The sequence below is a fragment of the Dechloromonas sp. H13 genome (genome assembly GCF_009469615.1).
Taxonomy (GTDB): domain Bacteria; phylum Pseudomonadota; class Gammaproteobacteria; order Burkholderiales; family Rhodocyclaceae; genus Azonexus.
Genome location: NZ_SSXX01000001.1, coordinates 556,692 through 914,732, shown reverse-complemented (window position 1 = coordinate 914,732; position 358,041 = coordinate 556,692). Strand labels below are relative to the sequence as shown.

The 358,041-nt window shown below is 64.8% G+C and carries 326 protein-coding genes, 4 tRNA genes and 2 pseudogenes (1 of these 332 cut by a window edge); 154 read left to right on the top strand and 178 right to left on the bottom strand.

The genetic code is table 11. The features are described from left to right. The 3 genes from GH660_RS04435 to GH660_RS04425 form a co-directional block, all read right to left on the bottom strand. Window positions 1-1,392, bottom strand: a 1,392-nt coding sequence (locus tag GH660_RS04435) for an ABC transporter permease (protein ID WP_153145339.1), incomplete at its 3' end; no start/stop codon positions are given. After that, the gene (locus GH660_RS04430; protein WP_153145338.1) at window positions 1,389-2,042 is read right to left on the bottom strand and encodes an ABC transporter ATP-binding protein; all 654 of its coding nucleotides are present in this window, start codon (window positions 2,040-2,042) and stop codon (window positions 1,389-1,391) included. The genes GH660_RS04435 and GH660_RS04430, both read right to left, overlap by 4 nt. A 78-nt stretch (window positions 2,043-2,120) precedes the next feature. Next, window positions 2,121-2,921: a DUF2189 domain-containing protein gene (locus GH660_RS04425; RefSeq protein ID WP_228276356.1), complete on the bottom strand. Its 801-nt coding sequence runs from the start codon at window positions 2,919-2,921 to the stop codon at window positions 2,121-2,123. 241 nt (window positions 2,922-3,162) lie between these two features. Here GH660_RS04425 and GH660_RS04420 point away from each other — a divergent pair, with 241 nt between their 5' ends. The 11 genes from GH660_RS04420 to GH660_RS04375 all read left to right on the top strand — a co-directional run bounded on the left by GH660_RS04420 (window position 3,163) and on the right by GH660_RS04375 (window position 14,534). Next, window positions 3,163-3,453 carry a co-chaperone GroES gene (locus tag GH660_RS04420; RefSeq protein ID WP_066885114.1) on the top strand — a complete coding sequence of 97 codons (291 nt, stop codon included), beginning with the start codon at window positions 3,163-3,165 and terminating at the stop codon, window positions 3,451-3,453. Between the two features lie 47 nt (window positions 3,454-3,500). Beyond that, a complete protein-coding gene (groL, locus tag GH660_RS04415; RefSeq protein ID WP_153145337.1) occupies window positions 3,501-5,153 on the top strand; it encodes a chaperonin GroEL in 1,653 nt (550 codons plus the stop codon). Window positions 5,154-5,330: 177 nt separating this feature from the next. After that, window positions 5,331-5,651: a DUF485 domain-containing protein gene (locus tag GH660_RS04410; RefSeq protein ID WP_153145336.1), complete on the top strand. Its 321-nt coding sequence runs from the start codon at window positions 5,331-5,333 to the stop codon at window positions 5,649-5,651. After that, window positions 5,648-7,333, top strand: coding sequence for a cation acetate symporter (locus tag GH660_RS04405; RefSeq protein WP_153145335.1), 1,686 nt, complete (start codon window positions 5,648-5,650; stop codon window positions 7,331-7,333). Before GH660_RS04410 ends, GH660_RS04405 begins: the two co-directional genes overlap by 4 nt. A gap of 326 nt (window positions 7,334-7,659) precedes the next feature. Then, the gene (locus GH660_RS04400; protein WP_153145334.1) at window positions 7,660-8,331 is read left to right on the top strand and encodes a response regulator transcription factor; all 672 of its coding nucleotides are present in this window, start codon (window positions 7,660-7,662) and stop codon (window positions 8,329-8,331) included. Then, window positions 8,309-9,808, top strand: coding sequence for a sensor histidine kinase N-terminal domain-containing protein (locus tag GH660_RS04395; protein WP_228276355.1), 1,500 nt, complete (start codon window positions 8,309-8,311; stop codon window positions 9,806-9,808). Before GH660_RS04400 ends, GH660_RS04395 begins: the two co-directional genes overlap by 23 nt. Window positions 9,809-9,873: 65 nt before the next feature. Further along, window positions 9,874-9,949: transfer RNA gene (locus tag GH660_RS04390), tRNA-Phe, on the top strand. A 135-nt stretch (window positions 9,950-10,084) separates the two neighbouring features. Further along, window positions 10,085-10,843, top strand: a complete 759-nt coding sequence (locus GH660_RS18180; protein WP_368666104.1) for a DUF6387 family protein — start codon at window positions 10,085-10,087, stop codon at window positions 10,841-10,843. A gap of 119 nt (window positions 10,844-10,962) precedes the next feature. Continuing rightward, on the top strand, window positions 10,963-11,139 hold the full coding sequence (locus GH660_RS04385; protein ID WP_255478755.1) for a helix-turn-helix domain-containing protein: 177 nt from the start codon (window positions 10,963-10,965) through the stop codon (window positions 11,137-11,139). After that, the gene (locus GH660_RS04380; RefSeq protein ID WP_153145332.1) at window positions 11,139-11,639 is read left to right on the top strand and encodes a hypothetical protein; all 501 of its coding nucleotides are present in this window, start codon (window positions 11,139-11,141) and stop codon (window positions 11,637-11,639) included. Before GH660_RS04385 ends, GH660_RS04380 begins: the two co-directional genes overlap by 1 nt. Window positions 11,640-11,942: 303 nt before the next feature. Then, on the top strand, window positions 11,943-14,534 hold the full coding sequence (locus GH660_RS04375; RefSeq protein ID WP_153145331.1) for a phage/plasmid primase, P4 family: 2,592 nt from the start codon (window positions 11,943-11,945) through the stop codon (window positions 14,532-14,534). Window positions 14,535-14,850: 316 nt separating this feature from the next. Here the strand turns inward: GH660_RS04375 and GH660_RS04370 are convergent, their stop codons facing one another. Then, on the bottom strand, window positions 14,851-15,054 hold the full coding sequence (locus GH660_RS04370; RefSeq protein ID WP_153145330.1) for a hypothetical protein: 204 nt from the start codon (window positions 15,052-15,054) through the stop codon (window positions 14,851-14,853). Window positions 15,055-15,101: 47 nt separating this feature from the next. Beyond that, complete coding sequence (locus GH660_RS04365; RefSeq protein WP_153145329.1) at window positions 15,102-15,401, bottom strand: hypothetical protein; 300 nt, start codon at window positions 15,399-15,401, stop codon at window positions 15,102-15,104. 234 nt (window positions 15,402-15,635) lie between these two features. Between GH660_RS04365 and GH660_RS04360 the strand changes: the two genes are divergently transcribed. Continuing rightward, window positions 15,636-16,232 carry a PIN domain-containing protein gene (locus tag GH660_RS04360; protein ID WP_153145328.1) on the top strand — a complete coding sequence of 199 codons (597 nt, stop codon included), beginning with the start codon at window positions 15,636-15,638 and terminating at the stop codon, window positions 16,230-16,232. Window positions 16,233-16,261: 29 nt separating this feature from the next. Continuing rightward, window positions 16,262-16,786, top strand: coding sequence for an HD domain-containing protein (locus GH660_RS04355; RefSeq protein WP_153145327.1), 525 nt, complete (start codon window positions 16,262-16,264; stop codon window positions 16,784-16,786). 40 nt (window positions 16,787-16,826) lie between these two features. On the opposite strand, the gene GH660_RS04350 is transcribed toward GH660_RS04355, so the two are convergent. The 3 genes from GH660_RS04350 to GH660_RS04340 all read right to left on the bottom strand — a co-directional run bounded on the left by GH660_RS04350 (window position 16,827) and on the right by GH660_RS04340 (window position 18,831). Further along, window positions 16,827-17,465, bottom strand: coding sequence for a hypothetical protein (locus GH660_RS04350; protein ID WP_153145326.1), 639 nt, complete (start codon window positions 17,463-17,465; stop codon window positions 16,827-16,829). Window positions 17,466-17,578: 113 nt separating this feature from the next. Further along, window positions 17,579-18,358, bottom strand: a complete 780-nt coding sequence (locus GH660_RS04345; protein WP_153145325.1) for a hypothetical protein — start codon at window positions 18,356-18,358, stop codon at window positions 17,579-17,581. A 59-nt stretch (window positions 18,359-18,417) separates the two neighbouring features. After that, window positions 18,418-18,831 (bottom strand): thermonuclease family protein, encoded by a 414-nt coding sequence (locus GH660_RS04340; RefSeq protein ID WP_228276354.1) that lies wholly within the window; start codon window positions 18,829-18,831, stop codon window positions 18,418-18,420. 112 nt (window positions 18,832-18,943) lie between these two features. Here GH660_RS04340 and GH660_RS04335 point away from each other — a divergent pair, with 112 nt between their 5' ends. Continuing rightward, window positions 18,944-19,246, top strand: coding sequence for a hypothetical protein (locus tag GH660_RS04335; protein WP_153145324.1), 303 nt, complete (start codon window positions 18,944-18,946; stop codon window positions 19,244-19,246). Between the two features lie 83 nt (window positions 19,247-19,329). On the opposite strand, the gene GH660_RS04330 is transcribed toward GH660_RS04335, so the two are convergent. Genes GH660_RS04330 through GH660_RS04315 form a run of 4 tightly spaced genes read right to left on the bottom strand, consistent with a single transcriptional unit; the run spans window position 19,330 to window position 26,644 of the window. Next, on the bottom strand, window positions 19,330-19,977 hold the full coding sequence (locus GH660_RS04330) for a hypothetical protein (protein ID WP_153145323.1): 648 nt from the start codon (window positions 19,975-19,977) through the stop codon (window positions 19,330-19,332). Window position 19,978: 1 nt separating this feature from the next. Next, the gene (locus GH660_RS04325; RefSeq protein WP_153145322.1) at window positions 19,979-22,969 is read right to left on the bottom strand and encodes a type I restriction endonuclease subunit R; all 2,991 of its coding nucleotides are present in this window, start codon (window positions 22,967-22,969) and stop codon (window positions 19,979-19,981) included. A 10-nt stretch (window positions 22,970-22,979) separates the two neighbouring features. Continuing rightward, window positions 22,980-24,278 (bottom strand): restriction endonuclease subunit S, encoded by a 1,299-nt coding sequence (locus GH660_RS04320; RefSeq protein WP_153145321.1) that lies wholly within the window; start codon window positions 24,276-24,278, stop codon window positions 22,980-22,982. After that, window positions 24,278-26,644, bottom strand: a complete 2,367-nt coding sequence (locus GH660_RS04315) for a class I SAM-dependent DNA methyltransferase (protein ID WP_228276353.1) — start codon at window positions 26,642-26,644, stop codon at window positions 24,278-24,280. Before GH660_RS04315 ends, GH660_RS04320 begins: the two co-directional genes overlap by 1 nt. Window positions 26,645-26,986: 342 nt before the next feature. Between GH660_RS04315 and GH660_RS04310 the strand changes: the two genes are divergently transcribed. After that, window positions 26,987-27,349, top strand: coding sequence for an HNH endonuclease (locus GH660_RS04310; protein WP_153145320.1), 363 nt, complete (start codon window positions 26,987-26,989; stop codon window positions 27,347-27,349). 440 nt (window positions 27,350-27,789) lie between these two features. Here the strand turns inward: GH660_RS04310 and GH660_RS04305 are convergent, their stop codons facing one another. From GH660_RS04305 to GH660_RS04275, 7 genes are all read right to left on the bottom strand, one after another. Next, window positions 27,790-28,164: a hypothetical protein gene (locus tag GH660_RS04305; protein WP_153145319.1), complete on the bottom strand. Its 375-nt coding sequence runs from the start codon at window positions 28,162-28,164 to the stop codon at window positions 27,790-27,792. Between the two features lie 342 nt (window positions 28,165-28,506). Continuing rightward, window positions 28,507-30,852 (bottom strand): hypothetical protein, encoded by a 2,346-nt coding sequence (locus GH660_RS04300; protein WP_153145318.1) that lies wholly within the window; start codon window positions 30,850-30,852, stop codon window positions 28,507-28,509. Between the two features lie 404 nt (window positions 30,853-31,256). After that, entirely contained in the window at window positions 31,257-32,183 is a 927-nt protein-coding gene (locus GH660_RS04295) for a hydrolase or metal-binding protein (RefSeq protein WP_153145317.1), read from the bottom strand. 95 nt (window positions 32,184-32,278) lie between these two features. Beyond that, window positions 32,279-33,283, bottom strand: a complete 1,005-nt coding sequence (locus GH660_RS04290; protein ID WP_153145316.1) for a YqaJ viral recombinase family protein — start codon at window positions 33,281-33,283, stop codon at window positions 32,279-32,281. Window positions 33,284-33,356: 73 nt separating this feature from the next. Then, window positions 33,357-34,313, bottom strand: a complete 957-nt coding sequence (locus GH660_RS04285) for a DUF932 domain-containing protein (RefSeq protein WP_153145315.1) — start codon at window positions 34,311-34,313, stop codon at window positions 33,357-33,359. Window positions 34,314-34,455: 142 nt separating this feature from the next. Further along, a complete protein-coding gene (locus GH660_RS04280; protein WP_153145314.1) occupies window positions 34,456-34,617 on the bottom strand; it encodes a hypothetical protein in 162 nt (53 codons plus the stop codon). A gap of 102 nt (window positions 34,618-34,719) precedes the next feature. Next, the gene (locus tag GH660_RS04275; RefSeq protein ID WP_153145313.1) at window positions 34,720-35,160 is read right to left on the bottom strand and encodes a helix-turn-helix domain-containing protein; all 441 of its coding nucleotides are present in this window, start codon (window positions 35,158-35,160) and stop codon (window positions 34,720-34,722) included. Between the two features lie 122 nt (window positions 35,161-35,282). On the opposite strand from GH660_RS04275, the gene GH660_RS04270 reads away from it, so the two are divergent. From GH660_RS04270 to GH660_RS04230, 9 genes are all read left to right on the top strand, one after another. Beyond that, the gene (locus GH660_RS04270; protein ID WP_153145312.1) at window positions 35,283-35,630 is read left to right on the top strand and encodes a YkvA family protein; all 348 of its coding nucleotides are present in this window, start codon (window positions 35,283-35,285) and stop codon (window positions 35,628-35,630) included. A gap of 13 nt (window positions 35,631-35,643) precedes the next feature. Then, window positions 35,644-36,249: a YaaW family protein gene (locus tag GH660_RS04265; RefSeq protein ID WP_153145311.1), complete on the top strand. Its 606-nt coding sequence runs from the start codon at window positions 35,644-35,646 to the stop codon at window positions 36,247-36,249. A 3-nt stretch (window positions 36,250-36,252) separates the two neighbouring features. Further along, window positions 36,253-37,071, top strand: coding sequence for a hypothetical protein (locus tag GH660_RS04260; protein ID WP_153145310.1), 819 nt, complete (start codon window positions 36,253-36,255; stop codon window positions 37,069-37,071). Window positions 37,072-37,089: 18 nt separating this feature from the next. After that, the gene (locus tag GH660_RS04255) at window positions 37,090-38,103 is read left to right on the top strand and encodes a YafY family protein (protein WP_153145309.1); all 1,014 of its coding nucleotides are present in this window, start codon (window positions 37,090-37,092) and stop codon (window positions 38,101-38,103) included. Between the two features lie 112 nt (window positions 38,104-38,215). Next, complete coding sequence (locus tag GH660_RS04250; RefSeq protein WP_153145308.1) at window positions 38,216-38,839, top strand: hypothetical protein; 624 nt, start codon at window positions 38,216-38,218, stop codon at window positions 38,837-38,839. A gap of 23 nt (window positions 38,840-38,862) precedes the next feature. Then, window positions 38,863-39,150, top strand: coding sequence for a hypothetical protein (locus GH660_RS04245; RefSeq protein WP_153145307.1), 288 nt, complete (start codon window positions 38,863-38,865; stop codon window positions 39,148-39,150). A gap of 7 nt (window positions 39,151-39,157) precedes the next feature. Further along, on the top strand, window positions 39,158-39,517 hold the full coding sequence (locus tag GH660_RS04240; RefSeq protein WP_153145306.1) for a hypothetical protein: 360 nt from the start codon (window positions 39,158-39,160) through the stop codon (window positions 39,515-39,517). 166 nt (window positions 39,518-39,683) lie between these two features. Beyond that, a complete protein-coding gene (locus tag GH660_RS04235; protein WP_153145305.1) occupies window positions 39,684-39,884 on the top strand; it encodes a hypothetical protein in 201 nt (66 codons plus the stop codon). Next, window positions 39,881-40,168 carry a hypothetical protein gene (locus tag GH660_RS04230; protein ID WP_153145304.1) on the top strand — a complete coding sequence of 96 codons (288 nt, stop codon included), beginning with the start codon at window positions 39,881-39,883 and terminating at the stop codon, window positions 40,166-40,168. The genes GH660_RS04235 and GH660_RS04230 overlap by 4 nt, the downstream gene beginning before the upstream one ends. Window positions 40,169-40,251: 83 nt before the next feature. Here the strand turns inward: GH660_RS04230 and GH660_RS04225 are convergent, their stop codons facing one another. Next, window positions 40,252-41,634 carry a site-specific integrase gene (locus tag GH660_RS04225; RefSeq protein ID WP_153145303.1) on the bottom strand — a complete coding sequence of 461 codons (1,383 nt, stop codon included), beginning with the start codon at window positions 41,632-41,634 and terminating at the stop codon, window positions 40,252-40,254. 551 nt (window positions 41,635-42,185) lie between these two features. On the opposite strand from GH660_RS04225, the gene GH660_RS04220 reads away from it, so the two are divergent. After that, window positions 42,186-43,523, top strand: coding sequence for an acetate kinase (locus GH660_RS04220; protein WP_228276352.1), 1,338 nt, complete (start codon window positions 42,186-42,188; stop codon window positions 43,521-43,523). A gap of 85 nt (window positions 43,524-43,608) precedes the next feature. Here GH660_RS04220 and GH660_RS04215 read toward each other — a convergent pair whose 3' ends face one another. From GH660_RS04215 to GH660_RS04195, 5 genes are all read right to left on the bottom strand, one after another. Continuing rightward, complete coding sequence (locus tag GH660_RS04215) at window positions 43,609-44,502, bottom strand: hypothetical protein (protein ID WP_153145302.1); 894 nt, start codon at window positions 44,500-44,502, stop codon at window positions 43,609-43,611. Between the two features lie 12 nt (window positions 44,503-44,514). Further along, window positions 44,515-45,183 carry a C39 family peptidase gene (locus GH660_RS04210; RefSeq protein ID WP_228276351.1) on the bottom strand — a complete coding sequence of 223 codons (669 nt, stop codon included), beginning with the start codon at window positions 45,181-45,183 and terminating at the stop codon, window positions 44,515-44,517. A gap of 29 nt (window positions 45,184-45,212) precedes the next feature. Continuing rightward, window positions 45,213-45,587 (bottom strand): hypothetical protein, encoded by a 375-nt coding sequence (locus GH660_RS04205; RefSeq protein ID WP_153145301.1) that lies wholly within the window; start codon window positions 45,585-45,587, stop codon window positions 45,213-45,215. A 67-nt stretch (window positions 45,588-45,654) separates the two neighbouring features. Then, window positions 45,655-47,043 carry a hypothetical protein gene (locus tag GH660_RS18140; RefSeq protein ID WP_153145300.1) on the bottom strand — a complete coding sequence of 463 codons (1,389 nt, stop codon included), beginning with the start codon at window positions 47,041-47,043 and terminating at the stop codon, window positions 45,655-45,657. Window positions 47,044-47,545: 502 nt separating this feature from the next. Beyond that, window positions 47,546-48,883 carry a sigma-54 dependent transcriptional regulator gene (locus tag GH660_RS04195; protein WP_153145299.1) on the bottom strand — a complete coding sequence of 446 codons (1,338 nt, stop codon included), beginning with the start codon at window positions 48,881-48,883 and terminating at the stop codon, window positions 47,546-47,548. Between the two features lie 324 nt (window positions 48,884-49,207). Here GH660_RS04195 and GH660_RS04190 point away from each other — a divergent pair, with 324 nt between their 5' ends. The 3 genes from GH660_RS04190 to hybE all read left to right on the top strand — a co-directional run bounded on the left by GH660_RS04190 (window position 49,208) and on the right by hybE (window position 51,112). Beyond that, window positions 49,208-50,191: an MDR family oxidoreductase gene (locus GH660_RS04190; RefSeq protein WP_153145298.1), complete on the top strand. Its 984-nt coding sequence runs from the start codon at window positions 49,208-49,210 to the stop codon at window positions 50,189-50,191. 155 nt (window positions 50,192-50,346) lie between these two features. Next, the gene (locus GH660_RS17850; protein WP_194266225.1) at window positions 50,347-50,523 is read left to right on the top strand and encodes a hypothetical protein; all 177 of its coding nucleotides are present in this window, start codon (window positions 50,347-50,349) and stop codon (window positions 50,521-50,523) included. A 40-nt stretch (window positions 50,524-50,563) separates the two neighbouring features. Next, window positions 50,564-51,112: a [NiFe]-hydrogenase assembly chaperone HybE gene (hybE, locus tag GH660_RS04185; RefSeq protein WP_228276364.1), complete on the top strand. Its 549-nt coding sequence runs from the start codon at window positions 50,564-50,566 to the stop codon at window positions 51,110-51,112. Between the two features lie 41 nt (window positions 51,113-51,153). On the opposite strand, the gene GH660_RS04180 is transcribed toward hybE, so the two are convergent. Further along, window positions 51,154-51,387 (bottom strand): hypothetical protein, encoded by a 234-nt coding sequence (locus GH660_RS04180; protein WP_153145296.1) that lies wholly within the window; start codon window positions 51,385-51,387, stop codon window positions 51,154-51,156. Window positions 51,388-51,527: 140 nt separating this feature from the next. Here GH660_RS04180 and GH660_RS04175 point away from each other — a divergent pair, with 140 nt between their 5' ends. Continuing rightward, window positions 51,528-51,983 carry a histidine phosphatase family protein gene (locus GH660_RS04175; protein ID WP_153145390.1) on the top strand — a complete coding sequence of 152 codons (456 nt, stop codon included), beginning with the start codon at window positions 51,528-51,530 and terminating at the stop codon, window positions 51,981-51,983. A 62-nt stretch (window positions 51,984-52,045) separates the two neighbouring features. Then, window positions 52,046-53,158 carry a polyphosphate kinase 2 gene (gene ppk2 / locus GH660_RS04170; protein ID WP_153145295.1) on the top strand — a complete coding sequence of 371 codons (1,113 nt, stop codon included), beginning with the start codon at window positions 52,046-52,048 and terminating at the stop codon, window positions 53,156-53,158. Here the strand turns inward: ppk2 and GH660_RS04165 are convergent, their stop codons facing one another. The 6 genes from GH660_RS04165 to GH660_RS04140 form a co-directional block, all read right to left on the bottom strand. Continuing rightward, a complete protein-coding gene (locus GH660_RS04165; protein ID WP_153145294.1) occupies window positions 53,159-53,650 on the bottom strand; it encodes a thioesterase family protein in 492 nt (163 codons plus the stop codon). Window positions 53,651-53,725: 75 nt separating this feature from the next. Then, entirely contained in the window at window positions 53,726-55,498 is a 1,773-nt protein-coding gene (gene lpdA, locus GH660_RS04160; RefSeq protein ID WP_153145293.1) for a dihydrolipoyl dehydrogenase, read from the bottom strand. A gap of 18 nt (window positions 55,499-55,516) precedes the next feature. Continuing rightward, complete coding sequence (aceF, locus tag GH660_RS04155) at window positions 55,517-57,160, bottom strand: dihydrolipoyllysine-residue acetyltransferase (RefSeq protein WP_153145292.1); 1,644 nt, start codon at window positions 57,158-57,160, stop codon at window positions 55,517-55,519. Between the two features lie 15 nt (window positions 57,161-57,175). Then, the gene (gene aceE / locus GH660_RS04150) at window positions 57,176-59,857 is read right to left on the bottom strand and encodes a pyruvate dehydrogenase (acetyl-transferring), homodimeric type (protein WP_153145291.1); all 2,682 of its coding nucleotides are present in this window, start codon (window positions 59,855-59,857) and stop codon (window positions 57,176-57,178) included. Window positions 59,858-60,136: 279 nt separating this feature from the next. Further along, complete coding sequence (locus GH660_RS04145) at window positions 60,137-60,433, bottom strand: hypothetical protein (RefSeq protein ID WP_153145290.1); 297 nt, start codon at window positions 60,431-60,433, stop codon at window positions 60,137-60,139. A 2-nt stretch (window positions 60,434-60,435) separates the two neighbouring features. Then, window positions 60,436-61,038, bottom strand: coding sequence for a cytochrome c oxidase subunit 3 family protein (locus GH660_RS04140; RefSeq protein ID WP_153145289.1), 603 nt, complete (start codon window positions 61,036-61,038; stop codon window positions 60,436-60,438). Between the two features lie 203 nt (window positions 61,039-61,241). Here GH660_RS04140 and GH660_RS04135 point away from each other — a divergent pair, with 203 nt between their 5' ends. The 6 genes from GH660_RS04135 to GH660_RS04110 all read left to right on the top strand — a co-directional run bounded on the left by GH660_RS04135 (window position 61,242) and on the right by GH660_RS04110 (window position 67,311). After that, window positions 61,242-63,122: a thiamine pyrophosphate-dependent enzyme gene (locus GH660_RS04135; protein ID WP_153145288.1), complete on the top strand. Its 1,881-nt coding sequence runs from the start codon at window positions 61,242-61,244 to the stop codon at window positions 63,120-63,122. Continuing rightward, on the top strand, window positions 63,119-63,730 hold the full coding sequence (locus GH660_RS04130; protein WP_153145287.1) for an indolepyruvate oxidoreductase subunit beta: 612 nt from the start codon (window positions 63,119-63,121) through the stop codon (window positions 63,728-63,730). The genes GH660_RS04135 and GH660_RS04130 overlap by 4 nt, the downstream gene beginning before the upstream one ends. Before the next feature lie 73 nt (window positions 63,731-63,803). Next, the gene (gene folD, locus GH660_RS04125; protein WP_153145286.1) at window positions 63,804-64,661 is read left to right on the top strand and encodes a bifunctional methylenetetrahydrofolate dehydrogenase/methenyltetrahydrofolate cyclohydrolase FolD; all 858 of its coding nucleotides are present in this window, start codon (window positions 63,804-63,806) and stop codon (window positions 64,659-64,661) included. Then, the gene (gene purE, locus GH660_RS04120; protein WP_153145285.1) at window positions 64,662-65,171 is read left to right on the top strand and encodes a 5-(carboxyamino)imidazole ribonucleotide mutase; all 510 of its coding nucleotides are present in this window, start codon (window positions 64,662-64,664) and stop codon (window positions 65,169-65,171) included. It begins immediately after the preceding gene. Between the two features lie 5 nt (window positions 65,172-65,176). After that, complete coding sequence (locus GH660_RS04115) at window positions 65,177-66,319, top strand: 5-(carboxyamino)imidazole ribonucleotide synthase (RefSeq protein ID WP_153145389.1); 1,143 nt, start codon at window positions 65,177-65,179, stop codon at window positions 66,317-66,319. Then, on the top strand, window positions 66,316-67,311 hold the full coding sequence (locus tag GH660_RS04110) for an L-threonylcarbamoyladenylate synthase (protein WP_153145284.1): 996 nt from the start codon (window positions 66,316-66,318) through the stop codon (window positions 67,309-67,311). Before GH660_RS04115 ends, GH660_RS04110 begins: the two co-directional genes overlap by 4 nt. Here GH660_RS04110 and GH660_RS04105 read toward each other — a convergent pair whose 3' ends face one another. Next, window positions 67,312-67,650, bottom strand: a complete 339-nt coding sequence (locus tag GH660_RS04105) for a 4a-hydroxytetrahydrobiopterin dehydratase (protein ID WP_153145283.1) — start codon at window positions 67,648-67,650, stop codon at window positions 67,312-67,314. Between the two features lie 126 nt (window positions 67,651-67,776). On the opposite strand from GH660_RS04105, the gene GH660_RS04100 reads away from it, so the two are divergent. From GH660_RS04100 to GH660_RS04075, 6 genes are all read left to right on the top strand, one after another. After that, window positions 67,777-67,852 (top strand) — tRNA-Ala (locus GH660_RS04100). A 190-nt stretch (window positions 67,853-68,042) separates the two neighbouring features. Continuing rightward, complete coding sequence (locus GH660_RS04095) at window positions 68,043-68,630, top strand: CBS domain-containing protein (RefSeq protein WP_153145282.1); 588 nt, start codon at window positions 68,043-68,045, stop codon at window positions 68,628-68,630. Between the two features lie 49 nt (window positions 68,631-68,679). Beyond that, window positions 68,680-69,222 carry a hydrolase gene (locus GH660_RS04090; protein WP_153145281.1) on the top strand — a complete coding sequence of 181 codons (543 nt, stop codon included), beginning with the start codon at window positions 68,680-68,682 and terminating at the stop codon, window positions 69,220-69,222. 10 nt (window positions 69,223-69,232) lie between these two features. Then, window positions 69,233-70,630, top strand: coding sequence for a sigma-54-dependent Fis family transcriptional regulator (locus tag GH660_RS04085; protein WP_153145280.1), 1,398 nt, complete (start codon window positions 69,233-69,235; stop codon window positions 70,628-70,630). Between the two features lie 390 nt (window positions 70,631-71,020). Then, window positions 71,021-72,418: a GntP family permease gene (locus GH660_RS04080; RefSeq protein WP_153145279.1), complete on the top strand. Its 1,398-nt coding sequence runs from the start codon at window positions 71,021-71,023 to the stop codon at window positions 72,416-72,418. Between the two features lie 34 nt (window positions 72,419-72,452). Continuing rightward, complete coding sequence (locus GH660_RS04075; RefSeq protein WP_153145278.1) at window positions 72,453-74,465, top strand: acyl CoA:acetate/3-ketoacid CoA transferase; 2,013 nt, start codon at window positions 72,453-72,455, stop codon at window positions 74,463-74,465. Here the strand turns inward: GH660_RS04075 and GH660_RS04070 are convergent, their stop codons facing one another. After that, a complete protein-coding gene (locus GH660_RS04070; RefSeq protein WP_153145277.1) occupies window positions 74,466-75,746 on the bottom strand; it encodes a serine/threonine-protein kinase in 1,281 nt (426 codons plus the stop codon). It lies immediately after the preceding gene. A 1-nt stretch (window position 75,747) separates the two neighbouring features. After that, complete coding sequence (gene argH / locus GH660_RS04065; RefSeq protein WP_153145276.1) at window positions 75,748-77,133, bottom strand: argininosuccinate lyase; 1,386 nt, start codon at window positions 77,131-77,133, stop codon at window positions 75,748-75,750. Between the two features lie 34 nt (window positions 77,134-77,167). Between argH and GH660_RS04060 the strand changes: the two genes are divergently transcribed. Next, complete coding sequence (locus GH660_RS04060) at window positions 77,168-78,181, top strand: sensor histidine kinase (protein WP_153145275.1); 1,014 nt, start codon at window positions 77,168-77,170, stop codon at window positions 78,179-78,181. Next, window positions 78,160-78,936 (top strand): LytTR family DNA-binding domain-containing protein, encoded by a 777-nt coding sequence (locus GH660_RS04055; protein ID WP_153145274.1) that lies wholly within the window; start codon window positions 78,160-78,162, stop codon window positions 78,934-78,936. Before GH660_RS04060 ends, GH660_RS04055 begins: the two co-directional genes overlap by 22 nt. A 9-nt stretch (window positions 78,937-78,945) precedes the next feature. On the opposite strand, the gene GH660_RS04050 is transcribed toward GH660_RS04055, so the two are convergent. From GH660_RS04050 to GH660_RS04040, 3 genes are read right to left on the bottom strand one after another with little or no spacing between them, the layout of a single operon-like run. Further along, a complete protein-coding gene (locus tag GH660_RS04050) occupies window positions 78,946-79,740 on the bottom strand; it encodes a phosphodiesterase (RefSeq protein ID WP_153145273.1) in 795 nt (264 codons plus the stop codon). Beyond that, window positions 79,737-82,349 (bottom strand): aminopeptidase N, encoded by a 2,613-nt coding sequence (gene pepN / locus GH660_RS04045; RefSeq protein WP_153145272.1) that lies wholly within the window; start codon window positions 82,347-82,349, stop codon window positions 79,737-79,739. The genes GH660_RS04050 and pepN overlap by 4 nt, the downstream gene beginning before the upstream one ends. 53 nt (window positions 82,350-82,402) lie before the next feature. Then, window positions 82,403-83,026: a methyltransferase domain-containing protein gene (locus GH660_RS04040; protein ID WP_153145271.1), complete on the bottom strand. Its 624-nt coding sequence runs from the start codon at window positions 83,024-83,026 to the stop codon at window positions 82,403-82,405. A gap of 42 nt (window positions 83,027-83,068) precedes the next feature. On the opposite strand from GH660_RS04040, the gene hemC reads away from it, so the two are divergent. The 4 genes from hemC to GH660_RS04020 are packed head-to-tail and all read left to right on the top strand — an operon-like array spanning window position 83,069 to window position 86,998. Beyond that, window positions 83,069-84,004, top strand: coding sequence for a hydroxymethylbilane synthase (hemC, locus tag GH660_RS04035; RefSeq protein WP_153145270.1), 936 nt, complete (start codon window positions 83,069-83,071; stop codon window positions 84,002-84,004). Further along, complete coding sequence (locus tag GH660_RS04030) at window positions 84,001-84,783, top strand: uroporphyrinogen-III synthase (RefSeq protein WP_153145269.1); 783 nt, start codon at window positions 84,001-84,003, stop codon at window positions 84,781-84,783. The genes hemC and GH660_RS04030 overlap by 4 nt, the downstream gene beginning before the upstream one ends. Continuing rightward, a complete protein-coding gene (locus GH660_RS04025; RefSeq protein ID WP_228276350.1) occupies window positions 84,783-85,817 on the top strand; it encodes a uroporphyrinogen-III C-methyltransferase in 1,035 nt (344 codons plus the stop codon). The genes GH660_RS04030 and GH660_RS04025 overlap by 1 nt, the downstream gene beginning before the upstream one ends. Continuing rightward, window positions 85,814-86,998, top strand: coding sequence for a heme biosynthesis HemY N-terminal domain-containing protein (locus GH660_RS04020; protein ID WP_153145267.1), 1,185 nt, complete (start codon window positions 85,814-85,816; stop codon window positions 86,996-86,998). Before GH660_RS04025 ends, GH660_RS04020 begins: the two co-directional genes overlap by 4 nt. A 34-nt stretch (window positions 86,999-87,032) precedes the next feature. On the opposite strand, the gene hemF is transcribed toward GH660_RS04020, so the two are convergent. From hemF to GH660_RS03965, 11 genes are all read right to left on the bottom strand, one after another. Then, on the bottom strand, window positions 87,033-87,932 hold the full coding sequence (gene hemF, locus GH660_RS04015) for an oxygen-dependent coproporphyrinogen oxidase (RefSeq protein WP_153145266.1): 900 nt from the start codon (window positions 87,930-87,932) through the stop codon (window positions 87,033-87,035). Between the two features lie 67 nt (window positions 87,933-87,999). Then, window positions 88,000-89,277: a phosphoribosylamine--glycine ligase gene (gene purD / locus GH660_RS04010; RefSeq protein WP_153145265.1), complete on the bottom strand. Its 1,278-nt coding sequence runs from the start codon at window positions 89,275-89,277 to the stop codon at window positions 88,000-88,002. A 27-nt stretch (window positions 89,278-89,304) separates the two neighbouring features. Beyond that, window positions 89,305-89,673: an excalibur calcium-binding domain-containing protein gene (locus tag GH660_RS04005; protein WP_228276349.1), complete on the bottom strand. Its 369-nt coding sequence runs from the start codon at window positions 89,671-89,673 to the stop codon at window positions 89,305-89,307. Window positions 89,674-89,676: 3 nt separating this feature from the next. Beyond that, a complete protein-coding gene (gene purH / locus GH660_RS04000; protein WP_153145264.1) occupies window positions 89,677-91,269 on the bottom strand; it encodes a bifunctional phosphoribosylaminoimidazolecarboxamide formyltransferase/IMP cyclohydrolase in 1,593 nt (530 codons plus the stop codon). Window positions 91,270-91,278: 9 nt separating this feature from the next. Continuing rightward, on the bottom strand, window positions 91,279-91,512 hold the full coding sequence (locus GH660_RS03995; RefSeq protein WP_153145263.1) for a Fis family transcriptional regulator: 234 nt from the start codon (window positions 91,510-91,512) through the stop codon (window positions 91,279-91,281). After that, complete coding sequence (gene dusB / locus GH660_RS03990) at window positions 91,509-92,537, bottom strand: tRNA dihydrouridine synthase DusB (RefSeq protein ID WP_153145262.1); 1,029 nt, start codon at window positions 92,535-92,537, stop codon at window positions 91,509-91,511. The genes GH660_RS03995 and dusB overlap by 4 nt, the downstream gene beginning before the upstream one ends. Window positions 92,538-92,619: 82 nt before the next feature. Then, complete coding sequence (locus GH660_RS03985; protein ID WP_153145261.1) at window positions 92,620-93,492, bottom strand: 1,4-dihydroxy-2-naphthoate polyprenyltransferase; 873 nt, start codon at window positions 93,490-93,492, stop codon at window positions 92,620-92,622. A 65-nt stretch (window positions 93,493-93,557) separates the two neighbouring features. Continuing rightward, window positions 93,558-94,700, bottom strand: coding sequence for an FAD-dependent monooxygenase (locus GH660_RS03980; RefSeq protein WP_153145260.1), 1,143 nt, complete (start codon window positions 94,698-94,700; stop codon window positions 93,558-93,560). Beyond that, a complete protein-coding gene (locus tag GH660_RS03975) occupies window positions 94,693-95,991 on the bottom strand; it encodes an aminopeptidase P N-terminal domain-containing protein (RefSeq protein WP_153145259.1) in 1,299 nt (432 codons plus the stop codon). The genes GH660_RS03980 and GH660_RS03975 overlap by 8 nt, the downstream gene beginning before the upstream one ends. After that, the gene (murU, locus tag GH660_RS03970; RefSeq protein WP_153145258.1) at window positions 95,988-96,665 is read right to left on the bottom strand and encodes an N-acetylmuramate alpha-1-phosphate uridylyltransferase MurU; all 678 of its coding nucleotides are present in this window, start codon (window positions 96,663-96,665) and stop codon (window positions 95,988-95,990) included. Before murU ends, GH660_RS03975 begins: the two co-directional genes overlap by 4 nt. Further along, window positions 96,665-97,681: an aminoglycoside phosphotransferase family protein gene (locus GH660_RS03965; protein WP_153145257.1), complete on the bottom strand. Its 1,017-nt coding sequence runs from the start codon at window positions 97,679-97,681 to the stop codon at window positions 96,665-96,667. The genes murU and GH660_RS03965 overlap by 1 nt, the downstream gene beginning before the upstream one ends. A gap of 98 nt (window positions 97,682-97,779) precedes the next feature. On the opposite strand from GH660_RS03965, the gene GH660_RS03960 reads away from it, so the two are divergent. Genes GH660_RS03960 through rsmA form a run of 4 tightly spaced genes read left to right on the top strand, consistent with a single transcriptional unit; the run spans window position 97,780 to window position 103,383 of the window. Further along, window positions 97,780-100,323 carry an LPS-assembly protein LptD gene (locus GH660_RS03960; protein ID WP_153145256.1) on the top strand — a complete coding sequence of 848 codons (2,544 nt, stop codon included), beginning with the start codon at window positions 97,780-97,782 and terminating at the stop codon, window positions 100,321-100,323. 5 nt (window positions 100,324-100,328) lie between these two features. Continuing rightward, a complete protein-coding gene (locus GH660_RS03955) occupies window positions 100,329-101,636 on the top strand; it encodes a peptidylprolyl isomerase (protein WP_368666103.1) in 1,308 nt (435 codons plus the stop codon). Next, window positions 101,636-102,619: a 4-hydroxythreonine-4-phosphate dehydrogenase PdxA gene (pdxA, locus tag GH660_RS03950; protein ID WP_153145387.1), complete on the top strand. Its 984-nt coding sequence runs from the start codon at window positions 101,636-101,638 to the stop codon at window positions 102,617-102,619. Before GH660_RS03955 ends, pdxA begins: the two co-directional genes overlap by 1 nt. Next, window positions 102,616-103,383 carry a 16S rRNA (adenine(1518)-N(6)/adenine(1519)-N(6))-dimethyltransferase RsmA gene (rsmA, locus tag GH660_RS03945; RefSeq protein WP_153145254.1) on the top strand — a complete coding sequence of 256 codons (768 nt, stop codon included), beginning with the start codon at window positions 102,616-102,618 and terminating at the stop codon, window positions 103,381-103,383. Before pdxA ends, rsmA begins: the two co-directional genes overlap by 4 nt. 42 nt (window positions 103,384-103,425) lie before the next feature. Here rsmA and GH660_RS03940 read toward each other — a convergent pair whose 3' ends face one another. The 10 genes from GH660_RS03940 to GH660_RS03895 form a co-directional block, all read right to left on the bottom strand. After that, window positions 103,426-103,617 (bottom strand): DUF2892 domain-containing protein, encoded by a 192-nt coding sequence (locus GH660_RS03940; RefSeq protein ID WP_153145253.1) that lies wholly within the window; start codon window positions 103,615-103,617, stop codon window positions 103,426-103,428. Between the two features lie 73 nt (window positions 103,618-103,690). Then, on the bottom strand, window positions 103,691-104,362 hold the full coding sequence (locus GH660_RS03935; protein ID WP_153145252.1) for a Crp/Fnr family transcriptional regulator: 672 nt from the start codon (window positions 104,360-104,362) through the stop codon (window positions 103,691-103,693). A 1-nt stretch (window position 104,363) separates the two neighbouring features. Then, entirely contained in the window at window positions 104,364-105,128 is a 765-nt protein-coding gene (xth, locus tag GH660_RS03930) for an exodeoxyribonuclease III (RefSeq protein ID WP_153145251.1), read from the bottom strand. Next, entirely contained in the window at window positions 105,125-105,613 is a 489-nt protein-coding gene (locus GH660_RS03925; protein ID WP_153145250.1) for a glutaredoxin family protein, read from the bottom strand. The genes xth and GH660_RS03925 overlap by 4 nt, the downstream gene beginning before the upstream one ends. Window positions 105,614-105,636: 23 nt before the next feature. Next, the gene (locus GH660_RS03920; protein WP_194266224.1) at window positions 105,637-107,688 is read right to left on the bottom strand and encodes a M3 family metallopeptidase; all 2,052 of its coding nucleotides are present in this window, start codon (window positions 107,686-107,688) and stop codon (window positions 105,637-105,639) included. A gap of 56 nt (window positions 107,689-107,744) precedes the next feature. Further along, entirely contained in the window at window positions 107,745-108,518 is a 774-nt protein-coding gene (locus GH660_RS03915; protein WP_153145249.1) for a DUF2189 domain-containing protein, read from the bottom strand. Window positions 108,519-108,585: 67 nt separating this feature from the next. Then, on the bottom strand, window positions 108,586-109,518 hold the full coding sequence (locus GH660_RS03910) for a phosphoribosylaminoimidazolesuccinocarboxamide synthase (protein ID WP_153145248.1): 933 nt from the start codon (window positions 109,516-109,518) through the stop codon (window positions 108,586-108,588). 35 nt (window positions 109,519-109,553) lie between these two features. Beyond that, window positions 109,554-110,891, bottom strand: coding sequence for a DUF3422 family protein (locus GH660_RS03905; protein WP_228276348.1), 1,338 nt, complete (start codon window positions 110,889-110,891; stop codon window positions 109,554-109,556). A 26-nt stretch (window positions 110,892-110,917) separates the two neighbouring features. Next, window positions 110,918-111,874, bottom strand: a complete 957-nt coding sequence (locus GH660_RS03900) for a LysR family transcriptional regulator (protein WP_153145247.1) — start codon at window positions 111,872-111,874, stop codon at window positions 110,918-110,920. A gap of 168 nt (window positions 111,875-112,042) precedes the next feature. Further along, window positions 112,043-113,422 (bottom strand): ribulose-bisphosphate carboxylase, encoded by a 1,380-nt coding sequence (locus GH660_RS03895; protein WP_153145246.1) that lies wholly within the window; start codon window positions 113,420-113,422, stop codon window positions 112,043-112,045. A gap of 228 nt (window positions 113,423-113,650) precedes the next feature. Between GH660_RS03895 and GH660_RS03890 the strand changes: the two genes are divergently transcribed. Together GH660_RS03890 and GH660_RS03885 are read left to right on the top strand one after the other, a co-directional pair. Next, on the top strand, window positions 113,651-114,094 hold the full coding sequence (locus tag GH660_RS03890) for a hypothetical protein (protein ID WP_153145245.1): 444 nt from the start codon (window positions 113,651-113,653) through the stop codon (window positions 114,092-114,094). Window positions 114,095-114,132: 38 nt separating this feature from the next. Next, window positions 114,133-114,495 (top strand): hypothetical protein, encoded by a 363-nt coding sequence (locus tag GH660_RS03885; protein ID WP_153145244.1) that lies wholly within the window; start codon window positions 114,133-114,135, stop codon window positions 114,493-114,495. 145 nt (window positions 114,496-114,640) lie between these two features. Here the strand turns inward: GH660_RS03885 and GH660_RS03880 are convergent, their stop codons facing one another. Further along, the gene (locus tag GH660_RS03880; protein WP_194266223.1) at window positions 114,641-115,621 is read right to left on the bottom strand and encodes a helix-turn-helix domain-containing protein; all 981 of its coding nucleotides are present in this window, start codon (window positions 115,619-115,621) and stop codon (window positions 114,641-114,643) included. Window positions 115,622-115,893: 272 nt separating this feature from the next. Here GH660_RS03880 and GH660_RS03875 point away from each other — a divergent pair, with 272 nt between their 5' ends. The 3 genes from GH660_RS03875 (at window position 115,894) to GH660_RS03865 (ending at window position 119,875) form a co-directional block, all read left to right on the top strand. After that, on the top strand, window positions 115,894-117,756 hold the full coding sequence (locus GH660_RS03875) for an arylsulfatase (RefSeq protein WP_153145242.1): 1,863 nt from the start codon (window positions 115,894-115,896) through the stop codon (window positions 117,754-117,756). Window positions 117,757-117,818: 62 nt separating this feature from the next. Then, a complete protein-coding gene (locus tag GH660_RS03870) occupies window positions 117,819-118,802 on the top strand; it encodes a transporter (RefSeq protein ID WP_153145241.1) in 984 nt (327 codons plus the stop codon). Between the two features lie 95 nt (window positions 118,803-118,897). After that, on the top strand, window positions 118,898-119,875 hold the full coding sequence (locus GH660_RS03865; RefSeq protein ID WP_153145240.1) for an MBL fold metallo-hydrolase: 978 nt from the start codon (window positions 118,898-118,900) through the stop codon (window positions 119,873-119,875). A gap of 500 nt (window positions 119,876-120,375) precedes the next feature. Here GH660_RS03865 and GH660_RS03860 read toward each other — a convergent pair whose 3' ends face one another. Continuing rightward, window positions 120,376-120,972 carry an ACP phosphodiesterase gene (locus GH660_RS03860; protein ID WP_153145239.1) on the bottom strand — a complete coding sequence of 199 codons (597 nt, stop codon included), beginning with the start codon at window positions 120,970-120,972 and terminating at the stop codon, window positions 120,376-120,378. A 403-nt stretch (window positions 120,973-121,375) separates the two neighbouring features. Between GH660_RS03860 and GH660_RS03855 the strand changes: the two genes are divergently transcribed. Further along, window positions 121,376-121,810, top strand: coding sequence for a cyclic nucleotide-binding/CBS domain-containing protein (locus tag GH660_RS03855; RefSeq protein WP_153145238.1), 435 nt, complete (start codon window positions 121,376-121,378; stop codon window positions 121,808-121,810). Between the two features lie 147 nt (window positions 121,811-121,957). Here the strand turns inward: GH660_RS03855 and GH660_RS03850 are convergent, their stop codons facing one another. Then, entirely contained in the window at window positions 121,958-122,671 is a 714-nt protein-coding gene (locus tag GH660_RS03850) for an HAD family hydrolase (RefSeq protein WP_153145237.1), read from the bottom strand. Window positions 122,672-122,850: 179 nt separating this feature from the next. Here GH660_RS03850 and GH660_RS03845 point away from each other — a divergent pair, with 179 nt between their 5' ends. The 7 genes from GH660_RS03845 (at window position 122,851) to GH660_RS03815 (ending at window position 130,447) form a co-directional block, all read left to right on the top strand. Then, window positions 122,851-123,918: a class 1 fructose-bisphosphatase gene (locus tag GH660_RS03845; protein ID WP_153145236.1), complete on the top strand. Its 1,068-nt coding sequence runs from the start codon at window positions 122,851-122,853 to the stop codon at window positions 123,916-123,918. A gap of 32 nt (window positions 123,919-123,950) precedes the next feature. Further along, window positions 123,951-124,823, top strand: coding sequence for a phosphoribulokinase (locus GH660_RS03840; RefSeq protein WP_153145235.1), 873 nt, complete (start codon window positions 123,951-123,953; stop codon window positions 124,821-124,823). Window positions 124,824-124,845: 22 nt separating this feature from the next. Next, on the top strand, window positions 124,846-126,894 hold the full coding sequence (gene tkt, locus GH660_RS03835; RefSeq protein WP_153145234.1) for a transketolase: 2,049 nt from the start codon (window positions 124,846-124,848) through the stop codon (window positions 126,892-126,894). A 36-nt stretch (window positions 126,895-126,930) separates the two neighbouring features. Continuing rightward, on the top strand, window positions 126,931-127,950 hold the full coding sequence (gap, locus tag GH660_RS03830; RefSeq protein WP_153145233.1) for a type I glyceraldehyde-3-phosphate dehydrogenase: 1,020 nt from the start codon (window positions 126,931-126,933) through the stop codon (window positions 127,948-127,950). Between the two features lie 9 nt (window positions 127,951-127,959). After that, entirely contained in the window at window positions 127,960-128,997 is a 1,038-nt protein-coding gene (gene fba, locus GH660_RS03825; RefSeq protein ID WP_153145232.1) for a class II fructose-bisphosphate aldolase, read from the top strand. Window positions 128,998-129,070: 73 nt separating this feature from the next. Continuing rightward, window positions 129,071-129,772 carry a ribulose-phosphate 3-epimerase gene (gene rpe, locus GH660_RS03820; RefSeq protein ID WP_153145231.1) on the top strand — a complete coding sequence of 234 codons (702 nt, stop codon included), beginning with the start codon at window positions 129,071-129,073 and terminating at the stop codon, window positions 129,770-129,772. A 3-nt stretch (window positions 129,773-129,775) separates the two neighbouring features. Then, complete coding sequence (locus tag GH660_RS03815; protein ID WP_153145230.1) at window positions 129,776-130,447, top strand: phosphoglycolate phosphatase; 672 nt, start codon at window positions 129,776-129,778, stop codon at window positions 130,445-130,447. 648 nt (window positions 130,448-131,095) lie between these two features. On the opposite strand, the gene GH660_RS03810 is transcribed toward GH660_RS03815, so the two are convergent. The 3 genes from GH660_RS03810 to GH660_RS17980 are packed head-to-tail and all read right to left on the bottom strand — an operon-like array spanning window position 131,096 to window position 132,248. After that, the gene (locus tag GH660_RS03810) at window positions 131,096-131,644 is read right to left on the bottom strand and encodes a hypothetical protein (protein ID WP_228276347.1); all 549 of its coding nucleotides are present in this window, start codon (window positions 131,642-131,644) and stop codon (window positions 131,096-131,098) included. Between the two features lie 41 nt (window positions 131,645-131,685). Next, window positions 131,686-131,946, bottom strand: a complete 261-nt coding sequence (locus GH660_RS17985) for a hypothetical protein (RefSeq protein ID WP_228276346.1) — start codon at window positions 131,944-131,946, stop codon at window positions 131,686-131,688. Further along, a complete protein-coding gene (locus tag GH660_RS17980; RefSeq protein ID WP_228276345.1) occupies window positions 131,928-132,248 on the bottom strand; it encodes a hypothetical protein in 321 nt (106 codons plus the stop codon). The genes GH660_RS17985 and GH660_RS17980 overlap by 19 nt, the downstream gene beginning before the upstream one ends. Window positions 132,249-132,904: 656 nt before the next feature. Here GH660_RS17980 and GH660_RS17845 point away from each other — a divergent pair. Together GH660_RS17845 and GH660_RS03795 are read left to right on the top strand one after the other, a co-directional pair. After that, window positions 132,905-133,261, top strand: a complete 357-nt coding sequence (locus tag GH660_RS17845) for an OmpA family protein (protein WP_194266221.1) — start codon at window positions 132,905-132,907, stop codon at window positions 133,259-133,261. 216 nt (window positions 133,262-133,477) lie between these two features. Beyond that, window positions 133,478-135,022 carry a hypothetical protein gene (locus GH660_RS03795; RefSeq protein ID WP_153145228.1) on the top strand — a complete coding sequence of 515 codons (1,545 nt, stop codon included), beginning with the start codon at window positions 133,478-133,480 and terminating at the stop codon, window positions 135,020-135,022. 81 nt (window positions 135,023-135,103) lie between these two features. On the opposite strand, the gene GH660_RS03790 is transcribed toward GH660_RS03795, so the two are convergent. The 5 genes from GH660_RS03790 to GH660_RS03770 all read right to left on the bottom strand — a co-directional run bounded on the left by GH660_RS03790 (window position 135,104) and on the right by GH660_RS03770 (window position 145,701). Then, window positions 135,104-136,672, bottom strand: coding sequence for a hypothetical protein (locus GH660_RS03790; protein ID WP_153145227.1), 1,569 nt, complete (start codon window positions 136,670-136,672; stop codon window positions 135,104-135,106). Between the two features lie 3 nt (window positions 136,673-136,675). After that, entirely contained in the window at window positions 136,676-137,332 is a 657-nt protein-coding gene (locus GH660_RS03785; protein WP_153145226.1) for a D-Ala-D-Ala carboxypeptidase family metallohydrolase, read from the bottom strand. Further along, window positions 137,329-142,779: a CHAT domain-containing protein gene (locus GH660_RS03780; protein ID WP_153145225.1), complete on the bottom strand. Its 5,451-nt coding sequence runs from the start codon at window positions 142,777-142,779 to the stop codon at window positions 137,329-137,331. The genes GH660_RS03785 and GH660_RS03780 overlap by 4 nt, the downstream gene beginning before the upstream one ends. Window positions 142,780-142,816: 37 nt before the next feature. Then, on the bottom strand, window positions 142,817-143,650 hold the full coding sequence (locus GH660_RS03775; protein WP_153145224.1) for a caspase family protein: 834 nt from the start codon (window positions 143,648-143,650) through the stop codon (window positions 142,817-142,819). Window positions 143,651-143,721: 71 nt separating this feature from the next. Next, window positions 143,722-145,701 carry a lipopolysaccharide assembly protein LapB gene (locus GH660_RS03770; RefSeq protein WP_153145223.1) on the bottom strand — a complete coding sequence of 660 codons (1,980 nt, stop codon included), beginning with the start codon at window positions 145,699-145,701 and terminating at the stop codon, window positions 143,722-143,724. A gap of 380 nt (window positions 145,702-146,081) precedes the next feature. Here GH660_RS03770 and GH660_RS03765 point away from each other — a divergent pair, with 380 nt between their 5' ends. From GH660_RS03765 to GH660_RS03695, 16 genes are all read left to right on the top strand, one after another. Next, on the top strand, window positions 146,082-146,654 hold the full coding sequence (locus GH660_RS03765) for a DUF4255 domain-containing protein (RefSeq protein ID WP_153145222.1): 573 nt from the start codon (window positions 146,082-146,084) through the stop codon (window positions 146,652-146,654). Further along, window positions 146,651-147,643 (top strand): hypothetical protein, encoded by a 993-nt coding sequence (locus GH660_RS03760; RefSeq protein ID WP_153145221.1) that lies wholly within the window; start codon window positions 146,651-146,653, stop codon window positions 147,641-147,643. Before GH660_RS03765 ends, GH660_RS03760 begins: the two co-directional genes overlap by 4 nt. Window positions 147,644-147,655: 12 nt before the next feature. Beyond that, window positions 147,656-149,602 (top strand): phage tail sheath C-terminal domain-containing protein, encoded by a 1,947-nt coding sequence (locus tag GH660_RS03755; protein WP_153145220.1) that lies wholly within the window; start codon window positions 147,656-147,658, stop codon window positions 149,600-149,602. Between the two features lie 29 nt (window positions 149,603-149,631). After that, the gene (locus GH660_RS03750; protein ID WP_153145219.1) at window positions 149,632-150,066 is read left to right on the top strand and encodes a phage tail protein; all 435 of its coding nucleotides are present in this window, start codon (window positions 149,632-149,634) and stop codon (window positions 150,064-150,066) included. Window positions 150,067-150,072: 6 nt separating this feature from the next. Next, the gene (locus GH660_RS03745) at window positions 150,073-150,516 is read left to right on the top strand and encodes a phage tail protein (RefSeq protein WP_153145218.1); all 444 of its coding nucleotides are present in this window, start codon (window positions 150,073-150,075) and stop codon (window positions 150,514-150,516) included. A gap of 9 nt (window positions 150,517-150,525) precedes the next feature. After that, a complete protein-coding gene (locus tag GH660_RS17840; protein ID WP_194266220.1) occupies window positions 150,526-150,696 on the top strand; it encodes a DUF5908 family protein in 171 nt (56 codons plus the stop codon). Between the two features lie 3 nt (window positions 150,697-150,699). Continuing rightward, the gene (locus GH660_RS03740; protein ID WP_153145217.1) at window positions 150,700-151,374 is read left to right on the top strand and encodes a hypothetical protein; all 675 of its coding nucleotides are present in this window, start codon (window positions 150,700-150,702) and stop codon (window positions 151,372-151,374) included. Between the two features lie 3 nt (window positions 151,375-151,377). Then, complete coding sequence (gene vgrG / locus GH660_RS03735) at window positions 151,378-153,111, top strand: type VI secretion system tip protein VgrG (protein WP_153145216.1); 1,734 nt, start codon at window positions 151,378-151,380, stop codon at window positions 153,109-153,111. A 10-nt stretch (window positions 153,112-153,121) separates the two neighbouring features. Continuing rightward, window positions 153,122-153,397 (top strand): PAAR domain-containing protein, encoded by a 276-nt coding sequence (locus GH660_RS03730; protein ID WP_153145215.1) that lies wholly within the window; start codon window positions 153,122-153,124, stop codon window positions 153,395-153,397. 79 nt (window positions 153,398-153,476) lie between these two features. Beyond that, the gene (locus GH660_RS03725; protein WP_153145214.1) at window positions 153,477-153,914 is read left to right on the top strand and encodes a GPW/gp25 family protein; all 438 of its coding nucleotides are present in this window, start codon (window positions 153,477-153,479) and stop codon (window positions 153,912-153,914) included. A 7-nt stretch (window positions 153,915-153,921) separates the two neighbouring features. Beyond that, window positions 153,922-156,954, top strand: a complete 3,033-nt coding sequence (locus GH660_RS03720) for a hypothetical protein (RefSeq protein WP_153145213.1) — start codon at window positions 153,922-153,924, stop codon at window positions 156,952-156,954. 12 nt (window positions 156,955-156,966) lie between these two features. Next, window positions 156,967-159,561, top strand: a complete 2,595-nt coding sequence (locus GH660_RS03715) for a diguanylate cyclase (protein ID WP_153145212.1) — start codon at window positions 156,967-156,969, stop codon at window positions 159,559-159,561. Window positions 159,562-159,576: 15 nt separating this feature from the next. Then, window positions 159,577-162,339: a hypothetical protein gene (locus tag GH660_RS03710; protein WP_153145211.1), complete on the top strand. Its 2,763-nt coding sequence runs from the start codon at window positions 159,577-159,579 to the stop codon at window positions 162,337-162,339. Between the two features lie 16 nt (window positions 162,340-162,355). Further along, window positions 162,356-163,810 (top strand): contractile injection system tape measure protein, encoded by a 1,455-nt coding sequence (locus GH660_RS03705; protein WP_153145210.1) that lies wholly within the window; start codon window positions 162,356-162,358, stop codon window positions 163,808-163,810. Next, on the top strand, window positions 163,795-165,141 hold the full coding sequence (locus GH660_RS03700; RefSeq protein WP_153145209.1) for an ATP-binding protein: 1,347 nt from the start codon (window positions 163,795-163,797) through the stop codon (window positions 165,139-165,141). Before GH660_RS03705 ends, GH660_RS03700 begins: the two co-directional genes overlap by 16 nt. Window positions 165,142-165,153: 12 nt before the next feature. Then, a complete protein-coding gene (locus tag GH660_RS03695; protein WP_153145208.1) occupies window positions 165,154-168,324 on the top strand; it encodes a DUF4157 domain-containing protein in 3,171 nt (1,056 codons plus the stop codon). 139 nt (window positions 168,325-168,463) lie between these two features. Here the strand turns inward: GH660_RS03695 and GH660_RS03690 are convergent, their stop codons facing one another. The 9 genes and pseudogenes from GH660_RS03690 to tkt (GH660_RS03650) all read right to left on the bottom strand — a co-directional run bounded on the left by GH660_RS03690 (window position 168,464) and on the right by tkt (GH660_RS03650) (window position 183,444). After that, window positions 168,464-169,888, bottom strand: coding sequence for a serine/threonine-protein kinase (locus GH660_RS03690; protein WP_153145207.1), 1,425 nt, complete (start codon window positions 169,886-169,888; stop codon window positions 168,464-168,466). Between the two features lie 163 nt (window positions 169,889-170,051). Beyond that, window positions 170,052-170,186: pseudogene (locus GH660_RS18175) on the bottom strand (fructose-1,6-bisphosphate aldolase); the annotation flags it as partial. A 187-nt stretch (window positions 170,187-170,373) separates the two neighbouring features. Continuing rightward, window positions 170,374-175,197: an NAD-glutamate dehydrogenase gene (locus GH660_RS03680; protein ID WP_153145206.1), complete on the bottom strand. Its 4,824-nt coding sequence runs from the start codon at window positions 175,195-175,197 to the stop codon at window positions 170,374-170,376. Between the two features lie 228 nt (window positions 175,198-175,425). Next, window positions 175,426-176,490, bottom strand: a complete 1,065-nt coding sequence (gene fba, locus GH660_RS03675) for a class II fructose-bisphosphate aldolase (RefSeq protein WP_153145205.1) — start codon at window positions 176,488-176,490, stop codon at window positions 175,426-175,428. Window positions 176,491-176,539: 49 nt separating this feature from the next. Further along, window positions 176,540-177,973 carry a pyruvate kinase gene (gene pyk / locus GH660_RS03670; protein ID WP_153145204.1) on the bottom strand — a complete coding sequence of 478 codons (1,434 nt, stop codon included), beginning with the start codon at window positions 177,971-177,973 and terminating at the stop codon, window positions 176,540-176,542. An 84-nt stretch (window positions 177,974-178,057) separates the two neighbouring features. Continuing rightward, window positions 178,058-179,242 (bottom strand): phosphoglycerate kinase, encoded by a 1,185-nt coding sequence (locus tag GH660_RS03665; protein ID WP_153145203.1) that lies wholly within the window; start codon window positions 179,240-179,242, stop codon window positions 178,058-178,060. Window positions 179,243-179,273: 31 nt separating this feature from the next. After that, window positions 179,274-180,311 (bottom strand): type I glyceraldehyde-3-phosphate dehydrogenase, encoded by a 1,038-nt coding sequence (locus tag GH660_RS03660; protein WP_194266219.1) that lies wholly within the window; start codon window positions 180,309-180,311, stop codon window positions 179,274-179,276. 64 nt (window positions 180,312-180,375) lie between these two features. Continuing rightward, window positions 180,376-181,404 (bottom strand): type I glyceraldehyde-3-phosphate dehydrogenase, encoded by a 1,029-nt coding sequence (gene gap / locus GH660_RS03655; RefSeq protein ID WP_153145202.1) that lies wholly within the window; start codon window positions 181,402-181,404, stop codon window positions 180,376-180,378. Window positions 181,405-181,428: 24 nt separating this feature from the next. Next, entirely contained in the window at window positions 181,429-183,444 is a 2,016-nt protein-coding gene (gene tkt / locus GH660_RS03650; protein ID WP_153145201.1) for a transketolase, read from the bottom strand. A 200-nt stretch (window positions 183,445-183,644) separates the two neighbouring features. Here tkt (GH660_RS03650) and GH660_RS03645 point away from each other — a divergent pair, with 200 nt between their 5' ends. Continuing rightward, window positions 183,645-184,562: an alpha/beta fold hydrolase gene (locus GH660_RS03645; RefSeq protein ID WP_153145200.1), complete on the top strand. Its 918-nt coding sequence runs from the start codon at window positions 183,645-183,647 to the stop codon at window positions 184,560-184,562. An 11-nt stretch (window positions 184,563-184,573) separates the two neighbouring features. Beyond that, window positions 184,574-184,861: a hypothetical protein gene (locus tag GH660_RS03640; protein WP_153145199.1), complete on the top strand. Its 288-nt coding sequence runs from the start codon at window positions 184,574-184,576 to the stop codon at window positions 184,859-184,861. A 24-nt stretch (window positions 184,862-184,885) separates the two neighbouring features. On the opposite strand, the gene GH660_RS03635 is transcribed toward GH660_RS03640, so the two are convergent. Both GH660_RS03635 and GH660_RS03630 read right to left on the bottom strand, forming a co-directional pair. Further along, a complete protein-coding gene (locus GH660_RS03635; RefSeq protein WP_153145198.1) occupies window positions 184,886-185,896 on the bottom strand; it encodes a class 1 fructose-bisphosphatase in 1,011 nt (336 codons plus the stop codon). A 73-nt stretch (window positions 185,897-185,969) separates the two neighbouring features. Then, window positions 185,970-186,527: a thioredoxin family protein gene (locus GH660_RS03630; protein WP_153145197.1), complete on the bottom strand. Its 558-nt coding sequence runs from the start codon at window positions 186,525-186,527 to the stop codon at window positions 185,970-185,972. 40 nt (window positions 186,528-186,567) lie between these two features. Between GH660_RS03630 and GH660_RS03625 the strand changes: the two genes are divergently transcribed. The 14 genes from GH660_RS03625 (at window position 186,568) to GH660_RS03560 (ending at window position 199,325) form a co-directional block, all read left to right on the top strand. Further along, window positions 186,568-187,308: a 16S rRNA (uracil(1498)-N(3))-methyltransferase gene (locus GH660_RS03625; protein ID WP_153145196.1), complete on the top strand. Its 741-nt coding sequence runs from the start codon at window positions 186,568-186,570 to the stop codon at window positions 187,306-187,308. Between the two features lie 3 nt (window positions 187,309-187,311). Next, entirely contained in the window at window positions 187,312-188,817 is a 1,506-nt protein-coding gene (gene pap / locus GH660_RS03620) for a polyphosphate:AMP phosphotransferase (RefSeq protein ID WP_153145195.1), read from the top strand. Then, window positions 188,814-190,133 carry an amino-acid N-acetyltransferase gene (argA, locus tag GH660_RS03615; protein WP_153145194.1) on the top strand — a complete coding sequence of 440 codons (1,320 nt, stop codon included), beginning with the start codon at window positions 188,814-188,816 and terminating at the stop codon, window positions 190,131-190,133. Before pap ends, argA begins: the two co-directional genes overlap by 4 nt. Before the next feature lie 195 nt (window positions 190,134-190,328). Then, window positions 190,329-191,582 (top strand): site-specific integrase, encoded by a 1,254-nt coding sequence (locus GH660_RS03610; RefSeq protein ID WP_194266218.1) that lies wholly within the window; start codon window positions 190,329-190,331, stop codon window positions 191,580-191,582. 251 nt (window positions 191,583-191,833) lie between these two features. Further along, entirely contained in the window at window positions 191,834-192,163 is a 330-nt protein-coding gene (locus GH660_RS03605) for a hypothetical protein (protein ID WP_153145192.1), read from the top strand. Between the two features lie 39 nt (window positions 192,164-192,202). After that, a complete protein-coding gene (locus GH660_RS03600) occupies window positions 192,203-192,481 on the top strand; it encodes a type II toxin-antitoxin system RelE/ParE family toxin (protein ID WP_153145191.1) in 279 nt (92 codons plus the stop codon). Further along, window positions 192,481-192,783 (top strand): HigA family addiction module antitoxin, encoded by a 303-nt coding sequence (locus GH660_RS03595; RefSeq protein WP_153145190.1) that lies wholly within the window; start codon window positions 192,481-192,483, stop codon window positions 192,781-192,783. Before GH660_RS03600 ends, GH660_RS03595 begins: the two co-directional genes overlap by 1 nt. Then, window positions 192,780-193,079: a hypothetical protein gene (locus GH660_RS03590; protein ID WP_153145189.1), complete on the top strand. Its 300-nt coding sequence runs from the start codon at window positions 192,780-192,782 to the stop codon at window positions 193,077-193,079. The genes GH660_RS03595 and GH660_RS03590 overlap by 4 nt, the downstream gene beginning before the upstream one ends. A gap of 14 nt (window positions 193,080-193,093) precedes the next feature. Continuing rightward, window positions 193,094-193,774 (top strand): hypothetical protein, encoded by a 681-nt coding sequence (locus GH660_RS03585; RefSeq protein WP_153145188.1) that lies wholly within the window; start codon window positions 193,094-193,096, stop codon window positions 193,772-193,774. A gap of 81 nt (window positions 193,775-193,855) precedes the next feature. After that, window positions 193,856-194,080, top strand: a complete 225-nt coding sequence (locus GH660_RS03580) for an AlpA family transcriptional regulator (RefSeq protein WP_153145187.1) — start codon at window positions 193,856-193,858, stop codon at window positions 194,078-194,080. Further along, complete coding sequence (locus GH660_RS03575) at window positions 194,077-194,511, top strand: hypothetical protein (protein ID WP_153145186.1); 435 nt, start codon at window positions 194,077-194,079, stop codon at window positions 194,509-194,511. The genes GH660_RS03580 and GH660_RS03575 overlap by 4 nt, the downstream gene beginning before the upstream one ends. After that, a complete protein-coding gene (locus tag GH660_RS03570; protein ID WP_153145185.1) occupies window positions 194,501-197,338 on the top strand; it encodes a DUF927 domain-containing protein in 2,838 nt (945 codons plus the stop codon). Before GH660_RS03575 ends, GH660_RS03570 begins: the two co-directional genes overlap by 11 nt. 766 nt (window positions 197,339-198,104) lie before the next feature. Next, window positions 198,105-198,602, top strand: coding sequence for a transposase (locus tag GH660_RS18170; protein WP_153145184.1), 498 nt, complete (start codon window positions 198,105-198,107; stop codon window positions 198,600-198,602). Window positions 198,603-199,052: 450 nt separating this feature from the next. After that, complete coding sequence (locus GH660_RS03560) at window positions 199,053-199,325, top strand: oxidative damage protection protein (RefSeq protein ID WP_153145183.1); 273 nt, start codon at window positions 199,053-199,055, stop codon at window positions 199,323-199,325. Between the two features lie 53 nt (window positions 199,326-199,378). On the opposite strand, the gene GH660_RS03555 is transcribed toward GH660_RS03560, so the two are convergent. The 6 genes from GH660_RS03555 to rpiA form a co-directional block, all read right to left on the bottom strand. Next, entirely contained in the window at window positions 199,379-201,325 is a 1,947-nt protein-coding gene (locus tag GH660_RS03555) for a PhoX family phosphatase (RefSeq protein ID WP_153145182.1), read from the bottom strand. A gap of 81 nt (window positions 201,326-201,406) precedes the next feature. Beyond that, window positions 201,407-201,856, bottom strand: a complete 450-nt coding sequence (locus GH660_RS03550; protein WP_153145181.1) for a GNAT family N-acetyltransferase — start codon at window positions 201,854-201,856, stop codon at window positions 201,407-201,409. After that, a complete protein-coding gene (locus GH660_RS03545; RefSeq protein ID WP_153145180.1) occupies window positions 201,853-202,089 on the bottom strand; it encodes a hypothetical protein in 237 nt (78 codons plus the stop codon). The genes GH660_RS03550 and GH660_RS03545 overlap by 4 nt, the downstream gene beginning before the upstream one ends. A gap of 122 nt (window positions 202,090-202,211) precedes the next feature. Then, complete coding sequence (locus tag GH660_RS03540; protein ID WP_153145179.1) at window positions 202,212-203,264, bottom strand: patatin-like phospholipase family protein; 1,053 nt, start codon at window positions 203,262-203,264, stop codon at window positions 202,212-202,214. 124 nt (window positions 203,265-203,388) lie between these two features. Then, a complete protein-coding gene (locus GH660_RS03535; protein ID WP_153145178.1) occupies window positions 203,389-203,952 on the bottom strand; it encodes a hypothetical protein in 564 nt (187 codons plus the stop codon). Window positions 203,953-204,012: 60 nt separating this feature from the next. Continuing rightward, complete coding sequence (gene rpiA / locus GH660_RS03530) at window positions 204,013-204,681, bottom strand: ribose-5-phosphate isomerase RpiA (RefSeq protein WP_153145177.1); 669 nt, start codon at window positions 204,679-204,681, stop codon at window positions 204,013-204,015. Window positions 204,682-204,789: 108 nt separating this feature from the next. On the opposite strand from rpiA, the gene GH660_RS03525 reads away from it, so the two are divergent. The 10 genes from GH660_RS03525 to GH660_RS03480 all read left to right on the top strand — a co-directional run bounded on the left by GH660_RS03525 (window position 204,790) and on the right by GH660_RS03480 (window position 212,953). Then, window positions 204,790-205,344 (top strand): hypothetical protein, encoded by a 555-nt coding sequence (locus GH660_RS03525; RefSeq protein WP_153145176.1) that lies wholly within the window; start codon window positions 204,790-204,792, stop codon window positions 205,342-205,344. Between the two features lie 107 nt (window positions 205,345-205,451). Beyond that, entirely contained in the window at window positions 205,452-206,453 is a 1,002-nt protein-coding gene (locus GH660_RS03520; protein ID WP_153145175.1) for a PstS family phosphate ABC transporter substrate-binding protein, read from the top strand. A gap of 94 nt (window positions 206,454-206,547) precedes the next feature. Further along, entirely contained in the window at window positions 206,548-207,480 is a 933-nt protein-coding gene (gene pstC, locus GH660_RS03515) for a phosphate ABC transporter permease subunit PstC (RefSeq protein ID WP_153145174.1), read from the top strand. Next, the gene (pstA, locus tag GH660_RS03510) at window positions 207,480-208,403 is read left to right on the top strand and encodes a phosphate ABC transporter permease PstA (protein WP_153145173.1); all 924 of its coding nucleotides are present in this window, start codon (window positions 207,480-207,482) and stop codon (window positions 208,401-208,403) included. Before pstC ends, pstA begins: the two co-directional genes overlap by 1 nt. Continuing rightward, window positions 208,397-208,549, top strand: coding sequence for a hypothetical protein (locus GH660_RS03505; RefSeq protein ID WP_153145172.1), 153 nt, complete (start codon window positions 208,397-208,399; stop codon window positions 208,547-208,549). Before pstA ends, GH660_RS03505 begins: the two co-directional genes overlap by 7 nt. 13 nt (window positions 208,550-208,562) lie before the next feature. Beyond that, on the top strand, window positions 208,563-209,342 hold the full coding sequence (pstB, locus tag GH660_RS03500) for a phosphate ABC transporter ATP-binding protein PstB (protein ID WP_153145171.1): 780 nt from the start codon (window positions 208,563-208,565) through the stop codon (window positions 209,340-209,342). Window positions 209,343-209,453: 111 nt separating this feature from the next. Next, a complete protein-coding gene (phoU, locus tag GH660_RS03495; protein ID WP_153145170.1) occupies window positions 209,454-210,146 on the top strand; it encodes a phosphate signaling complex protein PhoU in 693 nt (230 codons plus the stop codon). Next, a complete protein-coding gene (gene phoB / locus GH660_RS03490; protein WP_153145169.1) occupies window positions 210,143-210,829 on the top strand; it encodes a phosphate regulon transcriptional regulator PhoB in 687 nt (228 codons plus the stop codon). Before phoU ends, phoB begins: the two co-directional genes overlap by 4 nt. 5 nt (window positions 210,830-210,834) lie before the next feature. Next, entirely contained in the window at window positions 210,835-212,127 is a 1,293-nt protein-coding gene (phoR, locus tag GH660_RS03485; protein ID WP_194266216.1) for a phosphate regulon sensor histidine kinase PhoR, read from the top strand. A gap of 136 nt (window positions 212,128-212,263) precedes the next feature. Beyond that, entirely contained in the window at window positions 212,264-212,953 is a 690-nt protein-coding gene (locus GH660_RS03480; RefSeq protein WP_153145167.1) for a tetratricopeptide repeat protein, read from the top strand. Between the two features lie 63 nt (window positions 212,954-213,016). On the opposite strand, the gene GH660_RS03475 is transcribed toward GH660_RS03480, so the two are convergent. Then, window positions 213,017-213,571 (bottom strand): glycosyltransferase, encoded by a 555-nt coding sequence (locus GH660_RS03475; protein WP_194266215.1) that lies wholly within the window; start codon window positions 213,569-213,571, stop codon window positions 213,017-213,019. Window positions 213,572-213,755: 184 nt separating this feature from the next. Between GH660_RS03475 and GH660_RS03470 the strand changes: the two genes are divergently transcribed. Further along, window positions 213,756-214,370 (top strand): Mpo1-like protein, encoded by a 615-nt coding sequence (locus tag GH660_RS03470; protein WP_153145165.1) that lies wholly within the window; start codon window positions 213,756-213,758, stop codon window positions 214,368-214,370. Window positions 214,371-214,438: 68 nt separating this feature from the next. On the opposite strand, the gene GH660_RS03465 is transcribed toward GH660_RS03470, so the two are convergent. Continuing rightward, window positions 214,439-216,103 (bottom strand): aminotransferase class III-fold pyridoxal phosphate-dependent enzyme, encoded by a 1,665-nt coding sequence (locus tag GH660_RS03465; RefSeq protein ID WP_153145164.1) that lies wholly within the window; start codon window positions 216,101-216,103, stop codon window positions 214,439-214,441. A gap of 52 nt (window positions 216,104-216,155) precedes the next feature. Here GH660_RS03465 and asd point away from each other — a divergent pair, with 52 nt between their 5' ends. Next, the gene (gene asd, locus GH660_RS03460; RefSeq protein WP_228276344.1) at window positions 216,156-217,082 is read left to right on the top strand and encodes an archaetidylserine decarboxylase; all 927 of its coding nucleotides are present in this window, start codon (window positions 216,156-216,158) and stop codon (window positions 217,080-217,082) included. Continuing rightward, on the top strand, window positions 217,079-217,261 hold the full coding sequence (locus GH660_RS03455; protein WP_153145162.1) for a hypothetical protein: 183 nt from the start codon (window positions 217,079-217,081) through the stop codon (window positions 217,259-217,261). Before asd ends, GH660_RS03455 begins: the two co-directional genes overlap by 4 nt. Here the strand turns inward: GH660_RS03455 and purT are convergent. Both purT and GH660_RS03445 read right to left on the bottom strand, forming a co-directional pair. Next, a complete protein-coding gene (gene purT, locus GH660_RS03450; RefSeq protein ID WP_153145161.1) occupies window positions 217,258-218,472 on the bottom strand; it encodes a formate-dependent phosphoribosylglycinamide formyltransferase in 1,215 nt (404 codons plus the stop codon). The two genes, GH660_RS03455 and purT, sit on opposite strands and share 4 nt — an antisense overlap. 209 nt (window positions 218,473-218,681) lie before the next feature. Continuing rightward, window positions 218,682-219,737: an AraC family transcriptional regulator gene (locus GH660_RS03445; RefSeq protein WP_194266214.1), complete on the bottom strand. Its 1,056-nt coding sequence runs from the start codon at window positions 219,735-219,737 to the stop codon at window positions 218,682-218,684. A 229-nt stretch (window positions 219,738-219,966) separates the two neighbouring features. On the opposite strand from GH660_RS03445, the gene GH660_RS03440 reads away from it, so the two are divergent. The 4 genes from GH660_RS03440 (at window position 219,967) to GH660_RS03425 (ending at window position 223,958) form a co-directional block, all read left to right on the top strand. Next, complete coding sequence (locus GH660_RS03440; RefSeq protein ID WP_228276343.1) at window positions 219,967-221,463, top strand: DUF1254 domain-containing protein; 1,497 nt, start codon at window positions 219,967-219,969, stop codon at window positions 221,461-221,463. 295 nt (window positions 221,464-221,758) lie between these two features. Further along, window positions 221,759-222,544: a UDP-2,3-diacylglucosamine diphosphatase gene (locus GH660_RS03435; RefSeq protein ID WP_153145159.1), complete on the top strand. Its 786-nt coding sequence runs from the start codon at window positions 221,759-221,761 to the stop codon at window positions 222,542-222,544. Beyond that, entirely contained in the window at window positions 222,545-223,726 is a 1,182-nt protein-coding gene (locus tag GH660_RS03430; RefSeq protein WP_153145158.1) for a glycosyltransferase, read from the top strand. Window positions 223,727-223,736: 10 nt separating this feature from the next. After that, on the top strand, window positions 223,737-223,958 hold the full coding sequence (locus GH660_RS03425) for a hypothetical protein (RefSeq protein WP_153145157.1): 222 nt from the start codon (window positions 223,737-223,739) through the stop codon (window positions 223,956-223,958). On the opposite strand, the gene GH660_RS03420 is transcribed toward GH660_RS03425, so the two are convergent. Beyond that, the gene (locus GH660_RS03420; protein WP_153145156.1) at window positions 223,928-224,302 is read right to left on the bottom strand and encodes a Crp/Fnr family transcriptional regulator; all 375 of its coding nucleotides are present in this window, start codon (window positions 224,300-224,302) and stop codon (window positions 223,928-223,930) included. The genes GH660_RS03425 and GH660_RS03420 overlap by 31 nt on opposite strands. A 90-nt stretch (window positions 224,303-224,392) precedes the next feature. Beyond that, the gene (locus tag GH660_RS03415) at window positions 224,393-225,088 is read right to left on the bottom strand and encodes a hypothetical protein (RefSeq protein WP_153145155.1); all 696 of its coding nucleotides are present in this window, start codon (window positions 225,086-225,088) and stop codon (window positions 224,393-224,395) included. A gap of 101 nt (window positions 225,089-225,189) precedes the next feature. Here GH660_RS03415 and GH660_RS03410 point away from each other — a divergent pair, with 101 nt between their 5' ends. Together GH660_RS03410 and GH660_RS03405 are read left to right on the top strand one after the other, a co-directional pair. Continuing rightward, window positions 225,190-225,609 (top strand): diacylglycerol kinase, encoded by a 420-nt coding sequence (locus GH660_RS03410; RefSeq protein WP_153145154.1) that lies wholly within the window; start codon window positions 225,190-225,192, stop codon window positions 225,607-225,609. Next, the gene (locus GH660_RS03405; RefSeq protein WP_153145153.1) at window positions 225,606-226,733 is read left to right on the top strand and encodes a glycosyltransferase family 1 protein; all 1,128 of its coding nucleotides are present in this window, start codon (window positions 225,606-225,608) and stop codon (window positions 226,731-226,733) included. Before GH660_RS03410 ends, GH660_RS03405 begins: the two co-directional genes overlap by 4 nt. Before the next feature lie 9 nt (window positions 226,734-226,742). On the opposite strand, the gene GH660_RS03400 is transcribed toward GH660_RS03405, so the two are convergent. The 9 genes from GH660_RS03400 to glyQ form a co-directional block, all read right to left on the bottom strand. After that, window positions 226,743-228,428, bottom strand: coding sequence for an AMP-binding protein (locus tag GH660_RS03400; protein WP_153145152.1), 1,686 nt, complete (start codon window positions 228,426-228,428; stop codon window positions 226,743-226,745). An 84-nt stretch (window positions 228,429-228,512) separates the two neighbouring features. Further along, entirely contained in the window at window positions 228,513-229,127 is a 615-nt protein-coding gene (locus tag GH660_RS03395; protein WP_153145151.1) for a hypothetical protein, read from the bottom strand. A gap of 58 nt (window positions 229,128-229,185) precedes the next feature. Next, entirely contained in the window at window positions 229,186-229,428 is a 243-nt protein-coding gene (locus GH660_RS03390) for a hypothetical protein (protein WP_153145150.1), read from the bottom strand. 17 nt (window positions 229,429-229,445) lie between these two features. After that, a complete protein-coding gene (gene gloA, locus GH660_RS03385) occupies window positions 229,446-229,829 on the bottom strand; it encodes a lactoylglutathione lyase (RefSeq protein WP_153145149.1) in 384 nt (127 codons plus the stop codon). Window positions 229,830-229,844: 15 nt separating this feature from the next. Continuing rightward, window positions 229,845-230,576, bottom strand: coding sequence for a M48 family metallopeptidase (locus GH660_RS03380; protein WP_153145148.1), 732 nt, complete (start codon window positions 230,574-230,576; stop codon window positions 229,845-229,847). Further along, window positions 230,557-231,306 carry a 1-acyl-sn-glycerol-3-phosphate acyltransferase gene (locus GH660_RS03375; RefSeq protein WP_153145147.1) on the bottom strand — a complete coding sequence of 250 codons (750 nt, stop codon included), beginning with the start codon at window positions 231,304-231,306 and terminating at the stop codon, window positions 230,557-230,559. The genes GH660_RS03380 and GH660_RS03375 overlap by 20 nt, the downstream gene beginning before the upstream one ends. Continuing rightward, window positions 231,303-231,854, bottom strand: a complete 552-nt coding sequence (gene gmhB, locus GH660_RS03370; RefSeq protein WP_153145146.1) for a D-glycero-beta-D-manno-heptose 1,7-bisphosphate 7-phosphatase — start codon at window positions 231,852-231,854, stop codon at window positions 231,303-231,305. Before gmhB ends, GH660_RS03375 begins: the two co-directional genes overlap by 4 nt. Before the next feature lie 13 nt (window positions 231,855-231,867). Continuing rightward, window positions 231,868-233,976, bottom strand: a complete 2,109-nt coding sequence (gene glyS, locus GH660_RS03365) for a glycine--tRNA ligase subunit beta (protein WP_153145145.1) — start codon at window positions 233,974-233,976, stop codon at window positions 231,868-231,870. Window position 233,977: 1 nt separating this feature from the next. Further along, window positions 233,978-234,910 carry a glycine--tRNA ligase subunit alpha gene (gene glyQ, locus GH660_RS03360; protein WP_153145144.1) on the bottom strand — a complete coding sequence of 311 codons (933 nt, stop codon included), beginning with the start codon at window positions 234,908-234,910 and terminating at the stop codon, window positions 233,978-233,980. Between the two features lie 134 nt (window positions 234,911-235,044). Between glyQ and GH660_RS03355 the strand changes: the two genes are divergently transcribed. From GH660_RS03355 to GH660_RS03345, 3 genes are all read left to right on the top strand, one after another. Continuing rightward, window positions 235,045-235,659, top strand: coding sequence for a TetR/AcrR family transcriptional regulator (locus GH660_RS03355; protein WP_153145143.1), 615 nt, complete (start codon window positions 235,045-235,047; stop codon window positions 235,657-235,659). Continuing rightward, on the top strand, window positions 235,656-238,151 hold the full coding sequence (locus GH660_RS03350; protein WP_153145142.1) for a PEP/pyruvate-binding domain-containing protein: 2,496 nt from the start codon (window positions 235,656-235,658) through the stop codon (window positions 238,149-238,151). The genes GH660_RS03355 and GH660_RS03350 overlap by 4 nt, the downstream gene beginning before the upstream one ends. A 233-nt stretch (window positions 238,152-238,384) precedes the next feature. Next, window positions 238,385-239,074 carry a transglycosylase SLT domain-containing protein gene (locus GH660_RS03345; protein WP_153145141.1) on the top strand — a complete coding sequence of 230 codons (690 nt, stop codon included), beginning with the start codon at window positions 238,385-238,387 and terminating at the stop codon, window positions 239,072-239,074. A 10-nt stretch (window positions 239,075-239,084) separates the two neighbouring features. On the opposite strand, the gene lnt is transcribed toward GH660_RS03345, so the two are convergent. Genes lnt through miaB form a run of 5 tightly spaced genes read right to left on the bottom strand, consistent with a single transcriptional unit; the run spans window position 239,085 to window position 244,126 of the window. Next, entirely contained in the window at window positions 239,085-240,524 is a 1,440-nt protein-coding gene (gene lnt, locus GH660_RS03340; RefSeq protein ID WP_228276342.1) for an apolipoprotein N-acyltransferase, read from the bottom strand. 7 nt (window positions 240,525-240,531) lie between these two features. Continuing rightward, a complete protein-coding gene (locus GH660_RS03335) occupies window positions 240,532-241,383 on the bottom strand; it encodes an HlyC/CorC family transporter (RefSeq protein WP_153145139.1) in 852 nt (283 codons plus the stop codon). Between the two features lie 5 nt (window positions 241,384-241,388). Beyond that, a complete protein-coding gene (gene ybeY, locus GH660_RS03330) occupies window positions 241,389-241,841 on the bottom strand; it encodes an rRNA maturation RNase YbeY (protein ID WP_153145138.1) in 453 nt (150 codons plus the stop codon). Continuing rightward, window positions 241,810-242,808 carry a PhoH family protein gene (locus tag GH660_RS03325; protein ID WP_153145137.1) on the bottom strand — a complete coding sequence of 333 codons (999 nt, stop codon included), beginning with the start codon at window positions 242,806-242,808 and terminating at the stop codon, window positions 241,810-241,812. Before GH660_RS03325 ends, ybeY begins: the two co-directional genes overlap by 32 nt. After that, on the bottom strand, window positions 242,789-244,126 hold the full coding sequence (miaB, locus tag GH660_RS03320) for a tRNA (N6-isopentenyl adenosine(37)-C2)-methylthiotransferase MiaB (RefSeq protein ID WP_153145136.1): 1,338 nt from the start codon (window positions 244,124-244,126) through the stop codon (window positions 242,789-242,791). Before miaB ends, GH660_RS03325 begins: the two co-directional genes overlap by 20 nt. A gap of 135 nt (window positions 244,127-244,261) precedes the next feature. On the opposite strand from miaB, the gene GH660_RS03315 reads away from it, so the two are divergent. Next, window positions 244,262-244,338 (top strand) — tRNA-Met (locus GH660_RS03315). 130 nt (window positions 244,339-244,468) lie between these two features. On the opposite strand, the gene GH660_RS03310 is transcribed toward GH660_RS03315, so the two are convergent. The 6 genes from GH660_RS03310 to GH660_RS03285 form a co-directional block, all read right to left on the bottom strand. Next, a complete protein-coding gene (locus GH660_RS03310; RefSeq protein WP_153145135.1) occupies window positions 244,469-245,335 on the bottom strand; it encodes a lambda-exonuclease family protein in 867 nt (288 codons plus the stop codon). Next, entirely contained in the window at window positions 245,332-245,994 is a 663-nt protein-coding gene (locus GH660_RS03305) for a DUF1071 domain-containing protein (RefSeq protein WP_153145134.1), read from the bottom strand. Before GH660_RS03305 ends, GH660_RS03310 begins: the two co-directional genes overlap by 4 nt. Window positions 245,995-246,544: 550 nt before the next feature. After that, entirely contained in the window at window positions 246,545-247,441 is an 897-nt protein-coding gene (locus tag GH660_RS03300) for an ArdC family protein (RefSeq protein ID WP_153145133.1), read from the bottom strand. Between the two features lie 199 nt (window positions 247,442-247,640). Beyond that, complete coding sequence (locus GH660_RS03295; protein WP_153145132.1) at window positions 247,641-247,916, bottom strand: hypothetical protein; 276 nt, start codon at window positions 247,914-247,916, stop codon at window positions 247,641-247,643. 12 nt (window positions 247,917-247,928) lie between these two features. Continuing rightward, window positions 247,929-248,132 carry a hypothetical protein gene (locus GH660_RS03290; protein ID WP_153145131.1) on the bottom strand — a complete coding sequence of 68 codons (204 nt, stop codon included), beginning with the start codon at window positions 248,130-248,132 and terminating at the stop codon, window positions 247,929-247,931. A 376-nt stretch (window positions 248,133-248,508) separates the two neighbouring features. Continuing rightward, on the bottom strand, window positions 248,509-248,952 hold the full coding sequence (locus GH660_RS03285; protein WP_153145130.1) for a hypothetical protein: 444 nt from the start codon (window positions 248,950-248,952) through the stop codon (window positions 248,509-248,511). A gap of 329 nt (window positions 248,953-249,281) precedes the next feature. Here GH660_RS03285 and GH660_RS03280 point away from each other — a divergent pair, with 329 nt between their 5' ends. Further along, window positions 249,282-250,181, top strand: a complete 900-nt coding sequence (locus tag GH660_RS03280) for a hypothetical protein (protein ID WP_153145129.1) — start codon at window positions 249,282-249,284, stop codon at window positions 250,179-250,181. Between the two features lie 73 nt (window positions 250,182-250,254). After that, window positions 250,255-250,866: a hypothetical protein gene (locus GH660_RS03275; protein WP_153145128.1), complete on the top strand. Its 612-nt coding sequence runs from the start codon at window positions 250,255-250,257 to the stop codon at window positions 250,864-250,866. A gap of 27 nt (window positions 250,867-250,893) precedes the next feature. Here GH660_RS03275 and GH660_RS03270 read toward each other — a convergent pair whose 3' ends face one another. Beyond that, entirely contained in the window at window positions 250,894-251,196 is a 303-nt protein-coding gene (locus GH660_RS03270; protein WP_153145127.1) for a hypothetical protein, read from the bottom strand. 63 nt (window positions 251,197-251,259) lie between these two features. Here GH660_RS03270 and GH660_RS03265 point away from each other — a divergent pair, with 63 nt between their 5' ends. Both GH660_RS03265 and GH660_RS03260 read left to right on the top strand, forming a co-directional pair. After that, on the top strand, window positions 251,260-251,625 hold the full coding sequence (locus GH660_RS03265) for a hypothetical protein (protein ID WP_153145126.1): 366 nt from the start codon (window positions 251,260-251,262) through the stop codon (window positions 251,623-251,625). 15 nt (window positions 251,626-251,640) lie between these two features. Beyond that, on the top strand, window positions 251,641-252,102 hold the full coding sequence (locus tag GH660_RS03260; protein ID WP_153145125.1) for a terminase small subunit: 462 nt from the start codon (window positions 251,641-251,643) through the stop codon (window positions 252,100-252,102). A 21-nt stretch (window positions 252,103-252,123) separates the two neighbouring features. On the opposite strand, the gene GH660_RS03255 is transcribed toward GH660_RS03260, so the two are convergent. From GH660_RS03255 to GH660_RS03185, 15 genes are all read right to left on the bottom strand, one after another. Continuing rightward, on the bottom strand, window positions 252,124-253,605 hold the full coding sequence (locus tag GH660_RS03255; protein WP_153145124.1) for a hypothetical protein: 1,482 nt from the start codon (window positions 253,603-253,605) through the stop codon (window positions 252,124-252,126). Then, window positions 253,584-254,195 carry a hypothetical protein gene (locus GH660_RS03250; protein ID WP_153145123.1) on the bottom strand — a complete coding sequence of 204 codons (612 nt, stop codon included), beginning with the start codon at window positions 254,193-254,195 and terminating at the stop codon, window positions 253,584-253,586. Before GH660_RS03250 ends, GH660_RS03255 begins: the two co-directional genes overlap by 22 nt. 34 nt (window positions 254,196-254,229) lie before the next feature. After that, the gene (locus GH660_RS03245) at window positions 254,230-255,321 is read right to left on the bottom strand and encodes an endonuclease NucS domain-containing protein (RefSeq protein WP_153145122.1); all 1,092 of its coding nucleotides are present in this window, start codon (window positions 255,319-255,321) and stop codon (window positions 254,230-254,232) included. Between the two features lie 13 nt (window positions 255,322-255,334). Further along, window positions 255,335-256,804: a restriction endonuclease subunit S gene (locus GH660_RS17975; RefSeq protein WP_228276341.1), complete on the bottom strand. Its 1,470-nt coding sequence runs from the start codon at window positions 256,802-256,804 to the stop codon at window positions 255,335-255,337. Further along, window positions 256,801-258,264, bottom strand: coding sequence for a class I SAM-dependent DNA methyltransferase (locus GH660_RS03235; protein WP_153145121.1), 1,464 nt, complete (start codon window positions 258,262-258,264; stop codon window positions 256,801-256,803). The genes GH660_RS17975 and GH660_RS03235 overlap by 4 nt, the downstream gene beginning before the upstream one ends. A gap of 41 nt (window positions 258,265-258,305) precedes the next feature. Beyond that, the gene (locus GH660_RS03230) at window positions 258,306-258,965 is read right to left on the bottom strand and encodes a hypothetical protein (RefSeq protein WP_153145120.1); all 660 of its coding nucleotides are present in this window, start codon (window positions 258,963-258,965) and stop codon (window positions 258,306-258,308) included. Window positions 258,966-258,970: 5 nt separating this feature from the next. Further along, on the bottom strand, window positions 258,971-261,358 hold the full coding sequence (hsdR, locus tag GH660_RS03225) for an EcoAI/FtnUII family type I restriction enzme subunit R (RefSeq protein WP_153145119.1): 2,388 nt from the start codon (window positions 261,356-261,358) through the stop codon (window positions 258,971-258,973). 191 nt (window positions 261,359-261,549) lie between these two features. Next, window positions 261,550-263,238 carry a hypothetical protein gene (locus tag GH660_RS03220; protein WP_153145118.1) on the bottom strand — a complete coding sequence of 563 codons (1,689 nt, stop codon included), beginning with the start codon at window positions 263,236-263,238 and terminating at the stop codon, window positions 261,550-261,552. After that, complete coding sequence (locus GH660_RS03215; RefSeq protein ID WP_153145117.1) at window positions 263,226-264,218, bottom strand: DNA-primase RepB domain-containing protein; 993 nt, start codon at window positions 264,216-264,218, stop codon at window positions 263,226-263,228. Before GH660_RS03215 ends, GH660_RS03220 begins: the two co-directional genes overlap by 13 nt. After that, window positions 264,215-264,619, bottom strand: coding sequence for a CHC2 zinc finger domain-containing protein (locus GH660_RS03210; protein ID WP_194266213.1), 405 nt, complete (start codon window positions 264,617-264,619; stop codon window positions 264,215-264,217). Before GH660_RS03210 ends, GH660_RS03215 begins: the two co-directional genes overlap by 4 nt. Continuing rightward, window positions 264,616-264,831 (bottom strand): DNA-binding protein, encoded by a 216-nt coding sequence (locus GH660_RS03205; protein WP_153145115.1) that lies wholly within the window; start codon window positions 264,829-264,831, stop codon window positions 264,616-264,618. The genes GH660_RS03210 and GH660_RS03205 overlap by 4 nt, the downstream gene beginning before the upstream one ends. A gap of 161 nt (window positions 264,832-264,992) precedes the next feature. Beyond that, on the bottom strand, window positions 264,993-265,724 hold the full coding sequence (locus GH660_RS03200; RefSeq protein WP_153145114.1) for a hypothetical protein: 732 nt from the start codon (window positions 265,722-265,724) through the stop codon (window positions 264,993-264,995). Between the two features lie 29 nt (window positions 265,725-265,753). Continuing rightward, window positions 265,754-266,131, bottom strand: coding sequence for a type II toxin-antitoxin system HigA family antitoxin (locus tag GH660_RS03195; RefSeq protein ID WP_153145113.1), 378 nt, complete (start codon window positions 266,129-266,131; stop codon window positions 265,754-265,756). A 10-nt stretch (window positions 266,132-266,141) separates the two neighbouring features. Next, entirely contained in the window at window positions 266,142-266,435 is a 294-nt protein-coding gene (locus GH660_RS03190) for a type II toxin-antitoxin system HigB family toxin (protein WP_153145112.1), read from the bottom strand. Window positions 266,436-266,465: 30 nt separating this feature from the next. Then, complete coding sequence (locus GH660_RS03185; RefSeq protein ID WP_153145111.1) at window positions 266,466-267,872, bottom strand: integrase family protein; 1,407 nt, start codon at window positions 267,870-267,872, stop codon at window positions 266,466-266,468. A gap of 398 nt (window positions 267,873-268,270) precedes the next feature. Between GH660_RS03185 and GH660_RS03180 the strand changes: the two genes are divergently transcribed. Beyond that, a complete protein-coding gene (locus tag GH660_RS03180; RefSeq protein WP_153145110.1) occupies window positions 268,271-268,777 on the top strand; it encodes a hypothetical protein in 507 nt (168 codons plus the stop codon). Window positions 268,778-269,065: 288 nt separating this feature from the next. Here the strand turns inward: GH660_RS03180 and GH660_RS03175 are convergent, their stop codons facing one another. The 6 genes from GH660_RS03175 to rpsU form a co-directional block, all read right to left on the bottom strand. Continuing rightward, window positions 269,066-269,323, bottom strand: a complete 258-nt coding sequence (locus GH660_RS03175; RefSeq protein WP_153145109.1) for a transcriptional regulator — start codon at window positions 269,321-269,323, stop codon at window positions 269,066-269,068. A gap of 87 nt (window positions 269,324-269,410) precedes the next feature. Beyond that, window positions 269,411-269,487: transfer RNA gene (locus GH660_RS03170), tRNA-Ile, on the bottom strand. A 7-nt stretch (window positions 269,488-269,494) separates the two neighbouring features. Beyond that, complete coding sequence (gene rpoD / locus GH660_RS03165) at window positions 269,495-271,474, bottom strand: RNA polymerase sigma factor RpoD (protein WP_153145108.1); 1,980 nt, start codon at window positions 271,472-271,474, stop codon at window positions 269,495-269,497. Window positions 271,475-271,514: 40 nt separating this feature from the next. Beyond that, on the bottom strand, window positions 271,515-273,251 hold the full coding sequence (gene dnaG / locus GH660_RS03160; protein WP_153145107.1) for a DNA primase: 1,737 nt from the start codon (window positions 273,249-273,251) through the stop codon (window positions 271,515-271,517). 93 nt (window positions 273,252-273,344) lie between these two features. Then, window positions 273,345-273,791 (bottom strand): GatB/YqeY domain-containing protein, encoded by a 447-nt coding sequence (locus GH660_RS03155; RefSeq protein ID WP_153145106.1) that lies wholly within the window; start codon window positions 273,789-273,791, stop codon window positions 273,345-273,347. 93 nt (window positions 273,792-273,884) lie between these two features. Further along, entirely contained in the window at window positions 273,885-274,097 is a 213-nt protein-coding gene (gene rpsU / locus GH660_RS03150) for a 30S ribosomal protein S21 (protein ID WP_153145105.1), read from the bottom strand. A 139-nt stretch (window positions 274,098-274,236) separates the two neighbouring features. On the opposite strand from rpsU, the gene tsaD reads away from it, so the two are divergent. Beyond that, window positions 274,237-275,265, top strand: coding sequence for a tRNA (adenosine(37)-N6)-threonylcarbamoyltransferase complex transferase subunit TsaD (gene tsaD / locus GH660_RS03145; protein ID WP_153145104.1), 1,029 nt, complete (start codon window positions 274,237-274,239; stop codon window positions 275,263-275,265). 143 nt (window positions 275,266-275,408) lie between these two features. Here the strand turns inward: tsaD and GH660_RS03140 are convergent, their stop codons facing one another. Then, window positions 275,409-275,687 carry a cupin domain-containing protein gene (locus tag GH660_RS03140; protein ID WP_153145103.1) on the bottom strand — a complete coding sequence of 93 codons (279 nt, stop codon included), beginning with the start codon at window positions 275,685-275,687 and terminating at the stop codon, window positions 275,409-275,411. A 280-nt stretch (window positions 275,688-275,967) separates the two neighbouring features. Further along, on the bottom strand, window positions 275,968-276,576 hold the full coding sequence (gene plsY / locus GH660_RS03135; RefSeq protein ID WP_153145102.1) for a glycerol-3-phosphate 1-O-acyltransferase PlsY: 609 nt from the start codon (window positions 276,574-276,576) through the stop codon (window positions 275,968-275,970). 66 nt (window positions 276,577-276,642) lie between these two features. On the opposite strand from plsY, the gene GH660_RS03130 reads away from it, so the two are divergent. After that, the gene (locus GH660_RS03130; protein ID WP_153145101.1) at window positions 276,643-276,993 is read left to right on the top strand and encodes a dihydroneopterin aldolase; all 351 of its coding nucleotides are present in this window, start codon (window positions 276,643-276,645) and stop codon (window positions 276,991-276,993) included. Here GH660_RS03130 and GH660_RS03125 read toward each other — a convergent pair. The 5 genes from GH660_RS03125 to GH660_RS03105 all read right to left on the bottom strand — a co-directional run bounded on the left by GH660_RS03125 (window position 276,990) and on the right by GH660_RS03105 (window position 281,229). Further along, window positions 276,990-277,865, bottom strand: a complete 876-nt coding sequence (locus tag GH660_RS03125; protein ID WP_153145100.1) for a ZIP family metal transporter — start codon at window positions 277,863-277,865, stop codon at window positions 276,990-276,992. The genes GH660_RS03130 and GH660_RS03125 overlap by 4 nt on opposite strands. 92 nt (window positions 277,866-277,957) lie before the next feature. Further along, a complete protein-coding gene (ybaK, locus tag GH660_RS03120; RefSeq protein WP_153145099.1) occupies window positions 277,958-278,449 on the bottom strand; it encodes a Cys-tRNA(Pro) deacylase in 492 nt (163 codons plus the stop codon). A 51-nt stretch (window positions 278,450-278,500) separates the two neighbouring features. Beyond that, a complete protein-coding gene (xerD, locus tag GH660_RS03115) occupies window positions 278,501-279,406 on the bottom strand; it encodes a site-specific tyrosine recombinase XerD (RefSeq protein WP_153145098.1) in 906 nt (301 codons plus the stop codon). Beyond that, window positions 279,387-279,878, bottom strand: coding sequence for a methylated-DNA--[protein]-cysteine S-methyltransferase (locus GH660_RS03110; RefSeq protein WP_153145097.1), 492 nt, complete (start codon window positions 279,876-279,878; stop codon window positions 279,387-279,389). Before GH660_RS03110 ends, xerD begins: the two co-directional genes overlap by 20 nt. A 94-nt stretch (window positions 279,879-279,972) precedes the next feature. Next, window positions 279,973-281,229: a glutamate-5-semialdehyde dehydrogenase gene (locus GH660_RS03105; protein WP_153145096.1), complete on the bottom strand. Its 1,257-nt coding sequence runs from the start codon at window positions 281,227-281,229 to the stop codon at window positions 279,973-279,975. A gap of 114 nt (window positions 281,230-281,343) precedes the next feature. Between GH660_RS03105 and GH660_RS03100 the strand changes: the two genes are divergently transcribed. Further along, window positions 281,344-281,589 carry a hypothetical protein gene (locus GH660_RS03100; protein ID WP_153145095.1) on the top strand — a complete coding sequence of 82 codons (246 nt, stop codon included), beginning with the start codon at window positions 281,344-281,346 and terminating at the stop codon, window positions 281,587-281,589. Here GH660_RS03100 and holA read toward each other — a convergent pair whose 3' ends face one another. The 7 genes from holA to GH660_RS03065 form a co-directional block, all read right to left on the bottom strand. Continuing rightward, window positions 281,590-282,597 carry a DNA polymerase III subunit delta gene (gene holA / locus GH660_RS03095; RefSeq protein WP_153145094.1) on the bottom strand — a complete coding sequence of 336 codons (1,008 nt, stop codon included), beginning with the start codon at window positions 282,595-282,597 and terminating at the stop codon, window positions 281,590-281,592. Next, window positions 282,597-283,121, bottom strand: a complete 525-nt coding sequence (gene lptE / locus GH660_RS03090; RefSeq protein ID WP_153145093.1) for an LPS assembly lipoprotein LptE — start codon at window positions 283,119-283,121, stop codon at window positions 282,597-282,599. The genes holA and lptE overlap by 1 nt, the downstream gene beginning before the upstream one ends. A gap of 11 nt (window positions 283,122-283,132) precedes the next feature. Next, a complete protein-coding gene (gene leuS / locus GH660_RS03085) occupies window positions 283,133-285,889 on the bottom strand; it encodes a leucine--tRNA ligase (RefSeq protein ID WP_153145092.1) in 2,757 nt (918 codons plus the stop codon). A gap of 83 nt (window positions 285,890-285,972) precedes the next feature. Continuing rightward, on the bottom strand, window positions 285,973-286,728 hold the full coding sequence (locus tag GH660_RS03080) for a hypothetical protein (protein WP_153145091.1): 756 nt from the start codon (window positions 286,726-286,728) through the stop codon (window positions 285,973-285,975). A 66-nt stretch (window positions 286,729-286,794) separates the two neighbouring features. Beyond that, complete coding sequence (locus GH660_RS03075) at window positions 286,795-287,529, bottom strand: hypothetical protein (protein WP_153145090.1); 735 nt, start codon at window positions 287,527-287,529, stop codon at window positions 286,795-286,797. Beyond that, window positions 287,526-288,086 carry an RNA polymerase sigma factor gene (locus GH660_RS03070; RefSeq protein WP_153145089.1) on the bottom strand — a complete coding sequence of 187 codons (561 nt, stop codon included), beginning with the start codon at window positions 288,084-288,086 and terminating at the stop codon, window positions 287,526-287,528. The genes GH660_RS03075 and GH660_RS03070 overlap by 4 nt, the downstream gene beginning before the upstream one ends. Before the next feature lie 271 nt (window positions 288,087-288,357). Further along, window positions 288,358-288,699, bottom strand: coding sequence for a hypothetical protein (locus GH660_RS03065; protein WP_153145088.1), 342 nt, complete (start codon window positions 288,697-288,699; stop codon window positions 288,358-288,360). Window positions 288,700-288,939: 240 nt separating this feature from the next. On the opposite strand from GH660_RS03065, the gene GH660_RS03060 reads away from it, so the two are divergent. Genes GH660_RS03060 through GH660_RS03040 form a run of 5 tightly spaced genes read left to right on the top strand, consistent with a single transcriptional unit; the run spans window position 288,940 to window position 294,840 of the window. Beyond that, window positions 288,940-291,081, top strand: coding sequence for a UvrD-helicase domain-containing protein (locus tag GH660_RS03060; RefSeq protein ID WP_153145087.1), 2,142 nt, complete (start codon window positions 288,940-288,942; stop codon window positions 291,079-291,081). Window positions 291,082-291,087: 6 nt separating this feature from the next. Then, window positions 291,088-291,864, top strand: a complete 777-nt coding sequence (locus GH660_RS03055) for a YdcF family protein (protein WP_153145086.1) — start codon at window positions 291,088-291,090, stop codon at window positions 291,862-291,864. Window positions 291,865-291,905: 41 nt separating this feature from the next. Further along, on the top strand, window positions 291,906-292,880 hold the full coding sequence (locus GH660_RS03050) for a quinone oxidoreductase (RefSeq protein WP_153145085.1): 975 nt from the start codon (window positions 291,906-291,908) through the stop codon (window positions 292,878-292,880). Then, the gene (locus tag GH660_RS03045; protein ID WP_153145084.1) at window positions 292,877-294,202 is read left to right on the top strand and encodes a TAXI family TRAP transporter solute-binding subunit; all 1,326 of its coding nucleotides are present in this window, start codon (window positions 292,877-292,879) and stop codon (window positions 294,200-294,202) included. The genes GH660_RS03050 and GH660_RS03045 overlap by 4 nt, the downstream gene beginning before the upstream one ends. Then, window positions 294,199-294,840, top strand: coding sequence for a ParA family protein (locus GH660_RS03040; RefSeq protein WP_153145083.1), 642 nt, complete (start codon window positions 294,199-294,201; stop codon window positions 294,838-294,840). Before GH660_RS03045 ends, GH660_RS03040 begins: the two co-directional genes overlap by 4 nt. Before the next feature lie 72 nt (window positions 294,841-294,912). On the opposite strand, the gene GH660_RS03035 is transcribed toward GH660_RS03040, so the two are convergent. The 4 genes from GH660_RS03035 to GH660_RS03020 all read right to left on the bottom strand — a co-directional run bounded on the left by GH660_RS03035 (window position 294,913) and on the right by GH660_RS03020 (window position 300,140). Then, window positions 294,913-296,088, bottom strand: a complete 1,176-nt coding sequence (locus GH660_RS03035) for an acyl-CoA dehydrogenase (RefSeq protein ID WP_153145082.1) — start codon at window positions 296,086-296,088, stop codon at window positions 294,913-294,915. A 211-nt stretch (window positions 296,089-296,299) separates the two neighbouring features. Continuing rightward, a complete protein-coding gene (locus GH660_RS03030) occupies window positions 296,300-298,258 on the bottom strand; it encodes a hypothetical protein (protein WP_153145081.1) in 1,959 nt (652 codons plus the stop codon). 344 nt (window positions 298,259-298,602) lie between these two features. Beyond that, a complete protein-coding gene (locus GH660_RS03025) occupies window positions 298,603-299,166 on the bottom strand; it encodes a hypothetical protein (RefSeq protein WP_228276340.1) in 564 nt (187 codons plus the stop codon). 65 nt (window positions 299,167-299,231) lie between these two features. Continuing rightward, on the bottom strand, window positions 299,232-300,140 hold the full coding sequence (locus tag GH660_RS03020; RefSeq protein WP_153145080.1) for a LysR family transcriptional regulator: 909 nt from the start codon (window positions 300,138-300,140) through the stop codon (window positions 299,232-299,234). Window positions 300,141-300,245: 105 nt separating this feature from the next. Here GH660_RS03020 and GH660_RS03015 point away from each other — a divergent pair, with 105 nt between their 5' ends. Further along, window positions 300,246-300,956 (top strand): pirin family protein, encoded by a 711-nt coding sequence (locus GH660_RS03015; RefSeq protein WP_153145079.1) that lies wholly within the window; start codon window positions 300,246-300,248, stop codon window positions 300,954-300,956. Between the two features lie 25 nt (window positions 300,957-300,981). Further along, window positions 300,982-301,533, top strand: a complete 552-nt coding sequence (locus GH660_RS03010; protein ID WP_153145078.1) for a flavodoxin family protein — start codon at window positions 300,982-300,984, stop codon at window positions 301,531-301,533. A gap of 6 nt (window positions 301,534-301,539) precedes the next feature. Here GH660_RS03010 and GH660_RS03005 read toward each other — a convergent pair whose 3' ends face one another. From GH660_RS03005 to GH660_RS02985, 5 genes are all read right to left on the bottom strand, one after another. Then, window positions 301,540-302,097 carry a hypothetical protein gene (locus GH660_RS03005; RefSeq protein ID WP_153145077.1) on the bottom strand — a complete coding sequence of 186 codons (558 nt, stop codon included), beginning with the start codon at window positions 302,095-302,097 and terminating at the stop codon, window positions 301,540-301,542. Continuing rightward, a complete protein-coding gene (locus GH660_RS03000; protein WP_153145076.1) occupies window positions 302,094-303,209 on the bottom strand; it encodes an exo-alpha-sialidase in 1,116 nt (371 codons plus the stop codon). The genes GH660_RS03005 and GH660_RS03000 overlap by 4 nt, the downstream gene beginning before the upstream one ends. Further along, a complete protein-coding gene (locus GH660_RS02995; RefSeq protein WP_153145075.1) occupies window positions 303,206-304,813 on the bottom strand; it encodes a glycosyltransferase family 39 protein in 1,608 nt (535 codons plus the stop codon). Before GH660_RS02995 ends, GH660_RS03000 begins: the two co-directional genes overlap by 4 nt. An 88-nt stretch (window positions 304,814-304,901) precedes the next feature. Continuing rightward, the gene (locus GH660_RS02990) at window positions 304,902-305,288 is read right to left on the bottom strand and encodes a rhodanese-like domain-containing protein (protein ID WP_153145074.1); all 387 of its coding nucleotides are present in this window, start codon (window positions 305,286-305,288) and stop codon (window positions 304,902-304,904) included. Between the two features lie 88 nt (window positions 305,289-305,376). Next, entirely contained in the window at window positions 305,377-306,165 is a 789-nt protein-coding gene (locus GH660_RS02985; protein ID WP_153145073.1) for an enoyl-CoA hydratase, read from the bottom strand. A gap of 164 nt (window positions 306,166-306,329) precedes the next feature. Between GH660_RS02985 and GH660_RS02980 the strand changes: the two genes are divergently transcribed. The 3 genes and pseudogenes from GH660_RS02980 to GH660_RS02970 all read left to right on the top strand — a co-directional run bounded on the left by GH660_RS02980 (window position 306,330) and on the right by GH660_RS02970 (window position 310,999). After that, window positions 306,330-307,025, top strand: a complete 696-nt coding sequence (locus tag GH660_RS02980; protein WP_153145072.1) for an MgtC/SapB family protein — start codon at window positions 306,330-306,332, stop codon at window positions 307,023-307,025. 63 nt (window positions 307,026-307,088) lie between these two features. Further along, window positions 307,089-310,532: pseudogene (gene dnaE, locus GH660_RS02975) on the top strand (DNA polymerase III subunit alpha); the annotation flags it as partial. Then, window positions 310,529-310,999 (top strand): WbuC family cupin fold metalloprotein, encoded by a 471-nt coding sequence (locus GH660_RS02970; RefSeq protein WP_228276339.1) that lies wholly within the window; start codon window positions 310,529-310,531, stop codon window positions 310,997-310,999. The pseudogene dnaE and the gene GH660_RS02970, both read left to right, overlap by 4 nt. Window positions 311,000-311,065: 66 nt before the next feature. Here GH660_RS02970 and GH660_RS02965 read toward each other — a convergent pair whose 3' ends face one another. From GH660_RS02965 to GH660_RS02955, 3 genes are all read right to left on the bottom strand, one after another. Beyond that, window positions 311,066-312,382, bottom strand: coding sequence for an OmpP1/FadL family transporter (locus tag GH660_RS02965; RefSeq protein ID WP_153145070.1), 1,317 nt, complete (start codon window positions 312,380-312,382; stop codon window positions 311,066-311,068). 83 nt (window positions 312,383-312,465) lie between these two features. Continuing rightward, window positions 312,466-313,377, bottom strand: a complete 912-nt coding sequence (locus tag GH660_RS02960; RefSeq protein ID WP_153145069.1) for a hypothetical protein — start codon at window positions 313,375-313,377, stop codon at window positions 312,466-312,468. Between the two features lie 92 nt (window positions 313,378-313,469). Next, the gene (locus GH660_RS02955) at window positions 313,470-315,569 is read right to left on the bottom strand and encodes an alkyl/aryl-sulfatase (protein WP_153145068.1); all 2,100 of its coding nucleotides are present in this window, start codon (window positions 315,567-315,569) and stop codon (window positions 313,470-313,472) included. A 181-nt stretch (window positions 315,570-315,750) separates the two neighbouring features. On the opposite strand from GH660_RS02955, the gene GH660_RS02950 reads away from it, so the two are divergent. The 6 genes from GH660_RS02950 (at window position 315,751) to GH660_RS02925 (ending at window position 325,755) form a co-directional block, all read left to right on the top strand. After that, on the top strand, window positions 315,751-316,713 hold the full coding sequence (locus GH660_RS02950; RefSeq protein ID WP_228276338.1) for a LysR family transcriptional regulator: 963 nt from the start codon (window positions 315,751-315,753) through the stop codon (window positions 316,711-316,713). Between the two features lie 92 nt (window positions 316,714-316,805). After that, a complete protein-coding gene (locus tag GH660_RS02945; RefSeq protein ID WP_153145067.1) occupies window positions 316,806-318,254 on the top strand; it encodes a NuoM family protein in 1,449 nt (482 codons plus the stop codon). 1 nt (window position 318,255) lies between these two features. Beyond that, window positions 318,256-321,276, top strand: a complete 3,021-nt coding sequence (locus GH660_RS02940) for a DUF2309 domain-containing protein (protein ID WP_228276337.1) — start codon at window positions 318,256-318,258, stop codon at window positions 321,274-321,276. Then, on the top strand, window positions 321,273-322,799 hold the full coding sequence (locus GH660_RS02935; protein WP_153145066.1) for a proton-conducting transporter membrane subunit: 1,527 nt from the start codon (window positions 321,273-321,275) through the stop codon (window positions 322,797-322,799). Before GH660_RS02940 ends, GH660_RS02935 begins: the two co-directional genes overlap by 4 nt. Then, the gene (locus GH660_RS02930) at window positions 322,796-324,298 is read left to right on the top strand and encodes a NuoM family protein (protein WP_153145065.1); all 1,503 of its coding nucleotides are present in this window, start codon (window positions 322,796-322,798) and stop codon (window positions 324,296-324,298) included. The genes GH660_RS02935 and GH660_RS02930 overlap by 4 nt, the downstream gene beginning before the upstream one ends. Then, the gene (locus GH660_RS02925; RefSeq protein WP_153145064.1) at window positions 324,295-325,755 is read left to right on the top strand and encodes a NuoM family protein; all 1,461 of its coding nucleotides are present in this window, start codon (window positions 324,295-324,297) and stop codon (window positions 325,753-325,755) included. The genes GH660_RS02930 and GH660_RS02925 overlap by 4 nt, the downstream gene beginning before the upstream one ends. Before the next feature lie 22 nt (window positions 325,756-325,777). Here the strand turns inward: GH660_RS02925 and GH660_RS02920 are convergent, their stop codons facing one another. Continuing rightward, a complete protein-coding gene (locus GH660_RS02920; RefSeq protein WP_228276336.1) occupies window positions 325,778-326,920 on the bottom strand; it encodes a YbdK family carboxylate-amine ligase in 1,143 nt (380 codons plus the stop codon). Beyond that, window positions 326,913-328,115: a cation:proton antiporter gene (locus GH660_RS02915; RefSeq protein WP_153145063.1), complete on the bottom strand. Its 1,203-nt coding sequence runs from the start codon at window positions 328,113-328,115 to the stop codon at window positions 326,913-326,915. The genes GH660_RS02920 and GH660_RS02915 overlap by 8 nt, the downstream gene beginning before the upstream one ends. A gap of 92 nt (window positions 328,116-328,207) precedes the next feature. On the opposite strand from GH660_RS02915, the gene GH660_RS02910 reads away from it, so the two are divergent. After that, window positions 328,208-328,990 carry a gamma-glutamyl-gamma-aminobutyrate hydrolase family protein gene (locus GH660_RS02910; RefSeq protein WP_228276335.1) on the top strand — a complete coding sequence of 261 codons (783 nt, stop codon included), beginning with the start codon at window positions 328,208-328,210 and terminating at the stop codon, window positions 328,988-328,990. Here the strand turns inward: GH660_RS02910 and GH660_RS02905 are convergent. The 3 genes from GH660_RS02905 to GH660_RS02895 are packed head-to-tail and all read right to left on the bottom strand — an operon-like array spanning window position 328,985 to window position 332,778. Continuing rightward, the gene (locus GH660_RS02905; RefSeq protein ID WP_153145062.1) at window positions 328,985-330,706 is read right to left on the bottom strand and encodes a SulP family inorganic anion transporter; all 1,722 of its coding nucleotides are present in this window, start codon (window positions 330,704-330,706) and stop codon (window positions 328,985-328,987) included. The genes GH660_RS02910 and GH660_RS02905 overlap by 6 nt on opposite strands. 26 nt (window positions 330,707-330,732) lie before the next feature. Beyond that, entirely contained in the window at window positions 330,733-331,074 is a 342-nt protein-coding gene (locus GH660_RS02900) for a zinc ribbon domain-containing protein YjdM (protein WP_153145061.1), read from the bottom strand. 9 nt (window positions 331,075-331,083) lie between these two features. Beyond that, window positions 331,084-332,778 carry a SulP family inorganic anion transporter gene (locus tag GH660_RS02895; RefSeq protein ID WP_153145060.1) on the bottom strand — a complete coding sequence of 565 codons (1,695 nt, stop codon included), beginning with the start codon at window positions 332,776-332,778 and terminating at the stop codon, window positions 331,084-331,086. 104 nt (window positions 332,779-332,882) lie between these two features. Between GH660_RS02895 and GH660_RS02890 the strand changes: the two genes are divergently transcribed. Beyond that, entirely contained in the window at window positions 332,883-333,077 is a 195-nt protein-coding gene (locus tag GH660_RS02890) for a CopG family transcriptional regulator (protein WP_153145059.1), read from the top strand. Between the two features lie 10 nt (window positions 333,078-333,087). Here the strand turns inward: GH660_RS02890 and GH660_RS02885 are convergent, their stop codons facing one another. After that, window positions 333,088-333,408: a hypothetical protein gene (locus GH660_RS02885; protein WP_153145058.1), complete on the bottom strand. Its 321-nt coding sequence runs from the start codon at window positions 333,406-333,408 to the stop codon at window positions 333,088-333,090. 52 nt (window positions 333,409-333,460) lie between these two features. Here GH660_RS02885 and GH660_RS02880 point away from each other — a divergent pair, with 52 nt between their 5' ends. Next, window positions 333,461-333,964 (top strand): DUF411 domain-containing protein, encoded by a 504-nt coding sequence (locus GH660_RS02880; protein ID WP_153145057.1) that lies wholly within the window; start codon window positions 333,461-333,463, stop codon window positions 333,962-333,964. Between the two features lie 9 nt (window positions 333,965-333,973). On the opposite strand, the gene GH660_RS02875 is transcribed toward GH660_RS02880, so the two are convergent. After that, window positions 333,974-335,239, bottom strand: a complete 1,266-nt coding sequence (locus GH660_RS02875; protein WP_153145056.1) for an FAD-dependent oxidoreductase — start codon at window positions 335,237-335,239, stop codon at window positions 333,974-333,976. 401 nt (window positions 335,240-335,640) lie between these two features. Next, entirely contained in the window at window positions 335,641-337,731 is a 2,091-nt protein-coding gene (gene metG, locus GH660_RS02870) for a methionine--tRNA ligase (RefSeq protein WP_153145055.1), read from the bottom strand. 122 nt (window positions 337,732-337,853) lie between these two features. On the opposite strand from metG, the gene apbC reads away from it, so the two are divergent. From apbC to GH660_RS02850, 4 genes are all read left to right on the top strand, one after another. After that, on the top strand, window positions 337,854-338,945 hold the full coding sequence (apbC, locus tag GH660_RS02865) for an iron-sulfur cluster carrier protein ApbC (RefSeq protein WP_153145054.1): 1,092 nt from the start codon (window positions 337,854-337,856) through the stop codon (window positions 338,943-338,945). Window positions 338,946-339,017: 72 nt separating this feature from the next. Next, a complete protein-coding gene (dcd, locus tag GH660_RS02860) occupies window positions 339,018-339,584 on the top strand; it encodes a dCTP deaminase (protein ID WP_153145053.1) in 567 nt (188 codons plus the stop codon). A 71-nt stretch (window positions 339,585-339,655) separates the two neighbouring features. Continuing rightward, window positions 339,656-341,884, top strand: coding sequence for an arginine/lysine/ornithine decarboxylase (locus GH660_RS02855; RefSeq protein WP_153145052.1), 2,229 nt, complete (start codon window positions 339,656-339,658; stop codon window positions 341,882-341,884). Between the two features lie 200 nt (window positions 341,885-342,084). Continuing rightward, on the top strand, window positions 342,085-343,923 hold the full coding sequence (locus tag GH660_RS02850; protein ID WP_153145051.1) for a bifunctional diguanylate cyclase/phosphodiesterase: 1,839 nt from the start codon (window positions 342,085-342,087) through the stop codon (window positions 343,921-343,923). A gap of 85 nt (window positions 343,924-344,008) precedes the next feature. Here GH660_RS02850 and GH660_RS02845 read toward each other — a convergent pair whose 3' ends face one another. From GH660_RS02845 to glgC, 9 genes are all read right to left on the bottom strand, one after another. Then, window positions 344,009-345,124, bottom strand: a complete 1,116-nt coding sequence (locus tag GH660_RS02845; RefSeq protein ID WP_153145050.1) for a hypothetical protein — start codon at window positions 345,122-345,124, stop codon at window positions 344,009-344,011. A gap of 94 nt (window positions 345,125-345,218) precedes the next feature. After that, window positions 345,219-345,701 carry a dihydrofolate reductase gene (locus GH660_RS02840; RefSeq protein WP_153145049.1) on the bottom strand — a complete coding sequence of 161 codons (483 nt, stop codon included), beginning with the start codon at window positions 345,699-345,701 and terminating at the stop codon, window positions 345,219-345,221. Between the two features lie 8 nt (window positions 345,702-345,709). After that, window positions 345,710-347,170 carry a glycogen synthase GlgA gene (gene glgA / locus GH660_RS02835; RefSeq protein WP_153145048.1) on the bottom strand — a complete coding sequence of 487 codons (1,461 nt, stop codon included), beginning with the start codon at window positions 347,168-347,170 and terminating at the stop codon, window positions 345,710-345,712. Beyond that, the gene (gene pgi, locus GH660_RS02830) at window positions 347,167-348,750 is read right to left on the bottom strand and encodes a glucose-6-phosphate isomerase (protein ID WP_153145047.1); all 1,584 of its coding nucleotides are present in this window, start codon (window positions 348,748-348,750) and stop codon (window positions 347,167-347,169) included. The genes glgA and pgi overlap by 4 nt, the downstream gene beginning before the upstream one ends. After that, the gene (glgP, locus tag GH660_RS02825; RefSeq protein ID WP_153145046.1) at window positions 348,747-351,317 is read right to left on the bottom strand and encodes an alpha-glucan family phosphorylase; all 2,571 of its coding nucleotides are present in this window, start codon (window positions 351,315-351,317) and stop codon (window positions 348,747-348,749) included. Before glgP ends, pgi begins: the two co-directional genes overlap by 4 nt. Then, a complete protein-coding gene (locus GH660_RS02820; protein WP_153145045.1) occupies window positions 351,314-353,290 on the bottom strand; it encodes an alpha-amylase/4-alpha-glucanotransferase domain-containing protein in 1,977 nt (658 codons plus the stop codon). Before GH660_RS02820 ends, glgP begins: the two co-directional genes overlap by 4 nt. Before the next feature lie 11 nt (window positions 353,291-353,301). Continuing rightward, the gene (locus GH660_RS02815) at window positions 353,302-354,957 is read right to left on the bottom strand and encodes a glycoside hydrolase family 57 protein (protein ID WP_153145044.1); all 1,656 of its coding nucleotides are present in this window, start codon (window positions 354,955-354,957) and stop codon (window positions 353,302-353,304) included. 3 nt (window positions 354,958-354,960) lie between these two features. Then, complete coding sequence (locus GH660_RS17970; protein WP_228276334.1) at window positions 354,961-355,119, bottom strand: hypothetical protein; 159 nt, start codon at window positions 355,117-355,119, stop codon at window positions 354,961-354,963. A 54-nt stretch (window positions 355,120-355,173) separates the two neighbouring features. Beyond that, the gene (gene glgC / locus GH660_RS02810; protein WP_228276333.1) at window positions 355,174-356,280 is read right to left on the bottom strand and encodes a glucose-1-phosphate adenylyltransferase; all 1,107 of its coding nucleotides are present in this window, start codon (window positions 356,278-356,280) and stop codon (window positions 355,174-355,176) included. A gap of 56 nt (window positions 356,281-356,336) precedes the next feature. On the opposite strand from glgC, the gene glgB reads away from it, so the two are divergent. Beyond that, on the top strand, window positions 356,337-358,041 hold the 5' portion of the coding sequence (gene glgB / locus GH660_RS02805) for a 1,4-alpha-glucan branching protein GlgB (RefSeq protein WP_153145043.1). The gene runs 161 nt beyond the window's last position; only the first 1,705 of its 1,866 coding nucleotides appear in the window; it begins with the start codon at window positions 356,337-356,339; its stop codon lies beyond the right edge, outside the window.

The window sequence follows — 358,041 nt, the reverse complement described above, 5'->3', positions numbered from 1 at the left end:
GAGGCGCGCCGCGGCCAGCCGGGCCGGCACCGGGCCGCGCGCCGGCAGGCGCCGGGCGAGGGCGGTGGCGAGGGTCGGCAGCAGCATGACGCTGCCGGCCAGCAGTAAGGCCACGGCCAGGTAGCCGCCGATCGGCAGCCCGGCGACGACCGGCATGGCGCACGCCGCCAGGCTGGCCGCCAGCAGCGCCAGCCCCAGCCGGGGATGGCCGCGGCCGCCGGGGAGGGCCGCCTCGCCGCCGGCCTTCAGGGCCTGGGCGGGCGCCACCGTCGCCGCTTCGCGGGCCGGCAGCCAGGCGCCGGCGACCCCGGCCAGCACGCCGAGGCCGACGTAGATGGCGGCGGTCGCCGGCTGGAAGTGCAGGGACGGCGCCAGTCCGGAGAAATAGCCGGCGCCGAGGTCGCCGCCGAGCAGGGCGAGCGCCGCCCAGGCCAGCCCGTGGCCGAGGGCGGCCCCGATGAGGCCGCCGGCCAGCCCGACCAGGGCGCCTTCCGCCAGCAGCCAGGCGAACAGGCTGCGGCGCGGCAGCCCGAGGGCGCGCAGGAAGGCGAACTCGCCGCGGCGCCGGACGACGGACAGCGCCTGGGCGGAAAAGACCAGAAAGCCGCCGGTGAGCAGCGCGATGGCGGCGAGCAGGGTGAGATTGACCCGGTAGGCCCGCGACAGGTTGGCCGCCTGATCGGCTGCCGCCGCGGGGGGCTCGACCAGCACGCCGGCCGGCAACAGCGCCTGCAGCGCCGGAGCGGCCTGTTCCGGCGTGACGCCGTCGGCCAGCCGCAGGTCGATGCGGGTGAGGCGGCCGAGCTTGCCGAAACGCCACTGCAGTGCGGCGATGTCCACGATGGCGAGGCGGCGGTTGTCGGCGGCGCCGGGGATGTCGCCGGCGATCCTGAAGCGCACGGTCTGGGTGCCGGACTGGAAATCGATGGCGTCGCCGGGCGCCAGGGCGGTGGCGGCGAGCGCCGCGGCACTCAGGAAGACGCGGTCCTCGGCGAGCGGCGCGAAGCGTTCGCCATCCGCGGCCGGGCGCGGCAGCAGGGCCGGCGTCACGGCGGCGAGCGCGAAGACGTCCATGCCGAGCAGCTGCAGGGTTTCCTCGCTGCCGGTGCGCCTGACCTCCAGTTCGAGCGCCGGGCTCGCGGCGGCTACTTCCGGGCGGGCGGCGAGCTGCGCGTAGAGGTTCTCGTCGAAGCCGCCACGCGGACCGACGACCTGCAGGTCGGCATCGCCCGCCATGGTACGCAGGCCGCGCCCGAACTCGTGCAGGGCCGCTTCATGCACGGCCTGGACGGCCATGCCGAGGGCGACGCCGAGGACGATGGCGAGCAGCGAAAAGAGCGTCGCCATCCGGCGCCTAGCCAGCGAACCGAGGAAGACGGGCGCCAGTCTCACGCCTGCAGCCCGTCGCTCGTCAGGTGCAGCACGCGGTCGGCGGTCGCCGCCGCCGCCGGCGAGTGCGTCACCAGGATGCCGAGGGCGCCGGCCGCGCGGATGCGCTCGGCGAGGAGGGCCAGCACCCGGGCGCCGTTGGCCGGATCGAGATTGCCGGTCGGTTCGTCGGCCAGCACCAGGCTCGGGCGATGCACCAGGGCGCGGGCGATCGCCACCCGCTGCAACTCGCCGCCGGAAAGCTCGCGCGGCCAGCCGGCCGCCCGGTCGCCGAGGCCGACCGCCTCCAGCAGTTGCTGCGCCGGGGTTTCCGCTGCCGCCCCCTGGCGGCCCTGCAACCAGAGCGGCAGCGCGACGTTCTGGCGGAGGTTGAGGTGCGGCAGGACGTGGAAGGCCTGAAAGACGAAGCCGAGCTTGTCGCGCCGCAGGCGGGTCAGGGCGTCCTCGTCGAGCTGCGCGTAATCGACGCCGTCGAGGGCGAGGCGTCCGCCGTCGGGACGGTCGAGGCCGGCGATCAGGTTGAGCAGCGTCGATTTGCCGACGCCGGATTCGCCGACGATGGCGACGTACTCGCCCGAGCGCAAGTGCAGCGAGACGTCGCGCAGCACGCTGCGGCCGTTGAAGCGCCGCGACAGACCGACGACTTCAAGCATCGGTACCCCAGGAAACGTGGCCCCGCTCCGCCATTCGCTGATCTCCTGAAAAAGGGCCGGGTGCCCCGGCGCATCCGGTCAGGTCTTGCCGGGCGGAATCATCGCACGATAGGCGTGCCAGGTGGCGTGGCCGAGGATCGGCACGGTCAGCACCAGGCCGGCGAAGGCGGTGGCGAAGCCGAGGCCGGTCAGCGCGACGATCAGGCCGGCCCACACCAGCATTGGCAGCGGGTTTTTGGCCACGGTGGCGATGCTGAGCAGCATGGCGCTTACCGCATCGGTGTTGCGATCGAGCATCAGCGGCACGGCGACGACGCTGATGGCGAAGACGAAGGCGGCGAAGCAGCTGCCGATCAGCAGATAGGTGATCACGAACTCGGCATTGGTGAACGACAGTAGCTCGCGCACGAAATCGGCCGCCGTCGGCAAGCCGCTGGAATAGAAGACGGCAAAGGCCACCAGCGACGCGCGCGCCCAGACCAGGAAGACGACGCCGGTGACGAGGGCGAAGATCGCCAGGTTGGACAGATTGGCGCGCCAGATGGTCAGCGACGGGCGCAGGCGCGGCACCTCGCCCGCCTCGCGCTGGCGCGACAGCGCGTACAGCCCCATCGCCAGGCCGGGGCCGAGCAGCATGAAGCCGCCCATCAGGCCGACGGTGAGCGAATAGGCGTGGCCGTAGAAAAAGACGATGGCCCAGCCCATCAGGGCGAAGGCGGCGCCGTAGAACAGGCTGGCGGCGGGCGCCGCGCGCAGGTCGGCAAGCCCCATCGCCAGCCAGCGGAAGGGATCGCGCACGGAAACCGCGGTGATCGCCGCGAAGCTGGAGGCGACATGGGCCAGCGATTGGGGTGCCGATTCGGGTGAGTTGCCTGGCATCTGCGTTTCCTCCTGGCCAACAGACAGCGGTGCCGGCGAAAAGTGCCTTTGCGGGCCGGCGCGGGGCCGCGATTGCCAACTACTTCACATTCTTCGGCGTCGTCGACTTGAAATTGGCGGGGACCGTCCTTATTATTTAGCACTCACCGGAGACGAGTGCTAACAACAGCCCGCTCCCGTCCCGGACGCATTCGGGCGTGCCGGCCAATTTCACCTTAGCAAACCAAGAGGAGCCAACTCTATGAATATCCGTCCTTTGCACGACCGTGTGATCGTCAAGCGCGTTGAAGCCGAGCGCACCACCGCTTCCGGCATCGTCATCCCCGATTCCGCCGGCGAGAAACCGGATCAGGGCGAAGTCCTGGCCGTCGGCCCGGGCAAGCGCGACGACAACGGCAAGCAGATCGCGCTGGACGTCAAGGTCGGCGACCGCGTCCTGTTCGGCAAGTACGCCGGCCAGGCCGTCAAGGTCGACGGCCAGGAAGTCCTGGTCATGCGTGAAGAAGACATCATGGGTGTCCTGCAGGCTTGATTGCCGCGGTCGACGTTCAAAACAGATCAAATTTCAGGAGCTATTAAATGGCAGCTAAAGAAGTCAAGTTCGGTGATTCCGCCCGTGCCCGCATGATCGAAGGCATCAACATCCTGGCCGACGCGGTCAAGGTCACCCTCGGTCCCAAGGGCCGCAACGTCGTGCTCGAGCGTTCCTTCGGCGGTCCGACCGTGACCAAGGACGGCGTTTCCGTGGCCAAGGAAATCGAACTGAAGGACAAGTTCGCCAACATGGGCGCCCAGATGGTCAAGGAAGTCGCTTCCAAGACCTCCGATATCGCTGGCGACGGCACCACCACCGCCACCGTGCTGGCCCAGTCGATCGTCCGCGAAGGCATGAAGTTCGTCGCCGCCGGCATGAACCCGATGGATCTCAAGCGCGGCATCGACAAGGCCGTCGCCGCCACCATCACCGAACTGCAGGCTTTCTCCAAGCCGTGCACGACCTCCAAGGAAATCGCCCAGGTCGGTTCCATTTCCGCCAACTCCGACTCCTCGATCGGCGATATCATCGCCGAGGCCATGGAAAAGGTCGGCAAGGAAGGCGTCATCACCGTTGAAGACGGCAAGTCCCTGGCCAACGAACTCGACGTCGTCGAAGGCATGCAGTTCGACCGCGGCTACCTGTCGCCGTACTTCATCAACAACGCCGACAAGCAGCAGGCCCTGCTGGAAAACCCGTTCGTCCTGCTCTTCGACAAGAAGATCTCCAACATCCGCGACCTGCTGCCGGTTCTGGAACAAGTCGCCAAGGCCGGCCGCCCGCTGCTGATCATCGCCGAAGACGTCGATGGCGAAGCGCTGGCCACCCTGGTCGTCAATAACATCCGCGGCATCCTCAAGACCGTCGCCGTCAAGGCCCCGGGCTTCGGCGACCGTCGCAAGGCCATGCTGGAAGACATCGCCATCCTGACCGGCGGCACCGTCATCTCCGAAGAGACCGGCCTGTCGCTGGAAAAGGCTGTCCTCAAGGACCTCGGCCAGGCCAAGCGCATCGAAGTCGCCAAGGAAAACACCACGATCATCGACGGTGCCGGCGAAGCCGCCTCGATCGAGGCCCGCGTCAAGCAGATCCGCATCCAGATCGAGGAAGCCACTTCCGACTACGACCGCGAGAAGCTGCAGGAGCGTGTCGCCAAACTGGCCGGCGGCGTTGCCGTCATCAAGGTCGGCGCCGCCACCGAAGTCGAAATGAAGGAAAAGAAGGCCCGCGTCGAGGATGCCCTGCACGCCACCCGCGCTGCCGTTGAAGAAGGCATCGTCGCCGGCGGCGGCGTCGCCCTGATCCGTGCCCGTGCCGCCATCGCCAAGCTGAAGGGCGACAACCACGACCAGGACGCCGGCATCAAGATCGTTCTGCGCGCCATGGAGCAGCCGCTGCGCGAAATCGTCGCCAACGCCGGTGACGAGCCGTCCGTCGTCGTCGACAAGGTCCAGCGCGGCAAGGGTAACTACGGTTACAACGCCGCCACCGGCGAGTACGGCGACATGGTCGAGATGGGTGTCCTGGATCCGACCAAGGTGACCCGCACCGCACTGCAGAACGCCGCCTCCGTGGCCGGCCTGATGCTGACCACCGAATGCATGGTCGCCGAGCTGGCCGAAGACAAGCCGGCCGCCGGCATGCCGGACATGAGCGGCATGGGTGGCATGGGCGGTATGGGTGGCATGGGGATGTAATTCCCGGCCGGCTCGACGCCTGAAAAAAAGCCCCGCCGCGTGCGGGGCTTTTTTATTGCAGATCAAGGAAGCGCTTACAACTTTTGTAACAGTCTGTAAGTTGGCTGTAAGAACCCACGCCTAAATTACGCTCCGCAGCAATGCCTCTATAAACATCAAAGTCTGAGGAGCAAATCAATGTCATCGCAGCATACCGATACATATGCGCAGATCCGGAACAATCCCAAGTTCCAGGCGCTGGTAGCCAAGCGCAATTCGTACTCTTTCATCATGACGACCCTCATGATGGTCGTGTACTTCGGCTACATCCTGCTGATCGCCTTCAACAAGGAATGGCTGGCCACCAAGCTGGGCGCCGGGATGGTCACCTCTATCGGTATTCCGATGGGGCTGGGGGTCATCGTCTTCACCATCGTTCTCACCGTGATTTACGTCCGGCGCGCCAATACGGAATTCGATACCGAGGCCGCCGCGGTTCTCAAGGAGGCAGGCAAGTGAAAGCCAACTACAAGTACATCCTGGGCGGTCTGTTCGCCCTGCTGGCTGCCGGTGCGGCCGTCGCCGCCGGTGCCGATCTCGGCAATACCCAGAAGCAGGCGACCAACTGGACGGCGATCGCCATGTTCGCCATCTTTGTCGGCGGCACGCTCTACATCACCAAGTGGGCGGCCTCCAAGACCAAGTCCGCTGCCGACTTCTACACCGCCGGCGGTGGCATCACCGGCTTCCAGAACGGCATGGCGATCGCCGGCGACTACATGTCCGCCGCGTCCTTCCTGGGTATTTCCGGTCTCGTGTTCGCCAACGGCTTCGACGGCCTGATCTTCTCGATCGGCTGGCTGGTCGGCTGGCCGGTCATCACCTTCCTGATGGCCGAGCGCCTGCGCAACCTGGGCAAGTTCACGTTTGCCGACGTGGCCGCCTACCGTTTCGCCCAGACTCCGGTGCGTTCCTTCGCCGCGACCGGCTCGCTGGTCGTCGTCGCCTTCTACATGATTGCGCAGATGGTCGGTGCCGGTCAGCTGATCAAGGTGCTGTTCGGTCTCGAATATACCTACGCCGTGGTCATGGTGGGCATCATCATGATGATGTACGTGCTGTTCGGCGGCATGACCGCGACGACCTGGGTGCAGATCATCAAGGCCGTCATGCTGCTCTCCGGTGCCACGTTCATGGCGCTGGCCGTGCTGTTCCAGTTCGGCTTCAACCCGGAAGCGCTGTTCGCCAAGGCCGTTGAAGTGCACTCCAAGCACGACGCCATCATGGCGCCGGGCGCCCTGATCAAGGATCCGATCTCCGCCATCTCCGTCGGTATGGCGCTGATGTTCGGTACCGCCGGCCTGCCGCACATCCTGATGCGCTTCTTCACCGTGCCGTCCGCCAAGGAAGCACGCAAGTCCGTCGGCTGGGCGACCACCTGGATCGGCTACTTCTACATCCTGACCTTCATCATCGGCTTCGGCGCCATCGTCAACCTGATCCAGAATCCGGCTGACTTCTACGTCGGCGGCGAAATCGCCAAGGGCCTTAAGGGCGGCGGCAACATGGCTGCGGTGCACCTCGCCAAGGCAGTCGGTGGCGACCTGTTCCTCGGCTTCATCTCGGCCGTGGCCTTCGCAACCATCCTCGCCGTTGTGGCCGGTCTGACGCTGTCCGGCGCCTCTGCCGTGTCGCACGACCTCTACGCCACGGTGTTCAAGCATGGTCAGGCTTCTTCCGAAGACGAACTGCGCGTTTCCAAGATCACCACCGTCTGCCTCGGCATCCTGGCGGTTATCCTCGGCATCCTGTTCGAGAAGGAAAACGTTGCCTACATGGTCATGCTGGCCTTCGCCATCGCCTGTTCCGCCAACTTCCCGGTTCTCTTCATGTCCGTCCTGTGGAAGAACTGCACGACCCGCGGCGTGACTGTCGGTGGCTTCGTCGGCCTGATCGCCGCCGTGACCCTGACCATCCTGTCCGCCAACGTGTGGGAAGCTGTGCTCGGCAACCCGAAGGGCTCCGCGCCGTTCCCGTACTCGTCGCCGGCCATCTTCTCGATGTCCCTGGCCTTCTTCACGATCTGGCTCGTGTCGATCCTCGACAACTCCGAGCAGGCCAAGAAGGAGCGTGCCCTGTTCCCGGATCAGCTCATCCGTTCCGAAACCGGTCTGGGTGCCGCTTCCGCCTCGTCGCACTGATCGACGGAACATCGTCAGCAAAAAGCCCGGGTTTCGACCCGGGCTTTTTTTCATCCATTTTCGGGTGTTTTGGGCGGTCGACCGCAACCGTCCCCGGATTTGTCGGGACGAGCTTGTGCACTGCGGAAATCGCAGGGCGTCGAATTTGATAAACTTGCGCAGCTTCGGGGAAAAAAACGGTAGGGGGCGCCCAGTGCAGGATCGGGCCACCCCCTGAGTCGCGGCGCGAGCCACGGACTCCGAAGACCATAAAAGGAGAACAGCCCGCGCAGAATAATGCGCGAGCCTTACAAAATACTTACGCCGGTAGGGGCGCTCAAGGTTACATGCGGATTCTCATAGCTGAAGACGATGCCATCATCGCCGATGGACTTTCCCGCTCGCTTCGCCAGGGCGGTTATGCGGTCGACTGGGCAGCCAACGGGGTGGACGCCGAGGCGGCAGTGCTCACCGTCGCCTACGACCTGCTGATCCTCGACCTCGGCCTGCCCAAGCTGCCCGGCCTCGAAGTGCTGAAGCGTCTGCGGGCGCGCAACTCGCAGTTGCCGGTGCTGATCCTCACCGCGCTGGACGGCACCGGGGACCGGGTCAAGGGGCTCGACCTGGGGGCCGACGACTACATGATCAAGCCTTTCGAACTGGCCGAGCTCGAAGCGCGGGTGCGCGCCCTGACGCGGCGCTCGGCCGGGACGACGCCGACCATCCAGTGCGGCTCGCTGACTTACGACCAGGTCGGGCGCATCGCCCAGATCCAGGGGCAGACCCTCGATCTTTCGGCGCGCGAGATCGGCCTGCTCGAGGTTCTGTTGACCCGCATGGGGCGCCTGGTCAGCAAGGATCAACTGGTCGATCACCTGTGTGGCTGGGGAGAAGAGGTCAGCCACAACGCCATCGAGGTCTATGTGCATCGCCTGCGCAAGAAACTCGAAGCCGGCGGCGTCAAGATAGCGACGGTGCGCGGCCTGGGCTACTGCCTTGAGCGACCCCAGGCCGAGTAGTTCTGCCGGCTCCGAGAGCGAGCGCTCGCTGTTCGGCGAGATCCTCGACTGGATGCTTGCGCCGCTGCTGTTCGTCTGGCCGTTGAGCATCGCGTTCACCCATTACTTCGCCAACAACGTCGCCAATTTTCCGTACGACCAGGCACTGCGGGAACATGTGACGGCCATCTCGCGCCAGGTCAAGCTGGTCAACGGCAAGCCGGTACTCAGTCTGCCGGCGTCGGCGAGGGCGCTGCTGCGGGCGGATGAGACCGATAACGTCTATTTCCATGTCGTCAGCCGTGACGGGAAATTGCTGGCCGGCGACCGCGATCTGCCGATGCCCGATCTGGACATCGACCCGGCTGCGTTGTCCGGTGAGATCTACTTCCGCGACATCGAACTCAAGGGGCAGGATGTCCGCGTCGCCTATTCTTACGTCGCCGACGGGCAGATGCCGCGCGATCGCTGGGTCCTGGTCGAGGTCGCCGAGACGATGGAGAAACGCACGCAACTGGCCAACAAGATCGTCGCCAGCGTGATCCTCCCGCAGTTCATCATCATCCCGCTGGCCGTCATGCTCGTCTGGTTCGGCCTGTCGCGCGGCCTGCGTCCGCTGACGCGACTGCGCAAGACGATCGAGAACCGCGATCCGGCCGACCTTTCACCGATCGCCACACATCGCGTTCCGGAGGAGCTGGAGCCGCTGGTCGAGGCGTTCAATGAAATGCTCGAACGGATGAAGCGCAACGTCGAAGCGCAGCAGCGGTTCGTGGCCGATGCCGCGCACCAGATGCGGACGCCGCTGACCGGGCTCAAGACGCAAGCCCAGTTCGCCATCCGCGAAGCCGACCCCGAAGCGTTGCGCCACGCCCTGCGCCAGATCGCGGTCGGGGTCGACCGCGCCGGGCGCCTGGTCAACCAGCTGCTGACCCTGGCGCGCGCCGAGGGCGGCGAGTCCGCCCAACAGAGCCACGAACCGCTCGACCTGACCCTGCTCGTCCGCGAGGTGGTCGAGGATTGGGTCGTGCTGGCGCTCGAAAAGCGGATCGATCTCGGGTTCGAGGCGGAAGGGACGGCGATGGTCAGCGGCAATCCCTTCCTTCTGCGCGAACTGGCCAAGAATCTGATCGACAATGCCCTCCGCTATACGCCGGCGGGCGGGCACGTTACCTGCCGCGTCATCAGTACGGAGGCTGCCATCATTTTCGAGGTCGAGGACAATGGCATCGGCATTACCGAAGCCCAGGCGGAAATGGTGTTCGAGCGCTTCTATCGGGTCGACGATGCGTCGACCGAGGGGAGCGGTCTCGGTCTGGCCATCGTTCAGGAAATCGCGGTCCAGCACGATGCCAGCGCCAGGCTGCGACCCAACCCCGTTGGGCGCGGCGCCATCGCCCGCGTCGTCTTCCGGGCCTGGCGCCCGCCGACTCCGCCACCACCGCTTCCCGACGATTTTTCGGAGCTCTATCGCCAGTCACCGCCCATCGGTACCTGAACGGACGTTTTTGCAGCGATTGTATTGCGGCAGCCAAGACACCCCGCTATAATTCGCCCTCCCTTGGCCAATTAGCTCAGTTGGTAGAGCAGCGGATTGAAAATCCGCGTGTCCGTGGTTCGATTCCGCGATTGGCCACCAATAAATTCAAGCACTTAGCCCAGTTCAAAAGACTGGGCTTTTTGCTTTTGGGTTACGCCGGGGTTACTTCTTCTATCCAACCTCATCAAAGTCGGTAAACTTTGGCGAATCCAACATCCCGCGTATTGTTTTGCCATGGCACAGTCAGATGATGCAATCCGTGAAGCAAGGACGTGGTTTAGTCTCGAAAACTATCGCACCCTAAGGACAATGGGTCTCTACGAATGGGGCCAACAGATTGCACGCCGTGTGCTGATATGGAATTCGCTCAAACTAGCACCAAACAAAGTCTTTCTGGATAACGAACTTCCTAAGGTCATGGCCGACCCCTGCTCGCCATTCGAGTACATAATCCCGCTTACCGCTGTAAAGCAATTGACCTTCGGGGATGTTCAACTCCTTCACGAACTCTCTCCTTGCTCCGTTCCACCGGATAGCCCTGTCGACGCCGGGGCAATAGGCAACCTAGAGTATCTCCTTCCCTATGGACACCTTGTAATCCATTTAGGTGCAGAAGACCAAGACATTAAAACAGCCTTCGATTATTGGCTTCAACAGTGTCGGCAGGACAAACGGGTATCTCACCCGAGCAAGCGGAAGACCGACACAGCCCGTGTCCTACATGCGAAACTAATTCTTCCTTACTGCGACCTCCGTGCTTGGGCTTGTTGGAAAAATTTCGACCTTAAGGAGCGTCATCTAATATGCCTGCTTTACGGCATCGACGACCCAAACCCAGATCGTACCCAACTGCGTACTGTCACCAATAACATCAAATCGCATATCAATCTCACCTGCGCCCACGCGCTCATGATGTCGGACCCAAGGCCAGTGCAAGCACCCGAGAGACTGCAAGGCGGTCTGCCTCCTGAACCTAGCGTTGATTTTGTGTAAGAAATCGGCGCATTTTTTTACGCAGCCAGACAAAAGACATATCCAGATAATTTGATTTGTGGCTCAGGCATCGTGCCAAAGCCCAAACCAGCTTGGAGATTAATATGTCAAGAAGTCTAATGAGCCGTACCGAAGCGGCTGAATACCTCGGTATCAAATCCCAAACCCTTGCCGTCTGGGCCACCACGAAGCGCTACAACCTGCCGTACGTCAAGGTTGGTCGCCTGGTGAAGTACTCTCGTGAATCTCTGGATGGATTCATTGCGTCCCGTACCCTCGTGAACGGAGGTGTGTAATGGAAACGACTCAATCCACTGCCACCGACAGTCAAACTGCTCCCCCCGCTTTGACTCCCAAGCCCACGAAGCGTCGTATTAAAAAGCTGACGGCGGCCGAAGTTGCTGGTCTTCCTGGCGTTACTCATGCGCCGGAGCCGGTGGTTCAATCGGATCTGAAGTACTTCCTTTGCTTCCTGCTCCCGGTCAGCGGCCCGGTCGGGACTTTGGCTGAGGCTGGCCAAATTCTGGACTTTGTCTACCGGCTGAACACCTACTCGACTGAAAAGGACGTTGGAGTTGTGACTGCGGTCGGCCTGTCCAATGGTCAGGCTGAGATTGTGCTGAAGCTGAATGTGATGGAGAAACCGGAAAGCAATGGCGTGCCTGTGAGTAATGCCTTTTCCCAGCTCAAGGAATACCTGGACGGTGCGGCTATTCTGAAGTCTGGCCCTGCTGGCAAGCCTGCCGTTTGGAAGGCGAAGGTTAACGGCACCACTATTGTGGAGGGGCACTATTAACGTCAGTCAACGCCCGAACTGAGAACCTCCTTGGAGGGGGAGGTCTTGGTGATGGGTGGGATTGCCGTGTGGCGGGTGGTGTTAATTCAGGCTGGCGAATGCAATGTAAAAATAATTTTCAGAAAGGGAGGTTCCAGCCGTTAATTCGGAAAACGCCGATTAAGATAAGTAAAGCGATGATCAAAAAGTGACACGCATTTGGTCATCGTTTTACCGTTCACGGAGGGGGACGGAGAAAAGCAGTAAGCCGACTCGGGATAGGTTTCCTTGTTGCCGGTGGCCATAAGGCCGAAGCCATAAAAAATGCCCGGCGAGCACGAATTCAACCGGGCAAAAAAACATAATAAGGATAATTCTATGGAATATTTTAACTCGCCCCAAGAAACGGGGATCACAGCATCAGCAGTTGTAGCAAGCAGCATCAGCAGTTTCAGTAACGCCAATACGACGGACGACCCCATCAGTTCAGCGAAGCGTTTGCTGGCCCAGCACCGTTCGCACCCCAGCAATGCGCTTTTCGAACCAACCAGGGAACTGGCGCTGGAATACGCAGAAGAAATCCTGCACCACTGGTTGCCTGACGGGGAACTGCAGGGACGGGAGTATGTCCCTTGCAATCCACTCCGCTACGACGCCGAGCCTGGTTCATTCAAGATCAACACGGAAACTGGGGTCTGGGCCGATTTCGCCACTGATGACTCTGGTGGGGATCTGATTAGCCTGGTGGCCTATATTGACGAGGATGAATTCCAGACCGAAGCAGCAATAAAAATTCTCGAATTCATCGCGGGGCTCAGGATGGATGATGTCCCTATGGTCATTGAGCGCATCCCCGAGCCGAAGGTCCCGGAAAAAAAGCCTGAATGGAAGGTTCTCATGCCGATTCCCGAGAACGCCAAGGTCCGAACGGTCTTTTTCGGAGAAAAACTGGGGTCGGCCGCTGCGACCTGGACCTACCGGGATGCGCAAGGCAAGGCGCTGTTTTACGTGAATCGCTTCAACAACGCCAAGGGAAAATCCTTCCTCCCCCAGACCTATTGCGAAGATGAGACCGGGCACCGTCAATGGAAAAACCGGGCTCCACCGTCGCCACGACCGGCCTATGGCTTGGAGCGTCTTGCTGCTCATCCTGAGGCGTCGGTCCTATTCACCGAGGGGGAAAAGTCAGCTGATGCTGCACAACGCCTGTTTCCGGACTTCGTGGCAGTGACGACGATGAATGGCGCCAAGTCTCCGGAGAAAACAGACTTCACGCCCTTCGCGGGGCGCAAAATATTCATTGCACGTGACAACGATGAAGCGGGATTGGGCTACCAGGAAAAGCTGATCCAGTTACTACGTGCAGCAGAAGCAGAAGTCCTTGGTGTGCTGCACTTGCCGTTGCTGGAACGAGACGGCCAGCCCCTGGAAAAAGGCTATGACCTGGCCGATGCAGAAGCGGCTGGATGGACAGCAGAAGCATTGGCTGGGCTTGGGGAAGCCCTCTGGTTGCCTGTGCCGATTGCAGCGCCAGCCGAGACTCATCCTGAAGCGGAACAGACTGCGCCCGGACCAGTCAAGAAGGCGAAACCTGCCTCGCCGGCAAACAAGAAGAAGCTCGGGCAGGAATATGCCGTGGATTTTGCAAATGAACGCCATGGCGGTCACGTTGCCGCTTTCAGCAATCAGGTACTCGCCTACGTTGACGGCTACTGGAAGCCCTTGAATCCCGATGTCGATATCAAAAAACCGCTACTTTCGGCAATGGGTATTGAGGCGACAGCAGCAAGGGTAAATGGAGTGCTTGATCTGATCAGAATCCAGTACGCCACTGAGCCCGAACTTTTTGAGCGGAACTCGCCACTCATCTGCCTGAACAATGGCACCCTGAATCCAATGACCGGTGAGCTTCTGGTGCACTCTCCGTCCAACTATCTGACCAACAAGCTGGGAATCGATTTTGACCGAGAATCGACCTGCCCACTCTGGCTGCAGACACTGGATGAAATCTTTGCACTAGATGACGATAAGGCAGAAAAAATCCAGCTGCTACAGGAGTTCATCGGGTTCTGTCTGATCCCCGATACTAGGCTGCATCAGTTCCTCTGGTTGGTGGGTTCTGGTGGCAATGGGAAGTCACTGATCCTGGCGATTATCACGGCGCTGATCGGCAAGACGAACATCAGCTACGCCCAAATTGAGCGTCTGCAGGAGAAGTTCGTTCGAGCGGAACTGCAGGGCAAACTGGTCAACATTAGTTCGGAAATGTCGGCCCAGGCGACTATCGCTGACGGCTATCTCAAGCAAATCACATCCGGTGACATCATTGAGGCCGAGCGCAAGAATGAGAAGCCCTTCTCGTTTAAGCCCTATGCCAGGCTAATCGGGGCCACGAACGTGCTGCCAAGACTCTTGGACCACTCAGACGGTTTCTTCCGGAGGGCAATCATCATCCGATTCAACCGCCAGTTCACCGGTGCTGAGAAGGACAATCAACGGGAAGCCAAGCTGATGGCTGAGCTTTCTGGCATTCTGAACTGGGCCTTGGCCGGGTTGCAGCAATTGCTGGCAAGGGGTGAATATTTGATCCCACCAAGTTCCGAAATGGAAATCCGGCAGTACCGTGTCAATTCTGATCCAGTCAGGCAGTTTGCGGACGAGTTTCTCGTGGTATCGGAAGACAAAAAGTTCAGGGTTGGCAGCAGCGAACTCTATGGCCATTACAGGACTTGGAGCTTGGACAATGGCTACAAGACACTCGCCAGCAACCAGTTTGCGGAACGTTTGCTCGGCGTCGGGATTCCGAGGACCAGAACCAGTGCCGGGCGATTCTGGGAAGCGAATTCGAAGTGGTCTGATAGCGTTGTACCACCTGAACCCCAAATTTCTTCCCTGGCAAAGCTATATAGCGTGTGACAGGTAGTGTCGGGTTTGTGTCGGGTTCTGGCCATACCCGACATCCTTGAAACCATTGCCACCAAAGGCTTTCAAGGAAATGGTGTCGGGTGTGTCGGGTATTTCCTGAATTATGAAAAACAGGGAAATAAGGACTCCAGCAATGGTGGGAAGGCTGATGCATTGCCGGAACAGAAATGTTGTCGGATATGCCGAAAACCCGACACACCCGACACTGATCTCCGAGATGGCCTAGTGGCAAGGCTTTGCAGAGTGTCGGGTCTGGTGGAGGGTGACATCGATGCCGACACTTTGACGCCAACTCTTCTGGTGATCCTCAACCTAGATGATCATCCTCATCTGAAGCTTGCAACCACCACAGCAGGTCACTGCCTTGTAGAGGGGTCGGAATCATCGAGTTCTGCTGCCACCTGTAGACTGGCCCATAGGGAACGTAACGGGCCAGAACCTCGCCCTTTGATGTTGCACCGAAGAACGGCCACCCGGATTTGATGTACTCACGAATGTTGTGGTCGGTCATGTCTGGCTCCTAGGCGTCAACCTCAGCATAGTTCATGGAGTCAGCGACTACCCAGTAAAGCAACGCCACTGCTGGAAGAACACTTCACCCGACTGTTTGTCTTCTTCAACCCCATCAAACAAAAGGCAATCACCTTCGATCTTAATCAGCCTGGGCTCGTAGAGGTCACAGAGAGACTCGATAAGCCCGCCACTGAATTGCCTTGTCACCTTGGCAAAGCTGTAGGATCGGGTGCCGGTCTGATACTTGATCAACTCCAGGTTGCCCTCAAGGTGGTCCACAGACCGAAGATGCTCGGGCGATAGCTTCTTCCCTCTGGACCTGAGTTTTATCAGGCGGACATGCATGGCGGCCACCAACGATTACTGTATGGATGAACAGTATATTAGCATTGGAGGTAACCAGTTGGCTGCTGGTTATTGGCTGTTGCATGTTGCCCTTGCCAACGCCCATAGGCACCGGGTACGACCATCATCATTCAGGGCTCCGCCAAGAAAGTTCCGAAAAGTGGAAATTTTGACGAATTGTTCTAGGCAATCTGCATGCGGCTAGAATGACACCATCGTTCACCAGGGATCACTGTGAAAACCAACTACGTCCTGATTGACTACGAAAATGTCCAACCCGAGGCAATGGCCGTGCTCGCTCAGGACCATTTCAAGGTTCTCGTTTTCGTTGGCGCCAGCCAAGCTAAGGTCACCTTTGAAGTGGCTTCCGCATTGCAACAGATGGGGGATCGGGCTGAGTACGTGAAGATCACCGGCAACGGCTCAAATGCCCTGGATTTCCACATTGCCTTCTACATCGGTGTTCTGGCCGGAATTGAGCCGGATGCGTACTTCCATATCGTGTCAAAAGACACTGGATTCGACCCACTAATCCAGCATCTGAAGGCCAAGAAAATTCAGGCATGCCGGTCCAAGGATGTGAGTGAGATACCGATCGTCAAGGCGGCCAACTCGAAGTCACCAACTGACCGACTGGCTGTTGTCATCGCAGACCTGCAGCGTCGTGGGGCGTCAAAGCCCAGGAAGGTAAAAACACTCAGCAGCACCATCAATAGCATCTTCCAGAAGCAGCTTTCAGAGCATGAAGTAGCTTCACTCCTGGCAGCATTGCAGAAGCATGGCGTTGTCACCGTGACCGATACAAACGTCAGCTACACGTTGCCGGCCTAAGGCCTATTGCTCTCCGAATATCCAGAACCATGAACCTGCTCATCAAAGCCATCACCTTCGCTGCCGACAAGCACCGAAACCAACGCCGTAAGGATGCTGAGGCGTCACCGTACATCAACCATCCAATTGCCTTGGCCAATGTGCTGGCCAACGAAGCCGGCATCGAAGACGAAAAGGTGCTTGTCGCTGCTGTCCTGCATGACACCATTGAAGACACCGAGACGACTGACCGGGAGTTGGCTAGCCTCTTCGGCGAGGATGTAACAGCGATTGTCCTTGAAGTCACGGACGACAAGGCCCTGCCGAAAGCTGAACGGAAACGCCTCCAGATCGAACATGCGCCAACCATCAGCCGGAGAGCAAAACTGGTCAAGCTGGCAGACAAGATCTGCAATGTTCGGGATATTGCTGCATGCCCACCTGCAGACTGGAGCCTCCAGAGGCGGCAGGAATACTTCGACTGGGCTAAGGCGGTTGTGGATGGTCTACGGGGAGCACACCCAACGCTTGAGCGTCTGTTTGACGAAGAGTTCCGGAAGAAGCCCTGTGGGTAGATCTGGACTGCATGAGGTGCAAAGCAGCAGAAATCGCTAGCTAGCTTGATGGCTTGCAGAGGTAAACCGCACCACCTACAGCAACCACGCTAACTGTTGCACCTACAAGCGTTGCAGGCGCTGTGAGCACCGAAACCACGCTTGCCGCTACTGTGCCCAATGTGCCCGCAATATAGCCCGCGCTTCCAGTGAGAATCACCGCACCGGAGCTATGCGTTACTGCCGTAATACCTGCAGCGCTCGTGGCCAAAGTGGCTCCACCTGCTGCACCTGCTCCCAGACCAACGATAGCCAAGGCCTCATCTTTCGTGGCATTTACTGTTTCACATATTTTTCCCGGCTTCTTACATTGACCATAAGCGTCTCGTCTGCCTAACGAAAAACCGGAATATGATTTTGATTTCTTATCATACTCAGCACAGAAAGTTTCCCTTTCCTTAGCGCTAAGTTTCGGCGTCATGTGACGTAGCACTATATATCCGGGACAAGAACCATCCCAACCGGAAAAAAATATCTCTCTAAATGTTGTGTTTTCGATATAGAGATCATCATTTGAATCGAATGAAATATCGACTGATTCGCCATTAATTCTGGCATGACATATTTCAACTTCTGCCAACGCTGAGCCAATCAGAGAAAAAATAAAGAGAAGCAAAATAATAGATCGGATCTGAATCATAGAGGCTTCGCTCGAAGTTAATAGAAATTTGATCTGTAATAAGTAACCACCAATAAAAATTCGCCTAGTAGAATTATTTCCTTTGATCGTGTCAATTAAGGTTGCTTGTTAGACTACATTGTCTGCATGAAATGCAGGTTTGGGCCAGTCACGCCCATCAAGAAACTGCTCGCCTGCTTCAACAACACATCGGTAGTTGGCGGCGGGGGAATCTGCTGACCAGCTTGGTTTATCACCTCGGATGCTGCCAAGTAGGAAGCTTTCCAGTTCTTCGAGACTTCGGCGATAACGGCGTCTTTAGATGGGACCGGTACACCGCAAACCCCTGTTTCGTCTTCTGCCGGCAACTCCATTGATTTGGCCAGTTGATTCATCTCCCGGACTGTATCGCAAGCATCAACCACATCAAGGCCCGTCATGGCCAACGTGACGCCAATCCCCAGGTAAGGAACAGCTTTACCGAGCAACCCAGACATGTTTCTGCTGGTGTTGCGGGCGAGCCGTTGTACGACAGTTTTTGACAGCTTCTGAGTTGCAGAACGGTTCCGTTGCAGCATATCTTCGGCTTGCTTGTGACGTTGTTCCCATGTTGTCGCTGCCGCGTGGAGTGCTGCTTTTTCGATCTTGATTGCCCTTATTTCGGCTGCAATTGCTACGGCGTCAGATGTGAGTTCGAGAGCATGTCGAGCAAGATAATCCCTCTCTTTGACAAGGGCCTGCGTGGCGACTGCTACGTCGTGTTTTCTGACCTCGGTCGGGCTGTTTCTTAGCGCCGAGCCATCTGAAAATAAGCGAACAACAGCGTCCAGCCAACCGTAGGCTTTGGCGTGAAACTGATCGTCAACCAGAGTGAGTACATTCGTTGCTGCAAGGACACCCAATGCGAGCGCCACAGCAACCACCTTTAGCCTAGCCCGAATAGAGCTCCCCGAGTCTTCCATTGCCCGTTCTGTCATTGTTGTGTTCGTCTATGGCGCCACTCCCAAGGTGGCACCGGATCCTTGTCTGACCACAGCCCAGCCTTCCTGGCTCTCGCCTCTACCTCGGCAAACTCATAGCGATGCCGGTCCTCTTCGGTTTGCTCACTGGCGTATTTTCGATACCACCAGGCCATACCAACCGTGACCTGAGCCAGGCCGGCATCGAGCGTTTTCGGGCAATTGCTTTTTGTGCATGAAGGCTCCGCCACCACTACCTTCCCAACGATCCTCTGATAGCGGTCCTTTTTCTTCCATTCAACCGTCACCGGTTTGTCGAATACGAGCCCACTTAGGTACTCCTTCGAGCGTTGGCCGAATGGCTGCTTCTTCTCCGGGGCATCGATTCCAGACAGGCGAATCTTGTGCTGCTGATTGAATTCGTCCAAGACAGTAACGGTATCGCCATCTGAAATGGCAACTACTCTGCCTGAGAGGGTTTCGGCGTGAACTGCGCCAACCATAAGGGATAATGTCAGAAGCAGACAACGAAAGCAGACCATGAACAAGAACGACCCCATTTTTCAGGAATTTTGCGGTTACTGGCAATTGTCAGAGGAAATGATCGCCAAAGCCAGCAAAGAAGATCTCGCCGAGACTGCCAGGATCTTGGCCATGCAGGCTGCACACATGACTAGGAAGTATGGGGAGCAGGAATTACCCGACCTCGCTCATTTGCTTTCAGCAAGCACCCTGGACGATGAAAGCGTCGCCCTGCTGCGTGATGGTGCCGAAGCATTTGTGGGGGTGCTGGCAACGGTATCAGGAGGGACGTTGGACGAGATCGAATCGCCTATGCAGTAGACACACCTGTCCAATCAACGATGTGTTACTGCATATAGCATGCATGGTGCTGCGTTTAGGCTATGGGTAAAGTCGCCGAGCAGTCATTTTCCGCCTGATGAACCAGAGCCAGGCTTAGTTGTCGGCGGGGTTGGGACTTGCTGTAAGCCGGGAACTGGGGCTCCACCTTGGGGTTTAACCGGCACCCCCTGCATACTAGGAATCGGCGCCCCTTTTTGTACTGTCTGCCCCTGCGAAGTTGATGTGCCACCAGAGGTCGTTATTTTATCTGCCACGGATTGCTCCTTTCCAAGGTTAATGCCCACAAAAATGCATGCTGTTATTAGCCCAGCCACGAAAATGATCGAACCAGCACTATTCAGGAAGTCCGTTACCGTTGAAAACTTTGGCTTGGATGCTAGTGCGGACTCATCTTGCTGGATGTAGTAGAGCCTGGCGAGTTCAAGTTGGGCGTCAATTGCCTTCTGGCTGGTGTAGAAGGAAAAGAGGGTGTTGATGATCGCTAATACGAACAGAGTCCAGGAAAAATACAGCAACCAGACGTAATCAGCCGTCTGAATTGGAACAACATCTTTCAAAAATGCCAGCGAGAAACCGAGAGCCGCTGTCGAAACTGTAAGTATTGCCCGATCTACATTCTCGCTGTTTGATAACTGACGCTTGAGCAAATCAGCACGGGTCTCGCCGTACAGCTTTAAGCGGAATTCTTGCTCACTATCCGTTGTTGTCATCTCAGGAGTGCCTTGTCCCGGAGATTGAATTCGATGCAGCGAATTGTTCCGGCCTCATCGCCAGCAACCGGGCAATACTGGCGTCAAACGCCTTCTCGAAGTCCGGGTCGGAAGCGTATTTCTTGTAGAGATCGAGTTCTCGCTTACGCTCAATCATCACTGCGTGCTTGATCAACGTTTTCAGCGCCAGCTCTCGTCCCTGAACGTCCGGATTGTCTTTGACCTGTACCTTGTAGTCGGCATGGTCGATTACGTGTTTGGCAATGTTGATGAACTTGATTTTCTGTTCTTCCGGTGTGGCTTCCCATCCCGCAAAGTGACGCTCGTTGAAGGCCTTGATAATCTCGTCCAGCGGATCAACTGGGCCTGCTGGTGGAAGCCCTCGCAAGTTCGGATTTTGTGGATCAAGCACTGTTTCGGAATCATCCAGGCCGATCTTCACATTCAGCTTTGAACGTTCCAAACCATAGGTGCTGAGATCGATGCTGTTCAGGATGTCATCAAGGAGATCCTGATCCTTGTCTTTCACCTTGAGCTTCGGGATCAGGAATTTCAGGAACCAGTGCAGCATTTCCCAGCTGACAATATCGAAGGGAATAATGGCCGCTACCTGACCATAGATTTTGACGAACTGCTTGGCCTTGATCTTGAAGTCGATGCGCTTGTCGTCATCCAGGTCGGTGTCGAAGCGTGCGGCCACGGCATCAATGATGGGGTGCAACTCTTCCGCCGGCGCACTGCTAAAAAACTTCTCGTTGAAGCAGGTGACTTCGGCCCACTCGTAGATGCCGAAGTCGGCAAGCGAGTCCTTCAGGTCATGCAGCACGTTGACGTCGGTAGGCTCCGACAAGGTTGTGGCGGTGTAGTAGGGGTCAAATGCCTTCTTGATGTCATCCAGCGAGTTGTAGAAGTCGAGGATGAAGGTGTCTCGCTTGTCGAACTTCCAGTTGCACCGGTTCAGGCGTGAGAGGGCCTGAACCGCCAGAACCCCCTGCAGCTTCTTGTCCACATACATGGTGTGCAGCAAAGGCTCATCGAAGCCGGTCAGGTACTTGTTGGCCACAACTAGGATCTTGTAGTCGTCTTTCTCGAATTCGTCCGGCAGGTCACGGGCCGAGAATCCGTTGATGCCTTCCTCGGTGTACTTGATCCCATCAACTGTTTTCTCCCCGGAGAAGGCAATGAGGGCTTTGAAAGGTACGTTGGCATCAAGCAAGGCCTTCCGGACAGCCTGGAAGTAGCGAATGGCACACTCGATATTCCGGGTGACAATCATGGCCTTGGCCTTGCCTTTCAGTTTCTTTGCTTGCCAGACGCTTTCGATGAAGTGATCGACCATGATCCTGGCCTTCACCTCGATACTTTCCTTCGACCCCTCGACGAAGGCTTTCAACTTCTTCTGAGCCTTGATCGTCTCGAACAGGGGGTTCTCATGGATCGATTTCTGGACCTCGTAGTAGCTCTTGTAGGTGGTGTATTTCTCCAGGACGTCGAGGATGAACTTTTCTTCGATGGCCTGCTTCATCGAGTATTCGTGGAAGGGGTAGAACTTGGTGTCACCCTTGTCCAGATTGGTCTGTCGTCCGAACTTCTCCAAGGTGGCTGGCTTGGGGGTGGCTGTGAAGGCGAAATAACTGGCATTTCTGCTCATCTTGCGGCCCTTCATGGCAGCAAGAATCTTGTCCTGGAGATCCTCGGGCTCTTCTTCTTCGTCGGCACCGAGCGTGCTGTTCAATTTGTCGGAGGCAGTACCTGACTGGGACGAATGGGCTTCGTCGATGATCACGGCAAAGTTACGATCCGTCAGGTCTTCGATCCCGTCTACGATGTGCGGGAATTTCTGGACCGTGGTGATGATGATTTTCTTGCCCAGTTCCAGATGGGCTTTGAGTTCAGCTGCACTTTCCGCATGGGCAACAACGTTCTTGGTCTGCGAGAACAACTTGATGTTGTCCTTGATCTGCGTATCCAGGACTCGACGATCCGTGACAATGACCACTGAGTCGAAAACGTTCTTGGCGCCGGTCGGGTCGTAGAGCTCCACCAGCTGGTAGGCCAGCCAGGTAATTGAATTCGATTTGCCCGAACCTGCCGAATGTTGAATCAGGTAGGTCTGGCCAATGCCCTTTTGCTTGGCATCGGCGAGAATCCTGCGAACCACGTCGAGCTGGTGATAGCGGGGGAAATATAGTGCCTTCCTTTCCTTCCCGGTTTTCTTGTCCTTCTCGACGGCAAATTTGGCGAACTGCTCGATGATGTTGGTGAAGCTCGTTCGAGTCAGGATGTCCTGCCAGAGATAGGCTGTCTTGTGGCCTGTCGGGTTTGGCGGGTTGCCTTTGCCGTAATTGAACCCTTTGTTGAATGGCAGGAAGTTGCTGTCCTTGCCCGCCAGTTGAGTGCACATGTACGCCTCATCGGGATCAACGGCAAAGTGCACCAGACAGCGGCCAAACTCGAAGAGTGGCTCCTTCGGATCACGATCGGTGCCGTACTGCTTGATGGCATTGAATACGTTCTGGCCAGTCCAGGGATTTTTCAGTTCGAGGGTGGCGATGGCCAAGCCATTGAGGAACAGCACCATGTCCACGGACTTGAAGGTATCCGTTGCCGAGAAATGTACCTGGCGGGTAACGCTGAAGACGTTGGTGGCAAACCTGGCGGTAACCTCGGGATTCAGGTCGTTGTAGGGCAGGCGGTAAAGCAGGGTGAAGTTGGCATCATCGATGGCCAGCCCCTTCTTCAAGACGGCAAGCACGCTCTCCTTCTTGATCCTCTTGTTCAGCCGCTCCAGAACCAGTCGTTGCCAGTTCGGGCGATCCTTGAGCTTGGCAACCTCCTGGGGCTGTGTCTTTTCTAGAAATTCCCAGAACAACTTGGTATCAACCGCAAACTCAGTGTCGAAGTCCGTTGGATTGCCTACCCTGTAGCCATCTTTAGCTAGGGTGGTCTCGATGTGTGATTCGAGTGCGGCTTCGTTGGTTTGGCTGACCATTCGTGGTTCCTTAAACCTTGATTTTTCCTGTAACAGCTTCAGTGATAACGATGCTTTTCATCTCCTTTAGGGCATCAGTTTGACGATAGGCATAATTTAACAATTCATCATATTGAGCCCTGATCGATGCACACTGCTTGAGAATTAATTTTTGCTCCGGAATCGGTGGGACCAAAACAGGTAGATTTCCGAGTTTTGTCTTATTAGTCGAAGCAAGATTGGTTGTTTTGTTGGCAGTAGTGGTGAAGTACTTTCGTGCATACGAGACACCCGTTATTAAACTGACGAATTCAGGTATTACGGAGCTATGGATTCTGATTGCGAATACATGGTTTTGGTGAAGACAATTTGGAATTGCAGTATTCCAGCATGCCCCACGACCTAGTTTGTCGATATCTCCACCCTCGGTGACTAGAATGTCACCGTTCTTTAACTCGTAATTTTTTGCTACTCGTTGCGGTAAATTTATTTCCGTCACTTCGGTTAGATTAATATATCCGTCCTGAACATTAGCAACCCTCAAGTAAGGGTATTTTGCTGTATTGCGTGAGGGGGGGTGGTTTTTTCCAAGAGTCAAACCGCTCTGAACGGTTGAGATGTGTTTGAGAGGTGTGGTTTTCCAATGCTCAGGAATCTTACCAATCCACTCAACTCCGCTATCCCGCATTGGTACGTCAGCGTTCAATCCACGAGTGACAGCTTGGTTGATCAAGATGCTTTTCTGTTCTTGCAGCAGTTCGATTAGCCGCTCCTTCTTGGCAATGGCAGCATCGATCTCGGCGGTTTTTTTGTCGAGAAAAGTGACGATACGCTCAACATCTTCCGCTGGCGGGAGTGGAGAATGGATAGTCTTAAAGTCCTCATAGCGGAGGCTATTCATATCCAGACACAGGCCATATGAATGGCGATTGGCTTCGTTGATGAACGCTTCAGTGCGATAGAGGTAGTGAAAAAATCTTGAGTAGGTCGGGTCTCTTGGTCTTAGGACAATATAGGCAGGGCTAACGATTCCTTCGTGCTCGGATGTTCCGATAGCCCCCTGCCACATCCGCATTTTGTTATAGGCGAGGTCGTTTTTCTGGACTACCTTGTACTTGCTCTTGTCCTCGTTAGAACTGTCTTTTTTCGTGGTTATTTCATCCTGTTTTATTACGCCACGGTTGATCGTTACAGAAAGCAGTTCAAGGTCTGGACGATTAATCGCCTTGCGTTCATCAAAAACACCTATATTTCTGCACGTGTTCCAGTGGCTTGGTATGTCCCCAAGCCATTCGACTCCGCTAGGTTTATAGCTTTCGTACCGCTCCATTACTGAGCCGTCCCAACAAAGCTAACCAACTGCTTTAGCAGGCCATCGGTTTCAGCCTCCAACGCTAGGATCTCCTTCGTCACTTCCTCAAGGCTGCGTAGCGGCTTGTGCTGGTAGAAATACTTGTTGAAGCTGATCTCGTAGCCGATCACCGTCTTGTCGATTGCCAGCCAAGCCTCATCAACGTGGGGGCGAACCTCCTTGATAAAATAGGCGTGGATGTCATCCTTGAGCGGCACGTTTTCCGTGTCACGAAGCTCACTGTCAGGCTCGTATTCAAAGTACTCACCAGCATTCTTGCCGGGCCAGTAGCCGTAATCCGCTAGCTGGTTCTGAGTGGTCCGTAGCCCCGCCAACAGCTCTTGCAGCTTGCTTCCCGAGAGCTTGTGAATTTTCTTGATGACCTTCTCAGCCCGTTCATCACACCAGCTGACCGCACTCAGAATTTGCTTTCGCTCGGTGGCAGAAAGTTTTTGCTTCAGGTCTTTGATGGCTGCATCAACCATGGCCTCAAACAAGTTGAAATCGAGGTGAAGGTCAGTCCCGATATACTCCAGCAATTGCTGGGCGAAATTCATCAGATCCCTTTGAGACGTCCAGGTCGATTCGGAAAGCAGTTCCTTCCGATTTTTCGGCGAAAGCCCGATTTCTTCCCGCTCAAGATGCAGTTCAATTGCTTCGGCGTGAGTCTTCAGGTCGGTATAAACCTCGTCACCATATTTGCCATAGACCCATTCCATGATCTCCTGCATGCCGGGAGTGAATCGGAGCGTGGCAATCCGTTCGGCACTGAACTGAGCAGCAAGGCGAAGAGGGCGTTCAACGGTGACTTTGTAGTAGCCGAAGTCCCGGTTGTCGAAAACCTTGGAGATACCCTCGTTCGGCATGTCCAGGTAAAGCTGGGTGATCTGTCTGATGTGGTCGTCTGAGAATTCGCAGTTCTTCTCGCCCAGATTCTTCCGCAGCTTTTGATACAGGTTGGAGGCATCGATCAACTGCACCTTGCCACGCCGGCTTTCAGCTTTGTGATTGGAAAGCACCCAGACGTAAGTGGTGATCCCGGTGTTGTAGAACAGGTTGTTCGGCAGCTGGATGATGGCTTCGAGGTAGTCGTTCTCAATGACATGGCGGCGAATGTTGCTTTCGCCACCACTGGCATCACCGGTAAACAAGGCTGAACCGTTATGGACGGAAGCAATGCGAGAGCCAAGCGGGCTGTCGTTCTTGCGTTTCATCTTGTCGACCATTTCCATCAGGAACAGCAGTTGGCCGTCTGACGAGCGGGGTATGGCTGGCAGCCTCGCTGGATTCTCGTTCCTGAAGTCGGTGAGCATTACTTCAAAGCGGTGATCGATGACATCCTTGCCGTCGACGATGTTCTTTTGATCGCTCTTCCAGGACTTGCCATAGGGTGGATTGGTAAGCATGAAGTCGAAGCGGTTGCCCGAGAATTCATTGGTCGCCAGCGTGGAGCCGAACAGGATTTTCTCGGGGTCGTTGCCCTTGATCATCATGTCGGATTTACAGATGGCGTAGGTCTCCGGGTTGACCTCTTTGCCGTAGAGAAAGACGCTGACCTTGGCCTTGATCTCGCCTTCCGGATCGATGATGAAGTCCTGGGCTTCGGTGAGCATGCCGCCACTGCCGCAAGCGGGGTCGTAGATTGTCAGCGGATTTGGTAGCTTGCCTTTGACGGGAACGAACACCAGGTTGGTCATGAGCTTGATGACCTCCCGGGGGGTGAAATGCTCGCCTGCTTCTTCGTTGTTCTCTTCGTTGAACTTGCGGATCAGCTCTTCAAAAACGTAGCCCATGCCCAGGTTTGATAGTCCTGGTTGGGTGCGGCCATCTGGCCCCTTGCGGTCGTCCGGGCTGAGGTTGATTTCCTCGGAGACGAACTTTTCGATGACGTCATACAGGACATCGGACTGGTCCATCTTGCGGATCTGATTGCGCAGGTCGAACTTCTCGACGATCTCCTTGACGTTGTCGGAGAAGCCGTCGAGATAGTTCTTGAGATTCGCTTCGAGCTGGGAAGGGTTGCCCAGCAGTGACTTCAGGGTGAAGTTGGAGGTGTTGTAGAAGACATAGCCTGAGGCCTCACGCAGACCGGTGGGATCGAGGTCGGTGAGTTGAACATCCTCTCGCTGGAAACGAACCTCTTCCAGGATGGCAGTCTTGGTTGGCTCCAGCAGGCAGTCCAGTCGACGGAGCACGAACATCGGCAAGATCACATCCCGGTATTTCCCTCGGACGAAGACATCTCTCAAGCAGTCGTCTGCAATTGACCAGATGAAGCTGACGATCTTGTTGTGGGTGCTGTGATCCATGGGGAGTGGGTTTTCCGGTTTGATTTGCGGGCGCATCGCCAAATCCAACAGGCGGCAGCACCAAATGGGCCATTATGCCTTCGTGGTAAGCGAAAAAGAACTCTGCAAATGGCTGAGTTCAAGGTCTGCCGTTGAGACTTTGCTGCTGGCAGGCTTGCTGCTCACAAAGCAAGTCCCTTCCGGGGGACCATGAGAGGCATTCACAACGGCTGGGGAGATGCGTATCGTTCTATCGCATCAAGATATTCGCTGGTAGGATATGTTCCGTGCGTGATCGCAACGACCGCATGTAGGGCCAGTCCGAAGTAAATCGGCTGGTACCCGTGATGACCAGTCCGGCTAGCGGGGTTTCATTCTGTAGTTCAAGAGGAACCCACTATGCCCACGAAAATCGTTCAATATCGTCATCAAGCATTTCTCCAACAAGCCCATCGCTGCTACTACTGTGGTTTTCTGATGTGGGAGAGCGACCCCGAGGCGTTCGCAAACACCCATGGTATTTCGTTGGCTCAGGCACAACGATTCAAATGCACAGCTGAACATCTTGTAGCACGTTCAGATGGAGGTACAGATGCCAAGGCGAATATCGTCGCCGCCTGTCTGCATTGCAATCAGACACGGCATCGCATGAAACCTGCGCCGACTCCTGATGCGCTGCGACAACTGATCTTCAAGCAACTGCGTAACCAGAGTTGGCACCGAAGAGCAGTGGCCGGAAAACTTTCGAGTGAAGCAGGGTGATGGTTGCTATTCACCAAAGTGGCAACTATGCTGAAGCTCGAACTTTTCTCGGAACGACCTCCTATGTGACGGGAGTGTTCGATGCTACTCATGAAGACCGATGTTCTAGTGAGTAGCTTCCAATTTCACCTCGCCGGTAACTCAAAACTCGTCTGTACGATGAGCTATTGGCGTGTTTCACTTATCTGTAACGCCAATCAGGTCAAGTGAACGTGATATTTGATCGGACGAGACATGAATACAGAGCCTCAACGCCCCAACCCCTATCAGTTACCCCTGCCTGGCATAGCCTTAGCGGCTTTGTGCTGGCAGCCGATTAAACAGGAATGGCAACACATGATGGGCGACCTTGAACCGGAGCCATTTCGAAAGCAGCAAGCCCAGGCGAAGGAGCAGGGCTTGGATATGGATTGATCCGACTATGGGGACTTAATTTTGCTTCAACCGTTGAGTAAAACTAACCCCCCTAACGACGACAATAACGCAACGAGGCTCACGCCGATGAAAAACGGTTTTGTGTATCCTTTGTAGTCTACCGTTGGTTCCAGACCAAGGGCGATTTCCACTAGAAGGAGATTTTCAACGGCTCGCTTTTCGCCATCTTTGATTAGCCACATGTGCCACAAAACAAATAGTCCGAGAATTCCACAGGCGATTAAGGTGCCACCTATATACACGGACTGTTTGACGACGACATTGCTAATGGCGATTCCTGTAAGTCCAAAGTAGGCGTACGGAATATACCAAAGCTGCCCAGAATACCAACGCGCCCTATTATTCAACTCTTTTAATTGCTCTTTCAATGCGTCATTCATTCAGGTTCTCCTAAGAGTCAATAAGCGCTTGGATGTATGGCAGAAATAGGGATGGCTGCTCTATCCCCACAGAAAGTCTCAAGCAATTTACCGAAAACATCATCCAAGCAGCATTCGCCACCTTGGCTTGTGTTGAAAAAAACACGAGCCTGTCTGAGGAGTTGCCAAATAGTATTTATTTCTTGGCATTAGTCTGAAGAACACTAATCGCGTTGGCTCAACAAATTCTTCCAGTGTGTCGATATCTGTAAGAATGAATTTTCAGATGCGCAGTTCCAACGTGGCTGCTTTCGAAATACATGCCCAGTCAATTTTTTGTACTAGGATAAAGGCCTTTTCTTTCTATACATCACGAATCCCAAGTGCAGGTCTGAAGGCGGGGTTCATAACATACCGGGTGCTCTCTCGGCCCCGAGCCGCACGAATTTGAAGCACCTTCAAGTCATAGTTGACGTTAAAGATGTAATGCACCTCATCGGTCGCTGTCTTTACACCAAGAATCCCATAATAGAGCAAAAAATTAATCACATGATCTATTTCGCCGTTGTCGATCCCTGCATCTTGGACAAGTTCCTGCAATTGCCCTGGAGTTAATTCATGATGTGAATCGATAAAATGGTAAAGCAAGTCTTTCGCCGCAGGAAATACATCGGTAAGCTCATGATCAAGTTCAACCAATAGATCCTGTGAATAAGCACGAATTCCTTTCTCAAGGTCACACTCGTCAATTTTTTGGTGATTTAGATTGGCGGCAAATCCTTTTGCATGCGAAAACATCTTGATTACATTTCGAGGGCGCATTAACGCACGCTCTATAATATACGAGGAAGTTTCTTCGCCCTTGTAATGTGAGACGCATAGACGGGGCCAAATTTGCTCAAAAGTCAGATCATGTGATTCAACACCAAGACCAGCTACAAGGCGTAAGCGCAACAGCTCACGTAGCATGTCGGGGTCAGTCCAATCCAACGTTACACGCATCTCCTTGCCGTAATCCGCACTCTGTCGCATAAGATGCTCATAGACGTCGTTTCGAATGAATACGATGCAATGGACGGTATGTCCATCCTTTCTCATGTCTCGTTCGACTTTCCGCCCCGCGTCGATCAGGCACCTGAGTACCATCGCATCTACAACATCTACCCCCTGCGTACTCCAGCCTTTGTCAAGATTATCAAAGAGAACCCAAACGCTACCTTTTTGTTCCAGATATTTTGAAACATGATTGCGAAGCGATCTTACATCGTGTGAATAGACGAGATGGGTAACTTGGTCGGTAGTTAGTTTCGTTGAATCTGCATGCCCAAAGCGATGAGCATAATCTTGAGCAATCCTTTGCGAGAGTGAAAGAAGCCGTTCAGAAAAATCGCCTTCAGCGGAGAAATCCTTAACTCGATAAGCTTTATCTAGTTCAATGTAAAGATCTCTGATCTCGTGGTTAAATTTGTGTGGCTTCTTGTCTTTTTCTAGGAGCTTATATGTGATTTCAAGAAGGATCAGGTATTCCCAGAAAGCTGTAACTAAATGATGACTGGCACCTTGGGTGAGATGTGCCAAAATATCCTCTTTGAGTTTCAATAATTGGTAACCCTCTGGTTTCAAGTCAACAACAACATTCCTTTTGTCTGATCGGGTTTTATCCCTGAGTTGCAGAAACAATGCGGTTTTGCCGGCACCTTTTCTTCCTACGACAAGATTTACCTCGCCACGTAATGTTCGACTGTATTGGTTTGTATTAAGAAAATAACTCGCCAGTGTTGTCATCTCATTTTCCGCCGTAGGATCTCCTATTTGGAGAGATTGCAGTGGCGTTAGATTACGTAATGGCGTCGGATTCGCTAGTTGAAGATGTTCAGTTATTTCAAGCGAAAAATTGGCAATGTGCTCGATAATATCTTCATGTCGGCCATAGGCTTTTACCGTGTCACGAATATCTAGTGGCACTTGAGCAGAAGAGTGAGCCAATATAAGAGTCGGTTTGCCCATTCCGTGCGCAAGTCCTGCAACAAATAGTGCACGTGTGTCATGGATAAAGCTTTGTTCTTGATCGCCATCTAGAATAGATACCATAACCCCGGCAGAACTTGCTACCTGCCTAATCGCATCTACTGCCGAAAGTCGTGCATCTTCAACAGGGTTGAAACTTCGATATCTATACCTTGCCTTCTTTAGCCGAGAGGTCATCACTGTCGCAATTCCCCCTTTCACAGGCGGCTCGACGATATAAACTGGGGCAAGCCGGTCCATTTGAGATGGCAACGAAATTGGCGATGGATCAATATATGCGGTAAGCGTATTGGAAAGGCCGTCATCATCATTGTAGGTTTCATAACCTAGCGTATCGAAAATGCCAACTTCTCTGGCTATTTTCAGATCTCCTTCCGTATTGGCATGCCGTACAAGAATGCATCGGCGACTGTGTCCGATAGCAAAACCAATTTCGTAGACGACATTGGGATTTAGGTATGTGATGTCAGCAACAATAAATTTTGATACTTCAATGCCGTCCAGAATCGGAGAAATAATGGGGGTGCCAGCAATATCGTTGAACTCCCATGGTTCATACCGTCTAGTGGTTAGTTTACGGTTGGCCTTTGCGACGCCTTGAGCGATCAGTCTCGCCAAACTGGCATCACGTGAAGGGTAAGCAACAAATACATGCTCAAGACATTCCTGGTGGGGCTGCATATTTTTCCTATGCAAATTAGGTTAGTGTCGTTAATTCTAATCTGTAAGAAGTCATGTAGATCCGAAAATTATTGGCGCATGCCTCCCACGCACCACAACTACCTTGTGGTATCCGAACCGGGGGGTGGCTAGCGTGTTGCTAGCCCACCAGTTTTGAAAATTCGTGGGCACCTACCGCCTGGAAACCGTTGACTACCAAAGGTCTCGGGCTGTGAGCATATTCCTAATATATGGTTTGAAAACCAACGACAAGTTGGACGCAAAAAAGACCCCCAGCCCGCAGGAGTCCAAGGGCCTTCAAGAGCCTAGGCCGAACACTTTCGCTGCCAGCCAGATCCACAGCAAAGCTACGGCAATGACCAATAACGGCACGCCAAAGCCAAACACGATGAACAACAGGAAACTCATGTCGGCTCTCCCGTCTGCCGGGTAGCTTTTGCTGCCAATTTCTCAGCCAGGCTCAGCGTAGTTTTTCCAGTAGCAGTCTCGGCTTGAGCGTTGTTTTTCCCAGCTGTGTCATTGCCCTCCCCAGATTCGGGGAAGAACTCCTCAACGACACTTTCAGCCTCATCCTCGGAGTCCTCAAAGGCGCCATTGTTGAAGCCAAGTTGAGCAGCGCCATCAAGGGCTTCCTGGTCAAAGCCTGCTGACTGCCTTTCCTCTTCCAGTCGCCGAGCTTCAGCCAGGGCTTCCTCCAGACTGATGCCGGTCCGTACCGTGATATCCACAAAGTAGATTGGTGTGCCGTGGCTTTGCCTTGTGGATTTCCCTCTCAGTTTCAGTTCCAGCGGAAGACATGCCAGGCGGTTCCCGGAAATGGCCTTGAAGTATTGCAGCCTTGCAGCCAGTGTCCGGATGCTGTTGAACCCAGTCGTGCGGAAGATGAAGCTGCCCAAGGGGTCGTCATCTCCAATGGCCACGTTGAGTCTTCCGTAGGGTTTGCAGGCGCCACCCTTGGCCAGGACACAGCCATCAGGTGAAGGACATGGCAGGGACTTGATTCCACCCTCCGATTGCCGCTTGCAGGTTTCCCCATTCCCAACACAGAGCGGTCGGCCAGTGTTGCGGTCGAACAGGCTGTACTCAGCTCTGAAGTTCAGATCAGGTTCGTTGAACAGCAGGCGGATTGGAATACTGCGAATCTTCCCGCCCTGTGCCTTACGAATACCTTCGTCGAAGGGATGAGGCAACCAACCTTCCTTACTCTGCAACTGAGTCGTGATCGTAAACTGGTCGTCCTTCTCCGGAAGCCGTTTGCCATTCTTCTCGATGACCTTGCCGATGGAAATCCGCCCGAGTACCGGCGGGGTTATAGCCAAGCCTTTCAGCATGGTTTTGCTCCTTCATTTTTGCGTGAATGAGCCTGCCACTGACTCCACCAAGGCAGGCATAACGCCCCGGTGGTTGGGGTATGAGAACAACTAGGTTAGGCAATCAGGAAACGACGACTGCCTGGTTTGGTGATGCTGTAGCGTTGCGCCAGGTCCGGTTGTTCCTTGAGCAGCTTTGCCACATCGAGGCCGATGCTGTCCTTGGCTTTCTTCCAGGTCACAGTTCCGGTCTCGAAGATGGCCTTGCTGGCATCGCCAATTGCTTGCTGCAGGCTTTGCTTTAACTGCGCTTCCAGCTTTTCGTAGTCGGCGATGCTGTGCCGGACGCTTACCAGATCTGCAAAGGCTGCCGACAGCTTGCGATCCTGGGTGAAGTCCACTGTCTGCCCTTGGTCTTCCGGGTAGAGGCAGCGCAAGGCCAATTCGGCGGATTCCGAGCCATCGGCTGGCGGTGGCGTGTCAGTTTCCACGTAGTCCCAGAATTGTTTCTCCAGTTGCACCAGTCGGGCGATCAGAGCTTCGTCCCGGCCAATGCGGTGTATCTCCAGATGCTGGCCACCGAGCAACACGGCAACATCTGCTGCTGCTTTTCCGGTGACGGCGAGCTGGTGCTGCACTTGCAACTGCACGTACTCGGGAACGCCTTCCTTCCACAGGCGTGCCCCGTTAATGCCGGCCGTTTTGCACTCCAGAATCTGGACATCGCAGGCGCCGGTGACCTCACGGTCAATATTGGCCAGCATCCAGGTCTTGTCCGGATCGGGGTGTTGAAGGACTGCATTGATCCTGCGGACTCGGTTGCCGGTGCGCTTGGTGTAGTGGGCGGCCACAATGGGTTCGAGGAGATTGCCCCAATACATCGGGGATTCCTCGTCATGCGGATCGGTCTTGGGCAGGTTGCCGTCACGACCGGTTTTTTCCAGCCAGAGTTCGAGTTGGGATTTGTAGGGATTGAGGCCCACTGCGGCGGCAGCATCCGAGCTACCTATGCCCTGCTTCCGGACGGCCAGCCAGTCTTCGCGGGGAAGTGCCTTGGTGGTGACGAGACGCAGGGCGGGTTTGGCTTTCTCCCGAGGGGTGCGTAAAGCGGGATGGTTCATGTTGACTCCTTGAAATGGAAACGCCCGGCCAGACGAATCTGAACCGGGCGTGAGGTGGAAGGCAGGAGATTGGTCAGGCCGCCAGTTTCATCGCTTCTTGATAGGCCTTGCCTTTGATGCTTGCACCTTGACCGAACCAGGCTGAGTCCAGCCTGTAGTCCTGGCTGCGTGCCCGGCGTTCGTGGTCGACAAACTGTGTGACCGCATTGAGCAAGCCCCAGGCAGTGCCATTGGCCGATGACAGATCAGCGCCCATGCCACCACCCGAGTACAGGGCATAGACGTTCTGCAGTGCTTTCTGATTGGGCTGGTCGGCCAACGGCAACTCGGGGTCACCGAGGACATTGACGATCAGGTTCATCGCTTCGAACTTGTGGATTGGTCGGTCAGCCAATCGCCGCATGTTGCCGACAAAGCGTTCCCAACTGCTCAGACCGATGCCGAGTTCCTGCTTCACGAGTTGCGGATCAAACTTTCGGCTGTGCGGCACCTTGACGGCACCAGAGGAATCGCCGACCGCCATCTGCAAGGTGTTGTTGCAGACCACCCGGATCGAAGTGAACTGAGCCGTCGTGCACAGAGTGCCGTCACAACTAGTCGCCAGCAGCAGATACGCACCAACCTTGTCCCCGCCACGCAAAACAGTTTCCTGACCGGTCTTGGCCAAGGCCCAGAGCTTCCGGCCTTCCTTGAGAACGCCCGCCGTTTCCAGTTCGAAACCACCGGCTTCGGTCAGATCACGATAGAACTCCAGGACTTCATGTGGCTGGACAACTTGGTAGCGTTTCGACACCACTGAGAGCGGCGCGTGGGTATCGGAACGAAACAGGACTTTGTTGTCGGTGTGGGCCTTGACGTGCAGATCACCATCATCAGAGATATTGAAGAGGACCGGCGTTTCGTTGATCTGCCAGTCCATACCGGCCTGTTGCTGCCAGACTTCAATCGGCTGGTTGGCAGGTAATTTTTTGCCCAAGCCGTGCCACGGTTCAGCGTTGGCGTAGGCCATGGTTTGTACAAGATGAGCCATGAATAACTCCTTGAAAGACGAAAACAGCCCATCCCCTCGGCAGTGAAGCTGCAAGGTATAGGCGAGGTTTGAATTGGGATTGGAGTGACCAGCCGGTGCTGGTCTAGGGTGGGGCTAGGTGTGGCTTGGGTAAGGCTCCGGCTTACTGGTTGAAGCCGTAGTCATCGTTGCGAAGCATGCCTTTCAGATATTCGATGACGGCACTGATAGCTTCCAAGACGACAACCAGAACTAGGTTGAGCAGGGGTTTAGCAAACATGACCGGGACTCCTTCAGGGTTAAGAACGGGGTTGGAGGGATTCATCTCCAGAATTCTTATACCAACGTGGAGGGAGAAAATTGACTGGTGCTAGGTCATCTATGACTTTCGTCTAGTTGCTTGTCCTAACCCGGTGGGCTAGCCTTGCTACTGCTTAGGCGGAGTGATCCACATTTCCCGATCAAGGGTGATTTGCTCAATGAGTTCGGCAATCAAACCTTGTTGGTGTTCTGAAAGCAATCGGTAGCGGTTCAGCAGTTGCAGTTCAGTTGCTGTCGGTGCGTCTTGTTTTGTCGCAGCTCTGTTGGAAGATGACCCTCGTTGAGCGGGGCGTGATTCAGGAATGCCATAGCGTAGCCACTGAACCGAGACGCCAAGCATGTTTGCCAGAGTGTCAATTTTGTCCGGCGAGGGTTTGTTGTCACCCGCCAGCCATTTTTGGGCGGCTTGGTTTGTTATCTGGCTGCCGGGATGCTGGAGATTGAATTGCAGTGCCAGTTCAGATGGAGTTTCTATCCTCTTCGGACTGCGTTTCAGCGCCTGCTTTAGTCGGTCTGCGAAGGCCAGATTGTCTTGGGTGCGTGCCATGTCGAAAGTTTGGGATATCGGCAGGGCGGGGTGACAAGCAATAGGTTGTTGTTGAATAGTCGTGTCTATATGATGCAAAGCGGATTGTTAACGAATCGATCAACGAAGAACCGGGGATAACCATGGAAAAAGATAAATTGGATTTTGCGAAGGATTACTCGGAAACGGGGTTCTGGGACAAGGTTAGGGATGCCGCAAAGACTGCCGGTAAGGAAGTCATTGGCAAGGGGCTTCAGTGCTACTACACCATTCAGAAGCCGGAGACGCCCGCTTGGGCGAAGGGAACCTTAATCGCTGCTCTGGGCTATTTCATCTCCCCCATCGATGCGATTCCTGATTTCACCCCAATGATCGGCTATGCGGATGACTTAGGTGTTCTAACCATTGCCCTTGCAACTGTGGCGACGCACATTACTGACGACGTAAAAGCCAAGGCTGAGGCTAAATTGATCGACTGGTTTGGGGCCTGAGAGAGGAATTGTAATGTCGTCTGAAACGCTAACTGTCATTCGGTGGGCCCACCGGAACGCTGATTCAAATGAAGTGGTAAAACTGTTTTGGGAAAAATTATGTGATGCAGTAAATCAAAAATCCAATGCAACTGCCGACAAGATTTATGCTGAATTGCGGCTGTATGGCAGTAATTCACTTCGACAATTTGATCGGCCGGAAGGGGTTACGTACCACGAAGTGGCGAAGGACGTTGCTGACAAACTCGCCCCATTGCTTAAGAGTTCGCCTTACGGCTACGAGACTATTGAGGCGTGCGAACGCTATGTCCTCGAAAAAATGGATATTAGAGCAAGTGAAATTGAAAAAATTTGTGCGGGAATAGGTTCTGAGGGAGAGATTGTTGCCAGCAAGGAGGTTGCTGGGAAAGGGGTGGTCATAGGTGTAGCGATGGCAATAGCAATATCCGTTGCAGAAATGATTGCTTTGCGGATTGCGAGCGCCCTAGCAGGGGCAGCTGTTGGAGGGGTGCTGGCAGTTGTTTTCCTCACCGGCCCTGCATACCGGTGCACGATTCCTGGCGTTGTTTATGTATCCCTTCTTCGGCAAATGTATTCAGCTTCACAAAAAGGATTGTAGAGAATGGCCGCCCTCGCAGAAAGCTATCTCTTAACGATGACAGAAGAGGCCCGGAAGTTAATTGAGGCGGGTGAGGCTCATCGCTTGGGAGGCGTAGTCTATTCAAACGCTGGACGCATCATTGAGCACCTTCATGACGTTGATATCGCCCAAAACTCTGAAATTGCCATCAATGGCTTGGTTGGTGCAGCTGCGGTGCCAATAGCTGTTTTTGGAGCGTCTTTGATTGCAATTAACCATCGTCTTGCCAAGATTGAAGAGAAAATTCAACAGTTGCAGGATCAGATTAAGGAGGTGTTGACCGAACTCCATCTCCTCAACTTCAAAGCCGATGCCCAACTGATCGGGAAACTCAACGGTACGATACATGCGTGCCAAGTTGACCTCTCTGAGCAGAGAAACGATCGCTTACCAGTTTACAGGCAGGCTTTCATCGAGGCGTACAACGTGATGAAGAGTTTCGTGTTTGCCATGGCACGCAAAGCGGATGAATTCAGAACCCACGAGCAAGTATTCGTGGAGTATTCAAGAGCCATGTTCCTTGCAGGTTTGGCCGCTCGTGATGTGAGCTATCGAATGGGCGAGGAGGCGAGCGCAATTGAATTTTCAGAGCGTTTAAGTCGAGATGCCCAAGAGCTAAAGAGCCTTGTGTACGGAATTGTCGATACTGTTCCGGCTCTGCTTTGGCGTCGAGACGAGCATGTCGATGTCGCCATAGAAATTCGAGAGTCCCAAGAAAGGTTGCAGTCGCATGTCGACATGCTCAAGGCGCTGCCTGGCGATGAGCTTCAAGGTTTACTGACACGCCAAGTCAACGTCTAAGTTGGTCTCGATTCAGTAGTGTCTTTCACCCCCGAAACCCTCTTGCGGCAATGGCAAACCCTACGCCACATTCCCCGTCACCCACGCAAGATCACTGCTTGGGAGTTACGCCAGCAACTTGAAAACGAGGGTTTCTCGGTAGGCAAGCGAACCGTAGAAAGAGACCTGCAAGCACTGTCTCGGATTTTCCCGCTAGTTGTCGATGACCGGGAAAAACCATTCGGATGGAGTTGGGACAAAGAAGCTCCATCCTTTGACTTGCCGGGTATCAGTACCAGCGAATCATTAACCCTGCTAATGGCTCGGGAGTATCTGCGCTCAGTCATGCCTAGTTCAGTGCAAAACCAATTGGCACCATATTTTCGTTTGGCAGAACAGAAACTCGACACACTGGCAGGTCATTCGTCTTTGGCCAGTTGGCTAAACAAAGTTCGCATCATCCCGGCAGCCCAGCCTCTGCTTGCGCCGCAGACAAACAGTGACGTTGAGGCCACGTTACAGGAAGCCTTGATGCTGGACCGTCAATGCACCGTCACCTATCACCGTAAGGATGCAGAAAGCCCAGACGAGTATCCGATCAATCCTCTTGCTCTGGTTCAACGAGGATCGTTGATCTATCTGATCTGCACCATCAAGACCTACGCTGACATTCGTATTCTGGTGCTGCATCGTGTTCTATCGGCCACCCTGCTGGGCACTCCAACGGTGCATCTTCCGGGTTTTGATCTTGACGAATATCTAGCCCGTGGCGCATTTGGCTGGGGGGCAGGGCAAATCATTCAATTGAAGGCCTTGTTCACTACCGAAGCTGGCAACCATCTCCACGAGACACCCTTGTCCATTGACCAGGAAATATCGCAAGCATCTGATGGCCGCCTGAGAGTTACTGCTTCCGTGCCGGACAATAAACAACTTCTCTGGTGGTTGCTGGGCTTTGGGGATGGCGTAGAAGTGGAGGCGCCGAAGGAACTGCGAGACACGATAAAGCTCAGTCTCGCCTCGGCAGCCCGGCGCTATCAATGTGAAGGTTGATTTCCTCACCGCCTGAACGTTGCGTCGCAGTCCGTCGCAAGTTCCATTCAAACTCGGTTGCGTGGCATCTGAAAAGCCACTTGATGACTAACCGCAGTTTGAGAGGAAGACTATGCGCAGAATCTGGCCGATAGCCGTTGCAACGTTTATTGCCGTGGGGATGACTACACCGCCAGCCACGGCTGAAGAACCGGACCTGCGACCCTTGAGGCAATATGGCCCCTACAAGGAAGTAGCGCTGGGTGAGCAGTTCCAGTTACCGGATGGGCCTGAAAAGCGACGGCTAAATGCCCGATGCGAACAGTTGCTGGGCTCAACATCCTTCAATCTGTACCAGTTCCAAATAGCCGGAAAAAAAGTCATCTTGATCGCTGATTGGTCTGGGGACGGGCAGAATTTCCATCCCACGGACCACGCAATGGTAAACGTCTATTGCAAACCGCTCGGGAAGCGCCCTGCTACCAACATGGTCAATCAGGAACCCGAGGGCTCGTATCACTTTGCCGCCCCAATCCTTGATGCCAAAGGGGATTTGGCTTATTTCCTGACGGAAGTGAAGTATGGACCAAGCAAATACTGCGCTTTCCTGAGCGAGTGCAAAAAGATGAAGGGCTATACCTACGCCAGGGACTTATACAAGGCAACCGGCAAGGGTTTTGAACTCGTCAGTTCGGCCAAGAAAAACAGCCCGGTCAATGTCGATGTCGACAAGCTTCTTCCGCTGAATCTCAACTGACCGGTGGCTCCGGGGAGATGAAAATGAAAACGTTGCTTGTGGGCGTACTGAGCCTGCAGTTTGTGTCCTGCGTTTACGCTGTGACCAGTGAGGAGATTCAAGCCGGTTACGCCGAGTTGAATCGTGCATGTGGCCAGTTCAAAGGCAGGAGTGTCTCGCATGAGTGCATCGCCGCCGGTCAGCGAGTCCAATCCAACGCTGATCGCCAGGATCGTGAAATTTACAACTCGATGCAGCAGAGAAACGAAGAGCGTCGCAGAATCCAACAGGAAGAGCTATGGCGGGAACAGGTGCGCCGGGGCTATAGGTAACGCGTCCATGACCTTCATACTGGGAATCCTAGTACTCCTTGTCGTCGGCTTCGTTGTCGCAGCCGTCGTCATCAGCGCCAAGTTGTTGGCTCTGGCTTTGGCGATTGCCTTGCTTGCCTTAGCGGCACTCTCGGCGTGTGTCAGTTACCTTTTGGGGTGGAACGATCCACAAATCGTCTTCTTGTTGGTGCTGATGCCTGGGGCAGTAATTGCCTTCGGTGTTTATGGCTACCGGGAGCAGCAACGGGAAGAGAAGGAAGAGGCAGAGCGCAAAGCCAGCAAGGAGGCAGAACGCCGGCGAAGACAATCCGAGTTGGCCAAGCCGAAAAGTACTGCCGAGGTGTGGTTGAGAGGGTTGTTCGATTGATTTTTGGCGAGTGATTTGCAAAAATTTTTGAATTCGGTGGCAATGTAGATTGCCTACAATTAATTGTTTAATTTCAGTATGTTGCGTGTAGTTCGAGCTAAAATAAGTACATGGAAATAGCAATGAAAGTACAGAAAATTGCTAATAAACATTAGGAGACAATTCCATGTATCACCACTTTGAAAACTACGTAAAAGTTGCTGTAGATCGTGCAGGCGGCGTGACTAAGGCATCAAATGTCCTTGGGGTTGCTAACCAGACGATCTCCACTTGGATCAAGAAGCGGCGAGTGAGCAATATCGTCTATGCGTCTAAGTTGGCCGAGTTGTCTGGGCTGGAAATTCAGCAGCTGAGGAGCACTAGATGAGCCCCAAAGCCAAAGTGCCCGTGCGGGACAAGAGTGTTTACACCACCAACTGCCATGAGAAGCTGAATGTTCAGCAGATCAGTGCCGAAGTAGCCAAGATGGCCAGGTCATTTGGAATGGCGGGGTCTTCTGTATCGTTTGATCTTTACAAGATGAACATTGCCTATCTTCTTCATCCGGAGAAAAGGGCCGAAATCAACAAGATCATTGGTGTTTACGGCGAGGTTAACTTCAGACCAAAGCGCCGTAAAAAACGGGAGGCGGAAGACGACTTGCACGTTTGATATGGCATTTATTGACTGCTCAATCTCAAACGGCTGTACAAAACTCGCTCTTCAAGCCGGGGGTGGCCAATCTTGCGGCTGAGTTATTTATAGAGACTTTCCGTGGAGGCGGCGGGGGGGTCATCCACCTCAACCTCAGTCAACGGCCGCAATCCAGCCGCCTGAAGCATTGCCACGGTTGCTGTATTGACGGATTCTCGGACGGGGTCAAGGTCCAGTCGGGCGTAGATAGCGGTCGTCTGTTGGCTCTTATGATTCAAGCTTTTTCCAATGATCGCAAGGGAAGCACCAGTTTTCGCCTGGAAGCTGCCAAAGGTTCGGCGTAGGTCATGAATACGGAGGTCATCAAAACTAGCACCCGCTATCGAGATTCGTTCCTTATCGGCAATTTCGGTAATTTTGGCCAATGCAACGGCGGGTTTTGTAATGCTCAGCCTCCGGATTTGCTCGACGGTTTCGCTATACCGTCCCGCTTCTCGGATTCGTTGCTCAATTGCAATAACTGCTGCTCGGTGCCGAATACGTTCCGCACCTTTGCGTGGTTCAACCAGATGACCGGTCTCACCCCCTCCCGGAAATACAAATTCGGAGGTCCCGAAAGCTTCCTTTCGTCCAGCCAGTATTTCCACTACCTCCGCCGAAAGCGGGATATTTTGAGGGATACCGTTCTTTGTATCCGATACTCGCCATATCTTGTCGGTGAAACTTACATCACGCCACATCATCACCAGAACATTCGCTCGTCTAGCACCGGTGAGCAAAGAGATCATGATGTAGTCACGGACTGTGGTGTTGGGCTCATCAAAGAGTGCCTGAAAATATGGCGCCATTTCATCCGTCTGGATGAATCGATCCCGGCTCTTTTCTGGATTCCGGCGAATTCCTTTTGCCGGGTTGTTTTCAGTGATGCTCCACTCTACGCCACGACCAAAGATCGAAGACACTAGCGCCAGTACTCGGTTTGCAACAACTGGATGACCCGAGGCGGTTATCGACGCATGGAGTCCCCCAATCATCTGTCGGGTAATCGAAGATATTTTTTTGTTCCCCAGCGGCCTCTCAAGATATTGCCTGTAGCGCTGCTCATCTTCACTGGCTGTTTTCTTGTGAACCCTGGCGTGGCGCTGCAGGTACTCTTGAAAAAGTTCGCCAAAAACCATCTCGTCCCGAAGAGCACGTTTTGACGCGGCGGGGTTTGCTCCCGAAGCAATTGCAGCCAGAATCTGAGCTGCATCCCTCCTTGCATTCTCTACTGTTAGGTCAGGGAATCGTCCCAGCGTAACTCGTGCAGGATCACCTCCCTTCACGCGCTTGAAGACACTAAATGTGCGGACGCCCGTCGCCGCCACACGAAGATGCAACCCTGGAACTTTAGTGTCTTGATACTCCACCCTGCCGGACTGCGGCAGGGGCAATGCTTCGATCGCTGCTTTGCTGAAGCGAATACATTTTTCGTCTGCTGCCATCTTGTCTCTCCCGAGTTCGCACCGAAACGATAGCACAACTGGGGTTACGCCGGGGTTACACTTCAGGTCGATTTTGATCAAATTCCATCAATACGGAAAACCGTTAAAATCACCAATTGGCAATGGTTTACAGCTTATAGTCCGCTTTGGTAAACATTGATAAAAATAGGAAATGAGGATTGAAAATCCGCGTGTCCGTGGTTCGATTCCGCGATTGCCACCAAGAAATTAAAGCGAAAGCCCGGTCCCTGTGACCGGGCTTTCGCTTTTTCGGCCCAGCGTAAGGCGGGGTGTGTCCGAGCAGACGGACTGCCCGGGTCTATCCCTTTGCGAAGCGGCCAAAAATGTAACGCCGATATCCATGCGTAATTGCTGTTTGAATGGTGTTGCCACCCAGGCCTGAGTCCTGCGCGAATCGTTGAAACATTGCGACTCAATTTACACGTGTCTCAAAAATACTACAGGCCGATCTCGTGTATTATGTTTTTTAGTTTTATCAATTGGTTGCGATGTAATATTAACAACGTTATTTAAGTTTGGAGGATGGGGGAATGCGAGTTGATCAGCAATTGCACATTCCATTTCGGAAAAATGTCCTGGTCGCGGCCCTGGCGATAGTCTGCAGCGCGGCATCACAAGCGGCGGAGATCTCGCCGGCTCAGGCAAAGGCGCTCAAGGCGCAACTCAGCGAGCAGGCCAAGCGCATGGAAACGTTGCGCAAGCAACTGGCGGAAGCGGACGCCAAACTGGCGAAAATGCAGAAGCAGCTTGGTGTTGAAAGTGCGGCGACGCCCGTTGCAGTGGCCGCCGCGCCGGTAAAGAGCCAGGAGGCTCAGCCTTCGCAACCGGAGCATGGGATGGCGAAAGTGGCTCAGGCGGCGCCGGCGCAGAAGAGTGGCGCCGCCCAGGAATCGACGCCGGTCGGAGCGGCACCGGAGCAACGGGTACAACAGGTGGCTCAAATCTTCGAGCAGCCGGGCGTGCTTACGCCCGCGGGGCACTTCTCCTTCGAGACCGGGATGCAGTACTCGTACTCTTCGAGCAATCGGGTATCACTCGTTGGCTATACCATCATTCCGGCGATCACGATCGGCTTGATCGACGTGCGCGAAGTCCGGCGCAATACCTTCACCGCCAACGTGACCGGTCGCTGGGGCGTGACCAATCGCATGGAACTCGAAGCGAAGGTGCCCTATGTTTATCGTTCGGACGATCAACTGACTCGTCCGCTCAATCTTGGCGCAGGCCGCGACGAACTCTTCAACAGCACCGGTCAGGGGATTGGCGACGTCGAGGCCACTGCACGTTATCAGTTCAATGACACGACGGTCGATAAGCCCGTCTATATCGGTAGTCTCCGCTTCAAGAGCCGTACCGGCAAGGATCCGTTCGAGGTGTTGACCGACACCACCCAGGCGCCCGAACTGATCACCAACCGGGTCGAAACGGAACTGCCGACGGGCTCGGGTTTCTACACGTTGCAACCAGGCCTGACCGTGCTTTATCCGACCGATCCGGCGGTCTTCTTTGGTGGCCTGAACTATCAGTACAACATGAAGCGCTCCGGGGTGACGATGAATACCACTCAGGGCGAGGTGAATTTGGGTGAGGTCGATCCGGGCGACGTCATCGGATTCAATTTTGGTATGGGATTGGCGCTCAATGAACGCTCATCGTTCAGCCTGGGCTACGATGGCGCTTCGATGGGCAAGACCAAGATCAACGGCCAGGATGCCATCAATACCTCGCGCATCCAGTTGGGTACCTTGCTTCTCGGCTATTCCCAGCGCCTGACCAATGCGACCTCGCTTGGCCTCACGGTCGGCGTCGGTGTCACGCGCGACACGCCGGATGTAACGCTTGGCTTGCGTCTGCCGGTGTCGTTCTAACCCTGGGCGTTCGAATCTGGAAAGTGGAAATGGGCCGCAAGGCCCATTTTCGTTTCAATCCCGGCGAAAGCGCGATGTAGGCGTTTCAGCGGCGCAAGGAGCTGATAATGCCAGTCTGGATGGTGTTGTGGACCGACATGGCGCGCATCGTCTGCAGACTGTTTACAGTTGCGTTGATGGTCGTGACATTCTGGATCTTCTGGTCGTTCAGGGTGTTCTGAATGATGGTTCCCGCCATGTTCGGATTGATCTGGGCGCTTACGTTGTTGCCGGTGCCGTTCTGAACGATGGCAAGCCCGCCGGTGGAGGCTGCGGGTATCGTGCTTGGCGCGCTGGCGCCACCCGAGGTCGCCTGGAGATCCTTGGGAACGAGTACGGTTGAGGCAACCAGATTTCCGTTGATGAATACCGCCCGCTCGATTCCGATCGAGAACTTCAGTCCGCTTCCCTCAATTTCAAAGCCACCACGGATTTGATCCAGCGCTTCCGAATCCACTGCCGCCAATTGCTGCCCCAGCGGATGCTGCCGATCTGCCGCTGCTTGCCGGATTGAGGATCTTTTTGCGCCGGCCTGCTGGTCGCCAGGTAAAGTCGCCAAAACAGAAGCCTCGGACGGGGCGGCGGCAACGTCGATCGTGTCTGGCTCTGCATCGCCAATTGCAGCCATCGGATGAGGCAGTCCCGAACATTCGGCTGGCAAATGGTCATCCAGGGGCCAGTCGGCCAGTGCGAGCAATTCTGGCGCCACGGTAAGCGCGCGGCGTTTGGCTGCTTCACAGCTCAACCCACTCCGCTCGGCAAGCGCCATGTTCGGCAAGCCGGCGCTACCGAATTCCGTTTGTGCTCCCTCGCCATCAGCATTCGCCTTGTGGACGACATGCCCGAACAGCAGCGTTTCCAGGGAGCTCGCAAAAAACTGGACGGACACTCCAACCGCGCATGCGATTAGGATTTTCGAGGGCTTCAGGCGGAGAGTCATCTCGGTTCTCCGTCAGAAGTCAGCCGGTCCCCGCTTGGGCAGCGAGTAATCGACAGTGCCGCGATGGTGGCCCGCAGCGATGGGGCTCATGGGGGCAGTCTTCCAATCGTAATCCGTGTTGAACCTGGCAATTTCCAGTTTGTTCTTGATCACGAACAGAATGTTGTTGGCCCAGATTTCGGTGAACTTGCTCTTGGGAATGACACGAGTGCCAGACGATGGATCGCCAATCAGAACCCGACCGTCGCGCAATCCCTTCACGACGACGAAATGATGGTAACCCTGCTCCTTGATCAGGACGATGGCTGGCACGCCGGCAACCGACAATTTATCGAGCTCGGCGACATATCCGTCCGAGTCGAAACCGCGACTCGCAAGGAAATTCTTGATGTCCAGTAACGAGAAACCTTCCTTCCTGATCTTTGCCTGATCCCCCTGCTGGAACATTTCGCGGAACACCTCCTGTTCGCTGACCGGGAAGTTGTAATGGTGGGTCAGCAAGGTGGACAGCGCAGCGGAGCCACAACTGAAATCGTATTGTTGATGGATTGTTTTCTGGAAACGCTGTTCCTTCATGCTGACGACGGGAACAGAAAATGCGCCACCGGACTGAACGGGAATCTCTGCCCGCCCCCCGGGGCTGGCCAGCGCATTCAACGCTCCAACCAGGAGCGGAAGCAAGCAGAGGGTCCGAACAGTACCGGTGGACATCATTGCACTTGCAAGTTGATGATGGTCGCGTTTTGTATCAAGACGTTGTTGCCGGAGTTTTGAAGCACCGTGGAAAAACCGCTGGCGCCGGCGAACGAACCTTCCCCGACCCAGTTGCTGCCTGTAGTCAGGTTGTTGGCCTGGTTGCCGATCACGGCGCCATTGCTCTTGAGGTCATTGAGGGTGACTTCGGCTCCCCCCCGGGAAAATGCCAAATCTTGGGCGTCGACCGCAACAGTGCCAAACATGCTACTTGCGCCGACATCGACCTTGGCCACCGGGTCCACTGCTTCGGCGGTTGCCTGAAGAGGTAGAAAAGCGCTGCCAATCAACGTCGTGACGACGAACCAATGGGAATGCGCAATTGCTTTCACGACACTTCCCCTTTCCTGAAGTAGGGTAACGGTCCTGAGGCTGGACAGCCCCAGGACCGACTACGACTTACTTGCCGACGTTCAGGTTGGCCTGCACGTTGACCGCTTGCTGAACCAGCGCATTCATGCCGCTGTTCTGGGCTGCCACCATGATCCCGGCGGCGGACTGGCCAACGTTGGTCATGCTGTTGGACATGTCGAAGGTACCCGCGTTGAGCGCGATCGAGCCGCCGTTGCCACCGGTGCCACCGGTGCCGCCATTGCCGACGCCACCGGTACCGGCACCACCGGCACCACCGGCACCACCGTCGCCGCCGTCACCGCCAGCGGCAGCACCGTTTCCGCCATTGCCGGCGTTCCCGGTGCTGGCGCTACCGTTCGTGGCGACAGTCGAAGCGCTGCCGTTGGTCGCGGATCCATTGTTGCCGCCAGCGCCGCCAGTGTTGGTAGCGGTACCGCTGCTACCACCACTCGCCGATGCCGTGCCGGAGTACGAGGTACCCGAACCGCTGCCAGCCCCGCCGGTGCCGTTCACGCCGCCGCCCGTACCCGCACCAGCCGCCGCACTAGCCGAGGTGTTGCCGGTAGCACCGCCCGTGGCACCCGAATTGGCACTCCCTGCGCCGCCGTTATTGTTTGCGGTCTGGTTGCCGCCAAACAGGCCCGCGGCTTTGTCCTGCTCGGAACCAGCGATACCACCGAGCCCGGCGCCGAGCGAACCGGCCGAACCACCCTTGGTTGCATCGATCGCGCCGGCGGAGCCGCCAACGCCGGCGCTGCCGCCGAGGGTGCTGCCGCCGAGGCCGGCGCCCAACTGACCGCTGTCGCCGCTCTTGGCCTTGTTGGCGTTGAGACTGGCACTGATCGCTCCCAGAGCTGCTCCGCCATTGCCTGCGCTACCGTTCGTGGCGCTGCCATTGCTGGCCCGCCCCGCCGTGGCGCCACCATTCGATGCGTTGGTGCTGCCGCCCGAGGCGCCGCCAGCCGCGGCTGCTGCACCACCGGCACCGGCACCACCCGCGGCGCCGACTGCACCGTTACCCGTGCCACCGGAACCGCCGTAGCCGCCTTTGCCGGTTCCGCCGTTGGTGTCGCCGAAATTCTTGACGGTATTTCCGATGTCATGAACACGGTTGCCGGAGACGTTGCCGTTCAGTTCGATCTTGGCGATCGCCTTGCTTGTGTTGAAGGCGTTGGAGAAGTTGGATGTTGCCGACGCGCCGTTATTGGCGGCGGTGCTACCCAACCCAAGTGCCGCGGCATCGCCCTTGTTGTTGAAGTTACCGGACTTGGTGCTGTTGTCGCTGTTGTTGCTGTTGTCGCTGTTGTTGCTGTTGTCGGTAATGGTGACATTCGGATCAGATTGGCCGCCATTGTGATGCTGTTGTTGTTCCGCCCATGCAGGAGTTGCACTGTAGGCCAACGCCAGAGCCACTGCCAAAAGAGTCTTGTTCATGGTGAATCCTCCAATCAAGATTATTCGAAGTGGCCATAGCGCCAAGCTACGCCCTCCGCTTTCATCTAAAGCAACCCCTATGCCATTGTCCAGTTTTAATATTATTTCATTGATTTTATTGTATAAATTTTTTCAGAAAAATGATCGCTGGGTCGCTCCAGGGTGTATGTGTAACTAATGTGAAACACCTGTTTGACGACAGCCGCAGGCCTGGCTCGGCATTGGCCCCGCCAGGGTGCTGTTCGTCATGAATCAAAAGGAATATTTTGCTGCTGGTGCCTGTATCAAAATTGATACAACGTCTGTCGCGGTAGGGGCAGTGGGGGGGAAGACAGGTGCAACAGACACGGGGGGAAAGTCCGTCACACGTCTCGCCAAAATCATCCAAGGCAAGGGGGGCGACAAGATTCCCTGATAACCGTTGGGGGTGAATCGGCCGAATGGCGCTTGCCAGTTGCCAGGGCAAGGCGGGCGCTGCTTGCCCGGTCCCGAAGCCCGGAGTTTACAACTCGATGTTCAGCTTGCTGATTGCCCGGTACAGGGTGACGCGGGAGACACCAAGTTGGCGTGCCGTCTTGGTCACGTTGTTGCCATTGGCGCGCAGGCTTGTTTCGACGATGTCCCGTTCGAACGAGGCGCGCGCCTTTTCAAGGGTCACGGTCTGCGGTTCCAGGGCGAAGGTTTCAAAGCCAAGATCGCTCGCGCTGAGCAGCTTGCCGTCACTCATGATGACGCCACGATGAACCCGGTTGATGAGCTCGCGAACATTGCCCGGCCAGTGGTAGGCGGTCATCGCTCTTATGGCGTCGCTGCTGAACCCGAGCGCCCGGCATTTTCGGGTGGCCGAGGTGAAGTTCTTGAGGACGGTTTCCGCCAACAGGCAGATGTCGCCACCCCGTTCCCGGAGCGGGGGCAGTTGCAGCTGGATGACATTCAGACGGTAATAGAGGTCTTCGCGGAAGCTCTTGGCCCGGATGGCTTCCTGCAAGTCGACGTGCGTTGCGGCCACGAGCCTGAAATCGATTGGAATCGACTGGGTCGCACCGAGGCGCGTGATCTTGTGTTCCTGGAGAACCCGCAACAGGTTCCCCTGCAGGTCCATCGGCAGGTCGCCGATTTCGTCGAGAAACAGCACCCCACCGTTTGCCGCCTCGATGCTTCCGATCTTGGTTTTGACCGCGCCGGTAAACGCGCCCTGCTCGTGCCCGAACAATTCGGTCTGGATCAGGGTGCTCGGTATGGCGCCACAGTTCACCACGACGAAGGGCTTGTCAGAACGCGCCGAATGGTCGTGAATGGCCCGTGCCACCAATTCCTTGCCCGTACCCGATTCGCCGCAGATCAGAACCGGCAGGTCGGCCGCCAGCACCTTCTCCAGCTGACGAAAGAAACTCGTCATGATCGGGCTGGTGCCACAGATTCCGAAGCGTCCGGACGTGTTGCCGGGGTCGGTCAGGGACAGCCGCAATCTGGCCTTGCCGCAAGCATGACCAATGCTCATCGCCAGCCGTTGGGGTTCGATCGGCAGGGTGTGGTAATCATGAAAGGCATTCAGGATGAATGCCTGAAACTGTTTCGACTCGAACGCCTGGGGGGAAACGATGCCTATCCACTCGGTCATCGGCGTTGCTGCGATCAACTGCTCGATGTCTTCCTGAAACGTCGGGGGGCATGAGTCGAATACAACCAGTCCCACGCTGCAATGGTTCTTTGACAGGACTTTCCTTGCAGCCGCCACGGACTCCACGCAATGGAGCGCCTGGTCGTCAGCGGTGACCTGGGGGAGCGGGCTTCCCAAGTGACCGTGCGGGTCAATCGCCAGCACATGCCGTGTCTTCAATTCTCTGCCTCCACCAAACCCCTCCCACACTTCTTTCCGCTTGCCAGGCGCCTCTACTGGTTACGGATATCTCCAAGGACTCGACGTCCGATAGCGTGGGCTAACTCCAAATATCAATGCGTCATCAGAACAGAAAACAAATGCCTGCGCAATACTCCGTTGGGCATAGCGCGTGGCCAGTGTTCTGCGCTTGCATCGATACATTTTTCACCGTGAACAGTATCATCCGGATTCGCCAAGGGCCGTGTGCAATATTACACACTGCGCGATTTTTCTCATTTGCTTGCGGTTAGCCAATATCGCGGAAAACGGAGGACGGGTGCCATGTTCAGAGGAATACTGATCACCAAGGACGACGCCGGGTACAGGGCGCAACTTCAGGATATCGACGAATCCGTTCTGCCGGATGCCGACGTCACCGTCACCGTCGAATGGTCGACGCTGAACTACAAGGACGGGTTGGCCATTACCGGCAAGTCGCCCGTGGTTCGTCGCTTCCCCATGGTTCCCGGCATCGATCTGGCCGGCACGGTGACCGCGAGCGGCCACCCCGCCTGGAAGCCTGGCGACCGGGTGATCCTCAATGGATGGGGTGTCGGGGAAACCCATTGCGGCGGTCTGGCCGAAGTGGCGCGCGTCAAGGGGGATTGGCTGGTGGCGCTGCCGGCGCAATTCACCGCCCGCCAGGCGATGTCCATCGGCACCGCGGGTTACACGGCGATGCTCTGCGTACTGGCGCTCGAGAGGCACGGCATCAAGCCGGCCGATGGCGAGATCCTGGTGACCGGCGCGAACGGCGGTGTCGGCGGTGTCGCCATCGCCCTCCTTGCGCGCCTCGGCTACACGGTCGTCGCGTCTACCGGGCGGCTTGCCGAAGCGGACTATCTGAAAGGATTGGGCGCCAGTGCGGTGGTCGACCGCAACGAACTCTCGGAGCCGGGCAAACCGCTCGGCAAGGAGCGCTGGGCGGGCGTCGTCGATGCCGTCGGCAGCCATACGCTGGCCAACGCCTGCGCCACGACGAAATACCGCGGTGCGGTCGCCGCCTGCGGGCTGGCGCAGGGAATGGATTTCCCGGCCAGCGTCGCACCGTTCATCCTGCGCGGTGTCACCCTCTACGGGATCGACAGCGTGATGGCGCCGCTCGCCGTCCGCCAGGAAGCCTGGCGCCGCCTGGCAAGCGACCTCGATATCGCGAAACTCGATGCCATCACGAGGGAAATCGGACTCGGGGAGGCGATCGCCGTTGCTTCCGACCTGCTGGCGGGCAAGGTGCGCGGCCGGGTTGTCGTCGATGTGCGGCGTTGAGTATTATATTGGCCGCCAATTTGATCGTCGGGGATTTCTTGTGCTCCGTGAAATTCTTAACTGAACCGTCTTTGTATGCGTAGCACACTGAATCCGCATGGTGTAGATGCCTTGATGGCATGTGTTGGTCGGAGAAGACACAATTGGGGCATGCAATGAAATATTCGAGGAACAGACGGATCGGCGAGGACCGGCGCACGGAGGACAGAGGGCCGCCGGTGGGCTGGAGCGAGCGCCGGCATTCGGTCGAGCGACGCAAGCCGGAGGTGCGCGAGATTACCTTCGCCGAGTGGATCGCCTACATGCGCGAACGGCCGTGCGAGGTCGACTAGGGCGGTATCGGGACGCCCTTTCCGGGCGGTCTCGTTGAACATGGATGCGGGCGATCCCTCTGCCGGAAGCGACAATACGGTGTTTCAGTCGTCGCAGGCAGTACCGCATGGCGAAAATCCTGCAAATTTGCTGGAACGCTGTTTTGCCGGACGCCAGGAGCTGCCGGTCAATTCCTCCCTCCGGTGCGCCGCCGTTGGCTTCTCCCGCTATCGGGGTGACTGGATCGGCGTGCTGATCACGCCCTGGTTCATGGACCTGTTCCTGTTGCCCGGTGGCGGCGAATTGTGGGGCGATATTCCCGGCGGCCAGCACCGGTATGTCGAACTACCCACCGGAACGGTTCCCTTTACCGCTGCCGACGATCCGCAATTCGGGCCTTACCAGCATTCGCCTCTGGTGGCGCCGGTCAGTGCGCTGTCCGACATGGCTACTGCCCTGCAGCTGGCGGCGTCGGTGATGAGCGGCATTCTCGGGCAGGCGGTGCCGCTGCCGGCCGAGGAAGAGCGCGGGATGGTGCGTGAAGTCGCCGCGCCACCGCAGGCTGCTTCCCGCCGCAGCTTCTTCCGGCGGCTGGCCGGCAAGCGCTGACCTTTCCCGGGCTGCGCCGGGGGCGGTGAGTCCTTGCCGGGTCAGCGATTCTCGGCTGGCGGTTGTTGCGCCGGCGCTTCGCTGGCTGGTGCCTGGCCGCTTGCCGGCGGCGTTTCGGTCTGCAATGCCGACGGTGCCGGCTCGCCGAGCAGGGCGGGGTGCACCTTGAGGGGTCCCGACTGGGAAATATGCTTGCTGGCCAGATAGTCCCTGTCGGAAGTGCATCCGGCAAACGGGATGGAAAGCAGGAGGGCAAGGATAGCGGGTGCGCGCATCGTCGTCAGGGGAGCATGGACAAGCCCGAATGATAGCCGCTGGCAATGCCGGCGACCAGCACCGTTCCGCAACTTATACTGTTGAAATGTCCATGTAACTTCGCGAGGTCATCATGCCGGATTTGTTGGAGGGCACGAAGATGGATTTGCTGTTGTGGCGCCATGCCGAGGCCGAGGACGGCGAGGACGATCTGAAGCGGCGCCTGACGGCGCGCGGCGAGAAGCAGGCGCGCTTGATGGCGGCGTGGATACGCGACCATCAGCCCAAGGATTTGCGCATCATCTGCAGTCCGGCGATACGGACCCAGCAGACCGCCGAGGCGCTCAAGCTGCCTTTCGAGACGCAGCGCAAGATCGGGCCGGATGCCTGCGTCTCCGAACTGATCGCCGCTTCCGGTTGGCCGGGGGCGGCCGGCGCGGTGCTGATCGTCGGCCATCAGCCGTCGCTGGGGCGGATGGCATCCCTGCTCCTGGCGGGCCACGAGGCGGAATGGACGATCAAGAAAGGGGCCTTGTGGTGGCTGAGCAACCGGGTCCGCCGCGGCGAGACGCAGACTGTCCTGCGGGCGGTGATTCCGGCGGAACTGCTGGAGTAGACAAGGGCGGCGCTTTGCCGTGAAATACCCTTTTTGCATCGGACGGAGAGGGTGGGGGCGCAATGAGGAATGCTGAGAATACAGTCGCCGGCACGCCGGAAATCGCCAGCCAGCCGAAGAAGCGGGTAAACCGGCAGCGACCGGTGGCCAAGGGCGACGTCGCCCCGTCGCTGACGCCGGCCGGTATCGAGGGTTTTTCCGTGCATGTTGCGGTCGACGCCGCCCAGGAGGCCAAAATGGGCGCGCTGCGCGACGTCATCGCCGGCGTTCCGGTCGAGGAATCGGTCGCCTTGCTGAAGAGCCTGCTCAAGCAGCAGCGCATGGTCATCGGGGATCAGGCGCCCAATCCCGACGACGAGCTGGCGCGGGACTGGCGCGACGGCGGTTATCCGTACAAGAACCTTATGCAGCGCCGCAACTACGAGCGCCAGAAATATCGCCTGCAGGTCGAACTGCTCAAGTTGCAGGCGTGGGTCAAGGAAACCGGGCAGAAGGTGGTCATCCTCTTCGAGGGGCGCGACGCCGCGGGCAAGGGGGGCACCATCAAGCGCTTCATGGAACACCTGAATCCGCGCGGGGCGCGCGTCGTCGCGCTGGAAAAGCCGAGCGAGACCGAGCGCGGCCAATGGTATTTCCAGCGTTACGTCGAGCATCTGCCGACCAACGGCGAGATCGTCCTCTTCGACCGCTCGTGGTACAACCGCGCCGGCGTCGAGCGCGTGATGGGCTTTTGCAGCGATCAGGAATACGCGGAGTTCGTCCGCCAGGCGCCGGAGTTCGAACGCATGCTGGCGCGCAACGGCATCCACCTGATCAAGTTCTGGTTCTCGGTCAGCCGCGACGAGCAGCGCCGCCGTTTCGGCGAGCGCAAGGTGCACCCGCTCAAGCAATGGAAGCTGTCGCCGATCGACATGGCCTCGCTCGACAAGTGGGAGGACTACACCAAGGCCAAGGAAGCGATGTTCTTCTACACGGACACCGCCGACGCGCCGTGGACGGTGATCAAGTCGAACTGCAAGAAGCGCGCGCGGCTCAACGCCATGCGCTACATCCTGCACAAGCTGCCCTACACCAACAAGGATACGGCGCGTATAGGCAACCTCGACCCGCTGATCGTCGGCCGCGCCCATGTCGTTTACGAGCGTGGCGAGCACCAGGGGGTGCCGATTCTCTGATCAGCTGACGACGTAGGCGGCGCCGCCGGTGGCGATGAGCACGCCGGCCTCGTTTTCCAGCGTCATCTGAACCGAGGCGATGCGGCCACCGAGCCGGGTGATCCGGCCGGTGGCCGTGAATTTTTTGCCGATGCCCTGGTGCAGGTAATCGGTGCGCAGATCGATGGTGCCGATCCGCCCGAAGCGGTGGCCGACCTGCTCGGCGGTTTCGCCGTTGAACTTCTCGGCGATGGCCACCGTGACGGCGAGCCCGCCGACGGTATCGAGCACCGTGGCAATCACGCCGCCATGCAGGCGGCCATGCTGGTAGTGACCGATCAGATCGGGGCGCATGGCGAAACTGATCTGTGGGGCGGCCGGGTCGAGCGACTCGACCTTGAAGCCGAGCAGTTCGTTGAAACAGAGCTTGTGTTCGAAAACCTCGCGCAGGACGGCTTCGAGGCGGGCCTGCTCGGTGGCGGAGCGGCGGGGGAGCTGGGGGGTGACAGTCATGGCGTTGAGCGGGAATAAAAAAGGGCGACGGTTCTTCCGTCGCCCAAACCGAACGCCAGTTTAACCCGGCGGGACTTACTTTTTCCGTGGCGGCGGCACATCGGTGCAAGTGCCGTGCGCGACCTCTGCCGCCATGCCGACCGTTTCGCCGAGCGTCGGGTGCGGGTGGATGGTCTTGCCGATATCGACCGCATCGCAGCCCATCTCGATGGCCAGGCAGACTTCGCCGATCATGTCGCCGGCCGACGGGCCGACGATGGCGCCGCCGATGACGCGATGCGTTTCGGCATCGAAGATCAGCTTGGTGAAGCCGTAGTCGGCACCGTTGGCGATGGCGCGGCCGGAAGCGGCCCACGGGAACTTGGCGGTTTCGACCTTGCGCCCTTCCTGCTTGGCCTGCGCCTCGGTGTAGCCGACCCACGCGACTTCCGGATGGGTGTAGGCGACGCCGGGGATCACCGTGGCATCGAAGGCTGCCTTGTGACCGGCGGCGACTTCGGCGGCGACGTGCGCTTCATGCACCGCCTTGTGCGCCAGCATCGGCTGGCCGACGAGGTCGCCGATGGCGAAGATGTGCGGGACGTTGGTCTGCATCTGCGCGTCGACGTTGATGAAGCCGCGGTCGGTCACCGCGACGCCGGCCTTCTCGGCACCGATCTTCTTGCCGTTCGGCGCGCGGCCGGCGGCTTGCAGGATCATGTCGTACTTGACCGGCTCGGTCGGCGCGCCTTCGCCCTCGAAGGTCACGTAAAGGCCGTCTTCCCTGGCGTCGACCGCAACCGTCTTGGTCTTCAGCATGATCTTGTCGAAACGGCTGGCGTTCTGCTTTTCCCAGACCTTGACCGCGTCGCGGTCGGGGCCTTGCATCAGCGCATCCATCATTTCCACGACATCGACACGGGCGCCGAGGGTGGAATAGACGGTGGCCATTTCGAGGCCGATGATGCCGCCGCCGATGACCAGCATCTTCTGCGGCACGAAGCGCAATTCGAGCGCCCCGGTCGAGTCGACGATGCGCGGGTCACGCGGGATGAAGGGCAGATGCACGGCCGCCGAGCCGGCGGCGATGATGCACTTCTGGAACTTGATGATCTTCTTGACGCCGGTCTTTTCCTGGCTGCTGCCGGTGGTTTCCTCGACCTCGATGTGGTGCGGGTCAATGAAGGAACCGTAGCCGCGCACGATATCGACCTTGCGGCCCTTGGCCATGCCGGCGAGACCGCCGGTCAGCTTGCCGACGACCTTGTCCTTGTGCGCGCGCAACTTGTCGATATCGACGGTCGGCGCGGCGAAGGTGACGCCGAGGTCGCTGGCGTGCTGCGCTTCTTCCATGACCGCGGCGACATGCAGCAGCGCCTTGGACGGAATGCAGCCGACGTTGAGGCAGACGCCGCCGAGCGTCGCGTAACGCTCGACGATGATCGTCTTCATGCCGAGGTCGGCCGAGCGGAAGGCGGCGGAATAGCCGCCGGGCCCGGCACCGAGCACAAGCATTTCGCATTCCAGGTCGGCACCGCCGGCATGGCTGGCGGCGACCGGTGCAGGTGCCGAAGCGGCGGCTGCGGTCGACGCCGCTGGCGGGGCAGAAACCGGGGCAGCAGCAGCGGCCGCGCCGGCTTCGACCCTGATCAGGACGACGCCTTCGCTGACCTTGGAGCCGAGCTGGACCAGCACTTCCTTGACGACGCCTTCGACGGTACAGGGGACATCCATCGTCGCCTTGTCCGACTCCAGTGTGGCGATCGCATCATCGACCTTGATGCTGTCGCCGACCTTGACGAACAGGTCGATGACCGGCACGTCGGAGAAATCGCCGATATCCGGGACTTTGACTTCTACGAGACTCATAGTGATCTCCTTCCCGGGTTACAGCGCAACGCGACGGAAGTCGGCGAGCAGCTGGGCGATATAGACGTTGAAACGGGTCGCCAGAGCACCGTCGATGACGCGATGGTCAGCGGTCAGCGACAGCGGCAGGGTCAGGCGCGGCACGAACTGCTTGCCGTCCCACACCGGCTTCATGGCCGATTTGTTGACGCCGAGGATGGCGACTTCCGGTGCATTGACGATCGGCGCAAAGTAAGTGCCGCCGATGCCGCCGAGGCTGGAGATGGTGAAGCAGGCACCGGACATGTCGGCCGGCTTGAGCTTGCCGTCACGCGCCTGCTTGGCCAGGTCGCCGGATTCCTGCGCCAGTTCGAAGACCGACTTCTTGTCGGCATTCTTGACTACCGGCACGACCAAGCCGTTCGGCGTGTCGGCGGCGAAGCCGATGTTGAAGTACTTCTTCAGTACCAGGTTGTCGCCGTCGAGCGAGGCATTGAACTCCGGATACTTCTGCATCGCCTTGACGCAGGCTTTCATCAGGAAGGCGAGCATGGTCAGCTTGGCGCCGCCGCCCTTCTCGTTCTCCTTGTTGAGCAGGACGCGGAATGCTTCGAGGTCGGTGATGTCGGCGTCCTCGTGGTAGGTGACGGCCGGGATCATGACCCAGTTGCGCGACAGGTTCTGGCCGGAAATCTTCTTGATGCGCGACAGCGGCTTGACCTCGATCTCGCCGAACTTGGCGAAATCGACCTTCGGCCAGGGCAGCAGGTCGAGCGTGCCGCCACCGCTGATACCGCCGCCAGCGGAAGCGACCGGGCCGGAAATGGCACCGGACATGACGCCCTTGACGTACTTGGTCAGGTCTTCCTTGACGATGCGGCCCTTGGGACCGGTGGCCGGGACCTTGGACAGATCGACGCCGAGCTCGCGGGCATAGGCGCGGACCGATGGCGAGGCGTGGACCTTGGAACCGAGCGGCAGGGCCGGGGCCAGCGCTACCGGGGCGGCAGTTGCGGTCGACGCTGCTACGGGGGCAGAAACCGGGGCCGCTGCTACAGCCGGCGCCGGCGCGGCGGCTTGCGGGGCGGGAGCGGCCGCTGGTGCACCAGCACCGGTTTCGACCTTGATCAGCACGACACCTTCGCTGACCTTGGAGCCGAGCTGGACCAGCACTTCCTTGACCGTGCCGGCAACCGTGCTCGGCACGTCCATCGTTGCCTTGTCGGATTCGAGCGTGGCGATCGCGTCGTCGACCTTGATGCTGTCGCCGACCTTGACGAACAGGTCGATGACCGGCACGTCGGAGAAATCGCCGATATCCGGCACCTTGACGTCGACCACGCCACCACCGGCGGCGGGGGCGGCAGCCGGTGCCGCAGCGGGCGCTGCTGCAGGTGCCGGGGCAGCCTGGGCGGCCGGGGCCGGCGCAGCCGCAGCAGCACCACCGGTTTCGACCTTGATCAGCACGACACCTTCACTGACCTTGGATCCGAGCTGGACAAGCACTTCGGTGACGGTACCGGCGACGGTGGAAGGAACATCCATCGTGGCCTTGTCGGATTCCAGCGTGGCGATCGCATCGTCGACCTTGATGCTGTCGCCGACCTTGACGAACAGGTCGATGACCGGCACGTCGGAGAAATCGCCGATATCGGGAACTTTGACTTCGATGATTTGGCTCATGTCGTCTCTCCCTTCTTATACCGACATCGGATTCGGCTTGGCCGGATCCAGGTTGTATTTGACCAGCGCGGCAGCGACCTTCTCGCGGGCGATCTCGCCGTTGTCGGCCAGTGCCTTCAAGGCAGCCAGCGTCACCCAGTGGCGATCGACCTCGAAATGGTGGCGCAGCTTCTCGCGGGTATCGGAACGACCGAAGCCGTCGGTGCCCAGCGTGACATACGGGGCCTTGACGAAGGGGCGGATCTGTTCGGCGAAGAGCTTGACGTAGTCGGTGGAAGCGATGACCGGGCTGGTGTTGCCGGCCAGCTTTTCCTCGACATGCGAAAGCTTCGGCGCTTCGAGCGGGTGCAGCAGGTTCCAGCGGGCAACGTCCTGGCCGTTGCGGACGAGTTCGTTGAAGCTCGGGCAACCCCAGATGTCGGCTTCGACACCCCAGTCGCTCTTGAGCAGGTCGGCGGCGGCGATGACTTCGCGGAAGATGGTGCCGGAGCCGAGCAGCTGGACGCGCAGCTTGCCTTCGCCGCCCTTCTTGAACAGGTACATGCCCTTGATGATGTCGGCTTCGGCACCGGCCGGCATTTCGGGGTGCTCGTAGTTCTCGTTCATCACCGTCAGGTAATAGAAGACGTCTTCCTGCTCCTGGAACATGCGGCGCATGCCGTCCTGAGTGATGACGGCGACTTCGTACTGGAAGGTCGGGTCGTAGGAGACGCAGTTCGGGATCAGGTTGGAGAGGATCAGACTGTGGCCGTCCTCGTGCTGCAGGCCTTCGCCGTTCAGTGTCGTGCGGCCGGCGGTACCGCCGATCAGGAAGCCGCGGGCGCGCTGGTCGCCGGCCGCCCAGCAGAGGTCCATGACGCGCTGCAGACCGAACATCGAGTAGCAGATGTAGAACGGGATGGTCTGCACGTTATGGACCGAGTACGAGGTGGCGGCGGCGATCCAGTCGCTCATCGCGCCCGACTCGTTGATCCCTTCCTGCAGCACCTGGCCGGTGGTCGACTCCTTGTAGAACATCAGCTGGTCATGGTCTTCCGGCACGTACTTCTGGCCTTCCTGGTTCCAGATGCCGACCGAGCGGAACATGCCTTCCATGCCGAAGGTGCGCGATTCGTCGGGCACGATGGGCACGACATTCTTGCCCACCTGCTTGTCCTTGAGCAGCATGTTCATGATGCGGACGATGGCCATCGTCGTGGACAGTTCGCGGCCTTCGCCGGAGGCCTTGAGCAGCGCGGCAAAGGTGTCGAGCGCCGGGATGGCGAGTGGCTCGGCCTTGCGCCGGCGCTGCGGCAGGAAACCGCCGAGGTCCATGCGGCGCTGGCGCATGTACTTGTATTCCTCGGAGTCTTCCGGGAAGGTCAGGTAGGGCAACTCTTCCAGCTTGTCGTCGGGCACCGGCAGCGCGAAGCGGTCGCGGAAGCGGCCGATTTGCTCCTTGTCCATCTTCTTCTGCTGGTGCGAGATGTTCATCGCCTCGCCGGCCTGGCCCATGCCGAAGCCCTTGATGGTCTTGGCGAGAATGAGGGTCGGTGCCCCCTTGTGGGTGACGGCGGCGTTGTAGGCGGCGAAGATCTTGAAGATGTCGTGGCCGCCGCGGTTGAGTTGCCAGACCTGGTCGTCGGTCCAGTCGGCGACCAGCGCCTTCAGTTCCGGCGTGTTGAAGAAATGCTCGCGCACGTAGGCGCCGTTCTTGGCCTTGAAGGTCTGGTACTCGCCGTCGCACAGTTCCATCATGCGCTTCTTGAGGATGCCGGCCTTGTCGCGCTGGAACAGGGCATCCCAGTGGGTGCCCCAGATCAGCTTGATGACGTTCCAGCCGGAGCCGCGGAATTCGGATTCGAGTTCCTGGATGATCTTGCCGTTGCCGCGCACCGGGCCGTCGAGGCGCTGCAGGTTGCAGTTGATGACGAAGATCAGGTTGTCCAGCTTCTCGCGGCCGGCCATGCCGATGGCGCCGAGCGATTCGACCTCGTCGGTCTCGCCGTCGCCGAGGAAGGCCCAGACTTTGCGCTTTTCCGCCTTGGCGGCATCGATCAGGCCGCGCGAGGCAAGGTACTTCATGAAGCGGGCCTGGTAGATGGCCTGGATCGGGCCGAGGCCCATCGAGACGGTGGGGAACTGCCAGAAGTCCGGCATCAGCCAGGGGTGCGGATAGGAGGAGATGCCCTTGCCGTCGGTTTCCTGGCGGAAGTTGTCCATCTGTTCCTCGGTCAGGCGGCCGAGCATGAAGGCGCGGGAGTAGACGCCGGGCACCGAGTGGCCCTGGAAGAAGATCAGGTCGCCGCCGGATTCGTCGTTGATGCCCTTCCAGAAATGCGAGAAGCCGACGTCGTAGAGCGCGGCGGCGGAGGCGAAGGAGGCGATGTGGCCGCCGACGTTGGTGTTCTTGTTGGCGCGCACGACCATGGCCATGGCGTTCCAGCGGATGTAGGAGTGGATCTTGATTTCCATGTCCGCGTTGCCGGGGTATTTCGGCTGCTGGTCGGCGGGAATGGTATTGATGTATTCGGTGTTGGCCGAGTAGGGGATGTCGACCCCGGCTTCACGCGCCTGGCCGATGACCTTCTCGATCAGGTAATGGGCCCGCGTCGGCCCTTCGTTGGCGATGACGCCTTGCAGCGCCTCGGTCCATTCTTGCGTTTCCTGGGGGTCTGCGTCCGTCGGGTCTGGCAGGGCATTCGGCTGGTCGGCCATGATTTTGTCTCCTAAGTTGGTTTTCACTCCGTTTCGCCTTTTGAGCGAAACGACTTTAACGCGAATTGTGGCGCTTCGGGGATGGATCGCAAACCCGTAATTACCCCTAGGCAACGTTTCGCATTGTAAAAACTAAATTCGTATCGTGCAATATGATCGACCGGGATTTTTGCGCAAATTCGCTAGTGGATTTCCCTTAGTCGGCAAGCGAAGCGGAACCCGGACGCGTCTCGTCGCGCCCGGCCGGTCACCGGCGGGCGTTGGCAAGGGTGGCGCGGTTCAGAGCGAGGCCCAGCGGGCCAGCGTGTCGCCGAAGAAGGCGGTGAGGAGCAAGGCGGTCGGGGCGACGGCGATGAAGCCCTGCAGCAGGCGGGCGATGAAGGGGTGGGCGACGTGTGACTCGATGAAGCAGCGCGCCACCAGCGCCCCCTTGAGCCAGATGATGGCGGCGACCAGCAGGGGCAGCCAGCGCGCGTCGCGGAACCATTCGCCGAGGCCGAGGCCGACCAGCGTCAGGGCGACCAGCGCCAGCCATGCTGCGGTCAACACCCGGAAACGGTCGATTTTCGTTTCCATGCTCAGGCCAGCACGTAGAACAGCGGGAAGATGATCAGCCAGATGATGTCGGTGGCGTGCCAGTAGCTGGCCAGCGCCTCCAGCCCGCTGTGGTCCGCCGCCGTGTAGCCGTGGAAGAGCAGGCGGGCGAGCACCCAGAGGATACCCAGGATGCCCCAGGTGGCATGGACCAGGTGGTTGAAGGTCAGGTAGTAGTAGACGGTGAAGAAGATGCCCGAACTGCCGTTGATGTCGTGTGCCAGGTTCCAGCTGATTTCGAGATACTTGGCGAGCGGATAGCCGAGTGCCACGAGCAGTCCGGCGACCAGCCAGAACACCGAGGCGCGGTGCCGCCCGCGGCGGATGGCGTTGACCGAACAGGCGATGAAATAGCTGCTGGTCACCATCAGCAGGGTGATCACCGTGCCGGCGACCACCGACAGGCGCTGGGCGCCGGCGTGGAAGGCATCCGGGAAATGGGCGCGGGCCACGAAATAGACGGCGAAGAGCACGACGAACTCGACGATCTCGCAGGTGATGCCGACCCAGATCCCCTTGTTGCCGGGGATGCGCCGGGTTTCGTCGAGCGGAAGCTCGGGGGGCGGCTGGAGTACCGCTGCGACCATGACTGCTGCTGCCGGGTGGGTAAAAGCCCATTCTGCGCGGAACGCGGGGCTGCGGCTTTGATCCAGGTCGGGCAAATCGGCAGCCGGCCGGAGGCATACAAGTGTTACAAGAATTAAATGCATCCGGCTTGCGCTGTATCAAATGCCGGGCCGGGCGGCTTCCTATAATGGTCTGCTTTGGTAACAATGATCGAGGAGTCGTCATGGCGGCAGTCATGCCCGCACCGGCCGCGAGCCGGGTTCTCTTGTCCGGCAACGAAGCGGTGGCCCGCGCCGTCTGGGAGGCCGGCGTCAAGGTCGCCGCGGCCTACCCCGGCACGCCGTCCACCGAGATGCTGGAAGTCATCTCGACCTACCCGGACCTCTACGCCGAGTGGTCGGTCAACGAGAAGGTTTCGCTGGAGGTCGCCATCGGCGCCGCCTACGCCGGTTCGCGCGCCTTCTGCTGCATGAAGCACGTCGGCATGAACGTCGCCTCCGACGCGCTGATGACGCTGACCCTGACCGGCGTCATCGGCGGCCTGGTGATCGCCATCGCCGACGACGTCGGCCTGTCGTCGTCGCAGAACGAACAGGACTCGCGCTACTGGGGCCGCTTCGCGCACGTGCCGGTGTTCGAGCCGGCCGATTCGCAGGAGGCCTATGCGATGACGCTGGCCGCTTTCGAGCTGTCCGAAAAGCATCAGGTGCCGGTCATCCTGCGCATGACCACGCGCATCAACCACGTCAAGGCGCTGGTCACCGTCGGCGAGCGCCAGCAATACATCGGCGCCGGTTTCAAGAAGGATCCGTCGCGCTTCGTGATGGTGCCGGGCAACGCCGGCAAGCGCATTCCGTTGATGTTCCAGCGAGACAACACCTTGCGCGCCGAGGCCGAGCAGTCGGCGTGGAACGTCATCGAGCCGGGCAGCGACCGGCGCGTCGGCTTCATCACTTCCGGCCCGGCCTACATGCACGTGCGCGAATCCTTCCCGGATGCGCCGGTGCTCAAGCTCGGTTTCTCGTGGCCGGTGCCTTTCGACAAATGCCGCGAACTGGCGACCATGGCCGATCAGATCGTGGTCGTCGAGGAAGTCGAACCGCTGGTCGAAACCGAACTGAAGGCGCAAGGGATCAAGGTCATCGGCAAGGACATCCTGCCGCTGCAGGGCGAACTGGCGCCGCCGGTCATCAAGCCGGTGATCGCCCGCCTGCTCGGCGAGCCGGTCGACGAAGTGCCGTTGCGCATCAAGCCGGCCCAGATCTTCCCCCGCCCACCGACCATGTGCGTGGCCTGCCCGCATCTCGGCGTCTATTACACCCTGTCGCAGGTGCGCAACCTGAACATCTCCGGCGACATCGGCTGCTACACGCTGGGCGCCGGCCATCCGTGGCAGGCGATGGATACCTGCGTGTCGATGGGCGCCTCGATGGGTGTCGCGCTGGGCATGGACAAGGGGCGCGGCGAGTCCGACAAGGACAAGCGCATCGTCGCCGTGATCGGCGATTCGACCTTCCTGCACATGGGCATGCAGGGCCTGCTCGACATGGTCTACAACAAGGCCAACGTCACGGTCATGCTGCTGGACAACCGCGCGGTCGGCATGACCGGCGGCCAGGACAACCCGGGCAACGGCCGCGACATCTATGGCGACGAGGCGCCGCGCATCGACTTCGCCAGGCTGGTCGAGGCGCTGGGCGTCAAGAAGGAACGTATCCATGTCGTCAATCCCTACGAGTTGCCGACGCTTTTCCGGACCATCCGCGACGAGGTCAAGGTGCCCGACGTGTCGGTCATCATCACCGACCAGCCCTGCGTGCTGATCAAGGATTACCACAAGCTCAAGCCCTACGAGGTGCTCGACGACAAGTGCACGGGTTGCGGCAACTGCCTCGATGTCGGCTGCCCGGCCATCCACGTCACACGGCGCGGCAAGGAGGTCAAGCCGAGCGGGCGTGAGGTCAATCTCGCCTTCGTGCGCATCGAGTCGTCCGTTTGCACCGGTTGCGGCCTGTGCGTCCAGCCCTGCGCGCCGGATGCCATCCAGCATTACGCGCCGGTCTCGCCGATCAAGCTGGTGACCAGGGAGGGCTGTTCGGCATGACTACAGTGACCAACATCCTCGTCGTCGGCATCGGCGGTCAGGGCGTGATGACCGCCACCGAAATCCTGGCCGAAGCTGCCATCGCGCTCGGCCAAGATGCCAAGAAGACCGAGGTGGCTGGCATGGCACAGCGCGGTGGCGTGGTGTCGTCGCACCTGCGTTTCGGCCCCAAGGTGCTGTCGCCGCAGATCGCGCCCGGCACGGCCGACGTGCTGCTCGCCTTCGAGGCGGCGGAAGGCTTGCGCTGGCAGCACATGCTGCGGCCGGGCGCCATTGCGCTGGTCAATGACTCGCGCTTCGTGCCACCGGTCGTCGAGCTCGGTTTGTTCGACTATCCGGCCGATCCGGTGGCCGAGATGAAGGCGGCCGGCACCAAGGTCGTCGCCTTCGACGCGACGACCATCGCGCAAGGGCTGGGTGACATCCGCCTCGGCAACACCGTGATGCTCGGTGCCATCGCCGATTACCTGCCGTTCTCGGCCGACGATCTGCTGGCCTGCGTGCTCCGGCGTTTCCAGAAAAAGGGCGAGAAGGTGGTGGAGATGAATCGCCTGGCTTTTGCGGCCGGTCGGGCGGCCGTTGGTGCAGCCGAAGCAGCCGTCGCCTGATTCTGTTAAAATCCGCGCCAAATCAAGGGGAAAGGCAGTCGCCTTTCCCGTTTTCTTTTTGCTGGATGCGACGATGACGGCACAAATTATCGACGGGAAGGCGTTGGCGGACGAACTGCGCCAGAGCTTCAAGGCCCGCGTGGAAGCGCTGGCTGCCAGGGGGCAGCGGCCCGGCCTGGTGGTCATTCTGGTCGGCGAGGACCCGGCCTCTCAGGTTTACGTGAAGAACAAGGTCAATGGCTGCCTGGCCATCGGCATGCATTCCGAAAAGATCACCTACGATGCTGCGGTCGACCAGGCCACGGTGCTGAAAAAGATCGCCGAGCTGAACGCCGACCCGGCGATCCACGGCATCCTCGTCCAGCTGCCGCTGCCGAAGCATTTCGACGAAGAGGCCGTGCTCGAGGCGATCGCCGCCGACAAGGACGTCGATGGCTTCCACGCCGAGAACGTCGGCGCGCTGGCCCAAGGCAATCCGCGCTTCATCCCGTGCACGCCGTATGGCGTGATGAAGATGTTCGAGCAGGGCAAGGTCGACCTGAGCGGCAAGGAAGCCGTCGTCATCGGCCGTTCCAACATCGTCGGCAAGCCGATGGCGCTGCTGCTGATCAACGCCGGGGCCACCGTCACCGTCTGCAACTCGCGCACCAAGGACCTTGCCGGCCACACCCGGCGCGCCGACATCCTGGTCGCCGCCGTCGGCAAGCCGAAGTTCGTCACCGCCGACATGGTCAAGCCGGGCGCCGTCGTCATTGACGTCGGCATCAACCGCCTGCCCGACGGCAAACTGTGCGGCGACGTCGATTTCGTTGGCTGCCGGGAAGTCGCCGGCCAGATCACCCCGGTGCCGGGCGGCGTCGGGCCGATGACCATCACCATGCTGCTGGCCAATACCATCGAGGCCGCCGAACGCAAGGCAGGGATCCGTTAAATGAGCGAAAGCACGCAAACCCGGAAGATTTCCGTCGGCATCGTTATGGGCTCCGACTCCGACTGGCCGACCATGCAGGCCGCCGCCGTCATCCTCAAGGATTTCGGCGTCGCCTTCGAGGCGCGCGTCGTTTCCGCCCACCGCACCCCGGACCTCCTTTTCGAATACGCCGCGACCGCCGGTCCGCGCGGCCTGCAGGCGATCATCGCCGGCGCCGGCGGCGCCGCCCACCTGCCGGGCATGCTGGCCGCCAAGACCACCGTGCCGGTGCTCGGCGTGCCGGTGCAGTCCAAGGCGCTGTCCGGCGTCGATTCCTTGCATAGCATCGTGCAGATGCCGAAGGGCATCCCGGTCGCCACCTTCGCCATTGGCGAGGCCGGTGCCGCCAATGCCGCGCTGTTCGCGGTGGCCATGCTGGCCAACGCCGATCCGGCGCTGAACGACAGGCTGCAGGCCTTCCGCCAGGCGCAGACCGACAAGGTGCTGGCGATGAAATTGCCGGAAGTATGAACGCCATGATCCTGCCGCCCGCCACCCTGGGCATGCTCGGCGGCGGCCAGCTGGGCCGCTTCTTCGTGACCGCCGCGCACGAGATGGGCTACCAGGTATGGGTCCTCGATCCGGACAGGAACAGCCCCGCCGGCCAGATCGCCGAACGCCACTTCTGCGTCGCCTACGACGACTACGCGGTGCTCGACGAATTCGCCGCCGGTTGCGCGGCGATCACCACCGAATTCGAGAACGTGCCGGCCGACACCCTCGACTACCTCGCCAAGTTCGTCCCGGTGCGCCCGGGGGCGGGCGCGGTGGCCGTCTGCCAGAACCGTATCGCCGAGAAATCCTTCCTGCGCGACAACGGCTTCCCGCACGGGCCGTTCGTTGCGGTCCACTCGGAAAACGACCTGAAAACCGTGCCGGCCGAGCTGTTCCCGGCCATCCTCAAGGTCGCCTGCTTCGGCTACGACGGCAAGGGCCAGGCCACCGTCAACAACGTCGAGGAAGCGCTGATCGCCTTCGGCCACTTCAAGGGCGAGCATTGCGTGCTGGAGCAGCGCCTGCCGCTCGACTACGAGGTTTCGGTCGTCCTGGCGCGCGACGGGAACGGCCGGGTCGCCTGCTTCCCGACCGGCGAGAACCGGCACACCCGCGGCATCCTCGACGTCTCCATCGTGCCGGCGCGTACCTCGGCCTGCCTGAAAAGCGACGCCGAGGATGTCGCCGCGCGCATCGCCGAGCAGCTCGGCTACATCGGCACCATGGGCGTCGAGTTCTTCGTCAGCCGTGGCAGGCTCATGGTCAACGAGATGGCGCCGCGCCCGCACAATAGCGGCCACTACACGCTCGACGCCTGCGTCACCAATCAGTTCGAGCAGCAGGTGCGCGCCCTGTGCGGGCTGCCGCTCGGCGAAGCGCGCGCCCACTCGGCGTCGGTCATGGTCAACCTGCTGGGCGACCTGTGGTACGACGGCGACACCTACCGCGAGCCGGACTGGGCCAGACTGTACGCCATTCCGAGCCTCAAGCTGCACCTCTACGGCAAGCACCACGCCCGCCCGGGGCGCAAGATGGGCCACTTCACGCTCATCGGCGACGATCCCGAAGCCGTGCAGCAGGCGGCGCTGGCCGCTCGCGCCGCCATTGGCATCCGGGACGAATGACACCGTCGGACGCCGATTACGCCCGCGCCGTCGAATTGCTGCGCGCCGGCGAACTGGTCGCCTTCCCGACCGAGACGGTCTATGGCCTGGGTGCCGATGCGGCCAACCCCGCGGCCGTGGCGAAAATCTTCGCCGCCAAGGGGCGGCCGGCCGACCACCCGCTGATCGTCCACCTCGCCGGCCACGATGCCGTCGACCACTGGGCCGAGCAGGTGCCGGACGTCGCTTGGGAACTGATGGAAACCTTCTGGCCCGGCCCGCTGACATTGATCCTGAAAAAGCAGGCCTGGGTGCCGTCGACCGTAACCGGTGGCCAGGACACCGTCGGTCTGCGCGTGCCCGGCCATCCCGTGGCGCTCGAACTGCTTCGCCGCTTCGCCATCGCCGCCGGCGAGCACGCCGGCATCGCGGCGCCGTCGGCCAACCGCTTCGGGCGCATCAGCCCGACAAAGGCAGCGCACGTCCGGGAGGAGCTTGGCGACCGGATTTCGCTGATCCTCGACGGCGGGCCGTGCACGGTTGGCATCGAATCGACCATCGTCGACTGCTCGCGCGGCGAGCCGGTCGTCCTGCGTCCCGGCCACATCGCCCCGACGCACCTGGAGGCGGTGCTCGGCCGCTGTCCGGCCATCGTCACCGCGAGCGGCGCGCCGCGCGTCTCGGGGTCGCTGGCGGCGCACTACGCGCCGCAGACGCCGATGCGCCTGATCGCCGCCAGCCGCCTGCTCGATTTCCTCAACGCCCAGCGCCACAAGGGCGACTGTTGCGGCGTCATTGGCCACAGCCAGCCGCCGCAGGCCGGCATGCCGCATCTCTGGCGCATGCTGCCGGCCGATCCGGTCGGCTACGCGCACGATCTCTATGCCGCCCTGCGCGACATGGACCATGCCGGCGTCAGCCTGATCGCTGTCGAAGCACTGCCCGAAGCGCCGGCCTGGGCGGCGGTCGCCGACCGTCTGCGGCGGGCGGTCGCCGGTTCCGGCCAGCCCTGATCAGAGCGCAAACAGCCGCTCGAGCTTGGCGGCGCAGATGAAATCGTTCTCCGTCAGCCCGCCGGCCGCGTGGGTCCAGTAACGGACTCGGCAGTCGGCATAGCCGACCGTCAGTTCCGGGTGATGGTTTTCCCGGTGCGAGATCCACGCCAGCGCATTCACGAAGGCCATGGTTTCGTGATGGTTGCGGAAACGCCAGGTCTTCTCGATGGTGGCGCCGGCCAGTTGCCAGCCGTCCAGCGCGGCGAGATATTCCCGGCTGGCGGCGGCGTCGAGCGCCGCCACGCCGCCTTCGCAGGGCTGGCATTTGCGGTTGCCGAGATCGCAGTGGGCATCCATGTTCGTCTCCCGTGGCAGGGTGTCTTCCCGATATCGGTCAGAGAGCGGGGGCGGCGCTTCGGTTCCGTCCGCCGTCAATATCGCCTTGAGAAGCCGGGGGCCGTGATATAGAATGGCGCCCACGTCGGGGGTATAGCTCAGTTGGGAGAGCGTCTGGTTCGCAATCAGAAGGCCGGCGGTTCGATCCCGCCTACCTCCACCACGAATGCCCAAGGGGCCGTCTGTCCGCAGACGGCCCTTTCGTTTTTTCCGCATTAGGGTTTACCCGCGGGGTTATTGCATTCGCGCGGTAGCCGTCCAATACTTCGGCGCAGGGGGCGCACCGATGCTTGCGTGCGCCCTGCCATCCTGTCGATTTCCAGCTGGTCAACCATCGCATGAAGGAGAGAGTCATGACGATTGCGGCAAAAGTGCGGACGCGCAAGATTTCCCCGCAGGCGGTACTGTGTGTTTCCGGAAGCTACATCCTGATCGGGCCGGAGTCGCCGGCCATCGAGGCGATGACCGATTTCTCGCGGGTGACGGCGGCGACGATCGGCGCCGGGGCGCCGGTGACGGTCGCCAACGCGACGATGATCTCGCGCGGCGTGCGCCTTCTCCTGGTGGTCGACGAGGACGGGCGGCTGCAGGGCCTGATCACGGCCCGCGACACGCTGGGTGAAAAGCCGATGCAGGTGAGCCAGGCGAAGGGGGCGAAACACCACGAGCTGACCGTTGCGGATCTGATGTGCCCGGTCGGCGAGATCGACACCGTGACCCTCAACGATGTGGTCAACGCCCGCGTCGTCGATATCCTGGATGCCCTGCGCAGCCTCGGGCGCCAGCACATCCTGGTCGAGGACGTCGATCCGGCGAGCGGTTCGCCGCGCCTGCGCGGCGTCTTCTCGGCGACGCAGATCGGCCGTCTGCTCGGGGTGCCAGTGCAGACCTTCGACCTGGCGCGGACCTTCGGCGAAATCGAAGCGGCGCTGGCCGACTAGGGGGAGCGATGAATCGCAGTGCGATATCTCCGCCGGAACGGAGGCCGACATGCTGATCCAGGCCAGCCAGTCGGTGCTGCTGCTGATCGATCTGCAGGCGCGTCTGGCGCCGGCAATACACGACATCGACGCCGTGTTGCGCCATAACCTGTGGCTGGTCGAGGTGGCGCAGCGCCTTGGCGTGCCGGTGGCGGCGACCGTCCAGTATCCGGCCGGGCTGGGGCCGATGGTGCCGGAACTGACGGCGCGCATTCCGGTGGCCGACGTCGTCGAGAAGATTCATTTTTCGGCGGCTGCCGACGGCTGCCTGGCGTCCCTGCCGGCGCTCGCACGGCACCAGGTCGTGCTGACCGGCACCGAAACCCATGTTTGCGTGCTGCAGACGGCGCTCGGCCTGCTGGCCCAGGGCAAGGAGGTCTTCGTGGTGGCCGAGGCGGTGGGCTCGCGGCGCCCGGAGGACAAGGAACTGGCGCTGCAGCGTTTGCGCCAGGAGGGCTGCCGCATCGTGTCGCGCGAGATGGTGGCGTTCGAGTGGCTGCACAAGGCGGGGACGGAGATATTTCGCCAGGTCAGCCGGGAATTGATCCGCTGAAACCCCAGACATGGCTGCCGACCTGGACCTGCGCGAACTCGCCAACCACTCCCTGCTCAGGCATTTCGCGGACGTCTGCGAAGGCGCCCTGATCGTCGACGCGCAGGCGCGCCTGGTCTGGATGAACGATCGCTACCCGGTGCGCCTGCGCATCGCCGACCCGGCGGCGGCGATCGGCCGGCCGATCGAGGAGGTGATCCCGAACAGCCAGATGCGCCTCGTGGTCGAGAGCGGCCGCCCGATCCTGCTCGACATCATGGATTTCGGCGCCGAGTCCTTCGTCGTCACCCGCCTGCCGTTGCGTGACGACAGCGGGGCCGTGGTGGGGGCGGTGGGCATCATGCTCTTTGACGATCCGCGCCACCTGACGCCGGTGGTGAGCCGCTACCAGCGCCTGCGCGCCGACCTGGCCGAGACCGAGCGCCAGCTGATCGAGGCGCGCCGGACGCGCTACACCTTTTCCAGCTTTCTCGGCGCCGGGCCGGCCTGCGTCGCGCTCAAGCAGCTCGCGCGGCGCGCCGCACGCCTCGCGTCGCCGGTCCTGATCCTCGGCGAGACCGGCTCGGGCAAGGAACTGCTGGCGCAGGCGATCCATGCGGCGAGTCCGCGCGCCCTGGCGCCGTTCGTCGCGGTCAACCTCGCTGCGGTGCCGGAAACGCTGCTTGAAGCCGAGTTCTTCGGGGTGGCGCCGGGGGCCTTCACCGGCGCCGACCGGCGGGGGCGCGACGGCAAGTTCAAGCTGGCCGACGGCGGCACCCTTTTCCTCGACGAGATCGGCGACATGTCGCCGGCGCTCCAGGCCAAGCTGCTTCGCACCCTGCAGGAGCACGAGTTCGAGCCGGTCGGCTCCAACCAGCTGACACGCGTCGACGTGCGGGTCATCGCGGCGACCAGCCGGGATCTCGAGGCGATGGTGGCGGCCGGCGAGTTTCGTGCCGACCTCTATTACCGGCTCAACGTGATCACCTTGCGCACGCCGCCACTGCGCGAGCGCCTCGAGGACATCCAGCCGCTGGCCGAGTATCTCCTCGATGAGATCGCCCGCCGTCACGGCATGTCGCCCTGCGAGATCGGCCCGGCGGCGCTCGAGCGCCTGCGCCGCCACGACTGGCCGGGCAACGTGCGCGAGTTGTCCAACGTTCTCGAGCGCGCCGTCCTGATGTCCGATGCCATCGTGCTGCAGATGGCCGACATCGAGCGGGTATTGCCGGCCGGCCGGGCCGTGCCGCCGGCCGCTGCGTCGCCGGCGATCGCCGAAACCGTGGCCGACGCCGAGCGGGAGGCGATTCGCGGCGCCCTGCGCTCGACGCATGGCAACAAGTCGCAGGCCGCGAAGCTGCTCGGCATTTCGCGCGCCGCGCTGTACGAGAAGATCGCGGTCCTCGGGCTCGACGTTCACGCGGCCTGACCTGTCCGGCATTCCGGACACCGTGTCCGCGCCGGCGGACAATCGCCGGTTGCGGTCGACCCCGGAAAATGCCCGAAATTACTGATCGTTCAACGAATTGATCATTCTGGCGCGGACCGTGCTTACAGGCGCACGGCAGGATCGACCTTGGGGGGGTTCCGGAATTTTTTTTCACCGTGCCGGGAGCATTGTGAAAAATGTGCGGCCGGGCAGTTGCGTTATGTCATTTCATTGGCGCACACTGTGGCCTCCCGTGACCGATCCGCCACTACGGGCAAGCTGTAGAAACATCTGGATTCAGCAGCAGCCGTCAGCAACCTGGGGTGTCCGGTGCGCCGTCCGGCGAATGGCCGGCCTCCCCGCCAATAAGAAGGATATGGAGGCTAGGAAATGGATTTCGTGATCGTACTGGGAGCCTTGTGCTTCCTGATGTTCGTTGCATACCGGGGTTACAGCGTCATCCTGTTCGCACCGGTCGCGGCACTCGGTGCCGTGCTGTTCACCGACCCGTCGCTGGTCGCCCCGATGTTCACCGGCTTGTTCATGGACAAGATGGTGGCCTTCGTCAAGAACTACTTCCCGGTCTTCCTGCTCGGCGCGGTGTTCGGCAAGGTCATCGAGCTTTCGGGATTCTCCAAGGCGATCGTCGCCTCGGTCATCAACCTGATCGGCCGCGAGCGCGCCATGCTGTCGATCGTGTTGGTCTGTGCGATCCTGACCTACGGCGGGGTTTCGCTGTTCGTCGTGGTCTTCGCGGTCTATCCGTTCGCCGCCGAGATGTTCCGCGCGGGCGGCATTCCCAAGCGCCTGATACCGGGCACCATCGCGCTGGGCGCCTTCACCTTCACGATGGATGCGCTGCCCGGCACGCCGCAGATCCAGAACATCATCCCGACCACCTTCTTCAAGACCAACATCTATGCGGCGCCCATGCTCGGGATCATCGGTGCAGTCTTCATCTTCATCGTCGGCATGGCCTACCTCGAATGGCAGCGGCGCAAGGCAGCGGCAGCCGGCGAGGGCTACGGCACCAACCTGCTCAACGAGCCGGAGCCGTTCGAGCACGAGAAGCTGGCGCACCCGCTGATCGCCATCCTGCCGTTGGTCATGGTCGGCGTCATGAACAAGGTGTTCACGGTGATGATTCCGCAAGCCTATGGCGAATCGGTTTCGTTCATCCCGGCGGTGATCGGCAAGGCGGCGCCGGTGGTCCAGCAGACCAAGGCGATCGCCGCTATCTGGGCAGTGGAGGGCGCCTTGCTGGTCGGCATCGCCACGGTCTTCATCTTTGCCGGCAGGACGGTGATGGAAAAGTTCGCCGAGGGCACCAAGACGGCGATCGGCGGCGCCCTGCTCGCCACCATGAACACTGCCTCCGAATACGGCTTTGGCGCGGTCATCGCGGCCCTGCCAGGCTTCCTGGTCATCGCCGACGCCTTGCGCGCCATTCCCAACCCGCTGGTCAACGAGGCGATCACCGTCACCGTGCTGGCCGGCATCACCGGCTCGGCGTCGGGCGGCATGGGGATCGCGCTGGCGGCGATGTCCGAGACCTTCATCGAGAACGCCCATGCGGCGGGCATTCCGCTCGAAGTCTTCCACCGTGTGGCGTCGATGGCCTCCGGCGGCATGGACACCCTGCCGCACAACGGCGCGGTGATCACGCTGCTGGCGGTGACCGGCCTGACCCACCGTCAGTCCTACAAGGACATCTTCGCCATCACCTGCATCAAGACCCTGGCCGTGTTCGTGGTCATCGCCACGTACTACCTGACCGGTATCGTCTGAGCGCTTGCGCCCGCCAATTACAAGGAGACAAGACATGCCAGCAGCCAAACACCCCGTCGCCCTCTCGCTGCGCGCGTCGGACACCGGCAAGGTGGTCAGCGCGCGCCAGGCAGTGCGCCTGATCAAGGACGGCGATACGGTCGCGACCGGCGGCTTCGTCGGCATCGGCTTCGCCGAGAACATCGCCGTCGCCCTCGAGGAACTCTTTCTGGAGGGCGAACAGGCCGACATGCACGGCCTCGGCAGCCCGCGCAACCTGACCCTCGTCTATGCCGCCGGCCAGGGCGACGGCAAGGAGCGCGGCCTCAATCACTTCGGCCATGACGGCCTGGTTTCCCGCGTGCTAGGCGGCCACTGGGGCCTGGTGCCGAAGCTGCAGCAGCTGGCCGTGGCCAACCGGATCGAGGCCTACAACCTGCCGCAGGGCGTCATCACCCATCTCTTCCGCGATATCGCCGCCGGCAAGCCGGGCACCATCACGCGGGTCGGCCTCGGCACCTTCGTCGATCCCCGTTTCGGCGGCGGCAAGCTGAACGAGATGACCAAAACCGACGTCGTGCGCCTGATGGAAATCGACGGCGAGGAATATCTTTTCTACAAGGCCTTGCCGATCAATGTCGGCATCATCCGCGGCACCACCGCCGATCCTGACGGCAACATCACGATGGAAAAGGAGGCGCTGACCCTCGAAGCGCAGGCCATTGCCATGGCGGCGCGCAACTCCGGCGGCACCGTCATCGTCCAGGTCGAGCGCATCGCCGAGCGCGGTACGCTCAACCCGCGCCAGGTCAAGATTCCCGGCATCATGGTCGATTGCGTGGTGGTCGCCGAAAAGCCGGAGTACCACCTGCAGACCTTCGCCGAGCCATACAGCGCGGCCTTCGCCGGCGAGATCAAGGTGCCGATGTCGGCGATCCCGCCGATGGCGATGAGCGAGCGCAAGATCATCGCGCGCCGGGCCGCGCTGGAGCTCAAGGCCAACGCCGTGGTCAACCTCGGCATCGGCATGCCCGAGGGCGTCGCCAACGTCGCCGCCGAGGAGCAGATCATCGACCTGATGACGCTCACCGCCGAACCCGGGGTCATCGGCGGCGTGCCGGCCGGCGGCCTCAGTTTCGGCGCGGCGACCAACGCCCAGGCGATCATCGACCAGCCCAGCCAGTTCGACTTCTACGACGGCGGCGGCCTCGACATCGCCTTCCTCGGCCTGGCGCAGGCCGATAGGCAGGGCAACCTCAACGTCTCCAAGTTCGGCCCGCGCCTGGCCGGCGCCGGCGGCTTCATCAACATTTCGCAGAACGCCAAGAAGGTGGTGTTCGTCGGCACCTTTACCGCCGGCAACCTGGATGTTGCGGTCGACGCCGGAAAACTGCTGATTCTCGAGGACGGCAAGGCGAAGAAGTTCGTCGAGGAGGTCGAGCACCGCACCTTCAGCGGTCCGCAGGCGGCCAAGTGGGGCAAGACCGTGCTCTACGTCACCGAGCGCTGCGTCTTCCGGCTCTGCCCGGAAGGGCTGGAACTGATCGAGGTCGCGCCCGGCGTGGATCTGCAGAAGGACATCCTCGACAAGATGGACTTCATGCCGATCATGCATGCCGAGCCGGCGCTGATGGACAGCCGGATCTTCCAGGAAGATCCGATGAAGATCCGGGCGCAGATGCTCGAAATACCGATGAGCGACCGTCTCACCTACGATGCCGCGAAAAACCTCTTCTTCCTCAATTTCGAGGGGCTCAGCGTGCGCAGCCAGGACGACATCGCGCGCATCGAGCAGGCGGTGGACGATTGCCTGAAGCCGATCGGCCACAAGGTCTTCGCCATCGTCAATTACGACCGCTTCTCGATCCTGCCGGAACTGGTCGAGGACTACATCGCCATGGTCAAGGGCGTCGTCGAGCGCCACTACCACGACGTGACGCGGTACACCTCGAACACCTTCCTGCGCGTCAAGCTCGGGGAAGCCTTGGAGAAGGGGAGCCTCGCGCCGCACCTGTACGAAACGGCGAGCGAAGCCGAGGCCTCGCTGCCGGTGGCAGAAGGCGGCTAGCTAAATCGCCGCGACCCGCTGGTTGGAGAGCGCCAGCCGGGTCGCGAGGACGTCGAGAAAGCCCTGGTAGAAGTGCATCCGGCAGGATTCGGATGCCTTTTCCAGGGCTTCGCCACGAATGGTGACGATGCTGGCAGCGTTCTCGGCAATGACGTCGGCGCTGCGCACGTTGCCGTGCCGGCTGATCACCGCCATTTCGCCGAAACAGTCGCCGCTGGCCAGGGTGTCGAGTTTGCGGCCGTTCTTGCTGACCGTCAGGGTGCCGTCGGCGACGAAGCAGAAGAAATTGCCCGGCTCGCCGTCGCGCATGATCGCCGTGCCGGGGGCGACATGCTGCCAGTCGGCGAAACGCAGCGCCTCCCAGATTTCGACATCGGTGAAGTCGGCGAAGAAGGGCAGGGCACGCAGGGTCGCGAATTTCTCGGTGTCGGCGAATTCGCTGGGCTGGTTCTTCAGCAGGTGGTTGCGCACCGCCTGCGCCAGGTCGTGCCCGAACGCCTGCCAGGTGGGGTAGCGGTCATCGAGATTTCTCGCCATCGCGCGGCCGACGATCTCGTCGAGCACCGCCGGCAGCCCCGGCCGCTGCGCCGAAGGGCGGGCCGGCGTGCCATTGACGATCTGGTAGACCATGTTGTAGTTGTTGCTCGCCTCGAACGGCAGCTTGCCGGTCAGCAGCTGGTGCATGACGACGCCCAGCGAATAGATGTCGGTGCGGTGGTCGAGAAACTGTTCCTGGACCTGCTGGGGCGACATGTAGGCCGGCGAGCCGATGCCGGAAACCAGCGTGCGGTCGCCGCGGGCGTTGGTGATGGCGGCGCCGAAATCGGAAATCTTGATGTCCGAGACGCCGGCGAGCAGGATGTTGGCCGGCTTGATGTCGCGGTGGGTGATGCCGAGGCGATAGGCGAAATCGAGCGCCCGCGTGCACTTGAAAATCAGCTCGACGACGCGGTCGACCGGCAGCAGGCTGCCGGGCTGGGCGTGCGCGTCGAGCGTGCCGCCGGCGACGTACTCCATGACGATGTAGCAGATGTCCTCGGTGACCACCGCGTCGTAGATCTGGACGATGTGCGGATGGTTGAGCTTGCCGATCAGCGAGGCCTCGTTGAGGAACAGGTTGCTGTACAGCCGGCCCTTTTCCGGGTCGCGCAGGATGCCCGGGCTGGCGACCTTGATCGCCACGTCGCGCTGGGCAAAGGGATCGCGCCCGAGATAGACGGTGCTCGTCGCGCCGTCCCCGAGCTTGCGGATCAGTTCGTATTTGCCGAGCTTTTTTTTCATCTCAGAGGCGGCTGCGCGCCCGCTGCACGGCGGCGCGCACCTGCTCCGGCGCGGTGCCGCCGACGTGGTTGCGCGAGGCGAGCGAGCCGGCCACGGTCAACACCGTGTAGACGTCGGTTTCGATCAGCGGCGAGAACTGCTGCAGTTCTTCCAGCGTCAGGCCGGGCAGGTCGACGCCCTTGAACTCGGCCGCCTTGACGGCATGGCCGACCGCTTCGTGCGCATCGCGGAAGGGCAGGCCCTTCTTGACCAGGTAGTCGGCGAGGTCGGTGGCGGTGGCGAAGCCCTGGGTCAGGGCGGCCTGCATCGCCTCCGGCTTGACGGTGATGCCGCCGGCCATGTCGGCGAAGATGCGCAGCGTGTCGGTCACGGTGTCGACGGCGTCGAACAGCGGCTCCTTGTCTTCCTGGTTGTCCTTGTTGTAGGCCAGCGGTTGCGACTTCATCAGGGTCAGCAGGCTCATCAGCTGGCCGTACACGCGACCGGTCTTGCCGCGCGCGAGTTCCGGCACGTCCGGGTTCTTCTTCTGCGGCATGATCGACGAGCCGGTGCAGAAGCGGTCGGCGATCTGAATGAAGCCGACGCGCGGGCTCATCCACATCACCAGTTCTTCCGACAGCCGGCTGATGTGCATCATCAGCAGCGCGCAGGCGGCGGTGAATTCGATGGCGAAGTCGCGATCCGAGACCGCATCCAGCGAGTTCTCGCAGACGCCTTCGAAGCCCAGCTGTTCGGCGACGAACTGGCGGTCGATCGGGTAGGTCGTGCCGGCCAGCGCGGCGGCGCCGAGCGGCAGGCGGGCGACGCGCTTCTTGCAGTCGGCGAAGCGCTCGCCGTCGCGGCCGAACATCTCGAAATAGGCCAGCATGTGGTGCCCGAAGGTGACCGGCTGCGCCACCTGCAGGTGGGTGAAGCCGGGCATCGGCGTCGCCGCTTCCTTCTCGGCGAGGTCGACGAGGGCGGCGCGGAACTGCTTCAGCAGCAGCTGGATGTCGTCGATCGCATCGCGCAGGTAGAGGCGGATGTCGGTCGCCACCTGATCGTTGCGCGAGCGGCCGGTGTGCAGGCGCTTGCCGGCGTCGCCGACGAGCGCGGTCAGGCGCTTCTCGATGTTGAGGTGCACGTCCTCGAGGTCGAGCGACCATTCGAACTTGCCGGACTCGATTTCCTCGGCGACGATGGCCATGCCGCGCTCGATGTCGGCGAGGTCGGCGGCGGCGATGATGCCCTGCTTCGCGAGCATGCGGGCATGGGCCAGCGAGCCGCGGATGTCCTGGCGCCACATGCGCTGGTCGAAGTCGACCGAGGCGGTGTAGCGCTTGACGAGATCGGAGACCGGCTCGGAGAAGCGTCCGGCCCAAGTGTATTGTGCGGCGTTGGATGTCATAAAATGGGGCAATCGAAGCGAAAAAGCATCAGGAATGACAAGTATACGGCACTTTCCGGCAACGCATCCGCTACCCGACTGGCGCAACTTCGGCGTCATGCTGCGCGTGCTGCTCGGCGCCAATCTCCTGGCGCTGGCCGTCGCCTTCGTCCAGTCTCCGGGGATCGCCGACTGGACGGCGCGCTACGTCGAGATGGCGGCGCTGGTCGAGCCGCTGCTGCTGCTGGTGCTCGGCCTGCTGGCCGGCCTGCGCAACCCCCTGCGCGCCCTGCCGCTGCGCCTCGGGCAGGCGTGCGTGGTGGCGCTGGTCGCCGGCCTCGCCTTCGCCCAGCACCTGTTCTGGCAGTCGCTCGGTTTCGGCGACGGCGGCAACCCGCTGCGGCCGGTGCTGCTGGCGGCGGCCGCCGCCGTGCTGCTGCTGAGCTATTTCGAGCTGCGCGCCCGCGCCTTTTCGCCGGCCCAGACCGAAGCGCGGCTGGCGGCGCTGAACGCCCGCATCCGCCCGCATTTCCTGTTCAACTCGCTGAACGCCGTGCTGTCGCTGATCCGCGCCCGGCCGCAGCAGGCCGAAATGGCGCTGGAGGCGCTGTCCGACCTCTTTCGCGCGGCGATGCGCGACCCCGGCGAACTGGTCAGCCTGACCGACGAGATCGCCCTCGGCAAGCAGTATCTGGAGCTTGAGAAGCTGCGCCTCGGCGAGCGTCTTGCGGTCGACTGGCAAATCGGGGTGATTTTCCCGGCGCAGCCCATTCCGCCGCTGATGCTGCAGCCCCTGCTCGAAAATGCCGTCTATCATGGCATCGAGCCGGCCCCGGAGGGGGGCATCATCCGCATCGCCATCGCGCGGCGCGGCGATGAACTGCACATCGCCATCGCCAATCCGACGACCGCCAACGGCCAGCACGGCAACGGCAACAACATCGCGCTCGCCAACATCCGCGAACGGCTGGCCTTGTATTACGATCTCGAGGCGCGGCTGGAAATCGACGCCGGCGAGAAGAACTACGAGGTCCGCATCATCCTGCCATGCCGCAAGACAAGCCGCTGAAAATCCTCCTGGTCGACGACGAGCCGCTGGCGCGCACCCGCCTGCGCGAACTGCTGGGCGACATCGCCATCCAGTTCGCCAGCGAGGTCGTCGGCGAGGCCGGCAACGGCCTGGCAGCGCTCGACTTCCTGCGCGACCACCCGGTCGACGTCGTGCTTGCCGACATCCGCATGCCGGGCATGGATGGCATCGAGCTGGCCGGCCATCTCGGCGCCTGCGAAAAGCCGCCGGCGGTCATCTTCACGACGGCCTACGACAATTACGCGGTCCAGGCCTTCGACCTCAATGCCGTCGATTACCTGCTGAAACCGGTGCGCACCCAGCGCCTGCTGACCGCGCTGCAGAAGGTCGCGGTCGCGCCGCATCCGGACTCCGCAGTGCTCGCCGGCATCGGCCAGGCGGTGCGCGGCGGCGGGCGCACCCATCTTTCCTGCCATGAGCGGGGGCGCCTGCTGCTGGTGCCGGTCGCCGAAGTGCTCTATTTCAAGGCCGATCTCAAATACGTCACCGCCCGCACGGCAGAACGCGAATACCTGCTCGACGAGGCGCTGACCCATCTCGAAAGCGAATACGCCGACCGCTTCATGCGCCTGCATCGCGCGGTGCTGGTCGCCAGGTCGGCACTGGCCGGGTTCGAGAAGGCGGCGGGCGACGATGTCGACGCCTACGGCTGGGCGCTGTTGCGCGGCGTTCCGGACAAGCTGCCGGTCAGCCGCCGGCAGTGGGCGCCGGCCAAGGCGGCGCTGACCGGTTGAATGCCCGCCTCACAACCAGAAACTGGTTTCCCCGTTGAACAACTGCTGGTGGTGCACGACGACGCTGTCATCGTCGACCAGGATCACCGCATAGCCGGCCGGCTCGCGGCAACCTGGCACCTCGTCGCCGCGCAGGGTCGCCAGGTCGAGGGCGACCTGGTGGTTGGGCGAACTCGGGCACGAGAACGGAATGCCACGCCAGCTGCCGCCGATCGGCCGGTGCAGGTGGCCGAAAAAGAGATGGCGGATGCGCGCCCTGTGCGGGGCGATGAGCGACCACAGGGCCTCGGCGTCGCGCAGCGCGAACTGGTCCATCGACGGAATGCCGAGGGCGAGTGGCGGATGGTGCATGGCGATCCACAATGCTGCGTCGCCGCTGGCAGCAATTTGTTGCGCCAGCCAGGCCTGGCGCGCGGCGCAGTAGCTGCCCCAGGGGGCGCCGGCCTCGACGGTGTCGAGCAGCAGGAAGCGCCCGGCCGGCGTGGCCAGCGTGCGCTGCAGGAAGCCGCCGGCGTCGGCGGGCAACTGCGGGAACTGGCGGTGCAGTGCGGCGCGGTCGTCGTGGTTGCCGGGCAGCAGGTGGGCCGGCATCGGCAGGCGGGCGAGGGTGGCGGCCAGCGCGGCGTAGGCCGCGTCGCTGCCGGCATCGGCGAGGTCGCCGGTGAGCAGGCAGAAGTCGGCGTCGGCGTGCGCGGCGAGGATGCTGTCGATCGCCCGTTCGAGACGGGTCAGCGGCGAACTGCCGAAGAGCTCGGCGTCCGGCGCCCGGGTCAGGTGCAGGTCGCTGAGCTGGATGATCTTCATGCGCTGGCGAGGGCGCGCGCGACGATTTCCAGCACGTCGCGCGACAGGCCGTCGTGGTTGCGGATGCGCTCGAGCGCGGCGCGGGCGTGCGCCTGGCGGCCGGCGTCGAATTTCTTCCAGCGGTCGAAGCAGCGCGCCAGGCGCGAGGCGACCTGCGGATTGCGGTCGTGCAGTTCGAGCACGCGGTCGGCGATGAAGGCGTAGCCGCTGCCGTCGGCGGCGTTGAAGCGCGCGTGGTTGGCGCCGAAGCTGCGGATCAGCGCGTAAATCTTGTTCGGGTTGCCGATGTCGAAAGCCGGGTGGGCGGTTAGCGTCCGCACTGTCGCCAATGTATCCGGCCGGCGGCTGGTCGCCTGCACGGCCAGCCATTTATCGACGACCAGGGCTTCGTCCTGCCAGCGGGCGTGGAAATCGGCCAGGGCGCTGTCGCGTTCCGGGCAGTCGGCGGCATTGACGTTGGCCAGCGCCGCCAGCGCGGCGAACTGGTCGGTCATGTTGTCGGCGTCGCGGAACTGGTTCAGGGCCAGCTGGCGGGTGGCCGGCGTGTCGAGTTCGAGCAGGTAGCCGAGGCAGACGTTGCGTAGCGCGCGGCGGCCGGCCTGCGCGCTGGTCGGGGCGTAGGGTTGGTTGGGGGCGAGGGCGACGTAGAGGCCGGCGAATTCGCTTTCGAGTTGCTCGGCGAGATGCCGGCGCAGGGCGTTGCGGGCGGCGTGCAGGGCGTCCGGATCGACGACGTCGAGCATTTCGGCCAAAGTTGCCTCGCCGGGCAGGGTCAGCGCTTCGGCGACGAAGGCGGCGCCACGTTCGGCCTGGGTCTGCAGCAGACGGCGGGCAGCGTCGACGAAACCGCTCGGCCAGACCGGTGCCCGGCCGGCGGCAAGGGCGGCGGTGGCGTCGAGGATCAGCGTGGACGTCAGGCGCTGGCCGGCCTCCCAGGCGTTGAACGGGTCGCTCTCGTTGGCCAGCAGCACGGTCAGCTGTTCGGCGCTGTAGTCGAAATCGAGGATGACCGGCGCCGAGAAATCGCGCAGCAGCGAGGGAATGGGTTCGGCAGCGATATCGTTGAAGACGAAGGACTGCGTCAGCGCGGTCAGCAGCAGGGTGCGCTCGCTGCCGGCGATTGCTGCGCCTTCCGCGGTGAACAGCGCGACGCGGATCGGGATCAGATAGGGCGCGTCGTCCGTGGCGCGCCGATTGGATTGCGTGCAGGTCAGCGTGTAGGTGGCGGATTCGGCATCGAAATGGCCGTCGACCGCAACCTGCGGCGTCCCCGGCTGCTCGTACCAGCGCATGAACTGCGTGAAGTCGAAACCGCTGGCGGCCGCCATCGCCGCGACGAAATCCTCGCAGGTCACGGCCTGCCCGTCGTGGCGGCGGAAGTATTCGTCCATGCCGGCGCGGAAGGCGGCGTGGCCGATCAGCGTCTGGATCATGCGCACGACCTCGGCGCCCTTCTCATAGACGGTCGCCGTGTAGAAGTTGTTGATCTCGACGAACGACGACGGACGCACCGGGTGCGACATCGGGCCGGCGTCCTCGGGGAACTGGCCGGCGCGCAGGCCGCGCACCTCGCGGATGCGCGCCGTCTGGCGGTTGTGCAGGTCGGCGCCGAATTCCTGGTCGCGGAAGACGGTGAGGCCTTCCTTCAGCGACAACTGGAACCAGTCGCGGCAGGTCACGCGGTTGCCGGTCCAGTTGTGGAAGTATTCGTGGGCGACGACGCGGTCGATATTCTCGAAATCGACGTCGGTGGCGACATCGCTGCGCGCCAGCACGTACTTGGTGTTGAAGATGTTGAGGCCCTTGTTTTCCATGGCGCCCATGTTGAAGTCGCCGACGGCGACGATCATGTAGTGGTCGAGGTCGCATTCGAGGCCGAAGCGTTCCTCGTCCCAGCGCATGGATTTCTTGAGTGCCGCCATCGCGTGCGGGCACTGGTCGAGTTTGCCCGGTTCGACGTAGATGGCAAGCTGCACGTCGCGGCCGGAGGCGGTGCGGAACGTGTCGCGCAGCACGTCGAGCCTGCCGGCGACGACGGCGAACAGGTAGGCCGGCTTGCGGAACGGGTCCGCCCATGTCGCCCAGTGGCGGCCGTCGGCTTCGTCGCCGGCGGCGAGCGGGTTGCCGTTGGCCAGCAGCACCGGGAAGGCCGCCTTGTCGGCATGCAGGGTGACGGTATAGGTCGCCATCACGTCGGGCCGGTCGAGGAACCAGGTGATGCGGCGGAAGCCCTGCGCCTCGCACTGCGTGAAATAGCCGTCCTTGGAACGGTAGAGGCCGGAGAGGCGGGTGTTCGCGTCGGGGTCGATGCGGACGACCGTGGTCAGCGTGAAGGCGTCGGGCACATCGGCGATGGTCAGCGTGGTCGGTGTCGCCGAAAACGGCACCTTTTGGCCGTCGACCGCGACCGACAGGGTTTCCAGCTCGTCGCCGTCGAGCACCAGCGCCTGCGCCGGGCGCGCCGGGTTGCGGCGCAGCGCCAGGGTCGCGGTGACCGTGGTGCCGCCGCCGCCGCCGGCGATGACGAAATCGAGGTCGACGGTGTCGACCAGGAAGGCGGGCGGGGTGTAGTCCTTGAGGTAGATCGTCTGGGGGGGGTCGGTTTTCATTGTCTGGCGCGGCATCGGGGGTTGGATTTCCCGATGATACGTCAAACGCCGGGTCACCGCCGCCGCCACACCTGCCAGCGTTCGCGCCCGGAAAACACGGGGATCGAGTCGTCGACCGCGGCATCCTCGAGGCGCTCGAAGTTCGCCAGCAGCAGGGCGTCGAGCTGCTCCGGGAGGATGCCGAAAGGCGGCCCCTTCAACTGGTCGCAGAGGAAGAAATAGCCGGCGAGCAGACTGCCGGGTGGCAGCAGCTCGGCGACGCGCCGGCCCCAGTCGGCCCACAGCTTGCGCGGCAGGGCGCAGAGGAAGGCGCGCTCGTAGATCAGTTGGTACGGTCGAGGCGGTGCAAAGGTGAAAAAGTCGGCACAGACGAGGTCGACCGCGGCCGGCCCCAGCACCTTGCGCGCCTTGTCCACGGCGGCCGGCGAAAAGTCGAGCGCCGTCACCGGCCAGCCGACCTCGGCGAGATGGCCTGCCTCCCAGGCGCTGCCGCAGCCGGGGATCAGGGTGTTCAGCGGCGCCGGCTGGCGGGCGACGAAGTCGGCGAAGGCCGCCGGCACCTTGCCGGCATCCCACGGCGTGCTGCCTTCGTCGAAGCGCTTGCACCAGAAATCGGGGTGCTCCGGGCGCTGGTCGTCGGGTTTGATCTGGGTGGGAGAGGCGGGCGAATCGCTCATGCTAAGATTGCCGCCTTCCAAACCCTTGCCGCGTGCCGCTTCATGTCCGCTCCTTCCAAGATCGTCATCGCCTCCCGCGAATCCCGCCTCGCCATGTGGCAGGCTGTCCATGTCCAGGGCCGTCTGGCCGCGCAGAATCCGGGGGCGGAAGTCGTCATTCTAGGCATGACGACCAAGGGTGACCAGATTCTCGATCGCCCGCTCGCCGATATCGGCGGCAAGGGCCTGTTCATCAAGGAGCTGGAAGTGGCGATGCAGGAAGGCCGCGCCCACCTCGCCGTGCATTCGATGAAGGATGTGCCGATGGTGATGCCGGAAGGCTTCGTGCTGGCCGCCATTTCGGCGCGCGAGAATCCGCGCGACGCCTTCGTCTCGAACAATTACGCCGGCCTCGACGACCTGCCGGGCGGCGCCGTCGTCGGCACCTCCAGCCTGCGCCGCGAATCCATCCTGCGCGCCAGGTACCCGCAACTGGTCATCAAGAGCCTGCGCGGCAACCTCGACACGCGGCTGCGCAAGCTCGACGCCGGCGAGTACGACGCGATCATCCTCGCTGCCGCCGGCCTCATCCGCCTCGGTCTGGAAAAGCGCATCAAATCGGTGTTGACCGCGGAGCAGTCGCTGCCGGCGCCCGGCCAGGGCGCGCTCGGCATCGAGCTGGTCGACGGCGACGCGGCGATGGCCGCAGTCGTCGCGCCGCTCAACGACGAAGAAACGGCGCACTGCGTCAAGGCCGAACGCGCTTTTTCGCGCGCCCTTGGCGGCAGCTGCCAGGTGCCGCTCGGCGGTTACGCGGTGATCGACAACGGCCAGCTGTGGCTGCGCGGCTTCGTCGCCACTGCCGACGGCAAGGAAATGGTCGCCGGCGAACTGCGCGGCGATCCGGCTGCCGACGAGGCGCTCGGCCGCCAGTTGGCCGCGACCCTGCGCGCGCAGGGGGCCGACGCCATCCTGGAAAAGCTCGCCCACTGCCAATGAACGCCGCCGGCCCGCTCGCCGGAAAAACCATCGTCGTCACCCGGCCGCGGGCGCAGGCCGCCCCGCTGGCCGAAGGCATCGCCGCCCTCGGCGGCGAACCCCTGATCTTCCCGCTGCTCGAAATCGCGGCGGCTGCCGATCCGCAACCGCTGGCCGCCGCCGTCGCCCGGCTGGCGGATTACGCGCTGGCCGTCTTCATCAGCCCCAATGCCGTCGACTACAGCCTGCCGGCCATCCTGGCGCGCGGCGCGTGGCCGGCCGGGCTGCTGCCGGCGGCGGTCGGCCAGGGCACGGTGCAGGCGCTGGCGGCGCATGGCGTCGCCGGCTGCATCGCGCCGAGCGAGCGCTTCGACTCCGAGGCGCTGCTCGCCCTGCCCGAACTGGCGGGCGAACGGGTCGCCGGCCGCCGCGTCGCCATCTTCCGTGGCGACGGTGGCCGCGAACTGCTCGCCGACACGCTGCGCGAACGTGGCGCGGAAGTCGATTGCATCGCCTGCTACCGCCGTTCCGGCCCGCCCGGGGGCGTCGCGCCGCTGCTCGCCGCGTGGCGCGCCGGCCGGCTGGACGCATTGACGGTGTCGAGCAGCGAGGGGCTGCGCCATCTGGTCGATCTGCTCGACGCCGAAGGCCGCGCCTGGCTGCAGAAAACCCCCGTCTTCGTGCCGCATGCACGCATCGCCGAGAACGCCCGGGCATTGGGTTTAAGCAACATTATCCTGACCGCGGGCGCCGACGCTGGCATTCTCGCCGGCTTAGGTGCTTATAATTGGTCGGCATGATGCCCGAAAACGATAACGCTCCGCTCCCCGCGCCCCGGCCGGCACCGGCCGGCGCCACCCGGCAGAATCTCGCCCTGCTTGTCGCCATCCTCGCCCTCGCGCTGGCCGCCTGGCAGTGGTTCGACACCCGCCAGCGCCTGGCTGCGGCCGAGCAGGAAACGGCGAGCCGCCTGGCGGCGGTGACGGCGGCGAGCCAGGAAGAGCGCGGTGCGCAGAAGCAGCTGCGCGAGCAGATCGAGGCCCTGCAGGGCAAGCTCGGCGCCTTCGAAGGCAAGCTGGAGGAATACGACAGCCAGAGCGCGACCTTGCAGGCGCTCTACGAGAACATTGCGCGCAGCCGCGAGGAAGCGACGGTGCTCGAGGTCGAGCAGGCCGTCACCCTGGCCGGGCAGCAACTGCAGCTGGCCGGCAACGTGCCGATCGCCATCCTCGCCCTGCAGACTGCCGATGCCCGCCTGGCGCGTCTCGACCGCGCCCAGTACCTGCCGCTGCGCAAGGCGCTGGCTCGTGACCTGGAGCGCCTCAACGCGCTGCCCTTCGTCGATGTGCCGGGTATCAGCCTGCGCCTGGAGCAGATCGTCGTCGGCGTCGACAAGCTGCCGCTCGCCAGCTACGGTCGACCGTCCGAAAAGGCCGAAAATGCCGCGCCGGCCGCCGGTTCGCCGTGGTGGCAGCGGAGCGCCGGCGAGCTGTGGCGCGAACTGAAGAGCCTCGTCCGCATCCAGCGCTTCGACCGCGAGGAGCCGCCGCTGCTGGCGCCCGGCCAGGATTTCTTCCTGCGCGAGAATCTCCGGTTGCGGCTGCTCAACGCCCGCCTGGCGCTGCTCTCGCGCGACCCGGCAATCTTCCGCAGCGAGCTGAAGCTGGCCGGCGACTGGCTCGCCCGCTATTTCGATACCCGCGACAAGACCGTGCAGGGTGACCAGGCGACGCTGCGCCAGCTGCTGGCGACCGAGGTCAACGTGCAGGCGCCGAACCTCGGCGAAACGCAGGCGGCATTGCGCGCCTTGCGCGACGGCAAGGAAAAGAAGTGAAACGCCTGTTCTGGCTCCTGGCCCTGTTCGGGCTGGCCGTCGCCGTCGCCCTCGGCGCGCACCGCAACGACGGTTATGTCCTGCTGGTCCTGCCGCCGTACCGTGCCGAAGTCAGCCTCAACCTGTTCGTCGTCGCGCTGCTCGCCCTGTTCCTGCTGTTGTACGTTGCCGCGCGGGCGCTGGCACTGACCTTCGGCATGCCGCAGCGCGTTCGCCAGTATCGCGAACGCCGGCGGCGCGAAAAGGCCGGGCAGGTGTTCCAGGATGCCGTCCGCCTGCTCTTCGAGGGGCGTTTCGGGCAGGCGCTGAAGAAGGCCGGCGAGGCCTACGAGGCCGGCACGGCGCGCGGGCTGTCGGCGCTGATCGCGGCCCGCGCGGCGCAGCGCCTGCGTGAACCGGAAAAGCAGCAGGACTGGATGACGCGCGCCATGTCGGACGACCCGCGCAACGAGGCGGCGACGCTGATGCTGGAAGCCGAAATGATGAACGAGTCGCGCCGTTTCGACGATGCGCTGGCGGCGCTCGAGCGCCTGCAGGGCAAGCAGGGGCGGCACATCGCCGCCTTGCGCCTGGAACTGCGGGCGCGCCAGGGTGTCGGCGACTGGGACGGGGTGCTCAAGCTGGCGCGCCAGCTGGCCAAGCGCGATGCCCTGCCGGTCGAGATCGTGCGCGAAGTCAGGACCCAGGCCCACCTCGGCAACATCGCCCGGCTGGCGCTCGACCAGGCCCGTCTGACCGCCTACCTGCGCGCCCTGCCGGCGGAAGAACGCGGCCGGCGCGTCGCCCTGGCGGCGGCCCGCGCCCTGGTCGCGCAAGACGCGGTCGGCGAGGCGCAGAAACTGATCGAGGCGGTGCTCGACGCCACCGGCAACGATAGCTGGCAATCCGAACTGCTCACCCTCTACGGGCGTCTGAGCGGCGGCGAACTGACGGCGCGCATCGCCAAAGCCGAGGCCTGGCTGCGCCAGCATCCGGACGACGCCCGCCTGCTCGACGCCCTGGGCCGGATGTGCCTGCAGCAGCGCCTGTGGGGCAAGGCGCAGAGCTATTTCGAAGCTTCGCTGGCCGTCGAGCCCACGCAGCAGGCGCACCTGGAGCTGGCCCGGCTTGCCGACCAACTGGAGCGCCCGGAAGAGGCTAACAAGCACTACCGGGCCAGCGCCCTGCTCGATAATCGTTAGTCTTAGCTAACGACTATCGACTCCCGACCAAGGACTAAACCGCCCAGTCCTGCGGCTTGAGGAAGACGTCGTAGAGTTCGGCCTCCGGCGTGCCGGCCTCGGGTTTCCAGTCGTAACGCCATTTGACGATCGGCGGCAGCGACATCAGGATCGATTCGGTGCGGCCGCCCGACTGCAGGCCGAACAGCGTGCCGCGATCCCAGACCAGGTTGAATTCGACGTAGCGGCCGCGCCGGTAGGCCTGGAAGTCGCGCTCGCGTTCGCCGTAGGGCGTGTCGCGGCGTTTGGCCAGCACCGGCAGGTAGGCCTGGGTGAAGGCGTTGCCGACGGCCTGGGTCAGCGCGAAGCAGCGTTCGAAACCGCCCTCGTTGAGGTCGTCGAAGAAGATGCCGCCAACGCCGCGCGGTTCGTTGCGGTGCTTGAGGAAGAAGTAGTCGTCGCACCATTTCTTATATTTCGGATAGACCTCGTCGCCGAAGGGGGCGAGCGCGTCGCGGCAGGTGCGGTGAAAATGGGCCACATCCTCGCGTTGACCGTAATAGGGTGTCATGTCCATGCCGCCGCCGAACCACCAGACGTCCTCTTCACCGGACTTGCTGGCGACGAAGCAGCGCACGTTCATGTGCGCCGTCGGGCAGTAGGGGTTGCGTGGATGGAGCACCAGCGAGACGCCCATCGCCTCCCAGGCGCGGCCCGCCAGCTGCGGGCGGACGGCGGTGGCCGAGGCGGGCAGCGACTTGCCGGTGACGTGCGAGAAATTGACGCCGCCGCGCTCGAAGAAATCGCCTTCCTCGATCAGCCGCGAAATGCCGCCGCCGCCTTCCGGGCGTTGCCAGCTGTCGGTGCGGAACGGCTGGCCGTCGAAAGCCTCCAGTTCGCCGACGATGCGGCTTTGCAGGCCGGTGAAGAAATCCTTGAGGCGGGTGGTATCCATCGTGTCTCCGGGGAAAGTAAAACGGGCAGCCTGAGCCGCCCGTTCGGGTGCTGGTTTCGCAACCGCCTTAGCGGCTGATCGCGCGGTGGCCGATATCCTTGCGGTATTGCATGCCGTTCCAGCTGATCTGGGTCAGCACCTCGTAGGCGCGCTTGTGGGCCAGCTTGACGTTCTCGCCGAGCGCCGTCACGCACAGCACGCGGCCGCCGCTGGTGACGACCTGGCCATCCATCTGGGTGGTGCCGGCATGGAAGACGTGGGCGTCCTCGCCGAAGCTGTTGCCCTTGGGCAGCCCGTTGATCACGTCGCCCTTTTGCGGGGTGTCGGGGTAGTTGGCGGCGGCCAGCACGACGCCGAGTGCGACGCGGCGGTCCCATTCGGCCTCGACCTGGTCGAGCGTGCCGTCGATGCCATGCTCCAGCAGTTTGACGAAGTCGGATTTCAGGCGCATCAGGATCGGCTGGGTTTCCGGGTCGCCCATGCGGCAGTTGAATTCGAGGGTCTTGACCGAGCCGTCCTTGCCGATCATCAGGCCGGCGTAGAGGAAGCCGGTGAACGGGATGCCGTCGGCGGCCATGCCCTTGACGGTCGGCAGGATGATCTCGCGCATCGCCTTGGCGTGCACCTCGGGCGTCACGCACGGGGCTGGGGAATAGGCGCCCATGCCGCCGGTGTTCGGGCCCTGGTCGCCGTCGAAGATGCGCTTGTGGTCCTGGCTGGAGGCCAGCGCCAGCACGTTCTTGCCATCGACCATGACGATGAAGCTGGCTTCCTCGCCGTCGAGGAAGTCCTCGATCACGACGCGGGCACCGGCGTCGCCCAGCTTGTTGCCGGACAGCATGTCGTCGATCGCGGCGTGGGCTTCGGCGAGCGTCATGGCGACGACGACGCCCTTGCCGGCGGCCAGGCCGTCGGCCTTGACGACGATCGGCGCGCCCTTACGGTCGATATAGGCGTGTGCTGCGGTCGACTCGGAAAAAGTCTCGAATTCCGCGGTCGGGATGTGGTGGCGGGCCATGAAGCGCTTGGCGAAATCCTTGGAGGATTCGAGTTGCGCGGCCTCCTTGGTCGGGCCGAAGATCTTCAGGCCTCGGGCGCGGAAGGCATTGACCACGCCGGCTGCCAGCGGCGCCTCGGGGCCGACGACGGTGAGGTGGATCTTGTTCTGCTCGGCGAAATCGGCCAGCGCTTCCGGATCGGTGATGTTGACGTTTTCCAGCTCATGCTCGCGCGCCGTGCCGGCGTTGCCGGGGGCGACATAAACCTTCTGCAGGCCGGGCGTCTGCGCCAGGCGCCAGGCCATGGCGTGCTCGCGGCCGCCTGAACCGATTACCAGTAGTTTCATGACCGTTTCCTTTAACTTCTGATCTTGTTAATTGCACCACTGCCGTTCGCAGGGAATGCCGTCGTTATCGCCGTCCATCTTGGTTCCCGGGCAGTTCTTGAGGAACCAGGTAGCTTCTTCACATGAATTCATCTGAGAACAATAAGTTCTGCCATCGCAGCGGTAACTGATCGGTTGACTGCGAATATTCTGTTCGGAGGCTATCCTTTGGGGGGCACGCTCCGGCAAACGGATGTCGGTATAGACCTTGCTGTGGGAGTTGGCTGTCGCTGGTTGGGAGGTGCGTTCAATTGCCTTGCTGCTGAAAATATCCAGTTTCGGCAAATGTTGTCTGTAGGTGTCATAGCCCTGCCAGGCTATGACACCTATGATCATCAGAGCGATCAGCTTCTTCACTGCTTAGTGACGGAAATGCCTTGCGCCGGTGAACACCATCGCAATGCCGTGCTCGTCGGCCGCAGCGATGACTTCCTCGTCGCGCATCGAGCCGCCCGGCTGGATCACCGCGACGGCGCCGGCTTCGGCCAGCACGTCGAGGCCGTCGCGGAACGGGAAGAAGGCATCCGAGGCGACAACCGAACCCTTCAGCGACAGGCCGGCGTTGGTGGCCTTGATGCTGGCGATCTTGGTCGAATCGACGCGGCTCATCTGGCCGGCGCCGACTCCCAGGGTCATGCCGCCGCCACAGAAGACGATGGCGTTGGACTTGACGAACTTGGCGACGCGCTCGGCGAAGAGCAGGTCTTCGATCTGCTGGGCGGTCGGCTGCACCTTGGTGACGACCTTCAGGCCAGAAGCCTGGGCGGTGAAGTCGTCAGCGGTTTGCACCAGCAGGCCACCGCCGACGCGCTTCAATTCCAGCTTGTTCAGGTCACGGCCGAGCGGCACGACCAGCACGCGCAGGTTGGTCTTGGAAGCCAGGGCGGCCTTGGCTTCGGCGGTGAAGGACGGAGCGATCAGAACTTCGACGAAGTGCTTGCGCTCGTTCATGGCGTTGACGACGTCGATGCCGACTTCGCCGTTGAAGGCGATGATGCCGCCGAAAGCGGAGGTCGAATCGGTCTTGAAGGCCTTTTCGTAAGCGCCGAGCAGGGTGACGTCGATGGCCACGCCGCACGGGTTGGCGTGCTTGATGATGACGCAGGCCGGCGCATCGAAGGCCTTGACGCATTCCCAGGCGGCATCGGAGTCAGCGATGTTGTTGTAGGACAGTTCCTTGCCCTGCAGCTGGGTGTAGGCGGCGATGCTGCCAGCCAGCGGCGTGGTGTCGCGGTAGAAGGCGGCTTGCTGATGCGAATTTTCGCCGTAGCGCAGGATTTCGGTGCGGTCGAAGGCCAGTTGCAGCTTGGCCGGGAAGATCGCCGGGGTCGGCGCGGCAGCGGCCGGCTTGCTTTCAGCGCCGTCGTCGAGGCCGGTCAGCCAGTTGGCGATCATGCTGTCGTAGCGGGCGGTGTGGGTGAAGGCCTTCTTGGCCAGGCCGAAGCGGGTGGCGAGCTGGAGCGCGCCGCCGTTGGCCTTCATTTCTTCGAGTAGCGGGGCGTAGTCTTCCGGATCGGTGACGATGGCGACGCCGTTGTAGTTCTTGGCCGAGGAACGGACCATGGCCGGGCCGCCAATGTCGATGTTTTCAATCGCGTCCTCGAGCGTCACACCGGCCTTGGCGATGGTCGCGGCGAAGGGGTAGAGGTTCACGCAGACCAGATCGATGGTCGGGATGCCGTGGGCGTCGATGGTCGCCATGTGCTCGGCCAGGTCGCGGCGGGCGAGGATGCCGCCATGCACCTTCGGATGCAGGGTCTTGACGCGGCCATCGAGCATTTCCGGGAAGCCGGTGTAGTCGCCGATTTCAGTCACCGCGAGGCCGGCGTCGCGCAGCATCTTGGCGGTGCCGCCGGTGGACAGGAGCTTCACCCCCTGGGCGGCGAGGCCCTGGGCGAATTCGAGAACGCCCGTCTTGTCGGAGACGGAAATCAGCGCTTGCTTGATGGTCATGGTGGTGATTTACAGAAGTTGATGTTCGGTGAGTTTCTTGCGCAGCGTGTTGCGGTTGATGCCCAGCATCTCGGCGGCCAGCGTCTGGTTGGCGCCGGCCTTGGCCAGCACGACTTGCAGCATCGGCTTCTCGATCTTGCGCAGGACCATGTCGTAGATGGCGGCCGGCTTTTCGCCGTCCAGGTCCCGGAAATATTGTTCCAGCGCGTCCGTGACGCATTGCCCCAAATCATGTTGGCTCATGCTGCCAACGCCTCCTCTGATGTTTTATGTTCTTCGTACTGCAAATGCTCATGTTCTTCCGCGTAGCGCAGGAAAAACTCGTTGACCGCCTGGCGTTGCAGTTCCACCGTCGGCAGCGTGTTCATCACCTTGCGGAACGCCGCCGAGCCGATCAGGCCCTTGGTATACCAGGAGATGTGCTTTCGCGCGACCTTGACCCCCGTGTCCAGGCCGTAGAAATCGTAGAGGTCCTCGAGATGCGCCATCAGGATGGCGTGGATCTCGCCGACCGGCGCCGGCGCCATTTTCTCGCCGGTCTTCAGATAGTGTTCGATCTCGCGGAACAGCCAGGGGCGGCCCTGGGCGGCGCGGCCGATCATGACGCCGTCGGCGCCGCTCACGTCGAGGACGTGCCTGGCTTTTTCCGGCGTCGTGATGTCGCCGTTGGCGATGACCGGGATTTTCACCAGCGTCTTGACCATCGCAATGGTGTCGTATTCGGCCTCGCCGGTGTATTGCTGGCAGCGCGTCCGGCCGTGGATGGCGACGGCGCGGATGCCGGCGTTCTCGGCAATGCGCGCGATGGTCGGCGCGTTCTTGTTGGCCAGGTTCCAGCCGGTACGGAATTTCAGCGTCACCGGCGTATTGGGCACGGCGCCGACGACGGCGTCGAGGATGTCGCCGACCAGTTGCTCGTTCTGCATCAGCGCCGAGCCGGCCATCACGTTGCACACCTTCTTGGCCGGGCAGCCCATGTTGATGTCGATGATCTGGGCGCCGTTATCGACGTTGTGTTTGGCCGCCTCTGCCATCATCCTGGGGTCGGCGCCGGCGATCTGCACCGAGATTGGCGCCACTTCGCCGGTGTGGTTGGCGCGGCGCAGCGTCTTGGCACTGCCGTAGAGCAGCGAGTTCGAGGTGACCATCTCGGAAACGGCCAGGCCGGCGCCCATCTTCTTGCACAATTGGCGGAACGGACGATCGGTGACCCCGGCCATCGGTGCGACGAAGAGGTTGTTTCGCAGGGTGAAACCGGCAAATTCCATGGGCGATGAATGGGCGCAACAACGGCGCCGGGCAGATCAGGGGAAGCGGCGCATTCTACCCGAAAGGGCGCCTAAAAAATAGTCAAATCGCGAAGGCGAGAGAGAGCAGCAAGGCGAAGACGAGTTGCAGGCCGGCGGTGGCGGCGAGGATGGCGTTGAAGACCGGGCCGGGCACTTCGCGGTGGAAGCGGGCGATCAGACGGAGGGCCAGGGGCAGCGACAGGAGCGGCAGGGCAGCCGGCCAGCCGAGGTCGGCCAGTGAGGGCAGCAGGGCATAAGGGACCAGCATCTCGGCCGTGTATATGTGGCGGGTGGCCGGGCGGCCGAGGCGGACGGCCAGCGTGTTCTTGCCGTTGGCCTGGTCGCCGTCGTGGTCGCGGTAGTTGTTAACCGTAATGACTGCGGCGGCGTGGATGCCGACCAGGGTTGCGGCGATCAGTGCCGTGGGCGTCAGGGTAAGGGTTTGCAGGTAATAGCTGCCGCCGACGGCGACCAGGCCAAAGAATAGGAAGACGAAGAGCTCGCCGAGCGGCCCGTAGGCGATGGGTCGGGGGCCGCCGGTATAGGCCCAGCCGGCGGCCAGCGAGGCGAGGCCGATGGCGACGATGGGCCAGCCACCGTGCCAGACCAGATAGATGCCGCACCCGAAGGCCAGCGCAAAGCTGAGCCAGGCGCCGGCTTTGACCGTGCCCGGCGTCAGCCAGCCCTCGGCGGTGGCGCGCTTGGGGCCGAGGCGTCCGGGCGTGTCGGTGCCGCGCAGGAAGTCGCCGACATCGTTGAACAGGTTGGTGCCGATCTGGATGAAGGCGGCGCCGAGTGCGGCGGCGAGGAGCGGCAGCCAGAGGATGGCATGGGTATCGTGCCAGGCGATGGCTGTGCCGACGAGCACCGGCGACAGCGAAACCGACAGCGTTTTCGGGCGACAGGCGAGGAACCAGGCAGTGGCTTTTTTCATGCGGCAGACGACAGGGCGACGGGCGCGACTTTATCCGGGCGTCGCGCCCTTGCCCTTGGCGCAGATCAAGGCCAGGCGCGGGCGCCCCAGATCATGCGCTTGGCGACGAAGTGGCGGGCCGGCGGGCAGAGATCGAGGGCCAGCAGGCCGAGGCCGCGGGCGATTTTGAGCGGGCCGAAATCGTTCGAGAAGGCCTTGACGATCTTGTCGGTGAAGAAGGCGCCGCCCTGGCGGTCGAGGCGGCGACTGGCGGCGTAGTTTTCGAGAGCGCTGCGGTCGACACCGTTTTTGAGCAAAATTTCGGAGAGCTGCCAGGCGTCGCGCAGGCCGAGGTTGAAGCCCTGGCCGGAGACCGGGTGCAGGGTTTGCGCGGTGTTGCCGATCCACACTTCACAGCCCTTGACCAGCGTGTCGCGCATGCGCAGCGCCAGCGGGAAGCGGCTGCGCTTGCCCGGTTTGGCGAAGCGCATGCGGCGGCCGAACTGGGCTTGCAGCGCGGCGATGAAGGCGTCGTCGTCGAGCGCCATCACCGCGTCGGCCTTGGCCGGCGGCAGCGTGAAGACGATGGAGTATTCGGCGCCGAGCGGCAGCAGGGCGAGCGGGCCGTCCGGGGTGAAGCGTTCCCAGGCGCGTTTGCCGTGGCCAGGTGTCGGCGTCACTTCGCAGATGACCGCGTGCTGGCCGTAATCGCTGACCGAGACGGCCGGATCGTCGGTCGGCGTGCCTTCGGCGTGGATCAAGAGCTGGCAGCGGAGGGTGCGCAGCTGGCCGGCGTGGCGCAGCGCGACGGTGGCGCCCTGGTCGTCCGCGTGGATGTCGAGGATTTCCGCCTCGGCGAGCAGGCTGTCGGCGGCGAGGTTGACGGCCAGCGCTGCGGCGAGGTCGCGATAGCGGACGACGTAACCGAGAGCAGGTAGCTTGTAATCGCTGCGGTCGAGCAGGGTGCGGCCGAAGCCATCCTTTTGCGAAACGTGGATGGTCTCGATGGGCGTTGCGGCGCGGGTCGGCCAGGAATTGATCTGTTCGAGCAGTTCGCGGGCGCCGTGCGACAGGGCAAGGGCGCGCGGGTCGGCCTGCAACGCCTGCGGAGGGCGACGATCCAGCAGTAACGATTTCCGGCCGCCCGCCGCCAGCGCCAGATGCAGCGTCATGCCGACCGGGCCGGCGCCGACGATCAGGATGTCGACATGCTCGACGGCATCAGTCATGGCGCATGACCTCCTCGATTTCGGCCACGGTCTTCGGCGCCGTGGTGTAGATGTCGCACCCCGTCTCGGTGATGCGCACATCGTCCTCGATGCGGATGCCGATGCCGGCCAGCGCCTCGGGAATATCATCGGCCGGGCGGATGTAGAGGCCGGGTTCGACGGTGACCGTCATGCCCGGTTGCAACGCCGTCCATTGCTCGCCAACCTTGTATTCGCCGGCGTCGTGCACATCCAGCCCCAGCCAGTGGCCGGTGCGGTGCATGTAGAAGCGGCGGTAGTCGCCCTTTTCGATCAGCGTGTCGATGCTGCCCTTGAGCAACTTGAGGTCGACCAGGCCCTGGGTCAGCACGCGTACCGCAGCATCGTGCGCTTCCATGAAGTGGCGACCCGGAGCGGTGGCGGCGAAGGCGGCGTCCTGCGCGGCGAGGACGATTTCGTAAACGTCCTTTTGCGCCGCATTGAAGCGGCCATTGACCGGGAAGGTGCGGGTGATGTCGGCGGCGTAGCCTTCGACTTCGCAGCCGGCGTCGATCAGGACCAGGGTGTGGTCGTTGAGCAGCTTGTTGTTTTCGACGTAATGCAGCACGCAGGCGTTGGCGCCGCCGGCGACGATGGGCGTGTAGGCGTGGGCGTCGGCGCCGCGTTTGCGGAATTCGTAGGTCAACTCGGCTTCCAGTTCGTACTCGGCCAGGCCGGGGCGGCAGGCTCGCATGGCGCGGGCGTGGCCGGCGCTGGCGATGTCGGCCGAGCGTTGCTGGATGGCGGCTTCGGCGGCATCCTTGACCAGGCGCATGGTGTCGAGCTCGGCGCGCAGGTCGTGGATGGCACGCGGCGCCCGTTTGCCGGCCCGGGTTTGGGCGCGCACGGCGTTCAAGGCCTTGGCGATGCGGGCGTCCCACTCGGCGTCGTGGCCGATGGCGTGCCACAGCGTGTCGCGGTCGACGAGGAATTCTGGCAGTTTCTTGTCGAGCTGGTCGATGGGATAGGCGGCGTCGAAGCCGAAAGCGGCCTTGGCCGCCTTGGGCCCGTAGCGGTAGCCATCCCAGATCTCGCGTTCCTCGTGCTTCTCGCGGCAGAAGAGGATGGATTTCGGGCGCTTGCCGCCGACCAGCACGACTACGGCTTCCGGCTCGGGGAAGCCGGTCAGGTACCAGAAGTAGCTGTCGAAGCGGTAGGGGTGATGGGCGTCGCGATTGCGGATGACTTCCGGGGCGGTGGGCACGATGGCGACGCCGTCGCCGATGGCTTTCAGCAGGCGTTGGCGGCGGGCGAGAAAGTGGGCGTGGGTCATGCGTTCCTCAGTTCTGCATCCAGCTCGGTCAGGCGTTGCGGTGTTCCCACGTCGACCCAGCGGCCGGTGAAGCGTTCCCCGGTCAGCGCGCCGGCGGTGATGGCGGCGTCGAGCAGGGGGCGCAGCTTCATCACCGTGCCGGGGCGGACGCCGGCAAAGAAGGTCGGCGAAAAAACGCCGACGCCGGCATAGGTGACGGTTCGGTCGCCGTGGGCGTAAACGATGCGGTCGCCGTCGAGGCTGAAGTCGCCGCCGGCGTGGTGGGCGGGATTGTCGACCATGACCAGGTGGGCGTGGCCGCTGGCCAGCGGGAAATCGGCGAAGCGGCCGAAATCGACATCGCAATAGACGTCGCCGTTGACCACCAGGAAGGGCGCGTCACCGAGTTGCGGCAAGGCCGTGGCAATGCCGCCGGCGGTTTCCAGTGCCCCCGGCGGCTCCGGCGAATAGCGGATGGTGAGCCCCCACTTCGCGCCGTCGCCCAGTGTTTGCTCGATCTGCTCGCCGAGGTGGGCGTGGTTGATGACGATCTCGCGGAAGCCGGCCGCGGCCAGCCGTTCCAGGTGCCAGACGATCAGCGGCTTGCCGCCGGCCACGAGCAGCGGCTTGGGCGTGTGGTCGGTGAGCGGCCGCATGCGTTCGCCGCGGCCGGCGGCGAGGATCATCGCCTTCATTATTTGTAGCGGTAGCCGATCTGCTCGGTGTTGCCTTCCAGCCGGTCAAGCAGGTTTTGCAGCGGTTTGAGCTGGATGTAGCGGCTGGCCGTCTTGCGGGCGTAGTTGATGAAGCGCGGCAGGTCTTCGACGTACTTGTCCTTGCCATCGCGGTATTTGAGGCGGCAGAAGATGCCGAGCACCTTGAGGTGGCGCTGCAGGCCCATCAGTTCGTACTCGCGCCAGAAAACGCCGAAATCCTCGCGCACGGGCAGGCCGGCGGCGCGGGCCTTTTCCCAGTAGCGGACGACCCAGTCGATTTCCTGTTCCTCGTCCCAGGAAATGAAGGCGTCGCGGAACAGCGAGACGACGTCGTAGGTGATCGGGCCGCAGACGGCATCCTGGAAGTCGATGATGCCCGGCGTCAAGCGTTCGGCGCTCTCGACGACCATCAGGTTGCGCGGCATGAAGTCGCGATGCACGAAGACCTTGGGCTGGCCGAGTGCCGAGTTGATCAGGTACTTGAAGGTACGGTCGAGCATGACTTTGTCTTCGTCGGCCAGTTCGATGCCGAGGTGACGGCCGATGAACCATTCGGGGAAGAGATCGAGTTCGCGACGCAAGAGCGTGGCGTCGTAGGGCGGCAGCGTGGCGGCGCTGGATGAGCATTGCCATTTGACCAGCACGTCGAGGACCGGGCGGATCAGCAGGTCGGCCAGCGACAGGTCGGCTTTCAGTGCTTCGAGGTAGCCGATGCGGCCGAGGTCGGTGAGCACCAGGAATCCGTTGTCGAGATCCTTGTCGAGGATGCGTGGCGCGGCGAGGTCGGCCTTGGCGAGCAGTCCGGCGACGTGGATGAAGGGCTTGCAGTCTTCCTTCTCGGGCGGGGCGTCCATCAGGATGCGCGTGCTGCCGTCCGGCCAGGCCAGGCGGAAATAGCGGCGGAAGCTGGCGTCGGCGGAAGCCGGGGTGATCTGGACGTTCTGGTTCGGGAAGCGCTGGGCCACCCAGTCGGTAACAAGTTGATCGCGCGTCATTGGAAGCCTAAGCGGGCGGGAGAGGGTTCGTTGTAAAATGCCGGGATTTTAACACTCGGGTATCGGCCGTTCCGGTCCCGGCCCTCCTGATCCTCTCAATGACCGGTTTCGCCCGCCGTCCGCTCGCCGTCTTCGTCTGCTGCATGTTCGCCGCCGTGCCGGCGCTGCATGCCGCACCCGAGGCGGATGTCCTGCTTCTTGCCGCCGCCAGCCTGCGCCAGAAGCCGGAGGCAGTGCCGGCAACCGGTGGCGAGACGGCGGACGACGCCTGGCCCTTGCGCCTGCGCAACGAGCGCCGCTTCAATGTCATGGGCGGCAAGAAGCCGCCGCTGGCGCCGGGGGTCGGGGTGCCGTATCCGCCCCAGCTCGCAAAGGACGATGTCTACCCGTTGTTCATCATCGCCGACCATCTCGAAGGGCGGACCGAAGTGGTGGCCGAAGCGACCGGCGAGGTCGAGCTGCGCCGGGCCGGCAGCCTGATCTATGGCGACAAGATGGTTTACTGGCCGCTCGACGACGAGGTCGAGGCGACGGGCAGCGTGCGCATGTTGCAGGAGGGGCAGGAGGTCAACACGCCGCATTTGCGGATGCAGTTGTCCGAACAGGTCGGCTTTGCCGAGCAGGCGGATTTCTTCATCGTCAGGCAGGTGGCGAGCAAGTTCTACCGGCCACCGCTGGTCGTCGCGACCGCCTCCAGCTCGAATGCCGTGACCTCTGGCGCGCCGATGATGCTCAATGTGCCTCACAGCTACGGCCTGCCGACCGTCGCGCCGGAGCGCCGCCCGTCGATCGCGAGCGGGACCGCGGCGCGGGTGGAGTTCGAAGGCGAGAACCAGACCAGGCTGCTCGACACCACCTATTCGACCTGCAAGCCGGGGGCGACCGACTGGTACATGCGCGCCTCCGAAGTGCATCTCGACTACGACCGGGATGTCGGCGACGCGAAGAACGCGGTGTTCTGGTTCAAGGACGTGCCGATCTTCTACACCCCGGCCGCCACCTTTTCGCTGAATCACGAGCGCAAGTCGGGTGTCCTGCATCCCTTCTTTGCGACTTCGACCCGCGACGGGCTGGATCTGACCATCCCGTACTACTGGAACATCGCTCCCAACTACGACGCGACCTTCTATCCGCGTTACATGAGCAAGCGCGGCTTCCAGTTGGGGGCCGAGGCGCAGTACATCGATTTCAACTACCGCGGTACCGCGCGCGTCGAGTACATGCCTTATGACCAGATGGCGGAGCGCGAGCGCTACGCCTATCTGCTCCAGCACCAGCAGAACCTCGGGCGCGGATTTTCGGCGACGGTCAACTACAACCGCGTATCGGACAATTTCTACTGGCAGGACTTGTCTTCCCGCCTGCTGCAGACGACCCAGGTCCAGCTGCCGCAGCAGTTCGTGCTCGGCTACACGCCGGTGCCCTGGCTGCAGACCAATCTGCAGGTCCAGCGTTTCCAGACGCTGCAGACTGATCCGTCCAACCCGGTTGCCATTCCCTATTTTCTGGAGCCGCAACTCAATCTGATCGGCTTCAAGCCTGACCTGTTCGGGACCGATTTCACACTGCTCGGCCAGTTTTCCAAGTTTTCCAGCACCACCCAGGTACAGGGCAACCGCCTGGTGGTCTACCCTCAGCTATCGTTGCCCGTCGTGCATCCGGCGTTCAATTTCATCCCCAAGATCGGCGTTCATGCGACCCAGTACGCGCTGACCGATCAGCCGACCGCCAGCGATCCGACGAGCATCAGCCGCGTCATGCCGACCTTCACGCTGGATTCCAACCTGATTTTCGAGCGCGATACCAACCTGCTCGGCAATGCGTTCATCCAGACTCTGGAACCCCGGCTCTACTATGTGAACATTCCATACCGGGACCAGAGCAATATCCCGGTCTTCGATACCTACCAGTCGGATTTCAACTTCGCCCAGATCTTCGCGGAGAACCGCTACAGCGGCTTCGACCGCATCAACGACGCCAATCAGCTGACGGCGGCGCTGACCACCCGCCTGCTCGATAGCGGAACGGGCGTCGAGAAGCTGCGGGCCATGATCGGCCAGCGCTATTACCTTTCCGAGAGCAAGGTCACGCTGCCCGGCCAGTCGCCGCAGCCGCAGGGCTATTCCAACCTGATTTCCGCCTTCAGCGGCCTCGTCCTGCCCAAGACCTACGCCGACGTCGCCTGGGAATACAACTATCGCGACAGCGTCAATGAACGTTTCTCGATGGGCATGCGCTATCAACCGGAACTGGGCAAGGTGATCAGCGCCGGTTATCGCTACAATCGCGACTCGGTGACCAATCTACCTTCGGTCGACCAGATCGACATCGCCGGCCAGTGGCCATTGTCCGCCAATCTCTATGCCGTCGGGCGCTATAACTATTCCTTCCTCGGCAGCAACCAGTTGCTCGAAGGGATTGCCGGCTTCGAATACAACGCCGGCTGCTGGGCGTTGCGCGCCGTCGTCCAGCGCCTGGAAGCGATTGCCGGTTCGCCCAACACCTCCCTGTTCCTGCAGCTTGAACTCACCGATTTCGGCAGCGTCGGTTCCAACCCGATCAGCCTGCTGCGCCGTTCCATCCCCGGCTACGGCAAGACCAACGAGTTGACCACCTCCAGCAGCCTGCTCACGACACAATGACCGCCATGCACTCATTCATTCGCAGCCTATTCCTCCTCTTCCTCGCCCTGATCGGCTTCTGCATGTCGCCCGCCGGCGCGGCGCCGGTCGAACCGGTCGAGGCCGATCGCATCGTTGCCGTCGTCGGCGACGAGGTCATCACGCTCTACGACCTGCGCGTCCGTCTCGACGCGGCGCTCAAGCAACTGCAAAAGCAGGGAACGTCGTTGCCGCCGCAGGAGGTGCTCGAACGGCAGATGCTCGAGCGCGTCATCATGGACCGCATCCAGCTGCAGGTCGCCCGCGACAGCGGCCTGCGCGTCGACGATGCGCAACTCGACCAGGCCATCGGCCGCATCGCCGCCAACAACAAGATGACCCCGCAGCAGTTCCGTCAGGCGCTGGAGAAGGATGGCGTCAACTACGCGCGCTTCCGAGAGGAAATCCGCAGCGAAATGACGATGGTGCGGCTGCGCGAGCGCGAGGTGGACCGCAAGCTGGTGATTTCCGACGGCGAGGTCGACCTCTACCTGGCCAATCAGGCCAGCACCGGTGGCGGCGAGGAATACCAGTTGGCTCACATCCTGATGCGGGCGCCCGAATCGGCCAGTCCGGAACAGTTGCAGAAGCTGCGCCAGCGCGGCGAGCAGGCGCTCAAGCGGGCCCGGGCCGGCGAAAACTTCGCCGAACTGACGGCGACCTTCTCCGATGCGCCGGATGCCCTGCAGGGCGGCAGTCTCGGCTGGCGCCAGCTGGACCGCATGCCGACGCTCTACGCGGAAACGGCGGTCCGCCTGCAGCCGGGCGAGGTCAGCGACCTGCTGCGCTCGTCGGCCGGCTTCCACATCGTCAAGCTGCTCGGCAAGCGGGGCGGCAGCGGGCCGGCCTCGATCCAGCAGACCCACGCCCGTCACATCCTGATTCGCGTGAACGAAGTGGTTTCGGAAAGCGAGGCGCGGCGCAAGATGGAAAACCTGCGCGAGCGCCTGGTCAATGGCGGCGATTTTGCCGAACTGGCCCGCCTCTATTCGCAGGACGGCTCGGCGGCCAAGGGCGGCGACCTGGGCTGGGTCAGCCCGGGCGATACCGTGCCGGATTTCGAGCGGGCGATGGATGCGCTGAAGGACAACGAAATCAGCCCGGTCGTCCAGTCGCCGTTCGGCATGCACCTGATCCAGGTCCTCGAGCGCCGCCAGCGTGACGTTTCCGAGGAGCGCCAGCGCGCCGCCGCGCGCCAGGCACTGCGCGAACGCCGCCTCGACGAGGCCTACCAGGACTGGTTGCGCCAGTTGCGCGATCGTACCTACGTCGAAAACCGCCTCGAAGAAAAATGATGCTGCCCCGCATCGCCGTGACCAGCGGCGAACCGGCCGGCATCGGGCCGGATCTCTGCCTGCGCCTGGCCGGTTACGACGGGCCGGGGCACCCGGTCATCCTCGCCGACCGCAACCTGCTCGCCGAGCGCGCCGAAGCCATCGGACTGAATGTCGCCATCCGCGATTTTTCCCCTAAAAACCGGGTCGACCGCGACAGCCTCGATGTGCTGCACGTGCCGCTGGCCGTTACCGCCGTACCCGGCCAGCTCGACCCGGCCAACGGCGCCTATGTCCTGGCACTGCTTGACCGCGCCCTGGCCGGTTGCCGCGCCCGCGAGTTCGCGGCAATGGCGACGGCGCCGGTGCACAAGGGCGTGATCAACAGGGCTGGCGTCCATTTCACCGGCCACACCGAGTACCTCGCTGCAAAAACCCGGACGCCGCTCGTCGTCATGATGCTGGCCGGCGCCACCGAGCGCGGGCCGTTGCGGGTCGCGCTGGTGACGACCCACCTGCCGCTGCGCGAGGTGCCGGCCGCCATCACCGCCGACGTCCTGGAACGAACCCTGCGCATCCTGCACGCCGAACTGAAGCGGAAATACGGCCTGGCGAATCCGCGCATCCTGGTCGCCGGCCTCAATCCGCACGCCGGCGAAGGCGGCTACCTGGGGCGCGAGGAAATCGAGGTCATCGCGCCGGTCGTCGAACGGCTGCGGGGCGAGGGCATGCAGCTCGCCGGCCCGCTGCCGGCCGACACCCTGTTCACGCCGCCGGTCCTGGCGCGCGGCGACGCCGTGCTCGCCATGTACCACGACCAGGGGCTGACCGCGCTCAAGTACGCCACCTTCGGCCACGGCATCAACGTCACCCTCGGCCTGCCGATCATTCGCACCTCGGTCGATCACGGCACGGCGCTCGAACTGGCCGGTACCGGCCGCGCCGACCCGGGCAGCCTGTTCGAGGCGGTGGCCGAGGCGACCCGCATGGCGGTGCGGCAATGAAGGGCCATGTCGCCCGCAAACGGTTCGGGCAAAACTTTCTCGTAGACAACGGCATCATCGCCGCCATCGTTGCCGCCATCGACCCGCAACGCGGCGACACCGTCGTCGAGATCGGCCCCGGCCTCGGTGCGCTGACCGAGCCGCTGCTGGCGCGGGTGGATCATCTGCACGTCGTCGAAATCGACCGCGACCTGATCGCCCGCCTGAAAAAGCAGCATCCCCCGGCGCGCCTGACCATCCACGAGGGCGACGCGCTGGCCTTCGACTTCGCCGGCATCGGCAGCGATCTGCGCCTGGTCGGCAACCTGCCGTACAACATCTCGACGCCGCTGCTCTTCCATCTGGCCGACTGCGTCGGCGTCGTCCGCGACATGCACTTCATGCTGCAGAAGGAAGTGGTCGAGCGCATGGTGGCCGAACCGGGCGACGCTGATTTCGGCCGCCTGTCGGTGATGCTGCAATACCGCTTCTGGCTGGAATGGCTTATCGACGTGCCGCCGGAAAGCTTCGACCCGGCGCCCAAGGTCGATTCCGCGGTCGTGCGTCTGATTCCCAAGCCGGCGTCGGAGCTGGCCGCCCGCGATCCGGTGCGTTTCGCGCGGGTCGTCCAGCAGGCGTTTTCGCAGCGGCGCAAGATGCTGCGCAATACCCTTAAGGGAACGCTCGACGAGGCCGGTTTTTCGGCACTCGGCATCGACCCGACGCGGCGGGCGGAGGACATCCCGGTTGCCGACTATGTCCGCCTCGCCAATTACCTGACGTAAAAAAACCCGCCGCGGCGGGTTTTTCGTTTCGGCGCAGCCGGCTTACTTCTTTGTCGGGCACGTGTTCATGCCGAAGATCGAATAGGCCGGGCACCAGCCCATCAGGCCGGTGGCCAGGGGGACGATGCCGATGTAGCCCCAGACCGGCAGCATGCCGGCCACGGTGGCGCCGATCAGGCCGGCACCGGCAACGATGCGCACGATTTTGTCGATTCCGCCAACATTTGCAGCCATGGTGTGTTCTCCGTCGAGTAGTAGGTACGGTGCCCAGTCTAGCGGGCGTGCCCGGCGGGGTCTGTAACCTGGGTCACACAGCGGCGAGTTTCTGCAGGCCGCTGCGGTCGACGATGGTCAGCTGTTCACGGCCGAGGGCGACCAGGCCCTGCGCGGCGAAGCCCTTGAGCAGGCGGCTGACGATTTCGCGGACGCTGCCCAGTTCGTCCGCCAGTTGCTGGTGGGTGACGTTCAGGACATTTTCGTTGCGCGCCAGCAGCAGCTTGGCGAGACGCTGGTCGAGGCGGGCGAAGGCGACTTCCTCCACCAGTTGCATCAGTTCGCCGATGCGTTCGGCGAAGAGATGGAAGACGAAATCGCGGAACGGGGCATGCTCGACCATCAGCTGCGCGAACACCGGCGCCGGCAGGATCGCCAGGCTGAGCGGCGCCTCGGCGATGCCGCGGGCGTTGTAGTCGGTATGGCCGAGCAGGCAGCTGGAGCTGATGATGCACGAGCCGCCGGGAGCGACCCGGTAGAGCATCAGCTCACGGCCGCTGGCGGCCAGCTTGACGACCTTGATGCTGCCTTCGAGGAGGAGCGGGAAGCCCTGGCAGGGCTGGTGTTCGGCGAAGATCTGGGCGCCGGCCGGCGCCCGCATGACGGTCTGCCCCTGCAGCAGCGCCGTCAGCCGCCCGGCCGGCAGGCCCGCCAGCGGCGGGTACAGATCGAGCACTTTTTGCGGGTCGACCGCAGCTGTCGTCATTTCAGCCCAGCGTCGCCCAGACCGGGGCGTGGTCGGAAGGGCGCTCGCGCTTGCGCGGCGCGCGGTCGATGCCGGCCGCCGTGCATTTGCCGGCCAGTGGTGGCGAGAGCAGGATGTGGTCGATGCGCAGGCCGAGGTTCTTCTGGAATCCCAGCATGCGGTAGTCCCACCACGAGAAGGTCTTTTCCGGCTGCTCGAAGAGGCGGAAGCTGTCGGCGAGGCCGAGGGCGAGCAGGCGCCGGAAGGCGTCGCGCTCCGGTGCGGAACACAGAATCTGGCCGGCCCACGCCTTGGGGTCGTGCACGTCACGGTCGTCCGGCGCGATGTTGTAGTCGCCGCACAACGCCAGGTTCGGGTGCGCCTTGAGCTCCTCGCCGAGCCAGGTGGCCAGCGCGTCGAGCCAGCGCAGCTTGTAGTCGTACTTGTCGCTGCCCACCGCCTGGCCGTTCGGCATGTAGGCGCAGATGACTCGGGTGTTGCCGACGGTGCCGGCGATCAGGCGCTTCTGCTCGTCCGGGAAATGCGGGTTGCCGCAGGTCACGTCGGCGATCGGCTGGCGGGCGAGCAGGGCGACGCCGTTATAGGTCTTCTGCCCGGAAAAGACCGCCTGATAGCCGGCTGCCTCGATCTCGGCGCGCGGGAAGTTGTGGTCCTCCAGCTTCAGTTCCTGCAGGCACAGGGCGTCGGGCTGCTGCTCGGCGAGCCAGTCGAGCAGGTGGGGCAGGCGGACTTTCAGCGAATTGACGTTCCAGCTGGCGATCTTCACTTGCTCAGGCCGCCCGACGGTTTGGCGCCGTAGGCGGCGGTCTTCGGATAACCGGCAAGGTCGAGCAGGTTGTTGTAGGCGCTGGCCTCGAAGCCGCGGAAGCTCTGCTTGCCGACCTTGAGTGCCGGTACGAAGGCGTCGCCGACCAGCTGCTTGAGTTCGTCGATCTCTTCCTGCTTCTGCACCATCTTCTCGGTGAAGGGAATGCCGCGGCGGTTCAGCAGGTCGCGCGCGTCCTTGCACTGGCTGGTGCAATCGGCCGACGTGTAGAGGGTCACCGGGAAATCCTCGGCCGCCTTCCTGACGGAATACGGCAGGCCATCGGTTTCGATGGCGCCGCCGCCGGCCTTCGACACGCTGTGCGCGCGGCCCGGCGGCGGGGTGTCGGAAATGACGGTACGCCCGGCCGAATCGACCCAGCGGTAGGTCTCGGCCACGGCACAGGCGCTGGACAGCGCCAGACACAACAAGAGCAGGTGTCGCATGATCTTCCTCCCGGATCGGCTGGTTACGCCGCAATCATACCGCTGTGGCGGAGCAGGGCGTCGACGCTCGGTTCGCGGCCGCGGAAGGCGATGAACGACTCGATCGCCGGGCGCGACCCGCCGACCGCCAGGATCTCGTCGAGGAAACGCTTGCCGACCGTCGCGTCGAACGGGTCGCCGGCTTCCTCGAAGGCGGCGTAGGCGTCGGCCGACAGCACCTCGGCCCACTTGTAGCTGAAATAGCCGGCCGCGTAGCCGCCGCCGAAGATGTGCGAGAAGCTGTTCGGGAAACGGTGCCAGGCGGGCGGGACGAGGACGGCCACTTCCTTGCGGACCTCGGCGAGCAGGTCGAGCGCGGTCGACGTCCCGGCGGGGTCGAATTCCGAATGCAGCAGCATGTCGAAGAGCGAGAACTCCAGCTGGCGCACGGTCATCATGCCGCTCTGGAAATTCCGCGCCGCCAGCATCTTGTCGAACAGTTCGCGCGGCAGTGGCGCGCCGCTGTCGACATGCGCGGTCATGCCCTGCAGCACGTCCCATTCCCAGCAGTAGTTTTCCATGAACTGCGAGGGCAGCTCGACGGCATCCCATTCGACGCCGTGGATGCCGGAGACGCCCAGTTCCTCGCCGCGCGTCAGCAGGTGGTGCAGGCCGTGACCGCTTTCGTGGAAGAGGGTGGTCACCTCGTCGTGGGTGAAGGTGGCCGGCTTGTCGCCGACCGGGCGGGCGAAGTTGCAGTTCAGGTAGGCGATCGGCTTCTGGATGCCGCCGGCCGCCCGCCGCCGCGCGCGTGCCTCGTCCATCCAGGCGCCGCCGCGCTTGGTCTCGCGGGCGTAGAGGTCCATGTAGAACTGGCCGACGAGGTCGCCAGCCGGCGTCTCGATGCGGTAGAAGCGCACGTCCTCGTGCCACACCGGCGCGCTGTCCGGCTTGACCCGGACGTTGAACAGGCTCTCGATGACCTGGAACAGCCCGGCGACGACCTTGGGTTCGGTGAAGTACTGCTTCACCTCCTGCTCGGAAAAGGCATAGCGCGCCTGCAGCAGCTTTTCGGAAACGTAGGCGGCATCCCACGGCTGGAAGTCGGCGATGCCCAGTTCATCGCTGGCGAAGGCCAGCAGTTCGGCCATGTCCTTCTCGGCGAAGGGCTTCGCCTTGGCCGCCAGTTCGCGCAGGAAGGCCAGGACCTGCTCGGGCGTGTCGGCCATCTTGGGCACCAGCGAGACCTCGGCGAAATTCCGGTAGCCGAGCATCTGCGCATCCTCCCGGCGCAGTTCCAGCATGCGCCGGATAACCGGCGTGTTGTCCCACTCCGGCTTGCTGGAGCCGTCGTGGAATTCGGCGGCGCGGGTGGCGTAGGCGCGGTACATGCGGGCGCGCAGCTCGCGGTCGTCGGCGTACTGCATGACCGGGCCGTAGGACGGCGCGTGCAGGGTGAATTTCCAGCCGGCGACCCCGGCCTTTGCAGCGGCGTCGCGCGCCGCCTGCTTCACGTCGTCGGGCAGGCCGGCGAGCCGGGCCTCGTCGGTGACGATCTCGGCGAAGGCGTTGGTCGCGTCGAGCAGGTTTTCCGAGAACTTGGCGGCAAGCTGCGACAGCTCCTCCATGATCGCCTGGAAGCGCGGCTTCTGCTCTTCCGGCAGTTCGGCGCCTGACAGGCGGAAGTCGCGCACCTCGTTGTCGACGACCTTCTTCTGCTCGCGCGTCAGCGTCGCGTATTCCGGGCTGGCGCGCAGCGCCTTGTACTTCTCGAACAACTTCAGGTTCTGCCCGAGCTCGGCATAGAAGCGCGACACCTCGGGCAGCATTTCGTTGTACGCCTCACGCCAGGCCGGCACGTCGTTGACCGAATGCAGGTGGCCGACGATGCCCCAGGCGCGGCCGAAAGGCTCCAGACCCGTGGCCAGCGCGCCGGCGAAATCCGGCCAGGTGGCGGGCGTCGTGTCGGCGGTCAGGCGTTCGATCAGGTCGCGTCCTGCGGTCAACAGCGATTCGATGGCCGGTTTGACGTGTTCCGGCTGGACGAGGTCGAAACGGGGAAGATCGGAAAAATCGAGCAGGGGATTGGCGTTCATTGGTTCGGGCGTGAAAAACGGGCGGTCGTGCCGCCCGTCGGGTTGGCTGGATGCATCTATTCTACAAGGTCGCGATAGGCGTGCCACGAGGCGTGGCCAAGAATCGGCATGATGACGACAAGTCCGAAGAGCAGCGTCGCGAAGCCGAACAGGGTAAGGGCGACGATGGTCGCCGCCCACAGCAGCAGGACGCCGGCATTGGCGGCGAAGGCGTGCAGGCTGGTCAGCATCGCGGTCACGAAGTCGCTGTCGCGGTCGAGCATGAGCGGCACTGAAACGACGCTGAGCGCGAAGGTGAGCAGGGCGAGCATGCCGCCGAGCACGAACCAGGCGATCACGAAAGTCGTATGTCCGCCGCCGGCGACGACCTGCGCCAGGAACTGGCCGACATCGGCGGCCGTCGCGTCGCCGAGCAGGGCGAAGGCGATCGCCGAAGTGCGTTCCCAGAGCACGGTGATGAGCGCCAGCACGAGGCCGAAGAGGGCGATCGACTGGCCGTTGCTGCGGAAGGCGCGCAGCGATTCGACGAAGATGGGATGAACGCCCTGGGCGTGCTGACGGCTCAGTTCGTAGAGTCCGGCGGCGAGCAGCGGGGCGACGAGGAAGAAGCCCGACACGGCGACCGTGAACAGGTGCGGATGGCCGAAGCTGGCGAGCAGGATCAGGTCGCCGCCGATGCCGAACAGCAGCCCGTAGGCGAGGCTGGGAATCGGGTTGGCCTTGAGGTCGCGCCAGCCGGCGCCGAGCCAGGCGGCGATCCGGCTTGCCGCTACGTGGCGGACCGCGGGCAGGGCGTTGACCTGGCCGAAATGGTCGAACGAGGTTTTCATGAGCGTTTCCTCCCTTGGGATAACGCTCGTTTGACCCGGCGCGGCGCGCCGGGTTCGCGTCGCCGGCTTACAAAGTTCTGCCGGTCAGGCGCTCGCAGGCTTCGAGGTACTTGGCGCTGGTCCGTGCGATGACGTCTGCCGGCAGCTTCGGGCCGGGCGCCTTCTTGCCCCAGTCCAGGGTTTCCAGGTAGTCGCGCACGTACTGCTTGTCGTAGGACGGCGGGTTGCTGCCTTCGGCGTACTGGTCGGCCGGCCAGAAGCGCGAGGAGTCGGGGGTCAGCGCCTCGTCGATCAGGTGCAGGGTGCCGGCGGCGTCGATGCCGAACTCGAACTTGGTGTCGGCGATGATGATGCCGCGTGTCGCAGCGTAGACCGCGGCTTCCTCGTAGAGACGGATGGCCGCGTCGCGCGCCTCGGCGCAGAGCTGGGCGCCGGTCTTGCCGGTGCCCTTGAGCGCCTCGGCGAGCGCCGCGTCGCAGTTGGCGGCGGCCTGCTCGTAGGAGACGTTCTCGTCGTGGTCGCCGACTTCGGCCTTGGTCGCCGGCGTGAAGATTGGCGCCGGCAGCTTGGCCGCCATCTTGAGGCCGGCCGGCAGGGCGATGCCGCAGATGGCGCCGGTCTGCTGGTAGTCCTTCCAGCCGGAACCGATCACGTAGCCGCGCACCACGGCCTCGATCGGCAGCGGCTTCAGGCGCTTGACGACGACGGCGCGGCCGCGCACCTGCTCGCGCTCGTTCTCGGCGACGACCGTTTCCGGGTCGATGCCGGTCAGCTGGTTGGGCACGATGTGGCCGAGCTTCTCGAACCAGAAATTGGCGACCGCCTGTAGCACCGCGCCCTTCTTCGGGATCGGGTCGGGCAGGATGACGTCGAAGGCCGACAGGCGGTCGGTGGTGACGATCAGCAGCTTGTCGGCGTCGACCGCGTAGATGTCGCGGACCTTGCCCTTGGAAATGAGCGGCAGGCTGGTGATGGAGGATTCGAAGAGCGGTGCGGTCACGGCGGATTTCCCGAAGGCAAAACGCCAATTATAAATTAATGCGCGCCTTCGCCCTCTTCGGCTGCGAGCTTCCTGCGCATGCGCCGGGTGCCCCAGGCGACGACGCCGGCGATGACCGGGATCGAGAGCGCCGTGATCACGTCGGTGTTGAGATGGTGGAAGTCCTTGGTGCCCTTGGCCAGGTACTGCACCAGCTGCGAGCCGTAGTAGGTGAGGACGACGACCGACAGTCCCTCGACGGTTTCCTGCAGGCGCAGCTGCAGCTTGGCGCGGCTGTTCATCTGGCCGAGCAGTTCCTGGTTCTGGCGCTCCAGCTCGATGTCTACGCGGGTGCGCAGCAACTGGCTGTTGCGCGCGACGCGGGCCGAGAGTTCCTCCTGGCGGCGGCTGATCGCCTCGCAGGTGTTCATCGCTGGCAGCAGGCGCCGCTCCATGAATTCGTAGAAGGTCGGCAGGCCGGAAATACGCTGCTCGCGGAGTTCGCCGATGCGCTGCATGACCAGCCCGTGATAGGCGCGCGCGGCGCCGAAGCGGAAGGTGGTGCGCGCTACCGAGTGCTCGACCTCGGCGGCCAGTGCCGACAGCGCGGCCAGCACGTCGCGCTCGTCCTGCGCGCCGCGCGCCTGGCCGATGCGGTCCATCAGTTCGGCCAGCTGCTTTTCGCTCTTGTAAAGCCAGCGGCCGACTTCCTTGGCGACCGGCAGGCCGAGCAGGGCCATCATCCGGTAGGTCTCGATCTCGACCAGGCGCTGCACGGTGCGCCCGGTCTGGCGCTGGGTCATGCCGGCGTTGAGGACGAGGAAGCGCGAGAAGCCGTTGTCGATCTTGAAGTCGGTGAAGATCCAGGCGGCCTCGTCGGCGACGCGGGCGGCGACCATCGTGCGGCCGCTCGGCGACAGGCTGGCGAGCACCGATTCCGGGCTGATTTCGGCGGTCGACCGCAACTCGACGTGGGTCGCCACCATCAGTTTGCCGGGAATGCCGGTCAGCCATTCCGGGTGCACGGCGTCGAAGGCGGTGACGTCCGGGTGCAGTTCCTCGCCGCTGGCCAGCGGGCGGAAGAAGGTGTAGCTGGAGAACTCGGTGTGCAGTTCCCAGCGCATGCGGAAGGCGCCGGTCTCCAGCATCATGTGCGAGTCGGAGCTTTCGATCGAGTTGCAGACCTGCCCCTGGCACAGTTTGGCGAGGTTGTCGCGCTCGGCCTGCGCCGTCGTCGCGCTGTGCTTGAAGACCAGGTGCGAGACGAGCATCGCCCCGACCAGCGGCACCGGCGGCCGGGCATGGAATTCGTTGTTGAGGCGCTGGCGGAGCGGGTGCTCTTCCAGTCCGGCGAGCGTCAGGCGGGGATGCATGATCGGGGTGGGTGGGCTCATGTTGCGGTGCACCAGATTGTAGCGTATCAAGTCGCGGATGCAGCGCGCGTCGCAAGGTAGCGGCCGAATTCCTGTTCCAGCCCGGGCGCCGCCTGTTCGAGCAGGTACTGGCGGAAGCGCTGGCCGGCCGGCAGCAGGCGCTTGCTGTTCATGTGCACGACGTACCAGGTGCGCTCGACCGGCGTGCCGACCACGTCGAGCAGGCTGATTTCGCCGGTCTTCAGTTCGAGCGGCAGGGTGTGCAGCGAAATCAGCGCGATGCCCATGCCGGCCATCACCGCCTGCTTGATCGTCTCGTTGCTGCCCATGCTGATGGTGCGTGCCGGGGTGAAAAGGTGGTTCTTGAACATCTCCTCGGCGACGCGGCGCGAACCCGAGCCTTCCTCGCGCAGCAGGAAGGTCTCGTGGCGCAGCTCGTGCAGGTCGAAGCGCTGCGCTGCGCGCAGCGGATGGTCGGCCGGGCCGATCAGCACGTAGGGGTGGCTGGCCATCGGTTCGGCGTGGGCGTCGATCTCGAGCGGGATGCGGCCCATCACGGCGAGGTCGATGGCGTTGTCCTGCAGCTTCTGGAGCAGGGCCTCGCGGTTGCCGACGGTGAATTGCACCTCGATGCCGGGGTGCTCCTGCGAGAACCTGGCGAGCAGCTTGGGCATGAAGTACTTGGCGGTGCTGACCAGACCGACCGACAGCTGGCCGACCTCGGCGCCGAGAAGACCCTGCAGGTTGGCCTCGGCGTCCTTGATCTCGCCGAGCACGCGCAGGGCGTGGTGCATCAGCAGGTCGCCGGCATCGGTCAGCGCGACGCCGCGGCCCAGGCGTTCGAACAGCGGCAGGCCGACATTGTCTTCCAGCTGCTTGAGCTGCATCGAGACGGCCGGTGGCGTCAGGTGCAGTTCCTCGGCGGCGCGCGCATAGCTCAGGTGGCGGGCGGCGACGACGAAGATCTGCAACTGGCGGAGCGTCAGGGTGCGGATGAAGTTCATGTTCAGGGCGGCTCGAAACTGGAGAGTGTTCGATAAGCCGGAGTTTAACGCCGTGCGTCGTCGGTGGCGGGGGCTGCTGCGGTCGACCGGCAAAAATGACCAAAATTGAAATGCACCGTCCGGCCACCGGCGACAAAAAACCCCGCCGCAGCGGGGTGGTCGGTGGGGTCAGGCTGCCGGCCGCAGCTTGTGGCGCCAGCCCGGGTAGAGCTGGTCGGCATCCTGCGGGAAGGACTCGAAGGCACGGGCGAATTCATAGTGCGAGCGTGCCCAGTCCACCGGGTCGGCGCCGGCCTTCCAGCATTCGTAGGCCTGGCGCAGCGAGCGGGCTCCGGCGGCCGGGCTGTCGATGTGGCCGTAGGAACCGCCGCCGGCCGTGTTGATGACATTGCCGTGGCCGAGGTTGTCGAAGAAGCCGGGCAGGCGCAGGGCGTTCATGCCGCCGGAGATGATCGGCGTCGTCGGCTTCATGCCGTACCACTCCTGGTGATAGACCGGGCCGGTGTAGCTGTCGCGCTCGATGATGTAGGCGCAGGCGCGGTCGTCCTTGTCGCCTTCCATCTTGCCGTAGCCCATGGTGCCGACGTGGATGCCGGAGGCGCCCTGCAGGCGGCTCATCTTGGCCAGCACGTAGGCGGTGTAGCCGCGCTTGGCCGAGGGCGAGGTGACGGCGCCGTGGCCGGCGCGGTGGTAGTGCAGGTACTGGTTGGCGAAATGGCGGCGCGCCGTGGTGATCATGCCCGGGCCGCCGACGTAACCGTCGACCAGGAAGGCGACCTTGTCGGCATCCGGGCCGAAGGTGCGCAGGATGTATTCGCCGCGAGCGACCATTTCGTGGTGGTCGTCGGCCGTGATGTTGGCCGAGAACAACTTGGCCTCGCCGGTTTCGTCCATCGCCCGCTTCATCGCGTCGTAGACCAGCGGGATGGTCTTTTGCATCGGCGCGAAGGTCTGGTTGCCCTGCGGCTCGTCGTTCTTGATGAAATCGCCGCCCAGCCAGAATTCGTAGGCGGCGCGGGCGAAGGGCTCGGGGCGCAGGCCGAGCTTGGGTTTGATGATGGTGCCGGCGATGTAGCCGCCATCCTTGACCGGCCGGCCGAGGATGCGCCAGAGATCGGAAATGTCCTTCGATGGGCCGTCGAACAGCTCGATGGCGCGGCGCGGCACGTAGAAATCGACCATCTTGGCGTGCTCGATGTCGCCCATGCCCTGGTTGTTCCCGATGGTCAGCGTCAGGAAGGAAACCATCATCATGCGGCCGTCGATCATGTTGCGATCGAACAGGTCGAGCGGGTAGGCGATGCGCATGTCCTCGCTCGCCTCGTCGATGTGATAGACCAGGGCATCGACGCCCTTGGTGAAATCGTCGGTGGTGCACACCTCGACGTTGGTGCCGGTCGACGACTCGGCGGCGAAGTGGGCGGCGGCGGCGAGGTAGCCGTGGCCGGCCTTGGGTTTCATCCGGTAGGCGCACAGAATGTGTTTGCCGCCGGCGATCAGGTCGGCTTCCTTGAGGCTCAGGTCGGCGTAGCGGTTCGATTGGTCCATCGTGTTGTCTCCTTGGTTTGTTCGTCGGGGCAGCGTTGATGGATCGAATATTAGGAAGGTCTAAAGATAAATAATAGTCACGTATTTTTATCTGAATGTTCAGTTGTTGCTGATGATTTCGCGCCGGCAGGGCGCTGACCGACAGGCAGGGGCGACGATGTGGCAATGTCATGGAACGCTGCGGCAGCCACCGGGTCCAATTCATGTCTTTTTCATGGGGGAATGAAAATGAACATCGCGAAAGCAGTCGCTGCCATGCCATTGATCTTCGCCGCCGGGCTTGCCTGGGGAGAGATGCCGATCAGCACCGACGGAACGGATCCCGCGACATGGAACCCGAAGCTGGAAGCCACGCGGTCGGGTGCCAGGAATCACAAGGTCATCTTCGAAAACGACGACATCCGGGTATTGTCGGTGACGGTCAGGCCGGGCGAGACGGAAAAGCTGCACCACCACCCGTGGCCCAGCGTGCTGGTGATCGATTCGCTGACCAAGCTCGCCGACTTCGACAAGGACGGGAAGGAGCAGAAGCTCCCCCTGCCGGACAAGATCGAGCTGCCGCTGGTGATCAAGATGCCGCCGCAGGCGGCGCACTCGGTCAAGAACCTGGATAGCAAGACCTTCCACCTCACCCGGATCGAATTCAAGAAGGGTTTTCCGGTAGCGCCCTGATGCGGGCCCGGCCGCCAATCCACAAGGAGATGTCGACCATGAAAACGTTCAATCGGTTGTACCGTGGGGCGCTGCTCGTTTCGTTGCTGACCGCAGCCATTCCGCTCGCCGTGGCGGATGAAAAGGGACAGGCCAGCAGGGCGGTGCTGGCGGAAAGCGACCGCCTGCAGGTGCTGGAGATCCGGCAGAAGCCGGGTGAAGTGACTACCCCGTCGACGTCGGCAACCCGGGTCGTGCGGGCGCTGCAGGGCGGGACCATGCTGCGGACCTACGCCGACGGCAAGACCGAAAAGGTGGAGTGGAAAACCGGCGAGGTGCAGCTTCAGGAGCCGGGGCCGCAATACACGGTCAAAAACGTCGGCAATAGCGAGATCGTTCTCTACGTCGTGAGACTGAAGTGACTCGGTAGGGCGCCGCTCGCTCCGCGGGAAACAGGCGCGATCAATCTGGGCAAAGGGATTGCCCGGCGCATGTGGTGCGAAATCGCCGACTGCGGTCGACCGGAAAAATGGGCCAAAAATCAGGCTCGTTCAGTCGCGCTGCCTGCTATCGCGTCCGCTGCAGCGTATCCGACGGCAGTTCCCCGAAACAGTCGTGGTAGGTGCGCGCGAATTCACCGAAGTGCCAGAAGCCCCAGCGCAGCGCCTCGGCCGCGACGGTGGTCGATCCCGGCGTCGCCGCCAGCAGCGCCTGGTGGACGCGATGCAGTCGCAGCCGGCTCAGAAAGGCCACCGGCGTCAGCCCCATGACTTCCTTGAAGGCGTATTCCAGTGAACGCTCGCTGACCCCGGTGACCCGGCACAGATCGGAAACGTAGAGATGGGCGCCATTCTGCGCCAGGGCATAGTCCTCGGCGGCCTTGACGATGAGGCTGCGCCGCTGCCGGGTCCGGTCGCTGCCGTCCGGTTCGAAAACTCTGGCCTGGCCGATGGCCGCCAGCAGGTTCTCGAGCAGGTCGACCTGCAGCGCCGGCAATTCGTCCTGCCGCTCGTTGAAGAGGGCCGGCTGCGCTGCGGCAGTCTCCGTCAATTGCCTGCCGCGGTCGAACAACCGGCCGACCGCTGCCGGGTCGGCTTCGAGCGTCACGATCTCGCGCGGCTGCGGCAGTCTGTTGGCGCGCTGGCGGGCCGCCAGATGGGCGCGGATATCCTGCGCCGGCAGCAGAAGGGTGACGCTTTCCCAGCCGGCATCGACGACGAACCTGGCTTCTGCCGTCGTGCCTGCCGCCAGCATCAGCCCGGGATGAACGGGGGTGCCGTTGATACTCCCGGTCGAGCGCGGGCCGAAGACGACGTAGGCGACCTGCCCGGCGGCAACGCTCGTTCGGCTCCGCAGGCGGACGTTGCTCGAATGGAAGACCACCGTGGCGGCGCCGGCGCGAACCACCACGCGGTGCGCGCGAAAGGGTTCCGACTGCAGCTGGACTGCATCCAGATCGATCAGTTCGATGCCGGCGTTGGCGTCTGCCGGGTCGGTGATGTCGACCACGGTGACAGCGGGCAGGTTGCTGGTGGCTGGCGAGCTCACGATTTTTTGTCTTTTGCGGAATTCCGATAGACGCCCCAGATGGCCCGGCAGCACACTTTGTCCCGCCGGTCGGCTGCGGGGTATGGCCCGGAGGACAAGATCCCCGACCAGGCCAGGCGCAAGTGTAGCAGCGGGAAACGCCGCCTGCGCCGGCGTGGCACGACACCCGATCAACATGCCCGGTGGCATGGTGCGACCGGAGACAGGAGTGCCGGTGCGATCGACGAAAACATACCGGCCCGGCAATCCTGGTCGAGCAAGGGAAATTTGGCATGGCAAGTCTGGAGAAGGAAAGCGCGGGACAGGCTTCGGCCCGCGCAGCGGACGGGAAGTCATCCGGTCGCCGCTGGCTGGCGGGGCTCCTCGGTATCGTCGGCATGCTGGCGACGCTGGCCGTGTCGGACCTCGCCATTGCGGCGGACACGCCCCGCCGGCCGAACATCGTCGTCATTCTCGGCGATGACATGGGGTTTTCCGACATGGGTTCCTTCGGCGGCGAGATCAGAACCCCCAATCTGGACACCCTCGCCAAAAAGGGCGTGCGCTTCACGAATTTCTACACCAACCCGAGCTGTTCCCCGACGCGGGCGACGCTGCTGAGCGGCGTCGATACCCATCGCAACGGGCTCGGCAACATGGACGAATGGACGGCGCCCAACCAGCGCGGCGCGGTCGGCTACGAGGGCTATCTCAACGACCGGGTCGCCACGCTGCCGCAACTGCTCCGCGATGCCGGCTACCACACCTACATGGTCGGCAAGTGGCATCTCGGCAAAAATCCGGAGCAGATACCGGCGGCGCGCGGCTTCGAGCGCGACTTCTCGCTGCTCGACGGCGCCGGCAGCTACTGGGACATGACCAATTTCACTGGAGCGTCGCCCCTGTCCGTGTTCACCGAGGACGGGCGCTATCTGACGAAACTGCCCGATGACTATTACGCGACCAAGACCTATACCGACAAGCTGATTGGCTTCATCGACGCCAACCGCGGCGACGGCAAGCCCTTCTTCGCCTATGTCGCCCACCAGGCGCCGCACGATCCCTATCATCTGCCGCATGACTGGCGCAATCGCCACGTCGGCGAGTACGACAAGGGGTGGGACGCGGTGCGGGCGGAACGCCTGAAGCGGCAGGTCGAGCTCGGCATCATGCCCGCCGGGACACAGGTCGCCGAACGCATGTGGTTCGTGCCCGACCCCATCGTGCTGGCGCCGGCGAGTCGGGCGATTCTCGGCAAGAAAATGGAGCTCTACGCCGGCATGGTGGAGAACATGGATTTCCACATCGGGCGCCTCATCGACCACCTCAAGGAGATCGGCGAGTACGACAACACGGTCTTCATCGTCTTTGGCGACAACGGCGCCGAGGGTACCGACCTCTTCGCCCAGATCGCGGGAAAACCCGGCACGCGCGACTTCCTCTATGCGGCGATCACGTGGTCGCAGACCCATCCCAACGCCTGGGGCGATCCCGGTTCCTACGTCGGTTACGGCCCGATGTGGGCGCAGGTCTCGATGACCCCCTTCAGCCAGTACAAGGGCTGGGTCGCCGAGGGCGGCATCCGCAATGCCCTCGTCGTCAGCGGCCCGCTGGTCAAGCGGCCGGCGGGCAGCATCAACCACGGTGTGATGCACGTTGCCGACATCATGCCGACCCTGCTCGAAGCGGCCGGTACCGTGTATCCCGGGAAGACGTCCGGGGGGCACGAGTTGCCACCGCTCATGGGCAAATCCTGGGGGCCGATGCTCGGCGGGCAGGTCGAGTCGCCCCGCACGGCGCAGGATTACCTGGGCTGGGAAGTATTCGGCAATCGCGCGGTGCGCAAGGGCGACTGGAAGCTGCGCTGGCAGTACAAGCCGTTCGGCAAGGGCGGGTGGGAACTGTTCAACCTCAAGAATGACCCGGCCGAGCGTATCGACCTCGCGGCGGAGCGGCCCGACAAGATGAAGGAAATGCTCGCGACCTGGAACGACTACGTCCAGGCCAACAATGTGATCCTGCCCAGTCGTTCCCCCTTCGAAACCCTGGAGGATTCGCTGCCGCCGCGCGTCGCCGACGATGCCGGCTACCCGCCGCTGATCTACAAGCGGCAATTCGTGCCACCGAAGGAAATGGTGGCCGATCCCCAGCTGTGAACGGTGGCGCGACGCCACTTCAATCGCCGGGCCAAATTTCTTTTTTTCACGAGGGAGGCATCATGAACAAGACACACTGGTCACGCCGGGTGGCCGCAGTGCTGACGGTCGTCGGCGCGCTTTGCACGACGGCGGCGCAGGCGCAGACACCGGGGCGCTTCTACCTGCGCGGGCTGAGCGATGCGAATGCGGTGCCGGTCATCGTCAATTCGGTGAGCGGCAACACCAACCCGTTCGACCCGGCACACACCGTGACGCCCGGCGCGAATTTCGACGCGACCATGGCCCTGGTCGGTTACGCGCACACCTTCGCGTTGTTCGACCGCTCGGCGATCGCCGCGGTCATCGTGCCGATGGGGCGCATCTCGGGCGACGTGACCGTGGGTGGCCGCACGTTCAACCAGTCGGCCAGCGGTTTCGGCGACCCGATGCTCGAATTCAACATCAACCTCATCGGCCCGAAGGCGCAGAAGAACATTCCCGACGCGCTGCGCTACGAGCCGGGCTTCTCGCTCGACCTGCTCGCCGACCTCGCCCTGCCGATCGGCGAGTACGACAGCAGCAAGCCGCTCAACATCGGCCAGAACCGCTGGTACGGCCGGGTGGGTCTCCCCGTTATCTGGCAGCTCGGCGACTGGGTGCCGGGCCGGCGCACGACGCTGGAGTTCCTGCCGGCGGTCTGGATGTTCGGCGACAACACCGACTATGTCGGGCAGACCCTGAAGACCGACCCCATGTTCCAGCTCGACGCTCACCTGACACGCGACTTCACGGAACAGTTCTGGGGCTCCCTCGACGCGGCCTGGTACAGCGGCGGCCAGGCAAGCATCAACGGCGTCACGCAGGGGAAGAAACTCAACAATGTCGGTATCGGCCTGACCCTGGGCTACACGATCAACGACAACCTGAACCTGACTTTCGGCTACAAGTCGACCGTCAACGACAACGGCCCCGGGGATCTGCAGATGGACAGCTTCATGGTTTCGCTCGTCTTCGGCTGGCACCCGCTGTTGGAAGGTTCGAAGCGGCTGAAAGGCGAAAAGTAGGGGGCTGGGGGGCGCCTTCGTCAAAGGCGCCAGGGCTTGCTCCCGTGCGTTGATATCGCCATGATGAAACCTCGTGGCGACAGGAGGGCGAAGGCATGAAACTGGAACAGGTCAGCGCCAACTGCTTCGCCGTGCTGAACGAGAGGAACCTCGTGTGCGATGCCAACTCGGGACTCATCAACCTGGGCGGCGGCGTGGTGATCGACACGCAGTCGGACCTGCCGCACGGACGCCAGATGATCAAGCTGTTCGGCAAGGTCTGGCGCGACATGCCCAAGCGCGTGATCAATACCCACGAGGACGGCGACCACGTTTGGGGGAACCAGCTCTTCGAGGGTGCCGAAATCATCGCGCACCGGAAGGTCAGGGAACTGATGCCGCAGGTTGCCGATCCGGAGGAGACCCGGCAACTGATCAAGGGGTCCGATCGCTTCCTCACGCGCCTGCTGCTCAATGCCCTGCACCCCGGGGCGCTGGCGGTTGCCCGGCAACTGAAGCAGGACTACGACTTCGACGGCATCAAGCTGGTGCTACCGACCACCGTGTTCGACGAGCGGCATGTGCTGGATCTCGACGGCACGGAGGTTTACCTCATCTACGTGGGGCCGTGCCACCAGATCGGTGACACGATCATCCACGTGCCCGAGGAAAAGGTCGTCTTCGCCGGCGACGTGATCTTCCGCGAGTGCACCCCCATGGGCTGGAACGGCACTTACGAAAAATGGCTCAAGGTTCTCGATCTCATCGTCTCGCTTGAGCCGGAGGTCATCGTCCCCGGACACGGACCGGTGTGCGGGATCGAGGGTGCGATGGAGATGAAGGCCTACCTCGAATACGTGCGCGAGGAGTCGAAGCGCTGCTTCGGGCAGGGGTTGAGCGCCCTGGAGGCATCGAAGAAGATCGATTTCGGACCCTACGGCGGATGGAAGGCCCCGGCGCGCCTGTACATGAACGTCGAGCAGGCCTTCCGCGAGTTCCGCAACGAGGCTGCGGACGCGCCGTGGGATCACGCGAAAGTCTTCGATGCTGTTCTCGCCGTGGCGAAGGCCAAGGGCATCAAGGTCGAGTTCTGATTGTGGGGGCAAATTTTCATTCAATCCGGGCCGCTTCCGGTTCATCTATCGCCAGAGGTAATTTTTGAACCTGTTTAAGGAGAAAAGCATGTTCCGTATATTTTTGGTTGCAGTGTTGGCCGGCGTGTTTGTCGTGCCGACCGCCAACGCGGTTGTTTATTGCAAGTCGGTGGGCGTGCCAAAGGGGTGTGTGGCGGCCCCGGGTCGTGGCGCACCTGGTGCAGGCGTAGTCGATCCCGGCATAAATCAACCCGGTGCGGCCGGCAACGTTGGTGTTCCGCGTGCTCGCGTGGGTGTGGGCGCGCCTGGCGCCGGTGTTGTCGACCCTGGCATCAACCAGCCCGGCGCAGCCGGAAACGTCGGCGTACCTGGCAACCGGGGTGGCCCGGTCAACCGCGTCGGCCCTCGTTGATTCTTCCCAAGGCCTGGCGGTTGATCATTGATCGCCCGGCCGGTGCCGGCATCGTCTGCTGCGGTCGACCGGAAAAAACTGCCGAAAATCAGCCTGGTCCGGCCTCCGCCGGCACACGCCAGGCGGCGGCGAAGGCCTGCGCGTCGGCGTACCAGCATGCGAAATCCGCCTGGAACCCGGCGGCATCCGCCAGAAACTCCACCTCGCCGCCGGCCAGCGGGTTCGGCTGGCGCGCGCGCCGGCTCATGCGGCGCAGCACATCGGCGATGCCGGTCAGGCCGGCGTAGCTGGCGAGCCAGTTCTCGTCCGCCATCAGGGCCATGGCGTGGCGGGCGTGGTCCGGCAACTCGGGCGTGCGGGCGGCGATGTGGCGGTAGATGATCGCGCAGGTGCCGGCGAGCGGCGGGTGCTGCGCCGGCCAGTCGCGGGCGAGCAGGTGGTCGTAGAAGATGTCGACGAAGACGCCGGCGTAGCGACGCCGCGCCGGCGAGATCCGGGCGCGGCTGCGCTGGAAGGCGGGGTGGGTTTCGGCGTGGCTGTCGATGGCGCGGTGCAGCGCGACGCCACGCGCCAGGTCGGCCGGCAGCAGGCCGGGGAGCGGCCCCTTGATCCAGTCGCCGACCACGCCGCCGACGATCAGCGCCGGGTCGTCGCCGGCCAGCACGGCGTGGGCGAGGAAGTTCATGGGTGCGTCATCGCGGTTCGGCAGCGGTCGGCAGGGTGGGCGGGGTGGCCATGCATCGTGGCGGAAATGGTGGGGAAGCGGGAAGCCGGAAGTGTAGTGGTTTGGCCCGGCCGGCGCGCGACAGTTCCATGCCACGGCAGACGGGCTTTGGCACCAATTTGGGTTCCGTTCGGCCTGCCATTCACCAGACTGGCGCATGGCGCCGCCGGCCGGCGCCATCGGGAATTTATATCCGACTGTTTTTATTGGGTTTATTTACCAATGGATAATGGCTTGAATTATGCATAACCATTCGCGGAACAGTGCCCCTCCCGGTCTTTCCCGATCGCCGGAGCATCCCGTTGCCGGATGCCTTGCGCAATCAGTTCATCTGCTTTTCCGGTTCCCATTGAAAGGAGATGCCATGCCTTACCGCCCGATTCGTGACGTATTGAGAAATCGCCCCTTCCCGACCGTCGCTCCCAACCACTCCATCCGCGAATGCGCCTTCATCATGAAGGAATGGAAATCCTCGGCCGTGCTCGTCGTCGACGGCGACCGGCTGCTGGGGATCTTTACCGAGCGGGATATCGTGTTCCGCTGCGTCGCGCTGAGCTGCCCGCTCGACACCATCCACGTCGCCCACGTGATGACGAAGGATCCGCAAACGATCCATATCGACAAGCCGTTCGGCCATGCCCTGCACCTGATGTACGAGGGCGGTTATCGGCACATGCCGGTGATCGACGACAGCGGCGCCGCCGTCGGCCTGCTGTCGGCCCAGGACGCCCTGGCCCTGGACGGCGCCCTGCTCGAACAGGAACTGGTGCGCCGCGAGGAAATCACGGTCGTCCTCTGAGCCGGCGGGCGGCATCGCCCGACGAATGTCTCCTCCCCCTCGCGCTGTCCGCTGCGCTCTCCGGCGGCAAGCGAGGGATTCCCGGCCCGCTCTCCGAGCGGGCTTTTTTCCGCCCGTCGTTTCCGCCCTGTCGCAGCGAACGGCCGTTCAAGCCGCGCCGGGCAGTGCCAGCACCTCGCCCGGCGACACCTGCGCGAGGTCGTCGAGCACGGCGGCGGCCTCGCTGAAATCCTGGTCCCGCGTGTATTCGCTGATCGTCACCAGGCAGCGCAGCCCTGCGGTCGACGCCGATTTCAGGCCGTTTTCCGAATCCTCGATGGCCAGGCAGTCGGCGGCGGGCAGGCCGAGGCGGGCGAGCACCCACCGGTAGATGTCCGGCGCCGGCTTCTTGGCCGGCACGATGTCGCCGGCGCCGATGACCGCGAACCAGCCGGGCGCCTCGTCGCCCAGCGTGGCGCGCAGCAGGGCGTCGACATTGTCCGGCGAGGTGGTGGTCGCGATGGCGAGGCGGATGCCGGCGCGCCGCGCGGCGGCGATCAGTTCGGCGACGCCGGGCCGCAGCGCCAGCCTGCCGGCGGCGACAAGGCGCACGTAATGCGCGGTCTTGGCTGCGTGCAGGCGTTTCACCAGTTCGGGAAAGGCGGGGTCGGCCAGCATTTCCGGCGCGTCCTGCCCGGCGTAATGGCGGATGCGCTCCTTGCCGCCGGTGACGTCGAGCAGGTCGCCGTAGCGGGCTTCATCCCAGTGCCAGGGCAAGCCGTGCTCGGCGAAGGCGAGGTTGAAGGCGGGGCGATGGCCGTCGCGCTCGGTTTCGGCGAGCGTGCCGTCGACGTCGAAGATCAGGGCTTTGAGTGTGTTCATACGTGGCAACGATAGCCGCTGCCGCGCTTCGGCCCTAGTCAGGATTTTTGAAGGGCGCCTTAAGCATCTTTTAATAAGTGATCGCTTATTGCGTTATTAAGAAAGTCTGACTATGCCTTAATTAAGAATTCACTTATCTTTTGTCGCAAGGCAGTAATACAAGAATGATTGGAGACACCATGCAATTCGGCCGCACGACCTTATCCAAGTTTGTCATCGAACACACCCGCGCCAGCCACGGCGAGCTCGGCGCCCTGCTGATCGACGTCGCCGCCGCCGTCAAGACGATCTCGGCGATGGTCGCCAAGGGCGCGCTGGGCGGCAGCCTGGGGGCGCTGGACAGCACCAACGTGCAGGGCGAGGTGCAGAAGAAGCTCGACGTGCTGACCAACGAGGCCATCCTGCGCCATTGCGAGTGGGGCGGCCAGCTGGCCGGCATGGCCTCCGAGGAGATGGACGACCCCTATCCGATTCCCGCCGAATACCCGCGCGGCCGCTACCTGCTGGTGTTCGACCCGCTCGACGGCTCGTCGAACAGCGACGTCAATGTCTCGGTCGGCACCATTTTCTCCATCCTGCAGCGGTCGACCGCAGGCGACGCCGCGCCGGACGACTACCTGCGTCCCGGCGCCGAGCAGGTGGCCGCCGGCTACGCCATCTACGGCCCGTCGACCATGATGGTGCTGACGCTGGGCAACGGCACGCACGGCTTCACGCTCGACCGCGAAAGCGGCAACTTCATCCTCACCCATCCCGCCATCCGGGTGCCGGAAGAGACCCGCGAGTTCGCCATCAACACCTCGAACGAACGCTTCTGGGAGCCGCCGGTGCAGCGCTACGTCGCCGAGTGCAAGGCCGGCAAATCCGGGGTGCGCGGCACCGACTTCAACACGCGCTGGATCGCCTCGCTGGTCGCCGAGGTGCATCGCATCCTGATCCGCGGCGGCATCTTCCTCTACCCCAAGGACAACAAGGACCCGGCCAAGCCCGGGCGGCTCCGCCTGCTCTACGAGGCCAACCCGATGGCGATGCTGATCGAGCAGGCTGGCGGCGCGGCGAGCACCGGCCGCGAGCGCATCCTCGACGTGGCACCGGAAAGCCTGCACCAGCGCGTGCCGGTCATCCTCGGCTCGAAGAACGAGGTCGAGCGCGTCGAACGCTACCACCACGAATACGATACCGGCGCCGACCGCCCCTTCGTCTCGCCGCTGTTCTCGGAACGCTCCCTGTTCCGCGACACCGCCTGAGCCACCGCATTCAAATCCGCAGGGAGAGTCCCATGTCCGTCAAACACCCCATCATCGCCATCACCGGCTCGTCCGGCGCCGGCACCAGCACGGTGATGCAGAGCTTCCAGCACATCTTCCGCCGCGAAAAGCTCAACGCCCAGATCGTCGAGGGCGACTCCTTCCATCGCTACGACCGACTCGCCATGCGCGCCGAGATGAAGGCGCAGGAGGAGAAGGGCAACCGCAACTTCAGCCATTTCGGCCCCGAGGCCAACCTGCTCGCCGAACTCGAGCAACTCTTCATCAACTACGGCACGCGCGGCAGCGGCCAGGTCCGCAAGTACCTGCACGACGCCGGCGAGGCCGAACCCTGGAAGCAGGAGCCGGGCACCTTCACGCCCTGGCAGGACATCCCGGCCGGCACCGACCTGATGTTCTACGAGGGCCTGCACGGCGCCTGGGCCGACGAGAAGATCGACATCGCCAAGCAGGTGGATCTCTGCGTCGGCGTCGTCCCCATCATCAACCTCGAATGGATCCAGAAGCTGCACCGCGACCAGAAGATGCGCGGCTACTCGCAGGAGGCGGTGACCGACACCATCCTGCGCCGCATGCCGGACTACGTCAGCCACCTGTGCCCGCAGTTCTCGCGCACCCACGTCAATTTCCAGCGCGTGCCCATCGTCGATACCTCCAACCCCTTCATCGCCCGCGACATCCCGACCGCCGACGAAAGCATGGTGGTGATCCGCTTCGCCAACCCCAAGGGCATCGACTTCCAGTACCTGCTCAACATCCTGCACGGTTCCATGCTCACCCGCCCGAACACGCTGGTCGTGCCCGGCGGCAAGATGGGCCTCGCCATGCAGATGATCTTCACCCCGATGGTCCTGCGCCTGATGGACCTCAAGCGCCGCGCCTGAACGAAAGCCAATGGAGAGAGACATGGATCGCAACCAGACCGAAACCACCTTCCGCCGCGAACTGGCCAACGCCGTCCGCTTCCTTGCGGTCGACGCCGTCGAAAAGGCCAAATCCGGCCACCCTGGCGCGCCGATGGGCATGGCCGACATCGCCGAAGTGCTGTGGCGCGACCACATCCGGCACAACCCGGCCAACCCGCAGTGGCCGGACCGCGACCGCTTCGTGCTCTCCAACGGCCACGGCTCGATGCTGCTCTACGCCCTGCTGCACCTGACCGGCTACGACCTCGGCCTCGACGACCTGAAGAACTTCCGCCAGCTCGGCAGCCGCACCGCCGGCCACCCGGAAGTCGGCCACACGCCCGGCGTCGAGACCACCACCGGCCCGCTCGGCCAGGGCCTGACCAACGCCGTCGGCATGGCGCTCGCCGAGAAGCTGCTGGCGCAGCGCTACAACCGGCCGGGGCACGCCGTCGTCGATCATCGCACCTGGGTCTTCCTCGGCGACGGCTGCCTGATGGAGGGTGTCAGCCACGAAGCCTGCTCGCTGGCCGGTGTCTGGGGGCTCGACAAGCTGACCTGCTTCTACGACGACAACGGCATCTCGATCGACGGCCACGTCGATGGCTGGTTCCGCGACGACACGCCGGCCCGCTTCCGCGCCTACGGCTGGCACGTCGTCGGCCCGATCGACGGCCACGACTGGGCGGCGGTCGCCGCCGCCATCGCCGAAGCGAAGGCGATGAGCGGCAAGCCGACCCTGATCGTCTGCCGCACGCAGATCGGCTGGGGGTCGCCCAACAAGGCCGGCAGCCACGACGTGCACGGTGCGCCGCTCGGCGCCGAGGAGGCGGCAGCGACGCGCGCCGCCCTCAACTGGCCGCACGCGCCGTTCGAAGTGCCGGACAGCCTGCGCGCCGCCTGGGATGCGCGCCCCGCCGGCGCCGCCGCCGAAGCCGACTGGCAGGCCCGCTTCGCCGCCTACCGCGGCCAGTACCCGGAACTCGCCGCCGAATTCGTGCGCACCCAGGCCGGTGCGCTGCCCGGGCAGTGGCCGGAAATCCGCGCCGAACTGCTCGCCGCGGCGGGCGCCCGGGAAGGCGCTGTCGCCACCCGCAAGTCGTCGCAGAACTGCCTCGACCGCCTGATCGGCCGCGTGCCGGAACTACTCGGTGGCTCGGCCGACCTCACCGGCTCCAACCTGACCGCCGGCCGAGACAGCGTCGCCCTGCACACGGCTGCGGTCGACCGCGTGGCGAACTACATTTCCTACGGCGTGCGCGAATTCGGCATGACGGCGATCATGAATGGCGTCGCCCTGCACGGCGGCCTGATCCCCTACGGCGGCACCTTCGCCGTCTTCTCCGATTACGCGCGCAACGCCATCCGCATGAGCGCCCTGATGCAGCAGCGCGTCGTCCATGTCCTGACCCACGACTCGATCGGCCTCGGCGAGGACGGCCCGACCCACCAGCCGGTCGAGCACGTCGGCAGCCTGCGCCTGATTCCCGGCCTCGACGTCTGGCGCCCCTGCGACGAACTGGAAACGGCCGTCGCATGGGCCGAGGCGCTGGAGCGCCGCGACGGGCCGTCGGCCCTCTTCCTGTCGCGCCAGAACCTGCCGCAATGTGGCGACCGGGCCGGCCGCGCCGACGACATCGCGCGCGGCGGCTACGTGCTCGCCGAGGCCGACGGGCCGGCGCAGGCGGTACTGATCGCCACCGGCTCCGAAGTCGCCATCGCCCTCGCCGCGCAGCGCGAACTGGCCGCCACCGGCGTCGCCGTGCGCGTCGTCTCGATGCCCTGCTGCGAGCGTTTCGACCGCCAGCCGACGGCATGGAGGAAGCGCGTCCTGCCGCCCGACCTGCTGCGCATCGCCATCGAGGCCGGCCACCCGGACCCGTGGTGCAAGTACGTCGGCCTCGACGGCGAGGTGGTCGGCCTCGACCGCTTCGGTGAATCCGCCCCGGCGCCCGCCCTCTACGAGCGTTTCGGCCTGACTGCCGCCCGCCTCGGGCGCGTCGTCGTCGAAACCATCGCCCGCGAAAGCGCCAGCGACGGCGACCTGTAAGCGGCCCCCGGAATTCAAACCATCAGGAGACAAACCATGCCCATACGGGTGGCAATCAACGGCTTCGGCCGTATCGGGCGCATGGCCTTCCGGGCCATCGCCAAAGAGGCGGAGTTTGCCGATCTCGAGGTGGTCGCCATCAACGACCTGCTCGAACCGGACTACCTCGCCTACATGCTTCGCCACGACTCGGTGCACGGCCGCTTTCCCGGCGAGATCGTGGTCGACGGCAACGACCTCTGGGTCGACGGCCGGCGCATCCGCCTGAGCGCCGAGAAGGATCCGCTGGCGCTGGCCTGGGAGGATGTGCGTGCCGACGTCGTCATCGAGGCGACCGGCCTCTTCCTGACCCGCGAACGCTGCGCCGGCCATCTCGCCGCCGGCGCCCGCCGGGTGGTGCAGTCGGCGCCGGCCAAGGACGATACGCCGATGTTCGTCTACGGTGTCAATCACGAAACCTATGCCGGACAGGACGTCGTTTCCGCAGCTTCGTGCACGACCAACGGCCTGGCGCCGGTGGCCAAGGTGCTGCACGACCGCTTCGGCATCAAGCGCGGCCTGATGAGCACGGTGCACGCCGCCACCGCCACGCAGAAGACGGTCGACGGCCCCTCCAACAAGGACTGGCGCGGCGGCCGCGGCATCCTGGAGAACATCATTCCGTCGGCGACCGGCGCCGCGCGGGCGGTTGGCAAGGTGATCCCGGCGCTCGACAGGAAGCTGACCGGCATGGCCTTCCGCGTGCCGACCTCGGATGTCTCGGTGGTCGACCTGACCGTCGAGCTGGAAAACGAAGCCAGCTATGCGGACATCTGCGCCGCCATGCGCGCCGCCGCCGACGCCGGCCCGCTCAAGGGCGTCCTCGGCTACACCGGCGACAAGGTAGTGTCGACCGACTTCCGCGGCTGCGCGCAGCCCTCGGTCTTCGACGCCGAGGCGGGCATCGCCCTCGACCGCAGCTTCGTCAAGGTGGTGGCCTGGTACGACAACGAGTACGGCTACACCTGCAACCTGCTGCGCCTGGTGCAGCACATCAGCCAGCCGCGTGCGCACTGAGGATACGTCATGGCATTCATATCCCTGCGCCAGCTGCTCGACCACGCCGCCGAGCACGGCTACGGCCTGCCCGCTTTCAACGTCAACAACATGGAGCAGATCCAGGCCATCATGCAGGCCGCCGAAGCCTGCGACAGCCCGGTGATCCTGCAGGCCTCGGCCGGCGCCCGCAAGTACGCCGGCGAGCCCTTTCTGCGCAAGCTGGTCGAGGCCGCCATCGAGCAGTACCCGGACATCCCGGTCTGCCTGCACCAGGACCACGGCACCTCGCCGGCCGTCTGCCAGCAGTCGATGCGCAGCGGCTTCTCCAGCGTCATGATGGACGGCTCGCTGGGCAGCGACGGCAAGACGCCGACCACCTACGCCTACAACGTCGAGGTTACGCGCAAGGTCGTCGAGATGGCGCACGCCATCGGCGTCTCGGTCGAGGGCGAACTGGGCTGCCTCGGCTCGCTGGAAACCGGCGAGGCGGGCGAGGAGGACGGCATCGGCGCCGCCGGCAAGCTGGATCATGCGCAACTGCTGACCGACCCTGACGAGGCCGCCGACTTCGTCGCAAAGACCGGCGTCGACGCGCTGGCCATCGCCATCGGCACCAGCCACGGCGCCTACAAGTTCACCCGCCCGCCGACCGGCGAAATCCTCGCCATCGACCGCATCAAGGCCATCCACGCGCGCATCCCGAACACCCACCTGGTCATGCACGGCTCATCCAGCGTGCCGCAGGAATGGCTGGCGGTGATCCGCCAGTACGGCGGCGCGATCAAGGAAACCTACGGCGTGCCGGTTGCCGAGATCGTCGAGGGCATCCGCCACGGTGTGCGCAAGGTCAATATCGACACCGACATCCGCCTCGCCATGACCGGCGCCATGCGCAGGGCGATGGCCGAGAAGCCGGAGGAATTCGACCCGCGCGCCTTCCTCAAGGCGGCGGTGGCGGCGGCGCGCGATGTCTGCCGCCAGCGTTTCGAAGCCTTCGGCGCGGCCGGGCAGGCCAGCCGCATCAAGCCGCTGGCGCTGGAAAAAATGGTCACTTTGTACCGTTGACCGCAACCGATCGACTCTGCTGTACCTTGCGTTTACGGCCCCGCAGTCAGGGGCCGCTTTTTTGGAGGCCGTCGTGAGCAAGCCGGAATACATCATCGCCCCGAGCATCCTGTCCGCGAATTTTGCGAAGCTGGGCGAGGAAGTCAGCAACGTCATCGCCGCGGGGGCCGACTGGATCCACTTCGACGTGATGGACAACCATTATGTTCCCAACCTGACCATCGGCCCCCTCGTCTGCGAAGGCATTCGCCCGTGCACCGCCGCCCCGATCGATGTGCACCTGATGGTCAAGCCGCTCGACCGCATCATCCCCGACTTCGCCAAGGCCGGCGCCAACATCATCACCTTCCACCCCGAAGCCAGCGAGCACATCGACCGCAGCCTGGCGCTGATCCGCGACCACGGCTGCCAGGGCGGCCTCGTCTTCAACCCGGCCACCCCGCTCGATTACATGGACTATGTCCTCGACAAGATCGACGTCGTCCTGTTGATGAGCGTCAACCCCGGCTTCGGCGGCCAGAAGTTCATTCCCGGCACGCTCGCCAAGGCCCGGCAGGCCCGGGCCAAACTGGATGCCTACGAACGCGAAAGCGGGCGGCGCATCCGCCTTGAAATCGACGGCGGGGTGAACACCGCCAACATCGCCGAGATCGCCCGCGCCGGCGTCGACGCCTTCGTTGCCGGCTCGGCCGTCTATGGGGCCGGCAAGGATGGCGACCCGCAGCGCTACAACAGCATCATCGGCGCCCTGCGCGCTGAACTGGCGAAAGTCTGAGCCATGCACTTCCAGTCCGTCACCTTCGATCTCGACGGGACGCTGCTCGATACCGTGCCCGACCTCGCCGAAGCCAGCAACCGCATGCTGGCCGAACTGGGCCTGCCGCCGCGCGGCGAGGACGAAATCCGCCGCTTCGTCGGGCAGGGTGTCGTCATCTTGGTACGCCGCTGCCTCGACCGCGGCATGCCGCCCGACGAGGCGCAACTCGCCCGCGCCGTCGAGGTCTTCAAGCCGCACTATGCTGCGGTCAACGGGCAAAAAACGCGCATTTTCGACGGCGTGCTCGCCGGTCTCGATGCCTGGCAGGCGACCGGCCTGCCGCTGGCCGTGCTGACCAACAAGCCGGCCGCCTTCACCGAACCGCTGCTCGAACGGATGGGGCTGACCGGCTATTTCTCGGCCATCGTCTCCGGCGACAGCACACCCTTCCGCAAGCCGCACCCCGAACCACTGCGCCACGCCTGCACCCGCATGGGCCGCGCCGTGCGCACCAACCTGCACATCGGCGATTCCCGCCACGACATCGAAACCGCCCGCGCCGCCGGCTGCACCGTCTATTGCGTGCCCTACGGCTACAACGAAGGCGAGCCCGTCAGGCGGGAGGATTGCGATGCGCTGGTGGAGAGTCTGGGGGAGGCGCTACGAACCGCGATGATGAGTAAGGCTGGGTGAGGGCTCGGTTCGGGGGGGGGGGGCGCGGTGTTGCCGCAAGGACACTTCTTCGGCCTTCACCAAAATCGTGACAAACAAGGCCTGACCGGGTGATTTTTTCCCGTTGTTGTCATTCGGGGAATTGCCAAGTGGTTCAGGCAGCCCGTTCGTGATCGCATCAATCGAATTGTCGTCGTCATCTAGCACCGTCGCGCAGGACTTCCAGACTGAATCTAGCAAGCGTTGAGCGCCTTCCAGCGTTCAACTAGGGGATGGTCAGGAGCGAGTCGCTGAGGGCTGCCAGAGCTATAAATGGGTAAGTAGGAAGTTGTTGAAATTTTCATGTGCTTCCGTCCAGCCCGCGATTTCGTAACGCTCGACCCATCCATTGAGCTTAGGTAGGGGTCAGGCCGTCTTCTGTTTAAAGAGTTCGCCGGTTTCCCTAACTACGAGAGTCATCTTGCGGAGAATTTTGACCACAAGACAACGCGGGATAGCTAGGTGTAGGGACATGGCAAATTATTCTAGCGCCATATAACCCACATTCGCATGAATAGTTCGATATAACTCTTGTCAGCGGTTCGCGTGCCAGGTAGTCATCCATCACGACTACAGTATCGAGTGGCCATTTGGATGTTAGCTAAATATCACGTGCGATTATGTTTAACTTTAGCGTAGTTTTTGATCAGCGCTAACAGCTCGTTTAAAGTTTTCAGAAAGATCGTTTGCAGCTCGACGTCCAGCAAGGCCAAATTCCGGGACAAATTCAGAAAACTCCGCCTCCCCACTTCCTTTAGCATGGACTTGGGTCAACAAGTTTCCATCCGCATCAAAAACATTGCATGATATTTCAATAGTAAACTTGGTTGGGGGCCATGTAAATATTGATGGAGAGCTCGATGATGTTGAGATTTCTGGAATAAAAATGTAGGAAATATTTCCAGACTTAATAGCGGTCGTATCTTTAGTGGATCGGATTACATATACATCAGCATAAACTGCACGAAGGGCATCTCTGATTCCTTTCTCAAGGTCACGATAGGGAAAATAGCTAACACTATCTCCACCTCCGCCATCAGTAGTGACCTCTTTAGAACGCTCAGATTCGGACAGCACATAGGCAACATTCTTGTTGATTAATGACTCTGCGTAGCGAGCAGGCGTCTGAGTCGGGCCAATAACAATTGGATGAGCGCACCCCACAAGGAACGCGGCCATTGCAAATGCTAGAAGAATCCGGCAGGAAGACATGAGTTCCCTCATTTCTTAATGGCATTAAAGAATTCTGGATCGGCGAAAATTTTTTCCAAAAGTGTTCGAACCAAAACTGGGTATTCATTTTGCCCTTTTGGAACTGCAACTGCTCCTGCGAAGGAGGATTGAAATGTTGTTTGTGCTGAGTAAAGTTTATCAAACGTCGATTTTCCGTCCCTCCGAATCGTAATATTTACATCTATGGTACCAATTCCTGTAGAAAACCCAGAAACATCAATATCATTTTTTAGAATTTTGGCATCCAATCTGATTGTTGAATTTTGGTCAAAAATCCAATTTCATTTAAATCAGATTTGAGTGCACTCTCAAAATAGGTAGCAAAGGTTCCATCTTGAACCAATAGCCAGCTACCTCTAAGAGTAATTCTATTAACTGGTGAATTCGGGTCACGCGGCTGGACTTCGCTCACTGCGATTTTCTCTAAGTTCTTACCCTTTAGTCCGTCGATAAACTCATAACTAGGGCTGTACGGTGGTACTTGGTAAGACATGCAACCAACCACCAATGGCACAAGTATCAAGCCGAGCAACAGAACACGTAATCTCATGGATGCAGCCTCCAAATGTTTAACTACTTGATTAAGCGATCGGCCAAATATTCAGTATATGCCTATGGGTTTATTAAGTACATGGAGCGATGCCTTGACTACCATAGGGACTTACTTGACGGCGGAAATTGAAATCTGTATAGATGCCGCTTCTGTCCGAGTTGGGGGGCCATAAAGGACAATTTTTAGCTATGCATTGCCCGTCAAGAAGCATCGAGTTGATTAATGGAGCGAGATCACCCATTCGCAGGATGACAATCTGCAAATCCCTGAAATTGGCTGGTGACAGATTCGTTCCCGCTGCATTACTGACTTAATGGGCTAACAAGCCGAACGCCGGTGGACGCCAACATGCTGCCAACCAACTAACTCGAAAACCCCCAGGCAAGCCGGATGACAATCTGTAACGAACTGCCTTGAACCCTTGTGCGAGGATGGGCGGCTATCAAGTAAATCCGTTGGTCCGTATGCGATGTTCCTTTCAGTTTGCCGCAGTCGTTGTCTCGGTAGTTGCCATCGGCGTTCAGGGGTGTTCAAGCCCGCAGCCTGTTGCGACAGACTCACAGGCAACCCAGGGCGCATCACCGGTCTCGGCCAGTCCGGCCGCAGAGTCAGGCCAGTCGGCGGAAAATGAATCCGCCAAGGGCAGCGCCGAGATGCCTGCCAAGGGGGCGAAGCCCGATGCCATCATCAAGTTGCGCCCGGGCAGTTCGAATCTTTCGGCGGAGATGCGGTTGCGGCTCCAGCGGGTTGCCGATTCGATCGCAGGCGATGAGCGAGCCTCGATCCGCCTTGTCGGCTACGTTCCGGAGGGCGGCAGTTCGGCTTGGAATATCGGCGAGGCGGAACGGCCACTCCGCGCGGTCAAACAATACCTGGAGACGCTGCGGGTTCCTGCCCGGCGAATTCACACCGCTTCGTTCGGCGATGAACACAAGTCGGTCGCCCGGCGAAACCGGGCGTGGGTCGAGGTTTTCGTTCTGCGACCGGCGCCACCCATTTCAGTCAGGTAGGCAGGCCGTTGGCCGACATGCTTTGCCTTCCCGGGGGAAAGAGGCGATCTCGTCGATCAACCTCTTGCCATGCGCACCGCTGCGTCGCCTCAGGCCAGGGGACTTTGCGGAGAAGTTGGCATATTAGCGAAAATAACTAAACGGTTTGCATACCACGACGGCCCATCACAGGCTACACTTTGAGTTCCCGGGGGCTGCTTCCAATGGAGGGGTTGAATGCTTGAAATCTTGCTCAACTTGACCCGAAGCGGGGGGCAGAAGATGACCCACCCGCTGACGGACTCTCGCGCGTTGCGCCGTGTCATCGATGAAATCCCGGGTGACAATGCATTCAAGGCGCTCGACCAGATCGTCGGCTGGCTGGAGTCGTTGCAGGGCGTCGCGGACTTTCCCGAAGACCGCCTGTACGAGGCGGTCAGCCGCCTGCACGACGCGGCGCAGCCGCATCTCAAGCGGCTGGCCAGGGATTATCTGCATTCGCCGCGGCTGTCCCGTTCGGAAGAAAAATGCCTGTGGACCATCAGCCATGGATTCTGGATCATGCTGGCGCTCAGCTATGAGCGCTGTCTGCCGCCAGCCGGCGCAAAAATGCCGGGCGCCCATTTCAGGCAGGTGCTGCCGGCCTTGTGCGCCCGACTGATCGCCGCGCTTGGCAATGTGCTCAAGTGGGAGCAATTTCACTACATGGCGTCGACCGGCGATCTCTGGCAGCGTCTCGGGGCAGCCCTTCTGGTCGCGGAGCGGGCCGGGGGCGCGGGCCGGGAAAGCCAGTCGCGCGACGCCGCTTCAGATGTCGGCAGCCCGCAACTGGAATTTGCCAAGGTCGTCGCTTTCCATGCCGCTTCCCTGGAAAACCTGCTGCCGCTGCAAATCGAGCTGGCCGAACGGCTGATCACCCATTTCTCGCCCGGATTCGTCTTTTCCGCCGAGGTCGACCGCGACAGCGTCTATTGGGTCGATCTGGCCCATGCCGGGCCGCCGACGCGCCTGGCCCGCCGGCCGCAGCATGCCGAGCCGACGCAGCGCTTCTTCAAGCCGGCGAAGGCCCATGCGGCCATCCTGAAGCTCATCCATGATCTGGAAAAGGGGCTCGATGTGCCGGGGCATGTCATTCCCGGCGGGCAATACGATGCGCAGACGCTGCTTCCCGTGCTGCGCCATCTTTCCCTCCACCTTGCGTCGGTGCCGCCGCAACGGCGCAACAAGCGCTACAGCGTCAAGCAACGGGCCCTGGTCGTGAACGGGCTGGACAATGTTCGCATGGTGTTCTCCGGCAACCATGCCGGGCTTGGCATCCATCTGCCGATGGAAAGCTGGGTCGTCGAGGATGTCAGCCGGGGCGGTTTCGGCGCGGTGCTCAACAGCATTCCCGGCGAATGGCTCAAGGTCGGCGCGCTGATTGCCATGCAGCCCGAAGGCGGCGCCACCTGGCAACTCGGGATCGTCCGCCGTTGCCATCGCCTCGGCGAGTCGGATGCGCAGATCGGTATCGAGATGCTGGCCCTGCATGGCACACCGGTTGACCTCAGGATGCGTGTGGCGTCGACCTTCGCCGCGGTGGACAGCATTCCGGCGCTGATGATTCGCGAGGGCAACGCCGCCGGTGAGGTCCGCGTCGTCATGCCGCTCGCCTCCTTCAATGCGAACGAAACCCTGGAGTACGAAGAGGACGGGCAGTACCGGTTGCTGACGCCGGTGGCCTTCGTCGAACAGGCGGCGGACTGCGAACTGGCGCGTTACCGCAAGGGTGCCAGCGGGTAATTCGCGTTTGCGGATGGCTGCCTGACCGCCGCGGCCGGGCGCCATGGGGCACGGCGGCGGTCACGCCGCTGTGCGTGAGTTTCAGGTCGTGACCAGCAACGGCCCCAGCACCTGTTCCGTCCCCGGCGGCCGTTCCCCCTGCTGTTCAAGCCAGACGAAACGCCCGGCCGGGGCGGCGGCGGTGGCTTCGGCGATGGCGGCCTGGGCGTCGGGGAGGCGGGTCTTTTCGTTGATCAGGACGACGACGCGGGCCAGGCCGGGGGTCGTCGCCAGTACCCGCAGTTCGTGCAGGCAGCCGGCGTTCTGGGCGACGAAGTTGCGCAGGTCCATCAGCACGACGTCGCTGGCGCGGACCAGTTCGGCGAGCGCGTCCTGCCAGGTGGTGTCGTGGCAGTAGCATTCGTTGACCCGGTAGCGGCCCTCGACGTCGGGGCGCAGTTCGAATTCGGCGAGCCGGCGCGGGACATCGGCGGGGCTGCGGATGAAGCGTTCGCCGAGGCGACCGTCGATGAAGGTGAAGATGTCGTCGGGGTCGATGGTGCGGTCGGCGAGGTCGGTGCCGGCGATCAGCACGGTGTTGCCGGTGGCGCGCCAGCGGTCGATGACGCGGTCGAAGAGGTCCTGGACGTTGGCGTCCTGGCGGAAGACGCGCAGCACCAGGAGCGTCGGCGGCCGGCCGGCGCTACGCTGCCCGGTGACGGCCTGCATGGCCCGGGCGCCGAGCGGAATCCACAGCAGGGGCAGGAAATCGATCAGCGCGCCCCAGCCGAGGTCGGCGATGGCGCCTAGGGCGGGGCCGGTGAGGGCGATGACCCAGACCGCGGTGAACAGGTAGAACAGTTCGGAAATCTGGCGCCGGGCGTAGGCGGCGGCGAGCCAGCGGCCGAGCGCCCGGGCCGGCCACCAGGCGATCAGCCACGGGGCGAGGGCGAACAGCGCGATGGCGCCGGTCGCCGGCAGCCAGCCGACCAGCCAGTAGATCACCGGGCTGCCCCGGTCGACGAGTTCGGAGAGCAGGTCGACGCCGGCCTGCGAGGCCCAGCACAGGACGATGAAGACGGGCGCCAGCCAGGGGCCGACGGCGCGCGTGGCGCCGCCGAGGCAGAGGGCGGTGACGACGACCAGCGGCAGGCCGATGTCGAGCGACATCCAGAACAGGACCTGGGCGAAGCTGACGTTTTCGTTGACCCGCCAGGTAAGCAGGGCGACGGCGACGACGAACCAGAGCAGCAGGGTGGCGACCAGCCGGCGGCGGCGCCAGCGGTCGATGACGGCGATCACCGGCACGATCGGCCAGGCGTAGGCGGTGCCCAGCGTCAGCACCGTCTTCCAGGTGATCGGGCCGTTGGCCATGATCTGCATCTGCAGCGTGCGGGTCAGCGCCAGCAGCAGGGTCAGGATGACGAAGCCGGCGATCATCTGGCGTCGGGCGCGCCGGTTGTCGGCCAGCGATAACGGGGCGGGCGGCAGTTCCGCCGCTGCCGGCAGGCGGGCGGCTGGCGGCGCGGCGGCTGCGGTCGACGGGGAATTCCGGCCGTTTTTCATCAGCCGCTGCATCGCCGCCCGGTAGCGATTGGCGACGATCAGCGCGCCGATCACCGAAAGGAAGGTGGCGAGGATCAGCAGGAAGGCGATCTTGCCGGGCAGCATGGCTCAGGTCGTCGCGGTCAGGCCGTGCACGTAGACCAGCCGCCCGCTCGCCGGGTCAGCGACGTAGCTCAGGCACTGGCGGCGGTTGGCGCCGCTGCCCGGCGCCCGGAGCGAGACGTGCACCCAGCCCGAGTTGGGCCCCTGGCGCGGGTCGTAGCATTCGCAGATGATCTGGTCGAAATCGGCCAGGTGGTCGCGCGCCCAGGCGGCCAGTTCGAGCGTCGCCATGCCGACGATCTCGATGTCGCAGGCTTCGCCGGTGGCGTGCTGGCTGGTACTGAGCCAGGTCACCGGCTTGTTCTTGAGCGCCCGTTCCAGCGCCTGGCCGCGATAGACGCTGTTCGGCGTGAACGAGCCGAAGGCGTCGCGCACCGGCTGCAGCACGTGGCGGGCGAGATGGACGGCGGCGCGCAGTTCGGCCTCGCTGGCGAAGCCGTTGGCGATGCCGCGCCGGCTGGCGAGATCGGAGCGGGTCAGTTCGTAGACGCGGAAGTTGGGGGCGATCAGCGCGCGCGGGTCGAGGCCGGCGAGGTGGATTCGTTCCAGGGGCGTGGCCGAGAGATCGGGCACTGCCGCCGGTGCCCGGGGTGCGACGGGGACGGCGCGGCGGCGGGCCGGCGCCTTTTTGCCGGCGGCGGTCTTCGGTTGGCGCGGACTCATTGCAGGCTCTCCCGGAGTTGGTCGAGGATGCGATGCACGGCCTTGTCGCGGGCCGGCCAAAGTTCGCCGAGGAAGACGATGTTTTCGGCCAGCGAGGCGACTTCGCGCGGGCTGGCGGCGCGCCCGATGGCCTCGCGGTAGGCGCCGAGCACGCCGGCGGCGCTGTCATCGACGGTCGTGGCGCGCTGGCGCGGCGGCCCGGCGCCTTCGAGCAGCAGGCGGGTCAGCGCCAGGTCGGCGAGACTGGCGCCGTCCCAGAAGTTGGGGTCGTCGGCGTTGCGCCGGGCGACCTCGCGCTGCAGGGCGTCGAGTTCGCGCAGCAAAACGGCCGTTTTCGGGGTGTCGACCGTAACCGCCCGCTGGCCGGCCAGCTGCATGGCGGCGACGCGGTTGGTGAAGGCGTAGGCGTCGCGCCGGCGCTGGTAGGCGAGGTCGTAGTGGTGCGCCATGTTGAGCAGCGCCTCGGCGCGCCGCGCGCCTTCGTCCTCGACCTGGGCCAGGCGCTTGTAGGCGCTGCCGAGCAGGTTCAGGCGTTCGACCGTCGGTGCGCGCCGGCACAGGGTGTCGAGGTCGAGGATGGCGCTCTCGATGGCTGCGACCTGCGTCGCCCGCGCCGCTTCGCGGCGGGCGGCGGGCAGCCGGCGCGCTTCGTGCCAGTGGTCGGCAGCGAGCCGCACGCGGTAGTTGGCGTACTGCTCCAGCGCGCGCATCGAGCATTCGCCCTTGTCGGCGGTCAGCGCACGCGCCAGCCAGGTGGTGGCTTCCTCCCACTTGCGGATTTCGCCCCAGGCCAGGCCGAGCGCGGTGCACACGTCGCCGCGCTGCAGCCAGGCGGTCGCCTGCGTCGGCGGGATGCGCGCCAGGCGGCGGGCGATGCGGCCGCCGCCCTCGTCGTGGCCGCCGGCGCGGAGGTCGGCGACCAGGTTCTCCAGCTCGGCGACCAGTTCGTTGGGCGTCCCGAAGGGCGGCGCCGCGCGCTGCGGCGCCGAGCCGTCGCGGCGGAAGCGGAAGTCGGGGTCGCCGTAGCACTGGTAGGCGCCCCAGGTATTGACGTCGGGGAAGCGCGACCAAGTTTCCTCGCGCGCGGCGCGCACCGCCTCGCCGAAGGCGTCGCCGGCCAGCATGGCGCGGTAGAAGGTGGCAGCGAAGGCCTGCCCGGCGCGGTCGTCCACCGCCCAGCCGGCGGCGACGACGGCGCGCACGCCCATGCGGATGAACTCCTCGCCGAGGTTGGCGGCGAGCCCGAGGCGATCGAGCTCGCGCGGGCCGTCGACGCGGCCGAGGTGGCAGCAATTGACGAACACCAGTTCGGGCACGAAGCGCATCTGGGCGATGTCGCCGGGGGTCAGGAAGCTGTCGGCGCCGATCACCATGCCGGAAATCGGCTTGCCCGGCGCGCCGGGGCGCTGGTAGTCGTGCACGCCGTGGCCGGCGAGGTGGAGGATGCGCCAGCTGTCCTTGTGCAGGGCTTCGAGGATCGGCGTCGCCGCCGCGTCGATGCAGTCGGTGACGTCGTAGCCGTCGTCGGCGAGCTGCCCGGCGACCCGTTGCGCTTCCTCGCGGGCGCCGGGCAAATCGGCGAAGTCGGGCGCGCCGCCGAGGTCGGGGTTGCCGACGACGAGCGCGGTATTGCCGGCGCCATGCACCGGCAGCTGGCGGAATTCGAGGGTGCGGAACTGGCGGACGAGGCCGGCGCTCACCGCCGGCGGTCGTTCGCCGCTGGCCCAGCGGTTCTCCAGCAGCTCCCACGGGTAGCGCGCCGAGTGCTGGTCCACCATGACGACGAGGTTGCCCTGGTGCGCCGACATCTCGCGCAGGCGCAGCGGCAGCAGCATCTCGAACAGGGTCTTGGCGACCTCCGAGTTCTGCCCGGTGTCGCGGCTGGCGATGCGGACGAAGCTGTCGACCAGCGCGATCTGCCCGGTCGCCAGCGTTTCCTCGGCGCGCGCGCGGTCGGTGGTGAACACGAAGCGCAGGCGCCCGCCATCCTCGATGATCTCCAGCCGCTGGTACCACTCCGGCGCCTGCTCGAAGCGCACGCGCCGGCGCCCGGCCTGGCCGGTTTCGACGGCGCCGGCCGGCCAGCGCACGGCGGCGGCCAGCGTCTCGTTCTGCAGGACGCGGGTCAGCGCGTCGGCGGCGGCGATGGCGATGTCCTCGTAGAGTTCGAGGAATTCCAGGCGGTCGATCAGCACGCGGTCGGCCAGTTCCTGCTCGGCCAGCCGGCGGTTGGCGGCGACCGCGGCGCGCAGGATGGCTTCCAGCGCATCGCCGACCGCCAGGCCGCCGGCGCCGGTGCCGACCAGCAGGCAGGTGACGGCCGCCGAGCGCGGCCGGCCGTCGTCGCCGAAACGGTCGTCCGGCCAGCGCACGACGTCGAGCGCAAATTGCAGCAGCGCGGCGCGCGCCGACTCCTCGAGCAGGGCGGGACTCAAACCGCCGACGCGACCGAGGCCGACGACGATGGCACCGCCCGGTTTGGCGTGTGGCGACTCGTTGAGGACGACCGTGTTGCTGCCGAGCGGACCGGGGTAGATGCCGAGGTCAAGGCGCCGCGTCAGGGCGCCCCCCAGCTGGCGATCGAGCACCGCTTCGGCACTGACCACGGTGTCGCCCTGGTAGTGCCCGACGACGACCGGGTGGCGGGCGTGGGCCAGGTTGCCGTGGCGGATGGCGACGGCGATGGTTGGCACCGGGCGCGCTTCCGTCGCGGCCGGCGGGCTGGCGCCGGAAAAGCTGAAGCCGGCGACGTCGACCGCGGCAGGGATGCCGTCGGCCGGCGGCGCGGCCGGCAGCACGAAGCGTTCCGGCTGCCCGGCGGCGCGCGCGCGGGTTGGCGGGGCGGCCGGCAGCAGCGTCGTCTGGCCGTTGACCAGGAGGTCGAGATAGCCGGGGAAGGCGCGCGGCTGGGCGCACAGCGCGTCGTGCGCGGTGTCCTCGACGTACCAGACGGGCACGCCGGCCAGGCGGCCGGACTGCCAGCTCACCGTGCCGTCGCCCTCTCGGCTGGCGATGAAGTCGAGGCGCTTGCGCGCCGGCGGCCACCAGTCGCTGCCGGCGCTCAGTTCGTAGTCGACGACGGTGGCCGGCTGGCAGCCGGCGACGTAGAGCATGTGGCGCGGGTCGGGCGGCGCCGCGCGCAGGAGTTTCCAGGTCGCCGCCGCCTCGTCGAGGGCAGCCGCCTCGGCGGTCGGCCAGCGGGCGCCGGTTTCCTGGCGCAGCTTCTGCCAGCGGCTGGCGTCGGCGAAATCGGGGTCGTCGGCGGCGAAGGGCAGCAGTTCGAGCAGGCCGGGGTAGCGCGAAACGAGGCCGATGATCTCGTCGGTGTTCTGGGTGATGTCGAGCAGGGCGAGCTTGGATTGCGTCGGGTTGAAGCCGGTCAGCCAGCGCACTGCCTCGTAGGAGCCGAGGTTGGGGGTGCCGAGCATCAGGAAGCGGCTGCCCGGCAGGCGCACGATGCGTTGCCACAGCGCGCTGCCGGCGCCGCCGTCGGCGATCATCGCGCGCACCACGAGGCCGCCCATCGAGTGGGCGACCAGGCGCACCGGCTGGCCGTTGCGCTCGGCCAGGGCGACCAGCGGTTCGAGGGTGGCGGCCAGCCGGGCGGCGGCCTTGCGCACCGAGTAACGCCAGTCGTAGGGAAAGATTTCGACCTGGTGGCTGCGTGCCAGGAATTCGACCAGCGGCCCGTAGAACTGGTCGACCAGGCCGACCGGCGCAATGCCGTCGCGCCCCATCGCCAGGCGCTTGAGGCCGCCGCGGAGCAGCGCCCAGTAGTCGAGCCAGACGGTGTCGTCGTCGACGCGCAGCTGGCTGCCCATGGTGCCGGGCAGGACGACGGCGAGCGGCCGCGGCTTGCCGTCGCCGCGGCTGCGCGCGACGGCGTCGGCGCAGCGGCGGCCGACGGGCGCTTCGCCGGCGAGCGGCAGGAAGCCGGCCTGGTCGCCGTCGGCGCGGGCGAGGCCGGCCTGCAGCCAGCGCACGCTCTGTTCGTTGGTGAAATAGCGGAAGTGATTGACCTTGGGCCCGGCGTCCTTGCGCTGGCGGGCGCCATTGGCGGGGCGCGGCAGGCCGCCGCTCATCGAGCCGGTGTCGACGACGAGGTCGTGCTCGTTGCGGTAGAACCAGTCGCTGGCCAGCACCTTCAGGGTGTTCCACAGGCCGTCGCCGCCCTCGATGTCGCCGGCGATGACGGTGAGGTCGGCGCTGCTGACCAGCTCCGGCGTGGCGTTGAGCAGGCGGGTCAGCGCCGAGCCGGGGACCATCGCCTCGAGGCCGGGCAGGGTGCGCGGGTCGGTGCGCTCGCGGACGACGGCGAGCAGGAAGTCCAGCCCGTTGGCGAACAGGCCGTTGCCGGTCGCCGCGGCGACCAGGTAGTCGAGCACCGACAGCCAGCGGTCGAGGCGCCCGGAGGCCAGCGTCGTGCCGCGCGCCGGGCAGGCGACGCGGACGAAGCGCGCGACGCGCAGCTTCTTGCCGGCGAGCAGCGCGACCAGTTCGGCGAGGCGCTGGCGGTCGGCGGCGTAGGCCTTGTCGTATTCCGCCGCGTCGTTATCGGCGAGCGTCGGCAACCCGAGCTGCGGCGCCACGGTGCGGTCGGCCGCGAACAGGGTCTGCAGGCGTTCTGCCGTCAAGACCTCGGCCAGTTTCGCGCAGCCGGACAGGGCCAGCACTTCGCCGACCAGGCCGCCGCGCGAATGGCTGACCAGGTGCAGCTCGGCGCCGTCGGGCAGGCGGCGGGCGAGGGCCAGGGCGTTGGCGATCGGGCTCTCGCTCAGGGTCCGGTGTTCGAGCGCGAAGACGCGGTCGCCGTAGGTGACGGCGAGCGCCTGGCGCAGGCGGGCGCCTTCGGCGTTGCCGGCTTCCCACAGCTTGCCGAAGCTGCCTTCGGTGCTCGAAGCGGTGCCGTGCAGGAAGACCAGCAGCGGCCCCTGGTCGGCGGCGAGTGGCGCGTCGTCGGCGACCGCCTGCAGCCGGAAAGCGGCGGCCGGGTCGACGCGGTAAAGGCCGGGCGGATGGTCGCCGAGCAGCTTTTCCTCGAAGCGGATGCCGAGGACGCGCGCCGACTGCTCGACCAGGTCAACGCCGAAGAAGTCGAGGACGCGGATCGCCAGCCCGGCCATGCCGCGCTCGCTGACGCTCGCCCGCTGCGGGGTCAGGCGGGCGAATTCCCAGGCTGCAGAGGCGTCGACCGCAGCCGGCGCGCCAGCGCGGGCGCCGGCCGGCGGCGTCCCGTATTCGCGGGTCAGGTCGTCGACCCGGCTCCACAGCACGAAGCCGTTGTCGAGTTCGACGCGGACCACGGTGTCGCCGGGCACCTCGACCACGTCGCCGGCCCCGTCGCGGGCGCTGCCGGGGAGCAGGCGATGGCTCGGCGAATGGCCGCCGATGCGGGGGCCGCGGCCCTCGCTGCGGATGCCGCGAATCCGGTACATGGGCTGGGGCATGGAACTCTCCTCCGGCGACTGGGGGGGCAAGCGGCCTTTAAGCGAGAACCTTGCCCTTGCGGGCGCCCTCGCTGCCGACAATCTGCGGCGACTGCGGGTAGCTCGCCGACGGCAGGTACTTGACGATGGCCTTGTGCCAGTCGGCATAGGTGGCGCCCTCCTTCAATGCCTTCAGCGCCTTCAGCGCGTAATAGGTGAAGGCGCCGTTGAAACGGCCGGCGATGCGGGCGTCGTAGCTGTAGTTGTTGGGGCCTTCCTTGCAGCCTGAAAGCAGCAGGTCGCCCAGCTTGTTCGAGTAGGCGCTCATCAGCGGCGAGGTGCCGGCGGGGGCGACCATCGTCGTCGCCGGCTTGCCGGCGCGGTCCTTCGGCAGCAGCTTGGCCGGCAGCCAGTTGCCCATCGGCATGAAGCGCGGCCGGGTGTCGGCGTCCTTCTCGGCCCTGGCAGCGCGCGTCACGGTGCCGGAATGGCAGCTGTCGGAGATCAGCACGATGCGCACGCCGGCCTTGCGCGCGCCGAAGATGGCGCGAATCTCGTCGTCGATCAGCGCCTCGCCTTTGGTCTGCAGGTCGTAGGGGCAGAGCGCCTCGTCGAGGCCGTCGACCTCGTCGCCGTCCTCGTCCGGCTGGTAGGTGCCGTGGCCGGAGAAGGTGATGACCAGGCTGTCGCCCTTACCTGCCTTGCCGATCAGGTCGCTCATCGCCGTCACCATGGCGGCCTTGGTCGCCTGGTCGTCGAGCAGTTTGGCGACCTTGAAGCCGCGCTCGGCGAGGGCGGCCGCCCAGTCGTTGGCGTCGTTGACGCAGCCCTGCAGGTCCATGTGGGTGCCGGGATAGTTGTTGATGCCGATGCACAGGGCTTTCTTGGCCATGATTGTCTCCTCGTGGGTGGTGTGGCGGGCAATTTCGGTCGCTGCGGATGCTTCTCCTCGTTCCTTCGTCGTTACCAGAGCGTGCGCGTGTCGAGCCAGGTGACCTGGCCGGTGCGCCGCGTGACTTCCTTGACCATGTGCGCGGTGCCGCCGGCGCCGTCGCCGCCGCCGCCGTTCCACAGGCAGATGAAGCGGACGCGGTCGATGCCCTGGCTCAGCGCGCTGTAGAGCAGCCACAGGTTGCAGCGTTCGAACGGGTCGATCGTCTGGCCGTCGCGGTCGCGCGGCAGCGGGCCGAGTTCGTCGGGCATGATGCGCGGTGCCAGGGTCAGGCGTTCGCGTAGCGCCAGGTAGCGCCGGCGCCAGGCTTCGCCGTTGGCGCAGGGCAGCACCGAGGCGGCGATGAATTCCGGTTCCGGCAGCGGCAGCAGCATCTGGAAGCGGACGCCGCGCGCGAGGCAGGCTTCGGCGAACAGGAGGTCGCCGCCGGCGGCGCCCTGTGCGATGGCGAGGTCGTCGGCGCCGGCGCCCAGCGCATCGAGCGCCGCACCGATGCGTTCGGCGGCGATGCTCTCCTTGTCGGGCGGGAAGCGGGGCTCGGGGCGCCCCGGGCTGTCGATCATGTGGCCGGCGAAGAGGAAGACCTTGTCCGGCCGCCATTGGCTGGCCGGCGGCTTCATCCGCTGCATGGCCCGCTCCAGGGTCGCCAGGGCGACACCTACGTACTCGGGGCGGAAGCCGAGGTCGGCCAGGACGCGCAGGTGGCCGTAGGTCGTCTGCAGCGCCAGCCAGTCGTTGTCGGCGAGGGCGATCGCCTCGCGGTAGGCGGTGCCGACGGCGGCAGGATCGTCGCCGAGGATCGCCAGCCAGCCGAGGCAGACCTTGGCCAGGTAGGCGTTGGCCTCGTCGCGCTCGCAACTCGCCGCCCAGGTGACGCCGCCGCTCATGACGGCGGCTTCGGCGTCGTGGCGCGGGTCACCGGTGAGGTCGCGGTAGACCTGCATCAGCATCACTGCGTTGATCCCCGACAGGTAATGGCCGGGGCAGATGCGGAAGGCCGTGCTGTAGCTCCTGATCGCCTCGCGCAGCTGCGCTTCCTCGTAGGTGGCATCGCTGCGCATCTGCTCGGGCGTGCTCCCGGGCAGGCGCCAGGCGGCGGCCCATTCCTCCTTGTCGAGGCAGCCGAGACGTTCCCAGGCGCCGACATGCTCGGGGTCGACGCCGACCAGGCGCTTGAAGGTGGCGCGCGCCTCGTCGACGCGGCCGGTGCGCTGCAGGCAGATGGCATGCTGGCGGGCGGCCTCGTAGTTGTCGGGGGCGAATTCGAGGGCCAGCTCGAACTGTTCGAGGGCGAAGCGGAAATGCCCCATGCGGCGCAGGGCCTCGCCGGCCTTGAGGTGGGCGTCGACGCGCAGGGCGGTGGCCGGCGCCTCGTCGGCGAGCACCAGGATGTCCTCCGGGCGGTCGCCCTTGCGCGCGACCTCGATGCGGGTCGCCCATTCCTCGTAGTTTTCCCAGTATTCGCGGGCGTTGCCGACGCGCAGGCGGCGCCAGTCCGGCTCTTCGAGGTAGGGCAGCAGGTTGTACACCGGACTGGTCTTGCTGCCGTGCCAGGCGGTCAGCGTGCTGCGCGCCATGTCGCCGAGCGCCTTGCGGTAGATGGCCAGCGTCGCCGGGTCGGGGGCGCCGTCGACCAGGCTGTAGCAGAGCTTGCGGTCGGTGTAGATGTCGAACGGCTGCGTCGGCCGCGGCCCCTGGACGAGGATGACGCCGCGCGCACGTAGCGCGTGGCGGACGCCGAGTTCGTACCAGACATTGGGGTTATCGAGCGTCAGGTCGGCGACCACGAGGTCGGCCAGCAGCAGTTCCTGGAACAGGTCGGCGCGGATGTCGCCGGCCTCGCGCTCCTCGTCTGCGCGCAACACCTCCAGCCCGGCGTCCTCGAGCGCCGGGCGGATCAGCTCGGCGTAGATGCGGTCGAAGTCGATCGGCTGGCCGGTGCTGTCCGGCTTCTTCCCGAAGGGCATGGCGACGAAGACATGCAGACTCATGCAGGCCTCTCTGTTGGCGTTCCAACGTTTCGGCGGGCGGTTCCGCGCGCTTCGCGCGGCGCGGCTTCCCGACCGGATGCATCCTTTGTTCTTCTGCCGGCGCTAGTGAAAAGTCATAACCATCTTAGTTCCCCCGTCCACGGCTGCCAAGGAGTTTCATGCGGCCCCGGGCTCCTTCGCGACTTCCCCGGAGCCGCACAACCATGCCCGTGTAATGAAATTTCCAGCTGGTCTATCAGTGAAAATTCATGTTCCAGAATGTCAGTGACAAATTTTAACGACTGTGATTTACTTATTTGCAATTGGTTGCATGAATGTGGTAATGGCTGCCGCGGCCTGCTTCCCGCCGCGGATGTGACGTACTCACAGAGGCTGAAGTCATGCTGGATATCGCGGTCGCGTTCCTGGCGGATGAGTTCAATGCCTACCTCCAGCGGCGAACGGGGTCGCTGGCGCTTGGCCGGGCGGTCGCGGGCGCCCTGGTCAACGATGCCGGCAAGGTGGCGGTGGCCAAGGGCACCGTCGGCGTCGGCCTGATCAACATCGAGGAAGAGCGCGTCACCCGCGTCCAGCAACCCGAGCGCGTCCTGGTCAATGGCCGGGAAATCGTCCTGCCGCCCGAACTGCGCCTTAACCTGACGCTGATGTTCGTCCCCAACATGGCGACCTACGACCTGTCGCTGCGCGCCCTGTCGCATGTCCTGACCTTCTTCCAGGCCTGCCCGGCGTTCACCGTCGACGAATACCCGGCGCTCGACCCCCGCATCGGCCAGCTGCTGGTCGAACTGCACAGCATCGGGCCGGAGACGCTCAACCAGGTCTGGGCCTGCCTGGGTGCCAAGTACATGCCGTCGGTGCTCTACCGGGTGCGCCTGGTGACGCTGCAGGACCAAGAGCCGGACGCCGTCGGGGCGCCGATCACCGACATTTCGCTGGCGCTGCACGACAAATGAGCATCCACTTCCGCCCGTTGTTCACGGTCGAGGTGACGCATGGCTATTACCGCGGCCCGTGCGCCGACATCGATTTCGTCGTCCCGCCCGGCGGGCTGGCCGGCGGCCGGTTGCTGGCGCGCATCCGCGACGGCCGCCTCAACGTACTCTACGAGGCGCGCGACGACGGCACGCCGCTCGCCGCGGTGGCCGGAGCGACGCTGCTCTTCGGCCTGCAGGCGGCTAACCCGCATTTCGTCAATTTCACGCAGCCGCCGGTGGCCGCCGGCCAGCTGCCGGTGTTCGTCAATCGCACCCAGCCGCGCGCGCTCGACGCGCCGCTGCCGGCCGCCTTTGCGACGACGGTGCAGCGCGTGCAGCCGGTGCTCGCCGGGCGTCCGCTGACCCTGCGCTGGCATGACGGGGTGCGCCTGGTCGCCGCGCAGGTCGTGCCGGCCGGGCAGGGCGAAGCGAGCTTCGCGACCCGCGACTGGCCGTCCGGCATCTACACGCTGAGCGAGGACGACGGCGGCGCGCCACGCCAGTCGACGCTGGTCGTCGCGCCGGAACTGGCCGGCCGCGGCCTCTGGGGCGTCCTCGCGGTGACCGTCGACGCCGCCTTCTACGGCGCCCCGGCGGCGTTCACGATCGCCCTGGCGGCGCGCCGCGAGCAGCTCAAGTACTACGTCGTGGCGCGCAACTACGGCGCCACCGAATTCAGCCAGCTGGTCGTCAGCGATGCCGGGTCCGCCGAGCAGGGGCGGCCGGCCGTCCAGTTCGACGCCGTCGCCCGCGACCATTTCGCGGCCGGCGACATTCCCGCCGACCTGCTCGGCGACGCCGCCGCGCGCATCGTCCTCTTCCAGTCGCGCAGCGCGGTCGACCGCCGGGCCGGCGGCTATCGCAAGCTGCAGCTCGCCCGCAACGGCGAGGTGCTGGTCCAGCATCTGCCCCAGGCCGGTTCCGACCGGGGACAGTCGCACTTCATCGTCCACCTGTCCAAACCATAGAGGGGGAAGCCCATGCCCACCTACCGCACTCCGGATGTCTACATCGAGGAAATTTCGGTCTTTCCGCCTTCGGTCGCCGAGGTGGAAACGGCCATTCCCGCCTTCGTCGGCTACACCGCCAACACGACGCTGGTCACCGCCGGCGACCTGGTCAATGCGCCGCGCCGCATCAAGTCGCTGCTCGAATTCGAGAGCTACTACGGCCGAGGGCCGACCTACACGGTGACCCGGGCCAACCTCGACGAGGCCGGCAACTTCCTCTCGGCCGAGATCGCCAACAGCTATGTCATGTACGACAGCCTGCGGCTGTTCTACGACAACGGCGGCGGCGACTGCTACATCGTCTCGACCGGCGCCTATAAAACGGCCGGTTCGCCGGTCGACCGCGACGAACTGAAGGCCGGTGTGCAGGCGGTGGCCAAGGTGGACGAGCCGACCATCCTGCTCTTTCCGGACGCCGCGACGCTCGGCGCCGACGACCTGGCGGCGGTGCAGCAGGAAGCGCTCAAGCAGTGCGGCGAGCTGAAGGACCGGGTGGCGGTCCTCGACCTGCGCCAGGGCGACCCGAACGGCGCCAGCTTCCGCGACAAGATCGGCATCAACAACCTGAAGTACGGCGCCGCCTACACGCCCTGGCTCAAGCTGAACTACAGCAAGAACGTCGGCTACGCGCAGGTGCGCGACAAGGTGTTCATCAACGGCATCCAGACGCCGCTGACCGACCTCAGCAGCGAACCGGCGATCCTCGCCGCGCTCGCCGCACTCGACCAGCTGGCCGCCGACGGCGCGACGCTGGCCGGTGCGGTGACGGGCCTGGCCGGCGCCGGCGAAACCCTGTCGAGCGCCTTCGCCAAGCTGCTGGCTGCGTACAAGGCAGCACCGACGCCGACCAGCGGCGCCGCGCTGTTCGAGTTCGTCTTCGGCATCGCCCGGATGATCGACGGGCTGGTCGACGCCTCGCCGCTGAGCAACGCCAAACTGGTTGCCGACATCAACACGGCGATCGCCGGCACCCTGAAACCAGCCTTTGCCACCCTGATCGCGCTGGAGAAGGAACTGGCCGCCGCGCTCAACGCGCTGGCCGCCGCTTCCTACACCGTCGAATTCGACCAGAACACGCCGCCGGCGACCGCCGCCTGGGGCGCCATCTTCGGCGCCAGCGCGCCCGACGCCTCGGCCGGCAATGTCGCCGGGGCGACCGCGCCGGCCCTCATTGACGACGTGCTGCCCGGCCTGCAGAAGGCCTTCGCTGTCGCCAGCGGTGCCGTCGCCGGCATCGTCACGGCGATCGCCAACTACCGCACACTCAACGAGCAGACCCTGCTCGAAAACTTCACGCCCTACCGCAACGCCGTCAAGGGCATCGGCTCGACGCTGACCCTGTGTCCGCCGAGCGGCGCCATCGCCGGCATCTATGCGCTGGTCGACAGCCAGCGCGGCGTCTGGAAGGCGCCGGCCAACGTCAGCCTCAACGGCGTCATCGCCCCGGCCGCCAGCTTCACGACCAGCGAGACCGATGCCCTGAACGTCGATGCCGTCGCCGGCAAGTCGATCAACGCCATCCGCGCCTTCGTCGGCAAGGGCACGCTGGTCTGGGGTGCGCGCACGCTGGCCGGCAACGACAACGAGTGGCGCTACGTCTCGGTCCGCCGCTTCTTCAACATGGTCGAGGAATCGATCAAGAAATCGACCTACTGGGCGGTCTTCGAACCCAACGACGCCAATACCTGGGTCAAGGTGCGCGGCATGATCGAGAACTACCTGACGCAGAAATGGCGCGAAGGGGCGCTCGCCGGCGCGACGACCAAGGACGCCTTCTTCGTGCGCTGTGGCCTCGGGGTGACGATGAACGCGCAGGACATCCTGGAGGGCCGGATGAATGTCGAGATCGGTATGGCCGTCGTGCGCCCCGCCGAGTTCATCATCCTCAAGTTCTCCCACAAGCTGCAGACCAGCTGAGCTGCCATTAACGCGAGAGGAAACCCATCATGCCGCAACAATATCCCTTGCCCGTCTTCCACTTCACCGTCCAGTGGGGCGGCACGCGCGTCGGCTTCTCGGAAGTCACCGGCCTGACGCAGGAGAACCAGGCCATCGAATACCGCGACGGCTCGTTTCCCGAATACTCGTCGATCAAGATGCCGGGGCTGCGCAAGTTCAGCAACATCACCCTCAAGCGCGGTGTCATCAAGAGCGACAACGACTTCTTCAAGTGGCTGTCGACCATCAAGCTCAACACCGTCGAGCGCCGCGATCTGGTCATCAGCCTGCTCAACGAGAAGCACGAGCCGGTGATGGTCTGGAAGGCGCACAACGCCTTCCCGGTCAAGGTCGAGGGCCCGGCGCTCAAGGCCAGCGGCAACGAGGTGGCGATCGAGAGCATCGAACTCGCCCACGAAGGGCTGGAAGTGCAGAACGACTAAGCGGTCATGGCCCAGTACTACCCCCCGGTCGGCTTTCACTTCCTGGTCGAGTTCATCGGCCTCTCGGAAGCCAACGACACGCGCTTTACCGAGGTCGGCGGGCTGGCGGTCGAGATGGGCAGCGAGGAGGTCGCCGAGGGCGGCGAGAACCGTTTCGTGCAGAAGTACCCGACGCGCGCCAAATACCCCGAGCTGGTACTCAAGCGCGGCCTGCTGAAGAGTTCGGCGGTGTGGAACTGGATCAACGAGTGCGTCGTCGATTACCGGATCGAACCGAAGAGCGTCGACATCAAGCTGCTCAACGAGGCGCACGAGCCGCTGATGACCTGGCACGTGGTCGGCGCCTGGCCGACGAAATGGGCGGTCGGCGACCTCAACGCGGCGAACAATGCCTTCGCCGTCGAGTCGATGCAGCTGGCCTACCAGTACTTCACGGTCGACAAGTCCTGAGGAGCGAAAATGCCCATCATCGTCGATGAAGTGGTGATTTCCGTCGAAGTCGGCAACCGCGAGGCCGGCGGCGACGGCGCGGCACCGGCCGGCCCGCTGCCGGTGGAGGACCGCCAGGCGCTGGTCGAGGAATGCGTGGCCCGCGTGCTGGAAATCCTGCGCGACCGCCAGGAGCCGTGAGCGATGATTCCCGCCGCCAGCGGCCGCCTCGAAAAGCTGCGCATCCAGGCCTTCGCGACGCCGGACTACAGCGACAGCGCGAGCGCCGAGTTCGCCGCCTTCGTCAATCCCGGTGAAATCTCGCTCGCCTACGAGGTCGAGTACGATGCCGCGCAGGGCTCGGGGACGACCAACAGCCGCATGGAATTCAAGAAGATGAAACCGGGCGACCTGACGCTCGCCTTCTTCATCGACGGCACCGGCGCCAGCGGCCGGCAGGCCGACGTCCAGGCCGAGGTCGAGAAATTCCAGGCGGTGACCGGCTACAACGGCGACATCCATCGCCCCAACTACCTCAAGGTGATGTGGGGCACGCTGCAGATCAAGCGCTGCGTGCTGAAGAGCGCGACCATCGTCTACAAGCTGTTCCGGCCCGACGGCGTGCCGCTGCGCGCAGTCATCACGGCAGTCTTCGCCGACAATTCCGACGACCAGACGCGCGTCGCCATGGCGCAGGACCAGTCGCCGGACCTGACGCACCGGCGCATCGTCAAGGCCGGCGACAGCCTGCCGGCGCTCTGCCAGAAAATCTACGGCGACCCGCGCCTCTACCTGCGCGTCGCCGAGGCCAACGGGCTCGACGACTTCCGGCACCTGGCGCCGGGCCGCGAGCTGTACTTTCCGCCGCTGGAAAAATAGGCCATGCCCGAGACCCGCGCCCTGCCGATCGCCGCCGAGCACCGCGAATTCACCGTCAAGGCGGGCGGCGAGGCGGTGCCGCGCGAGCACCAGTTGCTGGCGGTCAGCGTGACGGTTGCGGTCAACCGCATCGCCGCGGCCAAATTGGTTTATGTCGATGGCGCCGCGTCGACCGGCCGCTTCCCGCTCAGCGACGGCGATCTGTTCAAGCCCGGGCAGCGCGTCGAGATCCTGGCCGGCGCCGGCGGCGACAGCACCAGCGTGTTCATCGGCAAGGTTGTCCGCCAGGGCGTGCGCGTGCGCGAGGCCGCCGCTTCGCAATTGGTCGTCGAGTGCCGGCACGAAGCGATGAAACTGAGCGTCGCCGACCGTTCCGCCGACTATTTCGACCAGTCCGACAGTGAGGTCATCGAAGGCCTGCTCGGCGCCGCCGGCGTCGGCACCGAGGTCGAGGCGACCTCGCTGAAGCACAAGCAGCTGCTGCAATACCAGTGCTCCGACTGGGACTTCCTGCTCGGCCGCGCCCGCGCCAACGGCCAGCTGGCCTGGTGCGAGGGCGAGAAGGTCGTGGTCAGGCAGCCGGCGCTCGAAGGCGCCACGGTGTGCACCCTGCAATACGGCGCGACGCTGCTCGAATTCGAGGGCGAGATCGACGCCCGCCTGCAGCACCCCGCGGTCAAGGGCGCCAGCTGGGATGCGGCGAGCCAGGAAACACTCGAAGTCGAGGCGGCGACGCCGGGCTTCGCGGCGCCGGGCAACCTGGGCAGCGACGAGCTCGCTGCCGTCGCTGATCGCCCCTGCGACGTGCGCCACCCGGCGCTGCCCGAGGCCGAGGCGCAGGCCTGGGTCGACGGCATCGCGCTCTACCAGCGGCTCGACCAGGTCTCCGGGCGCGGCAAGTGCGAGGGCATCGCCAGCGTCAAACCGGGCGTCGTCGTCGAGCTGGCCGGGCTCGGCCGGCGCTTCAACGGCAAGGTGCTGGTCACCGGCGTGCGCCATGAATTCAGCCTGGTCCAGGGCTGGAAGACGCATGTCCAGTTCGGCGGCGTCGATCTCGCGGCGCCGCGGCCGGTCAGCGCACCGGCAGCCGGCGGCCTGCTGCCGGCGGTGTCCGGCCTGCAGATCGGCGTCGTCACCAGCAACGAGGACCCCGACGGCGAGCATCGCGTGCGCGTCCGCCTGCCGCTCCTCGGGCTGGCCGGCGACGGCCTGTGGGCGCGGGTCGCCAGCCTCGATGCCGGTGACGACCGCGGCTTCTTCTTCCGCCCGGAAATCGGCGACGAGGTCACGGTCGGCTTTCTCGACGCCGACCCGCGCCATCCGGTCATCCTCGGCATGCTGCACAGCAGCGCCAAGGCGGCGCCGCTGGCCGGGTCGGACGACAACCACGAGAAGATGTACAAGAGCCGTTCCGGCATGAAGCTGCATTTCGACGACGACAAAAAGGTGGTGACGCTGGCGACGCCGGCCGGCAATTCCATCGAACTCAGCGACGACGGCAAATCGCTGACCCTGGCCGACCAGAACGGCAACAAGATCACGCTGGACAGCGACGGCATCCATTTCGAGAGCGCCAAGGTGGTCGAGATGAAGGCGGGAACGGATACCAAGCTGGAGGCGTCGGCCGCCTTCGAAATCAAGGCCGGCAGCGACCTCAAGCTCGAAGGTGGGGCCGGCGCCGAACTGAAGGGCGGCGGCACGGCCAAGCTGAGCGGCGCCCTGGTCCAGATCAACTGAGGAGACGACGATGCCAGCAGCAGCCCGTGTCGGCGACATCAGCACCCACGGCGGCACGATCACCGGGCCGGGCGTGGCGACCGTGCTGATCGGCGGCCAGCCGGCGGCGGTCGCCGGTGACCTGCATTCCTGCCCGCTGCCGCCGCAGCACGGCCCCTCGGTCAGCCCCTTTCCGCTCGGCAGCACGACGGTCATGATTGCCGGCCGCTCCGCCCTGCGCGTCGGCGATGCCTGCGTGTGCGGCGCGTCGGCGGCGGTCGGCAGCCCGACGGTGACGATCGGATGAGGCCCCCGATGAAATTTCGTTTTCGGCCTTTTTCGGTGGTCGACCGCAACCGTCGGATTCCGCAACGGGAGGTGAGGGCATGAGCGACGACGGCGAGCGCTACGAGTCCTTCCTCGGCACCGGCTGGAGCTTTCCGCCGCGCTTCGTCGGCAGCGGCGCGGTGATGGTGTCCGCCGAGGCCGACATCCACGAAAGCCTGGTCCTGCTCTTCGGCACCGCCGCCGGCGAGCGCCTGTTCGAGCCGAAATACGGCCTCGACATGCATGAGCTGATGTTCGAGCCGATGAGCACGACCATGCGCACGCTGCTGCTCGACCGCGTGCGGACGGCGATCCTGATTTACGAACCGCGCATCAAGGTGCTGGCGCTCAGCGTCGACAGCCGCGATCCGAATTCCGGGGACCTCGACATCCTGCTCGAATACGAGGTGCGCGCCACCAACTCGCGCTTCAACCTCGTCTTCCCGTTCTACCGCACCGACGGCAACGAGCTGCGCGCCACGCTGGGCGGCGGCTGAAGCGATCATGGCCGACGCGCGCATCCTGCAGAACGAAATCGCCCGCCTCGGCCAGAGCCAGGACGAGCGTTCGCCGCCGGCGCTCGATCCCGGCTTCGCCCCGGTCGATGCCCGGACGCCGGGCGAACGGCTGGCCGAGGCGCGGCGCCTGGCCGCCCACCTGCGCCTGTACGCCAGCGACCCGGAGACGGCCGCCGGCGACTGGCGTGCCTTCTTCCCCGAGGGCGACGATGCGGCGTTGCTCGCCCGCGATGACGGTTCGGTGCCGCCGCATCTCGGCCTGTTCGGCGCCTTCCTCGAAATGCTCGAACCGGCGCGCGCGGCGCTCAACGACCTCGGCGCCCGCCACCTCGATTTCCACTATCGCCGGGTGCTCGGCTTCGAGCCGCTGCCGGCACAGCCCGAGCATGCCCACCTGGTTCTCGAACTGAAGAAGAACGCGGCGCCGTTCGCCGTGACGCCGGCGCAGCGCTTCACCGCCGGCAAGGACGCCAGCGGTGGCGAGCGCCTGTACAAGCCGCTGCGCGAAACGGTCGTCGGGCAGGGCAAGGTGACGGCGCTGCACAGCGTCTATCGCGATGCCGGCGGCGTGCGCTTTGCGCCGGTGGCCGACTCGGCCGACGGTCTCGGCACGCCGCTTGATCCGGCGCGCCCGCAGTGGCCGGCCTTCGGCCATGCCGGCCTGGCGCCGGCGCCGCTCGGCTGCGCGCTGGCCTCGCCGGTGCTGCGCCTGCGCGAGGGGCGGCGCGAGGTCGGCATCGTCCTCGACCTCGCGTTCGCCGAAACGGCAGCGCGCGACGGACAGGACATCGGCGACGCCCTGCAGGCCTTCGTGACCGGCGCCGCGGGCTGGCTCGGCCCCTACGCGCTGACCGGCAGCCTGAGCGGCGGCCGCCTGACGCTGGGCTTCACGGTGCCCGACGGCGAGCCGGCGGTCGTCGACTACGCCGCCGCGCTGCACGGCCAGGCCTTCGCCACCGCCTTGCCCGTCGTCCAGCTGCTGCTGCGTCCCGAGGCCGCTGCCGACTACGCGGCGCTGGCGCAACTGCGTGTCGACCGGGCGGCGCTGACGGTTGCGGTCGACGGCCTGAAAAGCCTCGATCTCGAAAACGACTTCGGTTCGCTCAACCCGAAGAAGGCCTTCCAGCCCTTCGGCCCGCAGCCGGTCAGCGGGTCGCGCTTCATGGTCGGCTGTCCGGAGGCCCTGTCCAAGCAGCTGACCGACCTCGCGATCCGCCTGCGCTGGCAGGGGGCGCCGGCCAGCCTCGGCAGCTGGTATGCCGGCTACGCCCACGCCGCCGGGGTGGCCAACGGCGTCGCCGCCCGCCTCGTCTACCAGGACCGCAGCGGCAGCGAGACGACGCGTGAGCTCGACCTGATGCGGCGCGTCGACGGCGTCACGACGCTCAGCCCGAATGCGCCGCCGGCAGTCCACGGCAAGCGCGGGTCGGAAGCCGGCTTCGTCTATTCCCTGCTGACTGGCGGCAGCGCCTACAGCCGCCGTTTCGGCCGCCGCTACATGCAGACGCGGCCGCTCTTCGCGCGCGCCACGGTGCCGCCGCCGGCGGTGCGCAGCGGCTACGTCACGGTGGCGCTGGTCGACGACTTCCTGCACGCCGACTACCGCAAGGAAACGCTGCAGCACGCGCGCACCCCCGGCGATACGACCGTCCTCAACGAGCCGTACACGCCGACGGTGCAGGAAATCACGCTGGCCTACACGGCGCAGACGCCGAGCGTCGACCTGACGCGCGACGACGCCGAGTCCTTCGCCGCCGCCGCGGCCGACCTCCAGTTCTTCCACGTCGGCCCCTTCGGCCAGCGCCGCGAGCACCCCTTCCTGCGCCGCGACCCGGCCTGGGTCGCCGACAAGAGGGTCGCCCTGTTGCCGGCCTATCCGGACGAGGGCGAGTTCATCGTCGGCGTCGCCGGCGTCGCCGCCGGCGACAGCATCCACCTGCTGCTGCAGGTCGCCGAGGGCAGCGCCGACCCCGCCCTGGGCGCGCAGCCGGTGCGCTGGTCGGTGCTCTGCGACAACCACTGGCGCCCCATCGCCCCCGACGAGCTGGCGCTCGACACCAGCCGCGGCCTGCGCGCCAGCGGCATCGTCGGCATCGTGCTGTCGCGCGCGACGACCACCGACAACACCTGGCTGCCGGCCGGGCCGGTCTGGCTCAAGGCGGCGGTCGCGCAGGACAGTGCGGCGGCCTGCCGGCTGCTGGCGGTGCATGCCAATGCCGTCGAGGTCGTCCGCGACTGGCCGGCCGCCGGCGCGCCGCCGGCGGTCGAAACCCTGGCTCCGGGCAGCATCGCCAAACTGCTGCCGGCACCGCCGGCGCTCAAGCAGGTGGCCCAGCCCTACGCGACCTTCGGCGGGCGGGCCGGCGAAAGCGCCGCCATGCTCAACCGGCGCGCCGCGGAACGCCTGCGCCACCGCCAGCGCTGCGTCACGGCATGGGATTACGAGCGCCTGCTGCTCGAAAACTTCCCCGCCGTGCATCGCGTGAAGTGCATCCCGCACGCCAGCGACACGTCCTGGATGGCGCCCGGCCACGTGCTGATCATCGCCATTCCCGACCTGCGCAACCGCAACCTGCCCGACCCGCTGCAACCCCGGGTCGATCTCGACACCCTGACGCAGATGGCCGAACTGGTCCGCGCCCACGCCTCGCCGCAGGTGACGGTGCGCGTGCGCAACCCGGCCTACCAGCCGGTGCGCCTCGACTTCAAGGTCCGCTTCCGCGCCGGTCACCCCTTCGCCTACACGCGCCAGCGGCTGCACGAGGCCATCGTCCAGGCGCTCTCGCCGTGGGCCTTCGCCGCCGACCGGCCGCTGCTGTTCGGCGGCCGCATCTACCGCTCGGTGCTGCTCGACTTCATCGAGGAACTGCCCTACGTTGATTTCGTCACCGACTTCCGCTGCGGGCTGGCCGGTGCCGGCGATCTGCTGCTCAACGATCTCGCCGAAATCACCGGCGACCGCCCGGACGCCATCCTCGTCTCGGCCGCCAGCCACCTGATCGCCGAAGCGACCGACTGAGCCGAGGCCGCCATGCTCCTCAAGCCGACCCTCTCGCCCCTGCCTGCCGACGAGCCGGCGCTCGACCAGCGCCAGCTCTTCGCGCTCGGCCTCGACCATGCGCGCCGCCTGGCGCGCCGCCTGTGGACCGACCACAACGTCCACGACCCCGGCATCACGACGCTGGAACTGCTGGCCTACGCGCTGACCGACCTCGCCTACCGCACGCGCTTCCCGATCGAGGACCTGCTCGCTGCGCCGGACGACAACGCCGCCGCGATGGAACAACTGTTCGCCCGCGCCAGCCGCATCCTGCCTTGCCGGCCGGTGAGCGAGGCCGACTACCGCAAGCTGCTGATCGACCTGCCCGGCGTCCGGAACGCATGGCTGCGCGCGGCGCCGCTCGCGCTCTACGCCGACCCGGCCGCCGGCACGCTGGCGGCGCAGCCGACCGGTGCCAAAAACGAACGCGAGATCGCCGTGCGCGGCCGCTACCGGGTGCTGGTGGACTACATGGATGAGGTGGCCGGTGTCGAACGGCGCGCGGCGGTGGACCGCGAGATCCAGGCGACGCTCGCCGCCAACCGGGCGCTGTGCACCGATTTCGTCGGCATCGACCGCGTCGAGCCGCAGCCTTTCAGCCTGTGCGCCGAGATCGACCTGACCCCCGAGGCCGATGCCGACCAGGTGGCGGCCGCCATCGCCTTCGCCGTCGACCGAAGCCTGGCGCCGCCGGTGCTCAACTACACGCTGGCCGAGATGCGCCAGCGCCGCCATGCCGACGGCTCGCCGTGGACGGTGCCGGAGATCTTCGCCGGGCCACCGCTCGCCAACGGCTTCATCGACGACGACGAACTCGCCGCCGCCGGGCTGCGCGAAGAAGTGCGGCTGTCGGACGTCATCAGCCTGATCATGGACATTCCCGGCGTCGTCGCCATCCGCGACATCCTGCTCAACGCACTGGATGCTGAAGGCAAGGCCAGCGCGCCGGCCGACAAGTGGCGCCTGCCGGTGCCGTCGGGGCGCCAGCCGCGCCTCTCGGCGAGCGCCGGCCGGCTGCTGTTCTACAAGAAGAACCTGCCGCTGCTGCCGCGCGCCGAACGGGTCGCCGCGCTGCTTGCCGAACTGCGCGAGGCCGAGCGCAGCAAGCTGGAGGACGGCAGCCCCGGCGACCTGCCCATCCCGCTCGGGCGCTACCGCGACCCCGCCCGCTACCGCTCGTTCCAGCACCACTTCCCGTTCATCTACGGCCTTTCCGAGGCCGGCCTGCCGCCCGGGGCGAGCCGGCAGCGGGCGGCGCAGGCGCTGCAGTTCAAGGCCTGGCTGCTCTTCTTCGACCAGGTGCTGGCCAACCATCTTGCCCAACTGGCGCATGTCCGCGATCTCTTCTCGACGCAGCCCGACCTCGCGCACAGCTATTTCAGCCAGCTGGTCGCCAGCTTCCCGGACTGGGCCAAGATTTATGCCGAAGGCTTCGACGCCGCCGCGCTGGCCGCCGTGGTCGAGCCGGACGGCGCCGGGCTGCTGCGCCGCAACCGTTTCCTCGACCACCTGCTGGCGCGCCATGCCGAGGATTTCCACGAGTACGTGGCGATCATGCAGGCGCGCTTCGGCCTCGGGCCGGCGCCGGCGGCGGCCGCCAAGTGCGCCTTCCTGAAGGACTATCCGGCGCTCGGCGGCGAGCGCGGGCTGGCCCACGACGCCGCGCTGGCGGCGCCGGAAGCGCTGTGGAACACGACCAACGTCTCCGGCTTCGAGCGGCGCATCGCCCGCCTGCTCGGCATCGCCGACGCGCGGCGGCGCAACCTGGCGAGCGTCGCCTACGACATCTACGCCGAGATCGACGCGACGCCGGGCGACGAATTCCGCTTCCGCATCCGCCATCCGGTCAGCGGCAAGATCCTGCTGTCGAGCAGCACCCACTACCTGACCCCGGCGGCGGCGCACGCCGAGATGGAGCAGGCGATCCTGGCCGCGCAGCAGCCGGCGGGCTACGAACGGCGGACGACCAGCGACGGCCGCCACTACTTCAACATCGTCGACGCCGGCGGCGAGGTCATCGCCCGCCGCATCGAGTACTTCGCTGCGGTCGACGCGCTGGAAACGGCCATTTCCGAACTGATGACCCACCTGCGCACGCAGTACGGCGGCGAGGGCCTCTATGTCATCGAGCATCTCCTGCTGCTGGCCGGGCAGCCCGGCGATCCGTTCATGGACATCTGCGTCGATGCCGCCTGCAGCGACTGCGCCGACCTCGACCCCTACAGCGACCGCCTGACCATCGTCCTGCCGGCCTACGCCGGGCGTTTCATCGACATGGATTTCCGCCGCTTCGTCGAGGAAACCCTGCGCCAGGAAACGCCGGCCCACCTCCTGCCGCGCATCTGCTGGGTCAACAGCGACGACATGGCCGCCATCGAGCAGGCCTGGCGCGACTGGCTGGAAATCCGTGCCGGTGCCGCCAGCGTCGGGCGCAGCGCCAAACTCAAGGCGCTGATTGCCGCAGTGACCCGCGCCAAGAACGTGTATCCATCCAGCGGGCTGCATCCCTGCGGCCAGCTGCAGCCGCCGCCCTTCGTCCTCGGCCGCGCCGCCCTCGGCAGCGCCGATGACCTCACCGAATCGTAGAACGGGAGTCCGATCATGGCCGATCCCCTCAAAATCATCCGCCGCCTGGAGGCGGTGACCACCGACTACGCGGTCTTCGAGCGCGACCAGGTGCTGACCCACGGGCAACTCAACAGCGTCGCCGAATACCTCGACGACCAGGGCCGGCTGACGCGCACCCAGATGCTCGGCGTCGGCATCGTCGGCGGCCTGCTGCCGGCGCTCGGCAAGGGGCGGATCAGCGTGAGCAAGGGCGTTGGCGTGACCAGCGACGGCGACCTGCTAGGCCTCGCCGCCGACACCGTCTTCGACCGCAGCGCGCCCTACGACGAGAGCGCCCCGGCCTACGAGCCGTTCTACGTCGACGGCGCGATGCTGCCCCTGCGCGAACTGTTGCCCGCCGGCGACCCGCGCCCCGGCCAGCCGCTGGCCGAACTCGGCGACCGCCTCGGCTTGATGGTGGCGATCGCCTTCATGGAAAGCTACGAGAACGATCCCGACCTGTGCACCGGCGGCGACTGCGACAATCGCGGGCGCACCGCGCGCAACACGCAGCGCTTCCTGCTGATCGAGCGCGACGTCGCGGAGAAGATCGGCCTGGCCGCCGCCCTGGCCACCGGCGCCGACCTCGCCGCGCTGCTGCCGCGCGTCGCGGCGGCCCGCGTCGACCTCGGCACCGGCAGCGGCGACAAGGTGTCGGTGACCTCGGCGGAAATCTTCGCCGCCCGCTACCGGAGCGCCGCCGAGCAGACGGTCAAGGCCCTGCTCGCCGCCTTCGAGGCGCTCGGCCAAGCGCTCGCGCGCGGCGCCGTCGCCGACCTGCCCAGCACCGCCCGCTGGTCCGCCCAGTTGGCCGCCATTGCCGGCAAGATGAGCGATACCAGGCTCGGCATCCAGTACTACCACGCCTTTCTCAAGGACGTCGTCGCCACCTGGGGCGAGCTGCGCGCCGCGCTGTTCGAGGACGGCTCGGTGCTGTGCCCGCCGGCTGGCGCTTTCCCGAAGCACCTGCTGCTCGGCGCGCTGGCCGACCCGACCCAATTGCGCAGCGGCCGCTACCCGGCGCCATGGCTGGCCGCCGGCGGCGCCGGCCGGGCGTGCGTGCGCCACCTGATGGAAAAGCTGGCGGCCCTGCTCGCCGGCTTCGCCATCCCGGCGGCGACCAGGCCGCAGCCGAAGATCACCCCGAGCCGCAGCGAAAGCGCGCCGCTCGAACTGCGCGCCGTGCCCATCTACTACCGCAACGGCGACCAGCTGCGCCCGCTGTGGAACGAGCAGCGCCGGGCGCGCGGCGAGAGCGACGACACTCCCGGTTACCAGTGGACGCCACTGCCCGAGGCCAACGCCGGCGACGATCCGTTCGCCCGCGATCTCGGCGGCTGCGACTTCTTCCGCATCGAGGGCCACCTCGGCATGAAGGCCGATACTGCCGAACCGGCCATCGAGAAGCTGATCCGCCAGCGCAACCTGCCGATCGCCGTCATGAGCGTGCTGCTGCACAATCGGCGCGACCTGGTCATCCGCGGGCCGAAGTTCAGGAAGACGAGCCTGCACAGCCTGCACTACCTGTTGCGCCAGGACCTCGCCAGCCACCTCAAGGACAACATCGCCTTCAGCACGCGCATGATCGCCGACATCCGGGCGGCCGGCACGGCGGTGCAGAAGCCGGCGGGCAACGTGCTCAACGCCGATCTCGTCAAGCAGGTCGAGGGAGCGAAGGCGAAACTGGAAAGCACCGCCGGCGAACTGGTCGGCAGCACCGAGCAGCCCGGCCCGCTCGCCGTCCGCAGCTACCAGGCCTTCAGCCTGCAGAACAGCGCGTGGACGGCGCGCTTCGACGAGGCGGTGGTGACCACCGCGAAGGCCAAGGCCGGCCTCGGCGACATCATGCGCACCGACCTGGTGTCGCCGGTCGATGTCGTCAGCGGCTCGAAAACCCACCTCTGGGTCAACTGGCTGGGCGACATCCTCAGGAAGCGCGACGACGACCGCAAGGACCGCCTGCTGTTCACCAACATGATCGCCGCCCATCCCGGGCTGGCGCATGCCGGCGGCTGCGTCCCCGGTGGCACCTTCGTCCTCGCCTACGACGACAGCGGCGTCGTCATCGGCGACCTGATGCTGCCCTACTGGCTCGACGACAACGACGAGAGCGACCAGGACGAGCCGCAACTGACTTTCCCCGACATCCGCGCGCGCCTGCCCGACGACCTGCTGCCGATCAAGGTCGTCAAGCCGATCGACACGGTGCTCGACGACTTCCGGGTGACCAGGATCCTGCCCGAGCTGAAGATCCAGGAAAACTATTCGAAGTTCTTCCGCGAATCGCTCGGCAGCCTTGGCGACGTGCTCAAGAACACCAGCTTCCAGAGCACCGCCGGCGGCAAGTACGCGACCGGCGATCTGCTGCTCGATCAGCTGCTGGCCGACGTGGACAGCAAGAAGGCGCAGGTCCAGGGACTGCGCGACATCCGCAATGACGACCGCCTGAGCGCGGCGTCGCGGGCGAAGGTCGAGGAGCAGATCAAGCGCCTCGAGGGCGAGCTGGCCGACGCCGTCGCCGCGACCACCCGGCATTTCGCGGTCGACGCGCCGGAAGCGGTGCGCACCGGCAGCGACAAGAACACCATCTACCAGGCCATCGGCCAGGGCATCGGCACCGTCAGCGACCAGGCGGCCGGCGCCCGGCTCCAGGATAACCTGCGGGAGACGGTGAACGCCGCCAACGCCATCGACGGCGGTACCTCGAAGATCGTCGCCAACCAGGTGATGATCAACGCCGGCTTCCGGGTCGGCTGAGCGGGGTGCGGCGAGCATGGCATCGCATCGCGTCCGTCGCCAGCGCTGGCAGGTCCGGGCGGCCAGCGCCGACGATGCCTTCGCCCTGCGCAGCGCCCTGCGGCGCGAGAACGAGGCGAGCCTGCTGCCGGCGCTCGAACGCGCCTTCGCCGAACTCGACGACGAGGCCGGGCGCGACATCCACCTGCCGCGGCTGACGATCAAGGTCCAGCTGTCGGCTGTCGACCGGCTGGCCGACGAGTTGCCGGAAAAACTGCTGGCGGCGACCCGCCTGGCCCTCGCCGAAGCCCTCGACGCGGCGCCGGGGCAACGCCTGACAGTGCGCGACCTGGCGCCCGGCGCCCGCCTGCGCCGCTACCTGCAGCGCGGCCAGGTCGACTGGTTCGATGGCGAGCGCGACGGCGCCGAGCTGGCCGCCGGGCTGGCCGCCGAGGCGGCGCTGTGGAGCGAAGCGCCGCTCGCCGCGTGGTCGGCGCTGCTGGCCGAGGCGCCGCCGCCCGGCGCGGCGCGCGCCGCCTTCTTCTTCCGCTTCCTGCAGCTGCTCGACGGCGCCGGGCGCGCCGCCTGGGCCGATTTCGCCGGGCGCCAGGCGGCCGCGCGCGGCGGCGAGGTGGCGGGCGCGCTGGCGGCGCTCGGCCGCCTGCAGGCCGGGCGCCCGGCCGACCATGCCCTGCGCCTGCAGGCCCTGGGCCTGCTGCTGGTCTCGGGCAACCCGGCGGCGCCGATTCCGCGCCCCGCCTGGCGGCAGGCCGTGCAGTCCTGTGCCGCCCAGCTGGCGCCGCTGTCGGCGGCCGAGCGCAAGACCTGGCAGGGCTTCGAGCTGCTGCTCGGCGTCGGTCTCGGCCTCTCCGCTGCAGACGACACCGACGAGACCCCGGCCGCCGCCGGGGCAGCGGCTGCGGTCGACCCCGAAAAACGGCCGATTTTCACCGTCGACCGCGACAGCGAGCCGGGGCTGGCGGTCCATGCCTGCGGCCTCGTCCTGCTCCATCCCTACCTGCCGCGGCTGTTCGCGGCGCTCGGTCTGGCCGCCGCGGACCCGCCGCCCGGCACGCCGCTGTCGCCGGCCAGTCTGCCGCGCGCCGCCGCCCTGCTGCACTGGCTGGCCAGCGGGCGCAGCGAGCTGTACGAGTTCGAACTCGGGCTGATCAAGCTGCTGCTCGGGCTGGCGCCGGGCGACCCGCTGCCGGTTGCCGGCGGCCTGCTCGGCAAGGCCGAACGGGAAGAGGGCACGGCGCTGCTGGCCGCCGTCGTCGCCCACTGGCCGGCGCTCGGGAAGACCAGCGTCGACGGCCTGCGCCTCGCCTTCCTGCAGCGCGGCGGCCTGCTCTACCCGGCGAGCGACGGCTGGCTGCTGCGCCCGCAGGCCGAATCCTTCGACCTGCTGCTCGACCGTCTGCCGTGGGGCATCGCCATCGTCCGCCTGCCGTGGATGCCCGCCATCCTGCACACCGAATGGACGCCCGCCTGAACGCCACCGCGCGCGACCTCGAGGCCGAACTGCAGTGGCTGGCGGCGGTCCTGCAGCGCCGGCTCGACACCTATTTCGGCGAGCCGTCGACCAGCCCGCCGCTGCCCGGCGAACTGGCGCCACCCGACCTGGCGGCCAGCGATTCACCCTACGCCCACCTGCTGCAGCAGCGCGAACCTACGCCGGCGCAGCGGCTGGTCCTACTGCTGGCGCTGGCGCCGCAGTTGCGCCCGCAATTGCTCGACGTGCTGTGGGCGCGCAACGGCGCGACGCAGCGCGGCTTCAGCGAATTCGGCGGAATCTCGGGCGCCGCTTCCGGGCATTTCATCCCGACCGCCGACACCGCCGCCTTCCTGCTCGCCGGCGACGATCTCGGCGAACGCCTGCGCGCACTGCGCCTGCTGGCCGACGACGAGCACCGCCTGACGGACGTTTTGCTCCAGCCGCTGCGCGCGGCGCCCGGCGAGTCGCCGCTGGCGGCGCCGCTGCGCGTCAGTTCGGCGCTGCTGGCGGCGCTCGGCATCGCCCTCGCCGGCGACGACGGCGAAATCCTGCCGGCGCAACGCGTCGGCACCGGCCTCGAATGGAGCGACCTCGTCCTGCCGCCGGCGACCCTGGCCCAGCTGGAGGAAATCCGCGACTGGCTGGTGCATGGCGACACGCTGTTGCACGAGTGGGGCATGGGCGCCCGCCTGCGTCCCGGCTACACCAGCCTGTTCCACGGCCCGCCCGGCACCGGCAAGACGCTTTCCGCCTGCCTGCTCGGCAAGCTGTGCCAGCGCGAGGTGCATCGCATCGACCTGTCGATGATCGTTTCGAAGTACATCGGCGAAACCGAAAAGAACCTCGCCCGCGTCTTCGACGTCGCCGGCAAGCGCGGCTGGATCCTGTTCTTCGACGAGGCCGACGCGCTGTTCGGCCAGCGCACGCGGGTCGACAGCGCGCACGACCGCTACGCCAACCAGGAAGTCAGCTACCTGCTGCAGCGCATCGAGGATTTCCCCGGCGTCGTCATCCTGTCGTCCAACCTGCGCGGCAACATCGACGACGCCTTCATGCGCCGCTTCCAGTCGGTCATCGGCTTCGCCATGCCGCAGCCGGACGAGCGCCTGCGCCTGTGGAGCGAAGCGCTGCCGGCCCGCCTGACGCCCGACCCCGACCTCGACTTCGCGCGCCTGGCCGAGCGCTACGAGGTGTCCGGCGGCACCATCGTCAATGTCATCCGCTACGCCGCCCTGCGCGCGCTGGTGCGCGGCGACCGCCGGCTGGCGGGCGAAGACGTCGATGACGGCATTCGTCGTGAACTGCTCAAGGAGGGCCGCGGCTTCTAGCCACGGCCGGCCATGGAAGCCGCTGCTCGCCTTGTCAATCGCCCGCCGGCGCCGCTGCCGGCCGCCGCGGCGAAGGTTGCCGAAGCGGTGCCGCTGGCCCGCGTGCAGCGCCAGGGGCTGCGCGTCTCGGCGCCCGGCGATGCGGCCGAGGTCGAGGCCAGGCGTGTCGCGCAGCACGTCGTCAGCCTGCCGGCGAGTGCGATGCAGGCGGCACCTCGCGTCTTCGCGGCGCCGCGCGGGCCGCAGCGCGCCAGTCTGCCCGCCGCGGCGCCCCGTTCGTCTGCACCCGCCGCGACCCCGGCGCCGGTCACCGGCGGCCAGCCGCTGTCGGCCGAGCTGCGCCAGTTCATGGAGCCGCGCTTCGCCGCCGATTTCAGCGCCGTGCGCATCCACGCCGACGCCCGCGCCGCGCGCCTGAACGACCAGCTGCAGGCGCGCGCCTTCACCGTCGGCAACCAGATCCATTTCGCCGCCGGGCAGTTCCGCCCGGACACCGGCGACGGTCGCGAACTGATCGCCCACGAGCTAACCCATACCATCCAGCAGGGTGCCGCCCGCCAGGGCCGCGACCTGCAGCGCAGCGCCACCGCCAAGGTGGCGGAGGCCAGCCCGCCCGCCATCCAGCGCCTGGGCATCGGCGACGCGCTCGACTACTTCGCCGAGCACGCCAGTTTCATCCCCGGCTTCCGCCTGTTCACGCTGGTGCTCGGCGTCAATCCGGTCAATATGCGCGCGGTCGACCGTTCGCCGGGCAATCTTTTGCGCGCCGCCGTCGAACTGCTGCCGGGCGGCGTGCTGATCACCCGGGCGCTCGACAACCACGGCATCGTCGACCGCGTCGCCAGCTGGGTGCAGCAGCAGTTCGCCAGCCTCGGGCTGGTCGCCGGCAGCATCCGCCAGGCCGTCGACCGCTTCCTCGATTCGCTGAGCTGGACCGACATCTTCGACCTCGGCGGCGTCTGGGAGCGCGCCCGGCGCATCGTCAGCGAACCGATCGCCCGCATCACCGGCTTCGTCGGCTCGCTGCTCACCGGCATCCTGCAATTCATCCGCGACGCCATCCTGCAGCCGCTGGCCGGGCTGGCGCAGGGCACGCGCGGCTGGGATCTGCTGTGCGCCGTGCTCGGGCGCAACCCGATCACGGGCGAAGCCGTGCCGCGCACCGCCGAAACGCTGATCGGCGGCTTCATGCGCCTGATCGGCCAGGAGGAGGTCTGGCAGAACCTGCAGCAGAGCCGCGCCGTGCCGCGCGCCTGGGCCTGGTTCCAGAGCGCGCTGGCAGGCGTGACGGGTTTCGTCGCGGCGTTGCCGGGACTCTTCCTCGGCACGCTGCGCAGCCTCGGCATCGGCGACCTGCTGACGCCGTTGCAGACCTTCACCCGCGTCGCCCGCGTCTTCGGCGACTTCGCCGGCCGCTTCTTCACCTGGGCCGGGCAGCAGGTGATGAGCCTGCTCGAAATCATTTTCGACGTCGTCGCGCCTGCCGTCATGCCCTACCTGCGGCGCGCCGCCGGCGCCTTCCGCACCATCGTCGGCAACCCCGTCGGTTTCGTGCGCAACCTGGTGCGCGCCGGAATCCAGGGCCTGCGCCAGTTCGCGACCAACATCGTCAGCCACCTGCGCGCCGCGCTGATCGGCTGGCTGACCGGCGCCATGGCCGGCGCCAACATCTACATCCCGCAGGCGCTGACGCTGCAGGAGATCGTCCGCTTCGTGCTCAGCGTCCTCGGGCTGACCTGGCAGAACCTGCGCGGCCGGCTGGTCCGCGTCGTCGGCGAAACGGCGGTCGGCGCCATGGAAACCGGTTTCGACATCGTCGTCACGCTGGTCCGCGACGGCCCGGCGGCGGCCTGGGAGCGCATTCGCGAAAGCCTGGCCAACCTGCGTGAAATGGTCATGGAACAGGTCATGAGTTTCGTCCGCGACAACATCGTCACCGCCGCGATCACCCGCCTGGTGTCGATGCTCAACCCGGCCGGCGCCTTCATCCAGGCCATCGTCGCCATCTACAACACGGTGCAGTTCTTCATCGAGCGCCTGCGTCAGATCGCCCAGGTCGCCGCCGCCGTCATCGACTCGATCGCCGCCATCGCCAGCGGCGCCATCGCCGCCGCGGCCAACCGCGTCGAGCAGACGATGGCCGGCCTGCTGACCCTGGTCATCAGCTTCCTCGCCCGCCTCGTCGGCCTCGGTCGCGTCAGCGACGCCGTCACCAACATCATCAACCGCATCCGCGCGCCGATCGACCGCGCACTCGACCGCGTCGTCGACTGGATCGTCCGCCTCGGGCGGCGCTTCATGGGCGCGGTGCGCGGCGCCGCCGGGCGAGTGGCCGAATGGTGGCGGCAGCGCAAGCCGTTCACCACCGCCGGCGGCGAACGCCACGAAGTCTATTTCGCCGGCGACGAGCGCAACCCGCAGCCGATGGTCGCCAGCAACGACCCGCAGCCGGTGGCCTACCGTCTCGAGCGCTTCGAGGCGCTGGCGCGCGCCGGCGAGGCGAGCGACGCGCAGCGCGCCGCCGTGCCGCTGATCGCCGCGACGCGCACGGCCTTGGCGCGCAACCCGGACGATGCGATCGTCGTCGCCAACCTGCGCACCCTGTTCGGTCTCTTCGACGACCCGGCGCGGCCGGTGATGGCGCGCTACCAGCCGCGCACCGGCAGCATCAGCGGCGACCCGACCGGCACCACGGTCGGCACCGGCATGCGCATCGACGGCCTGAACGCCGCCTTCGTCCGTGCGCACCCGGGCAGCGAGCCGCAGGGCGGCGCGCAAACGGCGTTGATGGACCTGCTCGAAACCGATCCCGGCCAGCGCAGCGCCTACAAGTATGTCAAGGGCCACATCCTCAACCATCGCCTGGGCGGCATCGGCAACGCCGAAAACATGTTCCCGATCACCGGCAACGCCAACAGCCGCCACTACTACAGCACCGAGGCACGGGTGGTGAACTGGATCACCGCGCGTCCGGCCAACTGGGCGATCTACGAGGTCGACGTGGTCGGCATCAGCGCCGACATCGCGCGCGGGCGGCCGGTCACGCGGAACAAGGTCGACGCCACCCTGCAATGCCGCGTCGTGCTCAAGAAACCGGACGGCAGCGATCAGGAAAGCCTGATGACGAGCATTTCATCGACCTACGCCGTGCGCCACGAGGCGGCCGCGAGCTTCGCAGCTTGAGCCGCCTGCCCGCGCCCGGCGGTTTTCCGGCAGCTGCGGTCGACCGGCAAAAAGGGGTGAAAATCGAAATCGGGCGCGGCTGCCCGACGGTGGGCGCACGTTCGGCGCGCCGCCACGGGGGCGGCCAGTCTTCGGCAAGTCAGCCGCGCTCCTTGTTCCCGTAGGAGCATTCTTCGGTGCTGCCCCAACGGTCGGCGCAGTATTTCCAGCGCGCCTTTTCGACGCAATAGACGCGCTGGAAGAAGGGTTGCCGGTCGCAGGCGGCGATGTCGGCGCGCATGGCGGTCTGGGCGGATTGGGTGGATTGGGTGGATTGGGTGGATTGGGTGGCGACGGCCTTCTGGCGGCCGGCGGGCGCGGCCGGCCTTTTCGCCGGTGTTGGCGGGGGGCTGATCTGCGCGTATTCGATTCCGCCTTGCGCAACGGCGGGCGCGGCGGGTTCCGCGTGGTCGACCGTGGCGGCAGGAGTAAGCGCCGGCACGGGCATGGCGGCAACGTGCGCCGGGCTGGCGCCGACGATCACCGGTGCCGGGGCGGCTGCCAGCGGCCCGGGCGCGGCCGGCGGCGGGGCGGGGTAGAGCAGCAGTAGGCCGGCGAGCGGCGCCAGCGCGACCAGCGCCGTGGCGAAACCCCGGGCAAGCGGCTGCGCTTGGAACTGCATCGCCCGCCCGGCCGGCGGCGGGGCGTCGGCGGCGGACGTGACGGGGAGCGGCGTCGCGTCCTCTACTGCCACGGCATCGGCCGCCGCTTCCGGATGCATCTTGCCGGGAATGTTCTGGTAGATGCGCAGTTCCGCGGCCATCTCGGCGGCGTTCTGATAGCGCTGCTCGGGATTGATGGCCAGGGCGCTGGCGACGATGCGGTCGAAAATGACCGGCAGGTCGGGGATGCGAACGGAGGGCGGGAGCAGCGCGGGGTTCGCGGGCGTCTGTGCGGGCGGCGTTGCGGGGGCGCTGTCGCCGGCGAACGGTGGCTGCCCGGTCAGCAGTTCGTAGAGGACGACGCCGAGCGAGAAGATGTCCGAACGGGCGTCGGCGCCTTTGCCGGCCATCCGTTCGGGCGCCGTGTACCTGGCCGAGGCGCTTGGCAGGAGCGCGACGGCGAAGCCGGCGATCTTCACCGTGCCGTTGTCCAGCACGAAGATGTTGGCAGGGTTGATGTCGCGATGCACGACGTCGTGGGCGTGGGCGAACGCCAGGCCGTCGGCGATGGCGGCGACGATTTCGGCGGTGCGCCAGGGCGGCAGCGCGACGCCCGCGTCGAGCATGTCGCGCAGCGAGCGGCCGCCGAGAAACTCCATGGTGATGAAGGCGAGATCGTTGCAGCGCCCGATGTCGTGGATGGTGACGATGTTCGGATGATTGAGGCGGCCGGCCGACCGCGCCTCGCGGAAGAAGCGCTGCTCGAACTCGTCGCTCTCCGCGCGCGTGAGTCCGCTCCAGCCGACCGTCTTGATCGCCACCGCGCGCTCGATCAGCGGGTCGTAGCCCTTGTAGACGATGCCCATCTCGCCGAGTCCCAGCGTTTCGATGATTTCGTAGCGACCGATGTGGGTGAGTGGCATGGGTAAAGTGGGCGAGGCAGGTCGATGGGGGAAGCCGGTTGCCGCAAGCTTTCTATTTTGATTCTGGGTTGGCCTTGGGGGCCTGTCAAGGCGTGTGGAGCGCGCGCGGGATGCAATGAAAAAGGCCGCATCGCGCGGCCTTGTCGGGGCGGGAAAAGCGGGCTCAGTTGACGATCTGGTTCAGCTCGCCCCTGGCGTAGCGCTCGGCCATCTTTTCCAGCGGGATGACCTTGATCTTGCTCGCCTGGCCGGCGCAGCCGAAGGCTTCGTAGCGGGCGAGGCAGATCCTCTTGGCCGCTACGCGGGCCGGCTTCAGGTAGTCGCGCGGGTCGGACTTGCCGGGGTTCTCGCGGCAGCGTAACGTGGCCGTTGTCCTTGTCACGGGCGACAGCGGGTCTCGTCGAGGCTTCCCGGAACTGTTGGATAACTCCAGGCGTTGGGAGGGTCGGGAGACCTCTCGTCGCCACCAGAGAGGCTGCCCCGACCTATGCCAGCGCGCGCAGTTCACGCAGCGCTACCGACAGCATCGGCATGTCTGGTGTGGCGCTGCCGCGAATCTCGGCGAAGAGTTGCCGGCAACGCTCGTACTGGAAGGTGCGCCGCGATTTCCAGGCGGCCATCAGGGCATCGACCTCCGTCTCGCCGGGGCTGGTGCGCAGCACTTCGGCGGCGAGGTTGCGCGCCAGGGTCGACAGGTCGTCGCGCAGAGCGGCGCGGGCCATGCCCTGCCAGTGCGTGTCGGCGGGCAGCGCGGTGATCTGGCGACTGAGCCAGTGCAGGTCGAGTTCGCCGCCAAGCCGGAAATAGACGAGCGCAACCCGTTCGGCCGGGGCGCCGGTTTCGCCGGCGACTTCGATGATGTCCAGCGCCGAGTACAGTTCCTCCAGCCCGGCGACGCGCCGCGCCAGTTCCGGCGGCACGCCCTGGGCGGCGAGGCGGTTCACGGCTTCGTCGAGCTCGGCGCGGTAGAGCGGGGCGACCACCTCGTTCAGGCTGGTGGCCAGCGCCTCGACCCCGCCCGAGAAGCGCGCCAGGGTGGCGGCCAGGTCGCGCAGATGGTCGCGGTGGTGCAGGAACCACAGGGTGCCGCGCTGGATCAGGCGCAGCCCTTCGAGGATCATCGCCGTCTGGGTGGCGTCGGCGACCAGGTTGTCGAGCGCTTCGATGTCCTGCCATAGCGGCACCACGCCGAATACCTCGCGCGTCGCCAGGTAGGCGCGGACGATGTCCGGCGGCGCGGCCCCCGTCTCTTCCTGCAGGCGGAAGATGAAGCTCGGGCCGACCCGGTTCACCATGCTGTTCACCACATGGGTGGCGATGATCTCGCGGCGCAGCGGGTGGCGCCCGACCTGCAACGGAAAGCGCTCGCGCAGCGGCTGCGGGAAATAGCGGCTGAGGGCGGTCGAAATGTAGCTGTCCTCGGGCACGTCGGAGGCGAGCAGCGCCTCGAACAGTTCCATCTTGTGGTAGGCCAGCAGCACCGCCAGCTCGGGCGTGGTGAGGCCGATGCCGGCCGCCTTGCGTTCGGCGATTTCCTCGTCGAAGGGCAGATATTCGATGCGGCGGTTGAGCCGGCCGGCGTTGGAAAGATAGTGGATGTAGCGCAGCTGCTCGTCCAGCAGGTGCAGCCCGCGCGAGCGCGTGATCGACAGCACCTGGGTCTGGAAGTAGTTGTCGCGCAGCACCAGCCGGCCGACCTCCTCGGTCATCTCGACGAGCAGGGCGTTGCGCTGCTTCTCGGTCAGTTCGCCGTCTTCGATCACCGAATTGAGCAGGATCTTGATATTGACCTCGTGGTCGGAACAATCGACGCCCGCCGAGTTGTCGATGGCGTCGGTATTGATGCGGCCGCCCTTCAGGGCGTATTCGATGCGCCCGAGTTGGGTGCAGCCGAGGTTGCCCCCTTCGGCGACGACGCGGCAGCGCAACTCGCCGCCGTTGACGCGAATGGCATCGTTGGCCCGGTCGCCGACGTCGCCGTGGCTTTCGCGCTGGCTCTTGATGTAGGTGCCGATGCCGCCGTTGTAGAGCAGGTCGACCGGCGCCAGCAGCACGGCGCGCGCCAGTTCCTGCGGTGTCAGCGTTTCGGCCTCGATGCCGAGGGCGGCGCGGGCCTCGGGCGAGAGTTGCACCGACTTGGCGCTGCGCGGATAGACGCCACCGCCGGCCGAAATCAGCGTGGCGTCGTAGTCGGCCCAGGAGGAGCGCGGCAACGCAAACAGCCGCTGCCGCTCGGCGAGGCTCGCTGCTGCGTCGGGGTCGGGGTCGATGAAGATATGGCGGTGGTCGAAGGCGGCGAGCAGCCGGATGTGCGGCGAGAGCAGCATGCCGTTGCCGAAGACGTCGCCCGACATGTCGCCGATGCCGGCCACGGTGAAATCCTGCGCCTGCGTGTCGATGCCGAATTCGCGGAAATGGCGCTTGACCGATTCCCAGGCGCCACGGGCGGTGATCGCCATCTTCTTGTGGTCGTAGCCGGCCGAGCCGCCGGAGGCGAAGGCGTCGCCGAGCCAGAAGCCGAATTCGCGCGAGACGGCGTTGGCGTAGTCGGAAAAACTGGCCGTGCCCTTGTCGGCAGCGACCACCAGGTAGGGGTCGTCGCCGTCGCGGCGCAGCACGCCGGCGGGGGGCACGACGCTGCCGCCGACGAGGTTGTCGGTGAGGTCGAGCAGTCCATGCAGGTAGAGACGGTAGCAGGCGATGGCTTCCTGCAGCAGCGCGTCGCGGTCGCCGCCCGGCGGCGGGGTCTTGACGACGAAGCCACCCTTCGAGCCGACTGGCACGATGACCGTGTTCTTGACCATCTGCGCCTTCATCAGCCCCAGCACCTCGGTGCGGAAATCCTCCATGCGGTCGGACCAACGCAGCCCGCCGCGCGCCACCTTGCCGCCGCGCAGGTGCACGCCCTCGACGCGCGGAGAGTAGACGTAGATCTCGAACATCGGCCGCGGTTCGGGCAGCCCCGGGACGCGGTGCGGGTCGAGCTTGAACGAGAGATAGGGCTTGCTGTCGCCGTCCCGGCGCTGGAAGTAGTTGGTGCGCACGGTGGCCAGGATGACGGCCAGGAACTGGCGCAGGATGCGGTCCTCGTCGAGGCTGGTGACGCCGTCCAGGGCGTCGGTGATTTCGCCCTCCAGGCATGCCGACTGCTCGTCGCGCCCGCTCTCGGCGGCCGGGTCGTGGCGGCTCAGGAAGAGGTCGAGCAGGTGCCGGGCGATGGCCGGATAGGCCGCCAGGGTCTGCTCGATATAGGCCTGGCTGAAGGTGAAGCCGGCCTGGCGCATGTATTTGGCGTAGGCGCGCAGCACCATCGCCTGGCGCCAGGTGAGCTGGGCCGCCAGCACCAGCCGATTGAAATCGTCGTTCTCGGCGACGCCATGCCAGACGGCGAGAAAGGCCGCCTGGAAGTTGTCGCGCAGGCGGTCGATGTCGAGTTCCTCGGCGTCGGCCCGCCACAGGCCGAAGTCGTGCAGCCACACGGTGGCGCCGCCGTCGCGGCGAATTTCGTAGGGGCGCTCTTCGAGCACGCGCACGCCCATGTGTTCGAGCATCGGCAGCGACACGGACAGCGGCATCGCCTGGCCTTCGCACAGCGCCTTGAAGCGCAGGCTGCCGGGCGCCGCCTCGAGTGGACGGTAGAGGCTCATGGCCAGGCCTTCGGGGCCGCTGAGGGATTCCATCAGCTCGATGTCGCCGACCGCCGCGCGCGCCGAGTAGGCCTCGCGGTAGCCGGCCGGGAAAGCGGCGGCATAGCGGTTGTAGAGCAGGTTGCCGCGCTCCTCGCCACAGCGCTCGCTGAGCGCCTGGTAGAGCTCGTCCGGCCAGCGCCGGGCGGCCAGCACCAGACGCCGCTCGACCTCGCGCACGTCGTAGTCCGTGGTGCAGCTGGTGCGCGTGTGCACCACGACGTGGATGCGCGCGAGTGCCGATTCGGATATCTGGACGTTGAATTCCGACGTGCTCCCGTTGAGCATCTCCATCAGCACCGCCTGCATGCGTTCGCGCAGTTCGGTGTTGTAGGTTTCGCGCGGTACGTAGATGAGACACGAGAAGAAGCGGCAGAAGGCGTCGCGGCGGATGAACAGGCGTGTGCGCTGGCGCTCGCCGAGGCGCAGGATGCCGATGCTGATGGTGTAAAGCTCGGCGGGCGGGATCTGCAACAGTTCGTCGCGCGGGTACTGTTCGAGAATGTTGTAGAGCGTCTTGGCGGCGTGGCTGTTGGGCAGGAAGCCGGCGAGCTCGACCACCGTCGCGATCTTGCGCCGCAGGAGCGGGATCGTCCGCGGGCTGGCGTCGTAGGCGGTCGAGGTGAACAGGCCGAGGAAGCGTCGCTCGCCGATGGTGCGTCCTTCGGCGTCGAAGCGCTTGATGCCGAGGTAATCGAGGTAGCCGGGCCGGTGCACGGTGGACCGCGCGTTGGCCTTGGTCAGTACCAGGAGACTCTTTTCATGGGCGATCTCGCGTACTTCGGGCGGCAGCGCGGCGAACGACAGCGAGCGCTGCTCGCCTTTCTCGCGCAGGATGCCGAGGCCGGAGCCGGGCACCACGCGCAACACGTCCTCTCCGTTCTCGCTCGCCAGCTGGTATTCGCGGAAACCGAGGAAGGTGAAGTTGCCGTCGGCGATCCACTCCAGGAAGGCCTTGTCCTCCGCGACGTCGGCCGCGTCGCCAGGCGGTGGCGTGTGCTGGATGTCGGCGATCATCTCGGCCATACGCGCGTGCATCGCCGCCCAGTCGGCGACCGCCAGGCGCACGTCGCCGAGTATCTTCTGCAGGCCTGCCTGCAGGGCTTCGAGTTGTGTCGCTTCGGTACGCCGGTCGACTTCGACATGGATCACCGATTCGTAGGCGCCGGCATCGTCGCTCGCGTCGGCGGCATCGAGCAGCGCCAGCAGGGACCCGTCGCCGCTGCGGCTGACCTTCATCACCGGATGGATGATCATGTGCAGGGTCAGCCCCTGGCGGTTCACTTCCATGGTGATCGAATCGACCAGGAAGGGCATGTCGTCGTTCACGATCTCGATGACCGTGTGCGTCGTCTGCCAGCCGTGCTCCTCCACACGTGGGTTGTATACCCGCAGCTTGGGCGCGCCGGCGACGTAGCGCCGGGCGAAATGCAGCTGCGACAGCGCCGCCCCGTAGAGGTCAGCGACCGCCCGCTCGGCCAGGTCCTCCGGCGCCACCTGGCTGTAGAAGCGCTGCACGAACGCCGCGACCAGCGGCACCTCGGTGGCCGGCAGGCGCTCGCGCACCATCTCCAGGACCGCAGCCAGTTGTTCCGCCTTGCCCTCTTCCGCGACTTGCGACATATCGTCTCCTGTTCACGGGACCCATTGCCGAGGGCGCAAACCCGAGCGACGCCCGTATGCTTTCTTCCCATCGTAGGCCATTAGTTGGCGCAGAACCAGCGCTTCCCGGATTGCCAGGAGAATACCCGGCACCTGCGAATGATGGGCGTGGCAGGAATTTGCACGGCGAGAGCAGAAATGAGAAAGGCCGCATCGCGCGGCCTTCGGTCAAGCAACGTAAAAGTCTGCTTACTTGACGATCTGGTTCAGCTCGCCCTTGGCGTAGCGCTCGGCCATCTTTTCCAGCGGGATGACCTTGATCTTGCTCGCCTGGCCGGCGCAGCCGAAGGCTTCGTAGCGGGCGAGGCAGATCTTCTTGGCGGCTTCGCGGGCCGGCTTCAGGTAGTCGCGCGGGTCGAACTTGGAGGGGTTTTCGGCGAAGTAGCGACGGATGGCGCCGGTCATGGCGAGGCGGATGTCGGTGTCGATATTGACCTTGCGCACGCCATGTTTGATGCCGTTGACGATTTCCTCGACCGGCACGCCGTAGGTTTCCTTCATGTCGCCGCCGAACTCGCGGATCTCGGCCAGCAGTTCCTGCGGCACGGAGGACGAGCCGTGCATGACCAGGTGGGTGTTCGGGATGCGGGCGTGGATTTCCTTGATGCGGTCGATGGCGAGGATGTCGCCGGTCGGCTTCTTGGTGAATTTGTAGGCGCCGTGGCTGGTGCCGATGGCGATGGCCAGCGCGTCGCAGTTGGTCTGCTTGACGAAATCGGCCGCCTGGTCGGGGTCGGTCAGCAGCTGCTCGCGGGTCATGTGGCCGTCGGCGCCATGGCCGTCTTCCTTGTCGCCGCGCATGGTTTCGAGCGAGCCGAGGACGCCGAGTTCGGCTTCGACGGAAACGCCGATCGAGTGGGCAAACTTGACGGTTTCCTTCGATACGGCGACGTTGTATTCATAGGAGGACGTGGTCTTGCCGTCGGCTTCCAGCGAGCCGTCCATCATCACCGAGGTGAAGCCGGAGCGGATCGCCGCCATGCAGACGGCCGGGCTCTGGCCGTGGTCCTGGTGCATGACGATGGGCAGGTGCGGGTAGGCTTCGAGGGCGGCGAGGATCTGGTGGCGCAGGAAGGGCTCTCCGGCGTATTTGCGGGCGCCGGCCGAGGCCTGCATGATGACGGGGGCGTCGAGCTGGTTGGCGGCTTCGCAGATGGCCCAGACCTGTTCCATGTTATTGACGTTGAAGGCGGGCAGACCGTAGCCGTTTTCGGCGGCGTGGTCGAGCAGTTGGCGCATGGAAACGAGCGGCATGGGGAACTCCTGTTCGAAACGGTGAGGTTAACGTAATTATTCTACTCGGCTAGCCGATTTGATGCTCGCCGACGCGGACGATCTTGAGGGTGTTGGTGCCGCCGGCGCTGCCGATCGGCTCGCCGATGGTGAGCACGATGAGGTCGCCGTTTTGGACGACGCCGCGCTCGATCAGCAGTTGTTCGGCCTCGGCCAGCAGCAGGTCGCGGTCGGTGTGCTGCTGCTTCATCAGCAGCGGGTAGACCTCGCGGTAGAGGACCATGCGCGCCAGCGATTCGGCGTCCGGCGTCAGCGCGTAGATCGGCACGCCGCAGTTGAGGCGGCTCATCCACAGCGCGGTCGAGCCGGACTGGGTGAGGGCGGCGATGGCCTTGACCTTGAGGTGGTGCGCCGTCCAGATCGCCGCCATGGCGATCGACTGGTCGATGCGGGTGAACACGCGGTCGAGGAATTCGCGGTCGAGGGTGACTTCGGCCGAGCGTTCGGCTTCGATGCAGATGCGCGCCATCGACTCGACGGTTTCGACCGGGTATTTGCCGCTGGCGGTTTCCGCCGATAGCATCACCGCGTCGGTGCCGTCGAGCACGGCATTGGCGACGTCGGAAACCTCGGCGCGCGTCGGCACCGGCGAGGCGATCATCGACTCCATCATCTGCGTCGCCGTGATGGTCAGCTTGTTCTTGTCGCGCGCCATGCGGATCATCTTCTTCTGCAGGGCGGGCACGGTGGCGTCGCCGACTTCGACGGCGAGGTCGCCGCGGGCCACCATGATGCCGTCCGAGGCATCGAGAATTTCGGCCATGTTCTCCACCGCCTCGACCCGCTCGATCTTGGCGATCAGCACGGCGCTGCTGCCGGCGGCGCGCAGCAGCTGGCGCGCCATGTACATGTCGGCCGAGCTTTTCGGGAAGGAGACGGCGACGAAATCGACGCCGATCTGCGCCGCCGTCTTGATGTCGTCCATGTCCTTGGCGGTCAGCGCCGGCGCCGTCAGCCCGCCGCCCTGGCGGTTGATGCCCTTGTTGTTGGAGAGATCGCCGCCGACCAGCACCCGGGTATGGATCTCGGGGCCGCGCACGCCGGTCACTTCGAGCTTGAGGCGGCCGTCGTCGAGCAGCAGGATGTCGCCGGTCCGGACGTCCTTGGGCAGCTCCTTGTAGTCGAGGCCGACGCGCTCCTGGTTGCCGAGCGGACATTGCGCGTCGAGGATGAAGGGCGTGCCCTCGACCAGCGTGATCCGGCCGTCGGCGAACTTGCCGACGCGGATCTTCGGTCCCTGCAGGTCGCCGAGAATGCCGACGGTGCGCCCGAGGCGGGCGGCAATCTCACGGATGCTGGTTGCGCGCACCAGGTGGTCCTCGGTGCTGCCGTGCGAGAAATTCATGCGCACGACGTCGATGCCGGCGCGCACCATGCGTTCGAGAATTTCCGGCGACGACGAGGCGGGGCCCAGCGTGGCGACGATCTTGGTGTGGCGCGACATGTGTCTCTTCCTGATTATTGTTGGATTTTCGGCCTTTTCAGGCCGTCGACCGCAGCAGGACCGCGGTCGACGTGTCGTGCGGCCTTATTTTGCCGCGCGTTCCTCGAGCACGGCGATCGCCGGCAGGGTCTTGCCTTCGAGGAATTCCAGGAAGGCGCCGCCGCCGGTCGAGATGTAGCCGACGTCCTCGGCGATGTGGAACTTGGCGATGGCGGCCAGCGTGTCGCCGCCGCCGGCGATCGAGAAGGCCTCGGAGTGGGCGATGGCGGAAGCCAGCATCTTGGTGCCGCCGGCGAACTGCGGCAGCTCGAAGACGCCGACCGGGCCGTTCCAGACGATGGTGCCGGCATTGGCGATGATCTCGGCCAGCTTGGCGGCGGTCTTGGGACCGACGTCGAGGATGCGGTCGTGGGCGGCAACCTGTTCGACCGGGATCTTGTTGGCGCGGGCCAGGGCCGAGACTTCGTCGGCGACGACGACGTCGACCGGCAGCGGCACTTCGGCGCCGCGCGCCTTCATGATGTCCATGATGGCGTGCGCTTCCTTGACCAGGTCGGCCTCGGCCAGCGAATCGCCGATGCGCTTGCCGTCGGCGAGCAGGAAGGTGTTGGCGATGCCGCCGCCGACGATCAGCTGGTCGACCTTGTCGGCCAGCGACTTGAGGATGGTCAGCTTGGACGACACCTTGGAGCCGCCGACGATGGCGACCAGCGGGCGCTTCGGCTCGTGCAGCGCCTTCGACAGGGCGTCGATCTCGGCGCCCATCAACACGCCGGCGCAGGCCACCGGGGCGTATTTGGCGATGCCGTGGGTGGTGGCTTCGGCGCGGTGCGCGGTGCCGAAGGCGTCATTGACGTAGATGTCGCACAGCCTGGCCATCTTCTGCGCCAGTTCGTCGTTGTTCTTCTTCTCGCCCTTGTTGACGCGGCAGTTTTCCAGCAGGACGACTTCGCCCGGCTTGACCTCGAAGCCGCCGTCGACCCAGTCGGCGATCAGGCGCACCGGCTGCTTCAACAGCTGGCCGAGGCGGACGGCGACCGGGGTCAGGCTGTCCTCGGGATTCAGCTCGCCTTCGGTCGGACGGCCGAGGTGGGAGGTGACCATGACCGCCGCGCCCTTTTCCAGGCAGTACTTGATCGACGGCAGCGAGGCGCGGATGCGGGTGTCCTCGGTGATATTGCCGGCCTCGTCCTGCGGCACGTTGAGATCGGCGCGGATGAAGACGCGCTTGCCGGCAACATCGAGGTCGGTGAGTTTGATTACGTTCATGGGTTTCTCCAGTATTAGTGATTGATTATATTTAGTGATTGTGCCACAGGCGCGACCAATGGTCGGCGACTTCGAGCATGCGGTTGGCGAAGCCCCATTCGTTGTCGAACCAGACGAAGAGGTTGACCAGGTGGGTGCCGGCGGTGCGCGTTTGGCTGCCATCGACGATGGCCGAATGCGGGTCGTGGTTGAAGTCGATCGAGGCGTGCGCCGCCTCGGAATAGGCGATCAGTTTCTTCAGCGGGCCGCGCGCGGCGGCGGCGAGCAGCAGGTTGACGCTGTGCGCGGATACCGGGCGCTGGGTGGCGAGGGTCAGGTCGATCGCCGAGACATTGGTCGTCGGGACACGGATCGCCTTGGCCTGGACGCGCCCGGCCAGCTGCGGCAGCAGGCGCTCGACGCCGCGGGCGAGGCCGGTCGACACCGGGATGATCGACTGCATCGCCGAACGCGTGCGGCGCAGGTCGTCGTGGTGGTAGCCGTCGATCAGCGGCTGGTCGTTCATCACCGAATGCAGGGTGGTCAGCAGCGCCTGCTCGATGCCCAGTTCGCGGTCGAGCAGGTCGAGCAGCGGGACGATGGCGTTGGTCGTGCAGGAAGCGGCGGAAACCAGGCGCTCGGCGCCGGTCAGGCTGTCCTGGTTGATGCCGGCGACGATGGTGGCATCGACGTCGTCGCCGCTGGCGCCGGGGTGCGAGAGCAGCAGGCGCGGGCAGCCAGCGGCGAGGAAACGGGTCAGTTCTGGGCGTCGACCGTAGCGGCCGGAGCATTCGACGATGAGGTCGATGCCGCGCCAGTCGGTCTCCTCGGGGGTTCGCGCGTGGCTGATGCGAATTGGCCGGCCGTCGATCAGGAGCCGGCCGTCGACTGCCTCGACCAGGCCGGGAAAGCGTCCGTGCGTCGAGTCGTAGCGTGTCAGGTAGGCCATGCTCTCGAGGTTGGCCGGTTCGTTGATGGCGACGACCTGGAGATTGTGGGCGGCCGGCGCCTCGAGCAGGGCGCGCAGGAAGCAGCGGCCGATGCGGCCGTAACCGTTGATGGCTAGACGCCGGGGGGCGGAAGCGGGCAAGTGTCGGTGCGCCGGGCGGGTTGAAAGCACAGGGGGCCTTGCGGCCCCCTGGAAACTGCGTCGCTTACTTGGCCTGCATCCAGGCGCGGGCGGCGTCGAGCATGCGGCAGGAGTAGCCCCACTCGTTGTCGTACCAGGCCAGCACCTTGACCAGCACCGAACCGTCCTCGCCCTTGATGACGCGGGTCTGGGTGGCGTCGAAGGTCGACGACACGGTGGTGTGGTTGAAGTCGGACGACACCAGCGGCTCGTTATTGACGTCGAGGATGCCTTTCAGCGGGCCGTTGGCGGCGGCGGTCATCAAGGCGTTGATTTCTTCCTTGGTGGTGGCGCGTTCGGCGGTGAAGGTCAGGTCGACCAGCGAGACGTTGATGGTCGGCACGCGCAGCGCGAAGCCGTCCACCTTGCCGACCAGCTGCGGCAGGACGAGGCCGACGGCCTTGGCGGCGCCGGTCTTGGTCGGGATGATGTTGGCGGCGGCGGCGCGGGCGCGGCGCAGGTCCTTGTGGCGGACGTCGACGGTGACCTGGTCGTTGGTGTAGGCGTGGATGGTGGTCATCAGGCCCTGCTTGATGCCGACGTTGTCGGCCAGGATCTTGGCGACCGGGGCCAGGCAGTTGGTCGTGCACGAGGCGTTGGAGACGACGGTCATGTCGGCCTTCAGGGCGTTTTCGTTAACACCCATGACGATCGTCGTGTCGACATCGTCGCCGCCGGGGGCGGAGATCAGCACGCGCTTGGCGCCCTGTTCGAGCAGCGCGGCGGCCTTGGCCTTGGTGGTGTAGGCGCCGGTGCATTCGAGCAGCAGGTCGACGCCGTGCTTGGCCCAATCGACTTCCTTCGGATTCTTGGTCGAGTAGAACGGGATCTTCTTGCCGTCGATGATGATGCAGTTGTCGCCCTCGGTTTCGACCGGGGTGCGGAAGCGGCCGTGCGTGGTGTCGTACTTCAGCAGGTGGGCGTTGGTGGCCAGATCGCCGGAGGCGTTGATCGCCACGACGTCGAATTCGTTCTGCAGACCCTGTTCGTAGATGGCGCGCAGCGTGCAGCGACCGATACGACCGAAACCGTTGATTGCAACCTTGATAGCCATGAATCTAACTCCCTCTCAAAAAAATCAGGACAACAGCGCCTTGGCCGTCTTGACGACGTTGGCGACGGTGAAACCGAACATCTCGAACAGCTGGCCGGCCGGGGCGGACTCGCCGAAGCGGTCGATGCCGATCACGGCGCCGTGCAGGCCGACGTACTTGCGCCAGAAATCGGGGTGGGCGGCTTCGATGGCGATGCGCTTCTTGCAGCCGCCGAGGACCGCGCCCTTGTACTCGTCGCTCTGGCGGTCGAAGACGTTGCTGCACGGCATCGAGACGACGCGCGTGGCGATGCCTTCACCGGCCAGCGCGGCCTGGGCGTCGAGCGCCAGCTTGACCTCGGAGCCGGTGGCGATGAAGGTGATCTGCGCTTCGCCGGCGCAGTCGGACAGCACGTAGGCGCCGCGGGCGATGTCGGCGTCGGCGGCGTTCTGCGTGACGGTCGGCAGGTTCTGGCGCGACAGGGCGAGCAAACTTGGCCCGTTTTGGCGGTCGACCGCAGCAGCCCAGGCGATGGCTGTTTCAGTGGCGTCGGCCGGGCGCCAGACATCCAGATTCGGGATGACGCGCAGCGACGGGATGTGCTCGACCGGCTGGTGCGTCGGGCCGTCCTCGCCGAGGCCGATCGAGTCATGGGTGTAGACCATGATCTGGCGCAGCTTCATCAGCGCCGCCATGCGGATGGCGTTGCGCGCGTAGTCGGAGAAGACCAGGAAGGTCGCGGTGTAGGGGATCAGGCCGCCGTGCAGCGCAATGCCGTTGGCGATCGCGGTCATGCCGAATTCGCGCACGCCGTAGTAGCAGTAGTTGCCGCCCTCGGTTTTGGTGACGCCCTTGCTGCCCTTGACGAAGGTCAGGTTGGAGCCGGCGAGGTCGGCCGAGCCGCCGAAGATTTCCGGCACCGCCGGGACCAGCGCGGCGATGGCGTTTTGCGAGGCCTTGCGGGTGGCGATGTTCTCGGCCTTGGCGCGGCAGGCGGCGACGTAGGCGGCCTTGGTCGCCTCCCAGCCGCCCGGCAGTTCGCCCTTGACGACGCGGCGCTCGAACTCGGCGGCTTCGGTCGGGAAGGCGGCGCGGTAGGCGGCGAAGCGGTTGTTCCAGTTTCCCTCGAAGACGGCGCCGCGCGGCTTGCCGTCCCAGGCCGTGTAGACGTCGGCCGGAATGTCGAACGGCGCATGTTCCCAGCCGATGTACTCGCGGGCGGCGGCGATTTCGTCCTTGCCGAGCGGGGCGCCATGCACGTCGTGGCTGCCCTGCTTGTTGGGGGCGCCCATGCCGATGGTCGTCCGGCAGCAGATCAGGCTCGGCTGGTCGGTCACTGCCTTGGCGGCGAGCAGCGCCCGCTCGATCGCCTCGGCGTCATGGCCGTCGACATCCGGGATGACGTGCCAGCCGTAGGACTCGAAACGGCCCGGCGTGTGATCGGTGAACCAGCCTTCGACATGGCCGTCGATCGAAATCCGGTTGTCGTCCCAGAAGGCGATCAGCTTGCCCAGGCCGAGCGTGCCGGCCAGCGAACAGGCTTCGTGCGAGACGCCTTCCATCAGGCAGCCGTCGCCGAGGAAGACATAGGTATGGTGATCGACGATGGTGTGGCCGGGCTTGTTGAACTCGGCGGAGAGGACCTTCTCGGCCAGCGCAAAGCCAACGGCGTTCGTAATGCCTTGGCCGAGCGGGCCGGTCGTCGTCTCGACGCCGGCGGTGATGCCGTATTCCGGGTGGCCAGCCGTCTTCGAGTGCAGCTGGCGGAAATTCATGAGATCGTCGATGGTCAGGTCATAGCCGGTCAGGTGCAACAGCGCGTAGATCAGCATCGAGCCGTGGCCGTTGGAGAGCACGAAACGGTCGCGGTCGACCCACCGCGGGTTGGCCGGGTTGTGGCGCAGGTGGCGGCGCCACAGCACCTCGGCGATTTCCGCCATGCCCATCGGGGCGCCGGGGTGACCGGAGTTGGCCTGCTGGACGGCGTCCATGGCCAGGGCGCGGATGGCGCCGGTAAGCGGGGTGAAAACGGGGGCCTGCGGCGAGAGATTTGAGCTCATGTCGATGATCCGTTACGCCTTTTCCCTGCCTGTAGGGGGCGCCCGGAAAAAAGTGGAATTATCGTTCAAAAGGTGGTGTTTTGGATAGTCTGGCACGCAATCGGCGACACTACGGTGTCGCGCCCCCGCCACTGTTCAAGCTGCGGATTCGGGCGTACGGTGCACCTGTCCGGCCGCTTGCCGGAAAGGGGGAAAGAACCATGGCCGACGCCGAAGAGAAACCCGCCGCCGCACCGGGCTTGGGGGCGACCTTGGCCAGCATCGTCAATGGCTGCTTCGGCGATTACTTGAGCCAGCGCGACAACGGCCTGGCCATCGACATGGCCTTCTATCAGGACAACCGCCCGTTGCCGTTGACGCCGGTGGCGCTGGCCGCCGCGATTGCGGCCCCGTCCGCCAGGCTGTGCGTGCTGGTGCATGGCCTGTGCTGTCACGAGGGCGCCTGGGGTTATCCCGGCAATCCGGGGCGTTCCTATGGCAGCGCGCTGCACGCCGATCTCGGCTTCACGCCCTTCTTCCTGCGCTACAACACCGGCCTGCCGATTCCCTACAACGGCAAGTCGCTCGACACGCTGCTCGAACAACTGCTGGCCACCTATCCGCACCCGGTCGAGGAACTGGTCCTGCTCGGCCACAGCATGGGCGGGCTGGTCCTGCGCGGCGCCTGCCATTTCGGCGCCGAGCGCGGTGCCGCCTGGGTCGGCAAGGTCAGCCGCATCTTCTACATTGGCACACCACACGAAGGTGCGGCGCTGGAAAAGATCGGCCATCTGGTGAATTCGCTGTTGCACGCGGTTCCCCATCCGGTGACCCATCTGCTCGGCGACGTCGCCAGCCAGCGCAGTCAGGGCATCAAGGATCTGCGCCACGGCACCGTGCTCGACGGCGTCGCCGGCATCGCCGCCGGCCCCTGGCTGGCCAGTGCGCAGCACTACATGATCGCCGGCACCGTCACCGACGACCCGGAGCATCTGGCTGCCCGGCTTTTCGGCGATGGCCTGGTGCAGCCGCCGCAGGCCGGCGAAAACGTCAGGGTGTTCCCTGGTATCGACCACATGCAGCTGGCGCACGACGACGCCGTCTACAACCAGATCAGAACGTGGTGCGCGAGCGCCTGAAAGGACTTTGCATGGACCCCGAAACCCTGCGCCAGATCCGCGGCGCCAAGGACTTGCTCGAAGACGCCATCGAAGCCGCGGCGGTGGCCGTCGGCGACGCGCACAGGAAAATGACGCGCCGCCCCTATGCGCTGCTGGCGCGGATCGAGCCGATCGCAGCGCCGGTGCGCGCCATCGAGGAGGTGCATCTGAAAATCACCGACAGCGTTTATTTTTCGATTCGCCTTGGCAACCGGCTGGTCGGTGTCGTCGCCGGGTTCGCGCTCGATCGCATCGACGACGTTGCGCGGCGGAAGTGATGCCGCCGCGCGAAGAACGGGACGCTAGCCGTGGTAGCCGACGACCCGTGCCACCTCGTTCTTCGAACCGAGAATGACCGGCACGCGCTGGTGCAGCCTATCCGGTTCGATGTCGAGAATGCGCTGGCGGCCGGTGCTGGCGGCGCCGCCGGCCTGTTCGATCAGGAAGGCCATCGGGTTGGCCTCGTACATCAGGCGCAGCTTGCCGCCCTTGTCGCGTGTCTTGGCGTCGAGCGGGTACATGAAGATGCCGCCGCGCGTCATGATGCGGTGCACGTCGGCGACCATCGAGCCGACCCAGCGCATGTTGTAGTCCTTGCCCAGCGCGCCGTCCTTGCCTTGTTGCATTTCGGCGACGTAGCGTTGCACCGGGGCTTCCCAGTGCCGCTGGTTGGCCATGTTGATGGCGAATTCGGCGGTGTCGGCGGGAATCCGCATGGCTTCCTGGGTCAGCACGAAGCCGCCCTGTTCGCGGTCCAGCGTGAAGCAGGTGACGCCGTCGCCGACGCTCAGCACCAGCACCGTGGTCGGGCCGTAGACGGCGTAGCCGGCGGCGACCTGCGCCGTGCCCGGCTGCAGGAAGGCGGCTTCGGAGGCTTCCGGCGTGGACAGGTCGGCGCCCTCGGGACATTTCAGCACCGAGAAGATGGTGCCGATCGAGACGTCGACGTCGATGTTGGACGAGCCGTCGAGCGGATCGAAGAGCAGCAGGTATTCGCCCTGCGGGTAACGGTGCGGGATGGTGTGCGGCAGGTCCATCTCCTCGGAGGCCATGGCGGCGAGGTGGCCGCCCCATTCGTTGGCGTCGAGCAGGATTTCGTTGGACAGCACGTCGAGCTTCTTCTGTGCCTCGCCCTGCACGTTGGCGCTGCCGGCCTCGCCGAGCACGCCACCGAGGCCGCCCTTGCCGATGGCGATGGAGATGGCCTGGCAAGCGCGCGAAACCACTTCGATCAGGAATTTGAGGTCGGCGGTGATGACGCCCTTGTTGCGCTGTTCCTCGATGAGGTAGCGAGCCAGCGTGCGCTGTGCCATGTTTTCTCCCGGCGGCAATGACAAAGCCGTGGATTTTACCCCGCCGCGCGGCGGGTGTGCGGCTCTCGCGGCCTCAGTCGGCGCGCCACTTGATCGAGCAGCCGATCGACGCCGTCTGCTGGCGCGGGCCGAGGCCGGTTTCGGCGATTTGGCGCATGGCGGCGAACAGTTCGCGCGGGGCGTCGGGCGGCGCCGGGTTGCGGCCCGAGGCGTCGAGGCGGCCGCGGTACTGCAGTTCGAGCTTGGCGTTGTAGCCGAAGAAGTCCGGCGTGCATACGGCGCCGTAGGCGCGGGCGACGGCCTGTGATTCGTCGTAAAGGTAGGGAAAGGGGAAATCCAGCCGCCTGGCCAGTTGCGCCATGTTTTCGGGCGAATCTTCGGGGTAGACCGCAACATCGTTGCTCATGATCGCCACGCTGCCGATGCCGAGGGTGGACAGTTCGCGGCAGTCGCGGACGATACGGTCGATGACCGCCTGGACGAAGGGGCAGTGGTTGCAGATGAACATCACCAGCAGGCCGTTGGGGCCGCGGCAGTCGGCCAGCGTGTGGCGCTTGCCGTCGGTGCCCGGCAGGTCGAAGGCGGTGGCCGGCAGTCCGAAGTCGCAGACGGGCGGATTCAAGGCAACCATGTTTTTCCCCTGGGCATCTATTTCGCCCATAATAGCACCGATGAATCTGCCTCGTTTTTACTGCCGGGAAGCCCTCGCACCGGGCGCTCACATCGATCTGCCGGAGCCGGTGGCGCGCCATGCCGTGCGGGTCTTGCGGCTGCCGCCGGGGGCGGCGGTGGTGCTGTTCGACGGGCGCGGCGGCGAGTATGAAGCGCGCATCGAACGTATCGAAAGGGATCGCGTGGTGGCGGCACTCGGCGCCTGGCGCGACGTGGAACGCGAATCGCCGCTGGCGGTAACACTGATCCAGGCCGTGCAAGCCGGCGAGAAGATGGATTTCACGATCCAGAAGGCGGTGGAGCTGGGCGTCACCCATATCGTGCCGGTCGACAGCCGGCGCAGCGTCACGCGCCTGGCCGGCGAACGGGCGGGCAGGCGGGTGGCACACTGGCAAGGCGTGGCGGCTTCGGCCTGCGAGCAATGCGGGCGCAACCAGGTGCCGCAGGTGGCGCCGCTGGCAAGACTGGACAGCTGGCTGGCACGGCCGGCGACGGACGGGGCGCTGCGCCTGATCCTGGCGCCGGACGCCGGGCAGGCGCTGGCCGACCTGCCGCCGGTGCGCAATGTGCAGATGCTGATCGGCGCCGAAGGAGGGCTCGATCCGCAGGAGATCGTCGCGGCGCAGCAGGTCGGCTTCCAGGCGGTGGGGCTTGGGCCGCGTGTGTTGCGCACCGAGACGGCGGCGCTGGCGGCATTGGCGGCGATGCAGGCCTTGTGGGGCGATTTCAGGGGGGGATGAGCCATGTTTGAATCGGCGGAACTGGGCCACACCATCGACAAGGAAACCTTCAAGAAGGAGGTGCCCAAGCTGCGCGCTGCGCTGCTCGACGTCCAGTACGACATGCTGGAGAAGAAGGATTTCCCGGTCGTCATCCTGATCAGCGGGGTCGATGGCAGCGGCAAGGGCGAAACCATCAACCTGCTCTATTCGTGGATGGACCCGCGCCACATCTCGACCCTGGCCTTTTCGGCGCCGAGCGACGAGGAACGATCGCGGCCCTACATGTGGCGCTACTGGCGGGCGCTGCCGCCGCGCGGCAAGGTCGGCATCTTCGCCGGTTCCTGGTATTCGCAGCCGATCACCGACCGCATCGCCGGCGAAATGCGGCGCACCAAGATGGATGACCAGCTCGACAACATCAACCGCTTCGAGGCGATGCTGGTCAACGAGGGGGCGCTGGTGCTCAAGTTCTGGTTCCATCTTTCCAAGGACGGCCAGAAGAAGCGCCTGAAGGCGCTGGAGAGCAATCCGCGCACCGCCTGGCGGGTGACCAAGGAGAGCTACGACCGCCTGAAAACCTACGACAAGCTGCAGGAGGTCGCCGGCCATGTCCTGCGCGTGACCAACACCGCCAAGGCGCCGTGGATCATCGTCGAGGGCACCGATGACGCCTACCGTTCGCTGACCGTCGGACGCATCGTCCTCGACGCCATACAGCGCCGCCTGCAGCAGGGGCGCCAGCAGGTGCCGGTGGCGCCGCCGGTGATCCAGACCATCGACCAGAAGACCGTGCTCAGTGAGCTCGACCTGACGCGCAAGCTGGAAAAGAAAGCCTACGAGCGCGACCTGGCCAAATACCAGGCACAGCTTTCGGAACTGGTGCGCGATCCGCGCTTTATCGGCAAACGCTCGCTGGTGGCGGTTTTCGAGGGCTCCGACGCAGCCGGCAAGGGTGGCAGCATCCGCCGCGTGGCGGCGGCGCTCGACGCCCGCCAGTACCAGATCATCCCGATCGCCGCGCCGACAGAGGAGGAGCGCGCCCAGCCCTACCTCTGGCGTTTCTGGCGGCATATTCCGCGCAGCGGCCGGATGGCGGTCTTCGACCGCTCGTGGTACGGCCGGGTGCTGGTCGAGCGGGTCGAGGGCTTCTGTTCCGAGGCGGACTGGCTGCGCGCCTACGCCGAGATCAACGATTTCGAACACCAGCTGGTCGAGGCCGGCGTCGTGGTCGTCAAGTTCTGGCTGCAGATCAGCGCCGACGAGCAGTTGCGCCGCTTCAAGGAGCGCGAGGCGACCGACTTCAAGCGCTTCAAGATCACCGAGGAGGACTGGCGCAACCGCGGGCGCTGGGACGACTACGTGAATGCCGCCTGCGACATGGTCGACCGCACCTCGACCGGCCTCGCGCCGTGGACCCTGGTCGAGGCCAACGACAAGAACTATGCACGCGCCAAGGTGCTGAAAACCATTTGCGAACGCCTCGAGGGCGCGCTGAAAATCGACGACGGAAAATACGCACGGAAATGAGCGATACCCCTTACGACGAACACTTCGTTTCCTGGTTCCGGGCGGTCACGCCCTACATCAACGCCTTTCGCGGCAAGACCTTCGTCATCGCCTTCGGCGGCAAGGCGGTCGCCAGCGAGTTCGCCAAGACGCTGGCCTACGATGTCAACCTGTTGGTCAGCCTGGGCATCCGCCTGGTGCTGGTGCACGGCGCGCGGCCGCAGATCGAGGAGGAGCTGCGCGAGAAGAACCTGGAGTCGAAATACCACCGCGGCTACCGCATCACCGATGCCGAAACGCTCGACTGCGTGCTCGACGCCGTCGGCAGCGTCTATCTGGAGATCGAGGCCATGCTGTCGCAGGGCCTGCCCAACACGCCGATGGCCAACAGCCGCATCCGCGTGATCGGCGGCAATTTCATCACCGGCCAGCCGATCGGCGTCCTCGACGGCATCGACATGCACTACGCCGGCAAGGTGCGCAAGGTCGATGCCGAAGGCATCAACGCCCAGCTCGGCCTCGGCAACATCGTCCTGCTCAACTGCGAGGGGCCGTCGCCGACCGGCGAGATCTTCAACCTGCAGATGGAGGAAGCCGCCGAGGGGGTGGCGGTCGCCATCCGCGCCGACAAGCTGGTCTACCTGACCGACAGCCAGGGCGTCACCGATCCTTCCGGGGAGTTGCGCGACGCGATGACCGCCGACGAAGTGGCTGAGCTGATGACGACCGGCGAATGGCTGTCGCCGGACATCCGCCGCTACCTGCCCTGCGCGTTGCGCGCCAGCCGCGGCGGGGTCGGGCGCGTGCACCTGATCGGCTTCGGGCAGGACGGTGCGCTGCTGCGCGAGCTGTTCACCCACGACGGGGTCGGCACCGTCGTCACCCGCGAATCCCTGGAAAGCATCCGCGAAGCCAAGCCGGACGACATCGGTGCGCTGATCGCGCTGATCGAGCCGATGGAGGCCGAAGGCATCCTCGTCCATCGTCCGCGCGAACTGCTGGAGCGCGAGATCGAGCATTTCTCCATCGTCGAGCACGACGGAATCATTGTCGGCTGCGCGGCGCTCTACAGTCATTCCGACGAGGAGGCCGAGCTCGCCTGCCTGGCGGTCGGCCCCGAGCACCGCGAATGGGGCTACGGCGAACAGTTGATGAAACGCATCGAGCGCCGGGCCAAAAAAGCCGGCATCAAGCGCCTGTTCGTGCTGACCACGCGCACCGAGCACTGGTTCGTCGAGCGCGGCTTCAAGCTGGGCACGGTCGACGACCTGCCGGCCAGAAAGCGCGACATGTACAACTATCAGCGGCGCTCCAAGGTGCTGTTCAAAACCCTTTGATGCTGTTTCAGGACGTTTCACAACATCGCAGCTAAACAACTAACAACCGGATTTTCCGGGTTTTTTTATGTCTGTTCGTTGCGTAACGTAGCTAGACAGCGCATAATTTGTGTGTAGCTAGGCAGGTGGCTAATGATCTGACTACACGAAATGCTGTGTAGCTTTTGAAACTCTGTGTGGCTAGGAGGTTTTGCCGTGGGAAAGCTGACTGATGTTGAGCTGCGGAATTGGATCAAGGCCGGCGCGCCAATTGCCAAAACCGATGGTGACGGCTTGACCTTCACCCTTTCCGCCAAGGGAACGGCGGCGTGGACGCTGCGCTATCGCTTCGCCGGCAAGGCAAAGGAATTGACCCTGGGGCGTTACCCCGATCTGACCCTGACCAAGGCCCGCGAGCTGGCGGCAGAAAAACGGGTAGAGGTTGCCAAGGGTATCGACGTTGCCGAGGCCAAACAGAACCAGAAGCGGGCGGCGGCGCGGGCGGCGGTCTTGGCGAAAACGGAAACCGTGCAAGCTCTGTACGATGATTGGTACGGCCGGCAGATCGAAGGGCAGCGGAAAGAGCCGAAACAGGTTTCGGGGGTCTTTGCCCTGCACATTCTCCCAAAGCTGGGGCGGTTGCAAGTAACGGAAGTCAGGCCGGCGGACGTAGACGCCATGCTGCGCCCCCTGACGGATCGCGGCATCGTGCAGACCGCCCGCAAGGCCCTGCAATTGACCAAGGCGCTTTTCGACTACGCCATGAAGCGCCATATCATCGCGGCGAATCCGGCCGCCCCCTATGGCTGGAAAGACCTTGGCGGCAAAGTTGGGCCGCGTAGTCGTGTCTTGTCCCGTGCCGAGTTGGTCAAGTTCTTCAAGGCCATGCAGACCCAGCCCAATTTCCCGCCCCATTCGGCAGCGGCGCTAAAGCTGTTGCTGGCTACCGGCGTCCGCAAAATGGAATTGCTGAAAGCAACCTGGGACGAATTCGACCTGGCGGCCGGTGAATGGCATATCCCAGCCGAGCGGACCAAGACCGAGGAAGCAATCCGCATTCCGCTGTCGCCCTGGGTGCTTGCCGTCCTGAAAGAACAGGCGGCGCGCCGCTTCAATGCCTACGTTTTCCCGATGCAGCGAACCATGCCCGGCAAGACGACCGGACACATGAGCGAAACGACCCTGAACCATGCGCTGTACATGCTGAAATCTGACCTTGACCCATTCACCGTGCACGATCTGCGCCGGACGGCCCGCACACATCTGGCGGCCCTAGGTGTCGCCCCCTACATTGCCGAAATGTGCCTGAACCACAAGCCGGCCAAGGGTATCGAGGCGGTCTATAACGTGCATGATTATTTCGAGGAACGGCGGGCGGCGCTGGGGGCCTTGGCCGATCTATTGGCGCAATGTGAAAAGGGCAAGGCGGACAAGGTTATTCCGATCAAGTCCGGCAAGCGCAGCGCATGAAAAACACCGGCTTTTCTCCCTACCCCTATCGAAATACGCCGGGACAACCGGGACAACCGGGACAAACGCCGGAAAGCCTTGCCAATAGGCAGTCTAGTGTTTCCATTCTGCATATTTACGCCGGGACACAGCCGGGACACGCCGGGACAATTCGTTATCAGGACGTTTCAGGCCGTGCGAAATGCCGCGCAAGGGCACTGCCGGGACCGTCCCGGAAGGCCGGCGCGGTGATGAAATGAGAGGGTGAAAACATGGCGAAAGCTGCCCGTGTGGCTGTCCCGGTTGCGCCAATCGAGCGCCCCCGCGAAACGTCATTTGACGCCGTGCTGACCACGTTCAAGGCGAGCGAGGCACAGCCCCCGGATTACCCGCCGGCCGGCCCGCTTGGCGACCTGATGGCAGCCGAGGCCGTGCTAGACCTGCTGCGCCTGGCGGTTGAAAAGGATTTCGCGGGCGATGCTGTGGAATGCCGGCAGGAATCGGCCGCTGTTGCGGCTGCCCATGCCCTGCGCCTTGTGCATCGCGCCCGGCTGGCCTATGCCGAGGCCCTGGCGGTTGCCGTAAGCGTCCGGCAAGCCTGAGCAGCTTGTGTTTGTAATGTATTGCATTACAATGTCCCGATGATTCGCAGCATTCGACACAAAGGGCTGTTGCGGTTTTTCTCGGAGGGGGACAAGCGCGGCATAAACGCCAAACACGGCCCCCGAATCGAGCGCCTGCTAGACCGCCTGGATTCCGCCGGCCGTCCCGAGGATATGAACCTGCCGGGCTTCGCCTTTCACGGACTGACGGGTTTTGACCCCAAGCGTTACGCCGTGAGCGTGTCGGGTAATTGGCGAATCACGTTCGCTTTCGACGGCGAAGATGCCGTCGACGTTGATTTGGAGGATTACCACTGATGACCCTACGCAACCCCAACCGCAAGCCGACGCACCCCGGCGCGATTCTTCGTGAGGATGTGTTGCCGGCCCTGGGTATGACCCAAACCGAATTCGCGCGCCGGCTGGCGGTTTCGCGCCTGACGGTTTCCGAACTGCTGCACGAAAAACGCGGCTTGTCCGCTGATCTGGCTATCCGCCTGGGCAAGCTGACTGGAACGACGCCGGAAAGCTGGCTGCGAATGCAAGAGGCGCTAGACCTGTGGGAGCTGACCAGGACTAGGGCGGGCGAGTATGAGGGAATCGAGAGGCTGGCGGCATGAAAGAGCAAACCAAGACGCTAGCCAAAGCCTTTTCCAGCCGGGGCGCGGATATGGGCAGGGCCGCCAAGCCCGGCCCGGCCGATCTGCCGTATAAATTCCACCTGCAACGCCTGCGGATTGATGCCGGCGGCTATGACCAGGGCGGGGCGTATTGGGGGCTTGGCGCGCCGCTGTTTTGGGCGTGTGACGAATCGACCCATTCCGCGCCGGTTGAAATGTTCCTGCGAGCTGGCGACCGGGAAGCGGTCAAGGCCAAAATACGCGAGAGCTACCCGGCGGCGCGGTTTTATCGGTAGGGCCGGCCGTGGTAGTGAGCAAGAAAAACCCCCTGGCGGCTGAAATTTCCTTAATAGGGCAAGCTAGCGCGCCTGACCATTTTTTAGGGTCTGTCGACTTCAAAATTCTGCATCGTGAAGGGCAAACGGGGTTGATCTCGGGGGCGTTGTTGAACAAAGCCGGCCGGCGTATCGGCCAAGTAAGTATTGATGGATTTCCGCTTAGCGCGCTGCCAGATGCCAAAGGCCCCGGCCGGCCGCGCGCCGATGAAAAGCATATGGCGGCATTGCTGGCGTGGGCGCTGCGATGTGCGGAACTCGGGGAAAAAAAAGGCGAGTCTGACGACCAGATAGCAGCCGAATTCAAGTATTCCGGGGGCGACAAAATCCGAAAAATCCGCAATCCGCTTGCGGCGGCAATTGGCCTTGATCTCGAAAAAGACTTGCACTGCATCATTGACGATTCGACGGCCGGCGAAGGCCCGCCGGCATGTTCCATCCTGATTAAAAGACCAACCGTTTACGAAACGCCAGACGGGGGGCTGGAAATTCTCGGGTATGGGGCGCTTGCCTGGGAATCGGGAATGGGCGAGCGTGTAGCTAGCCTTCCTGCTGTACGTATTGTCCTGGGTGAGTTTGAGCCGGGCGACGGGCTGGCGGAGCTGAAAGCCCGTAGGGGGCCGAAAATTATTTCGATTATTCGGCCCGGCCGATAATTTTTTAGGCCGTTTCGGGGCGGCTATCGGATTCGGATGATTCACCGCACGGCGCTTTGCCGTGCCATTGAAAGGTGAATCATGCAAAACCAAACCAACGAGAGTGCAGCCGCGCGCCCGGCTATCGAGCGCGTCCCTATGGCCGCGCGCCGCATGGGTGTTTCGGTTTCCCAAGTCTATCGAGAGATCAAGGCCGGCCGCCTGGGTCCGCTGGTCAAGATTGGCGAGCGGGCAAGCGCCTTGCCGGCTGCTGCGGTCGACGCCTGGATTCAGTCGAAAATCAACGCGGCCGGGGGGGCGAAATGAGCGCGGCCCGTGTTGGTTTCGCGGCATCCGATGCTACGCGCCAAGCCGGCGATTCTGCGAGCAATTATCTTTGCGCGTCGCTGCGTTTGCTTGCCGAGCGTCTAGGGCTTGAAAAGTCCCTGGCAAATGAGCCGGCCGCCTTTGCTGTCCAGTTCGCCCCGTTGGTTGCCGCAATGATCGAAGCGCAAGCGCGCGAATATCAGAGCTGGGTCTTTTCCGAGGGGCTGGAAGCCCTGGCGGACGCCAGCGAGCGCGGGCTGTCGGACCTGGCTACCGTCTTTGACCGGCGGCTGGAATCCCTTGATGAATCCCTGTTGTCCGGCTTGTCTGACCTTGCGGAGCATTGGGAGGAAATGAACGCCGGGGTTTGTCGGAGCTGCGCCCGCAAGGCGCGGCGCGCTGCCAGAGGGGCGGCCGGCGATGGCGAATGACTTTATCGGCAAGGTCGCAGCGGCGGCGCTGGCGGACTTCGACGGGGTTATGGGTTTGCTTGGCCTGTCCGGCGGAAAGAACCAGGCGCGCGAATATCAACCGATCAACCCGACCAGGAATGACCACAAGCCCGGCAGCCTGTCGATTAACCGCGATTCCGGGGCGTGGTCCGAATTCGCTACAGACGACCGGGGCGGGGATTTGGTCGCCCTGGCTGCCTATGTCCTGGACTGCCGGCAGATCGAAGCGGCGGAACGGCTGGCGGATTATCTCGGGATCGCCAAATCAGACCGCCAGAATCAACGCCAGCCGGGCGAACGCGAGGCGGGCCGGGGTAGGGTATCAAGCCCCGAGAAAAAGCAGCCGGAAGCCCCGCCGACCGATGGCGCGGCGTGCGTTATGCCGGTCCCCGAGGATGCCCCGGCCCCGCCGGCTGTCCATTCCCGACACGGCAAGCCGGCGGCGCGCTGGGCTTACACGGACGCGGCCGGCGCGCTGTGCTTCTTCCATGATCGCTATGAGCCAAAAGGCGAGCGCAAGCAGTTTTCGCCCTTGACCCTGTGGCGTTTTTCAGATGGCCGGCAGCAATGGCAATTCAAGGCCCCGCCCGCGCCGCGTCCGTTGCTGGGCTTGCCCGATCTGGCGGCGAAGCCCGGCCCGGTGCTGATCGTGGAGGGCGAGAAAGCCCGCGATGCGGCGGCGCTGCTGTTCCCTGAAAACCCGGTGATTACCTGGCAAGGCGGGGCGCAAGCGGTCGCCAAGGCGGATTGGCGGCCCTTGGCCGGCCGTGAATGCTTGCTTTGGCCTGATGCCGACGCGCCCGGCGAAAAGGCTATGCGGGATATTGCGGCGGCGCTGGCTGCGGTCAACGCCGGGAAAGTGTCAGTTTTCAACCTGGCAGCCTTCGCCCGGCGGGCTATCGAGGCGGAGGGGGTTGCGCCGCTGGCCGATGGCGAACCCTTGGCCAATGGTGACGACGCGGCCGATTTGGTCGCCCGTGGTTGGACCGCTGCCCATGCGGCGCTATTGATGCAAGACCCCGACACGCTGCGCCCGGTGCAGCCGGCCGCCGGCAAGGCAGCGGCGACGGACGCCAGCGAGGCCCCCAAGAGCGGGCGCTTTCAGGTGGACGCCAAGGGCGTTTGGCAGGTTGGACAAGACGACGCCCGGCGCTGGGTGTGCGCGCCGCTGCATGTTGCCGCAATGGTGCGGGACCCAAAAAACGCCGGCTGGGGTTTGCTCTGCGAGTTTGACGACCCCGACCGCGCGCCGCACCGGGTGATTATTCCGGCGGCGCTTTTTCGCGGCGATGGTGCCGAGGTTGCAGGGCTGTTGCTTGACCAGGGCTTGCGGATCGCGCCGCGCGGCCGGCCGGCGCTGGTCGAATACTTGCAGACTGCCAGCCCGAAAGCGCGCGCCCGCGTAACCCAGCGGACCGGCTGGCATGATGCCGGCCCCGAGGGCGCGGCGTTTGTCTTGCCTGGCGGCGCTATCGGCCCGAATGCGGGGGCGTGGATTTACGAAAGCGAGGGCGGGCCGGTGCATACCTTTGCCATGCGCGGCAACCTGAACGAATGGCAACGCGAGGTTGCGCGCCTGTGCGGCGGCAATTCCCGGCTGTTGTTTGCGGTGTCCGTGTGCTTCGCTTCGCCCTTGCTGTTCCTGATTGGCGCTGAGTCCGGCGGCTTTCACTTTCGCAGCAATTCCAGCGACGGCAAGACGACGGCGCTACGGGTTGCCGCTTCGGTGTGCGGCGGCGCGGATTACATGCAACGCTGGCGGGCAACGTCAAACGGCCTGGAAGCCCTGGCGAGCGCCCATTGTGACGCGCCCCTGTTGCTTGATGAGCTGGCCCAAATGGAACCCCGCGAGGCCGGCGAAACCTGCTACATGCTGGCGAACGGCAGCGGCAAGAGCCGGGCGGCGCGGACCGGCGGCGCGCGGGACCGGGCAAGCTGGCGGCTGCTGTTCCTGTCATGCGGTGAAATCGGGCTGTCTGAGCATTTGGGGGAAATCGGCAAGACCCCGAGAGCCGGGCAGGAACTACGCCTGGCAGAGATTCCGGCCGATGCCGGGGCCGGCTTGGGGGTGTTCGAGAATCTGCATGATTACGCGACCGGCAGCGAGTTTGCCATGGCGCTAGACCGGGCCGCCCGCCGGCATTACGGAACGGCGTTTCATGCCTTCGTTGCGAAGCTGGCAAGCAATCAAGAGGCGGTCCCCGAGCTGGTCCGCGAGGCGCAACGAAAGTTTGAGGCGCATTGCCTGAACGACGCGGCGCATGGGCAAGCGCGGCGGGTTGCCGGGCGCTTTGCCCTGGTCGGGGCGGCGGGTGAGCTGGCGACCAAATGGGGGATTACCGGCTGGCAGCCTGGCGAGGCGCTGCAAGCGGCCCGCACCTGTTTTAGTGCCTGGCTATCGCGGCGCGGCGGGCAAGGGAACCAGGAAGAAAAGGCCATGCTGCGCCAAGTCCGCGAATTTATCCGGCGCAAGGGCGAATCGGCTTTCACGGATTGGGACCGGCCGGCGAACGACACGGACAAACACGCGCCGGGCAAGCCGGACCGTGCCGGCTATCGGCGCGGCTGCCTTGATGCCGAGGGCAACGAGAGCCAAGAGTATTTCCTGTTTAACGAGGCTTGGCGCGGCGTGGTTTGCAAGGGATACGACGCGGCGGCCGTGGGGCGTTTGCTGGTCGCCAAGGGGTATTGCCGCAAGGGCAGCGAAACGGACCGCCCGTGGTTGGTCCGTGAGAGCCTGCCGACCGAGGGGCGCGCCCGCGTGGTTCATATCCTGCCGGCGCTGTTTGAGTCCGACGATGATTGATTGGGACGGCATGTTATCCGGGGGCGATGCCCGGCCCCCGGCGCTGCCCGATGCGGGACAGGCAAAGACGCCAGCAAGCGAGGGGGCGGGCATGCCGGCCGGACTGCCTGGCATTGGCGACCCCGAGCGGCGCGGGGACAACCGGCGGCGCTGTGCGGAGTGCGGCAATCTGGCGGGCAATGGGCGCTGCCTGGCGGTCGCCCGCCGGGAGGTTGTCGCCAGCCGGACCTATGCACCCGCCCCGGATTGGCTGCGCCGCTGCGAGGGTTTCAAACCCCAGCCGGGCGACCCCGACCAGCGACCAGGGCGGGACAGATGGCCGGGCTTATGAGCTGCCGGTACATCCCCAAAGCGAACGCGCCGGGGGGCGATGCGGGACGCGATGGCGCGCCCGTATTTGTAGCCCTGCGCCCGTCATGCAACGTCCTGATTCTGAAGTGTCCCGGCGTGTCCCGGCTGTGTCCCGGCGTAAATATGCAGAATGGAAACACTAGACGCCCTATTGGCAAGGGTTTCCGGCGTTTGTCCCGGTTGTCCCGGTTGTCCCGGCGTATTTCGGTAGGGGTAAGAAGAAAAGCCCTGCAACCGGGCGCGCGTAGGGGGCGCGGCGGAAATTGTTTTGCGTCAGAAAAAGCCCTGGCAAGACGACCAGGCAGAGGGCGGGGCAGGGCTTGCGGGTCCTTCCTGGGGATCAAGCGGGCGGGTCCATTCGCGCGCGTGAAACGTTCAGGCGGCAAGTTCTCAACATAGTGAAATTTCTAAAACAATGACCAGACGAGAAAATTACAATTTAGCGGGTGCAGTCCGGCCAAGCCTGTTTGGCTCTGTGCGCTGGCCGAAAGCCCGCCAGCCTTCCCGAGCGGTCGCCCTAGGCTTGATCGAACAGACGGTGAATTGGCCCGATCTTGAGGCGCTATGCCGGCCCCATTACCAGGCAGACCAACGTAAGCGCGGCCGGAAGGGGTACAGCCTGGCAATGATGATGCGCTGCCGGGTTGTCCAAGAGGTTTGGGAGCTGTCCGACGATGCAACCGAAAACGCCATTCTCGATTCCTACGCCCTGGCCCTGTTTGTCGGGACCGACCCCTGGCAACCGCGCCCCCCGTCCGCGTCCGCCTTGCGGGCATTCAGAACCAGCCTTGACGCGGCCGGGGTGTTGGGGCGCTTCGGTGTGATTGTGGAGCGGTCCTTTCTGTTGCAGGGCTTGGCGTTTCGACCGGGCTACATTCGGGAGCCGATATTCAGGCGGCAACCCCTGGCCTAGTTGCGGGTCCTTCCTGGCCTTTCATCCTGCGGGTAATTCGCACCCCGCTTGCTGTCTAGTTATAGGGCGACACCAAGGGGGTTATAAAAGTCTAGGCTTCCCATTCCGGGCGCCGAGCGCATAGATAGATTTTTTCGTGCGGGGGTTTCCAGATGGGGAGGGGGGGTTAAAAAGTCTAGGGTGCATTGGCCCTAGACCGGCCGCTCCCCTCTTTGGGCAGCGGCGCGAAATAAGGGAGGGGGGGTATCAGCGGGAAAAATGGAGGGGGTAGGATGGAAGGCCGGCCGGCATTGGGTAGAATGTCCCCAGCGGCCGGTTTTTGTGTGGCTACATTGGTAGCTAGAGGAAATCGGAAAACATCAAACCATTATGTTTACTGGCTTTGCGGCCGATTCAAAGAGTCTGTTCAAGACTTTATAATCCACCGCACTGTCACCTACGGAGTTTCACATGGCACGTACCGTCAATTGCATCAAGCTCGGCCGCGAAGCCGAAGGTCTCGATTTCCCGCCCTATCCCGGCGCGCTCGGCCAGCGCATCTTCGAGAACGTCTCGAAGGAAGCCTGGCAGCAGTGGATCAAGATGCAGACCATGATCATCAACGAGAACCGCCTCAACCTGGTCGATGCCCGCCACCGCAAGTACCTGACCGAGCAGGTCGAGAAGCATTTCTTCGGCGAAGGCGCCGACCAGATCCAGGGCTACGTTCCGCCCAAGGCCTGAGCGCCGGACCGGCCCCGAGGAAACCCCGCTGCGGCGGGGTTTCCGCTTTTTGGTCAGGCCGCGACCGGCTTGCCGTCGGGCCGGGTGATGGCGATCGTTGCCGAGCGCGGGCGGCCGCCGACCGCCTGCGGGAACTGGTTGGCCGGCCAGGCGGAAACAGCCGTCGGGTTGGCCGGATCGGAGCGCTCGCTGGCCGTTTCGCCGGGGTGCTGGATATTGACGAACAGCGTCCGGCCGTCCGGCGTCGCGGTGATGCCGGTCAACTCGCAGCCCCGTGGCCCGGTCAGAAAGCGGCGGGTTTCGCCGCTTTTGACGTCGGCGACCAGCATCTGGTTGTTGCCGAGGTTGGCGAAGTCACCCTGGTTCAGTACGCTGGTCGATATGTCGGTCTGGATCCACAGCCGGCCGTCTGGATCGAACCACAGGCCGTCCGGGCTGCCGTAGGCGTCGCCACGGATGTTGCCCTGCTTGTTCGCGTTGGGGTTCTGCGGATCGCCGGCCAACGCGAAAATGTCCCATTCGAAGGCGGTCGCCGCCGCGTCATGGCCGTTTTCGCGCCAGCGGACGATGTGCCCGAAATGGTTTTCCGGGCGCGGGTTGGCGGCGTTGAGGCCGGGCACCTCGGGCGTGCCACGCTTGCCGTTGTTGGTCAGGGTGACATAGACCTCGCCGCTCTCTGGATGCACGGCGATCCACTCGGGGCGGTCCATCTTCGTCGCGCCGGCGAGGTCGGCGGCCTGGCGGCAGCGGATCGCCACGTCGCCCTGGCCGGCGAAGCCGTTGGCTGCGATCAACGCGCCGTTCGGGTAGTTTTCGCCGTGGCGCAGGGGCAGCCAGCGGCCCTGGCCGTCGTTGTCGAAGCGCGCGACATAGAGCGTGCCGGTGTCGAGCAGATTGGCGTTGTCCGGGTGGCCAGGCCGGTAGCGGTCGCGCGAGACGAATTTATAGACGTACTCGAAACGCTCGTCGTCGCCCATGTAGACGACCACGCGGCCGTCGCCGGCGAGGGTGCAGGTGGCGCCCTCGTGCTTGAAGCGGCCGAGCGCGGTGCGCTTGACCGGCGGCTTTTGCGGATCCCACGGGTCGATCTCGACGACCCAGCCGAAGCGGTTCACCTCGTTGGGGTGGCGCGTCGCGTCGAAACGCTCGTCGTGCTCGTGCCAGCGAAAACCGAAGCCCTTCTCGGTCAGGCCGTAGCGTTTCTGGTCGGCGCTCGGCGTCGGCGGGCCCCTGAAATAGCCGTTGAAATTCTCCTCGCAGGTCAGGTAGGTGCCCCACGGCGTGACGCCCATCGCGCAGTTGTTGACGGTGCCGAGGACGACTTCGCCGCGCCGGTCGCCGGCCGTGACCAGGGCCGGGTGGTTGCGCGCCGGGCCGGCGACGCGGCACGGGGTGTCGGCGCTGATGCGGCGTGCCAGGCGGGACGGACGGACGACCTGCCAGCCCTCCTTGTCGCGGCGCACCTCGATCACCGAAACGCCGTGCGCGGCCTTCGATTTCGCCACCTTGTCGGCGCTCCAGTCGTGCATGCCGTCGCGGTGCAGCAGGCCGTCGTCGGTGTATTCGTGGTTGATGCAGAGCAGGCCGTGCGTCGACGACGGCCTGCCGTGTTCGATGAACGGGAAGAAATGCATGCCGTCGTGGTGCATGCCGGCCTGCTGCAACTGGGCGGTGGCGTCGTCGCCGGCGTCGGCACGGGCGCGCGGGCCGTCGGAGATCGGATCGCCCCAGGCGTAAAGCAGGCTGGCCGCGTAGCCGTCGGGCAGCAGCACCGCGTCGGCGGTCGATGGCGGAATGCCGGTGAAGGCGTGGAGCGCGCCGGCCGCCCGGCCGGCGCTGGCGGCCAGGCTGGGCAGCGGGATCCCGACGCCGGCCAGGGCACCGCCGGCGGCGGTCAGTGCGGCGGCCGACAGCAGGCGGCGGCGGAACGGATCGGCCAGCGCGGCGAATGCGCCGGGGTGGGCGTCCGCGTCGGCGGGGTCAAAGCACGAGTTGGCCATCAAGATTTCTCGCGGGGTCGATGCGCGCCAGTATCGCCGCCGGATGTTGCAGAAAGGTGACCGTGCCGGCGCGGCGGCCGCTCAGAAGCGGTAGAGCATCAGGTGGCGTCCGTCGATCTCGCTGGCGCGGACCTCGGTGAAGCCGAGTTCGCGGAAGCGCCGCGTGCGTGCCGTGGAAACCAGTATCCGGCCCGATTCGAAGCGCTTCACCAGCCATTCGACGCGCGCCGCGAGGAGCGCCCGGGCGATGCCCTGCCCGCGCCGTTCGGGGGCGACCGCGGAGAGGTACAGCAGGTGCGTCCTGGCCGCCCAGTCGGCGGCCTTGGCGCCGCCGACACCGACGACCTTGCCGACCTTGATGGCGACGAAGAACTGGCGGTAGAACACCGGATCGTCGGCCAGCATCTCGCGCGCGATGCGCTCGCGGCCGTAGCGTTCGGGATCGGCGAAGGCGTGTTCGACGACGTCGATCGCCGCGTCGAGCTGAATCATGTCATGCACGTCGAGCGGCCGGATCAGCAGCTTGCTCACGGCGCCTCGTGCCGCAGGCGCAACAGCGCCACCCGCTCGGCCACGTGGACCGCCGCCTGCCGGTTCTGCTCGGATTGCCGGCGCCCGAAGGCGTCGCGCTCGCCGGGGTGGCTGCGCGCTGCCGCGATGCTGCGCAGGCAGCGCCAGCGCTCGCCGCTGCGGGTGGTGAAGCGGCGCATCTGCTCGCGCGGGTGGTGTTTCCGGCAGCAGTAGCAAAACAGCATGTCCGACATTGCGCTCTCCGGCCTGTGGTGTATGGGCACGGGGGAGCATGCGGGCGGCGGATTACAGGAAGATGAAGGCGGGGGTTGGCTGCGGTCGACGCCCGAAAAAAGCCGAAAACCGGGGCGCCGGGTCAGTAATAGACCTTGGCGAGGTCGAGCGTCGAGCGGCGGCCGACCGCGGTGCGGTTGGCGGCCAGCCAGGCGCGCGCGTGCTCGCGCCCGTCGTCGCGCAGGCGCTGGAAGAACGGCAGGCTGGCGGCGAGCTTGGTCTCGGCCGGCAGTTCGCCCAGCACGGCGTCGGCGCTGACGGCATGGAAGCGCACTTGGCGCACCCGTTGCTCGAGCTGGCCGATCGGTATCCAGGCCTGCAGCCAGGCGGGCAGGCGCGATTCGCCGACCCGCTCGCGCAGGTGGGCGAACATCCGCATCTCGCGCAGGAAGGTGGCGCTGAACCCCAGTTCTCGCAGCCGGGCGCGGATGTCGGTGGCCGAATCCGGCGTTTCGCCGAAGTGCAGCGGGGCGAGCAGGACGAGCAGGATGTCGGCCGCCGCGCAGTCGTAGAACAGCGGAAAGACCGCCGGGTTGGCGCTGTAGCCGCCGTCCCAGTAGGGTTCGCCGGCGATCGTCACGGTGCGGTGGATGTTGGGCAGGCAGGCCGAGGCGAGCAGCGCCTCGACCGACAGCTCGCGGTTCTGGAACAGCCGCAGCTTGCCCGAGTTGGCGTGGGTCGCGGCGATGAACAGCTTGACCGGGCAGTGCACGCGCAGGCGCTCGAAGTCGATCTGCGCCGCCACGATGTCGCGCAGGGGATTGAGGTCGAACGGGTTCATCTGCTCGGGCGAGAGGTAATCCGTCCATTGCAGCATCAGCTTGAGCGCCGCCGGGATGGTCGGCGGCTCGCCCTCGCCGCCGGGCGTGCCATCGGCGAACGGCGAGCTTTCGCCGACCGCGGTCCAGAAGCGCGCCAGCGCCTCGCGCGCGCCGTCGCGGCCGCCGGTCATCAGGCCCTGCGCCAGGCAGACGGCGTTCATCGCGCCGGCGCTGGTGCCGCTGACACCCTCGAAGCCGAGGCTGCCGTCTTCGAGCAGCGCATCGAGGACGCCCCAGGTGAACGCACCGTGTGCGCCGCCGCCCTGCAGGGCGAGGCTGACCGTGGTGCGGCGGGGTGGTGTCAGGGTGGGCATGGAATTCGGGCGTGGCGGGTGGTCGACCGCGACAGGCTACCAGCATTCGCCCGGACGGGCGAAAAAAAGCCCGGCTCGGCGCCGGGCCAAAGGAGAGAGACTCGCGTTCCCTCGCGCGGGATGTTTATCTGGTTGTCGTGCGGCCCCGCCTGGTTGGCCTTGTTGTCTCGCCGTTCTCCGTCAGGCTTGCGGAAATCTGATGTACTTCGTCCTCGGCCAGCTGCACAGTCTCGATGGCCGCCGCGCTCACGCCGTGCAGCGTCTGCTCCGCCGAGGCGAGCGTCGTGCGCAGCGCCGCCAGGGCGACCTCGCCTTCCCACGGGCTGCTCCGGGCGGCGCGGTCGATGCTGGCGAAGACGATGGCGTCGAAGACGCGCACCTGCGCTTCCGCCGACTGGATCAGCGACTTGTGCGCCTCGCCGAGGATCTCGCAGGCGGCGTCGAGCAGCTTGCTGTGGCGAGCGCTGCCTTCCAGCCACAGGGCGGCGGGAAAGCTGGTCAGCGATTCGAGCTGGCCGTGGCCGAACTGTGCGAACTGTCTGCTGCCGAGGTGCAGTGCGTCACGGCCGGCGGCGGAAAAGAGGTCGGCGAGGCGCTGGCTGGCGGCGAGGCAGGTCGCCGACAGGCCGGCCAGGTTGTTCAGTGCCTGTTCCCGTGTCTGGGCGATCTGTTGCTGCGACAAGTACATGGGGCGCTCCCGGTGCTTCGATGCCGCCAGACTAGCGCCCGCATGTGACAGGAAAATGAATCAGGCGATGGTCCTGACGCCCTCGGCGGTGCCGAGCAGCAGCACGTCGGCCGGGCGCACCGCGAACAGGCCGTTGGTGACGACGCCGGTGATCTGGTTGATGCGCGCTTCGAGCCCCTTCGGGTCGATGATCGAGAGGCCGCGGACGTCGAGGATCAGGTTGCCGTTGTCAGTGACGAAACCTTCGCGCAGTAACGGCGTGCCGCCCAGTTTCGCCAGCTCGCGGGCGACGTGGGCGCGTGCCATCGGGATCACCTCGACCGGCAGCGGGAAGGTGCCCATCACGTCGACCAGCTTCGAGGCGTCGCAGATGCAGACGAAGGTCCTGGCGACGGCGGCGACGATCTTCTCGCGCGTCAGCGCGCCGCCGCCGCCCTTGATCATGTTGAGGCCGGCGTCGATCTCGTCGGCGCCATCGACATAGACCGGAATCTCGGCGACGTCGTTGAGATCGAAGACCGGGATGCCGTGCCCTTCGAGGCGCTTGCGCGTCGCTTCCGAACTGGCGACGGCGCCCTTGTAGCGCGCCTTGAGCGGCGCCAGGGCATCGATGAAGAAATTGGCCGTCGAGCCGGTGCCGACCCCGATGATGCTGCCTTCCGGCGCGTTGGCGGCCACGTAATCGGCCGCCGCCTGGGCCACCGCCTGCTTGAGTTCGTCCTGGGTCATGATGCGCCTCGCTGTTGGGATGGCGGGCATTTTACCTGTCAAAAAAAGTTTAACTTCGCGGCGCTGGAAAGTCGCTAAACTCGGCATACCGTTTTCATGGAGAGAGTCATGCCGGAACAAAAGGACACGCCGTCGACCGTCGCCCCGTCCGAGGCGGCAGCGCCGGCGCCCAAGGCACCGAAGAAACTGCAGCCGCGCGTGGCGGCGAAGCCGGCGGCTGAGACGCCTGCAGAAGCGCCCGCCGCGGGCGAAAGCGCTGCGAAGAAGCCGGCAACGAAGAAGCCGGCCGCCAGGAAGCCGAGCAAGCTGGACGAAACCAAGGCGCGCAACAAGAAGGCGCTGGCCGACGCGCTGGCCAAGGCGCAGGCGGTCAAGCTGCCGCCGCCGCCCGCCCAGCCGGTGGCGCCCGAAGCCCTGAAGGCCGCGAAACCGGCCAAGGCGAAGAAGGTCAAGCTGGTGCGCCACAGCTTCTCGATGCCGGAAACCGAATACGCGCAGATCGCGCTGCTCAAGAAGCGCATCGCCGACTTCGGCGGCAAGGTCCGGCGCAGTGAACTGCTGCGCGCCGGCATCGCCCTGCTGTCCGCCCTCGACAACGTCGAGCTGACGGCGGCGATGGCCCGCGTCGAGCGCATCAAGGCGGGGCGGCCGGCGAAGAAATAGCCGCTTCGTCTCCGCTGTCGCCATTGTTACAGTCTGTCATCTGACTGTAACGAAGCGCGCGTAACCTGCACATCGTTGTCAATTCCAACCATGTGCAGGAGTTCCCCATGTTCAAGCAGTCCAAGCTCGTTTCCGCCCTGGCCGTCGCCGGCGTCGCCTTCTTCGGCGCCCAGGCGGCCCACGCCCAGGTCGTCAAGATCGATGGCTCCTCGACCGTCTACCCGATCACCGAGGCGGTCGCCGAGGAATTCCAGAAGGCCAAGAAGAACGCCGTCAAGGTGACGGTCGGCATCTCCGGCACCGGCGGCGGCTTCAAGAAGTTCTGCCGCGGCGAGACCGACATCGCCAACGCCTCGCGCCCGATCCTCAAGAAGGAAATGGAAGCCTGCAAGGAAGCGGGCATCGAGTACATCGAACTGCCGGTCGCCTTCGACGCGCTGACCGTCGTCATGAACCCGAAGAACAGCTTCCTCAAGGAAATCACCGTCGAGCAGCTGAAGGCGATGTGGGAGCCGGCGGCGCAGGGCAAGATCACCAAGTGGAACCAGGTCAACCCGGCCTGGCCCGATGCACCGATCAAGCTGTTCGGTGCCGGCGCCGATTCCGGGACCTTCGACTACTTCACCGAAGCCATCGTCGGCAAGGCCAAGTCCTCGCGTGGCGACTACACCGCTTCCGAAGACGACAACGTGCTGGTCCAGGGCGTCTCGCGCGACGTCAATGCCATCGGCTACTTCGGCTACGCCTACTACGCCGAAAACAAGGCCAAGCTGAAGGCCGTGCCCATTGTCGAGAAGACCGGCAAGCCGGCCGTCCTGCCGTCCGAGGAAAGCGTGCTCAAGGGCTCCTACCAGCCGCTGTCGCGCCCGATCTTCATCTACATCAACCCGAAGTCGCTCGACAAGCCGGAAGTCAAGGAGTTCGTCGAGTTCTACATGAAGAACGCCTCCAAGCTGACCCAGGAAGTGAAGTACGTGCCGCTGCCGGCCAAGGCCTACACGGTCAACATGGAGCACGTCGACAAGCGCAAGAAGGGCACCGTCTTCGGCGGTACGGCCGAAGTCGGCATCACCATCGAAGAACTGCAGAAGCGCGAAGCCAAGATCTGATTTTCCGGTTCCGGAAGCCTGTCGTACAAAAAGCCTGACCCCGGTTGGGGTCGGGCTTTTATCATAGGGAATTCTCCAAGTGAATTCACACGCCATGTCTGCAAACAATTCCGATGCGCACACGGTCAGCGACCGCCTGGCCAAGAACGCCATGCGCAACGTCAGCGAGCGCATGATCGAGGCCCTGCTCCTCGCCGCCGCCGCCGTGTCCGTGCTGACCACCGTCGGCATCGTCTATGTGCTGGTCAGCGAATCCATCCACTTCTTCCAGCAGGTCAGCATCGTCGATTTCCTGACCGACACGCAATGGACGCCGCTCTTCGACGACGCCCATTTCGGCATCATGGTGCTGGTCTCGGGCACCGTGGTTTCGTCGTTCGTCGCGCTGGCCGTCGCCATCCCGATGGGCACCATCATCGCCATCTACCTGTCCGAATTCGCCAATTCGAAGGTGCGTGAAATCGCCAAGCCCATCCTCGAACTGCTGGGCGGCATCCCGACCATCGTCTTCGGCTACTTCGCCCTGCTCGTCGTGACACCGGTCCTGCAGCTGATCCTGCCCGAACTGCCCGGCTTCTCGCTACTCTCCGCCGGCCTGGTGATGGGCATCATGATCGTTCCCTACATCGCCTCGCTCTCCGAGGACGCCATGCGCGCGGTGCCGATGAGCCTGCGCGAGGGCGCCTACGCGATGGGCTCGACCCGCCTGTACACGGCGCTGCACGTCGTCGTCCCGGCTGCCTTCTCGGGCCTCGCCGCTTCCTACATCCTGGCCATCTCGCGCGCCGTCGGCGAAACGATGATCCTCGCCGTCGCCGCCGGCATGCAGCCCAACCTGACCTGGAATCCGACGGAACCGGCCGCCACGATCACCTCCTACATCGTCCAGGTGGCGCTCGGCGACCTGCCGCACGGCTCGATCGGCTACCTGACCATCTTCGCCGCCGGCCTCACGCTGCTGCTCATCACCCTGGTCTTCAACATCCTCGGCCAGTGGCTGCGCGCCAAATTCCGGGAGAACTACTGATGCAACCGCTGACCAACGAACAGATCCGTGCCGTCATCGCGCGCGGCAAGCTCAAGGATACGATCTTCAAGGGTGTCGGCCTGTTCTGCCTGGCGATTGCCCTGCTGGTCATCGTGGCGCTGATCGCCGACATGTTCATGAAAGGTTCCGAGCGTTTCACCCTCGATTTCTTCATCAACTTCGCCTCGCGCCGCGCCACGCAGGCCGGCATCCTCTCGGCCTGGGTCGGCTCGCTGCTGGTCATGCTGGTGACGGCGCTCGCCGCCGTGCCGCTCGGCGTCGCCGCCGGCCTCTATCTTGAGGAATACGCCAAGCGCAACTGGCTGACCCACGTCATCGAGGTCAACATCAGCAACCTGGCGGCGGTGCCGTCCATCGTCTATGGCCTGCTGGCGCTCGGCATCTTCGTGTACCAGTTCGGCTTCGGCCAGAGCATCCTCTCGGCCGGCCTGACGCTGGCGCTGCTGATCCTGCCGATCATCATCGTCGCCACCCGCGAGGCGATCCGTGCCATCCCGGCGATGATCCGCGAAGGCTCGATGGCGGTCGGCGCGACGCGCTGGCAGACCTGCCGCTACCACATCATCCCCTACGCCATGCCCGGCATCCTGACCGGCGTCATCATCGGCCTCGCCCGCGCCATCGGCGAAACGGCGCCGATCATCACCATCGGCGCGCTGACCTTCATCGCCTTCCTGCCGCCCGTGCCCTTCACCGGCGAACCGCCGGCCGGGCTCTTCGACTGGGTGATGTCGCCCTTCACCGTGATGCCGATCCAGATCTTCAACTGGACCTCGCGTCCCGACCCTGCCTTCGAGGTCAACGCCGCCGCCGCCGGCTTCGTGCTGATGGTCATGGTGCTGTCGATGAACGCTGTCGCCATCTACCTGCGCTACAAGATGCGCAAGAACATCAAATGGTGATCGTCATGCCGCAGCGCACCGCCACCTTTGTCGACATCGCCTTGCCGTGCTATTCGCACTGTCTTCGGCTCGTCTTCGCGTTGGCGGCACCCTGCGGCACGACTGTCACGGTCGACCCCGAAAAACAGGCAAAAATCGAATATTGAAATGGAGTCTCAGATGCAGATTCATGACAACCCGGCGCTCAAGGCCGAAGCCCGCAACCTCAACTTCTATTACGGCGAGGCCAAGGCGCTCAAGAACATCAACATGCCGATCTACGACAAGAAGGTCACCGCGCTGATCGGCCCCTCCGGCTGCGGCAAGTCGACCTACCTGCGCAGCTTCAACCGCATGCACGACCTCTACCCGGGCAACCGCTACGAGGGCGAGATCCGCTTCTTTCCGGACAACACCAACCTGCTGTCGCCGGAAGTCGATCCGATCGAGGTCCGCATGCGCGTCGGCATGGTCTTCCAGAAGCCCAACCCCTTCCCCAAGTCGATCTACGAGAACGTCGCCTACGGCCTGCGCGTGCGCGGCGAGAACAACAAGCGCGTCCTCGACGACAAGGTCGAGCACGCCCTCAAGGGCGGCGCCATCTGGGACGAGGTCAAGGACCGCCTGCAGGACCTCGCCTCCAATCTTTCCGGCGGCCAGCAGCAGCGCCTGTGCATCGCCCGCGCGCTCGCCACCGACCCCGAATTGCTGCTCTTCGACGAGCCGACCTCGGCGCTCGACCCGATCGCCACCGCCGCCATCGAGGAGCTGGTGCACGAGCTGAAGAAGCGCGTCACCATCCTGATCGTGACGCACAACATGCAGCAGGCGGCGCGCGTCTCCGACTACACTGCGTACATGTTCCTCGGCGAGATGATCGAGTTCGGCAAGACCGACGAGATCTTCATCAAGCCGCAAGACAAGCGCACAGAAGATTACATCACCGGCCGCATGGGCTGATTTCATCCCGCCCCGTGCCGACACGTCGGCGCTGCGCCTTGCCGTGCCTCTGAACTGTCGGCGACGCAGCTTCGCGTTTAGGCACGGGGCGAAACGAAATGAGGAAATGACATGAACGAATCCCAGCATCTCTCCAGCCAGTTCGACGAGGATCTCAGCGGCCTGCGCACCCACGTGCTGCAGATGGGCGGCATGGTCGAAACCCAGATTTCCGCCGCCATCGAGGCCTACAGCAGCGGCGAGGTGAGCAGCGTCAAGCACATCGTCGAAACCGACCGCAAGGTCAACGATCTCGAAAAGGCCATCGACGACGACTGCGCCCACCTGATCGCCCGCCGCCAGCCGGCCGCTTCCGACCTGCGCCTGGTCTTCGGCATCACCAAGATCGTCACCGATCTCGAACGCGCCGGCGACGAGGCCAAGAAGATCGCCAAGGGCGTGCGCCGCATCTACGAGGCCGGCCAGATGCCCTCGCAGTACGGCATCGGCGTCCGCCACATCGCCGAGGCGGCGCTCGGCATGCTGCGCCATGCGCTCGATTCCTTCGCCCGCCTCGACCCCCAGCTGGCCGAAGAGGTGATCCGCGCCGACGCCGATGTCGATACCGAGTTCAAGTCGATCATGCGCCAGCTGATCACGCACATGATGGAGGACCCGCGTACCATCACGACGTCCATCGACATCATCTGGATCGCCCGCGCCGTCGAGCGCATCGGCGACCATGCCAAGAACATTGCCGAGCACGTGGTGTTCATCGTCGAAGGGCGCGACATCCGCCATCAGGACAAGGAGAGCAAGGCGTGACACCCACGATCCTGGTCGTCGAGGACGAACCAGCCATCCAGGAACTCGTCGTCATCAACCTCAAGCACGCCGGTTTCCTGGTCGTTCGCGCCGGCAGCGCCGAGGAGGCCGAATCGGCCATCCGTGCCGCGCTGCCCGACCTGCTGATCCTCGACTGGATGCTGCCCGGCCAGTCCGGCGTCGCGCTGGCCAAGAAGATCCGCGCCGACGAGCGCACCCGCGAGCTGCCGATCATCATGCTGACCGCCCGCGTGCACGAGGAGGACAAGGTGCAGGGGCTGGAGGCCGGCGCCGACGACTACGTCACCAAGCCCTTCTCGCCCAAGGAGCTGGTCGCCCGCGTGCGCGCCGTGTTGCGCCGCCGCGCCCCGCACCTGGCCGGCGAGGCGGTCGAGATCGGCAACCTGGCGCTCAACCCGGCCACCCACAGGGTGCTCGCCGGCAGCCAGCCGATCGAGCTCGGCCCCACCGAGTTCCGCCTGCTGTTCTTCTTCATGACCCACGCCGAGCGCGTCTATTCGCGCGCCCAGTTGCTCGACGAGGTGTGGGGCGACCACGTCTTCATCGAGGAGCGCACGGTCGATGTCCATATCCGTCGCCTGCGCGCGGCGCTCGAGCCATCCGGCCATCACGAGCGGGTCGAGACCGTGCGTGGCACCGGCTACCGCTTCCGGGGAACCTGAACCTGGTGTCTCCCCAGCTGATCAGGGCTTTCCTGTTGACCGCGCTGGCGGCCGCGGTGGCCGTGCCGTTCGGCCATTTCGTCAAGCCGTGGGTGGGCTGGGCCATTTTCTGCTCCGGCTTCGGGCTGCAGATGGCCTTCCACTTCCGGCATTTCGCCCGTCTCGACCGCTGGTCGCGGGCGCCGGTGGTCGACCCCAGCCTCGAAGGCGAGGGCGCCTGGGATGGCGTCTTCGCCCGCATCTACCGTCACGAGAAGGACCTGCAGGGCAAGATCGCCCAGCGCGACGCGCAGATCGCCAAGCTGATCGCCGCCGGCCAGGCGCTTACCGACGGCGTCGTGCTGCTCAACGAGCACGGGGCGATCGAGTACTGCAACACCACCGCCGAAATGCAGCTCGGCCTGGTGATCGCCACCGACCGCGGCCAGCCCATCGTCAACCTGGTGCGCCAGCCGGAGTTCGTGAACTACCTCAAGGCCGGCGACTTCGCGCGCCCGCTGACGCTGCGCTCCGACCGCGGCGAGGACCGCGTCCTGTCGATCTTCGTCGTGCCCTATGCGCGCAACCAGCGCCTGCTGCAGATCAAGGACGTCACCCAGGCCGACCGCCTCGACCGCATGCGCCGCGATTTCGTCGCCAACGTCTCGCACGAGCTGCGCACGCCGCTCACCGTCCTTGCCGGCTTCCTCGAAACCCTGCAGGAAATCGACGTCGACCGCAGCGAACAGCAGCGCTACCTGGCCCTGATGGGCGAGCAGTCGCGGCGCATGGAATCCATCGTCCAGGACCTGCTGACGCTGTCCTCGATCGAATCGGCGCCACCGCCGGAAAACGAGCTGGTCGACATGGCCTCCATGCTCGACAAGCTGCGGCGCGACGCCGAGGCGCTCTCGGGCGGCAAGCACAACATCGTCGTCGACAGCGACGGGCGCGGCGACCTGCGCGGCTCGCAGGCCGAGCTGACCAGCGCCTTCGCCAACCTGGTCGCCAATGCCGTGCGCTACACGCCGGCCGGCGGCAGCATCCGCCTGTCGTGGCAGGCGACGCCGGCCGGCGCCGAGTTCGCGGTCGAGGATACCGGCATCGGCATCGACGCCAAGCACATCCCCCGCCTGACCGAGCGCTTCTACCGCGTCGACCGCGGCCGCTCGCGCGACGCCGGCGGCACCGGCCTCGGGCTGGCCATCGTCAAGCATTCGCTGAACCGCCACCAGGCGCAGCTCGACATCCGGAGCACGCCGGGCCACGGCAGCCGCTTCGCCGCCCGCTTCCCGGCCAGCCGCGTGGTCGACGCCTGAACGGTGCTCCGGCGCCCGCCGCCGGACCGGTAAGCTGCCGGCGGATCAGGGCATGGCCGCCGTAGCCGGTGCCACCCGTCGCTGACGGTGAACACGCCCTATACTGCGGGTTCCCGTCACCAACCATCGGTCTGTCATGCGCCGCCTGTCTCCCTGTCTGCTCGCCCTCGCGCTGAGCTGCCTTTCCCCCGCAGTTGCCGCCGAGAGCCTCAGGATCCTGCAGCAGGCCGCTGCCAGGGGCGACGCCGGCGCGCAGTTCCGGCTCGGCGACCGCTACGATCTCGGCGAGGGCGTCCCGCAGAACTACGGCGAAGCCGTGAAGTGGTACCGCAAGGCGGCCGAACAGGGCCACGCGTCGGCGCAGTTTGCGTTGGCCGAGATGTACAAGAACGGCGATGGCGTCGCCCGGGATCTCCAGGAGGCTCTCCGGTGGTACCGCAAGGCGGCCGAGCAGGGGCAGCCCGGGGCGCAGCTGCTGCTCGGCGTGATGTACGAGGGCGGTACCGGGGTGCCGGTGGACATGGCGGAGGCGGCGCGCTGGTATCGCCTCTCGGCAGGCAACGGCGATGCCCGCGCCCAGCTGCTGCTCGGCAATCTCTACAACGCCGGGCAGGGCGTGCCGCGCGATGCCGTCGCCGCCTATGCGCTGTACACGGTCTCCGTCGAGCGCGTGGCGCAGGGCAATCCGGCCGCCGGCCACCGCGCCCAGCTGGCGCGCGGCATGACGTCGGCCGACATCGAGCGGGCGGCGGCGCTGGCGCGCGAGATGGGCCGCCCCGGCGAGCTGCTCGACGCCCTCGACCGCCACCTGAAGAAGCCGGGCTGACCCCCGGCGCCGGTTTTTGCCCGTTTTTGGGCGTCGACCGCAACCGATGGTGCGGCGGGCGGTTCAGCGCACGGCGCCGCGCAGCACGTGTTCGATGGCGGCCAGGTCGCTGCCCGGGGCGACCGGGTGGAGGTTGCGCAGGCCGGCCTTGCGCAGGGCGTCGGCCGGCGCCGCGCCGGCCACCAGCACCGCATTCACGCGGGCGAAGAACTTGCGCAATTCGGCAGCCAGGGGCCGGCGCAGCAGGGGCAGCGGGACGGCCGCGAATTCGCCGGGAAAGCTGGCGCTGACCGGGATGCGCAGCTTGCCGGCGGCCTGGAGAGCGGCCCAGCCCAGCGGGCCGAGGCTGTCGATGTGCACCAGGTCGGGCCGCTGGCGGCTCCAGTGGGCGACGAGCAGGCGGCGGAAGTGCAGCACGCGCTTGAAGCGGGCGTAGCGTCCCGGCGCCCCGGCCTCGCCCTGGACGGCGGGCCGCGAACGAATGACTTCCAGCCGGTGCCCGCGGTCGCGCAGGCCCTCGGCCAGCGGCAGCAGCAGCGGCGTGTCGGGGTGGGCCGCGCCGCCGTCGCCGACGATATGGATGCGCAACGGCGGCCGCTCGGGTTCGAGGCGTTGCATGACCAGGATGTCCATCGCACGGGATGATGGCCGGCCGTCATGACGCGCGTGCGACGCTTTTCTTGCGCCGGGATGAATCGTCATCCCCGTCACATGAATGTTGCCTTTCCTTAACACTTTCGTAGCATCGGCCGCATAAGGTGGGCGTCACGCCGCCGTGCGGTACTTTTCCAGAGACATCATCATGCGCAAGGGCTTCTTTGCAGAACTCCGGGAACAGCGTTGGGACGACCACCGCTATTACCACCAGAGCCGTATCAACCAGACGCTGCATTTCATCAGCGCGCTCAGTTTCCTGTTCGCCTACGTGATGCTGTTCATCAACCCCGTGGTGTCGGCGCTGGTCGGCTGGCTGGTGTCGATGGGCACGCGCCAGTCCGGGCATTTCTTCTTCGAGCCGCAGGGCTACGACCACGTCAATCAGGCGACCAACGAGTACAAGGAAGAAATCAAGGTCGGCTACAACCTCAATCGCAAGATCGTCCTGATCGCCCTCTGGGCGCTGTGCCCGGTGGCGATTTACTTCGTGCCGGACCTGTTCGGGATTTTCGAGCCGGCGGCCGACCGCCAGGGCTTCATCAACAACGTCGGCACGATGTGGCTGGCACTCGGCATCGGCGGGCTGCTGTTCCGCACCGTGCATCTGTTCTTCCTGCGCGGTGCGCAGAGCGGCCTGGTGTGGATGACCAAGATCCTCACCGACCCCTTCCACGACCTCAAGCTCTACTGGCGTTCCCCGTTCTATCTGCTGCGCGGCCAGTTGATCGACCCCATGCATCACGCCCGCCACGGCGCCTGAGTCGGTCGTATTTCCCGCCGGGTGCGGGAGGTTTTGCGGGGCGCTGCGGCGCCCCGCTCCTTTGCTCGTTACATTTTTCCGGAAGCGAATCGGTGAGCCAGCATTTCGCGCAGGATGCCGCGGCGAATGGCCTTGTCGGTCAGGCCCGGCGCCTGCCACCACCAGCCGTCGTCGGCCATGACCTGCGCGGCGGCGACGATGCGGTCGGCCACGGCCGCGAACTCCGTCTCGCCGTAGTCGAGGCTGAAGATCAGCCGGCCGCTGCCGACCCAGGACAACGCCAGGCCTTCGGCGCGCAGGTAGTACTGCAGCAGCCAGTTGTAGCGGGACGGCTGCGTGAAGGTCATGGTCCAGATGGTCGACAGGTTGGCCACGCGCAGCGGCAGGCCGGCCGCCGCCAGCCGTTCGTTGAGCGCCGCGGCGCGGGCGTTCCAGCGTTCGTCGAGGCCGTCGTACAGGACGCGGACCGCGGGCGTTTCGAGGCGGTCGAGGAAGGCGGCCATGGCGCCCATCACGTAGGGGTGCGAATTGAAGGTGCCGCGGGCGAAGCAGATGTCGGCCGGGCGCGCGTCGCGGAAACGCTTCATCAGGTCGCGCCGGCCGCAGACGACGCCGACCGGCAGGCCGCCGCCCAGCGTCTTGCCGTAGGTGACCATGTCCGCCCGCACGCCGAAATATTCCTGCGCGCCGCCGGGGGCGAGGCGGAAGCCGACGAACACCTCGTCGAAGATGAGCACGATGCCGCGTTCGCTGCACACCTGGCGCAGCCTGCGCAGCCAGTCGGTGTAGGCGGCGCGGTCGAAACCGGCGCGGCGGGTGCTGTCGACCAGCGCCGAATCGCCCGGCGCCGCGGCGTTCGGGTGCAGCGCCTGCAGCGGGTTGACCAGCACGCAGGCGATGTCCCTGCGCGTCCCCAGCACGCGCAGGGTGGCGTCGTCCATCTCCTTGAGCGTGTAGGTTTCGCGCGGCGGCAGCGGGTTGCCGATGCCCGGCTGCACATCTTCCCACCAGCCGTGGTAGGCGCCGCAGAAGCGCACCAGGTGGCGCCTGCCGGTGTGGTAGCGGGCGAGGCGCACGGCCTGCATGACAGCCTCGGTGCCAGACATGTGGAAGCTGACCTCGTCGAGCCCGGAAATGGCCGCCAGCCGCCGGGCGTTGTCCGCTACCAGCGGGTGGTAGGCGCCCAGTACCGGGCCCAGCGCTTCGACGCGGCGGGTCCCCTCGGCGATGCACTCCTTGTAGAAGTCGTAGCCGAAGACATTGACGCCGTAGGAGCCGGTCAGGTCGTAGAAGTCGTTGCCGTCGAGGTCGGTGACCATGATGCCGTGCGCCGCCTGCACGATGCTACCGCCCTTGAGGTGTTGCCGCACATGGCGGCTGAACTGGTAAGGCACGCGGTAGCTGCCGGTGAACTGCAGGTCGGAGATGGTTTCCGCGGCAGTTGCGGTCAACGCCGCCGAACGGGCGAATTTCTCCGCGTACAGCGCACTCAGCGCCGCGAAGCCGGCGCGGCGCCGGGCGACGATGTCGTCCGGCGCACCGTCGACGGCGAAGAAGGTCGCGTCGTCGTATTCGTAGAACGGGATCAGGCGCGCCACCCGCTTCGCCATCCGGGAGTGGCCGGTCAGCGAGCGGTGCTTGGCGCGCGAGAGTTCGAGGCGCCGCTTCAGGCGCGGCAGGGCTGCCGCCAGCAGGCCGAGGCCGCCGGCATAGATCGCAAGTGTTTCGTTCATTGATTTCTCCTTGTCCGACCTTCTACCCAAGCCTCTTTACAAAGACATGACCATGCGCCGACTGATCGCCCGCTTAGCCCTCCAGGAAGACCTGAATTTCCTGCTCACCAACCGGATTCCGCGCCAGACCCTGACGCATTTCATGGGCTGGTTCAGCAAGATCGAGCAGCCGCTGGTCTGCCGGGCGTCGATCGCCGTCTGGAAGCTCTTCGCCGACCTCGACCTTGGCGAGGCGCGGCAGACGCGCTTCCGCAGCCTGCACGACTGCTTCACCCGGCAACTGAAGGACGGCGCGCGGCCGGTCGATGCGACGCCGGGCCTGCTGGTCAGTCCCTGCGACGGTATCGTCGGCGCCTGCGGGCGCATCGCCGGCACGCAGCTGATCCAGGCCAAGGGCTTCCCGTACACGCTGCCCGAACTGCTCGGCGACCCGGCGCTGGTCGAGCGCTACCGCGACGGCAGCTACGTCACACTAAGGCTGACGTCGAGCATGTACCACCGCTTCCACGCTCCCGACGACTGCCACGTGGACCGGGTGACCTACATTTCCGGCGATACCTGGAACGTCAATCCGATTGCCCTGCGGCGCGTCGAGAAACTGTTCTGCCGGAACGAGCGGGCGGTCGTCGAGGCGACCCTGGCTGGCGGCCAGCGCATCCTCCTCGTGCCGGTCGCCGCCGTCCTCGTCGCCAGCATCCGCCTGCACTGCCTCGGCGACCTGCTGAGCCTGCGCTATCGCGGCCCCAACCGCATCGCCTGCGCCGCCGACTACCGCCGCGGCGACGAGATGGGCTGGTTCGAACACGGCTCGACGATCATCGTCTTCACCCCGCCGGGCTTCGCCCTCTGCGGAGGCATCGCCGAAGGCAGCCGGGTGCGCATGGGGCAGCCACTGCTGCAGGCGCCGGCGCTTAATACCGCTGCAACATGCCCGGACGACAATCCTCCGGAAAACAGATGCGCTTTGGAGGCGACATGAAAAACCGGATCGAACAATTGCGTGACAAGGCAAGGCGACTGTGCGCCGAGCGCGGCATCACCGTTCGCCCCTACGGCCACGTGTGGTGGCTGATCGGCGACGGCATCAACCGCGTGGTCGGCGAACTGGCCGGCCTGTGCGCATCGGACCTGAGCGCCCTGCCGGTCCGCGCGCGTTAGCGCGGCAGCGGCCGAACCTTGCCGGCGGCCAGCTTCGCCCGTGCGCGGGCCTGTTCGACATCGTCGCCGTTGGCGACGGCGACGCCCATGCGGCGTTTGGTGAACGCCTCCGGCTTGCCGAACAGGCGCAGGTCGCTGCGCGGTACGGCGAGCGCCTCTTCCAGTCCGGCGAAGGCAATCCCCTTGGCTTCCATCCCGCCGTAGATGACCGCCGAGGCGCCGGGTTCGCGCAGGGCGGTGTCGACCGGCAGGCCGAGGATGGCGCGGGCGTGCAGTTCGAATTCCGAGAAACGCTGCGAACAGAGCGTGACCAGGCCGGTGTCGTGCGGGCGCGGACTGACTTCGGAGAACCACACCATGTCGCCCTTGACGAACAGTTCGACGCCGAAGAGGCCGCGGCCGCCGAGGTTGCCGGTGACGGCGGCGGCGATTTCGCGCGCCCGGTGCAGCGCGGCAGGGCTCATCGGCTGCGGCTGCCACGATTCGACATAGTCGCCGGACACCTGCACGTGGCCGATCGGCTCGCAGAAATGCGTCGTCACGGCGCCGGCGGCATCGCGGGCGCGCACCGTGAGCAGGGTGATCTCGTAGTCGAAGTCGATGAAGCCCTCGACGATGACGCGGCCGGCGTCGACCCGGCCGCCGCTCGCCGCGTAGTCCCAGGCCTTGCGCACGTCGTCCGCGCCGCGCAGCAGCGACTGCCCCTTGCCGGACGACGACATCACCGGCTTGACGATGCACGGGTAGCCGATGCCCTTTTCGCCATGTGCGCCGTCGATGGCGGCCTGCAGCTCGTCCAGCGAATCGGCGAATTTGTACGGCGAGGTCGGCAGGCCGAGCTCCTCGGCGGCCAGGCGGCGGATGCCTTCACGGTTCATCGTCAGTTTCGCGGCGCGCGCGGTCGGGATGACTTCGGCCAGCCCGGCCGCCTCGATGGCGACCAGCGTGTCGGTGGCGATGGCCTCGATCTCCGGCACGATCAGGTGCGGCTTTTCCAGCTCGACCAGGCGGCGCAGGGCGGCGCCGTCGGTCATCGCGATGACATGTGCGCGATGGGCGACCTGGTGGCCGGGGGCGTCGGCGTAGCGGTCGACGGCGATCACTTCGACGCCGAGGCGCTGCAGCGCGATGATGACCTCCTTGCCGAGTTCGCCGGCGCCGAGCAGCATGACGCGCAGGGCGGACGGGGAGAGCGGGGTGCCGATCTGCATGAAATTCCTCGATCCTTTGCGTTTGAAAATCGTGCCAATTTAGGTGTCGACCGCAGGCGAGTCAATGGCGACCCGCGACCCGCTGCCGGCTTGGCGCCCGTGTCTCCCGAAGGACGGGTTGCAAGGTGCAACTGCCGTTCATGGTGGTTTTTCACGCAGGAAAAGGGAGAAGAGAGGCGACAGGCGCGGCATGGCCATCAGCCTGGCGATCAAACAACCGCCACATGCCTGCGCCGCCAAACGGCGGGAGATTCCCCGGACCAGCGCCGGAAGGCTCGTGCAAAGGCGGTAACGTCAGCGTAGCCCAGGCGGTTGGCGACATCTTCCAGCGACACGGCGGAACTGCTCAGAACCCCACGCGCCGCATCGAAGCGAACCGCATCGAGAAGCGCCCTGAAGGTTGTTCCCCGCTCCTGCAAACGCCGGGCGAAGGTTCTTCTGTTCATCCCGAAGGCGCGCGCCACCTCGTCCTGGCTGATGCACCCCGTCGCCAGCAGGGTTCGCATCACCCGCTGGATTCGATCCCTGGCAACCTCCCCTTCCCCGATGCCCTCTTTCTCCCGCAGTTGCGACGTGAGGAAATCATGGAGAAGGGGTTTCGCGCCGGCAATTGGACGCTCGAGGAAGGCAGCATCGAATATCACGGCATTGCGGTCGGTGTCGAAGCGAACCGGGGCAGCGAAATGCGCGGAAAATGCCGACGTGTCCGACGGTGCCCGGTACGCGAAATTCACTTCGCGCAGTGCGAAATCAGCGCCGCAGATTTCACGCAGGAGATTGGCCGCAATGGCGATTGCGCCAAAAACGATTTGCTCGGCGCCCACCTGGTCGGGTTCCAGTACTTCGTAACCCAACACGCCGAGACTGCCCTCGCGATGGAAGTAGGGTGCCGCCCCCCCCCCGTCGTGCAGGTGCAGATAGGACTGGAGGCAGGCCAACCCCGCCCCGACCGTTGCGGCGTTGGCCGCCAGGTAGCCGACCGTGCCGAGCATCACGAGTCCGGTCTGCATGCAGGCGCGCAAACCGAGGTCGGGCAGCCCGGTGCGCGCAGCGGCGATATGCGTCAACTCCCCCAGCTTGGCGAACGGAATCACGTTGTCGGGATGGTCAAAGGCCGCTGCCTGCAGGCCGACCTCGGCGATCAGCGCGTCGGCGTCGATCCCGCGCTCGCGAAGCAGGGCGGGCAGCGCGATGGCGCCGCCCACCCGGATGACCTGGTTGCTGATCGGCGGACGGCCGCGTTTGCTTGCAGTCGAATTTTCCACGGCGCATCCTGAAAAATGTCCCTGGAATTTTGGCATGAAATGTCAGGAAATTGAAAAAACTGTCACGCAATTGCGTATCGTTATTATCTATACTGACTACGCTCCGAGCTCAGGCCCTGTGGTTTCCCCAGACAAGTAACCGAGGCTCGGCACATGAACGCATTTCCGCCAGCTCCATGCCTTCCGGGAGCGAATTCACGCAGTGCCCCAGCAATCGATAGGAGAAAAAATGCAAAGAAAACATCTGTCCTGGGCGGCGACGGCCGCCCTGTGCGCGCTGACCCTGGCTGCCTGCAGCAAGCAGCCGGAAACACAGGTCGACCGGGTCGCCATGGAGGCCAAGGCGAAGGCCGAAGCCGAAGCCAAGGCGCTCGAAGCGGCATCGAAGGAAGCCGAAGTGCGGGCGATCGCCATCGAAAGCTACGTCTACGCCTACCCCCTCGTCACCATGGAGATGACGCGCCGCGTCATGACCAATGTCGCCGCACCGGAAGGTTCGCGCGCACCGATGGGGCAATTCGTCCGCATGCGCAGCTACCCAGACGCCTCGTACCGCGATGTCACGGCGCCGAACGCCGACACGCTCTACACGACGACCTGGATCGACGTCTCCAAGGAGCCCTGGATCCTCAGCATCCCCGATATGAAGGATCGCTACGCCCTGTTCCCGATGCTCGACGGCTTCACCAGCGTGTTCCAGGTTCCCGGCAAGCGGACGACGGGCACCAAGGCGCAAACCTACGCCATCACCGGCCCCGGCTGGTCCGGCGAGTTGCCGGCCGGCGTGACCGAGTACAAGTCGCCGACCGCGCTGGTCTGGATTCTCGGACGCATCTACTGCACCGGCACCCCCGAGGACTACAAGGCGGTTCATGCCTTGCAGGACAAGATGTCGGTCGTGCCGCTGTCGGCCTACGGGAAGCCCTATACCCCGGCGCCCGGAACGGTCGATCCGGGCATCGACATGAAGACCGCCGTGCGTGAGCAGGTCAACGCGCTCGATGCCACGGCGTACTTCAAGCTCTTCGCCGAATTGCTCAAGACCAATCCGGCGGCTGCCGACGATGCCCCGATGGTCGCCAAGCTGGCGAAGATCGGTGTCGTTCCCGGCCAGGACTTCGACGCGGCCAAGCTCGATCCTGCCGTCGCCAAGGGCCTTGCCGGCGCACCCAAGCCGGCTCAGGAACTGATCATGGACTGGATGAAGGCCGGCATCGTCGCGGGTGACATGAAGCTGGAAAACGGCTGGTTGTTCACGACGAAGACGGGCCTCTACGGCACGAATTACATTCAGCGCGCATTGGTCACCGCCATCGGCCTCGGCGCCAACCGGCCGCAGGACGCCGTGTATCCGACCTCCCAGGGGCCGGACATCGCCGCCAAGTACAGCGGCGAGAAGAAGTACGTCATGCGCTTCGAAAAGGGGCATCTGCCGCCGGTCAACGGCTTCTGGTCGCTGACGATGTACGACGCGGACTACTTCTTCGTCGACAACAAGCTGAACCGGTACAACCTGAGCCAGCGCAACAAGTTCAAGACGAACCCGGACGGGTCGGTCGACCTCTACATCCAGAACGAATCGCCGGGCAAGGACAAGGAGTCGAACTGGCTGCCGGCGCCCAAGGGTGACTTTGTGCTGATGATGCGCCTGTACTGGCCGAAGGAAGAGGCGCCGTCGATTCTGGATGGCAGCTGGAAGGTTCCCGGAGTCAAGGAGGCTTCCTGATCGGAAGCCCGGAGAGGCCGGATGCTGCGCCGGCAACCGTAGCACCGTCTGAAAAGCCCGCCGCACGGCGGGCTTTTTTTCGCCGCGTAGGCACATGCCTGGTCGGTGCTTGCCTGATCCAGCTTGAGTTTCGGCTGGCCTGGTTTTGGCCATTGGATCAAGCTTCCACCATGCTCGGGCTCTCCGGAATTTGCCCGAATTCCGGCGTCGACCGCAGCCGCGTCAATGGTGGCCTGTCATCCCGCTGTCACGCGGGCGTCACCGGCGCTTAACCGGCGCCCGCTATCGTGGCGCCATGCCACGGGTCAGATCAGTATTTCTCTCGGATATCCACCTCGGCACGCGGGCGTGCCAGGCCGAGTGCCTGCTCGATTTTCTGCGCGAATATTCGGCCGAGCAGACCTTTCTGATCGGCGACATCATCGACTTCTGGGCGATGAGCCGCAGCATCCACTGGACGCCCGCGCAGAACACCGTGGTCCAGAAGCTGCTGCGCCGGGCGCGCCACGGCGAGCGCGTCGTGTTCATTCCCGGCAACCACGACGAGGCGCTGCGTGAGTATTGCGGCGTCGTCTTCGGCGACATCGAGGTGGCCGCCGAACTGGTCCACGAGACGGCCGACGGACGCCGTTTCCTGCTCATCCACGGCGATCTCTTCGACCAGGTGACGCGCCACCACCGCTGGGTCGCGGTGCTCGGCGACCACGCCTACAACCTGCTGGTCCGCCTCAACAACTGGCTGTCCTGGGGGCGGCGCAAGCTCGGCCTCGCCGGCTACTGGTCGCTGGCCGGCTACGCCAAGCGCAAGGTCAAGACGGCGCTCAACTTCATTTTCGATTTCGAGGAATCGGCCGTCCATCATGCCCGCGAGCGCGGCCTGGACGGCGTCATCTGCGGCCACATCCACTGGGCCGCGATCCGCGAGGTCGACGGCCTCAGCTACGTCAATTGCGGCGACTGGGTCGATTCATGCACGGCGATCGTCGAGCACTTCGACGGCCGCCTCGAACTGGTGGCGTGGGGCGTGCGGCAGCGGGTGCCGGCGCTCGCCGCACCGGCGATTGAACCGGCGGAGGCCTGAATGCGTGTCCTGATGGTGTCGGATGTCTATTTCCCGCGCGTCAATGGCGTGTCGACCTCGATCGAGACCTTCCGCGGCACGCTGGCCGCGCACGGCATCGAGGTGCGCCTGGTCGTCCCGCGCTACGGCGACGAGGCCGCCGAGGCGGGCGTCGTGCGCGTGCCCGGCCGCCCGGTGCCGGGCGACCGCGAGGACCGCCTGGTCGGCTGGCGGGCGATGCGGCGCGCGGTCCTGGCGGCGGCCCGCGACTGCGACCTGATCCACATCCAGACCCCCTTTGTCGCCCACTACGCCGGCCTGCGCGCGGCGCGCAGGCTGGGCCTGCCGGTGCTGGCAACCTACCACACGCTGTTCGAGGAATACCTGCAGCACTATGCCTCCTTCCTGCCCGCCGGCTGGCTCCGGGGCCAGGCACGCGCCTTCTCGCGCCGCCAGTGCAATGCGCTCGATGCCGTGGTCGTGCCGTCGACGGCGATGCACCAGCGTCTTGCATCCTACGGCGTGACGACGCCCCTGCACGTGCTGCCGACCGGCATCCCGACCGCCCGTTTCGCGCGCGGCGACGGCCCGGCCTTCCGCGCCCGCCACGGCATTCCGCTCGGGCAGCCGGTGGCGCTGTTCGTCGGCCGCGTGGCGCACGAGAAGAACATCGGCTTCCTGCTCGAAGCCCTGGTCCGGGCGCGCCAGCTGCGCCCCGACGTGCTGCTGGTGGTCGCCGGCGAGGGGCCGGCGATGGCCGACCTGCAGACGCAGGTGCGGGCGCTCGGCCTGCCCGGCGCGGTGCGCTTCATCGGCTATCTCGAACGCGACCGGGATCTGCCGGACTGCTACGCGGCGGCCGACGTCTTCGTCTTCGCCTCGCGCACCGAAACCCAGGGCCTCGTCCTGCTCGAAGCGATGGCCGCCGGTCTGCCGGTGATCGCCCTCGCCGAAATGGGGACGACCGACATCCTGGCGCCCGGTCGTGGTGCGTTCTGCCCGCCGGCCGACCCGCACGCCTTCGGCGAAATGCTCGGGCATTTCCTCAACTGTCCGGAGGCCTGGCGCCACCTGGCCCAGGAAGCGCCGGCCTACGCCGAGGAATGGTCGGACACCGCGCTGGCCGGCCGCCTCGCCCAACTCTACCGCCAGCTGGCGGGCTTGAAAATTGCCTCGGAAAGGCCGTTGACCGCAACCGCCTGAGCCGAGGAGCATGAATTTACCGTTCGAACCCGTGTGCGAGCATTGCCGCTACTTCAAGCCGGCCGATGCCGTGAATGGCAGCTGCCACCGCTTTCCGCCCGTCTTCGCCGGTGACGCCTCGCCGCGCGAGGCGCATCACTGGCGCTTTCCCCTTGTCGGCCCGCACGCCTGGTGCGGCGAATTCCTGCCGGCACGCGCCGCTCAGATGTCTTCGAGCGGCGTCACCATCTGATTGGCGTGGCGCAGGCGTTCGGCCAGCACGCGCATGACCTGGGTGGCGAAGAAGGGCGTCTGCTGGACGAGGAACTGGAAGCGCTTCTCGTCGACCGCGACGAACTCGCAGGGGGTCGTCGCCACCACCGTGGCCGAGCGCGGGCCGGGCGAGACGAGGCCCATCTCGCCGACGATGCTGCCGTGCTGCAGGGTCTCGACGACGCGGTTGTTGACGATGACCTCGGCGTTGCCGGTGGTCAGCACGTACATCAGATGGCCGTCCTCGCCTTCCCGGAACAGCGCCTCGCCGGCCGCGAGGCGGACCATTTCCGGGTTGTTGGCGAAAAGCTCGAAAAACACCATGGCGCGATCTCCTTAAGGCGGGGTGAACTTTTTATCACATGGCGCCCGACGCGTTCGTGTCGGGAATGTTACAAGTGAGCGCGGCCCGCTTCAGAACAGGGGCGGGCTGATGAGGCGCAGGCCGATGCTCAGCCAGCGCTCGCCGTGCGGGTCGGCCAGGTTGGTGCCGACCGTGGTGTCGATCTGGACGCGGCCGGGCACCGCCCAGTAGCGCAGGCCGCCCTGCAGCGACGGGCGACCGGTGTCGAGGCCGAAGGTTTCGGCGATCACGTAGAGCCGTTCGGTGGCGGCCGTTTCGCTGCCCAGGCACCAGGTCATGCGCGTTTCGCGGGTGTCGCCGAAGTAGGTGGCCCCCAGGTTCAGGTGCACCACGACGCGGTCATCGGCCAGCGACAGGCTGCCCGGCAGGTAGAAATACGGGCCGCCGCTCTGGCCACTGGCGACCTGGGTGGCATAGCCGGCGGCGAGACCCAACCCCCAGCCATTGGTTTCCAGCGGCTTGAACAGGGTCTTGCCCTGGACGACGACGGCGCCGCTCTGCGCCGCGCCATCCTGGCGGGCGAAGGCGCCGCCCAGCGTCAGTTCGAAGTTGCCGCCGGGGTTGCAGGCCGGCAGCGCCCAGAATTCGCGGCCATCATGTTCGCGCAGCTGCGCCCAGGTTTCGAGCTGGCAGGCCTGCGGGTCGGTGATCCGCGCGTCGTCGGTGATCATCGGCCGCGCCGCCTCGACGCCGGGCGCCAGCGCGAGAAGGGCGAGCAGGCAGGGACGGTGGCGGCGGCTGGACATAAGCCGTCGATTCTACTGTCCGGATATGACGTGCCGGTTACGGTGGCTGTCATCAAGGATTAGCGTGGCGTGATTACCGTGGGCGCTTTCACGGAGACGCGATGCAAGAACCGACACCGCACGAACTGGGCCTCGACCCGGTCCACGAATCACCCTTCAAGGGCCGGACCGGCCTGCGCCGCGTCTGGAACGCCTTCAACTATTCGCTTGCCGGCCTCAAGGCGGCCTACCTGTGCGAGGACGCCTTCCGCCAGGAGGTCTGGCTGGCCCTGCTGCTGATCCCGACCGCCTGCCTGCTGCCGGTGCCCTGGCTGGGGCGCGGCCTGATGATCGCCAGCGTCCTGCTGGTGCTGGTCGTCGAGCTGCTCAATTCGGCGATCGAGGCGGTGGTCGACCGCGTCGGCCTGGAGAACCATCGCCTTGCCAAGCGCGCCAAGGACATCGGCAGCGCGGCGGTGCTGGTGTCGCTGCTGATGGTCGCCGTGACCTGGGGCAGCGTGCTGCTGGAGGCCCTGGCATGAGGCCGCTCGACATCGCCTTCGTCAGCGAAACCTATCCGCCCGAGGTCAACGGCGTGGCGATGACGGTCGGCCGGCTGGTCGCCGGGCTGCGCGAGCTGGGCCATCGCGTCAGCGTCGTCCGTCCGCGCCAGGGCAAGTCGGACGCTGGTGCCGAGGATGAACTGGCGCTGCCCGGGCTGCCGCTGCCCGGCTACCCCGGCCTGCGCTTCGGCCTGCCGGCCGGCGGCCGCCTGGCGCGGCAATGGCGGCACCGGCGGCCGGATCTCGTGCATGTGGTGACCGAGGGGCCGCTCGGCTGGTCGGCGGTCAGCACGGCGCGCCGGCTCGGCATCCCGGTGACTTCGGGCTTCCACACCAATTTCGACCGCTACAGCACGCACTACGGCGTCGGCTGGATGCGTCCGGCGGTCGCCGCCTACCTGCGCGCCCTGCACCGGCGCACGCGGGCGACCATGGTGCCGACCGCGGCGCTCGCCGCCGATCTGGCCGGCGAGGGACTGGCCGGCGTGCGCGTGGTCGGGCGCGGCGTCGATACCGCCCTCTACGATCCGGCCCGCCGTTCGGCGGCGCTGCGCGCCAGCTGGGGCGCCCGGGGCGGGGCGCCGGTCTGCCTCTACGTCGGCCGCCTGGCGCCGGAAAAGAACCTGGCGCTGGTGCGCCGCAGCTTCGCGGCGATCCGCACCCGCCAGCCGGGGGCGCGCATGGTCTGGGTCGGCGACGGGCCGTCGGCCCGAGAGCTGGCCGACGAACACCCTGATCACCACTTCGCCGGCCTGCGCCTCGGCGAGGACCTCGCCGCGCACTACGCCAGCGCCGATCTTTTCCTCTTTCCCAGCCTGACCGAAACCTACGGCAACGTGGTCGCCGAGGCGATGGCCAGCGGCGTGCCGGTGCTCGCCTACCATAGCGCGGCGGCGGCCGAACTGATCAGCGACGGCGCCGACGGCCGGACGGTGCCGCCCGGCGACGAGAAATCCTACATCGACGGCGCGCTGGCCCTCGCCGCCGCGCCGGAGAGGCTGCGCGAGATGGGGCATCTGGCGCGCCAGGCCATGCTGCCGCGCGGCTGGGGGCGGGTCGTCGAATCCTTCGAGAACGTCGCGCGCGAGGCGCTGGCCGGCTGAAGGCGAGGCTCAGGTGGTGCTGTGGTCGCGCAGTTCGCGGCGCAGGATCTTGCCGATCGGCGACTTGGGCAGGACATCCCGGAACTCGACTTGGCGCGGCAGCTTGTAGCTGGTCAACTGCGTCCGGCAGTGCGCGATCACGTCCTCTGCCGCCAGTTCGGGGTCTTTCCTGACGATGACGACCTTGACCGCCTCGCCGGTTTTGTCGTCGGGCACCGCGACCACGGCGCATTCGAGGACGCCCGGGTGCGCCGAGACGATGCTCTCGACCTCGTTGGGGTACACGTTGAAGCCGGAGACCAGGATCATGTCCTTCTTACGGTCGGTGATGGTGACGCGGCCGAGCGCGTCCACGTGGCAGATGTCGCCGGTTTTCAGCCAGCCGGCGCACAGAACCTCGGCGGTTTCGGCGGGGTTGTTCCAGTAGCCCTTCATCACCTGCGGGCCGCGAATGCAGAGTTCGCCGGTGTGCTTCTCGATCTCGCCGGCGCCGGTCCACACCGGCAGTTCGTTGAAATTGTCGTCGCGGATCGAGACGTCGGTCGATGGCAGGGGCAGGCCGACGGTGCCGTCCCACGGCGCGGCGAGCGGCATGGCGCAGGCGCCGGGCGCCGCCTCGGTAAGGCCGTAGGCTTCGGTGAGATGGTGGCCGGTCACCTGTTGCCAGCGCTCGGCGACCGGTTTCAGCACCGCGGCGCCGCCGCCGACCACCACTTTCAGCGCCGAAAAGTCGAGCTGCGCGAACCCCGGTGTATTCAGCAGGCCATTGAACAGCGTGTTGACACCGGTCATCGCGGTGAACTTCCACTGTCCCATTTCCTTGACCAGGGCCGGCAGATCGCGCGGATTGGTGATCAGCACGCTGAGGCTGCCCCATTTCATGAACGACAGCGTCGAGGTGAGGCAGAAGATGTGGTACATCGGCAGCGGCGCGATGACGATTTCGGCGCCTTCCTTGAAGCTGACCGAAATCCATACGCCGGTCTGTTCCAGGTTGGCGAGAATGTTGCGGTGGGTGAGCATCGCGCCCTTGGCGACGCCGGTCGTGCCGCCGGTGTACTGGAGGAAGGTGATCTCGTCGCTATTCACGTCGACCGGCGCGAAGGGCGCCGAACGGCCGCGCTCGAGGGCGGCGTTGAGCGTGATCGCACCGTCTACATGCCACGCCGGCACCATCTTCTTGACATGCTTGATGACGAAATTGACCAGCCAGCGCTTGGGTATCGGCAGCAGGTCGCCGATCTGCGTCGTGATCACATGCCTGACCGGCGTGCCGGCGATGACCTGCTGCAGGGTCCGGGCGAAGTTTTCGACGATGACGATGGCCCGGGCACCGGAATCCTTCAACTGGTGCTCCAGCTCGCGTGGCGTATACAGCGGGTTGACGTTGACCACCGTCATCCCGGCACGCAGGATGCCGAACAGTACCACCGGGTATTGCAGCAGATTGGGCGACATGATGGCGACCCGCTCGCCCCGGGTCATGCCCGGCAGCCCCTGCAGGAAGGCGGCGAAAGCGCGCGACAAGCGTTCCAGTTCGGCGTAGCTGAGGGTGCGGCCGAGGTTGTGGTAGGCCGGCCGGTCGGCGAAGCGGGCGAACAGCTTGTCGAGCAGATCCGGGATGGATCTGAACTGGTCCGCGTCGATCTCGGACGGGATGCCTGCGGGGTAATTCCTGAGCCAGATCTTGTCCATCGATTTCTCCCTGCTGAAGCTCTTCGAACTTCTTGTCTCGCAGCTTACTCCCAATCGATCGTCATGGCTTGTCGCCGGCGATGGCTATTCCCGCAAAGGGCGCAGTTCGACGATCTCCGGGGCATCGGCGTGCTCGATCAGGATGCGCCGGACGCGGTCCTGCCAGAGTTCGCCGAAACGGCGGGTGGTCGCGGCGTCCGCTTCGCCGTGCAGGATGGCGGCGAGCAGGCCGGGCAGGCGCGGGTCGGCGGGCACGGTTTCGAGCCGCAGAATGCAGTCGACTGCAACATTCGTGTCGAGGCGGGTGAAGGCCACGCCGCCGACGCCGGCGACGCCGAAGTGCAGCAGGTGGCGCCGGCCGTAACGGCCGCCCAGACCTTTGAAGCCGCCGGCGCCGGCCGCCCCGGTGAGCAGTCCGGCCACGCTGGCGACGACGCCGGCGACGCCGCCCTCCAGGTTCTCGCGCAGCGCGACGCCGATGTTGCCGCGCTCGGGAATTTCATCGCCGTAGAGGGCGCGCAGCGCGCGCACCGTCATCAGCCAGGCGCCGGCGACCGTCGGGCAGGAATGTCCGGCCAGGCGGACAGCGTCGGCGAAGCGGTAGTCGATCAGGCCGCCGTCCGCCGCGCCAAGCAGTTCGGCCAGCGGGTCGCGCAGGGTGACGGGGGGAATGCGGGCGAAGAATTCGGGAAATGGCATGGCGGTCTCCGGGGTACGCCAGTATGCGCAGGCGACGCCGGCACGACCTTGATTTCGCTCAGTTGCGCCGCGTTCCCGGCAGGCGCCCGGTGAGGCCGAGGGCGAGCGCCAGCGCCGCCAGCACGCCGGGCAGGCCGCCGACGAAGCCGTAAAACAGCAGATTCCAGCCCGGCCAGCTGGCGGGGCGGGCACCGGGGTCGGAGAGAATGGCGCCGATCAGTCCGAAAAGCGAGGCGCCGACCAGGAGCCCGCTGCCGGCCGACGCCAGCATCCAGGCCAGGATGGCGATGGGGCGTCGCACGGCGGCGCGGGTCCGGGTCAGGCGCGCTGGATCAATTCGATCTTGTAGCCGTCCGGGTCTTCGACAAAGGCGATGATGGTGCTGCCGTGCTTCATCGGGCCGGCTTCGCGCACCACCTTGCCGCCGCGCCGTCGGATTTCGGCGCAGGCTGCCGCGGCGTCCGGCACGGCCAGCGCGACATGGCCGTAGCCAGTGCCGAGCTCGTAGGCCGGGGTGTCCCAGTTGTGCGTCAGCTCCAGCACGGCGCCTTCGCTTTCCGGGCCGTAGCCGACGAAGGCCAGGGTGAAGCGGCCGTCCGGGTAGTCCTGGCGGCGCAGCAGCTGCATGCCGAGGACTTCGGTGTAGAAGGCGATGGACTTGTCGAGGTCGCCGACGCGGATCATGGTGTGCAATATGCGCATGCTGTCTTCCTTGATTTACTGGAATTGGGGAATCTGCCGGGCCTGCTGGCGCAGTTCGCGGCGGCGCGCCTGCCAGTCCGGGCAGAGCTGTTCCACGACGGACCAGAAACGCGGGCTGTGGTTCATTTCACGCAGGTGGGCCAGTTCGTGGGCGACGACGTAATCGACGACCGGCAGCGGCATGAAGACCAGGCGCCAGTTCAGCGAAATGCCGCCGTGGTGGCTGCAGCTGCCCCAGCGCGTACGGGCCGCCGACAGGCGCAGCGGCGGCGGGGGGACGCCGAGCCGCGGGGCGTAATGGGCGAGGCGCTCGGCGAAGACGGCGCGCGTCTTCTCGCGCAGGGCCTTTTCGAGGACGACGCCGGCGGCGACGGCGGGCGGCACGAACAGGTGCAGCTTGTCGCCGGCGAACAGCCAGCGCTGGCGGCTGGCGGGGGTGACGGTTACGGTCGACGCCGCGCCGAGGACGGAAATGACGAGGCCGTCGGTCACCGCCAGCTTTTCGGCGGCGGGGCGCTCGCGCCAGGCGGCGAGCTTGGCCAGCACCCAGTCGCCGTGCTCGCGGATCAGGGCTTCGATGTCGCCGAGGCGGGCCTGCAGCGGCGCGCCGACGCGCAGGCCGCGCTGGTCGATGGCGAGGCCGATGGTGCGGCGCCGGCTGCGCCGCAGGTCGTAGGCGACCAGGTGGCCGGCCAGGGTGATGCTGCGGCTGGTGGCGGCAGGCGTTTCAGCTGGTGGCAGCGGCATCCGGGTAGCGGTGCGGCGAAAGGCGGCGCATTTCCGCTTCGATCCAGTTCTCGACGCGCTGGTTGACTTCGTGCTCGGAGAGTCCGGTCGCATCGAAGGCGGGGCCGATGCTGACGGTCACGGTACCGGGTTTCTTGACGAAGGCCTGGCGCGGCCAGAGTTCGCCGGAGTTGTGGGCGACCGGCACGACCTTGCAGCCGACGCGCGTCGCCAGGTAGGCGCCGCCAGCCTTGTAGCGCTTGGTCGTGCCCGGCGCGACGCGCGTGCCCTCGGGGAAGATGATGACGTAGAAACCCTGCTTGAGGCGCTCGCGCCCCTGCACGACGACCTGGTCGAGCGCTTCCTTGCCGGCGCTGCGGTCGATCGAGATCATCTTCATCGCGCCCAGCCCCCAGCCGATGAACGGCACGCGCAGCAGTTCCTTCTTGAGCACGAAGACGCAGTAGGCGCCCTTCGGCACGTAGTCCTGCAGGGTCATCGTTTCCCACGCCGACTGGTGCTTGGCGAGGATGATGCAGGGTTCCTGCGGCATGTTCTCGAGGCCGATGACCTGCGGCCGGATGCCGAGCAGGTGTTCGACGCCCCACTGGATGCCGAGGCGCCAGACCTTGCCGAAGTGGTAGCCCCAGCGGCCGCGCAGGAGCAGGGCGCCGCCGATCACCAGCGGCGCGGTGAGCAGGGTCCACAGCGCGGCCCAGAGCGCGAACAGCGTCGAACGGATGACGTTCATTTCTTTTTCACCGCCAGGATGTAGTCGACCGCAGCCGACAGGTTGGCGAATTCCAGGGTGCCTTCCGGCAGGTTGCCTTCGGCCAGGGTCTTCTCGCCCTTGCCGGTGCGCACCAGCATCGGCACGCAGCCGACGGTGGCGCTCGCCTGCAGGTCGCGCAGCGAATCGCCGATCGCCGGCACGCCGCTGAGATTGATGTTCATGGTTTCGGAAATGCGCTTGAACATGCCGGGCTTGGGCTTGCGGCACGCGCAGTCGGCATCGGCGGTGTGCGGGCAGTAGAAGATCGCGTCGATGCGCCCGCCGACGGCGAACAGCGTCTTGTGCATCTTCTCGTGGATGCTGTTGAGGGTGTCCATGTCGAGGAGGCCGCGCCCGACGCCCGACTGGTTGGTCGCCACGACGACCTTGTAGCCGCTCTGGTTAAGCCGGGCGATGGCTTCCAGGCTGTCGGGGATCGGCTTCCATTCCGCCGGGCTCTTGATGAACTGGGCGGAATCGAAATTGATCACGCCGTCGCGGTCGAGGATGACGAGCTTGGTCGGCATGGCGGTCGGGTTCTCAGGCGGACAGTTTGGAGAGGTCGGCGACCTGGTTCATCGCTGCGTGCAGCGTGGCCAGCAGGCCGAGACGATTGGCGCGCAGGGCCGGGTCGTCGGCATTGACCATGACGTCGTCGAAGAAGGTGTCGACCGGCGCGCGTAGCGCGGCCAGCGCTTGCAGCGATTCGCTGTAGTCGCCGGTGACGAAGGCGGCGTCGGCCTGCGGCACGACGTCGACCAGCGCCGCGTGCAGCGCGACTTCGGCCGGCTCCCTGAGCAGCGCGGTATCGACCCAGGCGTCGACGCTGTCCTCGACCTTCTTCAGGATGTTGCCGACGCGCTTGTTGGCGGCGGCCAGCGCGGCGGCTTCGGGCAGGGCCGAGAAGGCGCGCACGGCGGCCAGGCGCTTGGGAATGTCGCCCAGGCGCTGTGGGCGCTGCGAGACCACGGCATCGACTTCCTGTGCCGTGTAGCCCTGCTCGCGCAGGCTGCCGGCGAGGCGCTCGTAGATGAAGTCGGCGAGCGCCGATTCGGCCGGCTTGAAGCCGTCGACCGCGGCGAACACGCTGGCGGATGCGGTCAACAGTTCGTTGAGCGGCAGATTCAGGTTGCCTTCGCTCAGCATGCGGATGACGCCCAGCGCGTGGCGGCGCAGGGCGAAGGGGTCGCGGTCGCCGGTCGGAATCTGGCCGATGCCGAACATGCCGACCAGCGTTTCCAGCTTGTCGGCGAGCGCGACGAGGGTGCCGACGAGGCCGCGCGGCAGGCTGTCGCCGGCGAAGCGCGGCTTGTAGTGGTCCTCGATGGCGTCGGCAATATCGGCGGCGAGGCCGTCGTGCAGCGCGTAGTAGCGGCCCATGATGCCCTGCAGTTCGGGGAACTCGCCGACCATGTCGGTCAGCAGGTCGGCCTTGGCCAGCAGCGCGGCCTGTTCGGCCTGAACGGCCAGCGCTTCGCCGCCCAGCTGCAGGCCGATGCCCTGGGCGATGGCGCAGACGCGCTGCACGCGTTCGCCCTGGGTGCCCAGCTTGTTGTGGTAGACAACCTTGGCCAGGCCGAGGACGCGCGACTCCAGCGTCTTCTTGCGGTCCTGGTCGTAGAAGAACTTGGCGTCGGCCAGGCGCGGTCGCACGACGCGCTCGTTGCCGCCGATCACCGCGCTGGCGTCGGCCGGGCTGATGTTGCTGACGACGAGGAACTTGTTGGTCAGCTTGCCGGCGGCGTCGAGCAGCGGGAAGTACTTCTGGTTGGCCTTCATGGTCAGGATCAGGCATTCCTGCGGCACGGCGAGGAATTCGGCCTCGAACTGGCCGACCAGCACGTTCGGGCGTTCGACCAGCGCGGTGACTTCGTCGAGCAGCGCGTCGTCGTCGATCGGCCGGCCGCCGGCGATGGCGGCCGCCGCCGCGAGCTGGCGGGCGATCTCGGCGCGGCGCTCGGCGAAGGAGGCGATCACGGCGCCGTCGCGCCGCAGCGTCTCTGCGTAGCTGTCGGCGTCGGCGAAGACGACCGGATCGACCGCCGCCTCGAAGCGGTGGCCCTGCGTCGCGCGGCCGGCGTTCAGGCCGAGCACCGAAACCGGCACGACGTCGGCGCCGTGCAGGGCGACCAGCGCATGCGCCGGGCGCACGAAATTGACAGTATCCCAGCCGTCGCCCAACTGGTAGGTCATGACCTTGGGAATCGGCAGCGCGGCCAGTGCGGCCTCGACGGCCTTCTGCAGGCCCTCGGCCAGGGTCGCGCCCCTGGCCAGGCTGTCGTAGAACAGGATGTCGGCCTTGCCGTCGCTCTCGCGGCGCAGGCCGGCGACGGCCGCGGCGTCGGCACCGAGGGCGGCGAGTTTCTTGAGCAGGGCTGGCGTCGCATTGCCCGCGGCGTCGATGCCGACGGCCACCGGCATCAGCTTCTGCACCACCGGCTTGTCAGCGGCGACGGCCAGCACGTCGGTGACATGCGCGGCCAGGCGGCGCGGCGAGGCGAAGGCGGTGACGGTTGCGGTCGACGGCGCCAGACCGGCAGTTTTCAGGGAGGCCGCGAGCGCGGCGGCAAAGGACTCGCCCAGCTTTTTCAGCGCCTTGGGCGGCAGTTCCTCGACGAACAGTTCAACGAGCAGATTCTTGGACGACATGTCAGGCAGCTTTCTTTTCGATCTGGGCGAGGACGTCGGCAGCCCAGGCTTTCGGCGCCATAGGGAAGCCGAGGCGGGCGCGGGATTCCAGGTAGCTCTGGGCGACGCTGCGCGCCAGGTTGCGGATGCGGCCGATGTAGGCGGCGCGCTCGGTGACCGAAATGGCGCCGCGGGCGTCGAGCAGGTTGAAGGTGTGCGCCGCCTTCAGCACCTGTTCGTAGGCAGGCAGCGCCAGCTGGGCGCCCATCAGGTGCTGCGCCTGCTTCTCGTGGGCGCCGAAGGCGTGGAACAGGAAGTCGACGTCGGAATGCTCGAAGTTGTAGGTCGATTGCTCGACCTCGTTCTGATGGTAGACGTCGCCGTAGGTCAGGCCGTCGGTCCACACCAGGTCATAGACGTTCTCGACGCCCTGCAGGTACATGGCCAGACGCTCGATGCCGTAGGTGATTTCGCCGGTGATCGGCTTGCAGTCGATGCCGCCGACCTGCTGGAAGTAGGTGAATTGCGTCACTTCCATGCCGTTCATCCAGACTTCCCAACCGAGGCCCCAGGCGCCGAGCGTCGGGTTTTCCCAGTCGTCCTCGACGAAACGGACGTCGTTCTTCTTGAGGTCGAAGCCGAGGGCTTCGAGCGAGCCGAGATACAACTCCAGAATATTGTCCGGCGCCGGCTTCAGGACCACCTGGTACTGGTAGTAGTGCTGCATGCGGTTCGGATTCTCGCCGTAGCGGCCGTCCTTCGGGCGGCGCGACGGCTGCACGTAGGCGGCCTTCCATGGTTCGGGGCCGATTGCCCGGAGGAAGGTCGCGGTGTGGCTGGTGCCGGCGCCGACTTCCATGTCATAGGGCTGGAGCAGGGCGCAGCCCTGTTTGTCCCAGTAGTCCTGCAGACGCAGGATGATTTCCTGAAAAGTCGGTTTCTTGCTGGTGGTCATCGGACGCACTCGATATGACGGAAAGCCTTGGATTTTACTTGGTTTTGGACAGGCTGGCAGTGCATAGCGGCGAAGCTTGAAAATTTGTTAACGACGTTCAATAATATACGAAGTTAATTAACTGGGTGCTTGGCATGAACAGGGATGATGCGGGTCAACCGGGGCGCCGCGAGCGCAAGCGCACGCAGCAACTCGACCATCTCGCGGCGACTGCCTGGGCGCTTTTTGAGTCGGACGGCTACGAAACGGTGACGATGGAGCGCATCGCCGATGTCGCCGATGTTTCCAAGGTGACGCTCTATCGCCATTTTCCGGTGAAGGAGGCGTTGTTGCGCCATGTCTTTCACGGCGAATTGCGCACCGCCTGGCCGGCGATCCAGGACGAACTGGCGCGGCTGGCGCCCGGGCGGGCGCGGCTGGGGCGCTTTCTTGAATTGCAGGCGGCGTGGTGCGAAAGCCGGCGTGCGTATCTGCTGCCCTATGTGCATTTCCGCCTGACCGACACCCGGCTTCCCGGCGAAGGGCGCGAGCGCAGCGGCATGGATCGCATCTTTGCCGAACTCGTCGCTCAGGGGCAGGCGGCGGGCGAGTTCCGCGCGGATTTGCCGCTGGAACTGCTGGTCATGCACTTGCAGTTCGCGCATCTTGGCACCTTGCTGCGCTGGCTGACCGAGGATGGATTGGTGCTGCGTGAGGAATTGGCGCGCATGCTCGACCTGGTGGTCAATGGGATGGGCGCGCCGCAATGATTTCCCTGCTTGGCGAACTGGAAGCAGCGTCCGCCGAACCCGCCAGCGTCGGCGGCAAGGGTAGGCAACTGGGGCGTTTGCGCCGCTATGGCCTGCCGGTGCCGGATTTTTTCGTGATACCTGCCGCCTGGTCGTCGCAGCGGGCCGAGTGTTTTCCGGCCAGGCTGCATGCCTTGCTGGCGGCCGAACTGACCCGCCGCGGCTGGCACGAAATACCGCTGGCCGTGCGTTCGTCGGCGGTTGGCGAGGATGGCGCCGAGGCATCGTTCGCCGGCATCCATCTGTCCCTTCTGAATGTCCACGGCATGCCGGCGCTGAGCGCCGCGGTGGCCGAGGTCTGGGCCTCGCTCGATACGCCGGTGGCAAAAGCCTATCAGGCGCGCATGGGGATCGCGACGGAGGCGGCGATGGCCGTGGTCGTCATGCCGCTGCTGCCGGCCGTGTCGTCGGGCGTCGCCTTTACCTGCGACCCGCTCAGCGGGCGCGACGACCGTATCGTCGTACACGCCAACTGGGGTCTGGGCGAAAGCCTGGTCGGCGGCGCGGCGGCCGGCGACGAGTACGTGTTCGCCGAAGATACGACCGATGTCTGGCGCTTGCATGAGGTCAGGCCGGGCAGCAAGGCGACGATGGTGGTGGCGGCGCCGGGCGGCGGCACGCAGCGGCAGCCGGTGCCGGCAGCCCGGGCGCAGAAGCCGGTGCTGGCGCGCGAAAGCGCCGAAGCGCTCGCCGCGCTGCTGCGCGATGCGGCCGTCGCCTGCGATTTCGTGGCGCCGTTCTACGATCTCGAATGGGTTTGGGACGGGGCGGAATTCTGGCTGACCCAGGTGCGGCCGGTGACGCGCCGTCCGCACCATACCTACGATGCGTTGCGCGGGCAGCCGGCTATCTGGACGCGCGGCAATACCTGCGAAATCATGCCCGAGCCGTTGCAGGCGATGGACTGGAATTTCTCGCGGCGCGGCTGCAACGCGCTGCTCGAACAGGGCTGGAAAGTTGCCGGCTATCCGCTACTGCCGGGCGTGCAGCGCGCCGGCTTGTTCGACGGGCGGCTCTATCTCGAAGCCTCGGTCATGCAGTGGGAGTCCTGGGATGCCATCGGTCTGGCGCCGGAACGCTTCAATGCCCTGATGGGCGGCCACCAGCCGGCGATCGCCACGGTGCCTCCCGGCTGGCGCGAGCGCCTGCGCCGCGCCGGACGCACGCTGCGCTATGTGCGTCAGGCCGGCGCAATGGGCCGGCGCGGCGATGCCGAGGTGCGACGTGCACTGGCGATTGCCGGCGAACTGCGCGACGTTCCCTTGCCGGAAAGCCCGGAGGAAATCACCGCCTTGCTGCATCGCGTGCTCAAGCCGGCCCGCGAATTTGCCGGGATGTTTTTCCTGCAGGGCTCGGGCGGCGGCAGCCTGAGCCTGTTGCTCGAAACGCTGGAGCGGGTTTTTCCCGGCGAGAGCGCGGCCATCGGCTCGGCGCTGCTGGCCGGCGGCGAGCCGAGCGTGACGGCGCAGCAGGGTTACGCGCTGGTCGGGCTGGCGCACAAGGCCGCCGCCGTCGCGAATCCCGCCCGGCCGCAGGACGACCCCGCGTTTGCCGAAGCCTTCGCGGATTTTTTCGATGAATACGGGCATCGCGGTCATTATGAAACCTATCTTCGTAGCCCGCGTTATCGCGAGCAGCCCGAGCGCCTACTCGAACAATTGCCGGCGCTGGCCGACGTCGACACCGGCGCCATGCGCGCGCGGCAACTGGCCGCCGCCGAAGCGGCATGGGCGCGTATCCGGCGCGACTTGCCGATCTGGTATCGCCCGCTCATTCGCAACCTGGTCAACGCCGCCAACCGCGACAGCAACCGGCGCGAAGCGGCACGCAGCGCGATCATCGCCCTGCTCGCCACCGCGCGCCGCCTGTGGTTGCTGATCGGCGAACGGCTCGTCGGCGAAGCGGCGCTGACGCAGGCCGGCGACATCTTTCACCTGTTGCCCGCCGAGATCGAACGCTACGCCAGCGGCCGCCTGCCGTCGGCCGGCTTGCGCGCGCGCCTTGCCGACCGCGCGGGTTTGTTCGCACGCTGGCAGGCGAGCGAGCCGTGCGAATGGTTCGCCTTGTCGCCGGTCGGGGGCGAGTCGCCCCGGTTGCGGTCGACCCCCGAAAAAGGGCAAAAATCAACGGCGGGCGTGTATTGCGGCGTCGCCACCGGCACCGGTCGCGCGCGCGGCAAGGTGCGCCGTCTGCGCCATCCCGCCGATGGCCTGGCGCTGCAGGCCGGCGAGATCCTCGTCGCGCCGTCGACCGACCCCGGCTGGACGCCGCTCTTCCTCAAGGCGGCCGGGCTGGTGGTCGAAACCGGCGGCTATCTGTCGCACGGCGCCATCGTCGCGCGGGAATTTGCCTTGCCGGCGGTGGTCAATCTGCCGGGTATTTTCGCGGCCTTGCGAGACGGTGATCTGGTCGAGGTGAACGGGGGCGACGGCACGGTGCGCCGGGTAGCATAGTTGCTGTATTGCAACACGTTTACTCGGGCCGAAATTCGTGATTGTTGACTTAGGCCAATATAATCAATAGACTGCAATCAATGTTGCGGTGCAACATCGGTTTTTGCGGTGCCACTACACGCTTGGCACGGCTTTCGGGCGATTCCGCAGCCCTGGTTTTCACCGATGTCGTACCCCCGGTAACCGTTCGCTGATGAAGAGTTTTTTCACGGCGGCACAGTGAAGGAGGTCGCATGTTCGCTACGACTATTTTCCCCCCCGCGATGCTGCGGGTTTCATCCGCCCTTTATGTCCTGGCCCAGAAATTCCTGATGGTCGCCGGGCTGGTTTTCGTCGTCGGCCTGATCGGCCTGCAGGCGGGTCACGCCGGGCTGACCGACGGGCTCAGGGCGCTGCTGTCCCCGAACGAGGCGGTCGTCGCCGAGGACGAGGCTGTCGAGGAACCCGCCGCCGAGATGGCCGTTTCGCTGAACCCACGCATGCGCGGCGCGCTCGACTACGTGTCGCGGCGCTATCGCGTCTCGACCGAGGCCCTGCAGCCGATTTTCGCGACGGCGCAGGCGGTCGGCCGCGAGCTGCATCTCGATCCCCTGTTGATCATCGCCGTCATCGGCGTCGAATCGGGCTTCAATCCCTTCTCGCAGAGCGTCGTCGGCGCCCAGGGGCTGATGCAGGTGATGCCCCGCTTCCACATGGACAAGCTGCCCGACGAGGCTGATCAGGCGGCCTTTCTCGATCCGGTGACCAACGTCCAGGTCGGTGCCAGGGTGCTCAAGGAATCGATCCGCCGCAACGGCGGCGTCGAGCGCGGCCTGCAGCAGTTCGCCGGCGCCAGCAACGACCCGGACCGCCGCTATTCGTCCAAGGTGCTAGCCGAAAAGCAGCGGCTGGAACAGGCCGCCCTGCGCCTGCGCACGACCTGACGCCGCCGGCTCAACGGACGCGGCGCGGCCACTGGCTGACAAACAGGCCGAGCCCGGCGAGCAGCAGGAAACCGAGATTGCCGAAGCGGGCGTAGGGCGTCATGCCCTCGTAGCCGCGCACCTCGGCCTTCAGCACGCCCTGGGTGAAGGGCGGCAGGACGGCCTGCAGAGAACCATCGGCGGCGATCACCGCGGTCATCCCGGTATTGGTCGCGCGCAGCATCGGACGGCCGGTCTCGACGGCGCGCAGGCGGGCGATCTGCAGGTGCTGCGGTTGCGCCAGCGAGCGGCCGAACCAGGCGGTATTGGAGAGGTTGGCGAGAATGCCGGCCTGTGGCAGGGCGCGGATGATCTCCTCGCCGAAAACGTCCTCGTAGCAGATGTTGACCGCGACACGCTGGCCGGCGACCGCCAGCGGCGGCTGGCTTTCCGGGCCGCGCGCGAAGCCCGACATGGGAATGCTGGCGTAGGCCATGAACCACGCGAAGCCGGGCGGCACCATCTCGCCGAAGGGCACCAGATGCGTCTTGCCGTACACCTGCAGCGGCGAGCGGCCGAGGCTGACGGCGCTGTTGAAATAGCGCTCGCCGTCGCCGGTCAGGGTGCCGAAGACCAGATCGCCACCGTGGCCGGCGGCGATGGCCTTCAGCTCGGCGACGTAGGCCGGCGGCAACTGGTCGAAAAAGGCCGGGATCGCGGTCTCGGGCAGCAGCGTCAGCTGCGCCGGGTTCTGTGCGACCAGATCGCGGTAGAGCGCCAGGGTGCGGAGGAAGGCTTCGGGGCGGAACTTCATTTCCTGCGGCACGTTGCCCTGGATCAGCGCGACGCTGACCGGTTCGCCGGCCGGGCGGGTCCAGGCGATCTGCTGCAGCGCGAAGCCGAGTGCGGCGATCGCGCCCAGATAGGCCAGACCGTGGCGCCAGCGCAGCAGCAGCGCGCCGCCCAGGGCGACCAGGAACGACAGCCCATGCACCCCGAGCAGCGGCGCGAAGCCCGCCAGCGGGCTGGGCGGCGCCTGCGAGTAGCCGACCGCGAGCCACGGAAATCCCGTGAAAATCCAGCTTCTGAGCCAGTCGACCGCAGCGATCAGCACGGCGAAGAACAAGGCCTGCCGCCAGAAGTCTGCCGGTTGCCGGCGCTTGAACAGCCAGCCGGCAAGCGTCGGGAACAGCGCCATCACCGCGCAGAACAGGAAGGCGGCGACGCCGGCCAGCCACCATGGCATGCCGCCGAAGACGGAAAGGCTGACATAGACCCACGAAACGCCGGTCAGGAAGAAGCCGAGGCCGAAGGCGAAGCCGGTGAGCGCGGCATGGCGGCGGGTGGTGGCACGGCGCAGCAGAAGAAAGAGGACGAACCACACCGCAGGCGCCAGCCAGAACAGCCCGAACGGCGCGAAGCACAGCACGCCGGCCGCGCCGACGAGGGCGGTGACGACGAAGCGGGCCACCGGCCGTTCAGCCGGTAAAATCTTCGGCACCGGGTTGGGGTTTGGGCGGCGGGGTGACGAGCAGAGTATAGAGACGGCGGCTGTCGGCGCGCAGCACCTGGAAACGCACGCCGTCGATATCGACGACCTCGTTGCGCTTCGGCACGCGGCCGAGCTGGCGCAGGACCAGGCCGCCGACGGTGTCGAATTCCTCGTCGGAGAATTTGGTCGCGAAGGCGTCGTTGAAGTCCTCGATCTCGGTGCGCGCCTTGACGCGGTAGCGGCCGGTCGAATCGAGGCGAATGTTGTCGTGCGCCTCGTCGAAATCGTATTCGTCCTCGATGTCGCCGACGATCTGTTCGAGCACGTCCTCGATGGTCACCAGGCCGGCGACGCCGCCGTATTCGTTGACGACGATCGCCATGTGGTTGCGCGAGACGCGGAACTCGCGCAGCAGCACATTGAGGCGCTTCGATTCGGGAATGAAGACGGCCGGGCGCAGCCAGTCGCGCAGGTCGAAGTTCTCTTCGGTGTGGATGCGCAGCAGGTCCTTGGCGAGCAGGATGCCGAGCACGTTGTCGCGGTCGCCGTTGACGACCGGGAAGCGCGAATGGGCGGCCTCGATGACGGTCGGAACGATCTCCTTGATCGGATCGTCGACGTCGATGACGTCCATCTGCGCCCGCGGAATCATCACGTCGGTGACGCGGGTGTCGGAGGCGGCGAGCGCCCCCTCGATGATGGTCAGCGCATCGGCGTCCATCAGGTTGCGCTCGTAGGCCGAGTGCAGGATTTCCAGCAGCTGCTCGCGGTCTTCCGGCTCGCGCAGCAGCAGGGAGGTCAGTCGTTCGATGAAACTCGGCTTACCGTCGCTGTCCATGATGTTTATGCCGCATACGGGTCGGGGTAACCCAAGGCGGCAAGAATCTCCCTTTCTTCGTCTTCCATGGCCTCGGCATCTTCGTCATTGTCATGATCCCGGCCTTGCAAATGCAGCATACCATGCACCGTCAGGTGCGCGTAGTGGGCGTCCAGCGGCTTGCCCTGCTCGGCGGCCTCGCGCGCCACCACCGCCGGGCAGATGACCAGGTCGCCGGTGACGACCGGTTCGAGATCGTAGGGAAACGACAGCACGTTGGTCGCGTAGTCCTTGCCGCGGTAGTCGTTGTTGAGCATGCGGCCTTCGTCGGCGTCGACCAGGCGGATCGTCACCTGGCCGCCGCCGGCCAGCGCCGCCCGCGCCCAGCGCACGAAATCCGCCCGCAAGGGTAGGCACGCGCGATTACAGGCATATTGCACGGAAAGGTTAAGGCGCTGGCTTGGCTTGGCTGGATTCATAGGCGGCGACGATACGGGCGACCAGCGGGTGGCGCACGACGTCCTCCTTCTGGAAGTCGGTGAAGGCCAGGCCGCGCACGTCCTTGAGGATGTCGCGCGCTTCGCGCAGGCCGCTTTTCTGTCCCTTGGGCAGGTCGACCTGGGTCAGGTCGCCGGTGACCACGGCCTTGGCGCCGATGCCGATACGGGTCAGGAACATCTTCATCTGCTCCGGCGTCGTGTTCTGCGCCTCGTCGAGGATGATGAAGGCGTGGTTCAGGGTGCGCCCCCGCATGAAGGCGAGCGGCGCGATCTCGATGGCATGCTTTTCGTAGAGCTTGCTGACCCGGTCGTGGCCCATCAGGTCGTAGAGCGCGTCGTAGAGCGGGCGCAGGTAGGGGTCGATCTTCTGCGTCAGGTCGCCGGGCAGGAAGCCGAGGCGCTCGCCGGCCTCGACCGCCGGCCGGGTCAGGATGATGCGTTCGACGAGGTCGCGCTCGAAGGCGTCGACCGCCGAGGCGACGGCGAGATAGGTCTTGCCGGTGCCGGCCGGGCCGATGCCGAAGGTGATGTCGTGTTCCTGGATCGCCTTCAGGTAGGCGACCTGGCGCGGCGTGCGGCCGTGCAACTCGGTCTTGCGGGTGACGAGCTGCGGGCCGTCGGCCGGCCCTTCCGCGCTGCGCGAGATGCGGCGGACCGGGGCGTTGAGCAGTTCGATCAGGCCGAGCTGGATTTCGTCGACCGACAGGGGCTCGCGCGCCATCGCGTAGAAATGGCGGATGGCGTCGACCGTGCGCTGGGCGTTCTCGCCGAGCACCGAAAAGCGCTCGTTGCGGCGCTTGATGACGACGTCGAAGCCGGTTTCGATCTGCCGGATGTTCTCGTCGAGCGGGCCGCACAAATTGGCCAGCAAAACGTTGTCGACCGGAGCGAGCGCGATGTCGACCGGCTTGCTCTTCGGCGCCGGCCTAGTCTTCGCGGATGACAATTTCGCCCCTCAGGCTGTGCGGCAGCGCGGCGGTGACGCGGACATCGACGAAGGTGTCGATCAGCCGCGGATTGCCGACGAAGTTGACGATGCGGTTGTTGTCGGTGCGTCCGGCCAGTTCGCGCGCATCCTTCTTCGAGACGCCCTCGACCAGCACGCGCTGGACGCTGCCGACCATCGCCTGGCTGATGACCTGCGCCTGCTCGTCGATGCGCTTCTGCAGGCGGGTCAGGCGGGCGGATTTCGCGTCGGCCGGGGTCGCGTCGTCGAGCTCCAGCGCCGGCGTGCCGGGGCGCGGGCTGTAGATGAAGGAGAAAGAATTGTCGAAGCCGACATCGTCGATCAGCTTCATCGTCTTCTCGAAATCCTCGTCCGTTTCGCCGGGGAAGCCGACGATGAAGTCGGACGACAGCGATATGTCGGGCCGCGCGGCGCGCAGCTTGCGGATGATCGACTTGTACTCGAGCGCGGTATAGCCGCGCTTCATCGCCGCCAGCACGCGGTCGGAGCCGGCCTGCACCGGCAGGTGCAGGTGCGACACCAGCTTGGGCTGGCTGGCGTAGGTGTCGATCAGGCGCTGCGACATCTCGCGCGGGTGCGAGGTCGTGTAGCGGATGCGCTCGATGCCCGGCACCTCGGCGATGTATTCGATCAGCAGCGCGAGGTCGGCCTTCTCATCGGTGCCTTCCATGTCGCCGCGGTAGGCATTGACGTTCTGGCCGAGCAGGGTCACTTCCCTGACGCCGTGCGCGGCGAGGTCGGCGACCTCGGTCAGCACGTCGGCGAACGGCCGCGAGACCTCGCCACCGCGGGTATAGGGGACGATGCAGAAGGTGCAGAACTTGGAGCAGCCCTCCATGATAGAAACGAAGGCCGAGGCGCCCTTGACCTCGGCGGGCGGCATCGAATCGAATTTCTCGATTTCCGGGAAGGAGACATCGACCGCCGCCTTGCCCTGGCGCTTGCGTTCGGCGATCAGCTGCGGCAGGCGGTGCAGGGTCTGCGGGCCGAAGACGACATCGACGTAAGGCGCGCGGGCGACGATGGCATCGCCCTCCTGGCTGGCCACGCAGCCGCCGACGCCGATCACCAGGTCGGGGTTGGCCTTTTTCAGGTGGCGGACCCGGCCGAGGTCGTGGAACACCTTCTCCTGCGCCTTTTCGCGCACCGAGCAGGTGTTGAACAGGATGATGTCGGCCTCTTCCGGGTTGTCGGTCTTGACGACGCCTTCCGAGGCATTGAGCACGTCGGCCATCTTGTCCGAATCGTACTCATTCATCTGGCACCCGAAGGTGCGGATGAACAGTTTTTTGGGCATGGATAAACTACTTTGCAGAATCTGGGGCCGAAAAGGCAGCGATCGGGCGACCGCCACAGGCGCGCATTATAACCGACCGGAAAACTCGTTGACCGAACAAGCCCCGGCAAACTATAATCCGCGCCCTTAAAGCGTGGTGATGTAGCTCAGACGGTTAGAGCGATGGATTCATAACCCATAGGTCGGCAGTTCGATTCTGCCCATCACCACCAAAGAAATCAAAGGGTTAGCCCGGCTCGCAAGGTCGGGCTTATTCTTTTCCTGATTTCGTGTAGGGGCTGTGTAGGAATTGCCCATCAATGCCGGAAGCGGTGGCGGCCATGGGGCCGCCACCTCAGATACTCACTTCCCAACCGTCACCCGCGTCTCCCACCGTCCTTTCTGCCGGTAGCCATCGAGATCGACGCCAGCGAGTTCAGGCACTTTCTTGTAATCCACGCTACCTGCCTTCCAGTAGCGCGTGACGGCCACCCCGAATCCCGCTTCGCTCGGATGGCTGGCCAGCGCCACCAGTGCCTCCTTGGCGGTATCTAGCCGCCTGGCCAGTAGCTCCGCTTCAGCCTTCAGCTGCGCATACTGCTCCGCCGCCGCCTGCCACTCGCCATCCTTGCGGATGACCTTGTCCCGGTCGGTCAATCCCGGCGGGGCGTCGGTCCTGATGCACTCCATGAAGGCGTTCCACGCCTCGTGGATCGCCTGCCAACGGTCAGGGCAGGGCGTCACCTCCAGCAGGATGCCGTCGGTCCCATCAAAGACATAGAGATGACCAGTCTGTGCCTTCGAGACAAGGAACTGATGCTCCAGCTGCCAACGGTAGTGCGCCGGGATTTCACCCTGCGCCACCTGCTGCCAGAGCACCGAGTCCTTGCCCTTGACCGGGCACTTGATCTCCAAGAGCAGATCGCCCTCGAAAGTCAGGCCGTCAAGACTGGCCGAGTAATCCCCCTCGACCAGCACCAGCGGCTGCATGACGTGGCCCGTGAGCTGCTCATAGGCCACCCGCGCCTGCGGCTCCAGCGCCGTCCCGCGCGCCATTGCCGCATTGACCTCCGGCTGCCGCCGTCCGGTGCGCAGTTCCCACAGCTGATAGGGCGTCTGCCACGGTGACTCGCCCATCACGATGGCCGTCTCCGACGCATTGCGGTATTGGGCACGATGGGCATGCCATTCCGGGCTGCCCTGAACCAGTTTGACGATGGCGCTCATCATGCAGCCCTCCGCTTCGATTCCAGCGCCTTGATGACGCGGCTGGCCTCAGCCTTCGGGATAGTGTCGAGCGACTCGAAGCCAAAGTACGCGAGTAGCTGATCCGTGTCGCTGTGGGTGTCGGCAATCAGTTTCTTGATGAAACGTAGCTGGGCGTCCGTCAGCCATTCATTGCGCGCTGGGTGTCCATCCGCCCCCGGCAAGGGGGTAACCTTGGCCGGCAGCTTCGGCTTCTCCAGCACTTGTGGGGGTTTAGTCTGTTCGCCACCCTCGTTCAAGTCCGGCAAATCCTCGCCGGCATAGATGCTCAGACCCAATCCGTGCAGCGCAATCGCCTTGACCAGCGACCGCTGGATGCTGGTATTGATGTCGAACGGTGTCGGCGCCAGGAGGGGCCGGTTCTTGTGATCCAGCACAGGATGAATCTGGCTCAGGGTCACGCCCTGCACCGTTACCGCCACCTCGACGAAGAAGCCGAGTTCGGTGGACAGGTAGGGCAGCCCGTCAAAGCGCCGCACCTCCCAGTAAGCGGTCGGGTCAGCCAGCCGCAGCTGGGCCACGGCGAACGGCCAAGACAGGTAAGAGAATTGCCCCTTCATCTCGACATACTTGGCGACGTCGATCTGGAACAAGGAACGGAAAGTATTGATGTTGTCAGTCATGATGAAACTCCTTGGAAATGCGAGAGATAGAAACGACAAAGCCCGACCGGCTTACGCCTGATCGGGCTTTGTCAAAGGTGCTGGCTCAGAAGCGCCAGCGAGGGTGCGACGTTGTCAGATTTATTGACCGCAGCAATGTCGCCAAACAGTCTTGTTATGGCTATTTACGGGACGAGCACCCCCCAAACCCCCCAGAAGTCGACTTGTGGGGGTTGTGGGTGAAACCGTATGCCTAATTGTTGAGCAGGGCAGCTAAGCCACTGGCGCTGCAAGTCTTATAGAAGACTGCCAACGGCCCGCCCACAGACTTATCCACAGAAATTGTGGAGTATCTGTCGCGAGGGAAATGCTCAATGAGAGTGCTAGTCAGCACTGGATTGGTGCTGATACTTCCCCTTGATCCAACTCTTGATCGCTTCCTTCAGATACGGGAAAAGCGTCCGATTGCCCAGCAGCACAAGGATTTCAGTCGATAGCATGATGGCCACCCCGTCTGGATTCCTGTCAATGACAATGGAAATAACGCATGTCCCGTGCCAATGGAAGGTGATCAGGCCGCCAGTGGCATCGCATCCGCCGGGGCGATCAGCCCGGCGTGTTCCAGCAGGTAGTCTGCCGCCTTCTGCGCCTGCGCTGCCGCGACGAACACGGCCCGCTTGTCGCGCTGCAGCACCTCCAGCCACGTGGCGATGTAACTGGCGTGCTGCAGGCGGCCATCGAGCCGGCAATGCGCCGACAGGAAAGCTGCGCCCAGCTCGGCGATCAGCTCCTCCATGGCATAGGCCGATTCCCCGAAGCGCCGTCCGAGCTTGCGTCCGAGCCGGGTGGTCGCACCTGTCCAGTGACACAACTCATGCAGGGCGGTGCTGTAGTACGCCGCCGCATCGACGAAGGTCTGCCGTCCCGGCAGGTAGATCAGGTCATTCGGTGGCGAGTAAAACGCCTTGAATCCCTGATGGCGAATCTCGGCGCCGGAACCGTCGATGATCTGCTCAGGCGTTGCCCCGGCATGCCACTCGAAGTCAGGGGTGACGGGTTGGTGCGTCGTGGGTAAATCCTCCACCTGATCGAGATTGAACACCGAGAACACCTTGAGCAGCGGGATGAACCGCTTCTCCGGTTCGTTGCCGTCGGCGACAGGCTCGCTATCCTCCTTATCCAGCATACGTGCTTCATAGTAGATGATGGTCGAGGCCCGCTCGCCCTTGCGGACGTGCGCGCCCAGTTGATGCGCCTGCCGGAAGGTCAGCCACTGGTTCGAGGTGTAGCCCCGGCAGTGGGCTTCCATGCCGAGCAGCACATTGTTGATGCCGCGGTACGGACGCTGTGACAGCGCATTGCGCGGGAAGGGATCGGCCTCGCCGGACCACGGACGGACCCAAGGGGCCGTCCCGGCTTCCAACTCGGCGATGATCTTGTCGGTGATGGTTTGATAGATGTCGTTCATTTTGAATCTCCAAAAAGGAACGCCCCAGCCGGGGGTAACCCGGACTGGGGCGATAAAGGGGGGAATGAAGGGAAACAACGGCCAGCGATCTACCTGAGCAGACGCAGGGTGTGACGCAGGATCAGGCGGATGCTGTGGCGTCCGGCTTCACCGGTTGCAGCGGCGAGAAATACCCAGACCAGCGACTTGTCGCCGCGATTTACACGTCGAGACGGACGCGTCCCGGGTAGTAGTTGTCGGCATCGGCGTAGCCAATCAGGCGCTTGAGGCCGGATGTCGCCAGACTGGTCAGCAGGCCGGCCACGGTCGCTGCCATCACCCCGCTGAAGGTCCCCCAGTGAATCATCAGGGTAATCAGCGAGACGGCTATATCCAGCGCCAAGTCGTGCTTGAGCACGCGCAGCATCGTCCGCCGCGGCAGCTTCGCCAGAATCAAGGCAACGCCAAGGAAAATCATGAAACCGGTGGTCAGCATGATCGTCCTCCTTTACGGCTTTGGGGAGGCGTTGGATTCCTCCCATGCGTCACGGACGTCGGACGCTGCCTCGGCGACGATGACGGGCACCGTCTTGGCGGCGTCGACGAGGGCGCGCAGGCCACGGAAGGTGAACAGGGCCGCCGTCTTGACGAGGCGGGATTCGCTCTTGGTGTTGGCCGGGTTGAGCGGGATGGGTTGGTTGTGCGTCTTCATGGTGATACTCCTTACAAAGGGACAAAGAAAAGCGGCACCGCTCAGTGACGAGACGATGCCGCTAGGGAAGTGAGGTCAGGACAGCGCCTGAGCCTCGACTGGGGAGGTAGGTTTCGCGTGCGCGAGGCGCAACGCCAAACCGTTACACGATCAAAGAACGACGTTCGTCCGGGACGGGCGAACTAGGAAATCTTGTTCAGCCGGGGGCCGAAGAGACTCCTTTCGCGGGAATCGGAAAGCGAATCCGAAGTGGGGTACGGCTTTTGGGGAAGGGGGGAGGGGGTGGCGAGCGGGTAAGTGTGAACGCGCTTTTTGGCGAGGATTGATGACAGATCTTGGGTCTTGTTACACCAGAACTCTGCTCGTCTGATAAAAGCTAATTGCAGTTCATTGTGTTGGGGCCAGTGCGTATGCAGTTTAGTGGGCGTTCTTCCCTGAATCCGGGCTGGTCTTCAAGTCGGAATGGTTGTCGAGTTGCTTCAAACTCTAGTCGGCGCAGGCGTGCTTCCTGTTCTGCCGCACTCGCAGCAGCTTGCTGTCGCCGGTATTGGTCAAGCTCCCACTGCTTTTCGGCGGCTAACTGCTGTGTTTTCTCCCGCATACGCTGCTGCTGTGCTTTGAGTTCCTCTAGTGCCTCTGCGGAGCGCTGCTCTTGCGTTTTTTCGGGGGTGAAAGTATGAATTACAGATAAGGTCTTGCCGGCAGAGCACGGAGCGGTTTCATAAACACGCTTTTTGTTTGGCAACTCGCATACATAGGTATCAGCCAGCGCGGCGAAAGAGAAGGCCATGCTAGCAATCAAAACTATTGGCTTAAGCATGTCACAATCCAAAGATGAAATATGGATACTAAATGGATTTCGTGGTAGCAGAGCAGGTTTCTGCGTGCGCGGTGCGCAGCGCCAAACCTTACAAAAAATGTGAACAGCGCTCCTCTGAAATTAGACGATCTAAGAAATGCAGCCATTTGCCCAAGAGTACTGCGGTACAAGCTTCTCGATGTTTACCGTATTCCAGTCTATTGGTCTGGTTGCTTGATTAGGCGACACTTTGTCATATCACTCGTTACCCATTCTTTATGCCCTGCATTCCCTACACAGCAAAAAACTTCAAGCCACATTTGGGGTCACTTCTGAACGGATCTCATGTGTTGACAGCCACGTGGGAAGAGCTTGTTTGGTCAGCTGTTACTGTCGGAAAGCCGGGTGTAGCTGAGCTGTTTACGCACGGTTGGTACTCGTTGAGTGACGCAATCGTTCGTTCGCATACCGTTTACGCAAACCTGCGACAAACGCCTTCCCGTTTCGAGAAGTCAGCTCTCTATGATTCTCTCGATCCGACTGAGAAAGGGGCAACTTCCTACTTCGTAGGAATGATGGTTGCCAAGCTGATAGCAGCACGCCTTCTCGATACACCGTGGCTGTTCCACTTGTCCCGTTTCAAGAAGGATGGCGGGAAGCTAACACTCAACGGGAATTCACAGCCCGACCTCATCGGGTTGAATAATCGGCGCGACTGGATCGTGATCGAGGCCAAAGGCCGAACGAACGGCTTCAGTTCCGATGCGCATACAAAGGCCAAAGATCAGACCCGGAAGCTACGCAGAATTAACGGACAGTTTCCAACTCTCCGCGTCGGCATCCAAGCATACTTTTCACCGAGCCTCGAAATCATGATTGATGATCCCGAGGAGTTTGATGAAGATGCCGTGGACGTCATTGCTGAGCAGATAGATCTCATGAGCGGCTATTACTCATTCGCGCACTCAGTAACTAAAGGTAGCAACGATGTCCGCCTTATTCATGGGCGCCAATTTGCATTTCACCATATCGAAGATATCGGCCTAACGATAGGTCTAGACCGTCGTATTCACCAATCGTTTGACCAAGGCAATATTTTAGGTATCGTCGGGGAACAGTGGAAGGCGGATTTACCTACAGTATTGAAAGATGGAGCACTTGTAACGTTTCCTGATGGGCTGGCTATCCAACTAGATGATCGTTGGACCAAGATTCGTATGTGTCGTCAGCCAGGCATGCGAAATGGCTGACATTCCGGTTAACTGGATCGCCGAGAAGGTGTGCTTCTCGGTTCCACTCAAACGTTAGGTGTCGATAAGCATCATGTACGTTGTTACAGCAATGAAGTCTGAACTCAATAATGCAGTTCAGGTTGCTCAAGAGCGCGTCAAAATCCAGTTTGCCGATGCATTCCGAGCAATCTACCAGAGAAACAGAGTTCCCGATTCCTTTGGAGTCGATACGCCACAGATCGACCGACTAGTCATAACTGGGCGTAGTGACTTAGCAGGCGTTTACTATAAAGACGGTTTTTACATCATTCTTACCGATCGCCCTGTGGAGGGAAATTCATGTAAATTGTTCGCGGGAAATCTGCGAGCAATCTATCGGGGAGAGTGTGCGACGACGCGAAAGAGAGTCACAAGCCATCTTTTTCATTCCCATTACAAGGCGGATTACTCGGAGCGAGCAACGCGATACCAAAGCAAGCCAGAAAATCGGGGCAAGACTTTCTACGAAGCGTTCTGGCCACACTGCTTGAAGTTAGAGGCAGGTGGCCCAAGTGGGGTGGACATCGACCAGGATCCCAATCGCAACTACAGCTGGCTAGTCGTCGTCCATCAAATGGAGGGGAGTTCTCAGGAAGTGCGAAAACTGGCTGAGCTAGCATTTGACGAAGTCTTTGGTCACCCTGCGGGAAGCCGAGATGCCTAACGCATGCACCCAACGTCGAAAGAGGTCTCAAGGAATCTCGCAATGCCATTCCTGAATCACGCTGTAGTAGCCCTCTGGCTCCTTCATTCGCTCGAACCCACGTAGCTGCAGGGCCTGCGGCGCGATGCCGATAAGGACAGGCTCGTGCAGCGGCGGTAAAAGCATTGTGGCAATGCCGCCTGGCGTAATTAACTCCGCGACCTTGTACACACCATTGCGGCTGGTGGCGCTGCCCAACCTCAGGTCACCGACAAACGCCGGCCCGTTGATCGTGTCCCGCCATGACATCTTCCTGCCGCCCCGGCGCATCAGATAGACCTTGAAGATCACGCTTGTGGACCTCTCGAATACTGTATAAACTTACAGTTATTCTAAACGGACGGAGGTCCAGAAATGAAGAGCGAACTCCAACAGATGAAAGACGTTGCCAGTGGCATCGTTAAGGGCATTCTGGCCTCAACGCCGAAGGCCGATGTCGCCTTCAAACGGACGATCTCCCTGCAAGAAGGCGAGACCAAGGAGGTATTGGTCCTCGGACATGTTCACCCCGCGTACAACGATGGCTACTGCATCGCCGTTCTGAACCCCGGAGCTGCCCTGCAGGAGCAGTTGCAGCCAGCCGTCGCCTACAGCCCTAAGCTCCTCAAGGAACTGGTGGCCGGGCATTGCGAGGCGATGGTGCAGGTGTCGCTGGTCGGCGGGAAGGCACAGCAGGTGGGGTCTTATCGTGCCCAGCAGCAGCGTCTTTTTGTGGCCTGACAGCTGGCGACAAGCGTGCCCGATACTGGCGGAAAACTGACCGTCCGGCAGGGTAGGTTTGTCGAGCACTATGCCCTGTGCGGCAACGCTGCGGAAGCCGCACGGCTGGCAGGGTACAGCAGCAAGACGGCACGGGTGACTGGCCCGGAAAACCTGTCGAAACCTGCCGTAAAAGACGCTTTAGCGGCCCGTCAGCAGGTTTTTCAGGCTGAGCTGCGGATGGCCAAGCAGGACGTCGTAAACGGCCTCCTGAGCGCGATTCAGATGGGCCGGGATCAGCAGAATCCGGCGGTGATGATTGCCGGTTTGGTCCAGATCGCCAAGCTGTGCGGCTTCTACGAGCCGGAGAAGGTCAATTTGACCCTATGCGCCGATGGCAAGCGATTGAGCGCCAAGTTTTCAGCCATGTCGGACGACGAGTTGTTGGCGATTATTGCCAACCCACCTGCCCAGGAAATGTTCGTAAGGGGCGACTGACCCCATGGGCGGTATATTGCCTCAAGTTATGCCCCGTTTTTTTAAGCGATCAGCCATTCGTTTTTCGGATTCGACCTTCGCTCTTTCCCAAGTGGTCATTTTCAGGAACGCTGTCCTGTCCGCATCTTCTTGGGTGAAGTTTCCGGCGAATTTCTTGAGCTGCAATTCGGCAATCTGAATCGCATCCTGCAGGCGTGCCTTCAGGCGAACTTTTCCGCCGCCGGCAAGTGCGGCTCCCATTCTTGCGGCAAATCCGACGTCCCTAAAAGCTGTTTCGATCATTCCACCGGCCTGAATTTGCCGAAGGTCTATCAGGTGGCGTTGAAGCTCCGCTTCGGGCAGACTGGATGTTTCCTTTTTGATCATCAGGTCGATCCACAAATCCAGTGGCATGGATCCGCGCTCGATCGCCAGACGGGTGGGTTGATCCACCAAGGACAACAACTCCTCTTCATCGCTTAGTTGTTCCGGGCCTTTGGGCTTTTCGAAGCGAGGGGGGCAGGGGTAGTGATGCTCAAGTCCCTTAACAGTTTCATTGAGACCAGACGCAGAAGCACGTAGTCGATCCATGCCGGGGGGCAATGAAGAATAATCCGTCCTTCTCGGCTTGGGCGAATCGGAGTCCAGTGCAAGCCGGGTGATGAAGCCCGCAATGGCACCGACGAGGGGTGTCGCGACTATAGAGACCGTCGCGGCCACGGCACCTGCCATAGCGCCCTTTGCGACACGGTCGCCGCCCGAAGCAAGTGCCTGATCGACCGTTTTCTTTCCTGACAAAACTCTTGATCCCTCGGTGATGGCGATAATAGACAGCGGCATCGCACCGATGAGAGCATCGCTCACTGCATCGCTGGAGGCATCCGAGACGTGGTCACTGACGGAACTGGTCAGGGCGTCGTTATGTATGCCGGAGTCCATGATCGACGGGTGGTCGGCTAACTTTGATGCCACTTCATGCGTAGCGAGGATTGGTGTGTCCGGGTAGCGATCCAGCGCCTCGTGCACGTAGCTCACCGACTCGGTGGCTTTTAGCTGGATGGCATTGGCCACGGCGCCATTCTCGTCGATGATCTGAATGTCCCAGCCGGGTTGCGTAGCGGAAGCAGCGATCTGTGCGCGCTGCCCAGCTTCCAGGTGGAGGTCGCCCACCCATTCACCCGCGTTAAGGCGTTGTTCAACCTCCACTTCGAATAGCTTTCCCTTCCAGCCGCTGATGGCGCCGGCCAGTCCCTCTGTGGAGCGACCGGCAAGGGATTCGATTGGCACGTTCGGGTAAGCGAGTTCCCATGCAGAAGCCATCTCCGGGGTGACTTCCGACACATCGAAGGTGTCCTGCGACATGATTGCATCGAAGGCAAGCGCGATTGCGGCGGCGTCGAGAATCGACGTGCGGCGTGCTGCGATGTATCCGGTCGCCAGCGCACGCAGGTCATCGATCCGGGCACGCCCACCGTGTTCGGCATATTGCCCGGACAGGGCAATCAGTTCCTGACAGTCAGCCATATCCATACCCCCAGTGTCATGAACACGACGACGCCTACCGCAATCACAATCCGCCGCGTAAAGATGTGCAGGCGATGCTCGCGAGCCATAACCTCCTTGAGCATTTCCATGGATTTGCCATTGAGTTTGTCGGTAAAGGTTAGGGTGGCGGCGAGCTTCGACTGAAAATCCTCCTGGCGCCTGATCATCGTCTGGATTGCTTCTTGTGCTCTGGCATCGAAGGCAGCGTTCACCTGTTTGGCATTCTCGAGCAGCTTGGCGATGGCGTCTTCGGCCAGCTTGCGCGCTTCGATGGCCTCGTTCCGGGCGCGCGCACTACCTTCCACATAGGTCGCCAGTTCTGCCTTGGTCTTCGCCGCCAGCTCAGTTCCCACACCTCGGGATCCGTCCATATGCTTCACCAGCTCAGAGTCGGCTTTCTGGATCTCGGCCAATACCCCGCCGATCTGTGTATCGACGCTTTTCTGGATCGCCGCCTTCAGCGTCTGGATTTCCTTGTGCATGCCGAGCAACACTGTGCCGTGGACGTCGGTAAATTCGTCCAGGAGGTGTTCGAGGCGCCCTTTCTGGGCAGTTGCTTGTGCTGTCATGCAAGATGCCTTTCCACAGATTCAGTTCGAGTTTTCACGGGGTGTCGAATCCCGGGAAATGCGCCTTCAATCTCTCCACCGTCGACCGCCATTTCGGCGTCGTCGGCTTGCAGACGGTGTTCTGGTTGCCGAACATGCCGATCTCCTGAATGGCCTGGCTGGCGGGGATGGTTTGCAGCCAGTGGACGGGAACGAAGTATTCCGATTTCTCTTCGTCGTCGGCGTATTGCTGGTGGTAGTGGCCGTGGCGTTCGACCGTGCTGAATGGCACTTCGCCTTCCGGGGTGGTCACCATAAAGTCGCGGTAGCGCTGGGCGCGGCCGGTGACGCGGCCGACGCCGACGAAGCCGGCGCCGGGTATCTTGGCCCAGACGCGGTCGCCGGGGTTGAGTAGCTGTAGTGTCCTGCTGTACCAAATGTCGCCGCCGCCACAGATGAAGCCGTACTTCACGGCGTCATCCCATGAGCGTTCGCCGGAGTAGGTGCCGAAGGAGTGGTAGAACTCGCCGTTCCACGGCTCCTTCGGGCCGTCCTGCTTGGTGGCCGCGCTGACCTGAGTCTTGACGGGGTCGAGCAGCCACGTGCGGCTGATCAGCTGTTCGCTGCCGTTGGCGAAGACCTGGAAGCAGAGCACGTTGATCGGGATGTCGCGCTCGCTCAGGTAGGCGACGATGCGCTCGGTGCTGGCGTCGAGCGCGGCCGAAACGATGATGATCTGGTGGCTCTCGTTCAGCGAATCCTCGTCGAGCGCGAGGCCGAAGCGTTGCTGAAAGTCCTCGCCGAGGTTCCGGCCGGGGGCGAAGCGACCGTAGATGGCAGCGATGTCCTCGGGACGCAATTTTTCCACCCAGCTGGCGTAATCCAGCGACTGGGCGACGACATCGCGCGGCGTCTTGTCGCGCTTAAGTTCGATCAGCACCAGCGCGCCGTCGGGGGCGATGGCCAGCAGGTCGATGCGTCCGCCGAAGCCGGTGTCTTCCTGCCGGCCGATCAGCATCCACTCGTCGGAGAGCAGCCGCGGAGCGGCGACGATCATGTCTTCCAGTTGCCTTTCGCTGGCCAGCTGCGCTTCGGGCAGGGGCTGCGGGGTGGCGGCAACTTTCCAGAGGTCGGTACGGATGGGCATGGCGGCTCCGGGTTCAGGTGGCCTTGAGGGCGGTTTCGATCAGGGTGTCGGCCAGTTGCGCTTGGCGGGTGCGGGATTCGGTGATACCAGCCTTGAGGCGGTCGACGAGGGCCAGCAGTTCGTCGACTTTGGCGACGATGCGGTGTTGTTCGGCTTCGGGTGGCAAAGCGAGCGGGATTGAGTTCATCTTTGCCTGATTCATTTTGGGCTGCGCTGTGCCGGTCACGTAGGGCTTTAAATCAATCGCATTGATGAATAGCGTCAGAAACCGAAGATAGCTTTCCGAAAGGCCGTCAATCACGTGGGCGTGGTTATTGACCCAGTACTTGCCCCTAGCGATAAAGGCAATTGGCGTCGAGCGATTTACCAGATTCGCTCCATCCTCGCCAATCAGCAGCAATGGCTTGTCGAATAGGTAACCGTCTATCTTGTCGATGACTCCAGATGCGCCGTAGTAGTCATAGAGTCGCTCCCGCTGGTTGCGCTCGTCTTGTGAGACCGGGACTCTCTCGCCATCGCGACAGATTGTGGCATTACCGAACGGAATCCATTCCCAGCCGGCTGGCAACACAAACGGCCGTTTATCCTCACCAACAGGCGGCAGCGGATCCAATTTCTTGGTTTTGCCCTCCACCCGCCGCGCCCGGTCCTGAGCGATCAGCTTCAGAAAATTGCTCGCCGGCTCGTCGTTCGGGTCTTGCGGCACCAGTTTGCCCATGACGGCGAGCTGGAGGATGGTTTGCTTGAGGGCGTCGAGGCTGGATTCGGTGGTGAACAGGGTGTCGAAGTGATCGGCGAGGCGCTGCCAGTTGGCGGCGAGGTCGGTGGCGTCGGCGCTTTGGGTGAGGGTGCCGAGCAGGGTTGCGACCAGCCGTTCATGAGCCGTTGCGGCGTCGGAGTGCTCCGCCTCCAGCCGGTCGCAGAGGGCCATCAGTTCATCGACTTTGGCGACGATGCGGTGTTGTTCAGCGACGGATGGAATTGCAACTGGAAGTGAATATGCCTCGTTCCTGCTTAGGCCTGGCTTTATCCCTTTCCCAAGGTTGTCTAACCCCAACGTATGAAAAAGCGCAAAGGCGAAATCTAGGTCGATGCCGCTCGGAGGAATGCAGTAATAGGCGACATCGGTAACCCAGCATCCAGTTTCTCGACAGAGGTTTAACGCACCAGCAGAGCCCTTTCTCCCAACCACAATACATGGTGCTTTCACCCTGCATTCGTTGTGCGTACCAACAACACCATTTGAACCGTAAACCGGGTATTCACCGGTTCCTGTCCTCTTCGGAGCAGGCAGGTTGTCACCATATTCGAGTGAAAAAAAATCGCTGAAAAGCCCGCGTTTCCAACTCTCCTTATCGGAAATGCTGTCTTGCGGCACCAGCTTGCCGCGCACCGCCAGTTCGAGAATCAAGCCGCGCAGCTTCTGGGTACCATCCTGGGCCGTCGCCAGCAACGGCAAGTGTTCGCTCAGGGCGACGCTCACGCCTTGCCCTCCAGCGCGGCGGCGAGCACGGCCTTGAGCTGGTCGCGGGTCTGACTGATTTGCTGCTGCAGGGCGGCGTAGCCGGCGAGTAGTTCGTCCGGGTCGTGGCTGACTTGGTCCGGGCTGTGCGGGTTCTTGATGTCGAGGTTGTAGTTGCGCGCCTTGATCTCGTCGGCGCTGACTTTCCATGCGTATTCGTTTTCGACCCGGTTGCTGCGGTCGACGCCGCCCCACCAGGCTTTTTCGGCGTCGAACTCCTCGATGCGCATGGGCTTGGTCTTGTTGTAGCTCTTCACGCCCGGCGGGTAGGGATGTTCGTAGAACCAGACGTCCTGCGTCGGCGAACCCTTGGTGAAGAAGAGCAGGTTGGTCTTGATGCCGGTGTAGGGGTTGAAGACGCCGTTGGGTAGGCGGACGATGGTGTGCAGGTTGCAGGTTTCGAGCAGTTGCTCCTTGATGCGTGTCTTGATGCCTTCGCCGAACAGCGTGCCGTCGGGCAGCACCAGCGCGGCGCGGCCGCCGTCCTTGAGCAGGTGCATGATCAGCACGAGAAAGAGGTCGGCGGTTTCGCGGGTGCGGAAGGTGGCGGGGAAGTTGGTCTCGATGCCGTCTTCTTCCATGCCGCCGAAGGGCGGGTTGGTGACGATGACGTCGACGCGATCCTTGGGGCCGTAGTCGCGCAGCGGGCGGGCGAGGGTGTTGTCGTGGCGGACATTAGTCGGCACGTCCAGCCCGTGCAGAATCATGTTGGTGGTGCACAGCAGGTGGGGCAGGGGCTTCTTCTCGACGCCGTTGATGCACTGCTGGAGCAGTTGCTCGTCCTCGACCGTCCTGACGTGCTGCCGGCGCACGTGTTCGATTGCACAGGTGAGGAAGCCGCCGGTGCCACAGGCGGGGTCGAGAATCTTTTCGCCGAGGGCGGGGGCGACCATGTCGACCATGAACCGGGTGACCGGGCGCGGCGTGTAGTACTCGCCGGCGTTGCCGGCATTCTGCAGGTCACGCAGGATTTGCTCGTAGAGATCGCCGAACAGGTGACGGTCCTGTGCCTTGTTGAAATCGACGCCGGCAACGATCTTGTTGATGACTTGGCGCATCAGGTGGCCGGACTTCATGTAGTTGTAGGCGTCCTCGAAGACGCTGCGGATGACGAAGCCGCGGCGGTCGTCGTGTGCCGGCTGGAGGTTCTTGAGGGCGGGGAAGAGCTGGATATTGACGAAGTCGAGCAGCTCGTCGCCGGTCATGCCTTCCGCGTCGGCCGCCCAGTTGCGCCAGCGCAGCGGCTCGGGGATCGGCGAGCGATAGTTGTCGTCGAGCAGCTCGTACTCGGTTTCCTTGTCGTCGTAGATCTTGAGAAAGAACATCCAGACCAGCTGGCCGATGCGCTGCGCGTCGCCATCGACGCCGACATCCTTGCGCATGATGTCTTGGATGGATTTGATGGTGGTGGAGATGGACATATAAATTTCTGATTATTAAGTGCAAAAACGATCTGTTCTGACTAGCGTTCCCCAGGAAAATACTCTGTCTCATCAGTCTCTGGGTTGTAAAAGGCGTACGGTTCTCTTGCCTTTTCTTCGGCACTTAAAACGTTAGTCACGCTTCTAAAGGAGAATGCCGCCATTTTGCTGTACCCATACGCTCTTGGTCCTATCTCAGCAAGAACGCTTTTGACGCTTTCAAAGGCAGTTTCGTAGCCATCAACCGCCAATTTCTGCTTGAGTACTTCTAACTCAGCTTCCAGTTTTTCTCTTTCCGCTGCATCGCTTACGTCGGCGATAAATTTCTTTGCAAAGTGGTAGTTCGGTTCATCCCATCGTGCCCGCGTGTCTCGGAACGCTCTCCAAGTGCCAAGCTCTATAAAAAGTAAATCAGAGTGTCCTGCCGGCTCGTTAACTCCCAGCCTTCGGTCGAGTACCACCCAGCCTTTTTCACTTGATACGCCAAACCAAAAGAATTCTAGATTTGTCAATTCGTCCTGACTGATCTTGGTTACGATTTTTCCCAATGGCTGTTCAGCCATGTACGTTGTGGCTCGCGATACAAACCAATGGTCTGAGTTTGGCCAAATGCCTGGAGGAAAACTATTCTTGGATTGTTTATTGCATGACTCAAAAGCTTCTTTAAAACTTGAAAAACGATCGTCATTATTGATTGGCATAGTTTCTACCCTGTTTTTTTCGATACATCCGATGAGTAAAGGCTATGTTCCAGATGGCAGATTGCTTTCTGATACTCAGCCTTCCCGCCGAACGCCTTGATAAGCTCCGGCGCGGTCCCCAGCCGGGAAAACGGGTCGATGGTCAGAATCTTGATGTCCTCGATGCTCTCAATGCCGGTATCGGCGTACTTGTCGAGCAGGGCGTCGAGGACGGCGCGGGCCTGGTCGCCATACCTGGTGAAGACGTCGCGCTTGCGGACCTCTTCGACCCGTTCCTTGCGCGACAGCGGAGGGCGGTCGAAGGCGACATGGCAGATCAGGTCGAAGGGGTCGAAGGTTTTGCCCAGTTTCTTCCCAACCTCTTCCGACAATGCGTCGAGCAGGACTCCCTGTGATTCGAGTTCCTCGATGACTGCCTTCTTGCGCTCGGCGCTGGTCCAGCGGCGCAGGAAGTCGTCGACCGAGGCGTACTCGTTGCGGACGGCCTTGCGCGTGTAGTCCTTCAGCGATTCGGTGATCAGCTTGCCGTTGGGGCCGTAGTACTGGACGCGCTCGGCGACGACATAGACGGTGACTTCGCCGCCGACAACGTACTTGATGCGCTTTTCACCCGGTTCGTCGGGGGGCAGGGGAGGTTCGGGTTCTGTGTCGGGCGGCAGTGGCTCACCGTCCGGTGGCTCTTCGTCCGGCGGGACAGGCGTCTCTTCTCCGACCGGCTCGTAAATCTGTACCGGGTCGCCATCGAAGGCGGGATCGGCAAACAACTCCGTGGCCTTCTTGAAGTCCATGATGGTGAACCAGAACTTGTTGTAGTCCTCGTTGATACGGGTGCCACGCCCGATGATCTGCTTGAATTCGGTCATCGACTGGATGCGCTGGTCGAGCACGATGAGCTTGCAGGTCTGGGCATCGACGCCGGTGGTCATCAGCTTGCTGGTGGTGGCGATGACCGGGTAGCGGCTTTCGGGGTCGATGAAGTTGTCGAGTTCGGCCTTGCCTTCCTGCTCGTCGCCGGTGATGCGCATGACGTACTTGCGGTTTTCGGCGATGCGCTCCGGGTTGAGGTTGGTCAGGGCTTGCCGCATGCGCTCGGCGTGGTCGATGTCCTCGCAGAAGACGATGGTCTTGGCGTAGGGGTCGGTGGCCTTGAGGAATTCGGTGATCTTGCGGGCCACCAGTTCAGTGCGCTTCTCCAGCACGAGCGTGCGGTCGAAGTCCTTCTGGTTGTAGATGCGGTCCTCGATCAGGTTGCCATGCTTGTCGGTCTGCCCTTGGCTCGGCCGCCAGCCCTGCAGATCCTTGTCGATGTCGATGCGCACGACCTTGTAGGGGGCGAGGAAGCCGTCGTCGATGCCCTGGCGCAGCGAGTAGGTGTAGACCGGCTCGCCGAAATAGTGGATGTTGGAAACCTCCTTGGTTTCCTTGGGCGTGGCGGTCAGGCCGATGTGGGTGGCGCCGGCGAAGTAGTCGAGGATTTCACGCCAGGCGGAGTCTTCGGCGGCGCTGCCGCGATGGCATTCGTCGATGACGATCAGGTCGAAGAAATCGGGCGAGAACTGCCTGTAGATGTTCTTTTCTTCTTCGCTGCCGGTGACCGCCTGGTAGAGCGAGAGATAGATTTCGAAGGCTTTGTTGGCCTGGCGCTTCTCGATCTTGGTCATGGCCTGACCGAACGGCTTGAAGTCGTTGGTCCGGGTCTGGTCCACGAGGATGTTGCGGTCGGCGAGGAAGAGGATGCGCTTCTTGGCCTTCGACTTCCACAGGCGCCAGATGATCTGGAAGGCGGTGTAGGTCTTGCCGGTGCCGGTGGCCATGACCAGCAGGATGCGCGGCTGGCCGCGGGCGATGGCCTCGATGGCGCGGTTGATGGCGTTGATCTGGTAGTAGCGCGGGGTCTTGCCGCTGCCGTCGTCGTAATAGGGTGTTTCGACCGTGACGCGCTTTTCGGGGCCGGCAATTCCCTTCCAGGCACAGTAGCGTTGCCAGAGTTCGGCTGGCGTGGGGAAGTGGTCCAGCGCGATTTGCTGCTCGATAGGGGTGTGCTGACCGGTCCGGTCGTGAATCAGGAAGGCGTCGCCGTTGCTGCTGATGGCAAACGGCACGTCGAGTGTTTCAGCGTAGTTCAGCCCTTGCTGCATGCCGTCGCCGACGGTGTGGTTGTTGTCCTTAGCCTCGATGACGGCGATGGGTAGGTTGGGGGCGTAGTAGAGAACGTAGTCGGCCCGCTTCTGCTTGCCCCGCGTGTGCAGCTTGCCGCGAACGATGACGCGACCCTTGGTGAAGCTGACCTCTTCTCGTGCCTGAGTGGCGAAATCCCAGCCGGCCCGCTGCAGGGCAGGGGTGATGTACTGGGTGCAGATGTCGCGCTCGGAGAGTTTTTTCTTGTCGTGCACTGGGGGGCGACTGAAGTAGGTTGACTACACAAGCGACCATATTACTCCGGCATGGTATCGGGTGATAGCCTGGGCATGACTTGTGTCTGCGGCAGTCATTGTTTTCGGGGCGAGGAAGCTGGCGAAGCAATCGTCACAACGTCACATCATCACGGCGGTGGTGACGATGTGACGTTGTGACGGTCAATTCCCTACAACTGGTTTTCGGGCGAACAAGTAATGCAAATTGTGCTGCCTGTGCGGCCGTGCCCCTGTTTGTCGATGAGGATGCCGATGCGGCGCAACCCCGGCCCGATTCGCTTCAGCTGTCCGGCGAGGCCGCGTGGCGACTTGGGCCAGTTCGAGCGGTCGATGCCGGGAAGGTAAGCCAGCTCGCCGAGCAGCGATTGATAGGTCCCCTTCCAGGTCGATTGCCCGGCCATGAAAACCTGCAGGGCATTGGCCACGCCAAAGGTTTCGAGGCTGCGGTCAATGCCTTCGGCAATGGCGCCGGCGTACAGCTCAGAAAAGTGCCCGGCGGGCTTGCCCAGCGCCAGGCCGACGGCCTCACCAAGCAGTTGGTAGTCGGCCATGCGGTGCTTGTCATTGAGCTTTACATCCGGCAGTTTTGCGAGTGCCGCGGAAAACAAATCAAGCAGGCCGGCGAAGACGGATGGGTGGTCCTTCTGCCATTCAGCTTCGAGGGTCTGTTCATCCTTTCGGTCAACTGGCGGAATGGTCGGTGCCTCAATGCTGATTACACGCTCGACCAGGTCGGGTTGCGTAGCGACCGGGTTGATGCCGTTGATCATGACCGGGCGCTTGGTTTCGAGCACGTGCTCTTCACCGTTGGTGTAGAACTCGCGTGTCGCGAATCCACCGCCGGTGGCCAAAGTACAGAGGGCATCCTGCTGCTCGGGCGAGAGGTATGAGAGGTTCTCGAAGCTGACGACATGGCTGTTGGCGGCGCTGACATAGATGTCTTCAACGGCCTTGGGGCGACCGCGCAGCGACACCTTGTTGGGATCGACCAAGTCCCGTAGACGGCGTTGGGTGGAGCTTTTGGCGCTGCCCTGTTCACCGGTCAATTCAAGGATCGGGTAGGGGGTGTCCGGGCGCAGGCAGTCGAGCAGCCAGGCGAGCGCCGGCAACCGGCGAACGTCCGGGATATTGGTATGTTCCCAGAGTTTTGCGATGTCGCCCGCTGCCGCCGGTGTGGGGAGGTGGCGCATGTTCTTGGTGCGCGTGAAGTACACCGGGGAGCGAGCGACAATCTGCCAACCGTCGCGGTCGACCCGGATGACGCGCCAGCCATCGTCACAGAGATCGACATAATAGACATCGCCCACTTTTGCAGCGCGCACGTGTACCTTCATTTCGCTGCCGTCGTGTTTGGCAATGGCGGCAAGTGTTGAGATGGCCGTGCTCATCGCCAGCTCGGGGATGCCGGTACGGTGTGCCCGGTAGAAAGCGGCACGCAGCCATTCCTTGAAACCATGGCTGTCGATGTACCAGACTTCGCGATGGTCGCCGGTTTCGATGACCGCGATGCCACGCCCGTCGGCGTCATGGCCGAGGGTGCTGCCGTTACGCGCAATGCTCAGGATCATGTCTTGCGTGCTGTCCTGATGGTTGTCGCGCTCCGGTGCGGTCAGCTTGTCGATGCGGGTCTTGCAGCCCTTGGCCTGCGCCGTCAGGCGGACGTAGGCGGCTTCCTCCTTCTGCCGGATAACCTTGAGGGCGGCGATTACCGCTTCTTCGTACATCGCGCCCGGGTCCGACGCCATCTTGGCGAGCGCGGCTTCGACGATTGCAACCGGGTCGGCAGTTTGTTGGGCGGCCAGAAGGACGGCTTCAGCGGAGATGCCGGGAGGTGCGGGGTTGTTGCTCAGTTGTTGCATGACGATTCCTCGTTCTTGTTTTGCAGCAGGCGGATCAGGAAATGGGTCAGGTCAGCAACGGTCCGCGTCTGACAATGGCCGTGGTGGCACTTGAAGCCGCCACGCCCGTCGTTCTGATCGCTTGGTTCGAAATAGACGGTGCCGGTCTGGTCCTCGTCGGTGTGTTCATGGACCCAAGGGCAGACTATGCGGTGGCCGCCCTGCGGTCCCGACAGGGGTTCCAGATACAGGCCGGCTGCATCGAGGATGCTGGTGATGCCGTCGTGCCCTTCCGGGGTGCCAAGGTCAGGTATTTGGCGCTTGTGCGCCGGTGCCTTCCGTCGCGGGACACGGGTGACTTGCAGATTCACCCCGTAGGCATCGGCAATCTCGTCGATGCTGTAGCGTTGCTCCGGCGACCAGGCTGCGACGCGCTGAACGAACGGATGGCCGAGGCATTCGACGTACTTGCTCTTGCCATTGACGCCGACCGGCAGCCGGCCGTAGCGGGTGACTCCGCTCATCCCCGGGTCCGCGCCGTCGGCGGTCAGGCCGCTGGCGATCATGCCCTTGACCAGGGTTTCGGCACGGATACGATCGCGCTCCGGCGCCTTCAGGAAATACCACGCCTGGAAATTCCCGGGGCTGGTCTCGACGAGACAGGTAGGTGGCAATACCAGCTTGTCGAACGCTACCTTGGTCCCGACGTCGTCGATCATGACGATGTACATGCCTGCGAAACAGTCCTTGCGCCGCCGGTAGCGGCCATCGCTGGCATGCTTGAAGGCGCTGACGGCAATGTAGTTGTTATTGCTGTTGCGGATGAAGTGGGGCAAGGGAATGGCGCTGCGACCGCCCCACATGGCGTGACCGACGGCACCGGGGTCGCCGGGGAAGCCGGTAACCCAAGGCGCTTCATCAGGCCCGGCCTTGTAGAAGGCATGGGCGATGAAGTCGAGGTTTTTCACCGCAAAGATCGCCGATTGGATGGCCGCGATCATTCGATTTCTCCGTGCGCGGCATCCAGATAGCTTATGGCCTTGTGGTGACCCATACCCAAGTAGTTACGTGCGAAGGTCAGCATGTTGCTGCCTTCCTCGCGGCATTCGGGAGCCATGCATTTGTAGCCGCCAGTCTTCAGATTGACGCAGAAGGATTTCTCCGGTTCTTTGCAGAACGGGCAGTAGCCCCATGCGTAGCCTTCGCTGATGTCTTGCAGGCCGAAGATTTCGTGTCCATAGAAATAGCCGGGGGAGAGCAGCTTCCAGGACTTCTGCCGAGTTGCCTGGTGCTTGGCAATTCCGTCGAAATCTACAAATGCGATGGCCTCCTCAAACTTTTGTTGCTGGCCCGGATTAGGTTTGCCGGGGCTGCCGGGTTTCTTGTTGGCGCGCTGGGTCATACAGCACCTCCGCTGAGGAGAGTCTGGATATCGCTGATGCGCCATGCGAGACGCCCGTTAATACGAATCGGGCGAATCGGGCCGCACTCCAGGCAGGCCCACTTGCGGAGGGTTTGCGGGGCGCGGTTGATTGCTAAAGCTGCGTCGCGGGTTGGCAACGTATCGCGCCCACGGGCGAGCGCAGCGAGTTCTGAAAGATCTTTTGAGGCCATCGATTTCTCCTTGAGAGATTGCGCGCCTCAGCGGGATTGCTGTTTGCGGCGCGTCGAATGGCGTTCAGAATCGCATTTCCAGTGAGGCTTGTTTTCGCTCTGGGAAATGGACTAATTCACGGGAAGTTCCCGGGAGTTTCCCGGGAAAAAATACCTCAAGACTAGGGAATCAACTTTTCTTTGCGAAGAATTCCGAGCTGATTTTGGTAGGTCTTTAGTTTAGGGGTTGGGTCGTCTTCGGTGCAGTGTATTTCGACGACGCGCTTTGCTTGCCGAGCATCGGCATTGGGTCCGTGCAGCATCTCGATTTTATCCCAGTGCTCGAGAATCAGCCTTCGACAACCGCGTTCTCCGCGCAAGTTGTGAGCCTTGCGCGCTTCACGTGCTTCCTCGCTCGGCGATTTTGAAGTGGGAAGATTTGACGCCATGACCGATGATGAATCAGGCGAAGGGGTAAGATGGCTTGACAAGGCAGCCGCCAAGTCTGGGTCTCGCTCTCTCACCCATTTAATGAAGCTCTGCTTTTTTAGAAGCGTTTTTCGGCAGTCTAGCCGGCCGTTTCCTCGGTCAACCTTGACCGCTATGTCAATGAGTCCACCGAGAGCAGCACTCTCTATGATCTCGCAGCACGTGCCGACATCCTCGACGCAGCCGCGGTCATAAAACTCCTGAATCCAAGGAGGCAAAGAAACCCATTCGAGCGGTGGGACTTTAGCTTTCGGCCTCCCAGTGAAATATGCCCATGTTCCAGACGAGGCGTCTTGGTCGTCGAACTTGCTTTGCTCAAGCCAAAATCTGCCAGGCTCTATCCCGAAGAGCAGGAAGCCTCCATCTTCAATAGTTAGCGTTTCATAGTCGCGCCAGTGCGAAAGCTCGTCAGCTGTAATTGCCATGATTTTTGGTTAGAGAAATTCCCGCGAAATTAGGCTGCTTCGCGTCGCAGCGGATAGTCCTGAATAAGCACCGATGCGGGTAGATCAAGCCCGCTTGCGAGACGACGGATCATGTCCAGCGTAAGCGGCCGCACACGGTTCAGAATGTCGGAAACACGCCCACGCGGCCCGATGTACGGTTCCAGATCTTTACGAGCCAGCCCCCGGGTTTCCATAACGTAATTCAGGAAGTCGATGGGGTCAGGCGCATCAATCGGGTAGTGCTGCTTTTCGTATACCTCCACCAGCATGGAGAGCAGTTCGAGCTGGTCTGCAGCTTCGCTGGCATCGGGGGCATCCCAGAGCGAGTCGATCTGGGCCAGCGCAGCTTGATATTCAGCTTCGGTGTGGATCGGTCGGATAGTCATGGTGGTGCTCCTAAATGGTTGCTGCATCAATACGGTCATACTCGGCATGGCTGCCGACGAATCGAACGAACATCAATCCCTGCGTGTAGCGAACAGCGACCACCAATCTGAAGTCGTTGCCCTTGATGTTGAACACAACCCGGTTGTTCGGCAGAAAGCTGGCATTCCGGTGCACAGCTTTGATGTCGGCCGGCGTCTTCCATTCAGCATGGCTGACTTCTGTATACCAGCCACGTAGCGGAATCTCTGCCTGTGGGTGGCGTGTCCAAAAATCACGCAAGGTTTTGAGGGCGATGATTCTCATGGCTCAATGTAGCATGCTACCAAATTGGTATCAACCATATTTCACAGCCGTTGATTTCTGCTTGATCGTTGGTGGGGTGATAGACGCTTCCTCCAGAATCCATGCTTCAATCTTGGTGTGCCACATGCGCAAAAGATCAAGGGGGCGCTTCTTGTAGTGTTTTTCGCGGGTGGCGCTTGGCTTGTGGCCCTGTATTTGAGCGACGACTCCCTCCGGTGCTTCGACCCATTCGGAAAGGGTGGCGAAGGAGCGGCGCAGGCCGTGAATGGTCAGGTCTGGAATGGCAGCTGCTTTGACCGCTTTGTCGTGGGCGGCACGAGGTTCTTCAATATGACCGGACTTGGCGGCTTTGCTGAAGAAAACCCATTGTGATGGCTTCCATGCGGACAGGTCATTTTCGACCTTCTTTCCATTGAGGATGCGGTATTTCGGCGGCGGGGTTTCGTTAATGCGCTGCAAACCGCGCAGCAGGCTGGCGACGTAGGGAGTCATTGGAATGGTGCGTTCGCCGTCTACCTTGTCCTTGATTGTCATGCTGCCCCACTTGAAATCCATTTTTTCCCAGCGCAGGCGCGTCAGCTCATTACGACGCGGCCCGGTCAGCAAAACTACCTGAAGGTAGGCGGACTGAACCGGCGACAGCTTAAGAACCTCGGCAAACCAAGCCTTGAGCTGTTCTCGCTGCAGGCAGTCGTCCTTGGCGCCTTTTGGTGGCAGTTCTTCCTTGGCAACACGCGCGGCGCACGCGTCAGTATGGACAAAGGTCCGATATTCCTTCTGGTCTGAGCACCAATTCAGGAATGCCCGAAGCAGGCCAAAGCATAGCCGCGCGTGGGTAGGGCGCTTTTCTGCCTCAACCTGAAGCCACGCCTTCACTGCATCGGCGTCAATGTCAGAAAGGGGGCGCTGAAGCAAGGCAAGGAGAGCGCCCGGCTGGGTGAGTTCGGGCTCGCCTTTGCGCCTACCCCTCGTCCGCTTCTCTCCGCCGACCTTGATGACCTTCTCATGGTCGTCGATGTGGGCAGTGCTCCACTTGGGCCGGCGAATTTCGATGTACCGTTTCCATATCTCGATGGCTGGCTCGGCTTTGTGCTTTGCATCTGCTGCAATGGCTTCAGCCTTGGCGCGACGCTCGAGTTTTTCGGTGCGTGGATCAACGCCCTTGTCGGTCATTGTTTTGAGGCGCGTTGCTTCGGCGCGTGCGGTTTCGGTTACGCCTGCTGGGCCGTCGAGGGGCCATGTCTTCGGGTCGCCAATCGTGACCCTGATGGATTTCCCGTGAAGCCAAGACTCAAAGATGTATGCCTTCGCTCCTGTGGCGGTCACACGAACACCAAGGCCGGGGGTTTTTGCGTCCCAGAGGATGAATTGCTGTTTGCCGGGCGGGCAGGTTGCCTTGGCGACACTGGCGGCGGTCAGATTTTCTTTCTTTGCCATATAATCATTCCTCCCTGATACGAGACGCTCAACGATTCCATGTAGGGGTGGTGTAGGGGAATTTTATCAACAAAGGGGAAAATAAATCGTAGCAGGGCGCGGTTTGTTTCTTTGCGAATTTATCGAAAACCAAGTATTGACCGGGCTTTCAGGGCGATTGGTGCTAATTGATCAACGTTGAGGAAATGTTGAAATTTGTGATTACCTCTGGATTCATAACCCATAGGTCGGCAGTTCGATTCTGCCCATCACCACCAACATCAAAAGCAGCGAAAGGCCAACCCTCACCGGTTGGCCTTTTTTGCATCCATTGCCCGTGCGCTTCGGGGAGCGTATGGCAATCGAACCGTCTTTCGATTATCGTATCCGGTGGCCAGTGGAAGGGGCGAGAAGTGGATATGTTGAGTAAGAACGACCTGTTCAGAAGAATAAACACGCGCTTTCCGATGGTCGTCGAGCGACTCATCACGCTTTGGGGCAGCCCGGAGCTGGTGGAGTACATCAACAACCTGATGACCGGAGCGAAAGGCGGGCCGTCGGCGGAGCTGAGCGAGGATGTCCGGTTCGCGCTCGCCAGCCTCAAGGCGGAGCACGACCGAGAGTTCCCGCGCTATGCCGTTCGGCAGGCCGTTCTGGACGAGGGGGTGCTCGCGCAGAATGCGGAATTCAAGCTGATAAACACCAGGTTTCCGCGCATCGGCCAGCGAATTCTCGCAACCTGGGGGCAGGCCAGCTTTTGCGAGTACGTAAATGAACTGATGAACGACAAGCGGGACGGACGCCGCCAGGGCTTTCCCGAGGAAATCATGCTCGCCCTGTTCCGGTTGATGCAGGAGCATGACAAGCAGTTCCCGCAGTTCGTCCTCAAGATCACCGACATCTGGTCGCTGACCAACAAGATCTAGGTGCCGCGTGCCGCCGCCGAAAAAAGCGGGGGCACCGTGATGCATCTCACATGCGCGCCGCATTTTCGGGTGGGAAAATGGTGCCCATGAAATCCATTCGTTCCGCTTCGTTCTGGATTGCCGCAGTCGTCCTGCCGGGCGGATTCCTGCTGCTGACGCCGATGGCGATTCGGGCGGTTCGCCGGATCTACGCCAGACGGGTGTGAGCGGGACGTCGGAAAATGGAAAGCCACCCGCGCGGGTGGCTTTCGCATTGTCCGCGGGGGCAGCGCGCCCCCGCCAAGCCGGTCAGCCTTTGGTGCCGGCGCCCGGCTTCCGGCCCGGGGCAGGGCGCGGAATGTAGCCCGCGATCCGGCACTGGAAGCCCTCGACGGGTTTGCCGTTGCGGTAGCTGGTGACGCTGCATCTGGAGATGTCGCCCTGGGCCGACAGTTCCGAAAGGGAGGTCCTGACCTCATCGAGCGAAATTCCGGTCGCTGCCGAAATCTCCAGGTCAAGCAGTTGGCCGTGTTTCTTCAGGTACTCAAAGACCTTTGAAGTATGCATTTGAAATCCTTTCTGAACAGGCTGCATGGTTGGAAGTTCGAATGGAGGGCACGGGGCCACCCCGAAGGATGGCCCGGGCTTTGAGACTGGTGGGCCCGCAGGGACTTGAACCCTGGACCAAAGGATTATGAGTCCTCTGCTCTGACCAACTGAGCTACAGGCCCGAACTCTTTAGTTGCCGCTGGTGTCCAGGAAACTGCGCAGCTTGTCGGAGCGGCTTGGGTGACGGAGCTTGCGCAGGGCCTTGGCTTCGATCTGGCGGATGCGCTCGCGGGTGACGTCGAACTGCTTGCCGACTTCTTCCAGCGTGTGGTCGGTATTCATTTCGATGCCGAAACGCATGCGCAACACCTTGGCTTCCCTCGTCGTCAGGGTGTCGAGGATTTCCTTGGTGACGCCGCGCAGGCTCGAGTACATCGCCGCATCGGCAGGGGCCAGCGTCGCCTGATCCTCGATGAAGTCGCCAAGGTGCGAGTCGTCGTCGTCGCCGATCGGGGTTTCCATGGAGATCGGCTCCTTGGAGATCTTCATGATCTTGCGGATCTTCTCCTCGGGCATTTCCATCTTCTTGGCCAGCGTCGCCGGATCGGGCTCGGCGCCGGTTTCCTGCAGGATCTGGCGGCTGATCCGGTTCATCTTGTTGATCGTCTCGATCATGTGCACCGGAATGCGGATGGTGCGTGCCTGGTCGGCGATCGAGCGGGTGATCGCCTGGCGGATCCACCACGTCGCGTAGGTCGAGAACTTGTAGCCGCGGCGGTATTCGAACTTGTCCACCGCCTTCATCAGGCCGATGTTGCCTTCCTGGATCAGGTCGAGGAACTGCAGGCCGCGATTAGTGTATTTCTTGGCGATCGAAATCACCAGGCGCAGGTTGGCCTCGGTCATCTCGCGCTTGGCGCGGCGGGCCTTAGCTTCGCCGGTGGACATCTGCTTGTTGATGTCCTTGAGGTCCTTGAGCGGAATGCCGATGTGGTCCTGGAGGGCGATCAGCTTCTTCTGCTCTTCCTTGATCGCCGGCGCGTTGCGGGTCAGGATGGCGACGTAGGTCTTGGGCGCGGCGCCGATTTCGGCGTCGACCCAGTCGAGATTGACCTCGTTGCCCGGGAACACCTGGATGAAGTGCTGGCGCGGCATCTTGACCTTGTCCACGCAGATCTGCTGGATCTTGCGCTCGGACTTGCGGACCATTTCCACCATGCCGCGCACGCTGTCGCACAGGCGCTCGATCGAGCGCGAGGTGAAGCGGATGTTCATCAGCTCGTCGGAAATCTGCTGGCGGAGCTTGAGGTAGGTCTTGTCCTGCGAGCCCTTGCTGGCGAGCGCCTTGGCCATCTTGGCGTGCAGCGCCTTGATGGTGGCGAAGCGTTCCAGGGCGTCGGTCTTGAGTTGCAGCAGGGAGGCGGATACGGCGCCGGAGCCGCCTTCGCCGTCCTCGTCGTCGGTGTCGTCTTCCTCGACTTCGGCTTCCTCGACCAGTTCGGCCGCCGGTTCCGCCTCGACGGCGTTGGGGTCGATCAGCCCGTCGACCAGTTCGTCGATGCGCATTTCGTCGGCTTCGACCCTGGTGGCCATCTCGATGATGTCGGCGATCGTCGTCGGGCAGGCGGAAATCGCCTGCACCATGTGCTTGAGGCCGTCCTCGATGCGCTTGGCAATCTCGATCTCGCCCTCGCGGGTGAGCAGCTCGACCGAACCCATTTCGCGCATGTACATGCGCACCGGGTCGGTGGTGCGGCCGAATTCGGAGTCGACCGTGGACAGCGCCTGCTCGGCCTGTTCCTCGACTTCCTCGTCGTCGGTGGCGGCGGCGGCCGTGTCCGACATCAGCAGGTCCTCGGCGGCGGGGGCCTCGTCGAAGACCTGGATGCTCATGTCGCTGAAGGTCGAGATGATCGTCTCGATACTCTCGGCATCGACGACGTCGTCCGGCAGGTGGTCGTTGATTTCGGCGTAGGTGAGATAGCCGCGTTCCTTGCCGAGCTTGATGAGGTTCTTCAGGCGCGTCTTGCGGGCTTCGGCATCCAGCGGCGCCGGCGTCTCGGTCAGCGCTCCCTCGAGCAGCGCGCGTTCGGCAGCCTTCTCCTTGGCTTTGCTGGTGCGAGCCTTCGGGGCTTCCTTAGCGGTGTCTTTTGCCTTAGCCATGACCACGGTCCATGTAATTGGAGAAAACCATAGATTATACCACAACTTAGCTGCGATTTCCCCGGTTGGCGAGGAGGTCGATGTAAGCCTGTTTTTCCTCGGGCGTCAGCCCGGCCACCCCGAGTTTCTGAACCAGGGTTTGCAGTTCGGCGAATGCCCGCTTCTGGTCGCCCTCCTGCAGCTTGTCCAGGGTTGCGCGAAACTCCGCCTCCGCCTCGCCTTCGTCAAACGGATGGTCGAGAAGTTCCGATGCCAGGCTCTCGATCAGCGCTTCTTCGGGCAGGCCGCGGATCTGCTCGCGAAGATAGGCATAACCCGGTGCCTCGGGATGGGCGGCGACCAGGCCGTGCAACAGGATCAGCGCCGCCCGTTCGGGGCTGTCGGGCAGTCTGGCGACGGGCAATTCCCGCGCCAGCGCCGGCTTGAGCAGGACGGTGCGCAGCAGGTTGCGGGTCAGCGACGGCGCGCTGCGCCTGGTCCTCGGTGGTGCGGCGGGGGTGTAGGACTTCAGTTCGCACAGGCGCTCGACTTCGGCCTGGGCGAAGCTGCTGGCTTCGGCCAGGCGCTTGACCAGCTGCAGGCGCAGCAGCGGCGTCGGCAACTTGAGCAGCAGCGGCTTGGCTTCGTAGATCAGTTGCGCCTTGCCTTCGGAACTGGTCAGGTCGCAGCGCTGGGCGAGTTCGCGCAGCAGGAAGTCGGAGAGCGGCATGGCCTGGCCGACCAGGCGGTCGAACGCGGCCTTGCCGTGGGCGCGGATGTAGCTGTCGGGGTCATCTTCCGGCGGCAGGAAAATGAAGGCCAGGCGCTTGTTGTCGGCGAGCGCCTCCAGCGAGTTTTCCAGCGCACGCCAGGCGGCCTTGCGCCCGGCGTTGTCGCCGTCGAAGCAGAAGACGATGCGGTCGACCTGGCGCAGCAGCTTGTTTACGTGCGTCGCCGTGGTCGCCGTGCCGAGCGTGGCGACGGCATTGCCGACGCCGTTCTGGGCCAGCGCGATGACGTCCATGTAGCCTTCGGTGACGATGGCGATGTCGGTCTCGCGCAGTGCCTGGCGGGCCTGCGGCAGGCCGAACAGTTCGCGGCCCTTCTCGAAGAGCGGGGTTTCCGGCGAGTTCAGGTACTTCGGTTCGCCCTGGTCGATGATGCGGCCGCCGAAGGCGATGATCTCGCCCTTCGGATTGACGATGGGGATCATCAGGCGGTCGCGGAAGCGGTCGTAGCGGCGGCCGGATTCGTTGTCGATGACGAGGCCGGCAGTCTTCAGTTCGTCGGCGCTGTAATCGGGGAAGACGGCCTGCAGGTTCTGCCAGCCGTCGGGCGCGTAGCCGATGCCGAAGCGGGCGGCGATCTCGCCGGTCAGGCCGCGTTTCTTGCAGTATTCGATGGCGCGCGGCGACTTCTTGAGCTGGTCCTTGTAGTAGGCGGCGGCGCGGGCCATCACCTCGATCAGCGTGCGCGTCTGGCCCGGCTTTTCGTCCCGGAAGCCGCGTCCTTCGCTTTCCGGCACCTGCATGCCGGCGCGGCTGGCCAGTTCCTTGACCGCGTCGACGAAGCCCATGCCCTGGTATTCCATGACGAAGCCGATCGCCGTGCCGTGCGCGCCGCAGCCGAAGCAGTGGTAGAACTGCTTGCTCGGGCTGACCGTGAAGGACGGCGATTTTTCGTTGTGGAAGGGGCAGCAGGCGGCATAGTTGGCGCCGGCCTTCTTGAGCGGCACGTAGCTGTCGACCAGGTCGACGATGTCGACCCGGGCCAGCAGATCCTGGATGAACGAATCCGGGATCACGGAACAGCCCTTGCGCTACCCTGCCGCCCGCGCCCTGCCGTGCCGGCGCACTGCCTGCGGCTTGTCTGCGCGCCTCGCAAAGCCTTCATGGTCCTAGCCGGCCAGCGCCGCCTTGACCAGTTTCGATACCTCGGCCATGTCGGCCTTGCCGGCGAGGCGCGGCTTGAGGACGGCCATCAGCCTGCCCATGTCGGCCGGGCCCTTGGCGCCGGTTTCGGCGACGGCGGCGGCGACGGCGGCAGCGGTTTCCTCGGTGCTCATCTTCTCCGGCAGGTAGGCGGCGAGGACGGCGATTTCGAACTGCTCGGCGGCGGCCAGTTCCTGGCGCCCGGCGGCTGCATACTGCGTGACGCTGTCCTTGCGCTGCTTGGTCAGCTTTTCGATGACGGCAACGACGGCGGTATCGTCGAGTTCGAGGCGCTCATCGACTTCCTTCTGCTTGATCGCCGCCAGCAGCAGGCGGATGGCGGCCAGGCGGGCCGCTTCCTTGGCCTTCATGGCCGATTTCATGTCTTCGGTGATGCGTGCTTTGAGGCTCATTTTGCGGTTCTTCGGGAAAAGGCGCCGGGAAAAAAGACAAAGCCGCCGGCTTTTGAAGGCGGGCGGCTCTTTTTTGCTGCGAAACGTACCGGATCAGTACATCTTCGGCGGCAGGGTCAGGCTACGGAGGCGCTTGTGCTGGCGTTTGACAGCAGCGGCAGCCTTGCGCTTGCGCTCGGCGGTGGGTTTTTCGTAAAACTCACGGGCGCGCAGCTCGGTCAGGAGGCCCGTCTTTTCGACCGTACGCTTGAAGCGGCGGATGGCCACCTCGAACGGCTCGTTTTCCTTGACACGAATGCTCGGCATATAAATCACCCCCTTCCGTCAGGCGCCTGCCAGGTCAAGTAATCGGCAGTGCGCGCAAGATTTGTCTCCGCACGATTGCGGAAAGCCGAGCAGTATATTGCAAAAATCCTTTTTTACTCAAGTGTTAGAATGCGCGCCCATGTTGGTCCTCGGCATCGAATCCTCCTGCGACGAAACCGGTATCGCGCTCTACGACAGCGCAGCCGGCCTGCTGTCGCACGCCCTGCATTCGCAGGTGGCGATGCATGCCGAGTACGGCGGCGTCGTGCCGGAACTGGCGTCGCGCGACCACATCCGGCGCGTCGTGCCCCTGCTGCGGTCGACCCTCGAAAATGCCGGAAAATCGCTGGCCGACGTCGACGCCATCGCCTACACGCGCGGCCCCGGGCTGTCCGGCGCGCTGCTCGTCGGTTGCGCGTTCGCCGAGGCGCTGGCGGTGGCGCTCGCCAAGCCGACCATCCCGGTGCATCACCTCGAAGGGCATCTGCTGTCGCCGCTGCTGTCGGCCGCCCCGCCGGAATTTCCCTTCGTCGCGCTGCTGGTGTCCGGCGGCCATACGCAGTTGATGCGGGTCGCCGGCGTCGGCGACTACGAACTGCTCGGCGAGACGCTCGACGACGCCGCCGGCGAAGCCTTCGACAAAAGTGCCAAGCTGCTCGGCCTGCCCTATCCGGGCGGCGCGCTGCTCTCGCGGCTGGCGGAAAGCGGCACGCCCGGCGCTTACGAACTGCCGCGGCCGATGCTGCATTCCGGCGACCTCGCCTTCAGCTTTTCCGGCCTCAAGACCGCGGTGCTGACGCTGGTGCGCGAGCACGCCGACGCGCTGACCGAGCAGTTCCGGGCCGATGCGGCGCGCGCCTTCCAGGAAGCCATCGTCGAGGTGCTGGTGAAAAAGTCGCTGCAGGCGCTGAAGCGGACCGGCCTGCGCCAGCTGGTGGTGGCCGGCGGCGTCGGTGCCAACCGGCAGTTGCGGGCGACCCTCGACGACGAGGCGAGACGCAAGCGTTTCCGCGTCTACTACCCGGAACTGGAATTCTGCACCGACAACGGGGCGATGATCGCGCTGGCCGGCTGCCTGCGCCTTCAGGCCGGCACGCCGGCGAAGACGGCCGGCGATTTTGCGGTGCAGCCGCGCTGGCCGCTGATGGCGGGCGCCGGCAGCAGGTAGAAAATCGGCCGTTTTTCAACGTCGACCGTAGCGATCCCCTTTTTCTTCCTTTTCCCGAGTTTCGGACAGCCCTTGCACGGCGGCGTCGACTTGCAGCATTTCTTGCCCATCGTCGTCTCTCACGATCTCCGATCCGTCGTCCTTCAGTTCCTGCGAGCCACCCAGTAGGTGGCGCCGGCGCTGCCGTAGCGTTCGGTATGCGGGATGTCTCGGGCCAGTGCGAAGCGGTCGCCGACACGCAGGTGGCGCGAGGCCTCGCCGATGTCGAGCCACATTTCGCCTTGGACGACGATGGCTTCCACGGCGAACGGGTGGGTATGCAGCGGGATGACCGCCAGGGGCGGCCACTGCCGCTCGACGACTTCGTCGAAGCCGGCGGCCAGCGCACGGGCGGAGAATTCCTCGCGGGTCGGGATCTGCATGCGGTGTCGGGCGCCTTTTCGGGAACCTGGGTCAATAGTTGTCGGCAAGCCCGGCCAGGATGTCGATGTAATTCTCCCAGGCCAGTTCGTCGTCGATGAGGTGCTGAATGAGTCGGGAAATCATGATGCCCTCCTGACTGAAGGCAGATCGCCGTCGGCGACCTGATGAAGGCATTCTAGGAACGAATCGGGAAACGTTCCAATCGGCAAACGGTATCGTCCCGATTGGCGCCGGCTATGGCCTTGGGCGGGCGGACGCCGGATCGCCCCGGCGCGGCGCTCAGCGCTTCTTCTTGCTGCCGATCCGGCTTTCCTGGCCGGCCAGCAGGCGCTGAAGGTTCTGCCAGTGCTTGCCGATCAGCGCCAGCGCGAGAATGCCGACGACCAGCGTCCGGCCGTCGCCGCCGTGCATCAGCACCTGGTAGACCGGCGCCAGGGCGGCGGCGAGGACGGCGGCGAGCGAGGAGTAGCGGAAGGCGAAGGCGACGAACAGCCAGGTGCCGAGGACGGCCAGGCCGAGCAGCGGATCGAGGGCGAACAGGACGCCGGCGGCGGTGGCGACGCCCTTGCCGCCGCGGAACTTGAGGAAGACCGGGAACAGGTGGCCGAAGAAGACGGCCAGCGCGACGAGACCGACGACGCTGTCGGAGAAGCCGGCCTGCTGGGCGGCGAAGACCGCCAGCCAGCCCTTGAGCGCATCGCCGACCAGGGTCAGCAGCGCCGCCTTCTTGTTGCCGCTGCGCAGCACGTTGGTGGCGCCGGGGTTGCCCGAGCCGTAGCTGCGCGGATCGGCCAGGCCGAAGATCTTCGACGAGATCATCGCGAAGGGCACGGAGCCGAGCAGATAGGCAGCGAGGACGGCGAGGAACGGGGCGAAGGCGGTTTGCATGGGTGGCTGGTGGCGCTGGGGTACAATCGCGGCGGATTTTACACCTCAGCTGCGGTCGACCGCCCCATGGACATCATTTTCATCGAAGAGCTGCGCGCCGAAACGTGGATAGGCATCTATCCGCGCGAGAAGGCCATGGCGCAGACGGTCGAGATTTCCCTGCAGATCGGCGTGTCGACCGCGTCGGCCGGGGCCAGCGACGACATCCGCGACACCGTGGACTACGCGGTGGTCGTCGAGCGCCTGCGCAGCGACCTCGCGGCCAGCCATTTCAACCTGCTGGAAAAGCTGGCCGAGCATGTGGCCACCGACCTCCTCGAAAATTTCGCCGCCCAGTGGGTGCGCGTCTCGGTCGCCAAGCTGGGCATGATGCCGGGCGTCAAACGCGTCGGCGTCATCATCGAGCGCTCGGTCTAGAATACCGCGGCCAGCAGCGTCATCACCGCGAAGCCGCCGGCGAGGCCGGCGGTCGCCGCTGCCTCGCGCCCCGGCTTGTGCGATGCCGGAAGCAGTTCGTGGCCAACCACCCAGAGCATGGCGCCGGCAGCTGCCGCCAGGGCGAGCGGGAGTGTGGCGCCGGCGATGCTGGTGGCGATGACACCGAACAGGCCGCCGACCGGCTCGACGAGGCCAGTCGCCAACGCGATGCCGGCCGCCCGCAAGGGCGTCGTGCCAAGGGCGAGCAGGGCGCTGGCGACGATCCAGCCTTCCGGAATGTTCTGAAGGGCGATGCCCAGCGTCATGCCGTGGTCGGCGCCGGCCGCGGCAGCGACGCCGACGGCGAGGCCCTCGGGCAGGTTGTGCAGGGCGATGGCGGCGACCACGAGGCCGAGCCGCGGCGTGGCGTCCGCTTCATCGAGCCGCTCGACATGGGCATGCGGGAAGCGGCGATCCATCTGCTGCATCAACTGCGCTCCGGTGACGAAGGCGATGGCGGTGAGGAGGCCGAGCGCCGTCGGCGCCGTGCTGGCGGCTACGGTCTGCACTGCCGGCACGAGCAGCGAGAAGAAGCTGGCGGCCAGCATCATGCCGCCGGCGAGACCGAGCATCGGCGCCATCAGCGCCGGTTGCGGTCGACGCAGAAAAAGCACCGGAATTGCGCCGAGTCCGGTGGCGAGCCCGGCGAGCAGGCTTGCCTGGAGGCCGTTGGCAGCCATCGGGTTGGCCGCCAGCCATTGCGCCGACTGTTCCAGGCCGAAGATGATGGCGATGGTGGCGATGACGATGCCGGCCCAGAGGCGGGGGCGGGCTGTCGGTCTGGCGTAGTGGCGGACGACGAGCTGGGTCATGGTGGCTCTCCTGCGACGATGGAGGCCACTTTACCCGCCGGGTTTCGATAGTTCCAATCGATTGTGTAAATCCGGTCGATTGGCGATGGCAATCACCCCTTCAGCGCGGCCGCCACCGTCTGCGGATTCAGCGCGCGCACGATGTCGTGCGGATGGACGCCGACCAGGTAGCCGCGCCGGCCGCCGTTGATGTAGATCAGCGGCAGGTCGAGGATGGATTTTTCCAGATAGATCGGCATCGCCTTTTTGGTCCCGAACGGGCTGGTGCCGCCGACCAGGTAGCCGGTGTGGCGGTTGGCGACTTCCGGCTTGCACGGCTCGACCTTCTTGCAGCCGATCTGGCGCGCCAGTTCCTTGGTCGACACCTTGCAGTCGCCGTGCATCAGGACGATCAGCGGCCGGGCGTTCTCGTCTTCGAAGACCAGGGTCTTGACCACGGCGTGCTCGTCCACGTTCAGCTCGCGCGCCGACACCCGGGTTCCGCCGTGCTCCTCGTAGGCGTAGAGATGGTTGGAGAAGGCGATCCGGTGGGCCTTGAGGAACCTGGTGGCCGGCGTTTCGGGGGCGTGCTCGGTCTTGCTCATGGTGCGGGATGGATGTCTGTCGATGCCCAATGATAGGCGCAAACCGCCGCTTCAGCCGCGCGGGTGATGTACGGCATGCAGCGACTTGAGCCGTTCGCGGGCGACGTGGGTGTAGATCTGCGTCGTCGAGATGTCGGCATGGCCGAGCAGCAGCTGCACGACGCGCAGGTCGGCGCCGTGGTTGAGCAGGTGGGTGGCGAAGGCGTGGCGCAGCACGTGCGGCGAGAGCTTTTCCGGGGCGATGCCGGCTGTGGCCGCGTAACGCTTGATCAATTGCCAGAAGGCCTGGCGGGTCATGGCGCCGCCGCGGGCGGTGACGAACAGGGTGTCGCTCTGGCGGCCCTTGAGGATTTCCGGACGGGCTTCGTCGAGGTAGCGGCGCAGCCAGTCGATGGCGAGTTCGCCGAGTGGCACCAGGCGCTCCTTGCTGCCCTTGCCGAAGGCGCGCAGGACGCCTTCGTTGAAGCCGATTTCATGGATTTTCAGGTTGACCAGCTCGGAAACGCGCAGGCCGGTGGCGTACAGCGTTTCGATCATCGCGCGGTCGCGCAGGCCGAGGACGCTGTCGACGTCGGGCGCCGCCAGCAGGCTGTCCACCTGCTTTTCCGACATCACCTTGGGCAGGCGCGAGGGGCGGGTCGGGTTGGCGAGCTGCAGCGTCGGGTCGGCGACGAGGCGGCCGCGCGCCAGCTGCCAGCGGTAGAAGCGGCGCAGCGTCGACAGGTAGCGGGCCTGCGAGCTGGCGCGCGTCTGGCGCGAGAGGTGGGCGATGAAGGCGGCGAGCGTCGTTTCGCGCAGGTCGAGCAGCGGCTCTTGTCCCTGTTCGGCCAGCCACAGCGCCAGGCGCCCGAGGTCGGAGCGGTAGCTGTCGAGCGTCGCCTTGGCGAGCCCGTCCTCGAGCCACAGGGCGTCGCAGAAATTGTCGATTTCGCCGAGGTCAGCCGCGCGTGCTGGCAAATTCGCCGCCTTCGTGTCTGAGCAGCCAGCGCTTGACGTCGAGCAGGAAGCCGCCGCGCTCGCGGGCGAAGCCGCCGAGCCCGCCGCCGGTGGCGACGACGCGGTGGCAGGGGACGACGACCGGATAGGGATTGGCGCCGCAGGCCTGGCCGACGGCGCGCGGCGCGTTTTTGAGGCTTTTCGCCAGTTGGCCGTAGGTTTCGGTCCGCCCGTTCGGAATCGCCGAGATTGCCTGCCACACCCGGCGCTGGAAGGAGGTGCCGGCCGGCCGCAGGGGCAGGCTGAAGGCGAAGTCCGGGTCGGCCAGGTAGGCGTGCAGCTGCCGCGCGGCCTCGGCGGCGAGCGGCGTGCTCGGCGCCTGTTCAGGGCGCGGCTCGATGAAGTCGATGGCGGTGACCTCGTCGTCGCTGCACCGGATGCCGAGGGCAAAGCCCGGCGCGGCGACGACGGCCTGGTAGCTGTTTGCGTTCATGGTTGCCTCCTCGCTGCCTGCTGCGGTCGACCGGGAAAAAGGGCCGAAATTCAAAAAGCCGGCGCGGACGCCGGCCTTGCGCGATGGAGCGCTGTCAGCCGCGCACGTGCCCGTCGCCGAGCACCACCCACTTTTGGCTGGTCAGGCCGTCGAGGCCGACCGGGCCGCGGGCGTGGATCTTGTCGGTCGAGATGCCGATCTCGGCGCCCAGGCCGTACTCGAAGCCGTCGGCGAAGCGGGTCGAGGCGTTGATCATCACCGACGACGAATCGACCTCGCGCAGGAAGCGCATCGCCTTCGGGTGGTTGTCGGTGACGATGGCCTCGGTGTGGTGCGACGAATACTGGTTGATGTGGGCGATCGCCTCGTCGATGCCGGCCACCACCTTGACCGAGATGATCGGCGCCAGGTATTCGGTGTAGTAATCCTCTTCCGTCGCAGCGAGTGCGTTCGCCACGATGGCCCGTGTTTCGGCGCAGCCGCGGATCTCGACACCCTTCTCGGTAAGCATGTGGGCGATCGGCGGCAACAGCATGGCGGCGACGCTGCGGTCGACGAGTAGCGATTCGGCGGTATTGCAGGTACCGTAGCGTTGCGTCTTGGCGTTCTCGACGATCTTCAGCGCCTTGTTGGGGTCGGCTTCCTCTTCCAGGTAGACGTGGCAGTTGCCGTCCAGGTGCTGGATCATCGGCACGCGCGATTCGGCGAGCAGGCGGGCGATGAGGCCCTTGCCGCCGCGCGGCACGATGACGTCGACGAATTCGCGCATGGTGATCAGCTCGCCGACGGCGGCGCGGTCGGTGGTGTCGATGACCTGCACCGATTCGGCCGGCAGCCCGGCGGCATTCAGGCCTTCCTGGACCAGCGCGGCAATCGCGCGGTTGGAGCGGATTGCCTCCGAGCCGCCGCGCAGGATTGCGGCGTTGCCGGATTTCAGGCACAGCGCGGCGGCGTCGGCGGTGACGTTCGGGCGCGCCTCGTAGATGATGCCGATGACGCCGAGCGGCACGCGCATCTTGCCGACCTGGATGCCGGAGGGGCGGTACTTGATGTCGGTCATCTCGCCGATCGGGTCGGCCAGCGTGGCGACCTGCTCGACGCCTACGGCCATGCCCTCGACGCCCTTCTCGCTCAGGGTCAGGCGGTCGAGCATGGCGGTTTCGAGGCCGGCGGCACGGGCAGCGGCCAGGTCTTCCTGGTTGGCGGCAACCAGCGTTGCCTTCTCGCGGCGGATGGCGGCGGCGATATGCAGCAGCGCGGCGTTCTTCTCGGCGGTCGTCGCCATCGCCAGCCGGCGCGAGGCGGCGCGGGCCTGGCGGCCGACGGTCTGCATGTATTCCTTGATGTCCATGATGTTCCTGATGCCGGGCAAAGAATCATTATAGCCAGCAAATTTAGGGGGAACTTCCCGAACGGGGGTAAACTCTTATCCGCAATGAAAATATGGGTTTCCATCGGGGACGAGATGGCTGAGAAATTGATTCTGCCGGCCGAAGTTAAGGTTTGTGCAACGTGCAGTTTTTGGGATGGCGAACGCCATGTAGATACCGAAATGAAGCTGGTCGTCGTGGACCATGACTGTCACGGCGTATGCATGGTCCAGGAAGCCCGAAAACCGGGCATCCACGACGTCCGCAAGGAGTGCGCCTGCATCTGGGAAGACCTCGAGCCGGACGACCTCGAGCCGGAAGACAAGGCGTCCGCCGCCTAGTCAGTGCCGTGCGCCCAGGCTCAGCCCGAGGCGCAGGAATTCTTCCCAGATGTTGCCCTGACCGACGCCCTTGGCGAGACGGTCGATTTTCCCCGCATGTTGCAGCGCCGCGTCGACGGTTGCGGTCGACAGCCGCTGCAGGGCCTTTTTCACCGGATTGAGGCGCGGCCCCCAGACTTTCGCTTCCTTGAGCAACTGGTCGAGCGGCCGGCCGCGGTCGAGGCCGTGGCGGACGATCGCCAGGGTGCGTATTTCCTCGCTCATCGCCCACAGCACCAGCGGCGGCGCCTCGCCTTCGTGCATCAGGCCGTCGAGGGTGCGGCTCAGGCGGGCGACGTCGCCGGCCAGCAGGGCGTCGCGCAGGCCATCGATGTCGTAGCGCGCGACGTTGAGCACGGCCTCGCGGATCTGCGCCGCCGACAGTGCGCCGGGCGGGTAGAGCAGGCCGAGTTTCTGGATTTCCTGGTGCGCGGCGAGCAGGTTGCCTTCGACGCGCTCGGCGATGAACTTCAGGCTGTCGAGGTCGGCACTCTGCTGCTGGCGGCGCAGGCGGCCGGCGATCCAGCCCGGCAGTTCGGCCAGCGGCGGCGCCATCAGCTTGAGCGCGACGCCGGCATTGACCAGCGTCGTGAACCACACCGCCTTTTCCTCCCGCCAGTCGAGTTCCGGCAGGGTGACCAGCAGCAGGTTGTCGGGCGACAGATTGCGGCACCATTCCTGCAGCGCGGCGCCGCCGTCCTTGCCCGGCTTGCCGGTCGGGATGCGCAGGTCGATCAGTTTTTTGTCGCCGAACAGGGAGAGGTTGCCGCCGGCCGCCAGCAGCTGGCCCCAGTCGAAGTGCGGCAGCACGGTCAGCACTTCGCGCTCGCTGTAGCCCTGCTGGCGCGCCCGGGCGCGAATGGCGTCGGCGGCCTCGATGACCAGTAGCGGCTCGTCGCCGTAGAGCACGTACAGCGGGCGCAACTCGCGTTCGAGATGCGCGGCGAGCTGTTCGCCCCGGAGCAGCATTACGAGTCGTCTTCCTCGACGTCGGGGTTCTTCGGCTTGACGATGCTCAGCCGGCGCACGATCTGCGCGACCAGGTCGTTGTTCATGTCGCGCCAGAGCAGGCCTTCTTCCAGATCCTTGGCGAGGACGTTGGAGTCGCTGTAGCTGATGTCGCGCGACAGGTTGATCTCGTTCGGCCCCACCAGCTCCCGCCCCTTGCTGTCGACCAGCCGGAAACGGTAGTTCAGCTGCAGGCGGTATTCGGTCACGCGCCCCTGGGCGTTGACGCTGAGGATGGTCTTGATGCGAGCGTCCTGCAGCTGCTGGAACACCGCTTCCGCGTCCTTGGCGTTGTCGACGATCTTCGTCTGCCCGGTGGCGCCGATGTAGCGCTGCAGCCAGATACGGACATCGGCGGTTTCCGGCAGCGCGATGTACAGCGTCTTGTACGGCAGGTTGCTGCTGCTGCCGCGCAGCTGGAAGCCGCAGCCGGCGACGATGACGGCGGCCAGCACGGCGAGGACGATGCGAAGCGGGAGGCGCATGGCGGCTTTCCTCAGACGACAATGTTGACCAGACGGCCGGGGACGACGACGACCTTCTTCGGCGGCTTGCCCTCGATGAACTTCTGCGCGTCCGGGTTGGCCAGCGCGGCGGCCTCGATGCTCGCCTTGTCGGCGGCGGTCGACACGCGGATGGCGCCGCGCAGCTTGCCGTTGACCTGGACGACCAGCTCGATCTCGTCCTGCTTCAGGGCGGCCGGATCGACCTTCGGGAAGGCGGCTAGGCCGGCGTCGGCGCCCGGCTTCAACTCGGCATAAAGTGCCTGGCCGATGTGCGGGACGATGGGGAAGAGCAGCAGGGTCGCCGACTCCAGCGTCTCCTGCGCCAGCGCGCGGCCGGTGGGGTCGGCGAGGTCGGTCTTGTCGTAGGCGTTGAGCAGCTCCATGACGGCGGCGATGGCGGTGTTGAACTGCTTGCGGCGGCCGTAGTCGTCGGCCACCTTGCCCATCGTCTGGTGCAGCTTGCGACGCAGGTCGGCCTGTGCGGTCGACAGCGAATTCTGGTCGATTTTCGTTTCGACGAGGCCGCCGGCGACGTGGTCATGGACCAGCTTCCACAGCCGGCGCAGGAAGCGGAAGGCGCCCTCGACGCCGGCGTCCGACCATTCCAGCGACTGGTCCGGCGGCGAGGCGAACATGATGAACAGGCGCGCGGTGTCGGCGCCGTACTGGTCGATCAGGGCCTGCGGGTCGACGCCGTTGTTCTTCGACTTCGACATCTTCTCGGTGCCGCCGATGACCACCGGCAGGCCGTCGGCCTTGAGCGTGGCGCCGGTCGGGCGGCCGCGCTCGTCGGTGACGACGTCCACATCGGCCGGGTTGATCCACTGCTTCTTGCCGCCGTCGAGCTCGCGGTAATAGGTCGGAGCGACGACCATGCCCTGGGTCAGCAGGTTGGCGAACGGTTCGCCGAGATCGCCGATCAGGCCGACATCGCGCATCAGCTTGGTAAAGAAGCGCGAGTACAGCAGGTGCAGGATGGCGTGCTCGATGCCGCCGATGTACTGGTCGATGCCGCCCTTGCACCAGTAGGCGACGCGCTCGTCGACCATGGCGGTGGCGTTGTCCGGGCAGGCGTAGCGCAGGAAGTACCAGGACGACTCGAAGAAGGTGTCCATGGTGTCGGTTTCGCGCCGCGCGTGGCCGCCGCACTTCGGGCAGGTCGTCTCGTAGAACTCGGGCATCCTGGCCAAGGGTGAGCCTGCCCCGGTGATCTCGACGTTCTCGGGCAGGACAACGGGCAACTGGTCGTCGGGCACCGGCACGTCGCCGCAGGTCTTGCAATGGATAATCGGGATCGGGCAGCCCCAGTAACGCTGGCGGGAAATGCCCCAGTCGCGCAGGCGGAACTGCACTTTCTTGTCGCCCAGCCCCTTGGCAGCGAGGTCGGCGGCGATGGCGTCGACGGCGGCGCCTGACTCCAGCCCGGTATATTTCCCGGAGTTGATCAGAATTCCTTTATCGCAGTTGGGAGACTCATGAAGCAATTGGGTGTGAAGCATGCTCACAAGTTCATGAACATCCGGTGGTAGCTGCTTGGTGAACAGATTTTGTTCAATGAATTGGATGAACGAGTAGGGGGCTACCTCTGTATCCGGGTAAGCGATTCCTGCGGCCTTCAATGCTTCGGTAGCTTTGTGCCAGTCTAGAAGTAGTTGTTGGCTGGCCACCACGCGTTTGACCGGCAGAGTGTGTCGTACTGAAAAATCCCAATCGCGTTCGTCGTGCGCCGGCACGGCCATCACGGCACCGTCGCCGTAGCTCATCAGCACGTAGTTGCCGACCCAGACTTCGACCTGCTCGCCGGTCAGCGGATGGGTGACGTAGATGCCGGTCGGCAGGCCCTTCTTTTCCATCGTCGCGAGGTCGGCTTCGGCGACGCCGCCTTGGTTGCATTCCTCGATGAATTTGGCCAGTTCCGGGTTGTTGACCGCCGCCTTCTGTGCCAGCGGATGTTCGGCGGCGACGGCGACGAAGGTGACGCCCATGATGGTGTCGGCGCGGGTGGTGAATACCCACAGCTTCTCGTCGGGATTGTCAGCGAGCGGGAAGGCGAAGCGCACGCCGGTGCTCTTGCCGATCCAGTTCTTCTGCATCAGACGCACCTGTTCCGGCCAGCCCGGCAGGTTGTCCAGTTCGCTCAGCAGTTCTTCGGCGTAGGCGGTGATCTTCATGTAGTACATGGGGATCTCGCGCTTCTCGATCAGCGCGCCGGAGCGCCAGCCGCGGCCGTCGATGACCTGTTCGTTGGCGAGTACGGTGTGGTCGACCGGATCCCAGTTCACGGTGCCCAGCTTCTTGTACACCAGGCCTTTTTCATAGAGGCGGGTGAACAGCCACTGTTCCCAACGGTAGTACTCGGGCGTGCAGGTGGCGAATTCGCGTTCCCAGTCGATGGCGAAGCCGAGCGACTTCAACTGCGTCCGCATGTAGTCGATGTTTGAATAGGTCCACCCGGCCGGCGGCACGTTGTTCTGCAGCGCGGCGTTCTCGGCCGGCATGCCGAAGGCGTCCCAGCCCATCGGCTGCAGCACGTTGTAGCCCTGCATCTTGTGGAAGCGGGAGAGCACGTCGCCGATGGTGTAGTTGCGGACGTGACCCATGTGCAGCTTGCCCGACGGGTAGGGGAACATCGACAGGCAGTAATATTTCGGCTTGGTGGCGTCTTCGACGGCGCGCGCGGCGCCGGTCTGGTCCCAGTGCAGTTGGGCGGCGCGTTCGATATCGGCGGGGGTGTATTTGTCCTGCATGAGCGGCAATCGGCGGAAATCTGGAAAACCGCAAATTATACGCGTGTTTGCACCCCCGCCCCGGGCGCCGCCGGGCGCTTCGCTCAGCCTTTCGGGTCCGGCACGAAGCCGCTAGGGAAGGGATTCGGGTGGCCGTAGCGCGGTGCGCCCGGAATGATGCCGCGGGCGACGAGATTGGCGCGGCTGTCGTAGTAGATGGTGATGATCTCGCTCGGTTGCGCGCTCAGGCGGCGGAACTCGGTGGTCCCAACACGGGCCGCGATGCGTTCGCCATGGCCGGTGCCCAGCTTCGCTTCGGCGGCCGGGGCGGGGGCGGCCCGGGCTGCGGAGCGGGCGGTGTTGTCGGCGGTGGTTTCTGCCTTTTCCTGGGCGCCGATCGACGCCGGCGGCGGTGGTGGCGGCACGTACTCGGCAAACACCGCGACGCCGATGACCCCGACGTTTTGCGGCCGTTCGGTGCGGGCGGCGTAGCTGTCGCCGATGCGGATGAAGTAGAAGGCCGCGACCTCGTCCAGGTTCTTGCGCCAGCCGGCGATTTCGGCGGCCTGGCCGGGTGCCAGCACGTAGCCGGACTGGCTGGCATTGGCCGTCTCGCCGCTGATGGCATTGACGCCGTCGACCGAGATGACAGTGAGCACGCGCCCTTCGCTCCGGTTGCGCAGGCTGACGGCGTAGCGGTTGCCCGGCGTTCCGGCGACGTAGAGGCGGCCATGGTGGCGCCAGGTTTCGAGGGGCTGGCCGGTGGTCCGGTCGATGACCTGGACCTCGGCGAGGGATGCGGCGCCGGCGCCGGGAATGCAGCCGACGGCGACGAGCAGGGCGGCAAGCAGCGTTTTCATCATGATCTCCATTTTCTGGTTGAGGTGATCATGTAAACGCCGGTTTTGCCGGAATGGGGTCAGGCGCTAACGCAAATCTTCCGGCAACGGGTAGTCGGGATAGGCGGCGCGGAATTCGCGCAGGCTGCGCTCGGCTTCCGCCGGGCGCCCTTGCCGGCGCAGGTCGCGGATTTCCGCGATCCAGGCTTCGGGTTTGCGCGGCGGCAGTGGCGCCGCCGCCTCGCGCTTGGCTTCCGGCGCCGGGGCGGCGACCGATTGGCCGGGGACGTCGCCGCGCCTGTCTGCCCGCTCGCTGTCGGCTACCGGGGCTGGCACGGCCTTGTCGGCACTTGCCGCGGGCCTGCCCGCTGCCGCTGCCGGTGCTGCGGAGGGGGCGCCTTCCGGCGCCCTTGCTGCGGGCTTCGGTTTGGCCGGTGCTGGCGGCGGGCGGAGCGCTTCCGTGCTTGCCGGCGCCTCGGGGGAACGGGTTTCGACGGCATTCGAGCGTGTCGGCGCGGCCCGCTCCGTGGCGGGGGCGGGGGCGGACTCCCCGGGTGCCGCTCTTGCCGGGATTTCGGCGTCGGGTGGCGGATTGCGGTCCATGCTCAAGGTCAGGACGACGGCAAGCACGACGGTGGCGGCCAGCGCCAACGGCGCCTGCAGCCGGCGCCACCACGGGCGGGGCGGGCGTTGCGGCGCTGTGGCAGCACGCGCGGCGGCAAGGATCGCGGCGTCGAGCGCCGGCGGCGGTTCGCCTTGGCTTGCCTTGCGGTAGAGGCGGGAGAGCTTGGGGTCGCGGGGATCGTTGTGGGCGTCGTTCATAGCAGGTCCTGCAGGGCGTCGCGCAGCTTGCCGACGGCGTAGCGCAGCCGGCTCTTGACCGTTTCGCGCCCGGTGGCGGTGGCGGCGGCGATCTCTTCCAGGCTCAGCCCGTCTTCCTCGGCCAGCAGGAAGGCTTCGCGCTGTGGTGCCGGCAAGCCCTCCAGCGCCTGCGTCACGCGGCTGGCAAGGTCGCTGCGTTCGAACTGGCGGGCCGGATTGGTGCCGTCGGCGGCCGGCAGGTCGTCGGGGTCGATGGCGCCGTCGAAAAGGTCGGCGACATTGCGCGCGTGCTGCCGGTAGTGGTCGATCAGGCGGTGGTGGGCGATGCGGTAGAGCCAGGTCGAGAATTTCGCCAGCGGTTCGTAATCGGCGCGGGCGTTGATGACTTTCAGCCAGATGTCCTGATAGAACTCCTCGGCCAGCCGCGCATCGCCGCACTGGTGGGCCAGGTGGCGGTACAGCTTGCTGCGGTAACGGCCGTAGAGCGCCTCGAACGCCGCCGCATCGCCGTCGCGATAGGCGAGCATCAGGCGTTCGTCGCTGAGGTCGTCGTGCATGGGCGGCAGTGTAGCAGCCCCGATCGATCGAGGACGGAAAGCCGGGATGGCGCCCGTTTTGGGTATTTTTGCGGGGTCGACCGCAACCGCCCGCTTCCCGGCACGGAACATCCGGCCAGGGCGGCGATTTTTAACGGGAGTTGTCGCCCCGAAGCGGTGGTGGCGCCTGGTGGGCTTGTTGACCGGGCATTAGGCGCAAGGGCTGGCCGACCCGCGCGGCAGGTGCCTGCACGCACCCGCCACGCCGGACGTCGGCTTCAGCGACGCCCGGTCAGGCCGCTTTTTTTTGCGGCTGGATGTTGCCCCAGGTGTTCTGCCAGAAACGGTAGGCGTTCTGCGCGGCCATCAGGGAAAGCAGCGACATGCGGGACTGGTGGCGCCACATCCAGGAAATCTGCGGCGCCGGTGTCAGGCTGTATTGCGGCGTCTGGCCGACTTCGTCCTCGACGATGCTGAGGAAGCGCTCGACCGCCAGGCCGCAGTACTCGGAACCTTCCGCCGTGCCGGTCAGGTATTCGGCTTCGGAGGCGGCGCGGCGCCACAGTTTGAGGGCGAGTTCATCGCTGATACCGGCTTTCCTGGCGATCCAGGGCAGGATTTTGGGTGCTTTCATGCTGTTACTCCTTTTATCTGGTGGCGGTGGCCACCTGCTGTTACGACTGCCTTGTGGGCAAGAAGTTTTGTGCACTGCAATATTTTTTTGGTAAGTATACTGCTTGGGGTTTCAGATCGAGTAGGTAATCCCTTCTATGAGGGGTTCCGCGTTGCACATCCGCAACAAATTGGTCTTACCAATAATCCATGATCGCCCGCAAAGCACCGTATACCGTCATTTCCGGACCCGAGCCGATGTATGTCTGACCTCCTGGCCAATCTGAATTCCCCGCAATTACAGGCGGTTACCCTGCCGCCGGTGCACGCGCTGATCCTCGCCGGCGCCGGCAGCGGCAAGACCCGCGTGCTGACCACGCGCATCGCCTGGCTGATGTCGACCAACCAGGTCGGCCCGCACGGCGTGCTGGCGGTAACCTTCACCAACAAGGCGGCCAAGGAGATGACGGCGCGGCTGTCGGCGCTGGTGCCGATCAATACGCGCGGCATGTGGATCGGCACCTTCCACGGCTTGTGCAACCGCCTGCTGCGCGCGCACTACCGCGAAGCCGGGCTGCCGCAGACTTTCCAGATCCTCGATAGCGCCGACCAGCTGGCGATGGTCAAGCGCCTGCTCAAGAACTTCAATGTCGATGACGAGAAATACCCGCCGCGCGAACTGTGCCATTTCATCAATGCGCATAAAGAGCAGGGGGTACGTGCTGCCCAAGCCGAGGCCTACGACAACTACACGCAGCGGCGCGTCGAGCTCTACGCGGAATACGAAAACCAGTGCAACCGCGAAGGCGTTGTCGATTTCGCCGAACTGCTGCTGCGCTGCCACGAATTGCTGCAGCGCAACGAACCGCTCCGCACCCATTACCAGCAACGCTTCCGCTACATTCTGGTTGACGAGTTCCAGGACACCAACCGCCTGCAGTACGCCTGGCTGCAACTGCTGGCCGGCGGCGGGGCCAAGGTTTTCGCGGTCGGCGACGACGACCAGAGCATCTACGCCTTCCGCGGTGCCGAGGTCGGCAACATGCGCGACTTCGAGCGCGAATACGCCGGCGCCAACGTCATCCGCCTGGAACAGAACTACCGCTCGCACGGCAACATCCTGGCCGCCGCCAACGCGCTGATCAAGAACAACCGCGAGCGCCTCGGCAAGAACCTGTGGACCGACGCCGGCGCCGGCGAGCCGATCCGTGCCTACGAGGGCTATTCGGACCTCGACGAGGCGCGCTTCGTGATCGACGAGATCCGCGAACTGGTGCGCGACGGCGTCGCGCCGACCCAGTACGCCATCCTCTACCGCTCGAACGCCCAGTCGCGCGTGCTCGAACACGAACTGTTCGCCCGCGGCGTGCCGTACAAGGTCTATGGCGGCCTGCGCTTCTTCGAGCGCCAGGAAATCAAGCACGCGCTGGCCTACCTGCGCCTGCTCGGCAACCCGGACGACGACACCGCCTTCCTGCGCGTCGTCAATTTCCCGACCCGCGGCATCGGCGCCCGTTCGCTGGAAAACCTGCAGGCGACCGCGCACCAGATCAATTCCAGCCTGTACAACGCCGCCGCCTCGCTGACCGGCAAGGCCGGCCAGACGGTCGGCGCCTTCATCCGCCTGATCGAGGGCCTGCGCCAGGAAACGCAGAACCTGCCGCTGCCGGAAATGGTCGAGCACATCGTCGAGAGGAGCGGCCTCGCCCAGCATTACCGGACCGAGAAGGAGGGCCAGGAACGGCTGGAAAACCTCGACGAACTGATCAACGCCGCCGCCACCTTCGTCGACGACGAGGGCGCCATCGGCGAAGGCGGCGCGCTCGCCTCCTTTCTTGCCCATGCCTCGCTGGAAGCCGGCGAGCATCAGGCCGGCGAAGGGCAGGAGGCGGTCCAGCTGATGTCGGTGCATGCCGCCAAGGGGCTGGAATTCGACGTCGTCTTCATCACCGGCCTCGAACAGGGTTTGTTCCCGCACGAAAACTCGGTGAATCAGGGGCGCGAGGGGCTGGAAGAGGAGCGCCGGCTGATGTACGTCGCGGTCACCCGCGCCCGCCGGCGGCTCTACGTGTCGTGCGCACAGACCCGCATGCTGCACGGCCAGACGCGCTATTGTGTGCCGTCGAGCTTCCTCGACGAAATCCCGGAGCAACTGCTGCTCAAATTGAACAAAAAAGCGGAGTCGACCGCGGCGGTGCCGGCTTTCGGTTCGTTCGGCGGCGGTTATGCCGAGCCGGCGGCGGGCGGCCTGCGCATCGGCCAGACCGTCGAGCACGGCAAATTCGGTGTCGGCGTCATCGTCGCCACCGAAGGGCGCGGCGCCGACGCCCGCGTCCAGGTCAATTTCGGCGCCAGCGGCATGAAGTGGCTGGCGCTGGAATACGCGAAACTGACGCCGGTCTGATCCGTCATGTCGGCCGCCTGGTTGCTCAAGGACCTGGTGTCCATCCTGTTGCTGCCGCCGGCCAACGGCCTGGTGCTGCTCGCCGTCGCCGGCCTCTGGCGCCGGCGGCGCTGGGCCTTTGCCGTCGCCGCGCTGGGCACGGCGCTGCTCGTCCTGCAGTCGCTGCCGCCGGTCGCCGGCCTGCTGCTCGCCTCGCTTGAAACGCGCGCCGGGCCGGTGCTGCAGGATGCAGACGGCGCCCGGGCCATCGTCGTGCTCAGCGGTGGGCTGAACCGCGCGGCGCCGGAATACGGCGGCGACACCGCCGGCGAGCGCACGCTGCTGCGGCTGCGTTATGGCGCCGTGCTCGCCCGGCGCTTCGACCACCTGCCGGTGCTGGTCGCCGGCGGCCCGCCGGCCGCCGCGGCGCGCAGCGAGGCGGCGGTGATGGCCGAGATCCTCGAACGCGAATTCGGCGTCGCCGTCCGCTGGCAGGAAAGCGAATCGCGGAATACCGCCGAGAATGCCTCCGGATCGGCGGCGATCCTGCGCGAAGCCGGCATTCGCCGCGTCGTGCTGGTCACCGAGGCCTTCCACATGCCACGCGCCGTGCGTCTGTTCCGCGCCGCCGGCCTCGAGGTCGTCCCGGCACCGACGCAGTTCAAGACCGCCGGCCACCCGTCGTTCGGTGCGCTCGACCTGCTGCCCCAAAGCCAGGCCCTGCGCAATTCGTATTACGCCCTGCACGAGTGGCTGGGCATCGCCTGGCTGGCGTTGACGGTGGAAGGAAGCGCGGCGCGGTGATAACCTCGGCGACTTGCCATAAAGATAACGAGGAGACTGCCATGCCCCACGCCATTCGCATCCACCGGACCGGCGGCCCCGAGGTCCTGTCCTGGGAAGAGGTCGAGGTCCCGGCCGCCGCCGCCGGCGAGGCGACGGTCCGCCACCATGCGGTCGGCCTCAATTTCATCGATACCTACCACCGCACCGGTCTCTACCCGCTGCCCCTGCCGTCGGGCATCGGCCTCGAGGGCGCCGGCGTCGTCGAGGCGGTCGGTGCCGGCGTCAGCGAGGTCAAGGTCGGCGACCGCGTCGCCTATGCCGGCGGCCCGGTCGGCGCCTATGCCGAAGTGCGCAACATCCCGGCGCACCGCCTGCTCAAGCTGCCGGACCCGATCGGCTTCGATACCGCCGCCGCCATGATGTTGCAGGGGCTGACCGCCGCCTACCTGCTGCGCCGCACCTACCGTGTGCAGCCGGGCGACGCCGTGCTGATCCATGCCGCCGCCGGCGGCGTCGGGCTGATCGCCTGCCAGTGGGCCAAGGCGCTGGGGGCGACGGTGATCGGCACGGTCGGTTCGCCGGCCAAGGCGGCACTGGCGAAGGCGCATGGCTGCGACCACGTGATCAACTACTCGACCGAGAATTTCACCCAGCGCGTGCGCGAAATCACCGGCGGCGAAGGCGTGCCGGTCGTCTATGACGGCGTCGGCAAGGACACCTTCATGGGCTCGCTCGACAGCCTGTGTCCACTCGGCATGCTGGTCACCTACGGCAACGCCTCCGGGCCGGTGCCGCCGTTCGACCTGCTGTTGCTGTCGCAGAAGGGCTCGCTGTTCGTGACGCGGCCGACGATCGTGCACTACACCGCCAAGCGGGCCGACCTGGAAGCGCTGGGTGCCGAACTGTTCGACGTCGTCGCTTCCGGCAAGGTGCGCATCGAGGTCAACCAGACCTATGCGCTGCAGGACGCCGCGCAGGCCCACCGCGATCTCGAAGCACGCAAGACCACCGGTTCGACCATTCTGCTTCCATGATGGCGCGACTCAAGGCCGGCCTGCTCTCGCTGCGCGACCTGTTCGCCACCGCCTGGTGGATCTTCCTGATCGTCGGCATCGGCTTCTACGTCGCCTACCAGTTCGTCGAGCCGGCGCCGCCGACGAAGATCGTCATCACCACCGGCAGCGATTCCGGCGCCTACTACCAGTTCGCCCAGCGCTACGCGACGATCCTGGCGCGTAATGGCATTACGCTCGAAGTCCGCACCTCGGCCGGTTCGCTGGAAAACCTGGAGCGCCTGAAGAACGACGAGGCCCAAATCGGCTTCGTCCAGGGTGGCGTCGTCGAGCTGCCGGAAGACCCCGATGCCGCCGACGACATCGGCCTGCGCTCGCTGGGCAGCGTCTTCTACGAGCCGGTCTGGGTCTTCTACCGCGGTGACCGCCGCCTCGACCGCCTGACCGACCTGCGCGGCAAGCGCATCGCCATCGGCCAGGAAGGCTCCGGCGTGCGCCAGCTGGCGCAGCAACTGCTGGCGGCCAACGACATCCGGCCCGGCAAGCACCTGGTGCCGCTGTCCGGCCTCAAGGCCGCCGAGGAACTGCAGCAGGGGCGTATCGACGCCGCCTTCGTCATCGCCGCCGAGAACGCGCCGGTGGTCCAGGTACTGGTCCGTTCGCCCGGCATCAAGGTGATGAGCTTCGCGCAGGCCGACGCCTACCAGCGCCGCTTCCCCTTCCTCAGCAAGCTGGTCCTGCCGCAGGGGGTGGCCGACCTGGTGCACGACTATCCGCCCGAGGACATCATCCTGCTCGCGCCGACCGCCAATCTGATCGTCCGCGACGATCTCCACCCGGCCCTGCAAAGCCTGCTGCTGCAGGCGGCCAGCGAGGTGCACGGGCGCGCCGGCTTCTTCCAGCGCGCCGGCGAGTTTCCCGCCTACAAGGACCGCATGGTGCCGCTGTCGCCCGAGGCGGCGCGCTATTTGAAGTCGGGGCCGCCCTTCCTGCAGCGCTACCTGCCGTTCTGGCTGGCGGTGCTGATCGAGCGCCTGATCGTCATGCTGATCCCGATCTTCGCGCTGATGATTCCGCTCTTCAAGGTGGCGCCGGCGATCTACTCCTGGCGCGTGCGCTCCAAGATCTTCCGCTGCTACGGCGAGCTGAAGTTCCTCGAGGAAGACCTCGGCCACCATTACGACCCGGCGCGCCACGGCGAGTACCGCAGCCGCTTCGACGCGCTCGACGAGGAGGCGCGGCAGCTGAGCGTACCGCTCGCCTTCACCGATCTCGTTTATACCCTGCGCGAGCACGTCAATCTGGTGCGGCGCATGCTCGACAAGCGCGAGGCACAGACATGAAGGCATTTCTCGTCGCCAATCCCAAGGGCGGTTCCGGCAAGAGCACGCTGGCGACCAACCTCGCCGGCTATTTCGCCAGCCGCCGGCACGACGTCATGCTCGGCGACATCGACCGCCAGCAGTCGGCCCGCGAATGGCTGGCCATCCGCCCCTTCGAGTTGCCGACCATCGACACCTGGGAGATCGGTCCCGACGACATCGCCCGGCCGCCCAAGGGCACCAGCCATGTCGTGCTCGACACCCCGGCCGGCCTGCACGGCAAGATGCTGGACAAGGTGCTCAAGCTGTCGTCGCGCGTCATCGTGCCGGTGCAGCCGTCGCTGTTCGACATGCTGGCGACGCGCCACTTCCTCGAAGCCCTGCTCTCCGAAAAGGCCGTGCGCAAGGGCAAGGCCGACGTCGCGGTGATCGGCATGCGGGTCGATGCCCGGACCCGCGCCGCCGGCGAGCTGGAACGCTTTTTCGCCACCTTCGAGCTGCCGGTGCTGACCTACCTGCGCGACACCCAGGTCTATGTGCAGGCGAGCGGCGCCGGCATGACCATCTTCGACCTGCCGCGCTCGCGCGCCGAACGCGACCTCGAACAGTGGCAGGCGATCATCGACTGGGCCGAAGCCGGCGACGGGAAGGGCGACTGACCGTTCGCCGCGCGGCCGGCTGCGGTCGACGCCCGAAAAAGGCCGATTTTCAGGGTGCCGTGACAGCCTGCCTCAGAAAGCGGCGATCCCCGTCTGCGCCCGGCCGAGGATCAGCGCATGCACGTCGTGCGTGCCCTCGTAGGTATTTACCACTTCCAGATTGACGACGTGGCGGATGACGCCGAACTCGTCAGAGATCCCGTTGCCGCCCAGCATGTCGCGTGCCGTGCGGGCGATGTCGAGCGACTTGCCGCAGGAATTGCGCTTCATGATCGAGGTGATCTCGACCGACGCGCTGCCGTCGTCCTTCATCCGCCCGAGGCGCAGACAGCCCTGGAGGCCGAGGGCGATCTCGGTCTGCATGTCGGCCAGCTTCTTCTGGATCAGCTGGTTGGCGGCCAGCGGGCGGCCGAACTGCTGGCGGTCGAGCGTGTATTGGCGCGCCGTGTGCCAGCAGAACTCGGCGGCGCCCAGCGCGCCCCAGGCGATGCCGTAGCGCGCCGAGTCGAGGCAGGTGAACGGCCCCTTGAGGCCGCGCACTTCCGGGAACTCGTTTTCCGCCGGCACGAACACCTCGTCCATGACGATCTCGCCGGTCACCGAGGCGCGCAGCCCGACCTTGCCCTGGATGACCGGTGCCGACAGTCCGGGCATCCCCTTCTCGAGCACGAAGCCGCGGATCATCCCGGCATCGTTCTTGGCCCAGACGACAAAAACGTCGGCGATCGGCGAATTGGTGATCCACATCTTGCTGCCCGACAGCCGGTAGCCGCCGTCGACCTTGCGCGCCCGCGTTTCCATGCTGCCGGGGTCGGAACCGTGGTTCGGCTCGGTCAGCCCGAAACAGCTGATCCATTCGCCGCTCGCCAGCTTCGGCAGGTACTTTTGTTTCTGCGCCTCGCTGCCGAATTCGAAGATCGGCACCATGACCAGCGATGACTGCACGCTCATCATCGAACGGTAGCCCGAATCGACGCGCTCGACCTCGCGCGCGATCAGCCCGTAGCTGACATAGTTGAGCCCGGCGCCGCCGTACTCGGGCGGGATCGTCGCCCCGAGCATGCCGAGGGCGCCCATCTCCCGGAAGATCGCCGGGTCGGTCCGCTCGTGGCGAAAGGCGTCCCGCACGCGCGGCGCCAAGCGGCCCTGGCAGTAATCGCGCGCCGCGTCGCGGATCATGCGCTCGTCCGAGGTCAGCTGTGCGTCGAGCAGCAGCGGGTCTTCCCAGCAGAATTGAGCCTTGGGCATCGTTGGTCTCCTGTTGTTCGATTGTCGTGACGATTGTAGTCAAATTGCCTTGTCGCAGTTGGCTGCCCGAGCATGGAGAAAGTGTCGGCTCCGGGATCACCTTTTCGACCGGCCGTGCGAGGGGCTGGGAAGTGCTCCAATCGGCCAAATAGCCCCGGCAAACCGTCTGGTCGTTTTCTGATACGCCCGCTTGTTCCAAAGGTAAGCTCGTTTACCTGCCTAATGCACGAAGGACCTGCTGGGAAATTTCATTGCATGCTTCTCGCAAGGTGTCTGTGATATGCCAAATGGGAATAATATAGGCTGCGGCCCACGAAAAGTCTTTGACCTCTCCTGTAATCGGGGCGGACAACATGGCATTCGCCGAGACATCCCAAACGGGAACAGTGAACCTGGTGACATTGTCTCCCCACGCAGCCCCGAGGCATCCCGCGCCGCGAATGCCATAACCACAAAAGAAAGGTCCGCCAAAGCTGTTAATGTGCTCGATAACTGGAAGTAGCACGAAGCGTATGTCGTTGCGCTTGAGCTTCTCGGAAATCGGAGGCGATCCAAGGATTTCCGCCAGAACTTCTGAGCTCGGTGTTACACCAGCTTCTAGCCATGGGAATGCCGCATTTCGGACTGTTGTAGCCGATGCGAGTCGCAACGCAGCATGTCTGGTTTCGAGTTTTTTTTGCAGGCATTCCTGCATTTCCATAGCGCCGCTTATCTGCTGTGCCAGATTTGTCGATGTCTTTGGCTTGGCGACCAAAGGAACCACGGCAATTCCTTCTGCACGCCCAGAACTGCCTTGGTTCATGGTGTTGGATTGGAAGCGAAGCGGCACGACATGGCCTTTGGCTGCCACAGCAGGTAGCGATGCGATCGATGCAGCCAATTGCCCTGCAGCACTCCCCATCGCGCTGCTCCAGCTATTGCCGAAGTAGAAGAAGTCAGGATAGTGCGACAGCGCCATCATATTCGTTGGTACATGGCCAAACGCAAAACCGCTAACACTCAAGTTCGTTATGAACTCACCACTGGCAGTAAAGACACCTGCGGAATAACTGAGTGACGGGCCCATGTCGCCATGGGTTGCCCCTCTGGCATTGGTAAAATGCAAGACAAGCAACAAGTCCAGTCCCTCTGCAGTGGCTGCTGGCGGCCAATGGGGCAAGTTCTGAACACGCTCGAATGTATTTCGAAGGGCGCGATCAAAGGTCCACTGACTTGCAGTGCCAAGTGGGATTTCGTAGGTTTTACTACCAAAGGTACCCAACGACCGCTTCTCGTTATACGAGGCGCCGAGAAACCCTGGGCTGTAGTACACGCCAATCGCGAGAGGTATCGTGGCAATTGCCGGCTCGGCTTTCAATGGTGTCAATTCGGGAAGGTCTGCCGGCAGTTCCATCATTTTTGACGCTGTCACGCTCGGCCGTCCGACGTCCGCTGCAACAAGTGTCAGTTGGCTCCAATCTTCGACGCCTCCCGCAGCCAATCCCTCCTGAGATACAAAATATTGCGTACCGGCCTCCACCGAGACTGGAAGCAGAAACTGATGATAGGTCCTCGTCTGAGACTCGATGAAGTACTGTCCGGGCGACAGGGCAACATGAATATAGCTATTGCGGGACAGACGCCCCAAGATTTGGCCGTTGACGGCCAGAATCATGGAATCCTCGCGTGTCGTCCGGGTGGAGGCTTTCGTGTTCGGCCCAAGCTCTTGCCGGAAAATGTACAGAGCTGCCTTTTGCGCATCAGTTAAGAACGACTTGGCCCTGCTGTCTTCTGCCTCCAGCAACGCATTAGGATCAAAGTCACGCTCTTTGACGCCGCTCTCAACGCTTGCCAAATTATTCGTTGCTTGAGCGCAAAGGGCACCCGGTTCGATCAGGCAGAAATATTTAATCCGCCTTCTATGCCACTCCATTTCCCCATAACGGTCAGCCCAGCTCTGTAGAGATTCCTGAGAGAATGTTTGAAATCCATATTCGCCAATTTTTGGGTAGGCTTTACCTAACGCGACGGCACGTTCTTGTTCGTTCTGTTTCCCCGTTAACCATACGTATTCCATATGCTCATAAGCCAACTTCCATTCGCTGTTGCGAGCGTATGTTTCCATATCGGTCGCGCAGCCAAACAATGTTGCTATGGAAAGACCGAAGAGGCTTGCCTTGAAACGCTTCATTAGGAACCCCCCAATGCTCGGTGCTGAATGGCCACGATTCTTTTAATTCTGTGATCAGTTTACTTGTGTCTGGTAAGTGATTGTGGATTTGACCGTTCGCGCAAAGATCGATTGAATCCGCAACGATGAGGGGGCAGGCCTTCTGCCGGGCCGAGTGGTGGATATCTGATGAGTAACCTGCCATCCGCGCAACTCGATTTCTCGGAGCTATTACGGATGGTTTGGTCTTGGCCGAAATTTGCTGAATGCCGAATGGAAATCGGCGAGCGACAAGTCGGCCGGATCGCCTGATAGCGGGGCTGTTGCGGTCGACTGTCTGAAATGGCCGATTTTCATGGGTGTCCCTATCTGCCGGCCGTTGCGGCACGGACGACGACCGGTGCCGCCGCCAGGCGCTGGAATAGCTCACGCGCGCGGATCAGCGGCCAGCGGTCGTAGAGCAGGATCTCGATCGGTCGCCACAGGGCGACCCAGCCGAAGATGATGAGGCTGTGCTCGATGGTTTCGATGAAACGCGAATCCGGGAAGGCGTTGATCAGCGCGACCCCGACCAGCGTCGCGAAGAGCATGACCAGCAGCCCGACCGCCAGCCCCTTACGCCCGAGGCGGCGCAGTTCGTTCAGCTCGGTTTCCTGCTCCCTGGCCTGATGCGCGAAATGGTTGCCGATGGCGGCGTCCAGTTCGGTCGTCAGTGCCGGTCCGAGCGTTGCCGTCGGCAGATAGATGACGAGCTTGATCGGCTGGCTGGCGGCGACCTCGCGGGCGTAGGCGACGATATGCCGCTCGGCTTCGCGGTCGAGTTCGCGTTCGCGAAAGGGGGCGGGGTCGAGGCTGTTGAACAGCTGGTCGACGCTCTTGATGCGGATTTCGATTTCTTCGGCGTTGGTGGTCATGGGCTGGGCGGTCACGGGTTCGGGTGGCTATGCAGAACGAATTTTATGCCGGTTCGCCGGATTGCCGGGCAAAACGTGCATCACAGCCCGGCCCCGAGGGCGGCAATTTCTTCCGGCTTTTCCAGTTCCGCGAGAAACCACGCCAGCGCCTTGCCGATCCGTCGCGTGCGCCAGGCGATCGAGCAGGGCATCGCCTGGCGCGGCTCGCCCAGCTGTTTTTCGATCAGGCGGCCGGCGAACGCCGGGTGTTCGGCCAGCCAGTGCGGCAGGTGGCCGACGCCGAGCCCGGCCGCCTGCGCGGCGGCCTTGGCCCACATGTCGGGGACGCGTAGCGCCGACTGGCCTTCGAGCAGGCCGGTGGTGCGGGCGGTGAGTTCGCGCGAGGTGTCGGCGAGGGCGATGGCGCGGTGGCGCAACAGTTCGGCGGGCGGAATGGGGCCGTCCCAGGCGGCCAGCGGGTGGCCGGGGGCGACCATGAAGACGAGCTGCGTTTCCTTCAGCAGTCGGCTGGCGATGCCGCTGCGCGCCGGCATGTCGCCGGGGGCGCCGATGACGAGGTCAGCGCGGTCGGTGACCAGGGCGTCCCAGCCGCCGCCCAGCACTTCGTAGGAAAGCCGGATCTGCGTGCCGTGGCCGGCGGCGTAGAAGCGCTCGATTAGCGGGTAGAGGCGTTCGGCGGGGATGATGAGGTCGAGCGCGATGCGCAGTTCGGCCTCCCAGCCGGTGGCGATGCGCTGCACGCGCCGTTCGAGCTCGTCGGCGGCGCGTAGCAGGTGGCGGCCGTCGTCGAGCAGGGCGCGGCCGGCCGGCGTCAGCGTCGCGCGTCGCCCGCTACGGGTGAACAGCGCGACGTCGAGCTCGCATTCCAGCTTGGCGACGGCGTGCGACAGCGCCGAGGGCACGCGGTGGAGGACGGCGGCGGCCGCGCTGAAGCCGCCGTGGCGGTCGATGGCGTCGAGGACATGCAGGAGATCGAGGGAAATTTTCATGTGAATTTTATTGAACGATATGCCCGGAATAATTCGCTATATGTGAGCGAACTCTACGCCTAACATGGCGCCTAAGCTATATCGAAAATTCACAAGGAGACCGAGATGATCATTCCGAGACTTTCCGCCGAGCGCGGTCATGCCGACCACGGCTGGCTCAAGGCGCTGCACAGCTTCTCCTTCGCCGACTACTACGATCCGAAGGAAATGGGCTGGGGCGCGCTGCGCGTCATCAACGAGGACCGCATCGTGCCGGGCGCCGGTTTCGGCCGCCACGGCCACCGCGACATGGAGATCGTCACCTACATCCTCGACGGCGCGCTGGAACACAAGGACAGCCTCGGCAACGGCGGCGTCATCCGGCGTGGCGAGGTGCAGCGCATGAGCGCCGGCAAGGGCATCCTGCACAGCGAGTTCAACCCCTCGCAGACCGAGGGCACGCACCTGCTGCAGATCTGGATTGAACCGGCGCGGCTCGGTACGCCGGCCAGCTACGAGCAGCAGCCGCTGCCCGAGGCCGAGTTGCGCGGCCGCTGGCGGCTGGTTGCCTCGCCCGACGGCGCTGAAGGCAGCACGACCATCGGCCAGGACGCCAAGTTGTGGGCCAGCCTGCTGGCGCCCGGCGAAGCGCTGGGCTACGACCTGGCGCCGCGCCGCCTGGCCTACGTTCATGTCATCCGCGGTCGACTTGCCGTGAACGGCCATTTTCTGGCGACCGGCGATGCGGCCAAGATCGCCGACGAATCCCGCCTCGATTTCCGGGCCGACGAAGAGACGGAGTTCCTGCTCTTCGACCTGCCCCCCGTTTCGCAATAACCAACCCGACCCCAAGGAGAACACCATGAGCAAGACCATCGTCGTTTACCATTCCGGCTACGGCCACACCCAGCGCGTCGCCGAGCACGTCGCGGCCGGCGCCGGCGCCGAACTGCTGCCCATCGACGCCGAAGGCAACCTGCCGGAAGGCGGCTGGGACAAGCTGAATGCCGCCGACGCCATCATCTTCGGCACGCCGACCTACATGGGCGGTCCGAGCTGGCAGTTCAAGAAGTTCGCCGATGCTTCGTCCAAGGCCTGGTTCACCCGCGCCTGGCAGGACAAGGTGTTCGGCGCCTTCACCAACAGCGCCAGCCCGGTCGGCGACAAGGGTGCGACGCTGGTCCAGTTGCAGACGCTGGCCTCCCAGCATGGCGGCATCTGGGTCAGCCTCGGCCTGCTGCCGGCCAACAGCAAGTCCGCGACGCACGCCGACATCAACCACCTGGGCGGCTCGGTCGGCCTGCTCGTGCGCTCGCCTTCCGATGCCGCGGTCGACGAGATTTTCCAGGGCGATCTCGACACCGCCAGGCGCTACGGCGAGCGTGTCGCCGCCGTCGCTAGCCGCCTGAACTGAGCGGCGTCAGCCGGCGGCGGGTTCGCCGTCGGCCGGGCGCCCGCGAAGCCGCCGCTGGCCAATGACGGCCAGCGCCGCCAGCACCAGCAGCGGGTCGATCAGGGCGTCCCACAGGTTGCCGAAGAGGCCGCCGGCATAGGCGGCGAGCCCGGCGCCGAGGATCAGCAGCCAGTCGTCGCGGCGCCGCCACCAGAGCAGCGCCGTGAGCGGCAGGCCGGCGGCCAGCAGCGGCCACGGCCGGTAGCCGACGGCATAGGGGTCGAACGGCCCGAGGCCGAGCGCCAGCGGATAGAAGACTGCAGCAAGACCGATGACCACCCACGCCGGGCGCCGTCCCAGCGGCGATGGCGCCCGGCCGGCCAGCCGCCAGCCGGCGAGCGCCAGCAGCGTGAGTGACGGCGGGCCTGCAAAGCCGTGCAGCAGCGCGGCACCACCGGTCACCAGCGCCAGCGGCAACGCCGCCCAGGCCAGCGGACGGCGCGCAGCGCCGAGCGGCAGCAGCGAAACCAGCGCCGCGATGACGACACCGTGGGCGAGCCAGCCATAGAGCGCGGCGGCGTTCATGGCGTGCCTCCGGCCAGCCACGCTTCGCTGAACTCGGCGTGCTTGATGCCCTGGCGGCGCCAGGTGTAGGCGAGGTGGATGCGGCCGTCGCGCGCCTGCAGCAGCGCCGGGTAGGAAAACTCGACGAGCTCGTCGGGGTCGCTCTCGACAGTGCGCGCTAGGCGCCAGGTCTGCCCGGCATCGTCGGAAACCCACAGCAGCAACTGGTTGCGGTTGCCGGCGCCGTTGCCGGCGATCAGCAGGCGGCCGCTTTGCAGGCGCAGCAGGGCGACCGACGAATTCGGATTGGGCAGCGGCAGGGCCGCCGCCGCCGGCCAGTGCTGCCCGCCGTCGGCGCTGGTGGCGACGCGAATCCGGCCCGGGCCGGGGCCGCCGTCGCGCAGGATGGCCAGGGCATGGTGACGGTCGAAGACGGCGACCGCCGGCTGCAGGGTCCGACGGTCGGCGGCCATCCGCACCTTGTCGAGGATCCGGCCGTCGGCCGCGAGGCGCAGCCACTCGCCGTGCTTGGCGACGAATTCGTGATAGACCGGCAGGCCGAGCCCGCCGTCGGCCAGCGCCACCGGCGGCGCGCGGCCCAGGGTGCTGATGTTGAGGAAGGGAGAGGTCGGCAGCTTGGTGGGCGGCGACCAACTCGTGCCGCCATCGCCCGATACCGCGTGGTTCAGCGAACTGCCGGCCCAGCCGCCGAGCGCCACGCTGACGAACCACAGGTGCAGACGCCCGCCTTCGGCGTAGAGAACGGGATTGCCGACCTTGCGCACGTAGGCCCGCGTTTCGGCAGCCGTGCTCTCGCGCGTGGCGATCGCCTGCGGCGCACTCCAGGTGCCATCGCGCGTCGCGAACCAGACGGCGACGTCGGCAGCGCCTTCGCGCGTGCCGGCAAACCAGGCAGCGGCGATGCGCCCGTCGGCGAGTTCGGCCAGCGCCGCCGCGTGCGCCGAGGGGGCGGCGGTCGGCAGCAGGGCGGCGGCGAAGGTCGCCGGGTTGCGGTCCGGCCGCGCCGCCGGCGGCGGCACGAATTCCGGCGCGGCCGGCAGCGGCGCGCGCCACGCGGCGGCGGCCAGCGCCAGCAGGAAGCACGACGGCGCCAGCCAGCGCGCCGGCTTCATGGCGCGACGATCTCGAACCAGACGACCGTGGTCATCAGCGGTGCCAGGTCGCGCGCGGCGAAAGCCCGCTTCCAGTCGTCGACGGTGGCGCCGACGCGGGCGAAACGCAGGCCGGAGCCGTGCGAGGCCAGCGTCTGGTAACTGCCGATCTGGCGTGCCTGCAGGCCGGCGGCGGCGACGGCGGCCTGCAGGCGTGGCACGTCCCGGCTTTCGAGGAAGACCAGCGCGTTCAGCGCCTTCAGTTCGGCCAGGTCGTGGCGGTCGAACTGGCCGTAGTGGCGCAGGGTGCGCTGGCTGAGGATAGGCAGCAGCGCCGGCTGCGGGCCATCGAACATGGCGATGTCGCGGCTCTTCCCGAGTTCGCGCACGGCGTCGGGAACGGCATTGACGCCGATGGCCGGGAAGACGCCCCAGAGCAGCGCCGCCCAATAGACTGCCGGCGCCGCCAGCGTGTGGCCGGCGCTGCGTTCCCGCCACCAGGCCCAGGCGAAGTAGCCGGCGGGCACGAGCAGCCAGTACCAGCCGCCGAGGCCGAACCAGAAGGTGAAGCCGGCGAAGCCGGCGCCGAGCAGCAGGGCGAGGATCAGCCCGAGGCGGAACGGCCAGCGGGCGCGCATCGCCGGCAGGGCCAGCGCAACCAGGATGGACAACGGCACCAGCGAGCCGATCAGGTAGCGGTCGAAGCTGCGGATGAAGGCGAAGGGCAGGAAGGTGGCGAGAAACCAGAGCAGGGCCAGGCGGTCGACGGCCGAACGCCCCCAGGCCCCCACGGCGGCGACGGCGAAGACGAAGACCCAGGGCAGGGCGACGTTGAGCAGGCCGAGGAGAATGCCCGGCGACAGGTTGAAGAACTGGCGCGACTCCAGTTCGCCGGCCAGCACCAGGTCGGCGGCTTCCGGGTAGAGGGCGCGGACGACGAAGAACCACGGCAGCGCCAGCACCGCGAAGAGCAGGGCGTTCCCGGCCAGCGGCCGCCACTGCCGGGCGAGGTCGGGTACGCGCCAGCGGCCCGTCGCGAGCAGCGCCAGGACGCCGCCGCCGCAGACCAGCGCGACGATCGGCCCCTTGGTCAGGAAGCCGGCGGCGAGCAGCACGGCAGCTGCGGTCAACCACCTTTTTTGCCCGGAATCCAGCCATGCCAGCAGGCTCCAGAAGGCCGCCGTCGACAGCGCGGCGACCGGCACGTCGAGCATGAAGCGCCGCCCTTCGCTGGCGATGCCGAGGCAGCCGAGCAGCACGCAGCCGGCGATCAGGCCGGTTTCATTCTTGCCGGAAAGGCGTCGGGCAATGCCGGCGGTCGACACGACGAGCAAGGCGGCGAAAAGCGCGGCGACGAAGCGGGCGCTCACCAGCGAAATGCCGAAGGTCTCGAAGCTGGCGCGCCCCAGCCAGTAAAGCAGGGGCGGCTTGCGGATGCGCGGTGCGCCGTCGAGGAAGGGCACCAGCCAGTGGTCGCCCTCGATCATCTCCATCGGCGTGCGCAGGCCGAGGAAGAATTCGTCCTTGCCGGTCAGCCCGGTCGCTTCCCAGATGCCGGGCACCAGCACCGCGAGGGCGAGCAGGAACAGCAGCAGGGTCTGGCGGGCGGGGGAGAGGGTGGGCATGGGGCGGGATTTTAACCCGCTTCGCCGGCTTTACCTTGGCGTGCTGCCGCTTCCGCTCGGGCGGGTGCAGCGCCCGCCCCGGTGATCCTTATTCGAAGGAGACTTCGTGCGGGCGGACGATGGCATGTTGCCCGGCCGCCCAGGCGTCGAAGCCGCCGGCCAGCGAGACGACCGCCCGGAAGCCCATGGCCTGCAGGGCGACGACAGACAGGGCGGCGCGGCCGCTGGTCTTGCAATAGACGACGATCGGCCGTTCGAGGTTCTGCAGGGTGGGTTCGCCGGAAATGCGGAATTCCAGCATCCCGCGCGGAATATTGATGGCGCCGGGAATATGTCCCTGCCGGTATTCGTCGGGCTCGCGCACGTCGACGAGCAGCGTGCCGGCGGTTTGCAGGCGCTGGTGGATGTCGGCCGCGGGCAGTTCGGTGACCGATTTCCGGGCTTCCTGAACGAGGGCGTGGGCGGGAATGAACATGAAAATCTCCGGGCGGGATGCGACGAAACCTTAATATTAGCATATGCTAATTATTTGGCGGTGCCGCATCCCGGCCGGGGGCGGCGGATCAGCCGCCGCGATAGACCGGCTTGCGCTTCTGCATGAAGGCGTCGATGCCTTCGCCGGCATCCTCGCTCATCATGTTGCAGGCCATCACCTCGCCGGCGTAGGCATAGGCCTCGTCCAGTCCCATTTCCAGCTGCTTGTAGAACATGCCCTTGCCCATGCGCACGGCGACGGCGCTCTTGGCAAGGATGGACTGGGCCAGGCGCTCGACCTCGGCGTCCAGCGCATCGGCCGGCACAACGCGGTTGACCAGGCCCTTGCCCTTGGCTTCCATGGCGTCGATGAAGTCGCCGGTCAGAAGCATTTCGAGCGCCGCCTTGCGGCCAAGGTTGCGCGCCAGGCCGACCGCCGGGGTCGAGCAGAAGAGGCCGACGTTGATGCCGGAAACGGCGAATTTCGCGACGTCGGCAGCGACGGCGAGATCGCACATCGACACCAGCTGGCAGCCGGCGGCGGTGGCGATGCCATGCACGCGGGCGATGACCGGCTGCGGCATGCGGGTGAGGGTGAGCATCAGGTCGCCGCACTGCCTGAACAGCGCCTGCATGAACTCCTTGCCGTGGTTGGCGCGCATCTCCTTGAGGTCATGGCCGGCGCAGAAGGCCTTGCCGGCGCCGGCGACGACCACCACGCGCACCGCCGGGTTGCCGGCGATGGCGTCGAGCTCGGCCTGCAGCGCGGTCAACATGTCCCGCGACAGCGAATTGAACTGGCCCGGACGGTTGAGGGTCAGCGTGGTCAGGCCGTCGGCGCGGTCGGTGCGCAGGACGAGCGGGTCTTCAAGGATCATGGCGGGTCTCCGGCTGTTTTATTCGAAACCGCTAATCTAGCCGAAGGGCGGCAAAAATGTAATTGTCCGGGCATGTCGTCGGCCGGGTGTCGTGCGGCGTGCCGGCGAAATTGTCACCACGCCCGGCGGCCGTTGGAATAGCATCTCGCCAAGGAGGGAAGGTCATGGCAGAGGGGGAATTACTCGGCACCATCCTGCGGCTCACGCTGGCGCTTGCCGCCGGCGGGCTGGTCGGGCTCGAGCGCAGCTACCACGGCCGCCCGGCCGGCTTCCGCGAACACACGCTGGTCTGCATCTCGTCGTGCATGCTGATGCTGCTCGCCGACTACCATGTGATCCACGTTGCGGCGGCGACGCAGCAGCCGGTATTTCTCGATCCGACCCGCATGGCGCAGGGCATCATGACCGGCATCGGCTTTCTCGGCGCCGGCGCCATCGTCAAGGAAGGCTTCGCGATCCGCGGCCTGACCACGGCGGCGTCGATCTGGATGATCGCCGCCATCGGCATCATGATCGGCATGGGCTATTACGTGGCGGCCGTTGCCGCCACCTTCGCCACCTTCAACATCAACTACGTCTTCCGGCTGATCGAGAGCCGCATGCGCTCCGAGTTCTATGCCCACTTCCATGTCCGTTTCGCGCGCGGCGAAGCACTTTCCGAAAGCGACCTGCGGACGGTGCTCGGCGAATGCGGCTGCGCGCCGTCGGGGATGAGCTACGGGCTGGCCGGCGACGGGCGCTGGTTCGAATACCAGGCGCTGATCAAGACCCTGGACAAGGACAACCTGCATTCGCTGGCGGTGACACTTTCCGCCATGCCGAGCGTGCGCGAATTCGGGATCGCCCCGCGCGGCGACTGAAGATAGCCGGGCGGCGGGGAGTTCCGCCGGCGGGCCGGGCGCCGGGGTAAAATCCCCCCCATGAATCCCCCGCGCCACGTTCACCTCCGCCTGCATTCCGAATATTCCGTGACCGACGGCATCGTCCGCGTCGGCGATGCCGTCAAGCGCGCCGCCGGCGACGGCATGCCGGCGCTGGCGCTGACCGATCTCGGCAACCTGTTCGGCCTCGTCAAGTTCTACACCGGGGCGCGCGGCAAGGGGGTCAAGCCGATCGCCGGGGCCGACGTCTGGATCGCCAACCCGGAGTCGCCCGAGGACGCCAGCCGCCTGCTGTTGCTGGTGCGCAACCGTGACGGCTACCGCCAGTTGTGCGAGCTGCTGACCCGCGCCTACCTGGTCGACGGCCGCCGCGACCGGGCGGAAATCCGCCGCGAATGGTTCGCCGAGATCGGCAGCGACGGCCTGATCGCGCTCTCCGGCGCCCACCTGGGCGACGTCGGCGAGGCGCTGCTGAACGGCAACTTCGAACTCGCCGGCGAACGAGCCAGGGCCTGCGAGGCGATCTTCCCCGGCGCCTTCTATCTCGAGGTGCAGCGCTACGGCCAGCCGCAGCAGGAGGCCGTCGTCCAGCAGACCGCCGACCTCGCCGGCGAACTGGGGCTGCCGCTGGTGGCGACGCACCCGATCCAGTTCATGAAGCGCGACGATTTCCGCGCCCACGAGGCACGCGTCTGCATCGCCGAAGGCTACGTGCTGGGCGACAGCCGCCGGCCCCGCATCTACACCGAGGAGCAGTATTTCAAGACGCAGGACGAAATGGCGGAGCTGTTCGCCGATCTGCCGGAAGCCCTGGAAAACACGCTGGAAATCGCCCGCCGCTGCAACATCGAGATGACGCTGGGAAAGAACTTCCTGCCCGACTTCCCGATCCCGCCGGGCATGACCATCGACGAGTATCTCGTCGCCGAGGCGCGGGCGGGGCTGGAAAGGCGCCTGGTCGAGCTCTACCCGGACGCCGACGAGCGCCTCAAGCGGCGGCCGGAATACGACGACCGTCTCGTCTTCGAGTGCGACACCATCGTCCAGATGGGCTTCCCGGGCTACTTCCTGATCGTCGCCGACTTCATCAACTGGGCCAAGAACAACGGCGTGCCGGTCGGCCCCGGCCGGGGTTCCGGCGCCGGTTCGCTGGTTGCCTACAGCCTGCGCATCACCGACCTCGACCCGCTGGCCTACGCCCTGCTGTTCGAGCGCTTCCTCAACCCCGAGCGGGTGTCGATGCCCGACTTCGACATCGACTTCTGCCAGGACAACCGCTGGCGCGTCATCGAGTACGTCCGCCAGCGCTACGGCGCGCAGGCGGTGAGCCAGATCGCCACCTTCGGCACCATGTCGTCGAAGGCGGTGATCCGCGACGTCGGCCGCGTCTTCGGCCTGCCCTACTCGATGTGCGACCGCATTTCCAAGCTGATCCCCATCGTCCAGAACAAGCCGGTGTCGCTGGCCGAGGCGCTGGAGCAGGAGCCGGCGCTCAAGGAAATGATGGCCGACGAGCAGGACGGCGAGTCGGTGCGCGAACTCTTCGACCTCGCCGGGCGCCTCGAGGACCTGACGCGCAACGTCGGCATGCACGCTGGCGGCGTGCTGATCGCGCCGGGCCGGATCACCGATTTCTGCCCGATCTACCAGGCGACCGGCAGCGATGCCTCGCCCGTCTCGCAATTCGACAAGGACGACGTCGAGAAGGCCGGCCTCGTCAAGTTCGACTTCCTCGGCCTGCGCAACCTGACCATCATCGAGCTGGCCGTCGAGTACATCCGCCGCATGACCGGCGAGAAGCTCGACCTCATGTCGCTCGGCTTCACCGACCCGGCCGCCTACCAGATCCTCAAGGACGCCAACACGACGGCGATCTTCCAGGTTGAATCGGAGGGCATGAAGAAGCTGCTCAAGAAACTGGGCCCCGACCGCTTCGAGGACATCATCGCCGTGCTGGCGCTCTACCGCCCCGGCCCGCTTGGCTCCGGGATGGTCGACGACTTCATCCTGCGCAAGAAGGGCCAGCAGAAGATCGACTATTTCCACCCCGACCTGACCGCCTGCCTGTCGCCGACCTACGGCGTCATCGTGTATCAGGAACAGGTGATGCAGATTTCGCAGGTCATCGGCGGCTACACGCTGGGTGGCGCCGACATGCTGCGCCGGGCGATGGGCAAGAAAAAGCCGGAGGAAATGGCCAAGCACCGCGAAACGATTGCCGAAGGGGCGAAGCAGAAGGGCTACGATCCGGCGCTTGCCGAGCAGCTGTTCGACCTGATGACCAAGTTCGCGGAATACGGCTTCAACAAGTCGCACACCGCCGCCTACGCCGTCGTCACCTACCACACGGCCTGGCTCAAGGCCCACCACTGCGCGGCCTTCATGGCGGCGACCCTGTCCTCGGACATGGACAACACCGACACGGTGAAGATCTTCTACGAGGACACCGTGGCCAACAAGGTCAAGGTCCTCGGGCCGGACGTCAATGCCTCGAATTACCGTTTCGAGCCGGTCGACCGCAGCACCATCCGCTACGGCCTGGGGGCGGTCAAGGGCACCGGCGAGCAGGCGGTTAACGTCATCCTCAAGGCGCGCGAAGCCGGCGGGCCGTTCAGGGACCTGTTCGATTTCTGCCAGCGCTGCGACAAGCGCATGGTCAACCGGCGCACCATCGAGGCGCTGATCAAGGCCGGCGCCTTCGACAGCCTCGACGGCGACCGCCACAAGCTGCTGGCCTCGGTCGGCGTGGCGATGGATTTCGCCGAGCAGGCCGAGCGCAACGCGATGCAGACCAGCCTGTTCGACATCGGCAACGTCGCCGAGGAACATGCGCCGCAGTACGTCGCCGTCAAGCCGTGGGACGAGCGCGAAAAGCTGATGCAGGAGAAGACGGCGCTCGGCTTCTTCTTCTCCGGCCACCCCTACAACACCTTCCGCAAGGAATTGGCGCGCTTCGTTCGCCGGCCGCTCAACCGGATCGAGCCGGCCAAGGAATTGACCGTGCTCGCCGGCCTGGTGGTCGGCGTGCGCACGCAGATGACCCGGCGCGGCAAGATGCTCTTCGTGCAGATCGACGACGGCACGGCGCTGGTCGAGGTCTCGGTCTTCAACGAGCTGTTCGAGGCCGAGCGCGCCAAGATCGTCACCGACGAGGTGCTGATCGTCGAGGGCAAGGTCAGCTACGACGACTTCTCGGGTGGCAACCGCGTCGTCGCCGACAAGCTGATGACCATCGGCGAGGCCCGCGCCCGCTTCGCGCGCCACCTGCTGCTGTACATGAACGGTGGTTCCGACGCGCGCAAGCTGCGCTCGCTGCTGACGCCGTTCGCTCCCGGCCCGGCGCAGGTGCGCATCCGCTACCGCAATGAGCGGGCGCAATGCGAGATGGTGCTCGGCGACGCGATCCGCGTCCGCCTCGACGACCTGCTGCTGGAAGCGCTGGCCGGCTGGCTCAATCCCGAAAACGTGGAGATCGTCTACCAGTGATTACCGTCATCGACCAGGCGCTGCTCGCCGCGGTCGCCGCCGAGGCGCAAGCCGCCCCGCGCCGACGCCGGAACCGCAACTTCCATCCGGCCGACGACTATCCCGGCCACCGCCTGCTCAACGCCGTCGAGCCGGATTCCTACGTGATGCCGCACCGCCATCTCGACCCGCACAAGGACGAGACCATCCTCTGCCTGCGCGGGCGCCTCGGCATCGTCGTTTTTGACCCTTGCGGGGCGGTCGACCGCAGCATCCTGCTGACCCCGGGCGGCGACAGCCTCGGCGTCGACATTCCGCACGGCGTCTTCCACGCCGTGCTGGCGCTCGAACCCGGCACCGTGCTGTTCGAGGCCAAGTCCGGCCCCTACGTCCCGCTCGCTGCTGACGAAAAGGCGCCGTGGGCGCCGGCCGAGGGCGAGCCGGGTGCAGCGGACTACCTGGCGCGCCTGCACCGCCTGTTCGATTGAGGCGAAGAATTGTCTCTGGCCCGTGACCTCACGGTGGAGCCGGTGCCACGAAGGATTTCGCGGCGCTCAGAACTTCCAGTTGAAGTTCGCTGACAAGAAAAAAATGCCGATATTGTCGTAAGAGCCGACCAGGTTGCCGCGGCCGCCGAGAGCCACCGGTAGTCGCGCCTGTTTGTTCACGTTACCGGTGCCACCGTAGATGTATTCTGCGGCAAGGCCCCAACCGAAAGTCTTGTCGACCTGGTTCTGGGCGCCAGCACCAAAACGCCAGCCTTGGTTGGTCGGCAGGATGGGCGAAACATCGCCGGACTGGAAGGCGGAATCGTAGGCGATGCCAAAATTCAGTCGCCACGGCTCGCTGACCCGATATTGTGCACCAAGCGCCGCGTGCCATGTATCCCTGAAATTCAGAGCGGTTGTGAGGCCAGTGGGATTTCTCGTATCCGCGAGTCCAACTTCGACATAGCCGAATTTCGACCATTGCTGCCAGCCAATGTTGCCAAGCAGCGTCAGGCGGTCATTTACCGTATGAAATACGCTGCCCATCACCTGTTGCGGCACCGTGATGCCCAAATTGACCGTGGCTCCATCCAGTCCGCGTGCGTTCAGCAATGCCGTAAGCAAGGGGCCCGTACCGCTGAAACGGGCTTGCGGCGCGAAATCAAGCTTGACCTGGGAATTGTAGGTGAGGCCGAACCGGGTATCGGGAGTCGCCTCGTACAACACGCCGAAATTTCCGCCCCAGCCCCACGCGTTGTCGTTCATCGTCAACTTGCCATCGGTGCCGAAGATATTGTTGATTCCCGTTTCACTGTTCAGATGCCCGTACATCGCGTTAAAGCTGGCACCAAGCGAGACCTTGTCGCTGACACGAACAGCCACCGAAGGCAGTAGCGAAACACCGATCAGCGTTGCCTGCTGGGCGTAATAACGACCAACCCAGTTGTCGTCATACTTCAGTCCCAAGCCAAAATTGCTCGTTGCAGCAAAACCAATTTTTACGTCGGGCGAAATGCTGTGACTGAAAAACAGACCGCCCCCGGGAAGCCAGCCGCTCTCGCCGATTGCCGCGCCGCCGTTGTTGCCGCCAAGGGCGGGCGAACTGCCGCCGTTGGAGAATTTCAGGTTGCTGTAAAGGACCTGGGTGCCGATCAACGCCTGGCTACCTTCGATCCGTACCATGCCGGCCGGATTGGTCAGTACCGTTGCGGCATCCTGCGCCCGTGCGGCATAGCCGGCTGCCGCCAGCCCCATGTCTTCGGTGCCGACTTCGTAAAGAAAAATGCCGCCGGCAATTGCCTGGGTACTGGCGAATATTCCGAACGAAAAGGCAATTGCGGCATGCAACACATTTGAGTGCAACCTGGCGTGAAAGGCCTTCATTAGAACCCCGTTGATTTAGCGCCGTCGCGTCCAAGCGGCGACAGTGGCTGAATGACAAACAGACTACGCGTTTGAATGAATGATCAGAAGCGACCGACGAAGGTCAGGCCGAAGAGCGGTGCCGGGTCGAAGTCTTCGGTACGCAACTTGTCGCCGGATGAGTTTTCAACACGCAGCTTGCCGCCGGCCACGACTCCGCCGTAGAAGTGCAGCGCCATCTGCTCGGTGAAATTGCGCGTCACGCGCAGGAAAACCGGTACGCCGCTCTCTTGGCCGACGCCGTTGCTTACTGGGCCGGTGTCGCTCAGGCGGAAACGCAAGACGCGGTAGGAGGCGCCGACACCCGCCGTCCAACCGCCGTCGAAACGGTAGTCGAGTTCGAGGCCCGCCGGGCCGGTCGGGCCGCTGGGCAGGGGATTGACCAGGCGCCAACGGTCGTTGAGACGCCAGTCGACGATCACAAAGGGGAATACCCTGGTCTTTTCGATCTGCGAGAAGACGCCAGCACCCAAGCCGAGGCGATTGCCATCCTCAAAACGCTTGGTGCCGGAAAGCGTGGCGCCCCAGACCAGCGAGTCGCCGGTGTTTGCGCCGTTTTCCTTGAACCAGTCCGCCGAGGGGGCGAAACCGACGCTCCAGCCGTCGCCAACGGCGAACGACAGCGGGACTGTCAGGCCATAGCGCTGCACCGTGCCCCACGGCGCGGTCGCGCCGAAGGCAGCGGCGTTGGAGAACGAAAAATCGTAGTAGTCGTAGTTGAGCGTAACGCCCGCGCGGCTTCCGCCACCGACGTCATAGGACGTGCCGCCGCGCACGATGGCGCCGGACATGCTGAAGTGGCCGCCGTTATCGAGATTGCCGTTGCCCTGGTAAATCGGGGTGACCGAGGCGAATGATTGCCAAGCGCTGTTTTCGGCACCGTTCGCGGCGCTCGCGACGGCCAGCAGCGCACCCAACGCCGACAGGGTCGAAACGCGGCACTTTTTTTTGCTCATCGGGGTTCTCCGATGTGTTGTTTAAAAATTTGACATATTGGCATCGCGGCCCCCCCAGCCTCGTCAATGCCGTCCCGATGCCCGCTGCCCCCTCAGTCAACATCCAGCTGATCGGGCAATGCAAACGGTGCCAAGCCCGCGGCCGGTGACTTTGGGGCGGTGCCCGGCAGGATCTCGAAGTTCGGGGTGAAGGAGGTCATCAGGCTGCGGAGCTGATCGAAGGGTTTGCGATCGCCGTCGAATCTGGCTTTGCCGGCCTTGATCAGGTCGTCGAAGCTGACGACGCCCATCATGATCCGGTTGAGCTCGGCGCGGTCGAGGGTGATCGTGAGGTCGGGGTTCTTCGCCTGTTGGCCCTTGATGTTGGTCAACGTGGCGTTGCTCAGTTCGATCAGGTATTTCTCGCCGTTGTCAGGTGTCACCAGGTTGATCGTGAAGCGCATGCCCTCGGCCTTCTTCGGGTCCATGCTGATGCCGAGGAAATCGAGCCATTGCTCGGTCGACATCGCCCGGATCACGTCCGGGACGCTGGATCGAACCGGCACGCCGCCGGGCAGGCCGTTGCGCAGCTCGAAGGCGCCTTGCAGGAAGGTGTTGCGCACGCTGGTGCTCTCCGCCTGGTAGCCCAACTGCTCGAAGGCGTCGGCCAGCAGGCGGCGGGCTTCCTGGTTGCGCGGTTCGGCGAAGACCAGCTTGTTGAGGATTTCGGTGGCGTGCAGGTACTTGCCCTGAGCGATCAGCGCCTTACCCTTGGCGATGATCCTTGCCGAGCCACCCATCATCTCGACGTAGAGCGGTGCCGAGTCCTTGGGCGAGAGCGGGATCAGGTTGGTCGGATTGCCGTCGAAGTGGCCGATGAAGCGGTTCACGACGCCCCGCACGTTGTTCTGCACGTCGCCATGGTAGCTGCGCGCCGCCCAGCTCTGCTGCAGACTCCGGGGCACTTCGTACACGTTGTGAATCTCGTTGATCGTCACGCCCTTGTTCACGTAGTGCAGGGTCTGGTTGTTGAGGTTGGCGTAAGCGTCGCGCTGCGCGCGCAGCACTTCCTGGATGCGGTCGTTGCCCCAGCGCGGCCAGCTGTGCGAGGCGAACATCACTTCCGACTCCTGGCCGAACTTGTACAGCGCCTCGTTGATTACCTTCGACCAGTTGTGCGCGTTGCGTACCGCGGCGCCCCGGGTCGTGTAGATATTGTGGATCGTGCCGGTGACAACCTCGGCGGCCCAGAAAGCCTTGAACTGCGGGAAGTAGGTGTTCAACTGCACCGGCGCCTCGGTGTCGGGTGCGTTCTGGAACACCATCTTCACGCCGTCGACGGTGATTTCCTCGAAGTCCTTCGAGATGAGGCGGTTTGGTGCAATCAGACCGGCGCTTCCGGCCGCTACGTTCTTGCCGATGGCCTGGTCGACATGGCCGTGCGGGTCGCGCGGCAGGAGCACCGCGTACTGCCACTGCATCCTGCGGTTCATGGCGTTGCCGGCGAACACGTTCTCGGAGATTGCCGCCTCCATGAAGCCGTCGGCGGCGATGAGCATAACCTTGCCACTCCTCACGTCTGCCTCGTCCACCACCCCACGCACGCCCCCGAAGTGGTCTCCGTGCGAGTGCGAGTACACGACCGCGACCACCGGCCGCTTGCCGAGCTTCTCGTTGATGAACGCGAGCGCCGCTCGCGACGTCTCGGCAGCCGTGAGAGGGTCGTAGATGATCCAGCCGGTATCGCCTTTGATGAAGCTGATGTTGGCAAGGTCGTAGCCACGCACCTGATAAATTTTGCCCGGCACTACCTCATACAGGCCGTAGGCCATGTTGAGCACGGCCTGGCGCTGCAGCGACGGGTGGATGCTCTGGAAATCCTTGCCCTGAAGCAGCCACTGGTAGCTGCCCATGTCCCAGGCGACGTGGCCGGCATCGGCCATGATCTGCTTGTAGGGCGGCTCGGCGATGAAGCCCTTCTTGGCTTCGTCGAAGTCGCGCTTGTCCTCGAAGGGCAGGGTGGCGGAGACGCCCTTGCGCAGTTCCATAGTGAACTTGGAGGGCAGGGTGCCTTTCGGGTCGAAGTGCTTGCCTTCAGCCGCGCCGGGGTTGTTGACGATGGCGCCGCCACCACCCGCCGCATGGACAGTGGTCATGGCGCCACCGGCTAAGGCGATGCTCAGCGCCAGGGTCAGTTTTGCGGAAAGTTTCATGCGAGTCTCCTCTTTATTATTCAGGGCGTTGTGCCGGCGACGATGCCTGGTGCCTGTGGGGGCGGCGCTGCGGAAAATCCGCCCGGCGGCTATCCGAAATGGATCGGCGGACGATTATTGGCATATCTTGGCAATTCCGGCAAATGGCTTTTTTGTTAAGTGTGATAACCTTTTGCTTATCATGATTACCCAGCGCCGCCTTCGTCACCTGCTGTCGCTCGTCGAGTACGCGCATTTCGGGCGTGCGGCGGCGGCGCTGAACATCTCGCAACCCGCGCTCACCAAGAGCATCCAGGCGCTGGAGGCGGAACTGGGCGTCATGCTGCTGGACCGCAAGCGGGGTGCCGTGGTGCTGACGGCGTTCGGTGAACTGGTCGTCCAGCGCAGTCGGGCACTGCTCAATGCCGAAGAGGACCTGTTGCGCGAGATCACGCTGCTCGCCGGCCTTGAGATCGGCTCGTTGCGGGTGGCGCTGGGGCCTTATCCCAGCGTGGTTTCGGGCTACCCCGCCATGGCGCGCCTGCTGGCCCGGCGCCCGAAAATCACCGTGGCGGTGCACGTCGCCGGTTGGCGTGAAGTGGCCCGCCGAGTGTCGGCACGCGACGTGGACCTCGGTCTGGCCGAACTGAGCGGCGTGGAGGAAGACGACCAGTTTGCGACCGAGTTGGTCGGTCAGCATCGCGGCCGCATCTTCTGTCGCCCCGGGCATCCCATTCTCGCCGCCGGCCGCGTGGCACTGCCTGCGCTGCTCGAATTCCCGTGGATGGCGTCCCGGCTTCCCGCGCGCATCGCGGCGGGCCTGCCGCGCACGGTCGGCCGCGCCGGCAGGATCGATGCGCTCAGCGGCGACTTCATTCCGGCGATCACGATCGACGTGCCGATGCAGATCGCCGATCTGCTGGCCGGCAGCGATACCCTGGCGTTCGCCTCGCTGGCGCTCATGGAACACGACCTGGCCGCCGGCAACGTGACTGTCGTGCCGACCAGCAAGGTCGCTTTCCAGGCCAATTACGGCTTCATCCGCCTGAAGGATCGTTCGCTGACCCCCGCCGCGCTGGCTTACATGGACGAGGTGCGCGCCGTCGAGGCCGGGATCGCCGGGCGCGAGGCGGCACTGGCCGAGCGCTACGGCTACCGCCTGTGAGCCATGCCGACTTGTCAGCAAACCGTCAGGCGCTGGCATAATCGCGGAATGAAAATAAAGGGGGTCGGAAAGACCGCGGGCGGGGGCGAGGCGTGCTGAAGGTGCTGGTTTTCATGCCGGTGCTGGGGGCGGTTGCGGTAGCGGTGTTGCCGGTGCGCCGGGCGGTCTGGCTGTGGCGGCTGGCGATGCTGTTCGCGCTCGCCGCGCTCGGCCACGCGCTGTGGCTGGCCGCCGGTTTCGATCCGGCCGGGCCGGCGATCCAGTTCCATGAAAGCCGGCCGTGGAATGTCCGGCTCGGCTCCTATTTCGCGCTCGGCATCGACGGCATCGCGCTGGCCATGGTGCTGCTGACGGCGCTGCTGACGCTGATTGCTGTGCTCGTCTCGCGGCGCATGGAACAGGGCGCGCGCCTCTACTTCACGCTAGTGCTGCTGCTCGAATCGGCGATGTTCGGCGTGTTCACCGCGCGCGACTGGTCGCTGTTCTACGTCTTCTGGGAAGCGACGCTGATCCCGCTGTTCTTCCTGATCGACCGCCTCGGCGGGCCCAACCGCCAGCGCGCGGCGCTCAACTTCTTCCTGTACACGCTGGGCGGCTCGGTGTTCATGCTGGTCTCGCTGCTCTTCCTCTACGATGCGGCGCCCGGCCACAGCTTCGCGATGGGCGACATGGCCGAGGGCGGGCGCGACCTGCCGCTCAACACGCAGCTGCTGATCTTCGCCGGCCTGTTCATCGGCTTCGGCGTCAAGATGCCGGTCTTTCCGCTGCACGGCTGGCTGCCGCTGGCCCACGTCGAGGCGCCGAGCCCGGTGTCGATCCTGCTTTCCGGCGTACTGCTCAAGATGGGCGCCTACGGGCTGATCCGCGCCACCGAGACGCTGCCCGCCGCGCTGCTGGCGACGCAGGACTGGCTGGCGGTGCTCGCCTTCGCCAGCCTGCTCTACGGCGGCGTGCTTGCCTGGCGCCAGCAGGATTTGAAGGCGATGGTCGCCTACTCGTCGATCTCGCACATGGGCGTCGTGCTGCTCGGCATCGCCACGCTCAACGTCACCGGCCTGACCGGCGCCGTGATGCAGATGGTGGCGCACGGGCTGACGGCGGCGACGCTGTTCCTCGTCGTCGGCCTGCTCTACCAGCGTACGCACAGCCGCGACCTCGCCGACTACGGTTGCCTGCTCGGGCGTGCGCCGCGCTTCGCCTTCTTCACTGCCTTCGCCTTGCTGGCGGCCATCGGCCTGCCGGGCAGCGCCGGCTTCGTCGCCGAACTGCACGCGCTGGTCGGCGGCTTCGGGCGCTGGGGCGGCTGGGTCGTGCTGCTCGGCGTGGCGATGCTGGTCGGCGCCGCCTACGGGCTGCGCGTGATCGGCCGCCTGTGCATGCAGGGCCTGCCGGCGCAGGACATCGCCGACATGACGCGCACCGAGACGGCGGCCGCCGCCCTGCTCGGCATCGCCATTGTCGCCCTCGGCGTCTGGCCGGCGCCGCTCCTCGACCTGGTCGCCGGCAGCGTGGACCGCGTCGGCCGCCTGTTCGCCGGCTGAGATGGAAGCGCACGCCGACCTGCCGCTGCGCGAACGCCTCGCCCATTGGGTCGGGCACCTGGCGCACGTCCTGCCGGCGCAGGCGCCGATCCGCGACTTCGTCCACCACAACACCCTGCACGGCTTCCAGCACCTGCCTTTCCCCGCGGCGCTGGCGGCGGTCCACAGCCTGACCGGCGCCACGCCCTACCTGCCGGAAGCGCGCTTCCGCGAATTGCTGGACGCCGGGCGCATCACCGTGGCCGATCTCGACGCGGCGCTCAATGACGCCGGCCTGCCTGATCTCGACGCCGAGCTGCGGCGCGGCATCACCCGGCGCGACGTCCTGCTCGCCAGCCTGCGCCTGCCGCTCGAAGCGCCGGGTCGCGCCCGCCTGGATTGGGTGGCGCGCGAGCACGGCGAGGCGGCAGATCCGGTTTTTGCCCGTTTTGCGGCGTCGACCGCAACCACCGCGCCGGCCGACTGGCGCGACCAGGCGGCGCAACGCCGGGCGGCGCTGTGTGCGCGGATCGGCCGCGAATGGACGCTGCGCAGCCTGCTCGAACACCTGACCGGCGAGGACGTGCTCGAGCGCGTGCGTACCGTGCTGCAGCGCCACCTCGCCGCCCACCTCGATCTCGGCGTCGCCGCCTGGCGCAATCCGCAGCGCGCACGCGGCTTCTACGCGGCGTGGCGCGCCTGCGCCGGTCTCGACATGGCATGGGAGCTGAACGAATTGCCCAACGTGCGCGACGAGATCGCCTGGCTGCCCGACGACCCGGTCGACGTGCTGGCCGAGGAACTGCCGCGCCTGGTCGCCGACGAAAGCCTGTGGCCCGGCTATCTCGAACGCCTGGCGCTGGAACTGCCGGGCTGGTCGGGCATGGTCCTGTGGCGCGAACGCAACCCGGAACGCGGCGACGGCACGCCGGTCGCCATGGCCGATTACCTGGCGGTGCGCGTACTGCTCGAACGCCTGCTCTGCGACGACCTGACGCGCCGCCTGAGCGGCGCGCCGATGGCCTTTGGCGACCTGGAGGCGTGGTTCGCCGCCCGCCCGGCCGAATTCCTCGTGCGCGACGCCCTGCGCAGCCGGGCGCTCGACGAGGAGCTGCAGCAGCAGGCGGCGCGCCTGCTGCATGCCGCCGAATCCGGGCGCGCCGATGACGCGGCCTGGGAAGCGCTGGCGGCGCGCATCGCCGCGGCCGACACGGCGCCGGCCGCGGCCCCGCCGTTGCCGGCGCTGGCGGCGCTGATCGGCCTGGCAGCCGCCGACGTCGAGCAGCTCGCCGCGGACGAGGCGGCAGCGTTGCTCGCCTGCGCCGCCAGCCTCGACCCGCTGGCGCGCGGCCACGTCTGGCTGCTCGCCTACGAGCGCCACTACCGCGAACAGATCCTCGCCGCGCTGGCGGCCAACCATCCGCGGTGCAAGCCGGTCTCCCGGCCGACGGCGCAGGTCGTCATGTGCATGGACGACCGCGAGGAAGGCACCCGCCGCCATCTCGAGGAGATCGCGCCGACGGTCGAAACCTTTGGCGCCGCCGGCTTCTTCGGCGTCGCCATGTACTGGCAGGGCGTCGACGACGCGGCGCGCACGGCACTGTGCCCGGTGGTCGTCCAGCCGACGCATGCGGTGCGCGAAGGCGCCGCGCCGGGCGGCGAGGCGGCGCTCGAACGCCATGCCGGCCGCCGCCGCTGGCGCCTCGCCTGGCGCGAACGCCTGCTCCAGGGAACGCGCCGCGGGCCGCTCGCCGGCCCGCTGCTGACCGCCCTCGCGGCGCCGCCGGCGCTCGCCGCGCTGGTCGCCGGGGCGCTGGCGCCGGGCTGGTTCGGGCTGGCGCTGGAGCGCTGGCGCCGCGCCTACGACGGCCCGGCGCCGACCCGCGTGCAGGCGACGGCGGAAACGGCGCGCGCCGGCGCGACGCCGCGTACGCCGCAGGAAGGTTTCACCGACGACGAGCAGGCGGCGCGCGTCGAGAACTTCCTGCGCATGATCGGCCTCGCCGGCGATTTCGCACCGCTCGTCCTGATCCTCGGCCACGGCTCGGGCAGCCGCAACAACCCGCATCTCTCGGCCTACGACTGCGGCGCCTGCTCGGGCCGCCACGGCGGCCCGAACGCCCGCGTCTTCGCGGCGCTGGCCAACCGGCCGGCGGTGCGCGAGCGTCTCGCCCGGCGCGGCCTGTCCATCCCGGAAACGACCTGGTTCGTCGCCGCCGAGCACAACACCTGCGACGACAGCCTCGTGTGGTACGACCTCGACCTGCTACCGCCCGCCTTTCAGCCGGCCTTCGACCGCCTGCACGGCCAACTCGCCGAAGCCTGTCGCGCGCATGCCGCCGAGCGCTGCCGGCGGCTGGCCTCGGCGCCGGCGCGCGCGACGCCGTGGCAGGGGCGCCGGCACGTGATCGGGCGCGGCCACGACATCTCGCAGGCGCGCCCGGAACTCGGGCACGCGACCAACGCCGCTGCCTTCATCGGCCGCCGCACGATGAGCCGCGGCCTCTTCCTCGACCGCCGCGTGTTCCTGATTTCCTACGACCCGAGCGCCGACGGCGACGGCCGCATCGTCGAGAGCATCCTGCTGGCGGCCGGGCCGGTCGGCGCCGGGATCAGCCTCGAATACTATTTTTCGACGGTGGATAACGCGCGCTTCGGTTGCGGTTCCAAGGTCACGCACAACGTCGCCGGCCTGTTCGGGGTCATGGAGGGGGCGGATTCCGACCTGCGCACCGGCCTGCCCTGGCAGATGGTCGAGATCCACGAGGCGATGCGCCTGCTGGTCGTCGTCGAACAGGAACCCGAACTGCTGTCGGCCATCGTCGCCCGCCAGCCGGCGCTGCAGGAACTGGTCGGCAACGCGTGGATCATTTTGGCTGCAAAAAGCCCGTTGACCGCAGCGATCCATGTTTACTGCCCGCGCCGCGGATGGTTGCCGGGGACCGGGCGCGGCGTGTTGCCACAGGTCGGCCGTTCGGTCGACTGGTTTGCCGGCGAGCGCGAGGCGCTGGCGCCGGCGCTCGTTCTCGGGGGCGGCGCATGAACACGCTGCTGCGCCTGCTGCCCGACCTCGTCTGGCTGGTGCCGGCGGCGCCGCTGCTGGCGCTGGTCGCCGTCGGCCTGCGCATGCTGCTCGGGCGCGCCGAGGGCGACGCCGCCGAGCCGCTGACCGCCCGCCTCTGCGCCTTCGCCGCCTTCGTCAGCCTGGCGCTGCTGCTCGCCATCGACGCCGGCGCGCTGCTCGCCGGTGCGCCCGGCCATCGTGTCCTCGGCACCTGGTTCGCCAGCGGCGACTGGCAGGGCACGCTGTCCTTCCTGCTCGATCCGCTGGCGCTCTCGGTGGCGACGCTGACGGCGCTGATCGGCTGGCTGGTGATGCGCTTTTCCGCCAACTACCTGCACCGCGAGGCCGGCTTCCATCGCTTCTTCATCGTCCTCAGCCTGTTCCTGGCCGGCATCCAGCTCGTCCTGCTGGCCGGCAACGGGCTGCTCGCCTTCGTCGGCTGGGAGATGTGCGGCATTTCGTCCTTCCTGCTCATCGGCTACAGCTGGCAGCGCCCGGTGGCGACAGCCAATGCCCTGTTCGCCTTCGTCACCAACCGCGCCGGCGACGCCGGCTTCCTGCTCGGCCTCGGCTTCGCCGCCGCCTGGCTGGGCAGCTTCGAATGGCCGGCGCTGACCGCGACGCCCGACCTGCCGTTGCTGACGGCGCGCCTGCTGGCCGTCGGCTTCGTCGTAGCGGCGCTCGCCAAGTCGGCGCAGCTGCCGTTCACCCCGTGGATCGCGCGGGCGCTGGAAGGGCCGACGCCGTCGTCGGCCATCTTCTACGGGGCGGTCATGGTTCATGCCGGCGTCTTCCTGATGCTGCGCCTGGCGCCGCTGCTCCAGCAGGTGCCGGACCTGATGGCGGCGCTGGTCGTCGTCGGCGCGCTGACCGCGGCCTACGCCTGGCTGTGCGGGCTGGTGCAGACCGACGTCAAGTCGGCGCTGATCTTCGCGACGGTCTTCCAGGTGGCGCTGATGTTCGTCGCCATCGGCCTCGGGTGGACGACGCTGGCGACCGTGCACCTCTGCCTGCATGCGGCGTGGCGCGCCTGGCAGTTCCTGCTGGCGCCGTCGTGGCTGGCGCTGACGCAAGGTCCGCCGCAGCCGGCGCCGGCCTGGCTGCGCGGCTGGCAGCTGCTGTACACGGCGGCGCTCGAACGCTTCTGGCTCGATCGCCTGGGCTTTACGCTGCTGGCGCGGCCGACCGAGCTGTTCGCGCACGACCTGCATGGCTTGGAAGAGAATTTCATCGACCGCGCGCTCGGCGAGCCGGGGCGCGGCCGGCCGCTGCGTGCCGAGCTGCCGCTGGTGGCCGGCGACGGCCTCGCCGGACGGGCGCTGGCGGCGCTCGCCGAACAGTTGCAACGGCTGGAGACCCACCTTTCGCTGCGCGGCCGCGGCGGCGCCGCCGAGCGCCTGCTACTGCGCCTCGGCACCTGGCTGCGGACCGTCGAGAACCTGCTCGAACAGCCGCGCTACCTGATGATGGCGGTCATGGCGACCTTCGTGGTGATCCTGTGAGCGGCGGCTTCAGCGAAATCCTGTGGACGGCGCAGGCCGGCCTGCCGCTGCTGCTGTTGCTGCAGGGGCTGCCGCTGCTCGGCGCGGCGGTGGTTTTCGCCTTCGGGGAGCGGTCGACCGCAGTCGTCGCCGGCAAGCTCTTCGCGCTCGCCGAACTGCTGCTGTGCATCGTCGTCGCCAGCCGCATCGATCCGCTGTCGCCCGTCCTGCAGCTGGCCGAGCGCTTCGCGCCGCTCGGCTACCATGTCGCGGTCGACGGGGTTTCCATCGTCTTCCTGCTGGTCGCCGCGCTGCTCACCTTCCTGATGACGCTGTACGGCATGAGCCGCGGCATGATCTCGCCGGGCCGCCTGTTCGCCGTGCTGCTGGTCGCCGAGGCCGGGCTGGCCGGCATGCTGGTGACGATGAACGTCGCCTGGTTCGCCGCCTTCTCGGCGCTCGAGCTGTGGGCGGTGACCTTCCTGCTGCGGCGCTGGGCGTCGTCGCGCGCCGAGACGCAGGCGCTGGCCCGCTTCGTCCAGTACCAGGCCTTCGGCTGGGCGCTCTTCGTCGGCGGCTGCCTGGTGCTCGGCTGGAGCCACGCCGACGCCACCGGCGGGCGCTGGAGCTTCGACCTCTTCGATCTCGCCGGCGCGGCGCCGGCCGGCAAGTTCCAGACTGCCGCCTTCTACCTGCTGTTCTACGGACTGGCGGTGCGCACGCCGCTCTTCCCGCTGCACGGCTGGCTGCCCAACATGGCGCAGCATGGCCTGATCGCGGTTGCCCCGGCGCTGATGGTCGGGGTCAAGGTCGGCATCTACGGCATGCTGCGTTTCGTCCTGCCGCTGACCCCGGCGGCGGTGGAATACTGGCAGCCCTACGTCGTCGGCTTCGCCATGGCCGGCGTCTTCTTCACCGCCGCGCTCGCCTTCCAGCAGACCAACCTGCGCCGCCTGCTCGCCTTCGCCGTGGTGAGCCACACCAGCCTGCTGGTGATCGGCATCTTCAGCCTGCACGAGGCGGGCATCCAGGGCGCCGTGCTGCTCGCCGCCAACTTCGGGCTGGCGGTGACCGGCATGTGGTTCATCGTCGGTTTCGTCTTCCGCCGCACCGGGACGACCGAGCTCGGCGAACTGTCCGGGCTGTTCGAGCGCATTCCCTTCCTCGCCATCGCCTTCCTGATCTTCGGCCTGGCCATCGTCGGCATGCCCGGCACGCCGGGTTTCGACGCCGCGCACCTGATCCTCGAGGCGGCTATCGACAGCTTCGGCGCCCTGTCCACGGTGGCGGCGGCGCTCGGCAACGTGGCGGCCGCCGGCTTCCTGCTCTGGGCGTTTCAGCGCGCCTTCCTCAGCCAGGGAAAACAGGGCGGCCAGGACGTCGACCGCACAATGCCGATGGAGTACCTGGTGTGCGGCATCGCGCTCGTCGCGATGCTCGCCATCGGCATCTTCACCGAGCCCTGGCTGCACCTGACGGAAACCGCCAGCCAGGCGCTGGCGGCGCCTTTCGCGCGATGACCGACGTCCCGCTGCTCTCGCTCCTCGTCTTCCTGCCGCTCGCTGGCGCCGGCCTGCTCTGGCTGCTGCCGGCGCGTGCCGCGCGCTTCGCGACGGCCGCCACGATGCTGGCGACGCTGGCCGCCGCCAGCGCGGCGATGGTCGCCTTCGACCCGGCCGGCCCGCGCTTCCAGCTGGTCGAGCGGGCGCCGTGGATCGCCAGCCTCAACGTGCACTACCTGCTCGGCGTCGACGGCCTGTCGGTGCTCTTCCCGCCGGCGACGGCGCTGCTCTTCCTCGGCGCTCTGGTGGCCAGCTGGAACCTGGTGCGCGCGGCGCCGCGCCTCCATTACAGCCTGCTGCTGCTGCTCCAGTGCGCGACGCTGGGCATCTTCTGCGCCCTCGACCTGGTGCTGTTCTTCGTCTTCTGGGAAGCGACGCTGGTGCCGCTCTATTTCCTGCTCGGGCGCTGGGGGGCGGTGGCCGGCAGCGCCCGGGCCGCCGCCCGCTATTTCCTCATCATGCTGGCCGGCGGCGTGCCGCTGCTGCTCGCCTTCGTGCTGCTGGCGGCCAGCCAGCCGGCGCCGACCTTCGATTTCATGGCCCTGGCGGCGGTGCCGCTGCCGCGCGCGACGCAGTACGCCTTCCTGCTGCTGTGCCTGCTCGGTTTCGGGGTCAAGGTGCCGCTGGTGCCGCTGCACACCTGGCTGCCGCAGTTCGCGCTTGCCGCGCCGGGTTCGCTGACGGCGCTGCTGGTCGGCCTCAAGCTCGGCGCCTACGGTCTGGTTCGTTTCGCCATCCCGCTCGCGCCCGACGCCGCGCAGGACCTGCACTGGCTGCTCGCTGGCCTCGGCACGCTGACGCTGCTCTACGGGGCGGTCGGCATCCTGGCGCAGAGCAACCTGCGCGTCGGCCTCGCCTACGCCAGCATCTGCCACGTCGGGCTGGCAGTGCTCGGCCTTGCTGCGTTCACCGCCTCCGGCGTCCAGGGCGCGGTGTCGCTGCTGCTCAGCTTCTCGGTGGCGACCGGCGGCGCCTTCCTGCTCCTCGAATTCCTGCGCCAGCGCACCGGGTCGACCGACATCCACAGCCTGGGCGGGGCGGCGAAGACCATGCCGCTGCTCGCCAGCGGCTTCCTGATCTGCGGCCTGGCCGGCGTCGGCATGCCGGGGACCAGCAGCTTCCCCGGCGAATTCATGCTGATCCTGGCCGCCCTGCGCAGCCACACCGGCGCCGGCATGGCCGCGCTGTTCGGCCTGGCGATCGCCGCCGGCGGCTTCCTGGCGCTCTACCGCAAGGCCTTCCTCGGCCCGGTGAAGCGCCGCGAGGTGGCCGAAGCCGAAGACCTGCGGCCGCGCGAATGGGCGGTGCTGGTCATCCTGGTTTTCCTGGTCGGTGCCATCGGTCTCTACCCGGGGCCGTGGCTGGAAATCGTCCGCCCGGCCGCCGAGGCCTGGGCGGCCGGACTGGCGCGCTGACGGCGGGAAGCCGGCGCTATTTTCAGGACAGGCGGCCGGCCCAGCGTTCGCAGCCCTGGCGCACGACTTCCTCCAGCGAGCCTTCGCGGGCCCAGGCGTCGCGCACTTCGCTGGCGCCGTTGCGGCCCTGCAGAACCTCGGTGCGCAATAGGTTGAGCGCCTCGGTCGAGCCGAGATCGTAGGCGTGCAGCTCGATCTGCGCCATGGTGCGCAGGATGTCGTCGCGGATGACCCGCTGCTCGGCGCTGCCGGGCACGACCAGCCGCCCGTCGTAGCCGAAGCGGCAGGCCTGGAAGCGGTTGTAGGTATAGACCAGGTAGTCGTCCTCCTGCGGCGCGAACGGCTTTTCCTGCAGCAGGTAGCGGGCCAGCGCCTGGGCGTAGGCGGCGATCTGGGCGGCGCGCTCGACGCTCAGCGGCGTATCCATGACACGCAACTCGATGGTGCCGAATTCGGGCTTGGGGCGGATGTCCCAGTAGAAATCCTTCATGCTCTTGACGACCCCGGTGGCGACCATCTTGCGGTAGTAGGCCGCGAAATCGTCCCAGGTGAGCACGAAGGGCGCGCGGCCGCTGAGCGGAAAGGCGAACACCGAATTGAGGCGCGCCGACTGGAAGCCGGTGTCGATGCCCTGGACGAAGGGCGAGGCGGCCGACAGGGTGATCAGGTGCGGAATGTAGCGGCCGAAGGCGTGCAGCAGCCAGAGCGCCTGGTCGGGGTCGGGGCAGCCGATATGCACATGCTGGCCGAAGATGGTGAACTGCTTGGCGAGATAGCCGTAGAGCTGCGACAGGTGATGGAAGCGCGGCGCGTCGAAGATGGCCTGCTGGCCCCAGTGCTGGAAGGGGTGGGTGCCGCCGCCGGAGAGCAGGATGCCGAGGCGGTCGGCCTGGCTCACCAGCTGGTGGCGAATGCTGCGCAGCTGGGTCAGCGCGTCCTGGTAGTCCTGGCAGATGTCGGTGGACAGCTCGATCATCGAATCGGTGATTTCCGGCTTGACGTCGCCGGGGTGCTGGCGGCCGGCCATTTCGCGCAGCAGGTCGGGGGCTGCGCCGACCAGGTTGTAGTCCTGGCCGCTGACGATCTGCAATTCCAGTTCGACGCCCAGGGTCAGCGGCGCCGACTGCGAAAAGGCCTGCAATTCGTATTCGGTATCGCTACTCACGGCGTTCTCCGCTCCACTTGAGGCACAGCGCGACGATCACCGGGCCGGCCAGTTCCATGATGGCGGCCGCGCTCATGGCGACCGGGACCAGGGTCAGCTGTAGCTCCGGGTAGATGCGCCCGAGGTCGGCGGCGGCGACCATCACCGGCCCCGCCGCCGGCGCCAGCGCCAGCCCGAGCAGCAACCCCTGGCGCCAGCTGATGCCAGCCGGCCGTGCCAGCAGCAGGACGCCGCACAGCTTGGCCAGGCTGCGCGCGCCGATCAGCAGCAGGGCCAGGCCGCCGCCGGTGACCAGGTGTTCGACCTTGATCTGCATGCCGACGACCAGGAAGAGCATGACGACCAGCACGCTGCCGACCGAGCCGAAATGGCGCGGAAAGACCCAGGCGCGCCGTTCGCCGTTGCGCAGCACGATGCCGGCGAAGAGCATGCACAGGGTGACCGGCAGGCGCAGCGCCTCGATCGCGCCGATCGTCATCAGCACCAGGCCGAGGAGGACGATCGAGGCGTATTCATCGCGCAATGCCAGCCAGCGATGCACCCCGGCGACCGCCAGCGCCAGCAGCTTGCCGACGACGAGGCCGGCTCCGAGCAGGTAGAGCGGATGGGCGATCGCCAGCACCCAGTCGCCACTGTAGCGCTGGTGCAGGACGCCGGTCGCCAGGTGGATGGCGACCACGGCATAGATGGTGTTGAGCGCGGTGAGGACCAGCAGGCGGGTGCTGACCTGGCCCTGCGCGTTGCATTCGGCGACCACGCGCACGACGACGGCCGGCGAGGTGGCCATGCCGATCGCCGCCAGCAGCACCGACGGCGCCATGGCCAGCCCGAGATAGCGGCTGACGACGAACACCGCACCGAAGGCGGCCAGCGACTCGAGCAGGCTGGTGACCAGCAGCCAGCGGTTGTGGCGCAGCCAGCGCAGGTCGACGCGGCTGCCCAGCTCGAAGAGCAGGATGGCGAGGGCGACGTCGAGCCCGGTGCGCAGCCATTCGCCGTGTGCGGCGACCAGGCGGTCGCCGGCGATCGCCGCCGCCAGCATGCCGACCACCGGGTAGGCGGTGATGCGCGGCAGGCCGAGATGGTGGCGGACCCATTCGCCGGCCAGCGCGGCGCCGACCACCGCCAGCGCGATCCACAGCAGCGGGCTGATCACGGGCGGCCAGTCGGGCAGAAAGAAAACGGACGTTTCCATGGCAGGGGCTTCCCCGGTTGTGGTGGGTGACCGAGAGGCGCAGAATGAACCACTTGGCAGACTGTGTCCACCCGGACCGGGAGTTCATCATCATGAAGCGAACCCTGAAGATCGGTCTTTCCGCCCGCCTCGCGCACCCGCGTCCGGACGGCAAGGGCCTCGAAAGCAAGACGCTCCAGTACCTCGAACAGTCGGTGGCGCAGTGGATCATGGCGCGCGACGTCCTCGTTTTCATGGTCCCCTCGGTGACCCAGGACGGCCTGCTGAACCGCAGCGCGATCCGCCTCAGCGACTACGCCAAGAACCTCGACGGGCTCGTCCTCCAGGGCGGCGCCGACATCGACCCCGCCGCCTACGGCGAGGCGGCGCTGCAGCCCGAGTGGGCCGGCGACCGCACCCGCGACATGTACGAGATGGAGCTGCTGCACGAGTTCCTCGAGGACGGCAAGCCGGTGCTCGGCATCTGCCGCGGCGCCCAGTTGATCAACGTGGCGATGGGCGGCTCGCTCTACCAGGACATCGCGACCCAGTTGCCGGAGTCGATCACGCATGTCGCCGATGCCTACGACCGGCATGTGCACGACATCGTCATCGAGCCCGGCGGCCTGCTCGAGAAGCGCCTGGGTCAGGCCGGGCAGCGCCAGGTGATTTCCATCCATCACCAGGGCATCCGCACCCTCGGGCGCGACCTGGTGGTTGAGGCGCGGGCGGCGGGCGACGGCATGATCGAGGCGATTCGCGGCACCGGCCGCAATTTCCTGCTCGGCCTGCAGTGGCATCCGGAATTCCGGCGTCCGGGCGATACCGAGGTGCTCGACTGCATGCCGTTGCTCGAAGCCTTTCTCGACGCCAGCCGCCGCCGCGGCTGGCTATGAGCGCCGGGGCGCAGCCGCCAGCTTCTCGAAGGCGGCGTTGGCGGACAGGAAGACCTCGCCGGACAGCGTCGACCACAGCGCCGAGTGCATCAGGCGGTCCTGCACCGGGCCCTTGACCTCGGCCAGGTGCAGCCGGATGCCGCGCTCGGCAAGGTCGCGGTTGAGTTCGTCGAAGACCTCCGCCGCTGTCGCGTCCATGCGGTTGACGGCGCTGAGGACGAAGACCAGGTCGCGGGTGGCGGGCGCGCGCTCGAGCTCCTGGTTGAGCCGGGTCTCGATGGCGGCGAGGTTGCCGAAGAACAGGCTTTCGTCGATGCGCATGAACAGGGTGCCGGGGAGGGTCTCGACGTCATGGCGCTCGACGTTGCGGAAGTGCTCGCTGCCGGCGATGCGGCCGATCACCGCGATATGCGGCTGGCTGGCGCGGAAGAGCAGGGTGGCCATCGACAGCAGGACGCCGATGCCGATGCCGGCGACCAGTCCGAGGACGAGCACGCCGCCCGCGGTGCCGAGCAGCGCCAGGGCATCGGCGCGATCGTAGGCCCAGGCCTGGCGCAGGGTGCGCAGGTCGATCATCGCGTAGGCGGCGACCATGATGCTGGCGGCCAGTACCGCCAGCGGCAGGCGTTCGAACCATTGCGCGGCGCCGGCGACGACGACGAGCATGGCGAGTGCCGAAACGATGCTGGCCAGCGGGGTCTGGGCGCCGGCCGCGACGTTGACCGCCGAGCGCGAGACGCCGCCGCCGACCGGCATGCCGCCGTAGAAGGCGGCGACCACGTTGGCGGCGCCGAGGCCGACCAGTTCGCCGTTGGCGTCGATGCGCTCGCGCCGCTTGATGGCCAGCGCCTGGGCCATCGAGATGTTCTGCACCATGCCGACCAGCGCCATGACCAGCGCCGGGACGAGCAGGGTGGCGACGGTGTCGTAGCCCGGCAGGAACAAGGCGAAGCCCGGCACGCCGCGGACGATGGCGCCGACGACCGCGACGCCGTGCTGGCGGTCGAGATCCCAGTGGACCACCGCCAGGGTGCCGAGCAGGACGACGAGCAGGGGCATCAGGCGGACGACGAAGGTCGCGCCGGCGGTGCCCATCCCGGCGCGCCTGAGGAGCGGCTCTAGCCAGCGTCTGGCGAAGATCAGGAGGGCCAGCGCGCCGAGTCCGATGGCGAGGGTCGGGCCGGCGCTATGCGGCAGCCGGGCGAGCAGGTCCTGCAGGTGCGCCCAGTTGCCGGCCGCGCTGGGGGGGACGCCGAGCAGATGCCGGATCTGGCTGAAGATGATGAGCACCGCCGAGCCCGAGATGAAGCCGCTGATCACCGGCCGGCTGAGCAGCTGCGCCAGGAAGCCCAGGCGCAGCAGCCCGCAGGCCAGCACCATGGCGCCCGAGAGCAGGGAGAGGGCCGCCGCGAGGACGATGTATTCGGGGGATTGCGGCGTCGCCAGCGGGCTGAGGACAGCATAGGTCATGATCGCCGTGATGGCCACCGGTCCGACGGCCTGCACCATGCTGCTGCCCAGCAGGGCATAGGCGACGACCGGGAAGATGCTGACGTAGAGCCCGGCCTGCGGCGGCAAGCCGGCCAGCAGCGCGTAGGCCAGGCTCTGCGGGATGACCAGGATGGTGACGATGAGGCCGGCCGCCAGGTCGGCGCCCAGCCGCTGCCGGTCGTAGCGCGTCAGCCAGGCGGGCAGCAGCTTGCGCGGGGCGGTCATGGCATCGGTGCGGCGCTCCTGGGCGCTCAGGCCTTCTTGACGAACTCGGATTTCAGCTGCATGGCGCCGATGCCGTCGATCTTGCAGTCGATGTCATGGTCGCCGTCGACGAGGCGAATGTTGCGTACCTTGGTGCCGACCTTGACGACCGCCGACGAGCCCTTGATCTTGAGGTCCTTGATCACCGTCACCGCGTCGCCGTCCTGCAGCTCGTTGCCGTTGGCGTCGCGCCAGACGCGCCTTTCCTCGGCGCCTTCGGCGACCGCCTCGCGGCTCCATTCATGCGCGCATTCCGGGCACACGTACATGGCGCCGTCCTCGTAGGTGTATTCCGAGTTGCATTGCGGGCAGCGGGGCAGGGCGCTCATGGCATTTCCTTATAAGTAATCTTCGTCGCTGCCGCCGATCAGGCTGGGCAACAGGACATAGGCGCGCTGGAGCGCGGCGGAGAGATCGGGGCAGACATTTTCGTCGCCGAGGTGGTCGATGAAGCCGGAACGGAACAGCAGCGAACCGGGCTGCGAGTTGAGGCCCGAGACGAGCAGTGTACACCCGCGCTTCTTCAGTTTGTCGAGCAGGTTCTCCAGGCCTTCGAGGCCGGTGGTGTCGAGCTGGATCAGGCGTGCCATGTCGAGGATGACCACTTCCGGATGGCCTTCGCGAGGGTCGAGCAGTTCCTCCAGCTTGTTGACGGCGCCGAAGAACAGCGAGCCGAACAACTGCCAGGCGGCGACGCGCATGGTGCCGTCCGGGTAGAGGAATTGCGGCTCTTCGGCCTCTTCGGCGAGCGGCAGGCGCTCGATGCGCGTCAGTTCCGACATGCGGTAGATGAAGAACAGGCTGGCCAGCACCATGCCCAGTTCGACGGCGATGGTCAGGTCGAAGACGACGGTGACGAAGAAGGTGACCAGCAGGATGATCCGGTAGTTGTACGAAAAGCGGCGCAGTTCGAGGAATTCGTGCCATTCGCCCATGTTGACCGCAACCACCATGACGATGGCCGACAGCGTGGCGAGCGGCACGTAGGAGGCGAGCGGGGCGGCGACGAGAACGATGCCGAGCAGGACGAGGGCGTGGATGATGCCGGCGATCGGCGTGCGGCCGCCGGTCTTGACGTTGGTCGTGGTGCGGGCGATGGCGCCGGTTGCCGCGAAGCCGCCGAAGAGCGGGGCGGCGATGTTGGCCAGGCCCTGGGCGATCAGTTCCTGGTTGGGGTCGTGGCGGTCGTCGATCTGGCTGTCGGCGACGCGCGCCGAGAGCAGCGATTCGATGGCGCCGAGCAGGGCGATGGTGATCGCCGGCGAGATCAGCTTGCCGAAATCGTGCACCGACAGGCTGGGCAGGCCGAAGGCCGGCAGTTCCTGCGGGATGCCATTGAAGCGGCTGCCGATGGTTTCGACCGGCAGGTCGAAGACGAAGGCGACCAGGGTGCCGACGATCAGCACGACGAGCGGGCCGGGCGCCCGGCGCAGCAGGGCGAAGCGCTGCGCCAGCCGGTTGTAGGAAAGGAGGAAGACGAAGCAGGCGGTGGCCAGCGCCAGGGTCGGCAGGTCGACGGTGTGCGCGTTGGCGGCCAGGGTCTTGATGCGGGCGAAGAATTCGGCGGGCAGGTTGTCGATCTGCAGGCCGAAGAAATCCTTGAGCTGGGCGAGGAAGATGACGACGGCGATGCCGTTGGTGAAGCCGATGACGACGGTGACCGGAATGAAGCGGATCAGCTGCCCCATGCGGGCGATGCCCATGGCGAGCAGGAAGATGCCGGCGAGGATGGTCGCCCCCATCAGGTTGGCGAAGCCGTGCATGGCGACGATGCCATAGACGATGGGGATAAAGGCGCCGGTCGGGCCACCGATCTGCACGCGCGATCCGCCAAAGGCGGAGGTGATGAAGCCGGCGACGATGGCGGTCCAGATGCCGGCCGTCGGCGAGGCGCCGGAGGCGATGGCGAAGGCCATGGCGAGCGGCAGGGCGAGGACGCCGACGGTGATGCCCGCCGCGAGATCCTTGCCGAACTGCGCCCGGTCGTAGGTGGGCAGGCAATCCAGCAGCTTGGGGTGGAAGGCGATCTTCATGGGCGCGCTCGGGGAATGAGCGGCACATTATATGTTTCTTATATTATTCGTCAATGTAAATCATATGTTAATATTATTTGCATTAAAGCAATGAGGGGCTGCCCATGGAAAAGCGGACCGCGCGTCTGACCATCCTGATCGACCCGCGCAAGAAAGAGATCTTTGAGGAAATCTGCGCCGCCAACGACCTGACGCCGTCGCAGGTCGTGCGCAAGCTGGTGCGCCAGTACATCATCGACAACGCCGGCGGGCGCGAACTGCCCGACTGGCTCAAGCCGACCGCCCGGTCCGGCGACTAACTAGCGCTGGCTATTCGGCGTCGGGGCGGCGCACCTTGTCCGGGTGGTGGGCGGCGATGTAGGCATCGTACCTGGCCTGCATTTCCGGGGCCTGCTTGGCGATTTCACGCAGGATGCGGGCCGCCGACCAGAGCATCAGCACGGTACCGCCGAGCGTGCTGGCGACGGCTTCCACGGTCGACGTCGGAAAATTGGCCAGAATCGCGCCCTTGCCGGAGGCGAACCAGCTGGCGCCGAGGGCGACGCAGAAAAGCCCGAAAACGTCGACCAGGGCATAGGCGAAGATGCGGCCGGTCAGGCGCGGGCGGGGTGGGCGGGTCGTCGCGAACATGGGGGCGGGCCTTATAATGGTGCATCGCCATTTTGCCCCAACGCCAGCCACCATGTTGCGCTTCCTTTTCGTTTTTCTCGTCGCCTGCGCCGGCCTGCCGGCTTCCGTTGCGCGCGCCGCGGATACCTTGCCGCTGGTCGAAATCTACATGCCTTCGCCCTGCCTGGCCTGCATCGACTGGGGGACCTACCTGGCCGAGCGCGGCTTCCGCGTCGTTTACAAGGAGACGGCCGACATGGCCGCGCTCAAGCGGCGCCTCAAGGTGCCGGCGGCGGTCGAGTCGGTCCATACCGCGGTGGTCGGCGGCTATTTCGTCGAGGGCCATGCCTATGCCGAGGATATCCACGAGTTGCTGCGCGACAAGCCGAAGGCACGTGGCATCGCGGTGCCCGGCCTGCCGCGCGGTGCGCCGGGGCGGGAGCTGTCCAACCCGACCTGCGAAACGGCGTGCACCATGCTCGACAACACCAGCGGCGAGCGCGAGGTGCGGCGCGAGCTGTTCAATACCCTGCTGGTCAAGCCGGACGGTTCGACCAGCATCTGGGCCCGCCACTGAGCGCCGACTTCAGCCGGCGCTCCCCAGCAGTTCGGCGAACCAGCGCCGCGCCCAGTCGAGGTCGGCGTCGCCGGCCTGCGGATCGTACTGCTGGCGGGCGGTCTGCTGGATGACGCCGTCGCCGCGCCAGCGGTAGCTGGTCTCGATGCGCGTCAGTTCCCTCGGCTCGGGCCGGTTGATGACGTAGCAGGTGCTCTCCGGCAGCAGCCGTTCGGCGGTCGTGCCGGCGGCACGGGCGGCGATCTGGACGGCGGCGATGCGCCCGAGGGTGGCCGCCAGCTGGCCGGTTTTCGGGTACTGCCCGAACAGCGGCGAAACCTTGTCGAGCAGGTCGCCGACCAGGAAGACGCGCTCGTCGTCCGCCGCGTTCAGGGTGACCGGGTCGCAAGCCGCCCAGCCGCTCGGCTTGCCATCCGTCCCCGTGCCGATCAGACCGCTGTCCCAGACCAGGTCGGCGGCCTGTTGCGGCGGCATCAGGATCGCGTCGCTGAAATCGACGGTATCGAAATCGGTGACGATGCGGCGCTTGAACGGGTCGAGCGACTTGATCCGGGCCTGCGGCAGGTAGGTGATCTGGTCGCGATAGGCGTCACGGAAGATGCGGTCGAAGCTGATGACCGGCAGGTTGGGGTCGAGGACGACGAGGCGGCCCTTGATGTTGCGTGTCTTCAGCCACCAGGCGATCAGCCCGGCGCGCTCGTAGGGGGCCGGCGGGCAGCGGTAGGGCATCGGCGGAATGGTCATCACCAGGTCGCCGCCGCGGAAGGCTTCCAGCTTGACTTTCAGCGCCAGGTGGTCGCGGCCGGCCGGGAAGGCCGAGGGAAAGCGCCGGCGGGTATGGGTGGCGCTGTCGCGGTCGACCCCGTACCAGGCCGAAAAATCCTCGCGGATGCCGACGGCCAGCACCAGCCAGTCGTAGGGAAACTTGCCGGCCGCGGTGGCGACTTCGCGCCGTTGCCGGTCGATGCCGCCGACTTCCGCGGCGACGAAACGGTAGCCGAAGCGCTGTGCGGCGCGCCGGGTGTCGTGTTGCAGCCATTCGCTTTTGGCGAGGCCGACCAGCCAGCGGTTGGACAGCGGCTGCGACCAGAATTCGGGCTGGCGGTCGATCAGCGTGACGTCGAGTTGCGGCGCCAGTTCGCGTAGGTGGCGCGCCGCCGCCAGGCCGCCCCAGCCGCCGCCGACCACGACGACGCGGCCGGTGGTCGCCGCGCGCGCCGCGAGAGGCAGCGCGCAGCTTCCGAGGGCGGCACCAAGAAAGGATCTGCGTTTCATTGCAAAAAAATGGGCAGGCGATGCAAAAAACGGTTGACAAACGGTTTGGCGGCGCTCGATTTACTCACAGAAATTTCGCTTGACAAAACCGTATGCCGCAATTCTCCGTGTATCTTGCCCGAAATCGTATCGCACGGTACAAAATTCAATTTAATCAATTACTTGTGGTTTTGCCCAAGATTCGTGCAGGGTAAGGAAAAGCCTTGTGCCACGGTGACTTAGTGCGCTGTCCAAGGATTCATTCACAGACTTATCCACAGATTTTGTGGATAGTTCGGAAACCTTTTGGCGCGGTGCAGGATTGGGTGCAAAAGTTAAAGTGAAATCTTAGATTCGGGCGCCCGGTTTGCTGCGGCGCAATGAAAAATGGCCTGTCGAACAGGCCATTGGATTGGGACAGCTTACTTGACGCGCATGCCGGGCCGGGCCCCGGAATCGGGTGCCAGCAGATAGATTCCCGGCGTCTTGCCTTCGGTGTCGGAGGCCGCCAGCACCATCCCTTCTGAAAGGCCGAACTTCATCTTGCGCGGCGCCAGGTTGGCGACCATCACGGTCAGGCGGCCGACCAGCTGCGCCGGGTCGTAGGCCGCCTTGATGCCGGCGAAGACGTTGCGCGTTCTTTCCTCGCCGAGATCCAGCGTCAGCCGCACCAGCTTGTCGGCGCCCTCGACGTGTTCGGCGTTGGCGATGCGGGCGATGCGCAGGTCGACCTTCATGAAATCGTCGATGGTGCACAGATCGCCATCCGCGGCCTCGCTCCTGATCTCCTTCTGCTGGTGCTCGGCATGGCGCTGCTGCGACTGGGCCTCCGGCGCCGGCGCCAGCGATTCCTTGTTGGCGGCGATCAGCTTCTCGATCAGCTTGGGGTCGACGCGCGTCATCAGGTGTTCGTAGGCGTCGATGGCGTGGCCGGCGGCGAGCAGGCTCTGGCTGTCGGTCCACTCCAGCGGGGCGATGTTGAGGAACTTCTCGACCTTGCCGGCGACGACCGGGAGAACGGGCTTGAGCAGCACGGTGAGCAGGCGGAACAGGTTGAGCGCATTCGAGCAGGCGGCGTGCAGCTCGACTTCCTTGCCTTCCTGCTTGGCCAGTTCCCACGGCTTGACGCTATCGACGTACTGGTTGGCGGCGTCGGTCAGCAGCATGATTTCGCGCATCGCCTTGGCGAATTCGCGGGCTTCGTAGAGTTCGGCGATGCGGCCGGCGGCTTCCTGGATGGCCTTTATGGCCGGCAGCTTTTCGTCGGCCGGCGCCAGTTGGCCGTTGAAGCGCTTGGCGATGAAGCCGGCCGAGCGGCTGGCGATATTGACGTACTTGCCGACCAGGTCGCTGTTCACGCGGGCGACGAAGTCCTCGAGATTGAGGTCGATGTCCTCCATGGTCGCCGACAGCTTGGCGGCATAGTAGTAGCGTAGCCATTCCGGGTTGAGGCCGGTGTCGAGGTAGCTTTGCGCGGTGATGAAGGTACCGCGCGATTTGGACATTTTCGCGCCGTCGACCGTGAGGAAGCCGTGTGCGAAGATCTTCGTCGGCGTGCGGTAGCCGGCGTGCTGCAGTTCGGCCGGCCAGAACAGGGCGTGGAAGTAGAGGATGTCCTTGCCGATGAAGTGGTAGAGCTCGGTCGGCGAATCGGGCCTGAAGTACTCGTCGAAATCGAGGCCGTTCCGGGCGCACAGATTCTTGAATGAACCCATGTAGCCGATCGGCGCGTCGAGCCAGACGTAGAAGTACTTGCCCGGCGCGTCGGGAATCTCGAAGCCGAAGTAGGGCGCGTCGCGCGAGATGTCCCAGTCGGTCAGCTTGTTCTCGCCCGGTGCGCCCAGCCATTCCTGCATCTTGTTGGCGGCTTCGTTCTGCAAAACGCCGTTTTCCCGGCTCGTGTACTGGCGCAGGAAGGCCTCGCAGCGCGGGTCGGAGAGCTTGAAGAAGTAGTGCTCGGAGCTGCGCAGTTCCGGCTTGGCGCCGGAGACTGCCGAGTAGGGTTCGATCAGGTCGGTCGGCGCATAGGCAGCGCCGCAGACCTCGCAGTTGTCGCCGTACTGGTCCTTGGCGTGGCACTTCGGGCATTCGCCCTTGATGAAGCGGTCGGGCAGGAACAGCTGCTTGACCGGGTCGAAATACTGCTCGATGGTGCGCGTTTCGATCAGCTTGGCGGCCTTGAGCTTGCGGTAGATGTCGTTGGCGTAGAAGCGGGTTTCTTCCGAGTGCGTGCTGTAGTAGTTGTCGAAGCCGACCAGAAAGCCCGAGAAGTCGCGGTAGTGCTCGCCATGCACGCGCGCGATCAGCTGCTCCGGCGTGATCCCTTCCTTCTCGGCGCGCAGCATGATCGGCGTGCCGTGCGTGTCGTCGGCACAGACGTACCAGCATTCGTTGCCGGACATCTTCTGGAAGCGCACCCAGATGTCGGTCTGGATGTATTCGACGAGGTGGCCGAGGTGGATGGCGCCATTGGCGTAGGGCAGGGCGGAGGTGACGAGAATCTTGCGCGGCATGGCGTGGCGAAAATTGAAATAAACTGCGATTTTACCGCGAGCCCGGCGATAATCGGGCTTTGCGGTATACTGTACAAAATTGCTCGGGTATTTCCCGGCAGCCCACCACCCCCGGAGTTTCCATGAGTCTCACAGAACAGCAGATAAGGACCGCCCTCGCGGCTGCGGTCGACCCCAATACGGGCAAGGATTTCGTCGCCGGCAAGGCGGTGAAGAATATCAGGATCGACGGCGCCGACGTTTCCTTCGACGTCGAGCTCGGTTACCCGGCGAAAACGCAAATCGACGCCATCCGCAAGCAGGTGATCGCCGCCGTCCGCGCTGTGCCGGGCGTCGGCAACGTGTCGGCCAACGTCTTCAGCAAGATCGTCGCCCATTCGGTGCAGCTCGGCGTCAAGCTGCTGCCCGGGGTCAAGAACATCATCGCCGTCGCCTCCGGCAAGGGTGGCGTCGGCAAGAGCACGACGGCGGTCAACCTGGCGCTGGCGCTGGCCCAGGAAGGCGCCCGCGTCGGCATCCTCGACGCCGACATCTACGGCCCCTCGCAGCCGCAGATGCTCGGCATCGCCGGCCAGCAGCCGGAATCGAAGGACGGCCAGAGCATGGAGCCGCTGGAGGCCTACGGCCTGCAGGCGATGTCGATCGGCTTCATGGTCGACGTCGAGACGCCGATGGTCTGGCGCGGCCCGATGGTTGCCCAAGCGCTCGATCAGTTGCTCGGCCAGACCAACTGGCACGATCTCGACTACCTGATCGTCGACATGCCGCCGGGCACCGGCGACATCCAGCTGTCGCTGACCCAGAAGGTGCCGGTGACCGGCGCCGTGATCGTCACCACGCCGCAGGACATCGCCCTGATCGACGCGCGCAAGGGTCTCAAGATGTTCGAGAAGGTCAATGTCCCGATCCTCGGCATCGTCGAGAACATGAGCATCCACATCTGCTCGCAGTGCGGCCACGAGGAGCACATTTTCGGGACTGGCGGCGGCGAGAAGATGTGCGCCGACTACGGTGTCGAATTCCTCGGCAGCCTGCCGCTCGAACTGGCCATCCGCGAGCTGGCCGACGGCGGCAAACCGACCGTCGTCGGCGCGCCGGATTCGCGCACGGCTGAAATCTACCGCGCCATCGCCCGCCGCATCGCGGTCAAGATCGGCGAGAAGGCCAAGGACATGACCTCGAAGTTCCCCAACATCGTGGTGCAGAACACCTGATTTTTTGCACATCGCGGGCGATAAAGGCGGGTAAAATCCCGCCTTTATTTTTGTCGACCGCAGCAGGGAAAAATGGCCATCAAATCAGACAAGTGGATACGCCGCATGGCGGAAGAGCACGGCATGATCGAGCCGTTCTCGCCGGAACTGGTGCGCGAGGCCAACGGCCACAAGATCGTCTCCTACGGCACGTCCAGCTACGGTTACGACATCCGCTGCGCCCGCGAATTCAAGGTGTTCACCAACATCAACTCGACGGTGGTCGATCCCAAGGCCTTCGATCCGAAGTCCTTCGTCGAGATCGAGTCCGACGTCTGCATCATCCCGCCGAACTCCTTCGCGCTGGCCCGCACCGTCGAATACTTCCGCATCCCGCGCTCGGTGCTGACCGTCTGCCTCGGCAAGTCGACCTACGCCCGCTGCGGCATCATCGTCAATGTGACGCCCTTCGAGCCGGAGTGGGAAGGCTACGTGACGCTCGAATTCTCCAACACGACGCCGCTGCCGGCCAAGATCTACGCCGGTGAAGGCTGCGCCCAGGTGCTCTTCTTCGAGTCCGACGAGATCTGCGAAACGTCCTACCGCGACCGCGGCGGCAAGTACCAGGGCCAGGTCGGCGTGACGCTGCCCAAGATCTGACGCCTTCCGGTAACGATACCGACTTATTCTGTGACCCGCTGCGGCGGGTCGCCGCTTTTCAAGGATCCAACATGCGCTTCCACTTCCCCATCATCATCATCGACGAGGATTTCCGCTCGGAGAACGCGTCGGGCCTCGGCATCCGGGCGCTGGCTGAAGCCATCGAGAAGGAAGGGCTGGAGGTGCTCGGTGTCACCAGCTACGGCGACCTGACGTCGTTCGCCCAGCAGCAGTCGCGCGCCTCGGCCTTCATCCTGTCGATCGACGACGAGGAGCTGGCGATGGAGCCGGAAGAGACGCTCGCCGAGCTGCGCGCCTTCGTCGGCGAGATCCGCCACAAGAATGCCGAGATTCCCATCTTCCTGCACGGCGAGACGCGCACCAGCCGCCACATCCCGAACGACATCCTGCGCGAGCTGCACGGCTTCATCCACATGCACGAGGACACGCCGGAATTCATCGCCCGCAACATCAAGCGCGAGGCCAACGCCTATCTCGACAGCCTGCCGCCGCCCTTCTTCCGCGCCCTGACGCACTACGCCGCCGACGGCTCGTATTCCTGGCACTGCCCCGGTCACTCGGGCGGCGTCGCCTTCCTGAAGTCGCCGGTCGGCCAGATGTTCCACCAGTTCTTCGGCGAGAACATGCTGCGCGCCGACGTCTGCAACGCGGTCGAGGAACTCGGCCAGCTCTTGGACCACACCGGCCCGGTCGCCGCCTCCGAGCGCAACGCGGCGCGCATCTTCAACTCGGATCATCTGTATTTCGTCACCAACGGCACATCGACCTCGAACAAGATCGTCTGGCACTCGACGGTGGCGCCGGGCGACATCGTCGTCGTCGACCGCAACTGCCACAAGTCGGTCCTGCATTCGATCATGATGACCGGCGCGGTGCCGGTCTTCCTGATGCCGACGCGCAACAACTACGGCATCATCGGCCCGATCCCGAAGAGCGAATTCGCCTGGGAGAGCATCCAGAGGAAGATCGACGCCAACCCCTTCCTCGCCGACAAGGCGATGAAGCCGCGCGTGCTGACCATCACCCAATCGACCTACGACGGCATCCTCTACAACGTCGAGGACATCAAGGAGATGCTCGACGGCCGCATCGACACCCTGCACTTCGACGAGGCCTGGCTGCCGCATGCCGCCTTCCACGACTTCTACGGCGACTACCACGCGATCGGCGCCGACCGCCCGCGCTGCAAGGAATCGATGGTCTTCTCGACGCAATCGACGCACAAGCTGCTGGCCGGCCTGTCGCAAGCCTCGCAGATCCTCGTCCAGGACGCCGAGAACCAGAAGCTCGACCGCGACATCTTCAACGAGGCCTACCTGATGCACACCTCGACCTCGCCGCAGTATTCGATCATCGCCTCGTGCGACGTCGCCGCGGCGATGATGGAAGAGCCGGGCGGCACGGCGCTGGTCGAGGAGTCGATCGCCGAGGCCCTCGACTTCCGCCGCGCGATGCGCAAGGTCGACGAGGAATGGGGCGCCGACTGGTGGTTCCGGGTCTGGGGCCCGGACGACCTCTCCGAGGAAGGCATCGAGGAGCGCGAGGCCTGGATGCTGAAGCCCGGCGAGCGCTGGCACGGCTTCGGCCGGCTGGCCGACGGCTTCAACATGCTCGACCCGATCAAGGCGACCATCATCACCCCGGGCCTCGACGTCGATGGCGATTTCGCCGACGACATCGGCATCCCGGCCGCCATCGTCACCAAGTACCTCGCCGAGCACGGCGTCATCGTGGAGAAATGCGGCCTCTACAGCTTCTTCATCATGTTCACCATCGGCATCACCAAGGGCCGCTGGAACACGCTGGTGACAGCGCTGCAGCAGTTCAAGGACGATTACGACAAGAACCAGCCGCTGTGGAAGGTGCTACCCGAATTCGTGCAGAAGAACCCGCGCTACGAGCGCGTCGGCCTGCGCGACCTGTGCTCGCAGATCCACAACGTCTACAAGCAGAACGACGTCGCCCGCCTGACCACCGAGATGTACCTGTCGGACATGGTGCCGGCGATGCGCCCGGCCGACGCCTTCGCCCGGATGGCGCACCGCGAGATCGAGCGCGTGCCGGTCGACGAACTTGAAGGCCGCGTCACCGCCGTGCTGCTGACCCCGTACCCGCCCGGCATCCCGCTGCTGATCCCGGGCGAGCGCTTCAACGCGACGATCTGCAGCTACCTCAAGTTCGCCCGCGAATTCAACGCCCGCTTCCCCGGCTTCGAAACCGACATCCACGGCCTGGTCAAGGGGGCGGATGGCCGCTACTACGTCGACTGCGTGCGCTGATTGCTGTCATCGGCGGCCTGGTCCGTCGCATCGGGTCTCACACGCCTGATAGCCCTTTTGCTATGCTCCTGAAAAATCCGCCGTTCGTCGAAGTGCCGGCGACCGGCAGAGCATAACGAAAGGGGTACCCCATCGACTTCCTCGCGAGAATTTCCGGCGGCCCGCACGGCGACAAACGCTGGCGCGCCTTCCTGCTTGCCGTGGGCGCCTACCTGGTTGCTTCGCTGCTGTTGTTCCTTGGTCATTTCGCCGGGCTTATCGGCCTGCATGGCCTGCTTGCCAGCGTCGCACTGATCGCCATTGTTAACCTGGCGCTGCTTGCCGCGTTCAAGCTGAAGTTCAACGAGCGCTTCGCCGACCCGGCCCTGACGCTCGCTCAGACGCTGGCGGCGATCACGGTGATCATGTTCGTCGCCTATCACTTCGAGCGTGACCGCAGCCTGGTGCTGGCATGGTGCCTGGTCGTCATGCTGTTCGGCGTATTCCGTTTCAAGCCGCGCGATTTCGGTACCACCACTCTGTTCATGCTGGCCGGCTACGCGCTGGTCATCAACCTCCTGATGAGCCTCAAGCCCGACAAGGTCGATGTGTACATCGAGTGGTATCAGTGGGCCTGGCTGGCGCTGCTGTTGCCGCCGTTCGCCTGGATCGGGGCGCGCATCGGCGTGATGCGGGCGCGCATCATGCGAGCCAATGCGGAACTGGTCAATGCGCTGGCGACCATACAGGACATGGCGACGCACGATTCGCTGACCGGCCTGCACAACCGCGCCTCGATGACCGATGCGCTCGAGCATGCGGTCAACATGGCGCGGCGCAACGACGAGGGGCTGGCCATCTTTTTCATCGACCTTGACGGCTTCAAGTCGGTCAACGATACCCTCGGTCATGCGACGGGTGACCAACTGTTGCGTGAAATCGCCCAGCGCCTGCGCGCGAGGGTTCGCCAAAGCGATCTGGTGGCGCGGCTCGGCGGCGACGAATTCGTCGTGATGGTCGAGACCATCTCCGACCGGCTTGGCCTGCAACTGCTGGCTTCAAAGCTGCTCACCGCGATCGCTGAACCGATGCAGCTTCAGGGTCATGAGGTCACGGTGACGGCGAGTATCGGCATCGCTGTATTCCCCGACGATGGAATCGATGTGTCGACCCTGCTCGCCAATGCCGATATGGCGATGTATCGCGCCAAGGCGCTCGGCCACAACCGCGCCACAGAGTATTCGAGCGATCTCGGCGAGAGCGTCGTCGAGCGTTTCGAAATCGAGAAGGGGCTGCGCGAAGGCCTGCGCAACGACGAATTCCGCCTCTACTATCAGCCGAAGATCGAGTTCAGCTCCGGGAAGCTGCTGGGCGTCGAGGCGCTGATCCGCTGGCACCATCCGACGCTGGGCGTGCTTGGACCCGACCGCTTCATTCCCGTCGCGGAATCCAGCAATTTCATCATCGCGCTCGGGAATTGGGTTATCGAACAGGCGTGCCGACAGGCCAGTGCCTGGCAACGTGCAGGCCTGCCGCACTTTTCGATCGCCGTGAACCTGTCCACCAACCAATTGACCGATCCGTCGCTGGCCGAGCACGTCGCCGGGGCCTTGCGGGCCAGCGGCGTCGATCCCTCCATGCTCGAATTCGAAATCACCGAAACGGCGGTGATGAAGAACATGGCCGAGGCCACCGCCCTGCTCGAGTCCCTGCGCGCCCTCGGTGTTCGCCTCGCCATCGATGATTTCGGAACCGGCTACTCGTCGCTCGCCTACCTGAAGGAGTTGCCGGTAGATGTCCTCAAGGTCGACCGCGCCTTCGTCAAGCATCTCCCGCACAGCCGCGACGATCTGGCGATTACCCGCGCCGTGATCGCCATGGCGCACGGCCTGTCGATGACGGTCGTCGCAGAAGGGGTGGAAGCGCAGTGCCAGTTCGATTCGTTGCGCGACGAGGGCTGTGACGAGTTTCAGGGCTTCTATTGCCGCCCCGCGATGCAGAGCCATGATCTTGAAGCCTTGCTCAACCGTCATGGACTGGTGATTCCGGCGCAGACGTAAAGTGCTTCGGTTTTGCCACTTTTTTGCGGTCGACCGCAACAGGCGCCGGAAATTAGGTGTCAGCCTCGCATGACGACACGCAAGCTCACACCCAACCGATAGAAAGTACTTCAAACACCGCTTTCTTGCTGCCAAAGATGCTTATGGCGAATAGCGCCGCACCGATCAGCAGGCCGGCCCAGAATACCCAAGGGTTGAATGCAGACGCGATGAACAACGACCACCCGCCGGCGCCCAGGAATGGGCAGCCCGCGACAAGGTGAATCGCGCGGGCGATGCGCTCCATGAGCAACAGCTTTGATTCCGACATGGAGGCAGGCAAGAGGCCTTCCTGCCCGAGAGTCTCATAGCCGGTGGCATTAGCGGCAAAGCCGCATGCGCCGCAATGGTCGGTGCACGGCTGGTTGATCGTCCGGCAACGATGGCATTGCCAGCGGTAGTTGGGTTGGGGCTGCACTACAAGGTTTGGAGAGTGTTCGGGTTTGGCTGGCTCCTTTGATTTAAAACTGTGTTCTGACCCCTGTTGTTGTGCCGCAGAGTCAAGAATCTGCAAGTTGTATGTTGCAACGGTGACGGAGTCCTCTGTGAAGCCTGGTAGGACACTGCATGCTGGGCCACCTCCCACCTCTTCTGCTTTGAGCGACACGAAGTACAGCCCGTGACCGTCTGACCTGCTCACGAAGTGCTGGTTGAGTAGATCTACGATTTTGTGAGACCAGGCTATGAGCTTGTCGTAGTCAGACGTCTCGAGTGGTCGTTCGGCTTCGATCGAGCGAATGGTTCCACGGTGCAGGACGTATCCACATTTGCTATAGAGAGTCTTGAACTCCGCGAGAGTCAGTGCGTTAGGTTTTGAGTTCGCAACATAGCTCCAGCCGTCAGGAGTCTTTGTCGTAGTTACGCACTGCGGGAATGCGTGTGGGTGATGTCTGTGGAGCAGGCCCATGATCCGCTCGGCATTCCATTCCTTTGATGCTGCGGATGATCTCGCGACAGCCAAGTCTCCGTGCAGTTGGAGGCAGCCGAGAGCAAGAAGCTCACATATGCGCCGATACTGGAGATAGCAATACTCGAAGGCGTAGGGTGGTGTCAGATTCAAGTGCCCGTTGCAGGCAGCAGATACCAAGTCCAATCGCACAACTACCTCATGCATCAGCTTGAGGTAGTTGTGAACGGCGCTGGCTTCATCAAACCCGTGCATGCTCGCCTGTACGGTGCGTCTGCCGCCTAATGTTTGAATTCACCGAACTGCGCGGGTTTTCGAAAGGCAAAAGGAGGCGGGGTCACATTTTTTCTCAAGCTACCCGGCGACGATAGGTCACGAATGCAAAACCGTTCCCATCGGTTTTTGCCGTTTTTTCCCAGTCGACCGCAGCAATCTCCGGGAACCACGCATCGCCGTCCGGTTCCTGATCAACTTCGGTGATTTCGAGGCGGTCGGCAACGGCCATTGCCTGCGTGTAAATTTGTTCGCCGCCAATGATGAAGGCGACGGTTGCGGTTGACGCCAGTTGCAGGGCATTTTCCAGCGAGTCGGCGACTTCGGCGCCGGGGGCGGCGTAGTCGGGCTGGCGGGTAATGACGATGTTGCGCCGGCCGGGCAGCGGACGGAAGCGCGGCGGCAGCGACTCCCAGGTCTTGCGGCCCATGATGACCGTGTGGCCGGCGGTCAGCGCTTTGAAGTGCGCCATGTCTTCCGGGATGTTCCAGATCAGATGGTTGTCGCGGCCGATGACGCGGTTCCTGGCGACAGCGGCGATGATGACGATTTCGGGCATCTCGGCTTTCAAGGGCGGGCGGCGATGGCGTCGCGGTAGAGGGTGACGTAGTCGTGGGCGGCGTGTTCCCACGAGAAGTCGCGGCGCATGCCGTTCTGCTGGATGCGATGCCACAGCTTGCGGTCATGCCAGCTGCGCGTCGCGCGTTCGAGCGCCAGCCACAGTTCGTGCGGTGTCGCGTCGGCGATGACGAAGCCGTTGGCGGTCTTGTCGGCGAGCGTCGCGTCATTGACATCGACGACGGTGTCGGCCAGCCCGCCGGTGGCGCGCACGATGGGCGGCGTGCCGTAGCGCAGGCTGTACATCTGGTTCAACCCGCAGGGCTCGAAGCGCGAGGGCATCAGGAAGGCGTCGGCGCCGGCCTCGATGCGGTGCGCCAGCGCTTCGTCGAAGCCGAGGCGGACAGCGATCTGGCCGGGGAAGCGCGTCGCCAGTTCGCGGAAGCCGGCTTCCATGGTCTTGTCGCCGCTGCCGAGGACGGCGAGCTGGGCCGGCAGCTGGGTGATGCCTTCGCCCAAGGTGAGGACGAGGTCGAGCCCCTTCTGTTCTGTCAGGCGGCTGACGACGCCGAACAGCGGACGGTCGGCGGCGGCGTCGAGCCCCATTTCCAGCTGCAGCGCGCGCTTGTTGTCGCGCTTGGCGGCCAGCCGGTTGGCGGCGTAGGACGCGGCGAGCGCGGGATCGTTCGCCGGGTTCCACAGCGTCGTGTCCACGCCGTTCAGGATGCCGCGCAGGGCACCGGCACGGTGGCGAAGCAGCGGGGCGAGGCCGTAGCCGAAAGCCTCGTCCTGGATTTCCTGAGCGTAGGTCGGGCTCACCGTCGAGAGCAGCGTCGCCAGCTGCAGGCCGGCCTTGAGGAAGGACAGCTGGCCGTGGTACTCGACGCTGTCGAAACGCCAGGCGTGCGCCGGCAGGCCGATGGCGGGCAAGAGGTCGGCGGCGAAGTTGCCCTGGAAGGCGATGTTGTGCACGGTGACGACGCTGGCGGCGCCGCCTTCGTAATGCAGCCAGGCCGGGGCGAGGGCGCTCTGCCAGTCGTTGAGGTGCACGACATCCGGCCGCCAGGCGAGCGGCGAGGCGGGCTGGCCGAGCAGGGCGGCGACCCGCGACAGCAGGCCGAAGCGCAGGCCGTTGTCGGCCTGGTCGTGGCCGTGGGGGTCGAGATACGGGTTGCCCGGCCGCGCGTAAAAGGGCGGGCAGTCGAGCAGGAGCAGCGGCAGGCCGTCGCCGGTTGCGGCGGCGAGAAGGCGGGCCGGCGGCAGGGCCGGGGCGAGCGCCGGCAGTTCGGCCACCACGCTCGCCTGCGGAAAAGCGGCGAGCAGGGGCGGGTAGGCGGGGATCAGCACGCGGACGTCGTGCCGGGCGCGATGCAATGCCGCCGGCAGGGCGGCGGCGACGTCGCCGAGGCCGCCGGTCTTGACCCAGGGCGCCATCTCGGAGGTGACGAAAAGGATCGACGGGTGACTCATGGCGTCTTCAGGGCGGCCAGCAGGCCGCGCGTCGAGGCGTCGAATTCGGCGGCGTCGCCAGTGCCTTCAAGCAGCGGGGTCAGCCGGCTGGCGAGCTGCTTGCCGAGCTCGACACCCCACTGGTCGAAGGAGTTGAGGTGCCACAGGACGCCGAGGCAGAACACCTTGTGCTCGTAGAGCGCCAGTAGCTGGCCCAGCGTGTAGGGAGTCAGGCGTGGCAGGACGAGGGTGGTCGACGGCTGGTTGCCGGGAAACAGCTTGAACGGCACCAGCGCCGGCGGCACGCCGGCGGCTTCGACCTCGGCGCGCGTCTGGCCGAAGGCGAGCGCTGCCGACTGCGCCAGGCAGTTGGCGAGCAGCTTGGCATGATGGCCGGCGAGCGGGAAATCGGCTTCGCGCAGGGCGATGAAGTCGCAGGGGATGGTCTGCCCACCCTGGTGGAACAGCTGGTAGAAGGAATGCTGGCCGTTGGTGCCGGCCTCGCCCCAGAGCACCGGGCAGGTCGCGACGCCAAGCGGCTCGCCGTCGCGGCCGGTCTGTTTGCCGTTGCTTTCCATTTCGAGCTGCTGCAGGTAGGCTGGCAGGAGGGCCAGCGACTGGCTGTAGGGCAGCACGGCGTGGGTGCCGGCGCCGAGGAAGTCGGTGTTCCACAGGGTCAGCAGGGCGAGGGTCAGCGGCAGGTTCTCCGCGGCGGGGGCGGCGAGAAAATGCGCGTCCATGCTCCGTGCGCCCGCCAGCAGCTGTTCGAAATGCCGCCAGCCGACCGCCAGCGCGATCGCCAGGCCGATCGCCGACCACAGCGAGAAGCGGCCGCCGACCCAGTCCCAGAACTCGAAGACGTTCTCGGCGGCGATGCCGAATTCCCAGGTGGCGTCGCGGTTGGTCGACAGCGCGACGAAGTGGCGGGCCACGGCGTCCGCGTCGCCGGCGGCGGCGACCAGCCAGTCGCGGGCGGTGCGGGCATTGGTCAGGGTTTCGAGCGTGGTGAAGGTCTTGCTGGCGACGATGAACAGGGTCGTGCGCGGGTTGAGTCGGGCGAGAAGCGGGGCGATGTCGGCGCTGTCGACATTGGCGACGAAATGCACCTCGATGTCCGGCTGTTGCCAGGCCGCGAGCGCCTTGACTGCCATGCGCGGCCCGAGGTCGGAGCCGCCGATGCCGATATTGACGATGTCGGTGATGCGCTCGCCGGAATAGCCGCGCCAGCGGCCGCCGTGGATGCTGTCGCAGAAGCGCTGCAGGCGCCCCAGCACGGCGCGCACTTCGGGCGGCGCCTGGTCGCCGGCGCGCAGGGCCATGTGGCGGACGGCGCGCCCTTCGCTGTGGTTGATCGGCTCGCCGGCCAGCATGCGGGCCTTCCAGCCGTCGAGGTCGGCGGCGGCCGCCGCCTGGCGCAGCAGGGCGAGCGTTTCGCCGCTGACGCGCTGCTTGGAAAAGTCGAGCAGCAGGCCGTCGTGGCGCAGCGAGAAATTCTCGAAGCGTTGCGGGTCGGCGGCGAACAGGTCGCGCAGATGCCGCGGGCGCAGCGCTTCGGCATGCGCCGTCAGGGCCCGCCAGGCGGGCGTGTCGGAAAGTTTCATAGCCAGATCATCAGGCCGGGTTCGAACTTGTGGGTCAGCGCCGGGTGCGACGGGAAGATGCGGATCTGGTATTCCAGCTTGCCGCACAGCTCCGGCGTCAGGTCGATGGTGTACAGCATTTCGCCGTTGCCGGTCGGCCCCTCGCTGTTCAGCGGGTAGTGGCGCGCGCGCCGACTGAAGCTGCCGTTCGGCCCCGGGCGGCCGATCAGTGCCTCGACGGTGACATCGTCGGGGTCGAGGCCGTTGAGCTGGACGGCGACCCGGAGCTGTAAAGAGGTGCCGAAGGACAGGCGGCGCTCGGGGGTGTCCAGGCGATGCAGGCGGACGCCCGGCCAGGCGGCGCGCACCCGGGCCTTCCAGGCGGCGACGGTGCGGGCGACGGCATAGTCGTCGGCGGCGAAGCGGCGGCCGTGCAGGGCGGCCGGTGCGTAGAGCTTGCGGACGTATTCGGCGACCATGCGGATGACGTTGAAGCGCGGGGCGATGCTGGCGATCGACTGCTTGGCCATCGTCACCCATTCCGGCGAGTAGCCCATCGGGCCGGTGCGGTAGTAGGTCGGGATGACATGGTCCTGGAGCAGTTCATACAGCGTGCGCGCTTCCTCGGCGTCGCGCTGGGCTTCGTCGAGATGGCCGGGGGCCGGCTTGATCGCCCAGCCGTTGAGCACGTCGCCTTCGTCGTCGTAGCCTTCGCCCCACCAGCCGTCGAGCACCGAGAGGTTTAGGGCGCCGTTCATCGCCGCCTTCATGCCTGAGGTTCCGGAGGCTTCGAGCGGGTAGATCGGGTTGTTGAGCCAGACGTCGACGCCGGCGACCAGCGAGCGCGAGAGGTGCAGGTCGTAGCCCTCGACGAGCAGGATGCGGCCCTCGAACTCCGGGCGCTTGGACATCTGGGCGATCTTGCGGATGATCTCCTGGCCCGGCTGGTCGGCCGGATGCGCCTTGCCGGCGAACAGGAAGAGCACCGGGCGGTCGGCCTGCGCAATGATCTCGCTGAGCCATGCCGGGTCCTGGAAGAGCAGGGCGGCGCGCTTGTAGGTGGCGAAGCGGCGGGCGAAGCCGATGGTCAGGATGTTCGGGTTCTCGGGGTCGACGAACCTGAGCAGGCGGTCGAGGTGGGCCGGCGAGCCCTGGTTGCGCTGGTGCTGCTCGCGGATGCGGTCGCGCACCAGTTGCAGCAGCTGCGCCTTGAGCTGCTGGCGGATGCTCCAGAAGGTCGGGTCGGGGATGCGCGCGATGCCTTCCCAGGTGCCGGGCTCGGTCTGCCGCTCGCGCCAGCCGGTGCCGAGGTAGCGCTCGAAGGTCTCGAACCATTCGGTGGCGAGGAAGGTCGGCAGATGGACGCCGTTGGTCACGTAGTCCATCGGGTTCTCGTCGGGGTCGATCTGCGGCCACAGGTAGCGGCAGATGTTGGCCGAGACGTCGCCGTGGATGCGCGAGACGCCGTTGTGATGGCGCGAGCCGCGCAGGGCGAGGGCGGTCATGTTGAAGTCCGCTTTGCCCGGCTCGGCGCCGAGCGCCAGCAACTGCTCGCAGGGCACGCCGAGGGCGTGGCACCAGTGCGAGAAATAATGGCGGATCATTTCCTCGGAGAAATGGTCGTGCCCGGCCGGCACCGGCGTGTGCGTCGTGAACACGACCTTCGCCGCCACCGCCTCGACCGCCGCGGCGAACGGCAGGCCGCCGGTGACCAGGCTACGGATGCGTTCGAGGATCAGGAAAGCGGCATGGCCCTCGTTGATGTGCCAGACCGTCGGTTTGTGGCCGAGGGCGGCGAGGGCGCGCACGCCGCCGACGCCGAGCAGGATTTCCTGCTCGATGCGCGTCGTCCGGTCGCCGCCGTAGAGGCGATGGGTGATCTCGCGGTCGTGCACGCTGTTTTGGTTTAGCCAGGTATCGAGCAGGACCAGCCGGACATGGCCGGCGCGCACTTCCCAGACCTTGGCATGGACGATGCGGCCGGGGAACTCGATGTCGACGATCACCTCGCGGCCGTCGGCATCGTGCACCGGCGTCACCGGCAGGTCGTCGAAATCGGAGTCGGTGTAGGTCGCCTGTTGCTTGCCGTCGGCGTCCAGCGTCTGGTGGAAGTAGCCCTGGCGGTAGAGGAGGCCGACGCCGATGAAGGGCAGGCCCATGTCGCTGGCCGCCTTGCAATGGTCGCCGGCGAGGATGCCGAGGCCGCCGGAATAGATCGGCAGGCTCTCGTGGAAGCCGAACTCGGCGCAGAAGTAGGCGATCAGGTCGTCGTCCCGGAACGGCCGGCCATGGACATGGGCCATGTTGGGCAGTTCGTGGTAGGTGTCGTAGGCCGAGACGACGCGGTTCAGCGTGCCGAGGAAGACCGGGTTCTCGGCGGCGGCTTCCAGGCGCTTCTGGTCGGCGCGCTTGAGGAAGGCCTTGGGGTTGTGGTTGGTCGCCTTCCACAGCTGGTTCGAGAGCTGCGCGAAGAGCGAGCGCGTCGGCCGGTCCCAGCTGTACCAGAGGTTGTTGGCAAGTTCCTCCAGGCGCTCCAGGCGGGCCGGAATCTTCGGATTGACTTCGAGTTTGTAGACGGTTCCGGTCATGTTTCGCTCGGTGCGATGGTCAGTTGAAGGCGCAGGGTGCAGTCGTCGGCGGGCACGGTCCAGGTGATGCTCACCTCGACTGCCTGCATGATTTTCTCAAAGCCGGCCTCGCTTTGGGAGACCGTCTGCTGCGGTCGACCGGCGATTCGGGCCGAATTCGGGGTATGCAGCAGCACGTGGCCGCCGAGCACGCCGTCTTCCAGCGTCAGCGCGTTGGCGGCGACGAGGTCGAGCGGCTGGCCGAAGCCGCCGGGAATGCTGCCGTCGGCCAGCACGTAGCGGCCGAGGAAACCGTCGCAGCTGGGCATCGCCAGGTTGAGGCGGGTCGTCATGCGGCGCCCGGCCAGACCGCGGCAGTGCCAGGCGACGGTTGCGGTCGACCCGTCGAGGGCGAAGGTTTTCACCAGGCCGGGGCGCGTGAATTCGGGCGCGGCCGGGGCGGCGCGGTAATCGGCGATGGCTGCGCCGTCGAGTTCGTCCAGCCAGAGGGCGCGCGGCAGGATGTCGGGAACGATGTCGTCGGCGCTCACCGGGTGCTTGAAGCGGACGATGTCGTGCGCCGAGGCGATGCCTTCGCCGTGGTGTTCGCTCGGCGCGTTGCCGATGCGGTCGTGATAGTGCTCGTGGTAGCGGCGCAGGGTGTCGCCGAAATTGTGGGCGAGCGGGTAGCTGAGCAGTTCGTGCGCGGCGCCCAGGCCGTCGTCGCGCAGGGCGACCTGCAGCTGCCCGCTGTGCGTGAGGATTTCGGTTTTGCCGTCGAAATCGAGGTCGACCGCAACCAGTGGCGGGCGCGGCTGCAGGGCGTCGAGTCCGGCTTCCAGGGCGACGAGGTTGCGCCAAACGGCGCGCCGCAGGTGCGGCAGGTAGAGGCCGCCGAACAGGCCGTGCCAGTAGGCGTCGTTGGCCTGGGCGCGGTAGAGGTCGGCGGTCAGTTCGGCCGCCGCCGCCGGCAGCGCCGCGAGGCGGGCGGAGAGCGCCTGCATGCGCTTGTGCATCCAGTTGGCTTCCGGGTAGCGGGTCAGGAAGTTGCGCCAAATGCCGCCGCGCACGAAGGGGCGGTGCAGGTCGCCGCGCCCGGCGGCCTTTTCGCCGGCGAGCAGGTTGGTGTAGGCGGCCGCCGCCGGCATCGGCAGCGTCCATTCGTTCATCTCGCTGTACGAGGTGGTCGGCAGGTAGACGATGCCGCGCGTGTTCTGCCGGGCATGGAAGTCGGCGTAGGTGGCGGTGCGGATCAGCGGGCTGGCCAGCACGCCTTCGATCAGCGCCCTGAGCCAGCCGCGGTTGTAGACCCAGTCGTAGGTTTCCGGCCAGATGCCGAATTTCTCGATGTCGTCGAAATAGACGGCGGCGGCGTGGCCCTGCTCGGCCAGGCCTTCCAGGTAGCCGACGACCTCGTGTGCCGGCGAGAAGGGCAGGCGGTAGCGCAGGGCTTCGGAAATCGGGAAAAGGTCGAGCCGCGTGCCGTCGTCCTCGGTGCTGAAGTAGCCGTCCAGTTCGTCGGCCGTCTTGCCGGTGCAGAAGAAATGGTAGTCGTCGACGGTGACGTAGCGGATGCCGGTGGCGGCCAGCGCCGCCACCACGGACGATTCCCAGACGCGCTCGGTGAGCCAGGCGCCCTGGGGGCGGACACCGGTCCACGCGGCCAGCTTGTCGTTCAGGGTGCGCAGTTGGCCGATCCGGTCGCGCTGCGGAATGGCGGCGAGCACGGGTTCGGTGTCGCCCGAGCTGAACAGTTCGACCTGGCCGCGCCTGACCATCGCCGCCAGCCGGTCCATGTCGGCCGGGTGGCGCTCGCGCAGCCAGTCGAGCAGCCAGCCGGAGAAGTGCGCGGCGAAGCGGAAGTCCGGGTAGGCGTGGAGGGTTTCGATGAAGGGTTTGTAGCAGCGCTGGTGGGCGTCCTCGATGACTTCCGGGAAATTGCCGACCGGCTGGTGGGCGTGGACGCCGAGCAGAAGGGTGACGGGTTGATTCATTGTTCCGGTTTTCAGGTGGCGCGGCGCATTGTGCCGCCGCTTTCGGGCGAGCCGCCGCCGTGGCTGATCGGGTGGTCGAGGCCGACGGGCACCGGCAGGCGGAGCAGGCGATAGAGGGATTTGAGGTTTTCGCGGAAGAGGCCGTCGAAGCAGGCGACCGACTGCGGCGAGTTGTAGTCGCCGAGCCACCAGAACCAGTCGGAGCTCTCGCAGACCGCCAGGCGCCGCTCGACGGCGGCGCGTTCGTCGGGCGTCAGGCGATCGCCCTGCAGGGCGCGGTCGGCGCACTGCTTGACCTCGCACAGCAGATCCCAGGCGCGGTTCTTGTCCGGGTTGCCGATCCAGGTCGACAGCGTGCCATAGACCCAGCTGCCGGCGGTGAGGCGCGGCAAGCGAGTGCGTCGGGTGCGTTGCGTTGCGGCCGCCTGGCTCAGGGTCACGGTGCGGATCGCGCTGTTGTTCTCCAGCGTGTCGTAGAGATCGGAAAAGAAGTACCAGGCGTTGTACGGGTAGTACTCCCAGGCGTTCTCGCCATCGAGGAAGACCGGGATCAGGGCCTCCTTGTCGCGGATATGGATGGCCTTCAGTTCGGTCATGAAGTGCTGGGCGGCGTCGCGGCCGTGCCATCTGGCGTACTCGAAACCGATCAGGTCGGAGAGGTGCTCGTTGCGGAAGAACAGGGTGAGGTCGCCCGGCGTGCCCTCGGGGGGCTGCCACGGGATGGTTGTCGGCGCCTGGTTGCCGGCCGAGTGGCGGAGCACGCCGTGGCTGCTGGCCGTCCAGCGAAAGCCCGCGTCGCCGATCTGGTTGAGGAAGGGGGCCGACAATGCTCCTTCGGCGGGCCACAGGCCGCTCGGCGCCTTGCCGAAGCGCTGCGCGTGGCTGGCGACGGCGGCGGCCAGATGGGCCTGGACGCGGGAACGGCCGCCCGGATATTCCGGCGCCGAGGGCAGGGTGCTTTCGGGCCATGCCTCGCGGGCCGTCCCGAAGTCGATCAGCAGCGGCGCCAGCGGATGGTTGGCCGGCGTGCAGCTGAGCTCGACCTGGCCGCACTCGCCGAGGGCGCGATAGCGCGGGATCAGCCCGGCCAGCACGCCGCCGAGCTCGGCCAGCAGGCGCTGGCGGTCGGCGAGGGTGAAAGCGTCACCCTTGGCCATCAATTCCGGCACGACCTGTCCGTCGCGGCGCAGGCTCTCGCCGGTCCACGCCAGCAGGAACCAGGTTGCGAGATCGGCGTAGTAGTGGCCGGAAAGATAGCTCAGGGCGTTGGCGTCCTGCACCCGGACGAAGGCCAGCAGGTCGCGCAGCCGGCGATAGGGGGCGAAGGGCTCGAGCATGGTCGGCGCATGGCAGCGGAAGGCCATGTCGAGCAGCCAGGCGCGGTCCTCCGGGGTCAGCTCGTCGGGCGCCGGATGGGCAGCAATGCGCAGCAGCGGGTCCCGCCACTGCCGGGTGGCCAGTTGGTCGCAATAATCCTCGATCTGGTCGAGCAGCACCGGCACGAAGTTGACCGTGCACCGGACGCCGGGATGGCGCTCGAGGTGGCTGGCCATGTCGGAATAATCCTTGATGGCGTGTAACAGCACCCAGGGCAGGACGAAATGGCCGCTTTCCGGGTGCCGGTAGTCCGGCTGGTGCATGTGCCAGAGGAAGGCGAGGTCAGCCATGGCCTAGAGGTGGTTGGCGCCCTGGCCGAGCATTTCGGCGGTGACCAGGGTCACCCCCTTGGGGCTGACGAAGAAGCGCTTGCGGTCCTCGACCGGGTCTTCGCCGATGACCATGCCGGGCGGGATGCGGCAGCGCTTGTCGATGACGCAGCGCTTGAGCACCGCGTGGCGGCCGATCTCGACGCCGGGCAGGATGACCGAGTCCTCGACCTGCGCCTAGCTATGGACATGGACGCTGGAGAAGAGCAGCGAACGCTTGACCGCGGCGCCCGAGATGATGCAGCCGCCGGAGATCAGCGAATCGACGGCGGTGCCGCGCCGGTCGTCGTCGTCGAAGACGAACTTGGCGGGCGGCAACTGTTCCTGGTAGGTCCAGATCGGCCAGTCCTTGTCGTAGAGGTTGAGTTCCGGCGTCACCTTGGTCATCTCCATGTTCGCCTCCCAGTAGGCGTCGATGGTGCCGACGTCGCGCCAGTACGGCCTGTGATGGTCGCTGCCGACGCAGGATTCGCCAAAACGGTGGGCGAAGACGCGGTAGCGGTCGACGATGTAGGGAATGATGTCCTTGCCGAAGTCGCGGCTCGAGCCCTGGGTCAGGGCATCGCGCTGCAACTGCTCGAAGAGGAACTTGGCGTTGAAGATGTAGATGCCCATCGAGGCCAGCGCACGCTCGGGGTAGCCGGGAATGTGCGGTGGATGCTGCGGCTTCTCGACGAAATCGACGACGCGGTCGTTCTCGTCGACGCCCATCACCCCGAAGTCCCGCGCCTCGGCGAGCGGCACGTCGATGCAGGCGACCGTCATGTCGGCCTGGTGCTTGGCGTGGAAGGCCAGCATGCGGCCGTAGTCCATCTTGTAAATGTGGTCGCCGGCGACGATCAGCACGTGCTCCGGGTTGTAGCGGCGCAGGAAGTGCATGTTCTGGAACACCGCATCGGCGGTGCCCTGGTACCACTGCGTCTCGTCGATCTGCTGCTGCGCCGGCAGGAGCTGGATGAACTCGTCGAACCGCCCGTCGAGGAAGCTCCAGCCGCGCTGGATGTGGCGGATCAGGCTGTGCGCCTTGTATTGCGTGGCGACGCCGATCTTGCGGATGCCGGAATTGACGCAGTTGGAGAGGGTGAAGTCGAGGATGCGGAACTTGCCGCCGAAGGGCACCGCCGGCTTCGAGCGGAAGTCGGTCAGCTGCTTCAGCCGGCTGCCGCGGCCGCCGGCGAGGATGATGGCGAAGGTGTTGCGCGTCAGGTGGCTGATGAAGCGCATGTCCGTCTGGTCGCGCATCTCGCAGTAGGCCTGATGCGGGCATTGGGTGCTGTTCGGCATGGCGGATCTCCCTGTCCACTGTTTTAAGTCTTATGATACTGCGATAGGGGGAGCAAATGCAGTCATCGGATGCGCTTTATCTGTTCAACGAAGGGCGGAACTTCCAGGCCTGGCGCCTGCTGGGAGCGCACCCTGCCGCCGCCGGCACCGTCTTTCGCGTCTGGGCGCCCAACGCCGGCCGCGTTTCGGTGATCGGCGATTTCAACGGCTGGCATGGCGACGTGCATCCGCTGCATTCGCTGGGCGCCTCCGGCGTCTGGGAGGCGACGGTGGCCGAGGCCGGCCCCGGCAGCCTGTACCGCTTCGAGATCACCAACCGCCACACTGGCGACAAGCTGGTCAAGGCCGACCCCTACGCGCGCGGCTTCGAGCTTCGCCCGGGGTCGGCGGCCTACGTCGTGGCGCCGTCGCGGCACGCCTGGGGCGACGGCGACTGGCTGGCGCGGCGCGCCGGCTGGGACTGGCAGCGGGCGCCGGTAAATATCTATGAAGTGCACGCCGGCTCCTGGATGCGCCACCCGGACGGCCGTTGCTACCTGTGGCGCGAACTGGCCGAGCGCCTGATTCCGTACGCCGTGCAGCAGGGCTACACCCACCTCGAACTGCTGCCGGTCACCGAGCACCCGCTCGACGAGTCCTGGGGCTACCAGACCACCGGCTATTTCGCGCCGACCTCGCGCTACGGCTCGCCGGACGACCTGCGCGCCTTCGTCGACGCCTGCCATCGGGCCGGCCTCGGCGTCCTCCTCGACTGGGTGCCCGGCCATTTTCCGCAGGACGACTGGGCCCTCGCCCGCTACGACGGCACGGCGCTCTACGAGCACGAGGATCCTCGCCTCGGCCTGCATGCCGACTGGGGCACGCACATCTTCAACTACGGCCGCCACGAGGTGCGCAGCTTCCTGCTGTCATCGGCCCACTGGTGGCTGAGCGAATTCCATTTCGACGGCCTGCGCGTCGACGCCGTCGCCTCGATGCTCTACCTCGATTATTCGCGCAAGGAAGGCGAATGGCTGCCCAACCAGTACGGCGGGCGGGAAAATCTCGAAGCCATCGACTTCCTGAAGGAACTGAACGCGATGGTGCATGCCGAGTTTCCCGGCGCGCTGACCATCGCCGAGGAATCGACGGCGTGGCCGCAGGTGTCGCGGCCGACCTACGTCGGCGGCCTCGGCTTCTCGATGAAATGGAACATGGGCTGGATGAACGACAGCCTGCGCTATTTCGCGCGCGACCCGGTGCACCGCCGCTGGCACCACGACGAGCTGACCTTCGGCCAGATCTACGCCTACAGCGAGAATTACGTGCTGCCGCTGTCGCACGACGAGGTGGTGCATGGCAAGGGCTCGCTGCTCGGCAAGATGCCGGGCGACGACTGGCAGCGCCTGGCCAACCTGCGCCTGCTGCTCGCCTGGCAGATGCTGACGCCGGGCAAGAAGCTGATGTTCATGGGCGGCGAGTTCGGCCACGGGCGCGAATGGTCGGAGGCGCGCGAACTCGACTGGGGGATTGCCGGCGCGCCGGGACACGCCGGCGTGCAGCGCCTGTCGGCCGACCTCAACCGCCTCTACCGCGATCTTCCGGCGCTGCACACGCAGGATTTCGCCAGTGGCGGTTTCTCATGGATCGATTGCCACGACAGCGTGCACTCGGTGCTTTCGTGGCTGCGCTGGGGGCGCGACGGCAGTTTCGTGGTGGTTGCGGTCAACTTCACGCCGGCGCCGAAAACCGGCTACCGCATCGGCGTGCCACAGGCCGGCG

Excerpts from the sequence above, each read along its gene's own strand:
- GH660_RS04430 (WP_153145338.1), bottom strand. The coding sequence starts at position 2,042 with ATGCTTGAAGTCGTCGGTCTGTCGCGGCGCTTCAACGGCCGCAGCGTG.
- GH660_RS04425 (WP_228276356.1), bottom strand. The coding sequence starts at position 2,921 with ATGCCAGGCAACTCACCCGAATCGGCACCCCAATCGCTGGCCCATGTC.
- GH660_RS04420 (WP_066885114.1), top strand. The coding sequence starts at position 3,163 with ATGAATATCCGTCCTTTGCACGACCGTGTGATCGTCAAGCGCGTTGAA.
- groL (WP_153145337.1), top strand. The coding sequence starts at position 3,501 with ATGGCAGCTAAAGAAGTCAAGTTCGGTGATTCCGCCCGTGCCCGCATG.
- GH660_RS04410 (WP_153145336.1), top strand. The coding sequence starts at position 5,331 with ATGTCATCGCAGCATACCGATACATATGCGCAGATCCGGAACAATCCC.
- GH660_RS04400 (WP_153145334.1), top strand. The coding sequence starts at position 7,660 with ATGCGGATTCTCATAGCTGAAGACGATGCCATCATCGCCGATGGACTT.
- GH660_RS18180 (WP_368666104.1), top strand. The coding sequence starts at position 10,085 with ATGGCACAGTCAGATGATGCAATCCGTGAAGCAAGGACGTGGTTTAGT.
- GH660_RS04385 (WP_255478755.1), top strand. The coding sequence starts at position 10,963 with ATGAGCCGTACCGAAGCGGCTGAATACCTCGGTATCAAATCCCAAACC.
- GH660_RS04380 (WP_153145332.1), top strand. The coding sequence starts at position 11,139 with ATGGAAACGACTCAATCCACTGCCACCGACAGTCAAACTGCTCCCCCC.
- GH660_RS04375 (WP_153145331.1), top strand. The coding sequence starts at position 11,943 with ATGCCCGGCGAGCACGAATTCAACCGGGCAAAAAAACATAATAAGGAT.
- GH660_RS04370 (WP_153145330.1), bottom strand. The coding sequence starts at position 15,054 with ATGACCGACCACAACATTCGTGAGTACATCAAATCCGGGTGGCCGTTC.
- GH660_RS04365 (WP_153145329.1), bottom strand. The coding sequence starts at position 15,401 with ATGCATGTCCGCCTGATAAAACTCAGGTCCAGAGGGAAGAAGCTATCG.
- GH660_RS04355 (WP_153145327.1), top strand. The coding sequence starts at position 16,262 with ATGAACCTGCTCATCAAAGCCATCACCTTCGCTGCCGACAAGCACCGA.
- GH660_RS04350 (WP_153145326.1), bottom strand. The coding sequence starts at position 17,465 with ATGATTCAGATCCGATCTATTATTTTGCTTCTCTTTATTTTTTCTCTG.
- GH660_RS04335 (WP_153145324.1), top strand. The coding sequence starts at position 18,944 with ATGAACAAGAACGACCCCATTTTTCAGGAATTTTGCGGTTACTGGCAA.
- GH660_RS04330 (WP_153145323.1), bottom strand. The coding sequence starts at position 19,977 with ATGACAACAACGGATAGTGAGCAAGAATTCCGCTTAAAGCTGTACGGC.
- GH660_RS04325 (WP_153145322.1), bottom strand. The coding sequence starts at position 22,969 with ATGGTCAGCCAAACCAACGAAGCCGCACTCGAATCACACATCGAGACC.
- GH660_RS04320 (WP_153145321.1), bottom strand. The coding sequence starts at position 24,278 with ATGGAGCGGTACGAAAGCTATAAACCTAGCGGAGTCGAATGGCTTGGG.
- GH660_RS04315 (WP_228276353.1), bottom strand. The coding sequence starts at position 26,644 with ATGCGCCCGCAAATCAAACCGGAAAACCCACTCCCCATGGATCACAGC.
- GH660_RS04310 (WP_153145320.1), top strand. The coding sequence starts at position 26,987 with ATGCCCACGAAAATCGTTCAATATCGTCATCAAGCATTTCTCCAACAA.
- GH660_RS04305 (WP_153145319.1), bottom strand. The coding sequence starts at position 28,164 with ATGAATGACGCATTGAAAGAGCAATTAAAAGAGTTGAATAATAGGGCG.
- GH660_RS04300 (WP_153145318.1), bottom strand. The coding sequence starts at position 30,852 with ATGCAGCCCCACCAGGAATGTCTTGAGCATGTATTTGTTGCTTACCCT.
- GH660_RS04295 (WP_153145317.1), bottom strand. The coding sequence starts at position 32,183 with ATGCTGAAAGGCTTGGCTATAACCCCGCCGGTACTCGGGCGGATTTCC.
- GH660_RS04290 (WP_153145316.1), bottom strand. The coding sequence starts at position 33,283 with ATGAACCATCCCGCTTTACGCACCCCTCGGGAGAAAGCCAAACCCGCC.
- GH660_RS04285 (WP_153145315.1), bottom strand. The coding sequence starts at position 34,313 with ATGGCTCATCTTGTACAAACCATGGCCTACGCCAACGCTGAACCGTGG.
- GH660_RS04280 (WP_153145314.1), bottom strand. The coding sequence starts at position 34,617 with ATGAATCCCTCCAACCCCGTTCTTAACCCTGAAGGAGTCCCGGTCATG.
- GH660_RS04275 (WP_153145313.1), bottom strand. The coding sequence starts at position 35,160 with ATGGCACGCACCCAAGACAATCTGGCCTTCGCAGACCGACTAAAGCAG.
- GH660_RS04270 (WP_153145312.1), top strand. The coding sequence starts at position 35,283 with ATGGAAAAAGATAAATTGGATTTTGCGAAGGATTACTCGGAAACGGGG.
- GH660_RS04265 (WP_153145311.1), top strand. The coding sequence starts at position 35,644 with ATGTCGTCTGAAACGCTAACTGTCATTCGGTGGGCCCACCGGAACGCT.
- GH660_RS04260 (WP_153145310.1), top strand. The coding sequence starts at position 36,253 with ATGGCCGCCCTCGCAGAAAGCTATCTCTTAACGATGACAGAAGAGGCC.
- GH660_RS04250 (WP_153145308.1), top strand. The coding sequence starts at position 38,216 with ATGCGCAGAATCTGGCCGATAGCCGTTGCAACGTTTATTGCCGTGGGG.
- GH660_RS04245 (WP_153145307.1), top strand. The coding sequence starts at position 38,863 with ATGAAAACGTTGCTTGTGGGCGTACTGAGCCTGCAGTTTGTGTCCTGC.
- GH660_RS04240 (WP_153145306.1), top strand. The coding sequence starts at position 39,158 with ATGACCTTCATACTGGGAATCCTAGTACTCCTTGTCGTCGGCTTCGTT.
- GH660_RS04235 (WP_153145305.1), top strand. The coding sequence starts at position 39,684 with ATGTATCACCACTTTGAAAACTACGTAAAAGTTGCTGTAGATCGTGCA.
- GH660_RS04230 (WP_153145304.1), top strand. The coding sequence starts at position 39,881 with ATGAGCCCCAAAGCCAAAGTGCCCGTGCGGGACAAGAGTGTTTACACC.
- GH660_RS04225 (WP_153145303.1), bottom strand. The coding sequence starts at position 41,634 with ATGGCAGCAGACGAAAAATGTATTCGCTTCAGCAAAGCAGCGATCGAA.
- GH660_RS04220 (WP_228276352.1), top strand. The coding sequence starts at position 42,186 with ATGCGAGTTGATCAGCAATTGCACATTCCATTTCGGAAAAATGTCCTG.
- GH660_RS04215 (WP_153145302.1), bottom strand. The coding sequence starts at position 44,502 with ATGACTCTCCGCCTGAAGCCCTCGAAAATCCTAATCGCATGCGCGGTT.
- GH660_RS18140 (WP_153145300.1), bottom strand. The coding sequence starts at position 47,043 with ATGAACAAGACTCTTTTGGCAGTGGCTCTGGCGTTGGCCTACAGTGCA.
- GH660_RS04190 (WP_153145298.1), top strand. The coding sequence starts at position 49,208 with ATGTTCAGAGGAATACTGATCACCAAGGACGACGCCGGGTACAGGGCG.
- GH660_RS17850 (WP_194266225.1), top strand. The coding sequence starts at position 50,347 with ATGAAATATTCGAGGAACAGACGGATCGGCGAGGACCGGCGCACGGAG.
- hybE (WP_228276364.1), top strand. The coding sequence starts at position 50,564 with ATGGATGCGGGCGATCCCTCTGCCGGAAGCGACAATACGGTGTTTCAG.
- GH660_RS04180 (WP_153145296.1), bottom strand. The coding sequence starts at position 51,387 with ATGCGCGCACCCGCTATCCTTGCCCTCCTGCTTTCCATCCCGTTTGCC.
- GH660_RS04175 (WP_153145390.1), top strand. The coding sequence starts at position 51,528 with ATGGATTTGCTGTTGTGGCGCCATGCCGAGGCCGAGGACGGCGAGGAC.
- ppk2 (WP_153145295.1), top strand. The coding sequence starts at position 52,046 with ATGAGGAATGCTGAGAATACAGTCGCCGGCACGCCGGAAATCGCCAGC.
- GH660_RS04165 (WP_153145294.1), bottom strand. The coding sequence starts at position 53,650 with ATGACTGTCACCCCCCAGCTCCCCCGCCGCTCCGCCACCGAGCAGGCC.
- lpdA (WP_153145293.1), bottom strand. The coding sequence starts at position 55,498 with ATGAGTCTCGTAGAAGTCAAAGTCCCGGATATCGGCGATTTCTCCGAC.
- aceF (WP_153145292.1), bottom strand. The coding sequence starts at position 57,160 with ATGAGCCAAATCATCGAAGTCAAAGTTCCCGATATCGGCGATTTCTCC.
- aceE (WP_153145291.1), bottom strand. The coding sequence starts at position 59,857 with ATGGCCGACCAGCCGAATGCCCTGCCAGACCCGACGGACGCAGACCCC.
- GH660_RS04145 (WP_153145290.1), bottom strand. The coding sequence starts at position 60,433 with ATGGAAACGAAAATCGACCGTTTCCGGGTGTTGACCGCAGCATGGCTG.
- GH660_RS04140 (WP_153145289.1), bottom strand. The coding sequence starts at position 61,038 with ATGGTCGCAGCGGTACTCCAGCCGCCCCCCGAGCTTCCGCTCGACGAA.
- GH660_RS04135 (WP_153145288.1), top strand. The coding sequence starts at position 61,242 with ATGGCGGCAGTCATGCCCGCACCGGCCGCGAGCCGGGTTCTCTTGTCC.
- GH660_RS04130 (WP_153145287.1), top strand. The coding sequence starts at position 63,119 with ATGACTACAGTGACCAACATCCTCGTCGTCGGCATCGGCGGTCAGGGC.
- folD (WP_153145286.1), top strand. The coding sequence starts at position 63,804 with ATGACGGCACAAATTATCGACGGGAAGGCGTTGGCGGACGAACTGCGC.
- purE (WP_153145285.1), top strand. The coding sequence starts at position 64,662 with ATGAGCGAAAGCACGCAAACCCGGAAGATTTCCGTCGGCATCGTTATG.
- GH660_RS04115 (WP_153145389.1), top strand. The coding sequence starts at position 65,177 with ATGATCCTGCCGCCCGCCACCCTGGGCATGCTCGGCGGCGGCCAGCTG.
- GH660_RS04110 (WP_153145284.1), top strand. The coding sequence starts at position 66,316 with ATGACACCGTCGGACGCCGATTACGCCCGCGCCGTCGAATTGCTGCGC.
- GH660_RS04105 (WP_153145283.1), bottom strand. The coding sequence starts at position 67,650 with ATGGATGCCCACTGCGATCTCGGCAACCGCAAATGCCAGCCCTGCGAA.
- GH660_RS04095 (WP_153145282.1), top strand. The coding sequence starts at position 68,043 with ATGACGATTGCGGCAAAAGTGCGGACGCGCAAGATTTCCCCGCAGGCG.
- GH660_RS04090 (WP_153145281.1), top strand. The coding sequence starts at position 68,680 with ATGCTGATCCAGGCCAGCCAGTCGGTGCTGCTGCTGATCGATCTGCAG.
- GH660_RS04085 (WP_153145280.1), top strand. The coding sequence starts at position 69,233 with ATGGCTGCCGACCTGGACCTGCGCGAACTCGCCAACCACTCCCTGCTC.
- GH660_RS04080 (WP_153145279.1), top strand. The coding sequence starts at position 71,021 with ATGGATTTCGTGATCGTACTGGGAGCCTTGTGCTTCCTGATGTTCGTT.
- GH660_RS04075 (WP_153145278.1), top strand. The coding sequence starts at position 72,453 with ATGCCAGCAGCCAAACACCCCGTCGCCCTCTCGCTGCGCGCGTCGGAC.
- GH660_RS04070 (WP_153145277.1), bottom strand. The coding sequence starts at position 75,746 with ATGAAAAAAAAGCTCGGCAAATACGAACTGATCCGCAAGCTCGGGGAC.
- argH (WP_153145276.1), bottom strand. The coding sequence starts at position 77,133 with ATGACATCCAACGCCGCACAATACACTTGGGCCGGACGCTTCTCCGAG.
- GH660_RS04060 (WP_153145275.1), top strand. The coding sequence starts at position 77,168 with ATGACAAGTATACGGCACTTTCCGGCAACGCATCCGCTACCCGACTGG.
- GH660_RS04055 (WP_153145274.1), top strand. The coding sequence starts at position 78,160 with ATGCCGCAAGACAAGCCGCTGAAAATCCTCCTGGTCGACGACGAGCCG.
- GH660_RS04050 (WP_153145273.1), bottom strand. The coding sequence starts at position 79,740 with ATGAAGATCATCCAGCTCAGCGACCTGCACCTGACCCGGGCGCCGGAC.
- pepN (WP_153145272.1), bottom strand. The coding sequence starts at position 82,349 with ATGAAAACCGACCCCCCCCAGACGATCTACCTCAAGGACTACACCCCG.
- GH660_RS04040 (WP_153145271.1), bottom strand. The coding sequence starts at position 83,026 with ATGAGCGATTCGCCCGCCTCTCCCACCCAGATCAAACCCGACGACCAG.
- hemC (WP_153145270.1), top strand. The coding sequence starts at position 83,069 with ATGTCCGCTCCTTCCAAGATCGTCATCGCCTCCCGCGAATCCCGCCTC.
- GH660_RS04030 (WP_153145269.1), top strand. The coding sequence starts at position 84,001 with ATGAACGCCGCCGGCCCGCTCGCCGGAAAAACCATCGTCGTCACCCGG.
- GH660_RS04025 (WP_228276350.1), top strand. The coding sequence starts at position 84,783 with ATGCCCGAAAACGATAACGCTCCGCTCCCCGCGCCCCGGCCGGCACCG.
- hemF (WP_153145266.1), bottom strand. The coding sequence starts at position 87,932 with ATGGATACCACCCGCCTCAAGGATTTCTTCACCGGCCTGCAAAGCCGC.
- purD (WP_153145265.1), bottom strand. The coding sequence starts at position 89,277 with ATGAAACTACTGGTAATCGGTTCAGGCGGCCGCGAGCACGCCATGGCC.
- purH (WP_153145264.1), bottom strand. The coding sequence starts at position 91,269 with ATGACCATCAAGCAAGCGCTGATTTCCGTCTCCGACAAGACGGGCGTT.
- GH660_RS03995 (WP_153145263.1), bottom strand. The coding sequence starts at position 91,512 with ATGAGCCAACATGATTTGGGGCAATGCGTCACGGACGCGCTGGAACAA.
- dusB (WP_153145262.1), bottom strand. The coding sequence starts at position 92,537 with ATGGAATTTGCCGGTTTCACCCTGCGAAACAACCTCTTCGTCGCACCG.
- GH660_RS03985 (WP_153145261.1), bottom strand. The coding sequence starts at position 93,492 with ATGAAAAAAGCCACTGCCTGGTTCCTCGCCTGTCGCCCGAAAACGCTG.
- GH660_RS03980 (WP_153145260.1), bottom strand. The coding sequence starts at position 94,700 with ATGACTGATGCCGTCGAGCATGTCGACATCCTGATCGTCGGCGCCGGC.
- GH660_RS03975 (WP_153145259.1), bottom strand. The coding sequence starts at position 95,991 with ATGACCCACGCCCACTTTCTCGCCCGCCGCCAACGCCTGCTGAAAGCC.
- murU (WP_153145258.1), bottom strand. The coding sequence starts at position 96,665 with ATGAAGGCGATGATCCTCGCCGCCGGCCGCGGCGAACGCATGCGGCCG.
- GH660_RS03965 (WP_153145257.1), bottom strand. The coding sequence starts at position 97,681 with ATGACGCGCGATCAACTTGTTACCGACTGGGTGGCCCAGCGCTTCCCG.
- GH660_RS03960 (WP_153145256.1), top strand. The coding sequence starts at position 97,780 with ATGACCGGTTTCGCCCGCCGTCCGCTCGCCGTCTTCGTCTGCTGCATG.
- GH660_RS03955 (WP_368666103.1), top strand. The coding sequence starts at position 100,329 with ATGCACTCATTCATTCGCAGCCTATTCCTCCTCTTCCTCGCCCTGATC.
- pdxA (WP_153145387.1), top strand. The coding sequence starts at position 101,636 with ATGCTGCCCCGCATCGCCGTGACCAGCGGCGAACCGGCCGGCATCGGG.
- rsmA (WP_153145254.1), top strand. The coding sequence starts at position 102,616 with ATGAAGGGCCATGTCGCCCGCAAACGGTTCGGGCAAAACTTTCTCGTA.
- GH660_RS03940 (WP_153145253.1), bottom strand. The coding sequence starts at position 103,617 with ATGGCTGCAAATGTTGGCGGAATCGACAAAATCGTGCGCATCGTTGCC.
- GH660_RS03935 (WP_153145252.1), bottom strand. The coding sequence starts at position 104,362 with ATGACGACAGCTGCGGTCGACCCGCAAAAAGTGCTCGATCTGTACCCG.
- GH660_RS03925 (WP_153145250.1), bottom strand. The coding sequence starts at position 105,613 with ATGCGACACCTGCTCTTGTTGTGTCTGGCGCTGTCCAGCGCCTGTGCC.
- GH660_RS03920 (WP_194266224.1), bottom strand. The coding sequence starts at position 107,688 with ATGAACGCCAATCCCCTGCTCGATTTTTCCGATCTTCCCCGTTTCGAC.
- GH660_RS03915 (WP_153145249.1), bottom strand. The coding sequence starts at position 108,518 with ATGAAAACCTCGTTCGACCATTTCGGCCAGGTCAACGCCCTGCCCGCG.
- GH660_RS03905 (WP_228276348.1), bottom strand. The coding sequence starts at position 110,891 with ATGAGCCCACCCACCCCGATCATGCATCCCCGCCTGACGCTCGCCGGA.
- GH660_RS03900 (WP_153145247.1), bottom strand. The coding sequence starts at position 111,874 with ATGAACTTCATCCGCACCCTGACGCTCCGCCAGTTGCAGATCTTCGTC.
- GH660_RS03895 (WP_153145246.1), bottom strand. The coding sequence starts at position 113,422 with ATGGACCAATCGAACCGCTACGCCGACCTGAGCCTCAAGGAAGCCGAC.
- GH660_RS03890 (WP_153145245.1), top strand. The coding sequence starts at position 113,651 with ATGAACATCGCGAAAGCAGTCGCTGCCATGCCATTGATCTTCGCCGCC.
- GH660_RS03885 (WP_153145244.1), top strand. The coding sequence starts at position 114,133 with ATGAAAACGTTCAATCGGTTGTACCGTGGGGCGCTGCTCGTTTCGTTG.
- GH660_RS03875 (WP_153145242.1), top strand. The coding sequence starts at position 115,894 with ATGGCAAGTCTGGAGAAGGAAAGCGCGGGACAGGCTTCGGCCCGCGCA.
- GH660_RS03870 (WP_153145241.1), top strand. The coding sequence starts at position 117,819 with ATGAACAAGACACACTGGTCACGCCGGGTGGCCGCAGTGCTGACGGTC.
- GH660_RS03865 (WP_153145240.1), top strand. The coding sequence starts at position 118,898 with ATGAAACTGGAACAGGTCAGCGCCAACTGCTTCGCCGTGCTGAACGAG.
- GH660_RS03860 (WP_153145239.1), bottom strand. The coding sequence starts at position 120,972 with ATGAACTTCCTCGCCCACGCCGTGCTGGCCGGCGACGACCCGGCGCTG.
- GH660_RS03855 (WP_153145238.1), top strand. The coding sequence starts at position 121,376 with ATGCCTTACCGCCCGATTCGTGACGTATTGAGAAATCGCCCCTTCCCG.
- GH660_RS03850 (WP_153145237.1), bottom strand. The coding sequence starts at position 122,671 with ATGAACACACTCAAAGCCCTGATCTTCGACGTCGACGGCACGCTCGCC.
- GH660_RS03845 (WP_153145236.1), top strand. The coding sequence starts at position 122,851 with ATGCAATTCGGCCGCACGACCTTATCCAAGTTTGTCATCGAACACACC.
- GH660_RS03840 (WP_153145235.1), top strand. The coding sequence starts at position 123,951 with ATGTCCGTCAAACACCCCATCATCGCCATCACCGGCTCGTCCGGCGCC.
- tkt (WP_153145234.1), top strand. The coding sequence starts at position 124,846 with ATGGATCGCAACCAGACCGAAACCACCTTCCGCCGCGAACTGGCCAAC.
- gap (WP_153145233.1), top strand. The coding sequence starts at position 126,931 with ATGCCCATACGGGTGGCAATCAACGGCTTCGGCCGTATCGGGCGCATG.
- fba (WP_153145232.1), top strand. The coding sequence starts at position 127,960 with ATGGCATTCATATCCCTGCGCCAGCTGCTCGACCACGCCGCCGAGCAC.
- GH660_RS03815 (WP_153145230.1), top strand. The coding sequence starts at position 129,776 with ATGCACTTCCAGTCCGTCACCTTCGATCTCGACGGGACGCTGCTCGAT.
- GH660_RS03810 (WP_228276347.1), bottom strand. The coding sequence starts at position 131,644 with ATGGCCGCGTTCCTTGTGGGGTGCGCTCATCCAATTGTTATTGGCCCG.
- GH660_RS17980 (WP_228276345.1), bottom strand. The coding sequence starts at position 132,248 with ATGAGATTACGTGTTCTGTTGCTCGGCTTGATACTTGTGCCATTGGTG.
- GH660_RS17845 (WP_194266221.1), top strand. The coding sequence starts at position 132,905 with ATGCCTGCCAAGGGGGCGAAGCCCGATGCCATCATCAAGTTGCGCCCG.
- GH660_RS03795 (WP_153145228.1), top strand. The coding sequence starts at position 133,478 with ATGCTTGAAATCTTGCTCAACTTGACCCGAAGCGGGGGGCAGAAGATG.
- GH660_RS03790 (WP_153145227.1), bottom strand. The coding sequence starts at position 136,672 with ATGCTGCCCGGCAAGATCGCCTTCCTGCTGATCCTCGCCACCTTCCTT.
- GH660_RS03785 (WP_153145226.1), bottom strand. The coding sequence starts at position 137,332 with ATGAGTCCGCGCCAACCGAAGACCGCCGCCGGCAAAAAGGCGCCGGCC.
- GH660_RS03780 (WP_153145225.1), bottom strand. The coding sequence starts at position 142,779 with ATGCCCCAGCCCATGTACCGGATTCGCGGCATCCGCAGCGAGGGCCGC.
- GH660_RS03775 (WP_153145224.1), bottom strand. The coding sequence starts at position 143,650 with ATGGCCAAGAAAGCCCTGTGCATCGGCATCAACAACTATCCCGGCACC.
- GH660_RS03770 (WP_153145223.1), bottom strand. The coding sequence starts at position 145,701 with ATGAGTCTGCATGTCTTCGTCGCCATGCCCTTCGGGAAGAAGCCGGAC.
- GH660_RS03765 (WP_153145222.1), top strand. The coding sequence starts at position 146,082 with ATGCTGGATATCGCGGTCGCGTTCCTGGCGGATGAGTTCAATGCCTAC.
- GH660_RS03760 (WP_153145221.1), top strand. The coding sequence starts at position 146,651 with ATGAGCATCCACTTCCGCCCGTTGTTCACGGTCGAGGTGACGCATGGC.
- GH660_RS03755 (WP_153145220.1), top strand. The coding sequence starts at position 147,656 with ATGCCCACCTACCGCACTCCGGATGTCTACATCGAGGAAATTTCGGTC.
- GH660_RS03750 (WP_153145219.1), top strand. The coding sequence starts at position 149,632 with ATGCCGCAACAATATCCCTTGCCCGTCTTCCACTTCACCGTCCAGTGG.
- GH660_RS03745 (WP_153145218.1), top strand. The coding sequence starts at position 150,073 with ATGGCCCAGTACTACCCCCCGGTCGGCTTTCACTTCCTGGTCGAGTTC.
- GH660_RS17840 (WP_194266220.1), top strand. The coding sequence starts at position 150,526 with ATGCCCATCATCGTCGATGAAGTGGTGATTTCCGTCGAAGTCGGCAAC.
- GH660_RS03740 (WP_153145217.1), top strand. The coding sequence starts at position 150,700 with ATGATTCCCGCCGCCAGCGGCCGCCTCGAAAAGCTGCGCATCCAGGCC.
- vgrG (WP_153145216.1), top strand. The coding sequence starts at position 151,378 with ATGCCCGAGACCCGCGCCCTGCCGATCGCCGCCGAGCACCGCGAATTC.
- GH660_RS03730 (WP_153145215.1), top strand. The coding sequence starts at position 153,122 with ATGCCAGCAGCAGCCCGTGTCGGCGACATCAGCACCCACGGCGGCACG.
- GH660_RS03725 (WP_153145214.1), top strand. The coding sequence starts at position 153,477 with ATGAGCGACGACGGCGAGCGCTACGAGTCCTTCCTCGGCACCGGCTGG.
- GH660_RS03720 (WP_153145213.1), top strand. The coding sequence starts at position 153,922 with ATGGCCGACGCGCGCATCCTGCAGAACGAAATCGCCCGCCTCGGCCAG.
- GH660_RS03715 (WP_153145212.1), top strand. The coding sequence starts at position 156,967 with ATGCTCCTCAAGCCGACCCTCTCGCCCCTGCCTGCCGACGAGCCGGCG.
- GH660_RS03710 (WP_153145211.1), top strand. The coding sequence starts at position 159,577 with ATGGCCGATCCCCTCAAAATCATCCGCCGCCTGGAGGCGGTGACCACC.
- GH660_RS03705 (WP_153145210.1), top strand. The coding sequence starts at position 162,356 with ATGGCATCGCATCGCGTCCGTCGCCAGCGCTGGCAGGTCCGGGCGGCC.
- GH660_RS03700 (WP_153145209.1), top strand. The coding sequence starts at position 163,795 with ATGGACGCCCGCCTGAACGCCACCGCGCGCGACCTCGAGGCCGAACTG.
- GH660_RS03695 (WP_153145208.1), top strand. The coding sequence starts at position 165,154 with ATGGAAGCCGCTGCTCGCCTTGTCAATCGCCCGCCGGCGCCGCTGCCG.
- GH660_RS03690 (WP_153145207.1), bottom strand. The coding sequence starts at position 169,888 with ATGCCACTCACCCACATCGGTCGCTACGAAATCATCGAAACGCTGGGA.
- GH660_RS03680 (WP_153145206.1), bottom strand. The coding sequence starts at position 175,197 with ATGTCGCAAGTCGCGGAAGAGGGCAAGGCGGAACAACTGGCTGCGGTC.
- fba (WP_153145205.1), bottom strand. The coding sequence starts at position 176,490 with ATGCCGCTCGTTTCCATGCGCCAACTGCTCGACCACGCCGCCGAAAAC.
- pyk (WP_153145204.1), bottom strand. The coding sequence starts at position 177,973 with ATGTCGCGCCACACCAAGATCGTCGCCACGCTGGGCCCCGCCTCGTCG.
- GH660_RS03665 (WP_153145203.1), bottom strand. The coding sequence starts at position 179,242 with ATGAACGTAATCAAACTCACCGACCTCGATGTTGCCGGCAAGCGCGTC.
- gap (WP_153145202.1), bottom strand. The coding sequence starts at position 181,404 with ATGGCTATCAAGGTTGCAATCAACGGTTTCGGTCGTATCGGTCGCTGC.
- tkt (WP_153145201.1), bottom strand. The coding sequence starts at position 183,444 with ATGAGCTCAAATCTCTCGCCGCAGGCCCCCGTTTTCACCCCGCTTACC.
- GH660_RS03645 (WP_153145200.1), top strand. The coding sequence starts at position 183,645 with ATGGCCGACGCCGAAGAGAAACCCGCCGCCGCACCGGGCTTGGGGGCG.
- GH660_RS03640 (WP_153145199.1), top strand. The coding sequence starts at position 184,574 with ATGGACCCCGAAACCCTGCGCCAGATCCGCGGCGCCAAGGACTTGCTC.
- GH660_RS03635 (WP_153145198.1), bottom strand. The coding sequence starts at position 185,896 with ATGGCACAGCGCACGCTGGCTCGCTACCTCATCGAGGAACAGCGCAAC.
- GH660_RS03630 (WP_153145197.1), bottom strand. The coding sequence starts at position 186,527 with ATGGTTGCCTTGAATCCGCCCGTCTGCGACTTCGGACTGCCGGCCACC.
- GH660_RS03625 (WP_153145196.1), top strand. The coding sequence starts at position 186,568 with ATGAATCTGCCTCGTTTTTACTGCCGGGAAGCCCTCGCACCGGGCGCT.
- pap (WP_153145195.1), top strand. The coding sequence starts at position 187,312 with ATGTTTGAATCGGCGGAACTGGGCCACACCATCGACAAGGAAACCTTC.
- argA (WP_153145194.1), top strand. The coding sequence starts at position 188,814 with ATGAGCGATACCCCTTACGACGAACACTTCGTTTCCTGGTTCCGGGCG.
- GH660_RS03605 (WP_153145192.1), top strand. The coding sequence starts at position 191,834 with ATGGCGAAAGCTGCCCGTGTGGCTGTCCCGGTTGCGCCAATCGAGCGC.
- GH660_RS03600 (WP_153145191.1), top strand. The coding sequence starts at position 192,203 with ATGATTCGCAGCATTCGACACAAAGGGCTGTTGCGGTTTTTCTCGGAG.
- GH660_RS03595 (WP_153145190.1), top strand. The coding sequence starts at position 192,481 with ATGACCCTACGCAACCCCAACCGCAAGCCGACGCACCCCGGCGCGATT.
- GH660_RS03590 (WP_153145189.1), top strand. The coding sequence starts at position 192,780 with ATGAAAGAGCAAACCAAGACGCTAGCCAAAGCCTTTTCCAGCCGGGGC.
- GH660_RS03580 (WP_153145187.1), top strand. The coding sequence starts at position 193,856 with ATGCAAAACCAAACCAACGAGAGTGCAGCCGCGCGCCCGGCTATCGAG.
- GH660_RS03575 (WP_153145186.1), top strand. The coding sequence starts at position 194,077 with ATGAGCGCGGCCCGTGTTGGTTTCGCGGCATCCGATGCTACGCGCCAA.
- GH660_RS03570 (WP_153145185.1), top strand. The coding sequence starts at position 194,501 with ATGGCGAATGACTTTATCGGCAAGGTCGCAGCGGCGGCGCTGGCGGAC.
- GH660_RS18170 (WP_153145184.1), top strand. The coding sequence starts at position 198,105 with ATGACCAGACGAGAAAATTACAATTTAGCGGGTGCAGTCCGGCCAAGC.
- GH660_RS03560 (WP_153145183.1), top strand. The coding sequence starts at position 199,053 with ATGGCACGTACCGTCAATTGCATCAAGCTCGGCCGCGAAGCCGAAGGT.
- GH660_RS03555 (WP_153145182.1), bottom strand. The coding sequence starts at position 201,325 with ATGGCCAACTCGTGCTTTGACCCCGCCGACGCGGACGCCCACCCCGGC.
- GH660_RS03545 (WP_153145180.1), bottom strand. The coding sequence starts at position 202,089 with ATGTCGGACATGCTGTTTTGCTACTGCTGCCGGAAACACCACCCGCGC.
- GH660_RS03540 (WP_153145179.1), bottom strand. The coding sequence starts at position 203,264 with ATGCCCACCCTGACACCACCCCGCCGCACCACGGTCAGCCTCGCCCTG.
- GH660_RS03535 (WP_153145178.1), bottom strand. The coding sequence starts at position 203,952 with ATGTACTTGTCGCAGCAACAGATCGCCCAGACACGGGAACAGGCACTG.
- rpiA (WP_153145177.1), bottom strand. The coding sequence starts at position 204,681 with ATGACCCAGGACGAACTCAAGCAGGCGGTGGCCCAGGCGGCGGCCGAT.
- GH660_RS03525 (WP_153145176.1), top strand. The coding sequence starts at position 204,790 with ATGCCGGAACAAAAGGACACGCCGTCGACCGTCGCCCCGTCCGAGGCG.
- GH660_RS03520 (WP_153145175.1), top strand. The coding sequence starts at position 205,452 with ATGTTCAAGCAGTCCAAGCTCGTTTCCGCCCTGGCCGTCGCCGGCGTC.
- pstC (WP_153145174.1), top strand. The coding sequence starts at position 206,548 with ATGTCTGCAAACAATTCCGATGCGCACACGGTCAGCGACCGCCTGGCC.
- pstA (WP_153145173.1), top strand. The coding sequence starts at position 207,480 with ATGCAACCGCTGACCAACGAACAGATCCGTGCCGTCATCGCGCGCGGC.
- GH660_RS03505 (WP_153145172.1), top strand. The coding sequence starts at position 208,397 with ATGGTGATCGTCATGCCGCAGCGCACCGCCACCTTTGTCGACATCGCC.
- pstB (WP_153145171.1), top strand. The coding sequence starts at position 208,563 with ATGCAGATTCATGACAACCCGGCGCTCAAGGCCGAAGCCCGCAACCTC.
- phoU (WP_153145170.1), top strand. The coding sequence starts at position 209,454 with ATGAACGAATCCCAGCATCTCTCCAGCCAGTTCGACGAGGATCTCAGC.
- GH660_RS03480 (WP_153145167.1), top strand. The coding sequence starts at position 212,264 with ATGCGCCGCCTGTCTCCCTGTCTGCTCGCCCTCGCGCTGAGCTGCCTT.
- GH660_RS03475 (WP_194266215.1), bottom strand. The coding sequence starts at position 213,571 with ATGCAACGCCTCGAACCCGAGCGGCCGCCGTTGCGCATCCATATCGTC.
- GH660_RS03470 (WP_153145165.1), top strand. The coding sequence starts at position 213,756 with ATGCGCAAGGGCTTCTTTGCAGAACTCCGGGAACAGCGTTGGGACGAC.
- GH660_RS03465 (WP_153145164.1), bottom strand. The coding sequence starts at position 216,103 with ATGAACGAAACACTTGCGATCTATGCCGGCGGCCTCGGCCTGCTGGCG.
- asd (WP_228276344.1), top strand. The coding sequence starts at position 216,156 with ATGCGCCGACTGATCGCCCGCTTAGCCCTCCAGGAAGACCTGAATTTC.
- GH660_RS03455 (WP_153145162.1), top strand. The coding sequence starts at position 217,079 with ATGAAAAACCGGATCGAACAATTGCGTGACAAGGCAAGGCGACTGTGC.
- purT (WP_153145161.1), bottom strand. The coding sequence starts at position 218,472 with ATGCAGATCGGCACCCCGCTCTCCCCGTCCGCCCTGCGCGTCATGCTG.
- GH660_RS03440 (WP_228276343.1), top strand. The coding sequence starts at position 219,967 with ATGCAAAGAAAACATCTGTCCTGGGCGGCGACGGCCGCCCTGTGCGCG.
- GH660_RS03435 (WP_153145159.1), top strand. The coding sequence starts at position 221,759 with ATGCCACGGGTCAGATCAGTATTTCTCTCGGATATCCACCTCGGCACG.
- GH660_RS03430 (WP_153145158.1), top strand. The coding sequence starts at position 222,545 with ATGCGTGTCCTGATGGTGTCGGATGTCTATTTCCCGCGCGTCAATGGC.
- GH660_RS03425 (WP_153145157.1), top strand. The coding sequence starts at position 223,737 with ATGAATTTACCGTTCGAACCCGTGTGCGAGCATTGCCGCTACTTCAAG.
- GH660_RS03420 (WP_153145156.1), bottom strand. The coding sequence starts at position 224,302 with ATGGTGTTTTTCGAGCTTTTCGCCAACAACCCGGAAATGGTCCGCCTC.
- GH660_RS03415 (WP_153145155.1), bottom strand. The coding sequence starts at position 225,088 with ATGTCCAGCCGCCGCCACCGTCCCTGCCTGCTCGCCCTTCTCGCGCTG.
- GH660_RS03410 (WP_153145154.1), top strand. The coding sequence starts at position 225,190 with ATGCAAGAACCGACACCGCACGAACTGGGCCTCGACCCGGTCCACGAA.
- GH660_RS03405 (WP_153145153.1), top strand. The coding sequence starts at position 225,606 with ATGAGGCCGCTCGACATCGCCTTCGTCAGCGAAACCTATCCGCCCGAG.
- GH660_RS03400 (WP_153145152.1), bottom strand. The coding sequence starts at position 228,428 with ATGGACAAGATCTGGCTCAGGAATTACCCCGCAGGCATCCCGTCCGAG.
- GH660_RS03395 (WP_153145151.1), bottom strand. The coding sequence starts at position 229,127 with ATGCCATTTCCCGAATTCTTCGCCCGCATTCCCCCCGTCACCCTGCGC.
- gloA (WP_153145149.1), bottom strand. The coding sequence starts at position 229,829 with ATGCGCATATTGCACACCATGATCCGCGTCGGCGACCTCGACAAGTCC.
- GH660_RS03380 (WP_153145148.1), bottom strand. The coding sequence starts at position 230,576 with ATGCCGCTGCCACCAGCTGAAACGCCTGCCGCCACCAGCCGCAGCATC.
- GH660_RS03375 (WP_153145147.1), bottom strand. The coding sequence starts at position 231,306 with ATGAACGTCATCCGTTCGACGCTGTTCGCGCTCTGGGCCGCGCTGTGG.
- gmhB (WP_153145146.1), bottom strand. The coding sequence starts at position 231,854 with ATGCCGACCAAGCTCGTCATCCTCGACCGCGACGGCGTGATCAATTTC.
- glyS (WP_153145145.1), bottom strand. The coding sequence starts at position 233,976 with ATGTCGTCCAAGAATCTGCTCGTTGAACTGTTCGTCGAGGAACTGCCG.
- glyQ (WP_153145144.1), bottom strand. The coding sequence starts at position 234,910 with ATGACCACCAGCAAGAAACCGACTTTTCAGGAAATCATCCTGCGTCTG.
- GH660_RS03355 (WP_153145143.1), top strand. The coding sequence starts at position 235,045 with ATGAACAGGGATGATGCGGGTCAACCGGGGCGCCGCGAGCGCAAGCGC.
- GH660_RS03350 (WP_153145142.1), top strand. The coding sequence starts at position 235,656 with ATGATTTCCCTGCTTGGCGAACTGGAAGCAGCGTCCGCCGAACCCGCC.
- GH660_RS03345 (WP_153145141.1), top strand. The coding sequence starts at position 238,385 with ATGTTCGCTACGACTATTTTCCCCCCCGCGATGCTGCGGGTTTCATCC.
- GH660_RS03335 (WP_153145139.1), bottom strand. The coding sequence starts at position 241,383 with ATGGACAGCGACGGTAAGCCGAGTTTCATCGAACGACTGACCTCCCTG.
- ybeY (WP_153145138.1), bottom strand. The coding sequence starts at position 241,841 with ATGAATCCAGCCAAGCCAAGCCAGCGCCTTAACCTTTCCGTGCAATAT.
- miaB (WP_153145136.1), bottom strand. The coding sequence starts at position 244,126 with ATGCCCAAAAAACTGTTCATCCGCACCTTCGGGTGCCAGATGAATGAG.
- GH660_RS03310 (WP_153145135.1), bottom strand. The coding sequence starts at position 245,335 with ATGATGAGCGCCATCGTCAAACTGGTTCAGGGCAGCCCGGAATGGCAT.
- GH660_RS03305 (WP_153145134.1), bottom strand. The coding sequence starts at position 245,994 with ATGACTGACAACATCAATACTTTCCGTTCCTTGTTCCAGATCGACGTC.
- GH660_RS03300 (WP_153145133.1), bottom strand. The coding sequence starts at position 247,441 with ATGAACGACATCTATCAAACCATCACCGACAAGATCATCGCCGAGTTG.
- GH660_RS03295 (WP_153145132.1), bottom strand. The coding sequence starts at position 247,916 with ATGCTGACCACCGGTTTCATGATTTTCCTTGGCGTTGCCTTGATTCTG.
- GH660_RS03290 (WP_153145131.1), bottom strand. The coding sequence starts at position 248,132 with ATGAAGACGCACAACCAACCCATCCCGCTCAACCCGGCCAACACCAAG.
- GH660_RS03285 (WP_153145130.1), bottom strand. The coding sequence starts at position 248,952 with ATGCTTAAGCCAATAGTTTTGATTGCTAGCATGGCCTTCTCTTTCGCC.
- GH660_RS03275 (WP_153145128.1), top strand. The coding sequence starts at position 250,255 with ATGTACGTTGTTACAGCAATGAAGTCTGAACTCAATAATGCAGTTCAG.
- GH660_RS03265 (WP_153145126.1), top strand. The coding sequence starts at position 251,260 with ATGAAGAGCGAACTCCAACAGATGAAAGACGTTGCCAGTGGCATCGTT.
- GH660_RS03255 (WP_153145124.1), bottom strand. The coding sequence starts at position 253,605 with ATGGCTGACTGTCAGGAACTGATTGCCCTGTCCGGGCAATATGCCGAA.
- GH660_RS03250 (WP_153145123.1), bottom strand. The coding sequence starts at position 254,195 with ATGACAGCACAAGCAACTGCCCAGAAAGGGCGCCTCGAACACCTCCTG.
- GH660_RS03245 (WP_153145122.1), bottom strand. The coding sequence starts at position 255,321 with ATGCCCATCCGTACCGACCTCTGGAAAGTTGCCGCCACCCCGCAGCCC.
- GH660_RS03235 (WP_153145121.1), bottom strand. The coding sequence starts at position 258,264 with ATGTCCATCTCCACCACCATCAAATCCATCCAAGACATCATGCGCAAG.
- GH660_RS03230 (WP_153145120.1), bottom strand. The coding sequence starts at position 258,965 with ATGCCAATCAATAATGACGATCGTTTTTCAAGTTTTAAAGAAGCTTTT.
- GH660_RS03220 (WP_153145118.1), bottom strand. The coding sequence starts at position 263,238 with ATGCAACAACTGAGCAACAACCCCGCACCTCCCGGCATCTCCGCTGAA.
- GH660_RS03215 (WP_153145117.1), bottom strand. The coding sequence starts at position 264,218 with ATGATCGCGGCCATCCAATCGGCGATCTTTGCGGTGAAAAACCTCGAC.
- GH660_RS03210 (WP_194266213.1), bottom strand. The coding sequence starts at position 264,619 with ATGACCCAGCGCGCCAACAAGAAACCCGGCAGCCCCGGCAAACCTAAT.
- GH660_RS03205 (WP_153145115.1), bottom strand. The coding sequence starts at position 264,831 with ATGGCCTCAAAAGATCTTTCAGAACTCGCTGCGCTCGCCCGTGGGCGC.
- GH660_RS03200 (WP_153145114.1), bottom strand. The coding sequence starts at position 265,724 with ATGGCAATTACAGCTGACGAGCTTTCGCACTGGCGCGACTATGAAACG.
- GH660_RS03195 (WP_153145113.1), bottom strand. The coding sequence starts at position 266,131 with ATGACTATCCGACCGATCCACACCGAAGCTGAATATCAAGCTGCGCTG.
- GH660_RS03190 (WP_153145112.1), bottom strand. The coding sequence starts at position 266,435 with ATGAGAATCATCGCCCTCAAAACCTTGCGTGATTTTTGGACACGCCAC.
- GH660_RS03185 (WP_153145111.1), bottom strand. The coding sequence starts at position 267,872 with ATGGCAAAGAAAGAAAATCTGACCGCCGCCAGTGTCGCCAAGGCAACC.
- GH660_RS03180 (WP_153145110.1), top strand. The coding sequence starts at position 268,271 with ATGTTGAGTAAGAACGACCTGTTCAGAAGAATAAACACGCGCTTTCCG.
- GH660_RS03175 (WP_153145109.1), bottom strand. The coding sequence starts at position 269,323 with ATGCATACTTCAAAGGTCTTTGAGTACCTGAAGAAACACGGCCAACTG.
- GH660_RS03155 (WP_153145106.1), bottom strand. The coding sequence starts at position 273,791 with ATGAGCCTCAAAGCACGCATCACCGAAGACATGAAATCGGCCATGAAG.
- rpsU (WP_153145105.1), bottom strand. The coding sequence starts at position 274,097 with ATGCCGAGCATTCGTGTCAAGGAAAACGAGCCGTTCGAGGTGGCCATC.
- tsaD (WP_153145104.1), top strand. The coding sequence starts at position 274,237 with ATGTTGGTCCTCGGCATCGAATCCTCCTGCGACGAAACCGGTATCGCG.
- GH660_RS03140 (WP_153145103.1), bottom strand. The coding sequence starts at position 275,687 with ATGCAGATCCCGACCCGCGAGGAATTCTCCGCCCGTGCGCTGGCCGCC.
- plsY (WP_153145102.1), bottom strand. The coding sequence starts at position 276,576 with ATGCAAACCGCCTTCGCCCCGTTCCTCGCCGTCCTCGCTGCCTATCTG.
- GH660_RS03130 (WP_153145101.1), top strand. The coding sequence starts at position 276,643 with ATGGACATCATTTTCATCGAAGAGCTGCGCGCCGAAACGTGGATAGGC.
- GH660_RS03125 (WP_153145100.1), bottom strand. The coding sequence starts at position 277,865 with ATGACCCAGCTCGTCGTCCGCCACTACGCCAGACCGACAGCCCGCCCC.
- ybaK (WP_153145099.1), bottom strand. The coding sequence starts at position 278,449 with ATGAGCAAGACCGAGCACGCCCCCGAAACGCCGGCCACCAGGTTCCTC.
- GH660_RS03110 (WP_153145097.1), bottom strand. The coding sequence starts at position 279,878 with ATGAACGCAAACAGCTACCAGGCCGTCGTCGCCGCGCCGGGCTTTGCC.
- GH660_RS03105 (WP_153145096.1), bottom strand. The coding sequence starts at position 281,229 with ATGGACATCAAGGAATACATGCAGACCGTCGGCCGCCAGGCCCGCGCC.
- GH660_RS03100 (WP_153145095.1), top strand. The coding sequence starts at position 281,344 with ATGGCTGAGAAATTGATTCTGCCGGCCGAAGTTAAGGTTTGTGCAACG.
- holA (WP_153145094.1), bottom strand. The coding sequence starts at position 282,597 with ATGCTGCTCCGGGGCGAACAGCTCGCCGCGCATCTCGAACGCGAGTTG.
- lptE (WP_153145093.1), bottom strand. The coding sequence starts at position 283,121 with ATGCGCCTCCCGCTTCGCATCGTCCTCGCCGTGCTGGCCGCCGTCATC.
- leuS (WP_153145092.1), bottom strand. The coding sequence starts at position 285,889 with ATGCAGGACAAATACACCCCCGCCGATATCGAACGCGCCGCCCAACTG.
- GH660_RS03080 (WP_153145091.1), bottom strand. The coding sequence starts at position 286,728 with ATGAAAACGCTGCTTGCCGCCCTGCTCGTCGCCGTCGGCTGCATTCCC.
- GH660_RS03075 (WP_153145090.1), bottom strand. The coding sequence starts at position 287,529 with ATGAACGACGCCCACAACGATCCCCGCGACCCCAAGCTCTCCCGCCTC.
- GH660_RS03070 (WP_153145089.1), bottom strand. The coding sequence starts at position 288,086 with ATGCACGACGACCTCAGCGACGAACGCCTGATGCTCGCCTATCGCGAC.
- GH660_RS03065 (WP_153145088.1), bottom strand. The coding sequence starts at position 288,699 with ATGAAAGCACCCAAAATCCTGCCCTGGATCGCCAGGAAAGCCGGTATC.
- GH660_RS03060 (WP_153145087.1), top strand. The coding sequence starts at position 288,940 with ATGTCTGACCTCCTGGCCAATCTGAATTCCCCGCAATTACAGGCGGTT.
- GH660_RS03055 (WP_153145086.1), top strand. The coding sequence starts at position 291,088 with ATGTCGGCCGCCTGGTTGCTCAAGGACCTGGTGTCCATCCTGTTGCTG.
- GH660_RS03050 (WP_153145085.1), top strand. The coding sequence starts at position 291,906 with ATGCCCCACGCCATTCGCATCCACCGGACCGGCGGCCCCGAGGTCCTG.
- GH660_RS03045 (WP_153145084.1), top strand. The coding sequence starts at position 292,877 with ATGATGGCGCGACTCAAGGCCGGCCTGCTCTCGCTGCGCGACCTGTTC.
- GH660_RS03040 (WP_153145083.1), top strand. The coding sequence starts at position 294,199 with ATGAAGGCATTTCTCGTCGCCAATCCCAAGGGCGGTTCCGGCAAGAGC.
- GH660_RS03035 (WP_153145082.1), bottom strand. The coding sequence starts at position 296,088 with ATGCCCAAGGCTCAATTCTGCTGGGAAGACCCGCTGCTGCTCGACGCA.
- GH660_RS03030 (WP_153145081.1), bottom strand. The coding sequence starts at position 298,258 with ATGAAGCGTTTCAAGGCAAGCCTCTTCGGTCTTTCCATAGCAACATTG.
- GH660_RS03020 (WP_153145080.1), bottom strand. The coding sequence starts at position 300,140 with ATGAAAATTTCCCTCGATCTCCTGCATGTCCTCGACGCCATCGACCGC.
- GH660_RS03015 (WP_153145079.1), top strand. The coding sequence starts at position 300,246 with ATGATCATTCCGAGACTTTCCGCCGAGCGCGGTCATGCCGACCACGGC.
- GH660_RS03010 (WP_153145078.1), top strand. The coding sequence starts at position 300,982 with ATGAGCAAGACCATCGTCGTTTACCATTCCGGCTACGGCCACACCCAG.
- GH660_RS03005 (WP_153145077.1), bottom strand. The coding sequence starts at position 302,097 with ATGAACGCCGCCGCGCTCTATGGCTGGCTCGCCCACGGTGTCGTCATC.
- GH660_RS03000 (WP_153145076.1), bottom strand. The coding sequence starts at position 303,209 with ATGAAGCCGGCGCGCTGGCTGGCGCCGTCGTGCTTCCTGCTGGCGCTG.
- GH660_RS02995 (WP_153145075.1), bottom strand. The coding sequence starts at position 304,813 with ATGCCCACCCTCTCCCCCGCCCGCCAGACCCTGCTGCTGTTCCTGCTC.
- GH660_RS02990 (WP_153145074.1), bottom strand. The coding sequence starts at position 305,288 with ATGTTCATTCCCGCCCACGCCCTCGTTCAGGAAGCCCGGAAATCGGTC.
- GH660_RS02985 (WP_153145073.1), bottom strand. The coding sequence starts at position 306,165 with ATGATCCTTGAAGACCCGCTCGTCCTGCGCACCGACCGCGCCGACGGC.
- GH660_RS02980 (WP_153145072.1), top strand. The coding sequence starts at position 306,330 with ATGGCAGAGGGGGAATTACTCGGCACCATCCTGCGGCTCACGCTGGCG.
- GH660_RS02965 (WP_153145070.1), bottom strand. The coding sequence starts at position 312,382 with ATGAAGGCCTTTCACGCCAGGTTGCACTCAAATGTGTTGCATGCCGCA.
- GH660_RS02960 (WP_153145069.1), bottom strand. The coding sequence starts at position 313,377 with ATGAGCAAAAAAAAGTGCCGCGTTTCGACCCTGTCGGCGTTGGGTGCG.
- GH660_RS02955 (WP_153145068.1), bottom strand. The coding sequence starts at position 315,569 with ATGAAACTTTCCGCAAAACTGACCCTGGCGCTGAGCATCGCCTTAGCC.
- GH660_RS02950 (WP_228276338.1), top strand. The coding sequence starts at position 315,751 with ATGATTACCCAGCGCCGCCTTCGTCACCTGCTGTCGCTCGTCGAGTAC.
- GH660_RS02940 (WP_228276337.1), top strand. The coding sequence starts at position 318,256 with ATGGAAGCGCACGCCGACCTGCCGCTGCGCGAACGCCTCGCCCATTGG.
- GH660_RS02935 (WP_153145066.1), top strand. The coding sequence starts at position 321,273 with ATGAACACGCTGCTGCGCCTGCTGCCCGACCTCGTCTGGCTGGTGCCG.
- GH660_RS02925 (WP_153145064.1), top strand. The coding sequence starts at position 324,295 with ATGACCGACGTCCCGCTGCTCTCGCTCCTCGTCTTCCTGCCGCTCGCT.
- GH660_RS02915 (WP_153145063.1), bottom strand. The coding sequence starts at position 328,115 with ATGGAAACGTCCGTTTTCTTTCTGCCCGACTGGCCGCCCGTGATCAGC.
- GH660_RS02910 (WP_228276335.1), top strand. The coding sequence starts at position 328,208 with ATGAAGCGAACCCTGAAGATCGGTCTTTCCGCCCGCCTCGCGCACCCG.
- GH660_RS02905 (WP_153145062.1), bottom strand. The coding sequence starts at position 330,706 with ATGACCGCCCCGCGCAAGCTGCTGCCCGCCTGGCTGACGCGCTACGAC.
- GH660_RS02900 (WP_153145061.1), bottom strand. The coding sequence starts at position 331,074 with ATGAGCGCCCTGCCCCGCTGCCCGCAATGCAACTCGGAATACACCTAC.
- GH660_RS02895 (WP_153145060.1), bottom strand. The coding sequence starts at position 332,778 with ATGAAGATCGCCTTCCACCCCAAGCTGCTGGATTGCCTGCCCACCTAC.
- GH660_RS02890 (WP_153145059.1), top strand. The coding sequence starts at position 332,883 with ATGGAAAAGCGGACCGCGCGTCTGACCATCCTGATCGACCCGCGCAAG.
- GH660_RS02885 (WP_153145058.1), bottom strand. The coding sequence starts at position 333,408 with ATGTTCGCGACGACCCGCCCACCCCGCCCGCGCCTGACCGGCCGCATC.
- GH660_RS02880 (WP_153145057.1), top strand. The coding sequence starts at position 333,461 with ATGTTGCGCTTCCTTTTCGTTTTTCTCGTCGCCTGCGCCGGCCTGCCG.
- GH660_RS02875 (WP_153145056.1), bottom strand. The coding sequence starts at position 335,239 with ATGAAACGCAGATCCTTTCTTGGTGCCGCCCTCGGAAGCTGCGCGCTG.
- metG (WP_153145055.1), bottom strand. The coding sequence starts at position 337,731 with ATGCCGCGCAAGATTCTCGTCACCTCCGCCCTGCCCTACGCCAATGGC.
- apbC (WP_153145054.1), top strand. The coding sequence starts at position 337,854 with ATGAGTCTCACAGAACAGCAGATAAGGACCGCCCTCGCGGCTGCGGTC.
- dcd (WP_153145053.1), top strand. The coding sequence starts at position 339,018 with ATGGCCATCAAATCAGACAAGTGGATACGCCGCATGGCGGAAGAGCAC.
- GH660_RS02855 (WP_153145052.1), top strand. The coding sequence starts at position 339,656 with ATGCGCTTCCACTTCCCCATCATCATCATCGACGAGGATTTCCGCTCG.
- GH660_RS02845 (WP_153145050.1), bottom strand. The coding sequence starts at position 345,124 with ATGCACGGGTTTGATGAAGCCAGCGCCGTTCACAACTACCTCAAGCTG.
- GH660_RS02840 (WP_153145049.1), bottom strand. The coding sequence starts at position 345,701 with ATGCCCGAAATCGTCATCATCGCCGCTGTCGCCAGGAACCGCGTCATC.
- glgA (WP_153145048.1), bottom strand. The coding sequence starts at position 347,170 with ATGAGTCACCCGTCGATCCTTTTCGTCACCTCCGAGATGGCGCCCTGG.
- pgi (WP_153145047.1), bottom strand. The coding sequence starts at position 348,750 with ATGAAACTTTCCGACACGCCCGCCTGGCGGGCCCTGACGGCGCATGCC.
- glgP (WP_153145046.1), bottom strand. The coding sequence starts at position 351,317 with ATGACCGGAACCGTCTACAAACTCGAAGTCAATCCGAAGATTCCGGCC.
- GH660_RS02820 (WP_153145045.1), bottom strand. The coding sequence starts at position 353,290 with ATGAATCAACCCGTCACCCTTCTGCTCGGCGTCCACGCCCACCAGCCG.
- GH660_RS02815 (WP_153145044.1), bottom strand. The coding sequence starts at position 354,957 with ATGGCTGACCTCGCCTTCCTCTGGCACATGCACCAGCCGGACTACCGG.
- glgC (WP_228276333.1), bottom strand. The coding sequence starts at position 356,280 with ATGCCGAACAGCACCCAATGCCCGCATCAGGCCTACTGCGAGATGCGC.